This window comes from Citrobacter sp. CK198 (assembly GCF_030333295.1).
In the GTDB taxonomy this organism is placed as follows: domain Bacteria; phylum Pseudomonadota; class Gammaproteobacteria; order Enterobacterales; family Enterobacteriaceae; genus Citrobacter_B; species Citrobacter_B koseri.
Genome location: NZ_JAOWGE010000034.1, coordinates 184,826 through 620,635 on the forward strand (window position 1 = coordinate 184,826; position 435,810 = coordinate 620,635).

The 435,810-nt window shown below is 53.6% G+C and carries 389 protein-coding genes, 5 tRNA genes, 6 pseudogenes, 2 riboswitches and 1 other annotated feature; of the genes and pseudogenes, 245 read left to right on the top strand and 155 right to left on the bottom strand.

The genetic code is table 11. From position 1 onward, the window contains the following. A tRNA-Val gene (locus OGY62_RS15995) sits at positions 1 to 76 on the bottom strand. A 259-nt stretch (positions 77 to 335) separates the two neighbouring features. Here OGY62_RS15995 and gltX point away from each other — a divergent pair. After that, positions 336 to 1,751: a glutamate--tRNA ligase gene (gene gltX, locus OGY62_RS16000; protein ID WP_047462188.1), complete on the top strand. Its 1,416-nt coding sequence runs from the start codon at positions 336 to 338 to the stop codon at positions 1,749 to 1,751. 76 nt (positions 1,752 to 1,827) lie between these two features. Here gltX and OGY62_RS16005 read toward each other — a convergent pair whose 3' ends face one another. Next, positions 1,828 to 2,217 (bottom strand): MerR family transcriptional regulator, encoded by a 390-nt coding sequence (locus tag OGY62_RS16005; RefSeq protein ID WP_012131383.1) that lies wholly within the window; start codon positions 2,215 to 2,217, stop codon positions 1,828 to 1,830. Between the two features lies 1 nt (position 2,218). Continuing rightward, positions 2,219 to 2,581, bottom strand: a complete 363-nt coding sequence (locus OGY62_RS16010; protein WP_012131384.1) for a YfeC-like transcriptional regulator — start codon at positions 2,579 to 2,581, stop codon at positions 2,219 to 2,221. Between the two features lie 221 nt (positions 2,582 to 2,802). Here OGY62_RS16010 and OGY62_RS16015 point away from each other — a divergent pair. The 3 genes from OGY62_RS16015 to OGY62_RS16025 all read left to right on the top strand — a co-directional run bounded on the left by OGY62_RS16015 (position 2,803) and on the right by OGY62_RS16025 (position 5,402). After that, positions 2,803 to 2,878: transfer RNA gene (locus tag OGY62_RS16015), tRNA-Ala, on the top strand. Between the two features lie 39 nt (positions 2,879 to 2,917). Further along, a tRNA-Ala gene (locus OGY62_RS16020) sits at positions 2,918 to 2,993 on the top strand. 210 nt (positions 2,994 to 3,203) lie between these two features. Continuing rightward, positions 3,204 to 5,402 carry a bifunctional diguanylate cyclase/phosphodiesterase gene (locus OGY62_RS16025; protein ID WP_286460279.1) on the top strand — a complete coding sequence of 733 codons (2,199 nt, stop codon included), beginning with the start codon at positions 3,204 to 3,206 and terminating at the stop codon, positions 5,400 to 5,402. A gap of 80 nt (positions 5,403 to 5,482) precedes the next feature. Here OGY62_RS16025 and nupC read toward each other — a convergent pair whose 3' ends face one another. After that, positions 5,483 to 6,670 carry a nucleoside permease NupC gene (gene nupC / locus OGY62_RS16030; RefSeq protein ID WP_012131386.1) on the bottom strand — a complete coding sequence of 396 codons (1,188 nt, stop codon included), beginning with the start codon at positions 6,668 to 6,670 and terminating at the stop codon, positions 5,483 to 5,485. A gap of 275 nt (positions 6,671 to 6,945) precedes the next feature. Between nupC and OGY62_RS23425 the strand changes: the two genes are divergently transcribed. Both OGY62_RS23425 and OGY62_RS16035 read left to right on the top strand, forming a co-directional pair. Next, complete coding sequence (locus OGY62_RS23425; protein ID WP_418222348.1) at positions 6,946 to 7,035, top strand: hypothetical protein; 90 nt, start codon at positions 6,946 to 6,948, stop codon at positions 7,033 to 7,035. Beyond that, on the top strand, positions 7,016 to 8,254 hold the full coding sequence (locus tag OGY62_RS16035) for an Nramp family divalent metal transporter (RefSeq protein WP_214318697.1): 1,239 nt from the start codon (positions 7,016 to 7,018) through the stop codon (positions 8,252 to 8,254). Before OGY62_RS23425 ends, OGY62_RS16035 begins: the two co-directional genes overlap by 20 nt. A gap of 100 nt (positions 8,255 to 8,354) precedes the next feature. On the opposite strand, the gene ypeC is transcribed toward OGY62_RS16035, so the two are convergent. Both ypeC and mgrA read right to left on the bottom strand, forming a co-directional pair. Beyond that, entirely contained in the window at positions 8,355 to 8,675 is a 321-nt protein-coding gene (ypeC, locus tag OGY62_RS16040; protein WP_024130138.1) for a DUF2502 domain-containing protein YpeC, read from the bottom strand. 124 nt (positions 8,676 to 8,799) lie between these two features. After that, the gene (gene mgrA, locus OGY62_RS16045) at positions 8,800 to 9,798 is read right to left on the bottom strand and encodes an L-glyceraldehyde 3-phosphate reductase (protein ID WP_286460280.1); all 999 of its coding nucleotides are present in this window, start codon (positions 9,796 to 9,798) and stop codon (positions 8,800 to 8,802) included. 182 nt (positions 9,799 to 9,980) lie between these two features. On the opposite strand from mgrA, the gene OGY62_RS16050 reads away from it, so the two are divergent. Next, positions 9,981 to 11,636, top strand: a complete 1,656-nt coding sequence (locus OGY62_RS16050; RefSeq protein ID WP_286460281.1) for an alpha-keto acid decarboxylase family protein — start codon at positions 9,981 to 9,983, stop codon at positions 11,634 to 11,636. Positions 11,637 to 11,649: 13 nt separating this feature from the next. On the opposite strand, the gene OGY62_RS16055 is transcribed toward OGY62_RS16050, so the two are convergent. Beyond that, the gene (locus OGY62_RS16055; RefSeq protein ID WP_286460282.1) at positions 11,650 to 12,885 is read right to left on the bottom strand and encodes an ion channel protein; all 1,236 of its coding nucleotides are present in this window, start codon (positions 12,883 to 12,885) and stop codon (positions 11,650 to 11,652) included. Between the two features lie 204 nt (positions 12,886 to 13,089). On the opposite strand from OGY62_RS16055, the gene glk reads away from it, so the two are divergent. From glk to ptsP, 6 genes are all read left to right on the top strand, one after another. Further along, a complete protein-coding gene (glk, locus tag OGY62_RS16060; RefSeq protein ID WP_049011635.1) occupies positions 13,090 to 14,055 on the top strand; it encodes a glucokinase in 966 nt (321 codons plus the stop codon). 247 nt (positions 14,056 to 14,302) lie between these two features. Then, entirely contained in the window at positions 14,303 to 14,629 is a 327-nt protein-coding gene (locus OGY62_RS16065) for a PTS fructose transporter subunit IIB (RefSeq protein WP_047462211.1), read from the top strand. Between the two features lie 20 nt (positions 14,630 to 14,649). After that, positions 14,650 to 15,897 carry a PTS fructose transporter subunit IIC gene (locus OGY62_RS16070; RefSeq protein WP_286460283.1) on the top strand — a complete coding sequence of 416 codons (1,248 nt, stop codon included), beginning with the start codon at positions 14,650 to 14,652 and terminating at the stop codon, positions 15,895 to 15,897. A gap of 16 nt (positions 15,898 to 15,913) precedes the next feature. Then, positions 15,914 to 16,999, top strand: a complete 1,086-nt coding sequence (ypdF, locus tag OGY62_RS16075) for an aminopeptidase (RefSeq protein ID WP_275147190.1) — start codon at positions 15,914 to 15,916, stop codon at positions 16,997 to 16,999. Continuing rightward, positions 16,999 to 18,036 (top strand): aminopeptidase, encoded by a 1,038-nt coding sequence (gene ypdE / locus OGY62_RS16080; RefSeq protein ID WP_286460284.1) that lies wholly within the window; start codon positions 16,999 to 17,001, stop codon positions 18,034 to 18,036. Before ypdF ends, ypdE begins: the two co-directional genes overlap by 1 nt. Positions 18,037 to 18,062: 26 nt before the next feature. Next, a complete protein-coding gene (ptsP, locus tag OGY62_RS16085) occupies positions 18,063 to 20,558 on the top strand; it encodes a phosphoenolpyruvate--protein phosphotransferase (protein WP_286460285.1) in 2,496 nt (831 codons plus the stop codon). A 219-nt stretch (positions 20,559 to 20,777) separates the two neighbouring features. On the opposite strand, the gene OGY62_RS16090 is transcribed toward ptsP, so the two are convergent. Genes OGY62_RS16090 through ypdA form a run of 3 tightly spaced genes read right to left on the bottom strand, consistent with a single transcriptional unit; the run spans position 20,778 to position 24,096 of the window. Further along, the gene (locus tag OGY62_RS16090) at positions 20,778 to 21,635 is read right to left on the bottom strand and encodes an AraC family transcriptional regulator (RefSeq protein ID WP_286450580.1); all 858 of its coding nucleotides are present in this window, start codon (positions 21,633 to 21,635) and stop codon (positions 20,778 to 20,780) included. A gap of 14 nt (positions 21,636 to 21,649) precedes the next feature. Further along, positions 21,650 to 22,384 (bottom strand): two-component system response regulator YpdB, encoded by a 735-nt coding sequence (ypdB, locus tag OGY62_RS16095; RefSeq protein ID WP_012131403.1) that lies wholly within the window; start codon positions 22,382 to 22,384, stop codon positions 21,650 to 21,652. A 14-nt stretch (positions 22,385 to 22,398) separates the two neighbouring features. Beyond that, positions 22,399 to 24,096, bottom strand: coding sequence for a two-component system sensor histidine kinase YpdA (gene ypdA, locus OGY62_RS16100; RefSeq protein ID WP_115181318.1), 1,698 nt, complete (start codon positions 24,094 to 24,096; stop codon positions 22,399 to 22,401). Positions 24,097 to 24,485: 389 nt separating this feature from the next. On the opposite strand from ypdA, the gene alaC reads away from it, so the two are divergent. Then, positions 24,486 to 25,724, top strand: a complete 1,239-nt coding sequence (gene alaC, locus OGY62_RS16105) for an alanine transaminase (protein WP_012131405.1) — start codon at positions 24,486 to 24,488, stop codon at positions 25,722 to 25,724. A gap of 51 nt (positions 25,725 to 25,775) precedes the next feature. Here the strand turns inward: alaC and ypdK are convergent, their stop codons facing one another. Further along, entirely contained in the window at positions 25,776 to 25,847 is a 72-nt protein-coding gene (gene ypdK, locus OGY62_RS16110; protein WP_010723117.1) for a membrane protein YpdK, read from the bottom strand. 378 nt (positions 25,848 to 26,225) lie between these two features. Then, a complete protein-coding gene (gene lpxP / locus OGY62_RS16115) occupies positions 26,226 to 27,146 on the bottom strand; it encodes a kdo(2)-lipid IV(A) palmitoleoyltransferase (RefSeq protein ID WP_012131406.1) in 921 nt (306 codons plus the stop codon). A gap of 1,086 nt (positions 27,147 to 28,232) precedes the next feature. Here lpxP and OGY62_RS23325 point away from each other — a divergent pair. The 4 genes and pseudogenes from OGY62_RS23325 to OGY62_RS16130 all read left to right on the top strand — a co-directional run. Next, positions 28,233 to 28,460 (top strand): annotated as a pseudogene (locus OGY62_RS23325) (hypothetical protein); the annotation flags it as partial. Between the two features lie 174 nt (positions 28,461 to 28,634). Further along, positions 28,635 to 32,108 carry an autotransporter outer membrane beta-barrel domain-containing protein gene (locus OGY62_RS16120; protein ID WP_286460286.1) on the top strand — a complete coding sequence of 1,158 codons (3,474 nt, stop codon included), beginning with the start codon at positions 28,635 to 28,637 and terminating at the stop codon, positions 32,106 to 32,108. A gap of 97 nt (positions 32,109 to 32,205) precedes the next feature. Further along, a complete protein-coding gene (locus tag OGY62_RS16125) occupies positions 32,206 to 32,787 on the top strand; it encodes a LuxR C-terminal-related transcriptional regulator (protein WP_012131411.1) in 582 nt (193 codons plus the stop codon). A gap of 62 nt (positions 32,788 to 32,849) precedes the next feature. Then, a complete protein-coding gene (locus tag OGY62_RS16130; RefSeq protein WP_114848265.1) occupies positions 32,850 to 34,361 on the top strand; it encodes an EAL domain-containing protein in 1,512 nt (503 codons plus the stop codon). 307 nt (positions 34,362 to 34,668) lie between these two features. Here OGY62_RS16130 and OGY62_RS16135 read toward each other — a convergent pair whose 3' ends face one another. The 3 genes from OGY62_RS16135 to OGY62_RS16145 form a co-directional block, all read right to left on the bottom strand. Then, complete coding sequence (locus OGY62_RS16135) at positions 34,669 to 36,564, bottom strand: amidohydrolase (protein WP_286460287.1); 1,896 nt, start codon at positions 36,562 to 36,564, stop codon at positions 34,669 to 34,671. Continuing rightward, on the bottom strand, positions 36,561 to 36,839 hold the full coding sequence (locus tag OGY62_RS16140; RefSeq protein ID WP_012131415.1) for a XapX domain-containing protein: 279 nt from the start codon (positions 36,837 to 36,839) through the stop codon (positions 36,561 to 36,563). Before OGY62_RS16140 ends, OGY62_RS16135 begins: the two co-directional genes overlap by 4 nt. A 65-nt stretch (positions 36,840 to 36,904) precedes the next feature. Beyond that, positions 36,905 to 37,585 carry a hydrolase gene (locus OGY62_RS16145; protein WP_012131416.1) on the bottom strand — a complete coding sequence of 227 codons (681 nt, stop codon included), beginning with the start codon at positions 37,583 to 37,585 and terminating at the stop codon, positions 36,905 to 36,907. A 525-nt stretch (positions 37,586 to 38,110) separates the two neighbouring features. On the opposite strand from OGY62_RS16145, the gene OGY62_RS16150 reads away from it, so the two are divergent. Continuing rightward, positions 38,111 to 39,013: a LysR family transcriptional regulator gene (locus OGY62_RS16150; protein WP_200073632.1), complete on the top strand. Its 903-nt coding sequence runs from the start codon at positions 38,111 to 38,113 to the stop codon at positions 39,011 to 39,013. Positions 39,014 to 39,224: 211 nt separating this feature from the next. Here OGY62_RS16150 and OGY62_RS16155 read toward each other — a convergent pair whose 3' ends face one another. Beyond that, a complete protein-coding gene (locus OGY62_RS16155; protein ID WP_071818848.1) occupies positions 39,225 to 39,566 on the bottom strand; it encodes a helix-turn-helix transcriptional regulator in 342 nt (113 codons plus the stop codon). 182 nt (positions 39,567 to 39,748) lie between these two features. Here OGY62_RS16155 and gap point away from each other — a divergent pair, with 182 nt between their 5' ends. From gap to OGY62_RS16170, 3 genes are all read left to right on the top strand, one after another. Beyond that, positions 39,749 to 40,750: a type I glyceraldehyde-3-phosphate dehydrogenase gene (gene gap, locus OGY62_RS16160; protein ID WP_286460288.1), complete on the top strand. Its 1,002-nt coding sequence runs from the start codon at positions 39,749 to 39,751 to the stop codon at positions 40,748 to 40,750. Between the two features lie 384 nt (positions 40,751 to 41,134). Beyond that, positions 41,135 to 43,678 (top strand): oxygen-sensing cyclic-di-GMP phosphodiesterase DosP, encoded by a 2,544-nt coding sequence (gene dosP / locus OGY62_RS16165; protein ID WP_047462264.1) that lies wholly within the window; start codon positions 41,135 to 41,137, stop codon positions 43,676 to 43,678. Then, a complete protein-coding gene (locus OGY62_RS16170) occupies positions 43,675 to 45,237 on the top strand; it encodes a sensor domain-containing diguanylate cyclase (RefSeq protein ID WP_049011460.1) in 1,563 nt (520 codons plus the stop codon). The genes dosP and OGY62_RS16170 overlap by 4 nt, the downstream gene beginning before the upstream one ends. A gap of 42 nt (positions 45,238 to 45,279) precedes the next feature. Here OGY62_RS16170 and OGY62_RS16175 read toward each other — a convergent pair whose 3' ends face one another. Next, positions 45,280 to 46,704 (bottom strand): glucose/sorbosone family PQQ-dependent dehydrogenase, encoded by a 1,425-nt coding sequence (locus tag OGY62_RS16175; RefSeq protein ID WP_198448676.1) that lies wholly within the window; start codon positions 46,702 to 46,704, stop codon positions 45,280 to 45,282. A 627-nt stretch (positions 46,705 to 47,331) separates the two neighbouring features. On the opposite strand from OGY62_RS16175, the gene OGY62_RS16180 reads away from it, so the two are divergent. Beyond that, complete coding sequence (locus OGY62_RS16180; RefSeq protein WP_286460289.1) at positions 47,332 to 48,936, top strand: MFS transporter; 1,605 nt, start codon at positions 47,332 to 47,334, stop codon at positions 48,934 to 48,936. A 172-nt stretch (positions 48,937 to 49,108) separates the two neighbouring features. On the opposite strand, the gene OGY62_RS16185 is transcribed toward OGY62_RS16180, so the two are convergent. Together OGY62_RS16185 and OGY62_RS16190 are read right to left on the bottom strand one after the other, a co-directional pair. Next, positions 49,109 to 49,183, bottom strand: a tRNA-Arg gene (locus OGY62_RS16185). 75 nt (positions 49,184 to 49,258) lie between these two features. Further along, positions 49,259 to 50,191: a formate/nitrite transporter family protein gene (locus OGY62_RS16190; protein WP_012131426.1), complete on the bottom strand. Its 933-nt coding sequence runs from the start codon at positions 50,189 to 50,191 to the stop codon at positions 49,259 to 49,261. Positions 50,192 to 50,479: 288 nt separating this feature from the next. Here OGY62_RS16190 and mlaA point away from each other — a divergent pair, with 288 nt between their 5' ends. Continuing rightward, positions 50,480 to 51,235: a phospholipid-binding lipoprotein MlaA gene (gene mlaA, locus OGY62_RS16195; protein ID WP_024130145.1), complete on the top strand. Its 756-nt coding sequence runs from the start codon at positions 50,480 to 50,482 to the stop codon at positions 51,233 to 51,235. A gap of 62 nt (positions 51,236 to 51,297) precedes the next feature. On the opposite strand, the gene fadL is transcribed toward mlaA, so the two are convergent. Then, a complete protein-coding gene (gene fadL, locus OGY62_RS16200) occupies positions 51,298 to 52,647 on the bottom strand; it encodes a long-chain fatty acid transporter FadL (protein ID WP_024130146.1) in 1,350 nt (449 codons plus the stop codon). A gap of 371 nt (positions 52,648 to 53,018) precedes the next feature. Between fadL and OGY62_RS16205 the strand changes: the two genes are divergently transcribed. The 4 genes from OGY62_RS16205 to sixA all read left to right on the top strand — a co-directional run bounded on the left by OGY62_RS16205 (position 53,019) and on the right by sixA (position 57,630). Further along, complete coding sequence (locus OGY62_RS16205) at positions 53,019 to 53,303, top strand: YfcZ/YiiS family protein (RefSeq protein WP_024130148.1); 285 nt, start codon at positions 53,019 to 53,021, stop codon at positions 53,301 to 53,303. A 177-nt stretch (positions 53,304 to 53,480) separates the two neighbouring features. Further along, complete coding sequence (gene fadI / locus OGY62_RS16210) at positions 53,481 to 54,791, top strand: acetyl-CoA C-acyltransferase FadI (protein WP_286460290.1); 1,311 nt, start codon at positions 53,481 to 53,483, stop codon at positions 54,789 to 54,791. Continuing rightward, the gene (gene fadJ, locus OGY62_RS16215; protein WP_286460291.1) at positions 54,791 to 56,938 is read left to right on the top strand and encodes a fatty acid oxidation complex subunit alpha FadJ; all 2,148 of its coding nucleotides are present in this window, start codon (positions 54,791 to 54,793) and stop codon (positions 56,936 to 56,938) included. Before fadI ends, fadJ begins: the two co-directional genes overlap by 1 nt. 206 nt (positions 56,939 to 57,144) lie before the next feature. After that, positions 57,145 to 57,630: a phosphohistidine phosphatase SixA gene (sixA, locus tag OGY62_RS16220; protein ID WP_047462281.1), complete on the top strand. Its 486-nt coding sequence runs from the start codon at positions 57,145 to 57,147 to the stop codon at positions 57,628 to 57,630. 118 nt (positions 57,631 to 57,748) lie between these two features. On the opposite strand, the gene smrB is transcribed toward sixA, so the two are convergent. Next, positions 57,749 to 58,300 carry an endonuclease SmrB gene (gene smrB / locus OGY62_RS16225; protein WP_286460292.1) on the bottom strand — a complete coding sequence of 184 codons (552 nt, stop codon included), beginning with the start codon at positions 58,298 to 58,300 and terminating at the stop codon, positions 57,749 to 57,751. Between the two features lie 165 nt (positions 58,301 to 58,465). Here smrB and prmB point away from each other — a divergent pair, with 165 nt between their 5' ends. The 6 genes from prmB to OGY62_RS16255 are packed head-to-tail and all read left to right on the top strand — an operon-like array spanning position 58,466 to position 63,018. Beyond that, positions 58,466 to 59,398, top strand: coding sequence for a 50S ribosomal protein L3 N(5)-glutamine methyltransferase (gene prmB, locus OGY62_RS16230; protein WP_012131438.1), 933 nt, complete (start codon positions 58,466 to 58,468; stop codon positions 59,396 to 59,398). 38 nt (positions 59,399 to 59,436) lie between these two features. After that, a complete protein-coding gene (aroC, locus tag OGY62_RS16235) occupies positions 59,437 to 60,522 on the top strand; it encodes a chorismate synthase (RefSeq protein ID WP_012131439.1) in 1,086 nt (361 codons plus the stop codon). 3 nt (positions 60,523 to 60,525) lie between these two features. Continuing rightward, positions 60,526 to 61,350, top strand: coding sequence for a penicillin-insensitive murein endopeptidase (mepA, locus tag OGY62_RS16240; protein WP_012131440.1), 825 nt, complete (start codon positions 60,526 to 60,528; stop codon positions 61,348 to 61,350). After that, positions 61,350 to 62,159, top strand: a complete 810-nt coding sequence (locus tag OGY62_RS16245; RefSeq protein WP_012131441.1) for a sulfite exporter TauE/SafE family protein — start codon at positions 61,350 to 61,352, stop codon at positions 62,157 to 62,159. The genes mepA and OGY62_RS16245 overlap by 1 nt, the downstream gene beginning before the upstream one ends. Then, positions 62,159 to 62,707, top strand: a complete 549-nt coding sequence (locus OGY62_RS16250; RefSeq protein WP_012131442.1) for an elongation factor P hydroxylase — start codon at positions 62,159 to 62,161, stop codon at positions 62,705 to 62,707. The genes OGY62_RS16245 and OGY62_RS16250 overlap by 1 nt, the downstream gene beginning before the upstream one ends. A 32-nt stretch (positions 62,708 to 62,739) precedes the next feature. Continuing rightward, positions 62,740 to 63,018, top strand: a complete 279-nt coding sequence (locus OGY62_RS16255; protein WP_012131443.1) for a YfcL family protein — start codon at positions 62,740 to 62,742, stop codon at positions 63,016 to 63,018. Positions 63,019 to 63,086: 68 nt separating this feature from the next. On the opposite strand, the gene mnmC is transcribed toward OGY62_RS16255, so the two are convergent. Beyond that, positions 63,087 to 65,087 (bottom strand): bifunctional tRNA (5-methylaminomethyl-2-thiouridine)(34)-methyltransferase MnmC2/FAD-dependent 5-carboxymethylaminomethyl-2-thiouridine(34) oxidoreductase MnmC1, encoded by a 2,001-nt coding sequence (gene mnmC / locus OGY62_RS16260; RefSeq protein WP_112001876.1) that lies wholly within the window; start codon positions 65,085 to 65,087, stop codon positions 63,087 to 63,089. Between the two features lie 158 nt (positions 65,088 to 65,245). Between mnmC and fabB the strand changes: the two genes are divergently transcribed. Further along, a complete protein-coding gene (fabB, locus tag OGY62_RS16265) occupies positions 65,246 to 66,466 on the top strand; it encodes a beta-ketoacyl-ACP synthase I (RefSeq protein WP_058667781.1) in 1,221 nt (406 codons plus the stop codon). Positions 66,467 to 66,577: 111 nt separating this feature from the next. On the opposite strand, the gene OGY62_RS16270 is transcribed toward fabB, so the two are convergent. Continuing rightward, positions 66,578 to 67,102, bottom strand: coding sequence for a YqhG/Tai3 family protein (locus OGY62_RS16270; RefSeq protein ID WP_012131446.1), 525 nt, complete (start codon positions 67,100 to 67,102; stop codon positions 66,578 to 66,580). Positions 67,103 to 67,343: 241 nt separating this feature from the next. Between OGY62_RS16270 and OGY62_RS16275 the strand changes: the two genes are divergently transcribed. Beyond that, on the top strand, positions 67,344 to 68,522 hold the full coding sequence (locus tag OGY62_RS16275; RefSeq protein WP_047462305.1) for an MFS transporter: 1,179 nt from the start codon (positions 67,344 to 67,346) through the stop codon (positions 68,520 to 68,522). Here OGY62_RS16275 and flk read toward each other — a convergent pair. Further along, a complete protein-coding gene (gene flk / locus OGY62_RS16280) occupies positions 68,519 to 69,520 on the bottom strand; it encodes a flagella biosynthesis regulator Flk (protein ID WP_071260297.1) in 1,002 nt (333 codons plus the stop codon). The genes OGY62_RS16275 and flk overlap by 4 nt on opposite strands. A gap of 102 nt (positions 69,521 to 69,622) precedes the next feature. On the opposite strand from flk, the gene pdxB reads away from it, so the two are divergent. From pdxB to hisP, 15 genes and pseudogenes are all read left to right on the top strand, one after another. Beyond that, positions 69,623 to 70,759, top strand: coding sequence for a 4-phosphoerythronate dehydrogenase PdxB (gene pdxB / locus OGY62_RS16285; protein WP_286460293.1), 1,137 nt, complete (start codon positions 69,623 to 69,625; stop codon positions 70,757 to 70,759). 61 nt (positions 70,760 to 70,820) lie between these two features. Further along, entirely contained in the window at positions 70,821 to 71,834 is a 1,014-nt protein-coding gene (locus OGY62_RS16290) for an aspartate-semialdehyde dehydrogenase (RefSeq protein ID WP_012131450.1), read from the top strand. Continuing rightward, positions 71,834 to 72,646, top strand: a complete 813-nt coding sequence (gene truA / locus OGY62_RS16295) for a tRNA pseudouridine(38-40) synthase TruA (RefSeq protein ID WP_012131451.1) — start codon at positions 71,834 to 71,836, stop codon at positions 72,644 to 72,646. The genes OGY62_RS16290 and truA overlap by 1 nt, the downstream gene beginning before the upstream one ends. 23 nt (positions 72,647 to 72,669) lie before the next feature. Next, on the top strand, positions 72,670 to 73,329 hold the full coding sequence (locus OGY62_RS16300; protein WP_012131452.1) for a DedA family protein: 660 nt from the start codon (positions 72,670 to 72,672) through the stop codon (positions 73,327 to 73,329). A 152-nt stretch (positions 73,330 to 73,481) separates the two neighbouring features. Then, complete coding sequence (accD, locus tag OGY62_RS16305) at positions 73,482 to 74,396, top strand: acetyl-CoA carboxylase, carboxyltransferase subunit beta (protein WP_012131453.1); 915 nt, start codon at positions 73,482 to 73,484, stop codon at positions 74,394 to 74,396. Between the two features lie 192 nt (positions 74,397 to 74,588). Continuing rightward, positions 74,589 to 75,857: a bifunctional tetrahydrofolate synthase/dihydrofolate synthase gene (gene folC, locus OGY62_RS16310; RefSeq protein ID WP_012131454.1), complete on the top strand. Its 1,269-nt coding sequence runs from the start codon at positions 74,589 to 74,591 to the stop codon at positions 75,855 to 75,857. Then, entirely contained in the window at positions 75,847 to 76,530 is a 684-nt protein-coding gene (gene dedD, locus OGY62_RS16315; protein WP_012131455.1) for a cell division protein DedD, read from the top strand. The genes folC and dedD overlap by 11 nt, the downstream gene beginning before the upstream one ends. A gap of 314 nt (positions 76,531 to 76,844) precedes the next feature. Further along, complete coding sequence (gene cvpA / locus OGY62_RS16320; RefSeq protein ID WP_012131456.1) at positions 76,845 to 77,333, top strand: colicin V production protein; 489 nt, start codon at positions 76,845 to 76,847, stop codon at positions 77,331 to 77,333. A gap of 35 nt (positions 77,334 to 77,368) precedes the next feature. Next, positions 77,369 to 78,886, top strand: a complete 1,518-nt coding sequence (gene purF / locus OGY62_RS16325; RefSeq protein WP_012131457.1) for an amidophosphoribosyltransferase — start codon at positions 77,369 to 77,371, stop codon at positions 78,884 to 78,886. A gap of 91 nt (positions 78,887 to 78,977) precedes the next feature. Then, positions 78,978 to 79,553: pseudogene (locus tag OGY62_RS16330) on the top strand (UbiX family flavin prenyltransferase); the annotation flags it as partial. 288 nt (positions 79,554 to 79,841) lie between these two features. Continuing rightward, the gene (gene argT, locus OGY62_RS16335; protein WP_012131460.1) at positions 79,842 to 80,624 is read left to right on the top strand and encodes a lysine/arginine/ornithine ABC transporter substrate-binding protein ArgT; all 783 of its coding nucleotides are present in this window, start codon (positions 79,842 to 79,844) and stop codon (positions 80,622 to 80,624) included. Between the two features lie 248 nt (positions 80,625 to 80,872). Continuing rightward, entirely contained in the window at positions 80,873 to 81,655 is a 783-nt protein-coding gene (gene hisJ, locus OGY62_RS16340) for a histidine ABC transporter substrate-binding protein HisJ (protein WP_012131461.1), read from the top strand. Positions 81,656 to 81,840: 185 nt separating this feature from the next. Next, positions 81,841 to 82,527 (top strand): histidine ABC transporter permease HisQ, encoded by a 687-nt coding sequence (locus tag OGY62_RS16345; RefSeq protein WP_012131462.1) that lies wholly within the window; start codon positions 81,841 to 81,843, stop codon positions 82,525 to 82,527. Further along, entirely contained in the window at positions 82,524 to 83,240 is a 717-nt protein-coding gene (gene hisM / locus OGY62_RS16350) for a histidine ABC transporter permease HisM (RefSeq protein ID WP_012131463.1), read from the top strand. Before OGY62_RS16345 ends, hisM begins: the two co-directional genes overlap by 4 nt. 7 nt (positions 83,241 to 83,247) lie before the next feature. Then, the gene (hisP, locus tag OGY62_RS16355; RefSeq protein WP_049008687.1) at positions 83,248 to 84,021 is read left to right on the top strand and encodes a histidine ABC transporter ATP-binding protein HisP; all 774 of its coding nucleotides are present in this window, start codon (positions 83,248 to 83,250) and stop codon (positions 84,019 to 84,021) included. A 97-nt stretch (positions 84,022 to 84,118) separates the two neighbouring features. Here hisP and OGY62_RS16360 read toward each other — a convergent pair whose 3' ends face one another. The 3 genes from OGY62_RS16360 to folX form a co-directional block, all read right to left on the bottom strand. After that, positions 84,119 to 84,631 (bottom strand): GNAT family N-acetyltransferase, encoded by a 513-nt coding sequence (locus OGY62_RS16360; protein WP_049008706.1) that lies wholly within the window; start codon positions 84,629 to 84,631, stop codon positions 84,119 to 84,121. 70 nt (positions 84,632 to 84,701) lie between these two features. Continuing rightward, positions 84,702 to 85,595, bottom strand: a complete 894-nt coding sequence (locus OGY62_RS16365; protein ID WP_012131466.1) for a TIGR01777 family oxidoreductase — start codon at positions 85,593 to 85,595, stop codon at positions 84,702 to 84,704. A 19-nt stretch (positions 85,596 to 85,614) separates the two neighbouring features. Continuing rightward, positions 85,615 to 85,977, bottom strand: coding sequence for a dihydroneopterin triphosphate 2'-epimerase (gene folX, locus OGY62_RS16370; protein ID WP_012131467.1), 363 nt, complete (start codon positions 85,975 to 85,977; stop codon positions 85,615 to 85,617). Positions 85,978 to 86,173: 196 nt separating this feature from the next. Between folX and yfcF the strand changes: the two genes are divergently transcribed. The 3 genes from yfcF to yfcD are packed head-to-tail and all read left to right on the top strand — an operon-like array spanning position 86,174 to position 88,035. Beyond that, positions 86,174 to 86,818: a glutathione transferase gene (yfcF, locus tag OGY62_RS16375; RefSeq protein WP_047462323.1), complete on the top strand. Its 645-nt coding sequence runs from the start codon at positions 86,174 to 86,176 to the stop codon at positions 86,816 to 86,818. Positions 86,819 to 86,873: 55 nt separating this feature from the next. Beyond that, positions 86,874 to 87,425 carry a phosphodiesterase gene (yfcE, locus tag OGY62_RS16380; protein ID WP_047462326.1) on the top strand — a complete coding sequence of 184 codons (552 nt, stop codon included), beginning with the start codon at positions 86,874 to 86,876 and terminating at the stop codon, positions 87,423 to 87,425. A gap of 55 nt (positions 87,426 to 87,480) precedes the next feature. After that, the gene (gene yfcD / locus OGY62_RS16385) at positions 87,481 to 88,035 is read left to right on the top strand and encodes an NUDIX hydrolase YfcD (RefSeq protein ID WP_058667767.1); all 555 of its coding nucleotides are present in this window, start codon (positions 87,481 to 87,483) and stop codon (positions 88,033 to 88,035) included. Between the two features lie 5 nt (positions 88,036 to 88,040). On the opposite strand, the gene OGY62_RS16390 is transcribed toward yfcD, so the two are convergent. Continuing rightward, positions 88,041 to 89,060: a LacI family DNA-binding transcriptional regulator gene (locus OGY62_RS16390; protein ID WP_012131471.1), complete on the bottom strand. Its 1,020-nt coding sequence runs from the start codon at positions 89,058 to 89,060 to the stop codon at positions 88,041 to 88,043. A gap of 250 nt (positions 89,061 to 89,310) precedes the next feature. Here OGY62_RS16390 and OGY62_RS16395 point away from each other — a divergent pair, with 250 nt between their 5' ends. The 5 genes from OGY62_RS16395 (at position 89,311) to OGY62_RS16415 (ending at position 93,296) form a co-directional block, all read left to right on the top strand. Then, positions 89,311 to 89,754, top strand: coding sequence for a PTS sugar transporter subunit IIA (locus OGY62_RS16395; protein WP_024130154.1), 444 nt, complete (start codon positions 89,311 to 89,313; stop codon positions 89,752 to 89,754). Positions 89,755 to 89,836: 82 nt separating this feature from the next. After that, on the top strand, positions 89,837 to 90,109 hold the full coding sequence (locus OGY62_RS16400; RefSeq protein ID WP_024130155.1) for a PTS sugar transporter subunit IIB: 273 nt from the start codon (positions 89,837 to 89,839) through the stop codon (positions 90,107 to 90,109). A 22-nt stretch (positions 90,110 to 90,131) separates the two neighbouring features. Next, positions 90,132 to 91,523 carry a PTS ascorbate transporter subunit IIC gene (locus tag OGY62_RS16405; RefSeq protein WP_012131474.1) on the top strand — a complete coding sequence of 464 codons (1,392 nt, stop codon included), beginning with the start codon at positions 90,132 to 90,134 and terminating at the stop codon, positions 91,521 to 91,523. Further along, the gene (locus OGY62_RS16410; protein ID WP_049008599.1) at positions 91,520 to 92,350 is read left to right on the top strand and encodes a transketolase; all 831 of its coding nucleotides are present in this window, start codon (positions 91,520 to 91,522) and stop codon (positions 92,348 to 92,350) included. The genes OGY62_RS16405 and OGY62_RS16410 overlap by 4 nt, the downstream gene beginning before the upstream one ends. Continuing rightward, on the top strand, positions 92,343 to 93,296 hold the full coding sequence (locus OGY62_RS16415; RefSeq protein WP_200075601.1) for a transketolase family protein: 954 nt from the start codon (positions 92,343 to 92,345) through the stop codon (positions 93,294 to 93,296). Before OGY62_RS16410 ends, OGY62_RS16415 begins: the two co-directional genes overlap by 8 nt. 104 nt (positions 93,297 to 93,400) lie before the next feature. Here the strand turns inward: OGY62_RS16415 and yfcC are convergent, their stop codons facing one another. The 3 genes from yfcC to ackA all read right to left on the bottom strand — a co-directional run bounded on the left by yfcC (position 93,401) and on the right by ackA (position 98,567). Further along, positions 93,401 to 94,927, bottom strand: coding sequence for a putative basic amino acid antiporter YfcC (gene yfcC, locus OGY62_RS16420; RefSeq protein ID WP_112001884.1), 1,527 nt, complete (start codon positions 94,925 to 94,927; stop codon positions 93,401 to 93,403). A 216-nt stretch (positions 94,928 to 95,143) separates the two neighbouring features. Further along, positions 95,144 to 97,288 carry a phosphate acetyltransferase gene (gene pta, locus OGY62_RS16425; protein WP_024130156.1) on the bottom strand — a complete coding sequence of 715 codons (2,145 nt, stop codon included), beginning with the start codon at positions 97,286 to 97,288 and terminating at the stop codon, positions 95,144 to 95,146. A gap of 76 nt (positions 97,289 to 97,364) precedes the next feature. After that, entirely contained in the window at positions 97,365 to 98,567 is a 1,203-nt protein-coding gene (gene ackA, locus OGY62_RS16430; protein WP_012131481.1) for an acetate kinase, read from the bottom strand. Positions 98,568 to 98,905: 338 nt separating this feature from the next. Here ackA and yfbV point away from each other — a divergent pair, with 338 nt between their 5' ends. The 4 genes from yfbV to OGY62_RS16450 all read left to right on the top strand — a co-directional run bounded on the left by yfbV (position 98,906) and on the right by OGY62_RS16450 (position 102,519). Beyond that, the gene (yfbV, locus tag OGY62_RS16435; protein ID WP_003028087.1) at positions 98,906 to 99,361 is read left to right on the top strand and encodes a terminus macrodomain insulation protein YfbV; all 456 of its coding nucleotides are present in this window, start codon (positions 98,906 to 98,908) and stop codon (positions 99,359 to 99,361) included. 83 nt (positions 99,362 to 99,444) lie between these two features. Continuing rightward, on the top strand, positions 99,445 to 99,939 hold the full coding sequence (locus OGY62_RS16440; RefSeq protein ID WP_012131483.1) for a YfbU family protein: 495 nt from the start codon (positions 99,445 to 99,447) through the stop codon (positions 99,937 to 99,939). Further along, positions 99,932 to 100,609: a sugar phosphatase gene (locus tag OGY62_RS16445; protein ID WP_012131484.1), complete on the top strand. Its 678-nt coding sequence runs from the start codon at positions 99,932 to 99,934 to the stop codon at positions 100,607 to 100,609. The genes OGY62_RS16440 and OGY62_RS16445 overlap by 8 nt, the downstream gene beginning before the upstream one ends. 77 nt (positions 100,610 to 100,686) lie before the next feature. Then, on the top strand, positions 100,687 to 102,519 hold the full coding sequence (locus tag OGY62_RS16450) for an SLC13 family permease (RefSeq protein WP_012131485.1): 1,833 nt from the start codon (positions 100,687 to 100,689) through the stop codon (positions 102,517 to 102,519). Between the two features lie 91 nt (positions 102,520 to 102,610). On the opposite strand, the gene yfbR is transcribed toward OGY62_RS16450, so the two are convergent. The 3 genes from yfbR to OGY62_RS16465 all read right to left on the bottom strand — a co-directional run bounded on the left by yfbR (position 102,611) and on the right by OGY62_RS16465 (position 104,821). Then, positions 102,611 to 103,210: a 5'-deoxynucleotidase gene (gene yfbR, locus OGY62_RS16455; protein WP_012131486.1), complete on the bottom strand. Its 600-nt coding sequence runs from the start codon at positions 103,208 to 103,210 to the stop codon at positions 102,611 to 102,613. A 104-nt stretch (positions 103,211 to 103,314) separates the two neighbouring features. After that, a complete protein-coding gene (alaA, locus tag OGY62_RS16460) occupies positions 103,315 to 104,532 on the bottom strand; it encodes an alanine transaminase AlaA (RefSeq protein WP_012131487.1) in 1,218 nt (405 codons plus the stop codon). 46 nt (positions 104,533 to 104,578) lie between these two features. Then, entirely contained in the window at positions 104,579 to 104,821 is a 243-nt protein-coding gene (locus OGY62_RS16465) for a hypothetical protein (RefSeq protein WP_286460294.1), read from the bottom strand. A 646-nt stretch (positions 104,822 to 105,467) separates the two neighbouring features. On the opposite strand from OGY62_RS16465, the gene lrhA reads away from it, so the two are divergent. The 14 genes from lrhA to nuoN all read left to right on the top strand — a co-directional run bounded on the left by lrhA (position 105,468) and on the right by nuoN (position 122,113). Beyond that, positions 105,468 to 106,406, top strand: a complete 939-nt coding sequence (lrhA, locus tag OGY62_RS16470; RefSeq protein WP_012131489.1) for a transcriptional regulator LrhA — start codon at positions 105,468 to 105,470, stop codon at positions 106,404 to 106,406. 628 nt (positions 106,407 to 107,034) lie between these two features. Continuing rightward, a complete protein-coding gene (gene nuoA / locus OGY62_RS16475; RefSeq protein ID WP_012131490.1) occupies positions 107,035 to 107,478 on the top strand; it encodes an NADH-quinone oxidoreductase subunit NuoA in 444 nt (147 codons plus the stop codon). A 15-nt stretch (positions 107,479 to 107,493) separates the two neighbouring features. Further along, positions 107,494 to 108,168, top strand: a complete 675-nt coding sequence (gene nuoB / locus OGY62_RS16480) for an NADH-quinone oxidoreductase subunit NuoB (RefSeq protein ID WP_012131491.1) — start codon at positions 107,494 to 107,496, stop codon at positions 108,166 to 108,168. Positions 108,169 to 108,253: 85 nt separating this feature from the next. Then, complete coding sequence (gene nuoC / locus OGY62_RS16485) at positions 108,254 to 110,056, top strand: NADH-quinone oxidoreductase subunit C/D (protein ID WP_012131492.1); 1,803 nt, start codon at positions 108,254 to 108,256, stop codon at positions 110,054 to 110,056. Between the two features lie 2 nt (positions 110,057 to 110,058). Continuing rightward, the gene (gene nuoE, locus OGY62_RS16490) at positions 110,059 to 110,559 is read left to right on the top strand and encodes an NADH-quinone oxidoreductase subunit NuoE (RefSeq protein WP_012131493.1); all 501 of its coding nucleotides are present in this window, start codon (positions 110,059 to 110,061) and stop codon (positions 110,557 to 110,559) included. Continuing rightward, complete coding sequence (gene nuoF / locus OGY62_RS16495) at positions 110,556 to 111,893, top strand: NADH-quinone oxidoreductase subunit NuoF (RefSeq protein WP_012131494.1); 1,338 nt, start codon at positions 110,556 to 110,558, stop codon at positions 111,891 to 111,893. The genes nuoE and nuoF overlap by 4 nt, the downstream gene beginning before the upstream one ends. An 81-nt stretch (positions 111,894 to 111,974) precedes the next feature. Continuing rightward, positions 111,975 to 114,701 carry an NADH-quinone oxidoreductase subunit NuoG gene (gene nuoG, locus OGY62_RS16500; protein ID WP_286460295.1) on the top strand — a complete coding sequence of 909 codons (2,727 nt, stop codon included), beginning with the start codon at positions 111,975 to 111,977 and terminating at the stop codon, positions 114,699 to 114,701. Continuing rightward, complete coding sequence (gene nuoH, locus OGY62_RS16505; RefSeq protein ID WP_012131496.1) at positions 114,698 to 115,675, top strand: NADH-quinone oxidoreductase subunit NuoH; 978 nt, start codon at positions 114,698 to 114,700, stop codon at positions 115,673 to 115,675. The genes nuoG and nuoH overlap by 4 nt, the downstream gene beginning before the upstream one ends. A 14-nt stretch (positions 115,676 to 115,689) precedes the next feature. Beyond that, entirely contained in the window at positions 115,690 to 116,232 is a 543-nt protein-coding gene (gene nuoI, locus OGY62_RS16510) for an NADH-quinone oxidoreductase subunit NuoI (RefSeq protein ID WP_012131497.1), read from the top strand. A gap of 11 nt (positions 116,233 to 116,243) precedes the next feature. Continuing rightward, complete coding sequence (gene nuoJ / locus OGY62_RS16515; protein ID WP_012131498.1) at positions 116,244 to 116,798, top strand: NADH-quinone oxidoreductase subunit J; 555 nt, start codon at positions 116,244 to 116,246, stop codon at positions 116,796 to 116,798. Next, positions 116,795 to 117,097 (top strand): NADH-quinone oxidoreductase subunit NuoK, encoded by a 303-nt coding sequence (gene nuoK, locus OGY62_RS16520; protein ID WP_000612644.1) that lies wholly within the window; start codon positions 116,795 to 116,797, stop codon positions 117,095 to 117,097. Before nuoJ ends, nuoK begins: the two co-directional genes overlap by 4 nt. Next, positions 117,094 to 118,935 carry an NADH-quinone oxidoreductase subunit L gene (gene nuoL / locus OGY62_RS16525; RefSeq protein ID WP_012131499.1) on the top strand — a complete coding sequence of 614 codons (1,842 nt, stop codon included), beginning with the start codon at positions 117,094 to 117,096 and terminating at the stop codon, positions 118,933 to 118,935. Before nuoK ends, nuoL begins: the two co-directional genes overlap by 4 nt. 184 nt (positions 118,936 to 119,119) lie before the next feature. Continuing rightward, positions 119,120 to 120,649, top strand: coding sequence for an NADH-quinone oxidoreductase subunit M (gene nuoM, locus OGY62_RS16530; protein WP_012131500.1), 1,530 nt, complete (start codon positions 119,120 to 119,122; stop codon positions 120,647 to 120,649). A 6-nt stretch (positions 120,650 to 120,655) separates the two neighbouring features. Then, the gene (gene nuoN, locus OGY62_RS16535) at positions 120,656 to 122,113 is read left to right on the top strand and encodes an NADH-quinone oxidoreductase subunit NuoN (RefSeq protein ID WP_012131501.1); all 1,458 of its coding nucleotides are present in this window, start codon (positions 120,656 to 120,658) and stop codon (positions 122,111 to 122,113) included. 62 nt (positions 122,114 to 122,175) lie between these two features. On the opposite strand, the gene OGY62_RS16540 is transcribed toward nuoN, so the two are convergent. Together OGY62_RS16540 and rbn are read right to left on the bottom strand one after the other, a co-directional pair. Further along, on the bottom strand, positions 122,176 to 123,180 hold the full coding sequence (locus OGY62_RS16540; RefSeq protein ID WP_012131502.1) for a chemotaxis protein: 1,005 nt from the start codon (positions 123,178 to 123,180) through the stop codon (positions 122,176 to 122,178). A gap of 64 nt (positions 123,181 to 123,244) precedes the next feature. Beyond that, on the bottom strand, positions 123,245 to 124,162 hold the full coding sequence (rbn, locus tag OGY62_RS16545; protein WP_286460296.1) for a ribonuclease BN: 918 nt from the start codon (positions 124,160 to 124,162) through the stop codon (positions 123,245 to 123,247). 65 nt (positions 124,163 to 124,227) lie between these two features. Between rbn and OGY62_RS16550 the strand changes: the two genes are divergently transcribed. From OGY62_RS16550 to menE, 8 genes are all read left to right on the top strand, one after another. Continuing rightward, positions 124,228 to 124,689 (top strand): GNAT family N-acetyltransferase, encoded by a 462-nt coding sequence (locus OGY62_RS16550; RefSeq protein WP_012131504.1) that lies wholly within the window; start codon positions 124,228 to 124,230, stop codon positions 124,687 to 124,689. A gap of 53 nt (positions 124,690 to 124,742) precedes the next feature. Next, on the top strand, positions 124,743 to 125,048 hold the full coding sequence (gene elaB / locus OGY62_RS16555) for a stress response protein ElaB (protein ID WP_012131505.1): 306 nt from the start codon (positions 124,743 to 124,745) through the stop codon (positions 125,046 to 125,048). A gap of 95 nt (positions 125,049 to 125,143) precedes the next feature. After that, positions 125,144 to 126,442: an isochorismate synthase MenF gene (menF, locus tag OGY62_RS16560; protein WP_286460297.1), complete on the top strand. Its 1,299-nt coding sequence runs from the start codon at positions 125,144 to 125,146 to the stop codon at positions 126,440 to 126,442. A 128-nt stretch (positions 126,443 to 126,570) separates the two neighbouring features. Next, on the top strand, positions 126,571 to 128,241 hold the full coding sequence (gene menD, locus OGY62_RS16565; protein ID WP_071260232.1) for a 2-succinyl-5-enolpyruvyl-6-hydroxy-3-cyclohexene-1-carboxylic-acid synthase: 1,671 nt from the start codon (positions 126,571 to 126,573) through the stop codon (positions 128,239 to 128,241). Then, positions 128,238 to 128,996, top strand: a complete 759-nt coding sequence (gene menH / locus OGY62_RS16570; RefSeq protein ID WP_134769204.1) for a 2-succinyl-6-hydroxy-2,4-cyclohexadiene-1-carboxylate synthase — start codon at positions 128,238 to 128,240, stop codon at positions 128,994 to 128,996. The genes menD and menH overlap by 4 nt, the downstream gene beginning before the upstream one ends. A 14-nt stretch (positions 128,997 to 129,010) precedes the next feature. After that, positions 129,011 to 129,868, top strand: a complete 858-nt coding sequence (gene menB / locus OGY62_RS16575) for a 1,4-dihydroxy-2-naphthoyl-CoA synthase (RefSeq protein ID WP_012131509.1) — start codon at positions 129,011 to 129,013, stop codon at positions 129,866 to 129,868. Continuing rightward, entirely contained in the window at positions 129,868 to 130,830 is a 963-nt protein-coding gene (gene menC / locus OGY62_RS16580) for an o-succinylbenzoate synthase (RefSeq protein ID WP_286460298.1), read from the top strand. Before menB ends, menC begins: the two co-directional genes overlap by 1 nt. Further along, complete coding sequence (gene menE / locus OGY62_RS16585) at positions 130,827 to 132,242, top strand: o-succinylbenzoate--CoA ligase (protein WP_286460299.1); 1,416 nt, start codon at positions 130,827 to 130,829, stop codon at positions 132,240 to 132,242. The genes menC and menE overlap by 4 nt, the downstream gene beginning before the upstream one ends. Positions 132,243 to 132,280: 38 nt before the next feature. Here menE and OGY62_RS16590 read toward each other — a convergent pair whose 3' ends face one another. Beyond that, positions 132,281 to 133,729, bottom strand: coding sequence for a catalase (locus tag OGY62_RS16590; RefSeq protein WP_047462365.1), 1,449 nt, complete (start codon positions 133,727 to 133,729; stop codon positions 132,281 to 132,283). A 272-nt stretch (positions 133,730 to 134,001) separates the two neighbouring features. Between OGY62_RS16590 and OGY62_RS16595 the strand changes: the two genes are divergently transcribed. Next, the gene (locus tag OGY62_RS16595; protein WP_012131513.1) at positions 134,002 to 134,544 is read left to right on the top strand and encodes a YfaZ family protein; all 543 of its coding nucleotides are present in this window, start codon (positions 134,002 to 134,004) and stop codon (positions 134,542 to 134,544) included. Between the two features lie 136 nt (positions 134,545 to 134,680). After that, positions 134,681 to 135,877 carry a nicotinamide mononucleotide deamidase-related protein YfaY gene (locus OGY62_RS16600; RefSeq protein WP_012131514.1) on the top strand — a complete coding sequence of 399 codons (1,197 nt, stop codon included), beginning with the start codon at positions 134,681 to 134,683 and terminating at the stop codon, positions 135,875 to 135,877. A 63-nt stretch (positions 135,878 to 135,940) separates the two neighbouring features. Here the strand turns inward: OGY62_RS16600 and glpC are convergent, their stop codons facing one another. The 3 genes from glpC to glpA are packed head-to-tail and all read right to left on the bottom strand — an operon-like array spanning position 135,941 to position 140,005. Next, a complete protein-coding gene (gene glpC, locus OGY62_RS16605) occupies positions 135,941 to 137,131 on the bottom strand; it encodes an anaerobic glycerol-3-phosphate dehydrogenase subunit GlpC (protein WP_058667751.1) in 1,191 nt (396 codons plus the stop codon). Beyond that, positions 137,128 to 138,387 (bottom strand): glycerol-3-phosphate dehydrogenase subunit GlpB, encoded by a 1,260-nt coding sequence (gene glpB / locus OGY62_RS16610; protein ID WP_286460300.1) that lies wholly within the window; start codon positions 138,385 to 138,387, stop codon positions 137,128 to 137,130. Before glpB ends, glpC begins: the two co-directional genes overlap by 4 nt. Beyond that, positions 138,377 to 140,005, bottom strand: coding sequence for an anaerobic glycerol-3-phosphate dehydrogenase subunit A (gene glpA, locus OGY62_RS16615; RefSeq protein WP_012131517.1), 1,629 nt, complete (start codon positions 140,003 to 140,005; stop codon positions 138,377 to 138,379). The genes glpB and glpA overlap by 11 nt, the downstream gene beginning before the upstream one ends. Positions 140,006 to 140,278: 273 nt before the next feature. Here glpA and glpT point away from each other — a divergent pair, with 273 nt between their 5' ends. Together glpT and glpQ are read left to right on the top strand one after the other, a co-directional pair. Continuing rightward, on the top strand, positions 140,279 to 141,637 hold the full coding sequence (gene glpT, locus OGY62_RS16620; RefSeq protein ID WP_047462375.1) for a glycerol-3-phosphate transporter: 1,359 nt from the start codon (positions 140,279 to 140,281) through the stop codon (positions 141,635 to 141,637). A gap of 4 nt (positions 141,638 to 141,641) precedes the next feature. Continuing rightward, complete coding sequence (glpQ, locus tag OGY62_RS16625) at positions 141,642 to 142,712, top strand: glycerophosphodiester phosphodiesterase (protein WP_286460301.1); 1,071 nt, start codon at positions 141,642 to 141,644, stop codon at positions 142,710 to 142,712. A gap of 82 nt (positions 142,713 to 142,794) precedes the next feature. On the opposite strand, the gene yfaE is transcribed toward glpQ, so the two are convergent. The 4 genes from yfaE to ubiG form a co-directional block, all read right to left on the bottom strand. After that, positions 142,795 to 143,049 carry a class I ribonucleotide reductase maintenance protein YfaE gene (yfaE, locus tag OGY62_RS16630; RefSeq protein ID WP_012131520.1) on the bottom strand — a complete coding sequence of 85 codons (255 nt, stop codon included), beginning with the start codon at positions 143,047 to 143,049 and terminating at the stop codon, positions 142,795 to 142,797. After that, positions 143,049 to 144,179 carry a class Ia ribonucleoside-diphosphate reductase subunit beta gene (gene nrdB / locus OGY62_RS16635; protein ID WP_012131521.1) on the bottom strand — a complete coding sequence of 377 codons (1,131 nt, stop codon included), beginning with the start codon at positions 144,177 to 144,179 and terminating at the stop codon, positions 143,049 to 143,051. The genes yfaE and nrdB overlap by 1 nt, the downstream gene beginning before the upstream one ends. A 102-nt stretch (positions 144,180 to 144,281) precedes the next feature. Further along, entirely contained in the window at positions 144,282 to 146,567 is a 2,286-nt protein-coding gene (nrdA, locus tag OGY62_RS16640; RefSeq protein ID WP_058667741.1) for a class 1a ribonucleoside-diphosphate reductase subunit alpha, read from the bottom strand. A gap of 440 nt (positions 146,568 to 147,007) precedes the next feature. After that, positions 147,008 to 147,736, bottom strand: a complete 729-nt coding sequence (ubiG, locus tag OGY62_RS16645; RefSeq protein ID WP_012131523.1) for a bifunctional 2-polyprenyl-6-hydroxyphenol methylase/3-demethylubiquinol 3-O-methyltransferase UbiG — start codon at positions 147,734 to 147,736, stop codon at positions 147,008 to 147,010. Positions 147,737 to 147,895: 159 nt separating this feature from the next. On the opposite strand from ubiG, the gene gyrA reads away from it, so the two are divergent. After that, entirely contained in the window at positions 147,896 to 150,532 is a 2,637-nt protein-coding gene (gyrA, locus tag OGY62_RS16650; RefSeq protein WP_047462381.1) for a DNA topoisomerase (ATP-hydrolyzing) subunit A, read from the top strand. A gap of 108 nt (positions 150,533 to 150,640) precedes the next feature. Here gyrA and OGY62_RS16655 read toward each other — a convergent pair whose 3' ends face one another. The 6 genes from OGY62_RS16655 to atoS form a co-directional block, all read right to left on the bottom strand. Then, positions 150,641 to 151,825 carry an acetyl-CoA C-acetyltransferase gene (locus OGY62_RS16655; protein WP_047462384.1) on the bottom strand — a complete coding sequence of 395 codons (1,185 nt, stop codon included), beginning with the start codon at positions 151,823 to 151,825 and terminating at the stop codon, positions 150,641 to 150,643. Between the two features lie 30 nt (positions 151,826 to 151,855). Continuing rightward, positions 151,856 to 153,178, bottom strand: coding sequence for a TIGR00366 family protein (locus OGY62_RS16660; RefSeq protein WP_286460302.1), 1,323 nt, complete (start codon positions 153,176 to 153,178; stop codon positions 151,856 to 151,858). Beyond that, positions 153,175 to 153,825, bottom strand: a complete 651-nt coding sequence (locus OGY62_RS16665; protein ID WP_012131528.1) for a 3-oxoacid CoA-transferase subunit B — start codon at positions 153,823 to 153,825, stop codon at positions 153,175 to 153,177. The genes OGY62_RS16660 and OGY62_RS16665 overlap by 4 nt, the downstream gene beginning before the upstream one ends. Further along, positions 153,825 to 154,487 (bottom strand): acetate CoA-transferase subunit alpha, encoded by a 663-nt coding sequence (atoD, locus tag OGY62_RS16670; RefSeq protein ID WP_104868419.1) that lies wholly within the window; start codon positions 154,485 to 154,487, stop codon positions 153,825 to 153,827. The genes OGY62_RS16665 and atoD overlap by 1 nt, the downstream gene beginning before the upstream one ends. 197 nt (positions 154,488 to 154,684) lie before the next feature. Further along, positions 154,685 to 156,070, bottom strand: coding sequence for an acetoacetate metabolism transcriptional regulator AtoC (gene atoC / locus OGY62_RS16675; RefSeq protein WP_012131530.1), 1,386 nt, complete (start codon positions 156,068 to 156,070; stop codon positions 154,685 to 154,687). After that, positions 156,067 to 157,893, bottom strand: coding sequence for a two-component system sensor histidine kinase AtoS (gene atoS / locus OGY62_RS16680; RefSeq protein WP_114848241.1), 1,827 nt, complete (start codon positions 157,891 to 157,893; stop codon positions 156,067 to 156,069). The genes atoC and atoS overlap by 4 nt, the downstream gene beginning before the upstream one ends. Before the next feature lie 168 nt (positions 157,894 to 158,061). Between atoS and rcsC the strand changes: the two genes are divergently transcribed. Then, positions 158,062 to 160,908: a two-component system sensor histidine kinase RcsC gene (gene rcsC / locus OGY62_RS16685; protein WP_047462396.1), complete on the top strand. Its 2,847-nt coding sequence runs from the start codon at positions 158,062 to 158,064 to the stop codon at positions 160,906 to 160,908. Between the two features lie 93 nt (positions 160,909 to 161,001). On the opposite strand, the gene rcsB is transcribed toward rcsC, so the two are convergent. Further along, positions 161,002 to 161,652, bottom strand: a complete 651-nt coding sequence (gene rcsB / locus OGY62_RS16690) for a response regulator transcription factor RcsB (protein ID WP_001061917.1) — start codon at positions 161,650 to 161,652, stop codon at positions 161,002 to 161,004. Positions 161,653 to 161,668: 16 nt separating this feature from the next. Further along, positions 161,669 to 164,338, bottom strand: a complete 2,670-nt coding sequence (gene rcsD / locus OGY62_RS16695) for a phosphotransferase RcsD (RefSeq protein ID WP_071260253.1) — start codon at positions 164,336 to 164,338, stop codon at positions 161,669 to 161,671. Between the two features lie 740 nt (positions 164,339 to 165,078). Between rcsD and OGY62_RS16700 the strand changes: the two genes are divergently transcribed. The 7 genes from OGY62_RS16700 to mqo all read left to right on the top strand — a co-directional run bounded on the left by OGY62_RS16700 (position 165,079) and on the right by mqo (position 174,412). Then, positions 165,079 to 166,206 (top strand): porin OmpC, encoded by a 1,128-nt coding sequence (locus tag OGY62_RS16700; protein ID WP_286460303.1) that lies wholly within the window; start codon positions 165,079 to 165,081, stop codon positions 166,204 to 166,206. 115 nt (positions 166,207 to 166,321) lie between these two features. After that, positions 166,322 to 167,377, top strand: a complete 1,056-nt coding sequence (apbE, locus tag OGY62_RS16705) for an FAD:protein FMN transferase ApbE (RefSeq protein ID WP_286460304.1) — start codon at positions 166,322 to 166,324, stop codon at positions 167,375 to 167,377. Positions 167,378 to 167,456: 79 nt separating this feature from the next. Next, on the top strand, positions 167,457 to 168,521 hold the full coding sequence (gene ada, locus OGY62_RS16710) for a bifunctional DNA-binding transcriptional regulator/O6-methylguanine-DNA methyltransferase Ada (RefSeq protein ID WP_115181379.1): 1,065 nt from the start codon (positions 167,457 to 167,459) through the stop codon (positions 168,519 to 168,521). Further along, on the top strand, positions 168,521 to 169,171 hold the full coding sequence (alkB, locus tag OGY62_RS16715; protein WP_024130162.1) for a DNA oxidative demethylase AlkB: 651 nt from the start codon (positions 168,521 to 168,523) through the stop codon (positions 169,169 to 169,171). Before ada ends, alkB begins: the two co-directional genes overlap by 1 nt. A 75-nt stretch (positions 169,172 to 169,246) precedes the next feature. Then, positions 169,247 to 170,890 (top strand): multidrug ABC transporter permease/ATP-binding protein, encoded by a 1,644-nt coding sequence (locus OGY62_RS16720; RefSeq protein ID WP_114848236.1) that lies wholly within the window; start codon positions 169,247 to 169,249, stop codon positions 170,888 to 170,890. A gap of 179 nt (positions 170,891 to 171,069) precedes the next feature. After that, positions 171,070 to 172,506, top strand: a complete 1,437-nt coding sequence (gene mgtE, locus OGY62_RS16725) for a magnesium transporter (RefSeq protein WP_049009135.1) — start codon at positions 171,070 to 171,072, stop codon at positions 172,504 to 172,506. A gap of 244 nt (positions 172,507 to 172,750) precedes the next feature. Beyond that, positions 172,751 to 174,412 (top strand): malate dehydrogenase (quinone), encoded by a 1,662-nt coding sequence (mqo, locus tag OGY62_RS16730; protein WP_012131544.1) that lies wholly within the window; start codon positions 172,751 to 172,753, stop codon positions 174,410 to 174,412. A 101-nt stretch (positions 174,413 to 174,513) separates the two neighbouring features. Here mqo and eco read toward each other — a convergent pair whose 3' ends face one another. After that, entirely contained in the window at positions 174,514 to 175,011 is a 498-nt protein-coding gene (gene eco / locus OGY62_RS16735; RefSeq protein ID WP_024130163.1) for a serine protease inhibitor ecotin, read from the bottom strand. Between the two features lie 165 nt (positions 175,012 to 175,176). After that, positions 175,177 to 175,344: a protein YojO gene (gene yojO / locus OGY62_RS23430; RefSeq protein WP_487490358.1), complete on the bottom strand. Its 168-nt coding sequence runs from the start codon at positions 175,342 to 175,344 to the stop codon at positions 175,177 to 175,179. Between the two features lie 77 nt (positions 175,345 to 175,421). Here yojO and napF point away from each other — a divergent pair, with 77 nt between their 5' ends. The 15 genes from napF to OGY62_RS16810 all read left to right on the top strand — a co-directional run bounded on the left by napF (position 175,422) and on the right by OGY62_RS16810 (position 187,658). Further along, the gene (napF, locus tag OGY62_RS16740) at positions 175,422 to 175,916 is read left to right on the top strand and encodes a ferredoxin-type protein NapF (protein ID WP_024130164.1); all 495 of its coding nucleotides are present in this window, start codon (positions 175,422 to 175,424) and stop codon (positions 175,914 to 175,916) included. Further along, entirely contained in the window at positions 175,903 to 176,169 is a 267-nt protein-coding gene (napD, locus tag OGY62_RS16745; protein WP_012131547.1) for a chaperone NapD, read from the top strand. Before napF ends, napD begins: the two co-directional genes overlap by 14 nt. After that, entirely contained in the window at positions 176,166 to 178,652 is a 2,487-nt protein-coding gene (gene napA, locus OGY62_RS16750) for a nitrate reductase catalytic subunit NapA (RefSeq protein WP_012131548.1), read from the top strand. The genes napD and napA overlap by 4 nt, the downstream gene beginning before the upstream one ends. 6 nt (positions 178,653 to 178,658) lie before the next feature. Beyond that, positions 178,659 to 179,354 (top strand): ferredoxin-type protein NapG, encoded by a 696-nt coding sequence (napG, locus tag OGY62_RS16755; protein ID WP_058667724.1) that lies wholly within the window; start codon positions 178,659 to 178,661, stop codon positions 179,352 to 179,354. Beyond that, positions 179,341 to 180,204 carry a quinol dehydrogenase ferredoxin subunit NapH gene (napH, locus tag OGY62_RS16760; RefSeq protein WP_047462425.1) on the top strand — a complete coding sequence of 288 codons (864 nt, stop codon included), beginning with the start codon at positions 179,341 to 179,343 and terminating at the stop codon, positions 180,202 to 180,204. Before napG ends, napH begins: the two co-directional genes overlap by 14 nt. Next, on the top strand, positions 180,201 to 180,650 hold the full coding sequence (gene napB, locus OGY62_RS16765; protein WP_024130166.1) for a nitrate reductase cytochrome c-type subunit: 450 nt from the start codon (positions 180,201 to 180,203) through the stop codon (positions 180,648 to 180,650). The genes napH and napB overlap by 4 nt, the downstream gene beginning before the upstream one ends. 9 nt (positions 180,651 to 180,659) lie before the next feature. Continuing rightward, positions 180,660 to 181,262, top strand: a complete 603-nt coding sequence (gene napC, locus OGY62_RS16770; RefSeq protein ID WP_012131552.1) for a cytochrome c-type protein NapC — start codon at positions 180,660 to 180,662, stop codon at positions 181,260 to 181,262. Between the two features lie 6 nt (positions 181,263 to 181,268). After that, on the top strand, positions 181,269 to 181,895 hold the full coding sequence (gene ccmA / locus OGY62_RS16775) for a cytochrome c biogenesis heme-transporting ATPase CcmA (protein WP_286460305.1): 627 nt from the start codon (positions 181,269 to 181,271) through the stop codon (positions 181,893 to 181,895). After that, on the top strand, positions 181,892 to 182,551 hold the full coding sequence (gene ccmB, locus OGY62_RS16780) for a heme exporter protein CcmB (RefSeq protein WP_012131555.1): 660 nt from the start codon (positions 181,892 to 181,894) through the stop codon (positions 182,549 to 182,551). Before ccmA ends, ccmB begins: the two co-directional genes overlap by 4 nt. A gap of 144 nt (positions 182,552 to 182,695) precedes the next feature. Further along, positions 182,696 to 183,433, top strand: a complete 738-nt coding sequence (locus OGY62_RS16785; RefSeq protein WP_012131556.1) for a heme ABC transporter permease — start codon at positions 182,696 to 182,698, stop codon at positions 183,431 to 183,433. After that, the gene (ccmD, locus tag OGY62_RS16790) at positions 183,430 to 183,642 is read left to right on the top strand and encodes a heme exporter protein CcmD (RefSeq protein ID WP_012131557.1); all 213 of its coding nucleotides are present in this window, start codon (positions 183,430 to 183,432) and stop codon (positions 183,640 to 183,642) included. Before OGY62_RS16785 ends, ccmD begins: the two co-directional genes overlap by 4 nt. Continuing rightward, entirely contained in the window at positions 183,639 to 184,118 is a 480-nt protein-coding gene (ccmE, locus tag OGY62_RS16795; protein ID WP_012131559.1) for a cytochrome c maturation protein CcmE, read from the top strand. The genes ccmD and ccmE overlap by 4 nt, the downstream gene beginning before the upstream one ends. Further along, a complete protein-coding gene (locus tag OGY62_RS16800) occupies positions 184,115 to 186,058 on the top strand; it encodes a heme lyase CcmF/NrfE family subunit (protein WP_047462438.1) in 1,944 nt (647 codons plus the stop codon). Before ccmE ends, OGY62_RS16800 begins: the two co-directional genes overlap by 4 nt. After that, positions 186,055 to 186,612: a thiol:disulfide interchange protein DsbE gene (gene dsbE / locus OGY62_RS16805; RefSeq protein ID WP_286460306.1), complete on the top strand. Its 558-nt coding sequence runs from the start codon at positions 186,055 to 186,057 to the stop codon at positions 186,610 to 186,612. The genes OGY62_RS16800 and dsbE overlap by 4 nt, the downstream gene beginning before the upstream one ends. Then, positions 186,609 to 187,658: a cytochrome c-type biogenesis protein CcmH gene (locus OGY62_RS16810; RefSeq protein WP_047462441.1), complete on the top strand. Its 1,050-nt coding sequence runs from the start codon at positions 186,609 to 186,611 to the stop codon at positions 187,656 to 187,658. Before dsbE ends, OGY62_RS16810 begins: the two co-directional genes overlap by 4 nt. A 78-nt stretch (positions 187,659 to 187,736) precedes the next feature. Here OGY62_RS16810 and narP read toward each other — a convergent pair whose 3' ends face one another. After that, on the bottom strand, positions 187,737 to 188,384 hold the full coding sequence (gene narP, locus OGY62_RS16815) for a nitrate/nitrite response regulator protein NarP (protein WP_012131563.1): 648 nt from the start codon (positions 188,382 to 188,384) through the stop codon (positions 187,737 to 187,739). A gap of 310 nt (positions 188,385 to 188,694) precedes the next feature. On the opposite strand from narP, the gene OGY62_RS16820 reads away from it, so the two are divergent. Continuing rightward, on the top strand, positions 188,695 to 189,831 hold the full coding sequence (locus tag OGY62_RS16820) for a hypothetical protein (protein ID WP_286460307.1): 1,137 nt from the start codon (positions 188,695 to 188,697) through the stop codon (positions 189,829 to 189,831). Positions 189,832 to 190,031: 200 nt separating this feature from the next. On the opposite strand, the gene OGY62_RS16825 is transcribed toward OGY62_RS16820, so the two are convergent. The 6 genes from OGY62_RS16825 to OGY62_RS16850 form a co-directional block, all read right to left on the bottom strand. Next, positions 190,032 to 191,123 carry an acyltransferase family protein gene (locus tag OGY62_RS16825; RefSeq protein ID WP_286460308.1) on the bottom strand — a complete coding sequence of 364 codons (1,092 nt, stop codon included), beginning with the start codon at positions 191,121 to 191,123 and terminating at the stop codon, positions 190,032 to 190,034. Positions 191,124 to 191,378: 255 nt separating this feature from the next. Further along, the gene (locus tag OGY62_RS16830; protein WP_286460309.1) at positions 191,379 to 191,618 is read right to left on the bottom strand and encodes a hypothetical protein; all 240 of its coding nucleotides are present in this window, start codon (positions 191,616 to 191,618) and stop codon (positions 191,379 to 191,381) included. Positions 191,619 to 191,629: 11 nt separating this feature from the next. Then, positions 191,630 to 191,854 (bottom strand): DinI family protein, encoded by a 225-nt coding sequence (locus OGY62_RS16835; RefSeq protein ID WP_286460310.1) that lies wholly within the window; start codon positions 191,852 to 191,854, stop codon positions 191,630 to 191,632. Between the two features lie 204 nt (positions 191,855 to 192,058). Then, positions 192,059 to 192,135, bottom strand: a tRNA-Pro gene (locus OGY62_RS16840). Positions 192,136 to 192,208: 73 nt separating this feature from the next. Continuing rightward, positions 192,209 to 193,969, bottom strand: a complete 1,761-nt coding sequence (yejM, locus tag OGY62_RS16845; RefSeq protein ID WP_012131564.1) for an LPS biosynthesis-modulating metalloenzyme YejM — start codon at positions 193,967 to 193,969, stop codon at positions 192,209 to 192,211. Positions 193,970 to 193,988: 19 nt separating this feature from the next. Further along, on the bottom strand, positions 193,989 to 194,216 hold the full coding sequence (locus OGY62_RS16850) for a YejL family protein (protein ID WP_012131565.1): 228 nt from the start codon (positions 194,214 to 194,216) through the stop codon (positions 193,989 to 193,991). Between the two features lie 134 nt (positions 194,217 to 194,350). Between OGY62_RS16850 and yejK the strand changes: the two genes are divergently transcribed. Then, positions 194,351 to 195,358: a nucleoid-associated protein YejK gene (gene yejK, locus OGY62_RS16855; protein ID WP_012131566.1), complete on the top strand. Its 1,008-nt coding sequence runs from the start codon at positions 194,351 to 194,353 to the stop codon at positions 195,356 to 195,358. Between the two features lie 130 nt (positions 195,359 to 195,488). On the opposite strand, the gene rplY is transcribed toward yejK, so the two are convergent. Then, positions 195,489 to 195,773, bottom strand: a complete 285-nt coding sequence (rplY, locus tag OGY62_RS16860; protein WP_012131568.1) for a 50S ribosomal protein L25 — start codon at positions 195,771 to 195,773, stop codon at positions 195,489 to 195,491. 124 nt (positions 195,774 to 195,897) lie between these two features. Beyond that, positions 195,898 to 197,658: a DNA repair helicase RadD gene (gene radD / locus OGY62_RS16865; protein WP_049008255.1), complete on the bottom strand. Its 1,761-nt coding sequence runs from the start codon at positions 197,656 to 197,658 to the stop codon at positions 195,898 to 195,900. Between the two features lie 150 nt (positions 197,659 to 197,808). Between radD and rsuA the strand changes: the two genes are divergently transcribed. The 3 genes from rsuA (at position 197,809) to OGY62_RS16880 (ending at position 200,427) form a co-directional block, all read left to right on the top strand. After that, positions 197,809 to 198,507: a 16S rRNA pseudouridine(516) synthase RsuA gene (gene rsuA, locus OGY62_RS16870; RefSeq protein WP_024130167.1), complete on the top strand. Its 699-nt coding sequence runs from the start codon at positions 197,809 to 197,811 to the stop codon at positions 198,505 to 198,507. 49 nt (positions 198,508 to 198,556) lie between these two features. Further along, the gene (locus OGY62_RS16875) at positions 198,557 to 199,747 is read left to right on the top strand and encodes a Bcr/CflA family multidrug efflux MFS transporter (protein WP_024130168.1); all 1,191 of its coding nucleotides are present in this window, start codon (positions 198,557 to 198,559) and stop codon (positions 199,745 to 199,747) included. Positions 199,748 to 200,082: 335 nt separating this feature from the next. Beyond that, complete coding sequence (locus OGY62_RS16880; RefSeq protein WP_024130169.1) at positions 200,083 to 200,427, top strand: YejG family protein; 345 nt, start codon at positions 200,083 to 200,085, stop codon at positions 200,425 to 200,427. Positions 200,428 to 200,430: 3 nt separating this feature from the next. Here the strand turns inward: OGY62_RS16880 and yejF are convergent, their stop codons facing one another. From yejF to OGY62_RS16925, 9 genes are all read right to left on the bottom strand, one after another. After that, the gene (yejF, locus tag OGY62_RS16885) at positions 200,431 to 202,020 is read right to left on the bottom strand and encodes a microcin C ABC transporter ATP-binding protein YejF (RefSeq protein WP_286460311.1); all 1,590 of its coding nucleotides are present in this window, start codon (positions 202,018 to 202,020) and stop codon (positions 200,431 to 200,433) included. 1 nt (position 202,021) lies between these two features. Continuing rightward, positions 202,022 to 203,047 (bottom strand): ABC transporter permease, encoded by a 1,026-nt coding sequence (locus OGY62_RS16890; RefSeq protein ID WP_286460312.1) that lies wholly within the window; start codon positions 203,045 to 203,047, stop codon positions 202,022 to 202,024. Continuing rightward, positions 203,047 to 204,141 (bottom strand): microcin C ABC transporter permease YejB, encoded by a 1,095-nt coding sequence (locus OGY62_RS16895; RefSeq protein WP_104868434.1) that lies wholly within the window; start codon positions 204,139 to 204,141, stop codon positions 203,047 to 203,049. The genes OGY62_RS16890 and OGY62_RS16895 overlap by 1 nt, the downstream gene beginning before the upstream one ends. After that, the gene (locus tag OGY62_RS16900) at positions 204,142 to 205,956 is read right to left on the bottom strand and encodes an extracellular solute-binding protein (protein ID WP_286460313.1); all 1,815 of its coding nucleotides are present in this window, start codon (positions 205,954 to 205,956) and stop codon (positions 204,142 to 204,144) included. Between the two features lie 109 nt (positions 205,957 to 206,065). Then, entirely contained in the window at positions 206,066 to 207,622 is a 1,557-nt protein-coding gene (locus OGY62_RS16905; RefSeq protein ID WP_012131580.1) for a cyclic di-GMP phosphodiesterase, read from the bottom strand. A 188-nt stretch (positions 207,623 to 207,810) separates the two neighbouring features. Next, complete coding sequence (gene mepS, locus OGY62_RS16910) at positions 207,811 to 208,380, bottom strand: bifunctional murein DD-endopeptidase/murein LD-carboxypeptidase (RefSeq protein ID WP_012131581.1); 570 nt, start codon at positions 208,378 to 208,380, stop codon at positions 207,811 to 207,813. A 413-nt stretch (positions 208,381 to 208,793) separates the two neighbouring features. Continuing rightward, positions 208,794 to 209,513, bottom strand: a complete 720-nt coding sequence (locus OGY62_RS16915) for a phosphatase PAP2 family protein (RefSeq protein ID WP_049009460.1) — start codon at positions 209,511 to 209,513, stop codon at positions 208,794 to 208,796. A 28-nt stretch (positions 209,514 to 209,541) separates the two neighbouring features. Then, entirely contained in the window at positions 209,542 to 210,528 is a 987-nt protein-coding gene (locus OGY62_RS16920; RefSeq protein WP_286460314.1) for a CobW family GTP-binding protein, read from the bottom strand. A 119-nt stretch (positions 210,529 to 210,647) separates the two neighbouring features. Beyond that, complete coding sequence (locus OGY62_RS16925; RefSeq protein WP_286460315.1) at positions 210,648 to 212,114, bottom strand: mannitol dehydrogenase family protein; 1,467 nt, start codon at positions 212,112 to 212,114, stop codon at positions 210,648 to 210,650. Positions 212,115 to 212,318: 204 nt separating this feature from the next. Here OGY62_RS16925 and uxuA point away from each other — a divergent pair, with 204 nt between their 5' ends. Beyond that, positions 212,319 to 213,509, top strand: a complete 1,191-nt coding sequence (gene uxuA, locus OGY62_RS16930) for a mannonate dehydratase (protein ID WP_012131587.1) — start codon at positions 212,319 to 212,321, stop codon at positions 213,507 to 213,509. Between the two features lie 67 nt (positions 213,510 to 213,576). On the opposite strand, the gene yeiP is transcribed toward uxuA, so the two are convergent. Further along, positions 213,577 to 214,149 carry an elongation factor P-like protein YeiP gene (gene yeiP / locus OGY62_RS16935; protein WP_012131588.1) on the bottom strand — a complete coding sequence of 191 codons (573 nt, stop codon included), beginning with the start codon at positions 214,147 to 214,149 and terminating at the stop codon, positions 213,577 to 213,579. A gap of 152 nt (positions 214,150 to 214,301) precedes the next feature. Here yeiP and OGY62_RS16940 point away from each other — a divergent pair, with 152 nt between their 5' ends. Then, complete coding sequence (locus tag OGY62_RS16940) at positions 214,302 to 214,556, top strand: YkgJ family cysteine cluster protein (RefSeq protein ID WP_286460316.1); 255 nt, start codon at positions 214,302 to 214,304, stop codon at positions 214,554 to 214,556. On the opposite strand, the gene setB is transcribed toward OGY62_RS16940, so the two are convergent. After that, the gene (setB, locus tag OGY62_RS16945; RefSeq protein ID WP_047462472.1) at positions 214,553 to 215,734 is read right to left on the bottom strand and encodes a sugar efflux transporter SetB; all 1,182 of its coding nucleotides are present in this window, start codon (positions 215,732 to 215,734) and stop codon (positions 214,553 to 214,555) included. The two genes, OGY62_RS16940 and setB, sit on opposite strands and share 4 nt — an antisense overlap. 370 nt (positions 215,735 to 216,104) lie before the next feature. Here setB and fruB point away from each other — a divergent pair, with 370 nt between their 5' ends. The 6 genes from fruB to OGY62_RS16975 all read left to right on the top strand — a co-directional run bounded on the left by fruB (position 216,105) and on the right by OGY62_RS16975 (position 223,440). Then, positions 216,105 to 217,235, top strand: coding sequence for a fused PTS fructose transporter subunit IIA/HPr protein (gene fruB, locus OGY62_RS16950; RefSeq protein ID WP_110494021.1), 1,131 nt, complete (start codon positions 216,105 to 216,107; stop codon positions 217,233 to 217,235). Beyond that, positions 217,235 to 218,173: a 1-phosphofructokinase gene (gene fruK, locus OGY62_RS16955; RefSeq protein ID WP_012131592.1), complete on the top strand. Its 939-nt coding sequence runs from the start codon at positions 217,235 to 217,237 to the stop codon at positions 218,171 to 218,173. The genes fruB and fruK overlap by 1 nt, the downstream gene beginning before the upstream one ends. A 16-nt stretch (positions 218,174 to 218,189) precedes the next feature. Next, entirely contained in the window at positions 218,190 to 219,881 is a 1,692-nt protein-coding gene (fruA, locus tag OGY62_RS16960; RefSeq protein WP_012131593.1) for a PTS fructose transporter subunit IIBC, read from the top strand. Between the two features lie 357 nt (positions 219,882 to 220,238). Beyond that, positions 220,239 to 221,180, top strand: coding sequence for a pseudouridine kinase (locus tag OGY62_RS16965; RefSeq protein WP_012131594.1), 942 nt, complete (start codon positions 220,239 to 220,241; stop codon positions 221,178 to 221,180). Further along, positions 221,168 to 222,103 carry a pseudouridine-5'-phosphate glycosidase gene (locus tag OGY62_RS16970; RefSeq protein WP_012131595.1) on the top strand — a complete coding sequence of 312 codons (936 nt, stop codon included), beginning with the start codon at positions 221,168 to 221,170 and terminating at the stop codon, positions 222,101 to 222,103. Before OGY62_RS16965 ends, OGY62_RS16970 begins: the two co-directional genes overlap by 13 nt. Positions 222,104 to 222,189: 86 nt before the next feature. Next, positions 222,190 to 223,440, top strand: a complete 1,251-nt coding sequence (locus OGY62_RS16975; RefSeq protein ID WP_115609094.1) for a NupC/NupG family nucleoside CNT transporter — start codon at positions 222,190 to 222,192, stop codon at positions 223,438 to 223,440. A gap of 205 nt (positions 223,441 to 223,645) precedes the next feature. On the opposite strand, the gene OGY62_RS16980 is transcribed toward OGY62_RS16975, so the two are convergent. The 3 genes from OGY62_RS16980 to OGY62_RS16990 form a co-directional block, all read right to left on the bottom strand. Then, entirely contained in the window at positions 223,646 to 224,740 is a 1,095-nt protein-coding gene (locus tag OGY62_RS16980; protein ID WP_286460366.1) for a sugar kinase, read from the bottom strand. Between the two features lie 2 nt (positions 224,741 to 224,742). Beyond that, entirely contained in the window at positions 224,743 to 225,600 is an 858-nt protein-coding gene (gene nfo, locus OGY62_RS16985; RefSeq protein WP_012131603.1) for a deoxyribonuclease IV, read from the bottom strand. A gap of 115 nt (positions 225,601 to 225,715) precedes the next feature. After that, on the bottom strand, positions 225,716 to 226,765 hold the full coding sequence (locus OGY62_RS16990; protein ID WP_286460317.1) for a YeiH family protein: 1,050 nt from the start codon (positions 226,763 to 226,765) through the stop codon (positions 225,716 to 225,718). A gap of 119 nt (positions 226,766 to 226,884) precedes the next feature. Here OGY62_RS16990 and yieE point away from each other — a divergent pair, with 119 nt between their 5' ends. After that, positions 226,885 to 227,748, top strand: coding sequence for a DNA-binding transcriptional regulator YeiE (yieE, locus tag OGY62_RS16995; RefSeq protein WP_012131605.1), 864 nt, complete (start codon positions 226,885 to 226,887; stop codon positions 227,746 to 227,748). 259 nt (positions 227,749 to 228,007) lie between these two features. Beyond that, a complete protein-coding gene (lysP, locus tag OGY62_RS17000) occupies positions 228,008 to 229,477 on the top strand; it encodes a lysine-specific permease (RefSeq protein WP_012131607.1) in 1,470 nt (489 codons plus the stop codon). Between the two features lie 95 nt (positions 229,478 to 229,572). Here the strand turns inward: lysP and OGY62_RS17005 are convergent, their stop codons facing one another. The 3 genes from OGY62_RS17005 to serB form a co-directional block, all read right to left on the bottom strand. Further along, positions 229,573 to 231,558, bottom strand: coding sequence for a ligand-gated channel protein (locus tag OGY62_RS17005; protein WP_024130173.1), 1,986 nt, complete (start codon positions 231,556 to 231,558; stop codon positions 229,573 to 229,575). Between the two features lie 311 nt (positions 231,559 to 231,869). Then, a complete protein-coding gene (locus OGY62_RS17010; protein WP_012131609.1) occupies positions 231,870 to 233,192 on the bottom strand; it encodes an MFS transporter in 1,323 nt (440 codons plus the stop codon). A 32-nt stretch (positions 233,193 to 233,224) separates the two neighbouring features. Next, a complete protein-coding gene (gene serB / locus OGY62_RS17015) occupies positions 233,225 to 234,112 on the bottom strand; it encodes a phosphoserine phosphatase SerB (protein WP_286460367.1) in 888 nt (295 codons plus the stop codon). A gap of 216 nt (positions 234,113 to 234,328) precedes the next feature. Here serB and OGY62_RS17020 point away from each other — a divergent pair, with 216 nt between their 5' ends. Together OGY62_RS17020 and OGY62_RS17025 are read left to right on the top strand one after the other, a co-directional pair. Beyond that, on the top strand, positions 234,329 to 235,696 hold the full coding sequence (locus OGY62_RS17020; RefSeq protein WP_072025320.1) for an L-serine ammonia-lyase: 1,368 nt from the start codon (positions 234,329 to 234,331) through the stop codon (positions 235,694 to 235,696). Between the two features lie 4 nt (positions 235,697 to 235,700). Continuing rightward, a complete protein-coding gene (locus OGY62_RS17025) occupies positions 235,701 to 236,078 on the top strand; it encodes a helix-turn-helix transcriptional regulator (RefSeq protein WP_024130176.1) in 378 nt (125 codons plus the stop codon). Here the strand turns inward: OGY62_RS17025 and fghA are convergent, their stop codons facing one another. After that, positions 236,079 to 236,915 carry an S-formylglutathione hydrolase gene (gene fghA, locus OGY62_RS17030; protein ID WP_286460318.1) on the bottom strand — a complete coding sequence of 279 codons (837 nt, stop codon included), beginning with the start codon at positions 236,913 to 236,915 and terminating at the stop codon, positions 236,079 to 236,081. Positions 236,916 to 237,252: 337 nt separating this feature from the next. On the opposite strand from fghA, the gene folE reads away from it, so the two are divergent. The 6 genes from folE to mglC all read left to right on the top strand — a co-directional run bounded on the left by folE (position 237,253) and on the right by mglC (position 244,188). Continuing rightward, positions 237,253 to 237,921: a GTP cyclohydrolase I FolE gene (gene folE, locus OGY62_RS17035; protein WP_012131616.1), complete on the top strand. Its 669-nt coding sequence runs from the start codon at positions 237,253 to 237,255 to the stop codon at positions 237,919 to 237,921. A 14-nt stretch (positions 237,922 to 237,935) separates the two neighbouring features. Beyond that, entirely contained in the window at positions 237,936 to 239,093 is a 1,158-nt protein-coding gene (gene yeiB / locus OGY62_RS17040) for a DUF418 domain-containing protein YeiB (protein WP_286460319.1), read from the top strand. Positions 239,094 to 239,245: 152 nt separating this feature from the next. Then, a complete protein-coding gene (galS, locus tag OGY62_RS17045; protein ID WP_115609100.1) occupies positions 239,246 to 240,286 on the top strand; it encodes an HTH-type transcriptional regulator GalS in 1,041 nt (346 codons plus the stop codon). 278 nt (positions 240,287 to 240,564) lie between these two features. After that, the gene (gene mglB / locus OGY62_RS17050) at positions 240,565 to 241,563 is read left to right on the top strand and encodes a galactose/glucose ABC transporter substrate-binding protein MglB (RefSeq protein ID WP_012131619.1); all 999 of its coding nucleotides are present in this window, start codon (positions 240,565 to 240,567) and stop codon (positions 241,561 to 241,563) included. A gap of 78 nt (positions 241,564 to 241,641) precedes the next feature. Beyond that, positions 241,642 to 243,162, top strand: coding sequence for a galactose/methyl galactoside ABC transporter ATP-binding protein MglA (mglA, locus tag OGY62_RS17055; RefSeq protein WP_047462502.1), 1,521 nt, complete (start codon positions 241,642 to 241,644; stop codon positions 243,160 to 243,162). 15 nt (positions 243,163 to 243,177) lie between these two features. Then, the gene (gene mglC, locus OGY62_RS17060; RefSeq protein WP_012131621.1) at positions 243,178 to 244,188 is read left to right on the top strand and encodes a galactose/methyl galactoside ABC transporter permease MglC; all 1,011 of its coding nucleotides are present in this window, start codon (positions 243,178 to 243,180) and stop codon (positions 244,186 to 244,188) included. Positions 244,189 to 244,247: 59 nt separating this feature from the next. Here mglC and OGY62_RS17065 read toward each other — a convergent pair whose 3' ends face one another. From OGY62_RS17065 to OGY62_RS17090, 6 genes are all read right to left on the bottom strand, one after another. After that, positions 244,248 to 244,487, bottom strand: coding sequence for a DUF2542 family protein (locus tag OGY62_RS17065; protein WP_012131622.1), 240 nt, complete (start codon positions 244,485 to 244,487; stop codon positions 244,248 to 244,250). Positions 244,488 to 244,489: 2 nt separating this feature from the next. Next, positions 244,490 to 245,209 carry an outer membrane permeability protein SanA gene (gene sanA, locus OGY62_RS17070; RefSeq protein ID WP_012131623.1) on the bottom strand — a complete coding sequence of 240 codons (720 nt, stop codon included), beginning with the start codon at positions 245,207 to 245,209 and terminating at the stop codon, positions 244,490 to 244,492. Between the two features lie 166 nt (positions 245,210 to 245,375). Continuing rightward, positions 245,376 to 246,260, bottom strand: coding sequence for a cytidine deaminase (cdd, locus tag OGY62_RS17075; protein ID WP_049009086.1), 885 nt, complete (start codon positions 246,258 to 246,260; stop codon positions 245,376 to 245,378). A 129-nt stretch (positions 246,261 to 246,389) separates the two neighbouring features. Then, complete coding sequence (locus OGY62_RS17080) at positions 246,390 to 247,085, bottom strand: CidB/LrgB family autolysis modulator (RefSeq protein WP_071258980.1); 696 nt, start codon at positions 247,083 to 247,085, stop codon at positions 246,390 to 246,392. Beyond that, positions 247,082 to 247,480 carry a CidA/LrgA family protein gene (locus OGY62_RS17085; RefSeq protein ID WP_012131626.1) on the bottom strand — a complete coding sequence of 133 codons (399 nt, stop codon included), beginning with the start codon at positions 247,478 to 247,480 and terminating at the stop codon, positions 247,082 to 247,084. Before OGY62_RS17085 ends, OGY62_RS17080 begins: the two co-directional genes overlap by 4 nt. Positions 247,481 to 247,609: 129 nt before the next feature. Continuing rightward, positions 247,610 to 248,518 carry a LysR substrate-binding domain-containing protein gene (locus OGY62_RS17090; protein WP_024130178.1) on the bottom strand — a complete coding sequence of 303 codons (909 nt, stop codon included), beginning with the start codon at positions 248,516 to 248,518 and terminating at the stop codon, positions 247,610 to 247,612. 126 nt (positions 248,519 to 248,644) lie between these two features. On the opposite strand from OGY62_RS17090, the gene mhbT reads away from it, so the two are divergent. The 7 genes from mhbT to mdtQ all read left to right on the top strand — a co-directional run bounded on the left by mhbT (position 248,645) and on the right by mdtQ (position 256,336). Then, positions 248,645 to 250,003 (top strand): 3-hydroxybenzoate transporter MhbT, encoded by a 1,359-nt coding sequence (mhbT, locus tag OGY62_RS17095; protein WP_198447499.1) that lies wholly within the window; start codon positions 248,645 to 248,647, stop codon positions 250,001 to 250,003. A gap of 11 nt (positions 250,004 to 250,014) precedes the next feature. Next, positions 250,015 to 251,052 (top strand): gentisate 1,2-dioxygenase, encoded by a 1,038-nt coding sequence (gene gtdA, locus OGY62_RS17100; protein WP_286460320.1) that lies wholly within the window; start codon positions 250,015 to 250,017, stop codon positions 251,050 to 251,052. 15 nt (positions 251,053 to 251,067) lie between these two features. Further along, a complete protein-coding gene (locus OGY62_RS17105; RefSeq protein WP_012131630.1) occupies positions 251,068 to 251,769 on the top strand; it encodes a fumarylacetoacetate hydrolase family protein in 702 nt (233 codons plus the stop codon). A gap of 8 nt (positions 251,770 to 251,777) precedes the next feature. Beyond that, the gene (maiA, locus tag OGY62_RS17110) at positions 251,778 to 252,422 is read left to right on the top strand and encodes a maleylacetoacetate isomerase (RefSeq protein ID WP_110494033.1); all 645 of its coding nucleotides are present in this window, start codon (positions 251,778 to 251,780) and stop codon (positions 252,420 to 252,422) included. A gap of 14 nt (positions 252,423 to 252,436) precedes the next feature. Further along, positions 252,437 to 253,630 (top strand): 3-hydroxybenzoate 6-monooxygenase, encoded by a 1,194-nt coding sequence (locus tag OGY62_RS17115; RefSeq protein WP_286460321.1) that lies wholly within the window; start codon positions 252,437 to 252,439, stop codon positions 253,628 to 253,630. 66 nt (positions 253,631 to 253,696) lie between these two features. After that, positions 253,697 to 254,635 carry a tRNA dihydrouridine(16) synthase DusC gene (dusC, locus tag OGY62_RS17120; protein WP_012131633.1) on the top strand — a complete coding sequence of 313 codons (939 nt, stop codon included), beginning with the start codon at positions 253,697 to 253,699 and terminating at the stop codon, positions 254,633 to 254,635. A gap of 264 nt (positions 254,636 to 254,899) precedes the next feature. Beyond that, positions 254,900 to 256,336 (top strand): multidrug resistance outer membrane protein MdtQ, encoded by a 1,437-nt coding sequence (mdtQ, locus tag OGY62_RS17125; protein WP_286460322.1) that lies wholly within the window; start codon positions 254,900 to 254,902, stop codon positions 256,334 to 256,336. Positions 256,337 to 256,384: 48 nt separating this feature from the next. On the opposite strand, the gene OGY62_RS17130 is transcribed toward mdtQ, so the two are convergent. Beyond that, positions 256,385 to 256,954, bottom strand: a complete 570-nt coding sequence (locus OGY62_RS17130) for a DedA family protein (protein WP_049011492.1) — start codon at positions 256,952 to 256,954, stop codon at positions 256,385 to 256,387. 163 nt (positions 256,955 to 257,117) lie between these two features. Between OGY62_RS17130 and OGY62_RS17135 the strand changes: the two genes are divergently transcribed. Next, positions 257,118 to 257,705 carry a Yip1 family protein gene (locus OGY62_RS17135; RefSeq protein WP_012131637.1) on the top strand — a complete coding sequence of 196 codons (588 nt, stop codon included), beginning with the start codon at positions 257,118 to 257,120 and terminating at the stop codon, positions 257,703 to 257,705. A 230-nt stretch (positions 257,706 to 257,935) separates the two neighbouring features. Beyond that, a complete protein-coding gene (pbpG, locus tag OGY62_RS17140; protein WP_012131638.1) occupies positions 257,936 to 258,871 on the top strand; it encodes a D-alanyl-D-alanine endopeptidase in 936 nt (311 codons plus the stop codon). Between the two features lie 111 nt (positions 258,872 to 258,982). Here the strand turns inward: pbpG and dld are convergent, their stop codons facing one another. Beyond that, positions 258,983 to 260,713, bottom strand: a complete 1,731-nt coding sequence (gene dld / locus OGY62_RS17145) for a D-lactate dehydrogenase (RefSeq protein WP_286460323.1) — start codon at positions 260,711 to 260,713, stop codon at positions 258,983 to 258,985. A gap of 251 nt (positions 260,714 to 260,964) precedes the next feature. Here dld and bglX point away from each other — a divergent pair, with 251 nt between their 5' ends. The 5 genes from bglX (at position 260,965) to OGY62_RS17170 (ending at position 267,218) form a co-directional block, all read left to right on the top strand. Continuing rightward, complete coding sequence (bglX, locus tag OGY62_RS17150) at positions 260,965 to 263,262, top strand: beta-glucosidase BglX (RefSeq protein ID WP_047462528.1); 2,298 nt, start codon at positions 260,965 to 260,967, stop codon at positions 263,260 to 263,262. Positions 263,263 to 263,463: 201 nt separating this feature from the next. Beyond that, complete coding sequence (gene osmF, locus OGY62_RS17155) at positions 263,464 to 264,381, top strand: glycine betaine ABC transporter substrate-binding protein OsmF (protein ID WP_012131641.1); 918 nt, start codon at positions 263,464 to 263,466, stop codon at positions 264,379 to 264,381. Between the two features lie 24 nt (positions 264,382 to 264,405). Continuing rightward, a complete protein-coding gene (locus OGY62_RS17160; protein WP_048902379.1) occupies positions 264,406 to 265,563 on the top strand; it encodes an ABC transporter permease in 1,158 nt (385 codons plus the stop codon). Next, positions 265,556 to 266,503 (top strand): ABC transporter ATP-binding protein, encoded by a 948-nt coding sequence (locus OGY62_RS17165; RefSeq protein ID WP_286460368.1) that lies wholly within the window; start codon positions 265,556 to 265,558, stop codon positions 266,501 to 266,503. The genes OGY62_RS17160 and OGY62_RS17165 overlap by 8 nt, the downstream gene beginning before the upstream one ends. Next, positions 266,487 to 267,218, top strand: a complete 732-nt coding sequence (locus OGY62_RS17170) for an ABC transporter permease (protein ID WP_114848213.1) — start codon at positions 266,487 to 266,489, stop codon at positions 267,216 to 267,218. The genes OGY62_RS17165 and OGY62_RS17170 overlap by 17 nt, the downstream gene beginning before the upstream one ends. Here OGY62_RS17170 and OGY62_RS17175 read toward each other — a convergent pair. Together OGY62_RS17175 and mlrA are read right to left on the bottom strand one after the other, a co-directional pair. Next, on the bottom strand, positions 267,199 to 267,306 hold the full coding sequence (locus OGY62_RS17175; RefSeq protein ID WP_047462533.1) for a protein YohO: 108 nt from the start codon (positions 267,304 to 267,306) through the stop codon (positions 267,199 to 267,201). The two genes, OGY62_RS17170 and OGY62_RS17175, sit on opposite strands and share 20 nt — an antisense overlap. Positions 267,307 to 267,415: 109 nt before the next feature. Next, on the bottom strand, positions 267,416 to 268,147 hold the full coding sequence (gene mlrA, locus OGY62_RS17180) for an HTH-type transcriptional regulator MlrA (protein WP_286460324.1): 732 nt from the start codon (positions 268,145 to 268,147) through the stop codon (positions 267,416 to 267,418). 222 nt (positions 268,148 to 268,369) lie between these two features. On the opposite strand from mlrA, the gene OGY62_RS17185 reads away from it, so the two are divergent. From OGY62_RS17185 to OGY62_RS17195, 3 genes are read left to right on the top strand one after another with little or no spacing between them, the layout of a single operon-like run. Continuing rightward, a complete protein-coding gene (locus OGY62_RS17185; RefSeq protein WP_012131646.1) occupies positions 268,370 to 270,055 on the top strand; it encodes a sensor histidine kinase in 1,686 nt (561 codons plus the stop codon). Beyond that, positions 270,052 to 270,771: a two-component system response regulator BtsR gene (gene btsR / locus OGY62_RS17190; protein ID WP_012131647.1), complete on the top strand. Its 720-nt coding sequence runs from the start codon at positions 270,052 to 270,054 to the stop codon at positions 270,769 to 270,771. Before OGY62_RS17185 ends, btsR begins: the two co-directional genes overlap by 4 nt. A gap of 46 nt (positions 270,772 to 270,817) precedes the next feature. Next, entirely contained in the window at positions 270,818 to 271,288 is a 471-nt protein-coding gene (locus OGY62_RS17195; RefSeq protein ID WP_012131648.1) for a YehS family protein, read from the top strand. 140 nt (positions 271,289 to 271,428) lie between these two features. On the opposite strand, the gene metG is transcribed toward OGY62_RS17195, so the two are convergent. After that, on the bottom strand, positions 271,429 to 273,462 hold the full coding sequence (metG, locus tag OGY62_RS17200; protein WP_012131649.1) for a methionine--tRNA ligase: 2,034 nt from the start codon (positions 273,460 to 273,462) through the stop codon (positions 271,429 to 271,431). 165 nt (positions 273,463 to 273,627) lie between these two features. On the opposite strand from metG, the gene apbC reads away from it, so the two are divergent. The 6 genes from apbC (at position 273,628) to OGY62_RS17230 (ending at position 280,386) form a co-directional block, all read left to right on the top strand. After that, a complete protein-coding gene (gene apbC / locus OGY62_RS17205; RefSeq protein ID WP_012131650.1) occupies positions 273,628 to 274,737 on the top strand; it encodes an iron-sulfur cluster carrier protein ApbC in 1,110 nt (369 codons plus the stop codon). A gap of 274 nt (positions 274,738 to 275,011) precedes the next feature. Continuing rightward, positions 275,012 to 275,293: a YehE family protein gene (locus tag OGY62_RS17210; protein ID WP_112001919.1), complete on the top strand. Its 282-nt coding sequence runs from the start codon at positions 275,012 to 275,014 to the stop codon at positions 275,291 to 275,293. Positions 275,294 to 275,571: 278 nt separating this feature from the next. Then, a complete protein-coding gene (gene yehD, locus OGY62_RS17215) occupies positions 275,572 to 276,111 on the top strand; it encodes a fimbrial protein YehD (RefSeq protein WP_286460325.1) in 540 nt (179 codons plus the stop codon). A 51-nt stretch (positions 276,112 to 276,162) separates the two neighbouring features. Continuing rightward, positions 276,163 to 276,846, top strand: coding sequence for a fimbria/pilus periplasmic chaperone (locus OGY62_RS17220; protein ID WP_130029052.1), 684 nt, complete (start codon positions 276,163 to 276,165; stop codon positions 276,844 to 276,846). 12 nt (positions 276,847 to 276,858) lie between these two features. After that, positions 276,859 to 279,339, top strand: coding sequence for a fimbrial biogenesis outer membrane usher protein (locus OGY62_RS17225; RefSeq protein WP_134769235.1), 2,481 nt, complete (start codon positions 276,859 to 276,861; stop codon positions 279,337 to 279,339). A 15-nt stretch (positions 279,340 to 279,354) separates the two neighbouring features. Then, entirely contained in the window at positions 279,355 to 280,386 is a 1,032-nt protein-coding gene (locus OGY62_RS17230) for a putative fimbrial-like adhesin protein (RefSeq protein ID WP_134769236.1), read from the top strand. Positions 280,387 to 280,473: 87 nt separating this feature from the next. On the opposite strand, the gene rcnB is transcribed toward OGY62_RS17230, so the two are convergent. Beyond that, the gene (rcnB, locus tag OGY62_RS17235) at positions 280,474 to 280,794 is read right to left on the bottom strand and encodes a Ni(II)/Co(II) efflux transporter accessory subunit RcnB (RefSeq protein ID WP_024130186.1); all 321 of its coding nucleotides are present in this window, start codon (positions 280,792 to 280,794) and stop codon (positions 280,474 to 280,476) included. Positions 280,795 to 281,075: 281 nt separating this feature from the next. Further along, positions 281,076 to 281,173, top strand: a riboswitch (TPP riboswitch). A gap of 31 nt (positions 281,174 to 281,204) precedes the next feature. Between rcnB and thiM the strand changes: the two genes are divergently transcribed. From thiM to OGY62_RS17250, 3 genes are read left to right on the top strand one after another with little or no spacing between them, the layout of a single operon-like run. Beyond that, positions 281,205 to 281,993 (top strand): hydroxyethylthiazole kinase, encoded by a 789-nt coding sequence (thiM, locus tag OGY62_RS17240; RefSeq protein WP_286460326.1) that lies wholly within the window; start codon positions 281,205 to 281,207, stop codon positions 281,991 to 281,993. Further along, a complete protein-coding gene (gene thiD / locus OGY62_RS17245) occupies positions 281,990 to 282,790 on the top strand; it encodes a bifunctional hydroxymethylpyrimidine kinase/phosphomethylpyrimidine kinase (protein ID WP_047462552.1) in 801 nt (266 codons plus the stop codon). Before thiM ends, thiD begins: the two co-directional genes overlap by 4 nt. Positions 282,791 to 282,834: 44 nt before the next feature. After that, positions 282,835 to 283,581, top strand: coding sequence for a GntR family transcriptional regulator (locus OGY62_RS17250; RefSeq protein WP_012131660.1), 747 nt, complete (start codon positions 282,835 to 282,837; stop codon positions 283,579 to 283,581). Here the strand turns inward: OGY62_RS17250 and OGY62_RS17255 are convergent. The 3 genes from OGY62_RS17255 to OGY62_RS17265 are packed head-to-tail and all read right to left on the bottom strand — an operon-like array spanning position 283,555 to position 286,795. Continuing rightward, positions 283,555 to 284,520, bottom strand: a complete 966-nt coding sequence (locus OGY62_RS17255; RefSeq protein WP_286460327.1) for a PfkB family carbohydrate kinase — start codon at positions 284,518 to 284,520, stop codon at positions 283,555 to 283,557. The two genes, OGY62_RS17250 and OGY62_RS17255, sit on opposite strands and share 27 nt — an antisense overlap. Next, on the bottom strand, positions 284,517 to 285,521 hold the full coding sequence (locus OGY62_RS17260; protein WP_047462557.1) for an ADP-ribosylglycohydrolase family protein: 1,005 nt from the start codon (positions 285,519 to 285,521) through the stop codon (positions 284,517 to 284,519). Before OGY62_RS17260 ends, OGY62_RS17255 begins: the two co-directional genes overlap by 4 nt. After that, positions 285,518 to 286,795 (bottom strand): nucleoside permease, encoded by a 1,278-nt coding sequence (locus tag OGY62_RS17265; RefSeq protein WP_047462559.1) that lies wholly within the window; start codon positions 286,793 to 286,795, stop codon positions 285,518 to 285,520. The genes OGY62_RS17260 and OGY62_RS17265 overlap by 4 nt, the downstream gene beginning before the upstream one ends. Before the next feature lie 252 nt (positions 286,796 to 287,047). On the opposite strand from OGY62_RS17265, the gene fbaB reads away from it, so the two are divergent. Then, a complete protein-coding gene (gene fbaB / locus OGY62_RS17270) occupies positions 287,048 to 288,100 on the top strand; it encodes a class I fructose-bisphosphate aldolase (protein WP_012131665.1) in 1,053 nt (350 codons plus the stop codon). 61 nt (positions 288,101 to 288,161) lie between these two features. Here the strand turns inward: fbaB and OGY62_RS17275 are convergent, their stop codons facing one another. Together OGY62_RS17275 and OGY62_RS17280 are read right to left on the bottom strand one after the other, a co-directional pair. Continuing rightward, complete coding sequence (locus OGY62_RS17275) at positions 288,162 to 289,769, bottom strand: FGGY family pentulose kinase (protein ID WP_047462561.1); 1,608 nt, start codon at positions 289,767 to 289,769, stop codon at positions 288,162 to 288,164. 11 nt (positions 289,770 to 289,780) lie between these two features. Continuing rightward, positions 289,781 to 290,530: an SDR family oxidoreductase gene (locus OGY62_RS17280; RefSeq protein ID WP_024130189.1), complete on the bottom strand. Its 750-nt coding sequence runs from the start codon at positions 290,528 to 290,530 to the stop codon at positions 289,781 to 289,783. A 164-nt stretch (positions 290,531 to 290,694) separates the two neighbouring features. On the opposite strand from OGY62_RS17280, the gene OGY62_RS17285 reads away from it, so the two are divergent. Then, positions 290,695 to 291,726 carry a LacI family DNA-binding transcriptional regulator gene (locus OGY62_RS17285; RefSeq protein ID WP_286460328.1) on the top strand — a complete coding sequence of 344 codons (1,032 nt, stop codon included), beginning with the start codon at positions 290,695 to 290,697 and terminating at the stop codon, positions 291,724 to 291,726. Here OGY62_RS17285 and OGY62_RS17290 read toward each other — a convergent pair. Further along, positions 291,723 to 292,664: a sugar-binding transcriptional regulator gene (locus OGY62_RS17290; protein ID WP_012131669.1), complete on the bottom strand. Its 942-nt coding sequence runs from the start codon at positions 292,662 to 292,664 to the stop codon at positions 291,723 to 291,725. The genes OGY62_RS17285 and OGY62_RS17290 overlap by 4 nt on opposite strands. Before the next feature lie 209 nt (positions 292,665 to 292,873). Here OGY62_RS17290 and dalD point away from each other — a divergent pair, with 209 nt between their 5' ends. The 4 genes from dalD (at position 292,874) to OGY62_RS17310 (ending at position 297,770) form a co-directional block, all read left to right on the top strand. After that, entirely contained in the window at positions 292,874 to 294,241 is a 1,368-nt protein-coding gene (gene dalD / locus OGY62_RS17295) for a D-arabinitol 4-dehydrogenase (RefSeq protein ID WP_047462567.1), read from the top strand. Between the two features lie 9 nt (positions 294,242 to 294,250). Further along, positions 294,251 to 295,714 carry a xylulokinase gene (gene xylB / locus OGY62_RS17300; RefSeq protein WP_134769242.1) on the top strand — a complete coding sequence of 488 codons (1,464 nt, stop codon included), beginning with the start codon at positions 294,251 to 294,253 and terminating at the stop codon, positions 295,712 to 295,714. A gap of 67 nt (positions 295,715 to 295,781) precedes the next feature. Then, a complete protein-coding gene (locus OGY62_RS17305; RefSeq protein ID WP_286460329.1) occupies positions 295,782 to 297,059 on the top strand; it encodes an RbtT/DalT/CsbX family MFS transporter in 1,278 nt (425 codons plus the stop codon). A gap of 48 nt (positions 297,060 to 297,107) precedes the next feature. Further along, on the top strand, positions 297,108 to 297,770 hold the full coding sequence (locus OGY62_RS17310) for an HAD family hydrolase (protein ID WP_286460369.1): 663 nt from the start codon (positions 297,108 to 297,110) through the stop codon (positions 297,768 to 297,770). Positions 297,771 to 297,848: 78 nt separating this feature from the next. On the opposite strand, the gene yegS is transcribed toward OGY62_RS17310, so the two are convergent. The 10 genes from yegS to OGY62_RS17360 all read right to left on the bottom strand — a co-directional run bounded on the left by yegS (position 297,849) and on the right by OGY62_RS17360 (position 312,586). After that, positions 297,849 to 298,748 carry a lipid kinase YegS gene (gene yegS, locus OGY62_RS17315; protein WP_101744013.1) on the bottom strand — a complete coding sequence of 300 codons (900 nt, stop codon included), beginning with the start codon at positions 298,746 to 298,748 and terminating at the stop codon, positions 297,849 to 297,851. Between the two features lie 146 nt (positions 298,749 to 298,894). Continuing rightward, a complete protein-coding gene (locus OGY62_RS17320) occupies positions 298,895 to 299,269 on the bottom strand; it encodes a helix-turn-helix domain-containing protein (RefSeq protein ID WP_012131676.1) in 375 nt (124 codons plus the stop codon). Positions 299,270 to 299,364: 95 nt separating this feature from the next. Beyond that, complete coding sequence (locus OGY62_RS17325; protein ID WP_012131677.1) at positions 299,365 to 299,628, bottom strand: type II toxin-antitoxin system RelE family toxin; 264 nt, start codon at positions 299,626 to 299,628, stop codon at positions 299,365 to 299,367. Positions 299,629 to 300,027: 399 nt separating this feature from the next. After that, positions 300,028 to 301,389 (bottom strand): prephenate-dependent tRNA uridine(34) hydroxylase TrhP, encoded by a 1,362-nt coding sequence (trhP, locus tag OGY62_RS17330; RefSeq protein ID WP_286460330.1) that lies wholly within the window; start codon positions 301,387 to 301,389, stop codon positions 300,028 to 300,030. A 209-nt stretch (positions 301,390 to 301,598) separates the two neighbouring features. Continuing rightward, positions 301,599 to 302,321 (bottom strand): envelope stress response regulator BaeR, encoded by a 723-nt coding sequence (gene baeR / locus OGY62_RS17335; RefSeq protein ID WP_012131679.1) that lies wholly within the window; start codon positions 302,319 to 302,321, stop codon positions 301,599 to 301,601. Beyond that, positions 302,318 to 303,721: an envelope stress sensor histidine kinase BaeS gene (baeS, locus tag OGY62_RS17340; protein WP_047462573.1), complete on the bottom strand. Its 1,404-nt coding sequence runs from the start codon at positions 303,719 to 303,721 to the stop codon at positions 302,318 to 302,320. The genes baeR and baeS overlap by 4 nt, the downstream gene beginning before the upstream one ends. Then, on the bottom strand, positions 303,718 to 305,133 hold the full coding sequence (locus OGY62_RS17345) for an MFS transporter (RefSeq protein ID WP_286460331.1): 1,416 nt from the start codon (positions 305,131 to 305,133) through the stop codon (positions 303,718 to 303,720). Before OGY62_RS17345 ends, baeS begins: the two co-directional genes overlap by 4 nt. Next, the gene (gene mdtC / locus OGY62_RS17350; RefSeq protein ID WP_214318756.1) at positions 305,130 to 308,216 is read right to left on the bottom strand and encodes a multidrug efflux RND transporter permease subunit MdtC; all 3,087 of its coding nucleotides are present in this window, start codon (positions 308,214 to 308,216) and stop codon (positions 305,130 to 305,132) included. Before mdtC ends, OGY62_RS17345 begins: the two co-directional genes overlap by 4 nt. Then, the gene (gene mdtB, locus OGY62_RS17355; protein ID WP_012131683.1) at positions 308,217 to 311,339 is read right to left on the bottom strand and encodes a multidrug efflux RND transporter permease subunit MdtB; all 3,123 of its coding nucleotides are present in this window, start codon (positions 311,337 to 311,339) and stop codon (positions 308,217 to 308,219) included. Further along, positions 311,339 to 312,586, bottom strand: a complete 1,248-nt coding sequence (locus OGY62_RS17360) for an MdtA/MuxA family multidrug efflux RND transporter periplasmic adaptor subunit (RefSeq protein ID WP_024130190.1) — start codon at positions 312,584 to 312,586, stop codon at positions 311,339 to 311,341. Before OGY62_RS17360 ends, mdtB begins: the two co-directional genes overlap by 1 nt. A gap of 280 nt (positions 312,587 to 312,866) precedes the next feature. Here OGY62_RS17360 and OGY62_RS17365 point away from each other — a divergent pair, with 280 nt between their 5' ends. Beyond that, entirely contained in the window at positions 312,867 to 312,926 is a 60-nt protein-coding gene (locus tag OGY62_RS17365; RefSeq protein WP_075203763.1) for a type I toxin-antitoxin system Ibs family toxin, read from the top strand. A gap of 99 nt (positions 312,927 to 313,025) precedes the next feature. Here OGY62_RS17365 and yegD read toward each other — a convergent pair whose 3' ends face one another. After that, positions 313,026 to 314,378, bottom strand: coding sequence for a molecular chaperone (gene yegD / locus OGY62_RS17370; RefSeq protein ID WP_104869119.1), 1,353 nt, complete (start codon positions 314,376 to 314,378; stop codon positions 313,026 to 313,028). A gap of 135 nt (positions 314,379 to 314,513) precedes the next feature. Between yegD and alkA the strand changes: the two genes are divergently transcribed. Continuing rightward, positions 314,514 to 315,383: a DNA-3-methyladenine glycosylase 2 gene (gene alkA, locus OGY62_RS17375; RefSeq protein ID WP_286460332.1), complete on the top strand. Its 870-nt coding sequence runs from the start codon at positions 314,514 to 314,516 to the stop codon at positions 315,381 to 315,383. Here alkA and OGY62_RS17380 read toward each other — a convergent pair. Continuing rightward, entirely contained in the window at positions 315,351 to 318,680 is a 3,330-nt protein-coding gene (locus OGY62_RS17380) for a diguanylate cyclase (RefSeq protein ID WP_286460333.1), read from the bottom strand. The two genes, alkA and OGY62_RS17380, sit on opposite strands and share 33 nt — an antisense overlap. Positions 318,681 to 319,007: 327 nt before the next feature. Here OGY62_RS17380 and udk point away from each other — a divergent pair, with 327 nt between their 5' ends. The 3 genes from udk (at position 319,008) to asmA (ending at position 322,197) form a co-directional block, all read left to right on the top strand. After that, entirely contained in the window at positions 319,008 to 319,649 is a 642-nt protein-coding gene (udk, locus tag OGY62_RS17385; RefSeq protein WP_024130192.1) for a uridine kinase, read from the top strand. Between the two features lie 91 nt (positions 319,650 to 319,740). Continuing rightward, positions 319,741 to 320,322, top strand: a complete 582-nt coding sequence (gene dcd, locus OGY62_RS17390; RefSeq protein ID WP_012131692.1) for a dCTP deaminase — start codon at positions 319,741 to 319,743, stop codon at positions 320,320 to 320,322. Positions 320,323 to 320,343: 21 nt separating this feature from the next. Beyond that, entirely contained in the window at positions 320,344 to 322,197 is a 1,854-nt protein-coding gene (gene asmA, locus OGY62_RS17395; RefSeq protein ID WP_115625708.1) for an outer membrane assembly protein AsmA, read from the top strand. 171 nt (positions 322,198 to 322,368) lie between these two features. Here asmA and OGY62_RS17400 read toward each other — a convergent pair whose 3' ends face one another. Beyond that, positions 322,369 to 323,952 (bottom strand): TerC family protein, encoded by a 1,584-nt coding sequence (locus OGY62_RS17400; RefSeq protein ID WP_058669389.1) that lies wholly within the window; start codon positions 323,950 to 323,952, stop codon positions 322,369 to 322,371. A 691-nt stretch (positions 323,953 to 324,643) separates the two neighbouring features. Between OGY62_RS17400 and OGY62_RS17405 the strand changes: the two genes are divergently transcribed. The 37 genes and pseudogenes from OGY62_RS17405 (at position 324,644) to wzzB (ending at position 366,446) form a co-directional block, all read left to right on the top strand. Continuing rightward, complete coding sequence (locus OGY62_RS17405; RefSeq protein WP_012131699.1) at positions 324,644 to 325,783, top strand: polysaccharide export protein; 1,140 nt, start codon at positions 324,644 to 324,646, stop codon at positions 325,781 to 325,783. A 5-nt stretch (positions 325,784 to 325,788) separates the two neighbouring features. After that, a complete protein-coding gene (wzb, locus tag OGY62_RS17410) occupies positions 325,789 to 326,232 on the top strand; it encodes a low molecular weight protein-tyrosine-phosphatase Wzb (RefSeq protein WP_286460334.1) in 444 nt (147 codons plus the stop codon). Between the two features lie 2 nt (positions 326,233 to 326,234). Beyond that, positions 326,235 to 328,397 (top strand): tyrosine-protein kinase Wzc, encoded by a 2,163-nt coding sequence (gene wzc, locus OGY62_RS17415; protein ID WP_012131701.1) that lies wholly within the window; start codon positions 326,235 to 326,237, stop codon positions 328,395 to 328,397. Between the two features lie 114 nt (positions 328,398 to 328,511). Continuing rightward, positions 328,512 to 329,354: a colanic acid biosynthesis glycosyltransferase WcaA gene (gene wcaA, locus OGY62_RS17420; protein ID WP_024130193.1), complete on the top strand. Its 843-nt coding sequence runs from the start codon at positions 328,512 to 328,514 to the stop codon at positions 329,352 to 329,354. 2 nt (positions 329,355 to 329,356) lie between these two features. After that, entirely contained in the window at positions 329,357 to 329,845 is a 489-nt protein-coding gene (wcaB, locus tag OGY62_RS17425) for a colanic acid biosynthesis acetyltransferase WcaB (protein WP_049011279.1), read from the top strand. Continuing rightward, a complete protein-coding gene (gene wcaC, locus OGY62_RS17430; RefSeq protein ID WP_047462595.1) occupies positions 329,842 to 331,059 on the top strand; it encodes a colanic acid biosynthesis glycosyltransferase WcaC in 1,218 nt (405 codons plus the stop codon). The genes wcaB and wcaC overlap by 4 nt, the downstream gene beginning before the upstream one ends. Beyond that, the gene (gene wcaD / locus OGY62_RS17435) at positions 331,034 to 332,254 is read left to right on the top strand and encodes a colanic acid polymerase WcaD (RefSeq protein ID WP_012131705.1); all 1,221 of its coding nucleotides are present in this window, start codon (positions 331,034 to 331,036) and stop codon (positions 332,252 to 332,254) included. The genes wcaC and wcaD overlap by 26 nt, the downstream gene beginning before the upstream one ends. A gap of 12 nt (positions 332,255 to 332,266) precedes the next feature. Further along, positions 332,267 to 333,013 carry a colanic acid biosynthesis glycosyltransferase WcaE gene (gene wcaE, locus OGY62_RS17440; RefSeq protein ID WP_012131706.1) on the top strand — a complete coding sequence of 249 codons (747 nt, stop codon included), beginning with the start codon at positions 332,267 to 332,269 and terminating at the stop codon, positions 333,011 to 333,013. Positions 333,014 to 333,028: 15 nt separating this feature from the next. Then, positions 333,029 to 333,583, top strand: coding sequence for a colanic acid biosynthesis acetyltransferase WcaF (gene wcaF / locus OGY62_RS17445; RefSeq protein ID WP_047462599.1), 555 nt, complete (start codon positions 333,029 to 333,031; stop codon positions 333,581 to 333,583). 23 nt (positions 333,584 to 333,606) lie between these two features. Next, entirely contained in the window at positions 333,607 to 334,728 is a 1,122-nt protein-coding gene (gene gmd / locus OGY62_RS17450; protein ID WP_012131708.1) for a GDP-mannose 4,6-dehydratase, read from the top strand. A gap of 2 nt (positions 334,729 to 334,730) precedes the next feature. Continuing rightward, positions 334,731 to 335,696 (top strand): GDP-L-fucose synthase, encoded by a 966-nt coding sequence (fcl, locus tag OGY62_RS17455; protein WP_047462602.1) that lies wholly within the window; start codon positions 334,731 to 334,733, stop codon positions 335,694 to 335,696. Between the two features lie 2 nt (positions 335,697 to 335,698). Then, a pseudogene (locus tag OGY62_RS17460) lies at positions 335,699 to 336,172 on the top strand (GDP-mannose mannosyl hydrolase); the annotation flags it as partial. Positions 336,173 to 336,258: 86 nt separating this feature from the next. Then, positions 336,259 to 337,482 (top strand): colanic acid biosynthesis fucosyltransferase WcaI, encoded by a 1,224-nt coding sequence (wcaI, locus tag OGY62_RS17465; RefSeq protein ID WP_047462609.1) that lies wholly within the window; start codon positions 336,259 to 336,261, stop codon positions 337,480 to 337,482. 3 nt (positions 337,483 to 337,485) lie between these two features. Then, entirely contained in the window at positions 337,486 to 338,922 is a 1,437-nt protein-coding gene (gene cpsB, locus OGY62_RS17470; protein WP_286460335.1) for a mannose-1-phosphate guanyltransferase, read from the top strand. 148 nt (positions 338,923 to 339,070) lie between these two features. Further along, a complete protein-coding gene (cpsG, locus tag OGY62_RS17475) occupies positions 339,071 to 340,441 on the top strand; it encodes a colanic acid biosynthesis phosphomannomutase CpsG (protein ID WP_286460336.1) in 1,371 nt (456 codons plus the stop codon). 54 nt (positions 340,442 to 340,495) lie between these two features. Beyond that, complete coding sequence (wcaJ, locus tag OGY62_RS17480) at positions 340,496 to 341,890, top strand: undecaprenyl-phosphate glucose phosphotransferase (RefSeq protein ID WP_286460337.1); 1,395 nt, start codon at positions 340,496 to 340,498, stop codon at positions 341,888 to 341,890. A 9-nt stretch (positions 341,891 to 341,899) separates the two neighbouring features. After that, positions 341,900 to 343,378: a colanic acid undecaprenyl disphosphate flippase WzxC gene (gene wzxC, locus OGY62_RS17485; RefSeq protein WP_286460338.1), complete on the top strand. Its 1,479-nt coding sequence runs from the start codon at positions 341,900 to 341,902 to the stop codon at positions 343,376 to 343,378. A gap of 109 nt (positions 343,379 to 343,487) precedes the next feature. Then, the gene (gene wcaK, locus OGY62_RS17490; protein ID WP_286460339.1) at positions 343,488 to 344,768 is read left to right on the top strand and encodes a colanic acid biosynthesis pyruvyl transferase WcaK; all 1,281 of its coding nucleotides are present in this window, start codon (positions 343,488 to 343,490) and stop codon (positions 344,766 to 344,768) included. Continuing rightward, positions 344,765 to 345,985: a colanic acid biosynthesis glycosyltransferase WcaL gene (gene wcaL / locus OGY62_RS17495; RefSeq protein WP_047462621.1), complete on the top strand. Its 1,221-nt coding sequence runs from the start codon at positions 344,765 to 344,767 to the stop codon at positions 345,983 to 345,985. Before wcaK ends, wcaL begins: the two co-directional genes overlap by 4 nt. Positions 345,986 to 345,996: 11 nt before the next feature. Beyond that, positions 345,997 to 347,400 (top strand): colanic acid biosynthesis protein WcaM, encoded by a 1,404-nt coding sequence (gene wcaM, locus OGY62_RS17500; RefSeq protein WP_286460340.1) that lies wholly within the window; start codon positions 345,997 to 345,999, stop codon positions 347,398 to 347,400. A 165-nt stretch (positions 347,401 to 347,565) separates the two neighbouring features. Further along, positions 347,566 to 348,459 carry a UTP--glucose-1-phosphate uridylyltransferase GalF gene (gene galF, locus OGY62_RS17505; RefSeq protein WP_012131721.1) on the top strand — a complete coding sequence of 298 codons (894 nt, stop codon included), beginning with the start codon at positions 347,566 to 347,568 and terminating at the stop codon, positions 348,457 to 348,459. A gap of 368 nt (positions 348,460 to 348,827) precedes the next feature. Beyond that, positions 348,828 to 349,826 (top strand): UDP-N-acetylglucosamine 4,6-dehydratase (inverting), encoded by a 999-nt coding sequence (pseB, locus tag OGY62_RS17510; protein ID WP_058669386.1) that lies wholly within the window; start codon positions 348,828 to 348,830, stop codon positions 349,824 to 349,826. Beyond that, positions 349,826 to 350,977 (top strand): UDP-4-amino-4,6-dideoxy-N-acetyl-beta-L-altrosamine transaminase, encoded by a 1,152-nt coding sequence (pseC, locus tag OGY62_RS17515; RefSeq protein ID WP_058669385.1) that lies wholly within the window; start codon positions 349,826 to 349,828, stop codon positions 350,975 to 350,977. Before pseB ends, pseC begins: the two co-directional genes overlap by 1 nt. Next, positions 350,978 to 351,673 (top strand): pseudaminic acid cytidylyltransferase, encoded by a 696-nt coding sequence (gene pseF / locus OGY62_RS17520; protein WP_115181427.1) that lies wholly within the window; start codon positions 350,978 to 350,980, stop codon positions 351,671 to 351,673. After that, entirely contained in the window at positions 351,666 to 352,781 is a 1,116-nt protein-coding gene (gene pseG, locus OGY62_RS17525) for a UDP-2,4-diacetamido-2,4,6-trideoxy-beta-L-altropyranose hydrolase (RefSeq protein ID WP_275155042.1), read from the top strand. The genes pseF and pseG overlap by 8 nt, the downstream gene beginning before the upstream one ends. Next, positions 352,769 to 353,410, top strand: coding sequence for a formyl transferase (locus tag OGY62_RS17530; RefSeq protein WP_115181429.1), 642 nt, complete (start codon positions 352,769 to 352,771; stop codon positions 353,408 to 353,410). Before pseG ends, OGY62_RS17530 begins: the two co-directional genes overlap by 13 nt. Further along, on the top strand, positions 353,410 to 354,474 hold the full coding sequence (pseI, locus tag OGY62_RS17535) for a pseudaminic acid synthase (protein ID WP_286460341.1): 1,065 nt from the start codon (positions 353,410 to 353,412) through the stop codon (positions 354,472 to 354,474). The genes OGY62_RS17530 and pseI overlap by 1 nt, the downstream gene beginning before the upstream one ends. Before the next feature lie 322 nt (positions 354,475 to 354,796). Continuing rightward, positions 354,797 to 355,693: a lipopolysaccharide biosynthesis protein gene (locus tag OGY62_RS17540; RefSeq protein WP_286460342.1), complete on the top strand. Its 897-nt coding sequence runs from the start codon at positions 354,797 to 354,799 to the stop codon at positions 355,691 to 355,693. A gap of 1 nt (position 355,694) precedes the next feature. Beyond that, positions 355,695 to 356,675 (top strand): polysialyltransferase family glycosyltransferase, encoded by a 981-nt coding sequence (locus OGY62_RS17545; protein WP_286460343.1) that lies wholly within the window; start codon positions 355,695 to 355,697, stop codon positions 356,673 to 356,675. A 148-nt stretch (positions 356,676 to 356,823) separates the two neighbouring features. Continuing rightward, complete coding sequence (locus OGY62_RS17550) at positions 356,824 to 358,026, top strand: DUF6418 domain-containing protein (RefSeq protein WP_286460344.1); 1,203 nt, start codon at positions 356,824 to 356,826, stop codon at positions 358,024 to 358,026. Beyond that, complete coding sequence (locus OGY62_RS17555; RefSeq protein ID WP_286460345.1) at positions 358,011 to 358,994, top strand: glycosyltransferase family 2 protein; 984 nt, start codon at positions 358,011 to 358,013, stop codon at positions 358,992 to 358,994. Before OGY62_RS17550 ends, OGY62_RS17555 begins: the two co-directional genes overlap by 16 nt. Further along, positions 358,994 to 359,764, top strand: a complete 771-nt coding sequence (locus OGY62_RS17560) for a DUF4422 domain-containing protein (protein ID WP_286460346.1) — start codon at positions 358,994 to 358,996, stop codon at positions 359,762 to 359,764. The genes OGY62_RS17555 and OGY62_RS17560 overlap by 1 nt, the downstream gene beginning before the upstream one ends. Next, positions 359,761 to 360,906, top strand: coding sequence for a UDP-galactopyranose mutase (glf, locus tag OGY62_RS17565; RefSeq protein ID WP_286460347.1), 1,146 nt, complete (start codon positions 359,761 to 359,763; stop codon positions 360,904 to 360,906). The genes OGY62_RS17560 and glf overlap by 4 nt, the downstream gene beginning before the upstream one ends. Positions 360,907 to 360,920: 14 nt before the next feature. Next, positions 360,921 to 362,357 (top strand): undecaprenyl-phosphate galactose phosphotransferase, encoded by a 1,437-nt coding sequence (locus tag OGY62_RS17570; protein ID WP_012131730.1) that lies wholly within the window; start codon positions 360,921 to 360,923, stop codon positions 362,355 to 362,357. A gap of 149 nt (positions 362,358 to 362,506) precedes the next feature. Further along, positions 362,507 to 363,913: an NADP-dependent phosphogluconate dehydrogenase gene (gene gnd / locus OGY62_RS17575; protein WP_115609125.1), complete on the top strand. Its 1,407-nt coding sequence runs from the start codon at positions 362,507 to 362,509 to the stop codon at positions 363,911 to 363,913. 236 nt (positions 363,914 to 364,149) lie between these two features. Continuing rightward, the gene (gene ugd / locus OGY62_RS17580) at positions 364,150 to 365,316 is read left to right on the top strand and encodes a UDP-glucose 6-dehydrogenase (protein WP_286460348.1); all 1,167 of its coding nucleotides are present in this window, start codon (positions 364,150 to 364,152) and stop codon (positions 365,314 to 365,316) included. 146 nt (positions 365,317 to 365,462) lie between these two features. Beyond that, entirely contained in the window at positions 365,463 to 366,446 is a 984-nt protein-coding gene (gene wzzB / locus OGY62_RS17585; protein ID WP_058669373.1) for an LPS O-antigen chain length determinant protein WzzB, read from the top strand. Between the two features lie 79 nt (positions 366,447 to 366,525). Here wzzB and hisIE read toward each other — a convergent pair whose 3' ends face one another. The 9 genes from hisIE to hisL form a co-directional block, all read right to left on the bottom strand. After that, on the bottom strand, positions 366,526 to 367,137 hold the full coding sequence (hisIE, locus tag OGY62_RS17590; protein ID WP_047462646.1) for a bifunctional phosphoribosyl-AMP cyclohydrolase/phosphoribosyl-ATP diphosphatase HisIE: 612 nt from the start codon (positions 367,135 to 367,137) through the stop codon (positions 366,526 to 366,528). Further along, positions 367,131 to 367,907 (bottom strand): imidazole glycerol phosphate synthase subunit HisF, encoded by a 777-nt coding sequence (gene hisF / locus OGY62_RS17595; protein ID WP_110494068.1) that lies wholly within the window; start codon positions 367,905 to 367,907, stop codon positions 367,131 to 367,133. The genes hisIE and hisF overlap by 7 nt, the downstream gene beginning before the upstream one ends. Then, the gene (gene hisA / locus OGY62_RS17600; RefSeq protein ID WP_286460349.1) at positions 367,889 to 368,626 is read right to left on the bottom strand and encodes a 1-(5-phosphoribosyl)-5-[(5-phosphoribosylamino)methylideneamino]imidazole-4-carboxamide isomerase; all 738 of its coding nucleotides are present in this window, start codon (positions 368,624 to 368,626) and stop codon (positions 367,889 to 367,891) included. Before hisA ends, hisF begins: the two co-directional genes overlap by 19 nt. Beyond that, positions 368,626 to 369,216 carry an imidazole glycerol phosphate synthase subunit HisH gene (hisH, locus tag OGY62_RS17605; protein ID WP_071258894.1) on the bottom strand — a complete coding sequence of 197 codons (591 nt, stop codon included), beginning with the start codon at positions 369,214 to 369,216 and terminating at the stop codon, positions 368,626 to 368,628. Before hisH ends, hisA begins: the two co-directional genes overlap by 1 nt. Then, positions 369,216 to 370,283, bottom strand: a complete 1,068-nt coding sequence (gene hisB / locus OGY62_RS17610; RefSeq protein ID WP_047462654.1) for a bifunctional histidinol-phosphatase/imidazoleglycerol-phosphate dehydratase HisB — start codon at positions 370,281 to 370,283, stop codon at positions 369,216 to 369,218. Before hisB ends, hisH begins: the two co-directional genes overlap by 1 nt. Continuing rightward, the gene (gene hisC / locus OGY62_RS17615) at positions 370,280 to 371,359 is read right to left on the bottom strand and encodes a histidinol-phosphate transaminase (RefSeq protein ID WP_058669369.1); all 1,080 of its coding nucleotides are present in this window, start codon (positions 371,357 to 371,359) and stop codon (positions 370,280 to 370,282) included. The genes hisB and hisC overlap by 4 nt, the downstream gene beginning before the upstream one ends. Then, positions 371,356 to 372,660: a histidinol dehydrogenase gene (gene hisD / locus OGY62_RS17620; protein ID WP_286460350.1), complete on the bottom strand. Its 1,305-nt coding sequence runs from the start codon at positions 372,658 to 372,660 to the stop codon at positions 371,356 to 371,358. Before hisD ends, hisC begins: the two co-directional genes overlap by 4 nt. Before the next feature lie 5 nt (positions 372,661 to 372,665). Next, complete coding sequence (gene hisG / locus OGY62_RS17625; RefSeq protein WP_058669367.1) at positions 372,666 to 373,565, bottom strand: ATP phosphoribosyltransferase; 900 nt, start codon at positions 373,563 to 373,565, stop codon at positions 372,666 to 372,668. 45 nt (positions 373,566 to 373,610) lie between these two features. Continuing rightward, positions 373,611 to 373,735: a sequence feature (His leader region), on the bottom strand. Continuing rightward, entirely contained in the window at positions 373,711 to 373,761 is a 51-nt protein-coding gene (gene hisL / locus OGY62_RS17630) for a his operon leader peptide (protein ID WP_001364200.1), read from the bottom strand. Its footprint overlaps the feature before it by 25 nt. Before the next feature lie 175 nt (positions 373,762 to 373,936). Between hisL and OGY62_RS17635 the strand changes: the two genes are divergently transcribed. From OGY62_RS17635 to OGY62_RS23435, 5 genes and pseudogenes are all read left to right on the top strand, one after another. Next, on the top strand, positions 373,937 to 374,761 hold the full coding sequence (locus OGY62_RS17635; RefSeq protein WP_049009132.1) for an SDR family oxidoreductase: 825 nt from the start codon (positions 373,937 to 373,939) through the stop codon (positions 374,759 to 374,761). A 41-nt stretch (positions 374,762 to 374,802) separates the two neighbouring features. Continuing rightward, positions 374,803 to 375,787: pseudogene (locus OGY62_RS17640) on the top strand (LysR family transcriptional regulator). Positions 375,788 to 375,948: 161 nt separating this feature from the next. Next, complete coding sequence (yoeI, locus tag OGY62_RS17645) at positions 375,949 to 376,011, top strand: membrane protein YoeI (RefSeq protein WP_099433339.1); 63 nt, start codon at positions 375,949 to 375,951, stop codon at positions 376,009 to 376,011. Then, the gene (locus OGY62_RS17650; protein ID WP_024130202.1) at positions 376,001 to 377,362 is read left to right on the top strand and encodes an APC family permease; all 1,362 of its coding nucleotides are present in this window, start codon (positions 376,001 to 376,003) and stop codon (positions 377,360 to 377,362) included. The genes yoeI and OGY62_RS17650 overlap by 11 nt, the downstream gene beginning before the upstream one ends. A 110-nt stretch (positions 377,363 to 377,472) precedes the next feature. After that, positions 377,473 to 377,556 (top strand): annotated as a pseudogene (locus OGY62_RS23435) (hypothetical protein); the annotation flags it as partial. Between the two features lie 13 nt (positions 377,557 to 377,569). Here the strand turns inward: OGY62_RS23435 and sbcB are convergent. Next, the gene (gene sbcB, locus OGY62_RS17655) at positions 377,570 to 378,994 is read right to left on the bottom strand and encodes an exodeoxyribonuclease I (protein ID WP_286460351.1); all 1,425 of its coding nucleotides are present in this window, start codon (positions 378,992 to 378,994) and stop codon (positions 377,570 to 377,572) included. Positions 378,995 to 379,218: 224 nt separating this feature from the next. Here sbcB and dacD point away from each other — a divergent pair, with 224 nt between their 5' ends. The 4 genes from dacD (at position 379,219) to OGY62_RS17675 (ending at position 382,817) form a co-directional block, all read left to right on the top strand. Continuing rightward, complete coding sequence (dacD, locus tag OGY62_RS17660) at positions 379,219 to 380,391, top strand: serine-type D-Ala-D-Ala carboxypeptidase DacD (protein WP_286460371.1); 1,173 nt, start codon at positions 379,219 to 379,221, stop codon at positions 380,389 to 380,391. A 248-nt stretch (positions 380,392 to 380,639) separates the two neighbouring features. After that, a complete protein-coding gene (gene sbmC / locus OGY62_RS17665; protein ID WP_012131750.1) occupies positions 380,640 to 381,107 on the top strand; it encodes a DNA gyrase inhibitor SbmC in 468 nt (155 codons plus the stop codon). 143 nt (positions 381,108 to 381,250) lie between these two features. Next, positions 381,251 to 382,309 (top strand): FUSC family protein, encoded by a 1,059-nt coding sequence (locus OGY62_RS17670; RefSeq protein WP_012131751.1) that lies wholly within the window; start codon positions 381,251 to 381,253, stop codon positions 382,307 to 382,309. A gap of 172 nt (positions 382,310 to 382,481) precedes the next feature. Continuing rightward, positions 382,482 to 382,817 carry a DUF496 family protein gene (locus OGY62_RS17675; RefSeq protein ID WP_024130204.1) on the top strand — a complete coding sequence of 112 codons (336 nt, stop codon included), beginning with the start codon at positions 382,482 to 382,484 and terminating at the stop codon, positions 382,815 to 382,817. 33 nt (positions 382,818 to 382,850) lie between these two features. On the opposite strand, the gene OGY62_RS17680 is transcribed toward OGY62_RS17675, so the two are convergent. The 21 genes from OGY62_RS17680 to pduA form a co-directional block, all read right to left on the bottom strand. Then, complete coding sequence (locus OGY62_RS17680; protein ID WP_047462679.1) at positions 382,851 to 383,717, bottom strand: GHMP family kinase ATP-binding protein; 867 nt, start codon at positions 383,715 to 383,717, stop codon at positions 382,851 to 382,853. 92 nt (positions 383,718 to 383,809) lie between these two features. Then, positions 383,810 to 385,024, bottom strand: a complete 1,215-nt coding sequence (locus OGY62_RS17685; protein WP_130029173.1) for an acetate/propionate family kinase — start codon at positions 385,022 to 385,024, stop codon at positions 383,810 to 383,812. Beyond that, a complete protein-coding gene (gene pduV / locus OGY62_RS17690; protein ID WP_214143297.1) occupies positions 385,009 to 385,461 on the bottom strand; it encodes a propanediol utilization protein PduV in 453 nt (150 codons plus the stop codon). Before pduV ends, OGY62_RS17685 begins: the two co-directional genes overlap by 16 nt. A 4-nt stretch (positions 385,462 to 385,465) precedes the next feature. Beyond that, complete coding sequence (gene pduU / locus OGY62_RS17695; protein ID WP_047462685.1) at positions 385,466 to 385,816, bottom strand: propanediol utilization microcompartment protein PduU; 351 nt, start codon at positions 385,814 to 385,816, stop codon at positions 385,466 to 385,468. Continuing rightward, a complete protein-coding gene (pduT, locus tag OGY62_RS17700; RefSeq protein WP_012131757.1) occupies positions 385,816 to 386,370 on the bottom strand; it encodes a propanediol utilization microcompartment protein PduT in 555 nt (184 codons plus the stop codon). Before pduT ends, pduU begins: the two co-directional genes overlap by 1 nt. A gap of 2 nt (positions 386,371 to 386,372) precedes the next feature. Further along, entirely contained in the window at positions 386,373 to 387,728 is a 1,356-nt protein-coding gene (locus OGY62_RS17705; RefSeq protein ID WP_058669358.1) for a 4Fe-4S dicluster domain-containing protein, read from the bottom strand. Continuing rightward, complete coding sequence (locus OGY62_RS17710; RefSeq protein ID WP_286460352.1) at positions 387,725 to 388,837, bottom strand: 1-propanol dehydrogenase PduQ; 1,113 nt, start codon at positions 388,835 to 388,837, stop codon at positions 387,725 to 387,727. The genes OGY62_RS17705 and OGY62_RS17710 overlap by 4 nt, the downstream gene beginning before the upstream one ends. Before the next feature lie 10 nt (positions 388,838 to 388,847). Continuing rightward, complete coding sequence (gene pduP, locus OGY62_RS17715) at positions 388,848 to 390,233, bottom strand: CoA-acylating propionaldehyde dehydrogenase PduP (protein WP_012131760.1); 1,386 nt, start codon at positions 390,231 to 390,233, stop codon at positions 388,848 to 388,850. After that, positions 390,230 to 391,237: a two-domain cob(I)yrinic acid a,c-diamide adenosyltransferase PduO gene (gene pduO, locus OGY62_RS17720; RefSeq protein ID WP_058669356.1), complete on the bottom strand. Its 1,008-nt coding sequence runs from the start codon at positions 391,235 to 391,237 to the stop codon at positions 390,230 to 390,232. Before pduO ends, pduP begins: the two co-directional genes overlap by 4 nt. 10 nt (positions 391,238 to 391,247) lie before the next feature. Next, positions 391,248 to 391,523: a EutN/CcmL family microcompartment protein gene (locus OGY62_RS17725; protein WP_012131762.1), complete on the bottom strand. Its 276-nt coding sequence runs from the start codon at positions 391,521 to 391,523 to the stop codon at positions 391,248 to 391,250. Positions 391,524 to 391,526: 3 nt separating this feature from the next. Beyond that, a complete protein-coding gene (gene pduM, locus OGY62_RS17730) occupies positions 391,527 to 392,018 on the bottom strand; it encodes a microcompartment protein PduM (protein WP_058669355.1) in 492 nt (163 codons plus the stop codon). Continuing rightward, positions 392,015 to 392,647: a phosphate propanoyltransferase gene (locus tag OGY62_RS17735; protein WP_012131764.1), complete on the bottom strand. Its 633-nt coding sequence runs from the start codon at positions 392,645 to 392,647 to the stop codon at positions 392,015 to 392,017. The genes pduM and OGY62_RS17735 overlap by 4 nt, the downstream gene beginning before the upstream one ends. 11 nt (positions 392,648 to 392,658) lie before the next feature. Further along, positions 392,659 to 393,123 carry a BMC domain-containing protein gene (locus OGY62_RS17740; RefSeq protein WP_115609136.1) on the bottom strand — a complete coding sequence of 155 codons (465 nt, stop codon included), beginning with the start codon at positions 393,121 to 393,123 and terminating at the stop codon, positions 392,659 to 392,661. A gap of 24 nt (positions 393,124 to 393,147) precedes the next feature. After that, a complete protein-coding gene (gene pduJ / locus OGY62_RS17745) occupies positions 393,148 to 393,423 on the bottom strand; it encodes a propanediol utilization microcompartment protein PduJ (protein ID WP_004853788.1) in 276 nt (91 codons plus the stop codon). A 19-nt stretch (positions 393,424 to 393,442) separates the two neighbouring features. After that, positions 393,443 to 393,793: a glycerol dehydratase reactivase beta/small subunit family protein gene (locus tag OGY62_RS17750; protein WP_012131766.1), complete on the bottom strand. Its 351-nt coding sequence runs from the start codon at positions 393,791 to 393,793 to the stop codon at positions 393,443 to 393,445. Then, entirely contained in the window at positions 393,783 to 395,615 is a 1,833-nt protein-coding gene (locus tag OGY62_RS17755; RefSeq protein WP_286460353.1) for a diol dehydratase reactivase subunit alpha, read from the bottom strand. The genes OGY62_RS17750 and OGY62_RS17755 overlap by 11 nt, the downstream gene beginning before the upstream one ends. 15 nt (positions 395,616 to 395,630) lie before the next feature. Further along, positions 395,631 to 396,149, bottom strand: a complete 519-nt coding sequence (pduE, locus tag OGY62_RS17760; RefSeq protein WP_012131768.1) for a propanediol dehydratase small subunit PduE — start codon at positions 396,147 to 396,149, stop codon at positions 395,631 to 395,633. A gap of 14 nt (positions 396,150 to 396,163) precedes the next feature. Continuing rightward, on the bottom strand, positions 396,164 to 396,838 hold the full coding sequence (pduD, locus tag OGY62_RS17765) for a propanediol dehydratase medium subunit PduD (RefSeq protein WP_153257700.1): 675 nt from the start codon (positions 396,836 to 396,838) through the stop codon (positions 396,164 to 396,166). A gap of 10 nt (positions 396,839 to 396,848) precedes the next feature. After that, on the bottom strand, positions 396,849 to 398,513 hold the full coding sequence (gene pduC / locus OGY62_RS17770) for a propanediol dehydratase large subunit PduC (RefSeq protein WP_047462720.1): 1,665 nt from the start codon (positions 398,511 to 398,513) through the stop codon (positions 396,849 to 396,851). 18 nt (positions 398,514 to 398,531) lie between these two features. After that, positions 398,532 to 399,344 carry a propanediol utilization microcompartment protein PduB gene (pduB, locus tag OGY62_RS17775; protein WP_012131771.1) on the bottom strand — a complete coding sequence of 271 codons (813 nt, stop codon included), beginning with the start codon at positions 399,342 to 399,344 and terminating at the stop codon, positions 398,532 to 398,534. Next, positions 399,341 to 399,625 carry a propanediol utilization microcompartment protein PduA gene (gene pduA / locus OGY62_RS17780; RefSeq protein WP_001183618.1) on the bottom strand — a complete coding sequence of 95 codons (285 nt, stop codon included), beginning with the start codon at positions 399,623 to 399,625 and terminating at the stop codon, positions 399,341 to 399,343. Before pduA ends, pduB begins: the two co-directional genes overlap by 4 nt. A gap of 523 nt (positions 399,626 to 400,148) precedes the next feature. On the opposite strand from pduA, the gene pduF reads away from it, so the two are divergent. The 23 genes from pduF to ldtA all read left to right on the top strand — a co-directional run bounded on the left by pduF (position 400,149) and on the right by ldtA (position 420,175). After that, complete coding sequence (gene pduF, locus OGY62_RS17785) at positions 400,149 to 400,958, top strand: propanediol diffusion facilitator PduF (RefSeq protein WP_012131772.1); 810 nt, start codon at positions 400,149 to 400,151, stop codon at positions 400,956 to 400,958. A gap of 205 nt (positions 400,959 to 401,163) precedes the next feature. Next, positions 401,164 to 402,075, top strand: coding sequence for a transcriptional regulator PocR (gene pocR, locus OGY62_RS17790; RefSeq protein ID WP_012131773.1), 912 nt, complete (start codon positions 401,164 to 401,166; stop codon positions 402,073 to 402,075). A gap of 298 nt (positions 402,076 to 402,373) precedes the next feature. Further along, positions 402,374 to 402,547, top strand: a riboswitch (cobalamin riboswitch). Positions 402,548 to 402,646: 99 nt separating this feature from the next. Beyond that, positions 402,647 to 404,026, top strand: coding sequence for a cobyrinic acid a,c-diamide synthase CobB (locus OGY62_RS17795; protein WP_058669352.1), 1,380 nt, complete (start codon positions 402,647 to 402,649; stop codon positions 404,024 to 404,026). Further along, complete coding sequence (gene cbiB / locus OGY62_RS17800; protein WP_047462732.1) at positions 404,023 to 404,982, top strand: adenosylcobinamide-phosphate synthase CbiB; 960 nt, start codon at positions 404,023 to 404,025, stop codon at positions 404,980 to 404,982. The genes OGY62_RS17795 and cbiB overlap by 4 nt, the downstream gene beginning before the upstream one ends. 12 nt (positions 404,983 to 404,994) lie before the next feature. Next, positions 404,995 to 405,627, top strand: coding sequence for a cobalt-precorrin-8 methylmutase (locus tag OGY62_RS17805; protein WP_012131778.1), 633 nt, complete (start codon positions 404,995 to 404,997; stop codon positions 405,625 to 405,627). Continuing rightward, on the top strand, positions 405,624 to 406,763 hold the full coding sequence (gene cbiD / locus OGY62_RS17810) for a cobalt-precorrin-5B (C(1))-methyltransferase CbiD (protein ID WP_012131779.1): 1,140 nt from the start codon (positions 405,624 to 405,626) through the stop codon (positions 406,761 to 406,763). Before OGY62_RS17805 ends, cbiD begins: the two co-directional genes overlap by 4 nt. Continuing rightward, positions 406,757 to 407,362, top strand: coding sequence for a cobalt-precorrin-7 (C(5))-methyltransferase (locus tag OGY62_RS17815; RefSeq protein ID WP_286460354.1), 606 nt, complete (start codon positions 406,757 to 406,759; stop codon positions 407,360 to 407,362). Before cbiD ends, OGY62_RS17815 begins: the two co-directional genes overlap by 7 nt. Next, entirely contained in the window at positions 407,352 to 407,921 is a 570-nt protein-coding gene (locus tag OGY62_RS17820) for a decarboxylating cobalt-precorrin-6B (C(15))-methyltransferase (protein ID WP_047462740.1), read from the top strand. The genes OGY62_RS17815 and OGY62_RS17820 overlap by 11 nt, the downstream gene beginning before the upstream one ends. Further along, positions 407,914 to 408,687, top strand: a complete 774-nt coding sequence (locus OGY62_RS17825) for a cobalt-precorrin-4 methyltransferase (RefSeq protein ID WP_012131782.1) — start codon at positions 407,914 to 407,916, stop codon at positions 408,685 to 408,687. The genes OGY62_RS17820 and OGY62_RS17825 overlap by 8 nt, the downstream gene beginning before the upstream one ends. Next, entirely contained in the window at positions 408,668 to 409,723 is a 1,056-nt protein-coding gene (cbiG, locus tag OGY62_RS17830) for a cobalt-precorrin 5A hydrolase (protein ID WP_047462746.1), read from the top strand. The genes OGY62_RS17825 and cbiG overlap by 20 nt, the downstream gene beginning before the upstream one ends. Next, positions 409,723 to 410,448, top strand: a complete 726-nt coding sequence (locus OGY62_RS17835) for a precorrin-3B C(17)-methyltransferase (RefSeq protein WP_286460355.1) — start codon at positions 409,723 to 409,725, stop codon at positions 410,446 to 410,448. The genes cbiG and OGY62_RS17835 overlap by 1 nt, the downstream gene beginning before the upstream one ends. Next, positions 410,445 to 411,230 (top strand): cobalt-precorrin-6A reductase, encoded by a 786-nt coding sequence (locus tag OGY62_RS17840; RefSeq protein WP_012131785.1) that lies wholly within the window; start codon positions 410,445 to 410,447, stop codon positions 411,228 to 411,230. The genes OGY62_RS17835 and OGY62_RS17840 overlap by 4 nt, the downstream gene beginning before the upstream one ends. Positions 411,231 to 411,240: 10 nt before the next feature. After that, positions 411,241 to 412,035, top strand: coding sequence for a sirohydrochlorin cobaltochelatase (cbiK, locus tag OGY62_RS17845; protein ID WP_012131786.1), 795 nt, complete (start codon positions 411,241 to 411,243; stop codon positions 412,033 to 412,035). Continuing rightward, positions 412,032 to 412,745 carry a cobalt-factor II C(20)-methyltransferase gene (locus OGY62_RS17850; protein WP_286460356.1) on the top strand — a complete coding sequence of 238 codons (714 nt, stop codon included), beginning with the start codon at positions 412,032 to 412,034 and terminating at the stop codon, positions 412,743 to 412,745. Before cbiK ends, OGY62_RS17850 begins: the two co-directional genes overlap by 4 nt. Continuing rightward, complete coding sequence (gene cbiM, locus OGY62_RS17855) at positions 412,742 to 413,479, top strand: cobalt ECF transporter S component CbiM (protein ID WP_012131788.1); 738 nt, start codon at positions 412,742 to 412,744, stop codon at positions 413,477 to 413,479. Before OGY62_RS17850 ends, cbiM begins: the two co-directional genes overlap by 4 nt. Before the next feature lies 1 nt (position 413,480). Next, positions 413,481 to 413,762, top strand: a complete 282-nt coding sequence (locus OGY62_RS17860) for an energy-coupling factor ABC transporter substrate-binding protein (protein WP_012131789.1) — start codon at positions 413,481 to 413,483, stop codon at positions 413,760 to 413,762. Beyond that, positions 413,749 to 414,426 (top strand): energy-coupling factor ABC transporter transmembrane protein, encoded by a 678-nt coding sequence (locus OGY62_RS17865; protein ID WP_286460372.1) that lies wholly within the window; start codon positions 413,749 to 413,751, stop codon positions 414,424 to 414,426. Before OGY62_RS17860 ends, OGY62_RS17865 begins: the two co-directional genes overlap by 14 nt. Before the next feature lie 8 nt (positions 414,427 to 414,434). After that, complete coding sequence (locus OGY62_RS17870; RefSeq protein ID WP_012131791.1) at positions 414,435 to 415,250, top strand: energy-coupling factor ABC transporter ATP-binding protein; 816 nt, start codon at positions 414,435 to 414,437, stop codon at positions 415,248 to 415,250. After that, positions 415,247 to 416,767, top strand: a complete 1,521-nt coding sequence (locus OGY62_RS17875) for a cobyric acid synthase (RefSeq protein ID WP_200096576.1) — start codon at positions 415,247 to 415,249, stop codon at positions 416,765 to 416,767. The genes OGY62_RS17870 and OGY62_RS17875 overlap by 4 nt, the downstream gene beginning before the upstream one ends. Then, complete coding sequence (cobU, locus tag OGY62_RS17880; protein WP_012131793.1) at positions 416,764 to 417,309, top strand: bifunctional adenosylcobinamide kinase/adenosylcobinamide-phosphate guanylyltransferase; 546 nt, start codon at positions 416,764 to 416,766, stop codon at positions 417,307 to 417,309. The genes OGY62_RS17875 and cobU overlap by 4 nt, the downstream gene beginning before the upstream one ends. Further along, on the top strand, positions 417,306 to 418,049 hold the full coding sequence (gene cobS / locus OGY62_RS17885) for an adenosylcobinamide-GDP ribazoletransferase (protein WP_286460357.1): 744 nt from the start codon (positions 417,306 to 417,308) through the stop codon (positions 418,047 to 418,049). Before cobU ends, cobS begins: the two co-directional genes overlap by 4 nt. A gap of 25 nt (positions 418,050 to 418,074) precedes the next feature. Continuing rightward, entirely contained in the window at positions 418,075 to 419,133 is a 1,059-nt protein-coding gene (gene cobT, locus OGY62_RS17890) for a nicotinate-nucleotide--dimethylbenzimidazole phosphoribosyltransferase (protein WP_286460358.1), read from the top strand. A 112-nt stretch (positions 419,134 to 419,245) separates the two neighbouring features. Continuing rightward, positions 419,246 to 420,175, top strand: a complete 930-nt coding sequence (gene ldtA, locus OGY62_RS17895; protein WP_047463990.1) for a L,D-transpeptidase — start codon at positions 419,246 to 419,248, stop codon at positions 420,173 to 420,175. Here the strand turns inward: ldtA and OGY62_RS17900 are convergent. After that, the gene (locus OGY62_RS17900) at positions 420,150 to 421,052 is read right to left on the bottom strand and encodes a LysR substrate-binding domain-containing protein (protein ID WP_286460359.1); all 903 of its coding nucleotides are present in this window, start codon (positions 421,050 to 421,052) and stop codon (positions 420,150 to 420,152) included. The two genes, ldtA and OGY62_RS17900, sit on opposite strands and share 26 nt — an antisense overlap. 110 nt (positions 421,053 to 421,162) lie before the next feature. Here OGY62_RS17900 and OGY62_RS17905 point away from each other — a divergent pair, with 110 nt between their 5' ends. Both OGY62_RS17905 and dctP read left to right on the top strand, forming a co-directional pair. Next, on the top strand, positions 421,163 to 421,753 hold the full coding sequence (locus OGY62_RS17905) for a nuclear transport factor 2 family protein (protein ID WP_012131798.1): 591 nt from the start codon (positions 421,163 to 421,165) through the stop codon (positions 421,751 to 421,753). Positions 421,754 to 421,801: 48 nt separating this feature from the next. Beyond that, entirely contained in the window at positions 421,802 to 422,857 is a 1,056-nt protein-coding gene (gene dctP / locus OGY62_RS17910; protein ID WP_286460360.1) for a TRAP transporter substrate-binding protein DctP, read from the top strand. A gap of 88 nt (positions 422,858 to 422,945) precedes the next feature. Here dctP and OGY62_RS17915 read toward each other — a convergent pair whose 3' ends face one another. The 4 genes from OGY62_RS17915 to OGY62_RS17930 form a co-directional block, all read right to left on the bottom strand. After that, complete coding sequence (locus tag OGY62_RS17915) at positions 422,946 to 423,218, bottom strand: hypothetical protein (protein WP_049011709.1); 273 nt, start codon at positions 423,216 to 423,218, stop codon at positions 422,946 to 422,948. 117 nt (positions 423,219 to 423,335) lie between these two features. Beyond that, positions 423,336 to 423,839, bottom strand: coding sequence for a YqhG/Tai3 family protein (locus tag OGY62_RS17920; RefSeq protein WP_200075657.1), 504 nt, complete (start codon positions 423,837 to 423,839; stop codon positions 423,336 to 423,338). Further along, a complete protein-coding gene (locus OGY62_RS17925; RefSeq protein WP_181397031.1) occupies positions 423,839 to 424,207 on the bottom strand; it encodes an NlpC/P60 family protein in 369 nt (122 codons plus the stop codon). The genes OGY62_RS17920 and OGY62_RS17925 overlap by 1 nt, the downstream gene beginning before the upstream one ends. A gap of 337 nt (positions 424,208 to 424,544) precedes the next feature. After that, entirely contained in the window at positions 424,545 to 425,669 is a 1,125-nt protein-coding gene (locus tag OGY62_RS17930) for a YbdK family carboxylate-amine ligase (RefSeq protein WP_286460361.1), read from the bottom strand. Positions 425,670 to 425,910: 241 nt separating this feature from the next. Between OGY62_RS17930 and OGY62_RS17935 the strand changes: the two genes are divergently transcribed. Continuing rightward, on the top strand, positions 425,911 to 426,474 hold the full coding sequence (locus OGY62_RS17935) for a flavin reductase family protein (RefSeq protein ID WP_286460362.1): 564 nt from the start codon (positions 425,911 to 425,913) through the stop codon (positions 426,472 to 426,474). A gap of 87 nt (positions 426,475 to 426,561) precedes the next feature. Here the strand turns inward: OGY62_RS17935 and OGY62_RS17940 are convergent, their stop codons facing one another. The 7 genes and pseudogenes from OGY62_RS17940 to OGY62_RS17970 form a co-directional block, all read right to left on the bottom strand. Further along, complete coding sequence (locus tag OGY62_RS17940) at positions 426,562 to 427,539, bottom strand: FecCD family ABC transporter permease (protein WP_286460373.1); 978 nt, start codon at positions 427,537 to 427,539, stop codon at positions 426,562 to 426,564. A gap of 32 nt (positions 427,540 to 427,571) precedes the next feature. Then, positions 427,572 to 428,321 (bottom strand): class I SAM-dependent methyltransferase, encoded by a 750-nt coding sequence (locus OGY62_RS17945; protein ID WP_047462788.1) that lies wholly within the window; start codon positions 428,319 to 428,321, stop codon positions 427,572 to 427,574. Continuing rightward, complete coding sequence (locus OGY62_RS17950; protein ID WP_286460363.1) at positions 428,251 to 429,264, bottom strand: ABC transporter substrate-binding protein; 1,014 nt, start codon at positions 429,262 to 429,264, stop codon at positions 428,251 to 428,253. Before OGY62_RS17950 ends, OGY62_RS17945 begins: the two co-directional genes overlap by 71 nt. After that, positions 429,264 to 431,351, bottom strand: coding sequence for a TonB-dependent siderophore receptor (locus OGY62_RS17955; RefSeq protein WP_286460364.1), 2,088 nt, complete (start codon positions 431,349 to 431,351; stop codon positions 429,264 to 429,266). Before OGY62_RS17955 ends, OGY62_RS17950 begins: the two co-directional genes overlap by 1 nt. A 209-nt stretch (positions 431,352 to 431,560) precedes the next feature. Beyond that, positions 431,561 to 431,707, bottom strand: a pseudogene (locus OGY62_RS17960) (PAAR domain-containing protein); the annotation flags it as partial. A gap of 579 nt (positions 431,708 to 432,286) precedes the next feature. Further along, entirely contained in the window at positions 432,287 to 433,525 is a 1,239-nt protein-coding gene (locus OGY62_RS17965) for a hypothetical protein (RefSeq protein ID WP_200030322.1), read from the bottom strand. Continuing rightward, the coding region (locus OGY62_RS17970; RefSeq protein ID WP_286460365.1) for a type VI secretion system Vgr family protein at positions 433,510 to 435,810 on the bottom strand (2,301 nt) is incomplete at its 5' end. The genes OGY62_RS17965 and OGY62_RS17970, both read right to left, overlap by 16 nt.

Below are 435,810 nucleotides of genomic sequence, written 5' to 3' on the forward strand. Positions count from 1 at the left end.
TGGTGGGTGATGACGGGATCGAACCGCCGACCCCCTCCTTGTAAGGGAGGTGCTCTCCCAGCTGAGCTAATCACCCCCGCTGTGTGGAGTCGCATTATAGGGAGAGTTGAAAATGAGTCAACGCATTTTCTAAAGAAATTGTCCGTTCGTCGTAAATTTAAACAAAACGATCGCGAATTACTCCGTTCAGCATGATTTGTATACGAAAATCGCAAAGCGTGATGTTCCAACCCGAACAACATTGAGGAATCAGACCACAGTGATAGAATACCAGCCTGATAATCTTTCCCGGATTTGCCGGTTGTCGGCATCTTTAATAAACGTAAGGCCATTTCATGAAAATCAAAACTCGCTTCGCGCCAAGCCCGACAGGCTATCTGCACGTCGGCGGCGCGCGTACTGCTCTTTACTCCTGGCTTTTTGCACGTAACCACGGCGGTGAGTTTGTGCTGCGTATTGAAGACACCGATCTCGAACGCTCCACGCCGGAAGCTATTGAAGCCATTATGGATGGTATGAACTGGCTGAGCCTGGAATGGGATGAAGGCCCGTATTTCCAGACCAAACGTTTTGATCGTTACAACGCGGTGATTGATGAGATGCTGGAAGCGGGTACGGCATATAAATGCTACTGCTCCAAAGAGCGTCTGGAAGCACTGCGCGAAGAACAAATGGCGAAAGGCGAGAAGCCGCGTTACGACGGCCGCTGCCGTCATGGTCACGAACATCATTCTGACGATGAGCCTTGCGTTGTGCGTTTTGCCAACCCGCAGGACGGCTCCGTTATTTTTGACGACCAGATCCGTGGGCCGATCGAATTCAGCAACCAGGAGCTGGACGATCTGATCATTCGTCGTACCGACGGTTCCCCGACCTATAACTTCTGCGTGGTTGTGGATGACTGGGATATGGAAATCACCCATGTGATTCGTGGCGAAGACCATATCAACAACACGCCGCGCCAGATTAACATCCTGAAAGCGCTGAACGCGCCGGTTCCGGTGTACGCGCACGTTTCCATGATCAACGGCGACGACGGTAAAAAACTGTCCAAGCGTCATGGCGCGGTCAGCGTGATGCAGTATCGTGACGACGGCTACCTGCCGGAAGCGCTGCTGAACTACCTGGTGCGTCTGGGCTGGTCCAGCGGCGATCAGGAGATCTTCACCCGTGAAGAGATGATCAAGCTGTTCTCGTTGAATGCCGTGAGCAAATCCGCCAGTGCGTTCAACACTGACAAACTGCTGTGGCTGAACCATCACTACATCAATTCTCTGGCGCCGGAATATGTGGCAACGCACCTGCAATGGCACATTGAGCAGGAGAATATCGATACCCGTAACGGCCCGCAGCTGGCTGAACTGGTGAAACTGCTGGGCGAACGCTGCAAAACACTGAAAGAGATGGCGCAAAGCTGCCGCTATTTCTATGAGGACTTTGCTGAGTTCGACGCGGATGCGGCGAAAAAACACCTGCGCCCGGTCGCGCGTCAGCCGCTGGAAGTGGTGCGTGATAAGCTGGCGGCCATCACAGAGTGGAGCGCAGAAAACGTACACCATGCAATTCAGGCGACAGCCGATGAACTGGAAGTGGGGATGGGTAAAGTCGGTATGCCGCTGCGCGTTGCCGTCACTGGCGCAGGCCAGTCTCCGGCGCTGGACGTCACGGTGCATGCGATTGGTAAATCCCGCAGCATTGAGCGCATCAATAAAGCGCTGGCTTTTATCGCGGAACGTGAAAATCAGCAGTAAGGTGTATTAACCGTAGGCCGGATGGGGGTTGCGCCGCCATCCGGCCTGTTGCCCGATGGCGCTGCGCTTATTGGGTCTACGATTCATCAAGGCCCAAACGGGCGAGAAAACCGCGTATGCCTTCTCGCGACAGAAACTGCGCCAGCTTTTCCTGCTCTTTGGACGACATGTTCTCTACGGCATCAATAATCTGGCGATAGGCGTGGCTGCGCACAACGTGGCTGTATTCGGCAAGCGGCTCCTCCGCCTGATAAAACGCAGAATGGTTGCGGAAGGCAGGGATGTTAAGAATAAATTCCTGTACGCGAGCATCAATGTGAATGAGCCTTGCCCGACCGCCTTTTACGCCCGGAAACTTTTCAGTTTCCCATCCTTGTTCTCTGATCCACCGATTAACGGTTTGTCTGGCAACGCCAAGGCACTCCGCCAGCTCTTCGGTCGTCATTTTGCTGCGTAATTTTTTCATATTATTTGCTATCGCGAATCCCTAAGCGTTGTAACAAACCGGTAATCCCTTCACGCAAAAGCAAAGACGTAAAGTGCTTCTGTTCAGATGGCGTCATCTCTTTGGCCAGCGTGACCAGCAGCGATTCAAGAGAGGTATCGCTGGTTAACGAAAAGGATTCCGATGCTCCCTCCGCAGAACGCTCGGCGCTGCGGATATATTCGCGAACCTGCTCATTAACGTGTACCAGCCGGGCTTTTCCTCCCTGTACGCCTGGTTTGGGCGACGTCGTCCAGCCTTCCTTGCGTACCCATTTATTGATGGTTTGTCGGCTGTAACCGGTCAGATTAGCGAGTTCTTCTGGCGTCATCCGTTCCTTGAACATAACGATTCCCTGAATAGTCGTATGGTTAATTAGCGGTTCACTTTATAGCATCATTTTAGTTGAAACCGTGACGCGTTTAACTACTAAATGCGAGTTGTTACGCAATGTTCTTCATTTGCCTGCTTTTTCAGCGATTGAATTTGCCGGTGGCATTTTGCCGTTGACACATGCGAAGGGAATTCATATGATGCCGCCCGTCAACTCGACAAGCTTTACGTGACGGGGCTATAGCTCAGCTGGGAGAGCGCTTGCATGGCATGCAAGAGGTCAGCGGTTCGATCCCGCTTAGCTCCACCAAATTTGAATCCCAACAAATCTGGTACGTAAAAGCATCGTGGGGCTATAGCTCAGCTGGGAGAGCGCTTGCATGGCATGCAAGAGGTCAGCGGTTCGATCCCGCTTAGCTCCACCAAAATTTGAACCCTCGCTGAAAAGCGGGGGTTTTTTGTATCTGCGTTCCCGCCATTTTTGTAATACAGTTTCAGTAAGCGTCAATACCTTTGTATCAAATGAAAGAACGTGTAAGAGCGCCTGATATCAGGCCTGTGCAGGTTTGCTTCGCGTCACGAATAAACTTATTATTTGTGTGCCTTATAGCGTGACTGATGAGAACAGGGAATCTATGCAGGATAAGCATAACTTACTAAAAAATATAAGAATATTTATCGTTTCTTTGACGCTATCCATTGTCGGCATACAGTTCTCCCGCTCTATTTCTCCGCTCGCCGTTGTCGATGACAGCTCTATTTTCCTGGCCTGGCTGCCGCTATGCGTCATGTTTTCCGTGCTGTTCTTATTTGGCCGACGCGGTATTGTCCCTATCATTTTAGCGATGATGGCGACCAATCACTGGAACCTTCATCTCCCGTTAATGCAGGCAGCGGTGCTGTTATTTTGTCAGACCTTTTCCGTATTGGGCATTTGCGGGATTGTCCGCTGGCAAGTGGGGGCGCGCTGGCGTCATGGATTGCCTGACAGGAATATCTGGTTGCGTATCTTCTGGCTCGGGTTTGTCGCGCCGGCGGGCATCAAAGCCAGCATGTATCTCGCAGGGCATTGTCTGGACTACCCTGTTGCGATATCAACATTCTTTGGTACAGCAACCATTATTTATACCATCGTGGATATTCTGAGCCTGATTTCAGCGGTCCTGATTTTCACTATGCTCTTTTATTATCCTCTGCGGATGATAATCAACCCGCGCTATTGCCGCATTTTCTGGCGCAGGGACATTGCGCCGTATCTGGTCAAAGAGAAGCGTCTGTTTACCCTGACCTGGATCTCCGTCGTTGTGGCGCTGATCGTTCTGATGTGCGCGCCTTTTGATGCCGACTATATTGCCGGTTATCTGGTGCCCGTCTTTTTTATTGTGTTTACGCTCGGCGTGGGCAAGCTGAGTTATCCGCTGCTGAACCTCAGCTGGGCCATCTCTGCGCTGTGCCTGCTGGTGTATAACCGGAATTTCTTGCAGGGCGTCGGCTCCGAATATTCACTGGCCTTTATCCTCTCTGTTCTCATCTCCTTTAGCATTTGTTTGCTGTATATGGTGTGTATTTATCAACGCAGCGAATGGTTGAACCGACAGTGGCATGATCAGGCATTAACCGACCCGTTGACGCGTCTTCCTAACATTCGCGCGCTGGAGCAATTTTTGTTGCAGGGAACAGGACAAACGGTTTGCTGCCTGCGGATGGAAAACCTGGAATTTTTGAGTCGACATTACGGCATGCTGATGCGCGTTCATTGCAAACGCTCGGTGTGTCGAATGCTGCAACCGTTCCTGCAAGAAAACGAGAGCGCATTTCAGGTGCCAGGCAGCGAATTGTTGTTAGTGCTTCGCGGCCCTGAGACGGAAGCCCGCCTGCAACATATGGTTAATCTCCTCAATAGCCGCAAAATTTACTGGAACAATACCGGGCTGGACATGGAATACGGCGCCGCGTGGGGCGCTTACGACGGCAGACAGGAGACGCTACAACCCCTGCTGGGGCAACTTAGCTGGCTGTCGGAGCAATCCTGCGCGAACCACCGGGTTATGGCGCTGACCCAAAGTCTTGAGGTGGTCTCCGATCAGACGACGGAACGGGTATTACTGCTGCAAAAGGTTCGCAAAGCGCTGGAGAACGGCGATCTGGTTTTGTACGCGCAACCGATTCTCAACGCGCAGGGGAAGGGGTATGCGGAGGTTCTGGCGCGACTGAAAAGTGATGACGGCATCATGACGCCGGATCAGTTTATTCCACTGATTGCCCAATTTAACCTCAGCGCCCGCTTTGATTTACAGGTTGTGGAGGCCCTGCTGCGATGGATAGCTACCCACCCGACGACAGCGCCGGGCGCCCGTTTCTCGGTCAATTTAATGCCGTTGACGTTACTGAATAAAGAGAGCGCATCACGCATTATCGGCCTGTTCAGGCGTTATGGTATTACGCCAGAAAGCGTGATCATCGAAATCACCGAAGAGCAGGCGTTTTCCAATTCTGAAATCAGCACGCAGAATATTGCGCAACTGCGGAATTTCGGTTTCAGGATAGCCATTGATGATTTTGGTACGGGATACGCGAACTATGAACGTCTTAAACGCCTGCGGGCAGACATCATCAAGATTGATGGTTGCTTCATAAAAGATATTATGACGGACTCTCTGGATGCGATGATCGTGAAATCAATTACCGATCTCGCGAAAGCGAAATCCTTATGCGTGGTTGCCGAATTTGTCGAGACGCCGGAGCAGCGGGAATTACTCTTAAGCCTGGGCGTGAACTATCTGCAAGGTTATCTGATTGGGCGACCGTGCCCGCTGGAAGCGCCACAGCTATAAAAAAACCGGGGAACATGTCCCCGGTTGCGCGTCGTAAGGCCAGATGAAGGCGTTTGCGCCGCCGCCTGGCGATACCGTAATTACAGCACCAGCGCTGCGATAGACGCAGACAGTACGCTCACCAGCGTTGAGCCGTACACCAGTTTCAGACCAAAACGTGAAACCACGTTGCCTTGCTCTTCGTTCAGACCTTTAATCGCGCCTGCGATAATCCCGATGGAAGAGAAGTTAGCGAAGGAGACCAGGAATACAGAGATGATGCCTTCCGCGCGCGGAGAGAGCGTAGAGGCGATTTTCTGTAGATCCATCATGGCGACGAATTCGTTAGATACCAGTTTGGTCGCCATGATACTGCCTACCTGAAGCGCTTCATTCGCCGGAACCCCCATGACCCAGGCCACCGGGTAGAAGATGTAACCCAGAATGCCCTGGAAGGAGATGCCCAGAACGGCCGCGAACAGGGCGTTCAGCGCCGCGATCAGGGCGATAAAGCCAATCAGCATCGCCGCAACGATAATCGCGACCTTAAAGCCCGCCAGAATGTATTCGCCCAGCATTTCGAAGAAGCTCTGACCTTCGTGCAGGTTAGACATCTGAATATTTTCTTCGCTGGCTTCGACGCGATACGGGTTGATCACTGACAGAACGATAAAGGTGCTGAACATGTTCAGAACCAGCGCCGCAACGACATATTTCGGCTCCAGCATGGTCATGTACGCGCCCACGATAGACATGGATACGGTAGACATTGCCGTTGCCGCCATCGTGTACATACGATTGCGGGACATTTTACCGAGGATGTCTTTATACGCGATAAAGTTCTCAGACTGGCCCAGAATCAGGGAGCTGACGGCGTTAAATGATTCCAGTTTACCCATCCCGTTGACTTTGGATAAGAGGAAACCAATCGCGCGAATCACAACCGGCAGAACGCGGATGTGCTGAAGAATACCGATCAGCGCGGAAATAAAGACGATGGGGCAAAGGACTTTCAGGAAGAAGAAGGCCAGGCCCTGATCGTTCATGCTGCCGAAAACGAAGTTGGTCCCTTCGTTGGCAAAACCGAGCAGTTTTTCAAACATCTCGGAGAAACCTTTCACGAAGCCCAGGCCAACGTTTGAGTTCAGGAAGAACCAGGCCAGTAAAACTTCGATAACAAGCAGCTGAATGACGTAACGAATGCGAATTTTTTTACGGTCATGGCTTACCAGCAGTGCGAGTACCGCAACAACAGCGAGGGCCAGGACAAAATGAAGGACGCGGTCCATATTTGCTCCAAATATGAGGCAGGTTTAATTTCCGTGCACATTCTATGCAACAACAATAAAGAAAACGAGATCAAACACACACTATAATAAGGAGCTGTGATGAGATTCAAAATTAGTGATCTGGAATACGTTTCTGTTATGTTTAGTATGGAAGTGAAAAGTTATGTCATTGTGCTAATCTCATACAATTAACAAACAACCTGGTTTTGTTTTTCGACCCTCCCTTGTTGGCCCATAGCCTGGCGCTATCAGAGATATCAACGTTACCCATTAAAATGCACTTGATAATCATTCTCAATAAACATAGCATAAAACATAGCAAAGGCTATGTTTCTGAGGCAAAAGATGACAAACGATCGCGTTGAAAGCAGTAATGGACGAGCGGCGCGCAAGTTAAGGCTCGCATTGATGGGCCCGGCGTTCATCGCCGCGATCGGATACATCGATCCCGGTAACTTTGCGACTAATATCCAGGCCGGGGCCAGCTTTGGCTATAAATTGCTGTGGGTGGTTGTCTGGGCGAACCTGATGGCGATGCTCATTCAGGTTCTGTCGGCCAAACTGGGGATTGCGACAAGCAAAAACCTGGCGGAGCAAATTCGCGATCATTACCCGCGCCCTGTCGTCTGGTTCTATTGGGTTCAGGCGGAAATCATCGCGATGGCCACCGACTTAGCGGAATTTATCGGGGCGGCGATCGGCTTTAAACTCATTCTCGGCATCTCCCTGTTGCAGGGGGCGGTGCTGACAGGTATCGCCACATTCCTGATTCTGATGTTGCAGCGTCGTGGGCAAAAACCGCTGGAAAAAGTGATTGGCGGATTACTGCTGTTTGTGGCCGCAGCCTATATTGTGGAACTGATTTTTTCGCAGCCAAGCCTGGCGCAGCTGAGCAAAGGGATGATCATCCCCAGCCTGCCGAACTCTGAGGCGGTATTTCTGGCCGCCGGGGTGCTGGGCGCGACCATCATGCCCCACGTTATCTATCTGCACTCTTCTTTAACGCAGCATCTGCACGGCGGCTCCCGGCAGCAGCGCTATGCCGCCACCAAATGGGATGTGGCGATAGCGATGACGATTGCAGGGTTCGTGAACCTGGCGATGATGGCGACCGCTGCCGCCGCGTTCCATTTTAGCGGGCATACCGGTATTGCCGATCTTGATCAGGCGTATCTGACGCTGGAACCGCTGCTTAGCCATGCTGCGGCGACGGTGTTCGGCCTGAGCCTGGTTGCGGCGGGGCTCTCTTCCACCGTGGTCGGTACGCTGGCGGGGCAGGTTGTGATGCAGGGATTTGTTCGCTTTCATATTCCGCTGTGGGTACGCCGCACCATCACGATGATGCCGTCGTTTATCGTTATTCTTATGGGGCTCGATCCAACCCGAATCCTGGTGATGAGCCAGGTCCTGCTGAGTTTCGGCATTGCGCTGGCGCTGGTGCCGTTATTGATTTTTACCAGCGATCGCACATTGATGGGCGATCTGGTGAATACCCAATGGGTCAAGTACATCGGCTGGATGATTGTGGTGCTGGTGGTGGCGCTGAATATCTGGTTGCTGGTAGGAACCGCGCTGGGGTTGTGATTTGAAGGCCGTGTAGCCAGGGAAGTTAAGATAAATGGTTGAATCGGTATTGCTGATAAAAACACAATTCGAAAATAGCCCCGTTTGAACGGGGCTATTTTTAATGACGGTGTCCGTGACCCCGGCCAGGGTGGTGGTCGCGATCGCGCCAGCCTTCGCGGTAGCCGCGTTCATAGGCTTTGCGCTTATCCCAGCCGCGATGATAGCCATTATCGTGTCGCCACCAGCGATTTTTACGCCATTCATAATGGTGGTGCCAGTAATCCCGGTCGCGCCAGTATCTGCCGTCCCAGTAGTTACCGTAATTATCGCGATCGCCAATTTGTAATTTTATCGATGGCAACAGGGTGATTTCGCCAGCGTTCGCGGCAAGCGGTGTAAAAGCCAATAAGGCTGCCGCCAGAATCAGTGACCTGAACATTCTTTTTCTCCTTCACGATCGAGCCGTAATCGGCCTGTTAACGCAATATTACGGGGCGGTAAAGCCCCGTTTCATCGCCTTAACTCTTAAATCATGAGTGAGAGCACTTTTTGCTAAAAAGTGATTATTGGCTGCCGTTCAGGATTGCGTTGATTTCTGCGCATTCGGCGGGAGAAAAATGACGATTCGCCAGCATTCCCACGGCATCTTCAATTTGCGCGGTCTTGCTGGCGCCAATCAGCACTGACGTTACCTTGTCGTCGCGCAGCACCCAGGCCAGCGCCATCTGGGACAGTTTTTGCCCCCGACGTCCGGCCAGCGCATTTAACTGGCGCACTTTTTCCAGTTTCTCCGGGGTAATCTGATCCGGGTTAAGGAAGCGGCTTCCGCTGGCGGCCCGGGAATCAGCCGGAATGCCGTTGAGATAACGATCGGTTAATTGCCCGCCCGCCAGCGGTGAAAAGGCGATACTGCCAACGCCTTTCTCCTGCAATAATGCCAGCAAGCCGTCTTCGACCCAGCGCTCAAACATCGAGTATTTGGGCTGGTGAATCAGGCACGGCGTGCCCAGGTCGTCCAGGATCTCAATGGCCTGTCTGGCCAGATCCGCTGGATAGTTAGAAATCCCGACGTACAGCGCTTTTCCCTGACGAACAATATGATCCAGCGCTTTCATCGTCTCTTTGAGCGGCGTTTCCGGGTCAGGGCGGTGGTGATAGAAGATATCGACATACTCCAGCCCCAGACGTTTCAGGCTTTGATCGAGGCTGGCTATTAAATACTTGCGCGAACCCCAGTCACCGTAAGGGCCATCCCACATGGTATAACCCGCTTTAGTGGAAATGATCAGTTCATCGCGCCACGGTAAAAAATCTTCCTGTAGGATACGGCCAAAATGGCACTCTGCTGAGCCTGGCGGCGGGCCGTAATTATTCGCGAGATCAAAATGGGTAATTCCCAGATCAAAAGCACGCTGTAGTAGCGCCCGGCTGTTCTCTACCTGAGTGGTATCACCGAAATTGTGCCATAGCCCAAGTGAAATGGCGGGGAGCTTTAAACCGCTCTGACCGCAGCGGCGATACTCCATTGTCTGGTAGCGATTTTCATCGGCCCGATAAACCATGTTGTTGCCCTCTGAATGACGTGAGTTTTCAGTGTATACGTTTACACGGATTGTTATTCAATGAGATTACACCGTGAAAAACTGTAAATCCTGCTTTCCACCCCTTTTGCAGCGGCTTTTCTGGACAGCTATCACAGTTCTTTAATACTCAACATGAGGTTACCGTCAGAAGGATAGCTGTCATGCAAACCCCATATTCCGTTGCGGATTACCTGCTGGACAGACTGGCAGGCTGCGGTATCGGGCATCTTTTTGGTGTGCCGGGCGATTATAATTTGCAGTTTCTTGACCATGTGATTGCGCATCGTGACGTATGCTGGGTAGGGTGCGCGAATGAGCTGAATGCCGCCTATGCGGCTGATGGCTACGCCCGATTAGCCGGGGCAGGGGCGTTGTTGACCACTTTCGGCGTAGGGGAGTTAAGCGCGCTTAATGGCCTGGCGGGAAGCTACGCAGAGTACGTTCCCGTGCTGCATATTGTCGGCGCGCCATGCAGCGGCGCACAGCGACGGGGCGAACTGATGCATCACACCCTCGGCGATGGCGACTTTCAGCATTTTTACCGTATAAGCCAGGCTGTAACGGCCGCCAGCGCCGTGTTGAATGAACAGAACGCCTGTTATGAAATCGACCGCGTATTACGCGAAATGCTGACGATGCGCAGACCCGGCTATCTGATGTTACCGGCGGATGTGGCAAAACGACCTGCTGTCCCTCCTGTAAACGTTCTCACACCTGACCGTGCCGAAGGGGAAAATGACACGGTGGCGGCGTTTCGCTATCGCGCGCGCCAGCGGCTGATGAACAGCCCGCGCGTGGCGCTGCTGGCAGACTTTCTCGCCTTGCGTTTTGGCTTGCAGCCAGTTTTACAACGCTGGATGGCGGAAACGCCAATAGCGCACGCGACGCTGCTCATGGGCAAAGGGCTGTTTGATGAGCAGCACCCGAATTTTGTCGGTACATACAGCGCCGGAGCCAGCAGTGAATCGGTGCGTCAGGCGATTGAAGAGGCGGATACCGTTATCTGCGTTGGCACCCGGTTTGTCGATACGCTGACGGCGGGCTTCACACAGCAACTGCCGCAGGAACGCACGATTGAAATCCAGCCGCATGCTTCGCGCGTCGGGAATAGCTGGTTCAGCGGTCTGTCGATGGAGCAGGCGGTCACTACGTTGCGCGAGTTATGTCTGGAACTTTCATTTTCGCCTCCTCCGACCCCGGCGCATGCGCCCGGCGGCCATATTGAGAAGGGGACGCTGACGCAAGAAAACTTCTGGCATACGGTACAGGCGTACCTGCTGCCGGGCGATATTATCCTTGCCGATCAGGGAACCGCCGCGTTTGGTGCGGCGGATCTTTCACTGCCTGCTGGCGCGGATGTGCTGGTGCAACCGCTTTGGGGATCGATCGGCTATGCTTTGCCCGCCGCCTTTGGCGCGCAAACCGCCTGCCCGGAACGGCGAGTGATTCTGATTACCGGAGACGGCGCGGCGCAGCTGACGATTCAGGAACTGGGGTCGATGATGCGGGATGGACAGTCGCCGGTCATTCTGCTGCTCAATAACGATGGCTATACCGTGGAGCGCGCCATTCATGGGGTGAACCAGCGTTATAACGATATCGCCGGATGGAACTGGACGCAGGTTCCGCAGGCGCTCAGTGCGAACTGTCAGGCGGAGTGCTGGCGGGTAACGCAGGCTATCCAGCTGGAGGAAGTGCTGGCGCGCCTGAAATCCCCGCAGCGGCTTTCGCTGATTGAGGTCGTGCTGCCGAAAGCCGATTTGCCGGAATTGCTGCGTACCGTCACCCGCGCGCTGGAATCGCGCAACGGGGAGTAAACGCGGTGGCCGGTTATCTGTCGTGGCGGTTGACGGCCATCATTGGCTTGCCTGCCAGCAGGAGCCAGGCGGGAAGCATAACGATGCACAACAGCGGAAGCAGGGTGGTGTCCGGTACGACGACTGCGGCCATAAACAGGCTCAGCCAGCCGTCACGGGTTACGACCAGCATCAGCCCCAGAATCGCGCATGAGACGGTAATTGCCGCCGGAACCGCTTCAACATGCGCGTGCAGCATCAGACCCAGCGCCACGCCCACAAAGACCGCCGGGAAGATACGCCCGCCCCGGAAACCGCAGGCGGCGGCGATAACCAGCGCGCCCAGTTTAACGATCGCCAGCATAAAGTAGTCCGTGGCGCCCAGCGTCTGGCTGAACGCCAGCTGCTGCATCTCGTCCAGTCCTTTAAAGAGGGTCAGCGGCCCGCCCAATACGCCCAGAATCCCCAGCATAAAACCACCGATACCGAGAATAAGTACCGGATTTTTCAGACGATGCACCAACGTATGCAGACGTGGTAAACACCATACCGCCACCATACCCGCCGCAATCGCAATGGCTGCCACCACTGCGCCGCTGAAAATATCGCTCAGCCGCATTTGCGTGTAGTGCGCAATCGGCAAGGAGAAGTGCGGATGGAAGAACAGGCTGGTGGTTAACGATCCCGCGGCTGCCGCCATCAGCGGAGCGAACAGACGATCCCACAAGGGCGTATCGTCAGAGCTGTTCAGGGTTTGTGAGAAAATCAGCGCGGCGGCGACAGGGGTGCCGAACAGCGCGCCGATAGTGCCTGCGGAAGCCAGGATCGTCCAGTCCAGCGCCCCTATGCGTGGGAAAAGGCGCGCGCCGATAGCGACGGCCAGCGCGATATTCACCGCCATAATGGGATGCTCCGGCCCCAGGCTTACTCCGCCAGCCAGGCCGAGAATAAGCGCGATCAGCAGGCCCGGAAGCGCGACAGGGTTCATCGGCGCGCCGATCAGCGGTTCGGTCGCCGGGTCCGGGCCCGCATGCCCAGGGCTGTAGCGGATGACAAGCCCGACCATGATCCCGGTAAACGTGAGCATGCCGATAATCCAGACGGGGGAATTATGGGCAATGCCTAAGCCGATGGGGATTTGCTCCCACAGCAGGCGCTGTAAAACGGAGGCGACTTTCATCACGGCGATCAATACCAGACTGGAGGCAATGCCAATAATGAGTGCGGGAAGCGATAATAACAGCATCGTTCTGGCTCGCGGATGGAGCATGATCTATTCCTTAATACTGAGTCATATGCTTAGTTTGCACAGCCTGCCCGACGGCATCGCTGCAAATGGTGCTGAAACGATAAAGTAATTATGTGATGCAGATCGATATTTTTGGGGAGCTCGTCTCTCGACCGTTGTTGTTATGCCCCCATGAATTTACAGTGTGGCAAAGATTTATTCTGACTTTAGCGGAGCAGTAGAAGAATGACAAAATATGCTTTAGTAGGTGATGTAGGCGGCACCAACGCGCGTCTTGCTCTGTGCGATATGACCAGCGGGGAGATTTCGCAGGCGAAAACCTATTCCGGGCTGGACTATCCGAGCCTCGAAGCCGTGGTGCGCGTGTATCTGGACGAGCATAGCGCCAGGGTGGAAGACGGCTGTATCGCTATCGCCTGCCCGATCACCGGTGACTGGGTGGCGATGACCAACCACACCTGGGCATTTTCTATTGCGGAGATGAAAAAGAATCTTGGCTTTAGCCATCTGGAAATCATCAACGATTTTACCGCCGTGTCGATGGCGATCCCGATGCTGCGCAAAGAGCATCTGATCCAGTTCGGCGGCGCGGAACCGGTTGCCGGCAAACCGATTGCCGTTTACGGCGCCGGAACCGGATTAGGGGTGGCGCACCTGGTTCATGTCGATAAACGCTGGATCAGTCTGCCGGGCGAAGGCGGTCACGTTGACTTCGCGCCGAACAGCGAAGAGGAAGGCATTATTCTCGAAGAACTGCGTGCGGAAATTGGTCATGTCTCCGCCGAGCGCGTGTTGTCGGGGCCAGGGCTGGTGAATCTGTATCGCGCTATCGTCAAATCTGATGGCCGTCTGCCGGAAAATCTGCAACCGAAAGATATTACCGAACGCGCGCTGGCGGATACCTGCATTGACTCTCGTCGTGCGCTGTCGCTGTTTTGCGTCATTATGGGCCGTTTTGGCGGTAATCTGGCATTGACGCTGGGCACGTTTGGCGGCGTCTACATTGCGGGCGGCATCGTGCCGCGCTTCCTGGAGTTCTTTAAAGCCTCTGGCTTTCGTGGCGGGTTTGAAGACAAAGGCCGTTTCAAAGCCTACGTTCAGGATATTCCGGTTTATCTGATTGTGCATGATAATCCCGGTCTGCTCGGCTCCGGCGCGCATCTGCGCCAGACGTTAGGGCAAATTCTGTAATTGAAGATCGGCAGGCCTGATACGCGTTAGCGCCATCAGGCAGGGCATGACAGTCGTTGCCTGCATTATCCGGCCTTAAACCGCGTCATTGACGCGGTTTTTTTGTGCCCGTCGCCGACCTTTCCGACGCCCGTCACATTTCTGTTTAACGGGATTATTTGTCCAGTAAAAGCATTATTTGTCTGATAACAATGCGCAGGCTCTCACCGCCATAATTTCTCTCGTTAACTATCTGGAGGAGTCTGTTATGGCGAAAAAACTCATTGCTGTTTGCGCATGCCCGATGGGGCTGGCCCACACATTTATGGCGGCTCAGGCGCTGGAAGAGGCGGCGGTTGAAGCGGGATACGAGGTGAAAATTGAAACCCAGGGGGCGGACGGCATCCAGAATCGCCTGACGGCGCAGGATATCGCTGAGGCGACGCTAATCATCCATTCCGTTGCCGTTACCCCCGAAGACAATGAACGGTTTGAGTCGCGCGATGTGTATGAAATTACGCTCCAGGACGCAATAAAAAACGCCGCCGGTATCATTAAAGAAATCGAAGAGATGATTGCGGCAGAGCAACAATAATTTTCGACAGGGATACACATATGGCCATTAAAAAACGCAGTGCAACCGTTGTGCCTGGCGCATCCGGTGCGGCAGCGGCAATAAAAACCCCTCCGGCCTCCCGTAACAGCTTCTGGGGCGAACTTCCGCAGCACGTCATGTCGGGTATTTCGCGCATGGTGCCAACGTTAATCATGGGTGGGGTGATTCTCGCTTTCAGCCAGCTGATTGCCTATAGCTGGCTGAAAATTCCCGCAGATACCGGCATTATGGATGCGCTGAATAGCGGAAAATTCGACGGTTTTAACCTCTCATTACTGAAATTCGCCTGGCTATCGCAATCCTTTGGCGGCGTGTTGTTTGGCTTTGCGATTCCGATGTTCGCGGCGTTTGTCGCTAACTCTATCGGCGGTAAGCTGGCCTTTCCCGCAGGATTCATCGGCGGCTTAATGTCCACCCAGCCAACCCAGATACTGAATTTTGACCCGGCCATCCTGCAATGGGTAACGACCGCGCCCGTACCGTCAACGTTCATCGGGGCGCTGATTATCTCGATTGTCGCGGGCTATCTGGTGAAGTGGATGAATCAAAAAATCCAGTTGCCTGATTTCTTACTGGCCTTCAAAACCACCTTTTTGCTGCCCATTTTGTCCGCCATTTTTGTGATGCTGGCGATGTACTACGTGATCACGCCGTTTGGCGGATGGATCAACGGCGGTATCCGCACGCTACTGACGGCGGCGGGTGAAAAAGGAACGCTGATGTATGCGATGGGGATCTCGGCGGCAACGGCAATCGACCTCGGCGGCCCGATTAACAAGGCCGCAGGATTTGTCGCTTTTAGTTTCACTACCGATCACGTTTTACCCGTCACCGCGCGTTCTATCGCGATTGTGATCCCGCCGATTGGTCTGGGGCTGGCAACGATTCTCGATCGTCGTTTAACCGGTAAACGCCTGTTTAACGCGCAACTGTATCCGCAAGGCAAAACCGCGATGTTCCTGGCGTTTATGGGGATCAGCGAGGGAGCGATTCCTTTCGCGCTGGAAAGCCCGATCACGGCAATCCCTTCGTATATGGTGGGCGCGATTGTCGGCTCGACAACCGCCGTCTGGCTGGGCGCCGTGCAGTGGTTCCCTGAGTCTGCGATTTGGGCATGGCCGCTGGTGAGCAATCTTGGCGTCTATATGGCGGGGATCGTGTTAGGGGCGGTGATCACGGCGCTGATGGTCGTTTTCCTGCGTCACATGATGTATCGCAGGGGCAAACTGCTGATTGAAAGCCTCTGAAAAAAGGAATGACATCATGACGTTACGTGCATCGCTTCGCCAGTGGCTGGTGGAACAACGCCTGGATGCGGTATTGATTTCATCCCGGCAGAACAAGCAACCGCATTTGGGGATTTCCAGCAGCGCCGGGTTTGTTTTTATCACGCATAAAAGCGCGCATCTGCTGGTGGATGGCCGCTATTACGCTGACGTTGAAGCGCGAGCGCATGGCGATCAACTGCATCTGTTGGCCGGGTCGCAGACGCTGACTTCCATTGTGAACCAGATAATCGACGACGAGCAATTGCAGGTCATTGGTTTTGAAGGCGCGCAGGTGAGTTGGGATTGCGCGCAACGCTGGCAGGAAAGGCTGCGGGCGAAGCTGGTGAGCGCGTCGCCGGACGCGCTGCGACAGATCAAAACGGCACAGGAAATAGCGTTGATACGCGAGGCCTGCCGGATTGCCGATTGCAGCGCAGAGCATATCCGCCGTTTTATTCGCCCCGGCCTTCGCGAACGAGAAATTGCCGCGGAGCTGGAGTGGTTTATGCGCCAGCAGGGGGCGGAAAAAGCCTCTTTTGACACCATCGTCGCCAGCGGCTGGCGTGGGGCGTTACCCCACGGTAAAGCCAGCGAAAAAATCGTCGCGGCGGGTGAATTTATTACCCTGGATTTTGGGGCGCAATATCAGGGGTATTGTTCGGATATGACGCGAACATTCCTCGTGAGCGGGCAGGATGCGCCCGTCGCATCTCATCCGCTGTTCGCCGTTTACCAGACGGTTCTTGATGCGCAGCAGGCGGCGATTGCCGCCATTCGTCCGGGCGTGTGCTGCCAGGCGGTGGATGCTGCGGCTCGTCGGGTGATTGAGGCGGCGGGCTATGGCGATTATTTTGGCCACAACACCGGGCACGCTATCGGCATTGAGGTGCATGAAGCGCCGCGCTTTTCACCAACGGATACCACCCGACTTGCCGCAGGCATGTTGCTGACCGTAGAGCCGGGCATTTACCTGCCGGGGCAGGGCGGCGTGCGTATTGAAGATGTCGTACTGGTCACGGAAGACGGCGCGGAAGTGCTCTACACGATGCCGAAAACAGTATTGCTCACGGGAGAAGCATAATGGATTTATCGCTGTTAAAAGCCCTGAGCGAGGCGGATGCCATTGCCTCCTCAGAGCAGGAAGTGCGCCAGATCTTACTGGAGGAAGCGGATCGTCTGCACAAAGAGGTGCGTTTTGACGGGCTGGGATCGGTGCTGATCCGTCTTAATGAGTCCGATGGGCCGAAAGTGATGATCTGCGCGCACATGGATGAGGTGGGGTTTATTGTGCGCAGTATCTCGTCGGAAGGGGCGATCGATGTGTTGCCGGTCGGCAACGTGCGTATGGCGGCCCGCCAGCTCCAGCCCGTGCGTATTACCACGCGGGAAGACAGTAAAATTCCCGGTTTGCTGGATGGCGAGCGTAATGGAAATGAGGTTGGCGCCTTGCGGGTCGATATTGGCGCACGCTCATATGATGAGGTGATCCAGGCGGGCGTTCGACCTGGCGATCGCGTCACTTTTGACTCTGCGTTTCAGGTGCTGCCACACCAGCGGGTAATGGGGAAAGCATTTGATGACCGACTGGGGTGCTACTTGTTGATCATGCTGCTGCGTGAATGGCATGACGCAGCGCTGCCCGCCGAGGTCTGGCTGGTAGCCAGTTCCAGCGAAGAGGTTGGGTTACGCGGCGGGCAAACGGCCGCTCGCGCGGTTGCTCCCGATATCGCTATCGTGCTGGACACCGCCTGCTGGGCGAAAAACTTTGATTATGGCGCGGCGAATCATCGGCAGATCGGTAAAGGGCCGATGCTGGTGCTTGCCGATAAGTCGCTCATCGCGCCGCCCAAACTGACCGCCTGGGTTGAAAGCGTCGCCAGCGACTCCGGTCTGCCGCTGCAACTGGATATGTTCAGTAATGGAGGGACGGATGGCGGAGCGGTGCATTTGAGCGAGACGGGAACCCCGACGGTGGTTATTGGGCCCGCCACGCGTCACGGGCATTGCGCCGCGTCCATTGCGGATTGCCGCGACATTATCCATACGCAGCAACTTTTATCGGCACTTATTACCCGTCTTACGCGTGAGACCGTCGTTCATCTTACGGATTTCAGATGAGCGTCTTGCGTTAATCAGGAGTTGTTATGTTAACGATTCAATTTCTCTGCCCGTTGCCAAATGGCCTGCATGCGCGTCCGGCGTGGGAACTGAAAGAGCAGTGCAGCCAGTGGCAAAGCGAGGTGACGTTTATTAACCATCGCCAGAATGCGCGCGCGGACGCGAAAAGCTCGCTGGCGCTGATCGGCACCGGAACGCTGTTTAACGACAGTTGCAGTCTGAACATTAGCGGCAGTGATGAAGAGCAGGCCAGGCGTTCTCTGGAAATCTATCTCCAGCACCGGTTTATCGACAGTGACAGCGTTCAGCCGACCTCTGCGGAACTGGCGGCGCATCCGCTGCCGCGCTCGCTGGTTCGACTGAATCCCGATTTACTGTATGGCGCGGTATTGGCTAACGGCGTCGGCGCTGGCGCGCTCACGTTGTGGCAAAACGATAATCTGGAGGCGTATCGCGCAATTCCGGCCAGCGCGGAAGACAGCACCCGGCTCGAACATAGTCTGGCGACGCTGGCGGAGCAGCTTAATCAACAGCTTCGCGAACGTGACGGTGAAAGTAAAACGATCCTTAGCGCCCATCTGTCGCTGATCCAGGATGACGAGTTTGCGGGAAACATTCGTCGCCTGATGGACGAGCAGCACAAGGGGCTGGGCGCGGCGATTATCGCCAATATGGAACAGGTGTGCGACAAGCTGTCGTCCTCCGCAAGCGACTACTTACGCGAGCGGGTAAGCGATATCCGTGATATTAGCGAACAGTTGCTGCATATCACCTGGCCGGAACGCCGCCCGCGTAATACGTTGATTCTTGAACAACCGACCATTCTGGTGGCGGAAGATCTGACGCCAAGCCAGTTCCTGAGCCTCGATTTGCAGCACCTGTCCGGCATGATTCTGGAGAAAACCGGCAGAACGTCGCACACGCTGATTCTGGCGCGCGCATCCGCGATTCCGGTGCTCAGCGGGTTGCCCCTGGACGCGCTCGGTCGCTACGCCGGGCAACCTGCGGTGCTGGATGCCCAATGCGGCGTGCTGGCGATTAACCCGAACGTCGCCGTCTGCGGCTATTACGCCATTGCGCAGCAACTGGCGGATAAGCGTCAACAGCAACAGGCGAGAGAAGCGTCTTTGCCTGCTTTCTCCCGGGATAATCAGCGTCTTGATATCGCCGCCAATATTGGTACGGCGCTGGAAGCGCCGGGCGCGTTTGCCAATGGCGCGGAAGGCATCGGTCTGTTTCGCACCGAAATGTTGTTCATGGATCGCGACAGCGCCCCTGACGAACAGGAACAGTTTGAGGCCTACCAGCAGGTACTGCTGGCGGCGGGAGAGAAGCCGGTTATTTTTCGCACGATGGACATTGGCGGCGATAAAAATATTCGCTATCTCAATATCCCGCAGGAAGAGAACCCTTTCCTCGGCTATCGCGCCGTGCGTATTTATCCTGAGTTTGCCGGGCTGTTTCGCACGCAGCTTCGCGCTATTTTGCGTGCGGCAACCTTTGGTCAGGCGCAACTGATGATCCCGATGGTACACAGTCTCGATCAGATCCTGTGGGTTAAAAGCGAGCTGCAAAAAGCGATCGTGGAACTCAAAAGAGACGGGCTGCGCCATGCTGCAACGATCCCGCTGGGGATTATGGTGGAAGTTCCGTCGGTCTGTTACATCATCGATCACTTCTGCGATGAGGTGGATTTCTTTAGCATCGGCTCGAACGATATGACCCAGTATCTGTATGCCGTCGATCGTAATAATCCGCGCGTCTCGCCGCTGTATAACCCGATTACGCCGTCATTTCTGCGCATGTTGCAGCAGATCGTCCGCACGGCGCATCAGCACGGAAAATGGGTGGGGATTTGCGGCGAGCTGGGCGGTGAAAGCCGGTATTTACCGCTGCTGCTGGGGCTGGAACTGGATGAATTAAGCATGAGCAGCCCGCGAATCCCTGGCGTGAAAAGCCAGCTGCGACAGATGGACAGCCAGGCGTGCCGGGCGCTTGCGGCGCAGGCCTGTGAGTGTCGTAGCGCAGAGGAGATTGAAACGCTGTTGAATCAGTTTGCGCCGCAAAAAGACGTGCGTCCGCTGCTGGCGCTGGAAAATATCTTTGTGGGCGAGTCATTGAGCAACAAAGAGCAGGTGATCCAGTTTCTTTGCGGCAATCTCGGCGTAAACGGGCGTACTGAGCATCCGTTTGAGCTGGAAGAGGATGTCTGGCAACGTGAGGAGATTGTCACGACTGCTGTCGGTTTTGGCGTGGCGATCCCGCATACCAAATCACAGTGGATACGTCATTCCAGCATCAGCATTGCGCGGCTGGCGCGCCCTGTTGACTGGCAGTCGGAGATGGGCGAGGTTGAGCTGGTGATTATGTTGACGCTGGGCGCTGATGAAGGGATTAACCATGTAAAAGTCTTTTCGCAGCTGGCGCGTAAGCTGGTGAATAAAAATTTCCGCCAGTCGCTGTTCGCCGCTCAGGATGCCGAAAGTCTTCTGGCGCTGCTGGAGGCGGAACTGACGTTTTGAATCTGCGTGTCTGAGTGAATGCCCGGTGGCGCTTCGCTTACCGGGCCTACGTGTACGCCCAATTATTCGTTTTACGTGTACGCCGCATCCGGCGGTTATGCCCGGTTATCCGTTTTACATGTAGGCCGGATAAGGCATTTACGCCGCCATCCGGCGGTTATGCCCGGTTATTCGTTTTACATGTAGGCCGGATAAGGCGTTTACGCCGTCATCCGGCGGTTAACCCTGAAAACGCGCGCTGTACTCTCCCGGCGTCAGGCCAAACTGCCGGCGAAACAGGCGGCAAAAATAGTCGCTGTCGTGATATCCGCAACGTTCCGCCACCTCGCTAATCGACAGATGGTACTTCTGCAAAATGATGCGCGCCTTCGCCATTCGCACCCAGCGAACATACTCGACAAAACTCATGGTGCCGTGCTGGGTGAACAGTTTTGATAAGTGATTCGGCGTGATATTGAAAAACTGCGCCACGCTTTCTCGCGTCAGTGGCCGGGCGTAGTTGTCCTGCACCCAGTTGCACATACTGTGATAGAGAAATTCCGAGCGCGGGCGGCGTGAGTCCGGGCGAGTATTGACCACGCTACGGCACAGATGCAGCAGGCTGAGAACCAGAGGCTGAATAATATCCTGCGCCTGAGGCGAGCGGCTCAGGTGGGTCAGAGCCGTGAGCATGGCTTCCCCTTCACCACGCTGCTGGTGCGCTAACTCAATGCGTCGCACCGGGCGTAACAGGGAAGCGGTACGGTTATCGTAAAACGATAATCCTAACCAGGCCGGGGCAAACACCAGACTTAACAGCATCACCGGTTCATCGCTACCGGGCAGGTTTGCCGCCCTGGCGGGAATGAACAGCATCTCACCCTCCGTCAGGGCGTGCTGTTTTTTTTCGAGCAGGTTACCGTATTCTCCGCGCAATACGATGTCGAGACGCGGTAAATCAATACACAGGCTGCCTGTGGGGAGAGCGGTATGTTGCGTGGCAAACCAGACGCGTCCCAGCCGCTGCGGGTTTAACACCAGGCCGCTGAACAGATCGGCAAAAAACTGTTGGTCTGCGGGCAAGCCTGGCTCTTTCATCACCTAATCCTGCGTCATAAATGCATTAACTGCCTGAACTCTTTCACTTTACTCCGACTGACCGGGATTTCAAATTCCAGATCTTTGAGCCGCAGGATGTACGTGTTGTTAAACCAGGGTTCGATTTCGCGGATCTTGTTCAAATTCACACAAAACGAGCGGTGGCAGCGAAAGAAATGCGACGCTGGCAGTTTGCTGCAAAACTCGGTGATATTCATCGGCATGACATACGACTCCCGTCGCGTGTAGACAAACGTCATCTTTTCATGCGCTTCCGCGTAATAGATATCGTTGATCGGCGTGACGATAATGCGTTCGTCTTTGATCAGATTGATGGTGTCGTTTTCACGGGCGACAGGGCTGCCGGGAACGGCGACGACCTGCTGCTGTTGCCAGGCGGCCTCCAGTTTTTGCAGCATCCCCACGATGCGTGATTCCTGGTACGGCTTCAGTATGTAGTCAAATGCTTCCAGTTCAAACGCCTCTACCGCGTGCTCTTTCCATGCGGTAATAAACACAATAAACGGCTTATGGGCGAACTGGCTGATGTTTTGCGCCAGCAGTACGCCATCCAGCGAGGGAATATTGATGTCCAGAAAAATGGCGTCAACGCGGTTATGCTGTAGAAATTTGAGCACGTCCAGACCGTCGTCAAACGTACCGACAATCTCCATCTGGCTATGCTCTTTTATCAGCCAGCTTAATTCTTGCTGGGCCAGGAATTCATCTTCAACGATGATGACTTTCACTACTCATCTCCGGGTTAAAGCAATAACGTTGCCGGTGCGGCGGCAGGGGAGCGCTGATTGGGAACATAAAAGGCGATTTCGGTGCCCGGTTCCAGACGGCGGATGTGCAGCCCTTCACCGTATAACAGCTTAACGCGATGATGGACATTCAGCAGGCCGATTTTATTTCCCGGCATTTCATTCGCCTCCACCCGCTCAATTACTTTAGGATCAATACCGTGGCCGGTATCCCTGACGGCGATTCGCACACGGTTGCCGCATTCGGCGACGCTGATGGTCACCACGCCTTTTCCTTTACAGGGCTGAATGCCGTGGACGATTGCATTCTCTACCAGCGGCTGAATAAGCAGACTGGGAATGTAGCAGTTCACCTCTTCATCAATGTCATAAATGACGGTCAGCTTGTCGCCAAAACGAGCCTGCTCAATGGCGATGTAGTCCTTGATTTGATACAGCTCCTTTTTGATATCAATTTGCTCATCATCTTTTAATTCAATGTTATAGCGCAGATAGCGTGACAGATTAAAAATGAGCTGGCGTGCGGTGTCCGGGTTGAGCCGAATGGATGACGAAATGGCGTTCAGCGCATTAAACAGGAAATGGGGATTAATTTTACTTTGCAGCGCTCGCAGCTCTGCCTTATTTGCCATTTCCCGCAGTTGCTCCGCGCGGGACACTTCCAGTTGGGTGGAGATAATCTGCGACAGGCCGATCGCCATCTCTTGCAGGGAAGAGGTGATCTGATGCGCGTGGCAGTAGTAGATTTTTAGCGTCCCGGTCACTACGCCCTTTTCCCATAATGGGATGACCAGCATTGAGTGTATTTCTGGCGTGCGGTGCGCTTCATCATTGTTTTTAATGATGATTTTCCCGTAATTGATGGCCTGTTGCGTGGTCGGGCTGACAAAATCATCGTTATTGCGGTAGTTGGTTTCCCCCACGCCGACATAGGCCAGAACGTGTTCGGTATTAGTGATTGCTACCGCGTCGGCATGGATATCATGACGGATGATTTCGCACACCTGGCGGAGTGATTCGCTGTTGACCTGGCGAAAGAGCGGCAACGTTTTGTTAGCGATATCCAGCGCCAGCTTGGCCTGCCGCGCGGCGCTGGCCTCTTTCTCGCCCTCCACGCTTTGAACCAGCAGCACGATAAAACCGATACATACGCTGCCGAGGATCATCGGGATACCGATTTTGGACACGATATCTACGCCCAGCGCGATGGTCGGCGCCCAGACAATGACCAGAATCATGGTCAAGGTTTCACAAAGCATCCCGCCCAAAATACCCACGCGCCAGTGCTGTGCTTTTGGGATTTTCCGGTTTATCCAGCCCGCGATACATCCCGCCAGAATACTGGTGATAAAACACGGTACGGCAGTGACCCCGCCAATATCGATAAGGTAGCGGTGAATACCGGCGATCACACCCGTAATGATCCCGACCCACGGGCCAAACAAAATGCCCCCGGACATCACGGCGATGATGCGAACATTCACCAGCGAGCCTTCGACCGGCACGCCGGACCAGGTGCTGAACAGGGCGAACATCGAGAAAATCGCGGTAACGGCGAGCAGCTCTTTCGGGGAGTGCGCTGACTTATGCAACAGTTCGCGAAACAGGCGGATACGGATGAGGAAAAACAGACAGAACAGCATTAGCGCTGCCCGGTCAAATACCGCCAGCAGCATGTTGAATATTTCGTGCACGGGTGACTCTTGTGACTGGGTTAAACCACTATGATAGGTAACCCGCACCCATATGACCAGCTCGCTGATGCGGCGCTGTTAATGAGGAAAAACCATAATATTAAAAGGGGATTGATCTTTTGTTAGAGAAATGACAAGACCTCACCAGGATGAGGAACGCCTTAAGGTAATTTTATTGATATCAAAATGTTAATTAATTGATGGTTGTTATGGGCGGTATTTTGCTGAGTATTCCCGTTTTCTTTTTAGTATTCCCCTTTTAAGCCGATGAAAAATATTTTCGTTTGCCTCTCGACAGGAGGATTTTTTTCAGGCTATTTTCTAAGCATGCCACGGTCGTGGCAGCGTCGCTCGGACGGTCCGGGCGCTAACGTGAATCTGAGGATACTATGGCTGATACCCGCCCTGAACGTCGCTTTACGCGTATTGATCGTCTCCCTCCCTACGTTTTTAACATTACCGCTGAGCTGAAGATGGCTGCGCGTCGGCGCGGCGAAGATATTATCGACTTCAGCATGGGGAACCCGGATGGGGCAACGCCTCCTCATATCGTCGAGAAACTCTGTACGGTGGCTCAACGCCCGGATACGCATGGTTACTCGACCTCACGCGGTATCCCGCGTTTACGCCGGGCGATCTCCCGCTGGTATCAGGAACGTTACGACGTGGATATCGATCCAGAAACGGAAGCGATCGTCACTATTGGTTCGAAAGAAGGGTTAGCGCACCTGATGCTGGCAACCCTCGATCATGGCGATACCGTGCTGGTGCCGAACCCCAGTTATCCCATCCATATTTATGGCGCCGTCATCGCCGGCGCGCAGGTGCGTTCGGTTCCGCTGGTGGAAGGCGTGGATTTCTTCAACGAGCTGGAACGCGCGATCCGTGAAAGCTACCCGAAACCGAAGATGATGATTCTTGGTTTCCCCTCCAACCCGACGGCACAGTGCGTTGAGTTAGAATTCTTCGAAAAAGTGGTTGCGCTGGCCAAACGCTACGACGTGCTGGTGGTTCACGATCTGGCCTATGCCGATATCGTATATGACGGCTGGAAAGCGCCGTCAATTATGCAGGTGCCGGGCGCGCGCGACGTGGCGGTGGAGTTTTTCACCCTGTCGAAAAGTTACAACATGGCGGGCTGGCGCATTGGCTTTATGGTGGGCAACCAGACGTTAGTCAGCGCGCTGTCGCGGATTAAGAGCTACCACGATTACGGAACCTTCACGCCGTTACAGGTGGCGGCGATTGCCGCGCTGGAAGGCGATCAACAGTGCGTGCGTGATATCGCTGAGCAGTATAAACGTCGCCGCGACGTACTGGTGAAAGGCTTGCATGAAGCCGGATGGATGGTCGAAATGCCAAAAGCTTCGATGTATGTCTGGGCAAAAATACCGGAGCAGTACGCGGCAATGGGGTCGCTGGAATTTGCGAAAAAGCTGCTTAACGACGCCAAAGTGTGCGTGTCGCCGGGGATCGGTTTCGGCGACTACGGCGACACCCATGTGCGTTTCGCGCTGATAGAAAACCGGGATCGTATACGTCAGGCGATCAGAGGTATTAAGACCATGTTCCGCGCAGACGGCCTGCTGCCTGCGGGGGCGAAATCGGTAACAGAAGGTACCGAGTAGAAAAGCAAACAGGAGCCATCTGGCTCCTGTTTTTTGCTGCATCTTCTCAATTTAGATCATCAGGGCAAAAGTACCGGCCCAAACGATGACCATAAATGAAATGCCCATAAAGAAATATTTCACGTTTCATCTCTCCGCGTCGCTTTAAGCACGCCTAAATGAACTTAAATTTACCTGTGTATAGAGAGCTGGTGCCCGCCAGAATGAGATTGAGAATGTTCTCCGTCTTTCTTGTGGCATCACCTCAGAATTCTGTGCGTTATTGCTCCAGACGGCGCTAATGTACGCCTAAAAATGAGGCGAGACAAGGGGCATTTTTTTATTTACTTTTAGTAACTTACAACTGTCGTGATTCGGCGACAGTTTAATTTCTGACGGTAATAAATTGCTATTCAGCGACGCTATTGCTGTTCAGAAAAAGTCACATAAAAACCAGGTGGTTAACAGGGATATTGGAAGGAAAGATAGCGCCGGGCAATAAAAAAGGCCTTGCGGCCTTTTTTAAACATACAACGATGCTTCCCCTAAAGGGCGCGTTTTGAAACGACGATGAATCCAGAGATATTGCTCAGGTGCGCGCATAATCTCTTTCTCAATAATCTTGTTCATATAGGCTGCCGCCTGGTTCTCTTCTTCCGGGTAGCCTTCCATTTCTGGCGTGATGTACAGACGATAACCTGAGTTATCACCTTTTCTGATCATGGTGACGGTCAGCATCGCTGCACCGGAAAGGCGGGATAACACATAGGTGCCGTTAGTCGTTGCGACGTCTTTGACCGCGAAGAAGGGGGCAAATGAACTGCCTTTACGGCCGTAATCCTGATCCGGGGCGAACCATACGGCTTCACCTTTTTTCAGCGCGCCGACGATGCCGCGCAGATTGTTGCGCCCAATCATCGCTTTATTTGAACGCATGCGACCCCGCGTCTGAACCCACTCCATCAGCGAGTTATTGTGCGGGCGGTATGTCGCCATCATCGGCTGGCACAGCCCCATGACCCGACCGCCTAATTCCAGCGACATAAAGTGGACGCCTACGACCATCACACCGCGTTTTTGCGCTTGCGCCTGTGTGAGGTTATCCAGACCGTCCACATCAAACCATTTACGTACCCGCTTATCAGGCCAGAACCACGCCATACCCGTTTCAATAAGTGCCATTCCGAGGGAGTGGAAGTTCTCCACTATCATCTTTTCCCTTTCTTCCGGCGTCAGATTGGGGAAGCAAAGCTCAAGATTCTTACGGGCGATGGATTCGCGACGTTTCAGAAAGGGACGGGCAAGTCTGCCGGTTCGCGTACCCAGGAAGCGTAAAACGGGGTAGGGAAGCAGCACCAGTAACCAGAGTACAGTAAGACCAAACCAGGTAAGCCAGTAGCGCGGGTGCAGTAGCGCACGAGAAAATTTGCATTGTGGGAACATAAATACCCTCTGTTGATACGAACAATATGTATCGCAGAAGATTCATTGTCCGCAGCGGTACACTCACGATAGTTAGGCCATCATGTACGACAATGGTTCCTGTAAAGAGTGTAAAGCTTAGTCAGGACAAAACCACGAGGGGCATGAATGCTTGGACAACTAATGTACCACCGGGGGATTAATATCAGCCAGAAATTATTAATTAAGATGCGTAAATATTTTTTGATGGGGGTGAAGGATGACGCGAATGTGCTGCTTGTCATGGCATTACCCACATCACACAGTCTGAAATATCAGGTACTGACACTGCATTTCCACTCTTCCTCTTATTTTATTCATTTTTCTGTTTTTTATGCTGAAATATAAGGTTTTTTTATTAATATTTTTTAAATTTCCGATCGCCGGTGACGATCGATCTATGTATTTTTGATTGTTATTTCCTATTGAAATTATGATATTGATCGTTTTTGTCGATCTAATTGATATTTTGTATAATAATAGTACTCCTCTGAGTAGGGGTTTGTTTCTGCTTCGCAGCTTAACTGACTTTTATTCTGGTTACGGCTTTTACATCTGCGTCATAGCCCAGGTATTACCTGGGGTGGATGAGCTCCCGTCAGCGTAGCTCGTATCCTGCTATAGCAGAGTTTAAGTATGCATGATTAATCGTGAGCTTAAAGTTGGTCTCTTATGCAACTGAGTAAAGTGTTTCTTGCTGTTGTTTCTGCGTTATGCGCAACAAACGCGGTGGCGACAAATATCAACAATAATCAGGAAAGCACAATTGATTATTTATGGAGTGATACCTCCTCCACGAATGTAGGATATGAAACTAACGGTATCCTGAATATTATTCGCGGTGGTGAAGTACAAACTGATCTATTAAAGATTGGCAGAGCCGGTTCCAATGGAATCGTAAATGTTGTCGATGGTGGAAAATTGACAATCAGGGCTTCCAGTTATTCTTATCCTTTGGATATTGGCGGTACAACAGATGTTTCCAGTACTCAAAGCAAGGGGGGGACTGGTACGCTCAATGTTTCTGGTGAGGGGAGTATCGTTACTGTATCTGTGGGAACCAGTGCCATGCAGGTTGGCGCTGGCGCCGGAAGCGGTGTACTGAATATCACTGATGGCGGTAAATTTTATCATGAAGATCCGAGCATATCATTCGGTGGAATATGGATTGGTGGACGAAGAGCAACATCTGCGGAGACTTTTGGCATCGTTAATGTTGACGGTAAAGGAAGTGAGCTCAGGACTGCCAGTCGAATTATTGTTGGAACATATGGCTCTGGAAGCCTCATCACATCGAATGGCGGGGTTACTCGCGCCGAAGCTACTATTCAGGTAGGAAACCAGGCGGAAACGAAGGTCTACGATAACCTGCTTAAAGTTGATGGAACGGATTCAATAGTCTCTGCGGGGGGCATATTAACCGTTGGACTTGCTGGAAGAGGAACCGCGGTTGCTTCCGATAACGGAACGTTGAGCGCTCCGGAAATCCGTATTGCGAGCAGTGCAGGTTCTTTAGGGGAATTAGCAACCGGTGCCAGAGCGGGCGAGAATGCTGTCGCTGCGGGAATGATCGACGCTCAAAAAATTATTTTTGGTTCCGGAAATGGCGTACTGACTCTGAATCATACCAGCAGTGATTTTTCCCTTGGGGCAGATATCAGCGGTAATGGGGCAATAAATGCGTTAAGCGGAGTTTCTGCGCTGTCTGGTGATAACTCAGCTTATCAGGGGGACTTTAATATTGATGCTCCTGCCACGCTGGTTATTTCAGAACAAAAAAATATCGGCTCCAGTGATATTGCGGTTACTGGCGGCACACTGGCGATTAATACCGATCATGACTGGCAGTTTATTAACCTGCTGACGGGGCAGGGTACGCTTGCAGTGAATACCGGGGGGAATATTTTTGATTTTAACTCCTCTTCACTGACCGATAATTTCAGCGGCATTCTGGCGCTTAAAGAGACCTTATTTTACCTTGCAGATACGAATACAGCTGCGCTGAAAACTATGCGACTAAAGGTGGGCCAGGGAGCGACAGTTAAAGTGGGGCCAGGACAGCAGGTTATTGATGGACTTGCCTTTGACGGCGGTACGCTGGTTTTTGGCGATATTATTCCGGGCCAGACGACGACAGAAAATACCGTACATACCACAGGAATACTGGATATTTCAGGTCAGGGAACCGTACAGGTTACAACGGGCGCGGCCTTCAGTAACGACAGACCAACGCCGGATACTCATATCCCTCTTCTGGAACAGGATAACAGCAATATTCTTGTTCAACTTGTGTCCAGTGACGGAGGCGTTGTCGGTAACGGTGGTAATTTAACGCTAACTGACCAGAGCAGTAATGCTATCAGTGATGCTGTTGAAGCCGATATCGCCCAGAATGGCGCAGTGGTGGCGAAAGGAACGTATGACTATCGTCTGACCGGCGGTGACAGTGATGACGGACTTTATGTCAGCTATGGCCTGACCCAGGTCGATTTGTTGGGTAAAGACGCCGATGCGCTTATCCTTGATGCGAACGGGAAAAGCGGCAACGCGGCTGACCTGAGCGCCAGAGTGACCGGCAGCGGCGATCTGGCGTTTGACAGCCAGAAAGGCCAGACGGTGACGCTGTCGAATATGGACAATGATTACAGCGGCGTCACCGATGTGCGCAGCGGTAATCTGGCGATGCTGAACGATAATGTGCTGGGAAATACCCGCGAACTGAAACTGGCTGGCGATACCGGGTTTGATATGCGCGGTCATTCACAAACCATCGGCAAGCTCACGGCTGAAAGCGGCTCTCTGAGCGATTTGAACGGCGGTCATCTGACGCTGACAAACGGCGGTGAAGCGTCTGGCGTACTGACGGGCGACGGGGAGCTCACCGTTGCAGGCGGAACCCTGAATGTCTCCGGGGCGAATACGGGGCTGAAGGCGACGACCACGATTGCTCAGGGCGCGACGGCGGTGCTGGATAATACGCTGGGGCTGGGTACCGGAGATATTGTTGCCGCCGGGCTGCTTAATCTGAGCAACGCCACGGGCGTGCTGTACAACAGCATCAGCGATGCCGGGAAAGTCGCACTGGATGCCAGTGATGTGGTGCTTGCCGGCAATAATAGCCATTTTGCCGGGACCTTCGACATCGACAACGACTCCACGCTGACGGCCTCTTCCGCGCAGCAGTTAGGCACCTCCGCGATTCAGAATGCCGGTAAGTTTGTGCTGAACACTCACGAAAACTGGTCGCTGGAGAACGGTGTTACAGGCAGCGGGAGCGTGGTGAAGAATGGCAGCGGTAACGTCACGCTTAGCGACAGCGCCCAGTGGACCGGCGCGACGGATATCAACGCCGGTGGTCTGACTCTGGGCAGCGCGGATAACGCGTTCACGCTGGCCAGTCATCAGGTCAATATCGGGAAAGACGGGCGCTTATCCGGGTTTGGCGGCGTAGCCGGAAATATGGCTAACCAGGGCACGTTATTGATTGGCGATGACCTCAGCGCGGCTCGCAGAGCGGCTTCTTCACCTGTCAGCTTTACCGTAGGCGGCAATCTGACGAACAGCGGCGATATCTGGACCGGAAGCAAAGGTAAAGATGCCGGTAATCAGCTTGTGGTAAACGGGAACTATCAGGGAGATGGCGGTCATCTTCATCTGAATACCGCGTTGAATGATGATAATTCCGTCACGGATAAACTGATTGTTAAAGGAAACACCTCTGGCACAACCGGCGTCAGCGTGACGAATGCTGGCGGTTCTGGCGCGCAGACGATCAATGGCATTGAAGTGATTCATGTTGATGGTCAGTCCGACGGTGAGTTTACGCAGGACGGCAGGATTGTGGCCGGGGCGTATGATTATTCACTGGCCCGTGGTCAGGGCGACAACAACGGTAACTGGTATTTAACCAGCCATAAGACAGATCCAAATCCGGGGCCGGGCCCGAAACCTGAACCCGATATCCGTCCTGAACCGGGCACCTGGACAGCTAACCTGGCGGCAGCCAATACGCTGTTTGTTACGCGGCTTCACGATCGTCTTGGCGAAACGCAGTACATTGACGCGCTGACGGGCGAGAAGAAAGTCACCAGCATGTGGATGCGTCAGGCGGGCGGGCATAATGCCTGGCGGGACAGCTCCGGTCAGCTTAAAACCCAGAGTAACCGCTATGTGATGCAGGTAGGGGGTGATGTTGCCCGCTGGAGCGGCGACGGACTGGATCGCTGGCACCTTGGCGTCATGGCCGGATATGGACACAACAGCAGCAACACGCGCTCCTCATCGACAGGGTATCGCTCTGACGGTTCCGTGAACGGCTACAGCGCCGGTGTGTATGCAACGTGGTATGCCAATGATGAAACGCATCAGGGCGCTTATCTGGATTCATGGGCACAGTACAGCTGGTTTAATAACAGCGTCAAAGGCCAGGATATTCAGAGCGAATCGTACAAATCTAAAGGGATCACCGGGTCGCTGGAGCTGGGGTACACCCACAAGCTGGGTGAATTTGCAGGAAGTAAGGGTTCTAAAAATGAATGGTTTATCCAGCCGCAGGCGCAGGCCATTTGGATGGGCGTCGAAGCTGACGATCATCGTGAATCGAATGGCACACGTATCAGCGGTGAAGGGGACGGCAACGTTCAGACCCGACTGGGCGTGCGTACTTTCCTGAAAGGCCACAGCGCGATTGATGAAGGCAAAGCGCGCGAGTTCCAGCCGTTCGTGGAAGTGAACTGGCTCCACAATACGCGCGATTTCGGCACAAAAATGGATGGTGTCAGCATCCGGCAGGAAGGCGCGCGTAATCTGGGTGAAATAAAAACGGGCGTTGAGGGGCAAATTAATCAACAACTCAATGTCTGGGGGAATGTCGGCGTCCAGCTGGGCGATAAAGGATACAATGACACCTCAGCAATGATAGGGATTAAATATAATTTTAAATAGCAGAAAGGGGGCGTCGTGCCCCCTTTTTCTGTCGTGAGTTCTCATCTTTATAACATTAAAAAACAATTTTCTTCAGGAAGAATAGAGTGAGGGATGAATGATTGTAATCTCAGAAAATAGTTTTTTCCATCTTGGGGTTAGCGCATTAGTAGAAAGAATGGCATTGAATACCACCCGTAATTTGATTGTGTTTGATACGGGGCGCGATTGTCTCTATATGCTTGATACTGAAGAGGCAAAGATGCCTTTTTTCCATGAACCGATTTTGATTTTTTCACATTGTCGGCGTATTTATCTCACCGAGAAAAACAGAAAATTCAAAATCGAAACGCTGCTATCAAAAACGAAATCTCATCCCGCTGTCAGACGGAAGCGAGAAGTATTAACCGTAAGTGAGTTACGCGTCATAAAAAAAGTTTGTCAGGGGATCAGTCAACGACGAATTGCAGAACAGTTCAAGGTCAGCGAAAAGACGATCAGTAATCAAAAAATGAACGCCTTGCGAAAGCTGAGCATCAATAAAACAACAAAGTTTTTCGTTGAGTATCTGGCCTGGCTGAGATTGTGGCATGAGTATGTTGAGTATAAAAACAATCAAATGCGAAAACCGGTTAAACTCTCTGTCATCACGCCTGAAACCTTTACAAAAAGGCAGAGTGAGGTTTTAATAGAGGTTTAATCTACGTAAGCCAGGATGACAATGAGTCTTGCTTATATTTAAAGGGACTTTTACAGAACTCAATGAAACAACATGCTGGGGGATTGGTGGGAAACAAGCTAGTTTTTGTGATCGTATTCTTAACCATCACTATAACCGGCATGGTGACTTTTTGGCTGGGTGCGTCCAGCCGGGTAGATAATGACAAAAGAGCATTAATCCAGCGCGTAGATTCGCTGCTGTTTGAAGCGAAACAGATATCAGATTCGTTGACCGCGCATTTAACAGAACGCTGCTCAGATGAAACGGTGCGTATGCTGACGAAACAGATACACCGTTATCCGCATATTGGGGGCATTTTCCTGTTGCAGGATTCGCGGGTATATTGCTCATCCGGGATGGCAAAACCTGAACTCAGCAATTTAACCGCAGGGGAGAACGGTAATCGGCTATTTTTAGTTGATGAAACGCCGGCATTTCGCGGGGAGCCTGTATTAGCCTACGTTACTGTGAGAGGAAATAACGCAATAGTGGTGACGATCAGTACCTACTGGTTTAAGTCGCTGCTTGCAGACAGTCGTTTACTTGTTAACGTGAATGGAAATATTCTCTCCGATGATAAGTTAATCAGTACAAATAGTATTGATTTTCAAAACTCCGCCTGGCAACAATCTAATATGTTTGATTATCAGGTAATGGAATACCCGGAACATACGGGCATTGCTTCTGTTCTTAACTTTATTTTTATTCTCTTTTTATCCGCAGCGATTGCCGTCCCTGCCGCTTTTCTGTTTAACTATACGCTACAACGAATCGCGATGTCCCGGTATATACAACTTCGCCGGGGGCTGCGCAAACAGCAGTTCGTTCCTTATTACGAACCCGTCATGAATTGTGCTTCCGGGGCATTATATGGCGCAGAAGTGGTCATGCGATGGAAGAAGGGGAACGATACATCCGTTATTAATGAAGAGATTATCTCTCTGGCAAATAAAACCGGGATGATATCTCCATTAGTTAACTTCATTTTACGACAAGTGGAAAAAGATATACTCTCTTTACGCCTCAGACTGCCGAGAACATTCTACATTAATTTCCGACTTAGTGAATCGATGATCGCTATGCCAGAACTTATTGATTCGTTTGTTGAGTTTCAAAAACGCTTGCCCAGCGATGTAAAACTGACGCTGGAATTTCCTGAGGTTGTTTATCGTGATACAACGCTTGAGTTTGATTCAGTTCTCAGGAGGTTACGTGTCGAAGGCATTAAAATTAAAATGAGCTCCTTATTTTTAGAACGTTTAAATGCTGACCGTAATTTATATCTTCCGGTTGATGCTGTCAGAATTGAAAAGTCAGTTACCGGATTAATTTCGGACTCCAAAGAACCTGTCGCGAGTGTTGATGATATTATTCGTTCGGCGGTAAATAAAAATTATACGATTATCGCGGATGGTATTGAAAATGATCAGCAGTACCACTATTTATCACTGCGCGGTGTCGTTTTACAACAGGGGAATTACTGGTCAATGCCATTGTCCAGTTTTCATTTAATGCAGTATATTATTCAGAGCGATAAAGTATTACTGTGTTAATTTCTGATAATAATGCGAAATTTATCGATATATCATGCGCATATTACCCGGAGTAATATGCGCATGTATATATCAGGACTTAAGTTGTAGCGCGATCTCAACCACATATTTACCCTGGTGGCGAGCGATATCCAGTTCACGACTGTCACGAATGATCCACCACGGATTACCGCCATTGCTGAATGTTTTTTTATTCGTCAGCCGTCTTTTTCTGCACGTCCAGCCAGCCAACGGCATACCGCCGCCCCGATAAGGGGGCGAACGGCATGCGTCAGACGTTGTGAAGATGTCATGTCAGGTTCCACGGTCAGACAGCCCAGCAGGAGCAGCCAAGCGCGCCAAAGAACCCTTTCAGATCCGATACCGGCAGGCTGGATGTCCATGCGCCAGCATGATCGTGCCCGTGCAGGCCGCAGCCGTGAGAGCAACCGCAGGAGGCCATCGCCATTTGTCGTACGGCAAGCGAGTTTTTCCCCGCGCCTTCTGGCTCTCCCCATGCGGCGTAGCCTTTGAAGGTGCGCGTTGGCGACCAGTCCGGCATCGCGGGTGGGACAGGATTGTCATCCAGGGATTCGAAAGGACCCGCCCCCCAGACGATTTTTCCGCCCACCATCGTTAATTCTGAAGACAGGAAGGAGATCTCATCCTCGGCGCAGGCAAAAAAGTCTTTGTCCGGCACAATGAGGTCAGCGAACTGACCGGCCTGAATACGGCCTTTTTTACCTTCTTCATTGGAGAACCAGGTGACGTTCTCCGTCCACATTCGGAGCGCTGTTTCCCGATCCAGACAGTTACGACGCGGATAAAGCTGCATGCCTCCCACGGTTCTCCCGGTGATCATCCAGGCGAGAGAAACCCACGGGTTATAGGATGCTACGCGGGTGGCATCCGTACCGGCGGACACTTTCACCCCTTTTTCCAGCATACGGGCAATAGGCGGTGTGGCTTCCGCAGCGCCGGCACCGTAACGCTCAACGAAATATTCGCCCTGATATGCCATACGGTGCTGAACCGCAATACCACCGCCTAACGCCGCGATACGATCGATTGAACGCTCAGAAATTGTTTCGGCGTGGTCGAAGAACCAGTTAATCCCTTCAAGCGGGATATCCTGATTGACCTTCTCAAAAACATCGAGGGCGCGAGAAATGGTCTCGTCATAGGTGGCATGCAGACGCCAGGGCCAGCGGTTTTCCGCCAGAATGCGAACCACTTCTTCCAGCTCGCCTTCCATTTCCGGCGGCATATCCGGTCGCGGCTGGCGGAAGTCTTCGAAATCCGCCGCCGAAAATACCAGCATTTCACCGGCGCCGTTATGGCGGAAGTAGTCGTTACCCTGTTTGTAGGTGACGGAGCGGGTCCAGTTGAGGAAATCCTCTTTCTCTTCCTGGGGTTTTTGCGTGAAGAGGTTATAGGCCAGGCGCACGGTCATCAGATTTTCATCTGCAAGTTTCTGAATAACGGCGTAGTCATCGGGGTAATTCTGGAATCCGCCACCGGCGTCGATGACACCAGTTACGCCCAGGCGATTCAGCTCACGCATGAAATGGCGGGTGGAGTTAACCTGGTAGTCAAACGGCAGTTTGGGGCCTTTGGCCAGCGTGGCATAAAGGATGCCCGCGTTGGGGCGTGCCAGTAATAATCCGGTAGGATTGCCTTTCGCATCGCGGGTTATCTCGCCTCCGGGTGGTTCCGGCGTCTCTTTTGTATACCCGACAGCACGCAAAGCCGCGGCGTTCAGGAGCGCGCGGTCATAGAGATGCAGCAGAAACACCGGGGTGTCCGGCGCAATGGCGTTGATCTCTTCGATAGTTGGCAGACGCTTTTCCACAAACTGATGTTCAGTAAAACCGCCAACCACGCGAACCCACTGCGGTGCCGGGGTGATGGCTACCTGCCGACGCAACATATCCATCGCGTCAGCCAGCGAACGTACGCCATCCCAGCGAAGCTCCATATTGTAATTAAGCCCGCCGCGTACTACGTGCGTGTGGTTATCAATCAGCCCGGGTAATACCCGTTTGCCTTTCAGGTCGACGACTTTGGTTGCCGGACCTGCGAAGGCCATAATTTCAGCGTCGCCGCCAACCGCGAGAAACTTCCCGTCTTTGACTGCGACGGCGCTGGCGGTTGGGGTGCTTTTATCGAGAGTGGTAAACAGACCATGATGCAGAATAACGTCTGCGACAACATGTTGTGTCATGAGCGTTTCTCCTCTGAGGAATGACTGTCTTCAGCTGCCTGGCGGCCGGGGAGCTGCCCGAAGATATGGCTGATGGCATGCGTTTTGGTACAGGCTGAAGAAAAGGCTGTGCCGGACAGAAGTTGTTTGCCTACCGGAATAACTTGTTCGCCGACCAGCATTCCCAGCAAGCCAAGGAGGGCTATCAGCGGTGGGGCGGGGGAGCGGACATTCAGCAAACTGTAAATAATGCCGACAAGAAGTCCGGCACCCAGAGAAAGGATATACATTTTCATGCGGACCTCATCAGGACAGGCGCAATGCGTGGTGCATTACGCCTGCCGTAAATCAGTTGGAGGTGTTATTTAGCCGGGTTTGGGCCGATACGTTCGCCGTGTTGTACGCGCTCAGGCGCTTTATGAACCATAGTATAGGCATAATCGACGCCCATGCCGTAGGCGCCGGAGTGTTCACGCACGATATCCATAATGCCGTTGTAGGTCTCTTTACGGGCCCAGTCGCGCTGCCACTCAAGAATGACCTGCTGCCAGGTTACCGGTACGATGCCTGCCTGAACCATACGATCGATAGCGTATTTGTGCGCATCAACGGAGGTGCCGCCGGAAGCATCAACCACCATATAGATTTGATAATCCGCGTCTTTGACTGCACACAGGGCAAACGTGGTGTTACAGACTTCCGTCCACAGACCGGAAACAATCACTTTCTTACGACCATTCGCCGCCAGCGCATCACGAACGTTCTGATCGTCCCATGAGTTCATTGAAGTACGTTCCAGGATGTTGTTTTCCGGGAAAACGGCCAGGAGTTCGGGATAGGTGTTACCGGAAAAACTTTCGGTTTCTACGGTCGTGATGGTGGTGGGGATATTAAACAGTTTTGCCGCTTTGGCCAGGCCAACAACGTTGTTTTTCAGTACCTGACGGTCAATAGATTGTACCCCGAAGGCCATCTGGGGTTGCTGGTCGATAAAAATCAGTTGACTGTTCTGCGGGGTGAGGACATCAAGGTAATGAGACATATCACTTTCTCCTGAACTAATATAGTGTAAGCACAACATGATTAGAAATGCGCATTCCCGAAGAGAATAATGCCGTGTTATTCCTTCCTGACGTTCAACATTTTCCCGTCGCACTTATTTCATGTTACGGTATACGTGCTGTCAGCAATGTTCGTTCCTTATCCGCGTACTCTTCCTTTTTATTTGTTATCCATCCGTCATCTGATTAATGACAGGGGAATATCTTTACCATCATTTTGATCTGTCGGTCAGAATGTGACGACAGACTCAGTTTAGAAGTTTTATGGCTAACATCAATGTTCAAAAACATTACTCACTGTCTTTTAAAATGTGACAATCATATTTTTCTCATGTCTTGTTTAAGAATTTTATACAACATGTTTAAGAAAACTTTTGGAAACTTATTATTTATTAAATATTGTTCCTTGTCATGACTCATGGGGTTTACGATTTCACCACCGGTAAACTATTATAGGGACTGTATTCATAACAGGACAATCATACGTCCCGTATCTGGTGACAGTAATGCATTTAGAAGATATTCGAATTTTTGTAACCATCGTAAATATGGGAAGTTTTACAGCAGCAGCCGAACACCTGAGTCTATCCAAACAATTTGTCAGCAGAAGAATGGCCGCGCTGGAGAAAAAAGTTTCAGCCCGATTACTGGTGCGAAATACCCGAAAGTTGTCCGTTACGGATACCGGCCAGGCTTTTTTTCATCATGCCCGGCGCATTCTGGAAGAGGTTCATGAAGCCGAGCAGGTTATCTCCGCCCGGCAGCAAAAACTGGCCGGGTCATTCAGGATTAGCCTGCCGATGACATACGGCATCAGGCGACTTGCCCCCCTGATTGTTGAATTTCAGACGGCGCATCCAGAACTTACCGTTCATATTGATATGAATGACAGATATGTCGATGTGGTGGGCGAAGGCTACGATATGGTTTTGCGCATCGGGAACCTGATGGACTCTACCTTAATTGCTCGCTGTCTGGGTAAATTACCGATGGTGATTTGCGCCAGCCCGGATTATCTCCGTTTGCACGGTACGCCTCTGGCGCCTTCTGAACTGGCGCAGCATAGCTGCCTTTTGTATGGTCGGGAGGGGCAATTCGGCTGGAAATTGACGGAGGAAAATTCACCGAATACGTATGCCGTCAGAGGCAATCTGAGCAGTAATAACGGGGACGTGATCCGCGAGGCCGCAGAAGCGGGGGCCGGTATTGCGCTTTTGCCGCTTTTTATCGTTGAAGACTCGCTGCAACAAGGCGCTTTAGTGCAGATATTGTCTGATTACTCGCCGCCTCCGCTGACGATCAGCGCGCTGTATCCAAAACATCGCCAGCGCAGCGCAGTGACCCGGATCTTATTGCCATTTCTGGCCGAAAGAATTGCCGGCATCGTCGACCCGATTAAAAAAACATGAGTGATGTAGGGGCTGATGTTGTCAACTAAATCAGGATAGTGAATATGTTATTTGAGTATTGATGGGCTCAGGCAGTGACATAAAATGGCCGTGTCAAGCCGACGCTGATAACTATCATATGATCATCAAAGCGATGTAATCCCTGGTATTCCAGAAGGGATAAGATGTTCGTTGCTCTTTAAAATTATGCTTGCCTGATGTTCAGTTGAAATTAAACGCGTTCTCTTTTTTCTGTCATATCGCGTCTGACTTGTCCTGGCGTTTTCCCAAAGTATTGATGGAATCGTCTTGAAAAGGCTTGCTGACTGGAAAAGCCTACGATAAAGGACACATCCATTATCGGTGTCCTGGTTGTCGATAAAAGTTCAAAGGCCTTATTTAATTTTAACTCTGTCACATACTGACCAAGGGTTACGCCGGTATGCGACTTGAATATTCTCTGGAGGTGCCAGGGAGAATATCCTGATCTCGCGGCTATGTCAGTAATTCGTAATGGTTTGTCTGTATTGTTGTGGAGCCATTCAAGTAGAACGTCGAGCACACTTTTGTACATGATAATACATCTGCCATTTTCGGTTATTGATTATGTATCAACGTATCATAATCATAATGCTTATATCTAACTTTATTGTGCAGTTTTTTTGATGATAACCAGCAATAAAATTATGCAGCATCGGCAACCTTGTTGTGTATGTTGGTAGTGTCTTATGAGCGCTTTTATTTTGAGGATTGAATATGAAAAGAATTGGCATCAATGGTTTCGGTCGTATTGGTAGACTGGTATTACGCCGGATTCTGGAAACCGAACTGAATGTGGAAATTGTCGCTATAAACGATCTCACCTCGCCGGATGTTTTGGCTTATTTGCTGAAATATGATTCAAACTATGGTCCCTTTAACGGCACGGTTTCCCATGCTGACGGTTCAATTATCGTCAATGGTAAAGTCATCAAAGTATTTGCTGAGAAAAATGCGGGTGATATCCCCTGGGGTGGCCTGGGTATTGATGTTGTTGTGGAATGTACCGGTTTTTATACCTCAGCAGAAAAAGCGAATGCCCATATTGAAGCCGGAGCGAAAAAAGTGCTTATCTCCGCGCCTGCTGGCGATATGAAGACCATCGTTTATCATGTGAATGATGAAACGCTCACTTCTGCTGATAACATTATTTCCGTTGCGTCCTGTACGACAAACTGTCTGGCACCGGTGGCAAAAGCCCTGAATGACGCCTTTGGTATTAACGTCGGCACGATGACGACGGTACATGCTTATACCGGCACCCAGGCTCTGGTGGATGGTCCCCGAGGTAAAGACTTCAGGGCTTCTCGTGCTGCGGCGGAAAATATTATCCCGCATACGACAGGGGCGGCCAAAGCGATTGGTCTTGTTATTCCTGAACTTAACGGGAAACTGAAAGGTCATGCCCAGCGTATTCCGGTAAAAACGGGTTCAGTGATGGAGTTAGTGACCGTCCTGAATAAGACCGTCACCGTTGAAGAGGTCAATAACGCGCTGAGAAATGCAACAGTTGATAATGAGTCATTTGGCTATACGGATGATCCAATTGTATCGTCTGATATTATTGGCATCCATTTTGGTTCCGTTTTTGATGCGACCCAAACGGAAGTAACAGAATTTGATGGCGTGCAACTGGTCAAAACGGTCGCCTGGTATGATAATGAATACGGGTTTGTGACCCAGTTGGTCAGAGTATTGAAGAAGTATATTTCCCTCTGATTTTTGTTGAAAAGAAACCCCTGCACAAAAATGCGGGGGTTTTTAAATGGTGATATAAATTTAGGTTATGTCAGATTTTTATTGTTAATGTGCGCTGTCGTTCAGGTAATGAAAACGGCAAACATGGCTTCGTACTGCGTAAGAAAAGGAACCGGGCAGAAAAGGAATAGCAGGCATGATAAGCGTGACATATTTTATACCGCTGAGTGGAAGTAATCCGTTTGCTTCAGTAGACTTTTCCTACAGGGTTTGAATAGCGAAACGCGGCAGGTGACGTCATCACCATGTATCGGCCTGCCTGAGGCTGTGGTTTGCAGGGACAATTGTTCAGGATAATGCGACTTTCCGTCAGTCAGGCATTATCTGTTGAGGAGTTATCTGAAAATGAAAGCTGCGGCTGACAATATTCTGTTTCCTGCTCTTGAGCAGACGTTCATGGCGGTTGTCCTCGTCGACGAGCGTAACCGGGTTCTGTTCTTTAACGAAGCCGCAGAGAAATTGTGGGGCTATTCCAGGGATGAAGTGCTTGGCCGGGATATGAATATATTAATTCCCGGGCCTCTGAAGCATGTTCACGGGGATTATGTCCACCATCACCGTGACGGGGGAAATTCCCGGGTTGTCGGGATGAATCGTGAACTTCAACTGGAACGAAAAGACGGCACGCAGGTCTGGACCAGCTTTTCGCTCTCCAAAATAGATGTGGATGGCCGCATCCACTACATGGCCGCCGCCCGGGACGTCAGCAAAGAGGTGGCCAGGCGCGAGCAAAACCGTCTGTTGTTGCTTGCCGTCAATAACACGGACAGAGCCGTGGTTGTTCTGGATGAACAACGTCGTATTGTCCAGACCAACCGTGCGTTCACCAGCATGTTTGGATATGGCGCAGATGAAGCCATGAACCAGGTGTTCCCTGATTTCCTGCTGTCTTCAGGAAACAGCGATGATGCGCTAAAGCGTGTGGAAGAACATCTGCGGGGAAGTCGCTGGTTTCAGGAAGAACTCCTCACCGCGACCAGAAACGGCAGGGAAGTCTGGAGCCGGGTTTCGGTAAACCCTGTCCTCAATGAGCGTGACCACCGCCAGACCCGTAACCTTGTCGTAACCTTCGTTGATATTACGGAAGAACGTAATATTCGTAATCTGGAACGGGATGTACTGGCCGCGCTGACCAGCCGGATGACTTTCCAGGAAACGGGTGATTACATCTGCCAGCGAATTGGAAATATTGCGCCAGGCGTACTGGTCTCGGTATGCCGGATCGTCGATAACCGGATGCGCCCGTGGGCAGCTCCCGGTTTTCCAAAAGAATATGGTGAATACTGGGATGGCGTGGCCGTCGGTGAAGGCGTGGCAAGCTGCGGTACTTGTGCTGCGCGTGGCGAGCCCGTCATGGTCCAGGATATCAGCACCGATCCTCTATGGGCTCCCTATAAACATCAGATGTTGCCTCATGGTTTTCGGGCATGCTGGACATACCCTGTAAAACGTCGAGATGGTTCCGTGGCAGGGACGTTTGCTTTTTATTTCAGGACACAGAATGAGCCGGATACATTTCTGGTTCGCATTGCCGATGCCAGCGTTCATCTTTGCGCTCTGGCGATTGAGCGGGAGGAAGGTCGCCAGCAAATCGACCGACTGGTTCGGTTCGATGCCCTTACGGGGCTGCCCAATCGTCAGTATCTCTATCACCATCTGGATAAACTGCTGTCGGGTAACGAGCCGGAACTCGCCGTGTTTTTCCTCGATATTAACCGTTTTCGTAAGGTGAATGAGTCACTGGGGTATTCCGCTGGCGACCAGGTGATTATCACGCTGGCTAACCGCTTGCAGGAGAGGTTCGGGCCGCATCACTTTATCAGCCGGGTGGGTGGCGCGCAGTTTGTCGTGGTGGCGAGCGCCTGTCGTGTTGATGAGGCCTCACACCTGGCTGAGCTTATGCAGCATATCGTTGGCGCTGAAATGAGCGCCGCCGGGCAGACCTTCGAGCTTAAAGCCTGTATTGGGATCAGCCATTCCATTGGCGGCGACAGGGAAACGCTGCTGGCCCACGCCGAGAGCGCGATGGAGCGGGTACGTGAAAGCGGTGGAAGCTATCAGTTTTTTAACCCGGAACTGAATCAGGCCGTCATGCAACGTCTGAAACTGGGCATGGCGCTGCGAAATGCGATTACGGAGGGGCATTTGCGGCTGGAATATCAGCCTCAGATCAGGGCTGCGGACGGGCAGGTATACGGTTTTGAAGCGCTGACCCGATGGCACGATCCGCACGCTGGCGACATCTCTCCAGGGACGTTTATTCCTCTGGCTGAAGAGACGGGAGAGATAGAGCATATCGGCCTCTGGGCGCTGCGTGAAGTCTGCCGACAGCTTTTTGAATGGCGGGAAAAGGGCACGAATGTGTCGGCAGTATCTGTAAACCTGTCTGCCCATAACTTCCGTAAGCCTGATTTACCCCGTTATATCGCCGACCTGCTGAATGAATATCAGCTGCCCGGCAATATCCTGACCATTGAAATTACGGAAAGCGCCATGATGGAACTGACGGACGAGATGCTTGCGCGGGTCAGGGAGATTCGTGCGATGGGCGCGGGGGTCTCAATGGATGATTTCGGCACCGGCTTTTCCAGTCTGGCCAGCCTGGCGTATCTGCCGGTGACGGAGGTCAAAATTGATAAAAGCTTCATTGACCGGTTCGCCCGCGATCGTCGCGTCAATGCGCTGGTCGAAGCGGTTGTCAGTATTGGGCATAACCTCGACCTGACGGTTGTGGCGGAAGGTGTGGAAAATACCCATCAGCATCAGCAACTGAGAAAAATGGGCTGTTCCGTACTTCAGGGATTTCTTTTTTCCCGACCATTGTCGGCGAATACGTTACCGGTATGGCTAGAGGCTTACCGTTCACCCTTGCAGGATGCACAATCATGAAGAAAAAACTGTTACAGATGCTGAATTTGCGTCTGCTTATTATTGCTTTTGCGTTTCTGATGACCCTCCTTACTCTTTTCAATAGTTTCTATTCAGCCTGGCGTGTCCAGAAGCAGGTACTCATTGAGAATGAACTCAGTGAAAACCAGGCATATGCGGAGAGGATTGCTTCCACTATTGATTTGTATCTGGCGGTTTTCATGGAGCGTCTGGAATACAGTGCGAGCGTCATCGGTCAGCATTTCGATGATGAGAGCATCATCGCTGGAGAAATGATGAGGATGCAGCGGCGGGATTTTGGTTTTGATTCCGTTACGCTGGTGGATGAAAAAGGCAAAATTATTGGCGTGCTGCCTGAATCCCTGAACCTGAAGGGGAAAATGCTGACCACGCCAGGCGGCGTCGAGGCTCTCAAAGAAATGCAGCCGACGGTCAGCAGCGCCTACAATTCTTTGTCCGGTAATCTGGTGGTGTATATTTCACATCCCGTCAGGAATGCGCAGGGGAAATACCTCGGTTTTATTGGCGGCGCGATTTATCTGCAAAGAAGCAACGTTCTTTCTGCGCTCATTTCTAATCATTTCCGCAATGATGACAGCTATATTTACGTCGTTGATAAAAATGACCAGCTCTTATATCACCCCGATCCGGCCCGCAGAGGGGAAAAAGAGGAAGGCAATGCCGCAGTGAAAGCCGTGGAGCAAGGGCTGAGCGGCGCGATGGAGGTGACAAACTCCCGTGGCGTGGAAATGCTGGCGGGGTATGCCAGTATAAACACCTCGGGCTGGGGCGTTGTGGCGCAAAAACCAAAAGATAAAACCCTTACTGCGCTTGATGGGCTCATGTGGCAAATGATACGCGGCGTTGTACCGCTGGGTATTGTGGGGTTGTTTATTCTCTGGTGGCTGGGGAATGAAATCGTCAGACCATTGCGTCAACTGGCGGATCACGCCATTTCGATGGACAGCGATGAGTCCGCAGAAAAAGTACGAAACGTTCGATCGTGGTATATCGAAGCCTCCCGACTCAGGCGCGCGTTGCTTCAGGGAATGGAATTAATCCGGGAGAAAATGAAATGGCTGAACGATCAGGCCAGCACTGACCCGCTTACCGGCCTGGTCAACCGACGGGCGGCAGAGAAACTGCTGGCTGAATACGAACATCAGCAGCGACAGTTTGCGGTGATTTCTCTGGATATCGATCGCTTTAAAGCCGTCAACGACACGTTTGGTCATGACATTGGCGATGTTACGTTAAAAGCGCTGGCGCAGTTGCTGAAGCGAAGCTGTCGTAAAAACGATACCGCCTGCCGTATGGGAGGAGAGGAGTTTATGATGTTTTTCCCGGAGACGTCGGTAGAGGCTGCGGCAGATATTGCGGAGCGGCTGAGAAAAGAGGTCGCCGCCGCAAAGATAGAGACGGTAGGGCATATCACCATTTCTCTTGGCGTGACGGTGTGGCCGTCGGGCGTTGACTCTGTCTCTCAGGCGCTGAAACGGGCTGATGAATTGATGTACCAGGCGAAACAGGCGGGCAGAAACCAGGTGGTCGCAGGATAAAAAAGCAGGCGAATACCTTATTCGTATTCGCCTGTTATTGAATTATTTGCCCGTGTATTCAAAGACGATAATAGAACCCGGGTTACTCAGATTATGCGTTGGATGGTTGGATTCATCCATCACATTACCAAAGTTATCCGTCGCCACGTAGATTTTACGGGTGTCCGGGCTGACCAGCACCATGCGGTAACGGTTTGCCGTGTGGAAATATTTCGCGACGTCACCCTGGACATCTTTCTTATCGGCATTCAGCAGAACACGGTATAGCGCGCCATTTTTCATGGAGCTGATAATCACCGAGTTTCGCCAGCCTTTAATTACGCCGTTTTCCGGGTAGTATGCCACGCTGGATGGCGCAATTGTCGGCCAGCAGATATATGAAGAATCCGGGCCGCAGCTGGCGTCGTTATAGGTAAAGCCTTCTTTGACCGTAAAGAACGTTTTAATTGGCGCTTTAAAGTCTGCGGCTTTCCACTCTGTTTCTTTCTGGACCGGAACGCCTGCCGGAATATGGTTAGGGTCCCAGGTCAGAGACGGGCAATTCGCCGCTTCAGAGTAGTTGGCATAAACGTAAGCCTGATCGTCCTGGAAACCGGCAACGTGTGGCCAGCCATAGTTGCCGCCGGGTTCGAGGATATTCAGCTCGTCATCGGAGGATGGCCCTTGTTCGGATGCGTAAAGGGTATCGCCAATAAATACCAGTCCCTGAGGGTTACGGTGTCCGTAAGTAAACAGGTGGCTTTTGATGCCTTTAATAACGGGGTTATCATCTGGAATAGAGCCATCGGTATTCAGACGCAGCACTTTACCGGCATAGGCGGTATAGTCTTTATTCTTCAGTTCATTCTCAGTGGGAATACGCTGAGCTTCGATAGGTTTACAGAAATTCGCGCCCTGGTTATGCCCTTGTTCACCGATGGTATAATACAACTTCCCGTCCGGGCCAAAGCGCAGGCGTCCACCGTTGTGGTCATTGCCTGCCGGGAATCCAGCCAGGATCTCTTTTTCATTACCCAGCTTCTGGGTTTTTTCGTCATATTCCAGGCGAACGATTTTGGCGTGTTCCTTGTCGCCGTTCATATAGGTATAGGCCGTATAAACATAATTATCGCCACCCGGTTTCATGAAGTTCGGTGACAACGCCAGGCCCAGAACGCCTTCATGCTGCGGCCCGGTATGAACCCCGCTCAGCGTAATGGCGACTTTTTTCTCACCGGTTTTCGGGTTGATACGATCGATAGAAGCGGCTTTACGTTCGGTTACCCATAAATAATCATCCGGCCCCCACACCATATCCCACGGGGCATCAAGCCCGCTAATGAGGACATGCGCGGAAAAAGGTTCTGAGGCTTGTATCTCGGTTTGTTTTGAATTTGCGGCCTGTGATGAGGTTGCGGCATAACTAACGCCAGATATGGCAAGGGCTAACGTAACAGCCTGACTGATGCGCTTTATTTTATTATTCATCATTGCGTTCCTGTATATGATAAATAGTTTCGACGGATGTCGAAATTTTCAAAGATGTAACAACTATTGTCCTTGAGAGGTAATTTGTCAAGTTGCGCCAGAAGCCGATAATTTATTAAAAATGAATCTGTTGCGATAAGGTGGAATAAGTCGATTTGGGTGTGTCGGCATTGGGGTGTTGTTTAACGTGTTGTTTGTACTGAATGTTTTCTCTGGCAGTTGTTAGAGGTTCATTTGTTGGCTTCTCACAATATCGCGATATGAATTTATTGTCTCATTTTTTGAAATTCACTGTCCGACATGTGTTGTTAATGTTGATTTTCACCCACTGGATTATGTGGTTGTGTTCTATAATGAGAGTGATGTCCATGAATAATCTCTATTTTTCAGTGATAACACTTTATTTAAGGATTATCAGGCACATTTCTACCGGAGATGGTATTGTCTGAACGCGGATTTTAATTCTTGTTATTTGTTTTTATAAAAGGTAATGTCATGAGATAAGGGACTGTATCTAAATATTCCCCATAAATCTTCTTTTCCTGTTTTGTATTTTGATTACGATATCGTTGATACCTGTGACAAGTAAATGATTACCGGTCATCTTAAGCTGGAGGGCATATTTATATGGCAGAACAACATTCATCAGCATGGTCACCTTTACGTAACCGTGTTTTTTTCATGTTATGGATAGCCACACTCTTTTCCAATATCGGGACCTGGATGAATGATGTTGGCGCTGGTTGGTTGATGACCAATTTAAGCCCGGACCCTGTTATGATTGCCGCTATTCAGGCAATGACCACGCTGCCCGTATTCTTGCTGGCGTTACCGGCGGGGGCTATTGCGGATATTTTCGACAAGAGAAAATTACTTATTCTTGTTAATATTATGATGCTGTGTGCCGCGTCTCTGCTCGCAATTATCGTCTATTTTAATGTTGTCAGTATCGGATGGTTATTATTCATCACGTTTATTCTCGGATCCGGCGCCGCGTTTTTAGGCCCGGCATGGCAGGCCATTGTACCTGCTATTGTTGAACCTCATGAATTAAAATCCGGGATTGCGTTAAACAGTATGGGTATTAACATCAGCCGGGCGATCGGGCCCGCGCTGGCCGGTATTTTGATTTCACAGGTCGGTCTTTATCTTCCTTTCCTTCTGAATGCGTTGAGTTTTATTGCGATTATTGCTGCGGTATGGTGGTGGAAAGGAGAAGAAAAAACGAACGGGAGTCTTCCGGCTGAATCTGTTGTTGCCGCAATGGTTTCAGGTTTGCGTTATGCCCGTTACAGCCCGGAATTAATGAGAACAATAATAAAGGCTGCCAGCTTCTTTGTTTTTGCCAGCGCGTATTGGGCAATGCTCCCGCTGGTGGTGAGACTCTCACTTCAGGGAGATGCAACATTATATGGCGTGTTAACAACCAGTATCGGGATCGGCGCTGTCTGTGGCGCATTCAGTTTGCCCGCGTTGCGTAAGCGACTCAGTGCCGGCGCTCTTATTACCTCAGGAACATTCGGTACTGCTGCCGTATTACTGATATTCGCCGGAGCAGCATCTCAATATGCCGCCATTTTCGCCAGTATTGTGGCTGGTTTCAGCTGGATTATTACCTTGTCAACGCTCATGATATCAGCCCAGACAGCGCTCCCGGACTGGGTTCGCGCAAGAGGGCTGGCCTTGTACCTGACCGTATTTTCCGGGTCAATGGCATTCGGTTCTCTGGTCTGGGGACAAATTGCCTCGCATACGTCAGTAACCACAGCATTACTTTCTGCCGCAATCGGTATTGTCGTTGTCTGGTTATGCGTATTAAAGGTAAAAATTGACCATGACAATATTAACTTGCAGCATTCAGATCACTTTAGCCTTGCTGAGGACGATCTTAATGATATTACCGGCCATACCGGTCCGATGCTGGTGTCTGTTTATTATCATGTCGATGCTGAAAAGAATGGCCAATTTATCAGTTTGATGAAAAAGTTAAAAAATATCCGGTTAAGGGATGGCGGTTACGCCTGGGGACTGTTTGTGGTTCCTGAGAAATCCAATGAATTTATTGAAACATTCATGGTGTCGTCATTGGCTGAACATCTGCGTCAGCACGACAGAGCGACTGTCGATGACAGACAAATACAGCAGCAGCTGGATGACGTCATTCTGAATAAAAAAGCAACACACTATTTTTCTGCGAGTGTAGCGGAATCCTTTGTCATACAAGAGGAATAAAAATAAGCGTTCAGCTTATACCGTCTGGTGAATAATAGAACGTTGTGGGGCGGCAGGACTGAATCACGCATCATCCTGTCTGCCTCGTGGCAATGTAGAAATGCAAAATCACAAGACGATGGCTGATTGTGGTGGTTTTCCAGAACCCGGTAGACGTCAGGAGAGGTATGTATGGTGTCCCCTGCAGGAATCGAACCTGCAACTAGCCCTTAGGAGGGGCTCGTTATATCCATTTAACTAAGGAGACGAGGCGGCACGAGTATAGCGTTTTTTACCCTGCACAGTAAGTATATCGCCGCCTGACTGCTCAAACAGTCGCCATTCAGGACTGTTTTTTCTGCTTTTCCGCCTTCTTTCCGGCACGCAGCCTGGCCTCTTCTTTGCGTCTGGCGCTCATATCATTACGGATCTGCGCATGGCTCATAAGCGCGAAGATGAATGTACCGCCGCAGATATTCCCCGCCAGCGTGGGCAAAGCAAAGGGCCAGAAAAAGTCGCTCCAGTGCAGCGTGCCGTTAAACACCAGATAGAGGATTTCAACCGAACCCACGACGATATGAGTCGTGTCAGCGAGGGCGATAAGCCAGGTCATCAGAATGATCACCACGATTTTTGCGGCGCCGGCAGCAGGAAACATCCATACCATCGTGGCAATGATCCAGCCGGAAATAATGGCATTGGCAAACATCTCGCCAGGGCTATTTTTCATCACATCCATGCCGATTTTGACAAACGCATCACGCGTTTCTTCGTCAAATATAGGCATATATTCAAAAGCCCATGCGGCGATGCCAGTACCGACTACGTTGCCCAGCAACACCACGCTCCAGAGCCGCATCAGCAGACCCGCGTTGCCCATCGTCGGGTTTTGCATCACCGGCAGAACGGCGGTGACGGTATTTTCAGTAAACAACTGCTGGCGCGCCATGATGACGATGATAAAACCAAAGGTATAACCCAGATTCTCAAGTAAAAAACTGCCGGGGACGCCGTCCAGCTGTACGTGAAAAATACCTTTCGCCAGTAGCGAGGCGCCCATTGAGAGCCCTGCGGCAATGGCTGACCACAGCAGCGCCATGGCGTCACGCTCCAGCTCTTTTTCGCCGTCCTGGCGGATATGTTCGTGAATCGCCATCGCGCGTGAGGGGAGGCGATCCTCGTCGACCTCTATCTTTTTCCCGCGTTGTTTTTCTTCGCTTTCGACTTCGAGTTCGTCACTGTGTTGATCAATTTTCTCTTCGCTGAATTTATCCATTGTGAGACCTCGTGATGAACACATTTGTCTAAAGCGTAGTGGCTTTTATCCGACTGAAGGCAGGGCAAACTCTGAAATCGCAAAAAAGGCGACGCGCGTTTTTACCCGCCCGGTTAGAATGAAACCCGCCATGAGCCAGAGTTACAGGCTATGATCAAATCAACAAGAATCAGTATATAGACATCATTTGACGTGCTGTTACAATCGCTCACACCTAAACAGGCGGATACGGTCTCGTTCCGTCATGGATGGCAATCAGCGATAGCCATAATCAACAGGGAGACATTTATGAAGCTTCGCCTGTCGGCGCTTGCGCTGGGGAGCACACTGCTGGTGGGATGTGCAAGCTCCGGTACAGAACAGCAGGGGCGTTCAGATCCGCTCGAAGGATTTAACCGCACCATGTACAACTTCAACTTTAACGTGTTGGACCCGTATGTCGTTCGACCGGTCGCTGTCGCCTGGCGTGATTATGTTCCGCAGCCTGCCAGAAATGGTTTGAGTAATTTTACCAGCAACCTCGAAGAGCCTGCGATTATGGTGAACTATTTCCTGCAGGGCGATCCCTATCAGGGCATGGTGCACTTCACCCGCTTCTTCCTGAATAGTATTTTGGGAATGGGGGGCTTTATTGATGTTGCGGGGATGGCGAATCCAAAACTACAGCGTGTTGAACCGCACCGTTTCGGCAGTACGTTAGGCCATTACGGTGTGGGGTATGGCCCCTACGTGCAACTTCCGTTCTATGGCAGCTTCACGCTGCGTGAAGATGGCGGTGATATGGCCGATACCCTTTATCCGGTACTCTCCTGGCTCACCTGGCCGATGTCTATTGGTAAATGGACCATTGAAGGAATTGAAACCCGCGCGCAACTGCTGGATTCCGATGGTCTGCTGCGTCAGTCTTCCGACCCGTATATTCTGGTGCGTGAAGCATACTTCCAGCGTCATGACTTCATCGCTAACGGCGGGAAGCTTAAACCGCAGGAAAACCCGAATGCCCAGGCGATTCAGGACGATCTCAAAGAGATTGATTCTGAATAACCACACGAGGCTAATAAAAAAGGTGAGTCAAAAGACTCACCTTTTTTTACGTCTGATGAAAATCAGAACGCGTAGTTAAAGTTCGTACCGAACAGCCAGGCTTTACCGTCAGACTTGAAGGAGTAAGCTGCCGGGCCTTCCCCTTCGGTGAATTTCACGTTCTGACCGTGCATATAGGATGCGCCAACGTCAATAGAAGCATCTTCATTGAAGGCGTAAGTTGCACCCGCGCTCAGCCACAGACGGTCCTGATCGGGAATAGAAATGGAACGTTTGTTTGCCGGAACCGGGCTATCGTCATACGCGATACCGGTACGGAAAGTCCAGTTCTTATCGTAGTAGTAGGTCGTACCCAACGCGATACGGTACGCATCCTTAAAGCTTTCATCTTTATAGAAGAGCGTCTGGCCGTCGTCGCCTTTGGCTTTTAACTCCTGGAACTGGCTCCAGCTGGTATAAGTCAGGCTATAGTGGATAGCCCATTGCGGCGCGACGCGGTTATAACCGGAGATTTCCCACATTTCAGGCAGGTTCAGGGTTAAGGAACCATTCTGTGTTGCGCCGCCAGTGCCGTATGGCAGGCTTGAAAGCCCCATACTGGCGAAAATATTGTTCAGATTTGGGTTAATGGAGCTTTTGTAATCGCCTTCGAAGTCGATTTTCACTTCAGAGCGGTAGGTCAGGCCCCAACGGTTATCCTTGTCGAGTTCATACAGGATGCCTGCATTCCAGCCGAATCCCCACTCATCACCCTTCAGGTGGGCGATCTGGGAGTCAGGGGAGTTAATGCCATCCGTCCACTGAGAGGGTACGCCTTGTCCAACCAGCTGTTGTGAAAGCACCGGACCGAGGGAACCCGCGTAGCGCTCAATTTTAGCCTTCGCGTAAACCGCATCAAAACCAACCCCGAAGCTCCAGCTATTATTCAGGCGATAGGCGCCGCTGAGGTTCAGGTTCACCGTTTGCAGGTCTGTTTTACCGCCATAGATACCGGCTGAATAATCTTTATTGAATTCGGTGGCGAGGCCATAGTTGGAGGTAATGGATGCCCCCCAACCGAACTGATCGTTGATCGGCGCAACGAAGTGCAGGTTAGGAACCCACGCTGTTGGCGCAATATTATTCGCGTTGGCATTTTGCCCGGTTAAGTTAGAGCGGCCGGTCACATTGACATCTGGATCGATATACACCGCACCCGCAGAGAAGGTGGGGCGATCGAACATCATAATTAACGCCGGGTTGCGGCTAACGTTACCGGCATCATCTGCGATAGCGCCTTCACCCGAATAAGCCCGGCCAAGGCCAGAGGAAGAAAATTCGTTTAACTGAAAGCCTGCAGACCAGGCTTGTGTGGAGACGATTGCCACTGCGACTGCGAGAGCAGACTTTGTAAACAGGGTTTTCTGGCTCATGACCATAACCTCATCGATTTATTTTTATACAAACTATGTTACATGCCGTAACAGGAGCGCGAAGTGTAGGGTCTGAGGTACGACAGAGAAATCAGACCAGTGGCGTGAGTATAGGTCTGACCAGCTGGAATGTTGCAAGTATGTTTATAATATTTTTCAATTGTGATCGTAGAAACGCGATCCAGCTGGCAAATTTGAGGCCTGGCGCACTCACTCGATTGGGCGATTTTTGTTTTAGATCATTTTTAAGTGTGATTTCGGTCACTTATCCCATTTTGCGTCATTAACGACTGGAGAGCCTTTTTCCACGAGCGTAAAATATCCTCAATATTTATCTGGCACCTTGAGTGCAAATACAGAGGAAATCTACAATGAGTAAATGCAGTGCTGATGAAACCCCGGTTTGCTGCTGTATGGATGTTGGCACCATTATGGACAACTCCGATTGCACCGCGTCCTACAGCCGTGTGTTTGAAAACCGCGCGCAGGCTGAAGAAACGCTGGCGGCTCTGACAGAAAAAGCGCGTGGCGTGGAGTCTGAACCTTGCCAGATTACATCCACCTTTACCGAAGAAGCTGAAGGCGTGCGTCTGGACATCGACTTTGTCTTCGCCTGCGAAGCTGAAACGCTGATCTTCCAGCTGGGTCTGCGTTAATCCCCTTCTTTGAATGCCCTTGTCAAATTCTGGCAGGGGCATTTTCGTAACCCTCTGTTACTATCCTCTGTGTCTTAGCTCTCACTTTCTGGCGTCTCCGCTTGGCGAAATGTAAAAAATTGGTTAAGACTGTGATCAGGTCAGACCACTTATTTTATTTTTTTACAGGGGAATGTTATGAGTCAGGCTTTACCACTGGTTACCCGCCAGGGCGATCGTATTGCCATTGTAAGCGGATTACGTACGCCGTTTGCTCGTCAGGCTACCGCTTTTCATGGCATTCCTGCTGTTGAGCTGGGAAAAATGGTGGTTGGGGAATTGCTGGCGCGCAGTGAAATACCTGCCGAGGTTATTGAGCAACTGGTTTTTGGCCAGGTGGTGCAAATGCCTGAAGCCCCCAACATCGCCCGGGAAATTGTGCTGGGTACGGGAATGAATGTTCACACCGATGCCTACAGCGTAAGCCGGGCGTGTGCGACCAGTTTTCAGGCGGTAGCGAATGTTGCGGAAAGCCTGATGGCGGGGACGATTCGCGCGGGGATTGCTGGCGGCGCGGACTCCTCCTCCGTGTTACCTATTGGCGTCAGCAAAAAGCTGGCGCGTATACTGGTGGACGTCAATAAAGCCCGCTCTACCGGGCAAAAACTCAAGCTCTTTTCCCGCCTGCGTCTGCGAGACCTGATGCCTGTTCCGCCCGCGGTCGCTGAATATTCCACCGGGCTGCGGATGGGCGATACGGCCGAGCAAATGGCGAAAACCTATGGCATTACGCGTGAGCAGCAGGATGCGCTGGCGCATCGTTCTCATCAACGAGCCGCACAGGCCTGGGCCGAAGGTAAACTGGCGGATGAGGTGATGACGACATATGCGCCGCCGTATAAAGAGTCTTTCTCTGAAGACAATAATATTCGTGGCAGCTCTACTCTGGCTGATTATGCGAAGCTGCGCCCCGCGTTTGATCGACAACATGGGACGGTCACGGCGGCGAACAGTACGCCGCTGACGGATGGCGCGGCAGCCGTCATCCTGATGACGGAGTCTCGCGCTAAAGAACTTGGCCTGGCGCCGTTGGGTTATCTGCGTAGCTATGCGTTTACCGCAATTGACGTCTGGCAGGACATGCTGCTGGGCCCGGCCTGGTCGACGCCGCTGGCGCTGGAGCGGGCCGGATTAACGCTGGCCGATCTCTCGTTAATTGATATGCATGAAGCCTTTGCCGCCCAGACGCTGGCTAACATTCAACTGCTTGGCAGCGAGCGTTTTGCTCGCGACGTACTGGGCAGGGCGCATGCGACCGGGGAAGTGGATGACAGTAAGTTTAACGTCCTCGGCGGGTCGATTGCCTATGGACATCCGTTTGCCGCAACGGGGGCGCGGATGATCACGCAAACCCTGCATGAGCTACGCCGTCGGGGAGGCGGTTTTGGCCTGGTGACTGCGTGCGCAGCGGGGGGTTTAGGGGCGGCAATGGTTCTGGAGGCGGAATAATGGACATGACATCAGCGTTCACGCTTAACGTGCGTCTGGATAACGTCGCGGTCGTCTCTATTGATGTCCCCGGTGAGAAAATGAATACCCTGAAGGCGGAGTTCGCGACGCAGGTTCGCGCCATCCTGAAACAGATTCGGGAAAACAAGGCGCTGCGCGGTGTGGTTTTTATTTCTGCGAAGCCGGATAACTTTATCGCGGGGGCGGATATCAACATGATCGGCAACTGCAAAAGCGCGCAGGAAGCTGAAACGCTGGCGCGTCAGGGCCAGCAGATAATGGCTGAAATTCAGGCGCTGTCTGTTCCGGTTGTCGCCGCCATTCACGGCGCGTGTCTCGGCGGCGGGCTGGAGATGGCGCTGGCTTGCCATCGGCGCATTTGTACTGATGATGCGAAAACCGTGCTGGGCCTGCCGGAAGTGCAACTGGGGCTGCTGCCAGGGTCTGGCGGTACGCAGCGATTACCGCGCCTGGTTGGGGTGAGTACGGCGCTGGACATGATCCTCACCGGTAAGCAGTTACGGCCAAAACAAGCGCTCAGGGTTGGTCTGGTGGACGAAGTCGTGCCGCACGCCATTTTGCTTGAGGCCGCCGTGGAACTGGCGATTAAAGGGCGTTCCGCTCATCGGAATTTACCGGTGCGTGAACGTATTCTGGCGGGGCCGCTTGGGCGCACGCTGCTGTTTCGCATGGTCAGTAAAAAAACCGGGCAGAAAACGCAGGGTAATTACCCGGCGACAGAGCGAATCCTTGAGGTGATTGAAACCGGGCTGGCGCAGGGAAGCAGCAGCGGATACGACGCGGAAGCGCGGGCGTTTGGCGAACTGGCGATGACGCCGCAGTCGCAGGCGTTGCGGAATATCTTTTTTGCCAGTACCGAAGTGAAAAAAGATCCGGGGAGCGACGCGCAGCCTGGCCCGTTAGCCAGCGTAGGCGTACTGGGCGGAGGTCTGATGGGCGGCGGTATTGCTTACGTGACGGCCTGTAAAGGCGGCTTGCCGGTTCGCATCAAAGATATTAATGCCAAAGGCATCAACCACGCGCTGAAGTACAGCTGGGATCAGCTTGAAACCAAAGTTCGCCGCCGCCATATCAAAGCGGGCGAACGCGACAAACAGCTGGCGCTAATCTCCGGCTCAACGGATTACCGCGGCTTCTCGCATCGGGATCTGGTTATTGAAGCGGTGTTTGAAGATCTGGCGTTAAAACAGCAGATGGTGGCGGAAGTCGAGCAAAACTGCGCTCCTCACACCATTTTTGCCTCCAACACCTCATCTTTACCCATCGGCGACATCGCGGCTAACGCGGCCAGGCCTGAGCAGGTGATTGGTTTGCACTTCTTTAGCCCGGTAGAAAAAATGCCGTTGGTGGAGGTCATTCCTCATGCGACAACCTCCGCGCAGACGATCGCAACGACCGTTAAGCTGGCGAAAAAACAGGGCAAAACGCCGATTGTGGTCAGCGATAAAGCCGGGTTCTACGTTAATCGTATTCTTGCCCCGTATATCAACGAAGCAATACGGTTGCTGACCGAAGGCGAACGCGTTGAAGCGATCGACGCCGCGCTGGTCAAGTTTGGTTTTCCGGTCGGGCCAATCCAACTTTTGGATGAGGTTGGCATCGATACAGGCACTAAAATTATACCTGTACTGGAGGCCGCTTACGGCGAACGTTTTAGCGCGCCTGCAAACGTTGTTGCCTCAATTTTGAATGACGATCGCAAAGGCAGAAAAAATGGTCGCGGTTTCTATCTTTATGGCGTGAAAGGGCGTAAAAGCAAAAAACAGGTCGACCCTGCAATTTATAGGCTTATTGGTACGCAAGGGCAGAGCCGACTTTCTGCGCAGCAAATGGCTGAGCGGTGCGTGATGTTAATGCTCAATGAAGCGGCGCGCTGCTTTGATGAGAAGGTGATCCGCAGCGCGCGTGATGGCGACATCGGCGCGGTATTTGGTATTGGTTTTCCGCCGTTTCTTGGCGGCCCGTTCCGTTATATGGACACTCTCGGCGCGGGTGAAGTGGTTGCGGTTCTGCAACGACTGGCTACGCAGTATGGCGACCGGTTTACCCCGTGTGAGCGCTTATTGCGGATGGCTGAACGCGGTGAACGTTTCTGGAACAGTGGGGAAACAGACCTGAAGGAATAAGGTCATATCAGGACGAGACCGCACCGAATGACTGTGTGGTGGTCAATTTGTAAACAAAGATTGACTATACTTACGCCATTGAGGTAAAAAACAGCGTTTCATTCGGTGAATGGATAAGGCACAATGCCGGCCACCGCATTTTTATCATACCCGTCAGGGTTTTTGCTAAGAATGTGGGTGATTCTGGTTAACAAAAGCGGTGCAATATGCAAGTTTTTATCATGCGTCACGGCGACGCGGCCCTCGATGCCGCCAGTGATTCGGTTCGTCCCTTAACCTCGTGTGGTTGTGACGAATCCCGCCTTATGGCGAACTGGCTGAAAGGTCAAAAAGTGGATATCGAACGTGTTCTGGTGAGCCCGTTTCTACGAGCCGAACAAACGTTGGATGTGGTAGGGGAGTGTATGAACCTGCCTGGCAATGTGGACGTTTTGCCGGAGCTTACTCCTTGCGGCGATGTCGGTATGGTCAGCGCCTGGTTGCAGACGCTGGCGAATGAAGGTGTCGCATCGGTGTTAGTGATCTCTCACCTGCCTTTGGTGGGATATCTGGTGTCTGAACTCTGTCCTGGCGAGACGCCGCCAATGTTCACCACATCTGCGATTGCCAGCGTAACGCTTGATGAAAGCGGCAAAGGGATTTTCAACTGGCAGATGAGCCCGTGTAATCTGAAAATGGCAAAAGCGATTTAACGTTATTATCGTCGGTTGGATACCGTGCCTGATGGCGCTTCGCTTATCAGTCCTACAGCCTGCACTGACCCCGTAGGCCGGATAAGGCGCTTGCGCCGCCATCCGGCAATCGGCATTGTCAGGGAAGCTCCGGCGGCAACCACTCTTCTACTTCAATCAATACCAACAGCGCAGCGTCCCCGCCGTACTCTTTTGGCGCCTGATGGAAGGCCATAACGTGCGGATGTTGCGCCAGCCATAACGGCGTTTGTTGCTTAAGAATATGCTTTCCGTGGCCGTGCATCACACAGGCGCAAAAGACATGCTCGCGGCGACAGGCGGCAATCAGCGCCCCCAGCTCTTGTTTGGCCTGTTGTTGCGTCAGACCGTGCAAATCCAGGAACAACTCCGGCGAATAGTCGCCCCGACGCATTTTCTTCAGCTCGAAATGGCTGACGTCGGCACGTACATATTTCACCGGGCCGTCGGTATTCAATAACGGTTGAAATTCATCGGAGAAATAGTGGTTGGCATCAGCCTGCTCCTGTATCAGACGTTTGACCGGGACTTCTGTGATTTTTTTACGTTGCGGCCGGTGGACAATGGTGTCCTGCTTAATCTGGCGGGTGCCGGTCATTAACTGCCGGAACAACGCCTGGTCCTCCTCGCTGAGCGATGTTTTCTTTTTCATTCGAACGTCTCATCTTTTATTTTGCGTTAGTTTACCCGACTCAGGGGACATTCGTTCAGCCAAAACGCAATTTTCACGCTCTGGCGCCGCGTGAGTGCTGATTTATCGCCGTCTTCGTGGCAAACTAGCCGCCGAATTTAATGCGAGCATGCCCTGGAGGAATACGTGGATAAAATTTTCGTTGATGAAGCAGTGAGTGAGCTGCATACCATTCAGGACATGTTGCGCTGGGCGGTAAGCCGGTTTAGCGCAGCGAATATCTGGTATGGTCACGGCACGGACAACCCGTGGGATGAGGCCGTACAGCTGGTGCTGCCGTCACTTTATCTGCCGCTGGATATTCCAGAAGACATGCGCACCGCGCGCCTGACGTCCAGCGAACGTCACCGCATTGTTGAACGGGTCATTCGCCGTGTCAACGAGCGTATTCCGGTGGCCTACCTGACCAATAAAGCCTGGTTCTGCGGCCATGAATTCTATGTTGATGAACGCGTATTAGTGCCACGTTCGCCGATTGGCGAGCTGATCAACAACCGCTTTGCGGGGCTTATCAGCGAGCAGCCGCACCACATTCTGGATATGTGTACCGGCAGCGGATGTATCGCTATCGCCTGTGCTTATGCTTTCCCGGAGGCGGAAGTGGATGCCGTTGATATCTCCAGCGACGCGTTAGCCGTAACCGAACACAACATTGAAGAGCACGGTCTGCTCAACCATGTCACGCCGATTCGCTCCGATCTGTTCCGCGATCTGCCGAAAGTGCAGTATGACCTGATTGTGACGAACCCGCCGTACGTTGATGCGGAAGATATGTCCGATCTGCCGAATGAATATCGTCATGAACCCGAACTGGGCCTGGCGTCCGGCACTGACGGTTTAAAACTGACCCGCCGTATTCTGGGCAACGCGCCGGACTACTTGTCCGATGACGGTATTCTGATTTGTGAAGTCGGAAACAGCATGGTACATCTGATAGAACAATATCCCGATGTACCGTTTACCTGGCTGGAGTTCGATAACGGCGGCGACGGCGTCTTTATGCTGACGAAAGCGCAGCTCATTGCGGCTCGCGAGCATTTCAGCATCTATAAAGATTAATCAACGGTCAACAACACAACAACGATAACGGAGCCGTGATGGCAGGAAATACACTTGGACAACTCTTTCGCGTAACGACTTTTGGTGAATCACACGGGCTGGCGCTCGGTTGTATCGTTGATGGTGTTCCGCCGGGCATTCCGCTAACGGAAGCCGACCTGCAACACGATCTCGACAGACGCCGTCCGGGAACCTCGCGTTACACGACCCAGCGTCGTGAACCGGACCAGGTGAAAATTCTCTCCGGTGTCTTTGAAGGCGTGACGACGGGCACCAGCATTGGCCTGTTGATTGAAAATACCGATCAGCGTTCACAGGATTACAGCGCCATTAAGGACGTTTTCCGCCCGGGCCATGCCGACTATACCTACGAGCAGAAATACGGTCTGCGCGATTACCGTGGCGGCGGTCGTTCTTCCGCCCGTGAAACGGCGATGCGCGTCGCGGCTGGCGCGATTGCTAAAAAATATCTGGCGGAGAAACACGGCATCGTCATTCAGGGGTGTCTGACCCAGATGGGCGATATTCCGCTTGAAATCAAAGACTGGCAGCAGGTTGAACAAAACCCGTTTTTCTGTCCTGATCCAGATAAAATCGACGCGCTGGACGAGCTGATGCGCGCCCTGAAGAAAGAGGGCGATTCGATTGGGGCAAAAGTGACCGTCGTGGCAAACGGCGTTCCGGCAGGGCTTGGCGAACCGGTCTTTGACCGTCTGGATGCGGACATCGCTCATGCGCTGATGAGCATCAACGCGGTAAAAGGCGTGGAGATTGGCGATGGGTTTGATGTGGTCGCGTTGCGAGGTAGCCAGAATCGCGATGAAATTACCAAAGAGGGCTTCCTGAGCAACCATGCGGGCGGTATTCTCGGCGGTATCAGCAGCGGGCAACAAATTGTTGCACATATGGCGCTGAAACCCACTTCCAGTATTACGGTGCCGGGACGTACGATTAACCGCTTTGGTGAAGAAGTCGAGATGATCACCAAAGGGCGTCACGATCCGTGCGTTGGGATCCGCGCCGTGCCGATCGCTGAGGCCATGCTGGCGATCGTGCTGATGGATCACCTTCTGCGTCAGCGCGCGCAAAATGCGGATGTAAAGACTGATATTCCACGCTGGTAATCAATGAAAAAAACGGCACTCGCGTTGCTGGCTCTTCTGGTCAGCAGCGCCAGCCTGGCGGCGACGCCCTGGCAGAAAATTACGCATCCTGTTCCCGGAAGTGCGCAATCCATCGGCGGCTTTTCGAATGGCTGCATTGTTGGGGCAGACACGCTTCCCGTGCAGTCCGAACACTATCAGGTGATGCGTACCGATCAGCGCCGCTATTTTGGTCATCCCGATCTCGTGATGTTTATTCAACGACTGAGCACTCAGGTCAGCAACCTTGGATTTGGAACGGTGTTGATCGGCGATATGGGGATGCCTGCGGGAGGGCGGTTCAACGGCGGACATGCCAGCCACCAGACCGGGCTCGATGTCGATATTTTTCTGCAACTGCCGAAAACACGCTGGACGCAGGCGCAGCTACTGCGACCTCAGGCAATTGACCTGGTCTCCCGCGACGGCAAACATGTGGTGCCTTCGCTGTGGAAGCCGGAAATTTCCAGCCTGATAAAACTGGCGGCGGAAGATAACGACGTCACGCGTATTTTTGTTAATCCTGCCATTAAACAGCAGTTATGCCTGGATGCCGGAACCGATCGTGACTGGTTGCGTAAAGTGCGACCCTGGTTCCAGCATCGTGCGCATATGCATGTACGATTACGTTGCCCTGCCGACAGCCTGGAGTGCGAAGATCAGCCTTTGCCTCCGCCTGGCGATGGATGCGGCGCAGAACTACAAAGTTGGTTTGAACCTCCTGAACCTGGAACAACAAAGCCTGAGAAGAAGACACCGCCACCGTTGCCGCCTTCCTGCCAGGCGCTACTGGATGAGCATGTACTCTAATGGACAATTTTTTAAATCTGTTTATGGTGTCCCCGCTGTTATTGATTGTTCTTTTTTTCGTGGCAATGCTGGCTGGATTTATTGATTCGCTGGCGGGGGGAGGCGGCTTATTAACGATCCCTGCATTAATGGCGGCAGGCATGTCGCCAGCACAGGCGCTGGCGACCAATAAATTGCAGGCCTGCGGCGGCTCACTCTCCGCGTCAATCTATTTCATTCGTCGCAAAGTGGTCAATCTTGCCGATCAGAAACTCAATATTCTGATGACGTTCATTGGCTCAATGAGCGGCGCGTTACTGGTGCAATATGTCCAGGCGAGCATTTTGCGGCAGATTTTACCGGTGCTGGTTATTTGTATTGGCCTTTATTTCCTGTTGATGCCGAAACTCGGCGAAGAGGATCGTCAGCGTCGGCTTTATGGCCTGCCTTTCGCGCTGGTCGCCGGGGGCTGCGTCGGATTCTACGATGGCTTCTTCGGCCCGGCTGCCGGATCGTTTTACGCGCTGGCGTTTGTGACGCTGTGCGGGTACAACCTGGCGAAATCCACCGCCCATGCCAAAGTGTTGAATGCCACCTCGAATATTGGCGGCCTGTTGCTGTTCGCTATTGGCGGTAAAGTCATTTGGGCGACAGGTTTCGTGATGCTGATTGGCCAGTTTCTGGGCGCTCGTATGGGCTCGCGACTGGTGTTAAGCAAAGGACAGAAGCTCATTCGCCCGATGATAGTCATCGTCTCTGCGGTGATGAGCGCCAAACTACTTTATGATAACCACGGACAGGAGATTCTCCACTTGCTGGGGATGAACTAATGAACAGTACGCATCATTACCAACAGCTAATTGATATTTTTAACGGCTGCTTTGCCGACGATTTTAATACCCGTCTGATTAAAGGCGATGACGAACCGGTCTATCTTCCTGCTGATGCGGACGTGCCGTACCACCGGATTGTTTTTGCGCACGGCTTTTACGCCAGCGCGCTGCATGAGATTTCGCACTGGTGTATTGCCGGAAAGGCGCGTCGCGAGCTGGTGGATTTTGGTTACTGGTATTGCCCGGATGGGCGTGATGCGCAAACCCAAAGCCAGTTTGAAGACGTGGAAGTGAAACCGCAGGCCTTTGACTGGCTGTTTTGCGTGGCGGCGGGTTATCCGTTTAACGTCAGTTGCGACAACCTGGAAGGGGACTTCGAACCGGATCGCGTGGTATTTCAGCGCCGGGTTCATGCTCAGGTGATGGAGTACCTGGAAAAAGGCATTCCTGAACGCCCGGCCCGGTTTATTAAAGCGTTACAGAATTATTATCACACGCCTGACATTACGGCGGAACAGTTCCCGTGGCCGGAAGCGCTCAACTGAGGCCGACGCCACGTTTACAATGAGGAAAGAAGATGATCGCGGAGTTTGAATCACGCATTCTGGCATTAATCGACGATATGGTAGAGCACGCAAGCGATGATGAGTTGTTTGCCAGCGGATATCTGCGTGGCCACCTGACGTTAGCAGTTGCAGAACTGGAAGGCGGTGATGACCATTCCGCAGAAGCGGTGTATGCCAACGTCACCAGCAGCCTGGAAAAAGCGATTGGCGCAGGCGAGTTGTCGCCGCGTGACCAGGCGTTAGTGAAAGAGATGTGGGATAACCTGTTCCAGAAGGCCATTAACGCGTAGGCCGGATGCGTCGCCATCCGGCATTTTCACCTTGCCGGGTGGCGTTAACGTTCATCCAACGGATGGACTTATTTCACCGCTTTTCCCTTCAATAACTTCCGTACCCACAGACGATTCGGGTTTAACGCCGCCAGCGTGTCAGCATCCATCGGAATGGGCTCTTCACTCATTTGCGCCGCGAGAATTTCCGCGCAGAGCGGGGCTGAACACAACCCGCGCGATCCGAGCGCTCCCAGCATAAACAAATCAGGATAAACCGGCGCGCGTTCGGCAGCGTCTTTCTGTCTGGCAAGGGCGGCGTATTGTGCGAGCGTTGCATCATAGTCCGGCACATTTCCGACCATCGGCAGATGATCGCGCGTGGCGCAGCGTACGCCACAGCGCGCCGCTTTTTCGCTGACATCAACCTCTTTTGCCCATGCGGCATTCGGGAAGCAGTCGATCAAGCGCTGGCGATTCTGCTGCTGATCGTCTTCACGATAGGCAGTTTCCTCACTGCCGCGATGGTAACTGGCGCCAATGCAGTGCTGATGAGTGGCAGGGTTTTGCGGCGTGAGGTATCCGTCGTAGCACAGCACCTGGCGTAATGCGGAAAGCGCAGGCGTCGTCGGGATATGGCTTACCTGACCAGCCACCGAATAGACCGGTAACGGACGCGTCTGGTCAACGTGGTTAATCTGATGCCCGTTTGCCAGCACGACCACCTCATGTTCAACTGCCTTACCCTCTGCAAATTGCAACTGCCAGCCTGTGGCCTGGTGCGAAAGGGCGGTGAGCGTGTGTGTATAATGCCTCCGCAGCCCTTGTGTGGCCGCCAGCGCCAGCACCGCAGCGGTTAATTGTGCGGGGCACAGCCAGCCGCCAGCCGGATACGTTATTCCGCGACAGTGTGTCGCCACGCCTGTTTCCTGCTGCGCCTGGTCTGGATCTACAGCCACTGCGAGCGCATCGGGCAACGCCAGCGACAGCATCTGATCGATTTTATGCTGGCTCTTTTCGTCCCAGCCCAGTTGCGTGACGCCGCACCAGTCATGGTCGAAAGTCACCGGCAACGCGTCATACAGACGCCGCGCGAACGTAAACGCGCTCGGGAAAAAGAGGTTAATCGCCGCATCGTGTTTGCTGAGCAGGGGATAAAGCGCCCCCTGGCGATTGCCGGATGCGCCTTGCGCGGGTTGCTCATCTGAACAATAGAGCGTTACCTGCCAGCCGCGGCGCAGAAGCGCCAGCGACAGCAGCGCGCTGGCGATGCCACCGCCGATGATTGCGACGTCTCGTTTGGCGCTGCCGCTGCGGGTGAACCACGGCGTCGGGGAGGGGGACGTCAGCGTGTGCGCCATGACGCCGCAAAGCATTTCACGCTTGCGGCCAAAACCTTTGCGTTTTTGCATCGTGAACCCTGCCTCCTGCAACCCCCGGCGCACGAATCCCGCAGAGGTAAACGTCGCCAGCGTTCCGCCGGGGCGAGCCAGTCGCGCCATGGTGGAAAACAGATTCTGCGTCCACATGTCAGGGTTTTTCGCAGGGGCAAAACCATCCAGAAACCAGGCGTCCACTTTCTGGTTCAGGGATTCATCCAGTTTCCCCGTCAGTTCATTAATATCGCCGAACCAGAGATCTAGCGTCACGCGACCGTCATCAAGAATCAGACGATGGCACCCGGCCAGCGGCAGCGGCCACTGCGCGTGTAGCTGCTGTGCCCAGGGGGCAAGCTCCGGCCAGTGTTGATGGGCTAACGCGAGATCGGCCTGCGTCAGGGGAAATTTTTCAAAACTGATAAAATGTAATCTTTGTAGCGTAGCCTCAGGGTGAGCGTCGCGAAACTGCGAGAACGCCTGCCAGAGCGTCAGGAAGTTAAGGCCAGTGCCGAAACCGCTCTCCGCCACCACGAATAATGGGCGAGGGTGCAGCGGAAAACGCTCCTCAAGCTGATTGCCGCCGAGAAAAACATAACGCGTCTCTTCCAGCCCATTATCATTGGAAAAGTAGACGTCATCGAAATCTCGGGAAACAGGTGTACCCTCAGCGTTGAATTCAAGGTTGGCAGGTTGTATAGCGTATTGTTTCACGTAAGTTACTCGTCTGACAGGCAGTGTCACGATCTTAGCGATGTGCGCCCGGAGGCGCAAATTTCCATATTAATTGGCTGATCGGACTTGTTCGGCGTACAAGTGTACGCTATTGTGCGAGTCGAATCTTAAAATAGTGCGACTTACAGAGGTATTGAATGAAACGTGCAGTGATTACTGGCCTGGGCATCGTTTCCAGCATCGGTAATAACCAGCAGGAAGTCCTGGCATCTCTGCGTGAAGGACGTTCAGGGATCACTTTCTCTCAGGAGCTGAAGGACTCCGGCATGCGTAGCCATGTTTGGGGTAACGTCAAACTGGATACCACTGGCCTCATTGACCGCAAAGTAGTGCGCTTTATGAGCGACGCATCCATCTATGCTTACCTTTCTATGGAGCAGGCGATTGCTGATGCGGGTCTCTCTGTAGAAACTTACCAGAATAATCCGCGCGTTGGCCTGATTGCAGGTTCCGGCGGCGGTTCCCCGAAATTCCAGGTCTTTGGCGCAGATGCCATGCGTAGCCCGCGTGGTCTGAAAGCCGTTGGCCCGTATGTAGTGACCAAAGCGATGGCCTCCGGCGTTTCTGCCTGCCTCGCTACGCCGTTTAAAATCCACGGTGTGAACTACTCCATCAGCTCTGCTTGCGCGACCTCTGCGCACTGCATCGGCAACGCGGTTGAACAGATTCAACTGGGCAAACAGGACATCGTCTTTGCCGGCGGCGGCGAAGAGCTGTGCTGGGAAATGGCGTGTGAATTCGACGCGATGGGCGCACTGTCCACCAAATACAACGACGATCCGTCTAAAGCTTCTCGTACCTATGATGCGAACCGTGATGGTTTCGTTATCGCGGGCGGCGGCGGTATGGTTGTGGTTGAAGAACTGGAACATGCTCTGGCGCGCGGCGCGCACATCTATGCGGAAATCGTCGGTTACGGCGCAACGTCCGATGGCGCTGACATGGTTGCACCGTCAGGCGAAGGCGCAGTGCGCTGCATGCAGATGGCGATGCACGGCGTTGACTCTCCGATTGACTACCTGAACTCCCACGGTACGTCTACGCCGGTAGGCGACGTGAAAGAACTGGGCGCAATTCGTGAAGTCTTTGGCGATAAGAGCCCGGCTATCTCCGCGACCAAAGCGATGACCGGTCACTCTCTGGGTGCGGCTGGCGTGCAGGAAGCTATCTATTCGCTGCTGATGCTGGAACACGGCTTTATCGCGCCGAGCATCAACATTGAAGAGATGGACGAGCAAGCGGCAGGTTTGAACATCGTAACCGAAGCCACCGATCGCGAGCTGACGACCGTTATGTCCAACAGCTTCGGCTTTGGCGGCACCAACGCGACGCTGGTTATGCGTAAGCTGAAAGCGTAAATCTGAAGACGTTGGGCGGATAAGGCGTTTACGCCGCTATCCGACATCAACGTTTGCCTGATGGCGCTTCGCTTATCAGGCCTACAGGGGAGCCGATAATGGCTCCCTTTTTTATTGCTTGTTTTCGTATTCCTGCGCGACTTTTGCCGACCACGCCCTGGCGCGGGCAATAGCGCCTGCATCGTAGATCGGGTGTTCAAACTGGTGGGTAAGATCGCGTACCCGATAAATTTTCCATTGACCATTTTCCCGGCGAGTGTACACCATTAAATGGATAAGGCGGGTATCGGAATCGCCAAGCCATACATCCACTTTTTCACCTCCCAAAAAAGCACTGGCTGTTCCTGCGTGGAATTTAGCGATCCATTCCGGCGCGTAGTCCTGCACGTACATAAAGTAGTCTGACGCCACGATTTCCTGCTCATAAAGGTTATCAATTAGCGTCAGGCGATTGATAAGTTCTTTCGCGACATAGCGTTGCATTAATGCCGACTTATCATGAGGGGTATCCTGATCCTCTGTGAATGTTTTCATCCATGAGAGATAGAATTGGTTAATATCCTGCGTACTATCGCGATGAGGTGTGGCGCAGCCGCAAAGCAACAGGATAAGCGTAATAAGAGGAAACGCTTTCATTACTTTTTTCCCTGAAAGAAAATGACAGTATGTTTTAACCGTGTTCAATTCGACAGAAATGACAAATAATGCTGTGATTTCTAAGTTGACAAGCCCGGTCTCCCACAGGCAGACTTCACGCTCAACATTATCCCCATGATAATGCGTAAGCGTTTAACGTTATCCAACGCACCTTAATCCTGATGGTCAGGTGGAGGGGGCGTGGCATTTCCTCGCCTTACTCTGCATTCTGGAGTAACGCATGACAGCTGTATCCCAAAAAGAAAAAACACCTTCTGCGAATTTTTCGCTTTTTCGTATCGCTTTTGCGGTTTTTCTGACCTATATGACGGTCGGTTTACCGTTACCTGTAATCCCTCTTTTTGTTCACCATGAGCTGGGCTATGGCAACACGATGGTCGGCATCGCGGTGGGCATTCAATTCCTTGCAACGGTATTGACCCGTGGTTACGCCGGGCGACTGGCCGATCAATATGGCGCTAAACGTTCCGCGCTACAGGGGATGTTGGCCTGCGCGCTGGCGGGGGGCGCGTGGCTGTTGGCGGCGTTGTTACCTGTTTCTGTACCTGTAAAATTCGCGTTGCTGATCGTCGGGCGACTGATCCTGGGTTTTGGCGAAAGCCAGCTACTGACCGGAACTCTGACCTGGGGGATGGGGCTGGTAGGGCCTTCGCGCTCCGGTAAAGTGATGTCGTGGAACGGCATGGCGATTTACGGCGCGCTGGCTGCCGGTGCGCCGCTTGGTTTACTGATTCACAGCCATTACGGTTTTGCGGCGCTGGCAGGAACAACAATGGCGCTGCCGCTGCTGGCCTGGGCATTTAATGGCACCGTGCGTAAAGTACCTGCGCACGCGGGCGAACGTCCGTCGCTGTGGAGCGTCGTCGGCCTCATCTGGAAGCCGGGCCTGGGGCTGGCGCTACAGGGGGTTGGCTTCGCCGTTATCGGCACCTTCATTTCACTCTATTTCGCCAGTAAAGGCTGGGCGATGGCCGGTTTTACGTTGACCGCGTTTGGCGGCGCTTTCGTGCTGATGCGCGTGTTGTTTGGCTGGATGCCGGATCGCTTTGGCGGTGTGAAGGTGGCGGTTGCGTCCCTGTTGGTCGAAACGGCAGGGCTGGTGCTGCTTTGGCTGGCACCAGTGGCCTGGATTGCGCTATTGGGTGCGGCGTTAACCGGGGCTGGGTGCTCGCTCATCTTCCCGGCGCTGGGCGTTGAAGTGGTGAAGCGCGTACCTTCTCAGGTACGCGGTACGGCACTTGGCGGCTATGCCGCGTTTCAGGACATCTCCTACGGCATTACCGGCCCGCTGGCCGGGCTGTTAGCCACCTCATGCGGCTACTCTTCCGTATTCCTCGCCGGGGCGATTTCTGCCGTCGTGGGGATTGTGGTGACGCTGCTGTCGTTTCGCCGGGGTTAAGACACCAGCCAGAACAGAATGAAGGCAACCGCCAGTGCGATAAAGATCAGCCCCGGTCGCGCCGTTACGGATTTGATGGTTTCAATCATCGGGGCGAACGGGCTGAATATCGGCTGAATGTGATGCGGCTCGGTTAACTCTCTTTCGCGCGCAACGCGGCGTAGAAAGACCTGGTTCAGCAGATCCTGAACCTGAGCGGTTGTCAGAATTGTATGCGGCAACGCCTGATATGTCTGCTGGGCGTAATCTCTTAACGCCGTGAATTCATTCGGCTCCAGCGGCAGTTTTAGCGCCGCCTGTAGCGTCTGTAGGGTAGGCGCGCTCTGGTTGCTGAGGGTCTGGCGCGCTTGCAGCCAGGTGACCAGGTGCGTGAACTGTTTTGCAGGGATCAGCTCGCCGCTTTTCACACCGGAAAGTTCCAGCATGGACTGCCAGATAAGTTTGCCCGATTCGCCCGTCGCGGCGGCCAGCTTCGTCACCAGTTGGTTGAGCGTATTATGCTCGGCAGGCAATAACGGTCTGTCGGTTGGCGGACGTTGTTGAGGCTGAGGAATGGAAAGTTGCCCCTGTTGCAGTAGCGTCAGCACATTCTTTAACTGCTCGGGCGTTAACTGGCTGAGCGCCGTCTGACCGTACTGTTGGCGAATAAAATCGCTGACGGCCTGACGGTTGTTCCCCTGGCTCAATAATTCCGTCAACTGCGAGAGCACCTGACGATTCGCGTGGTTCTGCTGAGCGACGCTCAGGCGTTGCGTGAGATTTTGTTCTGCGGCGGGGAAGTGACGCGACAGTAACGGCGTGTCGCTTTTTACGCCCAGATCGTGTTTCATTCCGGCCCAGACTTCCGCACTTTGCTGTTGCGTCAGCGAAATCAGACGCGTAATCAGGCGTTCCAGCACCGTGCGCTGCTGGGTGGATAGCGGCTGTTCTCCGGCAACGGAAGGCGCAGTCTGACCTTCACCGGGAGGGCGTGCGGGAGTACCGGAAATGGGTTGCATCATCACTTATCCTTAAACCATAAATCTTAGCAAAGTATGCCTGGCGGCCAGATTATGGCACACTTGCCCGGTTAACTCTCGTTCTCAAACAGGTACGCAGACGTGAAAATCCTCGTTGATGAAAATATGCCTTATGCCCGCGAATTATTTAGCCGTCTGGGCGAGGTCAAAGCGGTTCCCGGTCGCCCCATTCCCGTTGCAGAACTTGATGATGCGGATGCGTTAATGGTGCGTTCAGTCACCAAAGTGAATGAAGCGCTGCTTGGGGGGAAATCCATCAAATTTGTCGGCACCGCAACCGCCGGGACCGATCATGTGGATGAGGTGTGGCTTAAGCAGGCTGGCGTGGGGTTTTCAGCGGCGCCTGGCTGCAATGCTATCGCTGTTGTTGAATATGTTTTTTCCGCTTTACTGATGCTGGCGGAGCGTGACGGTTTTGCTTTAAGCGACCGCACCGTGGGGATTGTCGGCGTAGGTAATGTTGGCGCTCGCTTGCAGGCGAGGCTGGAAGCGTTGGGCATTCGCACTTTGCTGTGCGATCCGCCGCGTGCGGACCGGGGCGATGAAGGTGATTTCCGCTCGCTGGATGAGCTGGTCCAGGAAGCGGATATTCTGACGTTCCACACGCCATTGTATAAAGAGGGGCCTTACAAGACGCTGCACCTGGCGGATGAGGCGCTGATCGGGCGGCTGAAGCCGGGGACGATTCTGATTAACGCCTGTCGCGGCCCGGTGGTGGATAACACCGCGCTGCTGGCGCGCCTGAATGCCGGGCAGTCGCTGAGCGTGGTGCTTGATGTCTGGGAAGGGGAGCCCGATCTCAACGTGGCGCTGCTGGAAAAAATTGATATCGGCACATCGCACATTGCCGGTTATACCCTGGAAGGGAAGGCGCGCGGCACCACGCAGGTCTTTGAAGCCTATAGTACGTTTATCGGACGGGCGCAAAAAGTGGCGCTGGATACGCTGCTACCCGCGCCGGAGTTTGGGCGTATTACGCTGCATGGCCCGCTGGATCAGCCGACGCTGAAAAGGCTGGCGCATTTGGTGTATGATGTGCGCCGCGATGATGCGCCACTGCGTAAAGTCGCCGGAATTCCGGGCGAGTTTGATAAGCTGCGTAAGAATTACCTTGAGCGCCGTGAATGGTCTTCCTTGTACGTGATGTGCGACGATGCCAGTGCCGCCACGCTGCTGCATAAGCTCGGTTTCAACGCCGTTCATCATCCGGCCCATTAACATTCTTTTTGTCGCTCCCTGCATAGCGCGGGGAGCTTTGCTATTTCTGGAGTAAACCACCATGTCTGAAGGCTGGAACATTGCCATCCTGGGCGCAACAGGCGCCGTAGGCGAAGCCCTGCTCGAAACGCTGGCTGAACGTCAGTTCCCGGTCGGTGAGATTTATGCGCTGGCGCGTAATGAAAGTGCGGGCGAACATCTGCGCTATAGCGGCAAGTCGGTCATTGTGCAGGATGTCGCTGATTTTGACTGGACGCAGGCGCAGCTGGCGTTTTTTGTCGCTGGCGCTGAAGCCTCTGCCGCATGGGTTGAGGAAGCCACCAATGCGGGCTGTCTGGTGATCGACAGCAGCGGCCTGTTTGCCCTGGAACCGGATGTGCCATTAGTGGTGCCGGAAGTGAACCCGTCTGTGCTGGCCGATTACCGCAACCGCAATGTGATCGCCGTAGCCAACAGCCTGACCAGCCAGTTGCTGGCCTCGCTGAAGCCGCTGATTGATGAAGGCGGTCTGTCGCGCATTAGCGTCACCAGCCTGCTTTCTGCCTCGGCACACGGGAAAAAAGCGGTGGATGCGCTGGCCGGTCAGAGCGCGAAACTGCTCAACGGTATCCCTATCGACGAAGATGATTTCTTTGGTCGTCAACTGGCGTTTAACATGCTGCCGCTCCTGCCGGACAGTGAAGGCAGCGTGCGCGAAGAGCGCCGTATCGTTGACGAAGTGCGTAAGATTTTGCAAGACGACGGGCTGATGATTTCCGCCAGTTGCATTCAGTCGCCGGTATTTTATGGCCATGCGCAAATGGTCAGTTTTGAAGCGCTGCGCCCGCTGGCGGCGGAAGAGGCGCGCGATGCTTTTTCTCGCGGTGAAGATATTGTGCTGTCTGAAGAGACTGACTTCCCGACTCAGGTGGGCGATGCGTCTGGCAATCCGCAGCTTTCTGTCGGCTGTGTGCGTAACGATTATGGCATGCCGGAGCAGGTTCAGTTCTGGTCGGTGGCCGATAACGTTCGCTTTGGCGGCGCGTTGATGGCGGTTAAAACTGCGGAAAAACTGGTGCAGGAGTACCTGTACTGATGTCAGCAGTGGAACAACCGCCAGTTTATAAAATTGCGCTGGGCATTGAGTACGACGGCAGCAAATATTATGGCTGGCAACGCCAGAACGAAGTGCGCAGCGTTCAGGAAAAGCTGGAAAAAGCGCTTTCTCAGGTTGCCAACGAACCTGTTAACGTGTTTTGCGCCGGGCGGACAGACGCTGGCGTACACGGAACGGGGCAGGTGGTGCATTTTGAAACCACCGCGTTGCGTAAAGACGCGGCATGGACGCTGGGTGTAAATGCGAATTTACCTGGTGACATCGCGGTTCGTTGGGTTAAAGCTGTACCTGAGGATTTTCACGCCCGGTTTAGCGCAACGGCTCGCCGTTATCGCTACATCATCTACAATCATCGGTTGCGTCCGGCGATTTTAGGTCATGGGGTTACGCACTTTTATGAGCCGCTGGACGCGGAACGTATGCACCGGGCGGCGCAGTGTCTGATTGGTGAAAATGATTTTACCTCGTTTCGCGCGGTACAGTGCCAGTCGCGTACGCCGTGGCGAAACGTGATGCACATTAACGTGACGCGTCACGGTGCGTATGTGGTGGTCGATATCAAAGCCAATGCCTTTGTACATCATATGGTCAGGAATATTGTCGGTAGCCTGATGGAAGTAGGCGCCCACAACCAGCCGGAGAGCTGGATAGCAGAGTTGCTGGCGGCGAAGGACAGGCGGCTTTCAGCAGCAACGGCGAAAGCGGAAGGGTTGTATCTGGTTGCGGTTGATTACCCGGAACGGTTTGACCTTCCCAAAACGCCACTGGGCCCGCTGTTTCTGGCGGACTAATTTGAGTCGTATAAGGCATCAATATGGACCTGATTTATTTTCTGATTGATTTTATCCTGCACATTGACGTGCACCTGGCGGAGCTGGTCGCGGAATACGGCGTCTGGGTATATGCCATTCTGTTCCTGATCCTGTTTTGTGAAACCGGACTGGTGGTGACGCCGTTTCTGCCGGGGGATTCGTTGCTGTTTGTGGCGGGCGCGTTGGCGTCGCTGGAAACCAACGATCTCAACGTACATATTATGGTGATGTTAATGCTGATCGCCGCGATTGTCGGCGATGCGGTGAACTACACGATCGGCAGATTGTTTGGCGAACGGTTATTCAGTAACCCGAATTCAAAAATTTTCCGTCGCAGTTACCTTGATAAGACGCACCAGTTTTATGAGAAGCATGGCGGGAAAACCATTATTCTGGCCCGTTTTGTCCCGATTGTCAGAACCTTTGCGCCGTTTGTTGCGGGTATGGGACATATGTCTTATCGCCATTTTGCCGCGTATAACGTTATTGGCGCGCTTTTATGGGTGCTGCTCTTCACATATGCGGGGTATTTCTTCGGTACGATCCCTATGATTCAGGATAACCTTAAGTTACTGATCGTAGGGATTATTGTGGTGTCGATATTGCCAGGCGTGGTTGAAATCATTCGCCATAAGCGCGCTGCGTCGCGTGCCGCAAAATAGAAAGTAACTCAGCGGTTCGACCACTTTTTTATCCAAAGTTTCGGGCTGTTATGTTTTAATGTGCAACATTCATAGTCTGTTGGGGGCAAAAATGGCATTATGCGCTCCTGATAACAAAGCTGACGACTAAGGTTCAGGCAGAAAGGTCACTAATGAGCTGGATTGAACGAATTAAAAGCAACATTACTCCCACCCGCAAGGCAAGCATTCCTGAAGGGGTGTGGACCAAGTGTGATAGCTGCGGTCAGGTTTTATACCGTGCTGAGCTGGAACGTAATCTTGAGGTCTGTCCGAAGTGTGACCATCATATGCGCATGTCGGCGCGCAATCGCCTGCATAGCCTGTTAGATGAAGGAAGCCTTGTGGAACTGGGCAGCGAACTTGAGCCGAAAGATGTGCTGAAGTTCCGCGACTCCAAGAAGTATAAAGATCGTCTGGCTTCCGCGCAGAAGGAAACCGGCGAGAAAGACGCGCTGGTGGTGATGAAAGGTACGCTCCACGATATGCCGATTGTTGCGGCGGCGTTTGAGTTCTCCTTTATGGGCGGTTCTATGGGGTCTGTGGTCGGCGCGCGTTTTGTCCGTGCCGTTGAGCAGGCGCTGGAAGATAACTGCCCGCTGATCTGCTTCTCCGCTTCCGGCGGCGCGCGTATGCAGGAAGCGCTGATGTCGCTGATGCAGATGGCGAAAACCTCCGCTGCGCTGGCGAAAATGCAAGAGCGTGGTCTGCCGTATATCTCCGTGTTGACCGATCCGACAATGGGCGGCGTTTCCGCAAGTTTTGCGATGCTCGGCGATCTCAACATTGCAGAACCGAAAGCGTTAATTGGTTTTGCGGGCCCGCGTGTTATTGAACAAACCGTACGTGAGAAACTGCCGCCGGGATTCCAGCGCAGTGAGTTTCTGATTGAAAAAGGCGCTATCGATATGATCGTCCGCCGCCCGGAAATGCGCCTGAAACTGGCAAGCGTTCTGGCGAAGCTGATGAATCTTCCGGCGCCGAACCCGGATGCGCCGCGCGAAGGCGAGGTGGTGCCGCCGGTACCCGATCAGGAACCCGAGGCCTGATAATTTACTCTATGGATTTCGAGTTGCAGGAAGGCGGCAAGAGAGCGAATCCCGATGAGCTTGCACAGGCAAGTGATTCGGGTGAGCGAGAGCAGCCAACACACCTGCAGCTTGAAAGACGACGAGTACAAAAGGGCAGGGCCAGCTGGCGCTGCCTTTTGCTTTTCTCAACGTAATAAATTTACAGGCATCATGGACAATAAACGCATTCCCCAAGCCGCGTCGCCCCTGGCAGCGTGGCTTTCTTATCTGGAAAACCTGCACAGTAAAACTATCGATTTGGGTCTGGAACGCGTAAGCCGGGTTGCGGCGCGTCTGGGCGTGCTGAAACCCGCGCCGTTTGTCTTTACGGTGGCGGGTACTAACGGTAAAGGAACGACCTGCCGTACGCTGGAGTCTGTGCTGACGGCGGCGGGCTATAAAGTGGGCGTCTACAGTTCTCCGCATCTGGTGCGCTATACCGAGCGCGTTCGCGTGCAGGGAAACGAGTTGCCGGAGTCTGCTCATACCGCCTCGTTCGCCGAGATTGAGGCCGCGCGCGAAGACATTTCTCTGACCTACTTTGAATATGGCACGCTGTCGGCGCTGTGGCTGTTTAAGCAGGCTCAGCTTGACGTGGTGATTCTGGAAGTCGGGCTGGGCGGACGTCTGGACGCGACCAATATTGTTGATGCGGATGTTGCGGTAGTGACCAGCATTGCGTTGGATCATACCGACTGGCTGGGGCCGGATCGCGAAAGTATCGGGCGTGAGAAGGCGGGGATCTTCCGGGCGGAAAAACCGGCTATCGTCGGCGAACCGGAAATGCCGTATACCATCGCCGATGTGGCGCAGGAAACCGGGGCGCAGTTACAGCGTCGCGGCGTGGACTGGCATTATGATGTGACGGGCGACGGCTGGTCGTTTACGGACGGCGAAGGTACGCTGGCGAATCTTCCATTGCCGCAGGTGCCTCAGCCTAACGCCGCCACCGCGCTGGCGGCACTGCGCGCCAGCGGGCTGAACATCAGCGAGCAGGCGATTCGTGACGGTATTGCCCGGGCGATTTTGCCCGGTCGTTTCCAGATAGTGAGCGAATCGCCACGGGTGATTCTGGATGTCGCACATAATCCCCATGCTGCGGAATATCTGACAGAACGCCTGAAAATGTTGCCGAAAAACGGGCGTATACTTGCCGTTATCGGTATGCTACATGATAAAGATATCGCAGGGACATTAGCCTGGCTGAAAAGCGTGGTCGACGACTGGTATTGCGCGCCGCTGGAAGGGCCTCGCGGCGCGACGGCGGAGCAATTGCTGGAACATCTGGGCAAAGGCACTGTCTATGACAGTGTCGCGCTGGCGTGGCATGCCGCGCTGGCAGAGGCGAAACCAGAAGATACCGTGCTGGTGTGTGGATCATTTCACACGGTTGCACATGTCATGGAAGTGATGGACGCGGGGAGAAGCGGTGGCGAGTAAGTTTCAGAATCGTTTAGTTGGCACAATCGTGCTGGTCGCTCTCGGGGTGATTGTGCTTCCCGGGTTGCTCGACGGGCAGAAAAAACACTATCAGGATGAGTTTGCGGCGATCCCGCTGGTGCCAAAGCCTGGCGATCGCGATGAGCCTGATATGATGCCAGCCGCAACACAGGCGTTGCCGACCCAGCCGCCTGAAGGCGCTGCTGAGGAGGTGCGTGCCGGAGATGCGGCAGCGCCGTCTCTGGACCCTTCCCGTTTTGCTGCGGAAAACAACGCCAGTTTCGATCCTGTCCCCGCACCTGTTGAGCCGCCGAAGCCGAAACCGGTTGAAAAACCGAAACCACAGCCGAAGCCGCAGCAACCGGTAGCGGCAACGCCGACACCGGCGCCTGAGCCGAAACCTGCTGCTGAAGAAAAACCCGCGCCAACGGGTAAAGCGTACGTTGTGCAGTTGGGGGCGTTGAAAAATGCCGATAAGGTCAATGAGATAGTGGGTAAACTTCGTGGCGCGGGCTTCCGGGTATATACTTCTCCGTCAACGCCGGTACAGGGTAAAATAACCCGTATCCTCGTCGGGCCTGACGCCTCAAGAGACAAGCTGAAAAATTCTCTTGGCGAGTTACAGCAGATCTCCGGTTTGAGTGGCGTGGTGATGGGTTACAGCCCGAACTAAGCCACTGCTGCCTGATGGCGACGCTGCGCGTCTTATCAGGCCTACGATGTACTGTTTTCCAGGCCGGATAAGGTGCTTGCCCGCCATCCGCGCGGAGTTCAGCCAGGCCTACGGTGTACTGTTTTGTAGGCCGGATAAGGTGCTTGCACCGCCATCCGGCAATGCCCGAAGAGGCAAAAAGTTTGATGGCGTTGAATATTTTTTCAGCGCCATTTTTATTTACGCACGGGAAGGAAATCCCTACGCAAACGTTTTCTTTTTCTGTTAGAATGCGCCCCGAACAGGACGACAGGGCGTAAAATCGTGGGACACATATGGTCTGGATTGATTACGCCATTATCGCGGTGATTGGTTTTTCCTGTCTGGTTAGCCTGATCCGTGGCTTTGTTCGTGAAGCGTTATCGTTGGTGACATGGGGTTGTGCTTTCTTTGTCGCCAGCCATTACTACACTTACCTGTCTGTCTGGTTTACGGGCTTTGAAGACGAACTGGTTCGAAATGGGATTGCTATCGCGATACTGTTTATCGCGACGCTTATCGTCGGCGCTATCGTGAACTTTGTGATAGGTCAGCTGGTGGAGAAAACCGGCCTGTCGGGTACTGACAGGGTGTTGGGGATCTGTTTTGGCGCGCTGCGAGGAGCGTTAATCGTCGCCGCCATTCTGTTCTTTCTCGATACGTTTACCGGTCTGTCGAAAAGCGAAGACTGGAGCAAGTCGCAGCTTATCCCGCAGTTCAGTTTCATCATCAGATGGTTCTTTGACTATCTGCAAAGCTCGTCAAGTTTCTTGCCCAGAACGTAACGGTTCTGAGATGTGGCTTAACGAGGAAAAGACGTATGTGCGGTATTGTCGGTATCGCCGGTGTTATGCCGGTAAACCAGTCGATTTATGACGCGTTAACGGTGCTCCAGCATCGTGGTCAGGATGCCGCTGGCATCATCACCATTGATGCCAACAACTGCTTCCGCTTGCGTAAGGCAAACGGACTGGTGAGCGATGTTTTTGAAGCTCGCCATATGCAGCGTATGCAGGGCAATATGGGCATCGGGCATGTGCGTTACCCAACGGCTGGCAGCTCCAGCGCCTCCGAAGCTCAACCTTTTTACGTCAACTCGCCGTATGGCATCACGCTTGCTCATAACGGCAACCTGACCAACGCGCATGAGCTGCGTAAAAAGCTGTTTGAAGAAAAACGTCGTCACATCAACACCACGTCAGATTCTGAAATCCTGCTCAATATTTTTGCCAGTGAGCTGGATAACTTCCGTCATTATCCGCTGGAAGCCGATAACATTTTTGCCGCCATTGCCGCGACCAACCGGCAGATTCGCGGCGCGTATGCCTGTGTGGCGATGATTATCGGGCACGGTATGGTGGCTTTCCGCGATCCGAACGGCATCCGCCCGCTGGTGCTGGGCAAGCGCGACATTGGCGATGGCCGCACTGAATATATGGTTGCGTCCGAAAGCGTGGCGCTTGATACGCTGGGCTTCGAATTCCTGCGCGATGTGGCGCCGGGCGAAGCGGTGTACATCACCGAAAAAGGCCAGTTGTTTACCCGCCAGTGCGCGGATAACCCGGTCAGCAATCCGTGCCTGTTCGAATACGTCTACTTTGCGCGCCCGGACTCGTTCATCGATAAAATTTCCGTCTACAGCGCCCGCGTGAATATGGGGACGAAGCTGGGCGAAAAAATTGCCCGTGAATGGGAAGATCTGGATATCGACGTGGTGATCCCGATTCCAGAAACCTCCTGCGATATCGCGCTGGAAATCGCCCGCATTCTGGGTAAACCGTACCGCCAGGGCTTTGTGAAAAACCGCTACGTTGGCCGGACGTTTATCATGCCGGGCCAGCAGTTGCGCCGTAAGTCCGTGCGTCGCAAGCTGAACGCCAACCGCGCTGAATTCCGCGATAAGAACGTCCTGCTGGTGGATGACTCCATCGTGCGCGGCACCACCTCTGAACAGATTATTGAGATGGCCCGTGAAGCAGGCGCGAAGAAGGTCTATCTGGCTTCTGCGGCGCCGGAAATTCGCTTCCCGAACGTTTACGGTATCGATATGCCAACGGCAAATGAGCTGATTGCTCACGGTCGTGAAGTGGATGAAATTCGCCAGATCATCGGCGCTGATGGGCTTATCTTCCAGGATCTGGACGATCTGATTGAAGCTGTTCGCGCTGAGAACCCGGATATTCAGCAGTTTGAATGTTCGGTCTTTAACGGCGTGTATGTCACGAAAGACGTTGACCAGCAGTATCTCGATTATCTGGATTCCCTGCGTAATGATGACGTCAAAGCGATGCAGCGTCAGAACGAAGTGGAAAACCTGGAAATGCATAACGAAGGTTAATCTCTCCTCCCGGCAAGGGCGCGCAATCCGCGCCCTTGCTTGCAACGCCCCGTAAAATCCTGCAAAGTCAGCCCAGACGCAAGAAAGGGCAAAAATCATGAAACGACTCATTGTAGGGATTAGCGGCGCCAGCGGCGCGATTTATGGCGTGCGCTTGTTGCAGGTTCTGCGTGACGTGGCGGATGTGGAGACCCACCTGGTGATGAGTCCGGCTGCGCGTCAGACGCTTGCGCTGGAAACCGAATTTTCCTTGCGGGAGGTGCAGGCTCTGGCCGATGTCACCCATGATGCGCGCGATATTGCCGCCAGTATCTCTTCTGGCTCCTTTCAGACGGCGGGGATGGTGATTTTACCGTGCTCGATCAAAACGCTCTCCGGTATTGTACACAGCTATACTGACGGACTTCTCACCCGTGCGGCGGATGTTGTCCTGAAAGAGCGCCGCCCGCTGGTGTTGTGCGTGCGGGAAACGCCGCTGCATTTAGGACACCTGCGCCTCATGACTCAGGCGGCTGAAATTGGCGCCGTTATTATGCCACCGGTTCCCGCGTTTTATCATTGCCCGCAAACGCTGGATGATGTGATTAATCAGACGGTTAATCGTGTTCTGGATCAGTTTGATATCACGTTGCCGCACGATCTTTTCACCCGTTGGCAGGGCGCATAACGCTGCCCGTTCACAGTGCGTTTTTGCACAAATTGCCCTGTTTCAGGGCAATTTTGTAACCGCGATCATATCCTCAACATTTAATTCGCTAAAAGCGACCGAAACGCTGCGGTTCAACCGTCATACCTGCTATCTTCAATATCAGGACAATATTGCAACGTTTTATTAACATATTTAACGTCAAATAGGGACGCCGACGTGAAAATGGCATAAGACCTGCATGAAAAAGTCTGCAAACACACAACACAATGCAAAACATAATAAAATTACGCCACTTGAGGGTTATGTATGAAGAAGACAGTTCTCGCTTTGTCTTTGCTGGTAGGACTTTCCGCAACGGCGGCCAGCTACGCAGCGCTACCGCAGACGGTTCGTATTGGTACAGACGCGACATATGCGCCTTTCTCATCGAAAGATGCCAAAGGGGATTTTGTCGGTTTTGATATCGATCTGGGCAATGAGATGTGCAAGCGTATGCAGATCAAATGCACCTGGGTCGGTAGCGATTTTGACGCGCTGATTCCTTCCCTGAAAGCGAAGAAAATCGATGCCATCATTTCATCGCTCTCCATTACCGAGAAACGCCAGCAGGAGATTGCCTTCTCCGACAAACTGTATGCCGCCGACTCGCGCCTGATTGCCGCGAAAGGCTCATCTGTCCAGCCGACGATTGACTCGCTGAAGGGCAAGCACGTTGGCGTACTGCAAGGCTCCACTCAGGAAGCCTATGCGAATGATAACTGGCGCAGCAAAGGCGTGGATGTTGTGGCCTACGCGAACCAGGATCTCATCTATTCCGACCTGACGGCGGGCCGTCTTGATGCTGCATTGCAGGATGAAGTTGCGGCCAGCGAAGGGTTCCTCAAACAGCCTGCGGGCAAGGACTATGCGTTTGCCGGTCCTTCCGTGAAAGATAAAAAGTACTTTGGCGACGGCACCGGGGTTGGCTTGCGTAAAGACGATACCGAGCTGAAAGCGGCGTTTGATAAAGCGCTGAGCGATCTGCGTGCTGACGGCACCTACGACAAGATGGCGAAAAAGTACTTTGACTTTAACGTCTACGGCGACTGACAGGTCGCTGCGGGGGAGTGTTGCGCACCGTTTTGGTTAACCATCACGGTGCGTGATGAGAGATTTGCACCATCATGGTGCGTTTGTCGCTGTCAAAATGAGCATGAATGCATACTTAAGCGCTTTTCATGCAAAATAAACCGGCTGACAGGGTAGAATGCTTTGCCTTGTCGGCCCGATTAATGGCACGATAACTGCACCTGGTCCTGTAAAGATCCCCTATAAAAGACAGTCTGTTGAGGATAGTTATGAAAAAACTGGTGTTGTCTCTTTCTCTGGTCCTGGCTTTCTCCAGTGCTACCGCAGCATTTGCAGCCATTCCGCAAAAAGTTCGTATCGGTACCGATCCGACTTATGCCCCTTTTGAATCGAAAAATGCACAGGGTGAATTGGTCGGTTTTGATATCGATCTGGCCAAAGAGCTGTGCAAACGCATTAATACACAATGTACCTTCGTGGAAAACCCGCTGGATGCGCTGATCCCGTCGTTAAAAGCGAAGAAAATCGATGCCATCATGTCCTCGCTTTCCATCACCGAAAAGCGTCAGCAGGAAATCGCGTTTACCGACAAGTTCTATGCAGCAGACTCTCGCCTGGTCGTCGCCAAAGATTCTGATATTCAGCCGACCGTTGAGTCCCTGAAAGGCAAGCGTGTTGGCGTATTGCAGGGCACCACGCAGGAAACGTTTGGTAATGAGCACTGGGCGCCGAAAGGCATTGAAATCGTCTCTTACCAGGGTCAGGACAATATCTATTCCGACCTGACGGCAGGGCGTATCGATGCCGCTTTCCAGGATGAAGTCGCAGCCAGCGAAGGCTTCCTGAAGCAGCCTGTAGGCAAAGATTACAAATTCGGCGGCCCGTCGGTGAAAGACGAGAAACTGTTCGGTGTGGGTACGGGTATGGGGCTGCGCAAAGAGGATAACGAACTGCGCGAAGCCCTGAACAAAGCATTTGCGGAAATGCGTGCTGACGGTACTTACGAGAAGCTGGCGAAAAAGTACTTTGATTTTGATGTTTACGGCGGTTAATCGCCGCTGGTGCAGATAACGCCCGCAGATTTTTGACGCGCTGATTTTATGCCTGATGGCGCTGCGCTTATCAGTCCTACAGAGATTTTGTAGGTCGGATAAGGCAAAGCCGCCATCCGGCATTTAACGGTTCGACTGAGATCAAAAGAGGCGTCTTACTCACCACACACGACAGGACAGGCAGCATGTTGTACGGGTTTTCAGGTGTTATTTTTCAGGGCGCGCTTGTCACGCTTGAGCTGGCCCTCAGCTCAGTTGTGCTGGCCGTGCTGATCGGTCTTGTCGGCGCGGGCGCGAAACTTTCGCAAAACCGGGTGACGGGACTTATTTTCGAAGGCTATACCACCCTGATTCGCGGGGTGCCGGATCTGGTTTTAATGCTGCTGATTTTCTACGGGTTGCAAATCGCGCTCAATGCGGTGACCGACGCGATGGGAATAGGGCAGATTGATATTGATCCGATGGTCGCCGGTATTATCACCCTGGGTTTTATCTATGGCGCGTACTTTACGGAAACCTTCCGTGGCGCGTTTATGGCGGTGCCCAAAGGGCATATTGAAGCGGCGACGGCATTCGGTTTCACCGGTTCGCAAATATTCCGGCGGATTATGTTCCCGGCGATGATGCGCTACGCCTTACCGGGGATTGGTAATAACTGGCAGGTTATCCTCAAAGCGACGGCGCTGGTTTCGCTGCTCGGGCTGGAAGATGTGGTCAAAGCTACGCAGCTGGCCGGCAAGAGCACCTGGGAGCCATTCTATTTCGCCGTAGTGTGCGGGCTGATTTATCTGGTATTTACAACGGTTTCCAATGGTGTGCTGCTGTTCCTCGAGCGCCGCTACTCCGTGGGTGTGAAGAGGGCTGACCTGTGATCGAGATTATTCAGGAGTACTGGAAATCCCTGCTCTGGAGCGATGGCTATCGCTTTACCGGCGTGGCCATTACGCTGTGGTTGCTGATCTCCTCGGTGGTGATGGGCGGCATTCTGGCGCTGTTTTTGGCGATTGGCCGCGTTTCCAGCAACAAATTTATCCAGTTCCCCATCTGGTTGTTTACCTATGTTTTTCGTGGTACGCCGCTGTATGTGCAACTGCTGGTGTTCTATTCCGGGATGTACACGCTGGAGATCGTGAAAGGAACCGATCTCCTCAACGCGTTTTTCCGTAGCGGTCTTAACTGTACCGTTCTGGCGTTGACGCTGAATACCTGCGCCTATACCACGGAGATTTTCGCTGGCGCCATCCGTTCAGTACCGCACGGGGAAATTGAAGCGGCGCGGGCGTATGGCTTCTCATCGTTCAAAATGTATCGCTGTATTATTTTACCTTCCGCGCTGCGTATCGCGCTGCCAGCATACAGTAACGAAGTGATCCTGATGCTGCACTCAACCGCGCTGGCGTTTACCGCGACGGTGCCGGATTTGCTGAAAATCGCCCGTGATATTAACTCGGCAACCTATCAACCGTTTACCGCATTCGGCATTGCCGCTGTGCTGTATTTGATTATTTCGTATGTCCTGATTAGCCTGTTCCGTAAAGCGGAAAAGCGCTGGCTCCAGCACGTGAAACCTTCTTCAACGCACTGAGAATACGATGTCTGAGAATAAATTAAACGTTATCGATTTGCACAAGCGCTACGGCGAACACGAGGTGCTGAAAGGGGTATCGCTACAGGCTAACGCCGGAGATGTGATCAGTATTATCGGATCGTCTGGCTCCGGTAAGAGTACCTTTCTGCGCTGTATTAACTTCCTCGAAAAACCGAGCGAAGGATCGATTGTGGTGAGCGGCCAGAATATTTCCCTGGTGCGTGATAAAGACGGCCAGCTCAAGGTCGCCGATAAAAACCAGCTGCGGCTGCTGCGTACGCGCCTGACGATGGTATTTCAGCACTTCAATCTCTGGAGCCACATGACGGTGCTGGAGAACGTTATGGAAGCGCCGATTCAGGTGCTGGGATTAAGCAAACATGAAGCGCGCGAGCGTGCGGTGAAATACCTGGCGAAAGTCGGTATTGATGAACGTGCGCAGGGAAAATACCCGGTACACCTCTCAGGTGGTCAGCAGCAGCGCGTCTCAATTGCCCGCGCGTTGGCGATGGAACCTGAGGTGCTGCTGTTTGATGAGCCGACATCGGCGCTTGACCCCGAACTGGTAGGCGAAGTCTTGCGTATCATGCAGCAGTTAGCGGAAGAGGGGAAAACGATGGTGGTGGTGACGCATGAAATGGGGTTTGCCCGCCATGTTTCCACCCATGTGATTTTCCTGCATCAGGGGAAAATCGAAGAAGAAGGCGATCCAGAGCAGGTATTTGGCAACCCGCAAAGCCCGCGTTTGCAACAGTTCCTGAAAGGCTCGCTGAAGTAGCGGTTTATCCGTCGCTCAGAGAAACAATTTTGCCCGGTGGCGCTGTGCTTACCGGGCCGACACGTAGGCCGGATAAGGCATCGCCGCCATCCGGCGATTATCGCCCCATTTCGCTTTCCAGACGGTATACCCATTCGTCATACCGGATGCCGTTCACCTCATAGGCGTTTTCCAGCACCTGAGTCCGCGTAAAACCACGCTTTTCCAGCACGCGCACAGACGCGTGATTCTCTGCCAGCACATAGGCATTTATCGCTTTCACGCTGGTATGCGTAAAGGCGTAATCGCAGACGGCATATAAGGCTTCTGTGGCGATCCCTCTCCCTTGCGCTTCCGGGAGCACCGTATAGCCGATATCGGCTTCCTGCGGATAATGGTGGCTAATTTGTAAGCCAATGTCGCCCAAAGGCTTATCGCTGTTATGCAGGCGGATGACGAAGGTATGCTTTGAGACGAGGCGACGGGCGAACAGCAGGCGAGTGTCTTTTTCCGGTGTGATATCAGCCATATAACGCATGATTTCAGGGTTTTCACGCAGTGCGAGAAAAAAGGACCAGTCAGTAGGTTGAAAAAGGGAGAGGGTCAATCGGGAGGTGGTTATTATCGCCATAAAATCGCCATTCCAGAAGTCAGGCATACTACCTTACCACTGGAATGGCTACAGTGACCAGGTGAATGGTTTAACGGATCACATCGGCCAGCGCTTCTTCTAAATCGTACCAGCGAAATGAAAACCCCGCCGCCTCCAGTCTTTTTGGCAATGCGCGCTGTCCGCCCAGCACCAGTACCGATGATTCCCCCATTAACAGGCGGATGACGGTCGCGGGAACGCGCAGGATTGCGGGGCGGTTCAGCGCATGACCCAGCGCATGGGCGAACTGTTCATTACGAACCGGATAAGGCGAAACCATATTGAACGGGCCGCGCAGGTCGTTATCCAGCAGCCAGAGAATACCGTTTACCATATCATCGATATGGATCCAGGCCAGATACTGACGCCCATTGCCAATTGGCCCTCCCAGCCCCAGGCGAAACGGCGGGATCATTTTGGCCAGAATGCCGCCTTCCGGCGCCAGGACGACGCCGGTGCGTAGCAGACAAACGCGCGTTTTATCACTTTGCGCGCTACAGGCAATCTGCTCCCAACGCGCGCATAACTTATGGGTAAATTCGTTATGCGGCGGCTCTTCTTCCGTTACGACAACTTCGCCCAGATCGCCGTAATAGCCTGCGGCAGACCCGGAAATTAACGCGGCCGGGGGCGTCTCGCTGGCGTTGATCAAATCCGCCAGCTTTTGCGTGATGGACCAGCGGCTTTGACACAAACGCTCTTTTTGCTGCGCAGTCCAGCGTTTGTCGGCGATAGGCTCGCCAGCAAGGTTGACCACGGCGTCTATGTCGTTGAGGTTCTGCCTGTCCTCCAGCCCTTTCCACAGCGCAACCCGGGAGTCGAGAAGCTGACGCGCCTTATCGGGACTCCGTGTGACGACCGTCACCTGATGCCCCAGCGCCAGCAGACGGGGAATCAGGTGACGTCCTATCAGGCCAGTACCGCCGGTAATCAGAATCTGCATGTTTCCTCCCGGATAGCGCTTAACGTCGCCAGCTGAGCGTCATGGAGACGGAATCGGCATAACGCAGCGCATGAAGTTTGTCGATCTCTACTTCAGCATAAGTGACCCAGTGATGTTCGCGTGCGATGTCGAGCACATCCTGAGTTAATTTTTCTAACAGCGAGAATCGGTTGCTCTCCACATGCTGAATAATGTTTTTTGTGATGGTGCGGTAATTCAGCGCGTCGTTGATGTCCTCGCTTACGCGGGCTTTTTCCGCCGGATAGTGAATGGCAACGTTAATAACAATATCCTGGCGGTTGAGGATCTCTTCCTCTTTGATACCGATAAACGTGCGCAGACGAAGGTTTTTTATACGAATAATAGCGTCAGGTTGTGACATTGCAGGCGTCCTCCATGGTTGAACCTTTGCATGATACACGAGAACCCGGCCGCGTTATTCGCTCTGACTCTCAGGCTTCTGCTAAGGCCACAGTCTTGCGCGTTCTGTTGCCGGGCTCAGTATGAGTTTTCATCAGGTGACAGTATGCGAAAGACTCTATATTTTGAGAGAAAGCCCAAAGAACGAAGAGGACATTATGAGCAAACCCGAGATTACGCTTTGGTCAGACGCTAACTTTTTCTCTCCTTACGTCTTATCCGTTTATGTTGCCTTGCAGGAGAAAGGACTGCCTTTTAGCCTCAAAACCGTTGACCTGAGCAGCGGCGAGCATTTGCAGCCCTCATGGCAGGGCTACGCGTTAACGCGCCGCGTCCCGGTGCTGGAAATCGATGGCTTCGAACTTAGCGAGTCGTCGGCGATTACCGAGTATCTGGAAGATCGCTTTGCGCCGCCGCAGTGGGAGCGCATCTACCCGCACGATCTGCAAAAACGCGCCCGCGCGCGCCAGATTCAGGCGTGGTTACGCAGTGATTTAATGCCCATTCGCGAGGAACGTTCGACGGATGTGGTCTTTGCGGCGGCCAGGAAAGGCCCGTTAAGCGAAGCGGGGAAAGAGAGCGCGGCAAAACTGGTGGCGACGGCCAGTGGTTTGCTCGCTCACGGTAAGCCGAATTTATTTGGCGAATGGTGTATTGCGGATACCGATTTGGCGCTCATGCTTAACCGCCTCGTACTGAACGGCGACGAGATTCCTGAGGCACTGGCGGAATATGCAGCATTCCAGTGGCAGCGCGCCTCCGTTCAACGTTTTATTGCGCTTTCCGCAAAGCGTTCCGGCTGATAATCCGCGTATAATCCAGTATCATAGAGCGGTTTTTTATGACGAGGAGTGAGTGATGAAACTGATGTTTGCATCGGACATTCATGGTTCGTTACCTGCGACAGAGCGCGTACTTGAACGGTTTGCGCAAAGTGGCGCGCAATGGCTGGTGATACTGGGTGATGTGCTTTATCACGGGCCGCGTAACGCGCTGCCGGAAGGCTACGCACCGGCGCAGGTGGCAGAACGCCTGAACGAGCAGGCGGCGCGTATTATTGCGGTACGGGGAAACTGTGACAGCGAAGTGGATCAGATGCTGCTCCATTTCCCGATAACCGCGCCGTGGCAGCAAGTGCTGCTGGAAAACCGGCGCATCTTCCTGACCCACGGACACCTGTTCGGGGCGGATAATGTACCCGCGTTAAATGCGGGCGACGTTCTTGCTTATGGGCATACTCATCTGCCGGTCGCTGAAAAACGCGGCGAGCTGTATCACTTTAATCCAGGCTCAGTCAGCATCCCGAAAGGTGGGTTTGCAGCAAGCTACGGCATTCTGGATGATAATGTTTTGAGCGTAATCGCACTCAATGATCAAAGTATCATTGCGCAGGTCGCGATTAATCCGTAATTTACCCCACAATTGTAAATGCGCCGTAAGAGCGCCAGAAAAAGAAGGTTTCCTGATGGTGGAACAGCGTCGTTTGGCAAGTACTGAATGGGTGGATATTGTGAATGAAGAGAACGAAGTCATTGCGCAATCCAGCCGGGAGCAAATGCGAGCGCAGCGCTTACGTCATCGTGCAACGTATATCGTCGTGCATGATGGTATGGGCAAAATTCTGGTTCAACGCCGTACTGAGACAAAAGACTTTTTGCCCGGCATGTTAGATGCCACCGCAGGTGGAGTGGTGCAGGCCGATGAGCAACTGCTGGAGTCTGCACGACGTGAAGCGGAAGAAGAACTGGGTATCGCAGGCGTGCCGTTTGCTGAGCACGGTCAGTTCTATTTTGAAGATGATAATTGCCGTGTCTGGGGCGGGTTATTTAGCTGCGTTTCTCATGGGCCATTCGCGCTTCAGGAAGAAGAGGTCAGCGAAGTCTGCTGGCTGACGCCGGAAGAAATTACGGCGCGTTGCGATGAGTTCACCCCGGACTCATTGAAAGCGCTGGCGTTGTGGATGACCCGCAATGCCAACAATGAATCGGCAAAGCAAGAGAAGCAAGAAGAGACGGAATAAGGTCTCTAACAGCTATCCCGCAAGCATAAACTGGAGGCGATCTGTTTCCGATCGCTCCAGTTGCCATCCTTCAGACGTTCCAGCAGCGCGCGTCCGGCTTCAAGGCCTATCTTACGATGCGGTACGGCCATTGTCGTTAACGGCGGCTGACAAACCCGGCTCACATCGCTGTCGCCGAATCCTACCACCGCCAGATCGTCAGGGACTTTGATCCGTCTGCGCTGGCACTCATATAACGCACCGCAAGCCAGCTCATCGGATACGCACACCAGCGCGTCCAGCTCGGGCCACGCCAGAATAAATTCGGGAAGCTGCGAGGCGCCGGTGGAAAAGTTTGGCGGCAGGGCGGCGTTAATCACGCGATTGGGCGACATATGGTGGCGCAACATCGCCTTGTACCAGCCCTGCAAATGCTGTTGAAAGATCCACTGCTCCTGATTGGCGCAAAGCAGGCCAATATTCTGATAACCGCGCTGAATGAGCATTTCGGTCAGTTCGTACATTGCCGCGACGTTATCAATACCGATATTCATATCGATCGGATCGGTACGAATGGCGCCAATTTCCATCACCGGAATCGACGCGTTTTTTAACCAGTGACGCACCGTGTCGCTGTGCTCGACGCTGAGTAAGATGGCGGCGGCGATGTTGGAGGCCAGCAGCGTCTCCAGCAGTTTCTCTTCCTGTTCGAGATGGTGAAGGGACTCCGCCAGCATAATCTGGTATCCCGCAGGCTGTAAAACTTGCTGAAGTCCGGCAAACATTTCTGAACAACCGGCTTCCGTGAGGTTCGGGACGACCATCGCGATGGTTCGTGACGAGGCGGAAGCCAGCGCGCTTGCGGCAAGATTGGGCATATAACCGAGTTCATTCACTGCGGCTTCGATTTTTTCCCGGAGTTTATCGGAAACTTGCTCAGGCGTGCGTAACGCACGGGACACGGTCATGGTGCCGACACCGGCAAGCTGAGCAACATCGGCGATGGTCACCTTACCAGTACTACGCCGTTTTCGAGTTATAGACATACAGATTCCTGCGCAATTACAACGTATTGAGATGTTTTTTTATTGTCATTCATCGCTTCACGGGAATAGCAGTATACGCCTTAAATCCGGTTTAAGGCTGTGATTTCATGCGTTGATTGTATTTTGATAGCGCTATCACATATCTGACTGATAACTTTTGATAGCGCTATCTTTGTGAATATGATCACAGATAAGGTTTCAGCGCTTGAATAAAGTTTGCTCATATCTGGCAATCACGCGAGGAGGATATGTGCTCAATCACTGGCTAACTGATGCAACCATCATGCGGCAGGCGAGGGTAGAAAACTGGCCGCAGGCGCTGGAAATATGTGCCAGACCGCTGCTGGATGCTGGCGTTATCACACCTGAATATGTGACGGCGATTGTTGAGCAGCATCATAAGCTGGGCGCGTATTACGTTCTGGCGCCGGGTCTGGCGATGCCGCATGCGCGACCGGAAGAGGGAGCAAAGGGATTAGGCTTGTCGTTGTTAAAGCTGGAGCAGGGTGTCTCATTTGGGGCGGGCGAGTTCGATCCGGTGGATATCATCGTGATGCTCGCGGCACCCGACAAACACAGCCATATTGAAATGATTTCGGCGCTGGCAGAGTTATTTTCCAGCGATGACGATATGGATAAATTACATCAGGCGAAGTCGCTGGAGGAAATAAAAACAATAATCGCACGTTTCTAATTTAATTACGCATTCCGAATTACCTGACACATTACGCGCCTGCGTGATGCGGGCGTACTCTACTTAAAAGAAGGTGATGATAATGAAAATTATGGCTATTTGCGGTTCTGGCCTGGGCAGTAGTTTTATGGTCGAAATGAATATTAAAAAAGTGCTCAGGAAGCTTGAAATTGATGCCGATGTTGAGCATTCCGACCTCTCCTCGGCGACGCCTGGCGCTGCGGATCTGTTTGTCATGGCGAAAGATATTGCCGCCAGCGCCAGCGTGCCGGAAAGCCAGCTGGTGGTGATTAATAACATTATCGATATTAATGAACTTGAAGCGCAGCTGCGCGCCTGGTTCGCCAAACAATAACCTTATTGCAAGCGAGGCGGATATGTTTATCCTTGAAACGCTGAATTTTGTTGTTGATATCTTAAAAGTGCCCTCGGTGCTGGTGGGGTTAATTGCCTTAATTGGCCTTGTCGCGCAGAAAAAAGCGTTTTCCGATGTGGTGAAAGGCACGATTAAAACTATTTTAGGTTTTATTGTACTGGGCGGCGGCGCAACGGTACTGGTCGGGTCTTTAAATCCACTTGGCGGAATGTTTGAACATGCGTTTAATATCCAGGGGATTATTCCAAATAACGAAGCGATTGTTTCCATCGCGCTGGAAAAATATGGGGCGTCTACGGCGCTGATCATGGCCTTTGGCATGGTGGCAAATATTGTGGTCGCCCGTTTTACCCGTCTGAAATACATCTTTCTGACAGGACACCATACGTTTTATATGGCCTGTATGATCGGCGTAATCCTGACGGTTGCCGGTTTTGACGGCGTTGGTCTCGTCTTTACCGGATCGCTGATTCTGGGGCTGGTGATGGCCTTTTTCCCGGCGCTGGCGCAGCGCTATATGAAGCGTATCACCGGCACTGATGATATCGCGTTTGGTCACTTCGGCACGCTGGGTTATGTGCTGTCCGGCTGGATCGGCAGCCTTTGTGGTAAAGGTTCCCGCTCTACCGAAGAGATGAACCTGCCTAAAAACTTAAGCTTCCTGCGCGACAGTTCGATCTCTATCTCTCTGACCATGATGATTATCTATCTGATCATGGCGGTGAGCGCGGGGCGTGAATATGTCGAGAGCACCTTCAGCGGCGGTCAGAACTACCTGGTCTACGCCATCATTATGGCGATCACCTTTGCGGCGGGCGTGTTCATCATCCTACAGGGCGTACGTCTGATTCTGGCGGAAATCGTACCGGCCTTTACCGGATTCTCAGAAAAACTGGTGCCGAACGCCCGCCCGGCGCTGGACTGCCCGGTCGTCTATCCGTATGCGCCTAACGCGGTGCTGATTGGCTTCCTGTTTAGCTTCCTCGGCGGCCTGGTCGGTCTGTTCCTGCTCGGACAGATGAAGCTGGTGCTGATCCTGCCGGGCGTGGTGCCGCACTTCTTTACCGGTGCGACGGCTGGCGTATTTGGTAATGCCACTGGCGGGCGGCGCGGCGCGATGATCGGCGCATTTGCCAACGGTCTGTTGATCACTTTCCTGCCCGTTCTGCTGCTGCCCGTGCTGGGGGCGATCGGCTTTGCGAATACGACCTTCTCAGACGCTGATTTCGGCGCAGTGGGGATTGTGCTGGGCAATCTGGCGCGCTACCTGTCGCCGCTTGCCATCACAGGGCTTGTTGTGGCGTTGTTCGTGCTGCTGGTGGCGTACAACGTGTTTGCGAAAAACAAATCTGCGGGGGGTAACACGCAGGAGAATACCGGAGCCAAATTATGAATGTGAATGAAGTTACTCAACTGGCGCGCGATATTCGCGTTGCCACTCTTAAGTCATTGACGCAGCTTGGCTTTGGCCACTACGGTGGCAGCATGTCGGTAGTGGAGACGCTGGCGGTGCTGTACGGCGCGGTGATGAAGATTGACCCGGCCGACCCCGACTGGCCGGAGCGCGATTACTTTGTGCTGTCTAAAGGTCATGCTGGCCCGGCGCTCTACAGCACGCTGGCGATTAAAGGTTACTTTCCGACAGAAGAACTGAACACGCTTAACCAGAACGGCACCCGTTTGCCGAGCCATCCAGACAGGTTAAAAACGCGCGGCGTGGATGCGACGACCGGTTCACTGGGGCAGGGGATCTCGATTGCCGGGGGGATGGCGCTGTCGCACAAACTTGCCGGGCGCCCGAATCGGGTATTTTGTATCGTCGGCGACGGCGAGCTGAATGAAGGGCAGTGCTGGGAAGCGTTTCAGTTTATCGCCCATCATCGCCTGAACAACCTGACGGTGTTTATCGACTGGAACAAGCAGCAGCTGGACGGCGAACTGGATGAGATTATTTGCCCGTTCGATCTGGAAGGGAAATTCCGCGCTTTCGGTTTTGATGTTGTCACCGTGAAAGGCGATGACATTGCCCGGCTGCTGGAGGTCGTTCAGCCGGTTCCGGCGGCGGATGCCCGTCCGCGCGTGGTGATCCTCGACAGTATTAAAGGACAGGGCGTGCCCTACCTGGAGCAATTAAGCAACTCCCACCACCTGCGTCTGACCGATGAGATGAAAAAGGCGCTTAACGAGACGATTCGCCAACTGGAGGCCGCGCATGATTAAGGTTGCACCCGCGGGACAAAAAGAGAGCATGGAAATGCGTAAAGTGTACGCCGGATTTGTGGCGGAGCAGATAGAGGCCGGAAGCCAGATTATCGCACTTGAGGCGGATCTCATGAGTTCTATGGCAATGGACGGCGTTGCGAGGGATTATCCTCAGCATGTGATCAACTGCGGCATTATGGAAGCCAATGTGATCGGCACTGCGGCAGGGCTATCTCTCACCGGACGCAAACCGTTTGTCCATACCTTCACCGCCTTTGCCAGCCGTCGCTGTTTTGATCAGCTGTTTATGTCACTCGATTACCAGCGCAACAACGTCAAGGTGATCGCGTCGGATGCCGGCGTGACTGCCTGCCATAACGGCGGCACCCATATGTCTTTTGAAGATATGGGCATTGTGCGCGGGCTGGTGCATTCGGTCGTGCTGGAAGTGACCGATGCCGTCATGTTTAAGGATATTTTGCGCCAGCTTATCGAGCTTGAGGGTTTTTACTGGGTTCGAACCATCCGCAAACAGGCCCCGAGCATTTATGCGCCGGGATCGACGTTCACCATCGGTAAAGGGAATGTTCTGCGTGAAGGCAGTGATATCACGCTGATTGCCAACGGCATTATGGTTGCCGAGGCGCTGGAGGCGGCGCGCCAGCTGGAGCAGGATGGCGTGAACGCGGCGGTTATCGATATGTTTACTCTCAAGCCTATCGACCGCATGCTGGTGAAAAATTACGCGGAGAAAACCGGGCGAATCGTCACCTGTGAAAACCACAGCATTCATAATGGACTTGGGTCGGCCGTGGCTGAAGTGCTGGTTGAAACGTGCCCGGTGCCCATGCGCCGCGTCGGCGTTAAAGAGCGTTATGGTCAGGTCGGAACGCAGGATTTCTTGCAGAAGGAGTATGGTTTGACCGCAGAGGCCATTGTGGAAGCGGCGAAAACGCTGCTGTAATAATGATGTGTTGTTGCCGGATGGCGCTACCGCTTATCCGGCCTACAATAACCTGACTCGTAGGCCGGATAAGACGCGCCAGCGTCGCCATCCGGCATTTTTGATCAATGGTATCCCATCAACTGCGCGCCGATAACCACCACGCTGGACATGATAAACAGCAACCCCAGCAGCGTCGCGCCAACCTTCAGCCAGTTGCGAAAATCGACCCGGCACACGCCTAATGTCGCCATTAACGATGCGGACGTTGGATAGATGATGTGACTGAAGCCATCGCCAAACTGGAAGGCCAGTACCGTAACCTGACGGTTTACGCCTACCAGATCGCCTAACGGAGCCAGAAGCGGCATTGTTAACGCCGCCTGACCGGAACCGGAGGTGACAAAGAAATTGAATACGGCCTGAAACAGCAGCATAAACCATGCGGCGACAGCGTTGTTCAGACCGCTAATGCCGTGAGCAATACTGTTCAACAGGGTATTTAACACGCTGGCGTCGCCCGCCTCGCCGTTGCCCACGAGCAATAAAATACCTTTGGCGAAGCCGACCAGCAAGGCCGGGGCAATCATCATTCTGGCGCCTTCGGTGAACGAGGAGGCCATGATGTTCACCGTCATACCGTTGAGGCGGAAAATAACCCCAATGATGCCGATGACCACGCCCATCGTGAAGAACTGGCTGGCAATCTCAGGAATAAACCACGCGTGAACAATCACTCCCCAGATAACCCAAATCATCACTCCGGTCAGCACAATCAGCACCAGCCAGTCGCCTGTGGTGAAAGGACGTTGGGCGATTTCGTCCTGCTTCTCACGAAAATAGCGATCGGATTCATGGACGCGCGACAGATGGGGATTCTTTTTCACCCGCGCGGCATAGGTCAGGGTAAAAAGAAGACCAATCAGCGTGGAAACGAACCACACAATAATGCGCAAGCCTGAGCCGGAAAGGACCGGTATGCCCGCAATCCCCTGCGCGACCACGACGCAAAACGGGTTCATCCATGAACTGGCAAAACCAATCTGGGTGGCGATATAGGTGACCAGTACGGTGGTAATGCTGTCATAGCCCAGGCGCACCATCAGTGGCGCGATAATAATCGCAAAGGCGACGGCCTCTTCCCCCATACCAAAAACCGCGCCGCCCAGTGAGAAGAGGATGAACAGCACCGGGATAAACAGCACCTCATTGCCGCGCGTATGGCGTATCAGCGCCAGAATACCGTTATCAATAGTGCCTGTACGCATGACGATGCCGAACGCGCCGCCGATCACCAGCATAAACATGATGATGCCGACGGCCGTGCCGAATTTAGAACCGGAGGTTAATCCTTCGAACGGGAAATTCATTAAGCCGGGTCTTTCATCGCCGGTTGTAAAGAGCTGGACGCGGTGATACTGCGCTTCACCGGCTTCGTTGGTGAGAATACGAAAAGAGTGGGGATCGACCACTTTGCGGGTTTTCGTCTGCCCGTCAACCTGATACTGCACCTCCTGGCTGTCGAACACTCCGACGGGAACAACCCAGGTGGCAAGACTGGTCAGAATGGCGACGAAAAAAATAATCACCAGCGTATCGGGCATCGCCCATTTTTTGGCAGGCCGCGATTGCGATTCTGTTACTGCGGACATAACACACTATCCCTGTTGCAAGGCAAAGAGATAATTATGCGAACAGAGGAATAGTTATTCATTGATACAGCGCAGCTAAGCGGGAAAATCGGATTTCGTTCATGCCGGTTCGGCGGGCATAAAAAATCTGGAAATAATCGCTATTTCCAGACCTTAGATATGAAGTGCTGGCCGGATAAGGACGCCTTAGCGTCGCTATCCGGCACACAAAGCAGATTACTGCTGTTGCTGTGAAGACTGAATCGCGGTCAGGGCGATGGTGTAGACGATATCATCTACCAGCGCGCCACGGGACAGGTCGTTCACCGGCTTGCGCATACCCTGTAGCATCGGCCCGATGGAGATCAGGTCGGCAGAACGCTGTACCGCTTTGTAGGTGGTGTTACCGGTGTTCAGATCCGGGAAGATGAACACGGTCGCGCGACCTGCAACCGGAGAGTTCGGCGCTTTGGATTTCGCAACATCAGCCATGACTGCGGCGTCGTATTGCAGCGGGCCGTCGATCATCAGGTCAGGACGTTTTTCCTGCGCCAGACGGGTCGCTTCACGCACTTTCTCTACGTCGCTGCCTGCGCCAGAGGTGCCGGTGGAGTAGGAGAGCATCGCAACGCGCGGTTCGATGCCGAAGGCAATTGCGGATTCCGCAGACTGGATGGCGATTTCAGCCAGCTGTTCTGCCGTCGGGTCCGGGTTGATCGCGCAGTCGCCGTAAACGTAAACCTGTTCCGGCAGCAGCATGAAGAACACGGAAGAGACCAGAGAGCTGCCCGGTGCTGTTTTGATCAGTTGTAGCGGCGGACGAATGGTGTTTGCCGTGGTGTGAACCGCACCGGAAACCAGACCGTCAACTTCATCCTGTTCCAGCATCAGCGTACCGAGAACCACGTTGTCTTCCAGCTGTTCGCGGGCGACGGTCTCGGTCATGCCTTTGCTCTTACGCAGCTCAACCAGACGAGCGACATAGCTTTCGCGAACCACTTCCGGGTCGACGATTTCAATACCAGCGCCCAGTTCTACGCCCTGAGAGGCGGCAACGCGGTTGATCTCTTCCGGGTTACCCAGCAGGACGCAAGTCGCGATGCCACGTTCAGCACAGATGGCTGCCGCTTTAACGGTACGCGGTTCGTCGCCTTCCGGCAGAACGACACGTTTACCGGCTTTACGCGCCAGCTCGGTCAGCTGGTAGCGGAATGCAGGTGGAGACAGACGACGGCTGCGCTCAGAGGTCGCGGTCAGGGATTCAATCCAGTCAGCGTTGATGTAGTTAGCAACGTATTCCTGAACTTTTTCGATACGCTCATGGTCATCAACCGGAACTTCCAGGTTGAAGCTCTGTAGGCTCAGAGAGGTCTGCCAGGTGTTGGTGTTCACCATGAATACCGGCAGGCCGGTTGCGAAAGCACGTTCGCACAGTTTAGAGATGCGCGCGTCCATTTCGTAGCCGCCGGTCAGCAGCAGAGCGCCGATTTCCACGCCGTTCATTGCCGCCAGACAAGCCGCAACCAGTACGTCAGGACGGTCAGCAGAAGTCACCAGCAGAGAACCCGCACGGAAGTGCTCCAGCATGTGCGGAATGCTGCGCGCGCAGAACGTGACAGACTTCACGCGACGGGTGTTGATATCGCCTTCGTTCACAACGGTAGCGTTCAGGTGACGCGCCATGTCGATTGCACGGGTTGCAATCAGATCGAAGCTCCACGGCACCGCGCCCAGAACCGGCAGCGGGCTGGATTCCTGGAGTTTAGCCGGATCGACTTTCACCACTTTCGCTTTGGAAGAGTCGTCGAAAATCTCAGACAGATCCGGGCGGGTACGGCCCTGCTCATCAACCGGTGCGTTCAGTTTGTTAACAATAACGCCGGTGATGTTGGTGTTTTTCGCGCCGCCGAAGCTGCTGCGAGTCAGTTCGATACGCTCATTCAGCTGTTCCGGGGTGTCGGTGCCCTGAGACATCACGAAGACGATTTCCGCATTCAGCGTTTTCGCGATTTCGTAGTTCAGAGACTGAGCGAACTGGTGTTTACGCGTCGGAACCAGGCCTTCAACCAGCACCACTTCCGCATCTTTGGTGTTCGCGTGATAGTTCGCGATGATCTCTTCCATCAGCACATCTTTCTGATTGCTGGACAGCAGAGATTCAACGTGGCTCATCTTCAGCGGTTCAGCCGCCGGGACAGACGAGTTTGCACGAACGATAGCGGTAGTCTGGTCTGGCGCATTGCCACCCGCGCGCGGTTGGGCGATTGGCTTAAAGACGCTCAGACGAACGCCTTTGCGTTCCATAGCACGGATGACGCCAAGGCTGACGCTGGTCAGGCCGACGCTGGTTCCGGTAGGGATCAGCATAATAATACGGGACACGGTTTATCCTCTTTCGTTACCGCCGGTTTCAGGCGGGTTACAAAACAGCACCGCCAGCTAGGCTGGCGGTGTAAAATCAGGCAGTCAGACGGCTCGCGTCTTGCGCGATAACCAGTTCTTCGTTGGTTGGGATAACCACCGCAGGACGGGTACCTTCTTTGTTGATGAAACCAGATTTGCCGAAACGGGCAGCCAGGTTACGTTCGTGATCGACTTCAAAGCCCAGCACGCCCAGTTTACCCAGAGACAGCTCACGCACCATCGCCGCGTTTTCACCGATACCGCCAGTGAAGACCACTGCGTCCAGACGACCTTCCATCAGCGCGGTGTAAGAGCCGATGTATTTCGCCAGACGGTGGCAGTATACGTCCATCGCACGTTTTGCATCTTCTTTAGCGGTGTAGTTGTCTTCAACATAACGGCAGTCGCTGGTGACTTCGGTCAGACCCAACAGACCTGATTCTTTGGTCAGCATTTTGTTGATCTGATCGATGTTCATGCCCAGGTTGTCATGCAGGAAGAAGATGATTGCCGGGTCGATGTCACCGGTACGGGTGCCCATCACCAGACCTTCCAGCGGGGTCAGACCCATAGAGGTGTCAACGCACTGGCCGTTGCGGATTGCAGAAACGGAACCACCGTTGCCCAGATGGCAGGTGATGATGTTCAGTTCTTCAACTGGCTTGTTCAGCATTTTTGCGGCTTCCTGAGTCACATAGTAGTGGCTGGTGCCGTGGAAACCGTAACGACGTACGCCGTGTTCTTTGTACAGGCTGTACGGCAGGGCATACAGGTAAGACTCTTCCGGCATGGTCTGATGGAACGCGGTGTCGAACACTGCAACGTTCTTTTCTTTCAGTTCCGGGAAGGATTTCAGCGCTTCAGTAATCCCGATCAGGTGAGCCGGGTTGTGCAGCGGAGCGAACGGCGCAGCGTCTTTGATGCCCTGGATAACGGAGTCATCAATGACCACGGAGCTGGTATACTTCTCGCCGCCGTGTACGATACGGTGACCAATTGCGGTCAACTGCGCAGACAGTTCTGGTTTTTGTGCCAGAATAGTATTAACAATAAAGTTCAGCGCTTCACTGTGAGCGGCGCCTGCACCTAAAGCCGCTTCTTGTTTATTGCCGTCCATTTTCCATTTGATACGTGCTTCAGGAAGATGGAAACATTCGGCTAAACCAGAAAGGTATTCTTCACCGTTCGCTGCATCGATGATTGCAAATTTCAGTGAGGAGCTACCGCAGTTCAGAACCAGTACTAACTTACTCGACATGGAAGTACCTATTTATGATACGTGGCTAAAAAAACGTCAGTGAGCCATAGAGCGTAACGCATGATGACGCTGACGTTTATGATTAACATCATGCGCAATAATCTTTTTCGGCATGATGGAAGAAATACCTTTGAGTCTATGCCATTTTGCGTATTTTTCAGCCAATGGCATACTATATGTAAATTTGACGACTCAATGATTTTGGACTACTGGCCTTAGAGGCCGACACAGGATACCTGATAGTGGGTATCAATGACAAAATGTTTTGAACGATGTCCCTTGCAGTTGTTGTTTTGCACAAATTTTTGAATTTTTATATGTGAAGTTGAGGTAAAGCCATGTCGACACCGGATAATCGCTCCGTGAATTTTTTTAGTTTGTTTCGCCGGGGGCAGCACTACGCAAAGACGTGGCCGATGGAAAAGCGCCTTGCGCCGGTCTTTGTTGAGAACCGCGTGATTCGTATGACGCGTTACGCCATTCGCTTTATGCCGCCGATCGCGGTGTTTACGCTGTGCTGGCAAATCGCGCTGGGCGGTCAGTTAGGCCCGGCGGTTGCCACAGCCCTGTTTGCGCTCAGTTTACCGATGCAAGGCATGTGGTGGCTGGGAAAACGCTCCGTTACGCCACTCCCGCCTTCCATCCTGAACTGGTTCTATGAGGTTCGGGGAAAATTGCAGGAAGCCGGGCAGGCGTTGTCGCCAGTAGAAGGCAAGCCGGATTACCAGGCATTAGCTGACACGCTTAAGCGCGCCTTCAAACAACTGGATAAAACTTTCCTTGATGATTTGTAATTGACCCCTGATTACGCATATAAAAGAAGGCATACCAATGCCTTCTTTTTTTGACCGCAGTAGAGTGATACAGGAGTCCCAAAATGGAAATGACCAACGCTCAACGTCTGATTTTGTCTAACCAGTACAAAATGATGACCATGCTCGACCCGACCAACGCCGAGCGTTATCGCCGTCTGCAAACGATCATTGAACGCGGCTACGGCTTGCAGATGCGTGAGCTGGATCGTGAGTTTGGCGAACTGAAGGAAGAAACCTGCCGCACGATTATCGATATCATGGAGATGTATCACGCCTTACATGTGTCCTGGACTAACCTGAAAGACGCGCAGACCATTGACGAGCGTCGCGTGACGTTCCTCGGGTTTGATGCCGCAACCGAAGCGCGTTATCTGGGCTACGTTCGCTTTATGGTGAACGTGGAAGGGCGCTATACCCACTTTGATGCCGGTACGCATGGCTTTAATGCCCAGACGCCGATGTGGGAAAAATACCAGCGTATGCTGAATGTCTGGCACTCCTGCCCGCGCCAGTATCACCTGAGCTCGAACGAAATTAATCAGATTATCAATGCCTGAGGGGGTGAGCGTGCAGTGCAAAGGCTTTCTGTTTGATCTGGATGGAACGTTGGTTGACTCCTTACCCGTTGTAGAGCGGACATGGTGCAACTGGGCCGATCGTTTTGGCCTCACGCATGATGAAGTGCTGAGCTTTATTCATGGCAAGCAGGCTATCACTTCTCTGCGACACTTCATGGCGGGAAAGCCGGAGGAGGAGATCGCCGCAGAGTTTACCCGTCTGGAACAGATAGAAGCGACGGATACGGCAGGGATTGTGGCGTTGCCGGGCGCGGTCGAATTGCTGAACCATCTCAATAAAGCCGGTATCCCCTGGGCTATCGTTACTTCAGGCTCGATGCCGGTTGCGCGGGCGCGCCATCAGGCGGCCGGCCTTCCTGCGCCAGAGGTGTTTGTTACCGCTGAACGCGTGAAACGCGGCAAACCGGAACCGGATGCCTATCTGCTGGGCGCCCAACTGCTCGGCCTCTCGCCGCAGGAATGCGCGGTGGTGGAAGACGCGCCTGCCGGGATTCTCTCCGGGCTGGCCGCCGGGTGTCATGTCATTGCGGTCAATGCGCCTGAGGACACGCCCCGCATTGCGGACGTCGATTTTGCCCTGAGCAGCCTTGAGCACATTTCCGTGACCAAACAGCCCAACGGAAACGTGGTCGTTCTTAGAAATACCTGAACATGATTTAGCCCCGCATTGTTGGGGCTTTTTTATGGCAGAATCAGTCCATCCCTCTCATTTAACAAGGATATGTTGTGAACGGTGAATTGATATGGGTTCTCTCCTTACTGGCGATTGCCGTTATCTTGTTTGCGACGGGCAAAGTGCGCATGGACGCGATTGCTTTGCTGGTCATTGTCGCCTTTGTTCTGAGTGGAACATTGAGCATCTCAGAGGCCTTTTCCGGCTTCAGCGATCCTAACGTTGTTCTGATTGCCGCCTTGTTCATTATCGGCGACGGTCTGGTGCGTACCGGCGTCGCGACGGTCATGGGCGCCTGGCTGGTGAAAATGGCCGGTAGCAGCGAAGTCAAAATGCTGGTGCTGCTGATGATCACCGTTGCCGGGCTTGGCGCGTTTATGAGTTCAACCGGCGTGGTCGCGATTTTCATCCCGGTGGTGTTAAGCGTTTCTATGCGTATGCAGACCTCGCCTTCACGCCTGATGATGCCGCTCAGTTTTGCCGGTCTTATCAGCGGCATGATGACGCTGGTGGCGACGCCGCCCAACCTGGTGGTGAACAGTGAACTGCTGCGCGAAGGGCTGCACGGTTTTAGCTTCTTTAGCGTCACGCCGATTGGGCTGGTGGTGCTGTTCCTCGGCATTATCTACATGCTGGTGATGCGCTTTATGTTGAAAGGGGATGATGCGTCGCAGCAGCGTGATGGCTGGAAGCGTCGCGCCTTTCGCGATTTAATCAAAGAGTACCGTCTGACCGGTCGCGCTCGTCGGCTTGCCATTCGCCCAGGTTCGCCGATGGTCGGCCAGCGTCTGGATGACCTTAAGCTGCGTGAGCGCTATGGCGCGAACGTGATCGGCGTTGAACGCTGGCGGCGCTTTCGGCGCGTTATTGTTAACGTCAATGGGGTGTCGGAATTTCGCGCCCGCGATGTGTTACTGATCGATATGTCTGCCGCAGAGGTGGATCTCCGGGAATTTTGCAGCGAGCAACTGCTGGAGCCGATGGTTTTACGCGGCGAGTATTTTTCCGATCAGGCGCTGGACGTGGGGATGGCGGAAATCTCCCTGATTCCCGAATCGGAACTGATTGGCAAATCGGTGCGCGAGATCGGTTTTCGTACGCGCTATGGCCTGAATGTCGTCGGTCTGAAGCGTGACGGCGTGGCAATCGAAGGGTCGCTTGCGGATGAAGCGCTGTTAATGGGCGACATTATTCTGGTGGTGGGAAACTGGAAGTTGATTGGTCAACTGGCGAAGCAGGGCCGTGACTTCGTGGTGCTGAATATGCCTGTGGAAGTGAGCGATGCCTCCCCGGCGCACAGCCAGGCGCCGCATGCGATCTTCTGTCTGGTGCTGATGGTTGCGCTGATGCTGACCGATGAGATCCCTAACCCGATCGCGGCAATCATTGCTTGCCTGCTGATGGGGAAATTCCGCTGTATTGATGCAGAAAGCTCCTACAAAGCGATTCACTGGCCGAGCATTATCCTGATTGTCGGGATGATGCCTTTTGCGCTGGCGTTGCAAAAGACCGGCGGCGTTGATCTGGTCGTTAAAGGATTGATGGATGTCGGCGGCGGTTATGGCCCCTATATGATGCTGGCATGTCTGTTTGTGCTGTGCGCCACCATCGGGCTGTTTATTTCCAATACCGCGACCGCCGTGCTGATGGCGCCGATAGCCCTTGCGGCAGCGAAGTCGATGGGGGTGTCACCGTATCCTTTCGCGATGGTGGTGGCAATGGCGGCGTCGGCGGCGTTCATGACGCCGGTCTCCTCGCCGGTAAACACGCTGGTTTTGGGGCCGGGGAACTACAGTTTTAGCGACTTTGTTAAGATTGGGGTGCCGTTTACGATAATCGTTATGGCGGTATGCGTGGTGATGATCCCGGTGCTGTTTCCGTTTTGATTTTTTGCCGGATGGCGCTATTCGCTTATCCGGCCTACAAATGTAGCAGTAGGTCGGATAAGACGTTTACGTCGCCATCCGGCAAAACGATTTATAGCGGCGAATCCTGGCTGATTTCATCCAGCGAGAGGTGAAAACTGGGCACAAACACCGCCATAAAATAGTCCATCTCTTCGCTGCGGCGCGACGCCAGGGTTTTTTCCAGTCGCGTTTTTGCCAGCAGGAATTCATTATTGCCCGCCGATAACTCTTCCAGACACTTCAGATAGGCGCAAAGCGCGTCGGCTTGCTTCACAACCGATTTCTCTTCTTCGCTGTAAGCATGCTCGTCGATCAGCGGTGCAAAAATATCGCGCAGTTCGTCAGGAACCATATCCACCAGTTTTTGCTGAGCAATTTTCTCAATCGCTTTGTATTCCTGCGCGATTTGCGAATTGAAGTATTTCACCGGGGTCGGGAGATCGCCGGTCAACACTTCAGAGGCATCGTGGTACATCGCCAGTAGCGCGATACGCTCGGCATTGACCTGGCCGCCGAATTTGCGATTTTTGATAGCGGCAAGCGCGTGGGCGACCATCGCCACCTGCAAACTGTGTTCGGAGACGTTTTCGGTGCGCACGTTGCGCATCAATGGCCAGCGGTTAATCAGTTTCAGGCGGGAGAGGTGGGCAAAAAAATGGCTCTGCTTCATAGTGACCTTTTCATGATGACAACCTGAGGGTCATTGTGCGCAGAGAAGGCCATCGGATGCAAATACTCGTCTTTCTCACGTTGCATCCGACGGCCAGTTTACGGTTACAGCTGATGATACCCTGACAGGAAGCGCCCGAATTTACTCAGCGACATTTCGATGTCGTCAATACGAGGCAGCGTTACAATGCGGAAGTGATCCGGCCAGGGCCAGTTGAACGCGGTTCCCTGCACCAGCAGCACTTTTTCCTGCAACAGGAAGTCGAGCACCATCTTCTGGTCATCGTGGATGTTAAAGCGCTTCGCATCTATTTTCGGGAACATATACAGTGCGCCGCGCGGTTTCACGCAGGAAACGCCCGGAATATCGTTAATCAGCTCCCACGCACGGTTACGTTGTTCATACAAACGCCCGCCCGGCATGATGAATTCGCTAATACTCTGGTAGCCGCCCAGCGCCGTCTGGATCGCGTGCTGCGCCGGAACGTTGGCGCACAGACGCATTGACGCCAGCATCTCCAGCCCTTCAATGTAGCCTTTGGCGTGTTTTTTCGGCCCATTCAGCACCATCCAGCCCTGGCGGAATCCGGCGACGCGATAGGTTTTGGACAGCCCGTTGAACGTAATGGTCAGCAGATCCGGCGCCAGCGCGGCGATAGAATGATGCTCAGCGTCGTCGTAGAGGATCTTGTCGTAAATCTCATCGGCGAAAATGATCAGATTATGTTGACGGGCAATCTCAACGATCTCCATCAGCAGCTCTTTGGAGTAAACCGCGCCGGTTGGGTTATTCGGGTTGATTATCACAATGCCACGGGTACGCGGCGTGATTTTGGCGCGGATGTCGTCGAGATCCGGGAACCAGTCAGAAGATTCATCGCAAAGATAGTGTACCGCTTTGCCGCTGGAGAGCGAGACTGCCGCTGTCCACAGCGGGTAATCCGGCGCGGGAACCAGCATTTCGTCCCCGCTGTTCAGCAACGCCTGCATTGCCTGCACGATCAATTCGGATACGCCGTTACCAATATAGATATCTTCTACGGTGACGTCGCGCATGCCGCGCGCCTGGTAATGCTGCATGATCGCTTTGCGTGCGGAATACAGACCCTTTGAATCGCAATACCCCTGCGCCGTTGGCAAATTGCGGATGACATCGACCAGGATCTCATCAGGCGCTTCAAACCCAAAAGGGGCGGGGTTGCCGATGTTCAGTTTCAGAACTTTATTGCCTTCTTCTTCCAGGCGTTTCGCTTCTTTCAGAACAGGGCCGCGGATGTCATAACAGACATTTTCTAGTTTGCTGGATTTTTCAATGGGGGACATGAATCTTGACCTTTTTAGCTGTTATCGCCACTCCCTGCCGTGGAAGTCAGCACGGAACAATGTACTCCCACAGCGGTGAGTTTTGAAGGGTCAGCAGTAGAAGATTTTGCTCAGGCTTAGTGTGGGATTGTGCTGTTAAGTCCTGCTTTAATGCCATTTCTTCGGTTTTTATTACTGCTTTTATTTGTTTTATTGGTTTTTTATTTTTAGTATCAGGCTTTTGTGTGGTTGTATGTTTTGTTAAAAAATAGTCTAAACTCAGGGAGGAAAGTGTTAGCGGCGTCAGCATAACTCAATTATCAGGAAAATACTGAATGCTTTTACGAAACTACTGTTATCGCCATGATCTGTAAACGTTAGGGTGTAAATCTATTGTTAAGTAGAATTAATGAGTAGTGGCGATCTTAATTAATTATTATTTAATATTTAAAAAGCACCTGCTGGTGAGATTAATAATACATAATTTTCTTAGTTAAGATAACATAATCACGCTTCAGATTATTCGTATTAAGGCTTATAAATATAGTGGTTTTGGGTTAAGATAAGCCCCAGGAAATGGTGCGCAGTCTGCGTTGTCTGCTAATTTTTATGACGAGCATCTATAACTAACTTGTTGCTCAGTAGGCTTTTTTTGTGTCGGTAAATGTCCGTTAACTTCTTTTACATTTACAAAATTACACGTTTATCCTTAGCAGAATTCCGTTGTTACCTAAAAAGGTATGCGTCTTCTCCTCGATATATCCCTGGTAATGACCTCTGGGATTATTCGAAAAGAAAGGAGAAGAGGTTGTTAGCAGCACCAAATACATTTTTACTTTCACTTGGTTACGCAAGTGAAACGGCGAGGGAAGCACATTACAAATGGAATTGTTTGTTTATGAACACACAGCATTAACCAGGTCAGCATGGTATGACCCGCCAGTAAGTGAAAAATTATGATAAATGCAAATCGTCCGATAATTAACCTCGACCTCGATCTGCTGAGAACGTTTGTTGCTGTTGCCGATCTGAACACGTTCGCCGCTGCGGCGGCGGCGGTATGTCGTACTCAGTCTGCGGTGAGCCAGCAAATGCAGCGTCTTGAGCAGCTTGTGGGCAAGGAGTTGTTCGCCCGTCATGGTCGTAACAAGCTGTTGACTGAACACGGTATTCAGCTTCTGGGTTACGCCAGAAAAATCCTGCGCTTTAATGATGAGGCGTGCTCATCATTGATGTTTAGCAATCTTCAGGGCGTATTAACAATTGGCGCTTCTGATGAATCCGCCGATACGATATTGCCTTTCCTGCTCAATCGGATCAGTTCGGTTTACCCGAAGCTTGCTCTGGATGTGAGGGTGAAACGTAACGCCTTTATGGTGGATATGCTGAAATCGCAGGAAGTGGATTTGATTGTCACTACGCACCGTCCGGGATCTTTCGAGTTCCTGAACCTGCGCACATCGCCGACACACTGGTATTGCGCGGCGGAATATGTGTTACAGAAGGGGGAACCGATCCCGCTGGTGTTGTTAGACGATCCCAGCCCGTTCCGCGATATCGTATTAGCGACGTTGAATGCGGCGAATATTCCCTGGCGCCTTGCCTATGTGGCCTCAACGTTAGCGGCGGTACGCGCGGCCGTAAAAGCCGGACTGGGGATCACCGCGCGACCGGTCGAGATGATGAGCCCGGATTTACGCGTGCTCGGCGCTGCGGATGGATTACCGCCGTTGCCAGACACGGAATACTTACTGTGTCGCGATCCATCAGGCCAGAACGAACTGGCGCAGGTTATCTATCAGGCGATGGACAGTTACCAAAACCCCTGGCAATACAGTCAGTTTACTCCCGAAGGAGGAGACGATTCGCTGATGGTTGAAGGTGACTTTGAGTAGCCAGTCACAAAAAAAACGTTATAAAATGTAAGTGTAAAAAAGGGCCGCTGATGCTGAAAAAACATCCAGCGGTTCTTTTTTTATACAATTTACCGGCGTTTCGGACGTAAATGCGGGAAAAAGCCTAAAAAATCAGTAAGTAGTCATTAACCTGTTAATTTGGATGAAAAATAGGCACTGACGGTCTGGTTTTGTTTCCATGTTAAAAAACTAGAGAAATTGTTGCTGTTTTTTATGGCGGATTAACAAAAGCGTGTCACAGATCAAGAAAATACTCCCATTTAGGGGGAGGCATCTGCGTAAAATCCTGTCAAAATAGGAGTGTATTATCTCATTTACTTCACAACGGACACGATTCAACAACATTAAATTCGGGCTGGTGATGCGATCGAAATCAGTCAAAATGGCATTAAATGTTAATGGTGTTGGGTCGATGTAAATTAATGTGAGGAAACTTTTGTTAAAGTTGACAAAAGGTTATAGAAAGGAGTAAAAAACCACATCAATTAGCTGTTTAATCATTTTCTACAGTGATTGTAAGGTTTTTTTTATTCCTCCCCATGAATCGATGTGGCGTTCATCTGCCGAAAAGAGCAGAGAATTTGGCGCTACTTTTGATGAGTAAGCAATGAGTATGTCAACATCCACTGAAATCATCGCTCATCACTGGGCATTCGCTATCTTTCTTATTATTGCCATTGGCCTGTGCTGCCTGATGCTCGTCGGCGGTTGGTTTTTAGGCGGTCGCGCACGCGCGAGGTCGAAAAACACCCCGTTTGAATCAGGTATCGACTCGGTCGGCTCCGCCCGCTTACGCCTGTCTGCCAAGTTTTACCTGGTAGCCATGTTCTTCGTTATCTTCGACGTTGAAGCGCTGTATCTGTTCGCATGGTCGACCTCTATCCGTGAAAGCGGTTGGGTAGGCTTTGTGGAAGCTGCAATTTTTATTTTTGTGTTACTGGCTGGTCTGGTTTATCTGGTGCGTATTGGCGCGCTGGACTGGACGCCCGCGCGTTCACGCCGCGAGCGTATGAACCCGGAAACGAACAGTATCGCTAATCGTCAACGCTAACCGCGAGGCATTAAGATGGATTATACGCTCACCCGCATAGATCCCAACGGTGAGAATGACCGTTACCCCCTGCAAAAACAGGAGATCGTAACCGACCCCCTGGAGCAAGAAATCAACAAAAGCGTGTACATGGGCAAGCTCGAACATGCGCTGCATGACATGGTTAACTGGGGTCGTAAGAATTCAATTTGGCCGTATAACTTCGGCCTTTCCTGCTGCTATGTCGAGATGGTGACCTCTTTTACCGCCGTGCATGACGTGGCGCGCTTCGGCGCGGAAGTACTGCGTGCTTCGCCGCGTCAGGCCGACCTGATGGTGGTAGCGGGAACATGCTTTACCAAGATGGCGCCTGTCATTCAGCGTTTGTATGACCAGATGCTGGAGCCGAAGTGGGTGATTTCCATGGGGGCATGCGCTAACTCTGGCGGTATGTACGATATTTATTCGGTTGTGCAGGGCGTTGATAAATTTATCCCGGTAGATGTGTATATCCCGGGCTGCCCGCCGCGCCCTGAAGCGTACATGCAGGCGCTGATGTTGTTGCAGGAATCTATTGGCAAAGAACGTCGTCCGCTCTCCTGGGTGGTTGGCGATCAGGGCGTTTATCGCGCCAATATGCAGTCAGAGCGCGAACGTAAACGCGGCGAACGCATTGCAGTAACGAATCTACGTACACCAGACGAGATTTAATTTGCGCCTGTCGGCAGCAGACTTCACTTCGCTTATCACTACATAAATAACGCGAAGCACTGCCGACTACCACGGACCATTTGCAATGGTGAACAATATGACCGACTTAACCGCGCAAGACGCTGTATGGCAAACCCGGGATCATCTGGATGACCCGGTCATTGGCGAACTGCGCAACCGTTTTGGGCCGGATGCCTTTACCGTTCAGGCGACCCGCACCGGGGTACCCGTTGTTTGGGTCAAGCGTGAACAATTACTGGAAGTTGGCGATTTCTTAAAGAAACTGCCGAAACCTTACGTCATGCTGTTTGACTTACACGGCATGGACGAGCGTCTGCGCACGCACCGCGACGGATTACCCGCTGCGGATTTTTCCGTTTTCTACCACCTGATCTCAATAGACCGCAATCGCGACATCATGCTCAAGGTGGCATTGTCTGAAAACGACCTGCATGTGCCGACGTTTACCAAACTCTTCCCGAACGCCAACTGGTACGAGCGTGAAACCTGGGAGATGTTTGGCATCACGTTTGACGGCCACCCGCACCTGACGCGTCTGCTGATGCCGCCGACCTGGGAAGGGCATCCGCTGCGTAAAGACTACCCGGCGCGCGCCACCGAATTCGATCCGTTTGAGCTGACCAAAGCCAAGCAGGATCTGGAGATGGAAGCGCTGACCTTCAAACCGGAAGACTGGGGGATGCAACGCGGCACCGAAAACGAGGACTTTATGTTCCTCAACCTCGGTCCGAACCACCCGTCCTCACACGGCGCATTCCGTATCGTTCTTCAGCTTGACGGCGAAGAAATTGTCGACTGCGTGCCTGACATCGGCTACCACCACCGTGGCGCTGAGAAAATGGGCGAACGCCAGTCCTGGCACAGCTACATTCCGTATACCGACCGTATCGAATACCTCGGCGGCTGCGTCAACGAAATGCCGTACGTACTGGCGGTAGAAAAACTGGCGGGTATTACCGTACCGGATCGCGTAAACGTGATTCGCGTTATGCTCTCCGAACTGTTCCGCATTAACAGCCACCTGCTGTACATCTCGACGTTTATTCAGGACGTCGGCGCGATGACCCCGGTCTTCTTCGCCTTTACCGACCGTCAGAAAATTTACGATGTGGTGGAAGCAATCACCGGTTTCCGTATGCACCCGGCCTGGTTCCGTATCGGCGGCGTCGCGCACGACCTGCCGCGCGGCTGGGATCGCCTGCTGCGCGATTTCCTGGACTGGATGCCGAAGCGTCTGGACTCCTACGAGAAAGCGGCGCTGCGCAACACCATCCTGAAAGGGCGTTCCCAGGGCGTTGCCGCTTACGGCAAGAAAGAAGCGCTGGACTGGGGCTGTACAGGCGCCGCGCTGCGTGCAACCGGTATTGATTTCGACGTGCGTAAATCACGTCCGTACTCTGGCTACGAGAACTTTGACTTTGAAATCCCGGTTGGCGGCGGCGTGTCCGACTGCTATACCCGCGTGATGCTGAAAGTCGAAGAGCTGCGTCAGAGTTTGCGCATCCTTGAGCAGTGCCTCAATAACATGCCGGAAGGCCCGTTCAAAGCGGATCACCCGCTGACGACGCCGCCGCCGAAAGAGCGCACGCTGCAACATATCGAAACCCTGATCACCCACTTCCTGCAAGTGTCGTGGGGCCCGGTCATGCCTGCGAATGAATCCTTCCAGATGGTAGAGGCGACCAAGGGTATTAACAGTTACTACCTGACCAGCGATGGCAGCACCATGAGTTACCGTACTCGTATCCGTACCCCGAGCTATGCGCATTTGCAGCAGATTCCGGTGGCGGTACGCGGCAGCCTGGTGTCTGACCTGATCGTTCATTTAGGTAGTATCGATTTTGTTATGTCAGATGTGGACCGCTAATTATGCACGAGAATCAACAACCACAAACCGAGGCTTTTGAGCTGAGTGCGGCAGAGCGTGAAGCCATTGAGCACGAGAAGCACCACTACGAAGACCCGCGTGCGGCGTCCATTGAAGCGCTGAAAATCGTACAGAAGCAGCGTGGCTGGGTGCCGGATGGCGCGATCTACGCGATCGCCGACGTGCTGGGTATTCCGGCGAGCGATGTCGAAGGCGTCGCTACATTCTACAGCCAGATCTTCCGCCAGCCGGTCGGTCGCCATGTGATCCGTTACTGTGACAGCGTGGTGTGCCATATCACCGGTTATCAGGGGATCCAGGCCGCGCTGGAGAAAAAACTCAATATCAAGCCGGGGCAGACGACCTTTGACGGTCGCTTTACGCTGCTGCCGACCTGTTGCCTGGGGAACTGCGACAAAGGGCCGAACATGATGATTGATGAGGATACTCACAGCCATCTGACCCCGGAAGCCATTCCCGAACTACTGGAGCGGTATAAATGAAAAACGTTATCCGTACTCCCGAAACGCATCCGCTGACCTGGCGTCTGCGCGATGACAAGCAGCCGGTATGGCTGGACGAATACCGTAGTAAAAACGGCTACGAAGGCGCGCGTAAAGCGCTGACCGGGCTGTCTCCTGACGAGATCGTCAATCAGGTGAAAGACGCTGGCCTGAAAGGGCGCGGCGGCGCGGGCTTCTCCACCGGTCTGAAGTGGAGCCTGATGCCGAAAGATGAATCCATGAACATCCGTTACCTGCTGTGTAACGCCGATGAAATGGAGCCGGGCACCTATAAAGACCGTCTGCTGATGGAGCAACTGCCGCACCTGCTGGTGGAAGGTATGTTGATCTCCGCCTTTGCCCTGAAAGCGTACCGTGGCTACATCTTCCTGCGTGGCGAATACATCGAGGCGGCTGTGCATCTGCGCCGCGCAATCGCGGAAGCGACCGAAGCCGGTCTGCTCGGCAAAAACATCATGGGCACCGGTTTCGACTTCGAACTGTTTGTCCACACCGGGGCAGGGCGTTACATCTGCGGTGAAGAAACCGCGTTGATTAACTCCCTCGAAGGTCGTCGCGCCAACCCGCGCTCCAAGCCGCCGTTCCCGGCAAGCTCCGGCGTATGGGGCAAGCCGACCTGCGTCAACAACGTGGAAACGCTGTGTAACGTCCCGGCGATCCTCGCGAACGGCGTGGAGTGGTATCAGAACATTTCGAAGAGCAAAGATGCGGGCACCAAGCTGATGGGCTTCTCCGGTCGCGTGAAAAATCCGGGACTGTGGGAACTGCCGTTCGGCACTACCGCGCGTGAGATCCTCGAAGATTACGCCGGTGGCATGCGCGATGGCCTGAAATTCAAAGCCTGGCAGCCAGGCGGCGCGGGAACCGACTTCCTGACCGAAGCGCACCTCGACCTGCCGATGGAATTTGAAAGCATCGGTAAAGCGGGCAGTCGTCTGGGTACGGCGCTGGCGATGGCCGTTGACCACGAAATTGGCATGGTGTCGCTGGTGCGTAACCTGGAAGAGTTTTTTGCGCGTGAATCGTGCGGCTGGTGTACGCCGTGCCGCGACGGTCTGCCGTGGAGTGTAAAAATTCTGCGTGCGCTGGAACGCGGCGAAGGCCAGCCTGGGGATATCGAGACACTTGAGCAACTGTGTCGTTTCCTCGGGCCGGGTAAAACCTTCTGTGCGCATGCACCAGGCGCGGTCGAACCGTTGCAGAGCGCCATTAAATATTTCCGCGAAGAATTCGAAGCTGGCATCAAGCAGCCGTTCAGCAATACCCATGTGATTGGTGGTATACAGCCGAACCTGCTGAAAGAGCGCTGGTAATTGCGGGCTTACCCCTGCATCGCGATAAGTCATTCGATTAACGCTTAGTCCCTGACTAAGCCAACTGGAAGCATGCTGACTATGGCTACGATTCATGTAGACGGCAAAGAATATGAGGTCAACGGCGCAGACAACCTGCTACAGGCATGTCTGTCCCTCGGCCTTGATATTCCGTACTTTTGCTGGCACCCGGCGCTGGGTAGCGTCGGTGCTTGCCGCCAGTGTGCGGTGAAGCAATATCAAAACGCGGAAGATACGCGTGGTCGCCTGGTGATGTCTTGTATGACGCCTGCCACCGACGGCACCTTTATTTCTATTGATGACGAAGAAGCGAAACAGTTCCGCGAAAGCGTGGTGGAATGGTTAATGACCAACCACCCGCACGATTGTCCGGTCTGTGAAGAGGGCGGTAACTGCCACCTTCAGGATATGACCGTGATGACGGGCCACAACTTCCGTCGTTACCGTTTCACTAAGCGTACTCACCGCAACCAGGATTTGGGGCCGTTCATCTCTCACGAAATGAACCGCTGCATCGCCTGCTACCGCTGCGTGCGTTACTACAAAGACTACGCAGACGGCGCGGATCTGGGCGTATATGGCGCGCATGACAACGTCTACTTCGGTCGTCCTGAAGACGGTACGCTTGAAAGCGAATTCTCCGGCAACCTGGTGGAAATCTGCCCGACCGGCGTATTCACCGACAAAACGCACTCCGAGCGTTATAACCGTAAGTGGGACATGCAGTTTGCGCCAAGCATCTGCCAGCAGTGCTCCCTCGGTTGTAACACCAGCCCGGGCGAGCGCTACGGCGAACTGCGTCGTATCGAGAACCGTTACAACGGGACCGTTAACCACTACTTCCTCTGCGACCGTGGTCGTTTCGGTTATGGTTATGTGAACCTGAAAGACAGGCCTCGTCAGCCGATTCAGCGTCGTGGCGATGACCTGATCACCCTCAACGCCGAGCAGGCGATGCAGGGCGCGGCGGATATTCTGCGTCAGTCGAAGAAAGTGATCGGCATCGGTTCTCCGCGCGCCAGCGTTGAGAGCAACTTCGCGCTGCGTGAACTGGTGGGCGCGGATAACTTCTATACCGGTATCGCTCAGGGCGAGCAGGAACGTCTGCAACTGGCGCTGAAAGTGCTGCGCGAAGGCGGCATTCATACTCCGGCGCTGCGTGACATCGAATCTTACGATGCGGTACTGGTGCTGGGCGAAGATATTACCCAGACCGGCGCGCGCGTTGCGCTGGCGGTTCGCCAGGCGGTGAAAGGCAAAGCGCGTGAAATGGCGGCGGCCCAGAAAGTGGCCGACTGGCAGATTGCGGCCATCCTCAACATCGGCCAGCGCGCTAAGCATCCGCTGTTTGTGACCAACGTTGACAACACCCGTCTGGACGACATCGCGGCATGGACTTACCGTGCGCCGGTGGAAGATCAGGCGCGTTTAGGCTTTGCCATCGCTCATGCGCTGGACGACAGCGCACCGGTGGTCGACGGCATCAGCAGCGATTTGCAGAACAAAATCGACGTCATCGTTCAGGCGCTGGCTGGTGCGAAGAAACCACTGATTATCTCCGGCACCAACGCCGGTAGCGCGGAAGTGATTCAGGCGGCCGCCAACGTGGCGAAAGCGCTGAAAGGCCGTGGTTCGGATGTCGGCATCACCATGATTGCCCGTTCGGTCAACAGCATGGGGCTGGGCATGATGGGCGGCGGTTCGCTGGACGACGCGTTGACCGAACTGGAAACCGGTCGTGCCGACGCTGTCGTGGTGCTGGAAAACGATCTGCACCGTCATGCAAGCGCCGTTCGTGTAAATGCCGCGCTGGCAAAAGCGCCGCTGGTGATGGTGGTCGACCATCAACGCACGGCGATTATGGAGAATGCGCATCTGGTGCTCTCCGCCGCAAGTTTTGCGGAAAGCGACGGTACGGTCATCAACAACGAAGGCCGCGCGCAGCGTTTCTTCCAGGTTTATGACCCGGCCTATTACGACAGCAACACCGTGATGCTGGAAAGCTGGCGCTGGCTGCACTCGCTGCACAGCACCGTGCAGAACCGCGAGGTGGACTGGACGCAACTGGACCACGTTATTGACGCCGCGATCGCCGCAATGCCGCAACTGGCGGGCATTAAAGATGCCGCGCCGGACGCGACCTTCCGCATTCGCGGGCAGAAACTGGCGCGTGAGCCGCACCGTTACAGCGGTCGTACCGCGATGCGCGCTAACATCAGCGTTCACGAGCCGCGTCAGCCGCAGGATAAAGACACCATGTTCGCCTTCTCAATGGAAGGGAACAACCAGCCGGGCGCGCCGCGTTCGCAGATTCCGTTTGCCTGGGCGCCAGGCTGGAACTCCCCGCAGGCGTGGAACAAGTTCCAGGATGAAGTGGGCGGCAAACTGCGTCATGGCGATCCGGGCGTGCGTTTGATTGAAGCATCTGAAAACGGTCTTGATTACTTCACTACCGTTCCGGCCAGCTTCCAGGCACAGGATGGTCAGTGGCGTATCGCGCCGTACTATCACCTGTTTGGCAGTGACGAAATGTCGCAGCGCTCTCCGGTCTTCCAGAGCCGTATGCCGCAACCGTACATCAAACTCAACCCGGCTGATGCCGCGAAGTTGGGCGTGAATGCGGGAACGCGCGTTTCCTTCAGCTACGACGGCAATACGGTAACGCTGCCGGTTGAAATCGCTGAAGGCTTAACGGCAGGGCAGGTCGGATTGCCGATGGGTATGCCTGGCATCGCGCCGGTTCTGGCGGGCGGTCGTCTTGAGAATCTGCAGGAGGCGCAACAATGAGTTGGATTACACCGGATCTGATCGAGATCCTGCTGAGCATTCTCAAAGCGGTGGTGATCCTGCTGGTGGTGGTCACCTGCGGGGCATTCATGAGCTTTGGCGAACGTCGTCTGCTGGGTCTGTTCCAGAACCGTTATGGGCCAAACCGCGTTGGCTGGGGCGGTTCGCTCCAGCTGGTCGCGGACATGATCAAAATGTTCTTTAAAGAGGACTGGATCCCGAAATTCTCGGATCGCGTCATCTTTACCCTGGCGCCGATGATCGCTTTTACCTCGCTGCTGCTGGCGTTCGCTATCGTTCCGGTTAGCCCGACCTGGGTTGTCGCTGACCTGAACATCGGGATTCTGTTCTTCCTGATGATGGCGGGTCTGGCGGTGTATGCGGTGCTGTTCGCCGGTTGGTCGAGCAACAACAAATACTCGCTGCTGGGGGCGATGCGTGCATCAGCACAAACGCTCAGCTACGAAGTGTTCCTCGGGCTTTCCCTGATGGGCGTGGTGGCGCAGGCCGGTTCATTTAATATGACCGACATCGTCAACAACCAGGCTGATATCTGGAACGTTATTCCGCAGTTCTTTGGTTTTGTCACCTTTGCCATCGCGGGCGTGGCGGTGTGTCACCGTCATCCGTTTGACCAGCCGGAAGCCGAGCAGGAACTGGCCGATGGTTATCACATTGAATATTCCGGTATGAAATTCGGTCTGTTCTTCGTGGGGGAATACATCGGTATCGTTACTATCTCCGCGCTGATGGTGACGCTGTTCTTCGGTGGCTGGCATGGCCCGTTCTTACCGCCATTCATCTGGTTCGCGCTGAAAACCGCGTTCTTTATGATGATGTTCATTTTGATTCGTGCGTCGTTACCGCGTCCTCGTTATGACCAGGTAATGTCCTTCGGCTGGAAAGTCTGCCTGCCGTTGACGCTCATCAACTTGCTGGTAACGGCGGCTGTCATTCTCTGGCAGGCGCAATAAGGGGCACAAAGACCATGACCTTAAAAGAATTGTTAGTAGGCTTCGGCACCCAGGTACGCAGTATCTGGATGATCGGCCTGCATGCGTTCGCGAAACGCGAAACGCAGATGTACCCGGAAGAGCCGGTCTATCTACCGCCTCGTTACCGTGGCCGTATCGTGCTGACGCGCGACCCGGACGGCGAGGAGCGTTGCGTTGCCTGTAACCTGTGTGCGGTAGCCTGCCCGGTAGGCTGTATCTCGCTGCAAAAAGCAGAGATGAAAGATGGTCGCTGGTATCCTGAGTTTTTCCGTATCAACTTCTCACGCTGCATTTTCTGCGGCCTGTGCGAAGAAGCCTGTCCGACGACGGCCATTCAGCTCACCCCCGATTTTGAAATGGGTGAGTACAAGCGCCAGGACCTGGTTTATGAGAAAGAGGATCTGCTGATCTCCGGTCCGGGCAAATACCCGGAATATAACTTCTACCGGATGGCAGGTATGGCAATCGACGGCAAAGATAAGGGCGAAGCAGAGAACGAAGCCAAGCCTATCGACGTCAAGAGCCTGTTACCGTAAGGAGAGGGGCAATGGAGTTCGCTTTTTATATCTGTGGCCTGATCGCCATTCTCGCAACCTTGCGAGTCATCACCCATACCAATCCGGTACACGCGCTGCTGTATCTGATTATTTCGCTGTTGGCGATTTCCGGGGTGTTTTTCTCGCTGGGCGCTTACTTTGCCGGTGCGCTGGAAATTATCGTTTATGCGGGCGCCATCATGGTGCTGTTCGTGTTCGTGGTCATGATGCTCAACCTCGGCGGTTCGGAAATCGAACAGGAACGCCAGTGGCTGAAACCGCAGGTGTGGATTGGCCCGGCGATTTTGTCGGCCATCATGCTGGTGGTGATCGTGTACGCCATTCTGGGCGTCAACGACCAGGGTATCGACGGTACGCCAATTAGCGCCAAAGCGGTCGGTATCTCGCTGTTTGGGCCTTACGTTCTGGCGGTCGAACTGGCCTCTATGCTGCTGCTGGCCGGTCTGGTTGTCGCCTTCCACGTCGGTCGCGAAGAGCGTGTGGGCGAAGTGCTGAGCAACCGTCCTGGTGACAGCGCGAAAAGAAAAACGGAGGAGCACGCATGATCCCCTTACAACATGGACTGATCCTCGCGGCGATTTTATTCGTGCTGGGCTTAACCGGTCTGGTTATCCGCCGCAATCTGCTGTTTATGCTGATTGGGCTGGAAATCATGATTAACGCCTCTGCGCTGGCCTTCGTGGTCGCCGGAAGCTACTGGGGCCAGACGGATGGTCAGGTGATGTACATTCTCGCCATCAGCCTTGCGGCTGCGGAGGCGAGTATTGGCCTGGCGCTGTTACTGCAACTTCATCGCCGTCGCCAGAACCTGAACATCGATTCAGTAAGTGAGATGCGTGGATGAACATGCTTGCCTTAACCATTATTCTGCCATTGATTGGCTTTGTATTACTGGCGTTTTCTCGCGGTCGCTGGTCGGAAAACCTATCCGCGACCGTGGGCGTCGGCTCCATTGGCCTGGCGGCGCTGGTGACGGCGTTTGTCGGCGTTGACTTCTTCGCTAACGGCAAGCAGGCGTTCAGCCAGCCGCTGTGGACGTGGATGTCGGTGGGTGATTTCAACATCGGTTTCAACCTGGTGCTGGACGGCCTGTCGCTGACTATGCTCTCGGTAGTGACCGGTGTGGGTTTCCTGATCCACATGTTCGCCTCCTGGTATATGCGCGGTGAAGAGGGATACTCCCGCTTCTTCGCCTACACCAACCTGTTTATCGCCAGCATGGTTATTCTGGTGCTGTCCGATAACCTGCTGTTGATGTACCTCGGCTGGGAAGGCGTGGGTCTGTGCTCCTATCTGCTGATCGGTTTCTACTACACCGATCCGAAGAATGGCGCTGCGGCAATGAAAGCGTTTGTTGTGACCCGTGTGGGCGACGTGTTCCTCGCGTTTGCGCTGTTCATTCTGTACAACGAACTGGGCACCCTGAACTTCCGCGAAATGGTGGAACTGGCGCCCGCGCACTTCGCCGACGGCAACAACATGCTGATGTGGGCGACGCTGATGCTGCTGGGCGGCGCGGTAGGTAAATCTGCGCAGCTGCCGTTGCAGACCTGGCTTGCAGACGCGATGGCGGGCCCGACGCCTGTCTCCGCGCTGATCCACGCCGCGACGATGGTTACCGCCGGTGTTTACCTGATTGCCCGTACCCACGGCCTGTTCCTGATGACGCCGGAAGTGCTGCATCTGGTGGGGATCGTTGGGGCGATTACGCTGGTGCTGGCCGGTTTCGCCGCGCTGGTGCAGACCGACATCAAACGTGTTCTCGCTTACTCCACTATGAGCCAGATTGGCTACATGTTCCTGGCGCTGGGCGTCCAGGCGTGGGATGCGGCGATTTTCCACCTGATGACGCACGCCTTCTTTAAAGCGCTGCTGTTCCTGGCGTCCGGCTCGGTGATTCTGGCCTGCCACCACGAACAGAACATCTTCAAGATGGGCGGCCTGCGTAAGTCTATTCCGCTGGTTTATCTCTGCTTCCTGGTGGGTGGCGCGGCGCTGTCGGCTCTGCCGCTGATTACCGCCGGCTTCTTCAGTAAGGATGAGATTCTGGCTGGCGCGATGGCGAATGGTCATATCAATCTGATGGTTGCAGGTCTGGTCGGTGCGTTCATGACCTCCTTGTACACCTTCCGTATGATTTTCATCGTGTTCCACGGTAAAGAACAAATTCACGCTCATGCAGGGAAGGGGATTACGCATCACCTGCCGCTGATTGTGCTGATGGTACTGTCCACCTTTGTTGGCGCGCTGATTGTGCCGCCGTTGCAGGGTGTGCTGCCGCAGACGACCGAGCTTGAGCATAGCCGCGTGATGACCCTGGAAATTGCCTCCGGCGTGGTTGCGATTGTCGGCATCCTGATTGCCGCATGGCTGTGGCTGGGTAAACGTACTCTGGTGACTTCTGTCGCCAACAGTGCGCCGGGCCGTCTGCTGGGCACCTGGTGGTATAACGCCTGGGGCTTCGACTGGCTGTACGACAAAGTGTTCGTGAAGCCGTTCCTCGGCGTCGCCTGGCTGCTGAAACGCGACCCGCTCAATGCGCTGATGAACGTTCCGGCTATCCTTTCCCGCTTTGCAGGTAAAGGCCTGCTGCTCAGCGAGAACGGATATCTGCGCTGGTATGTGGCATCCATGAGCATCGGTGCGGTCGTTGTGCTGGCGCTGTTGATGGTACTGCGTTGAGTTTGAGGATTGTGGGGTTGATGTCGGATGGCGCTGGCGCTTATCCGACCTACGGGAATCTGTAGGCCCGGTAAGCGTTAGCGCCACCGGGCAAAAAAGGCCGCAATCCGAAGTGAATTTTCTGTTGTGAGAATTCGTTGAAAATCAGGTCCTGATGGGACTTTAACAAGGAATAAAGATCGCCATGTTACTACCCTGGCTAATATTAATTCCCTTTATCGGTGGCTTTCTGTGCTGGCAGACCGAACGCTTCGGCGTGAAGGTGCCGCGCTGGATTGCGCTGATCACCATGGGACTGACGCTGGCGCTTGGCCTGCAACTGTGGTTGCAGGGCGGCTATTCACTGACGCAAGCCGCTGGCATTCCGCAGTGGCAGTCTGAGTTCATTCTGCCGTGGATCCCGCGCTTCGGCATCTCTATCCATCTGGCTATCGACGGTTTGTCGCTGCTGATGGTGGTGCTGACCGGTCTGCTGGGCGTTCTGGCGGTACTCTGCTCCTGGAATGAAATCGAAAAATATCAGGGCTTCTTCCACCTGAACCTGATGTGGATTCTGGGCGGCGTTATCGGCGTGTTCCTTGCCATCGACATGTTCCTGTTCTTCTTCTTCTGGGAAATGATGCTGGTGCCGATGTACTTCCTGATCGCGCTGTGGGGGCACAAAGCCTCTGACGGTAAAACGCGTATCACGGCGGCTACCAAGTTCTTCATCTATACCCAGGCGAGCGGTCTGGTGATGCTGATTGCCATCCTGGCGCTGGTGTTTGTACACCACAATGCGACCGGCGTCTGGACCTTCAACTACGAAGACCTGCTGAAAACGCCGATGTCGCACGGGGTGGAATACCTGCTGATGCTGGGCTTCTTCATCGCGTTTGCGGTGAAAATGCCGGTGGTTCCGCTACACGGCTGGCTGCCGGACGCGCACTCCCAGGCGCCGACCGCAGGTTCCGTTGACCTCGCCGGTATTTTGCTGAAAACGGCGGCTTACGGTCTGCTGCGCTTCTCGCTGCCGCTGTTCCCGAACGCCTCCGCCGAGTTTGCGCCGATTGCGATGTGGCTGGGTGTGATTGGCATCTTCTACGGCGCGTGGATGGCCTTCACCCAGTACGACATTAAACGTCTGATTGCGTACACTTCCGTTTCGCACATGGGCTTCGTACTGATTGCTATCTACACCGGCAGCCAGCTGGCGTACCAGGGCGCTGTAATCCAGATGATTGCGCACGGTCTGTCGGCAGCGGGTCTGTTCATCCTGTGTGGTCAGCTGTACGAACGTCTGCATACGCGTGATATGCGTATGATGGGCGGTCTGTGGAGCAAAATTAAATGGTTGCCTGCGCTGTCGATGTTCTTCGCGGTGGCGACGCTCGGTATGCCGGGCACCGGTAACTTCGTTGGCGAATTTATGATTCTGTTCGGTAGCTACCAGGTGGTTCCGGTCATTACCGTGATCTCAACCTTTGGTCTGGTGTTTGCTTCCGTTTACTCGCTGGCGATGCTGCATCGCGCTTACTTCGGTAAAGCGAAGAGCCAGATTGCCAGCCAGGACATGCCAGGGATGTCGCTGCGAGAGCTGTTTATCATCCTGTTGCTGGTCGTGCTTCTGGTACTGCTTGGCTTCTATCCGCAGCCGATTCTGGATACCTCGCATTCTGCGATGAGCAACATCCAGCAGTGGTTTGTTAATTCCGTTACTACTACAAGGCCGTAAATCGCCATGACAATAACTCCACAACACCTGATTGCGCTGCTACCGCTGCTGATCGTCGGCTTGACGGTGGTGGTTGTGATGCTCTCCATTGCGTGGCGACGCAATCACTTCCTCAATGCCACGCTGTCGGTCATTGGGCTTAACGCCGCGCTGGTTTCGCTCTGGTTTGTTGGCCAGGCGGGCGCGATGGACGTCACCCCGCTGATGCGCGTTGACGGTTTCGCCATGCTTTACACCGGGCTGGTTCTGCTGGCGAGTCTTGCCACCTGTACCTTTGCCTATCCGTGGCTTGAAGGCTATAACGATAACCAGGAAGAGTTCTACCTGCTGGTGCTGATTGCCGCATTGGGCGGTATTCTGCTGGCGAACGCCAACCACCTGGCGGCGCTGTTCCTCGGTATTGAGCTGATCTCTCTGCCGCTGTTTGGCCTGATTGGTTACGCCTTCCGTCAGAAACGCTCGCTGGAAGCCAGTATCAAATACACCATTCTGTCTGCCGCAGCGTCTTCCTTCCTGCTGTTCGGTATGGCGCTGGTGTACGCGCAGTCTGGCAACCTGTCGTTTGTCGCGCTCGGTAAGAGCCTCGGCGACGGCATGCTGCACGAACCGCTGCTGCTGGCGGGCTTCGGGCTGATGATTGTTGGTCTCGGCTTTAAACTCTCGCTGGTGCCGTTCCACCTGTGGACGCCAGACGTATACCAGGGCGCGCCGGCGCCGGTTTCCACCTTCCTGGCGACGGCGAGCAAAATCGCTATCTTCGGCGTGGTGATGCGTCTGTTCCTGTACGCGCCGGTTGGCGACAGCGAAGCGGTACGTATCGTGCTGGGCGTGATTGCCTTTGCCTCCATCATCTTCGGTAACCTGATGGCGCTGAGCCAGACCAACATTAAGCGTCTGCTCGGTTATTCCTCTATCTCTCACCTCGGCTATCTGCTGGTGGCGTTGATCGCCCTGCAAAGCGGCGAGATGTCGATGGAAGCCGTTGGCGTTTATCTGGCCGGTTATCTGTTCAGCAGCCTCGGCGCGTTCGGCGTGGTCAGCCTGATGTCCAGCCCGTTCCGTGGCCCGGATGCCGATTCACTGTTCTCCTACCGTGGTCTGTTCTGGCATCGTCCGATCCTCGCGGCGGTGATGACCGTGATGATGCTCTCTCTGGCAGGTATCCCGATGACGCTGGGCTTTATCGGCAAGTTCTACGTCCTGGCGGTCGGTGTGCAGGCCAGCCTGTGGTGGCTGGTTGCCGCGGTGGTGGTTGGTTCCGCGATTGGTCTCTACTACTACCTGCGTGTTGCGGTAAGCCTCTATCTGAGCGCGCCGCAGCAGCTTAACCGCGATGCGCCGTCTAACTGGCAGTACAGCGCGGGCGGTATTGTGGTTCTGATCTCCGCGCTGCTGGTTCTGGTGCTGGGTATCTACCCGCAACCGCTGATTAGCATCGTGCAGTTAGCTACGCCGCTGATGTAAGCGAAAGCAGAAACGAAAAAACCCGCCGTGGCGGGTTTTTTTATGCCCTGAACGTCAGGACGTTAACTCAGCAACTGACGGCTGACCAGCGGCCCGCTGACGTTTTGCGCGGCGCGTTCCATTACTTCCTGAATCACCGACGACAGTTCGTTGACTTCAAACTTCGCGACATAACCATCCGCTTTGACTTTACGCACATGATCTTCGTTGGCGCTGCCGGAAAGGGAAGAGTGGATCACCACCGGAATTTTCTTCAGGCGCTCGTCGGTTTTGATCTTACGCGTCAGGGTGAAACCGTCCATCTCCGGCATTTCGAGGTCGGTCAGCACCAGAGCGATTTTCTCGCTAATTGGTTTGCCTTCCGCCTCCGCTTCTTTCGCCAGTTGCTGGATTTTCTCCCAGGCATCCTGACCGGTAACGTGCATCTGATGCGGGATCTCCATCGCATTCAGCCCTTTCTCCAGCATGGCGCGGGCAACTTTAGAATCTTCCGCCACAATCGCCACCGCACCCGGCGTGATGTTGAACTTGCTGGTTTTCAAATTGGTGGCGCGCAAGTCGTGATTTGACGGCACGATATCATAGAGAATTTGCTCTACGTCGAGCACCAGCGCCAGGTTGTTGGTCTCTTTGTCTTCATCCAGACAGGCAATACTGGTGATATAGCGGCCGTTAACCGCTTTCTCGGCGGTATGCACCTGCTGCCAGTCCAGACGCATAATATTCTCGACGGACTCCACCGCAAATGCCTGTACGCTGCGCGCATATTCGGTGATCAGCAGGATGTTAAGCCCGTTCTCCGGTTTACACCCGGCCACGGCGGGCAGGTCGATGACCGGGATCACCTGATCGCGGATGTTGACCATACCTAAAAGCGGGGCTTTCATTCCGGCAGGGCGCGTAAATGTGGGCATTGGCACAATTTCGCGCAGTTTGAATACGTTGATGCCAAATAGCTCCGATTTCTGCTCATGCAGCGATGTGCCGAGACGGAATAACAGCAGTTCAAAGCGGTTAGACAGGGTTAAGTTAGCCCTGTCATCAATATCTTTCTGGAAATTATCCATCGCATCCTCAATATGAAAGCCAGCCTTTTCTCTGTTATCGGCACTGAGGAAGAAAAATGGAGCGTTAAACCGTGAAAACGGCGAAATCGTGAGCCAGCGCAGTTGCGGGGAAGATCGCCTGACATTCTGCCAGCAGGCGTTGACTGCCTCTGTCGTCGTAACGCGAGCTGACGTGAGTAATGATGAGCTGGCCCACGTCGGCATCGTGCGCCAGCTGCGCGGTCTGCCTGGTGGAGCTGTGCCCACGGCTGTTGGCTTTTTCTTCCATTGAGGTATCCAGCGTTGCTTCGTGCACCATTACGTCCACGCCTTTTGCCAGCGTGATGGCCGACGCGCATGGCGCGGTGTCGCCAAATATCGCCACCGATTTCCCGGGCGTAGCTGGCGCGAGAAAATCGGCGCCGTTAATAACGCGACCATCGTTCAGGGTGACGGTTTTACCCGCTTTCAGATCCTGAAACAGCGGGCCGGGCTTCACGCCTGCCGCTTTTAGCGCACTGGCATCCAGCGCGCCGGGCTTGTCATGCTCTTCAATCCGATAGCCATAGCATTCAAGCGGATGCTCAAGCGCAAAGGCGGTCACTTTGCGCAGACCGTCGTCCAGAATTTCGCCGGCGGTAATTTCAACGATCTCCAGCGGATAATCAGTCCAGGAGCCGCTAAGGCGCAATGCGGTTTCGGTGAACTCGCGAATGCCTTTGGGGCCGTAAATCGTCAGCGGCTGTGCGTTTCCCGCCATCGAACGGCTGCACAGCAGACCGGGCAAACCGAAAAGGTGATCGCCATGCAGATGGCTGATGAAAATGCGATCGAGCTTACCTGGGTTAAACGCGGTGTTGAGCATCTGGTGCTGGGTGCCTTCACCGCAGTCGAATAACCATAGCCCCGCCTGCGTCGGGTGCTGTAAATTCAGTAATATGGCCGTGACATTACGCGTGCGGGTAGGAACGCCGGCAGAAGTACCTAAAAAAATTAATTCCATTATTTCATTACACGTTTAAAAAATATTCTGGCTAGTATAAAGCGAATACGTAAAAGGAGCGCACCATGATTCACTGGCAAGACCTGCATCATTCTGAATTATCCGTCCCGCAACTCTATGCGTTACTGAAATTGCGCTGCGCGGTATTTGTGGTTGAACAACGGTGTCCGTATCTGGATGTGGACGGCGATGACCTGGTGGGGGAGAACCGTCATATCCTGGGCTGGCATAACGATGAGCTGGTAGCGTATGCGAGGATTCTGAAAAGCGACGACGAACTGGAGCCGGTGGTGATTGGGCGCGTGATCGTCAGCGAAGCGCTGCGCGGCGAAAAACTGGGGCAACAGCTTATGGCGCAGACCCTGGCATCCTGCGAGCAACACTGGCCGGAGAAGGCGCTTTATCTCGGCGCACAGGCGCATCTGCAATCCTTCTATGCGCGATTCGGCTTTGTTCCGGTGACGGACGTTTATGACGAAGACGGTATCCCGCACATGGGTATGGCGCGCGAGGTTAGCCAGGTGTGATGTTCCGGTTTTGTCTATAGTTAGTGGGAACGTTAATCGAAAGGGAGAATATAATGTCTTTTCATTCTTATGGTTCACGTATTGATGACGACCTGGAACTTCTGAGCGAAACGCTGGAAGAGGTGCTGCGTTCCTCCGGCGATCCTGCCGATCAAAAATATGTTGAGTTAAAAGCACGCGCAGAACGGGCGCTTGAAGAGGTAAAAAATCGCGTCAGCCATGCGTCTGACAGCTACTATTACCGTGCAAAACAGGCGGTTTATAAAGCGGATGATTACGTGCATGAAAAACCCTGGCAAGGGATTGGCGCAGGTGCGGCGGTCGGCCTGGTGCTGGGACTACTGCTGGCGCGGCGGTAATGTAACCGGGATCGCATTTCCTCCCTAAACGGGGGTACTGCTTTTTCTCCGCTGTACCCCGTATAATGTGAGGTTTTTAACAGGGAGAGGTCCGCGTGCATTCAATCACTACTGCGCTGGAAAATCTGCGGCGCCAGTTATCGCAGGAGATACCGGCGGCGCCAGGAATGCGTATTGTTGATGTGCCTTTCCCTCTGAATGATGCGTTTGACGCATTAAGCTGGCTGGCCAGTCAGGCCATCTGGCCGCAATTTTACTGGCAACAGCGTAACGGCGATGAAGAAGCCGCGGTGCTCGGCGCCGTTGAAACGTTCCCCTCTCTCGAACAGGCGCAACACTTTCTCCGCCAGCATGAATCACAATCCGATTTGCGTATCTGGGGACTGAATGCGTTTGAACCGCAGCAGGGGCATTTGCTGCTGCCGCGTCTTGAATGGCGACGCGCTGGCGCTATGGCAACGCTGCGGCTGTATCTCTACAGCCCGGTTTCACTGCGTGAAGACGCCGGGCGGGCGATCGCGTTTCTCTCTTCATTAAGGGGCGTAAAGCCGATCCCGGCGCTGCGCCTGCACCTGACGGGCGAGCAGCACTGGCCGGATAAAGCGGGCTGGACCAGCCTGATTCAGCTTGCCACGCAGACTATCGCCGAAGACGATCTCGACAAAGTGGTGCTGGCGCGGGCGACGGATTTGCAGTTTTCCCATCCGGTGAATGCCGCCGCCGTGATGGCATCCAGTCGCCGTTTAAACCTTAACTGCTACCATTTTTTTATGGCGTTCTCCGCCGGGAGCGCCTTTCTTGGCTCGTCGCCGGAACGCCTTTGGCGGCGACGTGAAACAGCATTGCGCACCGAGGCGCTGGCCGGCACGGTGGCGAATCATCCCGACGACCATCAGGCCTGGCAACTGGGCGAATGGTTGATGAAGGATGATAAAAACCAGCGTGAAAACATGCTGGTGGTGGAAGATATTTGTCAACGCCTGCAAAGCTGCACCCACTCGCTCGATGTTTTGCCGCCGCAGGTGCTCAGATTACGCAAAGTACAGCATCTGCGCCGCTGTATCTGGACGGCGCTCAATCAGGCTGACGACACGCTCTGTTTGCTACAGCTACAGCCCACGGCCGCCGTCGCGGGGATTCCGCGTGAACGGGCGCGCGCGTTTATTCAGCAACATGAACCGTTTGAACGTGAGTGGTATGCCGGGTCGGCGGGTTATCTGTCTTTACAGCAAAGCGAATTCTGCGTGACGCTGCGCTCGGCGAAAGTCGCGGCGAACGTTGTTCGTCTGTATGCCGGGGCAGGCATTGTGCGCGGGTCTGACCCGGAACAGGAATGGCAAGAGATCGACAACAAAGCGGCCGGGCTACGCACGTTATTACAGATGGAAAGCTAATGAGTCGCACATACACCTCATCCTTCAGGCGCTCTGCTGAATGATTTTGTGTATATTCCCGACTCATATCAATAATCCATTTTTTCTGATCCTTATACTGAGTCGCAATATTGATACCGGACAATCTCATGTCAGTAAGCGCATTTAACCGACGCTGGGCGGCGGTCATTCTGGAAGCACTCACTCGCCACGGCGTCAGGCATGTTTGCATTGCCCCTGGCTCCCGCTCCACGCCTTTAACCCTGGCGGCAGCGGAAAATTCAGCCTTTATTCATCACACGCACTTTGATGAGCGTGGTCTTGGTCATCTGGCGTTAGGGCTGGCGAAAGTCAGTAAGCAGCCCGTTGCCGTTATTGTTACTTCCGGTACGGCGGTGGCAAATCTCTATCCGGCTCTGATTGAAGCGGGGCTTACCGGTGAAAAACTGATTTTATTGACTGCGGACCGTCCGCCGGAACTGATTGACTGCGGCGCGAATCAGGCGATTCGTCAGGCCGGGATGTTCGCTTCTCATCCTTCTCAGACGCTCTCTTTGCCGCGCCCGACGCAGGATATTTCCGCGCGCTGGCTGGTCTCCACCCTTGATAACGTCCTGGCGACGCTGCATGCCGGCGCGGTACACATCAACTGCCCGTTTGCGGAACCGCTGTATGGTGATATGGACGACACGGGGCTTGCCTGGCAGCAGAGCCTTGGCGACTGGTGGCAGGATGACAAACCCTGGCTGCGCGAAGCGCGTCGGCTGGAAAGCGACAAACAGCGCGACTGGTTCTTCTGGCGGCAAAAACGCGGCGTAGTGGTGGCCGGGCGCATGAGCGCGGAAGAGGGCAAGAAAGTCGCGCTTTGGGCGCAGACGCTGGGCTGGCCGCTGATTGGCGACGTGCTGTCGCAAACCGGGCAGCCGCTGCCGTGCGCCGATCTCTGGCTGGGTAATGCGAAGGCCGTCACTGAGCTTCAGCAGGCGCAAATTGTGGTGCAACTCGGCAGCAGCCTGACCGGAAAGCGCCTGCTGCAATGGCAGGCCGCCTGCGAGCCGGAAGAGTACTGGATTATTGATAATATCGAAGGTCGTCTGGACCCGGCGCATCATCGCGGACGCAGGCTGGTGGCGAAAATCGCCGACTGGCTGGAGCTGCATCCGGCGGAGAAACGCCATCCCTGGTGCGTCGATATCCCGCGCCTGGCAGAGCAGGCGTGGCAGGCGGTTGTCGCGCGTCGTGATATGTTCGGCGAAGCGCAACTGGCGCACCGCATTCGCGACTATCTGCCGGAACAAGGGCAACTGTTTGTCGGCAACAGCCTGGTGGTGCGCCTGATTGACGCGCTGTCGCAGCTACCGGCCGGCTACCCGGTGTACAGCAACCGGGGTGCCAGCGGTATTGATGGTCTGATCTCGACGGCGGCGGGCGTTCAGCGCGCCAGCGCGAAATCGACGCTGGCTATCGTCGGCGATCTGTCTGCGCTCTACGACCTCAACGCGCTGGCGCTATTGCGCCAGGTGTCCGCGCCGTTTGTGCTGATTGTGGTGAATAACAACGGCGGGCAAATTTTCTCTTTGTTGCCGACGCCGCAGAGCGAGCGCGAGCGGTTTTACCTGATGCCGCAAAACGTCCATTTTGAACACGCGGCGGCCATGTTTAACCTCAAATATCACCGCCCGCAAAGCTGGGATGAGCTGGATGCGGCGCTGGCTGGCGCCTGGCGAACGCCGACAACCACGGTGATTGAGCTGGTCGTGAACGATACCGACGGGGCGCAAACCCTGCAACAGCTGCTGGCGCAGGTGAGCCATCTATGATCCTGCGCGCGCAGGCGAACGGTGGTCAGCCGGGGTCTCCCTGGCTGGTTTTCCTGCATGGATTTTCCGGTGATTGCCGGGAATGGCAGCAGATCGGTGAGCAGTTTCCCGACTTTTCGCGCCTGTATATCGACTTGCCTGGTCACGGCGATTCTGCCGATATTCGTGTCAGCGGCTTTGCTGATGTGTGCGACTTATTGCGTAACACATTATTTAGTTACAACATACTTAAATACTGGCTGGTCGGCTACTCGCTCGGCGGCAGAGTGGCGATGATGGCGGCGTGCCAGACTCTGCCGGGTCTTTGCGGGCTGGTGGTTGAAGGTGGCCACCCGGGGCTGCAACGCGAGGCCGAGCGTGACGCGCGCCGACGGTCTGACGGTCGTTGGGCAGCGCGCTTTCGCCGTGAACCGCTGCGCGACGTGTTTACTGACTGGTATCAGCAGCCGGTTTTCGCTTCGCTGGATGCTTCGCAAAGAGAGGCATTAGTCACGCTGCGCAGCCAGAACAATGGCGAAACGCTGGCGGCGATGCTGGAGGCAACCTCGCTTGCCGTACAGCCTGATTTACGCGCGCGGCTAAATGCGCGCACATTTCCGTTTTATTATTTATGTGGTGAACGCGACAGCAAATTCCGCGCGCTGGCGGCGGAGTTGTCTGTACCTTGCCATATGATTCGTAACGCCGGACACAACGCGCATCGGGAAAACCCCGCAGGCGTGGTGGACAGTCTGGCTCAGATTCTGCGTCTCTGACTAAAGGACACACTATGATCTATCCTGATGAAACAATGCTTTACGCACCGGTTGAATGGCACGACTGCTCCGAAGGTTACACGGACATTCGTTATGAAAAATCCACCGATGGTATTGCAAAAATCACCATTAACCGTCCACAGGTGCGCAACGCATTCCGTCCTTTGACCGTCAAAGAGATGATCCAGGCGCTGGCGGATGCCCGGTATGACGACAACGTGGGCGTCATTATTCTGACCGGCGAAGGCGAGAAAGCTTTCTGTGCGGGCGGCGACCAGAAAGTGCGCGGCGACTACGGCGGATACCAGGATGATTCCGGCGTGCATCACCTGAACGTACTGGATTTCCAGCGCCAGATCCGTACCTGCCCGAAACCGGTCGTGGCGATGGTCGCAGGGTACTCTATCGGCGGCGGTCACGTACTGCACATGATGTGTGACCTGACCATCGCGGCGGAAAACGCCATCTTCGGCCAGACGGGCCCGAAAGTCGGCTCCTTCGACGGCGGCTGGGGCGCTTCCTATATGGCGCGTATCGTCGGGCAGAAAAAAGCACGTGAAATCTGGTTCCTGTGCCGTCAGTACGACGCTAAACAGGCGCTGGATATGGGGCTGGTCAACACCGTCGTACCGCTGGACTCCCTCGAAAAAGAGACCGTGCGCTGGTGCCGCGAAATGTTGCAGAACAGCCCGATGGCGCTGCGCTGCCTGAAAGCCGCGCTGAACGCCGACTGCGACGGTCAGGCGGGTCTACAGGAGCTGGCGGGCAACGCCACGATGCTGTTCTACATGACGGAAGAAGGTCAGGAAGGCCGTAACGCTTTCAACCAGAAACGTCAGCCTGATTTCAGCAAATTCAAACGGAATCCGTAATGCGTAGCGCGCAGGTGTACCGCTGGCAGATCCCCATGGACGCGGGGGTGGTTCTGCGCGACAGGCGGTTAAAAACTCGCGACGGGCTGTATGTCCGTCTGTGCGACGGCGAGCGCGAAGGGTGGGGGGAGATCTCCCCGCTTCCGGGTTTCAGCCAGGAAACCCTGGAAGAGGCGCAGGCCGCGCTGCTGGACTGGGTTAACGGCTGGCTGCAAGGCCAGTCAACGTTGCCTGAAGTGCCCTCCGTGGCGTTTGGCGTTAGCTGTGCGCTGGCGGAGGCGGCGGGGACGTTGCCAGAGGCGGCGGATTACCGCGCCGCGCCGCTGTGTACGGGCGATCCAGACGATCTGGTGCTGCAACTGGCTGATATGCCAGGCGAGAAAGTCGCCAAGATCAAAGTCGGTCTGTACGAAGCGGTACGCGACGGAATGGTGGTCAACCTGCTGCTGGAGGCGGTTCCCGATCTGCATCTGCGTCTGGATGCCAATCGCGCCTGGACGCCGCTGAAAGCGCAGCAGTTCGCGAAATACGTCAACCCGGACTACCGTGCCCGCATCGCCTTCCTCGAAGAACCGTGTAAAACCCGCGACGACTCCCGCGCCTTTGCGTGTGAAACCGGGATTGCGATTGCCTGGGATGAAAGTCTGCGTGAAGACGATTTTGTCTTTGCGGCGGAAGCGGGCGTCAGCGCGGTGGTCATCAAACCGACGCTCACCGGAAGCCTGGAAAAGGTTCGCGAGCAGGTACAGGCCGCGCATACGCTGGGACTGACGGCGGTGATCAGCTCTTCCATCGAGTCGAGCCTCGGTTTAACGCAGCTGGCGCGTATTGCCGCGTGGCTGACGCCGCAGACCATTCCGGGTCTGGATACGCTAAGCCTGATGCAAACCCAGCAGGTGCGCCGCTGGCCGGGCAACGCTTTGCCGTGTGTTAGCGACGATGCGCTGGAACGGCTGCTATGAGCCTCCGGGAAATGCCCGATAGCGCAAGCGTATCGGGCCTCCAGCCGTCATCTTTTAATGACTGGCCGTGGCGTCACTGGCGGCAGGTATGGGGAGATGCGCCTGCCTTACGCCTTAATGATGAAGTGCTAAGCTGGCGCACACTCTGTACCCGTATTGACGCGCTGGCGAGCGGTTTTGCCGCTCAGGGTGTCTCTGAAGGCTGCGGCGTGATGCTGCGCGCCTGGAATCACCCGCAAACGCTGCTGGCCTGGCTGGCTTTACTGCAATGCGGGGCAAGAGTCCTGCCGGTTAACCCGCAGCTTCCACAACCGCTGCTCGACGCGCTGCTGCCGGACTTAACGCTCCGGTTTGCTTTGCTGCTGGAGAGGGAGAATACCTTCCCGGCGTTGCAACCGCTGCAAATGCAGCAAGAGTCAGGCGAACACGCCGCAGACTGGCAGCCAACGCGGCTGAGTTCAATGACGCTGACCTCTGGCTCAACCGGATTACCCAAGGCCGCAGTGCATACCTGCCAGGCGCATCTGGCCAGCGCGGAGGGGGTGCTGTCCCTGATGCCGTTTGCCGATGGGGATGACTGGCTATTATCGCTGCCGCTGTTTCACGTTTCCGGCCAGGGCATTATGTGGCGCTGGTTGTTTGCGGGCGCCCGAATGACCGTGCGTGAGAAGCAGCCGCTGGAAGCAATGCTGCAAGGGTGTACGCATGCGTCTCTGGTTCCCACTCAGCTGTGGCGGCTGCTGGAGAATCCGGCATCGGTAACGTTGAAAGCGGTACTGCTGGGCGGCGCGGCTATCCCGGTTGAACTGACGGAGCAGGCTCGCGCACAGGGTATTCGCTGCTGGTGCGGTTATGGCCTGACGGAATTTGCCTCGACGGTGTGCGCGAAAGAGGCCGACGGCCTGGGCGATGTCGGCGCGGCGTTACCGGGGCGGGAAGTCCGAATCGTGAATGACGAAGTCTGGCTACGCGCCGCCAGCATGGCGGAAGGCTACTGGCGCGACGGTAAGCTGATCCCGCTGGTGAACGGTGAAGGCTGGTTCGCCACCCGCGATCGCGGCGAACTGAACGACGGTAAGCTGACGATTGCCGGTCGGCTGGATAATCTGTTCTTCAGCGGCGGAGAAGGCATTCAGCCGGAAGAGGTGGAACGCGTTATCTCGGCGCATCCACATGTTCTACAGGCGTTCGTGGTGCCGGTAGAGGACAGGGAGTTCGGCCATCGTCCGGTGGCGGTGGTGGAATATGACGCGCAGGCCGGGAACGTCGATCTCGCGGAATGGGTGAAAGACAAGCTGGCGCGTTTTCAGCAGCCGGTACGCTGGTTGACGTTGCCATCAGCGCTGAAAAACGGCGGGATCAAAGTTTCGCGCCGGGCATTGCAGGAGTGGGTGCGCGCTAACCGTCCGTAATGTAAGCAACACGGGAGCCGCAGCTCCCGTGGAAACGGTTATTTCGCTTCTTTTAACGCCCGCAGGGCAGCGGCGACGCCCGCGCCATAGTCAGGATGAACTTCGCTAAACAAGCCAATCTGACGCTGCTGAATAAATTCTGGCACATCTTTCATGTCACCGGCGATGCGCGCGAACATACGCTGATGTTCTTCATCACTCAGCAACTCATACAGCTTACGCGGCTGGCTGAAGTAGTCCGTATCTTCCCGGTGATCCCAGTGCGCGGCAGCGCCTTCGACAGAGAGCGGCGGTTCGCTGAAATCAGGCTGTTCCTGGAAGACGCCAAAGCTGTTTGGCTCATAGGTTGGGCCGTTGCCGCTGTTGCCGTCCACCCGCATCGCGCCGTCACGATGGTAGTTATGGAACGGGCAGCGCGGGGCGTTGACCGGGATCTGCTGATGGTTAACGCCCAGACGATAGCGGTGCGCATCGCCATAGGAGAAGAGACGCCCCTGCAACATACGGTCAGGAGAGAAGCTAATCCCCGGCACGACGTTCGCCGGGTTCATCGCTACCTGTTCCACTTCGGAGAAATAGTTTTCCGGGTTGCGGTTCAGTTCCAGCACGCCGACTTCAATCAGCGGGTAATCGCCGTGCGGCCATACTTTGGTCAGATCAAACGGGTTGTACGGCACCTGTGAGGCTTCGGCTTCCGGCATGATCTGCACGTAGAATTTCCAGCGGGGGAAGTTGCCCTGTTCAATGGCGTTGTACAGGTCGCGCTGAGAGCTTTCGCGATCGTCCGCCACCAGGCGTTTCGCTTCGTCATCCATCAGGTTGGCGATGCCCTGCTGCGATTTCAGGTGGAATTTCACCCAGAAACGTTCGTTGTCGCTGTTGATAAAGCTGAATGTGTGGCTACCGAAACCGTGCATCGTACGGTAAGAGAAAGGCAAACCCCGGTCGCTAAAGTCGATAGTTAACTGGTGCAGCGATTCCGGCAGATGGGAGAAAAAGTCCCATTTGTAGGTCGGATTGCGCAGGTTGGTGCGTGGGTCGCGCTTCACGACATGGTTCAGATCCGGGAATTTCAGCGGATCGCGCAGATAGAAAACGGGCGTGTTGTTACCCACCAGATCCCAGTTGCCCTCTTCAGTGTAAAACTTGATCGCAAACCCGCGAATATCGCGCTCGGCATCCGCCGCGCCGCGCTCTCCCGCCACGGTGGAAAAACGCAGGAACAGATCCGTTTTTTTACCGGGCTCCGAAAAGATTTTTGCGCGAGTGTAACGTGAAATATCGTGCGTGACGGTGAAGGTGCCGTACGCGCCTGAGCCTTTGGCATGCATACGGCGCTCAGGGATCACTTCACGATCGAAGTGGGCCAGTTTTTCCAGGAACCAGATGTCCTGTAGCAGCATGGGGCCGCGTGGGCCAGCGGTTGCAACGTTGTTATTATGGGCGACAGGCACACCTGCTGCGGTGGTGAGTCCTTTTTTGCTCATCTTTATCTCCCGACGATCGTTAGAAAAAATGTTTAATTTCCGTTTAATTTCGGAAACTAATGTAGAAAATATTTGTGAATGAAATATTGATCTCGGGCAATGACTGCTGCGCTAAACGCCTCTTCTTGTAACGTTTAATAAACCTGAAAGGTAGTGTTTAGTTACAATATGTTATTAGATCGCTTTTTTAGCTCATTGATTCTGTTGCGCCTGGCAGTACAATCCTGCGGTTTTGGGGTCTTTTGTTTATTTCTTTGCTGGAAAGGGTAAAAATGAAAAAAAGCATTTTATTAGGCGTTGCCGGACTGTTGTTCGCTTCTGCATCGGCGAATGCGATGAGCATTAGCGGCCAGGCGGGTAAAGATTACACCAACGTTGGCGTAGGTTTCGGTACTGAATCCACCGGGCTGGCGTTGAGCGGCAACTGGATGCATAACGACGACGATGGCGACGCTGCCGGCGTGGGGCTCGGCCTGAATATTCCGCTTGGGCCGTTGCTGGCAACGGTCGGTGGGAAAGGCGTTTATACCAATCCGAACGACGGCGATGAAGGCTATGCGGCGGCGGTAGGCGGCGGGTTACAGTGGAAAATCGGCGACAGCTTCCGTCTGTTTGGCGAGTATTACTACTCTCCAGATTCACTGTCCAGCGGCATCGACAGCTATGAAGAAGCCAATGCCGGAGCGCGCTTTACCATTATGCGCCCGCTGAGCATTGAAGCGGGCTATCGCTATCTGAACCTGGCGGGTAAAGACGGCAACCGTGACAACGCGATTGCCGATGGCCCGTACGTCGGCGTTAACGCCAGCTTCTGATTTTCGGGCGCGGCATCCGTCGCGCCGTTTCCTGTATGCTATAGCCTTCTTTCCCGGTTTGTTTCCTCTGAGTTTCTTACTCCGCCCCAGCGGGCTTTGCGTTATAGTGTTTTCATCATAGAAGCAGGAGAACACGATGTTAAACGTGGAGATGTTATCCACCGGGGATGAAGTGTTGCACGGGCAAATCGTCGACACGAATGCCGCCTGGCTGGCCGATTTTTTCTTTAATCAGGGGCTGCCGTTATCACGCCGAAATACGGTGGGAGATAATCTGGATGCGCTGGTCGCCATTTTACGCGAACGTAGCGAACATGCTGATGTGCTGATTGTGAATGGCGGCCTGGGGCCGACCAGCGATGATTTAAGCGCGCTGGCCGCCGCCACGGCGAAAGGTGAAGGTCTGGTGCTTCATGACGCGTGGCTGGCTGAGATGGAGCGTTTTTTCCATGAGCGCGGGCGGGTTATGGCGCCGAGTAACCGCAAGCAGGCAGAACTGCCCGCCAGCGCCGAGTTTATTAATAACCCGGTTGGCACCGCCTGTGGGTTTGCGGTGAAGCTAAATCGCTGCCTGATGTTCTTTACCCCGGGCGTCCCGTCTGAATTTAAGGTGATGGTCGAGCATGAAATTATGCCGCGTCTGCGTGCGCGTTTTGCGCTTCCTGAACCGCCGGTTTGTCTGCGACTCACCACGTTTGGACGTTCGGAAAGCGATCTGGCGCAGAGCCTCGATTCGCTGCCGCTACCGGCGGGCGTGACGATGGGATATCGCTCTTCAATGCCGATTATTGAACTGAAACTCACCGGCCCGGATGCGCAGCGGGACGCGATGCTGGCGCTATGGCCGGAGGTGAAGCGGGTGGCAGGGCAGAACCTGATTTTTGAAGGGACGGAAGGACTGCCTGCGCAAATCGCCCGTTGTTTGCAGACGCGCCAGCTCAGCCTGACGCTCAGCGAACAGTTCACCAGCGGGCTGCTGGCTTTGCAGCTTTCCCGTGCGAATGCGCCGATTCTTGCCAGCGAAGTGGTGCCTTCCCAGGAAGAGACGCTGGCTCAGACCGCGCACTGGACGACAGAGCGACGGAGCAACCACTACGCCGGACTGGCGCTGGCGGTATCCGGGCTGGAAAACGATCACCTTAATTTCGCGCTGGCGACGCCGGATGGGACATTTGCCCTGCGCGTGCATTTCAGCGCCAGCCGCTACAGTCTGGCGGTGCGGCAGGAAGTTTGCGCCATGATGGCGCTGAATATGGTGCGTCGGTGGTTAAACGGTCAGGATATTGCCAGTGAACATGGCTGGATTGAGGTGGTGGAGTCGTTAACCCTGTAGCCTGATGGCGCTGTGCTTATCGGGCCTGCCGTGGTTTGCAGGCCCGATAAGACGTTAACGCGCTTAACCTAATGCCTGGGCAAGCAGGGTAATCGGATGTTCGCAGCGTTTGCTTGTCGACATCTCAATTTGCCACTTACAGGTTTCACAGTCGGTCACCACAATATCCGCGCCGCTCTCTTCAATCTGGCGGAACAGCGGGGCGCCGATGGATTGCGAGGTGGGGTAGTTTTCCTTTTTAAAACCGTAGGTTCCGGCAATCCCACAGCACTGGGAGTCCAGCACGGTCAGTTCCAGACCTGGGATCTGGCGCAGCAACTCCAGCGTATAGAGCGTCCAGCCCATCTTCTCCATATGGCACGGCGTATGGTAAACCACCTTCAGCGGTAATTTTTTCAGCGGCAGCGTCTGGCCTGCATCGATCTTACGCCACAGCCAACGGGTCGCGAGTTCGATATGCTCACGCAGCCCGCTGTTATCCACGTCCAGCACTTCCGGGTATTCATCACGCAGGGCAAAGGTGCAGGTTGATGAGGTTGCGATAACCGGAATGCCTTTTACGCCAATCGCTTCTCTGAGCGACGCCACATTGCTCACCGCCTGCTTGCGCGCTTTATCGGTAAAACCGTTGGCGATCAGCGGCACGCCGCAACACTTCTCTTTACTTAACAACTGCACGCCGGTGCCCATTGCGTTCAGGACGTTAATTAAATCCTTACCGAGCTGCGGATGGTTGTAATTGACGAAGCAGCCGTGGAAGAAGGCGACCTGATCTTTGTACTGCGCCTGCTGTGCCGCAACGCTGCGATACCAGCGGCGGAAGGTGCCGAAGGAGTATTTCGGCAGCGTACGGCGATGGTCGATCTTCAACGCATAGTCGAGCAACTGACGAACCGGTTTCAGCGACGTCGCGGTATTGACGACCGGGGCGAACGGCGTAGAGACGCTGCCCATTAAATCGGTGTGGCTTAAGATAAAGTTGCGCAGCGACGGGCGCGAAGTGTCATATCTGGCGCGCGCACGCTGGATGATATCGCCAATTTTAACGTCTGACGGGCAGGCCACTTCGCAGCGTTTGCAGTTAATGCAGTATTTCAGCGCATCGTCGTACAGCGCGCCGTCTTTCAGGCGCAGGCGCTCGCCGTCCGGCCCTGCCTGTTTGGGGCCCGGATAGCCAGGATTCACCCGGCTGACCGGGCAGGCGGTGGTGCACACCGTGCATTTGATACAACTCTCGAAACTCGTATCGCTCATTGCTGACCTCCTGCACGTTCTGCAATGTGACGTGCGGCGTGTAAGGCGCTGACTGCGCATACGCCGCCTCCGCATCCCTGGGCTATCGGATCGAATCCGCCGAGCACCGAGCCGATGGCAAACAGATTTTCTACGGTCTGCCCCGCCAGTGAGGGGCGCAGCGCATCATCGGTCGTGACGCCAAACTGCTGCCAGGGTTGCGCATCAAAGAAATCACGCTGATACCATTCGGCGCGGGTGGCCGTTTGCTGAACGTCCAGTCCCATAATGGGTTCGCGAATACCGTCGCGTTCGGCGACCAGGCCGCTGCTGAAGAAGCTGCCGCTGGCGAGTACCGCAAAGCGCGGGCGCAGAGGAATGTCGGCATGGTTGCGGGTCCAGACTTCGCTCACGACGCCGTTACGGCAGGTCACTTTTTTCACCTCGTCGCCCGGCATCCAGATCCCGCCCTGACGAACAAACTGGCGCTGCAAGCGATTGTGCTGGCGAATGCCCGGCACAGAAGGCGGCAGCGTCGGCAGCAAATTCAGCGAGCAGGGCAGGCGTTCATTGAGCCAGCGCCAGAGGCTGTCATCCGCCAGGCCGAAACAGGCGGGCATGATGATCATGTCGCAGGTTTTTGCTATCGGTAAGAGCGCGTCGTGGAGCAACGGCCATTTTTCTTCGTTATCGAGCAAACGCGCAATATTCACCGCACGAAACTCCGTCGGGTTATCGCGTAATACGTCCAGCTCAGGCAGGTCGATCTCTGCCGTCTCTACCGTGAGATGGTGCTGACGCAGCGACGCCGCCGCGAGGTGCGCCTGAAAGTCCAGTAAACCGCTGATGCCGACGACGCAAATGCGTTGCGCGGCCAGCGGCCAGACGGGCACTTCTGGCGAGCTTAGCCAGGTGGCGCGCAATGTTCCCAACGGCGTGACACGCAGATGCGACTGTTGTACATCGCCCTGTAAATGCGCGCCAGACGCTTCCAGCAACGCTTGCGCCTGCTGCGCCAGTTCCAGAACGGTTGACGCGCCAATTGTGGTGTAAGGGTGCGTCGGCGCTTGTTCGCGTAACGCATTCAGACCTTCAGTGATATTTGTGACGGGCTGACCGTCCGGCAGGGTGCTGAGTAGATCCAGCGAGCCGGAGGAGAAGTGCAGCGCGCTTTGGCCGCGAGTGACAATCGCACAGCGCAAACCGTGTTTTTGCAGTTCCAGGCCACACAGTAATCCGGCGAGACCGCCACCCATAATGACCGTATCAAATTTCATCCTGGTGCTCCTTCTCCAGACCGCACAATCCCTGATAAACCCAGCGCGTGAACTCGCTTTCGCGCAGCGCGTCTCCCCAGGCGACAGGCTGTACGCCTTTCCAGCGTTCATTAAGGAACGCAGAAAGCTGAGTGATGGACTGAGCGGCGGTAGTGACATTAAAACGTTGCAGCAGCCCGGCGGCGCGGCAGGCGCACAGTTCTCCCTGACATGTGCCCATGCCTACGCGGGTACGGCGGCGCAGATCCAGCAGGCTGTTGACGGTTAAATTTTCGACGGCGTACTGCACTTCGCCTGCGGTGACCGCTTCGCATTCACAGACCAGGCTGCGGTGCTGGCGACCTTCGCTGAGCCAGGCCGGAGTACGATCGCCGTGACGATAGACGGCGGAACCGCGTAGCGGGGCGGGCAGCGAGATCACGCGTTTAAGCGTGTTTTCCGTGGGTTCCTGCGAGCCGGGAAGGGCGGTTTGCGCGGTGACGCAGGGGCGAGTGTTGCCCAGTTTTCGGCATACCGCGTCGGTTGCCCATTCCGCCATCAGGCGGTAGGTCATCAGCTTACCGCCCGTAATGGTGATAAACCCGTCCAGCCCGTCGCGTGCAGCATGGTCAAACAGCACAATGCCGCGGCTGACATTACGACCGCTCGGATCGTCATCGCTGGCGACCAGCGGACGCACGCCCGAGTAGGCGCGCAAAATGCGCGTTTTCGCCATCACCGGCGCCAGTTTTTCCCCTTCACGCAGCAGAATATCAACCTCTTCCGCAGTGACGCGGTTGCTGTCGATCTCGTTGTAATCAATGTGGGTCGACGTAGTACCGATGAGCGAGATGGTATCGCCGGGCACCAGAATATCGGCGTCGGACGGCTTGCGGCAGCGGTTAATCACATGCTGGTTAATGCGATGATCCATAATCAGCAGCGACCCTTTCGCCGGGAACATGCGGATGCTCAGATCGGCGTATTCCGCAATGCGCTGACCCCAGATGCCTGCGGCATTCACCACGACCGGCGCATGCAGCGATTGGCTTTCCCCTGTGAGATGGTTATGCACGTTCACACCGCAAATGGTCGCGCCTTCGCGAATAAGTCCGGTGACTTCATGCGCCGTTAAAATGATTGCGCCATGTTCTCTGGCATCCAGCATATTCGCGGCGGTCAGCCGGAAGGGATCGACAGTGCCGTCAGGCACTTTCACCGCGCCAATCAACTGCGGATTGACGGCCGGTTCGATCAGCCGCGCCTGTTGCGGATCAATCGCTTCGGCGCGAATGCCCGCCTCTTCGCAGGCGCGAATAAAGGTGGCCTGGAAGGATAATTCGTCTTCCGGCAAGGTAATGAACAGACCGTCCGTTGGCTCAACGCAGTGGCGGGCGATCCGTTTCAGAATCTGGTTTTCGCTGATGCATTCGCGGGCAGATTCCGCGTCGGTAACGGCATAGCGGGCGCCGCTATGCAGCAGGCCGTGGTTACGGCCGGTTGCGCCGGTCGCGATATCGTGGCGCTCAACTAAGATAACGCGCAATCCGCGTAGCGCACAGTCCCGGGCGATCCCTGCGCCTGTGGCTCCCCCACCAATGATAATCACGTCACTTGTTTGCGAGTCGCGAGTTTTCATGGTTATCCCTCACAGTTCGTTTTTTATCATTTAGCCACATAAAAAGCATGGTTTGTTTGATTTCGCGCATAATCGCTCATGATTCGAAAATGAAACGTGATTTCGTGCGCTTTTCTGAACATTTGTCATAAATGTGTAACAATCTGTGCTGTAATTCACATTAACGACAGGTATCTTTACTTAACATCGCGCCCACACTGGGAGCAGCGAGGTTGGTTAGTTAAACGAACTGCGGTGTTTACCTCTAATAAGACACGGCCACGGAGGCTACATATGTTAAGTATTTTTAAACCTGCGCAACATAAAACGCGCTTGCCAGCAGCGGAGATTGATCCGACATATCGTCGGCTGCGCTGGCAGATTTTCCTGGGGATTTTCTTTGGTTATGCCGCTTACTATCTGGTGCGTAAGAACTTTGCGCTGGCGATGCCTTACCTGGTAGAGCAGGGATTCTCGCGCGGCGATCTGGGTTTTGCGCTGTCCGGGATCTCCATCGCCTATGGTTTTTCGAAATTTATCATGGGGTCGGTCTCTGACCGCTCGAATCCGCGCGTTTTCCTGCCCGCAGGGTTGATTCTGGCGGCGGCCGTGATGTTGTTTATGGGCTTTGTGCCGTGGGCCACGTCCAGCATTGCCGTGATGTTCGTGCTGCTGTTCCTCTGCGGCTGGTTCCAGGGAATGGGGTGGCCGCCGTGCGGTCGTACAATGGTGCACTGGTGGTCACAGAAAGAACGTGGCGGTATCGTCTCCGTCTGGAACTGCGCGCATAACGTTGGCGGCGGTATTCCTCCGCTGCTGTTCCTGCTGGGGATGGCCTGGTTTAATGACTGGAAAGCCGCGCTCTACATGCCGGCGTTCGGTGCGATCCTGGTGGCGATTTTCGCTTTCGCGCTGATGCGCGATACGCCGCAGTCCTGCGGTCTGCCGCCGATTGAAGAGTACAAAAACGACTACCCGGATGATTACAACGAAAAAGCGGAAGAAGAGCTGACGGCAAAACAGATCTTTATGCAGTACGTGCTGCCGAACAAACTGTTGTGGTACATCGCGATTGCTAACGTGTTCGTTTACCTGCTGCGTTACGGCATCCTCGACTGGTCGCCGACCTACCTGAGAGAAGTGAAACACTTTGCGCTGGATAAATCGTCCTGGGCGTATTTCTTGTACGAATATGCCGGTATCCCGGGTACGCTGCTGTGCGGCTGGATGTCGGATAAAGTGTTCCGTGGCAACCGTGGCGCAACGGGCGTGTTCTTTATGACGCTGGTGACCATTGCCACAGTTGTTTACTGGCTGAACCCTCCAGGAAATCCGACCGTAGATATGGCTTGTATGATCGTTATCGGCTTCCTGATTTATGGCCCGGTCATGCTGATTGGTCTGCACGCGCTGGAACTGGCACCGAAAAAAGCGGCAGGTACGGCGGCGGGCTTCACCGGCCTGTTTGGTTATCTCGGCGGTTCCGTCGCGGCGAGCGCCATTGTTGGCTATACCGTTGACTTCTTCGGCTGGGACGGCGGCTTCATGGTGATGATCGGCGGCAGCGTTCTGGCGGTTATCCTGTTGATTATCGTGATGATTGGCGAAAAACGTCACCATGAAGAGCTGATGTTGAAACGCAACGGAGCTTAAGTGAATGAAGACGACACTGAAAAATCTTAGCGTGGCATTGATGCTGGCGGGTATGGTTGTGAGCAGCGCGGCAATCGCTGCGGATAAAATCGTGATTGCGCACCGTGGCGCCAGCGGCTATCTGCCGGAGCACACACTGCCAGCGAAAGCGATGGCGTATGCGCAGGGCGCCGATTATCTGGAGCAGGATTTGGTGATGACGAAGGACGACCATCTGGTCGTCCTGCATGACCACTATCTTGACCGGGTTACCGACGTTGCCGAACGTTTTCCGAATCGCGCCCGCAAGGACGGGCGTTACTACGCCATTGATTTCACACTGGATGAAATTAAATCCCTGAAGTTCACCGAAGGTTTTGATATTGAGAACGGCAAGAAAGTACAGACTTACCCTGGCCGTTTCCCGATGGGAAAATCAGATTTCCGCGTGCATACCTTTGAGGAAGAGATTGAGTTTGTTCAGGGGCTGAATCATTCGACCGGAAAAAATATCGGTATTTATCCAGAAATTAAAGCGCCGTGGTTCCATCATCAGGAAGGGAAGGATATTGCGGCTAAGACGCTGGATGTGCTGAAAAAGTATGGTTATACCGGTAAAAAAGATAACGTTTATTTGCAGTGTTTCGATGCCGCGGAGCTGAAGCGCATTAAGAATGAGCTGGAACCGAAGAGGGGGATGGATCTCAATCTGGTGCAGTTGATTGCGTATACCGACTGGAATGAAACTCAGCAAAAACAGCCGGACGGCAGTTGGGTTAACTATAACTATGACTGGATGTTCAAGCCTGGCGCGATGAAAGAAATCGCCAGCTATGCTGACGGGATCGGCCCGGACTACCATATGCTGATTGATGAAAAATCGAAGGTCGGGCATATCACGCTGACCAGCATGGTGAAAGAGGCGCAGCAGAACAAGATGGTGGTACACCCTTACACCGTACGCGCCGATCAGCTTCCTGACTACGCCACGGATGTTAATCAGCTTTATGACATCCTGTATAACAAGGCGGGGGTGGATGGATTGTTCACCGATTTCCCGGATAAAGCGGTGGCGTTTTTGAAGGATAAGCACTAAAAAGCCGGGTGGCGGCTTCGCCTTACCCGGCCTGTGAACTGCGGTTTTGTAGGTCGGGTAAGCGTAGCGCCACCCGACAAGGCTACATCTCTATCTCAATATCGCCTTTTGCCCTGCAACAGCAGGGCAAAATTTCCCCTTCGCTGATAAAAGCCAGCGGTTCGGTCAGCCAGTCAACCTGGCCTGCAACCAGACGGCAGCGGCAGGAGCCGCAATAGCCCGCACGACACTGGTACTCCACTTCAACCTGATGCGCCTCAAGCGCCACCAGCAGAGAAGGGTGTTCTTCCCGACACAGCACTTCGGTGCCGGAAAGACGTAGCGTCACGCGTCCCATCAGAGCTGGAAGTTACTCAGATCGTCGGTATCAACTTCCGAGTCAATCTGGCCGACCAGGTAAGAACTGACTTCCACTTCCTGCGGCGCCACCTGGACGTTATCGGAAACCAGCCAGGTGTTGATCCACGGGATCGGGTTGGAGCGCGTCTGGAACGGCAGCTCCAGGCCGACCGCCTGCATACGGATATTGGTGATGTACTCGACGTACTGGCACAGAATATCTTTGTTCAGGCCGATCATGGAACCGTCGCGGAACAGGTAATCCGCCCACTCTTTTTCTTGCTGCGCGGCCTGTACAAACAGGTCATAGCACGCCTGCTTGCTCTCTTCGGCAATTTCCGCCATTTCTGGATCGTCTATGCCGCTACGCAGCAGGTTCAGCATATGCTGCGTGCCGGTCAGATGCAGCGCTTCGTCGCGGGCAATCAGACGGATGATTTTGGCGTTACCTTCCATCAGCTTACGTTCCGCGAAAGCGAAGGAGCAGGCGAAGCTGACGTAGAAACGAATCGCTTCCAGCGCGTTAACGCTCATCAGGCACAGGTAGAGCTGTTTTTTCAGCGCACGCAGGTTCACGGTGACGGTTTTGCCGTTCACGTTGTGCGTACCTTCCCCCAGCAGATGCCAGTAGCTGGTCATTTCAATCAGCTCATCGTAGTAGTGAGAAATGCCTTCCGCGCGCTTCTGAATTTGTTCGTTGGTGACGATGTCGTCAAATACCACCGCCGGATCGTTAACGATGTTGCGGATGATATGGGTATACGAGCGCGAGTGGATCGTCTCAGAAAACGCCCAGGTTTCTACCCAGGTTTCCAGCTCCGGGATGGAGATCAGCGGCAGTAATGCCACGTTCGGGCTACGCCCCTGAATGGAGTCCAGTAGCGTCTGGTACTTCAGGTTGCTGATGAAAATATGTTTTTCGTGTTCCGGCAATGACTGGAAATCGATACGATCGCGTGAAACGTCAACTTCTTCCGGGCGCCAGAAGAAGGAGAGTTGTTTTTCGATCAGTTTTTCGAAGATGTCATATTTTTGCTGGTCGTAGCGTGCCACGTTGACCGGCTGGCCAAAGAACATCGGCTCTTTGAGTTGGTCGTTTTTCGTCTGTGAAAAAGTGGTGTATGCCATTGAAGTGAGTCCTGTTGAGATTGTATCGCCCGGCGGCACTTCGTTTGCCGGGCCTACAAAACCGTAGGCCGGGTAAGCGTAGCGCTACCCGGCAAAAATAACTTAGATCTTACATGCGCCGCTTTCGCAGCCATCGTCCTGAATAGACGGCACCAGATCGTCCTGCGCATCTTCCGCACCGTCACGGGTGTTGTGATAGTACAGGGTTTTCACGCCAAATTTATAGGCGGTGAGCAGATCTTTCAGCAATTGCTGCATCGGTACTTTACCAGACGGGAAGCGCGTCGGATCGTAGTTGGTGTTAGCGGAAATCGCCTGGTCGATGAATTTCTGCATGATACCGACCAGTTGCAGGTAGCCGTCGTTGCTCGGCATTTCCCACAGCAGCTCATAGCGGTCTTTCAGCCCTTCGTAATCCGGCACCACCTGGCGCAGTACGCCATCTTTCGACGCTTTGATGCTGACATGGCCGCGCGGCGGTTCAATACCGTTAGTGGCGTTGGAGATCTGCGAAGAGGTCTCAGACGGCATCAGGGCGGAAAGCGTGGAGTTACGCAGACCGTGCGTTTTGATGGACTCACGAAGCGCTTCCCAGTTGTAGTGCAGCGCTTCGTTGGCGATCGCATCCAGATCTTTTTTGTAGGTGTCGATCGGCAGAATGCCCTGAGCATAAGTGGTTTCATTAAACCACGGGCATGCGCCTTGCTCTTTCGCCAGCTCGTTAGAGGCCTTCAGCAGATAGTACTGAATGGCTTCAAACGTTTTGTGCGTCAGGTTGTTCGCGCTGCCGTCAGAGTAACGCACGCCGTGTTTCGCCAGATAGTAAGCGTAGTTAATCACGCCGATACCCAGCGTACGGCGGCCCATTGCGCCGCGTTTAGCCGCCGGAATAGGGTAATCCTGGTAATCCAGCAGCGCATCCAGCGCGCGTACCGCCAGCACCGCCAGCTCTTCCAGTTCTTCCAGGCTGTTAATTGCGCCCAGGTTGAAGGCGGAAAGCGTACACAGCGCGATTTCACCGTTTTCGTCGTTAACGTCCATCAGCGGCTTGGTCGGCAGGGCGATTTCCAGGCACAGGTTGGACTGGCGCACCGGCGCAACCTGCGCATCAAACGGGCTGTGGGTGTTGCAGTGATCCACGTTCTGAATGTAGATACGGCCAGTTGATGCGCGTTCCTGCATCATCAGCGAGAACAGATCCACGGCTTTCACGCGCTGCTTACGAATGCTGTCGTCTTTTTCGTATTTGGTGTACAGACGCTCGAACTCGTCCTGATCGGCGAAGAAAGCGTCGTACAGACCCGGAACGTCGGACGGGCTGAACAGGGTGATGTCTTCACCTTTCAGCAGGCGGGTGTACATCAGCTTGTTGATCTGTACGCCGTAGTCCATGTGACGCACGCGGTTGCCTTCCACGCCGCGGTTGTTCTTCAGTACCAGCAGGCTTTCCACTTCCAGATGCCACATCGGGTAGAACAGCGTCGCCGCACCGCCGCGCACGCCGCCCTGAGAGCAGGATTTCACCGCCGTCTGGAAGTGTTTGTAGAACGGAATACAGCCGGTGTGGAACGCTTCGCCGCCGCGAATCGGGCTACCCAGCGCGCGAATACGACCGGCGTTGATGCCGATACCGGCACGCTGGGAGACGTATTTCACGATTGCGCTGGAGGTGGCGTTAATGGAGTCCAGGCTGTCGCCGCACTCGATCAGCACGCAGGAACTGAACTGACGAGTCGGGGTGCGCACGCCGGACATGATTGGCGTCGGCAGAGAAATTTTGAATGTAGAAACCGCATCGTAGAAACGTTTCACGTAGTCGAGACGGGTTTCACGCGGATAGTTAGAGAACAGGCAAGCGGCAACCAGAATATAAAGGAACTGCGCGCTTTCATAAATCTCGCCGGTTACACGGTTCTGTACCAGATATTTACCTTCCAGCTGCTTAACGGCAGCGTAGGAGAAGGTCATATCACGGTCGTGTACGATGAACGAATCCATCTGCTTGAACTCTTCTTCCGTGTAGTCTTCCAGCAGATGATTGTCGTATTTACCCAGCTCAACCATTTTCACCACATGATCGTAAAGCGCTGGCGGTTCGAACTCGCCGTAAGCCTTTTTACGCAGGTGGAAAATCGCCAGGCGCGCGGCCAGGTACTGATAATCCGGCGCATCGCGGGAGATCAGGTCGGCAGCGGCCTTAATGATGGTCTCATGGATATCGGACGTCTTGATGCCGTCGTAGAACTGGATATGAGAACGCAGTTCAACCTGGGAGATGGATACGTTATTCAGTCCTTCTGCCGCCCAATCCAGAACTCGATGGATTTTGTCGAGATTGATGCGTTCAGTACGACCATCACGCTTTGTCACCAGCAGACTCTGATTCATGTGGGTTTTACCTGTCCGTGAAAGAAAAAATATCCCCCGTTTATCCACAATGCCACGTTGTGACTAAGTCTGTGGATAAATACTATATATAGGGGGTAACTGATAAATGAAACGCTATATGGTGAGTATTCTAGTAGGGATTCTTTTCAGTACAAGAGTTGATTTTGAGGTTAAATTGAGGTTGCAAAAGGGTGATAATCGCTAAGTGCGCGTCTTATAAGGCCTGGAGGGCATGTCAATAATTCATAAAAAAAAATGAAAATTTGATCGAGTGCTGATTTCTTCATCTAAGGCAGGAAAAGTTCCTATGATCTGGCGCAAAAATTGCCCTGGCGATCCTACTCAGGATTGGTAGGCTATGCATAGGCCCGGCAAGCGCAGCGCCCCGGGCAAAATTGCCGGATGGCGGCGTAAACGCCTTATCCGGCCTACAGACGCAGTTAGTCAACTTGTGCGGTAGTGTGAACCATATAGTTAACATCAACGCCCGGCCCGAGTTTGAAGGTGTTGGTAATCGGGTTGTAGTGCAGCCCGGTCATGTGACGCTCTTTCAACACGGTCTGATCGACCCAGTTCAGCAACTCCGCAGGCTTAATAAATTTTTTCACATCGTGCGTGCCTTTCGGCACCATGCGTAAAATATACTCCGCCCCCACCACGGCCATCAGCCACGACTTGCCGTTGCGATTAAGGGTCGAGAAAAAGACTTCACCGCCCGGTTTAACTAATTGCGCACAGGCCCTGACGACCGATTGCGGGTCCGGTACGTGCTCCAGCATCTCCATACAGGTCACGACGTCGTACTGGTGCGCATGTTTCGCCGCATGCTCTTCAACCGTCTCCTGCACGTAATCAACCTGAATACCGCTTTCCAGCGCGTGCAGTTTCGCGACCTGCAAAGGCTCAAAGCCCATATCCAGGCCCGTTACCGTCGCACCTTCACGCGCCATGCTCTCAGCCAGAATGCCGCCGCCGCAGCCAACGTCGAGCACCTTTTTGCCGAACAGGCCGCCGGAACGCTCGGCAATGTAGCCCAGGCGCAGCGGGTTAATGCGGTGCAGAGGCTTAAATTCACCCTCAAGATCCCACCAGCGTGACGCGACAGCTTCAAATTTGGCGATTTCTTCGTGATCAACGTTATGCGTCACCGGGGGTTTTTCGGCATTCATTGGCGCTTTTACTCCTTATTTGGCAAGTCGCCTGAGTATATCAGCACGACGGGATGAATAAAGCCTCCGTAGAAGACCATTCCATTTACCTGTCTCATTGCGATTGTGTTATAATTTGCGACCTTTGAATCCGGGATACAGTAGAGGGATAGCGGTTAGATGAGCGACCTTGCGAGAGAAATTACACCGGTCAACATTGAGGAAGAGCTGAAGAGCTCTTATCTGGATTATGCGATGTCGGTCATTGTTGGCCGTGCGCTGCCGGATGTCCGAGATGGCCTGAAGCCGGTACACCGTCGCGTACTATACGCCATGAACGTATTGGGCAATGACTGGAATAAAGCCTATAAAAAATCTGCCCGTGTTGTTGGTGACGTAATCGGTAAATACCATCCTCATGGTGATTCCGCGGTGTACGACACTATCGTCCGTATGGCGCAGCCTTTCTCGCTGCGTTACATGCTGGTGGATGGTCAGGGCAACTTTGGTTCTATCGACGGCGACTCTGCCGCGGCAATGCGTTATACGGAAATCCGTCTGGCGAAGATTGCCCATGAACTGATGGCCGATCTCGAAAAAGAGACGGTGGATTTCGTTGACAACTATGACGGCACGGAAAAAATTCCTGACGTCATGCCGACCAAAATTCCTAACCTGCTGGTAAACGGCTCGTCCGGTATCGCGGTAGGTATGGCCACCAATATCCCGCCGCACAACCTGAAGGAAGTGATCAACGGTTGCCTGGCGTATATCGATGATGAAGACATCAGCATTGAAGGGCTGATGGAACACATTCCTGGCCCGGACTTCCCGACCGCCGCGATCATCAACGGTCGTCGCGGTATTGAAGAAGCCTATCGTACCGGTCGCGGAAAAGTGTACATTCGCGCTCGCGCGGAAGTGGAAGCTGACGCGAAAACCGGCCGCGAAACCATCATCGTTCATGAAATTCCGTACCAGGTGAACAAAGCGCGCCTGATCGAGAAAATCGCTGAACTGGTGAAAGACAAACGCGTTGAAGGCATCAGCGCGCTGCGCGACGAGTCTGATAAAGACGGGATGCGCATCGTGATTGAAGTGAAACGCGATGCCGTCGGGGAAGTGGTGCTTAACAACCTTTATTCCCAGACCCAGTTGCAGGTTTCTTTCGGTATCAACATGGTTGCGCTGCACCACGGCCAGCCGAAGATCATGAACCTGAAAGAGATCATTTCCGCGTTCGTGCGTCACCGCCGCGAAGTGGTGACGCGCCGTACTATTTTCGAACTGCGTAAAGCCCGCGATCGCGCGCATATCCTTGAAGCGCTGGCGATTGCGCTGGCGAACATCGATCCGATCATCGAGATGATCCGCCGTGCGCCAACGCCGGCAGAGGCAAAAGCGGCGTTAATCTCCCGTTCATGGGATCTGGGCAACGTGGCGTCTATGCTGGAACGCGCCGGTGATGATGCTGCCCGTCCTGAGTGGCTGGAGCCGGAGTTTGGCGTGCGTGATGGTCAGTATTACCTGACTGAACAACAGGCACAGGCGATTCTGGATCTGCGCTTGCAGAAACTGACCGGCCTGGAGCATGAAAAACTGCTCGACGAGTACAAAGAGCTGCTGGAACAGATCGCAGAACTGCTGCACATTCTGGGCAGCGCCGATCGTCTGATGGAAGTGATTCGCGAAGAGATGGAACTGATCCGCGATCAGTTTGGCGATGAGCGTCGCACTGAAATCACCGCTAACAGCGCCGATATTAATATCGAAGATCTGATCAGCCAGGAAGATGTGGTTGTAACGCTGTCTCACCAGGGTTACGTCAAATATCAGCCGCTGACCGATTACGAAGCGCAACGTCGTGGCGGGAAAGGTAAATCTGCCGCGCGTATAAAAGAAGAAGACTTCATCGACCGTCTGCTGGTGGCTAACACCCACGACACGATCCTCTGCTTCTCCAGCCGTGGCCGTCTGTACTGGATGAAGGTCTATCAGTTGCCGGAAGCGAGCCGTGGCGCGCGTGGCCGTCCGATCGTCAACCTGCTGCCGCTGGAAGCCGACGAACGTATCACCGCCATTCTGCCGGTACGCGAGTACGAAGAGGGCGTTAACGTCTTTATGGCGACCGCCAGCGGTACGGTGAAGAAAACGGCGCTGACCGAGTTCAGCCGTCCGCGTTCCGCCGGTATTATCGCGGTGAACCTGAACGAAGGCGACGAGCTGATCGGCGTGGATCTGACCTCCGGTTCCGACGAAGTCATGCTGTTCTCCGCTGCCGGTAAAGTGGTGCGCTTTAAAGAAGATGCCGTTCGTGCGATGGGTCGTACCGCGACCGGCGTACGTGGCATCAAACTGGCGGGCGAAGACAGCGTCGTTTCTCTGATTATTCCGCGTGGTGAAGGCGCTATCCTGACCGTGACGCAGAATGGTTACGGTAAACGTACGGCGGAAGGCGAATACCCAACCAAGTCTCGTGGCACGCAGGGCGTTATCTCCATTAAAGTCACCGAGCGCAACGGTTCCGTTGTTGGCGCGGTACAGGTGGATGATGCCGACCAGATCATGATGATCACCGATGCCGGTACGCTGGTTCGTACCCGCGTATCGGAAATCAGCGTCGTTGGCCGTAACACCCAGGGCGTAATCCTCATCCGCACGGCGGAAGATGAAAACGTGGTGGGTCTGCAACGTGTTGCTGAGCCGGTGGATGACGAGGAACTCGACTCCATCGACGGCAGCGTAGCGGAAGGGGACGAGGATATCGCCCCGGAAGCGGAAATCGATGACGATGCAGCGGATGACGCTGACGAGTAATTCGGCGTTGTGAATCGTGTGTGAAAGGAGGCCATTGCGCCTCCTTTTTTTTGCCGGATGGCGGCGTAAACGCCTTATCAGGCCGCCACCCGGCAAAGGCGCAAATCCTTAATTCATCCTTTCCACTATCATCGCAATACCCTGACCGCCGCCGATGCAGAGCGTGGCCAGCCCGAGCGTTTTATCGCGTGCAGAGAGGGCGTGCAGCAGCGTCACCAGAATACGCGCGCCGCTGGCGCCGATGGGGTGTCCCAGGGCGATAGCCCCACCGTTGACGTTCACCTTCTGCGGATCAAAACCGAGCGTCTTACCCACGGCAAGGAACTGTGCGGCAAACGCCTCGTTGGCTTCGATCAGATCGATATCCGAAAGCGTTAAACCGCTCAGTTGCAGCGCCTTTTGCGTGGCGGGAACCGGCCCCATCCCCATCAACGCGGGGGCGACGCCGCCGCTGGCATAGGCTTTGATACGAGCCAGTGGGGTCAGGCCCGCCGCCAGCGCTGCGGATTCTTCCATCACTACCAGCGCTGCCGCGCCGTCATTGATCCCAGAGGCGTTTCCTGCCGTTACCGTACCCGCCTTGTCGAAGGCCGGGCGTAATGCTGCAAGACCTTCCGCCGTTGAATCGGCTTTCGGAAACTCGTCGCGCTCAAACACCACGGTTTTCTTACGGGATGTGACGCTAACCGGCACAATTTCGGCCTGGAATGCGCCGGAATCAATAGCGGCAACGGCTTTGCGCTGTGAGAGCAGCGCCAGCTCATCCTGCATCTCCCGGCTGATGCCGTATTCCCGGGCGACGTTTTCTGCCGTGATCCCCATATGGTAGCCGTGAGTGGCGCAGATCAGACCGTCGCGCAGGATCACATCGGAGAGCTGTCCGTCGCCAAGACGATAGCCCCAGCGGGCCTTGGCATCCAGCAGATACGGCGCCTGGCTCATATTTTCCATACCGCCTGCGACAATCGCCTGTGCCTGTCCGGCCTGAATCGCCTGCGCGGCAAGCGCCACGCTTTTGAGGCCGGAGCCGCATACTTTGTTAACGGTAAAGCCGCAGACCGTCTCTGCGAGGCCGCTTTTGAGCAGTGCCTGACGCGCCGGGTTTTGCCCAAGACCAGCTTGTAGCACATTGCCCATAATCACTTCATCCACCCGTTGCGGGTCGAGCTGCGCGCGTTCAAGCGCCGCTTTAATCACGGTGGCGCCAAGGTCGATGGCGCTGGTGGTTGCCAGTGCGCCGTTAAAACTGCCGATTGCGGTACGTGCCGCGCTGACGATGACACAGTTTTTCATCTTCTGTTCCTTAAAAGTGCGTGGTTGCCGTCAGAAAAAGGTCAAACCGATGACAAAAATGATCCCGGAGAAGAGCAGGGCGGTGATGCAGTAGCCCATAATGTCGCGTACCCCGAGTCCGGCGATTGCCAGGGCGGGCAGCGCCCAGAATGGCTGCGCCATATTCATCCACTGCTCACCGTAGGCGATCGCCATGACTGACTTGCCGAGGTCCGCCCCCAGCGCCTGAGCCGCAGGCATGACGAATGGCCCCTGGATAACCCAGTGGCCGCCGCCTGATGGCACGGCAAAGTTAATCAGCGCAGAGCTGAAAAAGGTCATCACCGGGAAGGTGTCTTTGTTGGCGACGTTGATGAAGAATTCAGTGATAAGGCCACCGAGGCCGGAGTGTTCCATCATCAGTTGGATCCCGGCGTAGAAGGGGAACTGCACCAGAATACCGGCGGTACTGCGCGCTGCGGCGCTGATGGCGCGCATGTAGGCCATTGGCGTTTTGTGCAGCAGCAGACCGGCGATCATAAACATCAGATTGACGGTATTGATGGTGATGTTGAATCCCTTCTCGGCGAAGTAGAGCCCCAGATAGGCAATCCCTAATGCGCCAATGATCAGCGCGAGAATGCGGCTCTCTTCCAGTTTTTCCGACGGTGGCGCGTCAGCCGGCAGTTTCTTCTGAAAATCGGCTTCTTCCAGCAGCAGTTTCGGATCGATGCTGACCACGTCGGAGGGTTTTGGCGTCATCATTCGGGTAATAAACGGCATCACCACGATGAGGCCGAGCGTGATGAAAATATTGAACCCGGTGAACAGGGTGTCGCTAACCGGAATCAACCCCGCGACGTGTTCTACCGGGTTGTCTGGCGTTGCGGCCAGCAGGGGCATAGAGCCAGAGAAGCCGCCGCCCCAGGTGAGAAAACCGATATAGGCGCAGGCGATAAGCAGCGGATAATCGGAACCCGGCACGCGACGGGCCACTTCACGGGCAAACATTGCGCCGACCACCAGACCAAAGCCCCAGTTGATCACGCAGGCGACCGAGCCAAAGAAGGTCACCAGCATGACGCCCTGGGCGGGCGTCTTAGCGGCTGAAGCGGCGGTACGCAGCAGGCTTTTAACCGGACCGGAACTGGCCAGGGCGTGGCCCGTCACGATAATCAGCGCCATTTGCATACCGAAAGCCAGCAGGTTCCAGAAGCCGTCACCCCAGAACCTCACCATACTGACCGGCGTTTGCGGCGTCAGCCAGAGAGCGATCCCGAACGTCAGCAGGGTTAACAGCATTGCGAAGATCAGCGGATCAGGAAGCCAGCGGCTGACGACCCGCGTCATAAAACGTGAAATACGCCCAATCATGCGTCACCTCTCTGAATGACCAGATCGGCCGCAACCTCAAAGTGCGCTTCAGTTTTTGCCCGCAGGGTTTCCAAATCACACCCTTCGGCGATTTCTGTCAGCCACATCTTGCCGTCGATAAAGCGAAATACAGCCAGTTCGGTAACCAGCATATGCACCGCGTGCTGGGCGGTGAGCGGCATGGTGCACTGGCGCAGAATTTTCGCCGAGCCGTCTTTCGCGCAATGTTCCATTGCAATGATCACTTTGCGCGCGCCGGTGACCAGATCCATTGCGCCCCCCATGCCGGGAACCATTTTGCCGGGAACCACCCAGTTGGCGAGGTTTGCCTGCTCATCCACCTGTAGCCCGCCGAGTACGCAGGCGTCAACATGGCCCCCGCGAATCAATGCGAACGACATGGCGCTGTCGAACATTGCCGCACCGGGCAAAATGCCGCAGGGTTGACCGCCAGCGTTCACCAGATCCGGGTGGGCCGTCGTGACCGGCCCCAGTCCCAGAAAGCCGTTCTCAGATTGCAGGGTGATGTGAATGTCATCCGGCAGGTAGTTTGCGACCATCGTCGGCAAACCAATTCCCAGGTTAACCACGTCGCCATCATGCAGCTCTTGCGCCACGCGGCGCGCAATACGTTGTTTAGCATCCATTATTTGCTCTCCTGTGGAATAACGATGTGGTCGATAACAGCGCCAGGGGTGACAATCTGGTCAGGCAGTAGATCGCCTGTTTCAACCAGTTCGTCAGGCTCAACCAGGGTGATGTCTGCGGCGAGAGCAATGAGGGGGTTAAAATTACGGGCACTGAGCTGGTAGGTCAGGTTGCCGAGCGGGTCGGCGCAGTGGGCGCGAATAAGCGCCAGATCTGCACGCAGTGGACGCTCCAGCAGCCAGGTTTTGCCATCGAGCTGAAGCGTTTGCTTTCCCTCTTCAACCACGGTGCCGACGCCAGTCGGGGTCAGAAAACCGCCCAGCCCGGCGCCGCCGCAGCGGATTTGTTCAATCAGGGTGCCTTGCGGAACCAGTTGAACCTCCATCTCTTTGGCAATCATCCGCCGACCCGTTTCCGGGTTGGTGCCGATATGGGAGGCGATGACCTTGCGCACCCGGCCATTCACGATGAGCGGGCCGATGCCGGTATCGACAAATGCGGTATCGTTGGCGATCAACGTCAGGTCCCTGACACCGGATTCAAGTAAGGCTTCAACAAGGCGGGGCGGGGTGCCTACCCCCATAAAACCGCCAACCATGATGGTCATGCCGTCGCGAAAGAAGCCTGAGGCGTTCTGTAAGGTGATCAGTTTTGTTTTCATTATGTTTCCCTTTTGCATACTCCATTTTGGGTACGCAAAGGAAATAGCAAGCGGGATGCCAGGATTGATAAACCGAAAAGAGAAGGGTTAACCTGATGAATATAAAAATTAATTTTCACGGAAGGGGGATGAGAGGGCGTGAGGTGCTATGCAGAATTTTGCGCACTGTGCAAAATTCTGCATAGCAACTTCTGGTATCAGAGGCCTGCCGGATCGATGCCGTACTCCTGCAATTTGTACATCAACGCGCGTCGGCTGATGCCCAGCATTAACGCGGTGCGCGTGCGGTTTCCCTCCTGCTGCTCCAGAACTTCCATAATGATTCGGCGTTCTTCGCGTTTAATCTCTTCTTTCAGGTTCCGTTCACCGGGTTGGGCTGGCTTTATTCCGCTGGCGTGACTCACCGACTGGCGGAACTGGGTAGGGAGGTCTTCGGCAAAAATCACCGCCCCGGTGTTCATCACCACCGCGCGCTCAATCACATTGGATAATTCGCGGATATTACCGGGCCACGGCCAGGCGGTGAGAAGTGACATAGCGGAAGGGTCAATTTCAATAATATCCCGCTGGTTTTCTGAGCTGAATTTCTGCAAAAAGTGGTTGGCCAACAGGGGGATATCTTCCCGCCGCTCACGCAAAGGAGGAAGCGTCAGATGAATCACATTTAGCCGATAAAACAGATCTTCACGGAAGGTGCCTTCTTTCACCATTTCCTGCAAATTCCGGTTGGTGGCGGCGACAATGCGGATATCAACCTGAATGGTTTGATGCCCGCCAATGCGTTCAAACTCCCTCTCCTGGAGGATTCGCAGCAGCTTAGCCTGTAACACCAGCGGCATTTCGCCTATTTCGTCCAGCAGCAGCGTTCCCTGATGAGCGCGCTCAAACAGTCCCTGGCGTCGCGTTTGTGCGCCGGTAAACGCCCCTTTTTCGTGGCCGAACAGTTCGCTTTCCAGCAGTGATTCCGGCAGCGCCGCACAGTTAATCTTGATGAAGGGGCCGTTTGCCCGGCGTGAGTTATAGTGAATGGCGCGGGCGATCAACTCTTTTCCAGTGCCGCTTTCGCCGCTAATGAGCACGTTGGCCTGGGAAAGCGCGATTTTCGCGGTATCTTTGCAGATATCCATCATCCCCGGACTGTTGGTCAGGATATGTCCCCATTGCCAGCTGGTGCTCAGCGCCTGATGCAGGCTGCGGATCTCCTGTTTCATGGCCTGGAGCTGCAAGGCCCGCTGAATCAATAAGTTCAGTTCATCGAGGTCGAACGGTTTAATCACATAATCAAATGCGCCGCTGCGCAGTGCTTCTACGGCGGTTTCCACTTCAGCGTAGGCTGTCATCAGAATAATGGGGACCCGTGGATGCTGCGCGCGCATCACTTTCAGCGCTTCAATGCCGTTCATCTCCGGCATGCGGATGTCCATCAGCACCACGTCGGGCGGCGCGTCGGCAAAATGTTGCAGTGCTGTCTGACCGTTACTGGCGCACTGGGTTTCATGCCCTTGCAGCGAAAACGCGGTGGCGAGCATACGGCGAACATTATCTTCGTCATCAACGATGAGAATACGGTAGCGAGTTTTCATTCTGACGAGGTTTCCTGCGGGTTAATCGGTAAAATAAGGGTAAAGGTCGCGCCGCATCCGGGCATACTGGTAACGTATATGTCGCCCTGATGCGCATTGATAATGCGCTGACTTAACGCCAGCCCGAGGCCGGTTCCTGACGCTTTGGTGGTGAAGAACGGATCAAAGATTTTTTTCTGCAAAGCGACGTCAATACCGCAGCCATTATCTTCAATGGCGATCGCCAGATGCGTGGTCGTGTAGCGCCAGGTTCGGATACGAATTTCGCCGCGCGCGCCTATCGCCTGCACCGCGTTGATAAGCATGTTCAGGAGCACCTGTTTGAGCAGTTCGCGATCGGCGACGATCGTGGGCAATGCGGCGTTGAATTCCGTGTTGAAGTTGATTCGCGCCTGCACCCCGGAAGTCTGCACCAGGATCAACGCCTCCTCGATCAGCGTATTAATGGATACCTGCTGCCACTGACTTTGTCGTGGTCGGGAGAAGTCCAATAGTTGCTGGATGACTTTATTAATAGAATCAATTTCTTTCAGTACGACGGACAGGTACTCCTGATGTACAGGCAGATTGATTTGCTGGCGAATAATCTGCACATAACCCCGGATGGCGGTGAGCGGGTTGCGCACTTCATGCGCCACGCCTGCCATCAGTTCACCCAGCGTGGCGAGTCTCTCCGTTTGCGCCAGACGGCGCTGCGCCTCTTTACGGGCGGTTAAATCGGAAAACATCACCAGCGCGCCAATCAACTCACCGTCAGCGTTATGAATACGACTGGTGGTGACGCTGAGTTCAATTGTCCGGTCACGCGCGGGGAAGCTGACTTCCTGAGCCAGATGTTCGGTGCCGTTCTCCAGAGTGTCAAGCACAGGGCTGGAGAAATGAGGATCGGCGAACAGCGTTGAGTAGGGGCGCCCGGCCAGTTCATGCAGCGTATAACCCGTGATGGTCTCTGCGGCAGGGTTCATCGTGGTGACATTACCTTGTCTGTCGATCGCGATAACCCCATCGGCGGCGTTCTCAATAATCAGATCGTTCAGCGTCTTGGTTTCCCGCAGTGTCTGCGCCAGAGCGTTGACGCTGCGGCTGATTTGCCCCAGTTCACCGGGGAGATCGGGTAACTGGGCCGGCGTTTTCTGCGCAAGAGTAGGCAAGCCTTCAGTGATGATATCGATATTGGCGCTCAGACGGCGTGAGAAGAGAATGATCAGTAACAGGCTGCTGATAAGCCCCGCCGCCAGAACGGCAATAATACGAACATCCATTTTCCAGGCCTGTCGGCGAATATCTTCGGTCAACTCATTCGCCCAGATATAACCAATGACCTCGCCATGCCGCGCTATCGGAATCATTGAGTTGAGGATATCGCCGCGCACCTGCCGGCCTGAAAATACCACCGGGGCGTTGGTACTCATGACCTCCCGGCCAGGATGATCGGGAGCGATAGTGACCCCGACGTTGTTCTGATACAGTGCCGAAGGAGCGTAGGTGATAATGGCGTCCAGCGCCTTATTGTAATAGCCCGCGCCAATTCCCGGAAACGCGCGGGTGATACGCTCAGTGACCGGTGATAACTGCGCATTCAGCGCGCGGATACGCTCATCGCGCGGCAGATTTTCATGCTGGTTGAAGCTGTCGCCCAGCGCTTCATCAAGCAGATGCACGACAGCCGATAATTTTTTCTCTTTTTCAGATAAGACCGCTGATCGGCCTTCGGTTTCTACGATATAACCAATAGAGAGCGTCGGCACGATGACCATCAGGATAGCCATCAGTATCATTTGATTGCGTAAGCGTCGCGGGTAAAGCCGTCTCAGGTAGCGCATGCTGACATCCGTGTGGTCTTTATCAGGCAAACGCCGATTATCGGGGGTTGAGGCGCAGGTTTCTCAGCGGTATATCATATTCCCGCAAAGAGAGGGCATTGCGACGTCGGGCATTTACCGCTACCTTAACCACACTCTATTTATCGCCTGAGGCGGAGCTTCGCCCCTTTGAAATACCTTGCTTCCTTTCGTACAACCCTGAAAGTTTCGCGCTACCTGTTCAGAGCGTTGGCGTTACTGATCTGGCTGCTGATCGCTTTTGCTTCGGTGTTTTACATCGTTAATGCGCTGCATCAGAGAGAGTCTGAAATCCGTCAGGAATTCAATCTCAGTTCCGACCAGGCGCAGCGCTATATTCAGCGCACGTCTGACGTAATGAAAGAACTCAAATACATTGCCGAGAATCGCTTAACGGCGGAAAACGGCGTGATGTCCAGCCGGGCGCGCGACGATAAAACCGTGGTGCCCAATTTTGAGCCGCTGTTTGCCGACTCCGACTGTGCGGCAATGGGGAATGCCTGGCGCGGGTCGCTGGAGTCGCTGGCCTGGTTTATGCGCTACTGGCGCGACAATTTTTCTGCGGCCTACGATCTGAATCGTGTTTTCCTGATTGGCAGCGACAATCTCTGTATGGCGAATTTCGGCCTGCGCGATATGCCGGTCGAACGTGATAATGCGCTGAAAACGCTGCATGAGCGCATTGTTAAGTACCGCAATGCCCCGCAGGAAGAAAGCGGGAATAACCTTTTCTGGATTAGCCAGGGGCCGCGCCCCGGCATCGGCTATTTTTATGCCCTGACGCCGGTTTATCTGGCCAACCGCTTGCAGGCGCTGCTGGGCGTCGAGCAGTCCATTCGGATGGAGAACTTTTTCACGCCGGGAAGTTTGCCTATGGGGGTGACGATCCTCGATGAAAATGGTCATCCGCTGATTTCGCTAACCGGGCCGGAAAGCAACATCAGGCCGGAACCCCGCTGGATGCAGGAGCGCTCCTGGTTTGGCTACACGCCAGGGTTCCGTGAGCTGGTTCTGAAGAAAAGCCTGCCGCCATCGTCGCTCAGCATTGTCTACTCCGTACCGGTCGATCTGGTGCTGGAGCATATTCGAATGCTGATTCTGAATGCTATTCTGCTGAATGTGCTGGTGGGCGCCGCCTTGTTCACGCTGGCGCGCATGTATGAACGGCGTATCTTTATTCCGGCGGAAAGCGATGCTCAGCGGCTGGAAGAGCATGAGCAGTTTAACCGGAAAATCGTCGCTTCCGCGCCGGTGGGGATTTGCATCCTGCGTACCATTGACGGGGTCAATATTCTCAGTAATGAACTGGCGCATACCTACCTCAATATGCTCACCCATGAGGACCGGCAAAGGCTGACGCAAATTATCTGTGGTCAGCAGGTTAACTTCGTCGATGTGTTGACCAGCAACAATACCAATCTGCAAATCAGCTTTGTCCATTCGCGCTATCGTAATGAAAACGTGGCGATTTGCGTGCTGGTGGATGTGAGCGCGCGCGTCAAAATGGAAGAGTCGTTGCAGGAGATGGCGCAGGCGGCGGAGCAGGCGAGCCAGTCCAAATCAATGTTCCTTGCGACCGTGAGCCACGAGCTGCGCACGCCGCTGTACGGGATTATCGGTAACCTCGATCTGCTGCAAACCAAAGCGCTGCCGAAGGGGGTCGACAGGCTGGTTACGGCGATGAACAACTCCTCCAGCCTGCTGCTGAAAATCATCAGCGATATTCTCGACTTCTCAAAAATCGAATCCGAGCAGTTGAAGATTGAACCGCGTGAGTTCTCGCCGCGTGAGGTGATGAACCATATTACGGCCAACTATTTACCGCTGGTGGTGAGAAAACAGCTTGGCCTGTACTGCTTTATTGAACCGGATGTACCGGTTGCGCTGAACGGCGACCCGATGCGTCTGCAACAGGTGATTTCTAACCTGCTGAGTAACGCCATCAAATTTACCGATACCGGTTGTATTGTGCTGCATGTGCAGTGTGATGGCGATTATCTCAGTATTCAGGTACGCGATACCGGCGTGGGGATTCCGGCGAAAGAGGTTGTGCGTTTGTTCGATCCTTTCTTCCAGGTGGGAACCGGCGTGCAGCGTAATTTCCAGGGAACCGGCCTGGGGCTGGCGATTTGTGAAAAACTGATCAGCATGATGGATGGGGATATCTCCGTCGATTCAGAGCCCGGGATGGGCAGCCAGTTTACGTTACGCATTCCACTTTATGGCGCGCAGTACCCGCAGAAAAAAGGCGTCGAAGGGCTGGCTCAAACGCGTTGCTGGCTGGCGGTACGCAACGCGTCGCTGTGTCATTTTATTGAGTCCAGCCTGGCGCGAAGCGGTGTCGATGTGCTTCGTTACGAAGGGCAAAAACCGGCGCCGGAAGATATTCTGATTACGGACGATGTGCTGGAGCTGGCATGGCAGGGGCGTGCGGCGGTTGTTTTCAGTCGCCGCCATATTGGTATTCCGCAGGAAAGAGCGCCGGGCGAGTGGGTACACAGCGTGGCGTCGCCGCATGAATTGCCTGCGCTGCTGGCGCGGATTTACAGTATTGAGCTTGATAACGACGCGCTTGCAACGGCGCTGCCTGCGCCGGATAAAACCGACGCGACGAATGACGACATGATGATCCTCGTGGTGGACGATCATCCGATCAACCGTCGTTTGCTGGCCGATCAGTTGGGATCGCTGGGGTATCAATGCAAGACCGCGAATGACGGCGTCGATGCGTTGAACGTGCTGAGTAAAAACCATATTGATATCGTGCTGAGCGACGTCAACATGCCGAATATGGACGGCTACCGTCTGACGCAGCGCATTCGCCAGCTAGGGTTGACGTTGCCGGTGGTCGGCGTCACGGCTAACGCGCTGGCGGAAGAGAAACAGCGTTGTCTGGAGTCCGGTATGGATAGCTGCCTGTCCAAGCCGGTGACGTTAGATGTGCTTAAGCAGACGCTGGCGGTGTATGCGGAGCGGGTGAGAAAGACGCGGGCATAAAAAAGGCCGGATGGCGGTTTCGCCTTCTCCGGCCTACTGCGGTCATCAACGTCGGCCTGATAAGCGCAACGCCATCAGGCACCTGACGTTTGATCAGTCTTTGTCCGCCGGGCTCAGCGTGACGGAAGAGAGGTAATTCAGCAGCGCGATATCGTTTTCGACGCCCAGCTTCATCATCGCCGATTTTTTCTGGCTACTGATGGTCTTAATGCTGCGGTTCAGTTTCTTGGCGATTTCCGTCACCAGGAAACCTTCTGCGAACAGACGCAGGACTTCACTCTCTTTCGGAGACAGACGTTTGTCGCCATAACCGCCCGCGCTGATTTTCTCCAGCAGGCGGGAGACGCTTTCCGGGGTAAACTTCTTGCCCTTTTGCAGCGCGGCCAGCGCTTTAGGCAAGTCAGTCGGCGCGCCTTGTTTCAGCACAATCCCCTCAATGTCGAGATCCAGCACCGCGCTCAGAATTGCCGGGTTGTTGTTCATCGTCAGAACGATGATCGACAGGCTCGGGAAATGACGTTTAATGTATTTGATGAGGGTAATCCCGTCACCGTATTTATCTCCCGGCATGGAGAGGTCGGTAATCAACACATGCGCATCTAATTTAGGCAGGTTGTTGATCAGTGCTGTGGAATCTTCAAACTCGCCGACAACATTCACCCACTCGATTTGTTCAAGTGATTTGCGAATACCGAACAGTACAATCGGATGGTCATCGGCAATAATTACGTTCATATTGTTCATGTATTGGGCTACCTTGCTACAGCAAGCTCTTGACGTAGCTGTCAATGTCGCTGATGTATTTTTCTATACCTGGAGCATCTTTCTCACGAATAAGATGTTCCAGCGTTTCACATAACTGCTTGCCGGGTACCAGATTAAGCATAGCAAACACGCCTTTCAGGCGGTGAGCTGTCTGCGCCAGCGCAGCGAAGTCACTGGTCGCTGCCTCAGTATACAACCTCTTAACATCATCCGGTACTGTGTCTACAAAGAGCGCGTAATAACCGCTGGCATGAAGTTCGGCGTTTTCATCTCCGCCGAGGGGCGACTCTGGAATCTCTTCCTGCGCCAGTTGCTCTTCTATCAGTTGTAGTACAGCTTCCTGCATAGCGTTGCTCATATTAAAGTTGACGCGCAGTTGGCCAGGACCCATTTTCCGCACGCCTGACTCATCATCGCTTAAAAGCAAGCCGGAGGCAGTAAGATTAGACGGATTATCAGTTAAAAAGAGATCATATTCTTGACTTATTTGCCGATCATCCGGCGTGATGCAGGTGGCTCCCCAGTTTTCCAGCTGACGCAACACAATATTGCGCACGTCATTAGAGGTGACGTCAACCATTACGCAAACGTCATCCAGCAAGCGCTCTTCATCATTTACATGTTGGTCATGCGGAGTCATTTTAACATGTACGGTATAGCGCGTCCCCAGCGCATCGCGTGCTTTAATATTCAGATGCCCGCCGAGCTTACGCGCCAGCTGATCGCACAACCAGAAGGTTAACGGATTCGCTTTCCCGTAGCGGTCGCTTTGCGTTTCATTGATATACGGGAAATGGAGATTGTCGATCTCATTGAGCGTTACGCCTTCACCGGTATCCAGAATGCGGAAGGTCAGGCGTTCTTCAGCCGACTCATCCTGATCGACTTCCAGCGTGATTTTCCCAATCTGCGTGGTTGTGACCGCGTACTGGATCAGCAACAACAGAATGCGGCGCAGGGCGTCACGGTCGCCACGGCGTTCATCGTTGGCGCTAAGGTGGTTTTTGATCAGCAGTTGCAGACCCTTGCGCTTAATCGCAGGCAGAACGTCCGGCACCACTTCGTCAATCAGATCCTGAATGGAGAACAGCGTCGGCTCACTTTTCCAGGTATCATTCTCCAGAATATTCGCCAGCTGAATTTCATCTATCATACGCACCAGAACATCCGCCTGGTTCGCCAGCTTCTGGCTTTCCGGCGTGTCTGCGGCAGCGGCGTTGATCGCCAGTATCCGCACGGGTTCTTTCAGGGCATTGCCAATATTTTGCATAAACGCGGCGCGGCCCTGCTGGTTTTTCTCATACAGACGCTGCGCCTGCCTGAGCTTCTTGTTCACCAGCACTTCCCGGTCCTGATCGCGAATAATAAAGATCTGCGTGCGAGGGGCGACCTGGCTGCGGAACAGGCGAATTTCATACAGCTCGTTATTGATCGTCGCCTGAATGATGCCCTGATGCTGCTCCGCCATGCTGGTGATGTTTTGCAGATTTAAATGCGGCAGCAAATGGTCGGCGATTTTATTGCTGATGACGGTGCGATTGGCCTCCTGGTCATGCACCAGCAGCCCCAGCGGCAGCAGGGAGACGATCTCTTCATTAATCGCGCGCAGAATACGCAGTTCATTATTTGCGGTATTGCTTGTCGCCACTTCCGTTGAACGGCCAGGCTGGTGGCGGAAGGTGGTGTAGCCAAACAGCGCCAGCGCAAGCAGGCCGATATTCAACAGTAACGGCAGCAGGATATTTTGCAGCGTATCAAGCAATAGCGTGCCGAAAGGAACCTGCCAGACCAGCCGCATATCGGTTGAGTTCAGCGCGGAAGAAATTTCAATTTTGGCGCTGTTGAAGCTGATGCTGACGCTGTCTGGAGACTCTTTCTCCGTATTACGTACCGTCGTGGTTGAGGAGTCGGGTTCCAGACGGAAGCTGTCCAGCGGCATTCCCGGCGGGATCAGGTCGTTGATCGGCAAATCGAACGCCACAACCGTCGCCAGATGCCCCGGCTGATTAAAAGTGGTGCGCAGCGTAAAGTAATGGCCGTTTTGCCACGCCAGACGACGTAACGAAGAGAAGCTTTCGCGTTCATCCAGCGCATTCGCCTGTTGCAGCATCTCCGCCCGACGGGAATCGACAATATTGCCAATCGCGGACTCTTTAAAGCCGGAGGAGAGATCCTTGAGCGGCAGGGTGGAGATGAGAATCAGGCTGTTGTCCTGCCCGTTCAGATAATACATCGACCAGGGCACGTTCTCTGCGCCCCACAGCGTATCGAGATAGGTGGAAATCCGCTGGGTCATTTCCAGCGTTGAGCTGTCATGCGAGCCAAAAATAAGCGCTTCGGTCTTACGGCGCGGTTTTTCAAGGTAGTAGACGTCTTGTTTCAGACGCGTTTCCTGCAAACCCTCGCTCGTGGATGGGCTAGCCGTCGCGGCAATGTTGTCATAGATTTGCCAGGTCACGTAGCGCCAGGTGTCTACGCGCTTATGAATAGCATGGGTGATATCGACAATCTGATAGCTCTTGTCTTTCAGCCAGGCGTTGACCGCGCTTTGCACCATCACGCCCATCGTTACAAGTAACACAATGATCAGTAATAAGAAGAAACGGGTAATGCTTCCCGGCAGAAGGGAGAATCGGGTAGAAACCGTTGTATCAGACTGACTCATTCGTGTTTATGACCTGTTAAAACAACGCTAAAGAGGAAAGGGCAGTATAAAGGGTACTGTGTGAATTTCCATACTCTCGCTCATCAGACACGCTGCATTTTTCCTCCCGCGCCGCGAAGGCGTTTCCCTAAGCAAAACGTGTACAGCGTTTGCGCAGATGTATAAATATAAACACAATGAAATAAAATTTAGCACTAAATAACAAGAAATTATTTGTTGGCAGGAATGGTGGTTATCACGAAGGGGGTAGTAAACCGTTGTGATTATTTAAATCCGGTAGCACAAGAAGATAAAATTTGTGTAAAGAAGGGTAAAAAAAAACCGAATGCGAGGCATCCGGTTGAAATAGGGGTAAACAGACATTCAGAAATGAATGACGGTAATAAATAAAGTTAATGATGATAGCGCTGACTATTTTAGTTGCGAGTGAAGATTTTGTTTTATCATTCAGTGCTATGATTTTCATGAATGCAATGCATTGAATTATAATGAAAAATAAATATGTTTTGATTATTCGTGCTTATTTGTCTCATTTTTTGCTTTTAAAAAAGTTCCATGCCATTAATAATTTGAAACACCTATGGCGATAAATGAAACATTTTAAAGATTTTAGTATCATATCCGTGTTGGATTATTCTGCATTTTTGCGGAGAATGAAATTGCCGACTGGTTAAGAGGGTTAATCAGTATGCAGTGGCAATAAAAAAGCAAATAAAGGCATATAACAGAGGGTTAATAACATGAAAGTTAAAGTACTGTCCCTCCTGGTACCGGCTCTGCTGGTAGCAGGCGCAGCAAATGCGGCTGAAGTTTATAACAAAGACGGCAACAAATTGGACCTGTTCGGTAAAGTCGACGGTCTGCACTATTTCTCTGATGACGATGGCAACGACGGCGATCAGACCTATATGCGTCTCGGTTTCAAAGGCGAAACCCAGGTTAACGATCAGATCACCGGCTACGGTCAGTGGGAATATCAGATTCAGGGTAACGACGCTGAAACCACTAACAACTCCTGGACCCGTGTGGCGTTTGCTGGTGTGAAATTTGGCGATGCAGGTTCATTCGACTACGGTCGTAACTACGGCGTAATCTACGATGTAACGGCCTGGACCGACGTTCTGCCGGAATTCGGCGGCGACACCTACGGCGCGGATAACTTCATGCAGCAGCGTGCTAACGGCCTGGCAACCTACCGTAATACTGACTTCTTCGGTCTGGTTGAAGGTCTGAATTTTGCGTTGCAGTATCAGGGTAAAAACGGCAGCGCCAGCGGTGAAAACGACGTTGCGGATGGTCGTAGCCTGCTGAAACAGAACGGCGACGGCTTCGGCGGATCTCTGACCTATGATATCGGCGAAGGCTTCAGCGTTGGTGGTGCAATCACCTCTTCCAAACGTACTGCTGACCAGAATTCGGCTGGCGTACACGGCAGCGGCGATCGTGCGACCGTTTATACCGGTGGTCTGAAATACGACGCTAACAACGTTTACCTGGCAGCGCAGTACTCTCAGACTTACAACGCAACCCGCTTTGGTTCTTCCCAGAACAGCCGTAGCGACTCTTATGGCTTCGCTGATAAAGCGCAAAACTTCGAAGTGGTTGCACAGTACCAGTTCGACTTCGGTCTGCGTCCGTCCGTGGCTTACCTGCAATCTAAAGGTAAGGACATCTCCAACGGCACCACCAACTACGGCGATCAGGATATCCTGAAATACGTTGATGTTGGCGCGACCTACTACTTCAACAAAAACATGTCTACCTACGTTGATTACAAAATCAACCTGCTGGATGACAACACCTTTACCCGTAACGCGGGTATCAGCACTGACGACATCGTTGCTCTGGGCCTGGTTTACCAGTTCTGATTGCGGACAATGTCAACTAAAGGGCCTGCGGGCCCTTTTTTAATACGTTTTTTACGGCGTACAAATAGCGATTTTTGGTGTACTCTTGCGCGCGTTCGCATGAGGATAATCACGTATGGAAATGACCTTTTGTCGGGCAGCGCTGCTGGCCACGACGATCTTTTTTGTGGGGTGCGATGATGCCCCAAAACCGGCTGATACAGCGTCACCTGCTGCAACCGTACTGGAAGGGAAAACGATGGGCACCTTCTGGCGGGTCAGCGTGGTGGATGTGGACGCCAGCCGTGCTGAGGAATTACGTAACAGAATTCAGACGCAGCTTGATGCCGACGATCAGCTGTTGTCCACGTACAAAAATGACTCGGCGCTGATGCGCTTCAACCATTCGCAAAGTCTTTCTCCCTGGCCGGTTAGCGAAGCAATGGCCGATATCATTACCTCGGCGCTGCGCATTGGCGCGAAAACCGACGGCGCGATGGATATCACCGTGGGGCCGCTGGTGAATCTGTGGGGGTTCGGCCCGGAGCAACAGCCGCTACATGTTCCCACACAGCCGCAGATTGACAGCGCAAAAGCAAAGACCGGGCTGCAACATCTGCGGGTTATCAATCAGGCGCGACAGCAATATCTGCAAAAAGATCTGCCGGATCTGTTCGTCGATCTCTCAACCGTGGGGGAAGGGTATGCGGCCGATCATCTGGCGCGCTTGATGGAACAGGAAGGCATTGCCCGCTATCTGGTCTCCGTCGGCGGCGCCCTGAACAGTCGCGGCATGAATGCGCAGGGGCAACCCTGGCGTGTGGCGATCCAAAAACCGACCGATCAAGAAAACGCGGTACAGGCGATTATCGATATTAACGGGCATGGCATCAGCACCTCCGGCAGCTACCGTAACTATTACGAACTGGACGGGAAGCGCCTGTCTCACGTTATTGATCCGCAGACCGGGCGTCCCATAGAACACAATCTGGTCTCCGTGACGGTTATCGCTCCGACGGCGCTGGAAGCGGACGGCTGGGATACCGGGTTGATGGTGCTCGGCACGGAAAAGGCCAAAGAGGTGGTGCGCCGGGAAGGGCTGGCGGTGTACATGATCATGAAAGAGGGCGAGGGGTTTAAAACCTGGATGTCGCCGCAGTTCAAAAGCTTCCTCGTGAGTGATAAAAATTAAAAAGCAAGATTTCGGGTTTTCGTGCGCTGACTTACGGACACACTGAGACTAAGCACTATGCTTAATGAAGGAGTCCATGATGAAAAATCTTTCACGCATAAACGACGATGCACGCTGGCAGTCGGTGCTGGATCGCGATCCTGACGCCGATGGGCAGTTTGTTTTTGCGGTACAGACCACCGGCATCTTTTGCCGACCGTCCTGTCGGGCAAAACACGCGTTGCGGCAAAACGTTCGTTTCTTTGCCAGTGCGGAGCAGGCGCTGGCCGCAGGATTCCGCCCCTGCAAACGCTGCCAGCCAGACAAAGACAACGCCCGACGGCATCAGCTGGATAAAATCACGCACGCCTGTCGTTTACTGGAACAGGATGCCCCCATCACGCTGGACGCCCTGGCGCAGCAGGTGGCAATGAGCCCATTTCATCTGCACCGGTTGTTCAAAGCCACGACGGGAATGACGCCAAAAGCCTGGCAGCAATCCTGGCGCGCCCGCCGTCTGCGCGATGCGCTGGCGAAAGGAGAGACGGTAACGCAGGCGATCCTGAACGCCGGTTTTCCCGACAGCGGCAGTTACTATCGCAAAGCGGATGAGACGCTCGGCATGACGGCGAAGCAGTTTCGTAAGGGCGGCGATAATCTCCCCGTTCGCTACGCCCTCGCAGATTGTGCGCTGGGACGCTGCCTGGTTGCGGAGAGCGAGCGGGGAATCTGCGCGATTTTGCTGGGCGATGATGATGCCGGGCTTATTGCCAGCCTGCATGAACTGTTTCCCGCTGCGCAGGATGAACCCGCTGATCGCCCTTTCCAGCAGCGCGTGCGCCAGGTTATCGCCAGTATTAATGCACGCGATATGCCGCTGTCACTGCCGTTAGATATTCAGGGCACCGCGTTCCAGCAGCAGGTCTGGCAGGCGCTGCGCACGATTCCCTGTGGGGAAACCGTCAGCTATCAGCAGATCGCCAGCGCAATCGGCAAGCCGAAGGCGGTTCGTGCCGTTGCCAGCGCCTGCGGGGCAAATAAACTGGCGATTGTGATCCCGTGCCATCGGGTGGTGCGCGGCGACGGCGCGCTATCGGGTTATCGTTGGGGCGTGGCGCGCAAGGCGCAGCTTCTGCAACGAGAGGCGCGACATGAGGATAAATGATGCTGGACTTATTTGCGGATGCTGAACCCTGGCAAGAGCCGCTGGCGTCCGGTGCGGTTATCTTGCGCCGTTTCGCCTTTCGCGAGGCGCCATCGCTGATTGAGGCCATCGCGGCGGTCGCCGCGCAGTCGCCATTTCGCCAGATGGTGACGCCCGGCGGCTATACCATGTCGGTGGCGATGACAAATTGCGGTCAGCTCGGCTGGACGACGGATCAGCACGGATATCTCTATTCTCCCGTCGATCCGTTAACCGGGCGGCGTTGGCCGCCGCTGCCAGAGGTCTTTACCAGCCTGTGCCATCGCGCGGCGATCGCGGCGGGCTATGCTGATTTTCAGCCGGATGCCTGTCTTATCAATCGCTATGCGCCCGGCTCAAAGTTGTCGTTGCATCAGGATAAAGACGAACCGGATCTGCGCGCGCCGATTGTGTCGGTTTCTTTGGGCCTTCCGGCCATTTTTCAGTTTGGCGGCCTGCGTCGTAACGATCCGTTAAAACGCCTTTTGCTGGAGCACGGCGATGTGGTGGTCTGGGGCGGTGAATCGCGACTGTTTTACCACGGCATACAACCGCTTAAAGCGGGCTTTCATCCGCTGACGGCGGACTGTCGTTACAACCTGACGTTTCGCCAAGCGGGTAAAAAAGAATAAAAATAAGAATTATTATTGCTGTCGGCGTTGAGATGTTTAAACTGCGGGCTGTTATTCCTTGCCCGGGTTGTATGAATGGAACTACTTCTTCTTGTCTGGCGGCAGTATCGCTGGCCATTTATCAGCGTGATGGCGCTCAGCCTCGCCAGCGCTGCGCTGGGGATTGGTCTGATTGCCTTTATCAATCAGCGCCTCATCGAAACGGTAGATACCACGCTGATGGTGCTGCCGGAATTTCTCGCGCTGCTGCTTTTACTGATGGCGGTGACGCTGGGCTCCCAACTGGCCTTAACCGCGTTAGGGCACCATTTTGTCTATCGCCTGCGCAGCGAATTTATCAAACGTATTCTGGACACGCAGGTTGAGCGCATCGAACAACTGGGCAGCGCCTCGCTGCTGGCAGGGTTAACCAGTGATATCCGCAATATCACGATCGCGTTCGTGCGCCTGCCGGAGCTGGTTCAGGGGATCATCCTGACGGTGGGTTCCGCCGCGTATCTGGCGATGTTATCCACCAAAATGCTGCTGGTGACGGCAATCTGGATGGCAATCACCATCTGGGGCGGGTTTGTGCTGGTGGCGCGCGTGTATAAGCACATGGCGACGCTGCGCGAAACGGAAGATAAGCTGTATCAGGATTTTCAGACGGTGCTGGAAGGGCGCAAAGAGCTGACCCTGAACCGTGAGCGCGCGGAACATATCTTTAACCATTCGTATATCCCGGATGCGAAAGAGTATCGCCACCATATTATTCGCGCCGATACGTTCCACCTGAGCGCCGTTAACTGGTCAAACATTATGATGCTGGGCGCGATTGGTCTGGTGTTCTGGATGGCGAACAGCCTGGGCTGGGCGGATACCAACGTGGCGGCGATCTATTCGCTGACGCTGCTGTTCCTGCGCACGCCGCTGCTCTCTGCGGTTGGCGCGTTGCCGACGCTGCTCACCGCGCAGGTGGCTTTCAACAAGCTGAATAAATTTTCGCTGGCGCCGTTTAAAGCGGAATTTCCTCGTCCTGACGCCTTTCCTGACTGGAAAACGCTGGAGTTACGCAATGTCGTTTTCCATTATCAGGATAATGCGTTTTCAGTAGGGCCGATCAACCTGACCATCCAGCGCGGGGAACTGCTGTTTCTGATTGGCGGCAATGGCAGCGGGAAATCGACGCTGGCGATGCTGCTGACGGGGCTGTACCAGCCTCAGTCAGGCGAAATTTTACTGGATGGCAAAACGCTTTCCGCAGAGCGTCCTGAGGATTACCGGAAACTCTTTTCTGCCGTGTTTACCGATGTCTGGCTGTTTGATCAACTGCTGGGGCCGGAAGGCAAACCGGCCAGAGCGGAACTGGTGGAAAAGTGGCTTGAGCAACTGAAAATGGCGCACAAGCTGGAGCTGCGCGATGGCCGGATTCTGAACCTGAAGCTGTCGAAAGGGCAGAAAAAGCGCGTGGCGTTGCTGCTGGCGCTGGCGGAGGAGCGTGACATCATTCTGCTGGATGAATGGGCCGCCGATCAGGACCCGCATTTCCGCCGTGAATTTTATCAGGTGCTGCTGCCGCTGATGCAGGAGATGGGCAAAACCATCTTTGCGATCAGTCATGACGATCATTACTTTATTCACGCCGATCGCCTGCTGGAGATGCGTAACGGACAGTTGAGTGAACTGGTCGGCGATGAACGCGACGCCGCCTCCCGCGATGCGGTTGCGCGTACCGCCTGATCCTGTAGGCCGGATAAGGCGTAGCCGCATCCGGCCTGGTTGCCCGATGGCGCGACGCTTATCGGGCCTGCCATTCCCTGCATGATGCTGATTTTTTATCCACTCGCGGCGCCGTTTATTGTTATTTACATAACCTCGCGCCATGCTTAATGGCATCTCATTTCATGGATTTATAATTAATGTCCGCAATGACCAAAAACAGCGCCAGACTGCGCGATGAAGAGCGTGCGCGTCTTATCTGGCTGCTCACCACCGATAAAGCGATTATTTCCGCCCTGTCAGGCAAGCTCACCCTGGCTGAGCAATATGATGTCGGTACGCTGGCCGACGATATTGCTGAGGTAGGGGCGCTGGTGGCTCACCTGCCGCCGCCGGACCTGGCGGATACCCTTGAAGCGCTGCCTTCCGAAGAACGTCATGCCTTATGGCGGCTGGTCGAGAATGAAAAACGCGGCAAAGTGCTGCTGGAAGCGTCCGAAAACGTCTGGGATGACCTGATTGATGAAATGACCGACCGCGCGCTGTTGGACGCGCTGCAATACCTCGACATTGACGAACAGATTTATCTCGTTCAGCACCTGCCGCGTAACCTCACCGGGCGACTGCTGGCGACGTTGCCGCCGGAGGAGCGCGCCCGCGTCCGTCAGGTTATGCACTATGAGAAGAATCGCGTCGGGGCGATCATGGAGTTCGAGGTCATCACCGTGCGCCCGGACGTGACGCTGGAGGTGGTGCAGCGCTATTTACGCCGTCTGGGAAAAATGCCGGAAAACACCGACAAACTCTTTGTAACGAACCGGAATAAAATACTGGTCGGCGAGCTGTCTCTGACGCGTATTCTGCTCAGTGACGCGCAGCGTAAAGTCAGCGACGTGATGGATGACGATCCGCTGACCTTTGCCCCGGAAGATATCTCTGAGAATGCGGCGCGCACCTTTGAACGTGACAACCTGGTCAGCGCCGCCGTGATCGATCCTTCCGGCAAACTGATGGGACGCCTGACCATCGATGAGATCGTTGATGTGGTCTACGAAGAAACTGACACCGATCTGCGTCGCATGGGGGGTCTGAGCGCCGAAGAAGATGTCTTTGCGCCCGTCGCCAAAGCGGTAAAAACCCGTTGGGCATGGCTGGCGATAAACCTGTGCACGGCGTTTATCGCCTCCCGGGTGATCGACGGCTTTGAACACACGATCTCGCAGCTGGTGGCGCTGGCTTCTCTCATGCCGATTGTCGCCGGGATTGGCGGCAATACCGGGAATCAAACCATTACCATGATTGTTCGCGCGCTGGCGCTGCAAAATATTCAGCCCGGCAACCTGACCTTTCTCATTTTGCGTGAAATGGGGGTGGCGCTGGTCAACGGCCTTGTCTGGGGCGGCATCATGGGCGGCGTGACCTGGTGGCTCTACGACGATATCGCCCTTGGCGGCGTTATGACGCTGGCGATGGTGCTGAATTTACTGGTGGCGGCGCTGATGGGCGTGATCATCCCGATGACGATGGTAAAGCTCGGGCGTGACCCGGCGGTCGGCTCAAGCGTGATGATTACCGCCATTACCGATACCGGCGGTTTCTTTATTTTTCTGGGGCTGGCGACGGTATTTCTGCTTTAACCGCCTGATTACGCCTGATCATCCGTAGCAGCAAAAGCATGGCGATTAGCGATGCGGGAATGCTGTTGTCTCGTTAATTGTCAATAACCTTATAAATATTCAACGTATTACTAACGTTTTTAAAATCTTAATATAATTTATAAACAATATTTAAATCTTTTACCTGAAGTGTTAACGTTGATGCCGCTCGATTTTCACCTGCAAAAAGCAAAAAAAACGATACTAAAAGTAAGGCATTAACATTATGAAAAAAGTGACTGCCATGCTCTTCACCATGGCTGTGGGGCTGAATGCTGTCTCGATGGCGGCAAAAGCGAAAGCGACCGAAGAGCAGGAAACGGATGTACTGTTGATTGGCGGCGGCATCATGAGCGCCACGTTGGGAACCTATTTGCAGGAGCTGGAACCGGAGTGGTCAATGACCATGGTTGAGCGACTGGATGGGGTTGCACAGGAGAGTTCTAACGGCTGGAACAACGCCGGAACAGGCCACTCCGCGCTGATGGAACTGAACTACACGCCGAAAAAAGCCGACGGTTCCGTCAGCATCGAAAAGGCAGTCGACATTAACGAAGCCTTCCAGGTTTCCCGCCAGTTCTGGGCGCATCAGGTACAGAGCGGCGTTCTGCACGAACCACACTCGTTTATCAATACCGTTCCGCACATGAGCTTTGTCTGGGGCGATGATAACGTCAATTTCCTGCGCGCCCGCTATACCGCGTTGCAGCAGAGCACGCTGTTCCGCGGTATGCGTTACTCCGAAGATCATGCGCAAATTAAAGAGTGGGCGCCGCTGGTCATGGAAGGTCGCGACCCGAAACAGAAGGTTGCCGCGACCCGCACTGAAATCGGTACTGACGTGAACTACGGGGAAATCACGCGTCAGCTGGTGGCATCGTTGCAGAAAAAACCGAACTTTGCGCTGCAACTGAATACCGAAGTCCGTGGATTTAAACGTAACGCGGATAACTCCTGGACTGTGACCGTCGCCGATCTGAAAAACGGTGAAGCAGAACATGCGATTAAGGCGAAATTTGTCTTTATCGGCGCGGGCGGCGCGGCGCTGAAGCTGTTGCAGGAGACGGGCATTCCTGAAGCGAAAGATTACGCGGGATTCCCGGTTGGCGGCCAGTTCCTGGTTTCAGAGAACCCGGACGTGGTTAACAACCACCTGGCGAAGGTATACGGCCAGGCGTCGGTCGGCGCGCCGCCGATGTCCGTACCGCACATCGATACCCGTATTCTGGATGGCAAACGCGTCGTGCTGTTTGGGCCGTTCGCGACGTTCTCCACGAAGTTCCTGAAAAACGGTTCGCTGTGGGATCTGCTGAGTTCGACCACGACCTCTAACTTTATGCCGATGGTTAACGTAGGGATGGATAACTTCGATCTGGTGAAATACCTGATTAGCCAGGTGATGCTGAGCGATGATGAACGCTTTGAAGCGCTGAAAGAGTACTATCCGCAGGCGAAGAAAGAAGACTGGCGTTTGTGGCAGGCGGGCCAGCGCGTGCAGATCATCAAGCGTGATGAAGACAAGGGCGGCGTACTGCGTCTGGGCACTGAAGTGGTCAGCGACAAAGACGGTACGATTGCCGCGCTGCTGGGCGCGTCTCCGGGGGCATCCACTGCTGCGCCGATCATGCTGCATCTGATGGAAAAAGTGTTTAAAGAGAAAGTGGCCAGCCCGGAATGGCAGGCGAAGCTGAAAACGATTGTTCCGTCTTACGGGACTAAGCTGAACGGCAATATTGAGGCCACGGAACAAGAGCTGCAATACACCAGCGACGTTCTGGGGCTGAAATATGACAAGCCGCAGGTGGTGGACGAAGCGCCAAAACCGCAGCTTAAGCCGCAGGTTCAACCGCAGCCGGCGCATAAAGCTGTCGCGGATATCGCGCTGTAAAAACGTATTGCGGCATGCCGGATGGCGCTGCACTTATCCGGCCTACAACGAGCAATATGTAGGCCAGATAGGCGGTACGCCGCCATCCGGCAAAACGTTCTTTAACGCGTCACTGCGTCCTGTACTTTATCTTCCGCTTTCCAGATACGGTATTTCACCTCTACGTTAGCCGGGGTGTACACCACGATCGGCAGCTTGCTGTTATAACGCACCATTCCGGCATCGCCCAGATAGGCCGTCACAAACTTCTGCTCTTTCTTGCCATCCGGGCAGGCCATCATGGTAGAAACCGGGGAGGTTACTTTATCAAAAACGTAGTAGTCGTAACCCCAGCCTTCCAGCGTTTTGCTCGCCAGTTCGCCGCCAAGACGGTGATGGTTGCAATCCACTTCCAGCGTCTGGCCGATCAGCAGTTCCACTTTCAGGGTAGACTCATCTTCCTGGGGAGTAAGCTGGATAACCTGGCGCTTCATCCCTTTTTCCGCTTTCGGATACGGCGCGATTTTTTCCAGAGGTTGCGTATTGGCATCGCTGGTCGCCGCCCATGCGGAGGTACTGGCGAAAGCCGCTAACAGTACGGCAGGTACAATTGTCTTCATTTTCGAGTTCACAGCGTTTCCTTTCTTCTGTCTTCTGAACGATTCCCGGCAGGTTAACACATTCATATTGGCTATTAATCTAAATTTACTTATATTTTAAGATGGTTAATTGAGTGTTTACTTGTTTGATAGCGATATATTCCATTTCTTACACGTTAAATAGGATTATTCTCCAATTAAGCCTTTCGTTATATACTTATTGATATAACCCTTTGAAATGTGAACAAAAGCACATTCAGATACGCTAACCCCACACTCTTTTGATCCGGCGACAGCATTTACCCCAATCGGGGTATGCACCTCTAACACATCCTGAAATATCTTACCGATCATAATAATGACTTAGTGGTAGTGCGGTTTATTTAGTCGTTCACCTTCCGGTGTGAGCGTCGTGATGGAAGGGCGATGTCATGGTTGATCTATCCCGTCGAGGAATACTGACAGGCAGTTGGCGCAAAGCCAACAGCGGGCTCCGTCCGCCCTGGTCTGGGGACGAATCACACTTCCTGACGCACTGCATCCGTTGCGACGCCTGCATTCAGGCATGTGAAACCGACATTTTACAGCGGGGGCAGGGCGGCTATCCGGGCGTTAATTTTAAGCAGGGTGAATGCAGCTTTTGTTATGCCTGCGCGCAAGCCTGTCCTGAATCACTCTTCCTTCCGCGCCACACCAGGGCCTGGGATCTGAACTTTACGATTGGGCAGAATTGTCTGGCGTATCAGTCCGTTGAGTGTCATCGCTGCCAGGATAGCTGCGAACCACTGGCGATAACGTTTCGCCCCACGCTGTCAGGCATTTATCAGCCGCAACTCGACAATCAGGCATGCAGCGGATGCGGGGCGTGTGTCGCTATTTGCCCGACATCAGCGATCAATGCGGAGTACAACCATGCAGCACAGTAACTGGCAGGTCTGTAGCCTGGTCGTCCAGGCCAAAAGTCAGCACATCACCGACATCAGCACGCAATTGCACCAGTTTCCGGGCTGTGAAGTCGCGCTGAGCGATGTCGACAGCGGTCAGTTGATCGTGGTGGTGGAAGCAGAACACAGCGGAACGCTGATGCAAACAATTGAGTCGGTACGCAACGTTGCGGGCGTGCTGGCGGTGTCGCTGGTTTATCACCAGCAGGATGAGCAAGGTGAGGAAACACCATGAAACTCAGTCGTCGTAGCTTTATGAAAGCTAACGCCGTTGCGGCCGCTGCGGCGGCTGCCGGGCTAAGCGTGCCGGGCGTCGCCCGCGCAGTGGTTGGTCAGCAGGAAGCCATCAAATGGGACAAAGCCCCGTGCCGTTTTTGCGGAACGGGTTGCGGCGTGCTGGTCGGTACTCAGCAGGGCCGTATTGTGGCCTGTCAGGGCGATCCTGATGCGCCGGTCAACCGTGGCCTTAACTGCATTAAGGGCTACTTCCTGCCCAAGATCATGTATGGCAAAGATCGTTTAACGCAGCCGATGCTGCGCATGAAAGACGGCCAGTACAACAAAGAAGGCGAATTTACCCCAATCAGTTGGGATCAGGCCTTCGATGTGATGGAAGAGAAATTTAAGGCCTCCCTGAAAGAAAAAGGGCCGGAAGCGATTGGTATGTTTGGTTCCGGGCAGTGGACGGTCTGGGAAGGTTATGCCGCCGCGAAGCTGTTCAAAGCCGGTTTCCGTTCCAACAATATCGACCCGAACGCGCGCCACTGCATGGCGTCGGCGGTGGTGGGCTTCATGCGTACTTTTGGTATGGATGAGCCGATGGGGTGCTACGACGATATCGAACAAGCCGACGCCTTTGTGCTATGGGGCTCTAACATGGCGGAGATGCACCCGATCCTGTGGTCGCGCATCACCAACCGCCGTCTGTCCGATCCGAACGTTAATGTCGCGGTTCTCTCAACCTTCCAGCATCGTAGCTTTGAGCTGGCGGATAACGGCATCGTCTTTACGCCGCAAAGCGATCTGGTGATCCTCAACTATATCGCCAATTACATCATTCAAAATAATGCGATAAATCAGGATTTCTTCAGCAAATACGTCAACCTGCGTAAAGGGACGACCGACATCGGTTATGGCCTGCGTCCAACGCATCCGCTGGAAAAAGCGGCGAAGAATCCGGGCTCCGACGCCTCTGAGCCGATGAGCTTCGACGAGTACAAAGCGTTTGTCGCGGAGTACACGCTGGAGAAAACCGCAGAAATGACCGGCGTGCCGAAAGATCAGCTGGAGCAGCTGGCGCAGCTGTATGCCGATCCGAAGAAAAAAGTGATCTCCTACTGGACGATGGGCTTTAACCAGCATACGCGTGGCGTATGGGCCAACAACCTGGTGTATAACCTGCACCTGTTGACCGGCAAGATCTCCCAGCCAGGCTGTGGTCCGTTCTCCCTGACCGGTCAACCTTCCGCCTGTGGTACGGCGCGTGAAGTTGGGACATTCTCCCACCGCCTGCCTGCGGACATGGTGGTCACTAATGAAAAACACCGTGATATCTGCGAAAAACACTGGCAGATCCCAACGGGCACCATCCCGGCGAAAATCGGTCTGCACGCCGTAGCGCAGGATCGTGCGCTGAAAGACGGCAAGCTGAACGTCTACTGGGTGATGTGCAACAACAACATGCAGGCCGGGCCGAACATCAATGAAGAGCGTATGCCGGGCTGGCGCGATCCGCGTAACTTCGTCATCGTCTCCGATCCGTACCCGACCGTCAGCGCGCTGGCCGCTGACCTGATTCTGCCAACGGCGATGTGGGTGGAGAAAGAAGGGGCCTACGGTAACGCTGAGCGTCGTACCCAGTTCTGGCGTCAACAAATTAAAGCGCCGGGTGAAGCGAAATCAGACCTGTGGCAGCTGGTGCAATTCGCTCGTCGTTTCAAAACGGAAGAGGTCTGGCCGGAAGATCTGCTGGCGCAAAAACCAGAACTGCGCGGCAAAACCCTCTACGACGTTCTGTTTGCCACGCCTGCGGTCAGCAAATTCCCGCTGACCGATCTGGCGGAAGACCAGCTGAACGATGAATCCCGTGAGCTGGGTTTCTACCTGCAAAAAGGGCTGTTTGAAGAGTACGCCTGGTTTGGTCGCGGACACGGCCACGATCTCGCGCCGTTCGATGATTATCACAAAGCGCGCGGTTTGCGCTGGCCGGTGGTTGATGGTAAAGAGACCCAGTGGCGTTACAGCGAAGGCCATGACCCGTATGTCAAAGCGGGAGAAGGCTACAAGTTTTACGGTAAGCCGGACGGCAAAGCGGTGATTTTCGCCCTGCCGTTTGAACCCGCCGCGGAAGCGCCGGATAAAGAGTATGACCTGTGGCTCTCTACCGGTCGCGTACTGGAGCACTGGCACACCGGCAGCATGACGCGCCGCGTGCCTGAGCTGCATCGCGCCTTCCCGGAAGCGGTGCTCTTTATTCATCCGCTGGACGCGAAAACGCGCGACCTGCGCCGTGGCGATAAGGTCAAAGTCATCTCCCGCCGTGGGGAAGTGATTTCGGTTGTTGAAACGCGCGGGCGTAACCGTCCGCCGCAGGGACTGGTGTACATGCCGTTCTTCGACGCCGCACAGCTGGTGAACAACCTGACGCTGGATGCGACGGACCCGCTCTCTAAAGAGACGGATTTCAAGAAGTGCGCCGTCAAACTGGCGAAGGTGTAACACACCATGTCCCGGTCAGCGAAACCCCAAAATGGCCGCCGCCGCTTTTTGCGCGATATGGTTCGCACGGCAGGCGGGCTGGCTGCCGTTGGCGTGGCGCTGGGGTTACAGCAGCAAACCGCTCGCGCAACGGGCGTGCGGTTGCGCCCGCCGGGGGCATTGGGTGAAGACGCGTTCGCCAGCGCTTGCGTGCGCTGCGGGCAGTGCGTTCAGGCATGTCCGTATGACACCCTGAAGCTGGCGACGCTGGCTTCGGGTTTGTCTGCCGGTACGCCTTACTTTGTCGCCCGCGATATTCCCTGCGAAATGTGTGAAGACATTCCATGCGCCAAAGTTTGCCCCAGTGGGGCGTTGGATCGAGAGATCGAATCCATTGACGATGCGCGCATGGGGCTGGCGGTACTGCTGGACCAGGAGAACTGCCTTAACTTCCAGGGACTGCGCTGCGACGTTTGTTATCGCGAGTGCCCAAAAATCGATGAGGCGATCACGCTGGAGCTGGATCGCAATATGCGTACCGGCAAACATGCGCGCTTTCTTCCCACCGTTCACAGCGACGCCTGCACCGGCTGCGGTAAGTGCGAAAAAGTCTGTGTGCTGGAGCAACCGGCGATAAAAGTGTTGCCGCTGTCGCTGGCGAAAGGGGAGTTGGGGCACCACTACCGCTTCGGCTGGCTGGAGGGGAAAGATGGCAAATCGTAAACGCGATGCCGGGCGCGAAGCGCGAGCGAAAAAAGGCTGGTGGCGCAGCCATCGCTGGCTGGTTTTGCGGCGGATAAGCCAGTTTCTGGTGCTGGGAATGTTTCTCAGTGGCCCGTGGGCGGGCGTCTGGATTCTGCACGGTAACTACAGCAGTAGCTTGTTGCTGGATACCATTCCTTTAACCGACCCGCTGATAACGTTGCAAAGCCTTGCCAGCGGGCATTTACCTGCCGCCGTTGCGCTGACCGGCGCCGCCATTATTACGGTGCTGTATGCCCTGGCAGGAAAGCGATTATTTTGCAGTTGGGTCTGTCCGCTGAACCCAATTACCGATTTTGCGAACTGGCTACGCAGAAGGTTTGACCTGAATCAGTCCGCAACGATTCCGCGTCATATACGGTACGTCCTTCTGGTTGTCGTGCTGGTGGGATCGGCGCTAACCGGAACGCTACTGTGGGAATGGATAAACCCGGTTTCCCTGCTGGGGCGTAGCCTGGTGATGGGATTCGGTAGCGGTGCACTGCTGATTATCGCTCTGTTTTTATTTGATTTACTGGTCGTTGAACACGGCTGGTGCGGACATATCTGCCCTTTGGGCGCGTTGTATGGCGTGCTGGGAAGTAAAGGCGCGCTAACGGTGGCGGCGAAAGATCGCGAGAAATGTAACCGCTGTATGGATTGTTTTCATGTTTGCCCGGAACCGCACGTCCTGCGTGCGCCGGTGCTGGATGAGCAAAGCCCGGTGCAGGTCACCAGCCGCGATTGCATGACGTGCGGTCGCTGCGTGGATGTCTGTTCTGAGGACGTATTTACAATAACAACACGATGGAGTTCGGGAGCGAAATCATGAAAAGCCATGACCTGAAGAAAGCGCTGTGTCAATGGACGGCCCTGCTTGCCCTGGTGGTGAGTGGTGCGGTTTGGGCAGCAAACGGAGTGGATCTGAGCCAGTCGCCGGAAGTTTCGGGGACGCAGGAAGGGGCGATTCGCATGCCGAAAGAGCAGGAACGTATGCCGCTGAACTATGTTAATCAGCCGCCGATGATCCCGCATAGCGTTGAAGGTTATCAGGTAACGACCAATACCAACCGCTGCCTGCAATGTCATGGTGTGGAAAGCTACCGTACGACCGGCGCGCCGCGTATTAGCCCAACGCACTTTATGGACAGCGACGGCAAAGTTTTAGGCGAAGTCGCGCCGCGTCGTTACTTCTGTTTGCAGTGCCATGTGCCGCAGGCGGATGCCGCGCCGATCGTGGGTAATACCTTTACCCCGTCGAAAGGTTACGGGAAATAAGAGGTCACTATGGAAAATTCTAACCGTAAACCTGGCGTGATTAAGCGGGTCTGGCAATGGTGGCGTCGCCCCAGCCGCCTGGCGATCGGCACGTTGCTGTTAATCGGTTTTGTTGGCGGCATTATTTTCTGGGGCGGTTTCAACACCGGGATGGAAAAGGCCAACACCGAAGAGTTCTGTATCAGCTGCCACGAAATGCGCAACACCGTCTATCAGGAATACATGGAAACCGTGCACTACAACAACCGCAGCGGTGTTCGCGCCACCTGTCCTGACTGTCACGTTCCGCACGAGTGGGGCCCGAAAATGATCCGTAAGATCAAGGCCAGTAAAGAGCTGTACGGGAAGGTGTTCGGCATTATCGATACTCCGCAGAAGTTTGAAGATCACCGCCTGACAATGGCGCAGAGCGAGTGGCGACGGATGAAAGACACCAATTCGCGGGAGTGCCGTAACTGCCACAACTTCGAATTTATGGATCTCACCGCTCAGAAAGGCGTTGCCGCCAAAATGCACGACCAGGCAGTGAAAGAGGGGCAAACCTGTATCGACTGCCACAAAGGGATTGCGCATAAACTCCCGGATATGCGCGAAGTGAAACCGGGCTTTTAATAATGAGTGGGTATGCTTGAAGCCAGAGAACTGCTCTGCGAGCGGGATGACAGAATACTGTTCAGTGGGCTGTCGTTTCGCGTGAACGCAGGGGAATGGGTACAAATTACCGGGGGCAACGGCGCGGGGAAAACCACCCTTTTGCGGTTGCTCACCGGGCTGGCGCGCCCCGACGCAGGGGAAGTGTGCTGGCAAGAGCAGGCGTTGCACCGCGTGCGCGACAGCTACCATCAAAATCTGTTGTGGATTGGACATCAGCCGGGGATTAAAACCCGGCTTTCGGCGTTGGAGAACCTGCGCTTTTTCCACCATGACGGCGATACGGCGCAGTGTCTGGCCGCGCTGGCGCAGGCGGGGCTGGCCGGATACGAAGACATCCCCGTCAACCAGCTTTCCGCTGGACAGCAACGGCGCGTGGCGCTGGCGCGTCTGTGGCTGACCCGCGCGACGCTCTGGATCCTCGACGAGCCGTTTACCGCCATTGATGTCAATGGCGTTGAACGTCTGACACAGCGCATGGCTGAACATATACAGCAGGGCGGGATCATCATCCTCACCACGCACCAGCCGCTGAATGTCGCGACTGACAAAATACGGCGCATCGCGCTGACCGGCGAGAGGGCAGCGCAATGATGTGGCAAATCTTTCGTCTTGAGCTGCGCGTGGCGTTTCGTCATAGCGCGGAAATCGCTAACCCGCTGTGGTTCTTTCTGATTGTTATCACGCTTTTCCCGCTGAGCATTGGCCCGGAGCCGCAGCTGCTGGCGCGTATTGTTCCCGGCATTATCTGGGTGGCGGCGTTGCTCTCTTCGCTGCTGGCGCTGGAACGTCTGTTTCGCGATGACTTACAGGACGGCAGCCTGGAGCAACTGATGCTCCTGCCGTTGCCGTTACCGGCGGTGGTGCTGGCGAAAGTGATGGCGCACTGGGTGGTGACCGGTCTGCCGTTGCTGATCCTCTCTCCGCTGGTGGCGTTATTGCTGGGAATGGATATGTACGGCTGGCAAATCATGGCGCTGACTCTGCTGCTTGGTACGCCGACCCTGAGTTTTCTTGGCGCGCCGGGCGTGGGGTTAACGGTGGGCCTGAAACGCGGCGGCGTATTGCTGAGCGTGCTGGTGCTGCCGCTGACCATTCCGTTACTGATTTTCGCCACTGCGGCGATGGATGCGGCCTCCATGCATTTGCCCGTTGAGGGATACATGGCGATTTTGGGCGCGTTGCTGGCGGGCAGCGCAACGTTAAGCCCTTTTGCTACGGCGGCAGCGTTACGTATCAGCATGCAGTAGCGCGGTCTTTGACTGGCGACAAACTGTAGGATGCCGGATGACGTTACGCTTATCAGGAAAGTCTGTAGGTCTGATAAGGCGTCTTTGCCATCATCCGGCATAACTGAAGTTTCATTCGTTTTGATTGAATCTGGTGACTGAACTATGTGGAAAACACTTCATCAACTGGCGATTCCCCCACGGCTTTATCAGATCTGTGGCTGGTTCATCCCGTGGCTGGCGATAGCCAGCGTGGTGGTGCTGGCGGCGGGCTGGGTCTGGGGGTTTGGCTTCGCGCCTGCGGATTATCAGCAGGGGCAAAGCTACCGCATCATCTACCTGCATGTCCCGGCGGCGATCTGGTCGATGGGGATTTACGCCTCGATGGCGGTCGCCGCATTCATCGGTCTGGTCTGGCAAATGAAAATGGCTAACCTGGCGGTGGCGGCGATGGCGCCTGTTGGCGCGGTGTTTACCTTTATCGCACTGGTTACCGGTTCCGCCTGGGGCAAACCGATGTGGGGAACCTGGTGGGTATGGGACGCGCGATTGACCTCTGAACTGGTGCTGCTGTTCCTGTACGTCGGGGCGATAGCGTTGTGGCACGCCTTTGACGATCGCCGCCTTGCGGGGCGCGCGGCGGGCATTCTGGTGCTGATTGGCGTCGTTAATTTGCCGATCATCCACTACTCGGTGGAGTGGTGGAATACGCTACATCAGGGATCAACTCGTATGCAGCAGAGCATTGACCCGGCGATGCGCGCGCCGCTGCGCCTGGCGATTATCGGTTATCTGCTGCTGTTTATCACGCTGGCGCTGATGCGGATGCGTAACCTGATTTTGTTAATGGAAAAACGTCGCCCGTGGGTGAGTGAACTGATTTTAAAAAGAGGCCGCCAATGACCAGCGCATTTGCATCCTGGAGTGATTTCTTTGCTATGGGCGGTTACGCCTTTTATGTCTGGCTGGCGGTTGTGATGACCGTGATCCCGCTGGCGGCGCTGGTGGTGCATACCGCCATGCAGCACCGCGTGATTTTGCGCGGTGTGGCGCAGCAGCGAGCGCGTGAAGCGCGGATGCGCGCGGCGCAGGCGCAGCGGGAGGCGGCATGAATATCCGTCGTAAAAATCGTTTGTGGATAGCCTGCGCGGTGCTGGCCGGTTTGGCTCTGACTATCACGCTGGTACTTTATGCGCTGCGTTCCAATATCGACCTGTTCTATACGCCAGGCGAAATTCTCTACGGTAAACGCGAAACGCACCAACTGCCTGAAGTGGGGCAACGCCTGCGCGTCGGCGGCATGGTCATGCCCGGAAGCGTGAAGCGCGACCCGGATTCGCTGAAAGTGAATTTCAGCATCTACGACGCCGAAGGCGTGGTGGATGTGACGTACGAAGGCATTCTGCCGGATCTGTTCCGCGAAGGGCAGGGCGTGGTAGTGCAGGGGGAACTGGGCGAGAAAAACCATGTGCAGGCGAAAGAGGTGCTCGCCAAACATGATGAAAATTATACCCCGCCGGAAGTTGAAAAAGCGATGCAGGAAAACCATCGTCGCCCGGAAAGCGTTTATAAGGATAAAGCATCATGATGCCTGAAATTGGCAACGCGCTGCTGTGTCTCGCACTCGGCGTGGCGCTGTTGCTGTCCGTTTATCCGCTGTGGGGCGTGGGGCGCGGCGATGTGCGCATGATGGCCTCGGCGAGGCCATTCTCCTGGCTGCTGTTTATCCTGGTGATGGGCGCGTTTCTGGTGCTGATCAATGCCTTCGTGGTGAATGATTTTACCGTTACCTATGTCGCCAGCAACTCCAACACGCAACTGCCGGTCTGGTATCGCGTCGCCGCGACCTGGGGAGCGCACGAAGGGTCGCTTCTGCTATGGGTATTGCTGATGAGCGGCTGGACGTTTGCTGTGGCCGTGTTCAGTCAGCGGATGCCGCTGGATATCGTCGCCCGCGTACTGGCGGTGATGGGGATGGTCAGCGTCGGTTTTCTGCTGTTTATTCTGTTCACCTCCAACCCGTTTTCCCGTACGTTGCCCAACTTTCCGATTGAAGGGCGCGACCTGAATCCGCTGTTGCAGGACCCGGGACTGATCTTCCACCCGCCGCTGCTCTATATGGGCTATGTCGGTTTCTCGGTGGCGTTCGCGTTCGCGATCGCCGCGCTGATGAGTGGGCGTCTGGACAGCACCTTTGCCCGCTTTTCCCGTCCCTGGACGCTGGCCGCATGGGTATTCTTAACGCTGGGTATCGTGCTTGGCTCTGCCTGGGCCTATTACGAGCTGGGCTGGGGCGGCTGGTGGTTCTGGGACCCGGTGGAAAACGCCTCATTTATGCCGTGGCTGGTGGGCACCGCGTTGATGCACTCCCTGGCGGTGACTGAACAGCGCGCCAGCTTCAAAGCCTGGACGCTCCTGCTTTCAATATGCGCCTTCTCACTCTGCCTGCTCGGTACTTTCCTGGTGCGTTCTGGCGTGCTGGTGTCGGTGCATGCTTTTGCCTCCGATCCATCGCGCGGGATGTTTATTCTCGCCTTTATGGTACTGGTGATCGGCGGTTCGCTGCTGCTGTTCGCGACGCGCGGACACAAGGTTCGCTCGCGGGTGAATAACGCGCTCTGGTCGCGTGAGTCACTGCTGTTAGCCAATAACGTCCTGCTTATCGCCGCCATGCTGGTGGTGTTGCTGGGAACATTGCTGCCGCTGGTGCATAAACAGCTCGGTCTGGGCAGTATTTCAATCGGCGAACCGTTCTTTAATACCATGTTCACCTGGCTGATGGCGCCGTTCGCGCTGCTGCTGGGCATCGGGCCGCTGGTTCGCTGGGGACGTGACAGACCGCGCAAGTTGCAGCGGTTGTTGGTTATCGCGCTGGTGAGCACGTTAGTGCTGTCGATGCTGCTGCCGTGGCTGTTTGAAGACAAGATTGTCGCCATGACGGTGGTCGGGCTGGCGATGGCGTGCTGGGTATTTGTGCTGGCGGTAGCGGAAGTCGCGCAGCGCGTTTCGCGTGGTACGAAAATGACGCTCAGCTACTGGGGAATGGTCGCCGGGCACGTTGGGCTGGCGGTGACGATTGTCGGCATCGCGTTTAGCCAAAACTACAGCGTGGAACGTGATGTCCGCATGAAAGCGGGCGACAGCGTCAGCATCCACGACTATCAATTCACCTTCCGTGAAGTGAAGGAGATTACCGGCCCGAACTATCGCGGCGGGGTGGCGATTATCGGCGTGACGCGGGAAGGTAAAGCAGAAGCGACGCTGCATGCGGAAAAACGTTTTTATAACAGCACCAGCTCAATGATGACGGAAGCGGCGATCGATGGCGGGATCACCCGCGATCTGTATGCCGCTCTCGGCGAAGAGTTGGACAATGGCGCATGGGCGGTGCGCCTGTATTACAAACCGTTTATTCGCTGGATCTGGGCGGGAGGGCTGTTGATGGCGCTTGGCGGGTTGTTCTGCCTGTTTGATCCGCGCTATCGCCAGCGTTCATGCCCGCAAAAAACCGCGCCGGAGGCTGTATGAAGCGCAACGTACTGTTAATACCTTTCGTCATTTTTCTGGTTATTGCGGCGGCGTTGCTGTGGCAGTTGGCGCGTAATGTGGAAGGAGACGATCCGACGAATCTGGAATCGGCGCTGATTGGCAAACCGGTGCCGACCTTCCGTCTCGAATCGCTGGAAAATCCTGGTCAGCACTATCAGGCAGACGTGCTGACTCAGGGGAAACCGGTGCTGCTCAACGTGTGGGCGACTTGGTGCCCGACCTGCCGCGCTGAACATCAGTATCTGAATCAGCTGTCTGCGCAGGGAATTCGCGTGGTTGGTCTGAATTACAAAGACGATCGCCAGAAAGCGATTACCTGGCTGAAAGAGTTAGGGAATCCTTATGCGTTAAGCCTGTTTGATGGCGACGGTATGCTTGGGCTGGATCTGGGCGTTTACGGCGCGCCGGAAACCTTCCTGATCGACGGTAAAGGGATCATTCGTTATCGCCATGCAGGCGATCTGAACGCCAGGGTATGGGAAAGTGAAATAAAACCGCTCTGGGAGCAGTACAGCAAGGAGGCCGCGCAATGAGATTCTTACTGGGCGTGCTGATGCTGGTGATCTCCGGCTCGTCGCTGGCTGCCATTGATGTTATGCAGTTCAAAGATGAAGCGCAGGAGCAGCAGTTCCGCCAGCTCACCGAGCAGCTGCGCTGCCCGAAATGCCAGAACAACAGCATCGCGGACTCTAACTCGATGATTGCCACCGACCTGCGTCAGAAGGTTTATGAACTGATGCAGGAAGGTAAAAGCAAGCAGGAGATCGTTGATTACATGGTGGCGCGCTACGGTAACTTCGTCACCTACGATCCGCCGCTGACACCGCTTACCGTGCTGTTGTGGATCTTGCCGATCGCCGCTATTGGCGCTGGCGGCTGGATTATCTTCGCCCGTTCGCGGCGGCGCGTACGTGTAAAACAGGAAACCTTTTCTGATGAGGTGACGCCGAAGGGACGCCAGGCAGGATTATGGCTGTTTGCTCCCGGGGTTGTGATCGCGCTGATTGTCGGGGCGGTAAGTTACTACCAGACCGGTAACTATCAGCAGGTAAAAATCTGGCAACAGGCTACGGCGCAGACGCCAGCGCTGCTGGAGCGCGCGCTGGACCCTGACGCGCAGCCGCTGAATGAAGAAGAGATGACACGCCTGGCGCTTGGTTTACGTACCCGACTGCAAAGCGATGCTGGCAATGTGGAAGGCTGGATTATGCTTGGGCGTATCGGCATGGTGCTGGGGAACGCCAGCACGGCGACGGAAGCGTATGCCAATGCGTACAGACTGGACCCCAAAAATAGCGATGCCGCATTAGGGTATGCGGAAGCGCTGACCCGTTCTTCCGATCCTGATGATAATCGTCGGGGAGGGGAGCTGTTGCGCCAGCTGGTGAGAAGCGATCATGCCAACATTCGGACGTTGAGTATGTATGCGTTTAATGCCTTCGAGCAGCAGCGTTTCGGCGAGGCGGTTGCGGCCTGGGAGATGATGCTGAAATTGCTGCCCGCCAATGATTCCCGCCGGGCAGTGATTGAACGCAGTATTAAGCAGGCATTAGCGCAGCTTTCGCCGCAGGCGGAATAAATGAGTGTGGCAAGGCCGGATGGTACTTGCCACGCGACTTGTAGGCCCGATAAGCGTAGCGCCATCGGGCATATCTTGTTACTGCATTCCGCGTGTTTGTAAAAAGAGAATGGTCGCCGCGACGCGCGAGCGTACGTTCAGCTTTCGCAGTAAATTACGAATATGCACCTTAACCGTCTGCTCAGAAATATTCAGCACGGAGGCAATCTGTTTGTTCGACAGCCCCTGAGCCAGTTCGTGCAGTACGTCCAGTTCGCGTTCAGTGAGCACGCTAAAGGGATCTTCCTCTGCGCCAAACAGTTCCCGTTCGCGCAGGTATTCGCTGACGCGATCGCTGAATACCTTGCCGCCGTTGGCGCCAGCACGAATCGCTTCCAGCAGCACTTCCGGGTCGCTGTCTTTCAGTAAATAGCCGTCCGCTCCGGCATCAATCAGCGCGTACACGTCACTGGCAGAGTCGGAAACCGTCAGGATAATGATCTGTGCGGTGACGCCATCCCGACGCAGCGCATTCAGCGTATCAAGCCCGCTCAGGCCTTTCATATTCAGGTCAAGCAGGATCAGATCAAGATCGAGACGGCTTGCCAGATCGATAGCACTCGCCCCATCGCCAGCTTCGGCAACGACATTAAATGCGGTATCCAGTTCCAGTAATTGACGAATACCTCGTCGCATAAGTGGATGATCGTCCACAATAAGCACCTGAAAAGGCGTTGCTTCAGGCATACTATTCTCCTGAGTACATACTCGTATCATTATTGTTTTTAGCGCGAAAATCGTCCAGATTCATCGCGTTGATGAGAGAATAAATTTTACCCTATTTTGGGCATGGGTAAGTAGTAAAACCTTTTGATTATGCGGTGTCAGCACAGTACTGGAAGGGAACGGCAGGCATAAAAAACCAACCGTAAGAGGTTGGTTTTTCTAAGGGATTTTGGTCGGCACGAGAGGATTTGAACCTCCGCCCCCCGACACCCCATGTCAGGTTAACGAAAGTAGAAATATGCTAAGATTGTTCGGCCAAGTAGTTCCTGCAATGCGTGACTGCGCTGAAAAATATAATATCGATATAATTGATATTAGCTCTTTTACTAAAAAGTGGGTGGAAAATTCAAAAAACCAATCTGACGTTATTGCTGATAATCAGGAGGATGGTCTCCATTTTGGTGATCGTGGTCATAGCTACAAAGCTGGAATAGCGGCTAAAGAAATATTCTCCGATTATATTATCGATGCAAGCAATGGGGATACTATAGGTTTATGGCAGGGACGCATTGCAAATAACGGGAGGGCTCTCGGTCTTAGCCGAGCTGTAAAAAATCGAATGGGTTGTTCCATGACTGTAGGAGCGGGGAGCATAGTGGAGGTTGCCAGACTGTGGATTTGGCTTGAAGAAGAGTCTGCAATTCACTATTGCTTCCCAAACAGAGACTCTGGTGGTGGGGCCTCTACCTATTCTAGATTTAATATTTATGACGCCTCGGGTGATGAGACTTCTGTCAGTATAGTATTCGGAGACTATGCGTATGCTACGGAGGATAGACCTGCGGACTTGAACCTCTTATTGGGAATCAAAAGATCTGGACTATACCGATTTAGTTATATACCTAATGAATTGACAAATAATGTAGGATATTTACGGATAGGTAACGGAAAAAGCCAAAGTATGTCAGTCAAAGGGTTGCCATCGGCATCAGTTTGGGCTATGCCGAATTACAACATGATGCCTGTTATTGCTGTAGATAGTAAAGATAAATCAGTATGTATTGATGGCACTCTTTATCAGGGATATGCTTTTCTGTTTTCCACAAATCGTATATTTGCAAATGATTGGTCGCAAAGTGGATATATCTCACTCGGTGTAATTAGAAATGCTGATAACACTGTTTCATTATGTATCTTTAAGAATGTATCAGGTGCGATCTCAAGAACTGTACTTGCCACTTCAACCGGCACTATCACTGTAGATCGAGTAATGATTGAACTACTCATGAGCCCAACAGGCAGCATCATGTACGTAGACGTTAATGGCGCAAGGCTTATCACATATACCAAAGCAGCATCTGTTGCAATGCTTCCAACTTATGGAGTAGCAGGAGGGATTGTATACCTGACAGGAGTAAGTACCACCTCAGATAAAACCGTTTACCACAACCCACCATCCATATTTTAAGTATAAGGCGGCATAGCCGCCTTCTTCTTAAATCTATTCCCGTTTCTTCCACCAAGAATATTCACCTGAAAGCCAGATGAATATGAATGCAACGTATATAATATCTCCACTCTCAATCTTCCACGATATAACAGAGTATATAATATGTGCCAGTGATATTACGCCAGCAACACGTATCACTGTCGTAATGAGAAAGTTAGTCATTTGTTATCACCATTTGTGTATTTCACACGTAAGTTTAGAAATGGTTTTTCTATGAATGTATATGTGATCATTGATACAATTATCGTGACTGGTAAGATGAATAAAATAGTGTTGATAATTGCAGACATTTTATCCGGGGAAGGGGTTAATATTGTCATATAAAGAGCTTTCGCCACCACCAAATGTGTAAGGTAGGCAGAGAAACTTAGCCCTCCAAGATATGCAATGATTGAGTCAGTTCTTTTATTTATATTAATGCTCAATGTCGTATATCCCAATATTAATAATGCCCACCCAAATGCTTCAAATGTGAATGAGAATGGCATAAACCACTTTGTCATCTGAGAGTTTAAGTGCATGAAGATTGATATGGTAGCTATCGAGGCGACTATCATAATCAGTTGTGGAGCTTTTGAACTCTTAATATACCCATTAACATACAAATAACCTACCATCATTCCTATTAAGAACTGGTCTAATCTTCCAATTATTGAATGATAAAGCCTATAATAGATACCAGGACCATTAAATATCACCAGCGACAATTTAATTAAAACAAACGCAACAACAATTCCAGACAATGACTTTAGGCCTCCTTTAGATAAAAATATTGCAAGAAACGGGAAAATTAAATAGAACTGGAATTCTACAGCAATTGTCCATATCGGGCCCATTGGGTACAATTTATAACCCCAGCCAGTACCTGGTGAGCCAGTGTTAAGCTGAAGTGTTAAAATTCTAAAAATATCCATTGGTGTAGAGTTGGTTTGGTCTACACAAATGGCAATAAATACAAATATTACAGTTAGAGGGGCGATTCTAAGAATTCTGTTTTTTACGAAGCTTGAATATTGTATTTTTTTTCTTCCAGCATCTGAAATTATGCAGAAAAGGAATCCTGACAAAACCAAAAAAAGACTTACTCCAGAAGAACCCCATCTAATCCATAAAGATGCAAAGTCTTGCAAATTACTGACAGAACCGCCGTAATTGATACTTCCCCTGCAATGATGGAATATGACAAGGATAAATGCTGCAAAACGCAGATGATCAAGTCTTGACATATAGCTGTGATTTAATGTTTTCATTCCATGACCTAAATAGTACAAAAAAAGAACAGGTTATTTTTTCCTGTATCATATCACTTTTAGGAGCAGTCTTAAAAATAATGATTAATATTGTGTATTACGTATGATTTTAGGTTCATCCGCCGTGCCATATGCAAGAACGCAACTACGGCAGGCGGGCGAACGTTCGATAGTGCGAATATAGAATGGTTGCCAGCCGCCGCGGATTGTATCTGCCCGGCATAACGGATCAATGTGTTTTATCTGAAACAGGTATTAATGCCACGTCTTTTTGCTCAGGCTTGTTATAGCTGAAATAGCATGTGCTGAATCATCAAAAAGCCGGGTCAGTACAGGAACCCACTGCCTGTTTTTGTACTCAAGCACCTGATGTCCAGGCAGGTCTTTGCTGACGATGGCAAATGTCCTGAGTTCAGGCGTTGGAACAGGGAGATCGGTGCCAGGCGGGAAATATATTCTTATCCCGGCAATAATCATGTTGTCCATGCTCATCATTCGTTCACCAGCTACATATCGGCTTCTTCAAACATCTCTTCCAGCATACGGTTAAGTCGTTCTTTCTCTGTTTTCGTGCAATCGCTGTTTAATGCGTTAGCCTGCATTGGCTTAACTCTCACGTCGGCGTCGGGGAAGATCCGGTGTACGCGCTCTGTCAGCTCGTTAAGAATGATGTTTCTTGCACCCGGTAGCCCCTCTACATTGCGTTTGTCGTAAACGAGTTCCACAAACATAAAATTCTCCTTTTACTGGTTGGATATACAGTTAAATTTAAACTGTATAAATAAACAGTATCAAGGTGTTGATGACGGTGTTAAGAGGATCTGTGAAATGGTTTTTTGACGGCGCTTTTACCCCAGTTTTACCCCGAAGCTTCCCCGCTCAAAAAACAGGCATAAAAAAACCAACCGTAAGAGGTTGGTTTTTCTAAGGGATTTTGGTCGGCACGAGAGGATTTGAACCTCCGACCCCCGACACCCCATGACGGTGCGCTACCAGGCTGCGCTACGTGCCGACTTGTGGATGCCAATACTACCGCTTTCCACCACGAATGCAAGGGGATGTCTTGCTAACTGATTTATAATTAATCAGTTAGCAATGAATCGTTTCTCGTCGGTCAGTACCTGCAACAACAGGCTCAATTGCGGCTTCTGGTCTTTGATCTTCTCGCCGTGTAGATCGTACGTCTGATAGGTGCCGTTATTGTTCAGTACCAGCGTCATTTCCGGCGTGGTAATCGCCAGCGTACTGCCGTCCGCAGCGGTCACCCAGTAATGGCGGCGCGTGGCGTTGAACAGATCCTGTCCCTGCGAGTACTCATTGGCTGGCGTACTGACGTGCAGCAGTCGCTGCATCAGCGTCGTCATCAAATCCGTATGGTCGGTCAGAGTGTTGATTCGCTGTGCTGGCGTGCCCGGCCAGTGAATGATCAACGGCACTTGCAGATGGCCGCGAGACCAGGCGAAATGGCTCTCTTCCTGCGCTAACGGTACGCCGCGCCCCCCCGTAATGATCACCACGGTGTTGTTGAGTTTCCCTGCGTCACGCAGTGCGCTGAGCACCCGGTTAATCTGGGCATCCACGTTCTCTGCGGCGCGGGCATACCGTTTCGCAAAGTCTTTCTGGTTGCTGTCGTCAACGTTTGTGCCGTTGAAGGAAACCCATGAGAACCAGCGGTTATCTTCCTGGGCGTAACGTCCTAACCAGTTAATCCACTGGCTCGCCGTCTGCTCGTCGGACTGCGTTTGCACAGTTGGCATGGAGAAGTCTGACAGCAGCGCCTGGCGGTAGAGCGGGCTGGTGAAGCCGTCAGAAGAGAATAGCCCTAACTGATAGCCTTGCTGGTTCAGCGCCGAGATCAGCGCGGCAGGCGTTCTGGTCGACAGAATGCCGTCCATATAGCTGGGCGATACGCCATAGAACAGACCAAATATTCCATTGTCAGACGTGTTGCCTGAACTCATGTGGCGCGTGAACGACGTATTCTGTTCGGCGAATGCGGCCAACGCGGGCATCTGTTTTTCATAGCGGGAGTAGTTCAGCGCGTCGACCGTAATTAACAGTACGTTCTGGCCGGTACCCATGTCGCGATATTGCAAATCGCTCAGCGGATACTGAACGGAAACGGCTTCCGGGTTGCCTTGTTCCACCAGACGGCGCTGATACTCCTGCGCATCCAGCAGACCGTGTTTTTCCAGAAAACGGCGCGCCGTCATCGGGTATGACAGCGGTAAATTCGCGCGCTGCATGGTGATCGGGCGATAGAAGTTGGCGTCTGCCCAGATATACACCACATGCGAAGCGATAAATGAGACGAAAAAGAATGCGGCAAGCGGTTTGGCGAAATGGCGACGTCGCGTCAGGCTGCGCAGCTTTTGCCAGCTCCAGGTCGCAAACAGCATTTCGATTAACAGGATGACCGGCACGCTAATAAACATCAGCTGCCAGTCGCGCGCCATCTCGTTCTGATCGGGGTTAATGACCAGTTCCCAGACAATGGGATTCAGGTGCAGGTGGAAGCGGGTAAAAACTTCGCTGTCGATCAGCAACAGCGTCATGCCCGCTGTCGCCAGGATGGCTGACAAAAAACGCATCAGCCGCTGGGACATGACAATAAATGTCAGAGGAAACAGGATCAGCAGGTAGGCGGCGAACACCAGAAAGCTGAAGTGCCCGACAATGCTCAGGTACGAGTAAATACGCCCTGCAAGCGTTGTCGGCCAGTCTGCGACAAACAGGTAACGGCTACCGAGCACCATGGCCAGCAGAATGTTGAACAGTGCAAACCAGTGCCCCCAGCTAACCATCTGGGAGACTTTTTCACGGTAGCGCTGACGATGAGTTACCATAAATAGCCGTTCGTTTCCCTTAATGCGCTTTGTCGTCGTTAATTGAAGACTGTAATGCGCGGGCAAAAGAGTTCGCAATCGCCTGGCGTTGAGCCGGTGCGATGCTGGTGTTGATAAGGTTGGTGACCATGTTTCCCAGCACCATCAGGGAAAGGTCGGTCGGTGCCTTATGTTTTTCCAGTACGTTGAGCAGGTCACTCAGTAATTGTTCAACGTGTTCGTCACTATAGCGGGAGTGTTGTGGCATAAATCGCAATCAGTTTGTTCATGAAAGGGCAACATATTACCGTAGCAACAGTTTTTTTTCTGCTTTTTTATCTCCTGTTGCGTCACCGCCCGTCAGGTGATTGAATACCGCCCGGTCATAAAGGAGAGTTTATCATGAGTCTGGATATCAACCAGATTGCCCTGCACCAGCTTATCAAACGTGATGAGCAAAATCTTGAGCTGGTCTTGCGCGATTCATTACTGGAGCCGACAACCACCGTTGTCGATATGGTGGCTGAACTGCACCGGGTCTATAGCGCCAAGAACAAAGCGTACGGCCTGTTCAGCGAAGAGAGTGAACTGGCGCAAACGCTGCGGTTGCAGCGTCAGGGCGAGGAGGATTTTCTTGCCTTTAGCCGTGCGGCGACCGGCCGTTTACGCGACGAACTGGCGAAATACCCGTTTGCGGACGGCGGTATTGTCCTGTTCTGCCATTACCGTTATCTGGCGGTGGAGTATCTGCTGGTGGCGGTGCTGAACAACTTAAGCAGCATGCGCGTGAATGAGAACCTGGATATCAACCCGACGCACTATCTGGATATTAACCATGCGGATATTGTGGCGCGTATCGATTTGACCGAATGGGAAACGAACCCGGAATCCACCCGTTATCTGACCTTCCTGAAAGGCCGGGTAGGGCGCAAAGTGGCCGATTTCTTTATGGATTTCCTGGGCGCCAGCGAAGGGCTGAACGCGAAAGCGCAAAACCGGGGGCTGTTGCAGGCGGTGGACGATTTCACCGCAGAAGCGCAGCTGGACAAAGCTGAACGTCAGAATGTCCGTCAGCAGGTGTACAGCTACTGCAATGAGCAATTGCAGTCTGGTGAAGAGATTGAGCTTGAATCGCTGTCGAAAGAGTTATCCGGCGTCAGCGAAGTCAGCTTCAGAGAATTTACCGCTGACAAAGGCTATGAGCTGGAAGAGAGTTTCCCGGCGGACCGCAGCACGCTGCGTCAGCTGACGAAATATGCCGGGAGCGGCGGTGGGTTAACCATCAACTTCGACGCCATGCTGTTAGGTGAGCGGATTTTCTGGGACCCGGCGACCGATACGCTGACGATCAAGGGAACGCCGCCAAACCTGCGCGATCAGCTCCAGCGTCGGACGTCCGGCGGTAATTAACGGTTTTGACGTTATGTGTTGTAACGCCGGATAGCGGTGCAGGCACCTTATTCGGCTTACGGTTCATCGCCTTGTCGCGCACCATAAAAAAACCCCGCCGTGGCGGGGTTTTTCTTCAACTTGTTGGCGATTACGCGCGAACGAAGTCGATGTGAGTCAGCTTCGGCTTGAACGCGTGACGCTGTACAGCCTGAGCTTTAACTTTTACTTCTTTACCGTCAACAACGATGGTCAGAACTTCGCTGTAGAACTCAGCTTTAGCTTGCATGTTCATAACCTGGTCGTGGTCCAGTTCGATAGCAATCGGGGCTTCAGCGCCACCGTAGATGATTGCCGGGAACTTGTTAGCGGCGCGCAGGCGGCGGCTCGCACCCTTACCCTGCTCTTTACGTACTTCTGCGTTGATAGTAAACATTTAAATCTCTCTTAAATAATTCCTGTTACAGGCGACCCAGCAACAGGTAAGTGATCTGCTTTGCGTATGCAAAAGCGGGCGAGATTCTATACTCAAATGGCTATCACATCAATCAAAAGTACGATTAACCGCGCAATTCATGTGCCCGCCGGAAGCGGCCTTCATAATCGAAGACTTTTTCGCGCACCTGCCAGTACTGGCCTTTCATGCGGGCGACGACAAAATCAGGGGGGCGAAGCAGCGCCTGTTGCGTCAGGATATCCGCCGCAGCGATCCAGCGTAACGGAATACCCGGCGTGCGGGTATGCGGGCGAATAAACAACTGTTCAAAGGCGGTGCGTTGGGCGGGCGTCTGCAATCGGAAGCGCTCACTCACATCGGCGCCGTCCTCATCGTAGTAGGTGATTTTCAGCCATTCGCCTTTCTCATCATGCCCGTGTTGTAACGCCATCCCGCTACAGCGCAATACCAGCGCATCTTTGAGTTTTAGCGCCGCTTTCAGCATATCGTCCGGGTCAACCAGAATCGTGTCGCACTCCCGGCAGCGCCGGGCGGCGATATCGTTTTCCGCGTTGCACTGCGGGCAGTTTTTAAAGCGGAAGCGAAAATCGCACTGTTCGCGATGCCCGTCATCATCTTCAAACCAGCCCTGGCAGCGGCGACCGAAATGCTCAATCAGCGTGCCGTCAGCGGTGGTTTTCCCCCAGAAGGTATTGGCGAACCCGCAGGCAGGGCAGAACACCTGTACGGGAACGTTGTCACTTTTGCCTTTTGGCGTGCCCACTTCCGGCGCATACAGATCGTGCGGGTTTCCGGCATAGTCGAGGATCAGACAGTCGGTTTTTCCAGGCGCAAGCCGTAGACCGCGCCCCACGATTTGTTGGTAAAGACTGACTGACTCTGTCGGGCGCAGGATAGCGATAAGATCGACATGCGGCGCGTCAAACCCGGTCGTCAGCACGGCGACGTTCACCAGATAACGAAAGCGCTGGGCTTTGAAATCGTTAATCATCACGTCGCGCTCTGCGCCCGGCGTGTCCCCGGTAATCAGCGCCGCATCATCGGCGGGCAGCAAACCCACAATCTCTTTGGCATGTTCAACGGTGGCGGCGAAAATCATCACCCCTTTGCGGGTTTGGGCAAATTCAACAATCTGGCTGATGATGTGCGGGGTCACGCGCTGCTGCTTTTTCAGCTCGCGATTGAGGTCAGCTTCGCTGAACAGGCCGTTACTCTGTGCCTGCAGGCGGCTAAAATCATACTGCACCACGGGCATATCCAGACGCTCCGGCGGCGTCAGATAACCATGTTTAATCATGTAGCGCAGCGGTAACTCATAAATGCAGTCGCGAAAGAGCGCTTTTTCGTCGCCGCGCACCATGCCGTGGTAATGAAAATGATAAATCCAGCCTTTGCCTAACCGGAAAGGGGTGGCCGTCAGGCCGAGCAGACGTAAGTGGGGATTCACTTTACTCAGGTGCGCCAGGATTTGCTGATACTGACTCTCTTCATCGTCGCCGATGCGGTGACATTCATCGACAATCAGCAGCGAAAACTCGCCCTGGAAGGCGTCAAGGTTACGGGCGACCGACTGCACACTGCCAAACACCACCTTGCCGTGGCTCTCTTTACGCTTCAGACCGGCGGCGAAAATGTCGGCCTCCAGCCCCAGCGCGCAATATTTGGCATGGTTTTGCGCGACCAGCTCTTTTACGTGCGCCAGCACCAGCACGCGCCCACGCGCCACTCGCGCCAGCTCGGCAATCACCAGACTTTTGCCTGCGCCGGTTGGCAGGACAATCACGGCAGGCGTGCGGTGGCGGCGAAAATGGTTGAGCGTGGCATCCACGGCTTCTTGCTGGTAAGGGCGAAGTGTAAAAATCATGGTCTCACTACGATGAACGGTACAGGGAATAGTATGCCATGAATCATTTCCCTTGAGCGATGGTTAGAGCCCGTTATACTGGATGGACAACGGCTTCATTTTTCGGGCGTTATGCCCGATTTCCGTATTATTACAGGCAAAATCAAACTCATGCGACTTGATAAGTTTATCGCTCAGCAACTCGGCGTCAGCCGTGCTATTGCCGGGCGTGAGATTCGTAGTAACCGTGTTACCGTCGATGGCGAAATCATCCGAAACGCGGCGTTTAAACTCCTGCCAGAACATAATGTCGAGTACGATGGCAACACGCTGGTTCAGCAAAATGGCCCGCGCTACTTTATGCTTAATAAGCCTCAGGGCTATGTCTGTTCAACGGACGACCCGGATCATCCCACGGTACTCTATTTCCTTGATGAACCTGTCGCGTACAAGCTGCATGCCGCCGGGCGGCTGGATATCGATACCACGGGACTGGTGTTGATGACGGATGATGGCCAGTGGTCACACCGGATCACCTCTCCGCGCCATCATTGTGAGAAAACCTATCTGGTCACGCTGGAATCGCCGGTAGCTGCGGATACCGCCGAACAGTTTGCCAAAGGCGTGCAACTGCATAATGAGAAAGACCTCACCAAACCGGCCGTGCTGGAGGTGATCACTCCGACGCAGGTGCGTCTGACCATTAGCGAAGGGCGCTACCACCAGGTGAAGCGGATGTTCGCTGCCGTGGGGAACCATGTTGTCGAACTGCACCGCGAACGCATTGGCGCAATTGTGCTGGATGACGACCTCGAACCTGGCGAGTATCGCCCGTTGACCGAAGAAGAAATCGCCAGCGTCGGTTTATAGACCCGGTGAGCCAGGCGCTTTACGTCCCGCTAAATTCAGGAGTTCATTTGTGACCACCCGGCAGCACTCATCCTTTGCCATTGTTTTTATCCTTGGCCTGTTAGCCATGCTGATGCCGCTGTCGATTGATATGTATCTTCCGGCGCTGCCGGTGATTTCTGCCCAGTTTGGCGTACCGGCGGGCAGCGCGCAGATGACCCTCAGTACCTATATTCTGGGGTTCGCCGTGGGGCAGCTTATTTACGGCCCGATGGCGGACAGTCTCGGGCGCAAGCCGGTGATCCTCGGCGGGACGCTGGTGTTTGCGGCGGCGGCGGTGGCATGCGCGCTGGCGCAGACTATCGACCAGCTGATCATCATGCGTTTCTTCCACGGTCTTGCCGCCGCTGCGGCGAGCGTGGTGATCAATGCCCTGATGCGCGATATCTACCCGAAAGAAGAGTTCTCCCGCATGATGTCATTCGTCATGCTGGTGACGACAATCGCGCCGCTGATGGCGCCGATTATTGGTGGGTGGGTTCTGGTGTGGTTGAGCTGGCATTACATCTTCTGGATTCTGGCGGTGGCGGCGATTCTGGCATCGGTGATGATTTTCTTGTTGATTAACGAGACGCTTCCCGTTGAACGCCGTCAGCCGTTCCATATTCGTACCACGATAGGGAACTTTGCCTCGCTGTTCCGACACAAACGCGTACTGAGCTATATGCTGGCCAGCGGATTTAGCTTTGCGGGAATGTTCTCGTTCCTCAGCGCCGGCCCGTTTGTGTATATCGAGATTAACCATGTGTCGCCGCAGCATTTTGGCTATTACTTTGCGCTGAACATTGTGTTCTTGTTTGTGATGACCATTATCAACAGCCGCTTCGTGCGCCGGGTTGGGGCGTTGAATATGTTCCGTACCGGGTTATGGATTCAGTTTGTGATGGCGGCCTGGATGGTATTCAGCGCGCTGTTTGGCGTGGGCTTTTGGGCGCTGGTGGTTGGCGTCGCGGCGTTTGTCGGATGTGTTTCTATGGTCTCTTCAAACGCGATGGCCGTTATTCTGGATGAATTTCCGCATATGGCGGGCACCGCCTCGTCGCTGGCCGGTACGTTCCGGTTTGGCATTGGCGCGATTGTCGGGGCGTTGCTGTCGCTGGCAACCTTTACCTCCGCCTGGCCGATGATTTGGTCGATTGCTTTCTGCGCAACCTGCTCCATTCTCTTCTATCTCTACGCCAGCCGCCCGAAAAAACGGTGATCTAATACACAACATGGAAGTCGGAAGGCTTCCTTTGTTGACGTACATCAACGTCAAATCCATCATTTTTTCCATTTATGTTTATTTTATGTAAAATCAATTTATGTAAAAAGTCACATCATTGTAGTTAAAAAGGTTGAGTTAGATCGCAGAAACGGGTACATATAGCCCGCAAATACGTCCGGCACTGGCAAAAAATATTTTAATAACGGGCTGTACAGGCCGCTCAGACCAGGGATGTAAGCGTTTTCGATCTGTTTAAGGACGGGTTGTCAATGATGTGTTAATATGGATGTAAATAAATTGTGAAGTGAATGTGCTTCCGGGGAAAGAAAGTGACTACATTACAACTCTCAATCATTCATCGTTTACCGCAGAACTATCGGTGGTCAACGGGTTTTGCAGGTTCAAAAGTTGAACCGATTCCGCAAAACGGGCAGAACACAGAAAACAGTCTGGTGGCGCTCAAACTCCTGAGCCCCGATGGTGACAGCGCATGGCCGGTGATGCATACACTTAGCCAGGCGCTTAGCGACATCGAAGTGCCTTGCTCCGTTCTGGAGTGCGAAGGCGAGCCGTGCCTGTTTGTTAATCGTCAGGACGAATTTGCCGCGACCTGCCGCCTGAAAAATTTCGGCGTAGCGATAGCGGAACCCTTTTCGAACAACAATCCTTTTTGAGCGTCAGCTTAGCGCGAGCAACTGACGCGTATACTCCTGTTGCGGTGCGGTAAAGACACGCTCACATTGCCCCTGTTCCACCACTTCTCCTTGTCGCAGTACAATGACCTGATGGCATAATGCGCGCACAACATGCAGATCGTGGCTGATGAAAATGTAAGCCAGGCGATGCTTTTGTTGTAAAGATTTCAACAGCGCCAGAATTTGTGCCTGAACCGTTCTGTCCAGCGATGATGTCGGTTCATCCAGAATAATCAGCGATGGTTTCAGTATTAGCGCCCTGGCGGTAGCGATACGCTGGCGCTGGCCGCCGGAAAATTCCGCCGGGTAACGATGGCGCGTCTCAGCATCCAGACCCACTTCCTTCATGACGGCGATAACCTGTTCTTCGCGCTGCCCGGCGGAAAGGGCCGGTTGATGAACGCGTAAGCCTTCTTCAATAATTTGCAGTACGTTGAGGCGGGGGTTCAGCGACGAGTTCGGGTCCTGAAATACCACCTGAATACGGTGACGAACCGGCAGCAACTGACGGCGGGTTAAATTTTGCAACGGCTGGCCGTCAAAAGTGATGCTGCCCTGCGAACGAATCAACCGCAGTAAGGCCAGGCCGGTGGTGCTTTTCCCTGACCCGGACTCACCGACCAGCCCCAGCGTTTCACCAGGTCGAAGCGCGAAACTCACCTCGTTAACCACGACGTTATGATCCACCACGCGTTTCAGAACCCCTTTTCGAATCGGGAATGCGACGCGAAGCTGGTTCACTTCCAGCAGCGGCGACGACTCACCGGGCAATGGAACCGGGGAGCCGGTGGGTTCGCTGTTCAGCAACTTTTGCGTATAGGGATGCTCAGGCGCGCTAAGCAACGGCAACGCACGGTTTTGCTCCACGCATCGTCCGTTTTGCATCACCGCCACGGCGTCCGCCAGTTTTTTCACAATGCTGAGATTATGGGTGATAAACAGCATACCCATATTCAGTTCGCGTTGCAGTTCACGCAGCAGTTGCAGGATTTGCGCCTGTACGGAGACATCCAGAGCGGTCGTGGGTTCATCGGCGATTAACAGTTCAGGATGCGTGAGCAATGCCATTGCGATCATCACGCGCTGGCGTTCGCCGCCTGAGAGCTGATGGGGATAATCGCTCAGCCGTTTCGCGGCCTGACGAATCCCTACGCGATCCAGGCAGCTCAGGATTTCGGCCCTGGCGGCCTCACGGCGCATTCCCCGGTGCAGGGACAGCACTTCGTAGAGCTGTTTTTCCAGCGTATGCAACGGGTTTAGCGATACCATCGGTTCCTGAAAAATCATGGCGATTTTATTGCCCCGCACGCCGCGCAGCGTCTGCTCGCTGGCGTGGAGCAATGACTCGCCATGAAAACGGATATCGCCCGCGAGATACACCGCAGGCGGAGAGGGCAGCAACCGCAGAATCGACAGCGCGGTGACGCTTTTACCGGAGCCGGATTCGCCCACCAGCGCCAGCGTTTCGCCTGCGTCAACCTGTAGAGAGATGTCGTTAACAACCGTGCGCACGTTCTCCTGATGGCGAAAACCTACCGATAAATTCTCAATAGTTAACAGAGGATGCGTCATCTTATACCGCCTTGTTGGGATCAAACGCGTCGCGTACTGCTTCGCCAATCAAAATCAGCAGCGACAATAACACCGCGACGGACAGGAACGCGGTGATCCCAAGCCACGGCGCCTGCAAATTATTTTTACCTTGCAGGAGTAATTCGCCGAGGGAAGGGGAACCGAGCGGCAGGCCAAATCCGAGAAAATCCAGCGACGTCAATGTGGTAATCGAGCTGCACAAAATAAACGGTAAAAAGGTCAGCGTGGCGACCATCGCGTTGGGCAGCATGTGACGCAGGATAATGCTGCGATCGCTGACGCCCAGCGCCTGTGCGGCGCGGATGTAGTCGAAATTGCGCGTGCGCAGGAATTCCGCGCGAACCACCCCGACCAGGCTCATCCAGCCAAACAGGACGGTAATAGCCAGCAGCCACCAGAAATTGGGTTGCACTACGCTTGAGAGCAGAATAATCAGAAACAGCGTCGGCATTCCTGACCACACTTCGATGAACCGTTGCCCCCACAGGTCGATTTTTCCGCCGTAATACCCCTGCAACGCGCCTGCCAGCACGCCCATTACGCTGGAACAGAGGGTAAGCATCAAACCAAACAGGATAGAGATTCGCGTGCCGTAGAGGATGCGCGCCAGCACGTCGCCGCCATTCGCGTCGGTTCCCAGCCAGTTTTGTGCGGACGGCGGAGAGGGGAAGGGTTTATCAGTGGCAAAGTTGATGCTGGTGGCGCCAAAACGCACGGGCGCCCACAGCACCCATCCGTGGTTTTCAAGCTGCTTTTGCAGCCAGGGGTCCTGATAATCCGCCTGCGTTGCGAACGGCCCGCCGAAATCGCTTTCGCTGTAGTTTTTGACCAGCGGAAAGTACCAGCTTCCCTCATAGCGCACCAGCAGCGGTTTATCGTTGGCGACCAGTTCGGCGCACAGACTCAGGCCAAACAGCACCAGGAAAATCCACAGTGACCAGTACCCCCGGCGATTATGACGAAAACGCGCCCAGCGGGCCTGGTTTGCAGGGCTTAATCGCGGCATCAGCGTCCCTCAAAATCAATGCGTGGATCAACCAGCGTATAGCTGATATCGCTCAGGATATTCAGCAGCAAGCCGATCAGGGTGAAAATGTATAACGTGCCAAACATTACCGGGTAGTCGCGTGACACGGTCGCTTCGTAGCCCAGCAACCCCAGCCCGTTTAAGGAAAACATCACTTCAATGAGCAGCGAACCGGTGAAAAACATGCTGATAAAGGTGGCGGGAAAACCGGCGATTACCAGCAGCATGGCGTTGCGGAAAACGTGCTTCCACAGAATGTTTTTTTCGCTCACCCCTTTTGCACGCGCGGTGACAACGTACTGTTTGCGGACTTCATCCAGAAAAGAGTTTTTGGTCAACATGGTCAGCGCGGCGAACCCGCCGATCACCGTCGCCAGTACCGGTAACGTGATATGCCAGAGGTAGTCGGTAATTTTCTGATACCAGGGCAGGGAATCAAAATTGGCGGATACCAGGCCGCGCAGCGGGAAGAGGTCGTAATAGCTACCGCCAGCAAAGAAAACGATCAATAAGATGGCGAACAGGAAGGCGGGGATAGCGTAGCCAACGATGATAAAAGCGCTGCTCCAGATGTCGAAACGGCTGCCGTTATATACCGCTTTGCGGATGCCCAACGGGATCGACACCAGATAAATGATGAGCGTACTCCACAATCCGAGCGTAATGGACACGGGCAGACTGTCTTTGATTAACGTCAGTACGGATGCGCTGCGAAACAGGCTGTCGCCGAAATCGAAACGAACATAGTCCCAGAGCATTTTAAAGTAGCGCTCATGAACAGGCTTATCAAAGCCGTAGCGATGCGTGATCTCCGCGATCACCTCGGGATCTAACCCACGTCCGCCGCGATAGTGGCTGTCGCTAATATTCCCTACGCCGGTCTGGGCGTGGCTGGCGCGAACGCCTTCGCTACCGGCGCCGGGCAGGGCGCCAGACTGGCCGAATTCAATGGCCGCGATCGCCTGGTCAACCGGGCCGCCCGGTGCGATCTGGACAATAAAAAAGTTGATTGTAATGATGGCCCACAGCGTCGGGATCACCAGTAACAGACGTCGAATCAGGTAGGTGCCCATTTATTCTCCCTGTCGTCTGGCGGCGGGAAGTTTTGCCGCTTTGTTGACGTCATACCACCAGGTATCCAGTCCAATGGTGTAGATCGGCCGAATGGCCGGATGGGAAAATTTATCCCACCAGGCGAGCCTGTCTTCCGCCATATACCACATTGGCAGCATGTAGTAATTCCAGGTCAATACCCGATCCAGCGCCCGCCCGAGGGGAACCAGCTTCGTTTTATCGCCCTGGGCGGCAATGATTTGGGCAATCAGTTTATCAATGACCGGGCTTTGCACGCCTGGCGCGTTATAGCTGGAGTCAATGTATTCAGACGCCCAGGATATTTGTAGATCGGAGCTGGGCCACGGCATGGCGCGCCACAGTCGCGGCATCATGTCGTAGTCGCGACTGCGCATACGGTTGGTGATTTGCGAGTTATCAACCTGGCGGATGTTCATCGTGATGCCAAGACGCTGCAAATTATGCTGGAAGGGAAGAACCCACTGGCTGTTGCCGCCTGCCGGAAGCAGCAGTTCAAAGCTCAGCGTTTTGCCGGTCGCGCTGTTAACGCGTTGCTGGCCTTTCAGTACCCATCCCGCCTCTGTGAGTAATTTATCGGCCTTCAGCAGGTTTTCCCGATCGTAGCCATCGCCGTTTGAGACTGGCGGCTGATAAATCCGGGTAAAGACCTCCGGCGGCAGATCCTTTTTCATGGGTGCGAGTAAGACCAGTTCGTCTGCACTGGGGTAGTTTCTGGCGGCATACTCGGTATTCTGGAAATAGCTGTTTGCCCGGCTCCAGGCATTATAAAACAATGCCTTGTTCATCCATTCGAAATCAAATGCCAGGGTTATCGCTTCACGCACGCGACGATCGTTAAATACCGGACGCTGAATATTAAAGGCCAGCCAGCGCGTATCCTGTGCGGATTCATTTTTCTGTTCGTCTTTAACGATGTAATGGTTATCAAAGTTTTTACCGGTGTAGCGCGTTGCCCAGTTTTTCGCGTCATTCTCCAGACGCAGGTCAAACGCCCCGGCCTTAAAGGCTTCAAACGCAACGTTGTCATCAAGGTAATAGTCGTAGCGGATGGTATCAAAGTTCCAGCGCCCCCGGTTTACCGGCAGGTTAGCAGCCCAATAGTTTTTTACCCGGGAATAGACAATATACTGGCCCATTTTCCACTGGGTTATGCGATACGGGCCGCTGGCAAGAGGAGGCTTAGAGAGCGGGTCGCTGAGCTTATGATCCTTCCAGAATTTTTCCGGCATGACCGGTAAAGAAAACAGGCTGAGCATATCCTCTTTACCGGGTTTGGCTAATTCAATGCGGACGGTAAGCGGAGCGATGGCTTTGACGGTCGTGCCTTTGTATACCAGACGAAATTGCGGCACGCCCTCGGTCATAAATTTATGGAAGGTGAAGGCGACGTCGCGGGCAGTGATGGGCGAACCATCATGAAAACGGGCGCGTGGGTTGATGGTCACTTCCACCCAGGAGTAATCCTCCGCATATCGCGCGTTGTCGGCAATGAGCGGGTAGTAGCTGCCGGGTTCATCGTCAGAGGTGGTAAAAAGCGTGTCGTAAAGCTGCTCGGTACGTGCGCCAGGATTACCGCGCATGGAATAGCGGTTGAAATTATCGAATGTCCCGGTTGCGGAAAGCGTTATCCGCCCTCCTTTTGGCGCCGCCGGATTGACATAATCGAAATGATTAAAATTGGAGGCGTATTTGGGTTCGCCAAGCACGGAAAAGGCGTAACTTTCTTTGATGGCCTGAGCCTGTACGCCAAAGCTGGCCAGGGCGACAAACAGAAGCATTACGCGAGCAATCATCGGAAAATGGTTTCCTTTTCTTATCACCTGCCACCGTCAGGCAAGCGTCAATCCTGAATAATAAGTGACGCAGCCTCTGTTGTGAATCCATTCGGGCAGAAGAGTGCCGTCACCATTTCGGCGCGGGCCGGGTATTCATCCAGTGAACGAAGTCCTCAAGCGCTAAAGGGCGGCTAATCCAGTACCCCTGGAGGAAGTTGACGCCATGATCGCGTAGCCATCGGGCCTGCTCCGGGGTTTCCACTCCTTCCGCAACGGTCAGCATATGCAGGCGCTTAGAGAGCATCAACACTGCGTCCAGCACAGGAGAGGTCACGGTTTCCGTACCAATCGCATTAATAAAGCCCCGGTCGATTTTCAGGTAGTCCAGCGTAAAGCGTTCCAGATAGATGAGGGCGCTATGGCCGGTGCCAAAATCATCAATTGCGATTTCGAATCCAGCGCAGTGCAGCCACTCAAATAATTTAGCCGCTTCATGTTGATTGAGCATATCACGTTCGGTAATTTCCAGTACGATCTGAAAATGATGCGGCGGTAAGGATTCCGCCAGGAGACGGATGTCCTCTTTAAAGCTGTTGCTGTGCAGGTGGTCAGGCGCGATATTGATGCCAAACTTTGCCCCGACAGGCAGTACCTTCTGCAACGCGGGGGCGTCGCGCGCCACGAGTTTAAACAGATGCTGGGTGAGCGGCACAATAAGCTGCTGGGCTTCCGCGTAATGAATAAACGCGTCAGGAGGGATTTCGCCTGCCGTAGGGTGACGCCAGCGTAACAGCACTTCCAGACCCGTGACCCTGAGCGTTTGGGTATCAACGACCGGTTGATAGACCACATAAAATTGTTCGCGCTTGATAGCCACCAGGATCTCTCGCCCCGGCTTCAGGCGGATAGAGCTGATGTAGTAGCAGAGCAGGGCGGCGATGATACCGCTCATACTGCCCAGCAGCAGGGCATAGCCCACGTCGTTATAGGTCCAGCTGTCGGCGTATAGCTGTATCTTCAGCGGCAGCCCTTTTATTGTCGCCTGGCGCGAAGGCGTGCCCGACAGCTCTTTCACGGTCATTAAATGCGAAGAAAACGTCGAGAGCACGGTATCGCCAATAATTAATGCGATGCCATCAAAATCTTCCTGTCGGGCGGTGTAAATAAGGTAGGGCGTCAGGTTGATATTCAGCGAGGTAAATACGCCGCTCTCTTTTAATAACGGGTTGCGATACCAAATCGCCATCGCCGGTTTATCCGGCATCATCGGCGTGCCGGGAAGTATCGCCATATCAATCTCTTTGCGGATGTCGATATTGGATACCAGGTCGGTAAGCGGCGTGTCCATCGGCCCGGTCGCCGACGAGCAGAAGGCGATTTTGTCTTTGACGAGCAAAAAGGCGCGCACATTCAGGCTAAAAGCGGCGCGGGAGGTCAGCTCGGAAGAGACTTGCTGGCAGTCATTAAGCGTCAGGGGCTGTAACACATCCGTCGTGGCTTTAAGGTCGGCGAAGTAGCTCACCAGATAATGTTGTACGTCGGATATCAGCGTGTCGTACTTGACTTCACGTTTATGCCATGACATTAAAAATTGCAGGCTACTGATAAGTAACGCGACGATGACCCCTGTGAGAATGCAGGTGAGCAGGATTTTTCGCGAGGACGAGGAGGCGCGTGTGAACATAGTTACTGGTTCTACCTGAGGTAACCGAATGCGATTAAAATGCTTGATTTAAAAGACTATAACCTGGATTAAACCGCATCGTCATTCTTTTCTACAGGGATGCGATAGAACGCAAAAAAAGCACCGCCGAAGCAGTGCTTTTTATGTGTCTCGTCAGGATTGCCAAGGGATAGCGGTCAGACGAAAAATTAACTGCGGCTCAGAACCCGGCGCCCTTCGTTGTAACGTTTTTTCCAGTAAGGCTCGTTCATGCTGGAAATAATAACGCCGCTACTGGTAGACGCATGAACAAACTGGTTGTTGCCGATGTAGATGCCTACATGACGGCCCGTCGAACCGGCGCGGAACAGAACCAGATCGCCCGTGCGCAGGTTATTGCGCGAAACGGATTTGCCCATTTCCTGCTGCTCATAGGTTGAGCGAGGCAGTTCTAAACCAAATTGTTCACGGAATGTACGCTGTACAAAGCTGGAACAATCGACACCTTTTTTGGTGCTGCCGCCAAGGCGGTAACGCACGCCTTTCCAGTCAGCATACTGATCCATAATCCGCGATTTAACATCGAGGTTACGCACCATATTTTCAAATTCATCCTGAGAGGCTTGCAGTGAAGAGTTATCTCCATTGCCCACAGCATGCGTCTCAGAATGCACGTTCTTTGCGGTATTTGTAGTGCTACATGCAGAAAGCAGAACCGCCACTGCAATCGCGGGAATTCCCCGCAGGATATATCTCAAAATCGGTTGAGACCTGACCATGTTGTTTGTTTTCCCTTGAAGTCCTTAACGACAAATATCGTTATAAAAATGCCAAACGTGACGAGACTAATTACCTGCGCACAATGAGACAATTCTTTAAGGTCAAATCTGTGGCGGAACGCACAAATTTATTCGCAAAGAGAATAATTATCCAGCGAGGCAAAACGAGTTCAAGATTACCCGATCGTTGCTGCCATTGCGAGCAGTTTGGCGGGATTTTTTATAAGAAATTATGATACTGAAAGTGAATTAGTGGCATTGGCTAAATTAAACGCAAATGAGGCGAATAACAGGCAATACGTTCATTTTCAACGGGAAGAAGATGACAGGAAGATGACGGCGGGGCGGGAAATAATCGACGATCGCCATCAGGAGTGAGAACGCTCTCTGATGACGATGTTAATTGATGTGATTTATTTGTTTAAATTTTGTTTGTTTTTACCGGGCAGATAATTATCGAAAAACCGTATCACGCGATCGCTGAACGACGTCATTAACAGCCAGGGCAATCCAATCAGCACCGTTGTCAGCGAACCGACCGCAATATCCGTGAACCAGTGGGCGCCGATCATTACGCGCGGAAAGGCAAAAACCACAAATATAATAAGGGCGATGAAACCTGCGACTTTTCCGAAATAACGCAGCATAAATGCGGAAAAAATAAGCAGCATCATTCCGTGATCGCCAGGGAAACTGTCTTTTGACGCATCTTTGGTTGGAATATGCAGGAGATCGCTGACGCGGTGAATATTTTCAAGCGTCAGCGTAGGACTGGCGCGTTTGACCGGAATAAACGCCTGGCCTAACTGATTCACCACAACCGCAGATAAAAGCATCACCAGGCCGATGATGATAATACGCCGACGGCCCGCCGTGGTCTCTTTTAACCAGAAACTCAGCATCAGGCAGCCCATCGCCAGCAGCGCGCAACCATCAAACGCCCGGTTATTGGTGATCGCCACCAGCCAGAGAAATGCGCGGCTTTCAACCAGCTTCTGGTTAAAGAAGTGGAAAATGTTCGCGTCGAGAGGAGACCAGAATCCGTGATTGACTGGAATATACCACGACAAAAACAACGCCAGACCCGCAGCGTTAATCAGCAGTATGAGGGGATACCGGGTTTTCATTATCATCTCGCCATTCAGTAAAACGGAGGCAACCTTACGCGTCCTCGGCTAAACGAAGCTTCAACAATGCGGTCTGTAATGTGTTCCAGTCTGTTTCACGGTCTGAGATGAGTTCGATGCGGCTGTCCGGCGGCGCGACGTTTTGGGTCTCAATATGAAGATCGTCACCCTGACGATTAATACGCACCAGACCTTCCTTAATGCGCATAACGCCTTTCACTCGTCCAACCGGCGCGAGGCGCGCCCATTCGAGCAGGCCGATGGTGTCGAACACGGTATCCGCATCAAAAATCCAGCCGCAGGCCTGATGCCCCTGGCCGCTGTTCAGGCTGCGACGCCAGCGCTGTTGCGTCGGCAGGCTAAGCGCGGCGAGCCCTTTTCTTTCGGCATGCTGGTGCGCGTGGGCGGCGCTGGCGGGCAGTTCCGCCAGGTTCTGGCGCGGTAAATCCAGCAGCTGTCCGTTGATTTGCCCGTGGTCGGCATGAACCAGTTGACGATTGTCGCCGTACTGTTGCCACCAGGTTTGCAGGGCGCTTTCGCTTTCCGGCGTAGCGCGATCGGTTTTATTCGCGACGATGACATCGGCGGCGGCCAGCTGGTCGCGGAAGTTTTCGTTGGCGACGCTCTTTTCATCCAGCAGTAAACGCGGATCAAGGATGCACAGCGTGGCGCGCAGGTCGATCCACGGCTCGTAAACCGGCGCGGTTAACAAATCGAGGATCTGTTTCGGATGGCCAAGTCCTGTCGGTTCGATCAGCAAGCGATCCGGCTTGCCCTGGCGCAGCAGGGTATTTAGCCCCACCTGCATTGGTAATCCGTTCACGCAACACATGCAACCACCGGGGATCTCTTTCAGCAATGCGCCGCTGTCCGCAAGCAGTGCGCCGTCAATGCCCACTTCGCCAAATTCGTTGACCAGCACGGCCCATTTTTCCGCAGGATCTTTGTTGGCTAACAGATGAAGAATAGAGGTTGTTTTTCCACTGCCGAGAAAGCCGGTAATGAGGTTGGTTTTGGTCACGTCTGCTCCAGAATAATGATATGCCGTAACGGCTCGTGCTAATCCTGGCGAAAAAAAACGAAAAAGAGAAGGGCAGAGCGGACGAAGAATTTTTTCGTCCGCTGGAAAGACAGAAATTGTTAACTTTTTAACGTATCAATGACCGCCTGATGCGCGCCATGTTGCGCAATGCGCCGCCAGGCTTGCTCAATGGCCTGCACAAACAGGGGATTTTTCACGAGATCCGTGCCGAAAACCTCCTGCAACGACAGCAGCGCGCTAACCCGCTCCGCGTCACTGCTGCTTTCAACAAGCAGGCGAATTTTTTCGCTGAGCGGGTCCCGAATATCAATCGTTGCACCTGCGTCGTTCACGCCGCTGACGTAGCGCATCCAGCCTGCGACGCCCAGCGCCAGTAGCGGCCAGTCACTCCCACGCGTCAGATGTTCGCGAATGCCTTCCAGCATCCGCTGCGGTAATTTCTGGCTGCCGTCCATCGCGATTTGCCAGGTCCGGTGCTTCAGCGCCGGATTGGCGAAGCGTTCAATCAGGCTGGCGGCATAGCGGGATAAATCGACGTTGGTGATGCGCAATGTCGGCGCCTGTTCATTCATCATCAGGCGGTAAGCGGCCTCACGAAATGCGCTGTCCTGCATACAATCGCTGATGTGCTGGAACCCGGCCAGATAGCCGAGATATGCAAGGAACGAATGGCTGCCGTTGAGCATGCGTAGTTTCATTTGCTCCCAGGGCAGCACGTCATCAACCATCTGCACGCCAGCGACTTCCCACTGCGGGCGGCCTGCCACAAAGTTATCTTCAATAACCCACTGTATAAACGGTTCACAACTGATGGCGCAGGGATCGGCGACGCCCAGCTCGCGGGTAATTTCGTCCAGCGACTCCTCTGTGGCGGCAGGCACGATTCTGTCTACCATCGTTCCCGGGAAGCTGACGTGCTGCTGAATCCACGCCGCCAGCTCCGCCGCGCGTTTTTCCGCCATGCCCAGAACGGCGTTTTTAACCACATGGCCGTTATCCGGGATGTTATCGCAGGAGAGAACCGTGAAAGGCGACAACCCGCGCTCACGCCGACGATGCAGGGCCTCCACAAGAATCCCCGGCGCCGAGTGCGGCTCCGTGGGGTGTTGCATATCATGAATAATGCGCGGGTTTGACACGTCGAGCGAACCGGTTGCCGGATCGATGCAATATCCTTTTTCGGTGATAGTGAGTGACACTATCGCCACCTGCGGCTCGCAGAACTTTTCGATAATAGCGGCAAGCGAATCCAGCTTTGCGTTCAGACACTCCTTGACCGCGCCGACGATAATCGCCTGATTGCCGTTTGCGCCTTTTTCCAGCACGGTGTACAAGTGATTCTGCTCGCGAAGCTGGCCCATCAGGCGATCGCCGCTGAACAGGCTGATCTCGCAGATCCCCCAGTCTCCGCCTTGCGCATTCAGCACTCTGTCGGTCAATAATGCCTGATGGGCGCGGTGAAACGCGCCAAAACCGAAGTGCACAATCCGGGTTTGTAGTTGTTGTCGATCGTAGCGGGGCGTCAGTACGCCTTCCGGGAGTGGGGCAGAGGCAATAGTCTTCATTAAGAACACACCTGATTAACCATTAATTAACAATGGTAGTGTAAAGTTATATGACACCAAATTGAATTGGTATGCCGCATTTATCCGGGGATTGTGAGCTGGATCAATCAATCATGCGCCCTACGTTGACCATTTACGCGATACCTGTATGGTAGTCATCACTCAGGTAAATTAATTTGGTATAACAACTTGTGAGGTGAAGCAATGGAACAAACCTGGCGTTGGTACGGGCCTAACGATCCGGTATCGCTTGATGATGTGCGTCAGGCTGGCGCAACGGGGGTTGTGACGGCATTGCACCACATTCCGAACGGTGATGTGTGGCCGGTTGAAGAGATTAAAAAGCGCCAGGCCATTCTGGCTGAGAAAGGGCTGACCTGGTCTGTTGTCGAAAGTATTCCGGTGCATGAAGAGATTAAAACACGCTCCGGGCAGTACCAGACCTGGATTGCAAATTATCAGCAAAGCATCCGTAATCTGGCCGCCTGCGGTATTGATACCGTGTGCTACAACTTTATGCCGATTCTCGACTGGACGCGTACCGACCTTGAATATCCGTTGCCCGATGGTTCCAGAGCGCTGCGTTTCGATCAGATTGCCTTTGCGGCTTTCGAACTGCACATCCTGAAGCGTGACGGCGCGCAAGCGGACTACAGCGAAGAAGAGCAGCGCCAGGCGCTGGACTACTTCAACGCTATGAGCGCTGCGGATATCGAAAAACTGACCCGGAATATTATCGCCGGGCTGCCTGGCGCTGAAGAGGGTTATACGCTGGATCAGTTCCGTGCGCGTCTGGCGGAATATAACGGTATCAGCAAAGAGGATTTACGCGAAAATATGGCGGTGTTCCTGCGTGCGATTGTACCGGTGGCAGAAGAAGTCGGCGTGCGCCTGGCAGTGCATCCTGACGATCCGCCGCGCCCCATCCTCGGCCTGCCGCGCATCGTTTCTACCATTGAAGATATGCAGTGGCTGAAAGAAACCGTAGACAGCATTAACAACGGGTTCACTATGTGTACCGGTTCGTACGGCGTACGCGCGGATAACGACCTGGTGAAAATGATCGAGACGTTTGGCGACCGCATTCACTTTACCCATTTACGCTCAACCTGCCGTGAAGATAACCCGAAAACCTTCCACGAAGGCGCGCATTTACAAGGGGATGTCGATATGGTCGCGGTGATTACCGCAATTCTTACGGAAGAACAGCGTCGTAAGCTGGCAGGCGATCTGCGTCCGATCCCAATGCGCCCGGATCACGGTCATCAGATGCTTGACGATCTGCATAAGAAAACCAACCCCGGCTACTCCGCTATTGGTCGTCTGAAAGGGCTGGCGGAAATTCGTGGCGTTGAACTGGCGCTGAAAAAGACCCAGTTCCGCGATTTGCTGTAACACCTGTTGGTCATAAAAAAGGACAGCCCTGGCTGCCCTTTTTTGTTGGCGCGTCGGCGACGGGCGCTTAGTCCGCGCGGCCCATGTAGCGACGTTCTTCAATGTGAATACGGATTTTTTCACCGGCGCTCAGGTATTCCGGCACCTGAATCACCAGACCGGTGCTCAGCGTTGCGGGTTTGTTGCGGGCGCTGGCTGACGCGCCTTTAATGCCCGGTGCGGTTTCCACGATTTCCAGATCAACCGTCTGCGGCAGTTCGAGCGCCAGCAACTGACCGTCCCAGGTCAGCACCTGCATATCCGGCATTCCGCCTTCAGGAATAAACAGCAGCTCTTCTTCAATCTGATCTTTGGTGAAGGTATACGGGGTATAGTCTTCTTTATCCATGAACACATATTCGTTGCCGTCGATATAAGAGAAATCGACGCCACGGCGGCTCAGGGTGACGGTATCAACGATGTCGTCGCCTTTGAAACGCTCTTCGACTTTCAGACCCGTACGGACGTCGGAAAAACGCATTTTGTACAGCGTCGCGGCACCGCGGGCGGTCGGTGACTGAATATCAATATCTTTTACAATCAGCAGCTTGCCGTTGTAGTTCAGTACCATACCTTTTTTAATTTCGTTCGCTCTTGGCATCGAAAAAATCCTGTTGTAGAGAATGTCTAAAATATCGCGTCAAACTACTCGCGCCGGGCGATTCAGGCAAGTGGAATTCACATATCCCGGATGATTTTGTGTATACTGTTCGCCCACTTTCAGTCCGGTGGCTTACGAATAGAGAATACTGTATGGAATGCCGCCCGGATTGCGGAGCATGTTGCACCGCGCCTTCAATCTCCAGCCCCATTCCGGGTATGCCTGACGGTAAACCCGCAAACACGCCGTGTGTCCAGCTTGATGAACATCAACGCTGTAAGATCTTCGGTTCGCCGCTGCGTCCAAAGGTCTGCGCAGGCCTTCAACCCAGCGCCGATATGTGCGGTCAGACAAGGACGCAGGCAATGATCTACCTCATTGAACTGGAAACGCTTACTGCGCCTTAAACGTCTTTAATGCGTGCCAGACAAACCATCGTCGCGAGGGCCATCACCAGCGCAAACCAGAATACGGCGTGGTAATTCCAGATTTCCGCCGCAATCCCCGCCAGCGATCCGGCGATAATCCAGCCTACGCGGATGGTATTGGTATACAGCGTGGTTGCTGAACCCGCCTGGCCGGGCATCAGATCCTGAAAATAGAGCATCCCGATGCCGCCGAGAATGCCGATGTAAATTGCGTTCAGCAACTGCAAGCCGAGCAGAACGACAGGCGAGTGCGCCAGCAGCATACCCGCGTAAAAGCAAAACCCCGCCACGATGGCGATCCGCATCAGCAGGCGTTTTCCCAGCCGTTTAGCAAAATAACCTGCAATCAACATAGTGGGAATTTCCAGCCCGGCGGCAGTCCCCATCATGACGCCGGCAAGTTTTTCCGGCAGATGCAGTTCGTTAATGATAAACAGCGGCATATTAATGATATAGAGACTGTTGGTTCCCCACATTAATGTGCAGATAACAAAGAGCAGCAGCGTATCGCGGCGATTACGGCGCGGCGCTTCAAGGGTTCCGGCAGCAAGCGGCGCATCTTTACGCATTGACGGTAAAAACAGCCAGACCATTACGCCACAGACGACAAACGCCGCCGCCGCGCTCAGGTACATCACGGTAAAGCTGAACCCCATCGCCAGCGCATAGGCCAGCGGCGGCCCAATCACCCACGCCAGCGAAACCTGGGCGCGCAATATCGAGCTGAACATCACGGCTTCGCGACCGGTGCGATCGGCATGTTCGCGGGCAAGGGCGAACATTTGTGGGTTCGCGGTAGAACCAAAACTACTCAGGAAAACGCCGACGAACAGCAAAATAAAATAGTTGCGGTTCCAGGCAAACAGCACGCAGGCCAACATGCCCAGCACACAGCAAAAAACGATCAGGCTTTTGCGATCGCCTTTTTTGTCGGAGCGCCCGGCCAGAAACTGGCTCACCAGAATGCCGATAACGGCGCTGCCGGTAAAAAAGAAGCCAACCATCCCCGGACGAGCGTGTACCTCATCCGTCAGAAAAAGACTGAGCGTCGGCGTCTGTAACGCACCGGCGATACCCGTCAGAAACGCGACGAGCAGGAATGCCGAAGACGTCAAATCAAACGTTTTTGGTGTGGCGGCAACGGGGGTGTTATGCATGTTTCTGTATCAGTGGTGTGAAGAGACGCGGAGTTTACGCTGCTCGTCAGGAAATAAACAGGTGCCCAAATCAAAATCGCCACAAAAAATCAAAATAGCATTTCAGTCTATGAAGGGAAGATGCTGACGGTGCTGAAACAGATCGTTTTACGGGCAATTCACTTCAGCATTTATTACCTTCCTGAATGAAAAGTGTGCTTTATCTCTAAATTCTGTCATCAATTTTACGACTTTACTTGCGTGCTGAAGCAGAAAGCGCAAGACGTTCTTGAAACGTTTCAGCGCTATTTTGTTTTTGGCTACAAGTCAGATTAGCGCCTTTTTTCTCATGTTAGCTGAATCGTTTCAAGTTCAGCAGGAGAGGAGAACTATGTTCCAGTTATCGGTTCAGGACATTCATCCGGGCGAACAGGCCGGAAACAAAGAAGAGGCCATTCGTCAGGTTGCCGCTGCGTTAGTGCAGGCGGGCAACGTCGCAGACGGCTACGTCGACGGCATGCTGGCGCGTGAGCAACAGACATCCACTTTCCTTGGCAACGGTATCGCCATTCCGCACGGAACGACCGACACGCGCGATCAGGTGCTGAAAACTGGCGTGCAGGTGTTCCAGTTTCCGCAGGGCGTAACCTGGGGCGAAGGGCAAGTGGCCTATGTGGCGATTGGTATTGCCGCCAGCTCCGATGAGCATCTCGGGTTGCTGCGTCAGCTGACGCACGTATTAAGCGATGACGCTGTGGCTGAACAGCTGAAATCCGCCACGACGGCAGAAGAACTGCGCGCGTTGCTGATGGGTGAAAAGCAGAGCGAACAGCTGAAGCTGGATAACGACACCCTGACGCTGGATGTGACGGCCAGCGACCTGGTGACGCTACAGGCGCTGAACGCCGCGCGCCTGAAAGAAGCAGGCGCTGTGGATGCCGCGTTTGTCGCCAGAACCATCAATGAACAGCCGATGAATCTCGGCCAGGGCATCTGGCTGAACGACAGCGCGGACGGCAACCTGCGCAGCGCTATCGCTGTGAGCCGTGCGGCTACGGCGTTTGACGTAGAGGGCGAAGCGGCTGCGCTGCTGGTGACTGTCGCGATGAATGACGATCAGCCCGTCGCCGTGCTGAAGCGCCTTGGCGATCTGCTGCTGAACAATAAAGCTGACCGTTTGCTGAAAGCGGATGCCGCCACCGTGCTGGCGCTGCTGACCAGTGATGAAGCATTGACTGACGACGTGCTGAGCGCCGAATTTGTCGTGCGCAATGAGCATGGCTTACACGCCCGTCCGGGCACCATGCTGGTGAATACCATTAAACAATTTAATAGCGAAATTACCGTGGCAAACCTTGATGGAACCGGAAAACCGGCAAATGGACGTAGTTTGATGAAAGTGGTGGCGTTGGGCGTGAAGAAAGGCCATCGCCTGCGCTTTACGGCGCAGGGCGAAGATGCTGAACAGGCGCTGAAAGCGATTGGCGACGCCATTGCCGCTGGTCTTGGGGAGGGCGCGTAATGAGCAGACGTGTTGCTACTATCACCCTTAATCCGGCATACGACCTGGTCGGTTTCTGCCCGGAGATTGAACGCGGCGAAGTGAACCTGGTGAAAACCACGGGTCTGCATGCGGCGGGTAAAGGCATCAACGTTGCCAGGGTTCTGAAAGATTTAGGTATTGATGTCACGGTTGGCGGTTTCCTGGGTAAAGACAACCAGGACGGTTTCCAGCAGTTGTTCAGCGAGCTGGGCATTGCCAACCGTTTTCAGGTGGTGCAGGGGCGCACCCGCATCAACGTTAAGCTGACGGAAAAAGACGGTGAAGTGACCGACTTTAACTTCTCCGGTTTTGACGTGACTCCGGCTGACTGGGAACGTTTTGTGAACGATTCGCTGAGCTGGCTGGGTCAGTTCGATATGGTCTGCGTCAGCGGCAGCTTGCCGACAGGCGTCAGCCCGGAAGCGTTTACCGACTGGATGACGCGTCTGCGTAGCCAGTGCCCATGCATTATCTTTGATAGTAGTCGCGAAGCGTTGGTGGCGGGTCTGAAAGCGGCGCCGTGGCTGGTGAAACCGAACCGCCGTGAATTAGAAATCTGGGCAGGCCGTAAGCTGCCGGAAATGAAAGATGTGATCGACGCGGCGCACGCCCTGCGTGAGCAAGGTATTGCGCATGTGGTGATCTCTCTCGGTGCGGAAGGGGCGCTGTGGGTGAACGCATCCGGCGAATGGATCGCGAAGCCACCGTCCGTTGATGTGGTGAGTACCGTAGGTGCAGGGGATTCTATGGTTGGCGGTCTGATTTACGGCCTGCTGATGCGTGAATCCAGTGAACATACGTTGCGTCTGGCGACAGCCGTTGCCGCGCTTGCGGTAAGCCAGAGCAATGTGGGCATTACCGATCGTCCTCAGTTGGCCGCAATGATGGCGCGCGTCGACTTAAAACCGTTTAACTGACAGCAGGAGAGGCATAATGAAAACGCTGCTGATTATTGACGCCAATCTCGGCCAGGCTCGCGCTTACATGGCGAAGACCCTGCTCGGCGCGGCGGCACATAAAGCAAATCTGGAAATTATCGACAATCCGAATGACGCAGAGTTAGCCATTGTGTTGGCTGACGCTGTGCCGAACGACAGCGCGCTGAACGGTAAAAAAGTCTGGTTGGGCGATATTGCCCGTGCCGTGGCGCACCCGGAACTGTTCCTCAATGAAGCGAAAGGACACGCGACGCCATACAGCGCGCCGACAGCGGTTGCCGCCCCGGCAGCGGCCAGCGGCCCGAAACGCGTCGTGGCGGTGACGGCGTGTCCGACAGGCGTCGCGCATACCTTTATGGCGGCTGAAGCGATTGAAACCGAAGCGAAAAAACGTGGCTGGTGGGTGAAGGTCGAAACCCGTGGCTCCGTGGGCGCAGGCAATGCCATCACGCCGGAAGAGGTTGCGGAAGCGGATCTGGTGATCGTGGCGGCTGACATCGAAGTGGATCTGGCGAAGTTTGCCGGAAAACCGATGTACCGTACATCAACCGGCCTGGCGCTGAAGAAAACCGCGCAGGAACTGGACAAAGCCGTAGCGGAAGCGACGCCGTATGCGCCTACGGGCAAAGCGCAGGCCGCTGCGACAGAAGGGAAAAAAGAGAGCGCTGGCGCATATCGCCATCTGCTGACGGGCGTTTCCTACATGCTGCCAATGGTGGTTGCGGGTGGGTTGTGTATCGCGCTCTCCTTTGCGTTTGGTATTGAGGCGTTTAAAGAAGAAGGTACGCTGGCTGCGGCGCTGATGCAGATCGGCGGCGGTTCCGCCTTCGCGCTAATGGTGCCAGTGCTGGCGGGATATATCGCGTTTTCCATTGCGGATCGTCCAGGCCTGACGCCGGGTCTTATCGGCGGTATGCTGGCGGTGAGCACCGGATCTGGCTTTATCGGCGGTATTATCGCGGGCTTCCTGGCCGGTTATGTCGCGAAACTTATCAGCACTAAACTAAAACTTCCGCAGAGTATGGAAGCGCTGAAACCGATCCTGATCATTCCACTGATTTCCAGTCTGATTGTCGGTCTGGCGATGATTTACCTTATCGGTAAACCGGTTGCCGGCATTCTGGAAGGGCTGACTCACTGGCTGCAAACGATGGGGACGGCGAATGCGGTACTGCTGGGCGCGATCCTCGGCGGTATGATGTGTACTGATATGGGCGGCCCGGTTAACAAAGCGGCGTATGCGTTCGGTGTTGGTCTGCTGAGTACCCAGACTTATGCGCCGATGGCGGCGATTATGGCGGCAGGCATGGTTCCTCCGCTGGCTCTTGGGCTGGCAACTCTGGTTGCGCGTCGTAAGTTCGACAAGGCGCAGCAGGAAGGGGGCAAAGCCGCGCTGGTGCTGGGGCTGTGCTTCATTACCGAAGGCGCGATCCCGTTTGCGGCGCGTGACCCGATGCGTGTCCTGCCATGCTGTATCGTCGGCGGCGCGCTGACAGGCGCAATCTCAATGTGGGTTGGCGCGAAACTGATGGCGCCGCACGGCGGTCTGTTTGTGCTGCTGATTCCTGGCGCGATTACACCGGTGCTGGGCTATCTGCTGGCGATTGTTGCGGGTACGCTGGTTGCCGGTCTGGCCTATGCGTTCCTGAAACGCCCGGAAGCTGAAGTTATCGCGAAAGCGGCATAATGTAAACCTTGTGCCGGATGGTGGCGTGAGCGCCTTATCCGGCCTACGGATACCGATCCTGTAGGCCGGATAAAACGCATTAGCGTCGTCATCCGGCATTTTTCTGCCTTTTTTATCCCCCCCATTTTGTGTCCTGGCTCGCAACTTTTTCCTCCCTTGCAAACTGTATCTATAAAAAATTGTGACTCTGTTCATATCTATTCGCTTTAGGGCTTGCGGATGGATTTACTTTATCAAAAACACGCATATCATGAACACATGTTTTAATATGAACATGTGCTCTAATAATCTCGATTGTGGCGGTGGTTATTCTTAACGAACTCATTGTTATGGCAGCTTAATGCCAGAGGACGTTCTATGCGTGAAACGGAATACATAGTGACGATTGGCTCAGCCAATATGGATGTTGCCGGGTATTCGCATGCTTCTTTAAATTATGCGGACTCCAATCCGGGGAAAATAAAATTTACCCCCGGCGGCGTGGGGCGCAATATTGCGCATAATCTGGCGCTGCTGGGAAAAAACTCATGGCTACTGACGGCCGTCGGGAGTGATTTCTATGGGCAGTCATTGATGGCGCAAACGAATCAATCCGGTGTGCACGTTGATAAATGTCTGATTGTGCCGGGAGAAAATACGTCAAGTTACTTATCCCTGCTCGACAATACCGGAGAAATGCTGGTCGCCATAAATGACATGAGCATTACCGACTTTATTTCGGCTGAATTTTTATCACAGCATGCTGATTTTATTCGTGGGGCAAAAGTGATTGTCGCCGATTGTAATATCAGCGAAGAGGCACTGAACTGGGTGCTGGAAAATGCAGGCGATGTGCCGGTATTTGTTGATCCGGTTTCTGCCTGGAAGTGTGTCAAAATTCGCGAGCGACTTGGCAAAATTCACACGCTGAAACCCAACCGGCTTGAAGCTGAAACCCTTAGCGGCATTCCCCTCTCCGGGCGGGAAGATGTCGGGAGCGTTGCGGCATGGTTTCATGAACATGGCCTGAACCGTCTGGTGCTTAGTATGGGTGGCGACGGCGTTTATTACAGCGATATAAACGGCGAAAACGGCTGGTCGCTCCCCATTAAAACCAACGTCGTCAATGTGACCGGCGCTGGCGACGCCATGATGGCGGGACTCGCCGCCTGCTGGATGGACGGCTTACCCTTTATAGATTCGGTTCGATTTGCACAGGGTTGTTCATCAATGGCGCTTGCCTGTGAATATACCAATAACCCTGATTTATCTGTCGCGAATGTTACATCGTTAGTGGAGAACACAGAATGTCTGAATTAACTCTTTCCTCTGAATTATTACAAATTTCGCCAGAAGTACAGGACGCATTAAAGAGTAAGAAACCCATTGTTGCGCTGGAATCAACCATTATTTCCCACGGCATGCCTTTTCCGCAAAATGCGCAAACGGCAATTGAAGTTGAAGAAACCATTCGTAAGCATGGCGCCGTGCCCGCAACCATTGCCATTATTGGCGGTGTAATGAAAGTGGGCCTGAATAAAGAAGAAATTGAATTATTAGGTCGTGAAGGACATAACGTTACAAAAGTCAGTCGTCGTGACTTACCGTTTGTGGTTGCCGCTGGAAAAAATGGCGCAACGACGGTCGCATCCACCATGATTATTGCCGCACTGGCCGGAATTAAAGTATTTGCAACCGGCGGTATCGGTGGCGTACATCGTGGCGCAGAACATACGTTTGATATTTCTGCTGACTTGCAGGAGCTGGCGCATACCAATGTCACGGTGGTTTGTGCAGGGGCGAAATCAATTCTCGACCTGGGATTAACCACCGAATATTTAGAGACTTTTGGCGTGCCGTTAATTGGCTATCAGACCCAGGCATTACCGGCATTTTTCTGCCGTACCAGCCCGTTTGACGTCAGTATCCGCCTGGACAGCGCGCAAGACATCGCCCGCGCAATGGCGGTGAAATGGCAAACCGGCCTGAACGGTGGTCTGGTTGTGGCAAACCCGATCCCGGAACAGTTTGCGATGGCGGAAGAGAAAATCAACGCGGCGATCGATCAGGCCGTGAAAGAAGCGGAAGAGCAGGGCGTCGTGGGGAAAGAAAGCACGCCATTCTTGCTGGCGCGCGTGGCGGAACTGACCGGCGGCGATAGCCTGAAATCCAATATCCAACTGGTGTTCAACAACGCTGTACTGGCCTGTGAAATAGCGAAGGAATATCAACGCCTCGCCTGATAAAAACGCACGGGCAGAGAGCGGTCGCCCGCGATATCAAAACCTGGCTTTCACGCCGGGTTTCCTGGCATGAAGGGAAAATCATTATGGATATAATGAGAAGTGTTGTGGGTATGGTGGTACTACTGGCAATCGCATTTCTGCTGTCAGTGAATAAAAAACGTATCAGCCTGCGTACCGTTGGCGCGGCGCTGGTGCTGCAAATCGCCATCGGTGGGATCATGCTTTATTTCCCGCCGGGGAAATGGCTGGTGGAGCAGGCCGCGCTTGGCGTCCACAAGGTGATGTCCTACAGCGACGCGGGTAGCGCATTTATCTTTGGCTCATTAGTAGGGCCAAAAATGGATGTGCTGTTTGACGGCGCCGGGTTTATCTTCGCCTTTCGCGTGTTGCCTGCCATCATCTTTGTGACTGCGCTGATCAGCTTGCTTTACTACATTGGCGTGATGGGACTGCTGATCCGTATCCTCGGCGGTATTTTCCAGAAAGCGCTGAACATCAGCAAGATCGAGTCGTTTGTTGCGGTCACTACCATTTTCCTCGGGCAAAACGAGATCCCGGCGATTGTTAAGCCGTTTATCGACCGTCTAAATCGTAATGAGCTGTTTACCGCTATTTGTAGCGGCATGGCCTCAATCGCCGGTTCGATGATGATCGGCTATGCCGGAATGGGGGTGCCGATTGATTATCTGCTGGCAGCGTCCTTAATGGCGATCCCTGGCGGCATTCTGTTTGCCCGTATGCTGAGCCCGGCGACGGAAGAGTCTAAAGTGACGTTTGAAAACCTGTCATTTACCGAAACGCCGCCAAAAAGCATCATCGAAGCGGCGGCCAGCGGCGCGATGACCGGGCTGAAAATCGCCGCCGGTGTGGCGACGGTGGTGATGGCGTTTGTGGCCATTATCGCGCTGATTAACGGCATCATCGGCGGCGTTGGCGGCTGGTTCGGCTTTGGTCACGCCACCCTTGAAGGGATCTTCGGCTGGGTTTTAGCGCCGCTGGCCTGGATTATGGGCGTGGACTGGAGCGATGCGACGCTTGCCGGTAGCCTGATTGGGCAAAAACTGGCGATTAACGAGTTTGTCGCTTATCTCAACTTCTCACCGTATCTGCAAGCTGCCGGTACGCTGGATGTGAAGACGATAGCGATCATCTCCTTCGCGTTGTGTGGCTTTGCCAACTTTGGTTCGATTGGCGTGGTGGTGGGTGCGTTTTCTGCGATTGCGCCGCATCGTGCGCCGGAAATCGCCCAGCTAGGTTTACGGGCGCTGGCGGCGGCAACGCTCTCTAACCTGATGAGCGCCACTATCGCGGGGTTCTTTATCGGGCTGGCGTAGTTGTAGTAGACGATTTTGCCGGATGGCGGCTTTGCCTTATCCGGCCTACAGTAACGCACTCCGTAGGCCTGATAAGCGTAGCGCCATCAGGTATATCCGACCCACAGTAACGCACTCCGTAGGCCTGATAAGCGTAGTGCCATCAGGCATATCCGACCCACAGTGACGCACTCCGTAGGCCTGATAAGCGCAGCGCCATCAGGCATTATGCCAGGGTTGTTTTTAGCAGATAAAGCGCGTTATCGGCGGAGAGGGTGGGGTTGTTAATACTGATGCTGGCGCGCGATAACGCCGCGCAGGCCATCGCGAAATTCGCGCTATCGCGAAAATCACTTCCCTCCAGAAAGCTGTAGAGCAACCCGGCCATAAAGCCATCATCCGCGCCGAAGCTGTCCACGCGGGTGTGAGACGGCGGGGTGAGTAAAAACTGCTCGCCGTTTTTCTCGCTACAAAAGACCGCTTCATCTTCCAGGCAAACGAAGATTCGCTGTACGCCTTGCTGATGCAGGTCATTGACGGCCTGTACACGGTCGGCATCGGAACGCACCGCTTTTCCCCACAGAATCTCCAGCTCTTTTTGCGTGGGTTTTAACGTATGAATGCGTGAATACCAGGTCCTGATTTTTTCCGCTTTGAACTCTGAAACGGTATCAATAAAGACCGGGATTTCATTCGCAATGGTAAAGACCCATTCGATGGCTTCCGGCGTCAGGTTGCAGTCCGCCAGCACCACGCCAGCGTGACGGATCAGATCCCGCGAGCTATTCAGCAACTGCGGCGTCAGCTGTTGCAGAATGTGGGTGTCGTTAATCGCCAGCACCGTCTCTTCCTGCTGGTTGGCGATGGACAGATAGGTTGAAGTGTTATGCCCATGCAGGCGGATACAGCTGGAGATGTTCACGCCAGCCTGACGAGTCTGCTCCAGCAGCGTTTCACCATAAAAATCGCTACCGACCGCAGAGAGCAAATGCACATCGCGACCCAGCAGCGCCAGATTATGCGCAATATTGCGCCCCACGCCGCCAGCAGAACAGCGAATGCTGCCAGGGTTGGAAGCCGCCTGCGGATAATGGATATCCGCCACGCCGCGAATATCCATATTGATCGCCCCGACCACCACGCAATACTCCTGCTCGGTGAGGATATAGCCTTTGCCTTTGATCATCCCTTTACGCATCAGGTCCATAATATGGGCCGCCACGCGTGAGCGACTGATCTGCAAAATATCAGCGATTTCATTTTGCTGAATGAGCGGATTGCGGCGCAGGATCTTGAGGATCTGCTTTTCCCTGTTGTTCATCATTACGCAACCACCTTTGCCGTTTGCTGCGCTTTCAGCCAGGCGATCTCTTCTGCCCAGATATCCGGGTTGATGGTTTCCAGAATCAGCGGAATACCGTCAAAACGATCGTCCTGCATAATCCAGCGAAATGCATCATGACCAATGTTGCCTTCGCCCAAACTGTGGTGACGGTCAACGCGGCTGCCAAAGGCACTTTTCGCGTCGTTCAGGTGCATGCCGCGCAGGTATGTAAAGCCCACAACACGCTCAAAATCGGCGAATGTTTTTTCACATTCGTCGGTGGTACGCAGATCGTAACCGGCCGCGAACGCGTGACAGGTATCAATACAGACGCCCACGCGGGACTTATCGTCCACGCCGTCGATGATGGCGGCGAGATGCTCAAACCTGAATCCCAGATTGCTCCCCTGCCCCGCAGTGTTTTCAATGACTGCCGTGACCCCTTGGGTTTTCTCAAGGGCAATGTTGATCGACTCTGCAATTCGCGCCAGACATTCCTCTTCCGGGATTTGCTGTAAATGGCTACCCGGGTGGAAATTGAGCAGCGATAGCCCCAGTTGCTCACAACGCTGCATTTCATCAATAAACGCATCGCGCGATTTTTCCAGCGCTTCGCTGACAGGGTGCCCGAGGTTGATCAGATAGCTGTCGTGGGGAAGGATCTGCGCAGGCGAATAGTGGTATTTCTCGCAGGCGGCCTTAAAGTCATCAATGATTTGGGCAGTGAGCGGCGCGGCGCGCCATTGACGCTGATTTTTCGTGAACAGCGCAAATGCGGTTGCGTCAATTTCTGCGGCGCGAATTGCAGCGTTGGCTAACCCGCCAGCGGCGCTGACATGCGCTCCGATATATTTCATGGAAGACTCCTGTTAAACCCGCTATACACGTTATTCTTCAGGTTTGAATAATGTCGTGTATTCGAAAAAAATACTCTCCAATGATAGCGGGTTAACAGGGGCAAAATGTAGTGCTTTATGCGATAAGATGGTGAATCAGTACGTTAATCACGCCGCCGCCAACAATCAGCCAGACAAACAGCACCAGCGCCATCAGTAACGGTTTCGCCCCGGCTTTCTTCAGCGCGCTGACGTGCGTTGTAAGACCCAGCGCGGCCATTGCCATCGCCAGCAGAACCGTATCCAGCGTAATCAACATGTTTACCACCGCCTGCGGCAGCAGATGGAACGAGTTAACGATTGCCACTACGATGAACAGCACCGCAAACCACGGGATGGTGATTTTGCTTTTCTCCGCGCCCGTCGCCGGAGAAAGTTGTTTCACGCGGGCGGCCAGCAGAATCAGAAACGGCGCCAGCATCATTACGCGTAGCATTTTGGCAATCACCGCGGCGTTTTCCGCGTCCGGGTTAATGGCGTGCCCGGCGGCAACGACCTGGGCTACTTCATGCATAGTCGAACCAATATAGATGCCGTAGGTTTCCGGGCTGAACCAGTGCGCCAGCAGCGGATACATTGCCGGGTAGAGGAAGATTGCCAGCGTACCGAAAATCACCACCGTCGCGACGGCCACCGTAACTTTACTGGCCTCCGCTTTAACGACGGGCTCCGTTGCCAGCACTGCCGCCGCTCCGCAAATGCTGCTTCCGGCGCCAATCAGCCAACTGGTGTGCTTGTCCAGACCAAACACTTTCTGCCCGAGGAAACAGGCGAGTAAAAAAGTGCTGGAGAGCGTCAGTACATCAATCACAACCCCGCTGACGCCCACGTCTGCAATCTGTGAGAAGGTGAGGCGAAAACCGTAGAGAATGATCCCCAGGCGTAATAGATGTTGTTTAGCGAACAGCACGCCGCCGTCACAGCTTTTCCAGATTTGCGGATACACCGTATTGCCGATGACCATTCCCAGTAAGATGGCTAAGGTGAGGGCGCTGAACCCGGCTCCCGCGACGGCAGGAATAGATCCACCCCACAGGGCGGCCCCTGTGATAACTGCGCTCAGGGCAAGCCCCGGTATAAAATGCCACACTGTACGATGGTGATTCTGTAAGGTGAGTTCTGTCATAACCTTCTCCTCTATATGGGTAAAATGTTATGGCGAACTGGTTTAAAAATAAAATTGATTATATATTTATAATTAATCTTTATAAGTGGTAAGCGACGGCCTGCCAGTGGAAAACAACAATGCATATCACGCTACGACAACTAGAAGTTTTTACTGAGGTGCTAAAAAGCGGCTCGACGACCCAGGCATCTGTCATGCTGTCGCTGTCGCAGTCGGCCGTAAGCGCGGCATTGACCGATCTGGAAGGTCAGCTTGGCGTACAGCTATTTGACCGCGTTGGAAAACGGCTGGTGGTCAATGAACACGGGCGCTTGCTGTACCCGCGCGCGCTGGCGCTGCTGGAGCAGGCTGTCGAAATTGAGCAACTGTTTCGGGAAGACAACGGCGCAATCCGCGTTTATGCCAGTAGCACCATCGGTAATTACATCCTGCCTGCGGTAATTGCCCGTTACAGGAAGGACTTTCCCGATCTGCCGCTGGAACTTAGCGTGGGCAACAGCCAGGATGTCATTACGGCGGTGCTTGATTTTCGGGTAGATATCGGCCTGATTGAAGGCCCGTGCCACAATACTGAGATTATTTCTGAGCCGTGGCTGGACGATGAGCTGGTGGTGTTTGCCGCACCGTCCTCGCCGTTGGCGCAAGGGCCGGTAACGCTTGAACAACTTGCTGCCGCGCCCTGGATACTGCGCGAGCGTGGTTCCGGTACGCGTGAGATTGTCGACTACCTGTTGCTTTCGCACTTGCCAAAATTCGAAATGGCGATGGAGTTGGGTAACTCCGAAGCGATCAAACACGCCGTGCGTCATGGTCTGGGCATCAGTTGCCTGTCGCGGCGGGTTATTGAGGAACAGCTTCAGGCGGGAACGTTGAGTGAAATCGCGGTGCCTTTGCCGCGCCTGGTGCGAACCCTGTGGCGAATCCACCATCGCCAGAAACACCTTTCCAATGCCTTACAGCGTTTTCTGCGCTACTGCGAATAAGCGTCCTTTGCCGGATGGCGGCGTAAACGCCTTATCCGGCCTACAAACTCGACGCTTTATCCGGCCTACAAATGTCGATCCTGTAGGCCTGATAAGCGTAGCGCCATCAGGCGAATGTCTTAACGTCTATCCGATCTACACTTTACTTATAATCCGCGGCCAGTCATGAAGGTCTCTTATAACTGCGCATTTGTGCCGGAAGGATGGCGTTTCGTCTGCTACAATCGCGCCTCATTTTTTGGATGGATAGCATTTTCACATGGTTTCCGAAACTAAAACCACAGAAGCGCCCGCGTTACGTCGCGAATTAAAGGCGCGTCACCTGACAATGATCGCCATTGGCGGTTCCATCGGTACGGGTCTTTTCGTTGCATCTGGTGCAACCATTTCTGCGGCGGGTCCAGGCGGCGCGCTGTTTTCTTATATCCTGATCGGTCTGATGGTCTACTTCCTGATGACCAGTCTCGGCGAACTGGCGGCGTATATGCCGGTATCCGGTTCATTTGCGACTTACGGTCAGAACTATGTTGAAGAAGGCTTTGGCTTCGCGCTTGGCTGGAACTACTGGTACAACTGGGCGGTGACCATCGCCGTAGACCTCGTGGCCGCACAGCTGGTGATGAACTGGTGGTTCCCGGATACGCCGGGTTGGATCTGGAGTGCGCTGTTCCTCGGCGTGATCTTCCTGCTGAACTACATCTCGGTCAGAGGCTTTGGCGAAGCAGAATACTGGTTCTCGCTGATCAAAGTGGCGACCGTCATTATCTTTATCATCGTGGGCGTCATGATGATCGTCGGCATCTTCAAAGGGGCGCAGCCAGTGGGCTGGAGCAACTGGACGACCGGCGATGCGCCGTTTGCCGGGGGTTTTGCGGCGATGATTGGCGTGGCGATGATCGTCGGCTTCTCCTTCCAGGGGACGGAACTGATTGGTATCGCGGCGGGTGAGTCTGAAGATCCAGAGAAAAACATTCCGCGCGCGGTGCGTCAGGTATTCTGGCGTATCCTGCTGTTCTATGTGTTCGCGATCCTGATTATCAGCCTGATTATCCCGTATACCGACCCGAGCCTGCTGCGTAACGATGTGAAAGACATTAGCGTCAGCCCGTTCACTCTGGTGTTCCAGCATGCGGGTCTGCTTTCCGCTGCGGCGGTAATGAACGCGGTTATCCTGACGGCGGTGCTGTCGGCGGGTAACTCCGGGATGTACGCGTCTACCCGTATGCTCTACACCCTGGCCTGTGACGGTAAAGCGCCGCGTATTTTCGCGCAGCTGTCACGCGGCGGCGTTCCGCGTAACGCGCTGTATGCGACGACGGTAATCGCGGGGCTTTGCTTCCTGACGTCGATGTTTGGCAACCAGACGGTATACCTGTGGCTGCTGAATACCTCCGGGATGACGGGCTTTATCGCCTGGCTGGGGATTGCCATCAGCCATTATCGTTTCCGCCGTGGCTATGTGTTGCAGGGTAACGATGTGAAAGATCTGCCGTATCGTTCTGGATTCTTCCCGCTGGGGCCGATCTTTGCGTTTGTGCTGTGTCTGACCATCACGCTGGGTCAGAACTATGAAGCCTTCCTGAAAGACACCATTGACTGGGGCGGCGTAGCGGCAACCTATATCGGGATTCCGCTGTTCCTGGCTATCTGGTTTGGCTACAAGCTGACAAAGGGAACGCACTTTGTTCGCTACAGTGAAATGCACTTCCCGGAGCGTGTGAAGAAATAACCTGTAGGCCGGATAAGGCGTTTACGCCGCCATCCGGCAGGTAAAATAAAAAAGCCCCGGCATTCATCATGCCGGGGCTTTTTGTTGTACTGAACTTAGAAGTTATAAGTCAGGCCAACCGTGTAACGACGACCGTCGAGAATGGTATCGTAAGTCTCGTAATCGATCTGTTTGTCCAGAACGTTATAGACGCCCGCAGTTAACAGCAGATTTTTGTACGCGTAATAACGCACACCAACATCAACCTGCGTATAAGACGGCGTTCCCTGGGCCATTGAAGTACGGCTCAGGTATTCGGAGGTCTTGCCGCGGAAGTTCAGACGGCTCCAGAAGCCAACATCCTGCGTTGCCTGCCAGTCCAGCGTGGTGTTGAACATATGCTTCGGCATTTTATTCAACGGCTTGCCAGAGAACTGGCCGCTTTTCTGCTCAGATTCGGTATAGGTGTAGTTCGCCGTCCAGTTGAGATCGCGGGTGATCTTCCAGCCAAAGGTGGACTCCACGCCGCGCATGTTGGCTTTATCAACGTTGACGCGATCGCTGACAAAGTCGTATTTCTCACCACCAATAGTACAGGCCGGATCTGAACTGCTGTTGCAGCGGCGCACTTCAGTTATCTTATCTTTGAAGTCGGTATTGAACAGCGTCACGCCAGCGTTAAGGTTATCTCCGTTATCCCACAGCAGGCCCAACTCTTCGCTCAGGCTCTTTTCTGGTTTCAGGTCTGCGTTACCGACAATAATACCGTTCAGACGACCGCCGCCGGTAATCTGTCCCCAGGTTGGGGAGGACTGGCGCAGATCCGGTGCGCGGTAGCCCGCAGAGACGCCGCCTTTTAAGGTCCACTGATCGGTAAGATGCCATACGCCATAGCCACGCGGCGTCCAGTTGTCGCCATAGTTTTCATCTTTATCCATACGGATACCGCCGGTCAGCGTAAAGCTGTCGGTCATCGCCCACTCATCTTCAGCAAACAGCGCCCAGCTCCAGCGGGTCAGCTTGTTCACGTCTTCGTAGGCTTTTAACTGGTTGCCGTTATCGCTCAGTTTCTCGTAACGATACTGCCCACCTAATGTCAGGGTATGCGCGCCGAGGAAGATCTGGTTCTGGTTATTAAAGATGGTGTTGTAAGACTTCATCTGGCGACCGGGGTTGTTGGTCTCTTCCTGCTGAATGTAGCTGGTGGTGTTGAAGTCGTCGTAATAACCGCTGTGGGTTAAGGAATAGGTGGTGTGCTCATAGCGGTTTTCGCTTTTGCTGTTTGGCTTACAGCTACCGTTGCGGCAGCTTTCTTCTGCCATTGACTTGCCTGGCGTACTGTCGCGATCCTGCAATTCACGCGCGATGTCGAAGTCAAAATCGTTTTTATCATCCGGCGTAAAGTTTAGCGTTAAAGCCCCGTTGCGCAGGCGCTGCTCGTTGTAGCCATTGACGATTTTGTCTTCCGCACGGCGAGAGAGCAGCCCGGTCACTTTCGCTCCCAGCAATCCGTCAATCAGCGGGCCGGACGCATAAGCGTTGGTCTGGTACAAATCACCGGAGTCCCTGTCTTCCTGGAAGGTGGCGTCGCCATGCAGGGAGCCGGTCCAGCCTTTCGTGTTGGACACTTTTTTGGTGATCACGTTAATGACGCCACCCATCGCATCTGAACCGTAAAGCGATGACATTGGCCCGCGAATAACTTCAATACGCTCGATCGATTCCAGCGGCGGCAGCCAGCCTTGCTCGATCCCGGAATTATCGCTGTTCGGACGCGTGCCGCGCGTGCTGATGCGCTTACCGTTGACCAGGAACAGCGTGTATTGCGAAGCCATCCCGCGGATGCTGATATCGCTACTGCTGCCGCCGCCGGTAACGACGACTCCGGGCACATCTTTCAGCGCATCGGTGACATCGCGATAGGCTTTGTCTTCGATCTGCTGTTTGGTGATAACGGAGATAGACGCGGGGGCGTTCTGGATTTTCTGCTCAAATCCCGTGGCGGTAACAACGACGGTGTCCTGATCGGCAGCATAGACGAGCGATGGGAGACACGCTGCGCATACTGCGGCAGCGATAGCCTTAACGTGAGGTATGGTCATTTTTGTCATTCCATTAAATGAGTAAAACTGCGAGCCATGAAAAAAGGCCATGACAACGGTATGTATTTGTCTTTTAAGTACTCTTTGCGGTGAATAAGCGGGACGAATTGTACAAAAGAATGAATATTTGTAAACACAAATGATAATTGAAATCATTTGTGTTTAATTGTTTTTCACGGAAAGGGATTTCAAATCAATAAGATGGCGGATCGTAAATGTGAGGAAATTTTGAAGAAAAAATGGAGAAATGAAGGATGAAAAGGAGGGCAGATACCCTCCGTTGTTACGTTATGGCAATAGATTATCGTTTTTTACAGACGATGGAGACGAGAAAGTAGCGCCAGGGAGAGCGTGGTTAATAAAATAGCGATGAAGGCGTAAATATAGACGCCAGACCATTCCCAGCTATTTTTCACCAGAATGACCGGTACGCCGGCCATTGCCGCGCCAACATAACTGAATAATCCCCGGAAACCGGTAATAGAACCCGCAGCATCTTTGTGAGTAACGTCCAGGCAGCCGACGGCAAAAAGCATATGCGGCCCGTACAGTGCAAATCCCATGATGGTGAAAAGTACGGCGGTGATGGTGTAAGAGGTATCCTGCACCAGTGGGATAAGCACGATGCATACGCAGAGCATTAAGGCGAAGATTAACCCCGTCATCCAGCGGTTGCTTTTAAACATAAAGTCTGACAAATATCCGGCCAGCAGTCCCCCTGCCAGCCCGCCAGCTTCGAACCACGAGATAATGGAGTTTGCTTTAATCAGGCTCCAGCCGTGTACCTGCGAGTAATAGATTTGCGGCCAGTCATTGAGAATAGTGCGCGCAATATACACGGACATATCGCCTACGATGATGATCCATACCAGTGGGTTGGTCAGAATGTATTTAACGAACACCTGCCAGAAGCTCAGATTGACCGGGCTGGCTTTTACCTGTGCAAGCTCGGTAGGGTCGTTACGCCATTCGCCGACATTGGGTAGCCCGAGGGTGCCGGGACGATCCTGAATCGTAAACAGCGCGACAACCCCCATCAGAAGGGAAATGACTCCAGGGACATAGAAGCCCATTTTCCAGCTGCCGCTAAAGGCAATGGCGAAGCTGGTGAGCAGCGGGGCAAGGCTGCCGCCAATGTTATGCGCTGCTTCAACGATTGCCCACCAGCGCCCGCGTTCGTTTTTTGAGAACCAGGAGGCCATAATTTTCGCCATTGGCGGGAAGCTGGTGCCCTGGAGAATCGCATTGAGGCTGTACAATACGTAGAACGCCGCGACGCTATCGGAAAAGCCAAAGAGAATATTGACGATGCCGACGCCAATCAGCACCGGGCCGGTCATGGCTTTAGGGTTAATTTTATCAACCAGCATGCCGCCAACAAACTTCATGGAACCATAAAGAATGTAAAAAATGGAGGACATGATGGCGAAATCTTCTGCGGTTAGCGACGTATCCGCCAGCATGGCTGGCATCGCAGCAGAAAAGTTTTTACGGGTCAGATAGAATACGGCATAAGAGATAAATACCGAGGTGATGATCTCTGTGCGAAATTTTTTATAAGTATGATCAATCTCTTTTTTCGCGTTCATAACAGGCCGATCGGCCTGACTGAAAATAAATGCTTTTATGTTCATCGTGAGTTTCCCTTCCGGCGACGGAAATGTGGTTATAATTCATCTTCAATAAAGAACAGAAGTGATTCGAATCCATGAAAATTAATCTGATGATGGATTGTTTCTCTGACAACGGGTTTTGCCCGCCACGCGATACCGGTTCCCGCGTACGTTAGCATCGGCAGATCGTTTGCGCCGTCGCCGCAGGCAATAATGTTGTGTACAGCGAGGTTGAGTTGTGTTGCCAGCGCAGAGAGCTTTTGCCGCTTTTTCCCGGCATTCATGATCGGGAAGGTAATATTGTCCGTCAGGACGTTATCTTTTATTTCAACCGTGTTGGAAAAGGCGTAGTCGAGCTGATACTTTTCTTTCAGCCGTTGAGTGAAAATATCCAGACCACCGGAAATAATGGCCGTTTTAAACCCTTTGTTTTTCAGTACCGGCAACATAGCGGCAAGGCCGGGGGAAATCGTCATTCGATCGCAAACGGCATTGAGGACATCACAGTGCGTGCCTTTTAACATGCGAATACGGCGGGTAAAACTGGTGTCGAAATCTACTTTCCCTTCCATCGCCTGTTGGGTCATCTCCGCGATTTGCGCAGAGATGCCAAGCGTGTGAGCGATTTCATCCACGCCTTCCTCTTCAACAAACGTTGAGTCCATATCAAATGCAATCAGTCCCTTTGTGGGGATGCTCTGAGGTTTGACAAAAAAATCAAACTGCAATTGCAGTGATGCAGCGCGTAATTTCTGATAAATAGCCTGCGTCAGTATTTCATCGGGTAGCGTAAGTTTTAAATAATCCTTATTGATTAATGCCAGATGCCGACGCTCTAATAAATAATGACATTGTATTGCGTGAGAACGAAGAAAATCATTATATAACCACGCCTGAAGTTGCTCTGTGTTTGTTGATGTGACGAAGTAAGTTATTGCCATCATGTTGCTCCTTTACATTGCGCTTTATTATAATGGGCGGCGTTTGTTTCTTGTGCGTCGTGCTATCACAGATATGAATGTTAAAGAAAAGATAAAATGGTATTGTTTTTAATACCTGATAATGAATAAGCATGAAAAGTATCATTTTTAATATGTTGATTACGGTATATTATCGCCATCCCACCCTGCGCTTTTTTTAGGAATACATATATAAAAATGGAAAGTTGCGTTGATATATTCAAAATTGTGATAGGTCCATCCAGTTCAAGAACCGTGGGGCCAATGCGTGCGGCTTGCAATTTCATTTCGCAGCTAAAACGGCAGGATACGCTGCCGTTACTCAGGAATATTGAAATTGAATTGTTTGGCGCATTATCGTTAAGCCGTAAATGCCACAATGTTGATGCCGCGCTTTATCTGGGGTTGCTGGGAAATCAGCCGGAGAAGGTGGATTTACGTATGCAACTGACCGCCATCAGGCGTGCGGAAAATGACGGTATGCTTGACGTGCCAGCCCCGGCGAACAGCACGGTGACAGTGGCGGTGAAAATTATTGCGAATCACCATGCGCATCCTGGACATCCTTATGCGATGACCTTTCGCGCCAAAGATGATTACTTTACGTTATACGAGGAGACGTGGTTTTCGACCGGCGCCGGGCAGGTACGAAAATACGGTGAGTCTGCGCCCGTGGCGACAGATCAGACACGCGCCTCTCCCTTTGCCTTTCGCAACGCCGCGCAGTTGCAGACGCTGTGCCAACGAAACGGGCTTTCCGTTGCGGCGCTGATGATGAAAAATGAGCTGAACAGCCATTCTCAGCCCTCATTACAGCGCTATTTAACGCAGGTCTGGGAGGTTATGAAGCAGGCCGTCCACCGTGGCCTGCATACCGAAGGGCTGCTTCCCGGCCCTTATCAGATCCCGCGTCGGGCCTGCGCATTGCATAAATCGTTGTGTATGAAGCCTTCGGCAGCGGATTTTCTGACGACCCTGAACTGGGTTAACGTGTTTGCTATTGCCGTGAGTGAAGAGAATGCGGCAGGCGGGCAGATTGTCACGGCGCCGACGAATGGCGCAAGCGGCATTATTCCGGCGGTATTGAGCTGGTACGATAAGTTTGTTTGTCCGCTGGACGCGGGTGCCATCACCCGTTTTTTTCTTACGGCAGGTGCCGTCGCGCTGTTGTTTAAACAGAATGCGTCGATTTTAGGATCGGAAGTGGGATGCCAGGGGGAGATCGGCGTCGCATGTTCGATGGCGGCGGCAGGGCTGGCGGAGCTGATGGGCGCATCCGTCGGGCAGGTATTAAGCGCTGCGGAAATTGCGATGGAGCACCATCTGGGGTTGACCTGCGATCCGGTTGGCGGGCAGGTGCAAATTCCCTGTATAGAAAGAAACGCCATCTCTGCCGTAAAAGCCATTAATGCGGCGACGATGGCGATGAGCCGCATCAGCGAGCCCTGTATTTCTCTGGATGAAATTATTGCCGCCATGTATGAAACCGGCAAAGACATGAGCGCAAAATATCGCGAGACTTACCACGGATGCCTCGGAAAAATTCAGCCAAGAAAAAGGTGCTAGTACATTGAAATACCAAACAATGAATAATGACGAGATCGTCTGGTCGCTCTGCGCGCGTATCAAGGAAACGCGGATTTCCCTGTCTATGACGCAACAGCAGCTTGCCGATCGCGCGCAGGTAGGCATCGCGACGATCAAGCGTATTGAGAAAGGCGCTGGCCTGAACCTCGATACGCTGATTTCTCTCCTGCGCGCGCTTGATAAACTGCACAATCTGGATGCGATTTTGTTTGAATCAGAAATGCGCAATTTTAGCGAGAGCGAGAGTGCCGGGCGACTTCAGATTCGCCAGCAGGTTGCTGATTTAAACCGGAAATCGTCTGCGCCGCAAGCCGATGACAATAACGATATTGCGGCGCTGGAAAAAGCCGTTTACTGGTGATCAGCTCAGCAGATGCTGTGCATGGAAGCGCAGATGATCCTCAATAAACGAGGCGATAAAGTAATAACTGTGGTCGTAGCCCGGTTGAATACGTAACGTCATCGGCCAGTCCTTCTGGCGCGCGGCTTCGGCCAGTACCGCCGGTTGTAGCTGATCGGCGAGGAACTGATCGTTATCGCCTTGATCAATCAGCGTTGGAATGGCGTGTTCCGGCTGGCTGGCGAGCATCAGCGCGCAACTGTCCCATTCAGCCCAGGCCGATCTCTCTTCCCCCAGATAGGCCGTAAACGCTTTTTCTCCCCACGGTACGCGGCACGGATTCACGATGGGCGCAAAGGCGGAAACGCTGGTGTATTTCCCCGGATTCTTCAGCGCCATGATCAATGCGCCGTGTCCTCCCATTGAATGTCCGCTGATCGCGCAACGTTCACCCACGTTAAACTGCGACTGGATCAGCGCCGGGAGTTCATCGCGCAGGTAGTCGTACATGCGGAAATGCGCGGCCCAGGGCTGCTGCGTCGCGTTGAGATAGAATCCCGCGCCTTTACCTAAATCATAACCTTCGTCATCGGCGACCTGTTCGCCGCGCGGACTGGTGTCCGGCATCACCAGCACAATGCCCAGTTTAGCGGCAATGCGTTGCGCACCGGCTTTGGTGGTGAAGTTTTCATCATTACAGGTTAACCCTGACAGCCAGTACAGCACCGGAGGCGGCGTTGTACTGCGGGGCGGCGGGAGAAAGATGCTGAATGTCATGGCGCAATTCAGCGTGGTGGAGTCGTGTCGCCAGCGTTGCTGCCAGCCTTCAAAACAACGGTGCTCTTCGAGCATATCCATGCGTGGCTCCTTTTGTGTTGAACCTGAATGAGTCGTGCAATTTCCCCATAATACAGATTATTCATTGCGCTGTGAGTAACTTTCACTTCCGCATTTATCTAACATGCTTCATCATCTACACAACTTTACATTAACACCTGGCGTCATGGCCCGTCAGATTTAGCGCGCGGAACCGCCGTGGGGAATCCGGGACATGAAAGGCAGCGGCGATTTCAATAATTATCGTTGTGAATACTGGATTATGTGCGCCGCCTCACGCACAATAAACGGGCTGCCAACAGCCTAAAAACTTTGCCCCACGCAGGGCAGAGGCGCCACACCTGCAGGAGAAGAATAAATGTCATCACTCAGTAAAGAAGCGGCCCTGGTTCATGAAGCGCTGGTTGCGCGTGGTCTGGAAACGCCGCTGCGCCCGCCCGTGCATGAGATGGATAACGAAACGCGCAAACGTCTTATTTCGGGGCATATGACCGAGATTATGCAGTTGCTGAATCTCGACTTGAGCGATGACAGTCTGATGGAAACGCCGCATCGCATCGCCAAAATGTATGTCGATGAGATTTTCTCCGGCCTTGATTACGCCAATTTCCCGAAGATCACCGTGATTGAAAACAAGATGAAAGTGGATGAAATGGTGACGGTGCGCGATATCACGCTTACCAGCACCTGCGAACACCATTTCGTCACGATCGACGGGAAAGCGACGGTGGCCTATATCCCGAAAGATTCGGTGATTGGCCTGTCGAAGATTAACCGTATTGTGCAGTTTTTTGCGCAGCGCCCGCAGGTTCAGGAGCGTCTGACCCAACAGATTCTGACCGCGCTGCAAACGCTGCTTGGCACCAATAACGTCGCGGTCTCAATCGACGCTGTGCATTACTGCGTGAAAGCGCGCGGCATTCGCGATGCGACCAGCGCCACCACCACGACTTCCCTCGGCGGATTGTTTAAATCCAGCCAGAACACGCGCCAGGAGTTCCTGCGCGCCGTGCGTCACCACAACTGATCAGGGCAGGGAGTATGGAGCGTAATGTCACGCTGGATTTTATTCGTGGCGTCGCCATCCTCGGTATCCTGCTTCTTAATATCAGCGCCTTTGGCTTGCCAAAGGCGGCTTACCTTAATCCCGCCTGGTATGGCAAGATCACCGTGTCTGACGCATGGACGTGGGCGATCCTCGACCTGTTCGCGCAGGTAAAATTCCTTACGCTTTTTGCGCTGTTATTCGGCGCGGGTCTGCAAATGCTGCTGCCGCGCGGCAAACGCTGGATTCAGTCGCGTCTGACGCTGCTCGTCCTGTTGGGCTTTATCCACGGTTTGCTGTTCTGGGATGGCGACATTCTGCTGGCGTATGGCCTTGTCGGCCTGATTTGCTGGCGGCTGGTGCGCGACGCGCCGTCGGTAAGAAGTTTATTTAATACCGGTATTTTGCTCTATCTGGCGGGGATTGGCGTGTTGCTGCTGTTAGGGTCCATCTCGGCGAGTGAAACCAGCCGCGCCTGGACGCCGGATGCCTCTGCCCTGTTGTATGAAAAATACTGGAAGATTAACGGCGGCATGGAGGCGGTCAGCAACCGGGTCGATCTGCTGTCGAACAGTCTGCTGGCGCTGGGGGCGCAGTATGGCTGGCAGCTGGCGGGAATGATGCTGCTGGGCGCGGCGCTGATGCGCAGCGGCTGGCTGAAGGGCCAGTACAGTCTGCAACACTACCGGCGTACGGGCGTATTGCTTGTCGTCGTCGGCATGCTGATTAACCTTCCGGCCATTATTGCACAGTGGCGGCTGGACTGGGCGTATCGCTGGTGCGCTTTTCTGCTACAGGCGCCGCGTGAATTGAGCGCGCCGTTTCAGACTATAGGCTACACCGCGTTGATGCTGGGATTCTGGCCGCAGCTCAGCCGTTTTAAACTGGTCATTGCCATTGCCTGCGTAGGGCGGATGGCGTTGAGCAACTATCTGTTGCAGACGCTGATCTGCACCACGCTGTTCTACCAGTTCGGTTTATTTATGAAATTCGACCGACTGACGCTGCTGATATTCGTCATTCCTGTCTGGCTGGCGAACCTGCTTTTCTCCTGGATTTGGCTGCGTTTCTATCGGCAAGGGCCGGTGGAATGGCTCTGGCGGCAATTAACCCTCCGTGCTTCCGGGACGTCATTATCGGGAACATCCAGATAACGATCTGGATCACATTCATTAACAAAACGCATGTAACCGTTTCCAGCCCTGTGACCTTACTCACGTAGTCCTGAACGAAGCGCTGACAAAATACCCACCTGCTAAACACAGGGTGTCTGTGAGCAACGGCAATCTCAAACAGGGTAGTGAATATGGTAACCATTCGTGATGTGGCACGTCAGGCTGGCGTTTCCGTAGCGACCGTTTCTCGCGTGCTGAATAACAGTGCGCTGGTCAGTCCCGATACGCGCGAAGCGGTAATGAAGGCGGTCACGCTGCTGGGTTACCGTCCTAATGCTAATGCGCAAGCGCTGGCGACGCAGATAAGCGACACCATCGGCGTGGTGGTGATGGACGTGTCAGATGCGTTTTTTGGCGCACTGGTCAAAGCGGTGGATGTGGTTGCCCAACAACACAACAAATATGTGCTGATCGGCAACAGTTATCATGAGGCTGAAAAAGAGCGTCATGCCATCGAGGTTCTGATTCGCCAGCGCTGTAACGCATTGATTGTTCATTCGAAAGCATTAAGTGACCAGGAGCTGGGAGCGTTTATGGACCAGATCCCAGGCATGGTGCTGATCAATCGTATTGTGCCGGGTTATGCCCACCGTTGCGTGTGCCTGGACAATATCAGCGGCGCAAAAATGGCGACCCGCATGCTGCTCAATAATGGTCATCAACGGATTGGTTATCTGGCTTCCAGCCACCGCATTGAAGATGACACGATGCGTAAAGAAGGGTGGCTGAGCGCGTTGCAGGAGCAGGGGATTACGCCGCCAGAAAGCTGGATTGGCACGGGTTCCCCGGACATGCAGGGCGGTGAAGCGGCGATGGTGGAACTGCTGGGGCGAAACCTGCAACTGACCGCCGTATTCGCCTATAACGACAGCATGGCCGCTGGCGCGCTCACGGCGTTAAAAGACAATGGCATTGCCATCCCGTTACATCTTTCCATCATCGGTTTTGATGATATTCCTATTGCCCGTTACACCGACCCGCAGCTGACCACGGTGCGTTATCCCATTGCTTCTATGGCGAAAATGGCAACGGAACTGGCGTTGCAGGGCGCGGCCGGCGCGCTGGATTCAACGGCGACGCACTGTTTTATGCCAACGCTGGTGCGTCGTCATTCGGTTGCGCTAAGACAGAATGCGGCCCCGATCACTAACCAGCAACGTCAGGGGATGTAACCGCTTTCAATATGTGAGTAAATTCACAGTATCTTAACAATACGATAGCTATGATGGCACCGTTTGAAGCACTGTAAATACTATGTAACGGTGAATAATCACTTTTAACGCATCGTCAGGGCATTAAACAGCAATTAAAGCATATTTTTGGAGCGTTACCGGGCACGGAAGAAAGATTTTTTAACAGTGAGCTTCGGCGTTCAGTAACACTTCATTAACGTTCTGCCCTGCCGAGCATTTTCTCAAGTACTACCCTGCATAATAAAACCGGAGATACCATGAATAAGAAGGCGTTAACTCTGTCTGCTGTGATGGCAAGCATGTTATTTGGCGCGGCTGCGCACGCTGCTGATACTCGCATTGGTGTGACGATTTATAAATATGACGATAACTTTATGTCCGTCGTGCGTAAGGCTATCGAAAGAGACGCCCAGGCGGCGCCTGATGTGCAGTTGCTGATGAATGACTCGCAGAACGATCAGTCCAAGCAAAACGACCAGATCGACGTGCTGTTGGCAAAAGGGGTAAAAGCGCTGGCGATCAACCTGGTTGACCCGGCTGCGGCAGGTACGGTAATTGAGAAAGCGCGTGGTCAGAATGTCCCGATTGTGTTCTTCAACAAAGAACCTTCCCGCAAAGCGCTGGATAGCTATGACAAAGCCTATTACGTCGGCACTGACTCCAAAGAATCCGGTATCATCCAGGGCGATCTGATCGCTAAACACTGGCAGGCTAACCAGGGTTGGGATCTGAACAAAGATGGCCAAATCCAGTTCGTACTGCTGAAAGGCGAGCCGGGCCACCCGGATGCTGAAGCGCGTACCACCTATGTTATCAAAGAGCTGAACGACAAAGGCATCAAAACTGAGCAGCTGCAAATGGATACCGCGATGTGGGATACCGCAATGGCGAAAGACAAGATGGACGCATGGCTGTCCGGCCCGAACGCCAACAAAATTGAAGTGGTTATCGCGAATAACGACGCAATGGCGATGGGCGCGGTAGAAGCGCTGAAAGCGCACAATAAAACCAGCGTTCCGGTATTCGGCGTGGATGCGTTACCTGAAGCGCTGGCACTGGTGAAATCCGGCGCGCTGGCAGGTACCGTGCTGAACGATGCCAACAACCAGGCGAAAGCCACCTTTGATCTGGCGAAAAACCTGGCCGATGGTAAAGGCGCGGCTGACGGCACCGACTGGAAAATCGAGAACAAAATTGTTCGCGTTCCGTACGTAGGTGTTGATAAAGACAATCTGGCTGAGTTTACCAACAAGTAATTCGTATATCGTTTTCTTTGGGCGCAATAACATTGCGCCCTTTATTAACGCACTCTGCGAGGCCAACAAGGTATAATTATGGTCAGCACTACTACTCCGTCGTCAGGCGAATACTTGTTGGAAATGAGCGGCATCAACAAGTCTTTTCCCGGCGTAAAGGCACTTGATAATGTTAATTTAAAAGTCCGCCCGCACTCGATTCACGCCTTAATGGGGGAGAATGGCGCAGGAAAATCAACATTATTAAAATGCCTTTTTGGGATCTATCAAAAAGATTCCGGTAGCATTTTATTTCAGGGGAAAGAGATCGATTTTCATTCTGCCAAAGAAGCCCTGGAGAATGGTATTTCGATGGTTCACCAGGAGCTAAACCTGGTGTTACAGCGCTCCGTCATGGATAACATGTGGTTAGGGCGTTACCCAACCAAAGGTATGTTTGTCGATCAGGATAAAATGTACCGGGATACCAAAGCGATATTTGATGAGCTGGATATTGATATCGATCCGCGTGCGCGTGTCGGGACATTATCCGTTTCACAAATGCAGATGATCGAAATTGCGAAGGCGTTTTCCTACAATGCCAAGATTGTGATCATGGATGAGCCGACCTCTTCATTAACGGAAAAAGAGGTTAACCATCTGTTCACTATTATTCGCAAACTGAAAGAGCGCGGCTGCGGTATTGTGTATATCTCGCATAAAATGGAAGAGATTTTCCAGCTGTGCGATGAAGTCACCGTCTTGCGCGACGGCCAGTGGATTGCGACGCAGCCGCTGGAAGGGCTGGATATGGACAAGATCATCGCCATGATGGTGGGTCGTTCCCTGAACCAGCGTTTCCCGGACAAGCAAAACAAGCCGGGAGAGGTCATTCTGGAAGTGCGTAACCTGACGTCTCTGCGCCAGCCGTCGATCCGCGACGTCTCTTTTGATCTGCATAAAGGGGAAATTCTCGGGATTGCGGGTCTGGTAGGGGCAAAGCGTACCGATATTGTTGAAACGCTTTTTGGTATCCGGGAAAAATCATCGGGTACGATTACGCTGCACGGCAAAAAGATTAATAACCACAACGCGAACGAAGCCATTAATCACGGTTTCGCGCTGGTAACGGAAGAACGTCGTTCAACCGGGATCTACGCGTATCTGGATATTGGTTTTAACTCTTTAATTTCCAACATCCGCAATTACAGAAATAAAGTCGGTTTGCTGGATAATTCCCGCATGAAGAGCGATACCCAGTGGGTTATTGACTCAATGCGCGTGAAAACGCCAGGTCATCGCACGCAAATTGGCTCTCTTTCGGGGGGCAACCAGCAGAAGGTCATTATTGGCCGGTGGCTGTTAACGCAGCCAGAAATATTAATGCTGGATGAGCCAACGCGCGGTATTGATGTCGGCGCGAAATTTGAAATCTATCAACTGATTGCGGAACTGGCGAAAAAAGAGAAGGGGATTATTATCATTTCTTCCGAAATGCCGGAATTGTTAGGGATTACAGATCGTATTCTGGTAATGAGCAATGGCCTTGTTGCCGGGATTGTTGACACAAAAACAACAACGCAAAACGAAATTCTGCGTCTTGCGTCTTTGCACCTTTAAGATCAGGGGCTCCTCATGAGTGCGTTAAATAAGAAAAGTTTTCTTACTTATCTGAAAGAAGGCGGAATTTACGTTGTTCTTTTAGTCTTGCTGGCCATTATTATTTTCCAGGACCCTACATTTTTAAGTCTGCTGAACTTAAGTAACATTCTGACGCAGTCCTCCGTGCGTATTATCATCGCGCTGGGTGTGGCAGGGTTGATTGTCACCCAGGGGACTGACCTGTCTGCGGGACGTCAGGTTGGCCTGGCGGCCGTGGTCGCCGCAACGCTGTTGCAGTCCGTGGAAAACGCCAATAAGGTCTTCCCGGAAATGGCCACCATGCCGATTCCGCTGGTGATCCTGATTGTCTGCGCAATTGGGGCCGTCATTGGTCTGCTTAACGGCATTATCATTGCGTACCTCAATGTGACGCCGTTCATCACGACCCTGGGCACGATGATTATCGTTTATGGCATCAACTCTCTGTATTACGACTTCGTCGGGGCGTCGCCGATTTCGGGGTTTGATAGCGGGTTCTCTACGTTTGCGCAGGGCTTTATTGCGCTGGGCAGTTTCCGGCTCTCCTACATTACCTTCTATGCGCTGATTGCGGTGGCGTTCGTCTGGATCCTGTGGAATAAAACCCGTTTCGGTAAGAACATTTTCGCTATCGGCGGCAACCCGGAAGCGGCAAAAGTGTCCGGCGTTAACGTGGGGCTGAACCTGCTGATGATCTATGCGTTGTCCGGTGTGTTCTACGCATTCGGCGGTTTGCTGGAAGCGGGGCGTATCGGTTCTGCGACCAACAACCTCGGCTTTATGTATGAGCTGGATGCGATTGCCGCCTGCGTGGTTGGCGGCGTGTCGTTTAGCGGCGGCGTCGGGACGGTATTCGGCGTTGTGACCGGTGTGATTATCTTTACCGTCATCAACTACGGCCTGACCTATATCGGCGTGAACCCTTACTGGCAGTACATCATTAAAGGCGGCATCATTATCTTCGCGGTGGCGCTGGACTCGCTGAAATACGCCCGTAAGAAGTAATTACCGGCATGAAAAAGCCCGAAGCAGGCAACTGTTTCGGGCTTTTTTATTTCTGCGCGTTATCTAAAGAACAGAAAATAAATGCCTGCGGCGAGCGTACAAACCGACATGCACAGATATAACCCAATGTAGCTCCAGTAAAGGAGAGGGGTTTCTGCACGGTAGGCGTATACGGGTTCGCGGGCGTTCCTGACGATTTTATCCACGGCGCCAGAGCGCCAGCCTTTGTAGGCTTCCCGTAAGCTAAACAGCATCACCATCAGGACGGCGATGACCACAAAGATCGTTTTCCCTTCCACGCTTATTTTCCTTGTTTCTTTTGCAGTTCCAGCAATTGCTCAGGCGTTACTGCCGGGTAGCCCTGGGCGTCATCCGGCACCTGATGCATTGTTGGAATGGGAACTAACGGGCCTAAGAAGCGAGGTTCCCGTTTGAAAATATAGAGGTCTGCCAGCGCGCCGAATCGGGCGCCAAATTCACGTACGCGTACCGTTAACATATCTTTTGGCGACGGCACCGCATAGCACTGAGCCTGAATTCCCATATGCAGCGCAATAAACAGCGCGCGTTCACAGTGGAAACGCTGGGTAATGATGATGAAGTCGTTGGTATCAAACACTTTGCGCGTGCGCACAATGGAGTCCAGCGTGCGAAAACCGGCATAATCGAGCACGATGTCGGCAGGATCAACGCCCCCGGCGATCAGATCCTTACGCATCGTCATCGGTTCGTTATAGCTTTGCAGCGCGTTATCGCCGCTGAGTAGCAGATAATTGACCTTGCCGCTGTTGTAGGCGTTTAACGCGCCCTGAATGCGGTAGCGGTAATACTGATTAATGACGCCGGTGCGATAGTATTTTGCGGTGCCTAATACCACTCCCACCTGGCGGTAGGGGAGATCCTGTAATTCGTCGTAAATATAGGGCGCGGTTTTCCAGCTCATCCATCTGTCGAGACCAAGCACAGTCAACAGCAGCAAGCCGATCAGGACTAACAGGCTGTAAAACACGCGCTTTAACATGCGGAGAACTCGATAAAGGGATGAAATTTCAATCAGGCTACTGTACCCGCTGTCGAAGCGCAAGAAACAGCAGTCTGATTGGGGGGATTTTAGACATTCTTGCCATTTGCATGTTGCCCGATGGCGCTGTGCTTATCGGGCCTACGCACATTGCGTGTTCCAGGGCTTAACCCAGCAGTACGCGGTCGATATTATTGCAGCCTAACGCTTTCAGCGTGGCGGCGGTGGCGTCCCACTGGATTAACGGCGCGTCGGCTTTCTCCGCCAGAATTGCGCGCTGAATATCTGGATAGTCATACCCGTTCAGGTTCAGCAGATTCAGTGCGCCCTGCAAAGGCGGCAGCGTAGGGTTAAAGGCGGCGTTCTCGGCATAGCTGCCGGTGAAAATACGCCCGTCTTTGCATTCCAGCGCCACGCCGCTTGGGGAGTGGCTGTAAGGCATATGACATTTATTGGCGGCGGCAATCGCTGCCTGAGTCAGCGCGTCGCCCTCCAGCGCGAAACCGTGATCCTGCTCGTCCATCAGCAGCGTTTTGATCTCCAGGTCTTTCGGGCCGAAAGCATCAGGCAGATAGTCGCGTAAGGTATGCGGTACGCGCCCCGGCAGGTGGATACGCAGATCCAGGCCGCTGTTCAGTTCGTTCATAAACTGACGGCAATGACCGCAAGGGGTGTAGTTAACCGTGATGGCGGCGAGCCCTTTTTCACCGCGCAGCCAGGCATGGCCGATCGCGCTTTGCTCGGCATGAACGGTTTGCTGCATCGTCGCGCCCAGGAACTCCATATTCCCACCGAAATACCAGGTCCCACTGATGCCGCGCGCGATAGCGCCAACGTTGAAGTGGGAAAGGTCGGTGCGTGCGCAGGCGGCAGCCAGCGGCAGGAGCGCGAAAGCCAGCGCGTCTTCGTCCAGCCCCGATTCACGCTTAAGCGTCGAGACCTGCTCCGCAGTCAGCATGGCGGGAAAATGCTCATCTGCCAGAATCGGCGCCAGCGCTGATTGCAGATTATCCGCAAGTTGGCCAAAAGCAGTTTGAAAACGTGGATGCATGGCGTTGCCTCATAACAATGTAATGGAATCGTAGTTTACGGAGCTGTTACGGCTTTATATGTGATCCAAATCTCATTGTTATTGCAACTTGTGAAACTTAAATTAAAAATGCGCGACGCATCGCAAATTTTAGCCCGCTACCGCCAGAATAATCGGGAAGAGAAACGGCGCCAGCAGCGAGGTGATGATCCCGCAGATCACCAGCGCCAGCGAACTGAACGCGCCTTCCTGGTAATCCAGCTCGGCGCAGCGCGCAGTGCCCAGGGCGTGCGAGGCGGTTCCCATTGCCAGACCGCGTGCGGCTTTGGTACGGATACGCATGAGGTTGAGCAGGGTATGACCAAATACGGCGCCCAGTATCCCGACGAAAATAACGCAGACGGCGCTAATGGCGGGGATGCCGCCGATGCTGCCGCCCACCGCCATTGCGATTGGGGTTGTGACCGATTTCGGTAATACCGATGCGGCGATTTCCGGCGTGGCGCCCATCAGTAAGGCGACAGTGGTTCCGGTCACCATGGCGACCACGCTGCCGACGAAGCAGATCGTGATGATGGATTTCCAGCGGGCGCGGATCTGGTGCAGTTGTTCATATAAAGGGTACGCCAGCGCCACGACGGCGGGTTGCAGCAGGTCGTTGAGCACCTCGCTGCCTTTGAAATAGTGATCGTAAGGAATGCCGGTCAGTATCAGAAACGGGATGATGACCACCATGGCAACCAGCAACGGGTTAAGCAACGGCATCTTAAAGCGCGCAGCCAGTTTGCGGGCGGCGAAAAAGACCGCCAGCGTCAGGGGTAACGACCACCAGATATACGACATCATTTTTTCGATCCTTTCTGCCCTAACACTTTTCGTTCACCGTGTACGATATGCGAACTCCAGCTCACGACCAGGAAAACAACCAGCGTACTGATCGCACAGGAGACCACCACCGGGCCAAACTGCGCGCGCAGCAAATCGAAGTACTGCATGACGCCGACGCCAATCGGCACAAACAGCAGCGCCATGTAACGGATCAGGACATAGCATCCCGGGTTTACCCACTTCGCTGGCAGAATTTGTAGCGCCAGTAAAACAAACAGAATCAACATGCCGATGATGCTGCCGGGAATCGTAATAGGAAGCAGCGATGCAATGAAAATACCCGCATACAAACAGGCATATATCAGTACAAATGCGCGTAAATACTGCCAGATGATATTCAGTGATTTACTCATGGTAAAAGCCCTTGATGAAACAGATTCATCATACAATTAAACTTTAAAACGTGCTACCGATCACATCATGAATTCTGAGCATAGTGGAAATAGACAACGGGAACATCGGGCAACGCCCCGTTGCCCGCGCTAAACCTGCGCCAGAAAATGCAGAAAACGACTCAACGCGAGAGAAGGGGTCTCGTTCTTGCGCCAGAACATGCCCACGCTGCCTTTCTGTTCTATTTTCGGCAGGTTTAAGATAGCCAACTGGCCCTGGCTGGCATAGCGTTGCGCCAGGCGTAGAGAAAGAATAGAGATCATATCGCTGCTTTGCAGCAAATTGGTGCTGACGTTCATCGAGGCGGATTCGATGGTGTTTTCCGGCAGCATCACGCCGTTGTCCACCAGGGCGTTATCAATGCTGATGCGAATCGGCGTACCGGTCGGCCAGACAATCCAGCGCCAGTGGGCGAGGTCGTTCCAGGAAAGCGTGGCGTGTGAGGCCAGGGGATGATGGGGACGGGCGACAAAGCAGACCGGTTCGGTGTAGAGCACCTGATAGTTTAACGGCAGCTGGAGCGCCCGACCGCCCACGCGACCTACCACCACGTCCAGCGACCCGGCGAGCAGATCGTGTAAAAGCGGGGTCATGACTTTCTCTTCAATATTCAGGTGCAGCGTCGGCATCTCATTGAGCAGGCAGAGGATCGCCTGCGACACGCAGTCTGTCGCGACCGGTGAACAGCCGATTTTCAGGCTTCCCACCAGCCCACCTTGCTTAAAGCGCGCGATCTCATACTGCGAACGTTCCATATCGTTGATGAGCCGCTGTGCATGCTGGAGCAACAGCTTACCCCCTTCTGAAGGGCGTAACCCCTTGCTGTGGCGTTCAAAAAGCGTGATTCCGATCTCATCTTCAAGCTGTGACAGCCACTTCGACAGCGCGGGCTGGGTGATGTTCATCATTCGCGCAACGTGGGTCAGATTCCCTTGCTCCCCCAGCGCGACCAGCATTTGCAGGTGGTGCAGCTTCAATTTTTGCGCCCAATTCGCCATTTGATATAACCCCCAGGTTATGCCTCTGCCCGAAATGCCATTGTACATTTCATCGCCATGATTACAAACTTGCAACATACAAAAAACAAAAATGACATCTACCTTACCTGCACCGAGGCATTCACTATGACTCAACGACGTGATCTACAAGCACTGATTGACGCCGCCCCCGTCGGCAAAATGCAGTGGCGCGTTATCATCTGCTGCTTTCTGGTGGTAATGCTCGACGGTTTTGATACGGCCGCAATTGGCTTTATTGCGCCGGATATCCGTACGCACTGGCAATTGAGCGCCAGCGATCTGGCCCCGCTGTTCGGCGCGGGTCTGCTGGGGCTGACGGCAGGGGCGCTATTGTGCGGCCCGCTGTCAGACCGTTTTGGCCGTAAACGGGTGATTGAACTGTGCGTGGCGCTGTTTGGTGCCTTAAGCCTGCTTTCCGCCTTCTCGCCGGATTTGCAAACGCTGGTGGTACTGCGCTTTTTAACCGGGTTAGGGCTGGGCGGCGCGATGCCGAATACCATCACGATGACGTCGGAATACCTTCCCGCCCGCCGTCGCGGGGCGCTGGTGACGCTGATGTTCTGCGGGTTTACCCTCGGTTCGGCGATGGGCGGCATCGTCAGCGCGCAACTGGTGCCGCTGATTGGCTGGCACGGCATTCTGGTGCTCGGCGGCGTATTGCCCTTAATGCTGTTTTTCGCCTTGCTGTTTGTTCTGCCCGAGTCGCCACGCTGGCAGGTGCGTCGTCAGCGCCCGCAGGCGGCGATTGCCAGAACGGTTGCCGCCATCACCGGCGAACGCTACGACAATACGCATTTCTATCTTCATGAAGCCGCCGCCATTTCAAAAGGCAGTATCCGCCAGCTTTTTGTTGGGCGTCAGCTTCCCATTACCCTGATGTTATGGGTCGTGTTCTTCATGAGCCTGCTCATTATCTACCTGCTCTCCAGCTGGATGCCGACGCTCCTGAACCACCGGGGAATCGATTTGCAGCATGCCTCCTGGGTCACTGCCGCATTCCAGGTCGGCGGTACGCTCGGCGCGCTGTTACTCGGCGTACTGATGGACAAACACAATCCGTTCCGGGTGCTGGCCGTGAGCTACGCGCTGGGCGCGGTCTGCATCGTGATGATTGGCCTGAGTGAAAACGGACTGTGGTTGATGGCGCTGGCGATTTTTGGTACGGGCATTGGCATCAGCGGATCGCAGGTGGGGCTGAATGCCTTAACTGCGACGCTGTACCCGACTCAAAGCCGTGCAACCGGCGTGAGCTGGTCCAATGCCGTCGGGCGCTGCGGCGCCATTGTCGGCTCGCTCTCCGGCGGCATGATGATGGCGATGAATTTCTCTTTCGATACGCTGTTTTTCGTCATCGCGATTCCGGCAGCCATTAGCGCGGTGATGCTCGCCATGTTGACGGCGGTTGTCCGCCACTCAGCCTCTGAACCTGACGTGCTGCCCCGGGCAGGCGTCGTGAACGAATAAGGAGAACCTCCATGTCTGAAGTGAATCAGGATGTTAAACACAACCGTCAGCAGTTTTATCAGCACATTTCCGGGCAAAACCTGACGCCGCTCTGGGAGTCGCTGCACCACCTGGTGCCGCAAACGCCGAACGCCAATTGTGCGCCTGCGTACTGGAACTATCAGGAGATCCGCCCGCTGTTGCTGGAAAGCGGCAACCTGATTGGCGCGAAAGAGGCTGTCCGCCGGGTACTGGTGCTGGAAAACCCGGCGCTGCGCGGACAGTCGTCAATTACCGCGACGCTGTACGCAGGGCTGCAATTGATTTTACCGGGCGAGGTGGCGCCGAGTCATCGCCACAACCAGTCAGCGCTGCGTTTTATTGTGGAAGGGCAAGGCGCGTTCACCGCCGTTGACGGCGAGCGGACGCAGATGCACCCGGGCGACTTTATTCTGACGCCGCAGTGGCGCTGGCACGATCACGGCAACCTTGGCGACGAGCCGGTGGTATGGCTGGACGGTCTGGATCTGCCGCTGGTGAATACGCTGGGCTGCGGGTTTGCAGAAGATTACCCGGAAGAACAGCAGCCGGTGACGCGCAAAGAAGGCGATTACCTGCCGCGCTACGCCGCCAACATGCTGCCGCTACGCCACCAGGTCGGCAATTCCTCGCCGATTTTCAACTACCGCTACGACCGTAGCCGTGAAGCGCTGCATGACCTGACCCGGATGGGGGAACCTGACGAATGGGATGGCTACAAGATGCGCTACGTCAACCCGGTCACCGGGGGCTATCCGATGCCTTCGATGGGCGCGTTTTTGCAACTGTTGCCGAAAGGGTTTGCGTCGCGCGTGGCGCGCACGACCGACAGCACCATTTATCACGTTGTGGAAGGTTCCGGGCAGGTCACCATTGGCAATGAGACGTTCCACTTCACGGCGAAAGATATCTTTGTGGTGCCGACATGGCACGGGGTGTCGTTCCAGACCACGGAAGATACCGTTTTATTCAGTTTTTCGGACAAACCGGTTCAGGAAGCCCTCGGCTTGTTCCGCGAAGCGCGTGATTAAATTGGGAGAGAAAAAATGAGCAAATATGTATTCGAACCTCAGGCGCCAGTCGCGGTGCCGGTTGTTGGCAGCGATGAGCAATTCCCGGTTCGCCGCGTCTACTGCGTTGGCCGTAACTACGCCGCCCATGCCCGTGAGATGGGGTTCGATCCCGATCGTGAGCCGCCGTTCTTCTTCTGCAAACCGGCCGATGCGGTCGTACCGGTTGCGGCTGGCGAAACGCTGGCGCTGGCCTATCCGTCGCAGACCGATAACTATCACTATGAAATTGAACTGGTGGTGGCGATAGGCAAGCAGGGCAGCGATATTCCGCTTGAGCAGGCGCATGAGTATGTCTGGGGCTATGCCACCGGGCTGGATATGACCCGCCGCGACCGCCAGATGGAAATGCGTCAGATGGGGCGCCCGTGGGAAATCGGCAAAGCGTTTGATTTGTCCGCGCCGATTGCGCCGCTGCATAAAGCGACCGATGTGGCAGACGTCAACAACGCGCCGATTTGGTTACAGGTAAACGGGGAAGATCATCAGCGCAGCGATATTCGCCATCTGATCTGGTCCGTCAATGAAACCATCAGCTACCTGTCCGGCTTTTTTGAACTGCAACCGGGCGACCTGATTTTCACCGGTACGCCGGAAGGGGTTGGGGCAGTGGTGAAAGGGGATGTGATTACCGGTAATGTGGAAGGGTTAACGCCGATCGCCGTGAAGATTGTCTGAGGTGAATGATGAAGCTGTACAGTTTTTTTAATAGCTCGGCGTCTTATCGCGTGCGTATCGCGCTGGCATTAAAAGGCATCGATTATGAGACGGTGGGCGTCAACATTCGTATCGGCCAGCAGAATGCGCTGAGCTACCGACGGATGAACCCGATCGGGCTGGTGCCGACACTGGTGACTGATGACGGTGAATCTCTCGGGCAATCGCTGGCAATCATCGACTGGCTGGATCGCCACTTCCCGCAGACGCCGTTGCTGCCGCAGGTCGATCCGGCGCGCAGCCAGGCGCTGGAAATTGTCTATGCCATTGCCTGTGATATTCACCCGGTGAACAACTTGCGCGTACTGCGCTACCTGACTGACGAGCTGAAGATCGGCGAAGAAGACAAGAAACGCTGGTACGCCCACTGGGTGCAACAAGGGCTTAGCGCGGTGGAACAGCTGTTGCGCCAGGGGCAGTCCGGGCAGTTTTGCGTGGGGGATGCGCCCACGCTGGCGGATTGCTGCCTGATTCCACAATGGGCCAATGCGCTGCGAATGGGATGCGACCTGAGCGGTTATCCGCGCTGCAAGGCGGTTTATGACGCCTGCACCCGGCTTCCGGCCTTTATCGCCGCCGCCCCCGAAAATCAACAAGACAAAATTTCAGCCTGATAAGGAGAACGACAATGGCTAAAGTGACAAGCGCAATTATCGTGGGTGGCGGTATTGGCGGCGCAGCGACCGCGCTGTCGCTGGCGCGCCAGGGCATTAAAGTGATGCTGCTGGAAAAGGCTCATGAAATTGGTGAGATTGGGGCGGGGATTCAGCTCGGGCCGAATGCGTTTTCCGCGCTGGACAGCCTCGGCGTTGGTGAAGTGGCTCGCCAGCGCGCAGTCTTTACCGATCATATTACGATGATGGACGCCGTGAATGCCGAAGAGGTCGTGCGCATTGAAACCGGCCAGGCCTTTCGCGACCATTTTGGCGGCCCGTATGCCGTAATTCACCGGGTGGATATTCATGCCACCGTCTGGGAAGCGGCGCTGACCCATCCGGGCGTGGAGTACCGGACTTCGACGAATATTGTCGATATCCGCCAGACGCCGGACGATGTAACGGTGTTTGACGAGCAGGGGAATAGCTGGACGGCAGATATTCTGCTGGGCTGCGATGGCGTGAAATCGGTTGTGCGCCAGAGTCTACTTGGTGATACGCCGCGCGTGACCGGGCATGTGGTGTACCGGGCCGTGGTGGAGTGCGACGACATGCCGGAAGATTTGCGCATCAACGCGCCGGTACTGTGGGCCGGGCCGCATTGCCATCTGGTGCATTATCCGTTGCGCGGCGGGAAACAGTACAATCTGGTGGTGACGTTCCATAGCCGTCAGCAGGAGGAGTGGGGCGTGAAAGACGGAAGCAAAGAAGAGGTGCTCTCTTATTTTGCCGGGATTCACCCGCGTCCGCGTCAAATGCTCGACAAACCCTCCTCCTGGCGCCGTTGGGCGACCGCTGACCGGGAACCGGTAGAGAAATGGGGAACCGACCGCATCACGCTGGTGGGCGACGCCGCGCACCCGGTTGCGCAATATATGGCGCAGGGCGCCTGCATGGCGCTGGAAGATGCCGTTACGCTGGGTAAAGCGCTGGAGCGTTGTCATGGCGATGCGCAGCAGGCCTTTGCGTTGTATGAGTCGGTGCGTATTCCCCGCACGGCGCGAATTGTCTGGTCAACCCGCGAGATGGGGCGCGTCTACCATGCCGCAGGCGTGGAGCGACAGGTGCGTAATCTGCTGTGGAAAGGCAAATCCCAGCAGGAGTTTTATCGCGGCATTGAGTGGCTGTATGGCTGGAAGGAAGATAACTGCCTTGAGCCGCGCTGAGAGACTTTAAACCGCACCACAGAGGCGCTACCATAGCGCCTCTTTTTTTGCAGGTAACGAAATGCTATGCGTGTTTTACTGGCGCCGATGGAAGGCGTGCTCGACTCTCTGGTGCGCGAGCTACTGACCGAGGTTAATGATTACGATCTGTGCATCACGGAGTTTTTGCGCGTGGTGGATCAGCTTCTGCCGGTAAAAGTGTTTCATCGCATCTGCCCGGAACTGCACAATGCCAGCCGCACGGCGTCCGGCACAGTCGTGCGTATTCAACTGCTGGGGCAATACCCGCAGTGGCTGGCGGAAAACGCCGCCCGCGCGGTAGAGCTGGGCTCATACGGCGTGGATTTAAACTGCGGCTGTCCGTCGAAAATGGTGAACGGCAGCGGAGGCGGGGCGACGTTGCTCAAAGATCCTGAGCTTATCTATCAGGGGGCAAAAGCGATGCGCGAAGCCGTGCCTGCGCATTTACCGGTCACGGTGAAGGTGCGTCTGGGCTGGGACAGCGGCGAAAGAAAATTTGAAATTGCCGATGCCGTCCAGCAGGCAGGGGCGACAGAGCTTGTCGTGCATGGGCGCACCAAAGAGCAGGGTTATAAAGCCGAACATATTGACTGGCAGGCGATTGGCGAGATCCGCCAGCGACTCACTATTCCGGTTATCGCCAATGGTGAAATCTGGGACTGGCAGAGCGCGCAAGAGTGTATGGCGGTCAGCGGCTGCGACGCGGTGATGATGGGACGTGGAGCGTTAAACATCCCGAATCTCAGCCGCGTGGTGAAATATAACGAACCGCGTATGCCCTGGCCGGAAGTGGTTTTACTGCTACAAAAATACACCCGGCTGGAAAAGCAGGGGGATACCGGGCTGTATCATGTCGCGCGTATTAAGCAGTGGCTGGGGTATTTGCGTAAGGAATATACGGAAGCCACCGCGCTATTTCAGGAAATCCGAGCGCTTAATAATTCCCCCGATATTGCTCGCGCCATTCAGTCCATTGATATTTAAATCGCCTTATCAGGCCTACAGACTACACAATCTGTAGGCCGGATAAGACGGTACGTCGCCATCCGGCAGCGGTCAGCGGTTCGACAGGGAACTACGCAAAGGGTAAATATCATTCCATGAAATACTTTAATTATAATTATTTGTTTCAATTATAATTTTCTAGTTATATTTTTCCTTTTCCAAAGATGTATTGCCACGCGTAACTAAAAAACAGGACGCAACACCACGTAATCTCTGCGCACCTTTTCTTACCAGAACGTCTCCATGAACCGCGATTCTCTCCTGGCCACAACGGTGTGCCTGTCTCTTTTTACGCTGCTGGCGGGTTGCGCGCCGATGCACGATACCCGCCAGTCGCTGACGCGACAAACGCCTGCTGCACAGGTTGATTCACCATTACCGACGGCAATAAAAAACGGTTGGCCGGACAGCCAGTGGTGGAAGGCGTACCACGATCCCCAGCTTGATGCCTTAATTAACAACGCATTACAGCATTCTCCTGATATGCAGGTGGCTGAACAGCGTATACAACTCGCCGAGGCGCAGGCGAAGGCGGTTGAAGCGCAGGATGGCCCCCGGCTGGATTTCTCTGCGGATGTTGAGCGCCAAAAAATGTCTGCGGAAGGGCTGATGGGGCCGTTTGCCATCACCGATCCGGCGGCGGGAACCACCGGGCCGTGGTACACCAACGGGACGTTCGGCTTAACCGCCGGTTGGGATCTGGATCTCTGGGGCAAGAACCGGGCTGAAGTCAGCGCGAGAATCGGCGTAGTGAAAGCGCGTGAAGCGGAACAGGCGCAAACCCGGCAACTGCTGGCAAGCGGTGTCGCGCGTTTATACTGGGAATGGCAGATGCAGGCGGCGCTTAAAGCGGTGCTGACGCAAATCGAACATGAACAGCAAAACGTCATTACGGTTGATCGCCAGCTGTATCAAAACGGTATTACCTCCTCCGTCGAAGGGGTGGAAACCGATATTGATGCCGGTAAAACGCAGCAGCAGCTAAATGATGTGGCCGGTAAAATGAAGATTATTGAGGCGCGGCTGAGTGCGCTGACCAATGCGCAATCGGCCTCGCTGACCCTGCATACGGTTGCTCTGCCAGTGACTGAAAGCCAGTTGCCCGCTCAGTTGAGCTATGAACTTCTGGCTCGCCGGCCCGATTTACAGGCGGCGCACTGGTACATTGAGTCCTCTTTAGGCAGCGTTGACGCCGCAAAAGCGGCGTTTTATCCCGATATCAACCTGATGGCGTTTCTGCAACAGGACGCCCTGCACCTGAGCGATCTGTTTCGCCATTCCGCACAGCAGATGGGCGTCACCGCCGGGCTGACGCTGCCGATCTTTGACAGCGGCAGGCTGAACGCCAGTCTTGATATCGCGAAAGCGCAAAGTAATCTCTCTGTCGCGAATTACAACAAAGCGGTGGTGGATGCGGTGAATGATGTGGCGCGCGCCGCCAGTCAGGTTGAAACGATGGCTGAAAAAAATCAGCACCAACGGCAGATTGAGCATGACGCACAGCGGGTGGTTGGTCTGGCACAGGCGCGGTTTAATGCCGGAATTATTGCGGGCTCCCGCGTCAGCCAGGCGAAGATCCCGGCGCTGCGGGAACATTGCAACGGCCTGATTTTGCAAGGGCAATGGCTGGATGCGTCCATCCAGCTCACCAGCGCGCTGGGCGGCGGTTATCATCTTTGAGCGTCATGCCGGATGGCGCTTTAATGCAGGCCAAATAAGCCTGAAGCGCTAAGGCGCATCAGGCTTATTGCGCCGTTTTAACCACCAGCGAGCGCCAAAAACCAGCCCAACCACCAGCGCCAGCCAAATCACATGCTTTATATGCTGGTCGAAACTGTGCAGCCACGGCGCGATCACCTCGCCGCCAATATAGCCCAGGGTGGTAAACAGCAAAGCCCAGATCATCGCCCCCAGAATATTCAGCGGCAGAAAGATTTTAGGCGGCAGGTGGCTGGCGCCAATCAATAGTGGCCCAATAATGCGAAAGCCGTACATAAATCGGGAACCAATCACAAACAGGTACGGGCGACGCTGGATCATTTTCTGCGCCAGATGAATTTTGGCGCGGTGCCGGGAAAAGCGCCGCAAAATTTTGCCGCCATAGCGACGACCCAACAAATAGAGCACCTGATCGCCAATCATGCCGCCGAGTGCGACAGAGAGCACCACCAGAGGGAATTTAAGCAATCCCTGATGGGCTGCCACGCCGCCTAACAGGGTGATGGTCTCGCCTTCCGCCATACTGCCAATAATCAGCGCAGCGTAACCGTAATGCGTGATAAGACTGTTGATATCCATACGTGAAAACGACCTCCCGCCTTTAGCATACACCCTATCAATGTTTATGGCCGGAAAAGGCGCGACGTTAGCGCATCGGTTTTTATGCGCTGTACATAAAATAATCGAAAGCTGAATTATACTTGAAGTGTTGAGATCCAGAGCTGACAAGCAGGGGGGCGGTATGAACCATGTCTGGGGGCTATTTTCCCATCCCGATCGTGAAATGCGCGTGATCAAAAGCGAAAACGAAACGGTGTCGCATCACTATACCCACCATGTGCTGCTGATGGCGGCGATCCCGGTGATTTGCGCCTTTATCGGCACCACGCAAATTGGCTGGAATTTTGGTGATGGCAATGTGCTGCGCTTGTCTCTGTTTACAGGGCTGGCGTTCGCGGTTCTGTTTTACGGCATGATGCTGGCCGGGGTTGCCGTGATGGGGCGGGTCATCTGGTGGATGGCGCGCAACTACCCGCAACGGCCTTCCCTGGGACACTGTATGGTCTTTGCCGGGTATGTCGCAACGCCGCTGTTTTTAAGTGGTCTGGTGGCGCTTTATCCGCTGGTGTGGCTCTGTGCGTTAGTCGGTACTGTCGCACTGTTTTATACCGGTTATCTGCTGTATCTCGGCATCCCGACATTCCTGAACATCAGTAAAGAGGAAGGTCTGAGCTTTTCCAGTTCGACGCTGGCTATCGGCGTGCTGGTACTGGAAGTGCTGCTGGCGATGACGGTGATCCTGTGGGGATATGGATACCGGTTATTCTGAGGTATGAAAAGAATTCGGGTCGCAGGAGGGCGGTAAATGGACAACAGCAGCGCGCCTGCGCCCCGAAACAGGGAAGAGACGGGTGTAAAAGCCAGCATGCAGCATTTCGTGACGATTCTCTTATGGCGACAACGCTGTCGGGTCGCTATGATGCCGGAGCTAGCTTGAGTAAAATCCTGGCTCAGGCGGTGTACGTTCTACGTGCGTGAATCATTATCAGAAATCTCATCATGCTGAAATTCCGAGTTTCATTATTTAGCCTTGCCCTGATGCTGGCTGTCCCTTTTGCGCCACACGCTGTGGCGAAAACCGCGGCTGCCGCCGTAGCGTCTCAACCGGAAATTGCTTCTGGAAGCGCGATGATTGTTGATCTGAACACCAACAAAGTGATCTATTCGAACCACCCGGATCTTGTGCGTCCGATTGCGTCGATCACCAAATTAATGACGGCGATGGTGGTGCTTGATGCGCGACTGCCGCTGGATGAAAAACTGAAAGTCGATATCAGCCAGACGCCGGAAATGAAAGGCGTTTACTCACGCGTGCGTCTGAACAGTGAAATCAGCCGTAAAAATATGTTGCTGCTGGCGCTGATGTCTTCGGAAAACCGGGCGGCGGCAAGCCTGGCGCATCATTATCCGGGTGGCTATAACGCTTTTATTAAAGCGATGAATGCTAAAGCCAAAGCGTTGGGCATGACCCATACCCGTTTTGTGGAGCCGACGGGACTGTCGATTCATAACGTATCGACCGCCCGTGACCTGACGAAACTGCTGATTGCCAGCAAGCAGTACCCGCTGATTGGTCAGTTAAGCACCACGCGTGAGGATATGGCGACCTTTGCAAACCCGGCGTACACCTTGCCGTTTCGCAATACGAATCACCTGGTGTACCGCGATAACTGGAATATTCAGTTGACCAAGACCGGGTTTACCAACGCTGCGGGTCACTGCCTGGTGATGCGCACGATGATCAACAACAAACCGGTGGCGTTAGTGGTGATGGATGCCTTTGGCAAATATACCCATTTTGCCGATGCCAGCCGTTTACGCACCTGGATTGAAACCGGCAAAGCGATGCCCGTTCCGGCCGCCGCGTTGAGTTACAAAAAGCAGAAAGCCGCGCAGATGGCCGCAGCAGGCGAGCAGACCGCGCAAAACGATTGAGTTTGTTGATATGTGCCTGAATCCGGCCTACAGTTTGTAGGCCGGATAAGGCGCTTGCGCCGCCATCCGGCACGATATTTAAAACAGCTCCATCGCTGTAAATACGAGAAATCAATGCGTCTCGTCGGACGCCGCTTCTTTCCAGAATTTCAGCTTACTTGTTTTACCAATACCCGGATTCATGCTGTTGGTGGGGTCATTTTCACGATAAAAACGCGCCAGCGTCTCCGGCGCTTTGTACAAATGACCAACGTTATGCTCTGCCGGATATTGCGCGCCGCGCTGGCGCAGCAGTTCCAGCATTTGCTCTTTCAGCGCATGGGCATCGACGCCTTTCTTCACGATGTAATCCTGATGGAAGACATAGCACATGAAATGACCGTAATAGAGTTTATGCACCAGCTGGCTGTCAATTTCCGGCGGCAGATGCTCATACCATTCGGTGTCGTTACGCCGTAAGGCGATATCCAGTGCGAGAATATCCTCCACCTCATCGGCATGCACCGCCTGATAACGGATCGCCGCGCCTGCTGCGGCAAAACGGTGCAGGAACGCTTTGCTGCCTTCCTCCGGGGTACAGGCAAAGAAATCGCCCTCGGCGGTTTTGAAAAACTCGGTCAGCCAGCTTTGCGCTTCCGCCACTCCGTCTCCCGCCATTTTTAACAGCAGATGATGCTCATATTTGTCGCGCCAGCTTTTCATGCGCGGCGGCAGATGGTTAGGGAATAAATGGCCGAACTTCTGCATCGCGCGGTCGGTGAAATGCGGACGGAAGATTTTTACCTTTTCCAGCATTGCGTCGGTACGGCCTTTGAGCGTAAAGAAGAACGGCATTTTGTCGGTGCCGAGCTTGTCGATCATCAGGAACGTATCTTTGCCATATTTCTCCGCGATGTCGTAAATATCGCGGTGCATATATTCACCGGCAACCGGCAGGTTGTCGAACTTCGCCAGGATATGACGACGAATCTCGGTCAGCACGTCGGGCTGATTGGTGCCGATATAAAAGACCTGCTGGTTTTTTTCCGCCTCGAAAGTGTCCAGCCGCACGGCGAACACCGCCAGCTTACCCGCGCAGCCGGAGGATTCGAACAGGCGATCCGGGTCAGCGTTATAGCGGGCAGGGGTATCGGCCTCAATGTCCCTGACGCGAGTCACGTAATCATAATCGTGGGCGTGGCGGCCATCGTGGCGCACATCTTCATCTTTGATGCGTTCATCATCGAGTGTGCTGAGGATCTGTTCCGGGGTCTGGCCCAGTTCGATGCCCAGATGGTTCACCAGCTGTAATTTGCCCTGTTCATCAATGCGCGCGAACAGCGACATTTCGGTATACGCCGGGCCACGTTGTACCAGCGACCCGCCGGAGTTATTGCAGATGCCGCCAATAACTGACGCGCCGATACAGGAGGAACCGATAACCGAGTGCGGTTCGCGACCAAAAGGTTTAAGCGCTTTTTCCAGTGAGTACAGCGTGGTGCCAGGGTATGCCAGCACCTGTTCGCCTTTACTGAGGACGTGCAGCTTGTCGAGGCGTAGCGTGCTGATGATGACAATTTCGCGATCGTAATCGTTGCCGTTCGGCGTGGAACCTTCAGTCAGGCCGGTATTGGCGGCCTGCATCAGAATGATTTTATCGGCGTTTACGCAGGCGTTCAGTACGCGCCACAATTCCAGCAGTGAGCCGGGGAAGACCACGGTCAGCGCTTCGCCCTGACCGGAACGGAACCCCTTGCGGTAGCGGGCGGTTTTTGCAGGATCGGTGAGCAGGTGCGAATGACCCACCAGACGGGTGAGCTCGTTAAGAAAGGCTTTATTATCTGTCGTTGTAATGGAAGACATTCTCCACTCCTTGTGGTGGGACAAACTATCGGAACTAAGCATAGCGCTTTGTATGACAATACGCTTTCTCATGCAACTTGTCTCGGTGCAGGCTTAGCGTATTCCTGATCCTCCTCCCTGCGCAGGGGACGTTAAAAAAATCAGAGAATAACCTTAGCTTTCTTCTCCTCTCCCGATTAGGCTTATGGCAAACTGCGGTTTTTGTTATATTTTTGCTGCCACGTCGGGCTAAAGAAAAAGAGAGAATTAAGATGAAATGGCTATGTTCTGTAGGTGTTGCGGTAAGCCTTGCGTTGCAGCCAGCGCTGGCGGAAGCGTTGTCTGGCAACCATCCGCTGACGCCTGAAGCTCGGGATGCGTTTGTCACTGAATTGCTCACGAAAATGACCGTCGATGAAAAAATCGGTCAGCTGCGTTTGATAAGCGTTGGGCCCGACAACCCGAAAGAAGCCATCCGGGAGATGATCAAAAACGGGCAGGTCGGGGCGATTTTTAACACCGTCACCCGCCAGGATATCCGAAAAATGCAGGATCAGGTGATGGAACTGAGCCGCCTGAAAATCCCTCTCTTTTTCGCCTATGACGTGCTGCACGGGCAGCGTACCGTTTTCCCTATCAGCCTTGGCCTGGCCTCCTCGTTTAATCTGGAGGCGGTAAAAACCGTGGGCCGCGTCTCGGCGTATGAGGCGGCTGACGATGGCCTGAACATGACCTGGGCGCCGATGGTGGATGTGTCCCGCGATCCGCGCTGGGGACGCGCGTCGGAAGGCTTTGGTGAAGATACGTATCTGACGGCGATCATGGGCAAAACGATGGTCGAGGCGATGCAGGGTAAAAGCCCGGCGGATCGCTATTCGGTGATGACCAGCGTGAAACATTTCGCCGCCTATGGCGCGGTTGAGGGCGGGAAGGAATACAACACCGTCGATATGAGCCCGCAGCGCCTGTTTAACGACTATATGCCGCCGTATAAAGCCGGGCTGGACGCGGGCAGCGGCGCGGTGATGGTGGCGCTCAACTCACTGAACGGTACGCCTGCGACGTCAGATTCATGGCTGTTGAAAGAGGTGCTGCGCGACGAGTGGGGCTTTAAAGGCATCACCGTTTCCGATCACGGCGCGATCAAAGAGCTGATTAAACACGGCACGGCATCCGACCCGGAAGACGCGGTGCGCGTGGCGCTCAAGTCCGGCATCAACATGAGTATGAGCGATGAGTATTACAGCAAATACCTGCCGGGGCTGGTCAAATCAGGCAAAGTAACGATGGCGGAACTGGACGATGCCGCGCGCCATGTGCTGAACGTGAAATATGACATGGGGTTGTTTAACGATCCGTACAGCCACCTGGGCGCAAAAGAGTCCGATCCGCAGGACACGAACGCTGAGAGCCGCCTGCATCGCAAAGACGCGCGCGACGTTGCGCGCGAAAGTCTGGTGCTGCTGAAGAACCGTCTGGAAACGCTGCCGTTGAATAAATCCGGCACCATTGCGGTGGTGGGGCCGCTGGCCGACAGTCAGCGTGATGTGATGGGAAGCTGGTCTGCCGCTGGCGTCGCCAGCCAGTCCGTTACGGTGCTGACGGGGATTAAAAACGCGCTGGGCGACAAAGGCAAAGTGATATACGCCAAAGGGGCGAATGTCACTAATGACAAAGGCATTGTTGATTTCCTCAATCAGTATGAGGAGGCGGTGAAAGTAGACCCTCGTTCGCCAGAAGCGATGATTGACGAGGCCGTTAATGCCGCGAAACAGTCCGATGTGGTTGTGGCCGTTGTCGGGGAAGCGCAGGGTATGGCGCATGAGGCTTCCAGCCGCACCGACATTCAGATCCCGCAAAGCCAGCGCGATCTGATCGCGGCGTTGAAGGCGACGGGTAAACCGTTGGTGCTGGTGCTGATGAACGGTCGTCCGCTGGCGCTGGTGAAAGAAGATCAGCAGGCTGACGCCATTCTGGAAACCTGGTTTGCCGGTACGGAAGGCGGTAACGCCATTGCTGACGTTCTGTTCGGCGACTATAACCCGTCGGGTAAACTGCCGATGTCCTTCCCGCGCTCTGTCGGGCAGATCCCGGTTTACTACAGCCATCTCAACACCGGTCGTCCGTATAACGCCGACAAGCCGAACAAGTACACCTCCCGCTACTTTGACGAGGCGAATGGCCCGCTGTATCCGTTTGGTTATGGTCTGAGCTACACCACGTTTACTGTTTCCGATGTGACGCTCTCTGCGCCCACCATGAAGCGCGATGGCGCGGTAACGGCCAGCGTGCGGGTGACGAATACCGGCAAGCGCGAGGGGGCGACGGTAATCCAGATGTATTTGCAGGATGTCACGGCATCGATGAGTCGTCCGGTAAAACAGCTGAAAGGCTTTGAGAAGGTAACGCTGAAGCCGGGAGAAACGCAGACCGTTAGCTTCCCGATTGATATTGAGGCGCTGAAATTCTGGAACCAGCGTATGAAGTATGACGCGGAGCCCGGCAAGTTTAACGTCTTTATTGGCGTCGATTCCGCCCGTGTGAAGCAGGGCGAGTTTGAACTGCTGTAGCCACGCGCCATGCCTGTCAGCTCCGTAGGCCGGATAAGACGCGTTAGCGTCGCTATCCGGCACCGGTGCACCTGATTGCCGGATGGCGCTTGCGCTTATCCGGCCTGCGAATTGCTCCTGCCTTTTGTCGCTCTGCTATTTTTCAACTATGCTTTTTCCTCAAGTCTCTGAAAAGGGATGTAAAAGAATGAGGAAAGCAGCATGACAATTTCAAAAACAGGGGCGGGGGCGCTGCTGCTATTAGCGGCGGTCAGTCTGCCGTTGCAGGCCGCATCACCTGTAACGGTCGGATCAAAAATCGATACGGAAGGCGCCTTGCTTGGCAACCTGATTTTACAGGTGCTGGAAAGCCACGGCGTTAAAACGGTGAATAAAGTGCAACTGGGTACAACCCCGGTAGTACGCGGCGCGATTACCTCTGGCGAGCTGGATATTTACCCGGAATATACCGGAAACGGCGCATTCTTCTTTAAAGACGAAAACGATCCGGCATGGAAAAACGCACAGGCGGGGTTTGAAAAAGTCAAAAAACTGGATGCTGAGCAGAACAAGCTGGTCTGGTTAACGCCAGCGCCTGCAAACAATACCTGGACGATTGCGGTACGCCAGGATGTTGCGGAAAAGAATAAACTGGTTTCGCTTGCGGATCTCGGACGCTATCTGAAAGAGGGCGGAACGTTCAAGCTGGCCGCCTCCGCCGAGTTTATCGAACGCGCCGATGCGCTGCCTGCCTTTGAAAAAGCCTACGATTTTAAACTGAATCAGAACCAGTTGCTGTCGCTGGCTGGCGGCGATACGGCGGTGACCATTAAAGCGGCCGCCCAGCAAACGTCCGGCGTAAACGCGGCAATGGCCTATGGCACCGACGGCCCGGTCGCGGCGCTGGGGCTGCAAACTCTGAGCGATCCGCAAGGCGTTCAGCCTATCTATGCGCCTGCTCCGGTGGTTCGTGAGTCGGTGCTAAAAGAATATCCGCAGATGGCGGAATGGTTGCAGCCGGTCTTTGCCAGCCTGGATGAAAAAACGCTGCAACAGTTGAATGCCAGTATCGCCGTTGAAGGGCTGGATGCGAAAAAAGTCGCGGCAGATTACCTGAAGCAAAAAGGCTGGGTGAAGTAACACATTTTGTATCAGGTCAGTAAGGTGTCAAAAGTCAGTCTTAACCGTGTGTTGCTGCTGTTGGTGATCCTGACGGGGGTTGCCGCCGCGCTGCCTTTCGTCAACTACGCCCCCAATCGCCTGGTGTCAGGGGAGGGGCGTCAGATCTGGGATATCTGGCCGGGTTCGGTTTCTCTGCTGGCGGGCGCCGGGTGCGCATTGCTGGTGTTGTGTTTTGTCCCTGGAAAAAAGGGCAGCGTGCTGACGCTTGTGCTGGCGCAGGCGCTGGTGATCGCCATGCTCTGGAGCGTGGGGAAAGCGGCAACGCATCTGGCGCAGGCCGGCAGCCCGCTGGCGCGCACCAGCCTGGGGAGCGGCCTGTGGCTGGGTCTTGGGCTCACCCTGCTGGCCTGTAGCGATGCCATTCGCCGTATCACCACCCAACCGCTCTGGCGCTGGCTTCTGCATGCGCAAATTGCGCTCTTACCGCTGGCGCTGCTGCTCACTGGCGCATTCAACGATCTCTCTTTACTCAAAGAGTACGCGAACCGGCAGGATATTTTTGATAATGCGCTGGTTCAGCACCTGACGCTGCTGGCGGGAACCGTGTTGCCCGCGTTGCTGATTGGCGTACCGCTGGGCATCTGGTGCTCGTTTGCAACGGCGCGGCAGGGGCCGGTCTTTGCCGTTCTGAATGTTATCCAGACCATCCCTTCCGTTGCGCTGTTTGGCCTGCTGATTGCCCCACTTGCCGGGCTGGTGAAGGCGTGGCCCTGGCTGGGAACGCTTGGCGTGGCGGGAACCGGGTTAACGCCCGCCCTGATTGCGCTGGTGCTCTATGCGTTACTGCCGCTGGTGCGCGGCGTGGTTGCCGGGCTTAACCAGGTGCCGCGAGACGTGCTGGAAAGCGCGCGGGCGATGGGGATGAGCGCTTCTCAACGCTTTATCCATGTACAACTGCCGCTGGCGTTGCCGGTTTTTTTACGCAGCCTGCGCGTGGTCATGGTGCAAACGGTGGGGATGGCGGTCATCGCCGCCCTGATTGGGGCGGGAGGGTTTGGCGCCCTGGTCTTTCAGGGACTGCTCAGCAGCGCCGTTGATCTGGTTCTGCTGGGGGTGATCCCGGTCATTGCGCTGGCCGTGCTGATCGACGCGCTGTTTGATTTATGGATCGCACTCCTGAAGGTAACGAATGATGATTGAATTTAGCCATGTCAGCAAAACCTTCGGTGCGCAGAAGGCCGTCAACGACCTCAATCTGCATTTTCGCGAAGGCAGCTTTTCAGTGCTGATTGGCACATCGGGGTCGGGAAAATCCACCACGCTGAAGATGATTAACCGCCTGGTGGAGCATGACAGCGGGGTGATCCGTTTTGCCGGGGAAGAGATCCGCAGCTTGCCGGTGCTGGAACTGCGTCGTCGCATGGGGTACGCCATCCAGTCGATCGGCCTTTTCCCGCACTGGACGGTGGCGCAAAACATTGCCACCGTACCGCAACTGCAAAAGTGGTCGCGCTCGCGTATTGATGGCCGCACGGAAGAACTGATGACGCTGCTGGGGCTGGATGTGAATTTGCGTCACCGTTATCCGCACCAGCTCTCTGGCGGGCAACAGCAGCGCGTTGGGGTGGCCCGCGCGCTGGCTGCCGATCCGCAGGTATTGCTGATGGATGAGCCGTTTGGCGCGCTGGACCCGGTAACGCGCGGGGCGCTTCAGCAGGAGATGACCCGTATTCACCGGCTGCTTGGCCGCACCATCGTGCTGGTGACGCACGATATCGACGAGGCGCTGCGTCTGGCGGAGCATCTGGTGCTGATGGATGGCGGCGAAGTGGTACAGCAGGGCACGCCGCTGGAAATGCTGACCGCGCCGGCGAATGATTTTGTACAGGCGTTTTTTGGGCGCAGCGAACTGGGCGTGCGGCTGCTGTCGCTGCGCAGCGTGGGGGATTATGTGCGTCGTCATGAGCAAGTAGGCGGTGACGCGCTGGCGGAAGAGATGACGCTGCGCGATGCGCTGTCTGTCTTTGTGGCGCGAGGGTGCGACGTATTGCCGGTGGTGGATCAGCAGGGCACTCCCTGCGGGACGCTCCATTTTCGCGATCTGCTTTCGGAGGCGCTGCCCGGTGAAACGACTGTCTGATCCGCTGCTCTGGCTTATTGTCGCTTTTCTGGCGCTGCTTGCGGGGCTGCCGTACAGCCAGGCGGTGTTTGGCGCGCTGTTTCCGCAGTTGCCACGACCGGTTTACCAGCAAGAAAGCTTTATGGCGCTGGCGCTGGCCCATTTCTGGCTGGTGGGCGTATCAAGCCTGATTGCTGTGGCGGTTGGCGTCGGGGCGGGGATTGCGGTCACTCGCTCATGGGGGGCAGAGTTTCGCCCGCTGGTGGAAACCATCGCCGCCGTCGGGCAGACCTTTCCGCCGGTCGCGGTGCTGGCGATAGCCGTTCCGGTGATGGGGTTTGGTCAGGAGCCAGCCATTATCGCGCTGATCCTCTACGGGGTTTTGCCGATATTGCAGGCCACGCTCGCCGGGCTGGGGGCGATTCCCGCCAGCGTCATGAGCGTGGCGTGCGGGATGGGAATGAGCCGGGGACAGCAGCTGTGGAAAGTCGAACTGCCGCTGGCCGCGCCGGTGATTCTGGCGGGGATTCGCACCTCGGTGATCATCAATATTGGGACTGCGACGATCGCCTCGACGGTGGGCGCCAGCACGCTCGGCACGCCAATTATCATCGGGCTGAGCGGCTTTAACACCGCCTATGTGATTCAGGGGGCTTTACTGGTCGCGCTGGCGGCGATCATTGTCGATCGCCTGTTCGAGCGTCTGGTGCTGCGCCTTAACCGGCACGTAAAATAAACGTATAGCCAGCGAGCATCACGCCGCCGATACCGCCGATAGCCATCAGCAGGAAGAGGGTAATCACACCGATTTTAGCTGCGCGCATTGTGCACTCCTTATGTTAACAAAAGGATTGTACCGTAAAGCACGTTTGTTAATGAATCATTAAATGCGCAGAATGTCTGATCACGCATTGATGCTGTCATCCGGTAAGGCTACAGGCCCAGCGGGTAAATATCGTGCCCCTGCGCGCGCCAGGCGTTGAGTTGCTGCTGCTGCGCGGGCGTCTGCGTCTCGCCGCACCAGATAAGCAGCGTCCTGCCGTCAAACAGCTCCGGGCGAAGCTGGTTCAGCGAGTGAGCCAGCACATCGACGCGCCATCCTTGCTGGCTGGCGACCCAGCCTTCCAGCCACAGCCGGGTGGTATCGTGAATATTCCAGCCGACCACCAGCGCGTCTTTCCCCTGTTTTTTGCGCGCGGAGGCAAGACAAATCGCAATGTAATTGATCAAGATGCCGTCAAGGATGCCGAGCAGCGCCTGGAGAGTGGGTTGCTGGCACTGTAAGCGTCGTCGCAGAGGAGTAAACAGGTGCGTGGTGAGCGTCTGGGCGGGGTAATCCTGCCCACGTTCTTTAATCCATAGCCTGAGGCTATGCAGATTGTTGCTTTGCAAATAGTGCAGCAGCGTCTCCTGCTGTTCGCGCCAGCCGCTTTGCACATCGATGTTATCGTTGCTGAGTAGCACTTTGACCTTACTGACCTGCACGCCGTTATCAATCCAGCGTTTAATCTCCCGAATCCTGTCGATATCGGCGTCATTAAACAGGCGGTGCCCCCCGTCTGTTCGCTGGGGCTTTAATAATCCGTAACGCCTCTGCCACGCGCGTAACGTGACAGGGTTGATATCACAAAGCAAAGCCACTTCACCTATTGTGTAAAGCGCCATCGTTTCACCCTTGCTCGCGAGGTCCCAGTTTTACTTTAGACGCTCTTTTACGAACCAGGTAGTTTTGTCTGTTTTTTAATCAGTGCGCGGGTGAGATTGTGGCCTGACGTGCGCTTTTGAGTGATCGTTCTCACGAATTCATGTTTTTTTGCAACAGTTCAAAGAAAGATAAGCGCAGCCAATGTATGTTACGCGTTTTTAAGAGATGTGTGGTTTGCGGGTATGTACGAGTTTAATCTGGTGTTGCTGCTGCTTCAGCAGATGTGCGTGTTTCTGGTCATTGCGTGGTTAATGAGTAAAACACGTTTATTCATCCCGTTAATGCAGGTTACCGTTCGCCTGCCGCATAAATTTCTCTGTTATATCGTCTTCTCTATTTTCTGCATTATGGGCACCTGGTTTGGGTTGCACATCGAAGATTCCATTGCCAATACCCGTGCGATTGGCGCCGTGATGGGCGGCTTGCTGGGCGGGCCTGTGGTCGGCGGCCTGGTTGGACTCACCGGCGGTTTACACCGTTATTCGATGGGCGGGATGACGGCGCTGAGCTGCATGATCTCCACCATTGTTGAAGGGTTGTTAGGCGGCCTGGTGCATAGCGTGCTGATCCGTCGCGGGCGCACCGATAAAGTTTTCAGCCCGTTAACGGCCGGGGCGATTACCTTCGTCGCTGAACTGGTGCAAATGCTGATCATTTTGTTGATCGCCCGACCTTTTGAAGATGCGTTGCATCTGGTAAGCAGTATTGCCGCGCCCATGATGGTGACTAACACCGTTGGGGCGGCGCTGTTTATGCGCATTTTGCTCGACAAACGCGCGATGTTTGAAAAATACACCTCGGCGTTTTCCGCCACCGCGCTGAAAGTGGCGGCCTCCACGGAGGGTATCCTTCGTCAGGGCTTTAACGAAGTGAACAGCATGAAGGTGGCCCAGGTGTTGTATCAGGAACTGGACATCGGCGCAGTGGCGATCACCGATCGCGATAAACTGCTGGCGTTTACCGGCATTGGCGACGATCACCACCTGCCGGGGAAACCTATTTCATCAAGCTACACGCTGAAAGCGATTGAGACCGGTGAGGTGGTGTATGCCGATGGTAACGAAGTGCCTTACCGCTGCTCGTTGCATCCGCAGTGCAAATTAGGCTCAACGCTGGTGATTCCGCTGCGCGGCGAAAACCAACGCGTGATGGGCACCATCAAACTGTATGAAGCCAAAAACCGGCTCTTTAGCTCCATCAACCGAACGCTGGGCGAGGGGATTGCGCAACTGCTGTCGGCGCAGATTCTGGCCGGGCAGTATGAACGCCAGAAAGCGCTGCTCACACAGTCGGAAATTAAACTTTTGCATGCGCAGGTGAATCCTCATTTCCTGTTTAACGCGCTTAACACCATTAAAGCGGTGGTGCGCCGCGACAGCGAACAGGCCAGCCAACTGGTGCAGTATCTCTCGACCTTCTTTCGCAAGAACTTAAAGCGCCCCTCGGAGATTGTGACCCTTGCCGATGAAATTGAGCATGTGAATGCCTATTTGCAAATTGAGAAGGCGCGCTTCCAGGCGCGGTTGCAGGTGAATTTAAACGTGCCGGAGGAACTTTCGCACCAGCAACTGCCCGCGTTCACTCTGCAACCGATTGTGGAAAACGCCATTAAGCACGGCACGTCGCAACTGCTCGGCACCGGCGAAGTCTCCATTACGGCCAGACAGGACGGGCAGCACCTGATGCTGGACATTGAGGATAACGCCGGATTGTACCAGCCCACGACCAATGCCAGCGGCCTGGGGATGAACCTGGTGGATAAACGGCTGCGCGAACGCTTTGGCGATGATTACGGCATCAACGTGGCCTGCGAACCCGATCTCTTTACCCGGATAACCTTACGACTTCCCCTGGAGGAAAACGCATGATTAAAGTGCTGATTGTGGATGATGAGCCGTTAGCGCGGGAAAATCTGCGGATTCTGTTACAGGAACAAAGTGATATTGAGATTGTGGGTGAGTGCTCGAATGCGGTAGAGGCGATTGGCGCGGTGCATAAGCTGCACCCGGACGTGCTGTTTCTTGATATCCAGATGCCGCGCATCAGCGGGCTGGAAATGGTCGGGATGCTCGATCCAGAACATCGGCCGTACATTGTTTTTCTGACCGCTTTTGACGAATACGCCATTAAAGCGTTTGAAGAGCACGCTTTTGACTATCTGCTTAAGCCCATTGAAGAGAAGCGGCTGGAGAAAACGTTGGCGCGTCTGCGACAGGAACGAAACATGCAGGACGTTTCGGTGCTGCCGGAAAATCAACAAGCGTTGAAATTCATTCCCTGCACCGGGCACAGCCGTATTTATCTGTTGCAAATGGATGACGTGGCGTTTGTCAGCAGCCGGATGAGCGGCGTGTACGTAACCAGCAGCGAGGGGAAGGAAGGGTTTACCGAATTGACGCTGCGAACGCTGGAGAGCCGCACGCCGTTATTGCGCTGCCATCGTCAGTATCTGGTGAATATGGCGCAGTTGCAGGAAATTCGGCTGGAGGATAATGGTCAGGCTGAGCTGATTTTGCGCAACGGTTTAACGGTTCCTGTCAGCCGTCGCTACCTGAAAAGTTTAAAAGAGGCGATTGGGCTGTAAAAGACTGCTAAAATGATTTTTTGCCTCATTAACACCCGAAGGCCCCATGCTGAGTAACGATATTCTGCGTAGCGTGCGCTACATCCTGAAAGCAAACAATAACGATCTGGTGCGCATTCTGGCGCTGGGTAATGCCGAAGCCACTGCGGAACAGATTGCTGTCTGGTTGCGTAAAGAAGAGGAAGAGGGCTTTCAACGTTGCCCGGATATCATCCTCTCTGCTTTCCTGAATGGGCTGATCTACGAAAAGCGTGGTAAAGATGAATCCGCGCCAGCGCTGGAGCCGGAGCGCCGCGTTAACAATAATATTGTGCTGAAAAAGCTGCGTATCGCGTTCTCGCTGAAAACCGACGATATTCTTGCGATTCTGACGGAGCAAAAATTCCGCGTCTCGATGCCGGAAATCACGGCGATGATGCGCGCCCCGGAGCATAAAAACTTCCGCGAGTGCGGCGATCAGTTCTTGCGTTATTTCCTGCGCGGGCTGGCGGCGCGTCAGCACGAGAAGAAAGCGTAATAAGATAAGCGGTAGGCCGGATAAGGTGTTTGCACCGTCATCCGGCATTTGCGCCTGATGGTGCTTCGCTTACCAGACCTACGGCGTGGTTCGCTGGCGTTCTGGAATAAAAAAGCCGGAGAATGTCTCCGGCTTTTTGTTTATTTCACCTGCTGGCCTGGCTTCGCACCGTCATCCGGGCTTAACAGGAAGATATCTTTCCCGCCAGGACCGGCAGCCATCACCATCCCTTCAGAGATGCCGAAGCGCATTTTACGCGGGGCCAGGTTGGCGACCATCACCGTATGGCGACCAATCAGCGCCTGCGGGTCAGGGTACGCGGAACGGATGCCGGAGAAGACGTTGCGCTTTTCGCCGCCCAGATCCAGCGTCAGACGCAGCAGTTTGTCAGAACCCTCAACGAACTCAGCGTTTTCAATCAGCGCCACGCGCAGATCGACCTTAGCGAAATCGTCAAAGGTAATGGTTTCCTGAATCGGGTCGTCTGCCAGCGGGCCGGTAACTGGCGCCGCCGCCGCTTTCACCTCTTCTTTCGAGGCTTCAACCAGCGCATCGACCTGTTTCATGTCGATGCGGTTATACAGCGCTTTGAAGGCGTTAACCTTGTGGCCCAGCAGCGGTTGTGCGATTGCATCCCAGCTCAGCTCGGTGTTCAGGAACGCTTCCACACGTTCGCTCAGCGTTGGCAGAACCGGCTTCAGGTACGTCATCAGCACGCGGAACAGGTTGATGCCCATCGAGCAGATCGCTTGCAGGTCGGCATCGCGGCCTTCCTGTTTCGCGACAACCCACGGCGCCTGTTCATCAACATAGCGGTTAGCCATGTCCGCCAGCGCCATAATTTCACGGATCGCTTTACCGAATTCGCGGCTTTCCCACGCTTCGCCGATGACCGCTGCTGCGTCGGTGAAGGTTTTGTACAGCGCGGGATCGGCCAGTTCAGCAGCCAGTACGCCATCGAAACGCTTGTTGATAAAGCCCGCGTTACGGGAAGCCAGGTTGACGACCTTGTTGACGATATCCGCGTTGACGCGCTGCACGAAGTCTTCCAGATTCAGGTCGATGTCATCGATGCGGGAAGAGAGCTTCGCCGTGTAGTAATAGCGCAGGCTGTCGGCGTCAAAATGGTTCAGCCAGGTGCTGGCCTTAATAAAGGTGCCGCGCGATTTAGACATCTTCGCGCCATTCACCGTTACATAGCCGTGAACGAACAGGTTGGTCGGTTTGCGGAAACCGCTGCCTTCCAGCATGGCCGGCCAGAACAGGCTGTGGAAGTAGACGATATCTTTACCGATGAAATGGTACAGCTCGGCGTCAGAATCTTTCTTCCAGTAGTCGTCAAAGCTGGTCAGATCGCCGCGCTTGTTGCACAGATTCTTGAATGAACCCATGTAGCCGATCGGCGCATCCAGCCAGACGTAGAAAAATTTGCCCGGCGCATTCGGGATTTCAAAACCGAAGTATGGCGCGTCACGGGAGATATCCCACTGTTGCAGGCCGGATTCAAACCACTCCTGCATTTTGTTCGCCACCTGCTCCTGCAACGCGCCGCTGCGGGTCCACGCCTGCAACATTTCGCTGAAAGAGGGCAGGTCAAAGAAGAAGTGCTCAGAGTCGCGCATCACCGGCGTAGCGCCGGAAACCACGGACTTTGGCTCGATAAGCTCGGTCGGGCTATAGGTCGCGCCGCACACTTCGCAGTTATCGCCGTACTGATCTGGAGACTTACATTTCGGGCAGGTGCCTTTTACAAAACGATCCGGCAGGAACATGCCTTTTTCTGGATCGTAGAGCTGAGAGATGGTGCGGTTCTTAATGAAACCGTTCTCTTTCAGGCGGGTGTAAATCAGCTCGGACAGCTCGCGGTTCTCTTCGCTGTGCGTTGAGTGGTAGTTGTCATAGCTGATGTTAAAGCCTGCGAAATCAGTCTGATGCTCCTGACTCATTTCACCAATCATCTGCTCTGGCGTAATACCCAACTGCTGTGCTTTCAGCATGATAGGGGTGCCGTGTGCGTCGTCCGCGCAGATGAAGTTGACCTGGTGGCCGCGCATTCGCTGGTAACGGACCCAGACATCAGCCTGGATGTGCTCCAGCATATGGCCGAGGTGGATGGAGCCGTTGGCGTACGGCAGCGCGCACGTTACCAGAATTTTCTTCGCGACTTGAGTCATAGTAGGTATTACTTCTTCTCTAGTAAAAGGGGGTTCTGATGTTACCTGAAAGGGAATAACTACGCCAAGTGATAAGGGCATTAATCCATAAATGAATAATTATTACCGCAGGAGTAAACTAGAAAGTTACAATTGTACTTTTCATAACGATAAAAAGGAGTCGGGATGAACGCACAATCCCAGGCTAAATCACCAGAGACCCTGCGCGCGATGGTCGCCGGGACGCTGGCGAATTTTCAGCACCCAACCCTGAAGCATAACCTGACGACGTTGAAAGCGTTGCACCATGTCGCCTGGCTGGATGACACGCTGCACGTTGAGCTGGTCATGCCGTTTGTCTGGCACAGCGCGTTTGAGGTGTTAAAAGAGCAATGCAGCGCCGATTTACTGCGGATTACGGGCGCGAAAGCCATTGACTGGAAGCTGTCGCATAACATCGCGACGCTGAAGCGCGTTAAAAATCAGCCTGGCATTAACGGCGTGAAGAACATTATCGCCGTCAGTTCCGGTAAAGGCGGCGTGGGAAAATCGTCTACCGCTGTTAACCTGGCGTTAGCGCTGGCGGCGGAAGGGGCGAAAGTCGGTATTCTGGATGCCGATATCTACGGCCCGTCTATCCCGACCATGCTGGGGGCTGAGAATCAGCGCCCAACTTCGCCGGACGGCACCCATATGGCGCCGATTATGTCTCACGGTCTGGCAACCAACTCCATCGGTTATCTGGTGACGGATGACAATGCGATGGTATGGCGCGGCCCGATGGCCAGCAAAGCGCTGATGCAGATGTTGCAGGAAACGTTGTGGCCGGATCTGGATTACCTGGTACTGGATATGCCGCCGGGAACCGGTGATATTCAATTGACGCTGGCGCAGAACATTCCGGTGACAGGCGCGGTTGTCGTTACCACGCCGCAGGACATCGCGCTTATTGATGCCAAAAAAGGCATAGTGATGTTCGAGAAGGTCGAAGTACCGGTGCTCGGGATTGTTGAAAACATGAGTATGCATATCTGTAGCAACTGCGGTCACCATGAGCCAATTTTTGGCACCGGCGGCGCACAGAAACTGGCCGAGCAGTACCGTACGCAACTGCTGGGGCAGATGCCGTTGCATATCAGCCTGCGTGAAGATCTCGATCGCGGAACGCCGACGGTAATCAGCCGTCCCGACAGTGAGTTTACCGCGATATACCGCGAGCTGGCAGGGCGCGTTGCGGCGCAACTGTACTGGCAGGGTGAGGTTATTCCCGGAGAAATAGCTTTCCGCGCGGTTTAATTTCGCCTGAACCGTCAGGATGACTGCTATTCACCGCATCATAAATATATTGATGCGGTGAATATATTAATGAAATAATCATCACGCTATTATTTATTTTCCCTTCATTATTTGGGCGCTTTTCTTAAAAAATCGCCAAATACATCATTTGAATTGATCATAGCTATCTTATTAATTTATTATCTCGATTGGTCTTACAATGAACCAGCGAGCATAATTTCCCGTGAAGATAAACTGTGCTGTGCTCTCTTTTACGACAGGATTAACGCTAAACATGAAGAATCCTTTGCTGATGGGAATTATAGTTCTGGCTTATGGAATGAGTTCTCCTGTTTTTGCCTCTGATACCGCGACGCTCACGATTAGCGGAAGCGTCACGACCCCCACCTGTCACGCTGACGTTGTGGATACTCAGTTGCAACAGCGTTGCGGTAATAACACCTATCTGACAAACGCAGGAGAAACGGCCTCAATGCCGGTCAGAGGCGTTGTAACGGAAGTTATCACTCTGCCTGGAGGCTCTGCTCGCCAGATAGTCTTAAACCGCTACGACTAAAATAACGTGAATACGAGAAAGTCCACATTATTTTCATGAATGATGTGGGCTTTTTTATTTATATTTTGAATGTATTTAATGATAAATCACGATTATTAATAAATTCTAAAAATGATAATTAGTACAACTTATTTGTTGTAATTATATTGCATTCTGTAAATTGTTTTAAATCAACAAAACAACACGTTTACATTGCGATAACGTTTTGTGTGTGAGAATTTAGTTTCAAGAGTTAATCCCTCTTAACAAATAGAAATTCATTTATTAAGGAAGATACTATGAAACGTTCAATTATTGCTGCCTCCGTATTGTCTGCTATTTTTATGAGTGCCGGGGTTTTTGCGGCGGATTCTGGTGAATTAACAATTCAGGGTGAAGTTACAGGTACGTCATGCCAGTTTGTTGACGGGCATACAAGTGCAACCATCGAGTTAGCCAGTATTCCTGATACCTTCTTTACTGACGTGGGTATTGGGGCGGATGTAACATATGGTGAAGGCCGCGCAGCAACGCCGCTGGAAATCAAATGTGGGGATGGCGCTACGAATGTTAGGGTCTTTATTTCCGGCGATGAGGTGGATAACAACGGTGTTATTATCCCTGGTAGTGGGGAAGATACAGGGGTCGGTTTTAAATTATTCCATAATAATAACTCTATTGCGAAAGCAGGTAGCGCTGGTATTCCATTAAGTGATTTTCCGACATCGGCGGATGGGGCTTATAAACTTGACCTTGCGGCACGTTATGCAAAAAGAACAAACTCGATAACTTCAGGTGCGGTTAGTGCAACAGTGACGCTTAAGGTTGTTCAAGAATAATGTCTGGCCGGCAGCACTCTGCTGCCGGTTGCTAATTTTAAGGGATAATGGATGAAAGGATTTTACGCATTAATTATATCATCAATCATTATGCCTGCTCATGCGGGAATTGTGATCTACGGTACTCGTATTATCTACCCGGCAGAGAAAAAAGAAGTGCTGGTACAGTTAATGAACCAGGGGGGACGTTCTTCACTGGTGCAGTCGTGGATTGATGATGGCGATACGTCGCTACCGCCGGAGAAAATCCAGGTGCCGTTTCTGCTTACGCCACCGGTTGCAAAGGTAGCCAGTGATTCCGGTCAGCAGTTAAAAATTAAAGCTATGCCGAATATGTTACCCGGCAATAAAGAGAGTCTTTTTTTTCTGAATGTGCTGGATATTCCACCGAATAATCCAGAAAGCGCCGGAAAGAATGTGCTTAAGTTTGCTATGCAAAACCGTATTAAGCTGTTTTATCGACCAAAAGGTATTGCTCCCGTTAATAAAAGTACCTTTCAGAAACTGGCGATTAAACGGAGCGGTAAAACGTTTACGATCAGAAATGATGCCGCCAACTGGATCACCGTAAGTGAGGTGAAAGCCAGTAATGTCAAAATAAATAATGAAAGCATCATGGTCGCTCCCTTATCCAGTCAGGACGTACCATTAAAAAATGTTAACGCCAGCCAATATAGTCTGACCATTATTGATGATTACGGTAATTATATCAGCGATCGTGTAAGCGTAAAATGACAGGAGTCGGTTATGTTAAGGATGACCCCGCTTGCTTCGGCGATATTACTGTTGCTGCCCGGAATGAATGCTTATGCGGCAGAAGAAACCTTTGACACCCATTTTATGATGGGGGGAATGAAAGGCGAGAAAGTGTCTGACTTCCGTCTGGATGATAGCCAACCGTTACCCGGGCAATATGACATCGATATTTATGTCAACCAGCAATGGCGGGGAAAATATGAGGTTATTGTTAAAGATAACCCGGATGATACCTGCCTGTCCCGTGAGATATTCACTCGCTTAGGCATTAATACAGAAGCATTGAATAATGCGGGGGAGTGTTTATTGTTGAAACAGGCGGTGCAAGGCGGGAGCTACGCGTGGGATATCGGTACGTTTCGTCTGAACCTCAGCGTACCGCAGGCATACGTGGAAGAACTGGAGCAGGGATATGTGCCGCCGGAAAACTGGGATCGCGGAATCAATGCTTTTTATACGTCATATTATGCCAGCCAGTATTACAGTGATTATAAAGAGTCCGGCAACAGTAAAAGCACCTATGTCCGTTTTAACAGCGGGCTAAATTTGCTGGGGTGGCAATTGCATTCGGATGCCAGTTACAGCAAATCTGACGATAACCGTGGAGAGTGGAAAAGCAATACGCTCTTTCTTGAGCGGGGAATCCAGCAGATTCTGGGTACGCTGCGCGCCGGGGATATGTATACCTCATCAGATATTTTTGATTCTGTGCGTTTTAGCGGCGTACGTCTGTATCGGGATATGCAGATGTTACCGAACTCGAAGCAAAACTTTACGCCGCTGGTGCAGGGGATTGCACAAAGTAATGCGCTGGTCACCATTGAGCAGAACGGTTTTGTGGTCTATCAGAAAGAGGTGCCGCCAGGGCCATTTTCTATCGCTGATTTACAGCTTGCGGGAGGCGGTGCGGATCTTGATGTGAGCGTGAAAGAGGCCGACGGCTCAGTCACTACCTACCTTGTACCGTATGCCGCTGTCCCTAACATGCTGCAACCCGGCGTTTCGAAGTATGACTTTGCCGCCGGGCGAAGCCACATTGAGGGAGCGAGTCATCAAACGGATTTTGCGCAAATCAGCTATCAGTATGGCCTGAATAATTTGCTGACGCTTTATGGCGGCACAATGCTGGCGGATGATTATAATGCTTTTACGCTCGGGACAGGATGGAATACCCGTATTGGCGCAATTTCCGTGGATGCGACGAAGTCTCATAGCAAACAGGATAATGGCGATGTTTTTGACGGTCAGAGCTATCAGATTGCCTATAACAAATATTTGACGCAAACGGCGACCCGCTTTGGTCTGGCGGCATACCGCTATTCGTCACGCGAGTACCGTACTTTTAACGATCATGTCTGGGCCAATAATAAAAATAACTACCGTCGCGATGAAAATGATGTCTATGACATTACTGATTACTACCAGAATGATTTTGGGCGTAAAAACAGTTTTTCCGCCAACGTCAGCCAGACCTTGCCAGAAGGATGGGGATCGTTTTCCTTAAGTACGTTATGGCGTGATTATTGGGGACGCAGTGGTAACAGTAAAGATTATCAACTGAGCTATTCCAGCCAGTGGCAGCGCATCAGCTATACGTTTTCTGCCAGCCAGACATATGATGAAGATCATCATGAAGACAAGCGTTTTAATATCTTTATTTCGATTCCATTTGACTGGGGAGATGATATTACCTCGCCGCGTCGGTCTTTATATGTGTCTAACTCAACCACCTTTGATGATGATGGCTTTGCCTCCAACAATACCGGATTGTCTGGTACGACGGGCGCTCGCGATCAGTTTACTTATGGCGTGAACCTTAGCCATCAGCGACAGAACAGCGAGACCACCGCGGGGACAAACCTGACGTGGAATGCGCCTGTGGCGACATTAAACGGCAGTTACAGTCAGTCGTCTAAATATACGCAAAGTAGCGGCAGTATTTCGGGAGGCGTGGTGGCCTGGTCCGGTGGTGTGAACCTGGCGAATCGTCTTTCGGAGACGTTTGCGATAATGCAGGCACCGGGATTAGAAGGCGCTTATGCGAATGGACAGAAATACCGCACCACTAACCGTAATGGCGTGGTGATCTATGACAGCCTGACGCCATACCGTGAAAACCACCTGATGCTGGATGTTTCACAAAGTAATAGTGAAACGGAATTACGTGGTAATCGGAAAATTACCGCGCCATACCGTGGGGCAGTGGTACTGACAACGTTTGATACCGACCAACGAAAGCCGTGGTTTATTCGGGCGCAACGTCCCGACGGCTCGCCGCTAATCTTTGGCTACGAGGTCGAGGATACGCACGGGCATAATATTGGCGTGGTCGGCCAGGGAAGTCAGCTCTTTATTCGCACCAATGAGATTCCGCCAGAAGTTAGTGTGGCGGTCGATAAACAACAGGGACTTTCATGTTCAATCACCTTCGATAAAGAGATTGATGAAAGTAAAGTTTATATTTGTCGGTGATTCTTAGGCGGCGTTATGAAATTAAGTCTTTTAATACTCTTAGCCGCGATGGCTACTTTACCAACAAGTTATGCAGGATGTACTGGAAACATCACTTTTACGGATGATTTAGTTGTTCGCGAAGATTTTGCGGTAAATCCATCCCAGTCTGCATCCTTTGTGCACCAATATACGGATCCATCCTGCGCGGGAACGAATACGGTAACCCGTCTAAAAACTTCTGATGTTATTGTTGGCTTTTATAATAATACGGTAAAGTTGAATCTGAAAATTAGCTGGTTGGATGATGCTACTATTAGATTAACAGATAACCAGAAAAGTTTTACTGCAGGATATAAAGTTGATATTTCTCAGGCAAGTAATAATGCAACAGTGAATATCTCTGCGGATTCAGGGGGGGGTGTTAGAATAGATAATGTGGCCTCTTTGTCTAGTGCCTCCTCAACATCCCGAAATACGGCGTTTTGGGTACTGATTGGATGTTTGCTGTCTGGAGGAGGCTGGGAAGCATGTATAAATAATTACCGTAATTCACTTTCTGATGCCGGCGGTTTTTATTCATCAAATCTAAAACTGACATATAACAGGAAGCAAACTACCTGCAAACCAGAAAATTTAACTATCGCACTCCCTGATATTTCGCTTGCAGAATTACCTGCTTCAGGAAAAACGACAAGTAAAAATGCTACTGATAACATACGATTACAATGTGAAAATCTTTTTGGGGATCGTAAACAAACGTCACGAAAAATGGTGGTTTATTTGTCCAGCGGCGATTTGCTGGCAGGCAGTAACACCGTCTTACGTGGTGATGCTAATAACGGTGTAGGATTTGTACTTGAGAATAGCAATAAAATCGTGAATATTTCAGATACCCCTGAACAGGGAACTGCGACAACGCTGTGGAAAGTCGATAAAGTTGGTGATGCCGTAAACAATAACACGGTTACGATCCCTGTTGTTGCCAGTTATTATGTTTATGACAGGAGTAAAATAAAACCTGGTGAGCTTAAGGCTACGGCACTAATCTATGTGAAGTATGATTGAATAATACAAGGTAAATGTGCAGTTAACGACAATAAAGAAATAGAAAAATAATGTTGCCATTCCCCCTCGTTTTCGAGGGGGCTTTTTTTACCGATGATAAAAAATCTCGCCGTCGTAGGCTTTGATAATTTTGCCGTCGGTGTCGTTAATCAGTACATAAGCGCCGCCCATATAGGTCCAGTGGGTTCCTGCGTCGGGCGCTGGCAGATTGCGTTGCTTCCATTGCTTAATATTGTACTCGTCGGTGCGGTACAGCTCAGGAACGGTATCGCCAGGTTTGAAATGGGTAAAGTCGGCAACAAAGCTGCTCAATTCGTACTGATCAATCCCCGTTGCGGCGGGTGCGGCCCAGACTGCGCTGGTTGCCAGCAGCAGTGCGCCCATTAAAAATTTATTCTTCATACCCATAAACTCTCCACGTATTCGGGTCATAAAAATCAGTCGTGTATCATTCTCACTGTGTAGCAAGTCTGACAAGAACTATTTTGTTATCACGCCAATAATTTCGTAAAAAGTGTAAACGAAAGCGCGCGCAAGCAACACATGCCGTAGGCAGTTCACATCACGAATGACGGTTTTGGGAACTATCTGACCTGAGCTGGAGCCTGCGATATCGGCATTTCGCTGATTTACATCCCCTGACGCACCCAGTATCCTGTTGGCGAAACATGCATAATAAATGCTTCGGTTTCAACGACTCGGGGTGCCCCTTTTCACGAAGGGCTGAGACATACCCGTATTACCTGATCTGGATAATGCCAGCGTAGGGAAGTCTGACACTGCTCGTGTCCCTTCTTCACGCGGGCAGGAGCTGAACCATGCAGCCTGACCTGCACAGCCGCACGCTTGCGGCTCATACCTTACAACAATTTCGTATCCTTTCTCCGCTGACCCACTGTATGACGAACGACGTCGTACAGAACTTTACCGCCAATACATTACTGGCATCAGGCGCCTCACCGGCGATGGTGATTGAGCCCCAAGAGGCGCGCCAGTTTGCTGCTATCGCCAGTGCGTTACTGATTAACGTCGGCACGCTGACCCGGTCGCGCGCGGAGGCCATGCGCGCTGCGACAGAGCAGGCCCATATAGCGAAAACCCCCTGGACGCTTGATCCCGTGGCGGTTGGCGCGCTCGATTATCGCCGCCGTTTCTGTCTGGAACTGCTGTCTCTTAAGCCCAGGGCAATACGCGGCAATGCCTCGGAGATCCTCGCCCTGGCTGGATTAGCGGCGGGCGGGCGTGGAGTGGATACCACCGATACGGCGGTATCGGCGTTACCGGCCGCTCAGGCGCTGGCGCGTCAGACGGGGGCCGTCGTTGCGGTAACGGGAGAGGTGGATTACGTCACCGACGGGCAGCGTACCGTCAGCGTTACCGGCGGCGATGTGCTGATGACGCGCGTTGTCGGGACGGGATGCGCCTTATCTGCGGTTGTGGCGGCCAGTTGCGCGTTGCCGGGAAATACGCTGGACAATGTGGCGTCAGCCTGTAGCTGGATGAAACAGGCCGGGCAGTCTGCTGCCGAACGCAGTCAGGGGCCCGGGAGCTTTATTCCGGCTTTTCTTGATGCGTTGTATCACCTTAATGCGGAGGAGCAGGTATGAAACGGATTAACGCGTTAACCATTGCAGGCACTGACCCAAGCGGCGGCGCCGGGATTCAGGCCGATTTGAAGACCTTTTCGGCGCTGGGCGCGTATGGTTGCTCCGTCATTACGGCGCTGGTGGCGCAAAATACCCGCGGCGTGCAGTCGGTGTACCGCATTGAGCCCGATTTTGTCGCAGCGCAGCTGGATTCTGTCTTCAGCGATGTGCGTATCGACACCACCAAAATCGGCATGCTGGCGGAAACGGATATTGTTGAAGCTGTTGCAGAACGTTTGCAGCGTCACCAGGTGCAAAACGTGGTGCTGGATACGGTGATGCTGGCGAAAAGCGGCGATCCGCTGCTTTCTCCGTCGGCGGTGGAGACGTTGCGCAGCCGGTTATTGCCGCAGGTGTCGATTATCACGCCGAATCTGCCGGAGGCTGCGGCATTGCTGGATGCGCCGCACGCCCGCACGGAACAGGAAATGCTGGAACAAGGGCGTGCGCTACTGGCGCTGGGCTGTGGCGCTGTGCTGATGAAAGGTGGTCATCTGGATGATGCGCAAAGCCCGGACTGGCTCTTTACCCGTGAAGGGGAGCAGCGTTTTACCGCCCCACGGGTGATGACCAAAAATACCCACGGCACCGGGTGTACGCTGTCGGCGGCGTTGGCGGCGCTGCGCCCGCGCCATAGCAACTGGGCCGATACGGTACAGGAAGCAAAAACCTGGCTTTCGGCGGCGTTAGCCCAGGCGGATACGCTGGAGGTAGGCGAGGGGATTGGCCCGGTACATCATTTCCACGCGTGGTGGTAATGGTAGTATACTGATCCCAGACTTGTCGGCCTGGAAAAAGATAAATGGAACAAGCGCATACCCGGCTTATCGCGCAACTGAATGAACGAATTGCCGCGGTGGATAACACGCCGCTGTACAGGAAGTTTGCCGAGACGGTCAAAAATGCCGTTCGCAGCGGGATTCTTGAGCATGGCAACATTTTGCCCGGCGAGCGCGATCTCAGCCAGTTGACCGGCGTTTCGCGTATTACTGTGCGCAAGGCAATGCAGGCGCTGGAGGAAGAAGGCGTCGTGACCCGCGCCCGTGGCTACGGAACGCAGATTAACAACATCTTCGAATATTCCCTGAAAGAGGCGCGCGGCTTTTCGCAGCAGGTGGTATTGCGCGGTAAAAAGCCGGATACCCTGTGGGTCAACAAGCGGGTAGTGAAATGCCCGGATGAGGTGGCGCAGCAGCTGGCGATCGCCGCAGGCAGCGATGTGTTCTTGCTCAAACGTATTCGTTATGTGGATGAGGATGCGGTGTCCATTGAGGAGTCCTGGGTGCCTGCGCACCTGATTCATGATGCGGACGCCATCGGGATCTCGCTGTATGACTATTTCCGCAGCCAGCATATCTTTCCGCAACGTACACGCTCTCGCGTCAGCGCGCGCATGCCGGATGCGGAATTTCAGTCACATATTCAGATGGACAGCAAAGTGCCGGTGCTGGTGATCAAGCAGGTGGCGCTTGACCAGCAACAGCGGCCCATTGAATACAGCATCAGCTACTGTCGCAGCGATCTATACGTTTTTGTGTGCGAGGAGTAGCGCCTCGCGCGTTGGCGCGCAATCGCCGCCGCGATGGCCTACCACCCAGGAGGCGACCGCGTTCCCCAGCAGCACCGCGTCTGCAAGCGCCCAGCCGGATGCCAGCCCGGCCAGCATGCCTCCCGCGTGGCTGTCTCCTGCGCCAATGGTATCGACGACCGTTGTGGCAAATGCCGGCACGCAGCCGGATGATTGCTGGCTGAAATACCATGCTCCGTCTTTATCGTGGCGGACAATAACCGGTGAGGCAAACGCCGCAAGCCAGGCGGTGCCAAACGCGTCGGGTTCATGACTAAAGCCAAACCGTTCGGCAGCAATGTCTGCCTCCTGACGGTTCAGCGATACCAGCGGATGGCAGGCCATAATCCGCGCCATTAGCGGGTCGGGAATGTCGCCGATTCGCGGCCCGAAGTCGATAAACGGCGTCACGCGCTCTAACCCTTCCAGCCAGCTCACCAGCAGTTCGCCGCATGGCGAGGCGAGTTGATAACCGGAAAAGTAGATCCAACTGTCGGGCGGAATTGTCAGCTGCGCCAGCCAGTCGGCATTCCATTGGTTCTCAACGCCGCTGAACGACATAAACGTGCGTTCGCCATCCGGTTCTACCAGCGCCAGACACCAGCCGTTGTCTCCCTCTGCGTTGTCGATCAGGCTGTGTAACCCCTCTTTAGCCATGCGATGACGAATAATGTCTGACCATACGCCCTGACCGAGGGGCAGGGCATTACTGGCCTCAATCCCCAGACGCTTTAAGGCGACGGCGATATTGAGCGCGCAGCCGCCGACGTTGACGCCTTGCTGTTTAAGCTCAATATCGCAGCCACGCCAGGGCAGCGCGTAAGCATCGGCAATCACATCAATGACCGCAGCGCCCACGACCGTCACCGGCTGGCGGCGGGTTAAATCGGGCAGCAACGCCCGCAGGCGCGTTGTGTTCATACCGCCTCCCGCTGCTGGCGATAGCGCGCCAGCGCGGTGGCATAGCGCATGAAGTCCAGTTGGTTTACCGCGTCCAGCTCATCTTTCAGCGCAGGCTCGATGGCCTCCACGCCGTGCAATGCGCCACAAATCGCCGTTGCCATCGCCCCAATGGTGTCGGTGTCGCCGCCGAGATTGGCGCACAGAATGGCGCAGCGGTTAGGGTCGGTGTTGGCCAGCTCGACCATTGCGATGGCGCAGGGCACCGATTCAATGGTGCTGGTGCCCGCGCCAACCACCTGGTAAAGCTGCTCGCTGGCGGATTCAATGCCGTTCGCGTCACGGACGATCTTCAGTGCGATCTCCAGGCGAGCCGAGAGCGAGGCGCTAAAGGTCGTGATGCGTTTTTGCTGCGCATAGTGGGCGATAGCCGGTAGCGAATCGACAATATCAGACCAGCAATCACCCTCAATCGCGCGTGAGATAGCCCATGCCACAACGACCGCACCAGCAACAGCCAGGTCTGACTTGTGCGTCGGGCTGGAGGCCAGGGCCACATCATCAATAAACGCATCCAGATCGCGTGGCGGAAGCAAGCACCCCAGTGGGGAAACGCGCATGGCCGCCCCGTTGGTCACGCCGTTGTTTTCCAGTTCAGCAACGGGCTTACCGTCACGAATGGCGTTCAGCGCAATTTTCGACGTCGGGCCAAGAACGTTCTTATTAAAGGCGTCAAAGCGCAGCGCCCAGTCCAGAATGTTACGGCCAATCAGGTCCGGGTCGATCTGCCCGTCGCGCTCCAGCAGCGCATCCGCCAGACACAGCGCCATCGACGTATCGTCAGTAAATTCAGCGCGGTTAAAATAGCAGGCCGCGTTATTTTCCGCAGGGCCGGGCAGAAAGCGATCAATCCAGCCAAAATGCGCTTTTACGCGCGTTCTGGGCCATAGCTCCGACGGCATTCCCATCGCATCCCCTAACGCCTGCCCATAAAGGGCACCGAGAATACGTTCAGCTTTCATTTAACTTCCCCTTGTGTCAGCGCAATATCGCGATCGTCCACTTTAATCGCAGTGATCTCTTTGTCGGATTCGCGAAAGAAAATCATAAACAACACGGCAATCACGGCGATCATCACCGCCCCGAATGTCCACATGCCCGCCCAGTTGAAGGTGAGGCCGTTTACCGGCTCTTTATAGGCAAACATTTTTTCCATCATCACGCCGCCGAGACGGTAGCCCAGCAGGCTGCCAAACCCCTGACAGCAGAGGGTGATCAACCCCTGAGCGGCAGTACGCATATGCACAGGCGCTTTTTTATCGACATAGATATAGGCCGTAACATAGTAGAAGTCGTAACTGACGCCGTGCAGCAAAATGCCAAGAAACAGCAGGGCATAGGTGAAATATTCTTCCGCGCCGCCGTAAACAAAAAAGCCGTAGCGGATTGCCGCAGTGATAAGACCAAGCAGTAAGACCTTTTTAATGCCAAAGCGCTTCGTGAAGAAGGGTAACGCCAGCATAAAGAAGATTTCGGAGAACTGGCCCAGCGTCATCCAGCCGGTGGCGTTTTTCATGCCGACTTCCGTCAGATAGCCATTCGCGAAGATGTAGTAGAACGCCAGCGGCATCGCAAACAGGAACGAGCAGAAGAAAAAGACCAGGAAGTTTTTATCGCGCAGCAGGATCAGCGCATCCAGCCCCAGCATAACTTTAATGTCCAGCTTGCCGGTGCTTTTTGGCGGCGTATCCGGCAGGAAGAACGCAAAAGCGCCCAGCAGGACGGAACTGCCTGCGGTGATCAACAGCGGAATATTGGTTGGCGAGATATCGTTATAGCCCAGCATTTGCGGTAAGAAGCCGCACGCCAGCCCGGATGCGATCCAGCCAATGGTGCCCATCACGCGAATGCGTGGGAAATCGCGCTCGACGTCCGGCACGTTGGCGAAGGCGATGCTGTTCGTCAGCGCAATAGTGGGCATATAGGTTAAGGAGTAGGCCAGCAGCAGCGGGAAGAACCCGGCGAATGTCGTTTGCTGCGCGGCGAAATACATCAGGACTGCGCCTGCGAACATCAGCACCGCCAGCACTTTTTGTGCGGAGAAAAAGCGGTCAGTCAGTGAGCCGACGAGAATCGGCGAGAGAATGGCGGCAATCGCGGTACATGCGTAAGACCAGCCGATTTCTCCGGCGCTAAAACCGCTTTTGTTCAGCCAAAGCCAGAGGGGGACGAACCAGGCGCCCCAGATAAACCACTCCACGAACATCATGAACGACAGTTTCACTGTAGTTTTCATCGTTAAATCCTTCATGACAGGTAAGGTACGTGATGACAGTACCACTTAATAATACCTTTTAAATACCTTTGGGGCGTAAATTTGACTGCTGTAACACTTTTTCGTACCTGAAACGTGCCAGCAGATAGCGCTGAAAAATGCGCTACAGATGGAAAAAATGGCCGGTCAGTACCAGGCTTATTGCTGCCCGCAAAACGCGGGTCAGGACAATCCACATTCCGGTACTCAATCGGAACTTACGGGAGCATAGCTATGACTGATATTGCGCAGTTGCTTGGCAAAGACGCCGACAGCCTTTTACAGCATCGTTGTATGACCATTCCTTCTGACCAACTTTATTTACCCGGACATGACTACGTAGACCGCGTGATGGTTGATAACAACCGTCCGCCTGCCGTACTGCGTAACATGCAGACGCTGTATAATACCGGACGTCTGGCCGGAACGGGCTACCTCTCCATTCTGCCCGTCGATCAGGGCGTTGAACATTCTGCCGGGGCGTCGTTTGCCGCAAACCCGCTTTATTTTGATCCAAAGAATATCGTCGAACTGGCTATTGAAGCAGGCTGTAACTGCGTGGCCTCGACGTATGGGGTACTGGCATCGGTTTCACGCCGTTATGCGCACCGCATTCCGTTCCTCGTCAAACTGAACCACAACGAGACGTTGAGCTACCCAACGGAGTACGATCAAACGCTTTATGCCAGCGTTGAGCAAGCGTTCAATCTGGGCGCCGTGGCCGTCGGCGCGACCATTTACTTTGGTTCTGAGCAGTCGCGTCGTCAGATTGAAGAGATTTCCGCCGCTTTTGAACGTGCGCATGAGCTGGGGATGGTGACCGTCCTGTGGGCATACTTGCGTAACTCTGCATTTAAAAAAGACGGCGTGGATTACCACGTTTCTGCCGACCTGACCGGGCAGGCTAACCACCTGGCGGCGACGATTGGCGCAGATATCGTCAAACAAAAAATGGCGGAAAATAACGGCGGCTATAAGGCGGTGAATTTCGGTTACACCGACGATCGTGTTTACAGCAAGCTGACCAGCGATAACCCTATCGATCTGGTGCGTTACCAGTTAGCCAACTGCTATATGGGGCGAGCGGGGCTGATTAACTCCGGCGGCGCGGCGGGCGGCGAGACCGATCTCAGCGACGCTGTGCGTACTGCGGTTATCAACAAACGCGCGGGCGGCATGGGCCTGATTCTGGGGCGTAAAGCCTTCAAGAAAACAATGGCGGATGGCGTGAAACTGATTAACGCCGTGCAGGACGTCTACCTGGACAATAAAGTGACGATTGCCTGATGTCACGTATCCCTCCCCAGGTTTCCGGGGAGGGTTATTGGTTATCAGGACGGCGCAAAAATCACTCTCTGAGCATTTTCGCCATGTGTTGCAACTGCTTATAGGCCTCGTAACGACGATGATGCAATGGCTGATACGCTGTCTGTGGGTAATAACAGGTATCCACATGCGTAAACTGCGTCATGGCCTCGGCAACCGAGGGGGAAATATTTCCGGCGACGGCGCCAAGGATTGCGGAACCTAATAAAACGGGCTCGCTGCACTGGGTGGTTAATACCGGAAGTCCGCAGGTATCGGCTAATAGTTGCCGCACCAGAGGATGCTGACCCGCACCGCCGCTAATCACGATATTTTTATTCCGTACGCCGCAGGCATTCTGCGCATCAATAATTTGCCGCAAACCGTAACCGATACCGCACAGTCCCGCCACATACAACGCCAGTAAATTGTCCAGGTCGCGTTCCATACCCAAGCCGCAAATAACGGCGCGTGCGTGCGGGTCGGCAAACGGCGCGCGGTTGCCTAAAAACTCCGGTACAACATGAATACCCGCCGCCAGCGTGACGGCGTCCGACGCCTGCGGCGCTTTTTCTGACACCCGATCGGCAAGATAAACCGGCAGCGGTAATCCTGCCTCCTGCGCCAGTTTCCGCGCGTCTTCGGCGGCGGGATGAAACGCCAATAGCTGATCGATAGCCGCGCCCGCAGCGCTTTGCCCTCCCTCAACAAGCCAGAGCCCTGGCACCATCGCGCTGTAATACGGCCCCCAGACGCCGGGAACGAAAACGGGATCGTTCGTTGAAGTCATGGTGCAGGATGAGGTGCCAAACACATATGCCATATTATTGAGGGCGCCGCCTTCAACGCCGACAGTCCCGATGCCGCCCGCATGGGCGTCAATCAGACCCACGGCGACCGGTGTGCCCGCAGGCAGGCCCATCTCCTGCGCCGCCTGCGCGGTTAAGCCGTCGCCACAGGGCGTACCCGGCGGCACGATGCGCTGCCCGATGCGGGCAAACTCGTCATCAGCCAGTTCTGCCAGCCCGATCGTGCGGAAATAGTCCGGGTCCCAGCGGTTTTCATGAGCAAGCCAGGTCCATTTGCAGGTGACTGTACAGATGGAGCGGGCAAGGTCGCCGGTGGCGCGCCAGGTCAGGAAGTCTGCAAGGTCGAAAAATTGCCATGCGTTTTCGTACACCTCGCGGCGATTTTCCTTCAGCCATAAAATCTTAGGCGTTTCCATTTCCGGTGAGATTTTCCCGCCGACATAGTTCAGCACCGGATGTTGGCTGGCGTTAATGCGTTCAGCCTGTTCAGTCGCGCGATGGTCCATCCAGACGATGATGTTTTGCGCCGCATCGCCTTCGGCGCTCACGGGGAGCGGCGCGCCGTTTTTATCCAGAACCACCAGCGAGCAGGTGGCGTCGAAACCGATCCCCGCCACGCTTTCCGGCGCCGCGCCGGACTGCCTGAGCGCTTCCCGGATGCAGTGACAAACGGCCTGCCAGATCTCCTGGCTGGACTGCTCCACGCGGCTGCCGCTCCGGTGAGTGGTCGTGATTTTTTGCGTGACATGAGAGAGCAACGTGCCGCTCAGGTCGAAGATACCTGCGCGGACGCTGCCTGAACCAACATCCACGCCGATAACGGTTTTCTGTAAGCTGTTCATGGCGCTTTTCCTCACAGATCAACGCTGTTGGGGAGGATAACCAGATCGCGAACAGTGACGTTTTTCGAACGAGTGACCATAAACAGTACCGATTCTGCGACTTCGATCGGCTGCATCAGGCTGCCATTTGCCAGCGCTTCTTCCATTTTCGCCTGCGGCCAGTCGTCCAGCAGCGCGGTCACTACCGGCCCCGGCAGCACCGCTCCGACGCGTACGCCATGTTCGGACACCTGACGGCGGGTTGTATGGACAAAGGCCTGAACGGCAAATTTGGAGGCCGTGTAAATAGGTTCCCAGATGACCGGTACAACGCCAGCGATAGAACTGGTGAAAATGATATCGCCGGATTTTTGCGCAATCATATGCGGCAATACGGCGCGGACGCAGCGAAATGCGGCATTGATGTTGAGGTTCAGTACGCGATCCCAGACGTCAGGATCGCCCTCGGCGACCGGCCCGCCAATGTAAGCGCCTGCGTTAGCATGGAAAATATCCAGCCCACCGGCCAGCTCGATAATGCCTGCCAGCAGGTTGTCGACCTGCCCGGTATTGAACAAGTCGATTTGCAGCGCAAACGCGTTATCGCCCAGTTCCGCGACGATTTTCTTCAGCTTCTCGCCTTCGCGGTCGATCAGGACCACTTTTGCTCCTGCGGCAAGCAGGGTTTTCGCACACTCAAGGCCGATACCGGAGGCTGCGCCGGTAATGGCTGCAACCTTGCCGTTGAGGGAAGTATTCATGGAGGGGACAGAGTGATTCATTTTATAATCCTTTATGCATAGGTGATTTTTAAGGTGTATTTGCTTCTGCGCGAAGAACGGGGGCGTTCTGACTGGCGTGTGAAGCATATTGCTCAATCGATGAAGCTGATCTAGCACTTGTTTATTTCCTCAGCAAGAGACATTCAAAATGAAGAGGCGATTTTGTGACGCGCGTTGAGAAAACGAAGAAAACAACCATCTACGACCTGGCTGAGTTAACCGGGGTTTCCGCCAGCGCGGTGAGCGCAATTTTGAATGGCAACTGGAAGAAGCGACGCATTAGCGCAAAGCTGGCGGAGAAGGTGACCCGGATTGCTGAAGAGCAGGGATATGCGGTGAACCGACAGGCCAGTCTGCTTCGCAGTAAGAAATCGAATGTCATCGGGATGATTGTCCCGAAATACGACAACCGCTACTTTGGCTCCATTGCTGAAAAGTTTGAAGAGATGGCGCGTGCCAGGGGGCTGCTGCCCATCATTACCTGTACGCGGCGTCAACCGGAGCTGGAGGTTGAAGCGGCGAGGGCGATGCTCTCCTGGCAGGTGGACTGGGTTATCGCCACCGGGGCGACGCACCCGGATAAGATCGCGCAGATGTGTCATCAGGCGGGTGTGCCCACGCTGAACCTCGATCTGCCCGGAACGCTGGCGCCGTCGATTATTTCGGATAACTATGCGGGGGCTAAAGCGCTGACGGAAAGCATTCTCGCCAGCAGCCAAAAGCGGTATGGCGTTTTGGCTCCGCTGACGTTTGTGGGGGGGCGAATCACCGACAATAACACCGCCGAACGTTTGCGCGGCTTCCTCGACGCGCATAAAGCGTGTGGATTGACGGTGCCGGAAACGCAGCAACTGGTTACGGGGTATTCTTCCGCAAGGGTGGAAGGGTTACTGAAATCGGTCTATCCGTCGCCTGATATTCCGCTGCCGGGGCTGTTTGTTAATTCGACAATTTCGCTCGAAGGGGTGGTGCGCTGGCTGGCGCAGAACGGGCAGACAGGAAGCCATCAGCCGCCAATGGGCTGTTTTGACTGGGACCCGTTTGTCTCTCTGCTGGGGCACGATATCGATATGGTGCGCCAGGATGTGCCAGCCATGCTGGACAAAGTGTTTGAGATTGTGGATTCCGGCGACACCACAATACGTCGTATTGAGATCCCGCCGGAATTGATCGCCAGCCAGAACATGGTGCGTTAGCGCGTCAGCAACCAGCGCGCGGTATGTTCATCGGTGACCAGGCCGTTGATCCAGCCGCCTTTCAGTGCGGCGAGGATAGCAGGGCGCTTATCTTCACCGCAGGCCGCCGCAATACGCGGACACTGGCTCTGGCGTATATCGTAGCTGGTGATGTAGCGGTTGATGAGGCTATCTACTACGTTGCCGTCTGCGTCAATAAAGCGGCCAAGTATTTCCCCCACGCCGCCGCGCGCGGTCAGTTCGTCCAGTTGCGCCTCATTGATAAAACCGTCTTTGAAGATAGGACTCTGTTTCCCCAGCGCGCCGATGCCGACAAAAATGACCTCCGACGCTTCGGCGACGGCAGAGACGTTGCGAAACAGACGGCTGGTGCACCACATCTCGTATTCATCACAGGATTGCGCATAGCGTGGCGCGGGCCACTGGTAATATTTGCCCTGAATTTTACGCGCCAGCAACAGTGGGACGTCGTCGTAATAGTTACATTGTCCGTGTTCGTTCATGGCGCTGATCAACGCCACGCAGCGCGTATTGCGACTGTCGAAATCAATGCGTTTGATGGTTTTTTTCAGCGTCAACCCGGAACCAATGCCGACTACCGTCGGTTTGTCGCCCTGTAAGTAGCGGGCCATCAGTTGATAACAGCCAAAGGTTACGCTGTCGAGGGTGCTTTCGCTGCTGTAGGCGGGAACAATATTGCAGTTAATTAACTGATACTTTTCCTGCAAAAGCTGCGCGTAATCGAGGCAGTTCGCGACAGGATGGTGCAGACCAATCGAAACAATGCCTTCCTCCTTCGCCGCAGCGATAAGGCGTTGTACCACCGGTCTTGACGTCCCAAGCTGGCTGGCTATCTCACTTTGGTTTAAACCCGCAATGTAATACATCCATGCGGCCCGGACTTTCTGATCCAGCCTGATGTCATCTTCTTTGCTCACGTTTCCCTACCTTAAGAGTGGCGTTGGGGCGTTAATTTCCCTCAACCGATAAGGTCATTCTGGCGGGTGCTCAGGATTGAGGCAAGCTCTTTGCTCTTTTTCGGTCATTTGTAATTTTATAGAGCAATTGCTCTTTTGTGATCTATGGCTCTTATTTAATACAAATGATCGACTAGAGTGCAGGCATAACCTCACTGGAGAGCAGAACAATGAACGATCAATACACATGGCTTCATATTGGCTTAGGTTCTTTTCACCGCGCCCATCAGGCGTGGTATCTGCATCGTCTGATCGCTTCCGGCGATACGCGCTGGCACATTGCCGCCGGCAATATTCGCAATGACGCCGAGCACGTTGTGCAGGCGCTGGCGGCGCAAAACGGTCGTTATGTGCTGGAAACGGTCAGCCCGGAGGGCGAACGTGAGTACGAAGAGATCACGTCGATTCAGAAACTGCTGCCGTGGCAGGCGGATTTGCAGCCGCTGATTGCCGAAGGCGCCAGAGCGCAGACCAAAGTGATTGCTTTTACCGTGACGGAAGGGGGCTACTACCTGAACACCAGCCACAAGCTGGAAGTGAATAACCCCGATCTGGCGAGCGATCTCAACGGCGGCTGTAAAACGATTTACGGCGTCATTACCCGTATTCTGGAAGCGCGTATGGCCAATAACGCAGGGCCGCTGACGCTGCTCAACTGCGACAACGTGCGTCACAACGGTGAACGGTTCCACGATGGTCTGGTTGAGTTTTTACAACTGACCGGCAAACAGGCGGTGATTGACTGGCTTAGCGCCAATGCGACCTGCCCGAATACGATGGTGGACCGCATCACGCCGCGTCCGGCAGCCGATCTTCCGGCGCGTATCAAAGCGCAGACGGGCATTGATGATAAAGCGCCGGTAATGGGCGAAACCTTTATCCAGTGGGTGGTTGAAGATCGTTTCCGCGATGTGCGCCCTGCGCTGGAAAATGTCGGTGTGGAGCTGGTGACGTCTGTTATCCCGTATGAAGAGGCAAAAATCCGCATCCTCAACTCATCACATAGCTGCATTGCGTGGGCGGGTACGTTAATCGGCCAGCAGTATATTCATGAAAGCACCCTGACGGACTTTATCTACCAGATTGCCGACCGCTACGTGACGGAAGACGTGATCCCTTGTCTGGGAGATAACGGCATCGATCTCCCGACCTATCGTGATGTGGTGCTTAAGCGTTTTACCAACCCGCATATTCAGGATACCAACCAGCGCGTTGCCGCCGACGGATTCTCGAAAATCCCGGCGATGATTGCGCCGACGCTGCGCGAGTGCTATCAGCGCGGTGCACGGCCGAACGCTACCGCTATGCTGCCCGCACTGTTTTACGTCTTTATGGAGCAGTGGCACAAGGGCACGCTGCCTTATGAGTACCAGGACGGCATTCTGGATGCGCCAGCGGTACATGCCATGTTTGAATCCGCCGATCCGATCGCGGCGTATGCCAGTGATAAAGCGCTGTTTGGCGACCTGACGGAACGTGATGATTTCGCCGCGCTGCTGCGCGAGAAAATCGCCGCTGTTCACACGCTGATTAACTGAGAGGTGGCTATGTATCTGGGTATCGATCTCGGCACATCTGAAGTGAAGGCGCTGGTCATTGATGAAAATAATGACATTGTCGCCACCCATAGCGCGCCGCTGACGATTCAGCGGCCCCATCAACACTGGTCAGAGCAATCACCGGAAGCCTGGTGGGACGCGACGGAGTATCTGATGTCCACCCTGCGGGAGAAATGTGGTCATCACTGGCAGGCGATTAAGGCGATCGGTCTTTCCGGTCAGATGCATGGCGCGGTACTGCTTGATGCCGCCGGGAATACGATCCGCCCGGCGATTCTGTGGAATGACACCCGTAGCGCCCAGGAGTGTGCGGAGCTGGAAGAAATCGCCCCAGAGCTGCATCAGGTTGCCGGTAACCTGGCGATGCCGGGGTTTACCGCACCGAAATTGCTGTGGGTGTGTCGCCATGAACCGCAGAATTTTGCCCGCATCGAAACGGTGCTGCTGCCGAAGGATTATCTGCGTTTCAAAATGACGGGTAAAAAAGTCTCCGACATGTCCGATTCGGCAGGGACGCTGTGGCTTGATGTCGAGAAGCGCGACTGGTCGGATGCGCTGTTGGAGAAATGCGGGCTGACGCGGGCCAATATGCCGGTGCTGGTGGAAGGCTGCGATATTTCTGCCACGCTCGATCCCGTCGTCGCACAACGCTGGGGGTTAAACCCTTCGGTGGTGGTCGCCGGGGGCGGCGGAGACAACGCGGTCAGCGCTATTGGCGTTGGCGCGGTATCGCCCGGCGATGCGTTTATTTCACTGGGGACGTCCGGCGTGCTGTTTGTGGTGACGGACGCGTACCGTCCCGCGCCGCAATCCGCAGTACATGCTTTTTGCCACGTCCTGCCGAATTTGTGGCACCAGATGAGCGTAATGCTCAGCGCCGCCAGCTGTCTGCAATGGTTCTGCCGCCTGGTGGGGACAACGGAAACGGAACTGCTGGAAGAAATCGCGCAGTTAAGCGATGCAGAAAAAGCCAGCGCGCCGATGTTCCTGCCGTACCTTTCCGGCGAACGCACGCCGCATAACGATCCTGACGCCCGGGGCATGTTCTGGGGGCTGACGCACTCCAGCCAGCGCGCGCTGATGGGGTATGCGGTGCTGGAAGGCGTCAGTTTCGGCATCGCTGACGGACTCCGTGTTTTGCAGGAGAGCGGTACAAATATCGAACAATGTTCGCTGGTGGGCGGCGGCGCCCGAAGTCCGTTCTGGGCGCAACTGCTGGCAGATATTCTGGATATGCCCGTGGTGACGCACAAAGGCGGAGAAACCGGCGGCGCGCTGGGCGCGGCGCGACTGGCGTGCCTTGCGGCAGGTAAACCGTTGGCGTCCGTTTGCGAAAAACCGGAAGTCTACAAAACCTGGTATGGCGATCCGGTTCGCCACACGGCGCTGATGCAGCGTTATCAGCAGTTTAACGCACTGTACCGAAACGACCTGAACTATCGAAATCAATAATTTCTATAACAAAAGCCCTCCGGTGAATGTACCGGAGTGGCTCCCTGCACCCTAAAACGAGGTCAATATGTCGTTAACTAACAAACAATGGCTGGGATTACCCTTAAGTCTGGTCTGGGGGTATATTGCCATCGCCGTATTCATGACTGGTGATGGTTTCGAGCTGGCATTTTTGTCGCACTACATCAAAGCGCTGGGCTTTACCCCGGCGGAAGCCTCCTTCGCTTTTACGCTATATGGTCTGGCGGCGGCGCTGTCGGCCTGGGTATCCGGCGTAGTGGCGGAGATCATCACGCCGCAAAAAACCATGATGATCGGCTTTGTGCTGTGGTGCGTATTCCACGTATTGTTCCTCGTTTTTGGGCTGGGTCAGTCCAACTACGCCTTAATTCTGCTGTTTTACGGTATTCGCGGTCTGGCGTATCCGCTGTTCCTTTATGCGTTTATCGTCGCCATTGTGCATAACGTCCGTAGCGACAGCACCAGCGCCGCGCTGGGCTGGTTCTGGGCGGTCTACTCTATTGGGATCGGCGTTTTCGGCAGTTATATCCCGAGTTTTACCATTCCGCATATTGGCGAAATGGGCACCCTGTGGCTGGCGCTGGCGTTCTGCCTGACCGGCGGTATTATCGCGCTGGTTTCGCTGCGAAAAATTGAAACGCCGCGCCATATGCAAAACCTCACCACCCGTGAAAAGTTCAGCGAACTGGGGCGTGCGGTCACGCTGCTTTACACCAACCGTAGCATTATGTTGTCCAGCATCGTGCGTATTATCAATACGTTATCGCTGTTCGGTTTTGCGGTGGTCATGCCGATGATGTTTGTGGATGAACTGGGCTTCACCACCTCTGAATGGCTACAGGTATGGGCGGCGTTCTTCTTCACAACCATCTTCTCCAACGTCTTTTGGGGCGTACTGGCAGAGAAAATGGGCTGGATGAAGGTTGTCCGCTGGTTTGGCTGCATCGGGATGGCGCTCTCCAGCCTCGCGTTTTATTACATTCCGCAGCACTTTGGCCATAACTTCGCGATGGCGCTGGTTCCGGCAATCGCGCTGGGGATCTTCGTTGCCGCGTTTGTGCCGATGGCCGCCGTCTTTCCTGCGCTTGAGCCAAAACACAAAGGGGCCGCGATTTCGGTCTACAACCTGTCGGCTGGGCTTTCCAACTTCCTCGCCCCGGCGATCGCCGTGGTGTTGTTACCGCACTTCAGCACCATTGGCGTCGTGATTGCGTATACGTTGCTCTATATTGTGGCGTTTATTCTGTGTCCGTTCATTCGTGTTGAACAACCCGGATTCACGCGTCAGGAGGCATGTGAAGGCGAAACGGTCGGTATTTCTTAATGATGTCGGGCCCGGCTGCGCTGCCGGGTCTTTTTAAGGCGGCAAATGATGAAGAGTAAAGCGGTAATTTTCGACATGGATGGCGTCATCATTGACTCCGAAGGGCTGTGGCGTCAGGCGCAAAAAGACGCGCTGGCAGGCTGGGGAGTAACGGTTAATGACGAGGAGTGTGAAACGTTAACCAAAGGGAAGCGACTGGATGAGATTGCCCGCGTCTGGTGCGAATACTGCCCGTTGCAGACAGACCCCGGGGTGCTGGAGTCGGCCATTCGCAAACGCATTACCGGACTTATTGCAACGGAAGGCGAAGCGATGGACGGCGTCTACGCGGTATTGCATCATTTTCGCCACGGGGGGTATCGGATTGCGCTGGCTACGTCATCATCCCATCAGGTTATTGAGGCTGTTCTCTCTAAACTTAATCTCCGGGGGCATTTTGACGTCATTTGCAGCGCCGACGATGAACTCTACGGCAAACCGCACCCGGCGGTGTATCTCTCCGCGCTGAAAAAGCTGAGCCTGCCCGCCGCAGAGTGTCTGGTGATTGAAGACAGCCTGAGCGGTTTTCGCGCCGCGCAGGCCGCCGGAATTGATACCATCGTGGTGTCTGACGGCTGCCAGCACCCCTGCTTTAGCGAGGCCATCGGGCGCTACACGTCAATGCCGCAACTCCTGGAGACGCTGGCCCCGCCGGTTAGGGCCGCAGGGTAAATGACCCGTTTGTGAGCGCAGAGGTTCCGGGATGTCGCCGGTCTGATTATCCCTCTCTGCGCTTACTTTCTTTTTTCGTTAGCGCAGTAACGGGCAGTCTGGCGGCAAACGGCAACGCAGCGCGTTGGGAAGTATTTCAATATGAAATTCCTGACCACTGAGCGGCTCGCCATCAAGGTTAAAAGTGATCTCATGCGGAGCCTGAATATCAAACCAGGCGGATGCGCCATCGACAATGTTGGGATTCTCTTCCGGCTGCGTCAATGTGGAAAACAGCGCCGGAAGCAGCTCCTCCCCGGTGAAGATCCGCAGTTGCAGCAGCCCGTCATTAATGAGTGCGCCAGGGCAGAGCTGTTGTCCGCCACCGGCCTGACGACCATTACCAATGCCAATCACCAGCGCATCGCCCTGCCAGTGAAAGTTCTCGCCGCGAATCTCACAGCGATCGGGCTTGAGGGTGTCCATGCGCATCAGCCCATGAATAAAGTAAGAGACGCCGCCCAGCGCGGCCTTGAGTTTTTCCGGCGTTTCGGTGGTGATGCGCGTCCCGAAACCCCCTGTCGCCATATTAATAAAGCAGGTTTTATCGTTGACCTGAGCGATATCGATCGCAACCGCGTTACCGGCAATCGCCAGTTTTAAGGCTTTATCCAGCGCTTCCGGGATGCCGGCGCTGGTGGCGAAGTCATTGGCCGTGCCCAGAGGCAAAATGCCAAGCGCGGGAACGTTGCCGCCCTGACACTGAATCAGCGCGGCGGAAACCTCATTGATGGTGCCGTCGCCGCCGCCCGCAATAACTGTCTCAACGCCAAGCTGTCTGGCTTCATTAACATAACGCTGGGCATCGCCTTTTTCCCAGGTGACCCGGACGTGAATCTCCACGCCCTCATCGCGAAGTAGCCCTATCGCGTCGCGCAGGGGCTGATTATCAGCGCCTTTGCCATTTAAAATCAGTAAGCTGGCGGGAAACGTAGCCATCCTTTGTTTGCCTCTGTCGTTAACCTGTTGAAAGTGTATAGCAGAAAAGGCGCGGAAAGGTCAGAACAGGCTGAAAATGAATCAGGAGCGTAAAGGAAAGGATAAAGACTCAGCCAAAAAAGCCCCGGTTTCCGGGGCTTTTTTGGCTATTCGAGGATGAGTTGCTCGGGAGCGCAGTTATACAGTTTTGCTAATCTTTCGATGTTATCTTTACGTGGGCGTTCTGACTTCTCAAACTCTGAGACAGTCGCCTGTTTGATGCCCAGGGCTTCCGCAACCTGTTTTTGCGTCATCCCTCTGTAAATGCGCCATGCCGCTTGCATGGTGCAATTTCGCTCAGAAAGAATGCTGATCACTTCGTTGGGGTAACGAACATTATCAGATGCGCCTGATTCGTCTTGTACAGTGTCATACAGTTCATCAAGATCTCTGTCGCTAACTAACTTTTCGAAGAGGTCAATTGGCACAACAGCAGAGACTCTGCGGCCTCGACTGTCTGTAATAAATTGGATAGCGGCCATAAGATTACCTTTTTTACATTTACATGCTAATAGTTGTTGTCGGTTAATTAACAAATTGTTTACAGATGGAAACGGGCGGGTTTCCCCGCCGTCTGTCAGTAGGTTGATGAGCTACGGCGTAATATGCGCTGAATTTCAACGATCAGCGGTTCTCCGTTTACAAATACGAAGAGAACTCGATAGCTTTTCACCCTTAATCTGTACTGCCCGTCTTGATCCGTGAGTTTTTTGATATCCAGAGAGCTAATGTCTGGGTATAACTGCATGGCGTTTACTTTCTCACGTACAGCTTTTTGATCATCAGCAGGTAGCTTTCGCAGATCCTTAACGGCTCTACCCGTCCAGAGTATCTGGGTCATAAAACATCCCCTGTAAAACAAATTGTTAAAGAGCACACCCTACATGGCAGGCCTTAAATATAGGGTTTTAACCCTATATTGTCAAATTATACCTCTATTTTTATAGGGGAACGGCGCTGAGTGAACAAGGCGTGTGTGCCAAAAACACATGGATGTGAAACGAGAATGGAACAACTAAGATGTGGATACTGGAGGGAATGGCTCTTTTCCAGTGTGCAACGATGAGATAAAAAATAAGCCTGCGTAAGGGAGATTACGCAGGCTAAGGAGGTGGTTCCTGGTACAGCTAGCATTTATGGGTTATGTTTTTCAGCGCCTCGGATAATACCCGTAATGAACGAGGCGGTATGTGATCGATTTCTAAGAATCTTCCCATAATGAAAAAATAACGTGGATTAACTACTTAGCGTGTGGATTCCGCGTGGATTCGCCGGAAAAATTACGCATTAACAACGCATAATTCAGATCCATATCCTGCGGCACCGGCATCCAGACGGTGTAGCCATCGCCAGGCGCCACCGGCATTGCTTCACCTTTGGCGTTTTCCATATGCTCCAGAGTGAAGTTGACGTTCCCCTGCGGCGTCATCAGCTCCAGGCTGTCGCCGATGGAGAATTTGTTCTTCACGGCAACGGCAGCAAGGGCGCCTTTACGCTCGCCGGTGAACTCACCCACGAACTGCTGACGTTCAGAAACAGAGTAACCGTACTCGTAATTCTGGTAGTCATCATGCGTGTGGCGGCGCAGAAAGCCTTCGGTGTAACCGCGATGCGCCAGGCCTTCCAGCGTTTCCAGCAGTTGCGGATCAAACGGCTTGCCCGCAGCGGCATCGTCGATCGCTTTGCGATAAACCTGAGCGGTACGCGCACAGTAGTAGAAGGATTTGGTACGGCCTTCGATTTTCAGTGAGTGCACGCCCATTTTGGTCAGGCGCTCAACGTGAGCAATGGCGCGCAGATCTTTCGAGTTCATGATGTAGGTGCCGTGTTCATCTTCGAACGCGGTCATGTATTCGCCCGGACGCTGAGCTTCTTCGATCATAAACACTTTGTCGGTCGGTGCGCCGATACCCAGCGTCGGCTCGACGTTCTGTACCGGAATCGGTTCGTATTTATGGACGATGTTGCCCACGACGTCTTCTTTCCCTTCCTGCACGTTATATTCCCAACGGCAGGCGTTGGTGCAGGTTCCCTGGTTCGGATCGCGTTTGTTGATGTAGCCAGAGAGCAGGCAACGACCGGAGTAGGCCATGCACAGCGCGCCGTGTACGAAGATTTCGATCTCCATTTCCGGCACCTGTTGACGAATCTCTTCAATCTCTTCCAGCGACAGTTCGCGGGAAAGAATAACGCGGGTCAGCCCCATCTGGTTCCAGAACTTCACCGTTGCCCAGTTTACGGTGTTGGCCTGCACCGAAAGGTGAATCGGCATCTCCGGGAAGTTTTCACGTACCAGCATGATAAGCCCAGGATCGGACATGATCAGCGCATCCGGCCCCATTTCCACAACCGGTTTAAGATCGCGAATAAAGGTTTTCAGTTTCGCGTTATGCGGCGCAATGTTCACGACCACATAGAATTTTTTGCCAAGCGCGTGGGCTTCGTTAATGCCGAGCTGCAAATTCTCGTGGTTAAATTCGTTGTTGCGCACGCGCAGGGAGTAACGCGGCTGGCCCGCATACACGGCATCTGCGCCATAAGCGAAAGCGTAACGCATATTTTTCAGCGTTCCCGCCGGGGAAAGGAGTTCCGGTTTAAACATAATTTTCTCGTTCTGATGACAGGTCAGATCCGCTTCACTGAATGAGGCGGTTAGGGGAGTGCCCCTACGTTAAGGGCGGGCATTGTAGCGCTGTGGGGGAGGCAGGTAAAGAAAAACGCCGGATGGCGGCGTAGCGCCTTCTCTGGCCGACAACGCTCTTATTTGTCGGCCGGATCAGCGGAGCGTCATCCGGCTATTGCAGGCGTGACTTATGCAATCCGGCAGGTATCCGCTTCCCAGCGATACCCGACGCCGTATACCGCACGGATGAACGACTGTTCGGCGTCCAGCGATTCCAGCTTGCGGCGCAGGTTTTTGATGTGGCTGTCAATGGTGCGGTCCGTCACCACGCGATAATCATCGTAGAGATGATTAAGCAGCTGCTCGCGGGAGAAGACTTTCCCCGGCTCGTGAGACAGCGTTTTCAACAGGCGAAACTCTGCGGGGGTCAGGTCGAGCATCTTGCCGCGCCAGGATGCCTGAAAACGGCCTTCATCAACAATCAGCGGGCTTTGCGCGTCCAGCTGTTGCAGCTCACGCTGCGGCTTGCAGCGGCGCAAAATCGTTTTCACGCGGGCGACCACCTCACGGGGGCTGTAAGGTTTGCAGATGTAATCATCGGCGCCAATCTCCAGCCCAAGCAGTCGGTCGATCTCTTCAATCTTTGCCGTGACCATCACGATGGGCACGTCAGAAAAACGGCGAATTTCCCGGCACAGCGTCAGGCCGTCCGTACCTGGCAGCATTAAGTCCAGCAGGATCAGGTCTGGCGGCGTTTGATGCACATACTGCAATACCTGATCGCCATGACTGATTAGCGTGGGGGCATAGCTTGCGGCGCGCAGATAGTCGATCAGCAGTTGTCCCAGCTTGGGTTCATCTTCCACGATTAAAATACGCGGCGTGTTTTCATCAATGGGTAACTCAGTCATACATCTCTCTGTAAATCGCGTTCCAGCGGTAACTCTACTGTAATGCTAAGCCCGCCAAAAGGCGAATGGGACGCCCGGATACGACCATTATGCGCTTGTACGATATTGTCGCAAATCGCCAGTCCCAGACCGGACCCGCCGCTGGCGCGGTTGCGGGAGCCTTCTGTGCGGTAGAAACGTTCAAACAGCTTTTGTAACTGCTCATCGCGAACGCCGGGCGCGGAATCGGCGAACGTTAACAGCAGCATGTTGTCGCGCTGCTCGGCGGAAATGTGCAGGCTGCCGCCGCTGTCGGTGTAGCGCAGACTATTTTCCAGCAGATTATTGAATAACTGCATCAGACGATCCGGATCGCCGAATACCATTACGCTGTCAGGAAGGGAAAAGTGTAACGTCAGCCCACGGCTGGCGAAGCGCTCGCGAAACGCGCCGCCTGCCACCTCCAGCAGGGGAATCAGGTCCACCGATGTTTTCTGGTACGCCAGCGCGCCTTCATCGGACATAGAAAGCTGATGCAGATCGTCAACCAGCTTGGTGAGCGTGCCGACTTCAGCCTGGAGCGAGGCCACCGATTCGGGCGTAAACTGGCGGACTCCGTCCTGGATAGCCTCCAGCTCACCGCGCAATACCGCCAGCGGCGTGCGCAGTTCGTGGGAGATATCCGCCATAAAATCGCGGCGCATTTGCTGATTTTTTTCCAGCGTGCTGGCGAGCTGGTTAAAATCCTGCGCCAGTTTACCCAGTTCATCCGCGCTGGTCGGCGTTACGCGCGTCGTGAAGTCGCCTGCGGCCAGTTTGTGCGTGCCTTCCACCAGCCGCTTAACGGGCGCCAGCAACCCGCGCGCCAGCGGAAACGTCGCCAGCGCCGCCAGCAGAGTCGACAACGCCACGATCAGCCAGCTGGTACGGCGCTGTTGCTTATCAAAATTAATATCGGTATTGCGCGTCAGTCGCTCAACGGGAGAGGCAATCACCGCGCCAACCTCCACACCGTTTACGTGAATAGCCCGGCGGGTGCCGTCACGCGGGACTGGCGCTCGCGGGCCGACCAGCACATTGGCGTGTTGATCGACGACCCAAAATTGGGTTCGCCAGCCATGCGGCGGCATCCCGGGGCCGGGTTTGTTATCGTCGTTGTCATGCTCAAAAGAGCGCAGGATCTGGAAAACGAAGCGATCGTTATTGCGTAAAAAACGCCAGTTGCCGTGCAGCGAGTACTGCTCGCCCAGCGCGTCGCCGAGCATCTGCAACCGCTGTTCGTTGCCATGTTTGATGTAGTCGATAAACCCACGCTCAAAGCTGATGCGTACGGCCCAGTGCATGCTGATCAGCAAGACAATGCAGGTGGCGAAAATCGCCAGAAACAATTTGCCGGTAATACCGGGCCGCCAGAACTTCATTGCGTGCTCCTTTTGCGTCGTGAAATGACGGCGTTTTTATGCGTGTCGTTCGGCACCCGGGAGAAGATGAGTGCGGGCAGCGCGATAATCAGGGCCATGCACAGCCAGGTATACATAAACACCGTGTGGCTCGCGCCGCTGTCGGCCGCGATATGTTGTTGACCAAACATGCCCAGCAGCAGCCCGGCGATGGTCACGCCAATACTCATCGACAGCTGCATGATCATGGACAGCAAGCTGTTGCCGCTGCTGGCGAGTTCATCGGGCAGATCTTTGAGCGTTAAGGTGTTCATGGATGAAAAACGGGTGGAGTTGACCATGCCTTGCAGGAACAGCACAAAGGGCAGGGCGTAATACCAGCCAAGCATCGCAACGCTCATAAACAGCAGGCTGACCAGCGACAGGCCGAGGGTGGTGGCGACCAGTACGCGACGATAGCCAAAGCGGTTTACCACCTGTACGACGATACGTTTCATTCCCATGCTGCCGAGTACCATCGGGATCATCATCAACCCGGCATGAAACGGCGAGAACCCCAGACCAATCTGCAAAAAGACCGGCGTCATGAAGGGCAGCATGCCGCTCCCGACGCGCCCGGCGAAGCTACCAGACAGGCCCAGCGAGAAGGTGTGGGTGCGAAACAGCGCCAGACTAAACAGCGCGCGCGGATTGTTTTTGGCGTGTTTCAGGTAGAGCGCAATCGCCAGGATGCCGCACAACACCAGTGCGCCCAGTGAGAGAGGCGAGAGCCCCGTGCCTTTGCTGCCGTCCAGCGCCATCGTCAGTACCGCCATGCCGACGGCCAGCAGGAGGAACCCTGAAAGATCGAAGCGCCGGGTTTGCATGGTGTAGTTCGGCATCAGCATGAGCGTCGCAATCGCCCCGACAATGCCGACCGGAATGTTAATCAGGAAAATCCAGTGCCAGGAGGCGTACTCGACCAGAATGCCGCCCAGCGCCGGGCCGAGCAGCGGCCCGACCTGACCGGGCAGCGTGACGAACGTCATTGCCGCCATATATTGTTCGCGCGGAACGATCTTCATGACCGTCAGTCTGCCGACTGGCACCATCATGGCGCCGCCCACGCCCTGTAAAACGCGCGCCAGCACCAGTTCATTCAGCGTGCTGGACCAGGCGCAAAATAGCGATCCCAACGTAAACAGCACAATGGCGGTAAAGAAGATATTACGCACGCCGACTTTATCTGCCAGCCAGCCGCTGGCAGGCAGCATTACCGCCACGGTCAGTACATAGGAAACCACGACCATGTGCATATGTAGCGGGCTTTCCCCCAGACTGAGCGCCATAGAGGGAAGCGCGGTGTTGACGATTGTGGTATCCAGCGATTGCATAAAAAAGCCGAATGCCACAATCCAGAGTTGCCAGCGTGTGCTGTCAGGAAGTTCTGTCATGGCTCTGTTATGGATTCCGGTTTGCTATTATTACGTGAAAAACGCAGCCGCAGACGGTCGAAAAAGAGATAGACCACCGGGGTGGTATAGAGCGTCAGCAGCTGGCTCATCACCAGTCCGCCCACGATCGTAATCCCTAATGGTTGACGTAACTCTGAACCATCGCCCCCGGAGATAACCAGCGGCAGCGCGCCAAACAGCGCCGCCAGCGTGGTCATCATGATTGGGCGAAAACGCAGCAGGCAGGCCTGGAAAATCGCCTGTTCCGGCGTCAGGTTGCCATTTCTCTGCGCCTCAAGCGCAAAATCGACCATCATGATGGCGTTTTTCTTCACAATGCCAATTAATAGCATGATCCCGATGAGCGCGATTAGGCTGAACGGGGCATTGAACAGCTCCAGCGCCAGTAGCGCCCCCACGCCTGCGGAGGGGAGGGTAGAGAGGATGGTCAGCGGATGAACATAACTTTCATACAATATCCCCAACACAATATAGACCGTCGCGATCGCCGCCAGGATCAGAATCACCTGCGAATTCATCGTCTCCTGGAAAACCTGTGCCGTTCCGGCGAAACTGCCGCGCACCGTTGACGGTACGCCAAGCTGTGTCATCGCCCGGTTGATGGCTTCCGTCGCTTCGGACAGCGACGTGCCCGTAGGCAGGTTAAACGCGATAGTCGAGGCGGCGGACAACCCCTGGTGATTCACTGACAGCGGTGCATTGGCGGGCTGCCATTTTGCAAAATAAGAGAGCGGAATCGCCTTCCCGTCGCTGTTAATGACGAACATCTTCTCCAGCGCGCTGATGTCCTGGGTATAGCGTGAGTCAACCTCCATCACAACCTTATACTGGTTCATCGGCTGATAGATGGTGGAAATTTGCCGTTGACCGAAGGCATTATTCAGCAGACTGTTGGCGGCCTGCACGTCGATCCCCAGCCGGGACATGGTTTCGCGGTCGTAAATCAGGTTCATCTCCGCGCCGTTATCTTGCTGATCGGAGTTAACGTCCGCCAGTTGGGGGAGCGCCGCCAGCGCTTTACGGATTTTCGGCTCCCATTCCCGCAGCGCGCTTAAATCATCAGACAGCAGGGCGTACTGGTAGCTGGCGTTAGCCTGCCGCCCGCCGACGCGGATATCCTGCACCGCCATCAGAAACAGGTTTGCGCCCGGCTCTTTTGCCAGCGCGACCCGCAGCCGGTCGATAACCTGCTGCGCCGTTTCATGGCGCTCGCCGCGTGATTTCAGCGTAATAAACATCATCCCGCTGTTGACCCGCGAACCGCCGGTGAACCCGGTCACGTTGTCGACCGCCGGATCGTCGCGAATGATCTTCATAAAGTCCTGAAGTTTGCCGCGCATCGCCTGAAACGAAATACTCTGGTCAGCCTGAATGCCGCCCATCAGTACGCCCGTATCCTGTTCGGGGAAGAAGGTTTTGGGGATGGAAATATAGAGCCAGATATTCAGCGCAATGGTGCCCAACAAGACGACGCCCACCAGCCGCGTATGGTTTAGCACCCATTTCAGCGATGTGCCGTACCCTTGTTGCAGGCCAGTCAGCAGACGGCCAAAGCCGCGGCTTCGCGTCTGCTCGCGAGGCTTGCTGGACTTCAGCATCCAGCCGCACATCATGGGGGTTAGCGTGAGCGAGACGAGCAGCGAGATGCCGATCGCCACCGAAAGGGTGACGGCAAACTCGCGTAATAATCTTCCGGGCAATCCCCCCATCAGCAAGAGCGGCAGGAATACCGCCACCAGGGAGAGGCTCATGGAGAGCACCGTAAAGCCAACTTCACGCGTTCCCTGAAGCGCCGCCTGCAAGGGCTTCATGCCGGCTTCAAGATGGCGGGAGATATTTTCCAGCACCACAATGGCGTCATCGACGACAAAACCGGTGGCGATAGTCAGCGCCATCAGCGACAGGTTGTTCAGGCTAAAACCGCACAGGTACATTGCGGCGAAGGTGCCAATCAGCGACACGGGAACCGCAACGGCAGGAATCAACGTTGCGCGCCCGGAGCGCAGGAATAAAAAGACCACCAGAATGACCAGCGCGACGGAAATAACCAGCGTCTGCTCCACTTCCTCCAGCGAGGCGCGAATCGTCGGGGAACGATCCTGAGCGATTTGCAGGTCAATTGAGGCGGGAATCAGCGTTTGTAATTCCGGGAGCTTCTCGCGAATGCTGTCTACCGTCTGGATGATATTGGCTTCCGGCAGCTTGCGAATCATCAGCAAAATCGCCGGTTTGGCGTTGGTCATCCCGGCGTTACGCACATCCTGTACCGAGTCAGTTACCGTGGCGACATCGCCCAGACGCACGGCGGCGCCGTTGTTGTAGTGGATAATCAACGGCTGGTATTCCGTCGCCGTTTTCAGTTCATCATTTGTCTGAACCTGCCAGCGATGAGTCTTGTCGTCGATCGCGCCCTGTGGCTTACGCACGTTGGCATTGCTGATGGCGCTGCGCACGTCATCCAGCGATACGCCCTGATTAAACAACGCCTGCGGGTTAAGCCCCACGCGCACGGCGGGCAGCGAACTGCCGCCGACATCCACATCGCCGACGCCGTCAATTTGCGCGATTGTCTGCGCCAGCTGCGTTGAGGCGAAGTCATACAACTCTCCCTGCGACCAGGTGTCCGATGTGAGCGTCAGAATCATAATCGGCGCGTCGGACGGGTTGGCTTTACGGTAGGTCGGGCGGCTGGGCATCCCGCTGGGCAGCAGACTCTGTGCGGCATTAATTGCCGCCTGCACGTCACGCGCCGCGCCGTTGATATCGCGGTCAAAGTTAAACTGAAGAATAATTCGCGTGCTGCCCAGCGAGCTGCTGGAGGTCATCTCACTGACTCCCGCGATGCGTCCGAGCGAACGCTCCAGCGGCGTGGCGACCGACGACGCCATGGTTTCCGGCGAAGCGCCCGGAAGCGATGCGCTCACCATAATGACCGGAAAATCCACCTGCGGCAGCGGGGCGACCGGCAATAACCGGAAACCCAGCACGCCGCAGAGCGTAATGGCGATGGAGATTAAAATGGTCGCCACCGGGCGGTAAATGAAAAGGGCGAAAAATTTCATTTACGCCTCCTCTTCCTGGCGGGGGAAGCGGCTTTTCACATACAGCGACAGGCGGTCGAACAGCAGATAGATGACGGGCGTGGTGAACAGGGTTAAGACCTGGCTGACCAGCAGGCCGCCTACCATGCCAATCCCTAACGGGCGGCGTAATTCCGCGCCTGTGCCGGTACTTAACATCAATGGCAGTGCGCCTAACAGTGCCGCCAGCGTGGTCATCAGAATCGGGCGAAAACGCAGCAGACAGGCCTGGAAAATCGCATCACGCGGCGCCATTCCCTGCTCGCGCTCGGCGGCCAGGGCGAAGTCGATCATCATGATGGCGTTCTTCTTCACAATACCGATCAACAAAATGATCCCGATGATGGCAATCACGTCCAGTTCACTACCGGCAATCATGAGCGCCAGCAGCGCCCCGACGCCTGCCGTCGGCAGGGTGGAGAGGATCGTGATTGGATGGATAAAGCTTTCGTACAGCACGCCAAGCACGATATACATCGCCACCACTGCCGCCACGATCAGCCAGACGGTGCTGCCGAGCGCGGCCTGGAAGGCCAGCGTGCTGCCCTGGAACTGGGTGGTGATATCGACTGGCAGGTTGACCGTTTTCTCCGTGTCCAGAATGGCCTGTACCGCATCGCCGAGCGAATAATTATCCGGCACGTTAAACGAGAAGGTCGTTACCGGGAATTGATCCAGGTGATTAATGGAAAGCGGCGCGAAACGTTGCTCGATTTTGGCGATGGCGCTAAGCGGCACAATCCCGCCGTCGCTGCTGGTCAGACGGATGGTGTCCATTGCCGCCAGCCCTGGCGTGGTGTCGGTGTTATGTTCCAGCACGACGCGATATTGATTCGCCTGGGTGTAGATGGTCGAAATCAGGCGCTGGCCAAAGGCGTTATACAGGGCGTTATCGACATCCGCCATGCTGATGCCAAGACGGCTGGCGCTGTCGCGGTCAACGTTCACATACGCCACCAGACCTTTGTCCTGCCAGTCGCTGCTGACGTCAGAAAGCTGCGGAAGCTGCTGGAGTTTTTCCATCAGCTGCGGCACCCAGGTGCTGAGCGCGTCCAGTGAGGTGGCCTGTAGCGTAAACTGGTACTGCGTGCGGCTCACCTGAGTATCAATGGTGAGATCCTGCGTTGGCTGGAGGTAGAGATCGACGCCGGGTACTTTCGCCACGGCGTGTTGCAGGCGGGCGATGACTTTCTGTACCCGATCGTCACGTTCATTCAGCGGCTTAAGGTTAATTTGCAGACGCGCGCTGTTCAGCGCCGGGTTGGTACCATCAACGCCGACAAAGGCGGTCAGGCTTTCTACCGCCGGGTCTTTTAAAATCACATCAGACACCTGGCGCTGGCGCTGGGCCATACTGGCGAACGAGCTGGATTGTGGAGCCTGCAATGTGCCCTGAATAATGCCGTTATCCTGCACCGGGAAGAACCCTTTCGGGATAAAGACCCACAGCATGATGCTGAGAAGCAGGGTGCCGAGCGCCACGCTCAGCGTCAGCCACGGATGGTTGAGCACTTTTGCCAGCCACTGACCGTATTTCTCAATGACGCGATCAAACATTTTTTCCGCCGCGCGGGAGAAGCGGTTTTGCTTGCGCAGCGACGCCTGGCTGAGCATCCGGGCGCACATCATGGGCGTCAAGGTCAGCGACACGACGGCGGAGATCAGGATCGCTACCGCCAGCGTGACCGCAAATTCGCGGAACAAACGCCCGACGATATCGCCCATGAATAACAGCGGGATCAGTACCGCAATCAGCGAGAAGGTTAATGAAATAATGGTAAAGCCGATTTCGCCAGCGCCTTTGAGCGCCGCCGCCAGCGGTTTTTCCCCTTTCTCGATGTAACGCGAAATGTTCTCAATCACCACAATCGCGTCGTCCACGACGAAGCCGGTGGCGATGGTCAGCGCCATTAGCGTCAGATTATTGATCGAAAAATCGAGAAAGACCATTACCGCAAAAGTGCCGATCAGCGATAACGGCACGGCGACGCCCGGAATGATTGTGGCGGGGACATTACGCAGGAACAGGTAGATGATCATCACCACCAGCGCAATCGCCAGCATCAGTTCGAACTGGGTGTCGGTAACGGAAGCGCGAATGTTGGTGGTGCGATCCGACAGCACGGTGACATTGACCGATTTTGGCAGGCTTTCCGTAAGCTGCGGCAGCATCTGACGAATGCTGTCCGCCGTGGAGATAATGTTGGCGCCGGGCTGGCGCTGCACATTCATCACAATGGCCTGTTCTTTATTGGCCCACGCGCCGAGCCAGCTGTTTTCCGCGCCTTGTTCGACCGTTGCCACATCGCCCAGACGTACCGGCGCGCCGTTCTGCCAGGCGATGATTAACTGGCGATACTCATCGACAGACTGCATCTGATCGTTAGCAGAGAGCGTGACCGCGCGAGTTGGGCCATCAAGACTCCCTTTCGCCGAGTTGACGTTGGCGCTGGTGATGGCGGCGCGAACCGTCTCGCTGGTAAGCCCCAGCGCGGCAATCGCCTGCGCATTCAGCTTCACACGCACGGCCGGGCGTTGGCCGCCGGACAGCGTGACCAGCCCTACGCCGGATACCTGGGAAATTTTCTGCGCCACCCGGGTTTCCACCATGTCTTCCACCTGCGTCATGGGCATGGCGGTTGAGGTGACGGCCAGCGTCATGATCGGTGGATCTGCCGGGTTAACTTTGCTGTATACCGGCGGGTTAGGCAGATCGCTCGGCAGCAGGTTTGTGGCCGCGTTAATGGCGGCCTGTACTTCCTGCTCGGCGACATCCAGCGGCAGAGTCAGCTGGAACTGCAACGTTACAACCGATGCGCCGCCGGAACTTTGCGACGACATCTGTTTCAGGCCGGACATTTGCCCGAACTGGCGTTCAAGCGGCGCGGTGACGGCGGAGGTCATCACATCCGGGCTGGCGCCGGGGTAGAGCGTTACCACCTGAATGGTGGGGTAGTCCACCTCCGGCAATGCGGCGACGGGCAGGAAGCGGTAACCGATAATCCCGGCGAGTAAAATCGCCACCATCAGCAGCGTGGTTGCGACAGGGCGCATAATAAACAGGCGCGACGGGCCGCCTGTGCTGCTCGGAGGTAACACCTGCATCAGGAGCGTACTCCTTTCTTACCGTATTCCCGATTCGTGGCTTTATCTTCTTTCGCCGCAGGCGCTTGCGCTTCCACCACTTCGACTTTCGCCCCATCCGTCAGACGATCGATCCCGTCCGTCACGACGCGATCGCCTGCCGACAGCCCGGCGCTGATTACCACGTTCTGACTGTCCTGAATACCCGGTTTAACCAGATGCTTGCTGACTTTGTTCTCATCATTTAGCACCCAGACAAAGTGGCCTTCGTTACCCATTTGCACGGCCGCTGTCGGTATCACCACCGCGTTTTGCTGCGTGTCGACCAGCATGCGGGCGTTAACAAACTGGTTAGGGAACAGCGCGTCATCCTGGTTGTTAAAACGGGCTTTGATTTTGATGGTGCCGGTCGTGGCGTCGATTTGGTTGTCCAGGCTGAGCAGTACGCCGTCGCTTAATTTCTGTGAGTTAGTGCGATCCCAGGCTTCAACGGTCAATGTTTTGCCCGTTTTTTGCGCCTGTACGACGGTGGCGATATCGCTTTCCGGCAAGGTAAAAATCAGATCGATTGGGTGCGTCTGGGTGATAACGACAATGCCTGTGGTATCGCCGCTGGAAATTTGATTACCGACATCCACCTGTTTTAACCCCACGCGACCCTCTACCGGTGCGGTGATGCGGCTCCAGTCAAGCTGCAACTGCGCGCTGGCGACGCTGGCTTCATCGGCCTTAATGGTGCCTTCTGTTTCGCTGACCAGCGCCTGTTGCGCGTCCAGCTCCTGGCGGGAGACAAGGTTGGTTTTCACCAGCTGTTGATAGCGCGCTAAATCGCGACGGGCATTCGCCAGCGTGGCTTTGTCTTTCGCGAGCTGCCCCTGCGCTTGCGCTAAGGCGACTTTAAACTGGCTGGGATCGATTTCCGCCAGCAGATCGCCTGCTTTGACCTGTTGTCCTTCCTGGAAGTGCAGCGCCATCAGTTGACCATCCACGCGGCTGCGTACCGTGACGGTATTGGCGGCAGCGATCGTGCCCAGCCCGGTCAGATAGCGTGGTACGGCTTGTTCCGTTGCGGTGGCCGCCTGAACCGGCGCCAGCGGGCCGGAACGCATGCCGCGACGTCCTGCGCCAGCCTGACGTTGCGCATGTTCGTTAGCGCCCGGCGCATTCCCCTGGGTTTCGCTGCGACTATGCCAGAACTCGTACACGGCAATGGCCGCCACAACGACCACGATTGCTATCACCCAGCGGGATTTTTTACTGCCTTTCATCGTTATAAGTTTCTCATCCTGAAACGTTTCGCGGAATGATACTAGTTTAGTCATCCATAACGGGAGAAAAATGGAGGAATTATGAAACACTGTCTGGATTCGTCTGAATGACGTCGGCCTTTGCGAGGCGTTACGCAACAATTACCCATGAAAAACACGGATATTTACTCTTACGTTAGAGTGGCGGCACGGCAAAAAAAGGAGGTAAGCCACAGCTTTCAGCAGGACGCTGGAACGGGAAAGCCCCTCCCGAGGAAGGGGCTAAAATAAGGAAAGGGTTATGATGAAGTGCGTCATCATACTGGTGATACTCTTAGTGATTAGCTTTCAGACTTACTAAGACACCAGGGGGAGGGGAAACCCTCCCTAACCCTCACTCCTGAAAATAAGCCACAGCAAAAATAATGTCAATCTGCAAGCCGCTCAGCTTGCGAGGCGGTTAACGAAATACGACGTCCGCCCATCGCGCAAGACCGGCGGTGACGGAGCCGAAGTCATCGCCGCCAGCAATCGGAATGCCCGGCAACTGCTCCGCCAGCGCGTTTTTGATCAGCGGTGAGCGCGCGCTGCCGCCGGTCAGGTAGATGACATCCGGTTTTTCCTGCGCATTGTCCAGCGCCAGCTGTACCTGCTCCAGAATACGCGCCAGCGGCTGGCTCAGCGCGGCTTCCAGCCCCTGCTGACTGACAGACGTCGCCAGCTCATCGCTGATAAACGGCAGCGTGGTGAGGATATCGGGCTGCCCGGACAGGGCGATTTTGCTCTCCTCCGCGCTGCGTACCAGACGATAGCTGAGGCGCTGACGCCAGACTTTAAGCAGCAGCGCGACTTTATCCGCATCGCGGGCGTCCCGAACCAGCTCGTTGAGCAGGCGACCGTTGGCGCTGCTGTAGAAATCGCTCTGTGCGGGAACATCATTGATCGCGACAGCGTTCCACCACGGCAGAACCGGCAATGCGATGCCTTTTTCGGTTTCGCCGCCCATGCCCAGCAACGGCATCAGGTGTTTAAACGCCAGCGCGATGTCCAGGTCGTTACCGCCCACGCGACAGCCGCTGTGCCCGAGCAGGCTGGAGGCGCGGTCAGCGCGCTGATGCCACTGCGGCCCCATCAGCAGCAATGAACAGTCGGTCGTCCCGCCGCCAATATCCACCACCAGTACGCGCTTCTCTTCCTGCAACGTGGCTTCATAATCCAGACCCGCCGCAACCGGTTCAAACTGGAAGACGACATCCTGAAAACCGGCGCGTTTTGCCGCGCGCTCCAGAATGCCTTGCGCCTGGCGGTTGGCCTCATCGCCACCCAGCCCCTGAAAGTTAATTGGTCGACCGATCACCGCCTGCGTGATGCTTTCCGGCAACTGCGTTTGCGCCATATGACGGATGTGCAACATCATCGCGCAAACCAGATCCTCAAACAGCGCAACCTGCTGCGGTTTTAGGCCGTTAGCGCCGAGGAAGGATTTTGGCGATTTAACGAAGTAAACCTCTTCCGGGTCGTCAATGTAGTGGCTCAGCGAAGCCAGCCCGAACTGCACGCTACCTGCGCCGACCTCAATATCTTCTTCACGGTTGTAGCGCATTGCGCGCCGCAACAGCGCCTGTGTTTCGTCATCCGTCGCCGGAACCGCGTGATGGCGGTACAGCCACTCGCTGACGGCTTCACGCGTCGGGGCGCAAAGCATTGAGGGCAACAGCGTGCTGTTATTTTCCATTTTTAGCAGCTGCGGTTGCCCGTCGCGCATGACGGCAACGGAACAGTTTGCCGTGCCGTAGTCAAAACCAATAAACACCTTAATAATCCCCATGCCAGTGAAGAAGGGGCGTGACTTTAACGAAATGTTGTAATCCCGACAACTGGAATATGAAAGCAAGGCGCGGCGTTTGAATAGCGTTTATGCTGAAGGAGAATAAAAACAGGAGTCGCAATGTATATCCTAAGCTGGCAGCCGCCTTATGACTGGTCCTGGATGTTGGGTTTTCTCGCCGCGCGTGCGGTGAGCGGCGTCGAAACGGTTGAGCCCGCGCGTTACGTTCGCAGTCTGGCGACGGGAGAACATCGGGGACTGATCGCCGTTGTACCGGAGCACCAGACGCATACGCTGCGCGTAACCCTGAGCGCGGGCTTGTTGCCCGTCGCCGAAGAATGTCTGGCAAAAATTGAACGCCTGTTCGATCTGCGCTGTAACCCCGATCAGATTGCCGACGCGCTCGGCAGTCTGGGGGCTGCGCGACCGGGATTGCGCCTGCCCGGCTCGGTGGATGCCTTCGAACAGGGCGTAAGGGCGATACTCGGGCAACTGGTCAGCGTGGCGATGGCGGCAAAGCTGACGGCGAAAGTCGCCCGTCGTTATGGCTATGTGCTTGCCGACGCGCCGGAGTATGTCTGTTTCCCCACGCCGCAAACGCTGGCGGCGGCGGACCCATTCGCGCTTAAAGCACTGGGGATGCCGCTGAAACGCGCGGAAGCGCTGATCCATCTGGCGCGTGCGACGCTGGATGGAACGTTAGAGACGGTCGCGCCGCCGGATATTGCGCTGGGGGTGAAAAACCTGCAAACCTTTCCTGGGATTGGGCGCTGGACGGCCAACTACTTCGCGCTGCGCGGCTGGCAGGCGAAAGATATCTTTTTGCCGGATGATTATCTGATTAAACAGCGGTTTTCGGGAATGACGCCCGCGCAAATCCGCCGTTATGCGGAGCGCTGGAAACCCTGGCGCTCCTACGCGTTGCTGCATATCTGGTATACGGATGGCTGGCAGCCGTCAGTTGATGGCGAAATAACTGGTGTTCAGTAACAGATCCAGCGGTTGGGCATCGGCAATGACGTCGCCGTAAATCAGATCGATGCCAATACCGGAAAGCGCATCCATGATCAGCGGCATTTGTACCGGGCCGGCAATGGTTCTGACGCCCAGCCGCTGCGCATGGCTCTGAATAATCGATACCAGCATTTCATCCATTAAATTACCGTGAAGGCTGGCGCAGAGTTCGCTATCAAGCAACAGGTAGTCAGCCATGTGGGCGCTTAAGCAATCGAAAAGCGCCAGGTCACGGTTGACCTGGCTGAGAACAATGCGACAGCCCGCCTGACGCAGTGTTTGTATCGCGGGTATGGCCTTATCGGACTCTTGCATCAGGACATGTGCTGGGATAAGCAGATGCAATAAGCGCGGCGGAAGTGGGCTGCGCTCCAGCTGTTCGAGCAGCTCATCAATGAATGTTGCGCGGCTGAGTCCGGCGGCGGAAAGCGGCAGGGCGATGCTCACCCCCTTACTGGCGACGGTGGATGCCGCGTGCTGGAAAAATGTCTGAAACACGCGACGATAGAGCGCGTGGCTGAGTTCGGGATCGGTTAGCCCTGCGCGGAATGCCTGCTCCTCCATGATTTCGCCGTCGCTGGTCCACAGCCGCAGCGAGATCAGCCAAAAACCGCACGTTTCAGGGATGCGCGGCGACGCGACCCCGCGGGCGATCATCAATAGAGGGTTATCTTTGATTATGCGCCATTGTTCATCCTGAGACGTGACTTCCCGCTCGCTGTGCGCCTGTTCCTGCTGCGCTTCGTACACGGTGACACATCCCCGACCGTTGTTTTTAGAGGCATAGCAGGCGATATCCGCCTGGGACATCACGTCTGCCGCCAGACGATTGGCGTTATTGATTAGCGTGATTCCGGCGCTGGCGCCAATGGGGTGTTCGCGGTCTTCCCACGTAAAGCGGTATTCATTAATCGCGTTGACGATCCGCGTAGAAATAAAGCGCGCGCTGTCGATATTGCAATCCGGCAGCAGGAGGCCAAATTCGTCCCCGCCCAGGCGGGCCAGCATATCGCTGGAACGCAGCATACTGAGCATTAAGGCGGCCAGTTCGCGAAGCAGCGCATCGCCTGCGGCATGCCCGGCGCTGTCGTTAACGGCTTTAAAGCGGTCAAGATCAATAAAGACCAGCGCATGATGCTGGCGCGTATCGCGTACCGTAAGCAGGATTTCTTTCAGATGGCTTTCAAAACTGACCCGGTTAGCCAGGTGGGTGAGGGCGTCATGAGAGGCGCTGTAGCTGAGCTGGCGCAGCATTTTCCGCGATTCCGTGACGTCCTGAATGACCAGTACGGAGCCGATATTCCCGCCGTCCAGCGTACTGAGCGGCGTAATGCTGTAATGAATGTCGTAGCGACCGCCGTTGCGACAGTGAAGCACCACATCCTGCTCAATGGCGGAACGCGACATATCCGCGCTATAGATATTTTCCATCAGCGGGCCGTTATCGCCAAAAGTGATGCGCAATACCGTCAGCAGCGGGATGCCGATCGCATGCTCCTGCTGCCAGCCGCTCATCTTTTCGGCGACAGGGTTCATAAAGGTTACGTTCATATCGACGTCAATACAGACAACCGCTTCCCCGATGGAGTCCAGCGTAATGTGCAGGCGTTCTTTTTCCTGATACAGCGCCTCGTTAAGCTGTTTGACTTCGGTCATGTCCATGTTGATGCCAAGCAGACGTTCCACGTCGCCGTCTTTATCCAGCACCCGGTTCGCCAGGGCGCGGATATGCCGGATGCCATCTTTTACGCCAATCCTGAATTCGAGCTTAAAGGGGAGACGCGCCGCCAGAGACTCGCGGATGATCTTTTCCGTCGGTGCGCGGTCTTCCGGCAACAGGCAGTCGTGCCAGAGTTGCCAGGTGGGTTTGATATGCGGCGGAACCTCATACAGCTCAAACATGCGCTTATCCCAACTGATCACGTCAGGCCGCAGTTCCCATTCCCAGATGCCGATACCGCCCGCTTCGTTCGCCAGCGTAATCCGCTCCATCAAGCGCTTGTTTACCCGTTCGGTATGTTTCAGGTCGTTGATATCTTCAATTTGCGCAATGAAATAGAGCGGGGTGTTGTCGCTATGGCGAACCAGTGAAACGGCCAGTAATGCCCAGACCACATCGCCGTCGCGGGTGTAATAGCGTTTCTCCATGGAATAGCTGTTGATATCGCCGCGCACCAGCATATTCAGCTGTTCAAGGTCGTTATGCAGATCCTCAGGCCAGGTGAGCTGTTGAAAGGTGAGGGCGCGCAGTTCATCCTGGCTGTAGCCAAGAAACTGACACAATGCCTTGTTGGCCTGTAGCCATTGGCCTTCGGTGCCCACTAACGCCATGCCGATCGCGGAATATTCCATCGCGTTACGAAAGCGTAATTCGCTTTCCGTGATATTTTTTTGTTCCGCCCGAAACGCGTACATCACCATTGTCATGATGTTGACGGGCAGCAGGATCATTAAAAGCGGCAGCCAGGGAACGTTCATCATGGCGTATGTTTTGGGCGTTGACAGCAGCTCCGGGTCGGATGCCAGCATCAGCGACGTCATCATGACGGTGGCGAGGAAGATCAGAAACGCTTCCATACGCGGCAGACGTATCGCGCTCCACATCAGCAGAACGATAATGCAGGTGAAAGGCCACGGGACGTACAGCATAGAGAGCCAGCTTAGCCCCAGCGTTATTGTCAGCGTAAGCAGCGTTTCAAGCAGTAAACGGGGATCGCGATGGCGAAGCAGGTAGCGCGGTTTAAACAGCAAGCCTAATGGCACCAGCGCCAGCGCGCCGATAGACTCGGACAGAATCCAAATCAAAAATGTTTTTACTGGCGTCCCTTCGGGCATCAGCAGCCAGAGCAGCGCGCCTCCCAGTAACGGTGGAATCACCGCGCTGCCCGTCGCCAGACGGAGCCAGTCATTCAGATTTTGTAAGGGGTTATACCAGGGCAGTAGCTTACGTAACAGGATTGCGCCGACCACCGCTTCAATAATATTGATCGCCGTCCAGCCAAAATTTAGCGAACCGGCAGGAGAAAAAACGAGTGACGCGCTTATGCTGCCGAGGGAACAGACCAGTGCGATCCCCGGCCACATCCGTCCGGCGTGGCGATAAAAACCGACCATCATGATTGACGTCGGGAACCACAGCGGCGCTAGCGGCGTATCGAAACGCGACAGTTCCAGCGAGAAGAGTGTAAAGATAAAGGTGAGCAGACCTAAACTGACGAGACGCAGTAGAGGGTGAGGCAAGGTAACTAAAACATGTTGGGTTTGTTTACTCATTACCACGTTATCCGAATAGCCCTTGCCGTCGCGGAGGGCCCGGACGCGTCAGTTTTCATTCAGGATCATGCTAGTACAAACAATTTACGATTTATACGTCAGCGGCTCATAATTTGACATCTCCGGGGGATTAATTCCGGCATAAACGAATAAATCCGGCAGCTGCTTTAAAAATAATCATTTTAATTTGCGACAAGGAGAGATGGACGGCAATTTAGCGTTCTGTTATCTCGACTGGTATCGTGCCGCTGAAATCCCTATAATTGCCGCGTTTGACGCTTCGGCGTCGCCCTCCCTAACATCCAGGTTAATCAGGTCGCTAAATTTATGACTGTTCAGTCTCATCAGTGCGTCATTATCGGTATTGCTGGCGCATCGGCTTCCGGCAAGAGTCTTATTGCCAGTACCCTTTATCGCGAATTGCGTGAACAAGTGGGTGATGAACATATCGGCGTTATTCCCGAAGACAGCTATTACAAAGATCAAAGCCATCTGTCGATGGAAGAGCGTGTAAAAACCAACTACGACCATCCTAATGCGATGGATCACAGTTTGCTGTTCCAGCATCTGCAAGCGCTCAAGCGCGGTTCGGCGATTGAATTGCCCGTATACAGCTATGTTGAACATACCCGCATGCAGGAAACCGTTCGCGTCGAGCCCAAAAAAGTCATTATTCTTGAAGGGATTTTGCTGCTGACGGACGCGCGTTTGCGTGAAGAGATGAACTTCTCCATTTTTGTCGATACCCCGCTGGACATCTGCCTGATGCGCCGTATTAAGCGCGACGTCAACGAGCGTGGGCGTTCAATGGATTCGGTGATGGCGCAGTACCAGAAAACCGTACGCCCGATGTTCCTGCAATTTATTGAACCTTCCAAGCAATACGCCGATATTATCGTACCGCGCGGCGGTAAGAACCGCATCGCGATTGATATTCTGAAAGCGAAAATCAGTCAGTTCTTTGAATAAGCCCAGCGAATTGTGTACCGTTCAGTGATAACCTGGTTCGCCCTTGACGCGTTGCACGTTAAGGGCCTGATGCACGAAAGGAGAAAGTGCCATGCGTTTGTGTGACCGAGATATTGAAGCCTGGCTGGATGAAGGCCGCTTGTCGATCAACCCGCGTCCTCCTGTTGAGCGTATTAATGGCGCGACGGTGGATGTGCGCCTTGGCAATAAATTTCGTACATTTCGTGGCCACACGGCTGCGTTTATTGATTTAAGCGGCCCGAAGGATGAGGTCAGCGCCGCGCTGGATCGCGTGATGAGCGATGAAATCGTGCTGGATGAAGGCGACGCGTTTTATCTTCATCCGGGCGAGCTGGCGCTGGCCGTGACCTTTGAGTCCGTCACGCTGCCGCCGGATCTCGTGGGGTGGCTGGATGGCCGTTCCTCGCTGGCGCGTCTTGGGCTGATGGTGCACGTTACCGCGCACCGTATCGATCCCGGCTGGTCCGGTTGCATCGTTCTGGAGTTCTACAACTCCGGGAAATTACCGCTGGCCCTGCGCCCGGGAATGCTGATTGGCGCCCTGAGTTTTGAGCCGCTCTCCGGCCCTGCCGCACGCCCTTATAACCGTCGCCAGGATGCGAAATACCGCGATCAGCAAGGCGCTGTTGCCAGCCGGATTGACAAAGACTGAGTCTGCTCCACTGAGGATAGCATGAGACGATTTCTGACGACGCTGATGATTCTCCTGGTCGTGCTGGTGGCCGGTTTCTCGGCGTTGGTGATGCTGGTGAATCCGAATGATTTCCGCGCGTATATGGTGCAGCAGGTCGCTGCGCGTAGCGGATATCAACTGCAACTGGATGGCCCTCTGCGCTGGCACGTATGGCCTCAACTCAGCATCCTCTCTGGACGGATGGCGCTGACGGCGGAAGGCGCCAGCGAACCCCTGGTTCGGGCCGACAATATGCGCCTGGACGTTGCGCTGTGGCCGCTTCTTAGTCATCAGTTGAAGGTTGAACAGGTGATGCTCAAAGGCGCGGTCATCCAGTTGACGCCGCAGACGGAAGCGGCGCGCCGGGAAGACGCGCCTGTTGCGCCAAAAGACAATACGCTGCCGGATGTCCCGGAAGACCGTGGCTGGTCTTTTGATATCAGCAGCTTACGCGTTGCTGACAGCGTGCTGGTGTTCCAGCATGAAGACGACGAGCAAATTACGGTTCGCGATATTCGCCTGCAAATGGAGCAGGATGAACAGCATCGCGGGACGTTTGATTTTTCCGGGCGGGTGAACCGCGATCAGCGCGATCTCTCGCTCTCCTTCAACGGAACGGTCGATGCGTCTGACTATCCGCACAACCTAACGGCCGGTATCGAGCAGCTCAACTGGCAGTTGCAGGGGGCCGATTTACCGAAACAGGGTATTCAGGGCCAGGGGCAATTACAGGCGCAGTGGCAGGAAGGGCAAAAAAGGCTCTCTTTCAGTCAGCTCAGTTTAACCGCCAACGACAGCACCCTGACCGGGCAGGCTCAGGTGACGCTGAGCGATGAGCCGGAATGGGCGATCGATCTGCAATTTGGCAAGCTGAATCTGGATAACCTTCTTCCGCGAAATGACGTGGCAAGCGCATCCAAAAACGTGGCGCAAACGGGGCAGCAGTCGACGCGGCCGCGGCCGGTTATCGCGTCCCGCGTTGATGAACCCGCTTATCAGGGGCTAAAAGGGTTTTCTGCGGCCCTCTCTCTGCGGGCGGATAACGCGCAGTGGCGTGGCATGGCGTTTACCGACGTGTCGGCGAAAATGACGAATCAGGCCGGTTTGCTGAATATCGTCGAGTTGCAGGGGAAACTCGACGGCGGTGAGATTTCTCTGCCCGGTACGCTGGACGCGAGAGCGGCAAATCCGCGCGCCGTGTTCCAGCCGCGCCTTGAGGATGTGGAAATCGGCACGATTCTGAACGCGTTTGACTATCCCATCGCGCTGACCGGTAAAATGTCGCTGGCGGGTGATTTTTCAGGCGCGGATATTGACGCCCAGGCGTTTCGTCACAGCTGGCAAGGGCAGGCGCATGTTGAAATGCGCGACACGCGTATGGAAGGGATGAACTTCCAGCAACTGGTGCAGCAGGCGGTAACGCGTAGCGGTGGCGATGTGCAGCAATCGCAGCAGAATTTTGATAACGCGACCCGTCTGGATCGCTTTGTCACCGACCTGGCGCTGGATAACGGTAAGCTCACGCTGGGCAGCATGGAAGGGCAGTCTGCAATACTGGCGGTTTCCGGTAATGGCGCGTTGAATCTTGTTGAGCAGACCTGCGACACGCAGTTTAACGTGCGTGTGCTGGGCGGCTGGACAGGTGAAAGCAAGCTGATTGATTTCCTGAAAGAGACGCCGGTTCCGCTGCGCGTATACGGTAAGTGGCAGGCGCTGAATTACAATCTCCAGGTTGACCAGATTCTGCGTAAGCATTTGCAGGATGAAGCAAAACGTCGTCTGAGCGACTGGGCGGATCGTAATAAAGAGACTCGCAACGGTAAAGACGTGAAGAAGCTGCTGGATAAGCTGTAAGCGAATCTGAATGCCGGCTGTGAAAACAGACAACATTTGTAGGCCGGATAAGGCGTTTACGCCGCCATCCGGCAACACCCTACGCCTGATGGCGCTGCGCTTATCAGGCCTACAACGACACAACCGTAGGCCGGGTAAGGCGTCAGTCGCCACCCGGCATGCCGTTCAGCCTTACACCTCGTAATCTAACTCGTCATCGCTACGTAACGGAATAATCTGCACTTTCTGTACGCGGTGACTCTCAACCTGCAAGGTTTTCAACAGGTAATCTCCCACCTGAACCTCTTCTCCGGTTTTCGGCACACGTTGCAGGTATTCCATCAACAACCCCGCGATGGTGTGGTACTCGCGTTTCTCATCCAGCGGCAGCGGAACGTACTGCACCAGATCTTCCAGCGGCATATGGCCGTTGGCGGTCCAGGAGCCGTCCGGGTTTTTCTGAATATCGTGACGGGCGTCGATCTCTTCCACTTCGTTCGGCAGATTACCGGCGATGGTTTCCATGACGTCGCTCAGGGTTACGATCCCTTCAACGGAACCAAACTCATCCACGACAAAAGCAAAATGCGTGCGGGCGTTACGGAACTGCTCCAGCGCCGGAAGCAGTGGCAGCGTTTCAGGAAACACCAGCGGTTGACGGATCAACGCCCGCAGATCGAGGGGATCGCCGCGCAGCGATTGCTGTAGCAGGTCGATGACATGCACCACGCCAAGCAACTCTTCCTGTTCGTCCTCTCCGGTCACTACCAGACGCGTATGCTGGTTTTTTTCCAGCAGGGCGCGAATTTCCTCTTCAGGCGCGTCGAGATCGATGTGCTCAATATCATGGCGCGAGGTCATGATACTGCTGACGGTGCGCTGGTTGAGGTTCAGCACCCGTTCAATCATCTGCCGCTCTTGCGGGTTGAAAATCTGGCTGTCGTCATGATCCGCCAGCATGGCGGAGGTGTCAGCATCCAGCTCGGCATCCTCCTTTTTCCCGCTGAGCAAACGCATCACCGCTTCGGTGGTGCGCTGGCGCAACGTATGGTTGGCGGATAAGAAGCGACGACGGTTGAAGATCGCCAGTTGGTTCAGCGCTTCAATCATCACCGAGAAGCCGATCGCGGCGTACAGATAACCTTTCGGAATATGGAAGCCAAACCCTTCCGCCACCAGGCTGAAGCCGATCATTAGCAGGAAGCTGAGGCAGAGAATCACGATGGTCGGGTGGCTGTTCACAAACCGGGTCAGGGATTTACTGGCCAGCAGCATCAGGCTGATGGCGATAATCACCGCCGCCATCATCACCGCAAGGTGTTCAACCATCCCCACGGCGGTAATGACTGAGTCGAGGGAGAAGATGGCGTCCAGCACTACAATTTGCGCCACCACGCCCCAGAATTTCGCCCCTTTGCGTTGGGTGGGGTTATCGCTGTCTTTCCCCTCCAGCCGCTCGTTGAGCTCCATCGTGGCTTTAAAGAGCAGGAAGAAACCGCCAAACAGCATAATCAGATCCCGGGCGCTGAAGCTCAGGTCGCGTATGCTGAAGAGAGGCTTCGTCAGCGTGACCAGCCACGATATGGACGCCAGCAACAGCAGGCGCATGATCATCGCTAACAGCAGCCCGGTAATGCGCGCACGATCGCGCTGCGCAGGCGGCAGTTTTTCAGCGAGGATGGCAATAAAGACCAGGTTATCAATGCCGAGGACTAACTCGATGACGATAAGCGTGACGAGTCCGGCCCAGATTGATGGATCGGCAATCCATTCCATAGTGAGAATAATACCTTTCGTTATATGACAGTTGTCACAATTCGATCATGGATAAAGCTGGCGCAAAATGCAATGACATAACGTCATTTCTCTTTCTTTTATATCAGGCTTTTATGCTGAAAACGTGGCGGAAAAATAACCATAAAGTTTCCATATGGTACGGTTTTTTGAATGTGGATATATTTCGGAAATATCGCAGGTTAGGCGTTAAATATAGAATTTGTCAACATCAATAAAATCCTAAAATTATAATTTCGCCACGCTTAATATTAATCTTAAAAAGGGTGAAGTACAGGCTTGTTACCTTGCCTGCTATTACGTTAACTGCAACAATTCTTGCAGCATTAATGGTGGGCAACAAAAATATCCTGTCGCCGTCAAGCAGGCCATTACTGAGTAACTTTTTTATTTCCTGTGATGTTTCTCTGTCGCGAAGAAGAGGAAATAAAGAGGATTATAAAAACCTAAATTAATCAGTGTATTGGTAGCTAAAAAGCCAAGGGCGGTAGCGTGTCTGATAACCTGGTGACAAGTCTGAATTATTCTGTCAATAGCCTACGGATGAATCCAAATTTTTTAGGACTGATGCCAGTTAAATTTCTTTTCAATTAACTGCAATGTAAATGTGTACAGGCGAAGTCGCTATTTAAATTGCACGGGATAATTACTCTGCCAAAGTGATAAATAATCAATGATGAAATCCAAAATGAAATTGATGCCATTATTGGTGTCGGTAACCTTGATAAGTGGTTGCACAGTACTTCCGGGCAGCAATATGTCTACGATGGGTAAAGACGTGATCAAACAGCAAGACGCTGATTTTGATCTCGACCGTATGGTGAATGTCTATCCGTTGACGCCGCGCCTGGTGGAGCAATTACGACCACGTCCAAATGTGGCGCAGCCCAATATGTCACTGGACCAGGAGATCTCAAGCTACCAGTACCGCGTCGGCCCAGGCGATGTTTTGAATGTGACGGTCTGGGATCACCCGGAACTGACCACGCCTGCCGGGCAGTACCGTAGCTCCAGTGATACCGGCAACTGGGTTCAACCCGATGGCACCATGTTTTATCCCTACATCGGCAAAGTGACTGTGGTGGGCAAAACGCTGGGTGAAATTCGCAGTGATATTACCGGGCGCTTAGCGAAGTACATTGCTGACCCGCAGGTGGACGTTAATATCGCCGCTTTCCGCTCGCAGAAGGCGTATGTCTCCGGGCAGGTGAATAAATCCGGCCAGCAGGCGATCACCAACGTGCCGCTCACCGTTCTTGATGCCATCAACGCCGCAGGCGGTCTGACCGAAAACGCCGACTGGCGCAACGTCGTGCTGACGCACAATGGCCAGGAGCAGCGAATTTCTTTGCAGGCGCTGATGCAAAACGGCGATCTCAGCCAGAACCGGTTGCTCTACCCCGGCGACATCCTGTTTGTACCGCGTAATGACGATCTGAAAGTCTTCGTGATGGGTGAAGTGAAGAAACAGAGCACCCTCAAAATGGACTTCAGCGGTATGACGCTCACCGAAGCATTGGGTACGGCGGAAGGTATCGACCTGACCACCTCCAATGCCAGCGGCATCTTCGTGATTCGACCGCTGAAAGGCGAGGGCGGACGCAATGGCAAGATCGCCAATATTTATCAGCTTGATATGTCTGATGCCACCTCTCTGGTGATGGCGACGGAGTTCCGACTGCAACCTTACGATGTGGTGTACGTCACGACCGCACCGGTTGCGCGCTGGAACCGTCTGATCAATCAGTTGCTGCCGACCATCAGCGGTGTCCGTTATATGACGGATACGGCCAGCGACATTCATAACTGGTAAACGTCATGTTTAACAAAATCTTAGTTGTTTGCGTGGGGAACATTTGCCGTTCCCCGACGGCAGAGCGCTTGCTGAAAAGTTATCACCCGTCGTTAACGGTGGAGTCCGCCGGGTTGGGCGCGCTGGTGGGAAGGGGCGCCGACCGGTCGGCGGTCAGCGTGGCGGCGGCGCATAACCTCTCTCTTGAAGGTCATTGCGCCCGCCAGATCTCCGGGCGTATGTGCCGGGATTATGACCTGATTCTGGTGATGGAAAAACGCCATATCGCCAGACTGTGCGAGATGGCGCCAGAGATGCGCGGGAAAGTGATGTTGTTCGGCCACTGGGACAGCGAGCGTGAAATACCCGACCCGTATCGCAAAAGTCGCGAGGCGTTTGAAGCGGTGTACACATTACTTGAAAGGTCTGCTCGCCAATGGGCGCAGGCATTGAACGCAGAGCAGGTATAACAATGACAGAAAAAGTAAAACAGCTTGCCGCTCCGGTAACGGGCAGTGATGAAATCGATATCGGTCGCCTGGTGGGAACCGTCATTGAAGCGCGCTGGTGGGTGCTTGGCATTACGGCGGTATTTGCGCTGTGCGCGGTGATTTACACGCTATTCGCCACGCCGATTTACAGCGCCGACGCGCTGGTGCAAATCGAGCAAAATACCGGTAACTCGCTGGTGCAGGATATTGGCTCTGCGCTGGCCAATAAACCGCCGGCATCAGAAGCGGAAATTCAACTGATTCAGTCGCGTCTGGTTCTGGGGAAAACCGTTGACGATCTCGACCTGGATATCTCCGTCACCAAAAACACCTTCCCGCTGTTTGGCGCAGGCTGGGAGCGCCTGATGGGGCGGCAGAATGAGACGGTGAAAGTGACAACGTTCACCCGCCCAAAAGAGATGGGCGAGCAGGTTTTCACGCTTAACGTGCTGAGTGACAAAACCTACGAACTGACCAGCGACGGCGGCTTTAGCGCGCGCGGTCAGGCCGGGCAACTACTGAGTAAAGACGGCGTGACGATGATGGTGAGCGCTATCCATGCCCGCCCGGACAGTGAATTTACCGTCACTAAATTCTCCACGCTTGGGATGATCAACAATCTGCAAAACAACCTGACCGTGACGGAAAACGGCAAAGATACCGGCGTATTGAGCCTGGCCTTCACCGGTGAAGACAAGGATCAGATCCGCGATATTCTCAACAGCATCACCCGCAACTATCTCGAACAGAACGTTGAGCGGAAATCTGCGGAAGCGGCGAAAAGCCTGGCGTTCCTGGCGAAACAGTTGCCGGAAGTGCGCAGTCGCCTGGACGTCGCGGAAAACAAACTCAACGCCTTCCGTCAGGATAAAGACTCCGTGGACTTACCGCTGGAGGCCAAGGCGGTGCTGGATTCGATGGTGAATATCGACGCCCAGCTTAACGAACTGACCTTCAAAGAGGCGGAAATCTCCAAGCTGTTTACTAAAGCGCATCCGGCTTACCGCACGCTGCTGGAAAAACGTAAAGCGCTGGAAGACGAAAAAGCCAAACTGAACGGGCGGGTGACGGCAATGCCGAAAACGCAGCAGGAAATTGTGCGTCTGACGCGCGACGTCGAATCCGGTCAGCAGGTTTATATGCAACTGCTGAACAAGCAGCAGGAGCTGAAGATCACCGAGGCCAGCACCGTCGGGGATGTGCGTATTGTTGACCCGGCGATTGCCCAGCCGGGCGTGCTGAAGCCGAAAAAAGCGCTGATTATTCTTGGCAGCATTATTCTTGGCCTGATGCTCTCTATCGTCGGCGTGTTGCTGCGTTCGCTGTTTAACCGTGGGATTGAAAGTCCGCAGGTGCTCGAAGAACACGGCATCAGCGTCTATGCCAGCATTCCGCTGTCGGAGTGGCAGAAAGCGCGCGATAACGTCAAAACGATTAAGGGCGTTAAGCGCTACAAACAGAGCCAGTTGCTGGCGGTGGGGAATCCAACCGATCTGGCGATTGAAGCGGTGCGTAGCCTGCGTACCAGCCTGCATTTCGCCATGATGCAGGCGCAAAACAATGTGCTGATGTTGACCGGGGTTAGCCCGTCTATCGGCAAAACCTTTGTCTGCGCCAACCTGGCGGCGGTCATCAGCCAGACCAATAAACGCGTGCTGCTGATCGACTGCGATATGCGTAAAGGCTATACCCACGAGCTGCTGGGCACCAACAACGTGAATGGTCTGTCCGACATTCTGGTGGGCAAAGGGGATATCGCCTCCTGCGCTAAACCCACTTCCATCCCGCATTTCGATCTGGTGCCGCGCGGACAGGTGCCGCCTAACCCGTCGGAACTGCTGATGAGCGAGCGCTTTGGCGAACTGATTGCCTGGGCCAGCGCGCACTATGACCTGGTCTTAATCGATACGCCGCCGATTCTGGCGGTGACCGATGCGGCGATCGTCGGACGGCATGTCGGCACCACGCTGATGGTGGCGCGTTACGCCGTTAACACATTAAAAGAGGTGGAAACCAGCCTGAGCCGCTTTGAGCAGAACGGCATTCCGGTAAAAGGCGTAATCCTCAACTCCATCTTCCGACGGGCGACCGGTTATCAGGATTACGGTTACTACGAGTACGAATACAAGTCGGATTCAAAATAATAAGTCGCCTGATGACGCTGCGCTTATCAGGCCTACAGGGCCGACAAAATTGCTGGTGATTGTAGGCAGGATAAGGTGTTTACGCCGCCATCCGACACTATCCGGGGAATGAGAATGACAATAGACAACCCACTGATTTCGATCTACATGCCAACCTGGAATCGGCAGCAACTGGCGATTCGCGCGATTAAATCGGTGCTGCGCCAGGACTATACCCACTGGGAAATGATCATTGTGGATGACTGCTCCTCATCGTATGAGCAGTTGCAGCAGTTTGTTGAAGGGTTAAACGACCCGCGCGTGCGCTACACCCACAATGCGATCAATTCCGGCGCCTGCGCGGTGCGTAATCAGGCCATTATGCAGGCGAAAGGGCAGTACATCACCGGGATCGATGATGATGATGAATGGACGCCGAACCGTCTGAGCGTGTTCCTTGAACATAAGCATCAGCTGGTAACGCACGCGTTTTTATACGCCAATGACTATGTCTGTGAAGGCGAGGTTTACTCGCAGCCGGCCAGTCTGCCGCTGTACCCGAAGTCGCCTTACTCACGCCGTCTTTTTTATAAACGCAATATCATTGGCAATCAGGTCTTTACCTGGGCCTGGCGTTTTAAAGAGTGCCTGTTTGATACCGAACTGAAAGCCGCACAGGACTACGATATTTTCCTGCGTATGGTGGTTGAGTACGGCGAACCGTGGAAAGTAGAAGAGGCGACGCAGATTCTGCACATCAATCACGGTGAAATGCAGATCACCTCCTCGCCGAAAAAGTTCTCCGGCTACTTCCATTTCTACCGCAAGCATAAAGACAAATTCGACCGCGCCAGCAAAAAGTATCAGCTGTTTACGCTGTACCAGATCCGCAATAAGCGAATGACCTGGCGCACGTTGCTGACGCTGTTTTCTGTGCGTAACGGCAAACGCCTGGCCGACGGACTGCGGGGGCGTTAAGGATGCTGGAGGATCTACGCGCAAACAGCTGGAGTCTGCGCCCGTGCTGCATGGTGCTGGCCTACCGCGTCGCCCATTTTTGTTCCGTCTGGCGCAAAAAAAATGTGCTGAATAACCTGTGGGCCGCGCCGGTGCTGGTGCTGTACCGTCTGATGACCGAATGCCTGTTTGGTTACGAAATTCAGGCCGCCGCAACCATCGGCCGACGCTTCACCATCCATCACGGTTATGCCGTCGTGATCAATAAGCATGTCGTCGCGGGCGACGACTTCACCGTGCGTCATGGCGTCACCATCGGCAACCGGGGCGGCGACAGCCTGGCGTGCCCGGTCATTGGTAACGGCGTTGAGCTGGGCGCTAACGTCATTTTGCTGGGGGATATCACCATCGGCAATAACGTGACTATCGGGGCGGGCAGCGTGGTGCTCGACACGGTTCCCGATAACGCGCTGGTAGTGGGAGAGAAGGCGCGAGTGAAGGTAATTAAATGAATATTCTGCAATTTAATGTTCGACTGGCGGAAGGCGGCGCGGCGGGCGTGGCATTAGACCTGCACCTGCGCGCGCTACAAAAAGGCCTGACCTCGCACTTTGTCTATGGCTACGGCAAAGGCGGGAAGAAAAGCGTCAGCCACAGCAACTATCCGCATGTGATTAAACAGACGCCGCGTCTGACATCGGTCGCCAATATCGCGCTGTTTCGTCTGTTTAACCGCGACCTCTTTGGCAATCTCGATAATCTGTACCGCAAAGTGACCCGGACACCCGGCCCGCTGGTGCTGCATTTTCATGTGCTGCACAGCTACTGGCTGAATCTGGCAGAGGTTGTCGCTTTCTGCGAGAAGGTGAAAAACCATAAGCCGGACGTGAGGCTGGTCTGGACGCTGCACGATCACTGGAGCGTGACCGGACGCTGTGCCTTTACTGACGGCTGTGAAGGCTGGAAAAGCGGCTGTCAGAAATGCCCGACGCTGACCAATTATCCGCCGGTAAAAGTGGACAGAGCGCACCAGCTGGTGGTGGGCAAGCGGCAGCTGTTTCAGCAGATGCTCTCGCTGGGCTGTCAGTTTATCTCGCCCAGCCAGCATGTGGCGGAGGCGTTTAACAGCCTGTACGGGGCAGGGCGTTGTCGCATTATCAATAATGGCATTGATGTGGCGACCGAAGCGATTCTGTCCGAACTGTCACCGGTGAGCGAGCGCCAGGGCAAACCGAAAATTGCCGTGGTGGCGCACGATCTGCGCTATGACGGCAAAACAAACCAGCAGCTGGTGCGCGACATGATGGCGGCAGGCAACAACATTGAGCTGCACACCTTCGGTAAGTTTTCCCCCTTCGACGGTGAGAACGTGGTGAATCACGGCTTTGAAACCGATAAACGCAAGCTGATGAGCGCCCTTAACCAGATGGATGCGCTGGTGTTCAGCTCCCGGGTCGATAATTACCCGCTGATTTTGTGTGAAGCGTTATCTATCGGCGTGCCGGTGATCGCCACGCACAGCGACGCGGCGCAGGAGGTGCTGGCAAAATCGGGCGGGCGAACGTTCAGTGAAGACGAGGTGCTGAACCTGGTGCAGATGAGCAAATCCGACATTGCCCAGGCCGTATTTGGCGCCTCGCTGGAGGCCTTTTGCGAGCGTAGCCGCACCGCATACAGCGGACAACAGATGCTGGAGGAGTATGTCTCGTTCTATCAGAATCTGTAGTTACCTGCTGCTGCCGCTGATCTACCTGCTGGTCAACGTCAAAATTGCCCAACTGGGCGAAAGCTTCCCCATCACCATCGTCACCTTTTTACCCGTTTTGCTGTTGTTGTTCATTGAGCGCATCAGCATTAAAAAATTGATGATTGCGCTGGGCGTGGGGGCAGGGCTGACGGCGTTTAACTACCTGTTCGGTCAGTCGCTGGATGCCAGCAAATATGTCACCTCGACGATGCTGTTTGTTTACATCGTCATCATTATCGGCATGGTGTGGAGTATTCGCTTTAAAACCGTTTCCCCGCATAACTACCGCAAGATATTACGTTTTTTCTATATGGTGGTGGCGTTTGTGGTGGCGCTGGCGGCAGTTGAGATGGCGCAGATCATTCTTACCGGCGGCAGCAGCTTAATGGAAGGAATTTCGAAATATCTTATTTACAGTAATAGCTATGTGCTGAATTTTATTAAATTTGGCGGTAAGCGAACCACTGCGCTCTATTTTGAACCGGCGTTTTTTGCTCTGGCGTTAATCTCAATTTGGCTCAGCATCAAACAGTTTGGTATCAAAACCCCTAAGACCGATGCTATGATTCTGGCAGGGATAATATTATCAGGATCATTTTCAGGGGTAATGACCTTTATCCTGTTTTACTTACTGGAGTGGGCATTTCAGTATCTGAATAAGGATGCGATAAGGAAAAAATTGCCACTGGCGATTATTTCGTTGGGCGTATTTTTAGTCGGTGTGGTTTTTGCGTTTCCTTATATCGCTGAACGTCTTGGAGATTTAGGAACGGAAGGTTCGTCATCGTATTATCGTATCGTTGGGCCATTAGTGATGGTCGGTTATTCGTTGACCCATATTGATGGCGTAGTCAGATTTGGCTCACTTTATGAATATGTCGCATCATTCGGAATTTTTAACGGTGCGGATGTCGGGAAAACAATAGACAATGGCCTGTATCTGCTGATTATTTATTTCTCATGGTTCGCGGTGTTATTGACCGCATGGTACATGTGGAAAATCTTAAAAATGACGCTGAATGCGTTTGGCGATAATCAGAATTTTCGGGTGCAGCTTTATCTCTTTACGCCGGTATCGTTGTTTTTTACCGGTTCGATATTTAGCCCGGAATATGCATTTTTAATCGTTTGTCCTTTTATTTTGCGCAAAGCGCTAAATATTACGAATTCATGACGAGGTGGTTTTATGTTACTTAGCGTCGTTACTGTCGCCTTTCGTAATTACGACGGCGTGGTAAACACCTGGCGCTCGCTGCGCAACCTGGCGCGCGATCCCAGCCTGACCTTTGAATGGATTGTCGTGGACGGCGGTTCGGATGACGGCACCGCCCAGTTTCTGGAAAAACTCAACGGTGAGTTTAACTTACGCTTCGTGAGTGAAAAAGATCGCGGCATTTACGACGCGATGAACAAAGGCATTGCGATGGCGCAAGGGCGCTATACTCTTTTCCTCAATTCCGGCGATGTGTTTCATGAAGATGTCACCGATTTTGTCCGTCAACTGGGGCGAAAAAATGATGACGCGATGTACATTGGCGACGCGTTGCTGGATTTTGGTGAAGGAAATAAAACCCGACGAAGCGCCAAACATGGCTGGTATATCTACCACAGCTTACCCGCCAGCCATCAGGCTATTTTCTTCCCGACCGCAGGGCTGAAAAAACATCCATACGATCTGCAATATAAGGTGTCATCTGATTACGCGCTGGCAGCCAGTCTTTATAAATCAGGCTATCCTTTCCGTCGAATCAAAGGGTTGGTGTCTGAATTTTCTATGGGCGGCGTGTCAACCTCAAACAATCTGGAATTATGCCGGGATGCAAAAAACGTGCAGCGTAAAATATTACGTGTCCCCGGGTTCTGGGCGGAATTATCTTATTTATTACGTCTGAAAACGACAGGCAAAGCAAAAGCCTTATATAACAAAGCCTGAATATAAGGAAAAATGATGCAGGATTTAAGCGGCTTCTCGGTGCCGAAAGGGTTCCGGGGCGGCAATGCAATAAAAGTGCAATTATGGTGGGCGGTGCAGGCGACGTTATTTAGCTGGTCGCCGCAGGTGATGTATCGCTGGCGCGCATTTTTATTACGGATGTTTGGCGCAAAAATAGGAAAAAACGCAGTCATCCGACCTTCTGTAAAAATTACGTATCCGTGGAAATTGACGTTAGGTGATTACGCCTGGGTCGGCGATGACGCCGTTTTATATACGCTGGGTGACATTACGATTGGCGCACACTCTGTTATTTCGCAGAAAAGCTATTTATGTACCGGCAGCCATGATTATGCCAGCGCCCATTTTGATATTAACGCCACGCCAATTGTGATTGGCGAGAAATGCTGGCTGGCGACGGATGTCTTTGTCGCTCCCGGCGTAACGATAGGCGACGGCACCGTCGTTGGTGCGCGAAGCAGTGTTTTTAAATCGCTACCGGCAAACACAATCTGCCGTGGCAATCCCGCAGTGGTAACGCGCGAGCGCGTTGAGAAAGTTACTCCCTAACGGGACTATTTGAGGAAAATAAAATGTCAAAAGTCGCTCTCATTACTGGCGTAACCGGGCAGGATGGTTCTTACCTGGCGGAACTTCTGCTGGAGAAAGGTTACGAGGTTCATGGTATCAAGCGTCGCGCGTCTTCGTTCAATACCGAACGCGTGGATCATATCTATCAGGACCCACATGCCAGCAACCCGAAATTCCACCTGCACTACGGTGATCTGACCGACTCATCCAACCTGACCCGCATTTTGCAGGAAGTGCAGCCGGATGAAGTCTACAACCTGGGGGCAATGAGCCACGTTGCGGTTTCGTTTGAGTCCCCGGAATACACCGCCGACGTGGATGCGCTGGGTACGCTGCGTCTGCTGGAGGCGATCCGCTTCCTGGGCCTGGAAAAGAAAACCCGTTTCTATCAGGCCTCCACCTCTGAGCTGTACGGTCTGGTGCAGGAAATTCCGCAAAAAGAGACCACGCCGTTCTATCCGCGCTCTCCGTATGCCGTCGCCAAACTGTACGCCTACTGGATCACCGTTAACTACCGCGAATCCTACGGCATCTACGCCTGTAACGGCATTCTGTTCAACCATGAATCTCCACGTCGCGGCGAAACCTTCGTGACCCGCAAAATCACCCGCGCGATTGCCAATATCGCTCAGGGGCTGGAGTCCTGCCTGTTCCTCGGCAACATGGATTCCCTGCGTGACTGGGGCCATGCCAAAGACTACGTCAAGATGCAGTGGATGATGCTGCAACAAGAGACGCCGGAAGATTTCGTGATCGCGACCGGCGTGCAGTACTCCGTGCGTCAGTTCGTCGAAATGGCGGCGGCACAGTTGGGAATCAAACTGCGCTTTGAAGGGGAAGGCGTGGAAGAGAAAGGGATTGTCGTTTCTGTCACCGGTCATGACGCGCCGGGCGTGAAGCCGGGTGATGTGATTATCGCCGTTGACCCGCGCTACTTCCGTCCTGCGGAAGTGGAAACCCTGCTGGGCGACCCGTCAAAAGCGCACGAGAAGCTGGGCTGGAAACCGGAGATCACACTCCAGGAGATGGTGTCTGAAATGGTTGCGAAAGACCTGGAAGCGGCGAAGAAACATTCCTTGCTGAAATCTCATGGCTACGAGGTTGCCATCGCGCTGGAGTCCTGAGGATGATGAAACAACGTATTTTTGTGGCGGGCCATCGCGGGATGGTGGGTTCCGCCATCGTAAGACAGCTGGCGCAGCGCGAGGATGTGGAGCTGGTGCTCCGCACCCGCGACGAGCTGAATTTGCTGGACAGCCGGGCGGTACAGGCATTCTTCGCTGAAGAACGCATTGACCAGGTTTATCTGGCGGCGGCGAAGGTGGGCGGTATTGTCGCCAACAATACGTACCCGGCCGATTTCATCTACGAGAACATGATGATTGAGAGCAACATCATTCACGCCGCGCATCTGCACAACGTGAACAAGCTGTTGTTCCTCGGTTCCTCCTGTATCTACCCCAAACTGGCAAAACAGCCGATGGCGGAAAGCGAACTGCTGCAAGGGTCGCTTGAACCAACCAACGAGCCGTATGCCATCGCCAAAATTGCCGGGATCAAACTGTGCGAGTCCTGGAATCGCCAGTTTGACCGCGATTACCGCTCGGTTATGCCGACCAACCTGTACGGGCCGCATGACAACTTCCACCCGAGTAATTCGCACGTCATTCCCGCGCTGCTGCGTCGCTTCCATGAAGCGACCGAACAGAACGCGCCGGATGTGGTGGTATGGGGCAGCGGGACACCGATGCGCGAGTTCCTGCATGTGGATGATATGGCCGCTGCCAGCATCCATGTGATGGAGCTGGATCGCGAAGTGTGGCAGGAGAACACGCAGCCGATGCTCTCGCACATCAACGTCGGTACTGGTGTGGATTGCACCATTCGGGAGCTGGCGCAAACGATCGCTCAGGTCGTGGGCTACAAAGGGCGGGTGGTGTTTGACGCCACGAAACCGGACGGCGCGCCGCGCAAACTGCTCGACGTAACGCGCCTGCATCAGCTTGGCTGGTATCACGAGGTGTCGCTGGAGGCCGGGCTTGCCAGCACTTACCAGTGGTTCCTTGAGAACCAGCACCGGTTCCGGGGGTAAACATGTTTTTACGTCAGGAAGATTTCGCTACCGTCGTGCGCTCTACGCCGCTGATCTCCATTGATTTGATCGTGGAGAATGAGCGCGGCGAGTTCCTGCTGGGCAAGCGCACCAATCGCCCTGCGCAGGGTTACTGGTTCGTACCGGGCGGGCGCGTGCAGAAGGATGAGACGCTGGAAAAAGCGTTTGAGCGTCTCACTCAGGCGGAACTGGGGCTGCGTTTACCGCTGTCCGCAGGCGCGTTTTATGGCGTCTGGCAGCACTTCTATGACGATAACTTCTCCGGCGAAGACTTTACCACTCATTACGTTGTGCTTGGTTTTCGCCTGAAGGTGAATCAGGCGGATCTGCATCTGCCTGATGAACAACATGAAGATTATCGCTGGCAGACGCCTGAGCGGCTTCTGGCAAGCGCCAGCGTTCACGACAACAGTCGGGCGTACTTCCTCGCGGATCGTCAGTCCGGGGTGCCTGGATGTTACACGAAATCATTCAGCCTGAATCAAGGCGGCAGGGGTGAGCAGATGCAGCCAACGCAGAGTCAGGTTGAAGGATGAAGCGTATGAGAATCCTTGTGTACGGCATCAACTACTCGCCGGAGCTAACCGGCATCGGTAAATACACCGGCGAGATGGTGGAGTGGATGGCGCGTGAAGGGCATGAAGTTCGGGTGATCACCGCGCCGCCTTATTACCCGCAGTGGAAAGTGGGCGAGCAGTATTCCTCCTGGCGCTATCGCCGGGAAGAGGGGGCGGCTACCGTCTGGCGCTGTCCGTTATATGTTCCGACGCAGCCATCGACGCTGAAACGCTTGCTGCACCTGGGCAGTTTCGCCCTGAGCAGTTTCTTCCCGCTGATGGCGCAGCGACGCTGGAAGCCGGATCGGATTATCGGTGTGGTGCCGACGCTGTTTTGCACGCCGGGTATGCGTTTGCTGGCGAAACTCTCCGGCGCGCGCACGCTGCTGCATATTCAGGACTACGAGGTGGATGCGATGCTCGGTCTGGGGCTGGCCGGGCAAGGCAAGAGCGGTAAGGTTGCCCGACTGGCCGCCGCGTTCGAGCGCAGCGGTCTGCACAACGTCGATAACGTCTCCACCATCTCCCGCTCAATGATGAATAAAGCGCAGGAGAAAGGGGTCGCGGCAGACAAGGTGATTTTCTTCCCTAACTGGTCGGAAGTGGCGCGTTTTCGCGACGTGACCGCTAGCGATGCGGCCCGCTTACGCCAGACGTTGGGGTTGCCGGATGATAAGAAAATCATTCTGTACTCCGGCAATATCGGTGAAAAACAAGGGCTTGAGAACGTGATTGACGCTGCTGAGCGTCTTACCGATCGCCCCTGGTTGTTTGTCATTGTCGGGCAGGGCGGCGGCAAAGCGCGGCTGGAAAAAATGGCCCGTGAACGCGGCCTGGATAACGTCAAATTTTATCCGCTTCAGCCTTATGAAGCCTTACCTGCGCTGCTGAAGATGGGCGATTGCCATCTGGTGGTGCAAAAGCGCGGCGCGGCGGATGCCGTTTTGCCGTCGAAACTGACCAATATTCTGGCGGTGGGCGGCAACGCGGTGATTACCGCTGAACCGGAAACCGAACTCGGCCAGCTTTGTCGCGACTATCCCGGCATTGCCGTTTGCGTGGAACCGGAGTCGGTCGACGCGCTGGTGACGGGGATTACCCAGGCGCTTGCCATGCCTGAGAACAACACGGTGGCATGCGAATATGCCGAACGCACGCTCGATAAAGAGAACGTGTTACGTCAATTTATTACAGATATTCGGGGATAAATCATGGGTCAACGTAAACTTTATCCGGTCGTGATGGCGGGTGGCTCGGGTAGCCGTTTATGGCCGCTTTCTCGTGTACTTTATCCAAAACAGTTTCTCTGCCTGAAGGGCGATCTCACCATGCTGCAAACGACTATTTGTCGTCTGAACGGCGTGGAGTGCGAAAGCCCGGTGGTGATTTGCAATGAGCAGCACCGCTTTATTGTCGCCGAACAGTTGCGCCAGCTAAACAAACTGACGGAGAACATTATTCTTGAGCCTGCCGGGCGCAATACCGCGCCAGCGATTGCGCTGGCGGCGCTGGCGGCGAAACGCCACAGCCTGGAAGGCGATCCGCTGATGCTGGTACTGGCGGCCGATCACGTCATTGCTGATGAAGGAGCGTTTCGCGACGCGGTGCGTAACGCCATTCCGTATGCCGAAGCGGGCAAACTGGTCACGTTCGGCATCGTGCCGGATCTGCCGGAAACCGGCTACGGCTATATTCGTCGCGGCGATGTCTCTCCCGGCGAGCAAGACGCGGTCGCTTTTGACGTCGCGCAGTTTGTCGAAAAACCCAATCTTGAAACCGCGCAGGCCTACGTGGCGAGCGGCGACTACTACTGGAACAGCGGGATGTTCCTGTTCCGCGCCGGGCGTTATCTGGAAGAACTGAAAAAATACCGTCCCGATATTCTGGACGCCTGCGAAAACGCGATGAGCATCGTTGACCCCGACCTCGACTTTATCCGCGTGGATGAAGAGGCGTTCCTCGCCTGCCCGGAAGAGTCGGTGGACTATGCGGTGATGGAGCGCACGGCGGATGCGGTGGTTATGCCGATGGATGCCGGCTGGAGTGACGTGGGTTCCTGGTCTTCACTGTGGGAAATCAGCGCGCACACCGCCGAGGGAAACGTGCATCACGGCGACGTCATTAGCCATAAAACGGAAAACAGCTACGTTTATGCGGAGTCGGGCCTGGTGACGACCGTCGGGGTGAAAGACCTGGTGGTTGTACAGACCAAAGATGCGGTGCTGATTGCCGATCGTAATGCGGTGCAGGATGTGAAAAAAGTGGTGGAGCAGATTAAAGCTGACGGGCGTCATGAGCACCATATCCACCGTGAAGTCTACCGGCCGTGGGGCAAATACGACTCCATTGACGCTGGCGACCGTTATCAGGTGAAACGTATTACCGTTAAACCCGGCGAAGGGCTCTCTGTGCAGATGCATCACCATCGGGCGGAGCACTGGGTGGTGGTCGCAGGGACGGCAAAAGTCACCATCAACGGCGAAATCAAACTGCTCGGTGAAAACGAGTCTGTCTACATACCTCTGGGGGCGACCCACTGCCTGGAGAATCCGGGAAAAATTCCGCTCGACCTGATTGAAGTCCGCTCCGGTTCGTACCTTGAAGAGGACGACGTGGTGCGCTTCGCCGATCGCTACGGGCGGGTGTAAGCCCGGTAAGTTGCCGGATGGCGCGTTGCTTATCCGGCCGACAGGTCCGTAGGCCCGGTAAGCGTAGCGTCACCGGGCAATAAAACAAAAATTGAAAAAGGCTCTTACGAGAGTCAGGGCCAACTGTTGCCTGAAGAAGGGTAAAAACATGACGAAATTAACCTGTTTTAAAGCCTACGATATTCGCGGCAGGCTGGGCGAAGAGTTGAATGAGGATATCGCGTGGCGTATTGGCCGCGCTTACGGCGAGTTCCTGCAACCGAAAACCATTGTGCTGGGCGGCGATGTGCGCCTGACAAGCGAGTCGCTGAAACTGGCGCTGGCGAAAGGGTTGCAGGATGCGGGCGTTGACGTACTGGATATCGGCCTTTCCGGCACGGAAGAGATCTATTTTGCGACCTTCCATCTGGGCGTCAATGGCGGTATTGAAGTGACCGCCAGCCATAACCCGATGGACTACAACGGTATGAAACTGGTGCGCGAGGGCGCGCGCCCTATCAGCGGCGACACCGGCCTGCGCGACGTGCAGCGTCTGGCGGAAGCCAATGATTTTCCACCGGTCAACGAAGCCAGACGCGGCAGCTATAAGCAGATCAATCTGCGTGACGCCTACATCGACCACCTGTTCGGCTACATCAACGTCAACAATCTCACGCCATTGAAGCTGGTCATCAACTCCGGCAACGGCGCGGCAGGCCCGGTGGTGGATGCCATTGAAGCCCGCTTTAAGGCGCAGGGCGTGCCGGTTGACTTTATCAAAATCCACAACACGCCGGACGGCAACTTCCCGAACGGCATCCCTAATCCGCTGCTGCCGGAGTGTCGCGATGACACCCGCAACGCCGTTATTGAACACGGCGCAGATATGGGCATTGCCTTCGACGGGGATTTCGACCGCTGCTTCCTGTTCGATGAGAAAGGGCAGTTCATTGAGGGCTACTACATTGTCGGCCTGCTGGCGGAGGCATTTCTGGAGAAACACCCGGGGGCGAAGATCATCCACGACCCGCGTCTGTCCTGGAACACCGTTGATGTGGTGACGGCGGCGGGCGGCACGCCGGTGATGTCGAAAACCGGTCATGCCTTCATTAAAGAACGTATGCGCCATGAAGATGCTATCTACGGCGGCGAAATGAGCGCCCATCACTACTTCCGTGATTTTGCGTACTGCGACAGCGGGATGATCCCGTGGCTGCTGGTGGCGGAGCTGGTATGTCTGAAAGGGCAGTCGCTGGGGGAACTGGTGCGTGACCGGATGGCGGCGTTCCCGGCCAGCGGTGAAATCAACAGCAAACTGGCAGAGCCTGCGGCCGCCATCAGCCGGGTGGAAGCACACTTTGCGCGTGAAGCGCTGACGGTGGACAGAACTGACGGCATCAGCATGTCGTTTGCCGACTGGCGCTTCAACCTGCGTTCTTCCAATACCGAACCGGTGGTGCGGCTGAATGTGGAATCACGCGGCGACATTCCGCTGATGGAAGCGCGAACGCGAACCCTGCTGACGTTGCTGAATCAGTAATGTCGGTTCTTCCCTTACCCGGCGACGGGTAAGGGGCTAATAACAGGAACAACGATGACAAATCTAAAAAAGCGCGAGCGAGCCAAAACCAATGCATCGTTAATCTCTATGGTGCAACGCTTTTCGGATATCACCATCATGTTTGGCGGGTTATGGATTGTCTGCAAGCTGAGCGGATTGCCTTTCCTGTATATGCATCTGTTGGTGGCGCTGATCACGCTGGTGGTTTTTCAGATGCTGGGCGGCATAACTGATTTTTACCGTTCCTGGCGCGGCGTGAAGATTTCGACGGAACTGGCGCTACTGCTGCAAAACTGGACGCTGAGTCTGGTCTTCAGCGCGGGCCTGATTGCCTTCAATAACGACTTCGATAACCGTCTTACCGTCTGGCTGGCGTGGTATGCGCTCTCCAGCGTGGGTCTGGTGGTCTGCCGCTCGTTCATTCGCTACGGAGCCGGATGGCTGCGTAACCGTGGGTACAACACGCGCCGGGTGGCGGTGGCAGGGGATCTTCCTGCCGGTCAGTCGCTGCTGGACAGCTTCCGCAAGGAGCCGTGGTTGGGTTTTGAAGTGGTCGGCGTTTACTACGATCCGAAACCGGGCGGCGTCTCTTCTGACTGGGCCGGAAATCTGCAACAACTGGTCGAGGATGCCAAAGCCTCACGCATTCATAACGTCTATATCGCCATGTCGATGAGTGACGGGGCGCAGGTAAAAAAACTGGTGCGCGCTCTGGCGGACACTACCTGCTCGGTAATCCTCATCCCGGATGTTTTTACCTTCAATATTCTGCACTCGCGTATTGAAGAGGTAAGCGGCGTGCCGGTCGTGCCGCTGTATGACACGCCGCTGTCAGGGGTCAATCGTCTGCTGAAACGCGCGGAAGATATCGTGCTGGCGTCGCTGATTCTGCTGCTGATCTCTCCGGTGCTGTGTTGCATTGCGCTGGCGGTCAAATTCAGTTCGCCAGGGCCGATTATTTTCCGCCAGACCCGTTATGGCATGGACGGGAAGCCGATCAAAGTGTGGAAATTCCGCTCCATGAAGGTGATGGAAAACGACAAAGTGGTGACGCAGGCGACGCAAAACGACCCGCGTGTAACCCGCGTGGGGAATTTTCTGCGCCGTACCTCGCTTGATGAACTGCCGCAGTTTATCAACGTTCTGACCGGCGGCATGTCTATCGTCGGGCCGCGCCCGCACGCGGTGGCGCATAACGAGCAGTATCGCCAGCTTATCGAAGGCTACATGCTGCGCCATAAAGTCAAACCCGGCATTACGGGGTGGGCGCAGATCAACGGCTGGCGCGGCGAGACTGACACGCTGGAGAAAATGGAAAAGCGCGTGGAGTTTGATCTGGAGTACATCCGTGAGTGGAGCGTGTGGTTTGACATCAAGATTGTTTTTCTGACGGTGTTCAAAGGCTTTGTGAATAAAGCGGCGTACTGAGGAACGATCATGAGCTTACGAGAAAAAACCATCAGTGGGGCGAAGTGGTCGGCGATCGCTACGGTTATCATCATCGGGCTGGGACTGATTCAGATGACCGTGCTGGCGCGGATTATTGATAATCACCAGTTTGGTCTGCTGACCGTGTCGCTGGTGATTATCGCCCTCGCCGATACGCTGTCGGACTTCGGTATTGCCAACTCCATTATCCAGCGTAAAACGATAAGCCACCTCGAGCTCACCACCCTGTACTGGCTGAACGTTGGCTTAGGGCTGGCGGTGTGCGTCGTGGTGTTTTTGCTTAGCGACGTGATCGGCAACGTGCTGCATAACCCCGATCTGGCGCCGCTGATTAAAACCCTGTCGCTGGCGTTTGTGGTGATCCCTCACGGGCAACAGTTTCGCGCGTTGATGCAAAAGGAGCTGGAATTTAACAAAATAGGCATGATCGAGACCAGCTCGGTGCTGGCGGGGTTCACCTTTACCGTGGTCAGCGCCCATTTCTGGCCGCTGGCAATGACGGCTATCCTCGGCTATCTGGTCAACAGCGCCGTCCGTACGCTGCTGTTCGGCTATTTTGGCCGGAAGATCTACCGCCCCGGCCTGCATTTTTCGCTGGCGTCTGTTTCGTCGAACCTGCGCTTTGGCGCATGGCTGACGGCGGACAGCATCATCAATTACGTCAATACTAACCTGTCGACGCTGGTGCTGGCGCGTATTCTCGGCGCGAGCGTCGCCGGGGGATACAACCTTGCTTATAACGTGGCGGTAGTTCCGCCAATGAAGCTTAACCCGATCATTACCCGCGTATTGTTCCCGGCGTTCGCCAAAATTCAGGATGATACGGAGAAGCTGCGCGTCAACTTCTACAAGCTGCTGTCGGTCGTGGGGATTATTAATTTTCCCGCGTTGCTCGGTCTGATGGTGGTATCGAATAATTTTGTGCCGCTGGTTTTTGGCGAGAAGTGGAACAGCATCATTCCGGTGCTGCAACTGCTGTGCGTGGTGGGGCTGTTGCGCTCTGTCGGCAACCCGATTGGTTCGTTGCTGATGGCGAAAGCGCGCGTCGATATCAGCTTCAAATTCAATGTGTTAAAAACCTTTCTGTTCATTCCTGCAATTATCGTTGGCGGCCATCTGGCGGGGGCGACAGGTGTGACGCTGGGCTTCCTGCTGGTGCAGATCATCAATACCGTTCTGAGCTATTTCGTCATGATTAAACCGGTGCTGGGGTCGAGTTACCGCCAGTACATCCTTAGCCTGTGGCTACCGTTTTATCTCTCTTTACCTACCCTGGCGGTGAGCTATGGGTTGGGGATTGCGCTAAATGGACATCTGCCGCTGAGCGTACTGCTGGCAACGCAAATCGTGGCGGGCGCGCTGGCCTTCGCCGTGATGATTGTGCTTTCGCGCCATCCGCTGGTGGTGGAGATGAAGCGCCAGTTTTGCCGTAGCGAAAAAATGAAAACACTGCTTCGCGCAGGATAACTTTTGCCGGATGGCGACGTTTACGCGTCGTATCCGGCCTATGAATTGATTTTGCTGTAGGCCGGATAAGGCGACAGCCGCCATCCGGCAACGATTTTAAGGGGCAAATATGAAATTACTGATCCTGGGCAACCACACCTGCGGCAACCGTGGCGACAGCGCAATTTTGCGCGGCCTGCTGGATGCCATTAACCGTCTTGAACCTGACGCAGAAGTGGATGTGATGAGTCGCTATCCGGTGAGCTCATCCTGGTTATTGAATCGCCCGGTGATGGGCGATCCGCTCTATTCGCAGATGAAACAGCACAATAACGTGGCGGGCGTGATGGGGCGCGTGAAAAAAGTGCTGCGTCGCCGCTATCAGCATCAGGTACTGCTCTCCCGCGTCACCGATACCGGCAAGCTACGCAATATTGCCATTGCGCAGGGGTTTACCGACTTCGTGCGTCTGTTATCCGGTTATGACGCCATTATCCAGGTCGGGGGCTCGTTTTTCGTCGATCTGTACGGTGTGCCGCAGTTTGAACATGCGCTGTGTACTTTTATGGCGAAGAAGCCGCTGTATATGATTGGTCACAGCGTCGGCCCCTTCCAGGACGAGCAGTTCAACACGCTGGCGAATTATGTCTTTGGTCATTGTGATGCGTTGATTCTGCGTGAATCAGTCAGTCTGGAGCTGATGAAGCGTAGCGATATCACCACGACGAAAGTTGAAGCGGGGGTCGATACCGCCTGGCTGGTTGATCATCACAATGATGATTTTGAACCGGGCTATGCCGTTCAGCACTGGTTAGCCCTTGCCGGAAAGCAAAAGACGGTTGCGATTACGCTGCGTGAACTGGCGCCATTCGATAAGCGTCTGGGAACCACCCAACAGGCTTACGAGAAGGCGTTTGCTGGCGTGGTGAACCGTATCCTTGAGGAAGGCTATCAGGTTATTGCGCTGTCAACCTGTACCGGTATCGACAGCTATAACAAAGACGATCGCATGGTGGCGTTAAACCTGCGCCAGCACGTCAGCGATCCGGATCGTTACCATGTGGTAATGGACGAACTCAACGATCTTGAAATGGGTAAAATCCTCGGCGCCTGTGAGCTGACGGTGGGCACGCGTCTGCATTCCGCCATTATTTCCATGAATTTTGCGACCCCTGCGATTGCCATTAATTATGAGCACAAATCTGCCGGAATTATGCAACAGCTGGGATTGCCTGAAATGGCGATCGACATTCGTCATTTGCTGGACGGCAGCCTGGAAGCGATGGTGGCCGATACGCTGGGGCAGTTGCCCGCGCTCAACGCGCGACTGGCGGACGCCGTAAACCGCGAGCGTGAACAGGGCTTTCGCATGGTGCAGTCAGTGTTAACCCGTATCGGGGAGGGGAAATGAAGGTCAGCTTCTTTTTACTGAAGTTCCCACTGTCGTCAGAGACCTTCGTGCTGAACCAGATCACCGCGTTTATCGATATGGGGTTTGAGGTGGAAATTGTCGCGTTGCATAAAGGCGACCTTGAAAACACGCATGCGGCGTATGACACCTACCGCCTGGGTGAAAAAACGCACTGGCTGCTGGATGAGCCGGAAGGCAAGCTGGCGAAGCTGCGCTATCGCGCCATTGCGTCTTTGCGTGGCGGTACGCGCGCATCGACCTGGAAGGCGTTGAATGTTTCACGTTACGGTGATGAAGCGCGCAACCTGATTCTGTCCGCAATCTGCGGGCTGACGCCAAAAATGTTCCAGGCGGATGTTTTTATCGCCCATTTTGGCCCGGCGGGCGTAACGGCGGCGAAGTTGCGGGAACTTGGCGTGATCAAAGGCAAAATCTCCACCGTTTTTCACGGTATTGATGTATCGCACCGCGATGTACTCAATCACTACACGCCTGAATATCAACGCCTGTTCCAGCGTGGCGATCTCATGCTGCCCATCAGTGAATTATGGGCGGGACGCCTTAAAACAATGGGGTGCCCGCCCGAGAAAATTGCGGTCTCGCGGATGGGCGTCGATATGACGCGCTTTACTCACCGTCCGGTAAAAGCGCCGGGTACGCCGCTGGAGATTATCTCCGTGGCGCGATTAACCGAGAAGAAAGGACTGCACGTAGCGATTGAGGCCTGCCGACAGCTCAAAGCGCAGGGGGTGGCGTTCCGTTATCGCATCCTGGGCATGGGGCCGTGGGAGAGACGCCTGCGCACATTGATTGAGCAGTACCAGCTTGATGATGTGATTGAAATGCCCGGCTTTAAGCCCAGCCATGAAGTGAAAAAAATGCTGGATGACGCGGATGTGTTTCTGCTGCCCTCTATCACCGGTACGGATGGCGATATGGAAGGTATTCCGGTGGCGCTGATGGAAGCGATGGCAGTCGGGCTGCCGGTGGTTTCAACCGTTCACAGCGGAATTCCTGAACTGGTGGATGCCGGTAAGTCGGGCTGGCTGGTGCCTGAAAATGATGCTGAGGCGTTGGCGGAGCAACTGGCGGCATTCAGTCGCATTGACACCGAGTCGTTACGGCCTGTGGTACAACGCGCCCGTGAAAAAGTTGAGGCTGATTTTAATCAGCAGGTGATTAATCAACAGTTAGCCAGCCTGCTGCAAACGATGTAAACCGAGGTTGTATGCCAGAGAATAAACTCTCCCGTCGCACCTTCCTGACGGCAGGCTCTGCGCTTGCCGCACTTCCTGTCCTCCATTCCCCCTTTGCCCGCGCGCTTGAACCCCGGCAAACCGTCAATATTCAGGATTATAACTCCCGAGACTGGATAGCCTCGTTTAAACAGGCGTTTAGCGAAGCGCAGACGGTTGTTGTTCCTGCGGGGCTGGTCTGCGAGAACGTCAATACCGGCATCTTTATCCCGGCAGGAAAAACGCTGCATGTGCGTGGGCGCTTAAGTGGCAATGGTCGCGGTCGGTTCGTGTTGCAGGATGGCTGCCAGGTAACAGGGGAGCAGGGCGGTAGCCTGCACAACATCACCCTGGATGTGCGCGGTTCAGATTGCACCATCAGGGGGATTGCCATGAGCGGGTTCGGCCCCGTTACCCAGATCTACATTGGCGGTAAAAAGCCGCGAGTGATGCGTAATCTCACCATTGATGATATTACGGTCAGCCATGCAAATTACGCCATTCTGCGCCAGGGATTCCACAATCAGGTGGACGGCGCGCGCATCACCAACGGCCGATTCAGCGATCTGCAAGGGGATGCCATCGAATGGAACGTGGCGATTAACGATCGTAACATTCTGATCTCTGACCATGTTATAGAACGCATCGACTGCACCAACGGGAAAATCAATTGGGGGATTGGCATCGGGCTGGCGGGTAGCACCTACGATAATGCCTACCCGGAAGAACAAACCGTAAAGAACTTTGTCGTGGCCAATATTACCGGATCGGATTGCCGACAACTGGTTCATGTGGAGAACGGAAAACACTTTATCATTCGTAATGTAAAAGCGCGGAATATCACGCCTGATTTCAGTAAGAAAGCGGGCATTGATAATGCGACGGTAGCAATTTATGGGTGTGATAATTTCGTGATTGATAATATCGATATGGTGAATTGTGCGGGGATGCTTATTGGTTATGGCGTCGTCAAAGGCAAATATTTATCCATTCCGCAAAACTTCAAATTAAATGATATTCATCTTGATAACACTCGCCTGGACTATAAACTGCGCGGCATTCAGATCTCTTCAGGGAATGCGACCTCCTTTGTGGCGATCACCAATCTGGATATGAAGCGCGCTACGCTTGAACTACACAACCAGCCGCAGCATCTTTTCCTGCGTAATATCAAGGTAATGCAGGAGTCTGCGACAGGGCCCGCGCTGAAGATGCACTTTGATCTGCGTAAAGATATACGCGGCAAGTTTATGGCGAAACAGGACACTTTGCTGTCGCTGGCGAACGTTCATGCAGTCAATGAGAAGGGGCAGAGCTCGGTCGATATCGACAGGATTAACCACAAGGTGGTGAATGTGGAAGCGGTCAATTTCAGGTTGCCGGAGCGGGGGAGGTAGTTTTGCGACCATTCCTGGCGAAAGTTACTCATACTTAAGATTATGGCTACTGCAATCTGCGGATAAGCGGCGTACCATCACATCCAACGCCATAATGTAATTCATGCTGGCTAAAACATGCTAAAGAGCTATAATTCAGCAACCATTTTATAGGTGGATGAAATAATGATTAATTTGAAAGCAGTTATTCCGGTAGCTGGTCTGGGTATGCACATGTTGCCTGCCACCAAGGCAATCCCCAAAGAGATGCTGCCGATTGTTGACAAACCGATGGTACAGTACATTGTTGACGAAATTGTTGCTGCTGGGATCAAAGAAATCGTTCTGGTTACTCACGCTTCCAAAAATGCGGTAGAGAACCACTTCGACACCTCCTACGAATTAGAGTCACTTCTGGAGCAACGCGTGAAACGTCAGTTGCTGGCGGAAGTGCAGTCCATTTGCCCACCAGGCGTGACGATTATGAACGTTCGCCAGGCTCAACCGCTGGGGCTGGGGCATTCCATTTTATGCGCGCGTCCTGTGATTGGCGACAACCCGTTTGTGGTGGTGCTGCCTGATATCATCATTGATGACGCGACGGCCGATCCGCTTCGCTATAATCTTGCGGCAATGGTAGCGCGTTTCAACGAAACGGGACGCAGCCAGGTGCTGGCAAAACGCATGAAAGGCGACCTTTCAGAGTATTCCGTTATCCAGACCAAAGAACCTCTGGATAATGAGGGGAAAGTCAGCCGTATTGTTGAGTTTATTGAAAAGCCGGATCAACCGCAGACGCTGGACTCAGATCTGATGGCGGTAGGTCGCTATGTGTTGTCGGCAGATATCTGGGCAGAACTGGAAAGAACAGAACCCGGCGCCTGGGGCCGCATCCAGTTGACGGATGCAATTGCAGAACTGGCGAAAAAACAGTCTGTTGACGCCATGCTGATGACAGGCGATAGCTACGACTGCGGTAAGAAAATGGGCTATATGCAAGCGTTCGTTAAGTACGGGCTGCGCAACCTGAAGGAAGGGGCGAAGTTTCGGAAGGGAATTGAGGCGTTGCTTAACGAGTAAGCTAAGCCGATCGCCAGAGGCGGATGTTATAAAAATAATGACGGCAGAAACATCCAGGTGTCTTTGGATGTTTCTGCCGTTTTTGTTTTATATAAATATCCTTAATAACAATGTGTTAGCCACCAAATTTTCGTTATGGTTTTGTGGCATTTTTCCTTGTTTCTGACCTTGTTTGGTAAGACAATTAGCGTTTGAGTTTTAGAGCGCTTTGCCAGGATCGGCAGGCTCGTAACATTTCTGGAATGCATGCAGTACACTGGTAGCTGTTGAGCCAGGGGCGGTAGCGTGCGTAAAACATAGTTAGAGATTTGCGTTACAATAGGCCATTATTGTAACAATCTAAATAGTATATTTTTCGGTGAATAAACATGTTTGATAATAAAACTATTCTGGTAACTGGTGGTACGGGGTCTTTTGGTAATAAATTTGTTCGAATGACATTGGAAAAATATAATCCGAAAAAGATTATCATTTATTCTCGTGACGAAATGAAACAGTGGGAAATGGCGAAGCATTTTAAAGATGAAAGCCGTATTCGTTTCTTCATTGGCGATGTTCGCGATAAAGATCGTTTATACCGTGCATTAGATGGTGTTGATTTCGTCGTCCATGCAGCAGCAACTAAGATTGTACCGACAGCAGAATACAACCCATTCGAGTGTGTAAAAACAAATATTAACGGTGCGATGAACGTTATTGATGCATGTATTGATAAAGGCATTGAACGTGTTGTTGCACTCTCAACAGATAAAGCGAGTAGCCCGGCTAATCTTTACGGTGCAACCAAACTGGCCTCTGACAAACTGTTTGTTGCGGGTAATTCCTACTCTGGTGCAACCAAAACGCGTTTTGCCGTTGTCCGTTACGGTAATGTAATGGGTTCTCGTGGTTCAGTCATCCCTTTCTTCCTTTCCATTAAAGATAAAGGTGAACTGCCTATTACTGATGATCGTATGACCCGCTTTATGATTACCCTGGAACAGGGAGTTGAACTGGTATGGCATGCTTTCAACGATATGGTTGGCGGTGAGATTTACGTGAAAAAAATCCCATCAATGAAAGTTACCGATGTTGCTACCGCTGTTGCCCCGGATGCAACTCAGAAAGTCATTGGTATTCGCCCTGGTGAAAAACTGCATGAGCAGATGATCAGTGCGGAAGATGCACATTATACCTATGAATACCCAGAACATTTCAAAATCCTGCCTGCTATTCACAACTGGTGTGACTCTCCTGAACGTATCAAAGACGGTAAGAGAGTGCCGGAAGGATTCGTGTACGAGAGCGACAGCAATACGGAATGGATGAGTATTGAGGAGCTTCGTCAGTGGATTGATGAAAACCGCGAAAAAGTAGGCAATATCTGATGAAATTTATTCCTTATGGACGACAGGATATCTCTGATGAAGATATCAATGCAGTTGTGGACGTATTGAAGTCAGATTTTTTGACCCAAGGACCATGTGTACCACAGTTTGAGCAAGCTATTGCAGATTATGTCGGTGTTAAACATGCCGTTGCTGTGAACAGTGCGACCTCTGCGTTACACGTTGCTTGCCTGGCGTTAGGCCTGAAGAAAGGTGACTGGTTATGGACGTCTCCGAATACGTTTGTCGCTTCGGCTAATTGTGCTTTGTATTGTGGAGCCAATGTTAGTTTTGTCGATATCGATCCGCAAACCTACAATATGAGTGTGAGCGCGCTAAAAGCTAAATTGGCTACTGCTAAGGCTAACGGCGTATTACCAAAAGTTGTTGTTCCTGTTGCTTTCGCGGGTCAATCATGTGAGATGGAAGAAATTCATCAACTGTCTAAAGAGTATGGTTTTGCCATTATTGAAGATGCATCACATGCAATTGGCGGTAGTTATCAGGGGGTTAAAATTGGTAATTCTCGTTTTGCCGATATTACGATACTGAGCTTTCATCCGGTAAAAATTATAACGACAGCAGAAGGCGGCATGGCGCTCACCAACTGTGATTCCCTGGCTGAAAAATTACAGCTTTTTCGTAGTCATGGCATTACCCGCGATGGTGATAAAATGACGAAAGCCACGGAAGGAGGTTGGTACTATCAGCAGGTTGATCTCGGTTTGAATTATCGTATGACCGAATTGCAGGCGGCTTTGGGTGTGAGCCAGTTAAAACGTATTGAGGATTTTGTTGCCCGTCGGCATGAATTGGCAAGACGTTATGACGCGGCGTTTGAGGGAGTTCCTGTTTCCACTCCTCTTCAATCACCAAGTGGCTACAGTGCTCTACATCTTTATCCTCTGACGGTTAACGATCCAGCACAGCGTAAACCGCTTTTTGACTACCTGCGTGATAAAGGAATTGGCGTTAACGTCCATTATATCCCTGTTCATACTCAGCCATATTATGAACAACTCGGACATAAAGCAGGCGATTACCCGATTGCTGAGAACTATTACTCGCGCGCAATCAGCATTCCGATGTACTCGACACTTTCTGATGAAGAGCAGAATTACGTTATCAAATGTATTCGGGAGTTCTTTTAAATGAATGTGGCAATCATTCCTGCACGTGGCGGTAGCAAGCGTATACCACGTAAAAATATTAAAGAATTTTGTGGGAAACCAATGATTGCCTGGTCCATTGAAGCCGCTCAGCAGAGCGGCGTCTTTGACCGAATCATTGTATCAACAGATGATGAAGAAATTGCTGAGGTCGCGCGTAAATATGGTGCGGAAGTGCCGTTTATGCGGCCTGCTCATATTTCTGATGATTTTGCTACAACAGTTGATGTCATTCATCATGCCTTGGATGAGTTATCCCAAAGTGTATGTATTGATTTTGTCTGCTGCATCTATGCGACCGCCCCCTTTCTTCAAGGCCAGGATTTGGAAAAAGCATATGAAAAGCTGCAGCAAAGCGATTGCGATTATGTTTTCTCTGCAACATCTTTCCCATTCCCGATCCAGCGAGCTGTTTATTTAAAGCCAGATGGAAAGGTACAGATGTTCCATCCTGAAAATGAAAAGACACGCTCTCAGGATCTTGAACCTGCTTACCATGATGCCGGGCAGTTTTACTGGGGCAAACCTGAGGCATTTATGAATCGAAAAGGTTTCTTCACGTCAAAGAGCTTGTTAGAAATCCTCCCCCGTGAGCGGGTACAGGATATTGACACTCCTGAAGACTGGGTGATTGCTGAAAATCTTTTCCAATTACTTAAAGCTAAAATTGATGGCTAAATATATAGCGTTTCGTGCTGATGGAAGTGTCGATACAGGGATAGGCCATATCAAAAGGTGCTTATCTTTGGCCCAAAAATTTATGAGGGAAGGTTTTCAGGTTCTCTTCATTTCCCGAAGTCTGACACCAGTGCTTGAAGCCGAGATAAAAACATCAGGTGCTGATTACATCAGGATCCCCACTACGTCAGAGCGAGAAAACAGATATTTTCATTCAGCCTGGCTTAATGGAACTGAAAGTGATGATGCCTCCCTCTCCAGAGAGATATTGGTGAAATATGGTTGCGAAAGTAATAATGAACTTAGCTTAATTGTTGTCGATCATTATGCGCTTGGGAAACCATGGGAAACTGAACTGAATTCATTGGCACCTTTGCTGGTAATTGATGACCTTTGTGATCGTTCGCATCACTGTAACTGGTTGATTGACCAGACTATCGGTCGCCAGAAAGGGGATTATCTTGCATTAGTAAATAGTGATTGTCAGTTACTATTGGGACCTCAATTTTCCCTGTTAAGGGATGAATTTTCTCAATGGAGACCAAAGTCATTAACACGGCGAAAAGATATCCAACATGTAAACAATATTTTGGTTACGTTGGGTGGTGTTGACAAAAACAACAAAAGCCTAATGACACTTTCAGCACTTGAAAAAAGTCATTATAGCGGCAAGATTACACTTATTGTTGGCTCTGGGAATCCTAACTTATATAGTTTAGAAGACGCCATCTCAAAATCACTTAATAAAATTAGATTAGTTATTAATTCTGATAAAATGTCAGAGGAAATGACTGACGCTGATCTATGCATTGGCGCTGCTGGTACGACCTCGTGGGAGAGGTGTGCATTAGGATTACCTACAATAAATTTGGTAATTGCCAAGAACCAGGAAACTATCGCTAAGAACTTAAGTCAAGCTGGCGCTGCAATCAACTTTGGACTCCTGGAAAACGAAGACGATATATTAAGGCTTAAGAATTTGATTGATCATCTTATAAGTGATGTCGCAATTTTAAAAAAATTGTCTGAGGCTTCTTCTCAAGTCTGTGATGGCACAGGGTTGCACAGAATTTATTCTACAGTGAACGAGAAATTATGCTTAATGTAACGTTATTGTGTAGTGATATCGAACACCCGGTATATGTTTACCTCAGTACGTGGCAAGAGAGAAATAAAGATAATTATAATATTGAATTAGTCACCAGTGTTGCAGATATTAAAAATGCAAACGGTGTTCTATTCCTTATATCCTGTTCCGAATTTATCAAAAAAGAGATTAGGGAGCGATTCGAATATACGTTAGTTCTTCATGCTAGTGATTTGCCACAAGGACGAGGATGGAGCCCGCATGTATGGGATATCTTAACCGGGAAAGACCGTATAGTTTTATCTTTGCTAAATGCTGAATCAGGTATAGATACGGGAGACATTTGGAGAAAAATTCATATACCTCTAGATGGCACTGAGTTATTTGATGAAATTAATGAAAAATTATTTGGTGCGGAAATCGAATTGATTAATTGGTTCTGTCAAAATTATAAAACAGCGACGCCGACCTCTCAAACTGGAAACCCGGATTATTACGAAAAACGGACGCCTGAAAACAGCGAGTTGGATACTGATAAAACAATAAGAGAACAATTTAATTTGCTTAGAGTATGTGACCCTAATCGGTTTCCTGCTTATTTCATCATTAATGGTCAACGATACAATATCACAATTAAAAAGGTTAACTAATGAATAAGTTTATTGAAATTGCCGGGCGTAAAATTGGTGCTGACTTCCCTCCATATATCATTGCGGAGTTGTCAGCAAATCATAATGGCGATATTAATACTGCTTTCCGGTTGATCGAGATAGCTAAAGAAAGTGGCGCTGATGCGATCAAAATTCAAACTTATCGACCAGATACAATAACAATTGATTGCAATAAAGAAGATTTTCAGATTAAAGATGGCCTGTGGAAAGGAAAATCTTTATATCAGCTTTATGAATGGGCACATACTCCATGGGAGTGGCACCAGAAGCTTTTTGAGAAGGCTAAAGAAGTTGGTATCACGATGTTTAGTTCTCCTTTCGACTTCACTGCTGTTGATCTTCTGGAAGAACTGGATGCCCCAGCTTACAAGATAGCCTCATTTGAACTCGTTGACTTACCTTTAATCCGCTATGTGGCAAGTAAAGGAAAACCGATGATTATGTCAACGGGTATGGCAGATGAACACGAAATCCAGGAAGCTATAGACGCTGCGTACGGTGCCGGGTGTAAAGAACTGGTTGTTCTGCATTGTGTCAGTGGTTATCCGGCTCCTGCCGAAGATTACAACCTTGCAACCATACCCGATATGGCAAAACGGTTTAATGTAATCACTGGTTTGTCAGACCATACAATTGATAACACCACTGCGGTTGCTTCAGTTGTTCTTGGTGCCAATATTATTGAAAAACATATCACCCTCGACCGCAATGGCGGTGGCCCGGATGATAGCTTCTCCCTGGAACCTAAAGATCTTGTAGCGTTGTGTCGCGATGCGAAGACGGCCTGGATGGCATTAGGTCGGGTGAACTATGAGCGCAAAGAAAGTGAAAAAGGTAATCTCAAATTCCGTCGTTCTCTTTATGTCGTAAAAGATGTGAAGAAAGGCGAAAAATTGACTAGTGAAAATGTTAAGAGTATTAGACCGGGGTATGGCATGGCGCCGAAGTACTATGATGAAATAATAGGTACTACTGTAAATCAAAGTTTAGAAAAAGGAACTCCGTTAAGTTTTGAGCTGATTGAAAAAAATAATGCTTCTTAACAAATTTTTAAATAGAATATTCCCTCTCTCGTTGAGAGGGGGTGCACTGGCTAGCAAATTTATATTAATTATATTCATTTCGCATGCATATAATCTATCCAATTTAGGCGAGTATGCTCTTGTAGTTGCTGGAGTTAGTTATATTGGATATTTGCTCGGCTTCGATTTTTATACATATTCGTCACGAAAGATTATCGGGGTAAGTAAGAATAGGCAAGCGTATTACTTAAAGAATCAATTTATATTATATTTTGTACATTACTTTATTGCGTTAGTGTTCTTGTCGGTTGTTATATTTTTATATCCAAACCAGGCATCTTTAGTGTTTATATTTGTGTCACTAATGATATTAGATCATTTGGCACAAGAAATTATGCGTCTGTTAGTTGTATTCGAATACCCTCTGATTGCGAATTTACAATTCTTTATAAGAAATGGTCTCTGGGTTTATGTTTATTTATTATACTATTTTATAAGCACTGATGTGCCATTCCATATAATATGGTATTTTTGGATCGCTGCAGAAATTATCAGTATTTTTTTTATTGTCTATCTTTTTAAAAAAATACCATTACAAGCAATATTAAAATCTAAGAGTAACTATAGTTGGGTTCTACAAGGTCTTAAAATTTGTTTTCCACTTTTAGTATCAACATTATCTCTCCGAGGAATATTTACTGCGGATAGATACATATTAGGATTCTTTGACTGTAAAGAAATAGTCGGTGTTTATTCATACTTCTCTAGTTTTTCATCTTCTGTGATGGCTTTTATAGATGCTGGAGTGGTTATGTTATTTTATCCTAAATTAATAAAATACTATAAAAGTGAATGCAATCATGAATATGAGAATGTTAAGAGGAAATTTCTAAATTCAATTTTGATCACTAGTATATTAATCAGCGTTGTGCTACTAATTTGCGTTCCAATGATATCTAAAATGACGGGTAAAAATGATTTCCTAAATTCAATATCTTTATTCTATATTATGCTTTTGGGGTCCGTTTTATACTGTATTTCATTAGTCTATCACTTCGATTTGTATGCTAGAAACTTGGATAAATTCATTATAAAAACGAGTGTTGTGGCATTTGGTATTTCATTCTTATTAATGATTTTCTTGGGTTATTTATTTTCAGCTACGGGGATAGCTATTAGCCAATTAATTGGAATTATCATTTTGTTGTTCGGGAAGTATAGATACAGTAAGTTAGGATGAAATGTTGAATATAATTTTTGTTTCAGGCGTCATAAATGAAAGTCACTTGGTTTATGTTGCGTCCTATATAGAGAAAATCAAAGTTCAATATAACTTAAATTTTAAGATTTACTATGAAGATAATTTCAGGTTTTTATCTGATCAGAAAATTGATACCTCGATAGTGGAGAAATGGTTAGGACAAGTCACTTACATTAAACATGGCAGTTGCGTAAGGACTGGTTTCAGATGTCGAATCATACATTTATTTATTGGTTCGGTAGGTATTAAACCTATTATTCAAATGCGCCTGAGAAATCTATTTTCAAAGATAACTAATGTTGTAATTGATGAAGGTATCGGTTCTGTATCAGATATTAATACGATGAAAAACGTATATGTACGTGAACGCAATTTGTCTCAATTACAAGCTTATCTTTATGCATTTATATATCTTTACGTTAAAAGAGGATTTTTGGCAAAAAATATTTGGAGGTTGTTTAATGGAATTACTCCAAATGAAAAACTAATGCATTTTATCAAGAAAAAATGTGAACCTCTCAAAGTAGAAAATAGTTCCTATGTGTTGCTGTTAACTCAACCTTGGGTAAAATTGGGGGTATTAACTGAACGCGAATATCACGATTATGTTTTAGACTTAATCAAACATGTTACAGACGCAAATCTTAAATTAGTTGTAAAACCGCATCCTTCCGAAGACATTTTTCTTTACGAAAGTCTTAAACTTAACTTGATAAGATGCAAAACTCCAATCGAGTTATGTTTTGATCATGTATATTGCAAGTCAGTTATTGGATTTAATAGTACCTCTCTGATCTTGTTAAATGCTATTTATAACGTACCAACTTATAGGTTACGTTATGGAAAACTAGAGGATATTGTAACGTTTTCGCCTCAGCAGGAATCTTTATTCAACAAATATTCAAGTAATCCAATGAGTTTTGTTGAAATTAGTAAAATACTTAATGCGAGCGAACAGTAAAATGCTTATTTTTTTATATGTATCTTGTTCCTTTTTTATATGGTGCATGAGTATATTAGGTATCGATTCTTGGGCCTTAAATATAATCTTTGTAATACTATGGATTATTACAATACTCTCATATATGAAAAATAAAAGTAAGGAGAGTGTGCTTAATATAATAATGATTTATATTATGTCCATGGGGCTGGTATGTTGTGTTGTTGTTGAAAGTGGTGCATATCTCTCTGAAGTAAGAATGTTCGGAACATTGACTGGAGCAACGATACGCGTAGGATTTACAGCGTTAGCTTTTTTGCTAAGCGCAATTTTATGCACCAGGGTTCTAAGTGGTTATTTGCAGCCAGTGAACGCAATGGACAAGCGTGTGAATTGGTCTATCAATACACTTATGCAAATAATTATACTTAGTTCATTCGCTGGACTGTTATATGTGTACATTACTTACGGTACACCCAATTCTAATAGTGTTGATCGATTTGTTTATTGGGATAATATTGCTCCTGCATGGGGTAGATATCTACAGTTTATGTTGCTTCAGTTTTCATTTCTTCTTGGTATAAAATTTATAGAATCTAAAAGTAAGAAATTCCTTATTTTGCTCATTGCCTCAATATTAATGCAGTTTATTGGTGGTGAGAAATTCACAGGACCATCCTTATCCATATTGTTTTTTTTGATCCCCGTATTGTATAGTTTAAAACAAAACATCATCTCGGTGTTTCTTCGTCCTCAATTTTTTTTATTAACTCTAATAGTTATTGCGATTTTTGTGCTTTCAACATATTTAAGTTATGCAGCAATATATGGAAATCCCTCGGAAGGACTACGCTATTTGCTGGAGAGAATTGCATTGCAAGCACAAGTTTGGTGGGCTGTAGATTCTGTTTCAGACACAATAAATCCACAACTGAATTTATCTTGGTTGCTTAAAAATGGTTTTGGTGTGGGGCTAAGTGAAGGTAATATGATATTTGGCATGTATTATCTTATGCAACAAATCACACCATCGGACGTTTTTTCGCGTTTCGTTGAAAATGGGGTTCGATTTACAATGGGGGCTCCAGTTAATTATAATTATTTTTTCGGAACTGTTCTTGGGCCTTTTGCAGCAATATTATTTGGTTTTGTTGCTGGCTTTGGTGCATGGCTAATGCGTAATGCAATAGTAATGAAGGATCTTTTCTTCGCTTTTATAGTCGTTAAATATTACTATTACATAATACAAATTTGCATTATGTCTGACTGGTATTATTTCTTTACTGCTAAATTTGCTATATTCACACTATTTATTGTTTTTTATTCGTTAGTTTTGCAAAGGATCATTATAAAGAAATGGGAAAGTGTATAAAGTATTCTATTATAGTTCCTATTTACAATGTTGAGTTATTCCTTAAGGATTGCTTGGATTCTATAAAAAATTCAATGACTGATGACTGTGAATGTATATTAGTTAATGATGGATCCACTGATAGTTCAGGTATGATCGCAGAAAAATATTGTGCTTCTAATGAGCGTTTCCATTATTATGCTAAGGATAATGGAGGGTTATCGGATGCTAGAAACTTTGGTTTGCATTTTGCGACAGGTGTATATGTTCTTTTTGTTGATTCTGATGATATAGTTAGCCCTGTTTTAATAAAGGCTGTTGATCAGGCCCTAAAAAATAATAATGCAGATGTTGTTTATTATAATTATTTGAAATTTTATTCAGAAAGTGTGATTGATTTGCTCACCAAAAAGGGGAGGGAGTTTCATATTCGATACTCCGGAAAGGAAGAGCTTTCACAAAAACCTAACTTCGCATGGGCTCGTGTAGCCAAGCGTTCTGTTTATTTTGAGAATCATTTCCCTGTTGGCGTAATATATGAAGATGTTTATACATCTCCTTATATTACTCAAAATGCAAATGTGGTAGGGTTTATTGATACTCCATTATATGGCTATAGAAAACGTGCTGGTTCTATTACGACCACATCCGCAGAAAAACAGTTTCAGTTATTCGAAACTGTAAAATTGTTGAAAAATAGGCAAGAATCTAAAGAATTGGATTTTAAATTTTATTCTACTGCATTAGTAAATCTATCTCAGTCATGCCTTGTGAGTTTGGTTCGTATTGAAGATACGACGACTCGTTCTTTTTATAGAAAAAAAATCAAAGATGAATATAGGAACTTATCCTGTAGTCAAATACTAAATAGTTATTCAAAGCTAAAATTCAAATGTCTTTCTTTGGTGTCAAAAAGTACGATTGGTTTATATCTTTTGGAAAAAATTTTGAGGCCAGTTGTTTTATTTTCAGATAAAAGGAATCACTGATGCCTCTTACTATATATACTGTTAGTCATAAAGCTTATGATTTTCCTTCAGATAATGGATATGTCCCTCTTCAGGTTGGGTCATCTTCTGAACCTATTGCCGATATAGTTCATAGAGATTCCATTGGTGCCAATATCGCTCACTTGAATCCCTCATTTTGTGAACTGACAGCCGCCTACTGGATCTGGAAGAATTCTCAGGAAGAGGTCGTTGGTCTTGCTCATTATCGTCGCTATTTTGCCTCCTCTACAAGCAACCTGATGGTGAAAGGAAAGCGTATTGCATCTCCTGAAGAAATGATGAATATGCTAAAAGATGCTGATATTCTAGTGGCAAAACCACGTAACTATTTTATCACCAGTATTAAAAACCATTATATCCACGCTCATCATGTATCTGACTACACTCAGCTTCGTGATGAGATTGCGTTACAGCACCCGGAATATTTGTCTGATTTTGACTCTATTATGGGTGGGACAAAAATTAGTTTGTACAATATGTTTGTTTGTAAAAAGTCATTGATCGATGAATACTTTGAATGGCTTTTCCCGGTACTTTTTGCGCTTGAGCAAAAAATTGATTACCAAAATTACGATGCTTACCAAAAGCGTGTTTTTGGTTTTATGGCAGAACGTCTTTTCAATGTCTGGCTTCATCATCACCGCGAGAGCTTGCGCATTAAATATATGCCAGTAGTAAATATTGATGGCGAAAATCTTTTACTGAAAGGCATTGGATTATTAAAACGACATTTCTGGGGTAAAAAATGAAAGTTGCTATAGTGGGCGCAGGTATTTCTGGTGCGGTTATTGCCAGATTATTAGCAGAGGAAGGGATTGAGTCTGTTGTTTTTGACAAACGTTCTCATATTGCTGGTAACTGTCATTCAGAACGTGATCCGCAGACCAACGTCATGTTGCACGTTTATGGTCCCCATATTTTTCATACAGATGATAAAGAAGTTTGGGATTTCGTTAATCAGTATTCAGAGTTTATGCCTTACACCAACCGTGTGAAGGCCATTTACAAAGGCAATGTTTACTTACTACCAGTAAACCTGCATACGATTAATCAGTTTTTCAATAAAACAATGCGTCCGGATGAAGCCCGTGCTTTCATCGAATCTAAAGCTGACAAATCTATTGTCGAACCGAAAAACTTTGAAGAACAGGCCATCAGCATGATTGGTCGGGAACTGTATGAAGCATTCTTTAAAGGCTATACGCGTAAACAATGGGGTTGTGAGCCGACGGAGTTACCAGCCAGTATTTTGAAACGCTTGCCGCTTCGTTTTAACTATAATGACAATTATTTTAACCACCAGTATCAGGGGATGCCCAGAGATGGCTATACCGATATGGTTGGAAAAATTCTTGATCACGAACTGATTGAAATAAGAACAGATACTGAGTTTTCAGCTACCGAGAGTGGGGCCTACCAGCATGTATTTTGGTCAGGCGCGCTGGATGGTTACTTTAACTTTAGTGAGGGGCGTCTGGGTTATCGCACGCTGGATTTCGAAAAATTCTCAGCAGAAGGTGACTACCAGGGAACGGCTGTTATCAACTACTGCGAAGAAAATGTACCTTATACCCGAATCACTGAGCATAAGCATTTCTCACCCTGGGAGTCACACGAAAAAACAACATGTTATCGTGAATTTAGTCGCTTCTGCACCGAAGATGATATTCCGTATTATCCGATCCGTATGGTTAAGGAAAAAGAACTGCTCAATCGCTACCTGGATAAAGCGATGGAATTAAGCAATACCACTTTTGTCGGGCGTCTTGGTACCTACCGCTATCTGGATATGGATGTCACTATTCGTGAAGCTATTGATGTTGCAAATAAATTCCTTGAATGTCAAAAGAGTCAGGAGCCAATGCCTGTATTTAATATAAATCCTCGCTAACGTCAGGTGTTGTCATGGATACGGATAATTTTTTGAATAAATATAATCCATTGCTATGCAAGGTTTTTCTCGCAGCATCGGATTTTATATTTTTTAACTTATCACTGGCCCTCTCTATTGGTTGTGTATACTGGATTTTTAACGATCTTTATCGTTTTATCCCCGATGCTCAACTGGAGATGCGTATAATTTCTCATGTCATCCTGAGTTTGATATGTGTGGGATGGTTCTGGGTTCGGTTGCGACATTATTCCTATCGCAAACCCTTTTGGTTTGAATTGAAGGAGATTATCCGCACTATTGTGATCTTTGCTGTTTTTGATCTGGCGCTGGTCGCTTTTTCTAAATGGCAATTTTCTCGGTATGTATGGGTCTTTTGTTGGACGTTTGCATTAATTCTGCTGCCGCTTTTCCGAGCAATGACCAAACAACTTCTTAATCGTCTTGGGATTTGGAAGAAAAAGACTGTCATTATGGGTAGCGGAAGTAATGCAGTGGAAGCTTATTATGCACTGCAAAGTGAGGAAATGCTTGGCTTTGATGTTGTCGCATTTTATGACGAAGAGTGTACAGAGGCAACGCTACAGGGACTGCCGGTTCTTCAGGACCCCAATATTCTTTGGGAAATGAAGAAAACAGGCGATATTCATTTCATTGTAGCTTTTGAAATGGAAAACAGCGATAAGACCATTAACTGGTTGCGCGAACTATCGAAGAAGGACTGCCGTTCTGTCACGGTTATTCCGTCCCTGCGCGGGTTACCACTTTATAATACCGATATGTCTTTCATCTTTAGTCATGAAGTCATGTTGCTGCGTATTCATAATAATCTGGCAAAACGGACATCTCGTTTCCTTAAACGGACTTTCGATATTGTCTGTTCATCACTGATTATCTTAATTTCTTCGCCACTGCTCATTTATCTTTGGTACAAAGTTACCCGTGATGGTGGTCCGGCAATCTACGGTCATATGCGAGTAGGGCGTCACGGTAAGCTTTTCCCTTGCTATAAGTTTCGCTCAATGGTGATGAATTCGCAGGAGGTTTTACAAAAGCTCCTTGATTCCGATCCTGCCGCACGGGAAGAATGGGAGCGTGACTTTAAGTTGAAAAACGATCCGCGAATCACTCCTGTCGGTCGATTTATTCGTAAAACCAGTCTTGATGAATTGCCTCAGTTATTTAATGTGCTGAAAGGTCAAATGAGTCTGGTTGGCCCGCGTCCGATTATCTCTGAAGAGTTACCACGCTATGATGAGAATGTTGATTACTATCTAATGGCGAAACCGGGAATGACAGGGTTGTGGCAGGTAAGTGGACGTAACGATGTGGATTACGATACCCGAGTCTACTTTGACTCCTGGTATGTCAAGAACTGGTCGCTGTGGAATGACATCGCTATTCTTTTCAAAACAGTGAAGGTAGTCCTCCATAGAGATGGTGCATATTGATGTAGCAGAAACTGCATTTTATGTGCATTAAGTTCATTCTGAAGAGGACATCTATTGCTACCTTCTGGCCTCTAACCTGAGTTAACATGTTCTTCACTTTACTCGCCGCCATTTTACGGCGGGGTATCCACACCTGACAGGAGTATGTAATGTCCAAGCAACAGATCGGCGTCGTCGGTATGGCAGTGATGGGGCGCAACCTGGCGCTCAACATCGAGAGCCGTGGTTATACCGTCTCCGTTTTCAACCGCTCCCGTGAAAAGACCGAAGAAGTGATTGCCGAGAACCCAGGCAAAAAACTGGTGCCTTACTACACGGTAAAAGAGTTTGTTGAATCCCTTGAAACGCCTCGTCGTATCCTGTTAATGGTGAAAGCAGGGGCGGGCACTGATGCTGCTATTGATTCCCTGAAGCCGTATCTGGATAAAGGCGACATCATCATTGATGGTGGTAACACGTTCTTCCAGGACACTATCCGTCGTAATCGCGAACTTTCTGCCGAAGGCTTTAACTTCATTGGTACTGGCGTTTCCGGTGGTGAAGAAGGGGCGCTGAAAGGCCCATCTATCATGCCTGGCGGTCAGAAAGAAGCCTACGAACTGGTTGCGCCGATTTTGACTAAAATTGCCGCAGTTGCAGAAGATGGCGAACCTTGCGTGACCTATATTGGTGCCGATGGCGCCGGTCACTATGTGAAAATGGTTCACAACGGTATCGAATACGGCGACATGCAGCTGATCGCAGAAGCCTATTCTTTGCTGAAAGGTGGCCTGAATCTGTCTAACGAAGAGCTGGCAGAGACTTTCACTGAGTGGAACAAAGGCGAGCTGAACAGCTACCTGATCGACATCACCAAAGACATCTTCACCAAAAAGGATGAAGAGGGTAAATATCTGGTTGATGTGATTCTGGATGAAGCGGCAAACAAAGGCACCGGTAAATGGACCAGCCAGAGTTCTCTGGATCTGGGCGAGCCGCTGTCGCTGATCACGGAATCCGTTTTTGCACGTTATATCTCTTCTCTGAAAGAGCAGCGTGTCGCAGCGTCTAAAGTGTTGTCGGGACCTGAAGCGCAGCTTGCGGGTGACAAAGCGGAATTTATCGAGAAAGTCCGTCGCGCGCTCTACCTCGGCAAGATCGTCTCTTACGCACAAGGGTTTTCCCAGCTGCGTGCCGCTTCTGACGAATACAACTGGGATCTGAACTACGGCGAAATTGCGAAGATCTTCCGTGCCGGCTGCATTATTCGTGCACAGTTCTTGCAGAAAATCACCGACGCATATGCAGAAAATGCGGGTATCGCTAACCTGCTGCTGGCACCGTACTTCAAGAAAATCGCGGACGACTATCAGCAAGCGCTGCGTGATGTGGTTGCGTATGCCGTGCAGAATGGTATCCCGGTTCCGACGTTCTCTGCCGCTGTTGCCTACTACGACAGCTATCGCGCAGCCGTTCTTCCTGCGAACCTGATCCAGGCGCAGCGTGACTACTTTGGGGCGCATACGTATAAGCGTACTGATAAAGAAGGCGTTTTCCATACCGAATGGCTGGAATAATTTCTGATTCGCATCAAAAGCCCGGTGATTCACCGGGCTTTTTTTTGTCCCTAATCTGATTGATTTATTTTTACTTCTTAATATTAACTTAATAATTAATGTTTAACCTGATAAAGAAAATCTGAATTGTTTTAGCCTTCATTGACACAATATTCATTCAGGCGTTAAAACTTTTATATCTTATCAGGATGTATAAACATCATGATGCATAATTAAGTTAATTCTGAGAGCGTGAAATGAAAATCACCATTTCTGGAACCGGGTACGTTGGTCTGTCAAACGGTTTGCTTATCGCACAGCATCACCAGGTTACCGCGTTAGACATTATTCCCGAACGTGTAGGAATGCTAAATGATCGGATATCTCCGATTGTTGATAAAGAAATACAGCAATTTTTAGCGTCCGGGAATATTAATTTTGAAGCAACCTTAGACAAGGTATCCGCCTACCAAAATGCTGATTATGTCATTATTGCAACACCAACCGACTATGATCCAAAAACAAATTATTTCAACACATCAAGCGTAGAATCAGTTATTCAGGATGTGACAGAGATTAACCCATCGGCAGTGATGGTGATCAAGTCAACGGTGCCGGTTGGTTTCACCGCAGCGATGAGTAAAAAATTTAATACGCAGAATATCATTTTCTCCCCCGAGTTTTTGCGTGAAGGTAAAGCGCTTTATGATAATTTGCATCCTTCGCGGATTGTGATTGGTGAACGCTCTGAGCGTGCGGAGCGATTCGCTGCTTTGCTACAGGAAGGCGCCATAAAACAGGATATACCAACTCTGTTTACCGATTCGACGGAAGCAGAGGCGATTAAGCTTTTTGCTAATACTTACCTTGCGATGCGCGTTGCTTACTTTAATGAACTTGATAGCTATGCGGAAAGTTTAGGACTGAATACCCGACAAATTATTGAAGGTGTGTGTCTGGATCCTCGTATTGGCAATCATTACAACAATCCTTCATTCGGTTACGGCGGTTATTGTCTGCCGAAAGATACGAAGCAACTTCTGGCGAATTATCAGTCAGTGCCAAACAATATTATCTCCGCGATCGTGGATGCGAACCGGACGCGTAAAGATTTTATTGCAGATGCCATTCTGTCCAGAAAACCCAAAGTGGTGGGCATCTATCGCCTGATTATGAAGAGCGGTTCTGATAATTTCCGTGCGTCTTCAATTCAGGGGATTATGAAGCGTATCAAAGCTAAAGGTGTGGAAGTTATTATTTACGAACCGGTTATGAAGGAAGCGTCGTTCTTTAATTCCCGCCTTGAACGTGATTTGAATATGTTTAAACAGCAGTCCGACGTGATTATCTCCAACCGCATGGCGTCTGAACTGCTGGATGTTCAGGACAAAGTTTATACACGCGATCTCTTTGGCAGTGATTAACCTTCTGTTATTGGGGCTACAATAGCCCCTGATTGGCTATCAAAGTGTTTGAAATAATCCGTAAATTTTATCAATAATCCTATAGCATTAACGATGTTTATGACTACACTGTCTCCAGCTTAAGCATTTTCTTAGTTAGGGTACTGATGACAGTGAACAATAACAATGCTACCGGGCGCAGTAATGACCCGGAACAGATTGATTTGATTGATTTAGTGATGCAATTGTGGCGCGGAAAAATGACAATCTTTGTGTGTGTCATTGTCGCAATTCTATTGGCTGTTGGTTACATCCTGGTAGCGAAAGAGAAATGGACCTCTACCGCCATTATCACCCAGCCGGATGTAGGGCAAATTGCTGCCTACAACAACGCGCTGAATGTGCTGTACGGTGATAATGCGCCCAAGGTAACTGATGTTCAGACGAATTTTATTGGCCGATTTAGCACGTCCTTTTCGGCATTAGCAGAAACGCTGGATAATCAGGAAAAACCGGAAAAACTGACAATAGAGCAGTCAGTAAAAGGGCAGCAGTTACCGCTGGCCGTCTCTTACGTCGGAGAGTCTGCGGAAGGGGCGCAACGCCAGTTAGCAGAGTATATCCAGCAGGTAGATGAGAGCGTTGCGAAAGAACTGGACGCGGATCTGAAAGATAACATCAAGTTGCAGACAACTACGCTTGAGGACTCGTTAAAAACGCAGGAAGTGGTCGCGCAGGAGCAAAAAGATTTGCGTATCAAGCAAATTCAGGAAGCATTGCGTTATGCGGAACAGGCGAATGTGATAAAGCCACAAATTCAGCAAACTCAGGATGTTACCCAGGACAGTATGTTCCTTCTTGGTAGTGATGCGCTGAAATCAATGATCGAACACGAGGCCACGCGTCCGCTGGTTTTCTCTGGTGCCTACTATCAGACCAAGCAAAATCTGCTGGATATCGGAAATCTGAAAATCGAAACCGCATCCATTCACGCCTACCGTTACGTCATGAAGCCGACGCTACCAATTCGTCGTGACAGTCCGAAAAAGGCAATTACGCTGGTTCTGGCGGTATTACTGGGCGGGATGATTGGTGCGGGTGTGGTGCTGGGACGTAATGCGTTACGTAACTATAAGCCGAAAGCGCAGTAATTTATTGTTATCCTGGATGGCGCTACGCTTATCCGACCTACAAAAAACCGGGCATTGCCCGGTTTTTTCGTATCTGAAGTTATTGATGACGCTTACGTAAATTCTCAATGACGGTCGTTAAATCAAGGTCCTGGTCCTGTAGCAGCACCAGCAGGTGGTACATCAAGTCGGAGGCTTCATTGGTCAGCTCAAAACGGTCATGTACCGTTGCGGCCAGCGCGGTCTCGACACCTTCTTCACCCACTTTCTGCGCGATACGCTTGGTGCCGCTGGCGTAAAGTTTCGCCGTGTAAGAGCTTGCCGGATCGGCAGTTTTACGCTCGGCTAACAGTTGCTCAAGTTGATACAGGAATAACCACTGATGGCTGGCATCCCCAAAGCAGCTACTGGTGCCTTTGTGGCAGGTTGGTCCAATTGGATTGGCCAGCACCAGCAGTGTGTCGTTATCACAATCCGGCGCAATGCGGACTACCTTCAGGAAGTGGCCGGATGTTTCGCCTTTGGTCCATAAACGCTGTTTGGTTCGTGAGAAGAAAGTGACGTTGCCGCTTTCGATTGTTTTATCCAGCGCTTCAGGGGTCATGTAACCCAGCATCAATACTTCACCGGATACCGCATGTTGCACGACAACCGGCATCAATCCGTCGGTTTTTTCCCAGTCGAGTTCGCGGCGCTGTTGCTCTGTTAACATATCCTGATCTCCACGCCCTGTGCTTCCAGGTACGCTTTTAATTCACCAATATTAATAATCTGTTTGTGGAAGACGGAGGCAGCAAGCGCCCCGTCGACATCGGTATCGCGGAAGGCTTCAAGGAAGTGCTCCATCGTGCCCGCGCCGCCGGAGGCAATCAGCGGTACATGACAGATGTCACGGACTTTTTTCAGTTGCTCCAGATCGTAACCGTTACGCACGCCGTCCTGATTCATCATGTTAAGCACGATTTCACCGGCCCCGCGTTTTTGCACTTCCTGCACCCAGTTGAGAGTTTCCCACTGCGTCACGCGGGTACGGCTTTCATCGCCGGTATACTGGTTGACGTGATACTTGCCGGTTTCGGCATCAAACCAGGTATCAATGCCCACGACGATGCACTGTACGCCAAAACGGTCAGCAAGACGGGTGATCAGCGTTGGGTCGGCCAGCGCAGGGGAGTTGATGGAAATTTTATCAGCGCCGAAAGAGAGGATTTTAGCGGCGTCATCAATAGACCTGATGCCACCCGCGACACAGAATGGAATGTCGATCACTTCCGCGACGCGCGACACCCAACTCTTATCAACCACGCGCCCGTCGCTGGAAGCGGTAATATCATAGAATACCAGCTCGTCTGCGCCTTCATCGGCATAGCGTTTTGCCAGCGGGACGATATCGCCGATGATTTCATGATTGCGGAACTGTACGCCTTTTACCACCTGACCATCGCGTACGTCCAGGCAAGGGATTATACGTTTTGCCAGCATTGGATGGCCTCCTTAACGGTAAATTTACCTTCCAGTAGGGCGCGGCCGACAATCACGCCGCGAACGCCCGTGCCGCGCAGAGCGGCCACGTCCTCAATCCCGCCAATTCCGCCGGAAGACTGAAAGGCGATCTGCGGATATTTCGCGCACACTTCGTCATATAATGAGACGTTGGAACCCGCCAGCGTGCCGTCACGGGAGATATCGGTGCACAGTACATGCTTCAGGCCAACCGGCAGATAAGTCTCGACCAGCTCTTCCAGCGAAACGCCGGAGTTCTCCTGCCAGCCGCTGACGGCAACCTGTTTGTTGCCCCGATCATCAATACGCACATCCAGCGCCAGCACCAGCGTGTCAGCGCCAAAGCGCTCAAACCAGCCTTTGACCACCTCGGGAGATTTGACCGCCGTGGAGCCGACCACCACGCGGGCAACGCCTGCGTCCAACAGCGCCGCAACATCGTCTTCAGTACGTACGCCGCCGCCAACCTGCACGGGCACATTCACGCCTGCGACCAGCGTTTTAATCAGCGGGATCTGCCGTCTGGCCGGATCTTTCGCCCCGGTCAAATCGACCAGATGCAGTACTTCGGCGCCCTGGGCGGCATAATCCCGCAGGCGGGGAAGGGGATCGTTACCGTAATCACGCTGCCGGGCGTAGTCGCCCTGATGGAGACGCACTACGGTGCCATCGATCAAATCTAATGCCGGAATAATCATCACATCTCCAGGAAGTTTTTCAGCAACTGCGCGCCAGCGGCGCCGGAGCGTTCCGGGTGGAACTGCACGCCGAAGAAATTGTCTTTTTGCACTGCCGCAGTGAAGGGTTCGCCGTAGTTGCATTGAGCAATGGTCCACGGATTTACGGGCATAGCGTAGCTGTGAACAAAGTAGAACCAGGCGCCATCTTCAATGCCCTGGAAAAGACGATTACCCGCCTGCGGGTAAACGCGGTTCCAGCCCATATGCGGGAGCGGCAGGCCAAAATCGGTCATCTTCGGGACGTCCTGGTCAATAATGCCCAGAAGGTCGACGCCGTTAGTCTCTTCACTGTGGCGCCCGAGGATCTGCATGCCTAAACAAATTCCCAGAACGGGCTGAGTACAAGCCTTAATCAATTCGACAAGCTCACGCTCGCGCAACTGATCCATCGCCGCCTGGGCGGTTCCCACGCCGGGCAGGAAGAGTTTGTCAGCTTTTAAGACGACCTCCGGGTCGCGGCTGACCTGCGGATCATAACCGTGGCGCGCCACGGCGGATTTCACCGAGTTCAGGTTGGCGCAGCCGGTATCAAGGATGACGACGTTCATCACAGCACTCCTTTAGAAGAAGGCAGCGTGTCGCCTTCTACCCGAATGGCCTGGCGCAACGTGCGGCCAAACGCTTTAAACAGGCTTTCTACACGGTGGTGATCGTTTTTACCTTTGGTCTTCAGGTGCAGCGTCACGCCCATGGTGTAGGAGAGCGAGCGGAAGAAGTGTTCAACCATCTCGGTGCTCAGATCGCCCACGCGCTGATAGGTAAACTCGGCTTTATATTCCAGGTGCGGGCGCCCGGAGATATCCAGTGCGCAACGCGCCAGGCATTCGTCCATCGGCAGCACAAAACCAAAGCGGTTGATGCCGCGCTTATCGCCCAACGCCAGCTTTAGCGCCTCGCCCAGCGCCAGACCGGTATCTTCTACCGTATGGTGATCGTCAATATAGAGGTCGCCCTTGACCGCGATCTCCATACGGAAACCGCCATGCGTGGCGATCTGATCGAGCATATGGTCAAAGAAGCCCACGCCAGTATTGATCTTGCTGCCGCCTTCGCGATCCAGCCACACCTTGACGTCAATCTGCGTTTCTTTGGTATTGCGTTCAACGTGGGCATAGCGGTCGCGTTTTGTCAGCTGTTCGCCAATCATCGTCCAGTTCAGGGTTTCACGGTTATAACGTAACCCGTTAATGCCCATGTTTTCGGCCAACTGGATGTCGGTAGCGCGATCGCCAATCACGTAGCTGTTGGCGCTATCCATCGCCTGTTCAGCCAGATAACGTTCAACCAGCTTTACCTTCGGCTTACGGCAGTCGCACTCATCCGCTGGCAGGTGCGGGCAGATAAGCACTTCATCAAACAGTACGCCCTGGGAGGTGAAAACCTGCATCATCAGGTCGTGCGGGCCGTCGAAGTCTGCCTGCGGGAAGCTCTGCGTTCCCAGCCCGTCCTGGTTGGTGATCATCACCAGCTTAAAGCCGGCTTTTTGCAGCTTCAGCAGAACCGGCACCACGTCCGGTTCAAAGGCGAGTTTGTCAAAACGATCCACCTGAAAATCACTCGGTGGTTCGGCAATCAGGGTTCCATCACGGTCAATAAAAAGATACTTCTGGCTCATACTTGCTCCGCACGTAAGGCGTCAATGACGCGCTGGCTTTCTTCGCGGGTTCCAACAGTGATACGCAGACAGCCGCTTAAAGAAGGTTGTTTATTCTGATCACGTAAGATAATGCCCTGATCCCACAGAGATTTAAACACGCTACTTGACGCGGTAAAACGTGCCAGAATGTAGTTGGTTTCTGAATCGAACACCTGTTCTACGCAGGCAATCTCTTTCAGCGCATTAACCAGATACTGACGTTCCAGCAGAATCTGCGCCACACGCTCGCGCATCGCGTTGACGCCTTGCGGCGTCAACGCCTGAGCGGCAATATCGGCGACCGGCGTAGAGAGCGGGTAGGGGGCGATGACTTTCAGCAGCAGGTTGATGACCTCTTCATTCGCCAGCGTAAATCCGCAGCGCAGACCGGCGAGCGCAAAGGCTTTGGAGAGCGTGCGCAGCACCACCAGATGCGGGTATTCAGAGAGCCAGCCAGCCAGCGTCGCCTGTGGGCAGAATTCAATATAGGCCTCATCCGCTACCACAATGGCGTTGCCGCGCGTCATTTCCAGCAGAGTACGTAAATCCTGTGGATTGATAAGCTGCCCGGTCGGGTTGTTGGGGCTGCATACAAACACCACTTTAACGCCGTCGAGTTTATCGGCAATGCCCCGCAGATCCAGCTGCCAGTTTTCCAGCGTCGGAACCGTCCGGCATTCAACGCCAATGGTTTCCGCGCTGACGCTGTACATGCCGTACGTTGGCGGGCAATAGAGAATTGCATCTTTCCCTGGTTCGCAGAATGCGCGAATCAGCAGTTCAATACCTTCGTCTGCGCCACGGCTGACCAGCACCTGCCCGGGGTTCACTCCGGCGTACTGCGCATAATTTTCAATAACCGCTTTTGGCTGACATTCCGGGTAGCGGTTGAGCGTTTGCTGAGTCAGCTGAAACTCCACCGCCGTCGGGAACTCATTGGCATTCAGCCACACATCGCCATTACCGCCCAGACGGCGAGCGGACTGGTACGGCGTCAGGTTGCGAACGTTTTCCCGGGCTAAGTCGGTGACGCTGCGGGTATTTTCAGTGCTCATGCTTGCTCCTTAAGGGCGTTAACGCGCAGGGTGACAGCATTTTTGTGGGCGGTCAGCCGTTCTGCCGCAGCCAGCGTTTCAATGGTGGATGCCAGTGCGGAGAAACCCGCCTGCGACAATTCCTGAACGGTCATGCGTTTCTGGAAATCCGCCAGACCGAGGCTGGAGCAGGTGGCGGTATAACCATAGGTCGGTAGCACATGATTGGTGCCGGAAGCATAGTCGCCTGCGGATTCCGGTGACCAGTCACCGAGAAAAACGGAACCCGCGCTGGTAATATCCTCCACCAGATCGCGCGCCTTGCGGGTCTGAATGATCAGGTGTTCCGGCCCATACTGGTTCGAGATGGCGACGCACTGGGCTAAATCTTTCGTCACGATCAGACGGCTGGCGTTTAATGCCTGACGCGCCGTTTCCGCACGCGGTAACTCCGCTAACTGGCGTTCGACGGCCTCCGCGACGTTCTGCGCAATACCGGCATCCGGGGTCAGCAGGATGACCTGAGAATCCGGGCCGTGTTCCGCCTGAGAGAGCAGGTCAGACGCCACGAAATCTGGCGTGGCGCCGCTGTCGGCGATCACCAGCACTTCAGAAGGGCCGGCAGGCATATCAATTGCCGCGCCGTCGAGACGCTGGCTGACCTGGCGTTTCGCCTCGGTGACAAACGCGTTGCCGGGGCCAAAAATTTTGTCCACTTTTGGCACGGATTCGCTGCCGAACGCCAGAGCGGCAATGGCCTGGGCACCGCCGACGTTGAAGATTTCCTGCACGCCGCACAGCTGCGCAGCGTAAAGGATTTCATCCGCGATAGGCGGTGGCGAGCACAACACCACTTTTTTGCATCCGGCAATACGCGCGGGCGTGGCGAGCATTAATACGGTGGAGAAGAGCGGGGCAGAGCCGCCCGGGATATACAGACCGACAGATGCGACAGGGCGCGTCACCTGCTGACAGCGAACGCCGGGCTGCGTTTCAACATCTACCGCCGGTAGTTTTTGCGCATTGTGGAAGGTTTCGATGTTTTTTACCGCTACCGCCATCGCCTGTTTGAGATCGTCGCTCAGACGCGCGCTGGCCGCGGCAATCTCTTCGGCGGGCACTTTCAGCGCTGCGACGTTCGTTTTATCAAACTTTGCGCTGTATTCGCGCAGGGCGTCGTCACCGCGTGATTTCACATTATCCAGGATCTCTGCGACGGTACGGGTAATGCTGTCGGAGGCGGAAATAGCCGGACGCATCAGCAATGCACGCTGCTGTTCAGTATTGCAGCTATTCCAGTCGATGATTGTATTAAAGCTCATGGCCGTCACTCCATCATCTTTTCAATTGGCAGCACCAGAATAGAGCTGGCGCCGAGCGCTTTCAGTTTTTCCATCGTTTCCCAGAACAGGGTTTCGCTGCTGACCATGTGCATGGCGACGCGCTGCTGATCGCCCGCCAGCGGCAGAATGGTCGGACGCTCTGCGCCCGGCAGCAGGGCGATGACTTCATCCAGACGCTCGCTTGGCGCATGCATCATGATGTATTTGGATTCACGCGCCTGAATAACGCCCTGAATACGGGTCAGCAGTTTGTCGATAAGCTGTTGTTTGGCTTCGGCCATTTCGCCGTCACGCTGGATCAGGCAGGCTTTGGAGCGGTAAATCACCTCGACTTCACGCAGACCGTTAGCTTCCAGCGTCGCTCCGGTCGACACCAGATCGCAGATGGCATCGGCCAGACCCGCACGCGGAGCGACTTCAACAGAACCGTTTAACAGACAGGATTTAAACGACACGCCTTTCTGATCCAGATAACGCTTAAGCAGGTGCGGGTAAGAGGTAGCGATACGCTTGCCGTCAAGGGAAGCCGGGCCGTCCCAGGCTTCATCGACGGCGGTGGCCAGCGAGAGGCGGCAGCCGCCGAAGTCGAGACGGCGCAGGGTGTAGTAGCGCGGGTCTTCGCCCTGCGCGCGGCGGCTCAACAGCTCTTCTTCCAGAACGTTTTCCCCGATGATCCCCAGATCGACAACGCCATCCATGACCAGACCGGGAATATCGTCATCACGCACGCGCAGAATATCAATCGGCATATTCTCCGCCATCGCAATCAGACGCTGGGTGTGCAGGTTGATTTTAATACCGCAGCGGGCCAGTAATTCGCGTGAATCATCGCTTAAACGGCCTGATTTCTGAATAGCTATGCGTAAACGGGTGTTATCTAACATTCTTTTTTCCTCTTTATCCTGTCTGAACCGGTCTGAATTGCGCACAAAAAAAAGCCCCCGGAAGAATGATCTTCCGGGGGCTTTCTCATGCGTTCATGCACCACTGGAAGATCTGAATGTCTTCCAGCACACATCGCCTGAAAGACTAGTCAGGATGATGGTGATGATGGTGGTGTTTAAATTGAACGCGTGTCATAAAATTCTCGATGAATGCTTATTCATTTGATGCCTTTTAACCTAAACCACTTTAGCGCCGGAAAGCAAGGGCTTTTTTTCATCATTAATTCATTTCATATTGAAGGTATGAATTGTCAGTCCCGGCGGGCTGGCGTAGCCTTAGATAAGATGGCGTTAAAGTCAGGAGAGAACGCATGAAAAAGGTCGCAATTGTCGGTTTAGGATGGTTAGGAATGCCGCTGGCGATGTCGCTGACGGCAAGAGGCTGGCAGGTTACTGGTACGAAAACCACGCAGGATGGCGTGGAAGCGGCCCGCATGAGCGGCATTGAGAGCTATCCGCTGCGCCTGGAACCTGAGCTGGTTTGCGAAACGGACGATCTTGATGCGCTGATGGATGTGGATGCTCTGGTCATTACGCTGCCCGCTCGCCGTAGCGGGCCAGGGGAAGATTTTTACCGCCAGGCAATACAGGAGGTGGTCGACAGCGCGCTGGCGTATCACGTTCCGCGTATCATTTTTACCAGTTCCACGTCAGTGTACGGCGATGTGCACGGCATTGTGAAAGAGACTACGCCGCGTAATCCCGTCACGGCGAGTGGGCGCATCCTGAAGGAACTCGAAGACTGGCTGCACAATCTGCCCGGCACCTCCGTCGATATTCTGCGTCTGTCCGGGTTGGTAGGGCCAGGACGACATCCGGGGCGTTTCTTTGCCGGTAAAACCGCGCCTGACGGTCAGCAAGGTGTGAATCTGGTCCACCTGGAAGATGTGATTGCCGCTATTACTCTGCTGTTACAGGCACCTAAAGGGGGACACATCTATAATATATGTGCGCCTTCGCATCCGGCGCGTAATGTGTTTTATCCGCAGATGGCGCGTTTGCTGGGTATGGAGCCGCCGCATTTTCTGGAAAGCCAGAGTAACGATAAAGGCAAGATTATTGATGGCAGCCGGATTTGTAATGAACTCGGGTTTGAATACCAGTATCCCGACCCGCTGGTGATGCCGATGGAGTGACGCGCCAGCAGACTACCGCCATACACCGCAAGGGGGCGAGTATGAAACCACTGCTGGACGTTCTGATGATTCTCGATGCGTTAGAGAAAGAGGGGAGCTTTGCGGCGGCGTCGGCAAAATTGTTTAAGACGCCGTCAGCGCTCAGCTATACCGTCCATAAACTGGAAAGCGATCTGAATATCCAACTGTTGGATCGCAGCGGGCATCGGGCTAAGTTTACCCGCACCGGTCAGATGCTGCTGGAAAAAGGCCGGGAAGTTCTGCATACCGTGCGCGAACTGGAAAAGCAGGCCATCAAACTTCACGAAGGCTGGGAGAACGAACTGGTCATCGGTGTGGACGATACGTTTCCTTTTTCTCTCCTTACTCCCCTCATTGAATCCTTCTACCAACATCACAGCGTAACGCGCCTGAAATTCATAAACGGCGTGCTGGGCGGTTCCTGGGAGGCGCTGACGCAGGGGCGCGCGGATATCATCGTTGGCGCGATGCACGATCCGCCCTACGCCAGTGGTTTCGGTTTTGCGCGTCTGGGAGAGCTTGAGCAGGTTTTTGCGATTGCCCCGCATCATCCACTGGTGCAGGAAGAAGAGCCGTTGAGTCGGCGCACAATAAAACGGTTCCGCGCGATTGTGGTCGGCGATGAGACGCATCCGGCGTGTTCGGCAAGCGCGCAATTGCTTGATGATCAGGAAGCCATAACGGTTTTTGATTTTAAAACCAAACTGGAACTGCAAATCAGCGGCCTGGGATGTGGGTATTTACCGCGCTACCTGGCGCAACGCTTTCTGGACAGCGGTGCGCTTATTGAGAAGAACGTGGCGGCGCAGATCGTGTCGGAGCCGGTGTGGATGGGCTGGAACGAACAGACGGCCGGACTGGCCAGCGCGTGGTGGCGAGATAAAATTTTAGCAAATAGTGCTATTGCTGGCGTCTATACAATGGGGGATGCTGGGAAATCAAACAGTTAATAAAAAATATTTTTTGACGGGGCTCTCATTCTCTTGTCATTTCGCCTTAATTTAGTGCACAATGCGCCGCTTGCAAAAAATGACATTAACCGACGTTTTAATACGCGTCGGTTATTTTTTTGCATCAAACCAATCATTCAATAAAAGAGGCCGGGCTTCGTACCGGATAGATACTTACTAAAAACCGACAGTTGTTGTCGCTGAGGAATCCAGAAAATGGGGCAATTTTTTGCTTACGCGACGGCATTCGCCGTAAAGGGGAATGACCATGTCGCATAACGTTACTCCAAACACCTCTCGCGTGGAATTGCGTAAGACGCTTACGTTGATTCCGGTTGTAATGATGGGTCTTGCCTATATGCAGCCGATGACGCTGTTCGATACATTTGGTATCGTCTCAGGCCTCACTGACGGTCACGTTGCGACGGCGTATGCCTTTGCGCTGATCGCGATTCTTTTTACTGCGTTGAGCTACGGTAAACTGGTGCGTCGTTTCCCGTCCGCTGGCTCCGCGTACACTTACGCCCAGAAATCCATCAGCCCGACTGTAGGCTTTATGGTGGGCTGGTCATCGCTGCTGGACTACCTGTTCATGCCGATGATCAACATTCTGCTGGCGAAAATTTACTTTGAAGCGCTGGTGCCGACAGTGCCGTCGTGGATCTTTGTGGTGGCGCTGGTGGCCTTTATGACCATCTCTAACCTGCGCAGCATCAAGACCGTCGCTAACTTCAACACCCTGATTGTTATTCTGCAAATGGGGATTGTAGCGGTGATCGTCGGCCTGATTATCTACGGTGTGTCTCACGGCGAAGGTGCGGGTACGCTGGTAAGTTCCCGTCCATTCTGGTCTGAAGGCGCGCACGTTGTGCCGATGATTACCGGTGCGACAATCCTGTGCTTCTCGTTCCTCGGCTTTGACGGTATCTCTTCTCTGTCTGAAGAGACTAAAGACGCGGAGCGCGTTATTCCACGCGCGATTTTCCTGACGGCGCTGATTGGCGGCCTGATCTTTATCGCGGCGTCTTACTTCCTGCAACTGTACTTCCCGGATATTTCGCGCTTTAAAGACCCGGATGCATCACAGCCTGAAATCATGCTGTACGTTGCGGGTAAAACCTTCCAGTGGGGCGTGCTGATTTTCTCCAGCGTGACCGTACTGGCATCCGGTATGGCGGCACACGCGGGCGTTTCCCGTCTGATGTACGTCATGGGTCGTGACGGCGTGTTCCCGACGCGTTTCTTCGGCTACGTTCATCCGAAATGGCGTACTCCGGCGTGGAACGTGCTGCTGGTTGGCGCGATCGCACTGCTGGCGATTAACTTCGATCTGGTTACGGCGACGGCGCTGATCAACTTCGGTGCGCTGGTGGCGTTTACCTTCGTGAACCTCTCCGTGATTTCCCAGTTCTGGATTCGTGAGAAGCGCAACAAAACGCTGAAAGACCACTTCAACTATCTGGTTCTGCCGGTGTGCGGCGCGCTGACTGTTGGCGCACTGTGGATCAACCTGGAAGAAAGCTCAATGACTCTGGGTCTGATCTGGGCAGGTATTGGCCTGGTGTATCTGGCTTGCGTGACCAAAAGCTTCCGCAATCCGGTACCGCAGTACGAAGATATCGCACAGTAATGAAATGACCTTTCACAGGTAAAAAACCGGAGACATGTTCTCCGGTTTTTTTATGCAAAAATCTGTAGGCCGGATAAGGTCATCGGCCGTCCTTCGGCACAACGCCAACGCCGGATGGCGCTTCGCTTATCAGGCCTACGGCTGCCTATTTTTGTAGGCCGGATAAGGCGTTTACGCCGCCATCCGGCAAAAGCGACGCGTGGCTCCTCAGACAATCTCTTCTGCGTACTGCCAGAGTGATTTCAGCAATGCCAGTTTCTCTTTATCGTCAGCATATTGCTGATACAGCATCTGTAACTCTTCCGCATACCGTTGCAAAAACTCTGGCGTAAACACCTGACGACGATGCTCCAGCCAGCGTTGCTGTTCGGTTTCATCCAGCGTTCCCGGGAAGTTACGGGCGCGATAGTTAAACAGCAGTTTTTCAATCCGCTTATCGACAAACGTAATATCCAGCGCGGGCAAATTGCGCGGTTCGGTTTCCAGCACGATTTTCATGGCGGCACGATCGGCGTCGCTGAAAAAGCCATTGTATAGCTGCGCATCGACGTTTTCAGACGGCGTAAACGGCTCGGCCTCAGCGAAGATTGCCACAACCTTATCGCGTACCTGCGGATTATCGCGCAGCACTTTCAGGTTATTGAGACAGTGCTGACGGTTAATCCCCAGGCGATCGGCATCCTCCGGGCGGAGCGTATTAGCCTGAGCCAGCACCGGGCATTTATTGATGTGTACCAGTTTTACCGGAACTGCGGCGTTATCGCCGAGGTCGGCTTTAGCGGTATATAACCGCTCGCGCAGGGTATTGCTGTCCAGCTCCAGTAATGGCGACATATCGCCCGCCAGATCCACCATAATGACCGCGTTGCGGTTTTCTGGATGCCAGGCCAGCGGCGCAACCCAACTGGTGTTGCCGCGCCAGGCGCCAAACATACCGGAGATATGTACTAGCGGTTTCATTTGCGGCACATCGATCAACGCCGCCAGTTTATGTTTGTTGCGATGCGTGTAAAGGTAGTCAAACAGACGCGGCTGGCGCGACTTCACCAGTTGCGCCATAGCGATGGTGGCGTACACGTCTGCCATTGCATCGTGCGCGTTGGCATGTTCGATCCCGTTGGCTTTGGTCAAGTGCTCAAGGCGGAAGCTGGGCAATCCGTCGTCATTTTCCGGCCAGTTTATGCCTTCCGGGCGCAGGGCATAGCAGGCGCGCATCACATCCAGCAAATCCCAGCGCGAGTTGTCGTGCTGCCAGCTCCAGGCATAGGGATCGTAGAAGTTGCGATACAAAATGTTACGCGTGACTTCATCATCAAAACGGACATTGTTGTAGCCGATGACACAGGTTTTTGGCACGGTGAACAGCGAATGAATACGTCTGGCAAAGGCGGCTTCGTTCTCTCCTTTGTCGCGCGCTTCCTGCGGCGTAATCCCGGTGATGAGCACAGCTCCTGGCTGAGGCAGGTAATCATCGGCGGGCTTGCAGTAAAAGACTTCAGGTTCGCCAATAATGTTAAAGTCGCTATCCGTGCGGATGGCGGCAAACTGTGCGGGTCTGTCCAGCGCCGGGTGAGTCCCGAAGGTTTCGTAGTCATGGAACAGGAAGGTAGGGTGCTGCTTGCCGTCATTCATTGTTCAGTTCTATCCGTTACTGTGTGTTTGCGCGGTTCTGCGCAGCAGGGTATCAAATCCTGGCGGTGTTATCAGCTTCTGAGTCGTTATTGGGAGCGTTAAGGTTACACTGTCCGGCACTGCATTGAAAAACGTGCGTTATGTCACATTTTCTTGCAATTTATCCCTGTTTGTTTATCAGAACTTCCGTAAAAAGAACGGCAAATTATGACTTTCCTGAGGAAATAGTGTTGAAACGCCGTTTGTTTATTGCCGCTTCACTTCTCGCGATGAATCTTTCTTCCGCTCTGGCTGCCAATGTGCCAGATTTTTCTCCCCAGCCTCCGGCCATTCAGGCAGGGTCATGGGTACTTATGGATTACACCACGGGTCAAATTCTGACCGCAGGTAATGAACATCAGCGGCGTAACCCGGCCAGCCTGACCAAGCTGATGACCGGCTATGTTGTCGATCGCGCTATCGACAGCCATCGTATTAGCCCGGACGATATCGTAACCGTTGGACGTGATGCCTGGGCCAAAGACAACCCGGTGTTTGTGGGATCTTCATTAATGTTTCTGAAACAAGGGGAGCGCGTTTCGGTTCGGGATCTCAGCCGGGGGCTGATTGTTGACTCTGGAAACGATGCCTGCGTTGCGCTGGCGGATTACATTGCCGGAGGGCAACCGCAGTTCGTCGCCATGATGAATCACTACGTTGAAACCCTGAAATTGCAGGATACCCATTTTGAAACGGTACACGGACTGGATGCGCCAGGCCAGCACAGCTCAGCCTATGATCTGGCGGTATTGTCCCGCGCCATTATTCACGGTGAGCCTGAGTTTTATCATATGTACAGTGAAAAGAGCCTGACATGGAACGGTATTACCCAGCAGAACCGTAACGGACTGCTGTGGGATAAAACCATGAATATCGACGGGTTGAAAACCGGCCATACCTCCGGCGCGGGTTTTAACCTGATTGCCTCAGCCGTGGACGGGCAGCGTCGTCTTATCGCCGTTGTGATGGGCGCGGAAAGCGCGAAATGGCGCGAAGATCAGGCACGTAAGTTGTTGCAATGGGGACAGCAAAATTTCGATACGGTACAAATTTTACGCAGTGGCAAACAGGTTGGCACGGAACGTATCTGGTACGGCGATAAAGAAAATATTGCTCTGGGCACCGAGCAGGATTTCTGGATGGCGCTGCCGAAAACCGAAATTCCGCATATTAAGGCCCGGTATGCCCTTGATAAAAAAGAACTTGAAGCCCCTATTGCCGCACATCAGCGGGTTGGTGAAATTGAGCTATACGATCGGGATAAACTGGTGGCGCACTGGCCTCTGGTAACGCTGGAGTCTGTTGGCAAAGGCGGCGTTTTTTCCCGACTGAGCGATTACTTCCACCATAAGGCGTAACCCCCTTTTCTGACACGGCAGACTGGTAAGAGTGCGAGTCTGCTCACATACTCATCATGATTTCCTTGTGACCTTTATATGCAAAATCTTATACTGTGTTTATATACAGTATAAGATTTGCCGGAGGGGACATCGCTTCCTTATCCGGCGCTGACTTCAATGCATTATGGAACACCGTCGACCTGATACGCGCAGCGCCATCAGGTCGACGGTGTGCTATCAGTCTCAGTGAAACTATCGGAGGCAGTATGGACTACGAAATCAGGCAGGCAGAGAAGCGTAATATCGCCGGTTTTCACATGGTCGGCCCGTGGGAAAAAACGGTGAAGCAAGGTTTTGAACAACTCATGATGTGGGTTGACGGGAATCAGGTTGTTCCGCTCGAATGGATCGCGGTTTACTACGATAATCCAGATGAGGTTCCGGCGGAAAAACTCCGCTGCGATACGGTGGTGTCTGTCCCGGATAATTTCACCATTCCGAAAAATAGCGAAGGCGTCATCCTGACGGAGATCGCCGGCGGGCAGTATGCGACAGCGGTGGCGCGCGTTGAGAATCATGATTTCGCGACGCCCTGGTATCAGTTCTTCAATAGCCTGTTACAGGACAATCACTACCAGATAGCGGCTAAACCGTGTTTTGAGGTCTATCTTAACAATGGAACGGAAGACGGGTACTGGGACATTGAAATGTATGTACCCGTACAGTCGAAATAGCCCTGTGTAAATTGTACGCAGTACCCGGCGGATAGGCGTCGTGACGGGGCAGTTTACGTGCGAGTCCTGTCCGCTATAGTGATATTTTCGCTGCAAAAGCGGGTACAATTCGTTTTTTGGTCATTTCCAGACGGAGTGCGTGAGTGCGGGCTGATAAATCGCTGAGTCCCTTTGAAATTCGTTTATATCGCCATTATCGTGTTGTACACGGCATTCGCATTGCGCTGGCGTTTATTCTCACTTTCCTGCTGGTTCGACTGTTCAACATCCCGGAAGGCACCTGGCCGCTGATTACACTGGTCGTCATTATGGGGCCGATCTCCTTTTGGGGGAACGTGGTTCCCCGTGCGTTTGAGCGCATCGGCGGCACGATTCTGGGGTCGGTATTAGGTCTTGTAGCGTTACGTCTGGAGCTTTTTTCCCTCCCGCTGATGTTGATCTGGTGCGCTGCGGCAATGTTCTTGTGCGGTTGGCTGGCGTTAGGGAAAAAGCCGTATCAGGCTCTGTTGATCGGCATCACGCTCGCCGTGGTGGTAGGCGCGCCGGCAGGCGACATGAACACGGCATTGTGGCGTGGTGGGGATGTTATTTTAGGTTCGCTGCTGGCGATGCTGTTCACCGGCATCTGGCCGCAACGCGCGTTTTTACACTGGCGCATTCAGATGGCGCATTGTGTGACGGCGTACAATCGGGTCTATCAGGCCGCGTTGTCGCCAAATTTGTTAGAGCGTCCCCGGCTGGAGAAGCATTTACAGAAACTGCTGAGCGACGTCGTCAAAATGCGTGGGCTGATTACGCCAGCCAGCAAAGAAACCCGTATTCAAAAGTCGATATTCGAAGCGATTCAAACCGTGAACCGCAATTTGGTCTGTATGCTTGAGCTGCAAATTAATGCGCACTGGGCATCTCGTGCCAGCCATTTTGTGATGCTGAATGCGCATACGCTGCGCGAAACGCAGCAAATGACGCAGCAAACGTTACTCACCATCGCCCATGCGCTGTTCGAAGGCAACCCACAACCGGTACTGGCAAACACGGAAAAACTCAATGAGATTGTCGCGGAGCTGCGCCAGTTGATAAACGAGCATCATGGTAATACCGTGGCTGAAACGCCTATTCATGGCTATGTTTGGCTAAGTATGGAGACGGCGCGGCAACTGGAGCTGCTCTCCCATTTGATCTGCCGGGCATTGCGCAAATAAAAAGCAGATGACGCTCGTGATTCGGCTGCTGCTTCGATTCAGCACCGATTAAGGGTATGATACTGAAAAAGGATAAAACCATTGTCATCTGCAACGGCTAAAAGTAATGTTTACCCTAACGTATAGCGGTTGCTTAAACGAATCCGAATCTCACATTATCAGGGGTGTAAAAATGGAAACCAACAAGCCTTCTTTCCAGGACGTACTGGAATTTGTTCGTCTGTTCCGCCGTAAGAACAAACTGCAACGTGAAATCCAGGACGTTGAGAAAAAGATCCGTGACAACCAGAAGCGTGTTCTGCTGCTGGACAACCTGAGCGATTACATCAAGCCAGGTATGAGCGTTGAAGCGATCCAGGGCATCATCGCCAGCATGAAGAGCGACTATGAGGACCGCGTTGATGATTACATCATCAAAAACGCAGAAATTTCTAAAGAACGCCGCGACATTTCTAAAAAGCTGAAAGCGATGGGCGAAATGAAAAACGGCGACGCAAAAGCAGAGTAACAGCCTGTGGCAGTGGGGAACACCGCGAGTTCCTCACTGCAATTCAACCCCGCCAGTGACCATCTTCAGCAAATGCTGATCGGGCCAGTGTTCCGTCAGTTTTCGTTGTGCGAGTTCCCACTTAATATGGTCAACGTCATGGCGCTGCCTGTCCAGCATCAGCCCGACAACGCTTCCGCTGTGCGCCACATTCAGACCGTATAAATCACATGCTTCCACCAGCGCCAGCAGGGCATCAAAGCCTGGCTTTGGTAACAGTTGTTGGCTGGCGATAGCGCTGAGCGTGGCGGCTTCCCCCATCCGACGAGGGTTTTGCGTTATGCAGGCTTCCTGCACTCTCTCCCATGCCTGCTGCAACATCGCCGCCCCCGCATGCAGACGTTCCAGTCGGGGGATGCGGTGATAATCCGCCGTGCGCAACGTTATTGGGCTTTCGAGGACTAAAAGATCAAGCTGTGGCTGCGCTTCACAAGCCATTTGCGTAGAAGCATCATTGTGATCGAAAAGCGTCAGTTGACGGAAAATGGTGCTGTCGGTGGGTTCAAGCGAAACACACAGATGTGCAAGCGTGGGTTCATCCAGCGTATGCCCCAGATGGTGTGCGGTTGCGACCGCCGTTGCCGCGATATCTGCGGTACTGCTGGCCATCCCTTTGGCGACGGGAATGGTGGAATGCACTGCGATCCGAATCTCCTGGCTCCACTGCGCAGGGTAGCGCCAGTATTCCAGTAGCCGATTGACCATTGCGCGTGAAAGGGGACGCTCATCCGCAAGGGGAGCGCCCGAGCTTACTTCCACGGTGCTGTACCATTCGACAGGGCAGGAGACCAGTTTCTCACTGCCCAGAATCCAGCCCTGGATAAGTTCTCCGCATGACGCGGGGCATTGCGCAACAGCCACGTTTTCACCTTTCTGGTCAGCAATCCTCGGCGCATAGTGTCACGGCGATTGCGCTATTACCATGATTTTCCGCAAGTTGCAGTCGGGCAAAATCAGGCGGAAACGTCAAATGTGACCTTGTCACTTAACGCAATCCGCATCACATCTTGCGCGATCATAAGCTCTTCATTGGTATTAATGACCGCCACTTTCACCACTGCGTTTTCAGCCTGAATAAACGTAGCGTTGCGCAGGTTTTTTTCCTCATCAATACTCAACCCCAGGAAATGCAGATTATGGCAGACTGCCGCTCTGGCACGGGCGGAGTTTTCGCCGATTCCACCGGTAAAAATGAGCGCATCCAGACCGCCCATTTGCATGATATAACTGCCGATTGTCGCGCGAATGCGCTCAGCAAATAGCGTAAGCGCAAGCGCCGCCCGGCGATTTCCGCCATCGGCGGCCTGCTCAACGTCGCGGTAATCATGCGAAACGCCGGAAATGCCCAGCAGCCCCGACTCATTGTTTAATAAATAATTAAGCTGCTGGGGCGTTTTCCCTTCACGTTCTGCAATCCAGGGCAGAATGGAGGGATCGATGTCTCCGCTACGGGTTCCCATCATCACGCCTGATTGCGGCGTAAATCCCATTGATGTATTGACGGATTGCCCCCCTTTGATAGCGCAAATGCTGCTGCCATTACCCAGATGGCAGCAAATAACGCGTAAGGCGCTGAGCGGGACGCCCAGTCTTTCAGCTAATGCTGTGCTGACATATTTATGGCTGGTACCGTGAAAACCATAGCGGCGAATACCCAGCTCGGTGTAATAACGCCAGGGCAGAGGGTAAATATAGGCCGACTCGTCCAGCGTCTGATGAAAGGCGGTATCGAATACGGCCACAGAAGGCGTTGAGGGTAACAGCTGGCGAAAAATATGAATACCGAGCGCGTTAACCGGGTTATGCAACGGGGCCAGTTCGGCGAGACGCTCAATTTGAGCGAGCGTTTCATCGGTCACGCGCGCCGAATCCTTAAAGAACTCTCCGCCGTGCGCTACGCGATGACCCACGCCGTCAATATCCTGTAAGGTATTAATGATGTGATGACTGAGGAGCTTATCCAGCAGCAGGGTAACGGCTTCGCGGTGATCGGCGATGGGGGCCGTTTCCTGCCATTTTTGCGCGGATGTTTTCATTGTGACTCTGGCGTTCGCCATTCCGATACGTTCGATTAATCCCTGGCAGATCATTTCGCCCTGCGGCATTGCCAGCAACTGGAATTTTAGCGACGAGCTACCGGCGTTAATCGCCATTATTTTGTGAGACATAAGGGTTCCTTAGCACTCAGAAAAACAAACATTTCATCAATCCCGGATTTCATCAGCGCGCTGGTGACAAAAATTTTCTGCGCGCCGGCTTGAATCAGCCAGTTCTCCACGCATGAGATACGTGACGAATCCGCCAAATCAGATTTGGTGACGATCCCGATAACGGGTTTGTTCATTGGGCCGGTAAAACCGGGGGAGAAGGGCGACCACGGCGCATCGGCATTAAGAACCAGCGCGATAATGTCGGCTTCACAGGCGCTTGCCAGCAGCGCGCTATACAGACAGCGGTTCTCCAGATATTCGCCTGGCGTATCGATCGTGCCGGGCGACCAGACAATAGCCTGTGTTTTCTGGTAATGGAGCGCTTCGCCGTTCAGACTCTGTGTAAGAGAGGTTTTTCCGCACTGGCTGGGGCCGATTAACATAATGCGTTTCATGGCGTTATGTCCGGGTAATTGGGCAGGCGGTAAAACGCATCATTTCTCCCAATGTTCTGGTCACCTGATTTAACGCATACTCGACGGCTGAGACATCGCCGGTCAGCACGACGGCCCCGGTGAAACGGTCAAGAAAACCAATCTCGACCGCGCCGGATTTGGTGGCGATATCGCAGGCAATAATCGAGGCTTCGCTGGGCGTAATGGTCAGAATCCCAATAGCGGACACCGCATCCGGCAGACCCAGTTTTTTAAAGAGATCTTTGCCTGGGTTAGCAATCAGATGCGCCAGCGTCACCTGTTTCCCGGGAACATACTCCTGAATCATGCGTTCCGTTGTCGGTTGCTTTTCCATCATCCCTCCACGATCTGTCGCCACATGGCTTCATGCGGACGGGGGATCACGGCGCGGTAAACCAGCAGTCCTTTTTCGCCTGCGCTTTCACTGGCTACCGTAACGGCGTTGTTGACATCGGAGACATCGCCTGCCACCACCATGTAACATTTTCCGCCAATACCGAACGCCATATGGACACGCACCAGCGTCACGTTGGAGGCTTTAACGGCGCGATCGGCGGCACTGATACAGGCTGCTACGCTCCAGGTTTCCACGATCCCTACGGCCTGACGTTGATCAACGCTGTTCAACCCGCTGACCGCAGGCAGCACGCTGGCATGAATATTCGGCAGCACCAGACTATCCACGAGCATGTCTGCGGCCAGCGATGTACCCGTTTCGATGGCCTGCTGTACCGCACCGACATCGCCGCCCAGCATCAGTAAAAATTTACCCGGACAGATTGTTTTACTGACCAGTAAATTGACGCTGGCGCTTTTCAGCATGGCATCGCCTGCTTCCATTCCTTTAGCGATGCTGGTGAGTTCTAAAATACCTATAGCCTGAGACATGGTTAACCTCTTACAACCGTGATGGCGTGTTCAGTAATGTCGCTGACAATGCCGTCAATACTGGCGTGAACGGGAGCGCCTAACGCGCCAGATGGCATATCGGCGACACACTGTCCACGGACAACGCGTTCACCTTTTTGCACGCAGGGGACGGCGCTGGCGCCAATATGCTGACGCAAGAGCAGCGTCGTTTTGTCTGCTGAAGGGGCGACGTCCGTTAACGGCGCGTCGTGATACCAGTCGCTGAGCCCCAGTTTGGTAATCAATCGCTTAACCGGCACCAGCCGATATTTCGCCATTTCATCGGCGGGATTCAGCGGGCCTTCGTAACGGAGGTTTTGCGCCCGTAGCTCACGTTTCAGCATGCGGTTAATGCGCATGGGGGAGATCCCCACCGGGCATGCCACGCTTTCGCAAACATTGCATTCTGAACACGTCAGCGCGCTAAGCAGGAGTTGCGGTGTCGCGGCCTGTTGATAGTTCACCGCGCGTACCAGCAAATGGGGAGATAACTCATGGCCGATCAAATGCCTGGGGCATAAATCAGTACATAACCGGCATTGCTCGCAAACGGTTTTTGCAACAGACAAAACGGTGCGTTCATCCTGCATTCGCCGCTGAATCAAGGGATGGTTTTTTGGTAACACCAGCAGGCCGCCGGTGGTCTTTGTCACCGGTGAATCCAGCGATGTCACCAGGCTTCCCATCATGGGGCCGCCGTTAATCAATCCAGGGTCATCAACGGTGGCGCCGCCTGCAAGCGCTAAAACGTCGCGTAAAGACATACCGACAGGAACGGTGACGGTCAGCGGCCTCGCAACCGCGCCGTTAACGGTAAGAGTGCGGCGCGTTACGGGATACTGTTGTTCTACCGCACGGGCGATATTCAGTACGGTCTGAACATTATTGACCACCACGCCGACGCTCACCGGTAACGCCGCAGGCGGAACGCGTCGGCCTGTCGCCATCCAGATGGTCAGCACTTCGTCCCCGGCCGGGTAGACATCCGGTAAAATATGCAGCCTGATACTGGAAGGTAGCAAGGGGGTTAATGCCTCAATCGCATCGTGGTATTTTTCTTTTAACGCAATAATCCCCTCGCGTGCGCCGGTTGCCTTCATGGCGTACTGCACGCCGCGAATCAGGCGCGTGGGCTGCTGCGCCATTAATTGCTGATCAACCTTGAGCATCGGTTCACATTCAGCAGCATTAACCAAAAAGATCTCAACCTGCGCCTGTAGTTTGATATGGGCGGGGAAACCCGCACCCCCGGCGCCAACCACGCCCGCAGCACGTACTCGATCGCGTATGGTTTGCGCATCATAGCTATCCTGTTCAATGGCGCTGACGGTATTCATGACAACGCCTCAAGAAGTTCCCGGATCGCGCTGGCATCGGCGGTACGCGGGTTGGTTCTTAACGTCACATCAGCCAGCGCCGCCTGAACCATGACCGGGATTCGTTGTGAATACGCCTGTCGTCCCTCTTTAAGCGCCTGGGCGAATGAAGGGATTGCACACTGTGTTTTGAGCTGCTCAATCTGATGAATCAGCGCATTGAGGCATGACGTCTCGTTTGCGCTGGCGGGGCAGAGTTGACAGGCTTTCGCGAGTCTTGCGTATCGTTTTGCCGCCCGAGGATCGTGGGCGTTAAAGCGGATGACCGATGTCAGCAGCAGTGCATTGGCAAGCCCGTGCGGCAGATGAAACTGGCCGCCTAACTGATGGGCAATAGCATGGTTCAGCCCTAGTCCTGCTTGGCTAAACGCCATTCCCGCCAGCGTTGAGGCGTTGTGCATCTTCCCACGGGTAGCCAGACAATCCCCTTTCCTGACCGCAACGGGCAGATACTGAAAGACGATTTGCGCGGCTTTTTCCGCCAGCGCGTCAGTGAAGTCGCTGGCGTGCGGAGACACATATGCTTCAAGCGCATGCGTCAGGACGTCCATCCCCGTGTTGGCGGTAATATTTGCCGGAACGGTGACAACCAGCGTCGGGTCGAGAATAGCCATATCTGGATACAACGCTTTATTAAATAACGGATATTTAATGCCCTTTTCTGGATCGCTAATGACGCATGCGCTGGTGACTTCGGAACCGGTGCCGCTGGTGGTGGGAATTGCAACACAGGTTTCAATTTCGATGCCGAACTGACGGCTGAACCAGACGATGGCTTTTGCCGCGTCGAGCGCCGATCCTCCGCCAAAGCCGATGACCATATCCGGTCGCAGGGCATGCATTTGCGCAATACCTTGCACTACCGTACCGATGGTAGGGTCCGGGGTGATGTCGCTGAATATGCTGATGCGATTATCCGTTGGAAGGGCGTCGCGCAGCGTATTGATCAGCGGTGATTGCGCCAGAAATCCATCACAGATAATCCAGATATGACGGTTTGTAAAACGCGTCAGCACATCCAGACTTCCTCTGCCACTGTACAATCGGGTTGGTAGTGAAAACGTATTCATAACGACCTCATTAGCGAATTGAAAAGCCGTTGGTCAGTACGCAGCGACGGGAACGGGCAAATGTGCGTGCTGAGGTTGTCCCTTCGCCGGTCGGGGTGGCGATGGTAAAGGTGGTAAACCCTTCGCCGCCAACGCCGATACCGGCATAGGAAGGGCCGTTTTTCACAAAAATAGAGGTCTGTAAGGTGCGCGCCGCCAGATTCAGGCGAGAGACATTCTGCGAGTGCATAATGGCGGTATGGTGCAGGCCTTCTTCAACTTTTAGCGCCAGTGCCAGCGCGCTGTCGAAATTATCAACCTTCACGACGGGTAGCATTGGCATCAACTGTTCGCTGGTTACCCACGGATCGTCGGCACTGACGATACCGATAAGCAAACGCGGCGGTTTTGCGGGAACGGCAATACCGGCGGCTTCCAGCATGGCGGCAGGGCTTTTCCCGACCAGTTTTTTATTCGCGTGACCTTCCGGGAGGCAGACGGCGCGTAATTTATCGATATCCGCAGCGTTTAACAGCAATGCGCCGAAAGCCTGCATTTGCTGAACCAGGCGCTCAGCGACGCTCTCTACGACAATCAGACTTTTTTCTGCGATACAGGGCAGGTTGTAATCGAACGCTGCGCCGTTGATGATATCTTCGGCCGCTTTGACGATATCGGCGGTCTCATCAACGATGCAGGGCGGATTGCCTGCCCCGGCGCCAATGACCTTTTTACCGCTTTTCATTCCCATCGCAACAATGCCGGGGCCGCCAGTAATAGCCAGCACCGCAATATTGGGATGCGCCATCATTTGCTGAGTTGCCTCAAAGGTCGGTTCTGCGACAGTGACGACCAGATTACGGATGCCGCAGCAGCGGAAGGCGATATCTTCGATCATGCCGATCAATTTGAGTGAGACGTTCTTCGCGCCAGGATGCGGGCTGAAATAAACGCTGTTGCCCGCAGCCAGCATACTGATGCTGTTGTTAATAATGGTTTCGGTAGGGTTGGTGCTGGGCGCGACGGAACCAATGACGCCGAACGGTGAATATTCAAACAGCACCATGCCGCCATCGCCGGTGAGGGCCGTGGTTGTCAAATCCTCAATGCCTGGCGTGTTATCCAGCGCGGCTTTGTTTTTAAGAAATTTATCTTCTTTGTTTCCCATCCCCGTTTCCGCTGCGCTCTCCGCCGCCAGCGTGGCAAGATGCGGAGTAAGCTCCTGGCGCAGGGCGCTGATAATGGCGCTGCGCGTTTTGAGCGGACACTGCTGATAACGTAAGAAAGCCTGATGCGCCGCGTCTATCGCTTCGCCGACGGACTGAAAAATACCGTGTCCTTGCGTTTCGGCCTGCGCAGGCGCCAACTGTTCGCTTAAAATATTACGGATGAGGGTTTCCAGTTCAGAAGTATTCATTGATGTGTTCTCACGTTAATTGCCGCTATGGCGGCTTGTGCAATATCCATGTCCTGTTCAACGCTCCCGCCGCTGATGCCAAGACCCCCAATGAGCAGACCATCACGCCATAACGCGAATCCGCCGCCAAAAGTGACGACTTTCCCCTGCATATGGCTTTCCAGACCGTAGAGCGAAGCGCCCGGCTGAACGGCGCAAGCCAGTTCGTGGGTGGCTGTTTTCATGGCGACGGCGGTCCAGGCTTTTTTCGGCGCCAGTTCACTGCTCACCAGCAGAGCGTCCGGCATACGCCAGGTCACGGTTTCGGTGCCGTTGGCATCCACAATGCTGACGACCACAGGAACCTGAAGCGCCTCCGCCCGCGCCACCGCTGAACGAGTTAACTGATGAAGCTCGTGAAAAGAGAGGGCCATAGAGGACTCCTTGACGACAGAGGCCGGGTTTGAGGCCAGGTAGCGCTCAGTGACCTCCCGAATGATGTTGTTCTGATGAACGTCATGATCTTCGGCGCGCGCCAGCGCATACAAGCAATCAGATAAGCGGTTGATGTAGCGCATCAGGACGTGCCTGACGCTGGCGGTTGCCGACAGCTCGACCAGACGTCTTTCAGCCCGGCGGGCAAGCGTGCGGGCAAAGTGCAGGCGACTCGCGGCTTCGCAACGGCCAGGTAAAATAAAACTGTGTAAAGGCGTAACGCGTCCCATCGCGGTATCAATAGCCGCTTCAAGCGCGGCAATATCTTCCGCGCTGATATAGCGCTGCTCCGGCGACGGCTGCTCGCTTTCGCTGGCGAGTTCGGCGCTAAACCAGAATATCTGCATCTGAATAGATTCGAGCAACGTGCGGTGTTGCGCGCAGGTTGTGGCGCAAACGCATAAACTTAGCGCTGCATTGAGTTCATCCAGCGTGCCGTAGGTTTCGACGCGTGGATGCGTTTTACTGACCCGTTGGCCGGTAAATAAGGCCGTAGTGCCGGAATCTCCTGTTCGGGTATAAATCGCCATCATCCGCTCCTTAATGAGAAAGCGTGTCTACGATGCCGACAATGGCCAGATCGATGGCCTCGTTCGGGCTGGAAAAAACATGTCTGGCGCTGGAGCCGCTGCTGAGTAAAACCAGTTCACCCACGCCAGCGCCGACGGAATCGACGGCAACCTCATCTCCGGTAATAGGCGAGTCGGGAAGCTCTCCATCGGCACTTACCCGACGTACCAGCAAAAGTTTTTTCCCAACCAGAGAGGGCGATTTTTGCGTGGATACCACCGCGCCTGTGACTCGTGCCAGATGCATGGTTCACTCCTGCTTAATAAGTTGAATATTCCGCGCGCTGGCGGCTTCACGGGCCAGAGCGGTGACGACACAGCGACGACGCAGCACCAGTAATTGCCCCGCGAGTAGGGCGACGTCGGCGTAACTCAAAAGAGTGGTCGGATGCAGGCAGATTGTTTGCCCTCGTTCATCGACCAGCCTGATGGGCAGACGCGCCAGCTTTTTCACCGGCAGCGACGGCAACAGGCGATGGTGCAGGGATATCTGTAGACAAATACCTGATGCCAGTGCGTCATGGACTTTCTTCGCTACAGGGTCGTCGACATCCTGCTCTGCGATGTACGTCAGCGAAGGCAGATCCGCCTGCACAATATGCAGCGCCGCATACTGACAAAACAGCGCGCGGGAATCGGCCTCCCGCAGTTGCGAAATACTGAGCGTGGCCGTGCTTTCCGCCCGACGCTGCAAGCGGGAGATGACCTCCTCAATAATGCGCTGCAACATCTCGCCGTTCATCGCGGTGTAACCAGAGTGGCAAACGCGTCCGGGCTGTCGGCGCCTGCGGCATTGGCTTCGTCTGTGTCGATGTGCATTTCAAGACGCATATCCGCAGAGACACGAATCGCGACGTTGTCGAAAATTAGCCTGCGCGCATTGCCTTCAATAGCGACAGAGACTTTGTCGCCATGCGCAACGCGAAATATCAACGCATCAAGCGGCGACATATGAATGTGGCGTTGGGCGACAATCACGCCGGATGCGAGATCCAGCTCGGCGAAGGGGCTGACAAGACGAATGCCTGGCGTTCCTTTAAGGTCTCCCGACATGCGCAGCGGCGCAGCGATGCCCAATGTTCTGGCATCGGTGCGGGAAATCTCAACCTGGCTGGTACGGCGAAGGGGGCCGAGCAGACGCACATTCTTTAACTGACCTTTAGGGCCAATAAGCGTGACGGTCTGGTCGGCCGCATATTGCCCAGGCTGGAGCAGCGCTTTTTTCTCGCTGATTGGCTGACCAGGGAAAAGCCGGGCATAGTCTTCAGCGCTAAGATGTATATGACGGTTGGAAACACCCAGAGGAATAGGGCGCTCACGCATTTCATCCAGCACTTTGCTGACGGTTGTTTCCAGAAGCTGTTTATCCATTACGCTTTACCTCACTTACCTGAATGCAGGCAGAGTGACCGGGGCTCGCCTTTTTGCCGCTTACAGGCAGGGTCAAGACAGAGATTGCAACTGACCATTCCGGCTTCGGGTTCTGCTTCCGGTACTGACTCTTCTACAACAACGACGTCAGGTTCAGATTCAGGTTCTGTTTCAGGTTCCGGGGCTGGCATGGGCGCGGGCGGAATAGCCGTCGCGCGGGAAAGAATCCCCTCCCCAGGCCTGGCGATAACTTTATGGGCGATCAGCCCCTGCTGCTGATCGGCAAAACTGGCACCGGTGATGATGGCGGACTGTACGGAGGCCACATCACCGGTGATTTTGATCACCGTCCAGCCAGAACCGTTGGTTCTCTCAAGCCCCACCAGCGTGATGGAAGCGGCTTTCGCCATGACATCCGCGCAACTGATGGCTAATGCCAGACCACTAACTTCAAGTAATCCCAGTGATTGCTTCACGCTGTGCTCCTTGGTTGCGGCCGTTTAGGCTGACTTGGGTAAAATGGCCTCAACGTCGCTGTGCGGACGTGGAATGACGTGGCAAGATTTCACCTCGCCCACGGCGCTTGCTGCGGCGCTTCCCGCATCGACTGCCGCTTTAACCGCGCCAACATCACCGCGAACCATAACGGTGACCAGGCCGGAGCCGATTTTTTCATAGCCCACCAGTTGCACGTTGGCGGACTTCACCATGGCGTCAGCGGCTTCGATAGCGCCGACTAACCCTTTTGTTTCAACCAGTCCCAGTGCGTTGTTCATACTGCGATTCTCCTGTTGCTTAGGTATTCAGATCCCGAAAGGGGATCCCTTTGACTAACCTTGCCGCGTTGTTACCAGCACTTCGCCGGGCATGGCTGTCCTGGTGATACATCAGCGTAAAAAGCGGCGCTGATGCGGGTAAATTCTTGTAATGCACAACCAGCTTTTCTTTGTCGCAGGCTATGCCGACGAGTAGCGGAGACCGACGCGCCGCCTGCCAGGCACAATGGGTCACGTCACCGTCAGTCTGCGTCTGGATAACAAAGGGGATACCTTCTTCTTCAATACCGAGAAGCACCTCTTTCCAGACCGTGATACCGTCATTGATGGTTGAAATAACGATAGCCGGGGCACTGGCGTTACTGTCCATGCGCGAACTCCTTATGCCAGGAGAGAATCAGCCCGGTCGCGACCGCATTTCTCGGGCCTTCTGTGCCGCGAATGTTTCCGCGACCGGCCACCAGGCGATAGTGTGCCAGCGCATCGGTGACGAGTTGCGGGATCTCGAAATCCAGAGACGATCCGCCAACCAGCACGACAAAAGGAATGTCACGAATGTTGCCGGTCGGGCTGACCTGGCGCAGCGCGCGCAGGGCGTTAGTGACGAAAACCCGCTCTTTGGCACTGCGGCGAATGGCGCGTACTTTTTCCAGCGCTAAATCGCCGGGTAATGGAACCAGTTCATCGGGCTTCACCACACATACGCGGGCAAATACGGCTGGCGGCAGCGGGGTGGGGAAAAACTGGACGCTGCCATCTTCGTGACGCAGATGAAAAAGGCTTTCCACCTTCGCGAGTGGATACTTTTTAATCTCTTCTGCCAGATAGCGGTCATCCAGACCCAGCTCACGGGCAATAATCATCGTGACCATATCGCCAGCCCCTGCGAGGTGGGTGGCAATGATCTCCCCTTTGGGATTGATGATGGAGGCATCTGTCGAACCTGCGCCCAAATCGAGAATCGCCAGCGGACGCGTGGTGCCGGGAGTCGTCAACGCGCCTAAAATCGCCGCTTCAGCTTCAGCACCGCCAACCTGAACGTCAACACTCAGCTTCTGTTTGATTTCGCGGGCGATCATCGCCATTTGCAGACGGTCGGATTTCACCATTGAGGCGATGCCCACGGCCTGCTCCAGAGAAAATTCGCCAGCCAGCCCGCCGGTAACGCTCACCGGAACGGAAGTATCGACAGCCAGCAAATCCTGAATGAAGATCTCGTTGCTGGGCTTATTGGTCAGTTCCGCCATGGTCTGGCGTACATGTTCCAGCATGCCGCCAATATTGGTGCCGGCTTCGCCGGTCACGTTGTCCAGCTTGCGGCATTCGCCCACCGCTTTCATGATGGCTTCAGCACCGGCGGCAACATCTACACGGAGCGTGCGTCCCTGAGAAAGCAGTTCCAGATTCCCGGCGGGAATGGCGCGCGCTTTGACATCCCCTGACGGCGTTTTCACGACAACGGCGGAGCGATTGCCAATCAGCGCGCGCGCCATAGGGACGATATTTTTGGTTTCTTCGGCATTAAGGCCGAAAACCGTGGCAATACCGTAAGGGTTAGAGAGCGTTTCAATCACTTTCCCTGGTACGGCAACCTCAATTGCGGCCAGCATGCCCAGCGGAATCCGGTCGATATAGAGCACTTCATCGACGATCGGTAAAGGCTGTTCCAGGCGGTTGCTGACCAGGACGCCGTCGTCTTGCTGCAAAATGACGCCGGTGAGTTGATATCCGGCGCGTACGGAGGCGTTAATTATGGTGGCGACATCGGCGAAATCGAACGCCGATGACACGACCAGGATATAAGGCGTATCCGCCGGGCGGGTTAATAACTCTTGCGGCGTAATGGTCACTCCCACACCCAGACCGACCCCGCCTGGGGTTTTAGGGTTATGGCCGATCATTGTGGACTCGGTAATGATGGTTTCCGTGATGGTTTCCATCGCGACATCGCCAATGACCGGTGTGGCTTCGTTGATGCGGATAAGCGAAATATCGCTGACATTGATGCCTGCGTTTTTTGCCGCAAGCGTAAGCGCCTCCTGAATACCAAACACATTTCGTAATGTGCCTTTAATTCCGGTGGTTTCCGCCAGCGCGCTGCCGGTAATGGTCAGCGCGCCAGCCTCATCCAGCCGCGCCAGCGCGACTTCTGTTGATGAGTTGCCAATATCAATGCCAGCTATGTATCGCATCGTATTTCCCTAAAATTAATCGTCACCTTTGAGTTTTTTACGCTCGACGTATAACGTTGCCGCTTCACGCACGAAAGCTGCGCAAATCTTCGCCTGATAGCGATTTTCCAGATCGTCTGCGATAGCCATCAGCTCTTCTTTCGTCGAACGGTATGGACGCAGGGCGTTGTAAATTTCAAGGATTCGATCGTCCGGTACGGCGGTCAGTTCCGCTGCGCGCTCAAAGTTCATCGCCAGGCGGTCACGTCCGGCATCTCTGGCGATAGCCGCCTGAATGCGCAGCGTATCCGGCGTGATACGCATATCCTGTGCGGTCACTTTGTCGCTGAGGACGTTTTCCAGCGTGAATTCATCCAGCGTTTTATTGGTGGCGGTTTTTACCCATTCTGGATGTTTATTCGCCAGCGGATAATCCGTCACTTTTGCGGTATGCGTTGATGCGCTTGCTGCGGCCGGAGCAGGTGCGTTGCCCTGCAAGCTGTTCATGCGGCTCAACACGTCCCGAACCATCGATTCAATTGCGTCGGTATTCATGGAGGTATCCTTTGTTAAAGCGCCACGCGCAGTTCCTGCGGGTTTTTGCCCGTCACGACATACTTCGTCTCTTTAATGTGCAGAATGGCGGATTTCGCCTGGTACTTCGGGCGCGCCATTTGGTCATTTAAGGTCGGAACCGGTTGTGGTGACTCACGCTTCGCATAGCGCGCGGCGTTCTTGCCAATCTGACGATACGTTTCCAGCGTCAGCAGCGGCGCCTGAGGGAATAACTCCAGATTGGAGAGCGGCGGCAGCCCTTGCTGATGAATAACGGTAGTGCCTTTTGACTGAATACCGATTGAAATGCCGGAGCCGCTGAGGCGGTTGCCTTCAACGGCGACGAACGCCACGTCAGAGGATTTAAAGCAGCGGATCACGCGGGCTTTAATGCCTTCTTCTTCAATACCGGCGATCACTTCACGCAGGATATTTTTGTGCGGCAAGCCGACGATATTCACGGTCTGCGACAGGCCAAATGCCGGGCCCACGGCAATGATCACTTCATCCTGCTGCGTACCTTGTCTGGCCTCGCCAATTTCCGTCAGAAAACCGTCGCCTTGCGGCGCTGTGGTTTGCGGCAAAGTTGATGCTGTCGGTGCGCGAAAGGAGACGGGCTTATCGCTGGTTTGCATGTCGGACAGCACGTCTTCGATTATCTGGCGCAGCAGCTTTTCATTAATTTCCATTTTTCACCCCTTAGCCAAGTTCGTTGGGATCGAGTGCGCCAGGGATGTTTTTAATCTCTTCCCAGCGTTCGCCTTGCAGGCGATAACCTGTTGCCGGACCGGCATAATCGTTGACGTCATTCACCGCAGAGAGCACCTGCCCGTCGCCGACGATAATGGCGGAGGTATGCAGATAGTCTCCGGTTAACTTGGCTTTCTGGATGTTGAGCATGTCTTGCGCGACGTCGGTGAAACCGCCTTTTGCAAGGGCTTTCACCACTTCCAGACCGTTACGGTTTTTGTTGATGATCTCTTGCGCGAACTTGATGTCTTCGACGATGTTACGTTCAGGCATATCTTTCGAGCCGTGAGCGTAGGTTGCGGCTTCAACCTCTTCATCGGTAATCGGCGGCAGCCCCATTCCGGCAAACACGGCTTGCAGCGCGCGCGCGGCTTTGTTACGGATGGCGATAACGTCTTCTTCGCGAACCGGACGCAGACCACCGTCCACTTTCAGGTCACGCTGGATAACGTTGTAGTCGTCGAAGTCCTCCGCATCTTCGTTTGAACCGGCAAACATGTTGTCGTAGTTCGGTACGGCGGAATAACCCGAGGAGATGAAGTCAGTACCCGGCAGGAACTGCATCAGCAGACGCGCGGTACGACGCATATCGGAGTGGGTGAAGGTCTGGTCGTTACTGGAGGCGCATTCCAGATCCAGCGCGGAGCAGATCAGGTTTTCCGCCAGTACGGCGCGAATGCCTGACGGTACGGCGGAAGGAACGCCGATGCAGCTGACAGAACCGTTCTGTAGACCCTGAACGCCTGCGGCTTTGGTGATATAGATACAGCGGGCTTCCAGATAGAGCATTGATTTGCCTTCAGCATAGCCCATCTGTACTTCGGAACCCGACCCCGAGGTAAAGCGCATTTTCAGGCCGCGAGAGGCATAGGAAGAGGCGAGGAAGCCTTTTGACCAAGGGGTATCGTCGCCATCGGTAAAGACCGGTTCAGTACCATAGACGGAAATGGTTTCGGCGTAGCAGGTGTGGCCCAGCATACCGAGCTTCAGTTCGGTGGCTTCTTCCAGTGAACACTGCGTTAATACGCCTGGGCGACCGACCTGGGAGCCCACCAGCAGAGCGATAGCATTGAACGGGGCGTAGCGCGCGACCGCAACCGTTGTCTCTTGCTCATCAAACCCACGCCACGCGCCTTCTGCGGCATCGGCGGCAATCTGAACCGGGTTGTCTTTCACGTTGGTGACATGCGCCTGCTGAGAAGGCGTGCGGCGGGCGCGCATTTTTTGCATCGCCATCATCATCTCTACCACGTTCATGTGTGAGACGACTTCAACGATTTTTGCTGGCGTCATCGCCGTGGTGAGCGGAACGATGTCGCTGCGTTTGACGTTTGGATCGCACAGCATATTGGCGAGTTTGACCGAGTCCATCGCCATCACTTCTTCCGCGCGCGCCAGGTTAATACCGTAACGGGCGATAAAGTGGTCGATCAGGTCAAATTCGCTGGCGGCTTTGCCGTCCAGCTCGGTGACCGCGCCGTTAACGATTTTAATCGACGGTTTGGGGTCGTTCGGGCTTTCCATCGCAATGAAGCCTTCTTCGATCCACTCCTTAACGAAGCCGTCCTGATTCACAGGGCGTTTCGCCAGTGCTTCAAATCTTTTCGATCTCATGAATCAGCCTCACGGATATCAGATGTAGGACGGACGATCGTTTTTCGGCGTCGCGCCGAGGGTCGACAGAACGGTTTTGCCGATTTCACGGGCTGAAATAACCGCCTGACGCACCGCGCCGGAATCCCCGGAAATCACCAGAATGGCTTCGTTACTGAAGCTGGTGCCGTGTGCCGGAGAGCTGTAAGCCACGACCTCAACATTGGCGGATTTCAGCGCGGTATCCGCCATCAGCACGCCAACGGAGGCAGGGGCGCCGACAATCACGCCGCAGGCGCGGCCAATTGGCGCGCCAAAGGCTTTTTCAAGCGCGTAGCTGGCGCGGGCGGTGTATTGCAGCTCGATATGCCCGGCTTCATTGGCGTATACGTCGCCGAACGTCCGGTCGAGTTCTTTCAGCGCAACTTCAATGCCGCGCTTCACGTCCGAAACATCGTTGCCGCCTAAAATAATCAGCGAGCCGTGGCCTGCGCCGCCTTTGGTATCGCGGGGAAGCTCAATGCTGACCACTTCGGTATTGGTCGCTTTTACTGCTTCATCGGCGGCCATAATGTGCGGGCCTGCGCCAGTTCGCGCGCCAAGGATTCCGATGGAGCGGTAGCGCTTTTCCAGCTTCATCGCTTCCAGTAAGGCACTGTCCACATTTGCGATCACCAGACCGACGGTGTCGCCAATCGCGGTGCCGACAAATTCCGTTAAACTGCAACTTTTCTCTGCCATAGCCGTCTCTCGTATTGGGTGGGTTTCTTCAGGAATGGCCGTTTGTTCTGGCGTTGCCACACGGGCAATCACCTGCGCCATGATCTGTTCCACCAGTTCATTGCTGCTCATTGGCTAATTCCCTTCGGTAAGATTTTTTCTACATCGGTATGAGGGCGTGGAATAACGTGTACGGCTTTCACTTCTCCCACGTTGCGTGCGGCAGCGGCGCCCGCATCGGTTGCCGCTTTTACTGCGCCAACGTCACCGCGAACGATGACCGTTACCAGCCCGGAGCCAATTTTTTCGTAGCCGACTAACATCACATTGGCTGACTTCACCATTGCGTCTGCGGCCTCTATGGCTGCGGTTAAGCCTTTGGTTTCTACCATTCCTAATGCTTCTTGTTGCATAAAGACCTCGCCTGGGTTGTCCCGATGTTGATGACTATAAAAAGAAGCGAGGAAAAAGAATGGCTGACTTTAAAAAGAGAATGAAAAAATAATGGGTGCTCAATAGCACTAAATTGCTGTGGTTTTTTATAACTCGCTGAATTTAAAGGTTTAATGTGTTGTTTTTGATATGATTATTTCGTTTTCGCTATTCCATTTTTACATTTTGCAGGATGACAAAATAAATAAGTTTTGCTACGCGAAAAATGGAATTGTGATATTTGTTTGAAAACGAATATCTGGTGATCGCAATTTTTTATTATTCCTAATCTGGCATTTTATTCGTTAGAGTACGCTCCATTATTGCCCTGGAGAATAAACAGAGAGCAATATTTTGCTATAGCAACACGATTTTTCGGGGCAGGTTAACGGCAGATTGCCAACAATTTACAGGTGCCGCTTTTTATAGTGATGCTCGTTGTATTCTACTGCCAGTACGGCGTTGTGCTGGTAAAGACACGAACTCTGCTTAGAAGGTGTCACAATGAACGATTCACTAAAAGCACAATGTATTGCCGAGTTTTTGGGCACCGGGCTGTTTTTGTTCTTTGGTATCGGTTGCCTGAGTGCATTAAAGGTTGCGGGTGCGAGTCTGGGGCTATGGGAGATCTGCATCATTTGGGGGCTTGGGATCTCGCTTGCCGTTTATCTCACGGCCGGGATATCGGGCGCGCACCTGAACCCGGCGATTACCATTGCGCTGTGGTTGTTTGCCTGTTTCCCTGGGCGAAAGGTCTTGCCTTATTCCATCGCTCAGGTTGCCGGAGCGTTCGGCGGCGCGCTGTTGGCCTATCTGCTCTACGGTAGCTTATTTACCGAGTTTGAAGCGGCGAACCATATGGTGCGCGGCAGCGTGGAGAGTCTGCAACTTGCCAGTATTTTCAGTACCTACCCGGCAGCCGCGCTGAGCGTATGGCAGGCGGCGCTGGTCGAAGTGGTCATTACCTCGATTCTGATGGGGATGATCATGGCGCTGACCGATGATGGCAATGGGGTTCCTAAAGGGCCGCTGGCGCCTTTGCTTATCGGTATTTTGGTTGCCGTTATCGGGGCGTCTACCGGGCCGCTTACGGGGTTTGCGATGAATCCGGCGCGTGATTTTGGTCCAAAATTATTCGCGTGGTTTGCCGGTTGGGGAGACATTGCCATGACCGGGGGGCGCGATATTCCTTATTTTATTGTGCCGATTATTGCGCCGATTGTCGGAGCTTGCGCCGGAGCTGCGGTTTATCGTTACCTGATTGGTAAAAATTTACCGTGCAATACCTGTAAGCTGGAGGAAAATGGACGTTAACACGACGGGACGTATGTATTTTTGAAACACGTAAAATCATTTCGTGATCTGGTTTCACGAACTGGTCAAAACGTCTCCCACGGATGGGAGACTTTTGTTATTGTCCCTTATACTTTTTTATCACTAATACAGTATGGTGATGATGAAAGGTAAATGTGAAATAAATGTTCTATTTGCAACAATAAATTAACTGAGGGGTTTTATCATGATTTCTGCGAGTGCCCTGAACTCAGAACTCATTAATAAAATCGCACAGGATTTTGCACAAGCCACCAGTCTGGCGGTCGTGGTTGTCAATATTCACGGTGATGAAATTTCTGAGTTATTCAATTTCACGCCTTTTTGTCAGCTAATGCGTCAACATCCTCAACACAGTATTCGTTGCCGTATGAGCGATCGCTGCGGGGGGCTGGAAGCGTCAAAATCAGATCAGCCCTGTATTTATCGTTGCCATGCCGGGCTAACCGATTTCTCCATTCCTTTGGTGATTGCCGGTCATCTGGTGGGGTTTGTGTTATGCGGTCAGGTACGTTTAAGCGATGATGTCGGACTGGTTGATATTCTTAATGTCGATGATCGCTGGCAGGCCGATCCTGAACTGTTGAATGAGTTCCGAAACGTCCCCGAAATGGACTACGCGCGGGTGATAGCCTCTGCGGATCTGCTGAAGCTGATTGTGGAAAATTGCCTTAAAAAACAACTTAATTTTGTTGTTATTAAAGACAATCCGCCGCAAGCGGAACCTGCTCGTTCGCAACGTGGGCCCAATCCCCACGACAGCAAAATGAAGAAAGCGTTACGCTACATTGATGCGCATTTATCGGACGATCTTCGCCTTGAAGATGTCGCTTCTCACGTCTACCTCAGCCCGTACTACTTTAGTAAGTTATTCAAGAAATATCAGGGAATCGGTTTTAATGCCTGGGTAAACCAACAGCGCATGGCCAGCGCCAGAGAGCTGCTTTGTCACAGTGACTGGAGTATCGCCAGCATTGCACGTAATTTAGGCTTTTCTCAAACCAGTTATTTTTGCAAAGTGTTCCGTCAGACCTATCAGATCACGCCACAGGCTTTCCGTCAGCAAATAAATGATAATTCGTCCGCCGAGTCCGCATAAATAGCAATATTTTGCTATTGCCGATTTTTGATATCGTATTGTATGTCAGTCATTATAAAATGAAAAAAACTATAGCAGAGCAATAAATTGTCATAGCGCAACAAAATAATGTTATCTGAAGGATAAACTGAGCCAGTTTTTATTTTTGTGATGAGATACAGTGTCATTATGAATAGGTTTCATTATTCTTTTGCGCAGTGTTTCATTCAAAACAGGCGTCATTACACCATTGCGTTGGCATAATGGCGCGTAACAGGTAATTAAAATTTAATTGTCGTTATGAGCGAGAAAGTGATGCTCATAACATCAGCCGACAGGTTTGGCACATTTGTGTCAGGGAAGGGGGTGAGAATCCCCCGCAGCCCCCGCTGCTGTGATGCTGACGACCCCGTAAGACCACTGATCGCAAGATTGGGAAGGACGGGCGAGGAGGACGCTAAGCCAGAAGACCTGCCTGTCGGTATTTACCAACAACTTCGGTGGGAAGTGGGTTGCTCAGTAGCGTACAGTCGAAAGACTGGGGTAATACGCAGCTAAACAATACCTCTACCACCCTGAACAGGATCAGGGTATGGCGGCAAAGCTTCACGCATTTATTCTCGCAGGGACCGGAAGCGGCTGTGGTAAAACCACCGTCACGCTTGGTCTGCTGAGTCTGCTGAAAAGACGTGGAATGCGTGTTCAGCCATGCAAAGTCGGCCCTGATTATCTCGATACCGGCTGGCATACGGCAGTATGCGGCAGTGCGTCCCGTAACCTCGACAGCTTTATGCTCCCGGAGCCCGTGCTTAACGCGCTGTTTTGTGAACACATGCAGCAGGCGGACGTCGCGGTGATCGAAGGCGTGATGGGACTCTATGACGGCTATGGCACCGACCCGAACTACTGTAGTACGGCGGCGATGGCGAAACAGCTGGGCTGCCCCGTGATTTTACTGGTGGACGGTAAAGCCGTTTCTACCTCCATTGCCGCAACGGTAATGGGATTTCAGCACTTTGATCCTGACCTCAATATCGCTGGCGTGATTGTTAATCGCGTTAATAGCGAAACTCACTACCAACTCCTGAAAACGGCGATTGAACGCTATTGTTCGCTACCGGTGCTTGGCTATGTTCCCGGAGTGGAAGGCGTGGCGTTGCCGGAGCGTCATCTGGGGCTGATTACCGCGCGTGAGTCCGTCGTTAATCAACAGCCGTGGCAGGATTTTGCCGATACGCTTGAACGAACGCTGGACATTGATGCGCTTCTTTCCCTGAGTCAGCTAACCGCGCTGCCTGCTGGCGAGTGGCCGGCGTTACCCGACCCGCAGGCGGGAAAAGGACTTACCGTTGCCATCGCGGATGACGAAGCGTTTAACTTTTACTATCCCGATAACATCAAACTGCTGGAACGTACTGGCGTAACGATGACGTGTTTTAGTCCACTGCATGACAGCACGCTGCCGGAATGCCAGATGATCTGGCTGGGAGGCGGATACCCCGAGCTACACGCCGCCGCGCTGGCGGCGAACACCCCAATGCTGGCGCAAATGCGCGCCGCCCATCAGCGCGGCGTGGCGATTTATGCAGAGTGCGGCGGGCTGATGTACCTCGGCAGTACCCTGGAGGACGCCAGTGGAGAGATTCATCGGATGGTGGATGTGATTCCGGGGCACAGCAAAATGGGGAAACGGTTGACCCGCTTCGGCTACTGCGAAGCGCAGGCCAGAGAGCAAACGCTGCTGGCGGCGGCAGGCGAAGTGCTGCGTGGACATGAGTTCCACTATTCTGATTTTCTCCCGGAAAACCCGGCGGTGATGGCGTGCCGTAAAGTCCGCGATGGTAAGACATTGCAGGAATGGTCTGGCGGCTGGCAGGTGGGAAATACCTTCGCAAGCTACCTTCACGTTCATTTCGCACAACGTCCTGCAATGCTGAACCACTGGCTGGCGGCAGGAAGGGAGGCGCTATGACCGTGCTTGCGTGGTGTATCGCCTGGCTTCTTGATTTCGTTATTGGCGATCCGCAGAACTGGCCGCATCCGGTACGCTGGATTGGCAATTTAATTTCAGCAACTCAACGTGTTGTGCGGCGTTACTGCCATAGCGACAGATCGCTGCGCATTGGCGGAGCGGTGATGTGGCTGGTGGTGGTCGGCGTGACGTGGGCGGTTTCCTGGGGCGTGCTGGCGCTGGCGAGCGCGATCCATCCCTGGTTTGGCTGGCTGGTAGAGATCTGGATGATTTTTACCGTGCTGGCTGGCCGCTGTCTTGCGAATGCTGCCCGCGATGTTGAACGCCCGCTGCGGGCGGGCGATTTAGCTGAAAGCCGCGAGAAGCTGTCATGGATTGTCGGACGAGATACCTCACAGTTACAGCCTGAACAGGTTAATCGTGCCGTGGTGGAAACGGTCGCCGAGAACACCGTAGACGGCATCATCGCCCCGCTTTTTTTCCTCTTTTTGGGCGGCGCGCCGCTGGCAATGGCGTACAAAGCCGTAAATACCCTCGATTCAATGGTTGGCTATAAACACGAAAAATATCGCGCCATTGGTATGGTCAGCGCCCGTCTGGATGATATTGCGAACGTTATCCCGGCGCGTCTGAGCTGGTTGCTGCTGAGCATTGCCGCGACGTTGTGTCGTTACGACGGCTATCGCGCCCTGCATATCGGCTGGCGGGATCGCTACAACCACAGCAGTCCTAACTGCGCGTGGTCAGAAGCCTCTGTTGCCGGTGCGCTGGGTATTCGTCTTGGCGGCCCGAATGACTACTTTGGCGAGCGTGTTGAAAAACCCTGGATAGGCGACGCGCAGCGCGGCATTTCAGTAGATGACATTTCCCGAACGATTCGATTGATGTGGGTAGCCTCGACCCTGGCACTGGCGCTGTTTATCGCCGTACGGTGCCTGCTGGTTGGCGCAGCCTGAGGATAACAGACGATGCAATATATTCAGCAGCCCCAGGCGATTGAGGCCAAAAGTTTCGACATCATTGGCGAGATCATTCGCGAGACACGCCCGGAGTATCAGTTTGCCAGCCCGCTTCACGAAGCGATCATCAAGCGGGTGATTCACACCACCGCCGACTTTGACTGGCTGGATATTCTCTGGTTTTCCGATGACGCGCTGGAGCGACTCTGCGCGGCGCTGAGTCGCCCATCCATTATCTATACCGATACCACAATGGCGCTTTCCGGCATCAATAAAACATTGCTGGCGACGTTTGGCGGTGAATGCCGTTGCTATATCAGCGATCCGCGAGTCGTGGCGGAAGCAAAAGCGCAGGGGATTACCCGATCAATGGCGGCGGTGGATATTGCCGTGACGGAAGAGAGTGAAAAGGTGTTTGTGTTCGGCAATGCGCCGACGGCGCTGTTCCGGTTGCTTGAGCATGACGTTGCCGTGAGTGGCGTGGTAGGCGTGCCGGTCGGGTTCGTCGGGGCGGCGGAGTCTAAAGATGCGTTGACGAAAAGCGCGTTGCCAGCTATCGCAGCGCTGGGGCGCAAAGGAGGAAGCAACGTCGCCGCCGCGATCGTAAACGCCATGCTCTATTACTTGCAGGGGGCGCGATGAGCGATCAATCCTTCGACGCGCCTGTCTGGCACAACGGCAAAGCGTTGCGAAAAGGGTATACCACCGGATCGTGCGCGACCGCTGCGGCAAAGGTCGCCGCGTTGATGGTGTTACGCCAGCATCTGATTCATCAGGTCTCCATCGTTACGCCGTCCGGGGTGACATTGTGCCTGAACGTCGAGTCGCCGCACATCGAAGGGCGGCAGGCGATTGCCGCGATCCGTAAGGACGGCGGCGATGATGTCGATGCCACGCACGGAATGCTGATTTTTGCCCGCGTAACGCTGAACGATAGCGGCGAGATTACGTTGCAGGGCGGAGAAGGCGTGGGAACCGTGACGCGTAAGGGAATTGGACTGCCGGTGGGCAGCGCGGCGATTAATCGTACTCCGCGCCATACCATTGAGTCTGTAGTACGCGAAGCGATAGGCCCGGCGCGGGGCGCGGATATTGAAATTTTTGCCCCAGAGGGGGAAGAACGGGCGCAGAAAACCTATAACGCGCGCCTCGGTATTCTGGGCGGTATTTCGATCATTGGAACCACCGGCATTGTCACTCCGATGTCGGAGGAGAGCTGGAAACGCTCGCTGTCGCTGGAGCTGGAAATCAAACGCGCCGCCGGTCTGGAACGCGTTGTGCTGGTGCCGGGAAACCACGGCGAGCGTTTTGTGCGTGAACAGATGGGTATCGACACGCAGGTTGTCGTCACCATGAGCAATTTTGTCGGTTACATGATTGAAGAAGCGGTACGTCTGGGATACCGCCATATCGTGTTGATCGGCCATCCCGGTAAGTTGATTAAAATAGCCGCAGGGATTTTCCACACTCACAGCCACATCGCAGATGCCCGCATGGAAACCCTGGTGGCGCATCTGGCGCTGCTTGGCGCGCCGCTTGAGTTACTGACTCGGGTCAGCGACTGCGACACCACCGAAGCGGCAATGGAACACATTGAAGCATACGGTTTTCAACATATTTACAACCATCTTGCGCAACGCATCTGTATGCGCGTGATGCAGATGCTGCGCTTCACGAAAACGCCACCTACCTGCGACGCCATCATGTTCTCTTTTGATAACCAGATCCTCGGTAGCAATCGCCCGATCGAAGAGATTGTGGAGGAGATGCAATGCTAACGGTAGTGGGCATGGGGCCGGCAGGGCTGCATTTGATGACGCCAGCGGCACGCGAGGCCGTGGCGGATGCCGAGGTGCTGGTGGGGGGAAAGCGTCATTTATTGCAGTTTCCTGCGTTCACCGGCGAACAGTTTGTTCTGGGCGCCAATATTGCGGAATTGCTCAACTGGATTGCCGGGCAGCAGGACAAACGCATCGTGGTGCTGGCGTCCGGCGATCCGCTGTTTTACGGCATCGGGACGCGCATGGTGGCCCATTTTGGCATTGAGCGGGTGCGCATTATTCCCGGTATCAGCGCAGTGCAATATCTGTGCGCACAATCGGGTATCGATATGAACGATATGTGGCTGACCAGCAGCCACGGTCGCAGCGTCTGTTTTGATGAGCTGGCGCGTCATCGCAAGGTCGCGATGGTGACGGATGCCCGCTGCGGGCCGCGAGAAATTGCGACGCAGTTAATGGCGCGCGACAAGGGGCATCGCTGGATGGTGATAGGCGAAAACCTGGCAATGGAAAACGAGCGGATTCACTGGCTGCGCGTCAGTGAAGTCAATGCCGACTATGACATGAACGCAGTGGTGATCCTTGATGAAAGATGAGCTTTTTCTACGTGGCGAGAACGTGCCGATGACCAAAGAAGCGGTTCGCGCGCTCGCGCTGTCAAAACTTGATTTGCACCGTGCCAGCCATCTGATTGACGTAGGCGCCGGGACCGGGAGTGTGTCGATAGAGGCGGCGTTACAGCACCCTTCGCTGCACGTTACGGCGATTGAACGTAACCCGGCAGCCCTGCGGTTGCTGGATGAAAACCGCCAGCATTTTGCCTGCGGCAATATCGACATTCTGCCGGGTGAAGCGCCGATGACGATGACCGAAAAAGCGGATGCGGTGTTTATGGGCGGGAGCGGCGGCCATCTGACGACGCTGATTGACTGGGCTATGCGGCAATTGCATCCCGGCGGCCGTCTGGTGATGACCTTTATCCTTCAGGAAAACCTGAATACTGCGCTGGAATATCTGACACAGATTGGCATCCATGAGGTGGATTGCCTGCAAGTGCAGGTGTCGTCACTCACTCCCCTCGGCAATGGCCACTATTTCAAACCGAATAATCCTGTTTTTGTTATCGCCTGTCAGAAGGAAGAGAACCATGTCTGAGACATTTGATCCCCGCTGTGTATGGTTTGTCGGCGCAGGTCCGGGCGATCGTGAACTGATCACGCTCAAAGGTTATCGCCTGTTGCAGCAGGCGCAGGTCGTTATTTATGCCGGATCGCTGATTAATACTGAGCTGCTGGACTATTGCCCGCCAGGCGCTGAGTGCCACGACAGCGCCGAACTGCATCTGGAGCAAATTCTGGACCTGATGGAAGCGGGCGTGAAGGCCGGAAAAACGGTCGTACGCCTGCAAACGGGCGATGTGTCGCTGTACGGCTCCGTGCGTGAGCAGGGCGAAGAACTTACCCGGCGCGGCATCGACTGGCAGGTGGTGCCGGGCGTCAGCGCGTTTCTCGGCGCTGCTGCGGAGCTGGGGGTGGAGTATACCGTCCCGGAAGTTTCGCAAAGCCTCATCATTACCCGCCTGGAAGGACGTACTCCGGTGCCGGAACGTGAACAACTGGAGTCCTTCGCCAGCCACCAGACGTCAATGGCGATTTATCTCTCCGTGCAGCGTATTCACCGGGTTGCCGAGCGGCTGATTGAAGGCGGCTATCCGACCACCACGCCGGTGGCGGTTATCTACAAAGCGACCTGGCCGGAAAGCCAGACCGTGCGCGGCACGCTGGCGGATATCGGCGACAAAGTACGTGAGGCGGGTATCCGTAAAACGGCGCTCATTCTGGTCGGGAATTTCCTGGGGGATGAGTATCACTACTCAAAACTCTATGCGGCGGACTTTAGCCATGAATACCGTAAAGCCTGAATCTATAGCCCTGTTTTGTCTGACGCCCGGCGGCGTACAGCTTGCGAAGCGGCTGGCGGCGATGCTGCCGTTAACCTGCTTTACCAGTGAGAAACTGCTGGAAGACGGATTTATGCCCTTCGAAGGCGGATTTGCACAATCGGCCCGCGATGCGTTTGCTAACTATTCGGCGCTGATTTTTATCGGTGCGACCGGCATCGCGGTACGCGTGCTGGCACCGCTGGTAAACGACAAATTCAGCGACCCGGCGGTGGTGGTGATCGACGAACGGGGCCAGCATGTGATCAGCCTGCTCTCTGGTCATGCGGGGGGCGCCAATGCGCTGACCCGCTATCTGGCGGGCATGCTCGGCGCCGATCCGGTTATCACGACGGCGACTGACGTTAACGATATGGCGGCGCTTGATACGCTGGCATTTCAGCTCAATGCCCGGATGACCGATTTCCGCTCGGCGGTAAAAATCGTCAACCAGATGCTGGTCAGCCACCAGCGCGTCGGGCTGTGGTGGGATGAGGAGCTGGCAGACGATGTCAGTCACTGCGATCGACGCGGGTTCATCACCGTGACCGACCTGCATCAACTTCCTGAGCTTGATGCGCTGATTTGCATCACTTTGCGCAATGAATTGCCAGAAATCCCCGTCCGGCACTGGAAGCTGGTGCCGCAGCGGGTGGTCGCCGGAATCGGCTGTCGCCGCGATACGCCGTTCCCGCTGTTGGCAGCGCTGCTGGCGCGACAGCTGGAGGCGCAGAAATTTGATCCGCTGGCGTTGAAAGCGATTGGCAGCGTCTCGCTCAAAAAAGATGAGCAAGGATTAATCCAGCTTGCCTCCTGCTGTCGCGTTCCCTTTGAAACCTTTACCGCTGACGCGTTGCGTGAGCATGAACATCGCTTCCCGGCCTCCAGATTTGTGCGGCAAACCGTCGGTGTGGGCAGCGTATCCGGCCCGGCGGCCTGGCTGTTAAGTCACGGAAAACTGTCTGGCGAAACCCTGCGCGAACAGGGCGTCACTATTACTTTGGGAGTTTCACACTGATGTTAAGCGTAATTGGAATTGGCCCTGGCTCGCAGGCAATGATGACGATGGAAGCCGTAGAAGCCTTACAGGTGGCGGAAATTGTCGTTGGTTATAAAACGTACACCCATCTGGTAAAAGCCTTTACCGGCGACAAGCAGGTGATCAAAACCGGAATGTGCAAAGAGATCGAACGCTGTCAGGCGGCGATTGAACTGGCGCAGGCCGGACACAATGTGGCGCTGATCAGCAGCGGCGATGCGGGGATTTATGGCATGGCGGGGCTGGTGCTGGAACTGGTCAGCAAACAGAAGCTGGACGTTGAAGTGCGGCTGATCCCCGGCATGACCGCCAGTATCGCGGCGGCCTCCCTGCTGGGCGCGCCGTTGATGCACGATTTCTGTCATATCAGCCTGAGCGATCTCCTGACGCCGTGGCCGGTCATCGAAAAACGGATTATCGCCGCCGGAGAAGCAGACTTCGTGATCTGTTTCTATAACCCGCGCAGCCGTGGCCGTGAAGGTCATCTGGCGCGTGCTTTTGAACTGCTGTCCGCCAGCAAAAACGCGCAAACGCCGGTTGGCGTGGTGAAGTCGGCCGGGCGTAAAAAGCAGGAAAAATGGCTGACCACGCTCGGCGATATGGATTTTGAGCCTGTCGATATGACCAGCCTGGTGATTGTCGGCAACAAAGCCACTTACGTACAGGATGGTCTGATGATCACGCCGCGAGGTTACGTACTGTGAGTTACGGCGACGTGCTGGTTATGGGCGGCACCAGCGATGCCCGGATGCTGTGTCAGCAACTGGATGCGGCAAAGGTGGCATACACCCTGTCGGTTGCCACGCCGACAGGAAAGCAGCTGGCTGGCGACATTAAAGGTCAGATCCGCTGCGGGCGTCTGGAGCCAGAGGAGATGGTGGCCTGGCTGAAAGCGCACCGCACGCGTTGGGTCATTGATGCGTCGCACCCGTATGCCGAGGTCGTCAGCCGCAACATTATGCACGCCTGTGAACGCGCGGGGGTGTTGCTGAGCCGCTATCAGCGCCCGGAACAGCTCAGCGAGCTTACGCACCCGCTGTTGCACCATGTCCACACGATTGCTGAGGCCTGCGATGTGGCGCAGCGCTTTGGCGAACGCGTTCTGTTAACGACCGGAAGTAAAGATCTGGCGACCTGGCGAGCCGGGTTGCCGCACAAAAAACTGCTGGCCCGCGTCTTACCTGTTCCTGAGGTCATTCAGCAATGTGCCGACCTGGGATTTGGCGTTGGTGAGATTTTCGCCCTGTGCGGGCCGTTCAGCGCTGAATTTAACGCGGCGTTTTATCGTCAGTGCCAGGCCGATGTCGTGGTGACAAAAGCATCGGGGGCGGAGGGCGGTTATCAGGAAAAAGTTCAACCCTGTCTGGATGCCGGTATCCCCTGCATCGTGATTACCCGCCCGGCGACGCTTGTAACGGGTGATGAGTTACTGGAAAGTCAGGCCGCATTTGCGCAGCGTTTGGCGCGCTGGCTGGCCGCTGCTTAAGGAGTAAGAGATGAAAAAAGCGCTTCTGGTGGTGAGTTTTGGCACCAGCTATCACGACACCTGTGAGAAGAACATTGTGGCCTGCGAACGCGATCTGGCAGCCAGCTGCCCGGATCGCGATCTGTTTCGCGCGTTCACCTCCGGGATGATTATCCGCAAGCTCAAACAGCGTGACGGCATTGAAATCGATACGCCGCTTCAGGCATTGCAGAAGCTTGCTGAACAGGGGTATCAGGATGTGGCGATTCAGTCCCTGCACATTATTAACGGCGACGAATACGAAAAAATTGTGCGTGAAGTTCAGACCCTGCGCCCGTTATTTACCCGTCTTACGCTCGGCGTGCCGCTGTTGAGCAGCCATGCCGATTACGCGCAGCTGATGCAGGCTTTACAGCAGCAGATGCCAACGCTTGGCGCGACGGAGAAAGTGGTGTTTATGGGGCACGGCGCCAGCCACCACGCGTTTGCGGCCTATGCGTGTCTGGACCATATGATGACAGCGCAGCGTTTTCCGGCGCGTGTGGGAGCGGTTGAGAGTTACCCGGAGGTGGATATTCTCATCGGGAGCTTACGTCAGGAAGGCGTAACGGCGGTGCATCTGATGCCGCTGATGCTTGTCGCCGGCGATCATGCCATCAACGATATGGCTTCCGATGAAGAGGACTCCTGGAAAACGCAGTTCAACGCCGCAGGCATCCCGGCGACGCCGTGGCTGAGCGGTCTGGGGGAGAATCCGGCGGTACGCGCCATGTTCGTGGCGCATCTGCAACAGGCGCTGAATACGGCCATGGAGGAAGCGGCATGAGTGGAAAGCTGTATGCGTTAAGCACCGGGCCGGGCGCAGCTGATCTGATCACCGTGCGCGCGGCGCGAATACTTGGCTCGCTCGATATCCTCTACGCTCCGGCAGGGCGCAAAGGCGGCGACAGTCTGGCGCTCTCTATTGTGCGTGAGTATCTGGATGAGCAGACGGAAGTCCGCTGCTGCCACTTTCCGATGAGCGCCGACAGCGCGGAAAAAGAAGCCGTCTGGAATGAGGTAGCCGCAGCGCTGGTTCAGGAAGTGGAGGCGGGTAAACAGGTGGGATTTATCACCCTCGGCGATGCCATGCTGTTCAGCACCTGGGTCTTTTTACTCCAGCGGATCGGCAACCCGACGTGGCTGGAAATCGTTCCTGGCGTCACCTCGTTTGCCGCCATTGCCGCCCGCGCAAAAACGCCGCTGGCGATGGAACAACAATCGCTGGCGGTGATCTCCTGCACCGCGGCGGAAGAGACAATTCAGCAGGCGTTAAGACAGCATGACAGTCTGGTGCTGATGAAGGTCTACGGTCGCTTCGCGCGCATTAAAGCATTGCTGCAACAGGAAGGTTTGCTGGCGTGCGCCCTGATGATGGCGGAAGCCACGCTGCCCGGTGAGCAGTGCTGGCGTCACCTGAATGAGGTCAGCGACGAGCAGCCGCTGCCCTATTTTTCGACCATTCTGGTCAACAAACAGTGGGAGTATGCAGAATGAAACTTGAACAACAGCTAAAACAGCTGTCTTTCAGCGGGTTAGCTGCGGCGTTATTGCTGATGGTTGTCCCGGAGCAGGCGTTCGCCATGCATATCATGGAGGGATTTCTGCCGCCGATGTGGGCGTTGGCCTGGTGGGTGCTGTTTTTACCGTGCCTGTGGTACGGACTGGTGCGCCTGCGCCGTATCGTGCAGGAAGATAACAACCAGAAGGTGCTGCTGGCATTGTGCGGGGCGTTTATCTTCGTGCTGTCGGCGCTGAAAATTCCTTCTGTTACAGGCAGTTGCTCGCACCCGACAGGGGTAGGGCTTGCGGTGATTTTATTTGGCCCAGGCGTTGTGGCGATCCTCGGGGCGATTGTGCTGCTGTTTCAGGCGCTGCTGCTGGCGCATGGCGGCCTGACCACGCTGGGTGCGAACGGGATGTCGATGGCAGTTATCGGCCCCGTTGTCGGGTATCTGGTATGGCAAATGGCCTGCCGCGCCGGGCTGCGCCGCGATGTTGGCGTCTTTCTTTGCGCCATGCTGGCGGATCTGGTGACGTACTTCGTGACGTCGGTGCAGCTTGGGGTGGCGTTCCCGGACCCGCAGGCTGGGGCAATGGGTTCAGTGATTAAATTTATGGGGATTTTCTGCCTGACGCAGATCCCCATTGCGATCGCGGAGGGGCTGCTGACCGTCATGATTTATGACCAGTTGACCAAACGCCGGTTGATTACCGCACAAGGACATTAAGATGAAAAAGACGCTGATATTGTTAGCTATGGTGATTGCCCTGGTGATCCTGCCGTTTTTTATTGATCATGGCGGTGAGTTCGGTGGCTCTGACGGCGAAGCGGAAAGCCAGATCCAGGTGGTGGCGCCGCACTATGAACCGTGGTTCCAGCCATTGTATGAACCGGCCAGCGGTGAAATTGAAAGCCTGCTGTTTACGCTGCAAGGTTCGCTTGGCGCGGCGGTGATTTTCTATATTCTCGGTTACAGCAAAGGCAGACAGCGCCGTGATGACCGGGCTTGATCGACTCAGCTACCAGAGCCGCTGGCTTCATGTTACGCCGGTGCGTAAGTTTTTGCTCTGGTTGCTGATGATGATTCTGGCCTTTACCCTGCCTCCTTTGGGGCAGGGTATTGAACTGGCGTTCATCGCCGGGCTGAGCTGCTGGCTGCTGCGGATTTCGTTCTGGCGCTGGTGTCGCTGGATGGCGATACCGTTTGGCTTTTTAAGCGTGGGCGTGGTGACGATTTTATTCAGCGTGAGCCGCGATCCTCACTCGTTACTGGCAAGTGTTCCGGTTGGCGATTACTGGCTGGGGGTGACTTCGTCAGGGTTGAATACCGCCAATGAAACCTTCTGGCGCAGCCTAAGCGCGCTGGCGGCGACGTTCTGGCTGGTGTTGAATCTGCCGTTTCCGCAACTGATTATTTTGCTTAAGCGCGCGCATGTGCCACGGCTGCTGACCGAGCAGATCCTGCTGACATGGCGCTTTATTTTTATCCTGTTAGACGAAGCGCTGGCCATTCATCGCGCGCAAACGCTGCGTTTTGGCTATCGTAGTTTGCCGAAAGGCTATCGTTCTCTGGCAATGCTGGTGGGTTTGCTGTTTACGCGTGTGCTTATCCGCTATCAGCAAATGACCACCGTGCTTGATATCAAACTGTATCAGGGTGATTTTCACCTGTAAGGATTCGTATGCTTGCCACCTCCGGTCTCTGGTTTCGCTATCAGGATGAGCAGGTGCTCAAGGGGCTAACGCTGGATTTCTCCCCCCATGCGGTTACCGGGCTGGTGGGCGCGAACGGCTGCGGAAAATCGACGCTATTTATGAACCTGAGCGGTTTACTGCGCCCGCAAAAAGGCGAGGTTTTGTGGCAGGGAAAAGCGCTGGATTACAGTAAGCGCGGGCTGCTGGCGCTGCGCCAACAGGTGGCAACCGTTTTTCAGGACCCCGATCAACAAATTTTTTATACCGATATCGACAGCGATATCGCTTTTAGTCTGCGAAATCTAGGCGTGGCTGAGGATGAAATTGCCCGCCGCGTGGACGATGCGTTGACCCTGGTTGATGCGCAGCATTTCCGTCATCAGCCGATCCAGTGTTTAAGCCACGGGCAAAAAAAACGTGTGGCGATTGCGGGCGCGATGGTGTTGCAGGCCCGCTACCTGCTGCTGGATGAACCCACTGCCGGGCTTGATCCTGCCGGGCGCACGCAGATGATTGCGATCATCAAGCGGATTGTGGCGCAGGGGAATCATGTGGTTATTTCCAGCCATGATATTGATCTCATTTATGAAGTCAGCGATGCCGTTTACGTGCTGCGCCGTGGCGAGGTACTGGCATACGGTGAACCGGGGGAGGTGTTTGCACGCACTGAACTGATCGAACAAGCCGGGCTGACGCAACCGTGGCTGGTCAAACTGCATGCGCAACTGGGGTTGCCGCTGTGTAAAACGGAAGAAGAATTTTTTGGGCGTATGCGAGAGAACGCGCTGAAGGAGGCGTCATGACGCAGGCAGTAATGTTGCAGGGAACGGCATCAGATGTAGGTAAAAGCGTGCTGGTGGCGGGGCTGTGCCGCATCTTTTATCAGGATGGCCTGCGCACGGCGCCGTTTAAGTCACAGAATATGGCGCTGAATTCCGGCATCACGCCGGACGGCAAAGAGATGGGACGCGCGCAGATTTTTCAGGCGGAAGCGGCGGGGATTGCGCCGGATGTGCGGATGAATCCGGTCCTGCTGAAACCGACCAGCGATCGGAAAGCGCAGGTGGTGTTGATGGGCAAAGTCGCCACCGATATGGACGCGGTTAGCTACCATGAATATAAGCCGCGTCTGCGTGAGCAGATCCTCACGGTTTACAATAGCCTGGCGCAAGAATATGACGTTCTGGTGCTGGAGGGCGCCGGTAGCCCGGCGGAAATAAACCTGCGTGACCGCGACATCGTCAATATGGGGATGGCGGAAATGGCGCAATGCCCGGTCATTCTGGTGGCGGATATCGATCGCGGCGGCGTTTTTGCCTCTATCTACGGTACGCTGGCGCTGCTGCATGATAGTGAACGCGCCAGAGTGAAAGGGGTTATCATCAATAAGTTTCGCGGCGACGTGACGCTGCTCTACTCCGGCATTGAACAAATTGAAGCGCTGACCGGCGTGCCGGTTCTGGGCGTGATGCCCTGGCTGGAGGTCGATCTTGAAGATGAGGATGGCGTGGCGCTGCAAAAAGGCAAATACCTGCGTACCGATAGGCGTGATATCGACATTGCCGTTGTTCAGGTGCCGCACATCTCGAATTTCACCGATTTCAACGCGCTGGCGGCGCAGCCGGATGTTCGCGTGCGCTATGTGCGCCACCCTGAGGAACTGGCGGGCGCGGACCTGATAATTCTGCCGGGCAGCAAAAATACGCTTGGCGATCTGGTCTGGCTGCGTGAAAGCGCAATGGCGCATGGTGTGTTGCAGGCGCATCGTCAGGGCGTACCGGTGGCAGGCATCTGTGGCGGCTATCAGATGCTGGGCGACACCATTATTGATGAGGTGGAGTCTGGGCTGGGCACGCTCCCCGGTCTTGGGCTGCTTAATACCGTCACGCATTTCGCGCAGGATAAAACCACCACGCAGGTTGAAGGGCAGATGGCCTCTGCGCTGCCGGGATGGCTGGCGGCGGCGTCTGGCCTGGCGGTGCGCGGGTATGAAATTCATATGGGCGAGACGACACTGAACGCACAATGCCAGCCAGCCATGACGTTATGCAAAGGCGAAAACGCTATCGCTGACGGCGCGGTAACGGACGACGGACTGGTCTTTGGCACCTATCTTCATGGCTTGTTCGACAGCGATGCGTTCACGCGGGCGCTGGTCAATGGCCTGCGCGTGCGTAAGGGGCTGACGCCGCTGGATCACGCCTTCCATTACGCGCAATATAAATCGCAGCAGTTTGATCTGCTGGCGGATGCGATGCGACAACACATCGATATTGAGAAAATTTATACCATCATGCAGCAGCACCGGGAGCCCGTATGATGATTCTGGTGACCGGCGGCGCGCGCAGCGGGAAAAGCCGCCATGCGGAGGCGTTAATCGCGGATTCGCCGCAGGTGCTGTACATCGCCACGTCGCAGATTTTTGACGAGGAGATGGCGGCGCGGATTCAGCACCATCGGGATGGCAGACCGCCGCACTGGCGGACAGCGGAATGCTGGCGGCATCTTGATGCGCTGATTACGCCAGATAACGCCCCCGAAGAGGCCATTCTGCTGGAGTGTATCACGACCATGGTGACCAATTTATTGTTCGCGATGGGCGGCGATACTGACCCGGATAACTGGGATTACGCGGCGATGGAGCAGGCGATTGAAGATGAAATTCGCACGTTGATCGACGCCTGTCAGCGCTGTCCGGCTCAGGTGGTTCTGGTGACCAATGAGGTGGGTATGGGCATTGTCCCGGAAAATCGTCTGGCGCGACATTTTCGCGACATCGCCGGGCGGGTCAATCAGCGTCTGGCTGCGGCGGCGGATGAGGTCTGGCTGGTGGTATCGGGTATTGGAGTCAAAATTAAATGAGTAAGTTGTTCTGGGCGATGCTCGCTTTTATTTCGCGTTTGCCTGTTCCGACCCGTTGGTCTCAGGGGCTGGATTTTGAGGAGTATTCCCGCGGTATTGTGACATTCCCGCTAATCGGCATGCTGCTGGGCGCGATTGGCGGCCTGGTGTTTGTGCCGCTTCAGTCCTGGTGCGGCATTCCACTGGCGGCCCTGTTTTGCGTTTTGACGCTGGCGCTGCTGACCGGCGGTTTTCACCTCGACGGTCTGGCGGATACCTGTGACGGTATTTTTTCCGCCCGCCGCCGGGAGCGGATGCTGGAAATTATGCGTGACAGCCGCCTGGGCACCCACGGCGGGCTGGCGTTGATTTTTGTCCTGCTGGCGAAAGTGCTGGTGATTAGCGAACTGGCGCTGAGAGGCACGCCGATGCTGGCGGCGCTGGCGATGGCCTGCGCGGCGGGGCGCGGTGTCGCCGTATTGCTGATGTATCGTCATCGCTATGCCCGTGAAGAAGGGCTGGGCAACGTGTTTATCGGCAAAGTTACCGGGCGACAGACCTGCGTCACGCTGGGATTAACCGCTATTCTCGCGGCGATACTCATGCCGGGGATGCGCGGGGTCGCTGCGCTGGTGATCACTCTGGCGGCAATTTTTATTCTTGGGCAATTATTAAAACGCACATTGGGTGGGCAAACCGGCGATACGCTGGGTGCGGCGATTGAACTTGGCGAGTTGATCTTCCTGCTGGCTCTGCTGTGAGCCAGCCAACACGATGAGAACCCTTATGCAGACGTTAATCTCTTTACTCCGTGACATTCCCAAACCGGACAGCGGCGCAATGGCGCGCGCCCGGCAGCACATCGACGGCTTGCTCAAACCGCCGGGCAGCCTCGGGCGCCTGGAAGCGCTGGCCGTACAGTTAGCGGGGATGCCCGGTCTCAACGGCACTCCGCATGTCGGTAAGAAGGCGATGCTGGTGATGTGCGCCGATCATGGCGTGTGGGATGAAGGGGTTGCGGTCTCGCCGAAAGTTGTCACCGCCATTCAGGCGGCCAACATGACACAGGGAACAACCGGTGTTTGCGTACTGGCTGCTCAGGCCGGGGCAAAAGTCCATGTGATTGACGTCGGGATTGATGCCGACCCGATCCCCGGCGTGGTGAATATGCGCGTGGCGCGTGGGTGCGGGAATATCGCGACAGGCCCGGCGATGAGCCGCGTTCAGGCCGAAGAACTGCTGCTGGAAGTGATACGCTACACCCGCGAACTGGCGCAAAGCGGCGTGACGCTGTTTGGCGTTGGCGAACTGGGAATGGCGAATACCACCCCTGCGGCGGCGATCGTGAGTGTACTGACCGGTAGCGATGCCGAAGATGTGGTGGGGATTGGCGCGAATCTTCCGCTCTCCAGAATTGGCAATAAAGTTGAGGTTGTGCGCCGCGCTATTGCGGTGAACCGGCCCGATCCGCGTGATGGCGTTGAGGTGCTGGCGAAGGTGGGCGGTTTTGACCTGGTCGGTATGGCGGGCGTGATGCTGGGCGCCGCGTCATGTGGATTGCCGGTTGTGCTGGATGGTTTTCTCTCCTATTCTGCGGCGCTGGCGGCGTGTCAGATTGCGCCGGAAATTAAACCGTATCTGATTCCGTCGCATTTCTCGGCAGAGAAGGGCGCGCGGATTGCGCTGGAGCACCTGGAGCTGGAGCCGTATCTGCATATGGGAATGCGTCTTGGCGAAGGCAGCGGCGCAGCGCTGGCAATGCCCATCGTTGAAGCCGCCTGCGCGATGTACCGTAATATGGGGCAACTGGCGGCAAGTAATATTGTCCTGCCGGATGGTAAATAAAGATAAGCCGTATCGTTTCCCTTCGGTGGCGCTCATTCGCTGTTAACGTCGGAAAGGCGATAAAAAAGCTATAATTAACCGACATCTGCTGCGATTTGAGGAAAGGGAAATGATGCCTCGTGTGAAATTGTTTTGTTCTTTTATTCTGCTGTTCGCAAGCCAGAGCGCGCTGGCGGTAAGTTATCCATTGCCGCCAGAAGGGAGTCGTCTGGTCGGCAACCCGCTGACGATAACCGTCCCGGACAATAATACTCAACCGCTGGAAGCGTTTGCGGCGCAGTACGGACAGGGGCTGAGCAATATGCTCGAAGCGAATCCCGATGTGGACGTCTTTTTGCCGAAGTCCGGTTCGACGCTGGTGGTGCCGCAGCAGCTTATTCTGCCGGATACCGTGCGTGAAGGTATTGTGGTTAACGTGGCGGAAATGCGTCTTTACTACTATCCGAAAGGGGGCGATACCGTTGATGTCCTGCCGATTGGCATTGGCGAGGCGGGGCGAGAAACTCCACGTAACTGGGTGACTGCGGTAGAGCGTAAGCAGGAAGCGCCGAGCTGGACGCCGACGGCGAATACCCGACGTGAATATGCTAAACGAGGCGAAAGTCTGCCCGCGTTTGTCCCCGCCGGGCCGGATAACCCGATGGGGCTGTATGCAATTTATATCGGTAAGCTGTATGCCATTCATGGCACAAATGCGAACTTCGGTATTGGGCTGCGCGTGAGCCAGGGGTGCATCCGGTTGCGTAACGATGACATCAAATACCTGTTTGACAATGTGCCGGTGGGCACTCGCGTGCAGATTATCGATCAACCGGTGAAAACCACCGTCGAAGCGGACGGCAGTCGCTGGATTGAAGTGCATGAGCCGTTATCGCGTAATCGCACTGAATTTGAATCCGACAAAAAAGTACCGCTGCCGATCACGCCGGTGATGCGTACTTTTATGAAGGGCGACGGCGTTGACATTCATCGCGTCAACGAGGCGCTGGAGCGCCGCTCCGGGATGCCGACAAATATCAGCGCGGGTCTGACGGGGTTCTGACGTTTCTCCGCGCAATCTCCAGAAAAGCCTTTACCGCGCCGTTATTGTCGTTCTTTCTGCTGAGCAGCATCAGATTGGCCGATAATTCCGGCGCGTCGAGAGGGCGATAGACCAGGCCGGGAATGGCGATGTGCATCAGCGGCTCAGGCACCAGCGCCAGCCCTTGCCCGGCGGCGGCCAGAGCCAGTACGCTGAGCGTGCTGGAGGTGCAATGGGCGACGTGCGGAACATGACCCATAATCTCTGTGAGCATCATATAAAGCGGCTCATCCGCACGGTGGGTGTCGTAGAAAATGAGGGGCTCTTCAGCCAGCATATCTACCGTCAAATGGGTTTCACAAGCCAGCGGATGATCGTCGGCGATGGCGACCATCCGGCCCCAGAGGCCTATTTTTTCAGCCGCTAATTCTGGCTGGCGTACGTTATGGTGATCGGGTGTGTAACCAATGTCGAGCTGGCCGCTCAGAATGGCATCCGCTTGTAGCAACGGCGCGATTTCACACACGACCAGTTCCGCATCGGGATAGGCATGGCGAAAGGCGCGCAGATCTTCTGTCAATTTGCCGCTGAACACCGCGTTGCCAGCAAAGCCGACGCGCACAAGACCCGTTTCTCCGCGCATCGACCGTTGTACTGTCAGACGGGCATGTTCCGCCTGCTCAAGCGTGCGTTGCGCTTCGGTCTGCAACAATTTTCCCGCTTCGGTTAACTCAACTTTCCGGCTGGTACGAATAAACAGCGGGCCGCCTAACTCTTCTTCCAGCGCCTTGATCTGCATGCTCAGCGCGGGAGGAACGATATTGAGTTTTTCGGCGGCGCGGCCAAAGTGTCCTTCTTGTGCAACGGCAAGAAAATAGCGTAAGTGGCGCAGATCCATACGACGGCCTCATTATTCATCTAAACTGAATAATCTGTAAGATTTATCTATTGGATTTTAACGTTAATGGCGAGGAAACTGAATCCACTTAACTGGCTGGAGTAAAAATTATGCACAATCACCTGGCGGATCGTCAGCAAATTACCGATCTTCTCACTGGCTGGATGCATCGCGATCTGGGCGAGTGGGAGCAACTTCGCGGGCTGTTTCACCCGGATGGCACCATTGAGATAACCTGGTTTGAAGGGCTGGCGAGCGATTTTGTTGACGGATCAATGCGTATGGGGGCTTCTGACATCCGCACCAAACATTTGATTGGCACGCCGGTAGTGACCTTCAATAGCAGCGTCAACCGCGCCATTGTTGAAACCAATGCCATGATCATTGGCGAGAATGTGAAGCTGAATCTGGGGATGGTGACCCATAATCGCTTTTACGATATGGCGGAAAAACGCGATGGCGTGTGGAAGCTCTTCAGACGCCAGAGCATTTATGACATGGGGAGTTTTACCTTCCCGCTGGGCGTGGTCGATATTGATCAAAGCGCGGTAGCAAAATACCCGCGAGAATACGCCGCGCTGGCATACCTGCTGGAAAAAAGCGGATTTCCGGTCACGCGTGTATTTGCAACGCGCGGCAGTGCGCTCGAACAGCAGATGAAAACCGAAGGGCAGCGCTGGCTGTCTGAGCCCGTTGTTTAAGCTTCATCAGCGACTGCGATCATCATGATTCTCAAAAGGATAAGAGAAATGCTCACCACTATACCAGGACGAAAATGCATCGCCGTTCTGTTTGCGATGCTAATGTTTCCCGGTGCGGCTTTGGCTGCGCAAACCCTAATCTACAGCGACCATGAACCGCTGGGTGGAATGCGCACTCGTTTTATCAATGACGTATTTTTCCCCGCAATCGAAAAAGAGTCGCATGGCCGCCTGAAGGTAGAGGCGCACTGGGGAGGTGAGCTAAGTGATGGTTATACGGCTCTGGCTATGGCGGGAAAGGGGGACAAAGCGGATATGGCCGTTGTTGTACCTGAATATGCGGCTAAGGCATTACCATTGCAGCAAATCTTTAAAAGCTTCCCCGTCGGCCCTGCCGGGGAAAAGCAGGTTGCTTTCTTTCGTCGCGTTTATGCGGATATCCCGGATTTTTCGGCAGAACTCAAGAAAGAAAATGTGGTGAATGTTTTCATTGCGACCGGCTATCCGCTGGCTTTTTTTAGCACTACCGCGCTGAGTAATCCTGAAGGACTTAAGGGGGGAACGTGGCGCTCCGCCAGTTTCTGGCACCAGGGGTTTCTGAAAAATGTCGGCGCTAAAGCCGTGACCATGCCCTGGGGAGATGAAACCTACAAGGCCTTACAAAGCGGAAGTCTCGACGGATTAATGTTGAATGTGGATAGCGGCTATGCGTTAAATGCTCAGCGATTCGCGCCTGATGTGCTGGTTTCGCGGGATCTCTGGCTTGGGCATGTTTACCTGCTGGTGATGAATAAAAACACCTGGGATAACCTTTCCCGCGACGATCGGGCGGCGATTCAACGGGCGGCTGACGTCGCTTATCAATCCCTGGGTTCCGTAATGGATAAAAGTTTCACCACACAAGTCGCCGATCTGGAAAAAAGCGGTGCGACGGTCAGAATCCTGCACTCTGAAGACGTTGCGCAATGGAAAGCCGCCACCCGATACCAGGAGATTCAGTCTGAGTGGGTGAAGGAGCAGGAAAAGAACGGGCTTACCGAGGCGGGAAGGGTGATGAACCAGGTCAGTAGCATTCTGGACGAGATGATGTCTCCGGCCCCTTAAGCGAGAAGGCAAAACGTAACGCTCGGGAACGTATTACTACAGTTGCCTGATAAAAGGGCCGAATAACCATTTTCGGCCCTGGCGTGCATCATTTTTTATAATTCTTTGGTGCTGATAGCAGCATTTTTCGCATACGTTCCATGACTGTGTTTAAGTCCACCGCGCGTTTAATCATACTGCGTATTCTGTCTGAATCATTGATGCCCTTTTTGACATACCGGGCAATATATTGCAGAACGTATTTATCCTCATCACTGTGGGTGCGTAATGACAGGTTCTCTACGGTCTGCAATATCTGACTCGCCAGCGACTGACGCTGGCGGGAGTGGGCTCTTATATCCTTAAACGACGGCTGAATCATAAAACATTCCGTAGCGCTGACGTTGTTGAATCCACCGGAGGGCGAAAGAAAAGCATAATGACTGTTAAGGTTGGCCGCGAATTGGGATTAATTTAGCGGCCGTCATAATCGCCCTATTTAATTGGTGGTTGCAGCATGTTGCTTCGCTTTCTCAATGGCGTGCGCGTCAAATATGTAATGCTCATAACCGGCGGTAATATTCTTCACTCTGTATATTTTCCACTTGCCGCCCTCTCTTTTTAGGTAGACTCCAATTTGATACGTCTGATTGTTTTGTCGACCCAACCAAACATCGACGTATTCACCACCAAAACAGTTTTTAGCTTTTCCAACTTTCAATAAGGGGATCCAATCTGCTGAATAATCTTGCGCATATGTATAGTAATCGGTGTCGATAATCTCCTGCTCATAAATATGAGAGATAGTATTTAGTTGGGCTAGTGTATCCTTCGAAATATATTCATCCATCTTTTCAGGCGCAGGCTTTATTTTCCCTTCACTATTTGCAAACACGTTTAGATAGTAAGTGTAGAAATCTGAAACACGCCGTTCTGCGTTATCGCGTCCTGAGCTGCACGCGGTAATTGCAAATATCATGAGAACAACATAAAGGGCTTTCATCAATCCTTCCTGTACATTTGATGAGCTGGCTTTGACGAACGGTATCCAGGACCGCCCCAAAAATCCCGCTGTTTAAAGTCTGAATACCAATCCTGGCCGTCGTAAATAGCCATGTGACCGGCGGCGTGTCCTCCCGCGTAAGGCTGAATCACTACCACGTCGCCAGCTCTGGGGGATTGCGTTGAAGATATTTTTATAAACCCCGCAGACTCCAGCATTGGGCCGTAATCTTTGGCGTTTTGCGTGTTTGTTACGGTCACGCCCCCTGCCTTTATGGCCTTGCGCACATACGATGCACAGTTATTCGTTGGCCCCGGTTCGGCGTGATGTTTTGCCCCGTTTCCGGCGCTTCTTGTGTCCCATCCCATGATTATCATCCATTTCAGTTAGAGAAATTGCTAATAGATACCCAATTAGTTAGGAGGGTTAATCATTTAGTGCCACAGAAAGCGTAACGTGATAAGCGAGGCAAGTGCGCTTGACGCTGAGAGCAGGCGGAATCAATAGCGAAGGGATTGCCTAAACGAATTCCGAAAATAAAAGAATGCGGGTATCGGAATATGAGCGGGAAACAGGTCAGTAGCATTCTGGACGAGATGGTGTCTCCGACCCCTTAAGCGAGAAGGCAAAACGTAACGCTCGGGAACGTATTACTACAGTTGCCTGATAAAAGGGCCGAATAACCATTTTCGGCCCTGGCGTGCATCATTTTTTATAATTCTTTGGTGCTGATAGCAGCATTTTTCGCATACGTTCCATGACTGTGTTTAAGTCCACCGCGCGTTTAATCATACTGCGTATTCTGTCTGAATCATTGATGCCCTTTTTGACATACCGGGCAATATATTGCAGAACGTACTTGTCCTCATCACTGTGGGTGCGTAATGACAGGTTCTCTACGGTCTGCAATATCTGACTCGCCAGCGACTGACGCTGCCTGGTTAACGTGTTGACGTAGCTGGCCTGTAAGCCATCGCGCCGGACGTTAAAGATATTGTATTTTTCAATAGCATGATGTTTTTTGACGATATTCGTCCGGTTGGCTAACAGATACTGAGCCAGTATTTTGCTATAGCCTGTGAGCATTGCGGCATGAAATATTGTCAGCGGCATATCGCATATTCTGATTTCAATTGTGCCCAGAGCAGGCTGTGGCCTGACGTACCAGTAAATATCTTTGATACTTTTAATGATCCCGACATCGACCATCTCGTTATAAAATACGACGAACTCGTCCCAGTTATAGATGTTTTCAATCAGTTCACTGTTCAGAAAGGCGTTCTGCCCGGTAAAGCGGGAACTTGAAAAAGAGGTATCCACGCCATCCAGCCACGGCGAAGAGGCGCTGAGTGCAACTAAATGGGGCAGGTAGGGAATAAGCGCATGACACAGATAAATGGCGTCATCGCCATCCTGAACGCCAATATGAATATGCTGCCCAAATACGCAGGCCATTTTGGTGATGTAGCCATAGCGTACGGCCAGATTTTGATGACGTTGTAAATCGCTAATCACCTGTTCTCGCCAGTCGCCATCTAAATGGCGGCCGCCGCCGGTAACATCGCAGCCGTGTTTTCTGGCGACTTCCCTGACGTTACAGGCTAATAAAGATAATTCTTCATGCAGTTTAAACACCGAAGAGTGTACTGAGCTGTTCAGTTCAATCATTGACTTGGTTAGCTCATGCTTTATTTGCTGAGTGTGCGCCATATCGGCCAGCACGATATCCGCTTTATCCACCAGCCTGGTATCGTTTCTGTCGATTAACTGGAGTTCCAGCTCGGTGCCCGTCGTAAACCGCAGTGAGCGGGTAAAAGGTAGAGATACCATAATGTCCTCTGCACTGAGTTGTTGTGGTTGGCCTGAAATTCTATTGTTAAAAGTGTAGGTCAGACGGTCATGCCTGCCAGAGGTGAATCGCGGAACCCTGATTACGGTCATAAAACCATTTCATTAGTATGGTTAATTTTTTGCGATATGACGAGAGAGTATGCTGTAGCGCGAGGACTGCTCAGGTATTGCCGCAGCAGTGTGGCCTGTTTTTGTGGAACACTTTAACAGGAGTCATCTTATGAGCTTAGCTATTACTAAAGTCGATTATCCGGTCAGTCAGGTTCGCCGGTATTTAGAACCGGGCCCGGTTGTGTTGGTGTCATCCAAATGGAACGGGAAGACCAATATCATGACGCTGGGCTGGCATACCGTTCTGGAATTTTCTCCCTCGCTGGTCGGGCTGATGATTTCGGGCGGCAACCACAGTTTTGAGATGATCCGTCATAGCCGGGAATGCGTGATTAACGTTCCGTTGACGGATTTGGCCGAGACGGTCGTGCGAATCGGCAACTCGTCCGGCGCTGACATCGATAAGTTTGCCGAATTTAATCTTACGGCACAGGAAGCCGATGAGGTTGATGCCCCGCAGATCCAGCAATGTTATGCGAATTTTGAGTGCTGTTTGTATGATGATGTGCTGGTGGAACGCTACAATTTTTTCATTTTCGAGGTCGTGAAGGCGCATGTGGCCACATCACCGGAACACCCTGAGACGATTCACTATACAGGGAAGGGGGAGTTCATGGTGTCGGGCAAGACAATGAATCTGAGCGCGCTGTTCAGGCCGGAAATGCTTATCTGAGCGTTTGCGGTGGCGCTCGTCACGGATAAATGGCAGAAAGCCCGCTTTTTAGCGGGCTTTCTGCCAGGGATCGCCTTCGTCAGTATTTTATCGGGAAGTCCGTGAAATCAGGAACAGAAATACCGGAACCCCGAGCATCGCCGTCAGGATGCCGACGGGTAATTCACGGGGCGCAAACAGCGTTCGGGCAAGCGTATCAGCCAGAACGGTAAAAGTCGCGCCGCACAGCATGGATGCCGACAGCAGCGAACGATGGCGATGACCAATGAATATGCGGGCGATATGAGGCACGGTCAGCCCAATAAAACCTATTGCTCCGCAACATGCCACAATGACCGCAGTCAATAAGGTCAATAAACAATACAGGGCGAGCCTGATTGCGCCAACGTCCACACCAAGCGACGCCGCCGTCACATTGCCAAACGTGAGCACATCCAGCTCTATTGCCCGCCACCAGCAGAGCAGAAATATCGGCAACAGCACCAGTGCGCAAAGCAGTACCTGAAGCCAGGATGCCTGTGCAAAGCTTCCCAGCAGCCAGAACATCACCCCTCGCGTGGTGTCTGCATCCGTTTTCCAGAGCGTGGTTAATGATGTGGCGGCGGAGAGAAGCTGTGTCACGGCGACGCCGGTCAGGATAAAACGGCTGGACTGGCCGGATAGTGATTTCCGCGCCATGAAAAGCACCAGTGCGAAAGCCAGCATCGCGCCGCAGAACGCCCCGGCAGGTACAGCGGCCCAGCCCGCACTGAGACCAAGCGCAATGACCAGTACCGCGCCAAACCCTGCGCCGGATGAGATCCCCAACACCCAGGGGTCGGCAAGAGGATTACGTGTCAACGACTGGAGCACCGTTCCGGCCAGCGCTAATGCGGCACCCGCCAGCGCAGCAAGCAGGGTGCGCGGCATACGCAGAGACCATACGATCCGCTGATGAAGCGTTCCCGCTGTATCGCTATGCCAGTAGCCTGCCAGTATGGCATTTGCCACGTCCTTCATGGAAAAGGTCACCGGGCCATACATAATGGCAATGCAAAACGCCAGCATCAGGGCCGGAAACAGCATGGAAAGGCGAAAAACAGGAGAACGCAGCATGATTATTTCCAGCCAGCGATCACATAATCATCCAGGAATTGCCAGAGAGTACCCGTTTCGCTAAAACCCGCCTGGCGCAGAGCAGCGAGCTGGAATTCGACCGTGGTGGGCAGTGGTGTCGGGCGGTCTTTAAAGATAGCGGTGCGCGCGTCCATCAAATCAGCCAGCTCATGATGACGGGTGGCCGATGCAAACCAGCTATCCCAGTCCTGCACTCCCGCTGTCCAGGCTTTTTTCTGCGTATCTTCGTCATGAAGCTGGGCAATCCGTTTCTGGCATGGATTGCGATTATCAAATCGCTGATGATCGGCGTTCATGAATAAGCCATGTTCATCCAGCAGGTTAAAGATGTTGCGATAAAGCGCGACCTGCTGTTCCGGCAGCAGCCAGTGGATGGCCGTGCTGGAAACAACGGCCTGCGGTTTGTCGGTAATAGCGGCAAAGCAATCCGCTGTTGCAATATCGCCGCTGAAGAACTGAATACGGTCACTGTATTCAGATAAGGCTTCTTTGGCCAGCGTAAGCAGAAGCGGGTCGAGGTCAATAGCCGTTACTCTTATCGCCGGAAAGCGATTCAGAAGACGCATGCTGAATGAGCCTGGCCCACAGGCCAGATCCACCACATGGAATTCTTCGCCATATAGCATTGCCAGAACATCCAGCGCGGCGTTATAGCGTTCTTCACGGTGAGCGATGTAGGCGCTTTGTTGTTCGTCCCAGTTTTTCAGTAATTCGCGGGCTGGAAAGGTCATGTTGTTCCTTAGCGTGTATTTGTGTGACTAGTCGGTGAAGGGCCAGAACTGAACGCGCAGATGCGTCCATGTCATAGCCAGGTAAAATGATGTAACGTTTTGCTCTAACCGCCTTCATGCCTGCGGTGAGGGGATTACGTTCAAGAAAATCGATTTTGCTCCGGGCGCTGTCGCCATCTCCCCCCCTTTGCAGATCGCCCAGGATCAGGTAGTCAGGGTCCCGTTCGGCAATGACCTCCCAGCTCATGGCGGGCCACAGTTCAGCACTGTTATCAAAGATGTTTTTACTGCCGATGGTTTTGGTTAACAGCTCAGAAGCGCCATAACCGCCCGCCACATAAGGTGTTGCCGTACCGGAATACCACCACATGAGCGTTCTGCGTGGCAGTTTTATGCGGCTGTCAGCAGCGACCTGTTGCTTCAGTTCATTGATAAGCGCCTCTGCGCGCGGCTCCACGCCATATATGCGCGCAATATTACGCAACTCGTCGTAGATGCTGTCGAAGGTTACAGGCGCAGGAGGGCCACTTTGCAGGCCATTGCACATCCCTTCAATGAGCCAGCTTCCAATTCCCCATTCAGCCATCCTTTCACGACCGGCGGTCTCCGGGCTGTTAAACCAGTAGTAGCTGCCGGAATAGATAAAATCTGGCCGGGAACTCAGCAAGGACTCTCCCGACCAGGGCGAACTGTCGAGACGTGCTTTTAGCGGTTTATACCAGGGGGAGGGCGCGGTATCTTCATCTGGCCGATAACCGACAGCACTGATCACGGAATCTCCCAGACGTAATGCGAGCATGTTTTCCATTGCGGTCGGCATATAGACGATTGCCCGCTGTGGTACATGCTCAAACGTCCAGGATCTTCCGCAATTCTGCAACGTAACGGGATGCGCAAAGCTGGCGAAGGTTGCCAGCAATGCGAGAGAGGCCAGGCGTTTCATCAGAAGCGCATGTTGACATAGGCTTCGTAAGTTCGACCTGGCGCAATCATTTCTTGCCCTGTATAAGTACGCTGCCAGGTGTAGAAGCGATCCGTCAGGTTACGCACGCGGGTGCCTACGGTAACGTCCTTAATCACTTCATAATCGGCGTTCAGGTCGACAGTCGTGTAATCGCCCATTTTGTTTTTGTTGGCATCATCGTTATAGCTACTGCCAACATAGTGGAGCTGCGCGCCCAGCCCCAGTTTGCTAATCGGCATATAACGGCCAGAAAGGTTAGCCGTCCACTCCGGGATATAGCGCGGCTGATTGCCGGAAAGGTCCTGCGTACCTTGTTTGAAATTGTCAAAGCGCGCATGGGTATAAGCCACATTACCCGCCAGCGTGACGCTATCCAGCGGTTTAATCAATCCGCTGAACTCAATGCCGCGCGAAGTCTGCTTGCCAACCGCATTCCATACACCGGCCTGGACAGCCGATTGCTGATAAAGATTTTTTTTCTGGAGATCGTAAACGGCCAGCTTCATTTCGCCGTGGTCGAATGTCCCTTTTACACCGGCTTCATATTGCTGAACTTCTGTAAGTGGCAGGGACGTTTGTTCAGGGCTGATAAAGAAGATATCGCTGCCGGGCTCTTTACCTGTGGAATAGTTGGCATACACCGTCCAGTTTTCGTTAATGGCCCAGCTCGGCCCAATACCAACGCTCATAAAGCTATAGCTACGATTGATGGTTTTATTGTCCTGCTGGTAATTCCAGTGCATATCCAGGTTGGTATAGCGCAACTGGCTTAACAGGGCGACAGCATCAGTGATATTCAGATTGTCTTCCAGCAGCAAGGCATACTGGTTCTGAGTGATGTGACGAACAGGTGAGCGCATCTTGCCACCCGCACCGGTGCGAAAGTCATTGGAGGCGGGGTTGGTCAGCAGAACCTCTTCGCCCCCCGGGAAGCCGTTAGAATAGTACTGGAATTCGCGTTTTGAAAAATCGACACCCGCAGTCACGCGGTTGGCGAATGATGCAATCGGGTGATCCCAGGTGACCATTGTACGGTTGCCCGTCAGCTTGTCATCATGAGCAAGATCGCCATAAGAATCACGGGTAACATAGCCCGCTTTGTTTGACGGGTAATAGCGTTCAACGTTCTGCCATTCGCGGAATCCTTTGTAATAATAGAACTGGTTATCAAAGGTTACATCAGGCGTTGCATACCAGGACTGGGTTGACTGGAATGAGGTTGCCTGGCTGCGGATATGCGCATCCTGAATGTTGTTGTAGTTTACATGGCGCAAGTCGCGATCAACGTTGCCGTTGATGACAGGCGTCCCGAAATAGGGATTGCGCATATCCGTTAAGCTACGATCGATGTCAAAAGTGACCTGTGTGTTATCGGTCGGCGTCAGCAGGAGCTGTGCGCTGATGCGCTTCGGGCGACTGCGATCTTTATCAACCTGAGTGCCGGTATTTGATGCGCTTACATCCACGCGGCCAGCAGCTATACCCTCAACAAGCGTACCGCCCGCGCCGATGTGGGCGCGATGGCTGTTATAGCTTGACCAGCTATAGTCAGCTTCTACTGGCTGTCGACCAAAGGTTGCTTTACGTGATATCAGGTTGACGCTGCCACCGGCAGAACTCAGACCATTTAAAACGGAGCCTGTGCCATACAGGATGTCCACATTTTCATAATGAACCGGGTCGGCAATTTGAATGGTGCTACCGGGTACGGCCACGCCGTTTAGCAGCCAGGAAACGCCGGAGAAGCCGCGCAGTGAAACGCTGTTTGAGAGCGTAGGTGAGCTGGTGCCGGACATGCCCGGGGCGGTCTCAACGACTTCGGTGAGCGTGCGTTTGCCCTTAGCCGTAATGGTTTTGGCGCTGATGGTTTCAGTATGGCGTGGCGTTTGCTTATCGGTCAGACCGAGACGTGAGGCTGAACCGGATGAAAGACGTGCCGAGTCGGATTCGGCGGAATAGTCGGATACGTCACTGCCAGTGACGACGATGGTTTCATCTGCTGCATAGGCCAGAGGCGAAGTATTTACTGCTACTGCGAGAGCTATCAAAGAAGGCTTAAGTTTCATAGGTTGGCATTACATTATAATGGATATGTTATAACATAACATATTTCATAAAGAAAAAAAGTAGGCAAATGAGAACAAGTGGGAAGGGGGCTGGAGAGGTCTGTGGGGTTGTCCAAAAACTACAGGCGTCAAAAAAACCGGCAATCCTTATCAGGACAACCGGTTCAATTTAACTACTGCTTTTAAAACGCCTCAAGACTCACTGAGATAACCACGCCACCGCAGTTAATGGTATCACCGGTTTTGGCGGCAGGCAGGCCGTCAATAAATACTGAGGGGGAACCTGCTGTAATAATGGTTTCGTGATAACCATCATGCTGAGTGCCTTTGTCATTAAGTCTGTCTGCAGTGGGCATATTTATTCACCTGTTTTTATGAATAAAAATAATTAGGTAAATAGCAAGAAATCAGTTTTTATATGAATAAACAAAAACTCAATCGTCAGGGGAAAACATAAAGTAGATAATGCTGTATAATCATTCCTTGTTCGGTAAGTTAGTTTCGAAAAACTAAAGATCAGTATTGTTAACAGGCTAAATATCTTCGGGCATTCTTGGTGTACTGCTATTTATCTTGTTTGGAATTCACTACGATAAGAGTAAATTTTTTCTTAAAATCACGTCCAGGACACTGAGTCCCGACTGTACTCCCATATACCCAGAAAGAATATTCCCCTTCTCTTTCAGGTATTCCGGAGATGTCTACATACCAACGACTCACGTTTGTAGTGGGGGATGGTATTATTTTCAATCCATGTATCGCATGACCATTCTCAACAGACATCATACTTACAGGCAAACCTCTGGTATTCACTTTTACATGATAATTCATTCCAACGACAGCAACTGGTAATGTATTATAAACAAAACTCACTTGGTTATTACTAAAGAGACAGCAACCACTCAAAAAAAATACCAATAAAAATATATTCCTTTTCAAAATAACCTCACAATATTTTTTTTAAAAATGACAGCGCCATAAATATACTTACAAAAGTCTTTGAGAGTATGATTTTTACCATATTGGCTCATGTATTCAATATTTCCCCATGAAAAAAGCTCTAAGTCTACCAACATATCATCTGGCGTGTTTTTATCAACTGGTTGCTTTGACTGCATAGTAGTTAACTTTCCAGTCCATACAATCCAGTGCGTTGGAGTTATGTTCCACGAGTCACTAATAAGCCCGTCATTGATAAGTACTGCAACATGGTAATCAGGAGAAATATAATTATTTAACCATATTACTTGATCTCTGGGCCATGACGACACTAGAGATGTCCCACTGTTATAAATGACTTTACCACCAACAGAATCAACCCAACCAGCTATAGCGTCAGGCAATGTTGCGCCACTAAGAGAATCTGTTGGAGAACTATAATCAAATGAATGGTTTTCGTTATCACGTAAACTAGCCATGGAAATCCAGTCAATCGCAGGAACTAATGTTTCTCCCGAGGGCTTAGTATATTTTACCGGATGACAACATCCATGAGAAGGAGTAACCTCTAGGGTCCCAAGCATAGCTTTCCCGTTATTCCATAAATCTTTGATGTATTTACTATATAACTGCGGATTATCTATCAATAATGTATATAAAAATGCTGCGGGACCACATAAACTGGACCTATTTTGATCAGGATATCGACCCCTCATATAATCTTGTGGCGATGATGTATGTGCGAGCCTTGCTTTTAACTGCCTCTCAATTTTACTCTTTTCAAAAGGATCAAAAGAATGTCCAACAGGAAATTGTGAGTCAATGAATACTCGATGCTTAGAAATATGGCATATCTTATCAAAATTATCGCTGTTTGTTGTCATCCCTTTACTGAATTTTTTATTAAATACAGTCCAGTCATTAGTGATATTGCCATTTAAAAATGAATTGATGAATATGTTTTTATCTGTAATAATTCCCTCGAAATATATATCACATCTAACTAATGGAATCTCTAATGTATTTTTGTTGTATTCAAATGAATGAAGTCTTGACTCGCCATTTTTCAAAAAATTATTTTTAGGATCTTCATGCAAGATACGTTGTTGTCCGCTTGCATCACAGAATTTAATAATGTATGAATATCTGGTTAGATCGATTAATGAACAATCATCCAGCCCAACTGGTTTTATAGTAAAACGAACATAAATCTTCATGATTATTTTATCTTCCATTGATTATTATTCAGAAGTATATCGATATAAATATCATCTGGTTTATCCATACAGAATGTCTCAGTATAACCATCATCATCTGTTTTTCCTGTTAGTTGCTTTCCTTCTGGTAAAAACGCAATGTAATCTGTCAGGGAGTAATTCTTTTGTTCATCGTCTTTTAGCAAAAATCGTAAACGGTACTTCTCTTTTTCATTATTATGTGAATCACCTTCACCTCCAGATTTTTTACTGTTATCCGGCCTTGGTTCTGTATCATCTTTGTTATCGTCCATCAATGCCAGCAGCCTACCTGGCTTCAGAGTCCCCACTGGCGCCCCCGGACTGCCCCCGCTGTTAAGATTAATTTTCGGCCCCATAATGTCCACGCCACCCGCATGTATCACCACAAACGAACCGCCCACCTTCAGGCTTATCTGGCTGCTGCTCTCCAGGACAATATCTCCCTCCACGCTGACGCCCAGCGCACCCGCCACCTTCTGCGCGAGGTCGCCTTTCACCTCCAGACTGTGGCTGCCTTTCACCAGACTGATATGGTCTCCGCGGGTGGTGTGCTCCTGTTTTCCGTCCACCGTCACCCTGCGGTCATTCGCCACGTACAGCCCGTCGTCATGGCTGATGCTCACCATCCGGTCGTTCTTCACCTTCAGCGTCTGGTCATTGCCGACACTCACGCTCTGGTCATGAGTCACCTCCACGGTCTGGTCATGCCCTCCGGCATTCTCCTTACCCACGGTGACCGTTTGTCCCAGACCCACGGTGATTTTCTGGTTGTTACCGATGGTTTCGGTGTGGTCCACCTCCACGTCGGTGGTACGGTTGTTCAGCACCTCCGTATCCATGTTCTTCTGCGCATGGATATAAACCTGCTCCTGGTCCGTCGCATCCTCAAACCGCAGTTCATTAAATCCACCGCCTTTGTAGGTTTTCGAGCGGATGGTCATCTGCGTTTTTGTCCCCGGCAGGCTGCCGGGTGAACGGTTGTCCTGATGATAGGTGCGGCCCATAATAATGGGCTGGTCCGGGTCACCGTTAAGGAAGTCGACTATCACTTCCTGGCCCACGCGCGGAATGGCAAGGTTGCCAAACCCGGCTCCGGCCCACGCCTGTGACACCCGTATCCAGCAGGAGCTGTCTTCGTTTCCCGGACAATAGCGGTCCCAGTGAAAACGCACCCGGACGCGACCATGCTCGTCGCAGAAGATTTCCTCACCTTCCGGGCCGGTGACGATGGCGCTCTGCGGGCCGTCAACGGAGGGTTTTGACAGGGGGGAGGCGCGCCATGTCCGGTCAGCCGGGATGACGTCCAGGTTGTTACTGAGTGTGGTGCCTTCACCCTGGTTGCCGTGCTGCGCCTGTGGCTGTTTCCCTTTCAGAACACTGACTGTCACCTGCCACTCCCGGTTCAGTGTGGATGAAGGGTGGCCGGTGAGGGTGAAACGTTTTCCGGGCCACAGTTTCGGGGAGTTGCTCACACAGGCTGCGGTTTCAGCATCATGCCGGTGGCCTTCAGCCTGGTAGCGGGCGAAAGCCTGACCGTGCTGCTCGTCCTTGAAGCGTCCCGGCCAGTCGAAGATTTCATACTGCGTGCGCTGGCCGTTCAGGTTCGTGGCCTGGTGGCTGAACCAGCCGGGCCATCCGGGTGTTTTAAAGGTGTAATCCTGGTTTTCCACCGATGAAGGACGCACCTGCGCCCGGTAGTGGAACTCGCTGATGCATTCCGTGGAGATTTCGCGGGTATTCGGGTTAAAGGGCAGGGAGCCGAGGGTGGAGACACCGGCGACGTCATCACAGAGCACCAGTTTTTGTTCCGGCCCCACAGGGTGGAACCAGTCAAAGAAGAAAATGCCCTCTTCAGCCCACAGCCGGGTGAGAAAGCCGAGGTCGGTTTCCCCATACTGAACGCAGAACTCCCGCGCCGGGTGAGGCTCATAAAAGGAAGGCACCCATCCGGTGACGCCGTTTTCAGTGAGCAGGGTGGCGGAAATGGCCTGAATATCCTGCTGCTGAAAGATGCGGAAGTTCTGGCGCAGGCCACAGCGCCAGAGCGGGGGAGAAAGGGTCAGGGTGTAATTCATCTGCCAGTTGTTGTTTTCCCCGGTTTCCATGCCCGTAATGATGCCGTGAAGGTGGCGCTGCGGGATATCACCCAGCCAGATGGTCAGGGTGGCGTTTTTTTCGAGGAAACTGACGGCGGTGAGGTCAGGCAGACTGCTGGCAATATCGACACTGAGTAAAAAGGGCGTGGAGAGACTCTGGTGGAGAGTGAAGCTGACGACAGCGGT

What these genes read in the sequence shown, in the direction of transcription:
- gltX (WP_047462188.1), top strand. Translation starts at nt 336, where the DNA reads ATGAAAATCAAAACTCGCTTCGCGCCAAGCCCGACAGGCTATCTGCAC.
- OGY62_RS16005 (WP_012131383.1), bottom strand. Translation starts at nt 2,217, where the DNA reads ATGAAAAAATTACGCAGCAAAATGACGACCGAAGAGCTGGCGGAGTGC.
- OGY62_RS16010 (WP_012131384.1), bottom strand. Translation starts at nt 2,581, where the DNA reads ATGTTCAAGGAACGGATGACGCCAGAAGAACTCGCTAATCTGACCGGT.
- OGY62_RS16025 (WP_286460279.1), top strand. Translation starts at nt 3,204, where the DNA reads ATGCAGGATAAGCATAACTTACTAAAAAATATAAGAATATTTATCGTT.
- nupC (WP_012131386.1), bottom strand. Translation starts at nt 6,670, where the DNA reads ATGGACCGCGTCCTTCATTTTGTCCTGGCCCTCGCTGTTGTTGCGGTA.
- OGY62_RS23425 (WP_418222348.1), top strand. Translation starts at nt 6,946, where the DNA reads ATGCACTTGATAATCATTCTCAATAAACATAGCATAAAACATAGCAAA.
- OGY62_RS16035 (WP_214318697.1), top strand. Translation starts at nt 7,016, where the DNA reads ATGACAAACGATCGCGTTGAAAGCAGTAATGGACGAGCGGCGCGCAAG.
- ypeC (WP_024130138.1), bottom strand. Translation starts at nt 8,675, where the DNA reads ATGTTCAGGTCACTGATTCTGGCGGCAGCCTTATTGGCTTTTACACCG.
- mgrA (WP_286460280.1), bottom strand. Translation starts at nt 9,798, where the DNA reads ATGGTTTATCGGGCCGATGAAAATCGCTACCAGACAATGGAGTATCGC.
- OGY62_RS16050 (WP_286460281.1), top strand. Translation starts at nt 9,981, where the DNA reads ATGCAAACCCCATATTCCGTTGCGGATTACCTGCTGGACAGACTGGCA.
- OGY62_RS16055 (WP_286460282.1), bottom strand. Translation starts at nt 12,885, where the DNA reads ATGCTCCATCCGCGAGCCAGAACGATGCTGTTATTATCGCTTCCCGCA.
- glk (WP_049011635.1), top strand. Translation starts at nt 13,090, where the DNA reads ATGACAAAATATGCTTTAGTAGGTGATGTAGGCGGCACCAACGCGCGT.
- OGY62_RS16065 (WP_047462211.1), top strand. Translation starts at nt 14,303, where the DNA reads ATGGCGAAAAAACTCATTGCTGTTTGCGCATGCCCGATGGGGCTGGCC.
- OGY62_RS16070 (WP_286460283.1), top strand. Translation starts at nt 14,650, where the DNA reads ATGGCCATTAAAAAACGCAGTGCAACCGTTGTGCCTGGCGCATCCGGT.
- ypdF (WP_275147190.1), top strand. Translation starts at nt 15,914, where the DNA reads ATGACGTTACGTGCATCGCTTCGCCAGTGGCTGGTGGAACAACGCCTG.
- ypdE (WP_286460284.1), top strand. Translation starts at nt 16,999, where the DNA reads ATGGATTTATCGCTGTTAAAAGCCCTGAGCGAGGCGGATGCCATTGCC.
- ptsP (WP_286460285.1), top strand. Translation starts at nt 18,063, where the DNA reads ATGTTAACGATTCAATTTCTCTGCCCGTTGCCAAATGGCCTGCATGCG.
- OGY62_RS16090 (WP_286450580.1), bottom strand. Translation starts at nt 21,635, where the DNA reads ATGAAAGAGCCAGGCTTGCCCGCAGACCAACAGTTTTTTGCCGATCTG.
- alaC (WP_012131405.1), top strand. Translation starts at nt 24,486, where the DNA reads ATGGCTGATACCCGCCCTGAACGTCGCTTTACGCGTATTGATCGTCTC.
- lpxP (WP_012131406.1), bottom strand. Translation starts at nt 27,146, where the DNA reads ATGTTCCCACAATGCAAATTTTCTCGTGCGCTACTGCACCCGCGCTAC.
- OGY62_RS16125 (WP_012131411.1), top strand. Translation starts at nt 32,206, where the DNA reads ATGATTGTAATCTCAGAAAATAGTTTTTTCCATCTTGGGGTTAGCGCA.
- OGY62_RS16130 (WP_114848265.1), top strand. Translation starts at nt 32,850, where the DNA reads ATGAAACAACATGCTGGGGGATTGGTGGGAAACAAGCTAGTTTTTGTG.
- OGY62_RS16135 (WP_286460287.1), bottom strand. Translation starts at nt 36,564, where the DNA reads ATGACACAACATGTTGTCGCAGACGTTATTCTGCATCATGGTCTGTTT.
- OGY62_RS16140 (WP_012131415.1), bottom strand. Translation starts at nt 36,839, where the DNA reads ATGAAAATGTATATCCTTTCTCTGGGTGCCGGACTTCTTGTCGGCATT.
- OGY62_RS16145 (WP_012131416.1), bottom strand. Translation starts at nt 37,585, where the DNA reads ATGTCTCATTACCTTGATGTCCTCACCCCGCAGAACAGTCAACTGATT.
- OGY62_RS16150 (WP_200073632.1), top strand. Translation starts at nt 38,111, where the DNA reads ATGCATTTAGAAGATATTCGAATTTTTGTAACCATCGTAAATATGGGA.
- OGY62_RS16155 (WP_071818848.1), bottom strand. Translation starts at nt 39,566, where the DNA reads ATGTACAAAAGTGTGCTCGACGTTCTACTTGAATGGCTCCACAACAAT.
- gap (WP_286460288.1), top strand. Translation starts at nt 39,749, where the DNA reads ATGAAAAGAATTGGCATCAATGGTTTCGGTCGTATTGGTAGACTGGTA.
- dosP (WP_047462264.1), top strand. Translation starts at nt 41,135, where the DNA reads ATGAAAGCTGCGGCTGACAATATTCTGTTTCCTGCTCTTGAGCAGACG.
- OGY62_RS16170 (WP_049011460.1), top strand. Translation starts at nt 43,675, where the DNA reads ATGAAGAAAAAACTGTTACAGATGCTGAATTTGCGTCTGCTTATTATT.
- OGY62_RS16175 (WP_198448676.1), bottom strand. Translation starts at nt 46,704, where the DNA reads ATGAATAATAAAATAAAGCGCATCAGTCAGGCTGTTACGTTAGCCCTT.
- OGY62_RS16180 (WP_286460289.1), top strand. Translation starts at nt 47,332, where the DNA reads ATGGCAGAACAACATTCATCAGCATGGTCACCTTTACGTAACCGTGTT.
- OGY62_RS16190 (WP_012131426.1), bottom strand. Translation starts at nt 50,191, where the DNA reads ATGGATAAATTCAGCGAAGAGAAAATTGATCAACACAGTGACGAACTC.
- mlaA (WP_024130145.1), top strand. Translation starts at nt 50,480, where the DNA reads ATGAAGCTTCGCCTGTCGGCGCTTGCGCTGGGGAGCACACTGCTGGTG.
- fadL (WP_024130146.1), bottom strand. Translation starts at nt 52,647, where the DNA reads ATGAGCCAGAAAACCCTGTTTACAAAGTCTGCTCTCGCAGTCGCAGTG.
- OGY62_RS16205 (WP_024130148.1), top strand. Translation starts at nt 53,019, where the DNA reads ATGAGTAAATGCAGTGCTGATGAAACCCCGGTTTGCTGCTGTATGGAT.
- fadI (WP_286460290.1), top strand. Translation starts at nt 53,481, where the DNA reads ATGAGTCAGGCTTTACCACTGGTTACCCGCCAGGGCGATCGTATTGCC.
- fadJ (WP_286460291.1), top strand. Translation starts at nt 54,791, where the DNA reads ATGGACATGACATCAGCGTTCACGCTTAACGTGCGTCTGGATAACGTC.
- sixA (WP_047462281.1), top strand. Translation starts at nt 57,145, where the DNA reads ATGCAAGTTTTTATCATGCGTCACGGCGACGCGGCCCTCGATGCCGCC.
- smrB (WP_286460292.1), bottom strand. Translation starts at nt 58,300, where the DNA reads ATGAAAAAGAAAACATCGCTCAGCGAGGAGGACCAGGCGTTGTTCCGG.
- aroC (WP_012131439.1), top strand. Translation starts at nt 59,437, where the DNA reads ATGGCAGGAAATACACTTGGACAACTCTTTCGCGTAACGACTTTTGGT.
- mepA (WP_012131440.1), top strand. Translation starts at nt 60,526, where the DNA reads ATGAAAAAAACGGCACTCGCGTTGCTGGCTCTTCTGGTCAGCAGCGCC.
- OGY62_RS16245 (WP_012131441.1), top strand. Translation starts at nt 61,350, where the DNA reads ATGGACAATTTTTTAAATCTGTTTATGGTGTCCCCGCTGTTATTGATT.
- OGY62_RS16250 (WP_012131442.1), top strand. Translation starts at nt 62,159, where the DNA reads ATGAACAGTACGCATCATTACCAACAGCTAATTGATATTTTTAACGGC.
- OGY62_RS16255 (WP_012131443.1), top strand. Translation starts at nt 62,740, where the DNA reads ATGATCGCGGAGTTTGAATCACGCATTCTGGCATTAATCGACGATATG.
- fabB (WP_058667781.1), top strand. Translation starts at nt 65,246, where the DNA reads ATGAAACGTGCAGTGATTACTGGCCTGGGCATCGTTTCCAGCATCGGT.
- OGY62_RS16270 (WP_012131446.1), bottom strand. Translation starts at nt 67,102, where the DNA reads ATGAAAGCGTTTCCTCTTATTACGCTTATCCTGTTGCTTTGCGGCTGC.
- OGY62_RS16275 (WP_047462305.1), top strand. Translation starts at nt 67,344, where the DNA reads ATGACAGCTGTATCCCAAAAAGAAAAAACACCTTCTGCGAATTTTTCG.
- flk (WP_071260297.1), bottom strand. Translation starts at nt 69,520, where the DNA reads ATGCAACCCATTTCCGGTACTCCCGCACGCCCTCCCGGTGAAGGTCAG.
- OGY62_RS16290 (WP_012131450.1), top strand. Translation starts at nt 70,821, where the DNA reads ATGTCTGAAGGCTGGAACATTGCCATCCTGGGCGCAACAGGCGCCGTA.
- truA (WP_012131451.1), top strand. Translation starts at nt 71,834, where the DNA reads ATGTCAGCAGTGGAACAACCGCCAGTTTATAAAATTGCGCTGGGCATT.
- OGY62_RS16300 (WP_012131452.1), top strand. Translation starts at nt 72,670, where the DNA reads ATGGACCTGATTTATTTTCTGATTGATTTTATCCTGCACATTGACGTG.
- accD (WP_012131453.1), top strand. Translation starts at nt 73,482, where the DNA reads ATGAGCTGGATTGAACGAATTAAAAGCAACATTACTCCCACCCGCAAG.
- folC (WP_012131454.1), top strand. Translation starts at nt 74,589, where the DNA reads ATGGACAATAAACGCATTCCCCAAGCCGCGTCGCCCCTGGCAGCGTGG.
- cvpA (WP_012131456.1), top strand. Translation starts at nt 76,845, where the DNA reads ATGGTCTGGATTGATTACGCCATTATCGCGGTGATTGGTTTTTCCTGT.
- purF (WP_012131457.1), top strand. Translation starts at nt 77,369, where the DNA reads ATGTGCGGTATTGTCGGTATCGCCGGTGTTATGCCGGTAAACCAGTCG.
- argT (WP_012131460.1), top strand. Translation starts at nt 79,842, where the DNA reads ATGAAGAAGACAGTTCTCGCTTTGTCTTTGCTGGTAGGACTTTCCGCA.
- hisJ (WP_012131461.1), top strand. Translation starts at nt 80,873, where the DNA reads ATGAAAAAACTGGTGTTGTCTCTTTCTCTGGTCCTGGCTTTCTCCAGT.
- OGY62_RS16345 (WP_012131462.1), top strand. Translation starts at nt 81,841, where the DNA reads ATGTTGTACGGGTTTTCAGGTGTTATTTTTCAGGGCGCGCTTGTCACG.
- hisP (WP_049008687.1), top strand. Translation starts at nt 83,248, where the DNA reads ATGTCTGAGAATAAATTAAACGTTATCGATTTGCACAAGCGCTACGGC.
- OGY62_RS16360 (WP_049008706.1), bottom strand. Translation starts at nt 84,631, where the DNA reads ATGGCGATAATAACCACCTCCCGATTGACCCTCTCCCTTTTTCAACCT.
- OGY62_RS16365 (WP_012131466.1), bottom strand. Translation starts at nt 85,595, where the DNA reads ATGCAGATTCTGATTACCGGCGGTACTGGCCTGATAGGACGTCACCTG.
- folX (WP_012131467.1), bottom strand. Translation starts at nt 85,977, where the DNA reads ATGTCACAACCTGACGCTATTATTCGTATAAAAAACCTTCGTCTGCGC.
- yfcF (WP_047462323.1), top strand. Translation starts at nt 86,174, where the DNA reads ATGAGCAAACCCGAGATTACGCTTTGGTCAGACGCTAACTTTTTCTCT.
- yfcE (WP_047462326.1), top strand. Translation starts at nt 86,874, where the DNA reads ATGAAACTGATGTTTGCATCGGACATTCATGGTTCGTTACCTGCGACA.
- yfcD (WP_058667767.1), top strand. Translation starts at nt 87,481, where the DNA reads ATGGTGGAACAGCGTCGTTTGGCAAGTACTGAATGGGTGGATATTGTG.
- OGY62_RS16390 (WP_012131471.1), bottom strand. Translation starts at nt 89,060, where the DNA reads ATGTCTATAACTCGAAAACGGCGTAGTACTGGTAAGGTGACCATCGCC.
- OGY62_RS16400 (WP_024130155.1), top strand. Translation starts at nt 89,837, where the DNA reads ATGAAAATTATGGCTATTTGCGGTTCTGGCCTGGGCAGTAGTTTTATG.
- OGY62_RS16405 (WP_012131474.1), top strand. Translation starts at nt 90,132, where the DNA reads ATGTTTATCCTTGAAACGCTGAATTTTGTTGTTGATATCTTAAAAGTG.
- OGY62_RS16410 (WP_049008599.1), top strand. Translation starts at nt 91,520, where the DNA reads ATGAATGTGAATGAAGTTACTCAACTGGCGCGCGATATTCGCGTTGCC.
- OGY62_RS16415 (WP_200075601.1), top strand. Translation starts at nt 92,343, where the DNA reads ATGATTAAGGTTGCACCCGCGGGACAAAAAGAGAGCATGGAAATGCGT.
- yfcC (WP_112001884.1), bottom strand. Translation starts at nt 94,927, where the DNA reads ATGTCCGCAGTAACAGAATCGCAATCGCGGCCTGCCAAAAAATGGGCG.
- ackA (WP_012131481.1), bottom strand. Translation starts at nt 98,567, where the DNA reads ATGTCGAGTAAGTTAGTACTGGTTCTGAACTGCGGTAGCTCCTCACTG.
- yfbV (WP_003028087.1), top strand. Translation starts at nt 98,906, where the DNA reads ATGTCGACACCGGATAATCGCTCCGTGAATTTTTTTAGTTTGTTTCGC.
- OGY62_RS16440 (WP_012131483.1), top strand. Translation starts at nt 99,445, where the DNA reads ATGGAAATGACCAACGCTCAACGTCTGATTTTGTCTAACCAGTACAAA.
- OGY62_RS16445 (WP_012131484.1), top strand. Translation starts at nt 99,932, where the DNA reads ATGCCTGAGGGGGTGAGCGTGCAGTGCAAAGGCTTTCTGTTTGATCTG.
- yfbR (WP_012131486.1), bottom strand. Translation starts at nt 103,210, where the DNA reads ATGAAGCAGAGCCATTTTTTTGCCCACCTCTCCCGCCTGAAACTGATT.
- alaA (WP_012131487.1), bottom strand. Translation starts at nt 104,532, where the DNA reads ATGTCCCCCATTGAAAAATCCAGCAAACTAGAAAATGTCTGTTATGAC.
- OGY62_RS16465 (WP_286460294.1), bottom strand. Translation starts at nt 104,821, where the DNA reads ATGCTGACGCCGCTAACACTTTCCTCCCTGAGTTTAGACTATTTTTTA.
- lrhA (WP_012131489.1), top strand. Translation starts at nt 105,468, where the DNA reads ATGATAAATGCAAATCGTCCGATAATTAACCTCGACCTCGATCTGCTG.
- nuoA (WP_012131490.1), top strand. Translation starts at nt 107,035, where the DNA reads ATGAGTATGTCAACATCCACTGAAATCATCGCTCATCACTGGGCATTC.
- nuoB (WP_012131491.1), top strand. Translation starts at nt 107,494, where the DNA reads ATGGATTATACGCTCACCCGCATAGATCCCAACGGTGAGAATGACCGT.
- nuoC (WP_012131492.1), top strand. Translation starts at nt 108,254, where the DNA reads ATGGTGAACAATATGACCGACTTAACCGCGCAAGACGCTGTATGGCAA.
- nuoE (WP_012131493.1), top strand. Translation starts at nt 110,059, where the DNA reads ATGCACGAGAATCAACAACCACAAACCGAGGCTTTTGAGCTGAGTGCG.
- nuoF (WP_012131494.1), top strand. Translation starts at nt 110,556, where the DNA reads ATGAAAAACGTTATCCGTACTCCCGAAACGCATCCGCTGACCTGGCGT.
- nuoG (WP_286460295.1), top strand. Translation starts at nt 111,975, where the DNA reads ATGGCTACGATTCATGTAGACGGCAAAGAATATGAGGTCAACGGCGCA.
- nuoH (WP_012131496.1), top strand. Translation starts at nt 114,698, where the DNA reads ATGAGTTGGATTACACCGGATCTGATCGAGATCCTGCTGAGCATTCTC.
- nuoI (WP_012131497.1), top strand. Translation starts at nt 115,690, where the DNA reads ATGACCTTAAAAGAATTGTTAGTAGGCTTCGGCACCCAGGTACGCAGT.
- nuoJ (WP_012131498.1), top strand. Translation starts at nt 116,244, where the DNA reads ATGGAGTTCGCTTTTTATATCTGTGGCCTGATCGCCATTCTCGCAACC.
- nuoK (WP_000612644.1), top strand. Translation starts at nt 116,795, where the DNA reads ATGATCCCCTTACAACATGGACTGATCCTCGCGGCGATTTTATTCGTG.
- nuoL (WP_012131499.1), top strand. Translation starts at nt 117,094, where the DNA reads ATGAACATGCTTGCCTTAACCATTATTCTGCCATTGATTGGCTTTGTA.
- nuoM (WP_012131500.1), top strand. Translation starts at nt 119,120, where the DNA reads ATGTTACTACCCTGGCTAATATTAATTCCCTTTATCGGTGGCTTTCTG.
- nuoN (WP_012131501.1), top strand. Translation starts at nt 120,656, where the DNA reads ATGACAATAACTCCACAACACCTGATTGCGCTGCTACCGCTGCTGATC.
- OGY62_RS16540 (WP_012131502.1), bottom strand. Translation starts at nt 123,180, where the DNA reads ATGGATAATTTCCAGAAAGATATTGATGACAGGGCTAACTTAACCCTG.
- rbn (WP_286460296.1), bottom strand. Translation starts at nt 124,162, where the DNA reads ATGGAATTAATTTTTTTAGGTACTTCTGCCGGCGTTCCTACCCGCACG.
- OGY62_RS16550 (WP_012131504.1), top strand. Translation starts at nt 124,228, where the DNA reads ATGATTCACTGGCAAGACCTGCATCATTCTGAATTATCCGTCCCGCAA.
- elaB (WP_012131505.1), top strand. Translation starts at nt 124,743, where the DNA reads ATGTCTTTTCATTCTTATGGTTCACGTATTGATGACGACCTGGAACTT.
- menD (WP_071260232.1), top strand. Translation starts at nt 126,571, where the DNA reads ATGTCAGTAAGCGCATTTAACCGACGCTGGGCGGCGGTCATTCTGGAA.
- menH (WP_134769204.1), top strand. Translation starts at nt 128,238, where the DNA reads ATGATCCTGCGCGCGCAGGCGAACGGTGGTCAGCCGGGGTCTCCCTGG.
- menB (WP_012131509.1), top strand. Translation starts at nt 129,011, where the DNA reads ATGATCTATCCTGATGAAACAATGCTTTACGCACCGGTTGAATGGCAC.
- menC (WP_286460298.1), top strand. Translation starts at nt 129,868, where the DNA reads ATGCGTAGCGCGCAGGTGTACCGCTGGCAGATCCCCATGGACGCGGGG.
- menE (WP_286460299.1), top strand. Translation starts at nt 130,827, where the DNA reads ATGAGCCTCCGGGAAATGCCCGATAGCGCAAGCGTATCGGGCCTCCAG.
- OGY62_RS16590 (WP_047462365.1), bottom strand. Translation starts at nt 133,729, where the DNA reads ATGAGCAAAAAAGGACTCACCACCGCAGCAGGTGTGCCTGTCGCCCAT.
- OGY62_RS16595 (WP_012131513.1), top strand. Translation starts at nt 134,002, where the DNA reads ATGAAAAAAAGCATTTTATTAGGCGTTGCCGGACTGTTGTTCGCTTCT.
- OGY62_RS16600 (WP_012131514.1), top strand. Translation starts at nt 134,681, where the DNA reads ATGTTAAACGTGGAGATGTTATCCACCGGGGATGAAGTGTTGCACGGG.
- glpC (WP_058667751.1), bottom strand. Translation starts at nt 137,131, where the DNA reads ATGAGCGATACGAGTTTCGAGAGTTGTATCAAATGCACGGTGTGCACC.
- glpB (WP_286460300.1), bottom strand. Translation starts at nt 138,387, where the DNA reads ATGAAATTTGATACGGTCATTATGGGTGGCGGTCTCGCCGGATTACTG.
- glpA (WP_012131517.1), bottom strand. Translation starts at nt 140,005, where the DNA reads ATGAAAACTCGCGACTCGCAAACAAGTGACGTGATTATCATTGGTGGG.
- glpT (WP_047462375.1), top strand. Translation starts at nt 140,279, where the DNA reads ATGTTAAGTATTTTTAAACCTGCGCAACATAAAACGCGCTTGCCAGCA.
- glpQ (WP_286460301.1), top strand. Translation starts at nt 141,642, where the DNA reads ATGAAGACGACACTGAAAAATCTTAGCGTGGCATTGATGCTGGCGGGT.
- yfaE (WP_012131520.1), bottom strand. Translation starts at nt 143,049, where the DNA reads ATGGGACGCGTGACGCTACGTCTTTCCGGCACCGAAGTGCTGTGTCGG.
- nrdB (WP_012131521.1), bottom strand. Translation starts at nt 144,179, where the DNA reads ATGGCATACACCACTTTTTCACAGACGAAAAACGACCAACTCAAAGAG.
- nrdA (WP_058667741.1), bottom strand. Translation starts at nt 146,567, where the DNA reads ATGAATCAGAGTCTGCTGGTGACAAAGCGTGATGGTCGTACTGAACGC.
- ubiG (WP_012131523.1), bottom strand. Translation starts at nt 147,736, where the DNA reads ATGAATGCCGAAAAACCCCCGGTGACGCATAACGTTGATCACGAAGAA.
- gyrA (WP_047462381.1), top strand. Translation starts at nt 147,896, where the DNA reads ATGAGCGACCTTGCGAGAGAAATTACACCGGTCAACATTGAGGAAGAG.
- OGY62_RS16655 (WP_047462384.1), bottom strand. Translation starts at nt 151,825, where the DNA reads ATGAAAAACTGTGTCATCGTCAGCGCGGCACGTACCGCAATCGGCAGT.
- OGY62_RS16660 (WP_286460302.1), bottom strand. Translation starts at nt 153,178, where the DNA reads ATGATTGGGCGTATTTCACGTTTTATGACGCGGGTCGTCAGCCGCTGG.
- OGY62_RS16665 (WP_012131528.1), bottom strand. Translation starts at nt 153,825, where the DNA reads ATGGATGCTAAACAACGTATTGCGCGCCGCGTGGCGCAAGAGCTGCAT.
- atoD (WP_104868419.1), bottom strand. Translation starts at nt 154,487, where the DNA reads ATGAAAACAAAACTGATCACCTTACAGAACGCCTCAGGCTTCTTTCGC.
- atoC (WP_012131530.1), bottom strand. Translation starts at nt 156,070, where the DNA reads ATGAAAACTCGCTACCGTATTCTCATCGTTGATGACGAAGATAATGTT.
- atoS (WP_114848241.1), bottom strand. Translation starts at nt 157,893, where the DNA reads ATGCGCTACCTGAGACGGCTTTACCCGCGACGCTTACGCAATCAAATG.
- rcsB (WP_001061917.1), bottom strand. Translation starts at nt 161,652, where the DNA reads ATGAACAATATGAACGTAATTATTGCCGATGACCATCCGATTGTACTG.
- rcsD (WP_071260253.1), bottom strand. Translation starts at nt 164,338, where the DNA reads ATGAGTCAGTCTGATACAACGGTTTCTACCCGATTCTCCCTTCTGCCG.
- OGY62_RS16700 (WP_286460303.1), top strand. Translation starts at nt 165,079, where the DNA reads ATGAAAGTTAAAGTACTGTCCCTCCTGGTACCGGCTCTGCTGGTAGCA.
- apbE (WP_286460304.1), top strand. Translation starts at nt 166,322, where the DNA reads ATGGAAATGACCTTTTGTCGGGCAGCGCTGCTGGCCACGACGATCTTT.
- ada (WP_115181379.1), top strand. Translation starts at nt 167,457, where the DNA reads ATGAAAAATCTTTCACGCATAAACGACGATGCACGCTGGCAGTCGGTG.
- alkB (WP_024130162.1), top strand. Translation starts at nt 168,521, where the DNA reads ATGCTGGACTTATTTGCGGATGCTGAACCCTGGCAAGAGCCGCTGGCG.
- OGY62_RS16720 (WP_114848236.1), top strand. Translation starts at nt 169,247, where the DNA reads ATGGAACTACTTCTTCTTGTCTGGCGGCAGTATCGCTGGCCATTTATC.
- mgtE (WP_049009135.1), top strand. Translation starts at nt 171,070, where the DNA reads ATGTCCGCAATGACCAAAAACAGCGCCAGACTGCGCGATGAAGAGCGT.
- mqo (WP_012131544.1), top strand. Translation starts at nt 172,751, where the DNA reads ATGAAAAAAGTGACTGCCATGCTCTTCACCATGGCTGTGGGGCTGAAT.
- eco (WP_024130163.1), bottom strand. Translation starts at nt 175,011, where the DNA reads ATGAAGACAATTGTACCTGCCGTACTGTTAGCGGCTTTCGCCAGTACC.
- yojO (WP_487490358.1), bottom strand. Translation starts at nt 175,344, where the DNA reads ATGATCGGTAAGATATTTCAGGATGTGTTAGAGGTGCATACCCCGATT.
- napF (WP_024130164.1), top strand. Translation starts at nt 175,422, where the DNA reads ATGGTTGATCTATCCCGTCGAGGAATACTGACAGGCAGTTGGCGCAAA.
- napD (WP_012131547.1), top strand. Translation starts at nt 175,903, where the DNA reads ATGCAGCACAGTAACTGGCAGGTCTGTAGCCTGGTCGTCCAGGCCAAA.
- napA (WP_012131548.1), top strand. Translation starts at nt 176,166, where the DNA reads ATGAAACTCAGTCGTCGTAGCTTTATGAAAGCTAACGCCGTTGCGGCC.
- napG (WP_058667724.1), top strand. Translation starts at nt 178,659, where the DNA reads ATGTCCCGGTCAGCGAAACCCCAAAATGGCCGCCGCCGCTTTTTGCGC.
- napH (WP_047462425.1), top strand. Translation starts at nt 179,341, where the DNA reads ATGGCAAATCGTAAACGCGATGCCGGGCGCGAAGCGCGAGCGAAAAAA.
- napB (WP_024130166.1), top strand. Translation starts at nt 180,201, where the DNA reads ATGAAAAGCCATGACCTGAAGAAAGCGCTGTGTCAATGGACGGCCCTG.
- napC (WP_012131552.1), top strand. Translation starts at nt 180,660, where the DNA reads ATGGAAAATTCTAACCGTAAACCTGGCGTGATTAAGCGGGTCTGGCAA.
- ccmB (WP_012131555.1), top strand. Translation starts at nt 181,892, where the DNA reads ATGATGTGGCAAATCTTTCGTCTTGAGCTGCGCGTGGCGTTTCGTCAT.
- OGY62_RS16785 (WP_012131556.1), top strand. Translation starts at nt 182,696, where the DNA reads ATGTGGAAAACACTTCATCAACTGGCGATTCCCCCACGGCTTTATCAG.
- ccmD (WP_012131557.1), top strand. Translation starts at nt 183,430, where the DNA reads ATGACCAGCGCATTTGCATCCTGGAGTGATTTCTTTGCTATGGGCGGT.
- ccmE (WP_012131559.1), top strand. Translation starts at nt 183,639, where the DNA reads ATGAATATCCGTCGTAAAAATCGTTTGTGGATAGCCTGCGCGGTGCTG.
- OGY62_RS16800 (WP_047462438.1), top strand. Translation starts at nt 184,115, where the DNA reads ATGATGCCTGAAATTGGCAACGCGCTGCTGTGTCTCGCACTCGGCGTG.
- dsbE (WP_286460306.1), top strand. Translation starts at nt 186,055, where the DNA reads ATGAAGCGCAACGTACTGTTAATACCTTTCGTCATTTTTCTGGTTATT.
- OGY62_RS16810 (WP_047462441.1), top strand. Translation starts at nt 186,609, where the DNA reads ATGAGATTCTTACTGGGCGTGCTGATGCTGGTGATCTCCGGCTCGTCG.
- narP (WP_012131563.1), bottom strand. Translation starts at nt 188,384, where the DNA reads ATGCCTGAAGCAACGCCTTTTCAGGTGCTTATTGTGGACGATCATCCA.
- OGY62_RS16820 (WP_286460307.1), top strand. Translation starts at nt 188,695, where the DNA reads ATGCGTGACTGCGCTGAAAAATATAATATCGATATAATTGATATTAGC.
- OGY62_RS16825 (WP_286460308.1), bottom strand. Translation starts at nt 191,123, where the DNA reads ATGAAAACATTAAATCACAGCTATATGTCAAGACTTGATCATCTGCGT.
- OGY62_RS16830 (WP_286460309.1), bottom strand. Translation starts at nt 191,618, where the DNA reads ATGATGAGCATGGACAACATGATTATTGCCGGGATAAGAATATATTTC.
- OGY62_RS16835 (WP_286460310.1), bottom strand. Translation starts at nt 191,854, where the DNA reads ATGTTTGTGGAACTCGTTTACGACAAACGCAATGTAGAGGGGCTACCG.
- yejM (WP_012131564.1), bottom strand. Translation starts at nt 193,969, where the DNA reads ATGGTAACTCATCGTCAGCGCTACCGTGAAAAAGTCTCCCAGATGGTT.
- OGY62_RS16850 (WP_012131565.1), bottom strand. Translation starts at nt 194,216, where the DNA reads ATGCCACAACACTCCCGCTATAGTGACGAACACGTTGAACAATTACTG.
- yejK (WP_012131566.1), top strand. Translation starts at nt 194,351, where the DNA reads ATGAGTCTGGATATCAACCAGATTGCCCTGCACCAGCTTATCAAACGT.
- rplY (WP_012131568.1), bottom strand. Translation starts at nt 195,773, where the DNA reads ATGTTTACTATCAACGCAGAAGTACGTAAAGAGCAGGGTAAGGGTGCG.
- radD (WP_049008255.1), bottom strand. Translation starts at nt 197,658, where the DNA reads ATGATTTTTACACTTCGCCCTTACCAGCAAGAAGCCGTGGATGCCACG.
- rsuA (WP_024130167.1), top strand. Translation starts at nt 197,809, where the DNA reads ATGCGACTTGATAAGTTTATCGCTCAGCAACTCGGCGTCAGCCGTGCT.
- yejF (WP_286460311.1), bottom strand. Translation starts at nt 202,020, where the DNA reads ATGACGCATCCTCTGTTAACTATTGAGAATTTATCGGTAGGTTTTCGC.
- OGY62_RS16890 (WP_286460312.1), bottom strand. Translation starts at nt 203,047, where the DNA reads ATGCCGCGATTAAGCCCTGCAAACCAGGCCCGCTGGGCGCGTTTTCGT.
- OGY62_RS16895 (WP_104868434.1), bottom strand. Translation starts at nt 204,141, where the DNA reads ATGGGCACCTACCTGATTCGACGTCTGTTACTGGTGATCCCGACGCTG.
- OGY62_RS16900 (WP_286460313.1), bottom strand. Translation starts at nt 205,956, where the DNA reads ATGATTGCTCGCGTAATGCTTCTGTTTGTCGCCCTGGCCAGCTTTGGC.
- OGY62_RS16905 (WP_012131580.1), bottom strand. Translation starts at nt 207,622, where the DNA reads ATGTTCACACGCGCCTCCTCGTCCTCGCGAAAAATCCTGCTCACCTGC.
- mepS (WP_012131581.1), bottom strand. Translation starts at nt 208,380, where the DNA reads ATGGTCAGGTCTCAACCGATTTTGAGATATATCCTGCGGGGAATTCCC.
- OGY62_RS16915 (WP_049009460.1), bottom strand. Translation starts at nt 209,513, where the DNA reads ATGATAATGAAAACCCGGTATCCCCTCATACTGCTGATTAACGCTGCG.
- OGY62_RS16925 (WP_286460315.1), bottom strand. Translation starts at nt 212,114, where the DNA reads ATGAAGACTATTGCCTCTGCCCCACTCCCGGAAGGCGTACTGACGCCC.
- uxuA (WP_012131587.1), top strand. Translation starts at nt 212,319, where the DNA reads ATGGAACAAACCTGGCGTTGGTACGGGCCTAACGATCCGGTATCGCTT.
- yeiP (WP_012131588.1), bottom strand. Translation starts at nt 214,149, where the DNA reads ATGCCAAGAGCGAACGAAATTAAAAAAGGTATGGTACTGAACTACAAC.
- OGY62_RS16940 (WP_286460316.1), top strand. Translation starts at nt 214,302, where the DNA reads ATGGAATGCCGCCCGGATTGCGGAGCATGTTGCACCGCGCCTTCAATC.
- setB (WP_047462472.1), bottom strand. Translation starts at nt 215,734, where the DNA reads ATGCATAACACCCCCGTTGCCGCCACACCAAAAACGTTTGATTTGACG.
- fruB (WP_110494021.1), top strand. Translation starts at nt 216,105, where the DNA reads ATGTTCCAGTTATCGGTTCAGGACATTCATCCGGGCGAACAGGCCGGA.
- fruK (WP_012131592.1), top strand. Translation starts at nt 217,235, where the DNA reads ATGAGCAGACGTGTTGCTACTATCACCCTTAATCCGGCATACGACCTG.
- fruA (WP_012131593.1), top strand. Translation starts at nt 218,190, where the DNA reads ATGAAAACGCTGCTGATTATTGACGCCAATCTCGGCCAGGCTCGCGCT.
- OGY62_RS16965 (WP_012131594.1), top strand. Translation starts at nt 220,239, where the DNA reads ATGCGTGAAACGGAATACATAGTGACGATTGGCTCAGCCAATATGGAT.
- OGY62_RS16970 (WP_012131595.1), top strand. Translation starts at nt 221,168, where the DNA reads ATGTCTGAATTAACTCTTTCCTCTGAATTATTACAAATTTCGCCAGAA.
- OGY62_RS16975 (WP_115609094.1), top strand. Translation starts at nt 222,190, where the DNA reads ATGGATATAATGAGAAGTGTTGTGGGTATGGTGGTACTACTGGCAATC.
- OGY62_RS16980 (WP_286460366.1), bottom strand. Translation starts at nt 224,740, where the DNA reads ATGAACAACAGGGAAAAGCAGATCCTCAAGATCCTGCGCCGCAATCCG.
- nfo (WP_012131603.1), bottom strand. Translation starts at nt 225,600, where the DNA reads ATGAAATATATCGGAGCGCATGTCAGCGCCGCTGGCGGGTTAGCCAAC.
- OGY62_RS16990 (WP_286460317.1), bottom strand. Translation starts at nt 226,765, where the DNA reads ATGACAGAACTCACCTTACAGAATCACCATCGTACAGTGTGGCATTTT.
- yieE (WP_012131605.1), top strand. Translation starts at nt 226,885, where the DNA reads ATGCATATCACGCTACGACAACTAGAAGTTTTTACTGAGGTGCTAAAA.
- lysP (WP_012131607.1), top strand. Translation starts at nt 228,008, where the DNA reads ATGGTTTCCGAAACTAAAACCACAGAAGCGCCCGCGTTACGTCGCGAA.
- OGY62_RS17005 (WP_024130173.1), bottom strand. Translation starts at nt 231,558, where the DNA reads ATGACCATACCTCACGTTAAGGCTATCGCTGCCGCAGTATGCGCAGCG.
- OGY62_RS17010 (WP_012131609.1), bottom strand. Translation starts at nt 233,192, where the DNA reads ATGAACATAAAAGCATTTATTTTCAGTCAGGCCGATCGGCCTGTTATG.
- serB (WP_286460367.1), bottom strand. Translation starts at nt 234,112, where the DNA reads ATGGCAATAACTTACTTCGTCACATCAACAAACACAGAGCAACTTCAG.
- OGY62_RS17020 (WP_072025320.1), top strand. Translation starts at nt 234,329, where the DNA reads ATGGAAAGTTGCGTTGATATATTCAAAATTGTGATAGGTCCATCCAGT.
- fghA (WP_286460318.1), bottom strand. Translation starts at nt 236,915, where the DNA reads ATGGATATGCTCGAAGAGCACCGTTGTTTTGAAGGCTGGCAGCAACGC.
- folE (WP_012131616.1), top strand. Translation starts at nt 237,253, where the DNA reads ATGTCATCACTCAGTAAAGAAGCGGCCCTGGTTCATGAAGCGCTGGTT.
- yeiB (WP_286460319.1), top strand. Translation starts at nt 237,936, where the DNA reads ATGGAGCGTAATGTCACGCTGGATTTTATTCGTGGCGTCGCCATCCTC.
- galS (WP_115609100.1), top strand. Translation starts at nt 239,246, where the DNA reads ATGGTAACCATTCGTGATGTGGCACGTCAGGCTGGCGTTTCCGTAGCG.
- mglB (WP_012131619.1), top strand. Translation starts at nt 240,565, where the DNA reads ATGAATAAGAAGGCGTTAACTCTGTCTGCTGTGATGGCAAGCATGTTA.
- mglA (WP_047462502.1), top strand. Translation starts at nt 241,642, where the DNA reads ATGGTCAGCACTACTACTCCGTCGTCAGGCGAATACTTGTTGGAAATG.
- mglC (WP_012131621.1), top strand. Translation starts at nt 243,178, where the DNA reads ATGAGTGCGTTAAATAAGAAAAGTTTTCTTACTTATCTGAAAGAAGGC.
- sanA (WP_012131623.1), bottom strand. Translation starts at nt 245,209, where the DNA reads ATGTTAAAGCGCGTGTTTTACAGCCTGTTAGTCCTGATCGGCTTGCTG.
- cdd (WP_049009086.1), bottom strand. Translation starts at nt 246,260, where the DNA reads ATGCATCCACGTTTTCAAACTGCTTTTGGCCAACTTGCGGATAATCTG.
- OGY62_RS17080 (WP_071258980.1), bottom strand. Translation starts at nt 247,085, where the DNA reads ATGATGTCGTATATCTGGTGGTCGTTACCCCTGACGCTGGCGGTCTTT.
- OGY62_RS17085 (WP_012131626.1), bottom strand. Translation starts at nt 247,480, where the DNA reads ATGAGTAAATCACTGAATATCATCTGGCAGTATTTACGCGCATTTGTA.
- OGY62_RS17090 (WP_024130178.1), bottom strand. Translation starts at nt 248,518, where the DNA reads ATGGCGAATTGGGCGCAAAAATTGAAGCTGCACCACCTGCAAATGCTG.
- mhbT (WP_198447499.1), top strand. Translation starts at nt 248,645, where the DNA reads ATGACTCAACGACGTGATCTACAAGCACTGATTGACGCCGCCCCCGTC.
- gtdA (WP_286460320.1), top strand. Translation starts at nt 250,015, where the DNA reads ATGTCTGAAGTGAATCAGGATGTTAAACACAACCGTCAGCAGTTTTAT.
- OGY62_RS17105 (WP_012131630.1), top strand. Translation starts at nt 251,068, where the DNA reads ATGAGCAAATATGTATTCGAACCTCAGGCGCCAGTCGCGGTGCCGGTT.
- maiA (WP_110494033.1), top strand. Translation starts at nt 251,778, where the DNA reads ATGAAGCTGTACAGTTTTTTTAATAGCTCGGCGTCTTATCGCGTGCGT.
- OGY62_RS17115 (WP_286460321.1), top strand. Translation starts at nt 252,437, where the DNA reads ATGGCTAAAGTGACAAGCGCAATTATCGTGGGTGGCGGTATTGGCGGC.
- dusC (WP_012131633.1), top strand. Translation starts at nt 253,697, where the DNA reads ATGCGTGTTTTACTGGCGCCGATGGAAGGCGTGCTCGACTCTCTGGTG.
- mdtQ (WP_286460322.1), top strand. Translation starts at nt 254,900, where the DNA reads ATGAACCGCGATTCTCTCCTGGCCACAACGGTGTGCCTGTCTCTTTTT.
- OGY62_RS17130 (WP_049011492.1), bottom strand. Translation starts at nt 256,954, where the DNA reads ATGGATATCAACAGTCTTATCACGCATTACGGTTACGCTGCGCTGATT.
- OGY62_RS17135 (WP_012131637.1), top strand. Translation starts at nt 257,118, where the DNA reads ATGAACCATGTCTGGGGGCTATTTTCCCATCCCGATCGTGAAATGCGC.
- pbpG (WP_012131638.1), top strand. Translation starts at nt 257,936, where the DNA reads ATGCTGAAATTCCGAGTTTCATTATTTAGCCTTGCCCTGATGCTGGCT.
- dld (WP_286460323.1), bottom strand. Translation starts at nt 260,713, where the DNA reads ATGTCTTCCATTACAACGACAGATAATAAAGCCTTTCTTAACGAGCTC.
- bglX (WP_047462528.1), top strand. Translation starts at nt 260,965, where the DNA reads ATGAAATGGCTATGTTCTGTAGGTGTTGCGGTAAGCCTTGCGTTGCAG.
- osmF (WP_012131641.1), top strand. Translation starts at nt 263,464, where the DNA reads ATGACAATTTCAAAAACAGGGGCGGGGGCGCTGCTGCTATTAGCGGCG.
- OGY62_RS17165 (WP_286460368.1), top strand. Translation starts at nt 265,556, where the DNA reads ATGATTGAATTTAGCCATGTCAGCAAAACCTTCGGTGCGCAGAAGGCC.
- OGY62_RS17175 (WP_047462533.1), bottom strand. Translation starts at nt 267,306, where the DNA reads ATGCGCGCAGCTAAAATCGGTGTGATTACCCTCTTCCTGCTGATGGCT.
- mlrA (WP_286460324.1), bottom strand. Translation starts at nt 268,147, where the DNA reads ATGGCGCTTTACACAATAGGTGAAGTGGCTTTGCTTTGTGATATCAAC.
- OGY62_RS17185 (WP_012131646.1), top strand. Translation starts at nt 268,370, where the DNA reads ATGTACGAGTTTAATCTGGTGTTGCTGCTGCTTCAGCAGATGTGCGTG.
- btsR (WP_012131647.1), top strand. Translation starts at nt 270,052, where the DNA reads ATGATTAAAGTGCTGATTGTGGATGATGAGCCGTTAGCGCGGGAAAAT.
- OGY62_RS17195 (WP_012131648.1), top strand. Translation starts at nt 270,818, where the DNA reads ATGCTGAGTAACGATATTCTGCGTAGCGTGCGCTACATCCTGAAAGCA.
- metG (WP_012131649.1), bottom strand. Translation starts at nt 273,462, where the DNA reads ATGACTCAAGTCGCGAAGAAAATTCTGGTAACGTGCGCGCTGCCGTAC.
- apbC (WP_012131650.1), top strand. Translation starts at nt 273,628, where the DNA reads ATGAACGCACAATCCCAGGCTAAATCACCAGAGACCCTGCGCGCGATG.
- OGY62_RS17210 (WP_112001919.1), top strand. Translation starts at nt 275,012, where the DNA reads ATGAAGAATCCTTTGCTGATGGGAATTATAGTTCTGGCTTATGGAATG.
- yehD (WP_286460325.1), top strand. Translation starts at nt 275,572, where the DNA reads ATGAAACGTTCAATTATTGCTGCCTCCGTATTGTCTGCTATTTTTATG.
- OGY62_RS17220 (WP_130029052.1), top strand. Translation starts at nt 276,163, where the DNA reads ATGAAAGGATTTTACGCATTAATTATATCATCAATCATTATGCCTGCT.
- OGY62_RS17225 (WP_134769235.1), top strand. Translation starts at nt 276,859, where the DNA reads ATGTTAAGGATGACCCCGCTTGCTTCGGCGATATTACTGTTGCTGCCC.
- OGY62_RS17230 (WP_134769236.1), top strand. Translation starts at nt 279,355, where the DNA reads ATGAAATTAAGTCTTTTAATACTCTTAGCCGCGATGGCTACTTTACCA.
- rcnB (WP_024130186.1), bottom strand. Translation starts at nt 280,794, where the DNA reads ATGGGTATGAAGAATAAATTTTTAATGGGCGCACTGCTGCTGGCAACC.
- thiM (WP_286460326.1), top strand. Translation starts at nt 281,205, where the DNA reads ATGCAGCCTGACCTGCACAGCCGCACGCTTGCGGCTCATACCTTACAA.
- thiD (WP_047462552.1), top strand. Translation starts at nt 281,990, where the DNA reads ATGAAACGGATTAACGCGTTAACCATTGCAGGCACTGACCCAAGCGGC.
- OGY62_RS17250 (WP_012131660.1), top strand. Translation starts at nt 282,835, where the DNA reads ATGGAACAAGCGCATACCCGGCTTATCGCGCAACTGAATGAACGAATT.
- OGY62_RS17255 (WP_286460327.1), bottom strand. Translation starts at nt 284,520, where the DNA reads ATGAACACAACGCGCCTGCGGGCGTTGCTGCCCGATTTAACCCGCCGC.
- OGY62_RS17260 (WP_047462557.1), bottom strand. Translation starts at nt 285,521, where the DNA reads ATGAAAGCTGAACGTATTCTCGGTGCCCTTTATGGGCAGGCGTTAGGG.
- OGY62_RS17265 (WP_047462559.1), bottom strand. Translation starts at nt 286,795, where the DNA reads ATGAAAACTACAGTGAAACTGTCGTTCATGATGTTCGTGGAGTGGTTT.
- fbaB (WP_012131665.1), top strand. Translation starts at nt 287,048, where the DNA reads ATGACTGATATTGCGCAGTTGCTTGGCAAAGACGCCGACAGCCTTTTA.
- OGY62_RS17275 (WP_047462561.1), bottom strand. Translation starts at nt 289,769, where the DNA reads ATGAACAGCTTACAGAAAACCGTTATCGGCGTGGATGTTGGTTCAGGC.
- OGY62_RS17280 (WP_024130189.1), bottom strand. Translation starts at nt 290,530, where the DNA reads ATGAATCACTCTGTCCCCTCCATGAATACTTCCCTCAACGGCAAGGTT.
- dalD (WP_047462567.1), top strand. Translation starts at nt 292,874, where the DNA reads ATGAACGATCAATACACATGGCTTCATATTGGCTTAGGTTCTTTTCAC.
- xylB (WP_134769242.1), top strand. Translation starts at nt 294,251, where the DNA reads ATGTATCTGGGTATCGATCTCGGCACATCTGAAGTGAAGGCGCTGGTC.
- OGY62_RS17305 (WP_286460329.1), top strand. Translation starts at nt 295,782, where the DNA reads ATGTCGTTAACTAACAAACAATGGCTGGGATTACCCTTAAGTCTGGTC.
- OGY62_RS17310 (WP_286460369.1), top strand. Translation starts at nt 297,108, where the DNA reads ATGAAGAGTAAAGCGGTAATTTTCGACATGGATGGCGTCATCATTGAC.
- yegS (WP_101744013.1), bottom strand. Translation starts at nt 298,748, where the DNA reads ATGGCTACGTTTCCCGCCAGCTTACTGATTTTAAATGGCAAAGGCGCT.
- OGY62_RS17320 (WP_012131676.1), bottom strand. Translation starts at nt 299,269, where the DNA reads ATGGCCGCTATCCAATTTATTACAGACAGTCGAGGCCGCAGAGTCTCT.
- OGY62_RS17325 (WP_012131677.1), bottom strand. Translation starts at nt 299,628, where the DNA reads ATGACCCAGATACTCTGGACGGGTAGAGCCGTTAAGGATCTGCGAAAG.
- trhP (WP_286460330.1), bottom strand. Translation starts at nt 301,389, where the DNA reads ATGTTTAAACCGGAACTCCTTTCCCCGGCGGGAACGCTGAAAAATATG.
- baeR (WP_012131679.1), bottom strand. Translation starts at nt 302,321, where the DNA reads ATGACTGAGTTACCCATTGATGAAAACACGCCGCGTATTTTAATCGTG.
- baeS (WP_047462573.1), bottom strand. Translation starts at nt 303,721, where the DNA reads ATGAAGTTCTGGCGGCCCGGTATTACCGGCAAATTGTTTCTGGCGATT.
- OGY62_RS17345 (WP_286460331.1), bottom strand. Translation starts at nt 305,133, where the DNA reads ATGACAGAACTTCCTGACAGCACACGCTGGCAACTCTGGATTGTGGCA.
- mdtC (WP_214318756.1), bottom strand. Translation starts at nt 308,216, where the DNA reads ATGAAATTTTTCGCCCTTTTCATTTACCGCCCGGTGGCGACCATTTTA.
- mdtB (WP_012131683.1), bottom strand. Translation starts at nt 311,339, where the DNA reads ATGCAGGTGTTACCTCCGAGCAGCACAGGCGGCCCGTCGCGCCTGTTT.
- OGY62_RS17360 (WP_024130190.1), bottom strand. Translation starts at nt 312,586, where the DNA reads ATGAAAGGCAGTAAAAAATCCCGCTGGGTGATAGCAATCGTGGTCGTT.
- alkA (WP_286460332.1), top strand. Translation starts at nt 314,514, where the DNA reads ATGTATATCCTAAGCTGGCAGCCGCCTTATGACTGGTCCTGGATGTTG.
- OGY62_RS17380 (WP_286460333.1), bottom strand. Translation starts at nt 318,680, where the DNA reads ATGAGTAAACAAACCCAACATGTTTTAGTTACCTTGCCTCACCCTCTA.
- udk (WP_024130192.1), top strand. Translation starts at nt 319,008, where the DNA reads ATGACTGTTCAGTCTCATCAGTGCGTCATTATCGGTATTGCTGGCGCA.
- dcd (WP_012131692.1), top strand. Translation starts at nt 319,741, where the DNA reads ATGCGTTTGTGTGACCGAGATATTGAAGCCTGGCTGGATGAAGGCCGC.
- asmA (WP_115625708.1), top strand. Translation starts at nt 320,344, where the DNA reads ATGAGACGATTTCTGACGACGCTGATGATTCTCCTGGTCGTGCTGGTG.
- OGY62_RS17400 (WP_058669389.1), bottom strand. Translation starts at nt 323,952, where the DNA reads ATGGAATGGATTGCCGATCCATCAATCTGGGCCGGACTCGTCACGCTT.
- OGY62_RS17405 (WP_012131699.1), top strand. Translation starts at nt 324,644, where the DNA reads ATGATGAAATCCAAAATGAAATTGATGCCATTATTGGTGTCGGTAACC.
- wzb (WP_286460334.1), top strand. Translation starts at nt 325,789, where the DNA reads ATGTTTAACAAAATCTTAGTTGTTTGCGTGGGGAACATTTGCCGTTCC.
- wzc (WP_012131701.1), top strand. Translation starts at nt 326,235, where the DNA reads ATGACAGAAAAAGTAAAACAGCTTGCCGCTCCGGTAACGGGCAGTGAT.
- wcaA (WP_024130193.1), top strand. Translation starts at nt 328,512, where the DNA reads ATGACAATAGACAACCCACTGATTTCGATCTACATGCCAACCTGGAAT.
- wcaB (WP_049011279.1), top strand. Translation starts at nt 329,357, where the DNA reads ATGCTGGAGGATCTACGCGCAAACAGCTGGAGTCTGCGCCCGTGCTGC.
- wcaC (WP_047462595.1), top strand. Translation starts at nt 329,842, where the DNA reads ATGAATATTCTGCAATTTAATGTTCGACTGGCGGAAGGCGGCGCGGCG.
- wcaD (WP_012131705.1), top strand. Translation starts at nt 331,034, where the DNA reads ATGTCTCGTTCTATCAGAATCTGTAGTTACCTGCTGCTGCCGCTGATC.
- wcaE (WP_012131706.1), top strand. Translation starts at nt 332,267, where the DNA reads ATGTTACTTAGCGTCGTTACTGTCGCCTTTCGTAATTACGACGGCGTG.
- wcaF (WP_047462599.1), top strand. Translation starts at nt 333,029, where the DNA reads ATGCAGGATTTAAGCGGCTTCTCGGTGCCGAAAGGGTTCCGGGGCGGC.
- gmd (WP_012131708.1), top strand. Translation starts at nt 333,607, where the DNA reads ATGTCAAAAGTCGCTCTCATTACTGGCGTAACCGGGCAGGATGGTTCT.
- fcl (WP_047462602.1), top strand. Translation starts at nt 334,731, where the DNA reads ATGATGAAACAACGTATTTTTGTGGCGGGCCATCGCGGGATGGTGGGT.
- wcaI (WP_047462609.1), top strand. Translation starts at nt 336,259, where the DNA reads ATGAGAATCCTTGTGTACGGCATCAACTACTCGCCGGAGCTAACCGGC.
- cpsB (WP_286460335.1), top strand. Translation starts at nt 337,486, where the DNA reads ATGGGTCAACGTAAACTTTATCCGGTCGTGATGGCGGGTGGCTCGGGT.
- cpsG (WP_286460336.1), top strand. Translation starts at nt 339,071, where the DNA reads ATGACGAAATTAACCTGTTTTAAAGCCTACGATATTCGCGGCAGGCTG.
- wcaJ (WP_286460337.1), top strand. Translation starts at nt 340,496, where the DNA reads ATGACAAATCTAAAAAAGCGCGAGCGAGCCAAAACCAATGCATCGTTA.
- wzxC (WP_286460338.1), top strand. Translation starts at nt 341,900, where the DNA reads ATGAGCTTACGAGAAAAAACCATCAGTGGGGCGAAGTGGTCGGCGATC.
- wcaK (WP_286460339.1), top strand. Translation starts at nt 343,488, where the DNA reads ATGAAATTACTGATCCTGGGCAACCACACCTGCGGCAACCGTGGCGAC.
- wcaL (WP_047462621.1), top strand. Translation starts at nt 344,765, where the DNA reads ATGAAGGTCAGCTTCTTTTTACTGAAGTTCCCACTGTCGTCAGAGACC.
- wcaM (WP_286460340.1), top strand. Translation starts at nt 345,997, where the DNA reads ATGCCAGAGAATAAACTCTCCCGTCGCACCTTCCTGACGGCAGGCTCT.
- galF (WP_012131721.1), top strand. Translation starts at nt 347,566, where the DNA reads ATGATTAATTTGAAAGCAGTTATTCCGGTAGCTGGTCTGGGTATGCAC.
- pseB (WP_058669386.1), top strand. Translation starts at nt 348,828, where the DNA reads ATGTTTGATAATAAAACTATTCTGGTAACTGGTGGTACGGGGTCTTTT.
- pseC (WP_058669385.1), top strand. Translation starts at nt 349,826, where the DNA reads ATGAAATTTATTCCTTATGGACGACAGGATATCTCTGATGAAGATATC.
- pseF (WP_115181427.1), top strand. Translation starts at nt 350,978, where the DNA reads ATGAATGTGGCAATCATTCCTGCACGTGGCGGTAGCAAGCGTATACCA.
- pseG (WP_275155042.1), top strand. Translation starts at nt 351,666, where the DNA reads ATGGCTAAATATATAGCGTTTCGTGCTGATGGAAGTGTCGATACAGGG.
- OGY62_RS17530 (WP_115181429.1), top strand. Translation starts at nt 352,769, where the DNA reads ATGCTTAATGTAACGTTATTGTGTAGTGATATCGAACACCCGGTATAT.
- pseI (WP_286460341.1), top strand. Translation starts at nt 353,410, where the DNA reads ATGAATAAGTTTATTGAAATTGCCGGGCGTAAAATTGGTGCTGACTTC.
- OGY62_RS17545 (WP_286460343.1), top strand. Translation starts at nt 355,695, where the DNA reads ATGTTGAATATAATTTTTGTTTCAGGCGTCATAAATGAAAGTCACTTG.
- OGY62_RS17555 (WP_286460345.1), top strand. Translation starts at nt 358,011, where the DNA reads ATGGGAAAGTGTATAAAGTATTCTATTATAGTTCCTATTTACAATGTT.
- OGY62_RS17560 (WP_286460346.1), top strand. Translation starts at nt 358,994, where the DNA reads ATGCCTCTTACTATATATACTGTTAGTCATAAAGCTTATGATTTTCCT.
- glf (WP_286460347.1), top strand. Translation starts at nt 359,761, where the DNA reads ATGAAAGTTGCTATAGTGGGCGCAGGTATTTCTGGTGCGGTTATTGCC.
- OGY62_RS17570 (WP_012131730.1), top strand. Translation starts at nt 360,921, where the DNA reads ATGGATACGGATAATTTTTTGAATAAATATAATCCATTGCTATGCAAG.
- gnd (WP_115609125.1), top strand. Translation starts at nt 362,507, where the DNA reads ATGTCCAAGCAACAGATCGGCGTCGTCGGTATGGCAGTGATGGGGCGC.
- ugd (WP_286460348.1), top strand. Translation starts at nt 364,150, where the DNA reads ATGAAAATCACCATTTCTGGAACCGGGTACGTTGGTCTGTCAAACGGT.
- wzzB (WP_058669373.1), top strand. Translation starts at nt 365,463, where the DNA reads ATGACAGTGAACAATAACAATGCTACCGGGCGCAGTAATGACCCGGAA.
- hisIE (WP_047462646.1), bottom strand. Translation starts at nt 367,137, where the DNA reads ATGTTAACAGAGCAACAGCGCCGCGAACTCGACTGGGAAAAAACCGAC.
- hisF (WP_110494068.1), bottom strand. Translation starts at nt 367,907, where the DNA reads ATGCTGGCAAAACGTATAATCCCTTGCCTGGACGTACGCGATGGTCAG.
- hisA (WP_286460349.1), bottom strand. Translation starts at nt 368,626, where the DNA reads ATGATTATTCCGGCATTAGATTTGATCGATGGCACCGTAGTGCGTCTC.
- hisH (WP_071258894.1), bottom strand. Translation starts at nt 369,216, where the DNA reads ATGAACGTCGTCATCCTTGATACCGGCTGCGCCAACCTGAACTCGGTG.
- hisB (WP_047462654.1), bottom strand. Translation starts at nt 370,283, where the DNA reads ATGAGCCAGAAGTATCTTTTTATTGACCGTGATGGAACCCTGATTGCC.
- hisC (WP_058669369.1), bottom strand. Translation starts at nt 371,359, where the DNA reads ATGAGCACTGAAAATACCCGCAGCGTCACCGACTTAGCCCGGGAAAAC.
- hisD (WP_286460350.1), bottom strand. Translation starts at nt 372,660, where the DNA reads ATGAGCTTTAATACAATCATCGACTGGAATAGCTGCAATACTGAACAG.
- hisG (WP_058669367.1), bottom strand. Translation starts at nt 373,565, where the DNA reads ATGTTAGATAACACCCGTTTACGCATAGCTATTCAGAAATCAGGCCGT.
- OGY62_RS17635 (WP_049009132.1), top strand. Translation starts at nt 373,937, where the DNA reads ATGAAAAAGGTCGCAATTGTCGGTTTAGGATGGTTAGGAATGCCGCTG.
- OGY62_RS17650 (WP_024130202.1), top strand. Translation starts at nt 376,001, where the DNA reads ATGTCGCATAACGTTACTCCAAACACCTCTCGCGTGGAATTGCGTAAG.
- sbcB (WP_286460351.1), bottom strand. Translation starts at nt 378,994, where the DNA reads ATGAATGACGGCAAGCAGCACCCTACCTTCCTGTTCCATGACTACGAA.
- sbmC (WP_012131750.1), top strand. Translation starts at nt 380,640, where the DNA reads ATGGACTACGAAATCAGGCAGGCAGAGAAGCGTAATATCGCCGGTTTT.
- OGY62_RS17675 (WP_024130204.1), top strand. Translation starts at nt 382,482, where the DNA reads ATGGAAACCAACAAGCCTTCTTTCCAGGACGTACTGGAATTTGTTCGT.
- OGY62_RS17685 (WP_130029173.1), bottom strand. Translation starts at nt 385,024, where the DNA reads ATGTCTCACAAAATAATGGCGATTAACGCCGGTAGCTCGTCGCTAAAA.
- pduV (WP_214143297.1), bottom strand. Translation starts at nt 385,461, where the DNA reads ATGAAACGCATTATGTTAATCGGCCCCAGCCAGTGCGGAAAAACCTCT.
- pduU (WP_047462685.1), bottom strand. Translation starts at nt 385,816, where the DNA reads ATGGAAAAGCAACCGACAACGGAACGCATGATTCAGGAGTATGTTCCC.
- pduT (WP_012131757.1), bottom strand. Translation starts at nt 386,370, where the DNA reads ATGTCTCAGGCTATAGGTATTTTAGAACTCACCAGCATCGCTAAAGGA.
- OGY62_RS17705 (WP_058669358.1), bottom strand. Translation starts at nt 387,728, where the DNA reads ATGAATACCGTCAGCGCCATTGAACAGGATAGCTATGATGCGCAAACC.
- OGY62_RS17710 (WP_286460352.1), bottom strand. Translation starts at nt 388,837, where the DNA reads ATGAATACGTTTTCACTACCAACCCGATTGTACAGTGGCAGAGGAAGT.
- pduP (WP_012131760.1), bottom strand. Translation starts at nt 390,233, where the DNA reads ATGAATACTTCTGAACTGGAAACCCTCATCCGTAATATTTTAAGCGAA.
- pduO (WP_058669356.1), bottom strand. Translation starts at nt 391,237, where the DNA reads ATGGCGATTTATACCCGAACAGGAGATTCCGGCACTACGGCCTTATTT.
- OGY62_RS17725 (WP_012131762.1), bottom strand. Translation starts at nt 391,523, where the DNA reads ATGCATCTGGCACGAGTCACAGGCGCGGTGGTATCCACGCAAAAATCG.
- pduM (WP_058669355.1), bottom strand. Translation starts at nt 392,018, where the DNA reads ATGAACGGCGAGATGTTGCAGCGCATTATTGAGGAGGTCATCTCCCGC.
- OGY62_RS17735 (WP_012131764.1), bottom strand. Translation starts at nt 392,647, where the DNA reads ATGGATAAACAGCTTCTGGAAACAACCGTCAGCAAAGTGCTGGATGAA.
- pduJ (WP_004853788.1), bottom strand. Translation starts at nt 393,423, where the DNA reads ATGAACAACGCACTGGGACTGGTTGAAACAAAAGGGTTAGTCGGCGCT.
- OGY62_RS17750 (WP_012131766.1), bottom strand. Translation starts at nt 393,793, where the DNA reads ATGGACAGTAACGCCAGTGCCCCGGCTATCGTTATTTCAACCATCAAT.
- OGY62_RS17755 (WP_286460353.1), bottom strand. Translation starts at nt 395,615, where the DNA reads ATGCGATACATAGCTGGCATTGATATTGGCAACTCATCAACAGAAGTC.
- pduE (WP_012131768.1), bottom strand. Translation starts at nt 396,149, where the DNA reads ATGAATACCGACGCAATTGAATCGATGGTTCGGGACGTGTTGAGCCGC.
- pduD (WP_153257700.1), bottom strand. Translation starts at nt 396,838, where the DNA reads ATGGAAATTAATGAAAAGCTGCTGCGCCAGATAATCGAAGACGTGCTG.
- pduC (WP_047462720.1), bottom strand. Translation starts at nt 398,513, where the DNA reads ATGAGATCGAAAAGATTTGAAGCACTGGCGAAACGCCCTGTGAATCAG.
- pduB (WP_012131771.1), bottom strand. Translation starts at nt 399,344, where the DNA reads ATGAGCAGCAATGAACTGGTGGAACAGATCATGGCGCAGGTGATTGCC.
- pduA (WP_001183618.1), bottom strand. Translation starts at nt 399,625, where the DNA reads ATGCAACAAGAAGCATTAGGAATGGTAGAAACCAAAGGCTTAACCGCA.
- pduF (WP_012131772.1), top strand. Translation starts at nt 400,149, where the DNA reads ATGAACGATTCACTAAAAGCACAATGTATTGCCGAGTTTTTGGGCACC.
- pocR (WP_012131773.1), top strand. Translation starts at nt 401,164, where the DNA reads ATGATTTCTGCGAGTGCCCTGAACTCAGAACTCATTAATAAAATCGCA.
- OGY62_RS17795 (WP_058669352.1), top strand. Translation starts at nt 402,647, where the DNA reads ATGGCGGCAAAGCTTCACGCATTTATTCTCGCAGGGACCGGAAGCGGC.
- cbiB (WP_047462732.1), top strand. Translation starts at nt 404,023, where the DNA reads ATGACCGTGCTTGCGTGGTGTATCGCCTGGCTTCTTGATTTCGTTATT.
- OGY62_RS17805 (WP_012131778.1), top strand. Translation starts at nt 404,995, where the DNA reads ATGCAATATATTCAGCAGCCCCAGGCGATTGAGGCCAAAAGTTTCGAC.
- cbiD (WP_012131779.1), top strand. Translation starts at nt 405,624, where the DNA reads ATGAGCGATCAATCCTTCGACGCGCCTGTCTGGCACAACGGCAAAGCG.
- OGY62_RS17815 (WP_286460354.1), top strand. Translation starts at nt 406,757, where the DNA reads ATGCTAACGGTAGTGGGCATGGGGCCGGCAGGGCTGCATTTGATGACG.
- OGY62_RS17820 (WP_047462740.1), top strand. Translation starts at nt 407,352, where the DNA reads ATGAAAGATGAGCTTTTTCTACGTGGCGAGAACGTGCCGATGACCAAA.
- OGY62_RS17825 (WP_012131782.1), top strand. Translation starts at nt 407,914, where the DNA reads ATGTCTGAGACATTTGATCCCCGCTGTGTATGGTTTGTCGGCGCAGGT.
- cbiG (WP_047462746.1), top strand. Translation starts at nt 408,668, where the DNA reads ATGAATACCGTAAAGCCTGAATCTATAGCCCTGTTTTGTCTGACGCCC.
- OGY62_RS17835 (WP_286460355.1), top strand. Translation starts at nt 409,723, where the DNA reads ATGTTAAGCGTAATTGGAATTGGCCCTGGCTCGCAGGCAATGATGACG.
- cbiK (WP_012131786.1), top strand. Translation starts at nt 411,241, where the DNA reads ATGAAAAAAGCGCTTCTGGTGGTGAGTTTTGGCACCAGCTATCACGAC.
- OGY62_RS17850 (WP_286460356.1), top strand. Translation starts at nt 412,032, where the DNA reads ATGAGTGGAAAGCTGTATGCGTTAAGCACCGGGCCGGGCGCAGCTGAT.
- cbiM (WP_012131788.1), top strand. Translation starts at nt 412,742, where the DNA reads ATGAAACTTGAACAACAGCTAAAACAGCTGTCTTTCAGCGGGTTAGCT.
- OGY62_RS17860 (WP_012131789.1), top strand. Translation starts at nt 413,481, where the DNA reads ATGAAAAAGACGCTGATATTGTTAGCTATGGTGATTGCCCTGGTGATC.
- OGY62_RS17865 (WP_286460372.1), top strand. Translation starts at nt 413,749, where the DNA reads ATGACCGGGCTTGATCGACTCAGCTACCAGAGCCGCTGGCTTCATGTT.
- OGY62_RS17870 (WP_012131791.1), top strand. Translation starts at nt 414,435, where the DNA reads ATGCTTGCCACCTCCGGTCTCTGGTTTCGCTATCAGGATGAGCAGGTG.
- OGY62_RS17875 (WP_200096576.1), top strand. Translation starts at nt 415,247, where the DNA reads ATGACGCAGGCAGTAATGTTGCAGGGAACGGCATCAGATGTAGGTAAA.
- cobU (WP_012131793.1), top strand. Translation starts at nt 416,764, where the DNA reads ATGATGATTCTGGTGACCGGCGGCGCGCGCAGCGGGAAAAGCCGCCAT.
- cobS (WP_286460357.1), top strand. Translation starts at nt 417,306, where the DNA reads ATGAGTAAGTTGTTCTGGGCGATGCTCGCTTTTATTTCGCGTTTGCCT.
- cobT (WP_286460358.1), top strand. Translation starts at nt 418,075, where the DNA reads ATGCAGACGTTAATCTCTTTACTCCGTGACATTCCCAAACCGGACAGC.
- ldtA (WP_047463990.1), top strand. Translation starts at nt 419,246, where the DNA reads ATGCCTCGTGTGAAATTGTTTTGTTCTTTTATTCTGCTGTTCGCAAGC.
- OGY62_RS17900 (WP_286460359.1), bottom strand. Translation starts at nt 421,052, where the DNA reads ATGGATCTGCGCCACTTACGCTATTTTCTTGCCGTTGCACAAGAAGGA.
- OGY62_RS17905 (WP_012131798.1), top strand. Translation starts at nt 421,163, where the DNA reads ATGCACAATCACCTGGCGGATCGTCAGCAAATTACCGATCTTCTCACT.
- dctP (WP_286460360.1), top strand. Translation starts at nt 421,802, where the DNA reads ATGCTCACCACTATACCAGGACGAAAATGCATCGCCGTTCTGTTTGCG.
- OGY62_RS17915 (WP_049011709.1), bottom strand. Translation starts at nt 423,218, where the DNA reads ATGATTCAGCCGTCGTTTAAGGATATAAGAGCCCACTCCCGCCAGCGT.
- OGY62_RS17920 (WP_200075657.1), bottom strand. Translation starts at nt 423,839, where the DNA reads ATGAAAGCCCTTTATGTTGTTCTCATGATATTTGCAATTACCGCGTGC.
- OGY62_RS17925 (WP_181397031.1), bottom strand. Translation starts at nt 424,207, where the DNA reads ATGGGATGGGACACAAGAAGCGCCGGAAACGGGGCAAAACATCACGCC.
- OGY62_RS17930 (WP_286460361.1), bottom strand. Translation starts at nt 425,669, where the DNA reads ATGGTATCTCTACCTTTTACCCGCTCACTGCGGTTTACGACGGGCACC.
- OGY62_RS17935 (WP_286460362.1), top strand. Translation starts at nt 425,911, where the DNA reads ATGAGCTTAGCTATTACTAAAGTCGATTATCCGGTCAGTCAGGTTCGC.
- OGY62_RS17940 (WP_286460373.1), bottom strand. Translation starts at nt 427,539, where the DNA reads ATGCTGTTTCCGGCCCTGATGCTGGCGTTTTGCATTGCCATTATGTAT.
- OGY62_RS17945 (WP_047462788.1), bottom strand. Translation starts at nt 428,321, where the DNA reads ATGACCTTTCCAGCCCGCGAATTACTGAAAAACTGGGACGAACAACAA.
- OGY62_RS17950 (WP_286460363.1), bottom strand. Translation starts at nt 429,264, where the DNA reads ATGAAACGCCTGGCCTCTCTCGCATTGCTGGCAACCTTCGCCAGCTTT.
- OGY62_RS17955 (WP_286460364.1), bottom strand. Translation starts at nt 431,351, where the DNA reads ATGAAACTTAAGCCTTCTTTGATAGCTCTCGCAGTAGCAGTAAATACT.
- OGY62_RS17965 (WP_200030322.1), bottom strand. Translation starts at nt 433,525, where the DNA reads ATGGAAGATAAAATAATCATGAAGATTTATGTTCGTTTTACTATAAAA.